Annotated in this window: 451 protein-coding genes, 20 tRNA genes, 2 rRNA genes, 1 other RNA gene, 14 pseudogenes, 1 riboswitch and 2 other annotated features (2 of these 491 cut by a window edge); of the genes and pseudogenes, 348 read left to right on the top strand and 140 right to left on the bottom strand. The window is 45.1% G+C overall.

Annotated elements, in window-relative coordinates; all coding sequences use genetic code 11:
• The 3 genes in view from HUG15_RS07810 to HUG15_RS07820 are tightly spaced (at most 18 nt apart) and all read right to left on the bottom strand, a layout consistent with a single transcriptional unit that may run on beyond the window.
• Positions 1-435, bottom strand: partial view of a GerAB/ArcD/ProY family transporter gene (locus HUG15_RS07810; protein WP_200128130.1) — the start only. The gene continues 648 nt to the left of window position 1, outside the view; the window shows 435 of its 1,083 coding nt (coding positions 1-435); it begins with the start codon at positions 433-435; its stop codon lies off the left edge, out of view.
• A gap of 18 nt (positions 436-453) precedes the next feature.
• Positions 454-1,629 (bottom strand): Ger(x)C family spore germination protein, encoded by a 1,176-nt coding sequence (locus HUG15_RS07815; protein WP_200128131.1) that lies wholly within the window; start codon positions 1,627-1,629, stop codon positions 454-456.
• Entirely contained in the window at positions 1,626-3,203 is a 1,578-nt protein-coding gene (locus tag HUG15_RS07820) for a spore germination protein (protein ID WP_200128132.1), read from the bottom strand. The genes HUG15_RS07815 and HUG15_RS07820 overlap by 4 nt, the downstream gene beginning before the upstream one ends.
• 272 nt (positions 3,204-3,475) lie before the next feature.
• Between HUG15_RS07820 and HUG15_RS07825 the strand changes: the two genes are divergently transcribed.
• Genes HUG15_RS07825 through HUG15_RS07835 form a run of 3 tightly spaced genes read left to right on the top strand, consistent with a single transcriptional unit; the run spans position 3,476 to position 5,087 of the window.
• Entirely contained in the window at positions 3,476-3,928 is a 453-nt protein-coding gene (locus HUG15_RS07825; RefSeq protein WP_200128133.1) for a MarR family winged helix-turn-helix transcriptional regulator, read from the top strand.
• Between the two features lie 18 nt (positions 3,929-3,946).
• The gene (paiA, locus tag HUG15_RS07830) at positions 3,947-4,468 is read left to right on the top strand and encodes a spermidine/spermine N(1)-acetyltransferase (RefSeq protein WP_200128134.1); all 522 of its coding nucleotides are present in this window, start codon (positions 3,947-3,949) and stop codon (positions 4,466-4,468) included.
• Positions 4,469-4,472: 4 nt separating this feature from the next.
• A complete protein-coding gene (locus HUG15_RS07835) occupies positions 4,473-5,087 on the top strand; it encodes an FMN-binding negative transcriptional regulator (protein WP_200128135.1) in 615 nt (204 codons plus the stop codon).
• A gap of 144 nt (positions 5,088-5,231) precedes the next feature.
• Here the strand turns inward: HUG15_RS07835 and HUG15_RS07840 are convergent, their stop codons facing one another.
• The 4 genes from HUG15_RS07840 to HUG15_RS07855 all read right to left on the bottom strand — a co-directional run bounded on the left by HUG15_RS07840 (position 5,232) and on the right by HUG15_RS07855 (position 8,305).
• Entirely contained in the window at positions 5,232-6,614 is a 1,383-nt protein-coding gene (locus HUG15_RS07840) for a DHA2 family efflux MFS transporter permease subunit (RefSeq protein WP_200128136.1), read from the bottom strand.
• Positions 6,615-6,710: 96 nt separating this feature from the next.
• Complete coding sequence (locus tag HUG15_RS07845) at positions 6,711-7,178, bottom strand: flavin reductase family protein (protein WP_200128137.1); 468 nt, start codon at positions 7,176-7,178, stop codon at positions 6,711-6,713.
• A gap of 86 nt (positions 7,179-7,264) precedes the next feature.
• Entirely contained in the window at positions 7,265-7,513 is a 249-nt protein-coding gene (locus HUG15_RS07850; protein WP_200128138.1) for a helix-turn-helix domain-containing protein, read from the bottom strand.
• Between the two features lie 402 nt (positions 7,514-7,915).
• On the bottom strand, positions 7,916-8,305 hold the full coding sequence (locus HUG15_RS07855; protein WP_200128139.1) for a helix-turn-helix domain-containing protein: 390 nt from the start codon (positions 8,303-8,305) through the stop codon (positions 7,916-7,918).
• A 207-nt stretch (positions 8,306-8,512) separates the two neighbouring features.
• Between HUG15_RS07855 and HUG15_RS07860 the strand changes: the two genes are divergently transcribed.
• Positions 8,513-9,238, top strand: coding sequence for an isocitrate lyase/phosphoenolpyruvate mutase family protein (locus tag HUG15_RS07860; RefSeq protein WP_200128140.1), 726 nt, complete (start codon positions 8,513-8,515; stop codon positions 9,236-9,238).
• Positions 9,239-9,297: 59 nt separating this feature from the next.
• Complete coding sequence (locus HUG15_RS07865; RefSeq protein WP_200128141.1) at positions 9,298-9,525, top strand: hypothetical protein; 228 nt, start codon at positions 9,298-9,300, stop codon at positions 9,523-9,525.
• A gap of 458 nt (positions 9,526-9,983) precedes the next feature.
• Here HUG15_RS07865 and HUG15_RS07870 read toward each other — a convergent pair whose 3' ends face one another.
• The gene (locus HUG15_RS07870; protein WP_200128142.1) at positions 9,984-10,652 is read right to left on the bottom strand and encodes a lytic transglycosylase domain-containing protein; all 669 of its coding nucleotides are present in this window, start codon (positions 10,650-10,652) and stop codon (positions 9,984-9,986) included.
• A gap of 202 nt (positions 10,653-10,854) precedes the next feature.
• On the opposite strand from HUG15_RS07870, the pseudogene tnpB (HUG15_RS07875) reads away from it, so the two are divergent.
• The 5 genes and pseudogenes from tnpB (HUG15_RS07875) (at position 10,855) to HUG15_RS07895 (ending at position 16,253) form a co-directional block, all read left to right on the top strand.
• Positions 10,855-11,919 (top strand): annotated as a pseudogene (gene tnpB, locus HUG15_RS07875) (IS200/IS605 family element RNA-guided endonuclease TnpB).
• Between the two features lie 372 nt (positions 11,920-12,291).
• On the top strand, positions 12,292-12,924 hold the full coding sequence (locus HUG15_RS07880; protein WP_200128143.1) for a CatA-like O-acetyltransferase: 633 nt from the start codon (positions 12,292-12,294) through the stop codon (positions 12,922-12,924).
• A 208-nt stretch (positions 12,925-13,132) separates the two neighbouring features.
• Complete coding sequence (locus tag HUG15_RS07885; protein WP_200128144.1) at positions 13,133-14,128, top strand: aldo/keto reductase; 996 nt, start codon at positions 13,133-13,135, stop codon at positions 14,126-14,128.
• A 228-nt stretch (positions 14,129-14,356) separates the two neighbouring features.
• On the top strand, positions 14,357-15,658 hold the full coding sequence (locus tag HUG15_RS07890; protein WP_200128145.1) for an IS91 family transposase: 1,302 nt from the start codon (positions 14,357-14,359) through the stop codon (positions 15,656-15,658).
• Between the two features lie 397 nt (positions 15,659-16,055).
• Entirely contained in the window at positions 16,056-16,253 is a 198-nt protein-coding gene (locus tag HUG15_RS07895) for a hypothetical protein (protein ID WP_200128146.1), read from the top strand.
• Between the two features lie 118 nt (positions 16,254-16,371).
• Here the strand turns inward: HUG15_RS07895 and HUG15_RS07900 are convergent, their stop codons facing one another.
• From HUG15_RS07900 to HUG15_RS07910, 3 genes are read right to left on the bottom strand one after another with little or no spacing between them, the layout of a single operon-like run.
• Positions 16,372-16,503 carry a YvrJ family protein gene (locus HUG15_RS07900; protein ID WP_200088969.1) on the bottom strand — a complete coding sequence of 44 codons (132 nt, stop codon included), beginning with the start codon at positions 16,501-16,503 and terminating at the stop codon, positions 16,372-16,374.
• A 35-nt stretch (positions 16,504-16,538) separates the two neighbouring features.
• Entirely contained in the window at positions 16,539-16,757 is a 219-nt protein-coding gene (locus HUG15_RS07905; protein WP_200128147.1) for a DUF2922 domain-containing protein, read from the bottom strand.
• Positions 16,758-16,780: 23 nt separating this feature from the next.
• Positions 16,781-17,002, bottom strand: a complete 222-nt coding sequence (locus HUG15_RS07910; protein WP_200128148.1) for a DUF1659 domain-containing protein — start codon at positions 17,000-17,002, stop codon at positions 16,781-16,783.
• 155 nt (positions 17,003-17,157) lie between these two features.
• Between HUG15_RS07910 and HUG15_RS07915 the strand changes: the two genes are divergently transcribed.
• A complete protein-coding gene (locus HUG15_RS07915; RefSeq protein WP_200128149.1) occupies positions 17,158-18,369 on the top strand; it encodes a DUF418 domain-containing protein in 1,212 nt (403 codons plus the stop codon).
• A 67-nt stretch (positions 18,370-18,436) separates the two neighbouring features.
• Here the strand turns inward: HUG15_RS07915 and HUG15_RS07920 are convergent, their stop codons facing one another.
• Positions 18,437-18,688, bottom strand: coding sequence for a hypothetical protein (locus tag HUG15_RS07920; RefSeq protein WP_200088977.1), 252 nt, complete (start codon positions 18,686-18,688; stop codon positions 18,437-18,439).
• Between the two features lie 272 nt (positions 18,689-18,960).
• Between HUG15_RS07920 and HUG15_RS07925 the strand changes: the two genes are divergently transcribed.
• Positions 18,961-19,602 (top strand): spore coat protein, encoded by a 642-nt coding sequence (locus tag HUG15_RS07925; protein ID WP_200128150.1) that lies wholly within the window; start codon positions 18,961-18,963, stop codon positions 19,600-19,602.
• 82 nt (positions 19,603-19,684) lie between these two features.
• Here the strand turns inward: HUG15_RS07925 and HUG15_RS07930 are convergent, their stop codons facing one another.
• Positions 19,685-20,413 carry a GntR family transcriptional regulator gene (locus HUG15_RS07930; protein ID WP_200128151.1) on the bottom strand — a complete coding sequence of 243 codons (729 nt, stop codon included), beginning with the start codon at positions 20,411-20,413 and terminating at the stop codon, positions 19,685-19,687.
• Between the two features lie 195 nt (positions 20,414-20,608).
• Here HUG15_RS07930 and HUG15_RS07935 point away from each other — a divergent pair, with 195 nt between their 5' ends.
• Together HUG15_RS07935 and HUG15_RS07940 are read left to right on the top strand one after the other, a co-directional pair.
• Entirely contained in the window at positions 20,609-21,823 is a 1,215-nt protein-coding gene (locus HUG15_RS07935) for a M24 family metallopeptidase (protein ID WP_246516549.1), read from the top strand.
• A 92-nt stretch (positions 21,824-21,915) separates the two neighbouring features.
• Complete coding sequence (locus HUG15_RS07940; RefSeq protein ID WP_246516550.1) at positions 21,916-22,779, top strand: glycine betaine ABC transporter substrate-binding protein; 864 nt, start codon at positions 21,916-21,918, stop codon at positions 22,777-22,779.
• 215 nt (positions 22,780-22,994) lie between these two features.
• On the opposite strand, the gene HUG15_RS07945 is transcribed toward HUG15_RS07940, so the two are convergent.
• The 4 genes from HUG15_RS07945 to HUG15_RS07960 form a co-directional block, all read right to left on the bottom strand.
• On the bottom strand, positions 22,995-23,924 hold the full coding sequence (locus HUG15_RS07945) for an ArsA family ATPase (RefSeq protein WP_200128152.1): 930 nt from the start codon (positions 23,922-23,924) through the stop codon (positions 22,995-22,997).
• 11 nt (positions 23,925-23,935) lie between these two features.
• Positions 23,936-25,657, bottom strand: a complete 1,722-nt coding sequence (locus HUG15_RS07950; RefSeq protein WP_200128153.1) for a carbon starvation CstA family protein — start codon at positions 25,655-25,657, stop codon at positions 23,936-23,938.
• 171 nt (positions 25,658-25,828) lie between these two features.
• A complete protein-coding gene (locus HUG15_RS07955) occupies positions 25,829-26,092 on the bottom strand; it encodes a cory-CC-star protein (RefSeq protein WP_246516551.1) in 264 nt (87 codons plus the stop codon).
• A gap of 490 nt (positions 26,093-26,582) precedes the next feature.
• On the bottom strand, positions 26,583-28,322 hold the full coding sequence (locus HUG15_RS07960; RefSeq protein WP_200128154.1) for a carbon starvation CstA family protein: 1,740 nt from the start codon (positions 28,320-28,322) through the stop codon (positions 26,583-26,585).
• A gap of 285 nt (positions 28,323-28,607) precedes the next feature.
• Between HUG15_RS07960 and HUG15_RS07965 the strand changes: the two genes are divergently transcribed.
• The 10 genes from HUG15_RS07965 (at position 28,608) to HUG15_RS08010 (ending at position 36,256) form a co-directional block, all read left to right on the top strand.
• On the top strand, positions 28,608-28,805 hold the full coding sequence (locus tag HUG15_RS07965) for a cold shock domain-containing protein (RefSeq protein WP_200088989.1): 198 nt from the start codon (positions 28,608-28,610) through the stop codon (positions 28,803-28,805).
• Positions 28,806-28,983: 178 nt separating this feature from the next.
• Positions 28,984-29,568 carry a GNAT family N-acetyltransferase gene (locus HUG15_RS07970; RefSeq protein ID WP_200128155.1) on the top strand — a complete coding sequence of 195 codons (585 nt, stop codon included), beginning with the start codon at positions 28,984-28,986 and terminating at the stop codon, positions 29,566-29,568.
• Positions 29,559-30,035, top strand: a complete 477-nt coding sequence (locus HUG15_RS07975; protein ID WP_200128156.1) for a hypothetical protein — start codon at positions 29,559-29,561, stop codon at positions 30,033-30,035. The genes HUG15_RS07970 and HUG15_RS07975 overlap by 10 nt, the downstream gene beginning before the upstream one ends.
• A 270-nt stretch (positions 30,036-30,305) precedes the next feature.
• Positions 30,306-31,157, top strand: a complete 852-nt coding sequence (gene ehuB, locus HUG15_RS07980) for an ectoine/hydroxyectoine ABC transporter substrate-binding protein EhuB (protein ID WP_200128157.1) — start codon at positions 30,306-30,308, stop codon at positions 31,155-31,157.
• A 146-nt stretch (positions 31,158-31,303) separates the two neighbouring features.
• Positions 31,304-31,972, top strand: a complete 669-nt coding sequence (gene ehuC, locus HUG15_RS07985) for an ectoine/hydroxyectoine ABC transporter permease subunit EhuC (protein ID WP_200128158.1) — start codon at positions 31,304-31,306, stop codon at positions 31,970-31,972.
• Positions 31,969-32,637, top strand: coding sequence for an ectoine/hydroxyectoine ABC transporter permease subunit EhuD (gene ehuD / locus HUG15_RS07990; RefSeq protein ID WP_200128159.1), 669 nt, complete (start codon positions 31,969-31,971; stop codon positions 32,635-32,637). Before ehuC ends, ehuD begins: the two co-directional genes overlap by 4 nt.
• Positions 32,634-33,458 (top strand): ectoine/hydroxyectoine ABC transporter ATP-binding protein EhuA, encoded by an 825-nt coding sequence (gene ehuA / locus HUG15_RS07995; RefSeq protein WP_200128160.1) that lies wholly within the window; start codon positions 32,634-32,636, stop codon positions 33,456-33,458. Before ehuD ends, ehuA begins: the two co-directional genes overlap by 4 nt.
• A gap of 253 nt (positions 33,459-33,711) precedes the next feature.
• A complete protein-coding gene (gene thiM / locus HUG15_RS08000; protein WP_246516552.1) occupies positions 33,712-34,500 on the top strand; it encodes a hydroxyethylthiazole kinase in 789 nt (262 codons plus the stop codon).
• A gap of 477 nt (positions 34,501-34,977) precedes the next feature.
• On the top strand, positions 34,978-35,283 hold the full coding sequence (locus HUG15_RS08005; RefSeq protein WP_200128161.1) for a hypothetical protein: 306 nt from the start codon (positions 34,978-34,980) through the stop codon (positions 35,281-35,283).
• 106 nt (positions 35,284-35,389) lie between these two features.
• Positions 35,390-36,256 carry a helix-turn-helix domain-containing protein gene (locus tag HUG15_RS08010; protein WP_200128162.1) on the top strand — a complete coding sequence of 289 codons (867 nt, stop codon included), beginning with the start codon at positions 35,390-35,392 and terminating at the stop codon, positions 36,254-36,256.
• A 44-nt stretch (positions 36,257-36,300) separates the two neighbouring features.
• Here HUG15_RS08010 and HUG15_RS08015 read toward each other — a convergent pair whose 3' ends face one another.
• From HUG15_RS08015 to lplA, 5 genes are all read right to left on the bottom strand, one after another.
• A complete protein-coding gene (locus tag HUG15_RS08015; protein WP_200128163.1) occupies positions 36,301-36,447 on the bottom strand; it encodes a hypothetical protein in 147 nt (48 codons plus the stop codon).
• Between the two features lie 709 nt (positions 36,448-37,156).
• Entirely contained in the window at positions 37,157-38,158 is a 1,002-nt protein-coding gene (locus HUG15_RS08020; RefSeq protein WP_200128164.1) for a peptidoglycan-binding protein, read from the bottom strand.
• 202 nt (positions 38,159-38,360) lie between these two features.
• Complete coding sequence (gene ytvI / locus HUG15_RS08025) at positions 38,361-39,482, bottom strand: sporulation integral membrane protein YtvI (RefSeq protein WP_200128165.1); 1,122 nt, start codon at positions 39,480-39,482, stop codon at positions 38,361-38,363.
• Positions 39,483-39,595: 113 nt separating this feature from the next.
• Positions 39,596-40,537 (bottom strand): agmatinase family protein, encoded by a 942-nt coding sequence (locus tag HUG15_RS08030; RefSeq protein WP_200128166.1) that lies wholly within the window; start codon positions 40,535-40,537, stop codon positions 39,596-39,598.
• Between the two features lie 27 nt (positions 40,538-40,564).
• Positions 40,565-41,554, bottom strand: coding sequence for a lipoate--protein ligase (gene lplA, locus HUG15_RS08035; RefSeq protein ID WP_200128167.1), 990 nt, complete (start codon positions 41,552-41,554; stop codon positions 40,565-40,567).
• Between the two features lie 133 nt (positions 41,555-41,687).
• Between lplA and HUG15_RS08040 the strand changes: the two genes are divergently transcribed.
• The 6 genes and pseudogenes from HUG15_RS08040 (at position 41,688) to HUG15_RS08070 (ending at position 45,765) form a co-directional block, all read left to right on the top strand.
• Entirely contained in the window at positions 41,688-41,921 is a 234-nt protein-coding gene (locus HUG15_RS08040) for a hypothetical protein (RefSeq protein WP_200128168.1), read from the top strand.
• Between the two features lie 520 nt (positions 41,922-42,441).
• Positions 42,442-42,654 carry a DNA primase gene (locus HUG15_RS08045; protein ID WP_200128169.1) on the top strand — a complete coding sequence of 71 codons (213 nt, stop codon included), beginning with the start codon at positions 42,442-42,444 and terminating at the stop codon, positions 42,652-42,654.
• 203 nt (positions 42,655-42,857) lie between these two features.
• On the top strand, positions 42,858-43,004 hold the full coding sequence (locus HUG15_RS08050) for a hypothetical protein (RefSeq protein WP_200128170.1): 147 nt from the start codon (positions 42,858-42,860) through the stop codon (positions 43,002-43,004).
• A 90-nt stretch (positions 43,005-43,094) separates the two neighbouring features.
• Positions 43,095-43,694, top strand: a complete 600-nt coding sequence (locus tag HUG15_RS08055) for a ribonuclease H1 domain-containing protein (RefSeq protein WP_200128171.1) — start codon at positions 43,095-43,097, stop codon at positions 43,692-43,694.
• A 222-nt stretch (positions 43,695-43,916) separates the two neighbouring features.
• Positions 43,917-44,878 (top strand): annotated as a pseudogene (msrA, locus tag HUG15_RS23620) (peptide-methionine (S)-S-oxide reductase MsrA).
• Between the two features lie 38 nt (positions 44,879-44,916).
• On the top strand, positions 44,917-45,765 hold the full coding sequence (locus HUG15_RS08070) for an alpha/beta fold hydrolase (protein WP_200128174.1): 849 nt from the start codon (positions 44,917-44,919) through the stop codon (positions 45,763-45,765).
• An 11-nt stretch (positions 45,766-45,776) separates the two neighbouring features.
• Here HUG15_RS08070 and HUG15_RS08075 read toward each other — a convergent pair whose 3' ends face one another.
• Positions 45,777-45,938 (bottom strand): FbpB family small basic protein, encoded by a 162-nt coding sequence (locus tag HUG15_RS08075; protein WP_200089055.1) that lies wholly within the window; start codon positions 45,936-45,938, stop codon positions 45,777-45,779.
• A gap of 254 nt (positions 45,939-46,192) precedes the next feature.
• On the opposite strand from HUG15_RS08075, the gene HUG15_RS08080 reads away from it, so the two are divergent.
• Both HUG15_RS08080 and HUG15_RS08085 read left to right on the top strand, forming a co-directional pair.
• Positions 46,193-46,588, top strand: coding sequence for a hypothetical protein (locus HUG15_RS08080; RefSeq protein ID WP_200128175.1), 396 nt, complete (start codon positions 46,193-46,195; stop codon positions 46,586-46,588).
• 79 nt (positions 46,589-46,667) lie between these two features.
• Positions 46,668-47,453: a VLRF1 family aeRF1-type release factor gene (locus HUG15_RS08085; protein ID WP_200128176.1), complete on the top strand. Its 786-nt coding sequence runs from the start codon at positions 46,668-46,670 to the stop codon at positions 47,451-47,453.
• 37 nt (positions 47,454-47,490) lie between these two features.
• Here the strand turns inward: HUG15_RS08085 and HUG15_RS08090 are convergent, their stop codons facing one another.
• The 3 genes from HUG15_RS08090 to ligD all read right to left on the bottom strand — a co-directional run bounded on the left by HUG15_RS08090 (position 47,491) and on the right by ligD (position 52,022).
• On the bottom strand, positions 47,491-48,303 hold the full coding sequence (locus HUG15_RS08090; protein ID WP_200128177.1) for a YihY/virulence factor BrkB family protein: 813 nt from the start codon (positions 48,301-48,303) through the stop codon (positions 47,491-47,493).
• Positions 48,304-48,773: 470 nt separating this feature from the next.
• Positions 48,774-50,171, bottom strand: a complete 1,398-nt coding sequence (locus HUG15_RS08095) for an MDR family MFS transporter (RefSeq protein ID WP_200128178.1) — start codon at positions 50,169-50,171, stop codon at positions 48,774-48,776.
• A 54-nt stretch (positions 50,172-50,225) separates the two neighbouring features.
• A complete protein-coding gene (gene ligD / locus HUG15_RS08100) occupies positions 50,226-52,022 on the bottom strand; it encodes a DNA ligase D (protein ID WP_200128179.1) in 1,797 nt (598 codons plus the stop codon).
• A 120-nt stretch (positions 52,023-52,142) separates the two neighbouring features.
• Here ligD and ku point away from each other — a divergent pair, with 120 nt between their 5' ends.
• The 6 genes from ku (at position 52,143) to HUG15_RS08130 (ending at position 57,727) form a co-directional block, all read left to right on the top strand.
• The gene (ku, locus tag HUG15_RS08105; protein WP_200128180.1) at positions 52,143-52,967 is read left to right on the top strand and encodes a non-homologous end joining protein Ku; all 825 of its coding nucleotides are present in this window, start codon (positions 52,143-52,145) and stop codon (positions 52,965-52,967) included.
• A gap of 138 nt (positions 52,968-53,105) precedes the next feature.
• On the top strand, positions 53,106-53,873 hold the full coding sequence (locus HUG15_RS08110; protein WP_200128181.1) for a gluconate 2-dehydrogenase subunit 3 family protein: 768 nt from the start codon (positions 53,106-53,108) through the stop codon (positions 53,871-53,873).
• Between the two features lie 35 nt (positions 53,874-53,908).
• Positions 53,909-55,618 (top strand): GMC family oxidoreductase, encoded by a 1,710-nt coding sequence (locus HUG15_RS08115; RefSeq protein ID WP_200128182.1) that lies wholly within the window; start codon positions 53,909-53,911, stop codon positions 55,616-55,618.
• A gap of 14 nt (positions 55,619-55,632) precedes the next feature.
• Complete coding sequence (locus tag HUG15_RS08120) at positions 55,633-56,187, top strand: YhcN/YlaJ family sporulation lipoprotein (protein ID WP_200128183.1); 555 nt, start codon at positions 55,633-55,635, stop codon at positions 56,185-56,187.
• 251 nt (positions 56,188-56,438) lie between these two features.
• Entirely contained in the window at positions 56,439-56,825 is a 387-nt protein-coding gene (locus HUG15_RS08125; RefSeq protein WP_200128184.1) for an OsmC family protein, read from the top strand.
• Positions 56,826-56,935: 110 nt separating this feature from the next.
• On the top strand, positions 56,936-57,727 hold the full coding sequence (locus HUG15_RS08130; RefSeq protein WP_200128185.1) for a YfkD family protein: 792 nt from the start codon (positions 56,936-56,938) through the stop codon (positions 57,725-57,727).
• A 24-nt stretch (positions 57,728-57,751) separates the two neighbouring features.
• On the opposite strand, the gene yfkAB is transcribed toward HUG15_RS08130, so the two are convergent.
• Positions 57,752-58,870 (bottom strand): radical SAM/CxCxxxxC motif protein YfkAB, encoded by a 1,119-nt coding sequence (gene yfkAB, locus HUG15_RS08135; RefSeq protein ID WP_200128186.1) that lies wholly within the window; start codon positions 58,868-58,870, stop codon positions 57,752-57,754.
• Positions 58,871-58,945: 75 nt separating this feature from the next.
• Here yfkAB and pdaA point away from each other — a divergent pair, with 75 nt between their 5' ends.
• Positions 58,946-59,743, top strand: coding sequence for a delta-lactam-biosynthetic de-N-acetylase (pdaA, locus tag HUG15_RS08140; protein ID WP_200128187.1), 798 nt, complete (start codon positions 58,946-58,948; stop codon positions 59,741-59,743).
• 122 nt (positions 59,744-59,865) lie between these two features.
• Here the strand turns inward: pdaA and HUG15_RS08145 are convergent, their stop codons facing one another.
• The gene (locus HUG15_RS08145) at positions 59,866-60,027 is read right to left on the bottom strand and encodes a hypothetical protein (RefSeq protein ID WP_200128188.1); all 162 of its coding nucleotides are present in this window, start codon (positions 60,025-60,027) and stop codon (positions 59,866-59,868) included.
• Between the two features lie 129 nt (positions 60,028-60,156).
• Between HUG15_RS08145 and HUG15_RS08150 the strand changes: the two genes are divergently transcribed.
• Entirely contained in the window at positions 60,157-60,660 is a 504-nt protein-coding gene (locus HUG15_RS08150) for a GNAT family N-acetyltransferase (protein WP_200128189.1), read from the top strand.
• 97 nt (positions 60,661-60,757) lie between these two features.
• On the top strand, positions 60,758-61,420 hold the full coding sequence (locus HUG15_RS08155; RefSeq protein WP_200128190.1) for a hypothetical protein: 663 nt from the start codon (positions 60,758-60,760) through the stop codon (positions 61,418-61,420).
• Between the two features lie 47 nt (positions 61,421-61,467).
• Here HUG15_RS08155 and HUG15_RS08160 read toward each other — a convergent pair whose 3' ends face one another.
• The 3 genes from HUG15_RS08160 to ectA all read right to left on the bottom strand — a co-directional run bounded on the left by HUG15_RS08160 (position 61,468) and on the right by ectA (position 63,791).
• Positions 61,468-61,854 (bottom strand): ectoine synthase, encoded by a 387-nt coding sequence (locus HUG15_RS08160; protein ID WP_200128191.1) that lies wholly within the window; start codon positions 61,852-61,854, stop codon positions 61,468-61,470.
• A 100-nt stretch (positions 61,855-61,954) separates the two neighbouring features.
• Positions 61,955-63,223 (bottom strand): diaminobutyrate--2-oxoglutarate transaminase, encoded by a 1,269-nt coding sequence (ectB, locus tag HUG15_RS08165; protein ID WP_200128892.1) that lies wholly within the window; start codon positions 63,221-63,223, stop codon positions 61,955-61,957.
• A gap of 58 nt (positions 63,224-63,281) precedes the next feature.
• Complete coding sequence (gene ectA / locus HUG15_RS08170) at positions 63,282-63,791, bottom strand: diaminobutyrate acetyltransferase (protein WP_200128192.1); 510 nt, start codon at positions 63,789-63,791, stop codon at positions 63,282-63,284.
• A gap of 646 nt (positions 63,792-64,437) precedes the next feature.
• On the opposite strand from ectA, the gene HUG15_RS08175 reads away from it, so the two are divergent.
• The 14 genes from HUG15_RS08175 to HUG15_RS08240 all read left to right on the top strand — a co-directional run bounded on the left by HUG15_RS08175 (position 64,438) and on the right by HUG15_RS08240 (position 80,657).
• Positions 64,438-65,328: an AEC family transporter gene (locus HUG15_RS08175; RefSeq protein WP_200128193.1), complete on the top strand. Its 891-nt coding sequence runs from the start codon at positions 64,438-64,440 to the stop codon at positions 65,326-65,328.
• A gap of 112 nt (positions 65,329-65,440) precedes the next feature.
• Positions 65,441-66,829 (top strand): Glu/Leu/Phe/Val family dehydrogenase, encoded by a 1,389-nt coding sequence (locus tag HUG15_RS08180; RefSeq protein ID WP_246516553.1) that lies wholly within the window; start codon positions 65,441-65,443, stop codon positions 66,827-66,829.
• 1,008 nt (positions 66,830-67,837) lie between these two features.
• The gene (isdG, locus tag HUG15_RS08185; RefSeq protein ID WP_200128195.1) at positions 67,838-68,161 is read left to right on the top strand and encodes a heme oxygenase; all 324 of its coding nucleotides are present in this window, start codon (positions 67,838-67,840) and stop codon (positions 68,159-68,161) included.
• Between the two features lie 64 nt (positions 68,162-68,225).
• A complete protein-coding gene (locus HUG15_RS08190; RefSeq protein ID WP_200128196.1) occupies positions 68,226-69,944 on the top strand; it encodes an ABC transporter ATP-binding protein in 1,719 nt (572 codons plus the stop codon).
• A gap of 517 nt (positions 69,945-70,461) precedes the next feature.
• Positions 70,462-71,394, top strand: coding sequence for an ABC transporter substrate-binding protein (locus tag HUG15_RS08195; protein WP_200128197.1), 933 nt, complete (start codon positions 70,462-70,464; stop codon positions 71,392-71,394).
• Positions 71,395-71,414: 20 nt separating this feature from the next.
• On the top strand, positions 71,415-72,446 hold the full coding sequence (locus HUG15_RS08200; protein WP_200128198.1) for a FecCD family ABC transporter permease: 1,032 nt from the start codon (positions 71,415-71,417) through the stop codon (positions 72,444-72,446).
• Between the two features lies 1 nt (position 72,447).
• Positions 72,448-73,443 (top strand): FecCD family ABC transporter permease, encoded by a 996-nt coding sequence (locus HUG15_RS08205; protein ID WP_200128199.1) that lies wholly within the window; start codon positions 72,448-72,450, stop codon positions 73,441-73,443.
• A gap of 12 nt (positions 73,444-73,455) precedes the next feature.
• Complete coding sequence (locus tag HUG15_RS08210) at positions 73,456-74,301, top strand: ABC transporter ATP-binding protein (protein ID WP_200128200.1); 846 nt, start codon at positions 73,456-73,458, stop codon at positions 74,299-74,301.
• On the top strand, positions 74,288-75,310 hold the full coding sequence (locus HUG15_RS08215) for an NAD(P)/FAD-dependent oxidoreductase (RefSeq protein ID WP_200128893.1): 1,023 nt from the start codon (positions 74,288-74,290) through the stop codon (positions 75,308-75,310). Before HUG15_RS08210 ends, HUG15_RS08215 begins: the two co-directional genes overlap by 14 nt.
• 556 nt (positions 75,311-75,866) lie before the next feature.
• Entirely contained in the window at positions 75,867-76,019 is a 153-nt protein-coding gene (locus HUG15_RS08220) for a hypothetical protein (RefSeq protein WP_200128201.1), read from the top strand.
• Between the two features lie 932 nt (positions 76,020-76,951).
• Positions 76,952-77,488: an NADPH-dependent FMN reductase gene (locus tag HUG15_RS08225; RefSeq protein ID WP_200128202.1), complete on the top strand. Its 537-nt coding sequence runs from the start codon at positions 76,952-76,954 to the stop codon at positions 77,486-77,488.
• Positions 77,489-77,546: 58 nt separating this feature from the next.
• Complete coding sequence (locus tag HUG15_RS08230) at positions 77,547-79,103, top strand: MFS transporter (RefSeq protein WP_200128203.1); 1,557 nt, start codon at positions 77,547-77,549, stop codon at positions 79,101-79,103.
• Positions 79,104-79,194: 91 nt separating this feature from the next.
• Positions 79,195-79,740: a Rossmann-fold NAD(P)-binding domain-containing protein gene (locus HUG15_RS08235; RefSeq protein ID WP_200128204.1), complete on the top strand. Its 546-nt coding sequence runs from the start codon at positions 79,195-79,197 to the stop codon at positions 79,738-79,740.
• Positions 79,741-79,784: 44 nt separating this feature from the next.
• A complete protein-coding gene (locus HUG15_RS08240; RefSeq protein ID WP_211202362.1) occupies positions 79,785-80,657 on the top strand; it encodes an arylamine N-acetyltransferase in 873 nt (290 codons plus the stop codon).
• Positions 80,658-80,842: 185 nt separating this feature from the next.
• On the opposite strand, the gene HUG15_RS08245 is transcribed toward HUG15_RS08240, so the two are convergent.
• The gene (locus HUG15_RS08245; RefSeq protein ID WP_200128206.1) at positions 80,843-81,751 is read right to left on the bottom strand and encodes a TIGR01777 family oxidoreductase; all 909 of its coding nucleotides are present in this window, start codon (positions 81,749-81,751) and stop codon (positions 80,843-80,845) included.
• A gap of 78 nt (positions 81,752-81,829) precedes the next feature.
• Here HUG15_RS08245 and recX point away from each other — a divergent pair, with 78 nt between their 5' ends.
• Positions 81,830-82,645 carry a recombination regulator RecX gene (recX, locus tag HUG15_RS08250; RefSeq protein WP_200128207.1) on the top strand — a complete coding sequence of 272 codons (816 nt, stop codon included), beginning with the start codon at positions 81,830-81,832 and terminating at the stop codon, positions 82,643-82,645.
• Between the two features lie 6 nt (positions 82,646-82,651).
• A complete protein-coding gene (locus tag HUG15_RS08255) occupies positions 82,652-82,972 on the top strand; it encodes a YfhH family protein (protein ID WP_246516554.1) in 321 nt (106 codons plus the stop codon).
• Between the two features lie 14 nt (positions 82,973-82,986).
• On the opposite strand, the gene HUG15_RS08260 is transcribed toward HUG15_RS08255, so the two are convergent.
• Entirely contained in the window at positions 82,987-84,006 is a 1,020-nt protein-coding gene (locus tag HUG15_RS08260) for a metal-dependent hydrolase (RefSeq protein WP_200128208.1), read from the bottom strand.
• 120 nt (positions 84,007-84,126) lie between these two features.
• On the opposite strand from HUG15_RS08260, the gene HUG15_RS08265 reads away from it, so the two are divergent.
• Both HUG15_RS08265 and mutY read left to right on the top strand, forming a co-directional pair.
• A complete protein-coding gene (locus HUG15_RS08265; RefSeq protein WP_200128209.1) occupies positions 84,127-84,453 on the top strand; it encodes an MFS transporter in 327 nt (108 codons plus the stop codon).
• A 14-nt stretch (positions 84,454-84,467) separates the two neighbouring features.
• Complete coding sequence (gene mutY, locus HUG15_RS08270; protein WP_200128210.1) at positions 84,468-85,544, top strand: A/G-specific adenine glycosylase; 1,077 nt, start codon at positions 84,468-84,470, stop codon at positions 85,542-85,544.
• A gap of 11 nt (positions 85,545-85,555) precedes the next feature.
• Here mutY and HUG15_RS08275 read toward each other — a convergent pair whose 3' ends face one another.
• Positions 85,556-85,897, bottom strand: a complete 342-nt coding sequence (locus HUG15_RS08275) for a hypothetical protein (RefSeq protein ID WP_200128211.1) — start codon at positions 85,895-85,897, stop codon at positions 85,556-85,558.
• A 562-nt stretch (positions 85,898-86,459) separates the two neighbouring features.
• Complete coding sequence (locus tag HUG15_RS08280; protein ID WP_200128212.1) at positions 86,460-86,774, bottom strand: hypothetical protein; 315 nt, start codon at positions 86,772-86,774, stop codon at positions 86,460-86,462.
• Between the two features lie 90 nt (positions 86,775-86,864).
• On the opposite strand from HUG15_RS08280, the gene fabL reads away from it, so the two are divergent.
• From fabL to tnpA (HUG15_RS08295), 3 genes are all read left to right on the top strand, one after another.
• Positions 86,865-87,647 (top strand): enoyl-[acyl-carrier-protein] reductase FabL, encoded by a 783-nt coding sequence (gene fabL / locus HUG15_RS08285; RefSeq protein ID WP_425504032.1) that lies wholly within the window; start codon positions 86,865-86,867, stop codon positions 87,645-87,647.
• A gap of 58 nt (positions 87,648-87,705) precedes the next feature.
• Positions 87,706-87,873 (top strand): hypothetical protein, encoded by a 168-nt coding sequence (locus tag HUG15_RS08290; protein WP_200128213.1) that lies wholly within the window; start codon positions 87,706-87,708, stop codon positions 87,871-87,873.
• A gap of 165 nt (positions 87,874-88,038) precedes the next feature.
• Complete coding sequence (tnpA, locus tag HUG15_RS08295) at positions 88,039-88,470, top strand: IS200/IS605 family transposase (protein WP_200128214.1); 432 nt, start codon at positions 88,039-88,041, stop codon at positions 88,468-88,470.
• Positions 88,471-88,507: 37 nt separating this feature from the next.
• Here tnpA (HUG15_RS08295) and HUG15_RS08300 read toward each other — a convergent pair whose 3' ends face one another.
• The 4 genes from HUG15_RS08300 to HUG15_RS08315 form a co-directional block, all read right to left on the bottom strand.
• Positions 88,508-89,515, bottom strand: a complete 1,008-nt coding sequence (locus tag HUG15_RS08300) for an arsenic resistance protein (protein WP_200128215.1) — start codon at positions 89,513-89,515, stop codon at positions 88,508-88,510.
• 62 nt (positions 89,516-89,577) lie between these two features.
• Entirely contained in the window at positions 89,578-90,639 is a 1,062-nt protein-coding gene (locus HUG15_RS08305) for an FUSC family protein (protein WP_200128216.1), read from the bottom strand.
• A 71-nt stretch (positions 90,640-90,710) separates the two neighbouring features.
• Entirely contained in the window at positions 90,711-91,934 is a 1,224-nt protein-coding gene (locus HUG15_RS08310) for a GTPase family protein (protein WP_200128217.1), read from the bottom strand.
• A 5-nt stretch (positions 91,935-91,939) separates the two neighbouring features.
• The gene (locus HUG15_RS08315; protein ID WP_200128218.1) at positions 91,940-93,235 is read right to left on the bottom strand and encodes a glutamate-1-semialdehyde 2,1-aminomutase; all 1,296 of its coding nucleotides are present in this window, start codon (positions 93,233-93,235) and stop codon (positions 91,940-91,942) included.
• Between the two features lie 128 nt (positions 93,236-93,363).
• On the opposite strand from HUG15_RS08315, the gene bcp reads away from it, so the two are divergent.
• The 3 genes from bcp to perR all read left to right on the top strand — a co-directional run bounded on the left by bcp (position 93,364) and on the right by perR (position 94,910).
• Positions 93,364-93,834: a thioredoxin-dependent thiol peroxidase gene (bcp, locus tag HUG15_RS08320; RefSeq protein WP_281393608.1), complete on the top strand. Its 471-nt coding sequence runs from the start codon at positions 93,364-93,366 to the stop codon at positions 93,832-93,834.
• Between the two features lie 223 nt (positions 93,835-94,057).
• Positions 94,058-94,360 carry a cyclic-di-AMP receptor gene (locus HUG15_RS08325; RefSeq protein ID WP_200128219.1) on the top strand — a complete coding sequence of 101 codons (303 nt, stop codon included), beginning with the start codon at positions 94,058-94,060 and terminating at the stop codon, positions 94,358-94,360.
• Positions 94,361-94,466: 106 nt separating this feature from the next.
• On the top strand, positions 94,467-94,910 hold the full coding sequence (gene perR, locus HUG15_RS08330; protein ID WP_200128897.1) for a peroxide-responsive transcriptional repressor PerR: 444 nt from the start codon (positions 94,467-94,469) through the stop codon (positions 94,908-94,910).
• Positions 94,911-95,287: 377 nt separating this feature from the next.
• Here the strand turns inward: perR and HUG15_RS08335 are convergent, their stop codons facing one another.
• Positions 95,288-95,599 (bottom strand): DUF2614 family zinc ribbon-containing protein, encoded by a 312-nt coding sequence (locus tag HUG15_RS08335; protein ID WP_200128898.1) that lies wholly within the window; start codon positions 95,597-95,599, stop codon positions 95,288-95,290.
• 453 nt (positions 95,600-96,052) lie between these two features.
• Between HUG15_RS08335 and HUG15_RS08340 the strand changes: the two genes are divergently transcribed.
• From HUG15_RS08340 to HUG15_RS08430, 19 genes are all read left to right on the top strand, one after another.
• Positions 96,053-97,609, top strand: a 16S ribosomal RNA gene (locus HUG15_RS08340).
• Positions 97,610-97,806: 197 nt separating this feature from the next.
• Positions 97,807-100,742 (top strand): 23S ribosomal RNA (locus tag HUG15_RS08345).
• Together the 16S and 23S rRNA genes with 14 tRNA genes alongside form the textbook arrangement of a ribosomal RNA operon.
• Before the next feature lie 141 nt (positions 100,743-100,883).
• A tRNA-Asn gene (locus HUG15_RS08350) sits at positions 100,884-100,958 on the top strand.
• 4 nt (positions 100,959-100,962) lie between these two features.
• Positions 100,963-101,053: transfer RNA gene (locus HUG15_RS08355), tRNA-Ser, on the top strand.
• An 81-nt stretch (positions 101,054-101,134) separates the two neighbouring features.
• A tRNA-Glu gene (locus HUG15_RS08360) sits at positions 101,135-101,209 on the top strand.
• 14 nt (positions 101,210-101,223) lie between these two features.
• Positions 101,224-101,300, top strand: a tRNA-Met gene (locus tag HUG15_RS08365).
• A gap of 95 nt (positions 101,301-101,395) precedes the next feature.
• A tRNA-Asp gene (locus HUG15_RS08370) sits at positions 101,396-101,471 on the top strand.
• Between the two features lie 12 nt (positions 101,472-101,483).
• Positions 101,484-101,559 (top strand) — tRNA-Phe (locus HUG15_RS08375).
• Between the two features lie 8 nt (positions 101,560-101,567).
• Positions 101,568-101,643: transfer RNA gene (locus HUG15_RS08380), tRNA-Thr, on the top strand.
• A 73-nt stretch (positions 101,644-101,716) separates the two neighbouring features.
• Positions 101,717-101,802, top strand: a tRNA-Tyr gene (locus HUG15_RS08385).
• Between the two features lie 3 nt (positions 101,803-101,805).
• A tRNA-Trp gene (locus HUG15_RS08390) sits at positions 101,806-101,879 on the top strand.
• 17 nt (positions 101,880-101,896) lie between these two features.
• Positions 101,897-101,972, top strand: a tRNA-His gene (locus HUG15_RS08395).
• A 4-nt stretch (positions 101,973-101,976) separates the two neighbouring features.
• Positions 101,977-102,051: transfer RNA gene (locus tag HUG15_RS08400), tRNA-Gln, on the top strand.
• 2 nt (positions 102,052-102,053) lie between these two features.
• Positions 102,054-102,128 (top strand) — tRNA-Gly (locus HUG15_RS08405).
• 8 nt (positions 102,129-102,136) lie between these two features.
• Positions 102,137-102,211: transfer RNA gene (locus HUG15_RS08410), tRNA-Cys, on the top strand.
• 18 nt (positions 102,212-102,229) lie between these two features.
• Positions 102,230-102,319 (top strand) — tRNA-Leu (locus HUG15_RS08415).
• A gap of 85 nt (positions 102,320-102,404) precedes the next feature.
• The gene (locus HUG15_RS08420) at positions 102,405-102,911 is read left to right on the top strand and encodes a dUTP diphosphatase (RefSeq protein WP_200128220.1); all 507 of its coding nucleotides are present in this window, start codon (positions 102,405-102,407) and stop codon (positions 102,909-102,911) included.
• Between the two features lie 101 nt (positions 102,912-103,012).
• A tRNA-Leu gene (locus HUG15_RS08425) sits at positions 103,013-103,097 on the top strand.
• A 243-nt stretch (positions 103,098-103,340) separates the two neighbouring features.
• The gene (locus tag HUG15_RS08430; protein ID WP_200128221.1) at positions 103,341-103,769 is read left to right on the top strand and encodes a helix-turn-helix transcriptional regulator; all 429 of its coding nucleotides are present in this window, start codon (positions 103,341-103,343) and stop codon (positions 103,767-103,769) included.
• 192 nt (positions 103,770-103,961) lie between these two features.
• On the opposite strand, the gene HUG15_RS08435 is transcribed toward HUG15_RS08430, so the two are convergent.
• Positions 103,962-104,561, bottom strand: a complete 600-nt coding sequence (locus HUG15_RS08435; RefSeq protein WP_200128222.1) for a short chain dehydrogenase — start codon at positions 104,559-104,561, stop codon at positions 103,962-103,964.
• A 115-nt stretch (positions 104,562-104,676) separates the two neighbouring features.
• Between HUG15_RS08435 and HUG15_RS08440 the strand changes: the two genes are divergently transcribed.
• Positions 104,677-105,591, top strand: coding sequence for a LysR family transcriptional regulator (locus HUG15_RS08440; RefSeq protein ID WP_200128223.1), 915 nt, complete (start codon positions 104,677-104,679; stop codon positions 105,589-105,591).
• A gap of 712 nt (positions 105,592-106,303) precedes the next feature.
• Here HUG15_RS08440 and HUG15_RS08445 read toward each other — a convergent pair.
• Complete coding sequence (locus tag HUG15_RS08445) at positions 106,304-106,975, bottom strand: B3/B4 domain-containing protein (protein ID WP_246516556.1); 672 nt, start codon at positions 106,973-106,975, stop codon at positions 106,304-106,306.
• Positions 106,976-107,042: 67 nt separating this feature from the next.
• Here HUG15_RS08445 and queG point away from each other — a divergent pair, with 67 nt between their 5' ends.
• The 6 genes from queG (at position 107,043) to HUG15_RS08475 (ending at position 113,401) form a co-directional block, all read left to right on the top strand.
• Positions 107,043-108,194 carry a tRNA epoxyqueuosine(34) reductase QueG gene (gene queG / locus HUG15_RS08450; protein WP_200128224.1) on the top strand — a complete coding sequence of 384 codons (1,152 nt, stop codon included), beginning with the start codon at positions 107,043-107,045 and terminating at the stop codon, positions 108,192-108,194.
• 35 nt (positions 108,195-108,229) lie between these two features.
• Positions 108,230-108,739 carry a methylated-DNA--[protein]-cysteine S-methyltransferase gene (locus HUG15_RS08455; RefSeq protein ID WP_246516557.1) on the top strand — a complete coding sequence of 170 codons (510 nt, stop codon included), beginning with the start codon at positions 108,230-108,232 and terminating at the stop codon, positions 108,737-108,739.
• Between the two features lie 99 nt (positions 108,740-108,838).
• Complete coding sequence (locus HUG15_RS08460; protein ID WP_246516558.1) at positions 108,839-109,735, top strand: amidase domain-containing protein; 897 nt, start codon at positions 108,839-108,841, stop codon at positions 109,733-109,735.
• A gap of 453 nt (positions 109,736-110,188) precedes the next feature.
• Entirely contained in the window at positions 110,189-110,662 is a 474-nt protein-coding gene (locus HUG15_RS08465; RefSeq protein ID WP_200128225.1) for a tRNA (cytidine(34)-2'-O)-methyltransferase, read from the top strand.
• Between the two features lie 320 nt (positions 110,663-110,982).
• On the top strand, positions 110,983-111,285 hold the full coding sequence (locus tag HUG15_RS08470) for an antibiotic biosynthesis monooxygenase family protein (RefSeq protein ID WP_200128902.1): 303 nt from the start codon (positions 110,983-110,985) through the stop codon (positions 111,283-111,285).
• Between the two features lie 214 nt (positions 111,286-111,499).
• Complete coding sequence (locus HUG15_RS08475) at positions 111,500-113,401, top strand: PrkA family serine protein kinase (protein WP_200128226.1); 1,902 nt, start codon at positions 111,500-111,502, stop codon at positions 113,399-113,401.
• Positions 113,402-113,448: 47 nt separating this feature from the next.
• Here HUG15_RS08475 and HUG15_RS08480 read toward each other — a convergent pair whose 3' ends face one another.
• Entirely contained in the window at positions 113,449-114,372 is a 924-nt protein-coding gene (locus HUG15_RS08480) for a hypothetical protein (protein ID WP_200128227.1), read from the bottom strand.
• Positions 114,373-115,703: 1,331 nt separating this feature from the next.
• On the opposite strand from HUG15_RS08480, the gene lepB reads away from it, so the two are divergent.
• Positions 115,704-116,243, top strand: coding sequence for a signal peptidase I (gene lepB, locus HUG15_RS08490; RefSeq protein ID WP_246516559.1), 540 nt, complete (start codon positions 115,704-115,706; stop codon positions 116,241-116,243).
• A 160-nt stretch (positions 116,244-116,403) separates the two neighbouring features.
• Positions 116,404-117,576, top strand: coding sequence for a sporulation protein YhbH (gene yhbH / locus HUG15_RS08495; RefSeq protein ID WP_200128230.1), 1,173 nt, complete (start codon positions 116,404-116,406; stop codon positions 117,574-117,576).
• A gap of 37 nt (positions 117,577-117,613) precedes the next feature.
• Here yhbH and HUG15_RS08500 read toward each other — a convergent pair whose 3' ends face one another.
• Positions 117,614-118,354, bottom strand: a complete 741-nt coding sequence (locus tag HUG15_RS08500) for a hypothetical protein (protein ID WP_200128231.1) — start codon at positions 118,352-118,354, stop codon at positions 117,614-117,616.
• Between the two features lie 51 nt (positions 118,355-118,405).
• Here HUG15_RS08500 and HUG15_RS08505 point away from each other — a divergent pair, with 51 nt between their 5' ends.
• Complete coding sequence (locus HUG15_RS08505; protein WP_200128232.1) at positions 118,406-118,552, top strand: hypothetical protein; 147 nt, start codon at positions 118,406-118,408, stop codon at positions 118,550-118,552.
• Positions 118,553-118,741: 189 nt separating this feature from the next.
• Here the strand turns inward: HUG15_RS08505 and HUG15_RS23495 are convergent, their stop codons facing one another.
• Positions 118,742-119,092 (bottom strand): CsbD family protein, encoded by a 351-nt coding sequence (locus HUG15_RS23495; protein WP_343073153.1) that lies wholly within the window; start codon positions 119,090-119,092, stop codon positions 118,742-118,744.
• Positions 119,093-119,965: 873 nt separating this feature from the next.
• Here HUG15_RS23495 and HUG15_RS08515 point away from each other — a divergent pair.
• The 3 genes and pseudogenes from HUG15_RS08515 to HUG15_RS23625 all read left to right on the top strand — a co-directional run.
• On the top strand, positions 119,966-120,472 hold the full coding sequence (locus HUG15_RS08515) for a recombinase family protein (protein WP_211202363.1): 507 nt from the start codon (positions 119,966-119,968) through the stop codon (positions 120,470-120,472).
• Positions 120,473-120,565: 93 nt separating this feature from the next.
• Positions 120,566-121,363, top strand: coding sequence for a VLRF1 family aeRF1-type release factor (locus HUG15_RS08520; protein WP_200128235.1), 798 nt, complete (start codon positions 120,566-120,568; stop codon positions 121,361-121,363).
• Between the two features lie 287 nt (positions 121,364-121,650).
• Positions 121,651-121,797, top strand: a pseudogene (locus HUG15_RS23625) (hypothetical protein); the annotation flags it as partial.
• A 194-nt stretch (positions 121,798-121,991) separates the two neighbouring features.
• On the opposite strand, the gene HUG15_RS08530 reads toward HUG15_RS23625, so the two are convergent.
• Both HUG15_RS08530 and msrA (HUG15_RS08535) read right to left on the bottom strand, forming a co-directional pair.
• Positions 121,992-122,068 (bottom strand) — tRNA-Pro (locus HUG15_RS08530).
• 67 nt (positions 122,069-122,135) lie between these two features.
• Positions 122,136-122,669 carry a peptide-methionine (S)-S-oxide reductase MsrA gene (msrA, locus tag HUG15_RS08535; RefSeq protein ID WP_200128236.1) on the bottom strand — a complete coding sequence of 178 codons (534 nt, stop codon included), beginning with the start codon at positions 122,667-122,669 and terminating at the stop codon, positions 122,136-122,138.
• Positions 122,670-122,834: 165 nt separating this feature from the next.
• Here msrA (HUG15_RS08535) and HUG15_RS08540 point away from each other — a divergent pair, with 165 nt between their 5' ends.
• The 3 genes from HUG15_RS08540 to HUG15_RS08550 are packed head-to-tail and all read left to right on the top strand — an operon-like array spanning position 122,835 to position 126,924.
• A complete protein-coding gene (locus HUG15_RS08540; RefSeq protein WP_200128237.1) occupies positions 122,835-124,295 on the top strand; it encodes a phospholipase D family protein in 1,461 nt (486 codons plus the stop codon).
• A 21-nt stretch (positions 124,296-124,316) separates the two neighbouring features.
• Entirely contained in the window at positions 124,317-126,062 is a 1,746-nt protein-coding gene (locus HUG15_RS08545) for a phospho-sugar mutase (RefSeq protein WP_200128238.1), read from the top strand.
• 22 nt (positions 126,063-126,084) lie between these two features.
• On the top strand, positions 126,085-126,924 hold the full coding sequence (locus HUG15_RS08550; protein ID WP_211202364.1) for an arylamine N-acetyltransferase: 840 nt from the start codon (positions 126,085-126,087) through the stop codon (positions 126,922-126,924).
• A 428-nt stretch (positions 126,925-127,352) separates the two neighbouring features.
• Here the strand turns inward: HUG15_RS08550 and HUG15_RS08555 are convergent, their stop codons facing one another.
• Together HUG15_RS08555 and HUG15_RS08560 are read right to left on the bottom strand one after the other, a co-directional pair.
• Positions 127,353-127,625 carry an acylphosphatase gene (locus HUG15_RS08555; RefSeq protein ID WP_200128240.1) on the bottom strand — a complete coding sequence of 91 codons (273 nt, stop codon included), beginning with the start codon at positions 127,623-127,625 and terminating at the stop codon, positions 127,353-127,355.
• Between the two features lie 66 nt (positions 127,626-127,691).
• Positions 127,692-127,886, bottom strand: a complete 195-nt coding sequence (locus HUG15_RS08560) for a hypothetical protein (RefSeq protein WP_200128241.1) — start codon at positions 127,884-127,886, stop codon at positions 127,692-127,694.
• Between the two features lie 129 nt (positions 127,887-128,015).
• Here HUG15_RS08560 and HUG15_RS08565 point away from each other — a divergent pair, with 129 nt between their 5' ends.
• Positions 128,016-129,413 (top strand): SpoVR family protein, encoded by a 1,398-nt coding sequence (locus HUG15_RS08565; RefSeq protein ID WP_200128242.1) that lies wholly within the window; start codon positions 128,016-128,018, stop codon positions 129,411-129,413.
• 284 nt (positions 129,414-129,697) lie between these two features.
• Here the strand turns inward: HUG15_RS08565 and HUG15_RS08570 are convergent, their stop codons facing one another.
• On the bottom strand, positions 129,698-130,249 hold the full coding sequence (locus HUG15_RS08570; RefSeq protein WP_200128243.1) for a LemA family protein: 552 nt from the start codon (positions 130,247-130,249) through the stop codon (positions 129,698-129,700).
• Positions 130,250-130,550: 301 nt separating this feature from the next.
• On the opposite strand from HUG15_RS08570, the gene HUG15_RS08575 reads away from it, so the two are divergent.
• The 4 genes from HUG15_RS08575 to HUG15_RS08590 all read left to right on the top strand — a co-directional run bounded on the left by HUG15_RS08575 (position 130,551) and on the right by HUG15_RS08590 (position 134,019).
• On the top strand, positions 130,551-131,696 hold the full coding sequence (locus tag HUG15_RS08575; RefSeq protein WP_200128244.1) for an acyl-CoA dehydrogenase family protein: 1,146 nt from the start codon (positions 130,551-130,553) through the stop codon (positions 131,694-131,696).
• A gap of 68 nt (positions 131,697-131,764) precedes the next feature.
• Positions 131,765-131,977, top strand: coding sequence for an acetyl-CoA carboxylase biotin carboxyl carrier protein subunit (locus tag HUG15_RS08580; RefSeq protein ID WP_200128245.1), 213 nt, complete (start codon positions 131,765-131,767; stop codon positions 131,975-131,977).
• Between the two features lie 25 nt (positions 131,978-132,002).
• Positions 132,003-133,544, top strand: coding sequence for an acyl-CoA carboxylase subunit beta (locus HUG15_RS08585; RefSeq protein ID WP_200128246.1), 1,542 nt, complete (start codon positions 132,003-132,005; stop codon positions 133,542-133,544).
• Between the two features lie 274 nt (positions 133,545-133,818).
• Positions 133,819-134,019 carry an alpha/beta-type small acid-soluble spore protein gene (locus HUG15_RS08590; RefSeq protein ID WP_200128247.1) on the top strand — a complete coding sequence of 67 codons (201 nt, stop codon included), beginning with the start codon at positions 133,819-133,821 and terminating at the stop codon, positions 134,017-134,019.
• A gap of 44 nt (positions 134,020-134,063) precedes the next feature.
• On the opposite strand, the gene HUG15_RS08595 is transcribed toward HUG15_RS08590, so the two are convergent.
• Entirely contained in the window at positions 134,064-134,294 is a 231-nt protein-coding gene (locus tag HUG15_RS08595) for a DUF5342 family protein (protein WP_200128248.1), read from the bottom strand.
• Between the two features lie 119 nt (positions 134,295-134,413).
• On the opposite strand from HUG15_RS08595, the gene HUG15_RS08600 reads away from it, so the two are divergent.
• From HUG15_RS08600 to HUG15_RS08610, 3 genes are all read left to right on the top strand, one after another.
• Complete coding sequence (locus HUG15_RS08600; RefSeq protein WP_200128249.1) at positions 134,414-135,556, top strand: DUF445 family protein; 1,143 nt, start codon at positions 134,414-134,416, stop codon at positions 135,554-135,556.
• Between the two features lie 108 nt (positions 135,557-135,664).
• Positions 135,665-136,030 carry a YlbF/YmcA family competence regulator gene (locus HUG15_RS08605; protein WP_200128250.1) on the top strand — a complete coding sequence of 122 codons (366 nt, stop codon included), beginning with the start codon at positions 135,665-135,667 and terminating at the stop codon, positions 136,028-136,030.
• 221 nt (positions 136,031-136,251) lie between these two features.
• Complete coding sequence (locus HUG15_RS08610) at positions 136,252-137,109, top strand: HAD-IIB family hydrolase (protein WP_200128251.1); 858 nt, start codon at positions 136,252-136,254, stop codon at positions 137,107-137,109.
• 48 nt (positions 137,110-137,157) lie between these two features.
• On the opposite strand, the gene HUG15_RS08615 is transcribed toward HUG15_RS08610, so the two are convergent.
• Entirely contained in the window at positions 137,158-137,337 is a 180-nt protein-coding gene (locus HUG15_RS08615) for a YhzD family protein (RefSeq protein WP_200128252.1), read from the bottom strand.
• Between the two features lie 659 nt (positions 137,338-137,996).
• On the opposite strand from HUG15_RS08615, the gene HUG15_RS08620 reads away from it, so the two are divergent.
• The 9 genes from HUG15_RS08620 (at position 137,997) to HUG15_RS08660 (ending at position 145,809) form a co-directional block, all read left to right on the top strand.
• The gene (locus HUG15_RS08620) at positions 137,997-138,896 is read left to right on the top strand and encodes an ABC transporter ATP-binding protein (RefSeq protein ID WP_200128253.1); all 900 of its coding nucleotides are present in this window, start codon (positions 137,997-137,999) and stop codon (positions 138,894-138,896) included.
• A complete protein-coding gene (locus HUG15_RS08625; RefSeq protein WP_200128254.1) occupies positions 138,889-140,178 on the top strand; it encodes an ABC transporter permease in 1,290 nt (429 codons plus the stop codon). Before HUG15_RS08620 ends, HUG15_RS08625 begins: the two co-directional genes overlap by 8 nt.
• A gap of 203 nt (positions 140,179-140,381) precedes the next feature.
• A complete protein-coding gene (locus HUG15_RS08630; RefSeq protein WP_200128255.1) occupies positions 140,382-140,654 on the top strand; it encodes a hypothetical protein in 273 nt (90 codons plus the stop codon).
• Between the two features lie 31 nt (positions 140,655-140,685).
• Positions 140,686-141,468 carry a membrane protein insertase YidC gene (gene yidC / locus HUG15_RS08635; RefSeq protein ID WP_343073154.1) on the top strand — a complete coding sequence of 261 codons (783 nt, stop codon included), beginning with the start codon at positions 140,686-140,688 and terminating at the stop codon, positions 141,466-141,468.
• A gap of 340 nt (positions 141,469-141,808) precedes the next feature.
• Positions 141,809-142,267, top strand: coding sequence for a hypothetical protein (locus tag HUG15_RS08640; protein WP_200128256.1), 459 nt, complete (start codon positions 141,809-141,811; stop codon positions 142,265-142,267).
• 156 nt (positions 142,268-142,423) lie between these two features.
• On the top strand, positions 142,424-143,104 hold the full coding sequence (locus HUG15_RS08645) for a response regulator transcription factor (RefSeq protein ID WP_200128257.1): 681 nt from the start codon (positions 142,424-142,426) through the stop codon (positions 143,102-143,104).
• Positions 143,101-144,465: a sensor histidine kinase gene (locus HUG15_RS08650; RefSeq protein WP_200128258.1), complete on the top strand. Its 1,365-nt coding sequence runs from the start codon at positions 143,101-143,103 to the stop codon at positions 144,463-144,465. The genes HUG15_RS08645 and HUG15_RS08650 overlap by 4 nt, the downstream gene beginning before the upstream one ends.
• Positions 144,466-144,519: 54 nt before the next feature.
• Positions 144,520-145,461 carry a 3'-5' exoribonuclease YhaM gene (gene yhaM / locus HUG15_RS08655; protein ID WP_200128259.1) on the top strand — a complete coding sequence of 314 codons (942 nt, stop codon included), beginning with the start codon at positions 144,520-144,522 and terminating at the stop codon, positions 145,459-145,461.
• A 66-nt stretch (positions 145,462-145,527) separates the two neighbouring features.
• Positions 145,528-145,809, top strand: a complete 282-nt coding sequence (locus tag HUG15_RS08660) for a sporulation YhaL family protein (RefSeq protein ID WP_200128260.1) — start codon at positions 145,528-145,530, stop codon at positions 145,807-145,809.
• A gap of 126 nt (positions 145,810-145,935) precedes the next feature.
• Here the strand turns inward: HUG15_RS08660 and HUG15_RS08665 are convergent, their stop codons facing one another.
• A complete protein-coding gene (locus HUG15_RS08665; protein WP_200128261.1) occupies positions 145,936-146,856 on the bottom strand; it encodes a peptidylprolyl isomerase in 921 nt (306 codons plus the stop codon).
• A gap of 162 nt (positions 146,857-147,018) precedes the next feature.
• A pseudogene (tnpB, locus tag HUG15_RS08670) lies at positions 147,019-148,136 on the bottom strand (IS200/IS605 family element RNA-guided endonuclease TnpB).
• Between the two features lie 267 nt (positions 148,137-148,403).
• Between tnpB (HUG15_RS08670) and HUG15_RS08675 the strand changes: the two are divergent.
• Together HUG15_RS08675 and HUG15_RS08680 are read left to right on the top strand one after the other, a co-directional pair.
• Positions 148,404-148,493 carry a YjcZ family sporulation protein gene (locus tag HUG15_RS08675; RefSeq protein WP_114375794.1) on the top strand — a complete coding sequence of 30 codons (90 nt, stop codon included), beginning with the start codon at positions 148,404-148,406 and terminating at the stop codon, positions 148,491-148,493.
• Positions 148,494-148,517: 24 nt separating this feature from the next.
• Positions 148,518-148,622 carry a YjcZ family sporulation protein gene (locus HUG15_RS08680; RefSeq protein ID WP_200128262.1) on the top strand — a complete coding sequence of 35 codons (105 nt, stop codon included), beginning with the start codon at positions 148,518-148,520 and terminating at the stop codon, positions 148,620-148,622.
• A 60-nt stretch (positions 148,623-148,682) separates the two neighbouring features.
• Here the strand turns inward: HUG15_RS08680 and HUG15_RS08685 are convergent, their stop codons facing one another.
• Positions 148,683-148,865, bottom strand: a complete 183-nt coding sequence (locus HUG15_RS08685) for a hypothetical protein (protein WP_200128263.1) — start codon at positions 148,863-148,865, stop codon at positions 148,683-148,685.
• 968 nt (positions 148,866-149,833) lie between these two features.
• Here HUG15_RS08685 and HUG15_RS08690 point away from each other — a divergent pair.
• Positions 149,834-150,400 carry a YpmS family protein gene (locus tag HUG15_RS08690; protein ID WP_200128264.1) on the top strand — a complete coding sequence of 189 codons (567 nt, stop codon included), beginning with the start codon at positions 149,834-149,836 and terminating at the stop codon, positions 150,398-150,400.
• A gap of 130 nt (positions 150,401-150,530) precedes the next feature.
• On the opposite strand, the gene serC is transcribed toward HUG15_RS08690, so the two are convergent.
• Both serC and HUG15_RS08700 read right to left on the bottom strand, forming a co-directional pair.
• Positions 150,531-151,637, bottom strand: coding sequence for a 3-phosphoserine/phosphohydroxythreonine transaminase (serC, locus tag HUG15_RS08695; protein WP_200128265.1), 1,107 nt, complete (start codon positions 151,635-151,637; stop codon positions 150,531-150,533).
• 21 nt (positions 151,638-151,658) lie between these two features.
• The gene (locus HUG15_RS08700; RefSeq protein WP_200128266.1) at positions 151,659-152,084 is read right to left on the bottom strand and encodes an HIT family protein; all 426 of its coding nucleotides are present in this window, start codon (positions 152,082-152,084) and stop codon (positions 151,659-151,661) included.
• Between the two features lie 152 nt (positions 152,085-152,236).
• On the opposite strand from HUG15_RS08700, the gene HUG15_RS08705 reads away from it, so the two are divergent.
• The 3 genes from HUG15_RS08705 to HUG15_RS08715 are packed head-to-tail and all read left to right on the top strand — an operon-like array spanning position 152,237 to position 154,969.
• A complete protein-coding gene (locus tag HUG15_RS08705) occupies positions 152,237-152,980 on the top strand; it encodes an ABC transporter ATP-binding protein (RefSeq protein ID WP_200128267.1) in 744 nt (247 codons plus the stop codon).
• Entirely contained in the window at positions 152,977-154,197 is a 1,221-nt protein-coding gene (locus HUG15_RS08710; protein ID WP_200128268.1) for an ABC transporter permease, read from the top strand. The genes HUG15_RS08705 and HUG15_RS08710 overlap by 4 nt, the downstream gene beginning before the upstream one ends.
• Entirely contained in the window at positions 154,187-154,969 is a 783-nt protein-coding gene (locus HUG15_RS08715; RefSeq protein ID WP_200128269.1) for an EcsC family protein, read from the top strand. Before HUG15_RS08710 ends, HUG15_RS08715 begins: the two co-directional genes overlap by 11 nt.
• A gap of 18 nt (positions 154,970-154,987) precedes the next feature.
• On the opposite strand, the gene HUG15_RS08720 is transcribed toward HUG15_RS08715, so the two are convergent.
• Together HUG15_RS08720 and HUG15_RS08725 are read right to left on the bottom strand one after the other, a co-directional pair.
• On the bottom strand, positions 154,988-156,160 hold the full coding sequence (locus HUG15_RS08720) for an amidohydrolase (protein WP_200128270.1): 1,173 nt from the start codon (positions 156,158-156,160) through the stop codon (positions 154,988-154,990).
• Positions 156,161-156,208: 48 nt separating this feature from the next.
• Entirely contained in the window at positions 156,209-156,928 is a 720-nt protein-coding gene (locus HUG15_RS08725) for a cytochrome c biogenesis CcdA family protein (RefSeq protein WP_200128271.1), read from the bottom strand.
• A gap of 207 nt (positions 156,929-157,135) precedes the next feature.
• On the opposite strand from HUG15_RS08725, the gene HUG15_RS08730 reads away from it, so the two are divergent.
• From HUG15_RS08730 to HUG15_RS08740, 3 genes are all read left to right on the top strand, one after another.
• Positions 157,136-157,882 (top strand): LiaF domain-containing protein, encoded by a 747-nt coding sequence (locus HUG15_RS08730; RefSeq protein WP_200128272.1) that lies wholly within the window; start codon positions 157,136-157,138, stop codon positions 157,880-157,882.
• A 109-nt stretch (positions 157,883-157,991) separates the two neighbouring features.
• Positions 157,992-160,154 carry a transglycosylase domain-containing protein gene (locus HUG15_RS08735; protein ID WP_200128273.1) on the top strand — a complete coding sequence of 721 codons (2,163 nt, stop codon included), beginning with the start codon at positions 157,992-157,994 and terminating at the stop codon, positions 160,152-160,154.
• Positions 160,155-160,746: 592 nt separating this feature from the next.
• The gene (locus HUG15_RS08740) at positions 160,747-161,595 is read left to right on the top strand and encodes an MBL fold metallo-hydrolase (RefSeq protein WP_200128274.1); all 849 of its coding nucleotides are present in this window, start codon (positions 160,747-160,749) and stop codon (positions 161,593-161,595) included.
• A gap of 187 nt (positions 161,596-161,782) precedes the next feature.
• Here the strand turns inward: HUG15_RS08740 and HUG15_RS08745 are convergent, their stop codons facing one another.
• Positions 161,783-163,465 carry a methyl-accepting chemotaxis protein gene (locus tag HUG15_RS08745; protein WP_200128275.1) on the bottom strand — a complete coding sequence of 561 codons (1,683 nt, stop codon included), beginning with the start codon at positions 163,463-163,465 and terminating at the stop codon, positions 161,783-161,785.
• A gap of 197 nt (positions 163,466-163,662) precedes the next feature.
• On the opposite strand from HUG15_RS08745, the gene hemE reads away from it, so the two are divergent.
• From hemE to yajC, 16 genes are all read left to right on the top strand, one after another.
• Positions 163,663-164,703, top strand: coding sequence for a uroporphyrinogen decarboxylase (gene hemE / locus HUG15_RS08750; RefSeq protein WP_200128904.1), 1,041 nt, complete (start codon positions 163,663-163,665; stop codon positions 164,701-164,703).
• Positions 164,704-164,718: 15 nt separating this feature from the next.
• Complete coding sequence (gene hemH / locus HUG15_RS08755; RefSeq protein ID WP_200128276.1) at positions 164,719-165,651, top strand: ferrochelatase; 933 nt, start codon at positions 164,719-164,721, stop codon at positions 165,649-165,651.
• Positions 165,648-167,063: a protoporphyrinogen oxidase gene (gene hemG, locus HUG15_RS08760; protein ID WP_200128277.1), complete on the top strand. Its 1,416-nt coding sequence runs from the start codon at positions 165,648-165,650 to the stop codon at positions 167,061-167,063. The genes hemH and hemG overlap by 4 nt, the downstream gene beginning before the upstream one ends.
• A gap of 758 nt (positions 167,064-167,821) precedes the next feature.
• Positions 167,822-169,123: a group II intron reverse transcriptase/maturase gene (ltrA, locus tag HUG15_RS08765; protein ID WP_200123648.1), complete on the top strand. Its 1,302-nt coding sequence runs from the start codon at positions 167,822-167,824 to the stop codon at positions 169,121-169,123.
• Positions 169,124-169,351: 228 nt separating this feature from the next.
• Complete coding sequence (gene obgE / locus HUG15_RS08770; protein ID WP_200128278.1) at positions 169,352-170,623, top strand: GTPase ObgE; 1,272 nt, start codon at positions 169,352-169,354, stop codon at positions 170,621-170,623.
• Between the two features lie 11 nt (positions 170,624-170,634).
• The gene (locus HUG15_RS08775) at positions 170,635-171,105 is read left to right on the top strand and encodes an ACT domain-containing protein (protein WP_200128279.1); all 471 of its coding nucleotides are present in this window, start codon (positions 170,635-170,637) and stop codon (positions 171,103-171,105) included.
• 22 nt (positions 171,106-171,127) lie between these two features.
• Positions 171,128-172,006, top strand: a complete 879-nt coding sequence (gene pheA, locus HUG15_RS08780; RefSeq protein ID WP_200128280.1) for a prephenate dehydratase — start codon at positions 171,128-171,130, stop codon at positions 172,004-172,006.
• Between the two features lie 156 nt (positions 172,007-172,162).
• Complete coding sequence (safA, locus tag HUG15_RS08785; RefSeq protein WP_200128281.1) at positions 172,163-173,305, top strand: SafA/ExsA family spore coat assembly protein; 1,143 nt, start codon at positions 172,163-172,165, stop codon at positions 173,303-173,305.
• Between the two features lie 82 nt (positions 173,306-173,387).
• Positions 173,388-174,056 carry a YhcN/YlaJ family sporulation lipoprotein gene (locus HUG15_RS08790; RefSeq protein ID WP_200128282.1) on the top strand — a complete coding sequence of 223 codons (669 nt, stop codon included), beginning with the start codon at positions 173,388-173,390 and terminating at the stop codon, positions 174,054-174,056.
• A gap of 199 nt (positions 174,057-174,255) precedes the next feature.
• A complete protein-coding gene (locus tag HUG15_RS08795) occupies positions 174,256-174,984 on the top strand; it encodes a YebC/PmpR family DNA-binding transcriptional regulator (protein ID WP_200128283.1) in 729 nt (242 codons plus the stop codon).
• 308 nt (positions 174,985-175,292) lie between these two features.
• Positions 175,293-175,895, top strand: coding sequence for a Holliday junction branch migration protein RuvA (gene ruvA / locus HUG15_RS08800; RefSeq protein WP_200128284.1), 603 nt, complete (start codon positions 175,293-175,295; stop codon positions 175,893-175,895).
• Positions 175,896-175,907: 12 nt separating this feature from the next.
• On the top strand, positions 175,908-176,921 hold the full coding sequence (gene ruvB, locus HUG15_RS08805; protein WP_200128285.1) for a Holliday junction branch migration DNA helicase RuvB: 1,014 nt from the start codon (positions 175,908-175,910) through the stop codon (positions 176,919-176,921).
• Positions 176,914-177,132 (top strand): DUF2905 domain-containing protein, encoded by a 219-nt coding sequence (locus HUG15_RS08810; protein WP_200128286.1) that lies wholly within the window; start codon positions 176,914-176,916, stop codon positions 177,130-177,132. The genes ruvB and HUG15_RS08810 overlap by 8 nt, the downstream gene beginning before the upstream one ends.
• A gap of 3 nt (positions 177,133-177,135) precedes the next feature.
• Positions 177,136-178,179, top strand: coding sequence for a tRNA preQ1(34) S-adenosylmethionine ribosyltransferase-isomerase QueA (gene queA, locus HUG15_RS08815; protein WP_200128287.1), 1,044 nt, complete (start codon positions 177,136-177,138; stop codon positions 178,177-178,179).
• Positions 178,176-179,321, top strand: coding sequence for a tRNA guanosine(34) transglycosylase Tgt (gene tgt, locus HUG15_RS08820; protein ID WP_200128288.1), 1,146 nt, complete (start codon positions 178,176-178,178; stop codon positions 179,319-179,321). The genes queA and tgt overlap by 4 nt, the downstream gene beginning before the upstream one ends.
• Before the next feature lie 58 nt (positions 179,322-179,379).
• Positions 179,380-179,634: a preprotein translocase subunit YajC gene (gene yajC, locus HUG15_RS08825; RefSeq protein WP_142091317.1), complete on the top strand. Its 255-nt coding sequence runs from the start codon at positions 179,380-179,382 to the stop codon at positions 179,632-179,634.
• Between the two features lie 129 nt (positions 179,635-179,763).
• Here the strand turns inward: yajC and HUG15_RS08830 are convergent, their stop codons facing one another.
• A complete protein-coding gene (locus tag HUG15_RS08830) occupies positions 179,764-180,141 on the bottom strand; it encodes a TIGR04086 family membrane protein (RefSeq protein WP_200128289.1) in 378 nt (125 codons plus the stop codon).
• Positions 180,142-180,843: 702 nt separating this feature from the next.
• On the opposite strand from HUG15_RS08830, the gene HUG15_RS08835 reads away from it, so the two are divergent.
• A complete protein-coding gene (locus HUG15_RS08835) occupies positions 180,844-181,497 on the top strand; it encodes a DUF421 domain-containing protein (RefSeq protein WP_200128290.1) in 654 nt (217 codons plus the stop codon).
• 14 nt (positions 181,498-181,511) lie between these two features.
• Here HUG15_RS08835 and spoVB read toward each other — a convergent pair whose 3' ends face one another.
• Positions 181,512-183,065, bottom strand: a complete 1,554-nt coding sequence (gene spoVB / locus HUG15_RS08840) for a stage V sporulation protein B (RefSeq protein WP_200128291.1) — start codon at positions 183,063-183,065, stop codon at positions 181,512-181,514.
• Positions 183,066-183,306: 241 nt separating this feature from the next.
• Between spoVB and HUG15_RS08845 the strand changes: the two genes are divergently transcribed.
• The 11 genes from HUG15_RS08845 to aspS all read left to right on the top strand — a co-directional run bounded on the left by HUG15_RS08845 (position 183,307) and on the right by aspS (position 196,346).
• Positions 183,307-183,621 carry a post-transcriptional regulator gene (locus HUG15_RS08845; RefSeq protein WP_200128292.1) on the top strand — a complete coding sequence of 105 codons (315 nt, stop codon included), beginning with the start codon at positions 183,307-183,309 and terminating at the stop codon, positions 183,619-183,621.
• A 66-nt stretch (positions 183,622-183,687) separates the two neighbouring features.
• Positions 183,688-184,992, top strand: a complete 1,305-nt coding sequence (gene secD / locus HUG15_RS08850) for a protein translocase subunit SecD (protein ID WP_200128293.1) — start codon at positions 183,688-183,690, stop codon at positions 184,990-184,992.
• On the top strand, positions 184,982-185,926 hold the full coding sequence (gene secF / locus HUG15_RS08855; RefSeq protein WP_200128905.1) for a protein translocase subunit SecF: 945 nt from the start codon (positions 184,982-184,984) through the stop codon (positions 185,924-185,926). The genes secD and secF overlap by 11 nt, the downstream gene beginning before the upstream one ends.
• Before the next feature lie 32 nt (positions 185,927-185,958).
• Positions 185,959-186,855 (top strand): cation diffusion facilitator family transporter, encoded by an 897-nt coding sequence (locus HUG15_RS08860; RefSeq protein ID WP_200128294.1) that lies wholly within the window; start codon positions 185,959-185,961, stop codon positions 186,853-186,855.
• A gap of 20 nt (positions 186,856-186,875) precedes the next feature.
• Entirely contained in the window at positions 186,876-187,190 is a 315-nt protein-coding gene (locus tag HUG15_RS08865) for a LapA family protein (RefSeq protein WP_200128295.1), read from the top strand.
• Between the two features lie 61 nt (positions 187,191-187,251).
• Positions 187,252-189,594, top strand: coding sequence for a single-stranded-DNA-specific exonuclease RecJ (recJ, locus tag HUG15_RS08870; protein WP_200128296.1), 2,343 nt, complete (start codon positions 187,252-187,254; stop codon positions 189,592-189,594).
• Positions 189,584-190,099: an adenine phosphoribosyltransferase gene (locus HUG15_RS08875; RefSeq protein ID WP_200128297.1), complete on the top strand. Its 516-nt coding sequence runs from the start codon at positions 189,584-189,586 to the stop codon at positions 190,097-190,099. The genes recJ and HUG15_RS08875 overlap by 11 nt, the downstream gene beginning before the upstream one ends.
• Before the next feature lie 114 nt (positions 190,100-190,213).
• Positions 190,214-192,385, top strand: coding sequence for a RelA/SpoT family protein (locus tag HUG15_RS08880; protein ID WP_200128298.1), 2,172 nt, complete (start codon positions 190,214-190,216; stop codon positions 192,383-192,385).
• 26 nt (positions 192,386-192,411) lie between these two features.
• Positions 192,412-192,852, top strand: a complete 441-nt coding sequence (gene dtd / locus HUG15_RS08885; RefSeq protein ID WP_200128299.1) for a D-aminoacyl-tRNA deacylase — start codon at positions 192,412-192,414, stop codon at positions 192,850-192,852.
• A 113-nt stretch (positions 192,853-192,965) separates the two neighbouring features.
• Positions 192,966-193,198, top strand: a binding site (T-box leader).
• A 59-nt stretch (positions 193,199-193,257) separates the two neighbouring features.
• A complete protein-coding gene (hisS, locus tag HUG15_RS08890; protein WP_200128300.1) occupies positions 193,258-194,535 on the top strand; it encodes a histidine--tRNA ligase in 1,278 nt (425 codons plus the stop codon).
• 32 nt (positions 194,536-194,567) lie between these two features.
• Entirely contained in the window at positions 194,568-196,346 is a 1,779-nt protein-coding gene (gene aspS / locus HUG15_RS08895; RefSeq protein ID WP_200128301.1) for an aspartate--tRNA ligase, read from the top strand.
• 540 nt (positions 196,347-196,886) lie between these two features.
• On the opposite strand, the gene HUG15_RS08900 is transcribed toward aspS, so the two are convergent.
• Positions 196,887-197,177, bottom strand: coding sequence for a hypothetical protein (locus HUG15_RS08900; protein WP_200128302.1), 291 nt, complete (start codon positions 197,175-197,177; stop codon positions 196,887-196,889).
• A 147-nt stretch (positions 197,178-197,324) separates the two neighbouring features.
• On the opposite strand from HUG15_RS08900, the gene ssrS reads away from it, so the two are divergent.
• Positions 197,325-197,505: non-coding RNA, 6S RNA (gene ssrS, locus HUG15_RS08905), on the top strand.
• Positions 197,506-197,564: 59 nt separating this feature from the next.
• On the opposite strand, the gene HUG15_RS08910 is transcribed toward ssrS, so the two are convergent.
• Together HUG15_RS08910 and HUG15_RS08915 are read right to left on the bottom strand one after the other, a co-directional pair.
• Positions 197,565-198,203 carry an RsfA family transcriptional regulator gene (locus HUG15_RS08910; protein ID WP_200128303.1) on the bottom strand — a complete coding sequence of 213 codons (639 nt, stop codon included), beginning with the start codon at positions 198,201-198,203 and terminating at the stop codon, positions 197,565-197,567.
• Positions 198,204-198,786: 583 nt separating this feature from the next.
• Positions 198,787-200,073: a replication-associated recombination protein A gene (locus HUG15_RS08915; protein WP_200128304.1), complete on the bottom strand. Its 1,287-nt coding sequence runs from the start codon at positions 200,071-200,073 to the stop codon at positions 198,787-198,789.
• 266 nt (positions 200,074-200,339) lie between these two features.
• Between HUG15_RS08915 and HUG15_RS08920 the strand changes: the two genes are divergently transcribed.
• From HUG15_RS08920 to HUG15_RS08955, 8 genes are all read left to right on the top strand, one after another.
• The gene (locus tag HUG15_RS08920) at positions 200,340-201,029 is read left to right on the top strand and encodes a YczE/YyaS/YitT family protein (protein WP_200128305.1); all 690 of its coding nucleotides are present in this window, start codon (positions 200,340-200,342) and stop codon (positions 201,027-201,029) included.
• Complete coding sequence (gene cymR / locus HUG15_RS08925) at positions 200,974-201,393, top strand: cysteine metabolism transcriptional regulator CymR (protein ID WP_200128306.1); 420 nt, start codon at positions 200,974-200,976, stop codon at positions 201,391-201,393. The genes HUG15_RS08920 and cymR overlap by 56 nt, the downstream gene beginning before the upstream one ends.
• A gap of 13 nt (positions 201,394-201,406) precedes the next feature.
• A complete protein-coding gene (locus tag HUG15_RS08930; protein WP_200128307.1) occupies positions 201,407-202,567 on the top strand; it encodes a cysteine desulfurase family protein in 1,161 nt (386 codons plus the stop codon).
• Between the two features lie 10 nt (positions 202,568-202,577).
• The gene (gene mnmA, locus HUG15_RS08935) at positions 202,578-203,699 is read left to right on the top strand and encodes a tRNA 2-thiouridine(34) synthase MnmA (protein WP_200128308.1); all 1,122 of its coding nucleotides are present in this window, start codon (positions 202,578-202,580) and stop codon (positions 203,697-203,699) included.
• Position 203,700: 1 nt separating this feature from the next.
• Positions 203,701-204,360, top strand: a complete 660-nt coding sequence (locus HUG15_RS08940; RefSeq protein ID WP_246516560.1) for a tetratricopeptide repeat protein — start codon at positions 203,701-203,703, stop codon at positions 204,358-204,360.
• A gap of 26 nt (positions 204,361-204,386) precedes the next feature.
• The gene (gene recD2, locus HUG15_RS08945; RefSeq protein ID WP_200128309.1) at positions 204,387-206,666 is read left to right on the top strand and encodes an SF1B family DNA helicase RecD2; all 2,280 of its coding nucleotides are present in this window, start codon (positions 204,387-204,389) and stop codon (positions 206,664-206,666) included.
• Between the two features lie 78 nt (positions 206,667-206,744).
• Entirely contained in the window at positions 206,745-206,975 is a 231-nt protein-coding gene (locus HUG15_RS08950; protein WP_200128310.1) for a hypothetical protein, read from the top strand.
• Positions 206,976-207,531: 556 nt separating this feature from the next.
• Positions 207,532-208,596: an AI-2E family transporter gene (locus HUG15_RS08955; protein WP_200128311.1), complete on the top strand. Its 1,065-nt coding sequence runs from the start codon at positions 207,532-207,534 to the stop codon at positions 208,594-208,596.
• Between the two features lie 25 nt (positions 208,597-208,621).
• Here the strand turns inward: HUG15_RS08955 and putP are convergent, their stop codons facing one another.
• The 6 genes and pseudogenes from putP to HUG15_RS08985 form a co-directional block, all read right to left on the bottom strand.
• Positions 208,622-210,148, bottom strand: a complete 1,527-nt coding sequence (putP, locus tag HUG15_RS08960; protein WP_200128312.1) for a sodium/proline symporter PutP — start codon at positions 210,146-210,148, stop codon at positions 208,622-208,624.
• Between the two features lie 286 nt (positions 210,149-210,434).
• Positions 210,435-211,142: a haloacid dehalogenase type II gene (locus HUG15_RS08965; RefSeq protein WP_200128313.1), complete on the bottom strand. Its 708-nt coding sequence runs from the start codon at positions 211,140-211,142 to the stop codon at positions 210,435-210,437.
• Between the two features lie 57 nt (positions 211,143-211,199).
• Complete coding sequence (locus tag HUG15_RS08970) at positions 211,200-212,114, bottom strand: proline dehydrogenase family protein (RefSeq protein WP_200128314.1); 915 nt, start codon at positions 212,112-212,114, stop codon at positions 211,200-211,202.
• A gap of 72 nt (positions 212,115-212,186) precedes the next feature.
• A pseudogene (gene pruA / locus HUG15_RS08975) lies at positions 212,187-213,733 on the bottom strand (L-glutamate gamma-semialdehyde dehydrogenase).
• Positions 213,734-213,867: 134 nt separating this feature from the next.
• The gene (locus HUG15_RS08980; RefSeq protein WP_246516561.1) at positions 213,868-215,226 is read right to left on the bottom strand and encodes a sigma-54 interaction domain-containing protein; all 1,359 of its coding nucleotides are present in this window, start codon (positions 215,224-215,226) and stop codon (positions 213,868-213,870) included.
• 56 nt (positions 215,227-215,282) lie between these two features.
• Complete coding sequence (locus tag HUG15_RS08985; RefSeq protein ID WP_200128907.1) at positions 215,283-216,260, bottom strand: alpha/beta hydrolase; 978 nt, start codon at positions 216,258-216,260, stop codon at positions 215,283-215,285.
• 96 nt (positions 216,261-216,356) lie between these two features.
• Here HUG15_RS08985 and HUG15_RS08990 point away from each other — a divergent pair.
• The 4 genes and pseudogenes from HUG15_RS08990 to HUG15_RS09005 form a co-directional block, all read left to right on the top strand.
• A pseudogene (locus tag HUG15_RS08990) lies at positions 216,357-217,474 on the top strand (IS1380 family transposase); the annotation flags it as partial.
• A gap of 90 nt (positions 217,475-217,564) precedes the next feature.
• Entirely contained in the window at positions 217,565-217,996 is a 432-nt protein-coding gene (gene tnpA / locus HUG15_RS08995) for an IS200/IS605 family transposase (protein ID WP_200128316.1), read from the top strand.
• Positions 217,997-218,115: 119 nt separating this feature from the next.
• A pseudogene (locus HUG15_RS09000) lies at positions 218,116-218,319 on the top strand (transposase); the annotation flags it as partial.
• Between the two features lie 396 nt (positions 218,320-218,715).
• Positions 218,716-218,985 carry a DUF5344 family protein gene (locus tag HUG15_RS09005; protein WP_200128317.1) on the top strand — a complete coding sequence of 90 codons (270 nt, stop codon included), beginning with the start codon at positions 218,716-218,718 and terminating at the stop codon, positions 218,983-218,985.
• 603 nt (positions 218,986-219,588) lie between these two features.
• Here the strand turns inward: HUG15_RS09005 and HUG15_RS09010 are convergent.
• From HUG15_RS09010 to HUG15_RS09020, 3 genes are all read right to left on the bottom strand, one after another.
• Entirely contained in the window at positions 219,589-220,542 is a 954-nt protein-coding gene (locus tag HUG15_RS09010; RefSeq protein WP_200128318.1) for a carbon-nitrogen hydrolase family protein, read from the bottom strand.
• A 236-nt stretch (positions 220,543-220,778) separates the two neighbouring features.
• A complete protein-coding gene (locus tag HUG15_RS09015) occupies positions 220,779-222,260 on the bottom strand; it encodes a sodium:solute symporter family protein (RefSeq protein ID WP_246516562.1) in 1,482 nt (493 codons plus the stop codon).
• Position 222,261: 1 nt separating this feature from the next.
• Positions 222,262-222,504, bottom strand: a complete 243-nt coding sequence (locus tag HUG15_RS09020; RefSeq protein ID WP_200128319.1) for a hypothetical protein — start codon at positions 222,502-222,504, stop codon at positions 222,262-222,264.
• A 357-nt stretch (positions 222,505-222,861) separates the two neighbouring features.
• Here HUG15_RS09020 and HUG15_RS09025 point away from each other — a divergent pair, with 357 nt between their 5' ends.
• From HUG15_RS09025 to HUG15_RS09075, 11 genes are all read left to right on the top strand, one after another.
• Positions 222,862-223,737, top strand: a complete 876-nt coding sequence (locus tag HUG15_RS09025; protein WP_200128320.1) for a LysR family transcriptional regulator — start codon at positions 222,862-222,864, stop codon at positions 223,735-223,737.
• Between the two features lie 312 nt (positions 223,738-224,049).
• Positions 224,050-224,262: a binding site (T-box leader), on the top strand.
• A 43-nt stretch (positions 224,263-224,305) separates the two neighbouring features.
• The gene (alaS, locus tag HUG15_RS09030; protein ID WP_200128321.1) at positions 224,306-226,945 is read left to right on the top strand and encodes an alanine--tRNA ligase; all 2,640 of its coding nucleotides are present in this window, start codon (positions 224,306-224,308) and stop codon (positions 226,943-226,945) included.
• Positions 226,946-227,026: 81 nt separating this feature from the next.
• Positions 227,027-227,293, top strand: coding sequence for an IreB family regulatory phosphoprotein (locus HUG15_RS09035; protein WP_200128322.1), 267 nt, complete (start codon positions 227,027-227,029; stop codon positions 227,291-227,293).
• Positions 227,290-227,709, top strand: a complete 420-nt coding sequence (gene ruvX / locus HUG15_RS09040) for a Holliday junction resolvase RuvX (RefSeq protein WP_200128323.1) — start codon at positions 227,290-227,292, stop codon at positions 227,707-227,709. Before HUG15_RS09035 ends, ruvX begins: the two co-directional genes overlap by 4 nt.
• Positions 227,710-227,718: 9 nt before the next feature.
• A complete protein-coding gene (locus HUG15_RS09045; protein ID WP_200128324.1) occupies positions 227,719-228,039 on the top strand; it encodes a DUF1292 domain-containing protein in 321 nt (106 codons plus the stop codon).
• A gap of 103 nt (positions 228,040-228,142) precedes the next feature.
• Positions 228,143-229,285, top strand: a complete 1,143-nt coding sequence (mltG, locus tag HUG15_RS09050) for an endolytic transglycosylase MltG (protein WP_200128325.1) — start codon at positions 228,143-228,145, stop codon at positions 229,283-229,285.
• Positions 229,282-229,908: an O-methyltransferase gene (locus HUG15_RS09055; RefSeq protein WP_200128326.1), complete on the top strand. Its 627-nt coding sequence runs from the start codon at positions 229,282-229,284 to the stop codon at positions 229,906-229,908. Before mltG ends, HUG15_RS09055 begins: the two co-directional genes overlap by 4 nt.
• 113 nt (positions 229,909-230,021) lie before the next feature.
• Positions 230,022-230,495: a transcription elongation factor GreA gene (gene greA / locus HUG15_RS09060; protein WP_200128327.1), complete on the top strand. Its 474-nt coding sequence runs from the start codon at positions 230,022-230,024 to the stop codon at positions 230,493-230,495.
• A gap of 68 nt (positions 230,496-230,563) precedes the next feature.
• Complete coding sequence (locus tag HUG15_RS09065; protein ID WP_200128328.1) at positions 230,564-231,229, top strand: YrrS family protein; 666 nt, start codon at positions 230,564-230,566, stop codon at positions 231,227-231,229.
• Positions 231,230-231,481: 252 nt separating this feature from the next.
• Positions 231,482-232,183 (top strand): 5'-methylthioadenosine/S-adenosylhomocysteine nucleosidase, encoded by a 702-nt coding sequence (gene mtnN / locus HUG15_RS09070; RefSeq protein ID WP_200128329.1) that lies wholly within the window; start codon positions 231,482-231,484, stop codon positions 232,181-232,183.
• 64 nt (positions 232,184-232,247) lie between these two features.
• Entirely contained in the window at positions 232,248-232,481 is a 234-nt protein-coding gene (locus HUG15_RS09075) for a YrhC family protein (RefSeq protein ID WP_200128330.1), read from the top strand.
• On the opposite strand, the gene HUG15_RS09080 is transcribed toward HUG15_RS09075, so the two are convergent.
• The gene (locus HUG15_RS09080) at positions 232,476-233,093 is read right to left on the bottom strand and encodes an NUDIX hydrolase (protein ID WP_200128331.1); all 618 of its coding nucleotides are present in this window, start codon (positions 233,091-233,093) and stop codon (positions 232,476-232,478) included. The two genes, HUG15_RS09075 and HUG15_RS09080, sit on opposite strands and share 6 nt — an antisense overlap.
• 111 nt (positions 233,094-233,204) lie before the next feature.
• On the opposite strand from HUG15_RS09080, the gene HUG15_RS09085 reads away from it, so the two are divergent.
• Positions 233,205-233,399 (top strand): hypothetical protein, encoded by a 195-nt coding sequence (locus HUG15_RS09085; protein WP_200128332.1) that lies wholly within the window; start codon positions 233,205-233,207, stop codon positions 233,397-233,399.
• 46 nt (positions 233,400-233,445) lie between these two features.
• Here HUG15_RS09085 and HUG15_RS09090 read toward each other — a convergent pair whose 3' ends face one another.
• The 3 genes from HUG15_RS09090 to HUG15_RS09100 all read right to left on the bottom strand — a co-directional run bounded on the left by HUG15_RS09090 (position 233,446) and on the right by HUG15_RS09100 (position 238,086).
• The gene (locus HUG15_RS09090) at positions 233,446-235,434 is read right to left on the bottom strand and encodes a S9 family peptidase (protein ID WP_200128333.1); all 1,989 of its coding nucleotides are present in this window, start codon (positions 235,432-235,434) and stop codon (positions 233,446-233,448) included.
• Positions 235,435-235,976: 542 nt separating this feature from the next.
• Complete coding sequence (locus HUG15_RS09095) at positions 235,977-237,071, bottom strand: N-acetylmuramoyl-L-alanine amidase (RefSeq protein WP_200128334.1); 1,095 nt, start codon at positions 237,069-237,071, stop codon at positions 235,977-235,979.
• An 82-nt stretch (positions 237,072-237,153) separates the two neighbouring features.
• Positions 237,154-238,086: an SDR family oxidoreductase gene (locus HUG15_RS09100; protein WP_200128335.1), complete on the bottom strand. Its 933-nt coding sequence runs from the start codon at positions 238,084-238,086 to the stop codon at positions 237,154-237,156.
• Between the two features lie 72 nt (positions 238,087-238,158).
• On the opposite strand from HUG15_RS09100, the gene HUG15_RS09105 reads away from it, so the two are divergent.
• Complete coding sequence (locus HUG15_RS09105; RefSeq protein WP_200128336.1) at positions 238,159-239,196, top strand: glycosyltransferase; 1,038 nt, start codon at positions 238,159-238,161, stop codon at positions 239,194-239,196.
• Here HUG15_RS09105 and HUG15_RS09110 read toward each other — a convergent pair.
• The 3 genes from HUG15_RS09110 to HUG15_RS09120 all read right to left on the bottom strand — a co-directional run bounded on the left by HUG15_RS09110 (position 239,190) and on the right by HUG15_RS09120 (position 242,910).
• A complete protein-coding gene (locus tag HUG15_RS09110; RefSeq protein WP_200128337.1) occupies positions 239,190-239,876 on the bottom strand; it encodes a glycosyltransferase family A protein in 687 nt (228 codons plus the stop codon). The genes HUG15_RS09105 and HUG15_RS09110 overlap by 7 nt on opposite strands.
• Positions 239,877-240,240: 364 nt before the next feature.
• Entirely contained in the window at positions 240,241-241,533 is a 1,293-nt protein-coding gene (locus tag HUG15_RS09115) for a nucleotide sugar dehydrogenase (RefSeq protein ID WP_246516563.1), read from the bottom strand.
• An 81-nt stretch (positions 241,534-241,614) separates the two neighbouring features.
• Positions 241,615-242,910, bottom strand: coding sequence for a glycosyltransferase family 2 protein (locus tag HUG15_RS09120; RefSeq protein ID WP_200128338.1), 1,296 nt, complete (start codon positions 242,908-242,910; stop codon positions 241,615-241,617).
• Positions 242,911-243,100: 190 nt separating this feature from the next.
• On the opposite strand from HUG15_RS09120, the gene HUG15_RS09125 reads away from it, so the two are divergent.
• Together HUG15_RS09125 and HUG15_RS09130 are read left to right on the top strand one after the other, a co-directional pair.
• Positions 243,101-243,430 carry a DUF2642 domain-containing protein gene (locus HUG15_RS09125; RefSeq protein ID WP_200128339.1) on the top strand — a complete coding sequence of 110 codons (330 nt, stop codon included), beginning with the start codon at positions 243,101-243,103 and terminating at the stop codon, positions 243,428-243,430.
• Positions 243,431-243,445: 15 nt separating this feature from the next.
• Complete coding sequence (locus HUG15_RS09130) at positions 243,446-243,661, top strand: hypothetical protein (RefSeq protein ID WP_200128340.1); 216 nt, start codon at positions 243,446-243,448, stop codon at positions 243,659-243,661.
• Between the two features lie 169 nt (positions 243,662-243,830).
• On the opposite strand, the gene HUG15_RS09135 is transcribed toward HUG15_RS09130, so the two are convergent.
• A complete protein-coding gene (locus HUG15_RS09135; protein WP_200128341.1) occupies positions 243,831-244,028 on the bottom strand; it encodes a hypothetical protein in 198 nt (65 codons plus the stop codon).
• Positions 244,025-244,819, bottom strand: a complete 795-nt coding sequence (locus HUG15_RS09140; RefSeq protein WP_200128342.1) for a GAF domain-containing protein — start codon at positions 244,817-244,819, stop codon at positions 244,025-244,027. Before HUG15_RS09140 ends, HUG15_RS09135 begins: the two co-directional genes overlap by 4 nt.
• 227 nt (positions 244,820-245,046) lie before the next feature.
• On the opposite strand from HUG15_RS09140, the gene HUG15_RS09145 reads away from it, so the two are divergent.
• From HUG15_RS09145 to HUG15_RS09155, 3 genes are all read left to right on the top strand, one after another.
• Positions 245,047-245,235, top strand: coding sequence for a hypothetical protein (locus tag HUG15_RS09145; protein ID WP_200128343.1), 189 nt, complete (start codon positions 245,047-245,049; stop codon positions 245,233-245,235).
• A 146-nt stretch (positions 245,236-245,381) separates the two neighbouring features.
• A complete protein-coding gene (locus HUG15_RS09150) occupies positions 245,382-246,290 on the top strand; it encodes an RpnC/YadD family protein (RefSeq protein ID WP_211202365.1) in 909 nt (302 codons plus the stop codon).
• Between the two features lie 338 nt (positions 246,291-246,628).
• The gene (locus HUG15_RS09155) at positions 246,629-246,736 is read left to right on the top strand and encodes a CBS domain-containing protein (protein WP_200128345.1); all 108 of its coding nucleotides are present in this window, start codon (positions 246,629-246,631) and stop codon (positions 246,734-246,736) included.
• Between the two features lie 153 nt (positions 246,737-246,889).
• Here HUG15_RS09155 and allD read toward each other — a convergent pair whose 3' ends face one another.
• Entirely contained in the window at positions 246,890-247,897 is a 1,008-nt protein-coding gene (allD, locus tag HUG15_RS09160; RefSeq protein ID WP_200128346.1) for an ureidoglycolate dehydrogenase, read from the bottom strand.
• Positions 247,898-248,017: 120 nt separating this feature from the next.
• Here allD and HUG15_RS09165 point away from each other — a divergent pair, with 120 nt between their 5' ends.
• From HUG15_RS09165 to HUG15_RS09230, 14 genes are all read left to right on the top strand, one after another.
• Positions 248,018-248,689, top strand: a complete 672-nt coding sequence (locus HUG15_RS09165) for a GntR family transcriptional regulator (protein WP_200128347.1) — start codon at positions 248,018-248,020, stop codon at positions 248,687-248,689.
• Between the two features lie 21 nt (positions 248,690-248,710).
• Complete coding sequence (locus HUG15_RS09170) at positions 248,711-249,718, top strand: TRAP transporter substrate-binding protein (protein ID WP_200128348.1); 1,008 nt, start codon at positions 248,711-248,713, stop codon at positions 249,716-249,718.
• Positions 249,715-250,194 (top strand): TRAP transporter small permease, encoded by a 480-nt coding sequence (locus HUG15_RS09175; protein WP_200128349.1) that lies wholly within the window; start codon positions 249,715-249,717, stop codon positions 250,192-250,194. The genes HUG15_RS09170 and HUG15_RS09175 overlap by 4 nt, the downstream gene beginning before the upstream one ends.
• On the top strand, positions 250,191-251,471 hold the full coding sequence (locus tag HUG15_RS09180) for a TRAP transporter large permease (protein WP_200128350.1): 1,281 nt from the start codon (positions 250,191-250,193) through the stop codon (positions 251,469-251,471). The genes HUG15_RS09175 and HUG15_RS09180 overlap by 4 nt, the downstream gene beginning before the upstream one ends.
• An 18-nt stretch (positions 251,472-251,489) precedes the next feature.
• Complete coding sequence (locus tag HUG15_RS09185) at positions 251,490-252,506, top strand: zinc-binding alcohol dehydrogenase family protein (RefSeq protein ID WP_200128351.1); 1,017 nt, start codon at positions 251,490-251,492, stop codon at positions 252,504-252,506.
• A gap of 18 nt (positions 252,507-252,524) precedes the next feature.
• Positions 252,525-253,601 carry a mannonate dehydratase gene (gene uxuA / locus HUG15_RS09190; protein WP_200128352.1) on the top strand — a complete coding sequence of 359 codons (1,077 nt, stop codon included), beginning with the start codon at positions 252,525-252,527 and terminating at the stop codon, positions 253,599-253,601.
• Between the two features lies 1 nt (position 253,602).
• The gene (locus tag HUG15_RS09195; RefSeq protein ID WP_200128353.1) at positions 253,603-254,451 is read left to right on the top strand and encodes an SDR family oxidoreductase; all 849 of its coding nucleotides are present in this window, start codon (positions 253,603-253,605) and stop codon (positions 254,449-254,451) included.
• A gap of 187 nt (positions 254,452-254,638) precedes the next feature.
• Positions 254,639-256,126 carry a xylulokinase gene (locus HUG15_RS09200; RefSeq protein WP_200128354.1) on the top strand — a complete coding sequence of 496 codons (1,488 nt, stop codon included), beginning with the start codon at positions 254,639-254,641 and terminating at the stop codon, positions 256,124-256,126.
• A gap of 144 nt (positions 256,127-256,270) precedes the next feature.
• Positions 256,271-257,422 carry an NAD(P)/FAD-dependent oxidoreductase gene (locus tag HUG15_RS09205; protein WP_200128355.1) on the top strand — a complete coding sequence of 384 codons (1,152 nt, stop codon included), beginning with the start codon at positions 256,271-256,273 and terminating at the stop codon, positions 257,420-257,422.
• A gap of 23 nt (positions 257,423-257,445) precedes the next feature.
• A complete protein-coding gene (locus HUG15_RS09210) occupies positions 257,446-258,798 on the top strand; it encodes a TRAP transporter large permease subunit (RefSeq protein WP_200128356.1) in 1,353 nt (450 codons plus the stop codon).
• A 13-nt stretch (positions 258,799-258,811) separates the two neighbouring features.
• On the top strand, positions 258,812-259,513 hold the full coding sequence (locus tag HUG15_RS09215) for an aspartate/glutamate racemase family protein (RefSeq protein ID WP_200128357.1): 702 nt from the start codon (positions 258,812-258,814) through the stop codon (positions 259,511-259,513).
• 22 nt (positions 259,514-259,535) lie between these two features.
• On the top strand, positions 259,536-259,760 hold the full coding sequence (locus HUG15_RS09220) for a (2Fe-2S)-binding protein (protein WP_200128358.1): 225 nt from the start codon (positions 259,536-259,538) through the stop codon (positions 259,758-259,760).
• Complete coding sequence (locus tag HUG15_RS09225) at positions 259,757-260,056, top strand: (2Fe-2S)-binding protein (protein ID WP_200128359.1); 300 nt, start codon at positions 259,757-259,759, stop codon at positions 260,054-260,056. The genes HUG15_RS09220 and HUG15_RS09225 overlap by 4 nt, the downstream gene beginning before the upstream one ends.
• Positions 260,053-261,255, top strand: a complete 1,203-nt coding sequence (locus tag HUG15_RS09230; protein WP_200128360.1) for an NAD(P)/FAD-dependent oxidoreductase — start codon at positions 260,053-260,055, stop codon at positions 261,253-261,255. The genes HUG15_RS09225 and HUG15_RS09230 overlap by 4 nt, the downstream gene beginning before the upstream one ends.
• 513 nt (positions 261,256-261,768) lie before the next feature.
• Here HUG15_RS09230 and iscB read toward each other — a convergent pair.
• Positions 261,769-263,034 (bottom strand): RNA-guided endonuclease IscB, encoded by a 1,266-nt coding sequence (gene iscB, locus HUG15_RS09235; RefSeq protein ID WP_200128361.1) that lies wholly within the window; start codon positions 263,032-263,034, stop codon positions 261,769-261,771.
• 210 nt (positions 263,035-263,244) lie between these two features.
• The gene (locus HUG15_RS09240; protein ID WP_200128362.1) at positions 263,245-263,439 is read right to left on the bottom strand and encodes a hypothetical protein; all 195 of its coding nucleotides are present in this window, start codon (positions 263,437-263,439) and stop codon (positions 263,245-263,247) included.
• Positions 263,440-263,592: 153 nt separating this feature from the next.
• Between HUG15_RS09240 and megL the strand changes: the two genes are divergently transcribed.
• From megL to HUG15_RS09330, 16 genes and pseudogenes are all read left to right on the top strand, one after another.
• Positions 263,593-264,768: a methionine gamma-lyase gene (megL, locus tag HUG15_RS09245; RefSeq protein WP_200128363.1), complete on the top strand. Its 1,176-nt coding sequence runs from the start codon at positions 263,593-263,595 to the stop codon at positions 264,766-264,768.
• 579 nt (positions 264,769-265,347) lie between these two features.
• Positions 265,348-265,944, top strand: a complete 597-nt coding sequence (locus HUG15_RS09255) for a YczE/YyaS/YitT family protein (protein ID WP_211202366.1) — start codon at positions 265,348-265,350, stop codon at positions 265,942-265,944.
• 169 nt (positions 265,945-266,113) lie between these two features.
• Entirely contained in the window at positions 266,114-267,475 is a 1,362-nt protein-coding gene (locus tag HUG15_RS09260; RefSeq protein ID WP_200128366.1) for a four-carbon acid sugar kinase family protein, read from the top strand.
• A complete protein-coding gene (locus HUG15_RS09265; protein WP_246516564.1) occupies positions 267,472-268,113 on the top strand; it encodes a GntR family transcriptional regulator in 642 nt (213 codons plus the stop codon). Before HUG15_RS09260 ends, HUG15_RS09265 begins: the two co-directional genes overlap by 4 nt.
• 15 nt (positions 268,114-268,128) lie before the next feature.
• On the top strand, positions 268,129-269,157 hold the full coding sequence (locus tag HUG15_RS09270; RefSeq protein ID WP_200128367.1) for a zinc-dependent alcohol dehydrogenase: 1,029 nt from the start codon (positions 268,129-268,131) through the stop codon (positions 269,155-269,157).
• Between the two features lie 14 nt (positions 269,158-269,171).
• Positions 269,172-270,173 (top strand): TRAP transporter substrate-binding protein, encoded by a 1,002-nt coding sequence (locus tag HUG15_RS09275; protein ID WP_200128368.1) that lies wholly within the window; start codon positions 269,172-269,174, stop codon positions 270,171-270,173.
• 13 nt (positions 270,174-270,186) lie between these two features.
• A complete protein-coding gene (locus HUG15_RS09280; protein WP_200128369.1) occupies positions 270,187-270,690 on the top strand; it encodes a TRAP transporter small permease in 504 nt (167 codons plus the stop codon).
• Positions 270,684-271,955, top strand: coding sequence for a TRAP transporter large permease (locus tag HUG15_RS09285; protein ID WP_200128370.1), 1,272 nt, complete (start codon positions 270,684-270,686; stop codon positions 271,953-271,955). The genes HUG15_RS09280 and HUG15_RS09285 overlap by 7 nt, the downstream gene beginning before the upstream one ends.
• 13 nt (positions 271,956-271,968) lie before the next feature.
• Positions 271,969-272,619 (top strand): class II aldolase/adducin family protein, encoded by a 651-nt coding sequence (locus tag HUG15_RS09290; protein ID WP_200128371.1) that lies wholly within the window; start codon positions 271,969-271,971, stop codon positions 272,617-272,619.
• Positions 272,620-273,224: 605 nt separating this feature from the next.
• The gene (locus HUG15_RS09295) at positions 273,225-273,998 is read left to right on the top strand and encodes an IclR family transcriptional regulator (protein WP_200128372.1); all 774 of its coding nucleotides are present in this window, start codon (positions 273,225-273,227) and stop codon (positions 273,996-273,998) included.
• A 9-nt stretch (positions 273,999-274,007) separates the two neighbouring features.
• On the top strand, positions 274,008-275,192 hold the full coding sequence (locus HUG15_RS09300) for an LL-diaminopimelate aminotransferase (protein WP_343073163.1): 1,185 nt from the start codon (positions 274,008-274,010) through the stop codon (positions 275,190-275,192).
• Positions 275,193-275,222: 30 nt separating this feature from the next.
• The gene (locus tag HUG15_RS09305; protein WP_200128911.1) at positions 275,223-276,866 is read left to right on the top strand and encodes a thiamine pyrophosphate-dependent enzyme; all 1,644 of its coding nucleotides are present in this window, start codon (positions 275,223-275,225) and stop codon (positions 276,864-276,866) included.
• 34 nt (positions 276,867-276,900) lie between these two features.
• Entirely contained in the window at positions 276,901-279,027 is a 2,127-nt protein-coding gene (locus tag HUG15_RS09310; protein ID WP_200128374.1) for a hydantoinase/oxoprolinase family protein, read from the top strand.
• A 19-nt stretch (positions 279,028-279,046) separates the two neighbouring features.
• Positions 279,047-280,639, top strand: a pseudogene (locus HUG15_RS09320) (hydantoinase B/oxoprolinase family protein).
• Between the two features lie 99 nt (positions 280,640-280,738).
• A complete protein-coding gene (locus HUG15_RS09325) occupies positions 280,739-280,897 on the top strand; it encodes a hypothetical protein (protein WP_200128376.1) in 159 nt (52 codons plus the stop codon).
• 16 nt (positions 280,898-280,913) lie between these two features.
• The gene (locus HUG15_RS09330) at positions 280,914-282,386 is read left to right on the top strand and encodes a sodium:solute symporter family protein (protein ID WP_200128377.1); all 1,473 of its coding nucleotides are present in this window, start codon (positions 280,914-280,916) and stop codon (positions 282,384-282,386) included.
• Positions 282,387-282,650: 264 nt separating this feature from the next.
• Here HUG15_RS09330 and HUG15_RS09335 read toward each other — a convergent pair whose 3' ends face one another.
• The 8 genes from HUG15_RS09335 to HUG15_RS09360 form a co-directional block, all read right to left on the bottom strand.
• Positions 282,651-282,965, bottom strand: a complete 315-nt coding sequence (locus HUG15_RS09335; RefSeq protein ID WP_200128378.1) for an aminotransferase-like domain-containing protein — start codon at positions 282,963-282,965, stop codon at positions 282,651-282,653.
• Between the two features lie 208 nt (positions 282,966-283,173).
• Positions 283,174-283,506 carry an ATP-binding cassette domain-containing protein gene (locus tag HUG15_RS22960; RefSeq protein ID WP_246516565.1) on the bottom strand — a complete coding sequence of 111 codons (333 nt, stop codon included), beginning with the start codon at positions 283,504-283,506 and terminating at the stop codon, positions 283,174-283,176.
• Positions 283,507-283,568: 62 nt separating this feature from the next.
• Positions 283,569-284,123, bottom strand: coding sequence for an ABC transporter ATP-binding protein (locus tag HUG15_RS22965; RefSeq protein WP_246516566.1), 555 nt, complete (start codon positions 284,121-284,123; stop codon positions 283,569-283,571).
• A gap of 24 nt (positions 284,124-284,147) precedes the next feature.
• On the bottom strand, positions 284,148-284,456 hold the full coding sequence (locus HUG15_RS22970) for an ABC transporter permease subunit (protein WP_246516629.1): 309 nt from the start codon (positions 284,454-284,456) through the stop codon (positions 284,148-284,150).
• Positions 284,396-284,926 (bottom strand): hypothetical protein, encoded by a 531-nt coding sequence (locus HUG15_RS22975; RefSeq protein WP_246516718.1) that lies wholly within the window; start codon positions 284,924-284,926, stop codon positions 284,396-284,398. The genes HUG15_RS22970 and HUG15_RS22975 overlap by 61 nt, the downstream gene beginning before the upstream one ends.
• Positions 284,927-285,378: 452 nt before the next feature.
• Positions 285,379-286,800, bottom strand: a complete 1,422-nt coding sequence (locus tag HUG15_RS09350; RefSeq protein ID WP_200128379.1) for a cytosine permease — start codon at positions 286,798-286,800, stop codon at positions 285,379-285,381.
• 650 nt (positions 286,801-287,450) lie between these two features.
• Positions 287,451-288,227: an SDR family NAD(P)-dependent oxidoreductase gene (locus HUG15_RS09355; protein ID WP_200128380.1), complete on the bottom strand. Its 777-nt coding sequence runs from the start codon at positions 288,225-288,227 to the stop codon at positions 287,451-287,453.
• Positions 288,228-288,478: 251 nt separating this feature from the next.
• Positions 288,479-290,059, bottom strand: a complete 1,581-nt coding sequence (locus HUG15_RS09360) for a BCCT family transporter (RefSeq protein ID WP_200128381.1) — start codon at positions 290,057-290,059, stop codon at positions 288,479-288,481.
• Positions 290,060-291,069: 1,010 nt separating this feature from the next.
• Here HUG15_RS09360 and HUG15_RS09365 point away from each other — a divergent pair.
• From HUG15_RS09365 to HUG15_RS09390, 6 genes are all read left to right on the top strand, one after another.
• Entirely contained in the window at positions 291,070-291,402 is a 333-nt protein-coding gene (locus HUG15_RS09365) for an HAD family hydrolase (protein WP_200128382.1), read from the top strand.
• Positions 291,403-291,885: 483 nt separating this feature from the next.
• Positions 291,886-292,413, top strand: coding sequence for a TetR/AcrR family transcriptional regulator (locus HUG15_RS09370; RefSeq protein WP_200128383.1), 528 nt, complete (start codon positions 291,886-291,888; stop codon positions 292,411-292,413).
• 951 nt (positions 292,414-293,364) lie between these two features.
• The gene (locus tag HUG15_RS09375) at positions 293,365-295,512 is read left to right on the top strand and encodes a hydantoinase/oxoprolinase family protein (protein ID WP_200128384.1); all 2,148 of its coding nucleotides are present in this window, start codon (positions 293,365-293,367) and stop codon (positions 295,510-295,512) included.
• A gap of 63 nt (positions 295,513-295,575) precedes the next feature.
• A complete protein-coding gene (locus HUG15_RS09380; protein ID WP_200128385.1) occupies positions 295,576-297,768 on the top strand; it encodes a hydantoinase B/oxoprolinase family protein in 2,193 nt (730 codons plus the stop codon).
• 9 nt (positions 297,769-297,777) lie between these two features.
• The gene (locus tag HUG15_RS09385; protein ID WP_425504033.1) at positions 297,778-298,293 is read left to right on the top strand and encodes an acetone carboxylase subunit gamma; all 516 of its coding nucleotides are present in this window, start codon (positions 297,778-297,780) and stop codon (positions 298,291-298,293) included.
• 346 nt (positions 298,294-298,639) lie between these two features.
• Entirely contained in the window at positions 298,640-299,521 is an 882-nt protein-coding gene (locus tag HUG15_RS09390) for a beta-keto acid cleavage family enzyme (RefSeq protein ID WP_200128386.1), read from the top strand.
• Positions 299,522-299,601: 80 nt separating this feature from the next.
• Here the strand turns inward: HUG15_RS09390 and HUG15_RS22980 are convergent.
• Positions 299,602-300,413, bottom strand: a pseudogene (locus tag HUG15_RS22980) (transposase); the annotation flags it as partial.
• Here HUG15_RS22980 and HUG15_RS23630 point away from each other — a divergent pair.
• The 3 genes from HUG15_RS23630 (at position 300,356) to HUG15_RS23635 (ending at position 301,065) form a co-directional block, all read left to right on the top strand.
• On the top strand, positions 300,356-300,601 hold the full coding sequence (locus tag HUG15_RS23630) for a DUF2437 domain-containing protein (RefSeq protein WP_425504035.1): 246 nt from the start codon (positions 300,356-300,358) through the stop codon (positions 300,599-300,601). The pseudogene HUG15_RS22980 and the gene HUG15_RS23630 overlap by 58 nt on opposite strands.
• A gap of 111 nt (positions 300,602-300,712) precedes the next feature.
• On the top strand, positions 300,713-300,856 hold the full coding sequence (locus HUG15_RS23350; protein WP_200128389.1) for a fumarylacetoacetate hydrolase family protein: 144 nt from the start codon (positions 300,713-300,715) through the stop codon (positions 300,854-300,856).
• Complete coding sequence (locus tag HUG15_RS23635; protein WP_200128390.1) at positions 300,850-301,065, top strand: fumarylacetoacetate hydrolase family protein; 216 nt, start codon at positions 300,850-300,852, stop codon at positions 301,063-301,065. Before HUG15_RS23350 ends, HUG15_RS23635 begins: the two co-directional genes overlap by 7 nt.
• A 256-nt stretch (positions 301,066-301,321) precedes the next feature.
• On the opposite strand, the gene pdxR is transcribed toward HUG15_RS23635, so the two are convergent.
• Positions 301,322-302,737 carry a MocR-like pyridoxine biosynthesis transcription factor PdxR gene (pdxR, locus tag HUG15_RS09415; RefSeq protein ID WP_200128391.1) on the bottom strand — a complete coding sequence of 472 codons (1,416 nt, stop codon included), beginning with the start codon at positions 302,735-302,737 and terminating at the stop codon, positions 301,322-301,324.
• Between the two features lie 119 nt (positions 302,738-302,856).
• Between pdxR and gabT the strand changes: the two genes are divergently transcribed.
• The 11 genes from gabT (at position 302,857) to HUG15_RS09470 (ending at position 317,280) form a co-directional block, all read left to right on the top strand.
• Positions 302,857-304,140, top strand: coding sequence for a 4-aminobutyrate--2-oxoglutarate transaminase (gene gabT / locus HUG15_RS09420; protein WP_200128392.1), 1,284 nt, complete (start codon positions 302,857-302,859; stop codon positions 304,138-304,140).
• Between the two features lie 24 nt (positions 304,141-304,164).
• Entirely contained in the window at positions 304,165-305,577 is a 1,413-nt protein-coding gene (locus HUG15_RS09425; RefSeq protein ID WP_200128914.1) for an NAD-dependent succinate-semialdehyde dehydrogenase, read from the top strand.
• 66 nt (positions 305,578-305,643) lie between these two features.
• Positions 305,644-307,269, top strand: coding sequence for an amidohydrolase (locus HUG15_RS09430; RefSeq protein ID WP_200128393.1), 1,626 nt, complete (start codon positions 305,644-305,646; stop codon positions 307,267-307,269).
• 21 nt (positions 307,270-307,290) lie between these two features.
• Positions 307,291-308,877, top strand: a complete 1,587-nt coding sequence (locus HUG15_RS09435) for a zinc-binding metallopeptidase family protein (RefSeq protein WP_200128394.1) — start codon at positions 307,291-307,293, stop codon at positions 308,875-308,877.
• Positions 308,878-309,099: 222 nt separating this feature from the next.
• Complete coding sequence (locus HUG15_RS09440; RefSeq protein WP_200128395.1) at positions 309,100-310,602, top strand: BCCT family transporter; 1,503 nt, start codon at positions 309,100-309,102, stop codon at positions 310,600-310,602.
• Between the two features lie 397 nt (positions 310,603-310,999).
• Entirely contained in the window at positions 311,000-312,385 is a 1,386-nt protein-coding gene (locus HUG15_RS09445; RefSeq protein WP_200128396.1) for a sigma-54 interaction domain-containing protein, read from the top strand.
• Between the two features lie 123 nt (positions 312,386-312,508).
• On the top strand, positions 312,509-313,459 hold the full coding sequence (gene speB / locus HUG15_RS09450; protein ID WP_200128397.1) for an agmatinase: 951 nt from the start codon (positions 312,509-312,511) through the stop codon (positions 313,457-313,459).
• Between the two features lie 72 nt (positions 313,460-313,531).
• Positions 313,532-313,993 (top strand): sodium:solute symporter family transporter, encoded by a 462-nt coding sequence (locus tag HUG15_RS09455; protein ID WP_200128398.1) that lies wholly within the window; start codon positions 313,532-313,534, stop codon positions 313,991-313,993.
• 228 nt (positions 313,994-314,221) lie between these two features.
• The gene (locus HUG15_RS09460; RefSeq protein WP_200128399.1) at positions 314,222-315,580 is read left to right on the top strand and encodes an APC family permease; all 1,359 of its coding nucleotides are present in this window, start codon (positions 314,222-314,224) and stop codon (positions 315,578-315,580) included.
• 5 nt (positions 315,581-315,585) lie between these two features.
• Complete coding sequence (locus tag HUG15_RS09465) at positions 315,586-316,863, top strand: ArgE/DapE family deacylase (RefSeq protein WP_200128400.1); 1,278 nt, start codon at positions 315,586-315,588, stop codon at positions 316,861-316,863.
• Positions 316,864-316,950: 87 nt separating this feature from the next.
• Positions 316,951-317,280 carry a cupin domain-containing protein gene (locus HUG15_RS09470; RefSeq protein WP_200128401.1) on the top strand — a complete coding sequence of 110 codons (330 nt, stop codon included), beginning with the start codon at positions 316,951-316,953 and terminating at the stop codon, positions 317,278-317,280.
• A gap of 237 nt (positions 317,281-317,517) precedes the next feature.
• On the opposite strand, the gene nhaC is transcribed toward HUG15_RS09470, so the two are convergent.
• From nhaC to HUG15_RS09485, 3 genes are read right to left on the bottom strand one after another with little or no spacing between them, the layout of a single operon-like run.
• Complete coding sequence (gene nhaC / locus HUG15_RS09475) at positions 317,518-318,972, bottom strand: Na+/H+ antiporter NhaC (RefSeq protein ID WP_200128402.1); 1,455 nt, start codon at positions 318,970-318,972, stop codon at positions 317,518-317,520.
• A 50-nt stretch (positions 318,973-319,022) separates the two neighbouring features.
• Positions 319,023-319,658, bottom strand: coding sequence for a GNAT family N-acetyltransferase (locus tag HUG15_RS09480; protein WP_200128403.1), 636 nt, complete (start codon positions 319,656-319,658; stop codon positions 319,023-319,025).
• Positions 319,651-320,763 (bottom strand): C45 family autoproteolytic acyltransferase/hydrolase, encoded by a 1,113-nt coding sequence (locus HUG15_RS09485; protein ID WP_200128404.1) that lies wholly within the window; start codon positions 320,761-320,763, stop codon positions 319,651-319,653. Before HUG15_RS09485 ends, HUG15_RS09480 begins: the two co-directional genes overlap by 8 nt.
• A 280-nt stretch (positions 320,764-321,043) precedes the next feature.
• Between HUG15_RS09485 and HUG15_RS09490 the strand changes: the two genes are divergently transcribed.
• Complete coding sequence (locus HUG15_RS09490) at positions 321,044-323,146, top strand: sigma 54-interacting transcriptional regulator (RefSeq protein ID WP_200128405.1); 2,103 nt, start codon at positions 321,044-321,046, stop codon at positions 323,144-323,146.
• Between the two features lie 52 nt (positions 323,147-323,198).
• Here the strand turns inward: HUG15_RS09490 and HUG15_RS09495 are convergent, their stop codons facing one another.
• The 5 genes from HUG15_RS09495 to HUG15_RS22990 all read right to left on the bottom strand — a co-directional run bounded on the left by HUG15_RS09495 (position 323,199) and on the right by HUG15_RS22990 (position 328,528).
• Positions 323,199-324,686, bottom strand: a complete 1,488-nt coding sequence (locus HUG15_RS09495; RefSeq protein ID WP_200128406.1) for an aldehyde dehydrogenase family protein — start codon at positions 324,684-324,686, stop codon at positions 323,199-323,201.
• A 19-nt stretch (positions 324,687-324,705) separates the two neighbouring features.
• Positions 324,706-325,833 (bottom strand): alanine dehydrogenase, encoded by a 1,128-nt coding sequence (ald, locus tag HUG15_RS09500; RefSeq protein WP_200128407.1) that lies wholly within the window; start codon positions 325,831-325,833, stop codon positions 324,706-324,708.
• A 66-nt stretch (positions 325,834-325,899) separates the two neighbouring features.
• Complete coding sequence (locus HUG15_RS09505) at positions 325,900-327,276, bottom strand: aminotransferase family protein (protein ID WP_200128408.1); 1,377 nt, start codon at positions 327,274-327,276, stop codon at positions 325,900-325,902.
• A 14-nt stretch (positions 327,277-327,290) separates the two neighbouring features.
• Positions 327,291-328,238: a Zn-dependent hydrolase gene (locus HUG15_RS09510; protein ID WP_246516568.1), complete on the bottom strand. Its 948-nt coding sequence runs from the start codon at positions 328,236-328,238 to the stop codon at positions 327,291-327,293.
• A complete protein-coding gene (locus HUG15_RS22990) occupies positions 328,208-328,528 on the bottom strand; it encodes a hypothetical protein (protein ID WP_246516569.1) in 321 nt (106 codons plus the stop codon). Before HUG15_RS22990 ends, HUG15_RS09510 begins: the two co-directional genes overlap by 31 nt.
• 152 nt (positions 328,529-328,680) lie before the next feature.
• Between HUG15_RS22990 and HUG15_RS09515 the strand changes: the two genes are divergently transcribed.
• The 9 genes from HUG15_RS09515 to HUG15_RS09550 all read left to right on the top strand — a co-directional run bounded on the left by HUG15_RS09515 (position 328,681) and on the right by HUG15_RS09550 (position 339,599).
• The gene (locus tag HUG15_RS09515; RefSeq protein ID WP_246516570.1) at positions 328,681-330,087 is read left to right on the top strand and encodes a sigma-54 interaction domain-containing protein; all 1,407 of its coding nucleotides are present in this window, start codon (positions 328,681-328,683) and stop codon (positions 330,085-330,087) included.
• Between the two features lie 252 nt (positions 330,088-330,339).
• Entirely contained in the window at positions 330,340-331,425 is a 1,086-nt protein-coding gene (aguA, locus tag HUG15_RS09520; protein ID WP_200128409.1) for an agmatine deiminase, read from the top strand.
• A 30-nt stretch (positions 331,426-331,455) separates the two neighbouring features.
• Positions 331,456-332,799, top strand: coding sequence for an APC family permease (locus HUG15_RS09525; RefSeq protein WP_200128410.1), 1,344 nt, complete (start codon positions 331,456-331,458; stop codon positions 332,797-332,799).
• 149 nt (positions 332,800-332,948) lie between these two features.
• The gene (locus HUG15_RS09530) at positions 332,949-334,565 is read left to right on the top strand and encodes an amidohydrolase (RefSeq protein WP_200128411.1); all 1,617 of its coding nucleotides are present in this window, start codon (positions 332,949-332,951) and stop codon (positions 334,563-334,565) included.
• Between the two features lie 420 nt (positions 334,566-334,985).
• Positions 334,986-335,108: a hypothetical protein gene (locus tag HUG15_RS23640; RefSeq protein ID WP_425504050.1), complete on the top strand. Its 123-nt coding sequence runs from the start codon at positions 334,986-334,988 to the stop codon at positions 335,106-335,108.
• A 152-nt stretch (positions 335,109-335,260) separates the two neighbouring features.
• Positions 335,261-335,419, top strand: a complete 159-nt coding sequence (locus HUG15_RS22995; protein WP_246516571.1) for a hypothetical protein — start codon at positions 335,261-335,263, stop codon at positions 335,417-335,419.
• A gap of 62 nt (positions 335,420-335,481) precedes the next feature.
• Complete coding sequence (locus HUG15_RS23000) at positions 335,482-335,619, top strand: amidohydrolase family protein (RefSeq protein ID WP_246516630.1); 138 nt, start codon at positions 335,482-335,484, stop codon at positions 335,617-335,619.
• Positions 335,620-335,732: 113 nt separating this feature from the next.
• Positions 335,733-337,178, top strand: coding sequence for a YfcC family protein (locus HUG15_RS09545; protein ID WP_200128412.1), 1,446 nt, complete (start codon positions 335,733-335,735; stop codon positions 337,176-337,178).
• A gap of 1,290 nt (positions 337,179-338,468) precedes the next feature.
• Positions 338,469-339,599, top strand: coding sequence for a class II histone deacetylase (locus tag HUG15_RS09550; protein WP_200128413.1), 1,131 nt, complete (start codon positions 338,469-338,471; stop codon positions 339,597-339,599).
• Between the two features lie 202 nt (positions 339,600-339,801).
• On the opposite strand, the gene HUG15_RS09555 is transcribed toward HUG15_RS09550, so the two are convergent.
• Positions 339,802-341,193 carry an FAD-binding oxidoreductase gene (locus tag HUG15_RS09555; protein WP_200128917.1) on the bottom strand — a complete coding sequence of 464 codons (1,392 nt, stop codon included), beginning with the start codon at positions 341,191-341,193 and terminating at the stop codon, positions 339,802-339,804.
• A 538-nt stretch (positions 341,194-341,731) separates the two neighbouring features.
• Here HUG15_RS09555 and sigK point away from each other — a divergent pair.
• Positions 341,732-342,442 (top strand): RNA polymerase sporulation sigma factor SigK, encoded by a 711-nt coding sequence (sigK, locus tag HUG15_RS09560; protein WP_200128414.1) that lies wholly within the window; start codon positions 341,732-341,734, stop codon positions 342,440-342,442.
• A 58-nt stretch (positions 342,443-342,500) separates the two neighbouring features.
• Here sigK and HUG15_RS09565 read toward each other — a convergent pair whose 3' ends face one another.
• The 9 genes from HUG15_RS09565 to HUG15_RS09605 form a co-directional block, all read right to left on the bottom strand.
• Positions 342,501-342,773 carry an HU family DNA-binding protein gene (locus HUG15_RS09565; protein WP_200128415.1) on the bottom strand — a complete coding sequence of 91 codons (273 nt, stop codon included), beginning with the start codon at positions 342,771-342,773 and terminating at the stop codon, positions 342,501-342,503.
• Between the two features lie 172 nt (positions 342,774-342,945).
• Positions 342,946-343,320: a monovalent cation/H(+) antiporter subunit G gene (gene mnhG / locus HUG15_RS09570; RefSeq protein ID WP_200128416.1), complete on the bottom strand. Its 375-nt coding sequence runs from the start codon at positions 343,318-343,320 to the stop codon at positions 342,946-342,948.
• Positions 343,301-343,582: a Na(+)/H(+) antiporter subunit F1 gene (locus HUG15_RS09575; protein WP_200128417.1), complete on the bottom strand. Its 282-nt coding sequence runs from the start codon at positions 343,580-343,582 to the stop codon at positions 343,301-343,303. Before HUG15_RS09575 ends, mnhG begins: the two co-directional genes overlap by 20 nt.
• Positions 343,582-344,058: a Na+/H+ antiporter subunit E gene (locus HUG15_RS09580; RefSeq protein ID WP_200128418.1), complete on the bottom strand. Its 477-nt coding sequence runs from the start codon at positions 344,056-344,058 to the stop codon at positions 343,582-343,584. Before HUG15_RS09580 ends, HUG15_RS09575 begins: the two co-directional genes overlap by 1 nt.
• 5 nt (positions 344,059-344,063) lie before the next feature.
• Entirely contained in the window at positions 344,064-345,545 is a 1,482-nt protein-coding gene (locus HUG15_RS09585; protein ID WP_200128419.1) for a Na+/H+ antiporter subunit D, read from the bottom strand.
• Complete coding sequence (locus HUG15_RS09590; RefSeq protein ID WP_200128420.1) at positions 345,538-345,876, bottom strand: Na(+)/H(+) antiporter subunit C; 339 nt, start codon at positions 345,874-345,876, stop codon at positions 345,538-345,540. The genes HUG15_RS09585 and HUG15_RS09590 overlap by 8 nt, the downstream gene beginning before the upstream one ends.
• Positions 345,876-346,310 (bottom strand): MnhB domain-containing protein, encoded by a 435-nt coding sequence (locus HUG15_RS09595; RefSeq protein WP_200128421.1) that lies wholly within the window; start codon positions 346,308-346,310, stop codon positions 345,876-345,878. Before HUG15_RS09595 ends, HUG15_RS09590 begins: the two co-directional genes overlap by 1 nt.
• Positions 346,307-348,721 carry a Na+/H+ antiporter subunit A gene (locus HUG15_RS09600; protein WP_200128422.1) on the bottom strand — a complete coding sequence of 805 codons (2,415 nt, stop codon included), beginning with the start codon at positions 348,719-348,721 and terminating at the stop codon, positions 346,307-346,309. Before HUG15_RS09600 ends, HUG15_RS09595 begins: the two co-directional genes overlap by 4 nt.
• A 269-nt stretch (positions 348,722-348,990) precedes the next feature.
• Positions 348,991-349,128: a sporulation histidine kinase inhibitor Sda gene (locus HUG15_RS09605; RefSeq protein WP_200090421.1), complete on the bottom strand. Its 138-nt coding sequence runs from the start codon at positions 349,126-349,128 to the stop codon at positions 348,991-348,993.
• A gap of 878 nt (positions 349,129-350,006) precedes the next feature.
• Between HUG15_RS09605 and ltrA (HUG15_RS09610) the strand changes: the two genes are divergently transcribed.
• From ltrA (HUG15_RS09610) to HUG15_RS09650, 9 genes are all read left to right on the top strand, one after another.
• Positions 350,007-351,335 carry a group II intron reverse transcriptase/maturase gene (ltrA, locus tag HUG15_RS09610; RefSeq protein WP_200128423.1) on the top strand — a complete coding sequence of 443 codons (1,329 nt, stop codon included), beginning with the start codon at positions 350,007-350,009 and terminating at the stop codon, positions 351,333-351,335.
• Positions 351,336-351,532: 197 nt separating this feature from the next.
• Positions 351,533-352,054, top strand: coding sequence for a YqeG family HAD IIIA-type phosphatase (locus HUG15_RS09615; RefSeq protein ID WP_200128424.1), 522 nt, complete (start codon positions 351,533-351,535; stop codon positions 352,052-352,054).
• A complete protein-coding gene (gene yqeH / locus HUG15_RS09620; protein WP_200128425.1) occupies positions 352,051-353,160 on the top strand; it encodes a ribosome biogenesis GTPase YqeH in 1,110 nt (369 codons plus the stop codon). Before HUG15_RS09615 ends, yqeH begins: the two co-directional genes overlap by 4 nt.
• 2 nt (positions 353,161-353,162) lie before the next feature.
• Positions 353,163-354,005, top strand: coding sequence for a shikimate dehydrogenase (gene aroE / locus HUG15_RS09625; protein WP_200128426.1), 843 nt, complete (start codon positions 353,163-353,165; stop codon positions 354,003-354,005).
• A complete protein-coding gene (gene yhbY, locus HUG15_RS09630; RefSeq protein WP_200128427.1) occupies positions 353,989-354,282 on the top strand; it encodes a ribosome assembly RNA-binding protein YhbY in 294 nt (97 codons plus the stop codon). Before aroE ends, yhbY begins: the two co-directional genes overlap by 17 nt.
• Before the next feature lie 10 nt (positions 354,283-354,292).
• A complete protein-coding gene (locus HUG15_RS09635) occupies positions 354,293-354,871 on the top strand; it encodes a nicotinate-nucleotide adenylyltransferase (protein ID WP_200128428.1) in 579 nt (192 codons plus the stop codon).
• A complete protein-coding gene (gene yqeK, locus HUG15_RS09640; protein WP_200128429.1) occupies positions 354,861-355,436 on the top strand; it encodes a bis(5'-nucleosyl)-tetraphosphatase (symmetrical) YqeK in 576 nt (191 codons plus the stop codon). The genes HUG15_RS09635 and yqeK overlap by 11 nt, the downstream gene beginning before the upstream one ends.
• Complete coding sequence (gene rsfS, locus HUG15_RS09645; RefSeq protein WP_200128430.1) at positions 355,437-355,787, top strand: ribosome silencing factor; 351 nt, start codon at positions 355,437-355,439, stop codon at positions 355,785-355,787.
• A gap of 33 nt (positions 355,788-355,820) precedes the next feature.
• Positions 355,821-356,570, top strand: a complete 750-nt coding sequence (locus HUG15_RS09650; RefSeq protein WP_200128431.1) for a class I SAM-dependent DNA methyltransferase — start codon at positions 355,821-355,823, stop codon at positions 356,568-356,570.
• Between the two features lie 106 nt (positions 356,571-356,676).
• On the opposite strand, the gene comER is transcribed toward HUG15_RS09650, so the two are convergent.
• Positions 356,677-357,507: a late competence protein ComER gene (gene comER, locus HUG15_RS09655; protein WP_200128432.1), complete on the bottom strand. Its 831-nt coding sequence runs from the start codon at positions 357,505-357,507 to the stop codon at positions 356,677-356,679.
• A gap of 83 nt (positions 357,508-357,590) precedes the next feature.
• Between comER and HUG15_RS09660 the strand changes: the two genes are divergently transcribed.
• From HUG15_RS09660 to HUG15_RS09670, 3 genes are all read left to right on the top strand, one after another.
• Complete coding sequence (locus HUG15_RS09660; protein ID WP_200128433.1) at positions 357,591-358,232, top strand: helix-hairpin-helix domain-containing protein; 642 nt, start codon at positions 357,591-357,593, stop codon at positions 358,230-358,232.
• Positions 358,233-358,320: 88 nt separating this feature from the next.
• Positions 358,321-359,595, top strand: coding sequence for a homocysteine synthase (locus tag HUG15_RS09665; protein WP_200128434.1), 1,275 nt, complete (start codon positions 358,321-358,323; stop codon positions 359,593-359,595).
• Positions 359,596-360,476: 881 nt separating this feature from the next.
• A complete protein-coding gene (locus HUG15_RS09670) occupies positions 360,477-362,804 on the top strand; it encodes a DNA internalization-related competence protein ComEC/Rec2 (protein WP_200128435.1) in 2,328 nt (775 codons plus the stop codon).
• 274 nt (positions 362,805-363,078) lie between these two features.
• Here HUG15_RS09670 and HUG15_RS09675 read toward each other — a convergent pair whose 3' ends face one another.
• Complete coding sequence (locus HUG15_RS09675; protein ID WP_200128436.1) at positions 363,079-363,219, bottom strand: YqzM family protein; 141 nt, start codon at positions 363,217-363,219, stop codon at positions 363,079-363,081.
• A gap of 329 nt (positions 363,220-363,548) precedes the next feature.
• Here HUG15_RS09675 and holA point away from each other — a divergent pair, with 329 nt between their 5' ends.
• Entirely contained in the window at positions 363,549-364,583 is a 1,035-nt protein-coding gene (gene holA, locus HUG15_RS09680; protein WP_200128437.1) for a DNA polymerase III subunit delta, read from the top strand.
• Between the two features lie 341 nt (positions 364,584-364,924).
• Here holA and rpsT read toward each other — a convergent pair whose 3' ends face one another.
• Positions 364,925-365,203: a 30S ribosomal protein S20 gene (gene rpsT / locus HUG15_RS09685; protein WP_425504036.1), complete on the bottom strand. Its 279-nt coding sequence runs from the start codon at positions 365,201-365,203 to the stop codon at positions 364,925-364,927.
• A 237-nt stretch (positions 365,204-365,440) separates the two neighbouring features.
• Here rpsT and gpr point away from each other — a divergent pair, with 237 nt between their 5' ends.
• The 12 genes and pseudogenes from gpr (at position 365,441) to mtaB (ending at position 379,676) form a co-directional block, all read left to right on the top strand.
• Complete coding sequence (gene gpr / locus HUG15_RS09690; protein WP_200128439.1) at positions 365,441-366,529, top strand: GPR endopeptidase; 1,089 nt, start codon at positions 365,441-365,443, stop codon at positions 366,527-366,529.
• A 61-nt stretch (positions 366,530-366,590) separates the two neighbouring features.
• Entirely contained in the window at positions 366,591-367,736 is a 1,146-nt protein-coding gene (gene spoIIP, locus HUG15_RS09695) for a stage II sporulation protein P (RefSeq protein ID WP_200128440.1), read from the top strand.
• 15 nt (positions 367,737-367,751) lie between these two features.
• A complete protein-coding gene (locus tag HUG15_RS09700) occupies positions 367,752-368,021 on the top strand; it encodes a hypothetical protein (RefSeq protein WP_200128441.1) in 270 nt (89 codons plus the stop codon).
• 261 nt (positions 368,022-368,282) lie between these two features.
• A complete protein-coding gene (gene lepA, locus HUG15_RS09705; protein WP_200128442.1) occupies positions 368,283-370,112 on the top strand; it encodes a translation elongation factor 4 in 1,830 nt (609 codons plus the stop codon).
• 37 nt (positions 370,113-370,149) lie between these two features.
• The gene (hemW, locus tag HUG15_RS09710; protein WP_200128443.1) at positions 370,150-371,289 is read left to right on the top strand and encodes a radical SAM family heme chaperone HemW; all 1,140 of its coding nucleotides are present in this window, start codon (positions 370,150-370,152) and stop codon (positions 371,287-371,289) included.
• Between the two features lie 93 nt (positions 371,290-371,382).
• Positions 371,383-372,417: a heat-inducible transcriptional repressor HrcA gene (gene hrcA / locus HUG15_RS09715; RefSeq protein WP_200128444.1), complete on the top strand. Its 1,035-nt coding sequence runs from the start codon at positions 371,383-371,385 to the stop codon at positions 372,415-372,417.
• A gap of 98 nt (positions 372,418-372,515) precedes the next feature.
• The gene (gene grpE, locus HUG15_RS09720) at positions 372,516-373,076 is read left to right on the top strand and encodes a nucleotide exchange factor GrpE (RefSeq protein WP_246516572.1); all 561 of its coding nucleotides are present in this window, start codon (positions 372,516-372,518) and stop codon (positions 373,074-373,076) included.
• A gap of 206 nt (positions 373,077-373,282) precedes the next feature.
• Complete coding sequence (dnaK, locus tag HUG15_RS09725) at positions 373,283-375,127, top strand: molecular chaperone DnaK (RefSeq protein ID WP_200128446.1); 1,845 nt, start codon at positions 373,283-373,285, stop codon at positions 375,125-375,127.
• Positions 375,128-375,275: 148 nt separating this feature from the next.
• Positions 375,276-376,387, top strand: a pseudogene (gene dnaJ, locus HUG15_RS09730) (molecular chaperone DnaJ).
• Positions 376,388-376,610: 223 nt separating this feature from the next.
• Entirely contained in the window at positions 376,611-377,534 is a 924-nt protein-coding gene (gene prmA / locus HUG15_RS09735) for a 50S ribosomal protein L11 methyltransferase (protein WP_200128447.1), read from the top strand.
• 11 nt (positions 377,535-377,545) lie between these two features.
• Positions 377,546-378,328: a 16S rRNA (uracil(1498)-N(3))-methyltransferase gene (locus tag HUG15_RS09740; RefSeq protein ID WP_200128448.1), complete on the top strand. Its 783-nt coding sequence runs from the start codon at positions 377,546-377,548 to the stop codon at positions 378,326-378,328.
• 4 nt (positions 378,329-378,332) lie between these two features.
• Positions 378,333-379,676 (top strand): tRNA (N(6)-L-threonylcarbamoyladenosine(37)-C(2))-methylthiotransferase MtaB, encoded by a 1,344-nt coding sequence (mtaB, locus tag HUG15_RS09745; RefSeq protein ID WP_200128449.1) that lies wholly within the window; start codon positions 378,333-378,335, stop codon positions 379,674-379,676.
• 30 nt (positions 379,677-379,706) lie between these two features.
• Here mtaB and HUG15_RS09750 read toward each other — a convergent pair whose 3' ends face one another.
• Positions 379,707-380,639, bottom strand: coding sequence for a Na/Pi symporter (locus HUG15_RS09750; protein WP_200128450.1), 933 nt, complete (start codon positions 380,637-380,639; stop codon positions 379,707-379,709).
• Positions 380,640-380,868: 229 nt separating this feature from the next.
• Between HUG15_RS09750 and rpsU the strand changes: the two genes are divergently transcribed.
• The 23 genes from rpsU to HUG15_RS09865 all read left to right on the top strand — a co-directional run bounded on the left by rpsU (position 380,869) and on the right by HUG15_RS09865 (position 403,499).
• Entirely contained in the window at positions 380,869-381,039 is a 171-nt protein-coding gene (gene rpsU, locus HUG15_RS09755) for a 30S ribosomal protein S21 (protein ID WP_200128451.1), read from the top strand.
• Positions 381,040-381,305: 266 nt separating this feature from the next.
• Positions 381,306-382,601 (top strand): NfeD family protein, encoded by a 1,296-nt coding sequence (locus tag HUG15_RS09760; RefSeq protein ID WP_200128452.1) that lies wholly within the window; start codon positions 381,306-381,308, stop codon positions 382,599-382,601.
• Between the two features lie 30 nt (positions 382,602-382,631).
• Positions 382,632-383,639, top strand: a complete 1,008-nt coding sequence (gene floA, locus HUG15_RS09765; RefSeq protein ID WP_200128453.1) for a flotillin-like protein FloA — start codon at positions 382,632-382,634, stop codon at positions 383,637-383,639.
• Between the two features lie 33 nt (positions 383,640-383,672).
• Positions 383,673-384,209, top strand: a complete 537-nt coding sequence (locus tag HUG15_RS09770; protein ID WP_200128454.1) for a hypothetical protein — start codon at positions 383,673-383,675, stop codon at positions 384,207-384,209.
• A 270-nt stretch (positions 384,210-384,479) separates the two neighbouring features.
• On the top strand, positions 384,480-384,764 hold the full coding sequence (yqfC, locus tag HUG15_RS09775) for a sporulation protein YqfC (protein ID WP_200128455.1): 285 nt from the start codon (positions 384,480-384,482) through the stop codon (positions 384,762-384,764).
• A 9-nt stretch (positions 384,765-384,773) separates the two neighbouring features.
• Complete coding sequence (gene yqfD, locus HUG15_RS09780; RefSeq protein ID WP_200128456.1) at positions 384,774-385,976, top strand: sporulation protein YqfD; 1,203 nt, start codon at positions 384,774-384,776, stop codon at positions 385,974-385,976.
• Positions 385,977-385,981: 5 nt separating this feature from the next.
• On the top strand, positions 385,982-386,959 hold the full coding sequence (locus tag HUG15_RS09785) for a PhoH family protein (RefSeq protein ID WP_200128457.1): 978 nt from the start codon (positions 385,982-385,984) through the stop codon (positions 386,957-386,959).
• A 23-nt stretch (positions 386,960-386,982) separates the two neighbouring features.
• Positions 386,983-389,106 carry an HD family phosphohydrolase gene (locus HUG15_RS09790; protein ID WP_200128458.1) on the top strand — a complete coding sequence of 708 codons (2,124 nt, stop codon included), beginning with the start codon at positions 386,983-386,985 and terminating at the stop codon, positions 389,104-389,106.
• A complete protein-coding gene (gene ybeY / locus HUG15_RS09795) occupies positions 389,096-389,566 on the top strand; it encodes an rRNA maturation RNase YbeY (RefSeq protein WP_200128459.1) in 471 nt (156 codons plus the stop codon). Before HUG15_RS09790 ends, ybeY begins: the two co-directional genes overlap by 11 nt.
• Positions 389,544-389,942 carry a diacylglycerol kinase family protein gene (locus HUG15_RS09800; protein WP_200128460.1) on the top strand — a complete coding sequence of 133 codons (399 nt, stop codon included), beginning with the start codon at positions 389,544-389,546 and terminating at the stop codon, positions 389,940-389,942. Before ybeY ends, HUG15_RS09800 begins: the two co-directional genes overlap by 23 nt.
• A 16-nt stretch (positions 389,943-389,958) precedes the next feature.
• Positions 389,959-390,351 (top strand): cytidine deaminase, encoded by a 393-nt coding sequence (locus HUG15_RS09805; protein ID WP_200128461.1) that lies wholly within the window; start codon positions 389,959-389,961, stop codon positions 390,349-390,351.
• On the top strand, positions 390,344-391,240 hold the full coding sequence (era, locus tag HUG15_RS09810) for a GTPase Era (RefSeq protein ID WP_200128462.1): 897 nt from the start codon (positions 390,344-390,346) through the stop codon (positions 391,238-391,240). The genes HUG15_RS09805 and era overlap by 8 nt, the downstream gene beginning before the upstream one ends.
• 319 nt (positions 391,241-391,559) lie before the next feature.
• Positions 391,560-391,703 (top strand): YqzL family protein, encoded by a 144-nt coding sequence (locus tag HUG15_RS09815; protein ID WP_200128463.1) that lies wholly within the window; start codon positions 391,560-391,562, stop codon positions 391,701-391,703.
• 17 nt (positions 391,704-391,720) lie between these two features.
• A complete protein-coding gene (gene recO, locus HUG15_RS09820; protein WP_200128464.1) occupies positions 391,721-392,470 on the top strand; it encodes a DNA repair protein RecO in 750 nt (249 codons plus the stop codon).
• 659 nt (positions 392,471-393,129) lie between these two features.
• Entirely contained in the window at positions 393,130-394,017 is an 888-nt protein-coding gene (gene glyQ, locus HUG15_RS09825) for a glycine--tRNA ligase subunit alpha (RefSeq protein WP_200128465.1), read from the top strand.
• Positions 394,017-396,101 (top strand): glycine--tRNA ligase subunit beta, encoded by a 2,085-nt coding sequence (gene glyS, locus HUG15_RS09830; RefSeq protein ID WP_200128466.1) that lies wholly within the window; start codon positions 394,017-394,019, stop codon positions 396,099-396,101. The genes glyQ and glyS overlap by 1 nt, the downstream gene beginning before the upstream one ends.
• Positions 396,102-396,171: 70 nt before the next feature.
• A complete protein-coding gene (ccpN, locus tag HUG15_RS09835; protein WP_200128467.1) occupies positions 396,172-396,831 on the top strand; it encodes a transcriptional regulator CcpN in 660 nt (219 codons plus the stop codon).
• Positions 396,828-397,640: a pyruvate, water dikinase regulatory protein gene (locus tag HUG15_RS09840; RefSeq protein ID WP_200128468.1), complete on the top strand. Its 813-nt coding sequence runs from the start codon at positions 396,828-396,830 to the stop codon at positions 397,638-397,640. Before ccpN ends, HUG15_RS09840 begins: the two co-directional genes overlap by 4 nt.
• Positions 397,641-398,034: 394 nt before the next feature.
• A complete protein-coding gene (dnaG, locus tag HUG15_RS09845; RefSeq protein ID WP_246516573.1) occupies positions 398,035-399,885 on the top strand; it encodes a DNA primase in 1,851 nt (616 codons plus the stop codon).
• A gap of 39 nt (positions 399,886-399,924) precedes the next feature.
• Entirely contained in the window at positions 399,925-401,040 is a 1,116-nt protein-coding gene (rpoD, locus tag HUG15_RS09850) for an RNA polymerase sigma factor RpoD (RefSeq protein WP_200128470.1), read from the top strand.
• Positions 401,041-401,249: 209 nt separating this feature from the next.
• The gene (locus tag HUG15_RS09855; RefSeq protein WP_200128471.1) at positions 401,250-401,594 is read left to right on the top strand and encodes a c-type cytochrome; all 345 of its coding nucleotides are present in this window, start codon (positions 401,250-401,252) and stop codon (positions 401,592-401,594) included.
• A gap of 64 nt (positions 401,595-401,658) precedes the next feature.
• Positions 401,659-402,381 carry a tRNA (adenine(22)-N(1))-methyltransferase gene (locus HUG15_RS09860; RefSeq protein ID WP_200128472.1) on the top strand — a complete coding sequence of 241 codons (723 nt, stop codon included), beginning with the start codon at positions 401,659-401,661 and terminating at the stop codon, positions 402,379-402,381.
• Positions 402,378-403,499, top strand: coding sequence for a Nif3-like dinuclear metal center hexameric protein (locus HUG15_RS09865; RefSeq protein WP_200128473.1), 1,122 nt, complete (start codon positions 402,378-402,380; stop codon positions 403,497-403,499). Before HUG15_RS09860 ends, HUG15_RS09865 begins: the two co-directional genes overlap by 4 nt.
• A 1,055-nt stretch (positions 403,500-404,554) precedes the next feature.
• Here HUG15_RS09865 and HUG15_RS09870 read toward each other — a convergent pair.
• The 8 genes and pseudogenes from HUG15_RS09870 to HUG15_RS09900 all read right to left on the bottom strand — a co-directional run bounded on the left by HUG15_RS09870 (position 404,555) and on the right by HUG15_RS09900 (position 408,847).
• Positions 404,555-405,513 (bottom strand): annotated as a pseudogene (locus HUG15_RS09870) (4-hydroxy-3-methylbut-2-enyl diphosphate reductase).
• Between the two features lie 114 nt (positions 405,514-405,627).
• On the bottom strand, positions 405,628-406,053 hold the full coding sequence (locus HUG15_RS09875) for a hypothetical protein (protein WP_200128474.1): 426 nt from the start codon (positions 406,051-406,053) through the stop codon (positions 405,628-405,630).
• A gap of 160 nt (positions 406,054-406,213) precedes the next feature.
• Positions 406,214-406,516 carry a site-specific integrase gene (locus HUG15_RS09880; RefSeq protein ID WP_200128475.1) on the bottom strand — a complete coding sequence of 101 codons (303 nt, stop codon included), beginning with the start codon at positions 406,514-406,516 and terminating at the stop codon, positions 406,214-406,216.
• A 111-nt stretch (positions 406,517-406,627) separates the two neighbouring features.
• Positions 406,628-406,903 carry a tyrosine-type recombinase/integrase gene (locus HUG15_RS09885; protein WP_200128476.1) on the bottom strand — a complete coding sequence of 92 codons (276 nt, stop codon included), beginning with the start codon at positions 406,901-406,903 and terminating at the stop codon, positions 406,628-406,630.
• The gene (locus tag HUG15_RS09890) at positions 406,903-407,241 is read right to left on the bottom strand and encodes an N-terminal phage integrase SAM-like domain-containing protein (protein ID WP_200128477.1); all 339 of its coding nucleotides are present in this window, start codon (positions 407,239-407,241) and stop codon (positions 406,903-406,905) included. Before HUG15_RS09890 ends, HUG15_RS09885 begins: the two co-directional genes overlap by 1 nt.
• Entirely contained in the window at positions 407,151-407,348 is a 198-nt protein-coding gene (locus HUG15_RS23645; RefSeq protein ID WP_425504037.1) for an Arm DNA-binding domain-containing protein, read from the bottom strand. The genes HUG15_RS09890 and HUG15_RS23645 overlap by 91 nt, the downstream gene beginning before the upstream one ends.
• A gap of 166 nt (positions 407,349-407,514) precedes the next feature.
• A complete protein-coding gene (locus HUG15_RS09895; RefSeq protein WP_200128478.1) occupies positions 407,515-408,384 on the bottom strand; it encodes a DUF5067 domain-containing protein in 870 nt (289 codons plus the stop codon).
• Between the two features lie 148 nt (positions 408,385-408,532).
• Complete coding sequence (locus HUG15_RS09900; protein ID WP_200128479.1) at positions 408,533-408,847, bottom strand: hypothetical protein; 315 nt, start codon at positions 408,845-408,847, stop codon at positions 408,533-408,535.
• Between the two features lie 93 nt (positions 408,848-408,940).
• Here HUG15_RS09900 and HUG15_RS09905 point away from each other — a divergent pair, with 93 nt between their 5' ends.
• Both HUG15_RS09905 and HUG15_RS09910 read left to right on the top strand, forming a co-directional pair.
• The gene (locus tag HUG15_RS09905; protein WP_200128480.1) at positions 408,941-409,297 is read left to right on the top strand and encodes a hypothetical protein; all 357 of its coding nucleotides are present in this window, start codon (positions 408,941-408,943) and stop codon (positions 409,295-409,297) included.
• 396 nt (positions 409,298-409,693) lie between these two features.
• Complete coding sequence (locus tag HUG15_RS09910; protein WP_200128481.1) at positions 409,694-410,050, top strand: YxeA family protein; 357 nt, start codon at positions 409,694-409,696, stop codon at positions 410,048-410,050.
• A 54-nt stretch (positions 410,051-410,104) separates the two neighbouring features.
• On the opposite strand, the gene HUG15_RS09915 is transcribed toward HUG15_RS09910, so the two are convergent.
• Genes HUG15_RS09915 through HUG15_RS09925 form a run of 3 tightly spaced genes read right to left on the bottom strand, consistent with a single transcriptional unit; the run spans position 410,105 to position 410,893 of the window.
• On the bottom strand, positions 410,105-410,392 hold the full coding sequence (locus HUG15_RS09915; RefSeq protein WP_200128482.1) for a hypothetical protein: 288 nt from the start codon (positions 410,390-410,392) through the stop codon (positions 410,105-410,107).
• Positions 410,393-410,412: 20 nt separating this feature from the next.
• Positions 410,413-410,655, bottom strand: a complete 243-nt coding sequence (locus HUG15_RS09920; protein ID WP_200128483.1) for a helix-turn-helix domain-containing protein — start codon at positions 410,653-410,655, stop codon at positions 410,413-410,415.
• A complete protein-coding gene (locus tag HUG15_RS09925) occupies positions 410,648-410,893 on the bottom strand; it encodes a hypothetical protein (protein WP_211202370.1) in 246 nt (81 codons plus the stop codon). Before HUG15_RS09925 ends, HUG15_RS09920 begins: the two co-directional genes overlap by 8 nt.
• Positions 410,894-411,320: 427 nt before the next feature.
• Between HUG15_RS09925 and HUG15_RS09930 the strand changes: the two genes are divergently transcribed.
• Complete coding sequence (locus HUG15_RS09930) at positions 411,321-411,497, top strand: hypothetical protein (RefSeq protein ID WP_211202371.1); 177 nt, start codon at positions 411,321-411,323, stop codon at positions 411,495-411,497.
• 492 nt (positions 411,498-411,989) lie between these two features.
• On the opposite strand, the gene HUG15_RS09935 is transcribed toward HUG15_RS09930, so the two are convergent.
• Positions 411,990-412,376: a hypothetical protein gene (locus tag HUG15_RS09935; protein WP_200128486.1), complete on the bottom strand. Its 387-nt coding sequence runs from the start codon at positions 412,374-412,376 to the stop codon at positions 411,990-411,992.
• Positions 412,377-412,770: 394 nt separating this feature from the next.
• Between HUG15_RS09935 and HUG15_RS09940 the strand changes: the two genes are divergently transcribed.
• From HUG15_RS09940 to tnpA (HUG15_RS09965), 6 genes and pseudogenes are all read left to right on the top strand, one after another.
• The gene (locus HUG15_RS09940; RefSeq protein ID WP_200128487.1) at positions 412,771-414,114 is read left to right on the top strand and encodes an MBL fold metallo-hydrolase; all 1,344 of its coding nucleotides are present in this window, start codon (positions 412,771-412,773) and stop codon (positions 414,112-414,114) included.
• A gap of 233 nt (positions 414,115-414,347) precedes the next feature.
• Entirely contained in the window at positions 414,348-414,605 is a 258-nt protein-coding gene (locus tag HUG15_RS09945) for a DUF3006 domain-containing protein (RefSeq protein ID WP_200128488.1), read from the top strand.
• Positions 414,606-415,152: 547 nt separating this feature from the next.
• Positions 415,153-416,360, top strand: a pseudogene (pgsB, locus tag HUG15_RS09950) (poly-gamma-glutamate synthase PgsB).
• A gap of 18 nt (positions 416,361-416,378) precedes the next feature.
• On the top strand, positions 416,379-416,834 hold the full coding sequence (gene pgsC, locus HUG15_RS09955) for a poly-gamma-glutamate biosynthesis protein PgsC (protein ID WP_200128489.1): 456 nt from the start codon (positions 416,379-416,381) through the stop codon (positions 416,832-416,834).
• A 16-nt stretch (positions 416,835-416,850) separates the two neighbouring features.
• The gene (locus HUG15_RS09960) at positions 416,851-416,994 is read left to right on the top strand and encodes a hypothetical protein (protein WP_200128490.1); all 144 of its coding nucleotides are present in this window, start codon (positions 416,851-416,853) and stop codon (positions 416,992-416,994) included.
• Positions 416,995-417,507: 513 nt separating this feature from the next.
• A pseudogene (gene tnpA, locus HUG15_RS09965) lies at positions 417,508-417,937 on the top strand (IS200/IS605 family transposase).
• 37 nt (positions 417,938-417,974) lie between these two features.
• On the opposite strand, the gene HUG15_RS09970 reads toward tnpA (HUG15_RS09965), so the two are convergent.
• Entirely contained in the window at positions 417,975-418,166 is a 192-nt protein-coding gene (locus HUG15_RS09970) for a hypothetical protein (RefSeq protein WP_200128491.1), read from the bottom strand.
• A gap of 346 nt (positions 418,167-418,512) precedes the next feature.
• On the opposite strand from HUG15_RS09970, the gene HUG15_RS09975 reads away from it, so the two are divergent.
• Positions 418,513-419,748 carry a DEAD/DEAH box helicase gene (locus tag HUG15_RS09975; protein ID WP_200128492.1) on the top strand — a complete coding sequence of 412 codons (1,236 nt, stop codon included), beginning with the start codon at positions 418,513-418,515 and terminating at the stop codon, positions 419,746-419,748.
• Entirely contained in the window at positions 419,745-420,650 is a 906-nt protein-coding gene (locus HUG15_RS09980) for a deoxyribonuclease IV (protein WP_200128493.1), read from the top strand. Before HUG15_RS09975 ends, HUG15_RS09980 begins: the two co-directional genes overlap by 4 nt.
• 265 nt (positions 420,651-420,915) lie before the next feature.
• Here HUG15_RS09980 and HUG15_RS09985 read toward each other — a convergent pair whose 3' ends face one another.
• Complete coding sequence (locus tag HUG15_RS09985) at positions 420,916-421,176, bottom strand: DUF2624 family protein (RefSeq protein ID WP_200128494.1); 261 nt, start codon at positions 421,174-421,176, stop codon at positions 420,916-420,918.
• A 187-nt stretch (positions 421,177-421,363) separates the two neighbouring features.
• Between HUG15_RS09985 and HUG15_RS09990 the strand changes: the two genes are divergently transcribed.
• From HUG15_RS09990 to HUG15_RS10010, 5 genes are all read left to right on the top strand, one after another.
• On the top strand, positions 421,364-422,791 hold the full coding sequence (locus tag HUG15_RS09990) for a two-component system sensor histidine kinase NtrB (RefSeq protein WP_200128495.1): 1,428 nt from the start codon (positions 421,364-421,366) through the stop codon (positions 422,789-422,791).
• A 68-nt stretch (positions 422,792-422,859) separates the two neighbouring features.
• A complete protein-coding gene (locus HUG15_RS09995; RefSeq protein WP_200128496.1) occupies positions 422,860-423,636 on the top strand; it encodes a metal ABC transporter ATP-binding protein in 777 nt (258 codons plus the stop codon).
• On the top strand, positions 423,633-424,493 hold the full coding sequence (locus HUG15_RS10000) for a metal ABC transporter permease (RefSeq protein WP_200128497.1): 861 nt from the start codon (positions 423,633-423,635) through the stop codon (positions 424,491-424,493). The genes HUG15_RS09995 and HUG15_RS10000 overlap by 4 nt, the downstream gene beginning before the upstream one ends.
• 16 nt (positions 424,494-424,509) lie before the next feature.
• Entirely contained in the window at positions 424,510-424,929 is a 420-nt protein-coding gene (locus tag HUG15_RS10005) for a Fur family transcriptional regulator (RefSeq protein WP_200128498.1), read from the top strand.
• Between the two features lie 141 nt (positions 424,930-425,070).
• On the top strand, positions 425,071-425,508 hold the full coding sequence (locus tag HUG15_RS10010) for a hypothetical protein (RefSeq protein WP_246516574.1): 438 nt from the start codon (positions 425,071-425,073) through the stop codon (positions 425,506-425,508).
• A 92-nt stretch (positions 425,509-425,600) separates the two neighbouring features.
• On the opposite strand, the gene ispG is transcribed toward HUG15_RS10010, so the two are convergent.
• Positions 425,601-426,707, bottom strand: coding sequence for a flavodoxin-dependent (E)-4-hydroxy-3-methylbut-2-enyl-diphosphate synthase (gene ispG, locus HUG15_RS10015; RefSeq protein WP_281393611.1), 1,107 nt, complete (start codon positions 426,705-426,707; stop codon positions 425,601-425,603).
• Between the two features lie 215 nt (positions 426,708-426,922).
• On the bottom strand, positions 426,923-427,252 hold the full coding sequence (locus tag HUG15_RS10020; protein WP_200128499.1) for a hypothetical protein: 330 nt from the start codon (positions 427,250-427,252) through the stop codon (positions 426,923-426,925).
• Positions 427,253-427,395: 143 nt separating this feature from the next.
• Here HUG15_RS10020 and HUG15_RS10025 point away from each other — a divergent pair, with 143 nt between their 5' ends.
• Together HUG15_RS10025 and HUG15_RS10030 are read left to right on the top strand one after the other, a co-directional pair.
• Complete coding sequence (locus HUG15_RS10025) at positions 427,396-428,301, top strand: DUF1002 domain-containing protein (protein WP_246516575.1); 906 nt, start codon at positions 427,396-427,398, stop codon at positions 428,299-428,301.
• A gap of 177 nt (positions 428,302-428,478) precedes the next feature.
• Positions 428,479-429,114 (top strand): NfeD family protein, encoded by a 636-nt coding sequence (locus HUG15_RS10030; protein ID WP_200128501.1) that lies wholly within the window; start codon positions 428,479-428,481, stop codon positions 429,112-429,114.
• A gap of 25 nt (positions 429,115-429,139) precedes the next feature.
• On the opposite strand, the gene HUG15_RS10035 is transcribed toward HUG15_RS10030, so the two are convergent.
• Entirely contained in the window at positions 429,140-429,907 is a 768-nt protein-coding gene (locus HUG15_RS10035; protein ID WP_200128502.1) for a DUF1189 domain-containing protein, read from the bottom strand.
• Between the two features lie 275 nt (positions 429,908-430,182).
• Between HUG15_RS10035 and HUG15_RS10040 the strand changes: the two genes are divergently transcribed.
• The 22 genes and pseudogenes from HUG15_RS10040 (at position 430,183) to HUG15_RS10145 (ending at position 448,195) form a co-directional block, all read left to right on the top strand.
• Complete coding sequence (locus HUG15_RS10040) at positions 430,183-431,781, top strand: Na/Pi cotransporter family protein (protein ID WP_200128920.1); 1,599 nt, start codon at positions 430,183-430,185, stop codon at positions 431,779-431,781.
• Positions 431,782-431,823: 42 nt separating this feature from the next.
• On the top strand, positions 431,824-432,309 hold the full coding sequence (locus HUG15_RS10045; RefSeq protein WP_200128503.1) for a DUF456 domain-containing protein: 486 nt from the start codon (positions 431,824-431,826) through the stop codon (positions 432,307-432,309).
• Between the two features lie 152 nt (positions 432,310-432,461).
• Positions 432,462-432,538 (top strand) — tRNA-Met (locus HUG15_RS10050).
• Between the two features lie 15 nt (positions 432,539-432,553).
• A tRNA-His gene (locus tag HUG15_RS10055) sits at positions 432,554-432,629 on the top strand.
• Positions 432,630-432,634: 5 nt separating this feature from the next.
• Positions 432,635-432,711, top strand: a tRNA-Ile gene (locus HUG15_RS10060).
• A 166-nt stretch (positions 432,712-432,877) separates the two neighbouring features.
• Entirely contained in the window at positions 432,878-433,486 is a 609-nt protein-coding gene (locus HUG15_RS10065) for a superoxide dismutase (protein ID WP_200128504.1), read from the top strand.
• A 203-nt stretch (positions 433,487-433,689) separates the two neighbouring features.
• Positions 433,690-434,998 (top strand): annotated as a pseudogene (locus HUG15_RS23650) (IS91 family transposase).
• A complete protein-coding gene (locus HUG15_RS10075) occupies positions 434,892-435,164 on the top strand; it encodes a hypothetical protein (protein WP_200129118.1) in 273 nt (90 codons plus the stop codon). Before HUG15_RS23650 ends, HUG15_RS10075 begins: the two are co-directional and overlap by 107 nt.
• A gap of 111 nt (positions 435,165-435,275) precedes the next feature.
• Positions 435,276-436,559: an MFS transporter gene (locus HUG15_RS10080; protein ID WP_200128505.1), complete on the top strand. Its 1,284-nt coding sequence runs from the start codon at positions 435,276-435,278 to the stop codon at positions 436,557-436,559.
• A gap of 91 nt (positions 436,560-436,650) precedes the next feature.
• Positions 436,651-438,666, top strand: a complete 2,016-nt coding sequence (locus HUG15_RS10085) for a peptidoglycan D,D-transpeptidase FtsI family protein (protein ID WP_200128506.1) — start codon at positions 436,651-436,653, stop codon at positions 438,664-438,666.
• 79 nt (positions 438,667-438,745) lie between these two features.
• Positions 438,746-438,895: a 50S ribosomal protein L33 gene (gene rpmG / locus HUG15_RS10090; protein WP_142086354.1), complete on the top strand. Its 150-nt coding sequence runs from the start codon at positions 438,746-438,748 to the stop codon at positions 438,893-438,895.
• Between the two features lie 141 nt (positions 438,896-439,036).
• On the top strand, positions 439,037-439,582 hold the full coding sequence (locus HUG15_RS10095; RefSeq protein WP_200128507.1) for a 5-formyltetrahydrofolate cyclo-ligase: 546 nt from the start codon (positions 439,037-439,039) through the stop codon (positions 439,580-439,582).
• A complete protein-coding gene (locus HUG15_RS10100) occupies positions 439,582-440,343 on the top strand; it encodes a DUF92 domain-containing protein (RefSeq protein ID WP_200128508.1) in 762 nt (253 codons plus the stop codon). Before HUG15_RS10095 ends, HUG15_RS10100 begins: the two co-directional genes overlap by 1 nt.
• Before the next feature lie 46 nt (positions 440,344-440,389).
• On the top strand, positions 440,390-440,563 hold the full coding sequence (locus tag HUG15_RS10105) for a hypothetical protein (protein WP_200128509.1): 174 nt from the start codon (positions 440,390-440,392) through the stop codon (positions 440,561-440,563).
• 207 nt (positions 440,564-440,770) lie between these two features.
• Positions 440,771-442,339 carry a rhomboid family intramembrane serine protease gene (locus HUG15_RS10110; protein WP_200128510.1) on the top strand — a complete coding sequence of 523 codons (1,569 nt, stop codon included), beginning with the start codon at positions 440,771-440,773 and terminating at the stop codon, positions 442,337-442,339.
• A 103-nt stretch (positions 442,340-442,442) separates the two neighbouring features.
• Positions 442,443-442,934, top strand: coding sequence for a hypothetical protein (locus HUG15_RS10115; protein ID WP_200128511.1), 492 nt, complete (start codon positions 442,443-442,445; stop codon positions 442,932-442,934).
• A 10-nt stretch (positions 442,935-442,944) separates the two neighbouring features.
• Positions 442,945-443,142, top strand: coding sequence for a YqgQ family protein (locus HUG15_RS10120; RefSeq protein WP_246516577.1), 198 nt, complete (start codon positions 442,945-442,947; stop codon positions 443,140-443,142).
• A gap of 185 nt (positions 443,143-443,327) precedes the next feature.
• Complete coding sequence (gene rocF / locus HUG15_RS10125; protein ID WP_200128512.1) at positions 443,328-444,224, top strand: arginase; 897 nt, start codon at positions 443,328-443,330, stop codon at positions 444,222-444,224.
• A 46-nt stretch (positions 444,225-444,270) separates the two neighbouring features.
• Entirely contained in the window at positions 444,271-445,680 is a 1,410-nt protein-coding gene (gene aspA / locus HUG15_RS10130; protein WP_200128513.1) for an aspartate ammonia-lyase, read from the top strand.
• Positions 445,681-445,934: 254 nt separating this feature from the next.
• Positions 445,935-446,495, top strand: a complete 561-nt coding sequence (locus tag HUG15_RS10135; RefSeq protein ID WP_200128514.1) for a helix-turn-helix domain-containing protein — start codon at positions 445,935-445,937, stop codon at positions 446,493-446,495.
• Complete coding sequence (locus HUG15_RS10140) at positions 446,482-447,411, top strand: ABC transporter ATP-binding protein (protein WP_200128515.1); 930 nt, start codon at positions 446,482-446,484, stop codon at positions 447,409-447,411. The genes HUG15_RS10135 and HUG15_RS10140 overlap by 14 nt, the downstream gene beginning before the upstream one ends.
• Positions 447,404-448,195 carry an ABC transporter permease gene (locus HUG15_RS10145; protein ID WP_200128516.1) on the top strand — a complete coding sequence of 264 codons (792 nt, stop codon included), beginning with the start codon at positions 447,404-447,406 and terminating at the stop codon, positions 448,193-448,195. Before HUG15_RS10140 ends, HUG15_RS10145 begins: the two co-directional genes overlap by 8 nt.
• Positions 448,196-448,271: 76 nt before the next feature.
• On the opposite strand, the gene HUG15_RS10150 is transcribed toward HUG15_RS10145, so the two are convergent.
• Positions 448,272-449,462, bottom strand: a complete 1,191-nt coding sequence (locus HUG15_RS10150; RefSeq protein WP_246516578.1) for an ornithine--oxo-acid transaminase — start codon at positions 449,460-449,462, stop codon at positions 448,272-448,274.
• 108 nt (positions 449,463-449,570) lie between these two features.
• On the opposite strand from HUG15_RS10150, the gene thiE reads away from it, so the two are divergent.
• A complete protein-coding gene (thiE, locus tag HUG15_RS10155; protein WP_246516579.1) occupies positions 449,571-450,209 on the top strand; it encodes a thiamine phosphate synthase in 639 nt (212 codons plus the stop codon).
• Positions 450,202-450,780: a hypothetical protein gene (locus HUG15_RS10160; RefSeq protein ID WP_200128518.1), complete on the top strand. Its 579-nt coding sequence runs from the start codon at positions 450,202-450,204 to the stop codon at positions 450,778-450,780. Before thiE ends, HUG15_RS10160 begins: the two co-directional genes overlap by 8 nt.
• A 170-nt stretch (positions 450,781-450,950) precedes the next feature.
• Here the strand turns inward: HUG15_RS10160 and HUG15_RS10165 are convergent.
• Positions 450,951-451,025: transfer RNA gene (locus tag HUG15_RS10165), tRNA-Gln, on the bottom strand.
• Between the two features lie 133 nt (positions 451,026-451,158).
• Here HUG15_RS10165 and comGA point away from each other — a divergent pair.
• From comGA to HUG15_RS10215, 10 genes are all read left to right on the top strand, one after another.
• Entirely contained in the window at positions 451,159-452,163 is a 1,005-nt protein-coding gene (gene comGA, locus HUG15_RS10170) for a competence type IV pilus ATPase ComGA (RefSeq protein WP_200128519.1), read from the top strand.
• Positions 452,156-453,199: a competence type IV pilus assembly protein ComGB gene (gene comGB / locus HUG15_RS10175; RefSeq protein WP_200128520.1), complete on the top strand. Its 1,044-nt coding sequence runs from the start codon at positions 452,156-452,158 to the stop codon at positions 453,197-453,199. The genes comGA and comGB overlap by 8 nt, the downstream gene beginning before the upstream one ends.
• Positions 453,200-453,216: 17 nt before the next feature.
• Positions 453,217-453,399: a hypothetical protein gene (locus tag HUG15_RS10180; protein ID WP_200128521.1), complete on the top strand. Its 183-nt coding sequence runs from the start codon at positions 453,217-453,219 to the stop codon at positions 453,397-453,399.
• The gene (gene comGC, locus HUG15_RS10185) at positions 453,396-453,698 is read left to right on the top strand and encodes a competence type IV pilus major pilin ComGC (protein WP_200128522.1); all 303 of its coding nucleotides are present in this window, start codon (positions 453,396-453,398) and stop codon (positions 453,696-453,698) included. Before HUG15_RS10180 ends, comGC begins: the two co-directional genes overlap by 4 nt.
• Positions 453,691-454,140: a competence type IV pilus minor pilin ComGD gene (gene comGD / locus HUG15_RS10190; protein WP_211202372.1), complete on the top strand. Its 450-nt coding sequence runs from the start codon at positions 453,691-453,693 to the stop codon at positions 454,138-454,140. Before comGC ends, comGD begins: the two co-directional genes overlap by 8 nt.
• Positions 454,115-454,435, top strand: a complete 321-nt coding sequence (locus HUG15_RS10195; protein ID WP_200128524.1) for a prepilin-type N-terminal cleavage/methylation domain-containing protein — start codon at positions 454,115-454,117, stop codon at positions 454,433-454,435. Before comGD ends, HUG15_RS10195 begins: the two co-directional genes overlap by 26 nt.
• Positions 454,414-454,878, top strand: coding sequence for a prepilin-type N-terminal cleavage/methylation domain-containing protein (locus HUG15_RS10200; RefSeq protein WP_200128525.1), 465 nt, complete (start codon positions 454,414-454,416; stop codon positions 454,876-454,878). Before HUG15_RS10195 ends, HUG15_RS10200 begins: the two co-directional genes overlap by 22 nt.
• Positions 454,857-455,231, top strand: a complete 375-nt coding sequence (gene comGG / locus HUG15_RS10205) for a competence type IV pilus minor pilin ComGG (protein WP_200128526.1) — start codon at positions 454,857-454,859, stop codon at positions 455,229-455,231. The genes HUG15_RS10200 and comGG overlap by 22 nt, the downstream gene beginning before the upstream one ends.
• Positions 455,232-455,332: 101 nt before the next feature.
• Entirely contained in the window at positions 455,333-455,521 is a 189-nt protein-coding gene (locus HUG15_RS10210) for a YqzE family protein (protein WP_200128527.1), read from the top strand.
• Positions 455,522-455,632: 111 nt separating this feature from the next.
• Positions 455,633-455,875, top strand: a complete 243-nt coding sequence (locus HUG15_RS10215; protein ID WP_200128528.1) for a DUF2626 domain-containing protein — start codon at positions 455,633-455,635, stop codon at positions 455,873-455,875.
• Between the two features lie 26 nt (positions 455,876-455,901).
• Here the strand turns inward: HUG15_RS10215 and HUG15_RS10220 are convergent, their stop codons facing one another.
• Positions 455,902-456,546, bottom strand: a complete 645-nt coding sequence (locus tag HUG15_RS10220) for an MBL fold metallo-hydrolase (protein ID WP_200128923.1) — start codon at positions 456,544-456,546, stop codon at positions 455,902-455,904.
• A 104-nt stretch (positions 456,547-456,650) separates the two neighbouring features.
• Between HUG15_RS10220 and HUG15_RS10225 the strand changes: the two genes are divergently transcribed.
• On the top strand, positions 456,651-456,821 hold the full coding sequence (locus tag HUG15_RS10225; protein ID WP_200128529.1) for a DUF2759 family protein: 171 nt from the start codon (positions 456,651-456,653) through the stop codon (positions 456,819-456,821).
• A 666-nt stretch (positions 456,822-457,487) separates the two neighbouring features.
• Here the strand turns inward: HUG15_RS10225 and HUG15_RS10230 are convergent.
• Positions 457,488-458,273: a YqhG family protein gene (locus tag HUG15_RS10230; protein ID WP_200128530.1), complete on the bottom strand. Its 786-nt coding sequence runs from the start codon at positions 458,271-458,273 to the stop codon at positions 457,488-457,490.
• Positions 458,251-459,894, bottom strand: a complete 1,644-nt coding sequence (locus tag HUG15_RS10235) for a DEAD/DEAH box helicase (protein WP_200128531.1) — start codon at positions 459,892-459,894, stop codon at positions 458,251-458,253. The genes HUG15_RS10230 and HUG15_RS10235 overlap by 23 nt, the downstream gene beginning before the upstream one ends.
• Before the next feature lie 146 nt (positions 459,895-460,040).
• A riboswitch (glycine riboswitch) is annotated at positions 460,041-460,135 on the top strand.
• Between the two features lie 153 nt (positions 460,136-460,288).
• On the opposite strand from HUG15_RS10235, the gene gcvT reads away from it, so the two are divergent.
• Positions 460,289-461,373 carry the 5' portion of a glycine cleavage system aminomethyltransferase GcvT gene (gcvT, locus tag HUG15_RS10240; protein WP_200128532.1) on the top strand. Its footprint extends 13 nt past the window's final position, so the window shows 1,085 of its 1,098 coding nt (coding positions 1-1,085); the start codon lies at positions 460,289-460,291; its stop codon lies off the right edge, out of view.

Below are 461,373 nucleotides of genomic sequence, written 5' to 3' on the forward strand. Positions count from 1 at the left end.
CACTCCGATAAACAAAGCGGTATAGGCAATCACTTTCACCCCTTTGCTTGCTGCATAAAGACAGAACAAAAGAAAGAAGATAACCAACGCCCATACCGGGGTTTCCGGAAAAAAAGAAATGTTAACCATGTCTGTAACCGCTGCAGCCGAAAAAGCGCTTAAAAACAGAAAGTAGAAAGCAATAACGAGGAGTAGAGTTTTTCCGACAAAGCGACCCAGAAGGTGTTGGCTGATGCCACGAAAATCAAGATCAGGATATTTTAGGCGCAACCGGTAGATGACGATAATCAACCCTATGCCAACGGGAAATGATAACGAGGCGGCAATCCAACTATCACGTCCGGCGACGTCATAGATCAAAGGCAGGATTTGGACATGGCCCATGATCGGTACGGTTGTAAGGATTAGAAACAACGTTTCCCAACGATTCAACATGGTTCTTTTGCTCCTCAGCTAATCTTTGTGATTCCAAAAGAAGAAGGGAATCGATTCCGATTTTTCCTCGCCTTCATCCTGATCGAGCAACCCCTCGTGATCAATGGAGGTTTCAATCATTAGATTGACGTCGGCGTTTGCAAAGATGTCATCCCACTGATCCGTGAGGTCAGGCCATTTTTGCGGGTATTTCTGGTGAACAAGGATGCCGAAATCAAGAATGTCTGTTTTTAATTCCTTTTGCAATTTTTTCAACGTCATTTGCATGTGTGTACGGATTTCTTCCGTAAGTGCGTCTTCCATTTCTTGGATGGTTTGATCGTTTACGATCATGTCACTTGGCACTTCAGCCAGTGTTCCCCATATTTCCATTTCGATATCGACGGTTAATTGGTCCCCATTCAAGGAAGGATCGATTATGACTCCTTTATCTTGCACTTCCATTGACACTTTATCTCCGGATGTTAATTTTGCTGTAATGCTTCCTCTTTCCGCTTCGTTGCGTAAATAAAGCAATCCTTTCGTTTCCGGTACATTCAAGGTCCCCACCATTTGATCTTCGTTAATCACTGCTGTACCGGACAGCTCGGCAATTGTTTTTTTATTTTCGTTATTTATTTGCAACATGGGCACAAAAGTGGCCGAAATAGGAGAATTTAACATTTCAAAAACCGTTTTCAAGTCCATCGGTTTAAACTCGCCCGTAAACTCGGTTCCCTCCATACTGTCGGCCATTTCCACCGAAGTAAGATCACCGCTTATCGTGGCCGTCTCCAAAATGTCTTTCGGGTCGTCGGGTGTGATTAAGAGTAGACTATTTAAACGCGGCATTTGATCTCTTTTCAATACATCGATCGGCGTAGTGAGGTCATCAACGGCCAATGATTCACCGAGCACGAGAATATTGGTATGGGTGAAAATCAGACGCCGCTTTTCTTGCCGAATCATACTGCGAACTGCATCGAAAAGGGTTTCCCTTTCCATGGAAAGCACCATTCCTTCATGATCGGATTCAGCAGCCGTGATTTCACCGGAGGATTGCAAGATTTCAACACTCAATTCATATCCATTTTCGGTTTTGTCGAGTCCCCCTCCGAACACCATTGCCACTTCATCCAAATCGCTCCCGCTCCAACAGCCGGCAGTGGGCATTAACAATGATAGACATAGGCAAATCATTGCTATTTTTTTCAAGGGTGATCCCCCTTATCGTCTATCGGCAACCGTTTGATTTTTTCTTTCTTTTCATGGGGAATACTTTGCGGCCGTGTTCTGCGCCATTGGATCGGTAAACGAATGAAGGTATCTCCCCAATCGCGAAAATGAAAGGGTGCTAGCGGGGCCATATAACCGACCCCGAAAGACTGAAGCGAAAACATGTGGGTGGCGAGTCCCAGTAAGCTAAGGAGAAGCCCGTACGCGCCAAATAAACCGGCCGGGAGCAGCAAGGCTAATCTCAAAATGCCCATAACGTCGGCTACACGTGTGATAGCAAAGGACGCAAGTACGGAAACCGCAACAACGATAATGGTAGGAGCTCCCACTAATCCTGCTGTGACCGAAACTTCGCCCACAATGAGTGCGCCCACAATACTGACGGCTTGTCCGATCGGCTGGGGCATACGAATACCTGCTTCCCGTACGATTTCAAATAAAATAATCATAATAAATATTTCCATCCCTACAGGGAAAGGAACGACTTCTCGCGAAGCGCTCATCCCGCTAATCATTTCGGAAGGAATGATTTCTTTGTGAAAATTGACAGCCGCGATGAAACTAGCCGGCAAAGTGATGCTAATGAGAAAACCACCAATCCTCAGGAGTCGTACAAACGATGCATAATAAGGGCGTGAGCTGTAGTCTTCCACGCCGTGAAAAGCTTCCATAAAAAGATTTGGAGCGACCAGCGTTATCGGGTCACCATCAACAAAGATAGCAAAATGGCCGTCCAGTAATTGCATCGCTGTTCTGTCAGGCCGTTCCGAGTTGGCGATCGTCGGAAATATCGTATAAGGATGGTCTTCAATCATCTGCTCCAGATGTCCGGCATTGTTCACACTGTCTACGTCAATTTTTTGTAAACGCTTGTTGATCTCGTTAATGATTCCCGGTTTGACGATCCCGTCCATATAAGTGACAGCCACTTTTGTTTGCGACAGCGTTCCAAGCTGAAACATATGCACCCTTAAAGCGGGATGTTGAATGTGACGCCTGAGCAAAGCCAGGTTGTCTTCAATCGATTCGATAAACCCGATATGAGGCCCTTTAACGGATGTTTCCGTGAAAGGTTCTTCGAGGCTGCGTTTTTCAAAACCGGAAACATTCATTAACAGTCCCGCCGAAGCCCCGTCAATCATTAAAAGTGCTTGGTGATGCAGCACCTCATCAATACAACGGTTAAGATCGGCTTCTTCTTGGATCTCGCTGACGTTGATGCGATTTTTAATCGTTGTTATGGATGATTCCTCGTTTAACGTAAACGTATGAAATGTTTTGACCGGTTCAAGAATATACCGGCTAACGGAATGATCATCGATGAAAGCGTTAATGTAAACGAGCAGTGCTTCTATGTACTCATTTTCGTTGAGAGGCAACTGAAAGGAATGGATATTCACATCAGAGCTTTCCCCGAATCGTTCGTTAATGTATGTTTCATTTTTTTTAATATCGTTTGCCAGAGGGGCAAATTGTTGGTAAGTTGAAAGGTTTGATGCGAGCGGCAATCCGTTGTTTCTTTTTTGGAAACGTCTTTTCGCGAACTTTATCATGATTTTCACCCCTTTTCTGGCGAAACCTTGCATAAACATTATTGTCTCACTGTTTCACCGTTATATTCTTACTCCAGGGAGCGAAAATTCAACAGTCCATAGAACATTATTGTGTTGTGCGAAGCGATGGCAGGCACCCAAAAAAAACGAGTTCATATGGGTTGTAGAGTTATTTATACATTGCCACTGATTTTTGTTGCAAATACAACATAAATATTGTACCCTTAAATTATAAATATTGTTGTAAAGTCAATGAAAACGGGTGCTGAATAATGAAGGATATACTTCGTGATATTGGAATCATAGCAAGGTCGTTGGATTCAATAAGCAATATTGAGTTTAAGGAACTTGATCTTACCAAAGGGCAATTTTTATATCTTGTGCGAATATGTGAAAACCCTGGCATTATTCAAGAAAAGTTAGCAGAGATGGTGAAAGTAGACCGTACAACTGCAGCTCGCGCTATTAAAAGACTAGAAACTCAAGGTTTTATTGAAAAAAGAGATGACAAAACCAATAAAAAAATTAAAAGGTTGTTTCCTAAGGAAAAAGGCGAAGACATTTATCCTTTTTTAAAAAGAGAAGGAGAACACTCGAACAAAGTTGCCTTGTCCGGATTTACGTTGGATGAGATTGATACATTACATGCTCTGCTTCAAAGGGTCAGAAAAAACGTGGAGGTTGACTGGGAATTTGTTAAAAAGGGACACAAACGAGAGTATTGAGAGGAGATTCTGATTCAGATGTCTGTCGTCATCAATGAATGCACATTAGAGGATTTAAAAAAACTACAAGAAATCAGTTATAACACGTTTCATGAGACATTTGCTCATATGAACTCAGAGGAGAACATGAAAGCTTATCTGGAAAAAGCTTTTAACACAAAGAGGCTGGAAGAAGAATTATCGACCCCCTTTTCAACGTTTTATTTTATATATTCTCATGATGAACTCGCAGGTTATTTAAAAGTAAATATTAATGAAGCGCAAACAGAACATATGGGGGAAGAAGCCCTGGAAATTGAAAGGGTTTATATCCGGGAAAAGTTTCAAAAAAAGGGGCTAGGAAATCATCTTTTAAATAAAGGGCTGGAAGTCGCCAAGGTCCAAAATAAAAAGAAAATTTGGCTAGGTGTATGGGAAGCCAATGTGGATGCAATTCAATTTTATAAGAGAAAAGGATTCGTTAAAATCGGCACTCATTCCTTTTACATGGGAGATGAACAACAAACTGACTTGATTATGACGAAAATGATAGGAGTGTAATCTTATGTATATTCCTTCACATTTTTACATTGAGGATGAAGAGACACTCTATGAAATGATCGATGAGTATGGCTTTGCTACTTTATTATCGCAGCACGAGGGTGAACCTACTGCAAGCCATATACCGTTAATGATGGATAAAGAGAGGGAGCATCTGTATGGGCATTTTGCACGAGCGAATCCTCAATGGAAAGATATAAATAAACAAAGAGTACTTGCCATTTTTCATGGCCCACACTGCTATATTTCACCGTCTTGGTACGAGACAAATAGGGCAGTCCCTACATGGAATTATATTACTACTCATGTTTATGGGCACGTCGAACTTATCGAGGGAAAAGAATTAAAGGACTCATTAAATGAACTTGTACTGAAATATGAGAATTCCGATAGCTCATATCAATTAGATGAAGTCGATTCTAAATATATTGCAGGCCAAACTACAGGAGTTGTAGGCTTTAAGATAAAAGTGGAGAAAATTGAAGGGAAGGCGAAATTAAGTCAAAACCACCCGAGAGAGCGGCAAAAGTTGGTGATTCAGGAGCTTGAAAAATCTGATCATGAAAACGAACAAAAGATTGCTTCTTACATGAAAAAGAACTTAGATGCTGATGTCTAACCCTGTTTAATACAGACGTATGTGTAATATATTACTCGGGGGCAGAACAGTGTTCAAATGTTCTTGCCTCCAAAAAATAGTAGCCCTCGATTTCCGAGAGCCAAGATATAAGCGTTGCACAGGATGATTTTTGCACGTAGACAATTACATTTCTCTAGTAGGCTTACTTCCTTTTCTCTCCCTGATGAATGTTGTAAGCGTAAGTCCAATTAAAGATAACACAGCCATCACAATCAAGGCATAGGTTGTTCCCCAGTATGTACCTACTTCATATGAGGTCTCCCTGATTGATGTGGTGATACTTATAATCGTGGATAGAACGATAATACCAAACGTCATTCCAAATTGTCGTGCTGTGTTTACAATTGCAGAGCCATGAGAAATATCCTGATCGTCTAAAGCGTTCATACTTACCGTAACGAGAGGCATGAGGGTTAATCCAAAACCGATCATAAATAGACAAAAATGGGCCATAATCCAGTATGGCGAATGTTCCATGCTTACCGTGTTCAATAAGACTAATGAAGTGGCAGTGAATGTAAATCCGACACTGGCAATTCTCTTACCTCCGTAACGATCATATAGGTTTCCGGAAAGAAGGATTGTGCCGGGAACGAGAATGAATCCGGATAAAAACGCACTAGTTTTTAGAACGTCTTGTGCGAACATTGGTAAGATCGTTTCCGCAGATAAAAGAAGCATCATATTAATGAAGATAAGAATGATTGCCAAACGAAACGTGGCATTACGAAACAATCGTATATTTAGCACTGGCAAGGGTAAGAAAAATTGACGGCGAATAAAGGCGAAAAGGGACAGAACGCCAATCAAGATTGGTACGATAACAAGTGTGTCTAAAAATCCTGTTACACTAATATTGCTTAAACCGAAAATGAAAAAGGAAAAGCCAATGGCAGATAGGGTGATTGAGAAAGGATCTAATTTTGCCTGTTGCTTCTCCAACACATTCCTCATCATAAATATAGCTAAAACTAAAGTGACAATCACGATGGGGAGTAGCACCCAATGAAGCGAGCGCCAATTGAAAATGTCAATAATCATGCCGGAGATCGATGGTGCACTAGCAGGCGCCACGTTAACGACAGCCCCCAATAGCCCCATCGCAAACCCTCTTCGTTCATATGGAAACACAGTCAATAAGATTGTCTGTACTAAGGGTAAGATGATGCCGGCACCAATAGCCTGAACAACTCTTGATAAAATTAATATACCGAAGCTTGGAGCCAATCCCCCGATGACCGTACCAACGAGTAAGCATGAGAGCGAAAAAACAACAAGGTTTTTTGATGAAAAAGCATTTGATAAATACCCTGTCATTGGGATAAAGACAATGGTTGTGAGTAAGAAAGCCGTTGTTAACCATTGTACTTGAGTGGCATTGACATCAAACTCGTTCATAATCGTTGGGTAGGCTGTGATTAGTAAGAATTGACTAAACGCAAATAAAAAAGCTGCTGATAAGACGACAACAACAACACCCTTAGATTCTAATTTTCCTCCCACCACTCATTAACTGAACCTCCTTTTATTGAATCCCATTGGCCTGTACTGCAACCATAAAACGCTCCCTTTGGGGGTAATCAAGGGGAACGTTTTACGCGATTATTGCAACGTATGATACTTGCTTCGGTAGTATACGAGCGGTTCTTCATTCTCTTCGTCTTTCGTTTGGATATCTTTGACCTCTCCGATAAAGATCGTATGATCCCCTGCTTTTACTTCTTGAACGACGTCACAGGCGAGGTGGACAAGTGCGTCGGGAACGATGGGCAAGGAATGGAAAGTGGTGAAAGCAAATTGTTCTTTTCCCGGTAATTGTTTTGCAAATGTTTTTGATAGCTCCGCTTGAGCTGTATCTAAAATGCTTACTGCATATTTTTTTGCGTTTAAAATCTTTTCGTACATATCCGTTTTATGGTCAACGGATACGGCTACCAGTTTCGGGTTCATGGAGACGGACATAAACGCATTGGCCGTCATTCCGTGTGGCTTGCCATCATGCTCCGTTGTAAGAATGGTAACGCCCGTGGAAAACTTCCCCATTGCCTGCCGAAATTGTAAATCATCCATGAATGTCGTCACTCCTCCGTTCTAGCTGCAATTTGTAAAAAAAAGTACCTTGCGTAAGAATCAGCAAGATTCCGAATCGATTTTTGTTAAGACGTGGCGTCTACTTCCTGCAACCAAGGGAGTTCTTCTTTCAGTGCGGGAAGTAAATTTGCACAAGAATGATAGCTCAGGCCTTTCTCCGAGGCCTTGTATTCAGATTCCCACAAGGCAAGAAAATGGATAAAGACATAACGGCTACAACCAAGGGTTTTGTTAATGAATGTTTCTTGGTCTTCCGTTGGGTAAAGTTGATATTGATAACCTTTAAATTTCAAATTTATATCTGAATTAGCCATTCGGATTTTGCACTTCCTTGGTGTCATATTCTTAATACTATGATACCACTTCGAAGGTGTGAAATTAAGTTCAAGACCGATCAGTATTTATCTCATGGCTGAAGTTACGAGTGTTCTACTGATCTTCTCATAAAATATGAATTGTACATCTTAGCAGTGTATGATAAAAATCAAATCATCCAATAACCATCATAACAGCCGTTTTTTAAGATTGCTAGCAAAGGGCTTCGGGCTCTTAAAAAACAAAAAAGTGCTCGAGCAATGGGGATATACGCCCAAGGGCTCGAGCAACAAAATTAGTCTTTGATAACGCTGTGCCATCATGCACCTGGCTTTTTTCTTGCAAAAAAAAGTTCGGTCAATTACACTGATTATATAGGAGGAACATATGTGCGAAAAACATTAGCCTTTTTTCGGTGTTTCGTCAGGGGTAGGTTTCCATTGTTGTTTTAAACGGCGGTATTTTTCCAGTTCTTCTTCCAAATATGCTCTTTCGTCAACACTTATGTTACGGTCTTCATAAAACGCTTCTAATGATTGCCCGGGGGCGCTTTGGTAGTATGGGTATCGCGTCTTTTCCGTACGCCCGAGCAAGTAATCGACGGACACGTCAAGCAAATCGGCAAGTGCATTAACGGTATCGAGAGACGGCTGTTTCGTCCCCCTTTCATAAGCTGTATAAGTCGATCGTGCCACTCCGATCTGTTCAGCGACGTATTGTTGCGTCCAATTATCCTCTATTTCTTTTTTTGACTCGCGCGTGTATTTAAGACGCTCGGAAAAATCGTCCATGCATCATTCCCCATTTATCAACGTGGTGATTACATCCCCTCTATTATAAAGGTTTGCATTTACTTAAAAGGAAAATGTTCCTAAAAGGATCACCAAAAGAAAAAATGTTCCTTTAAGAAACATTTATGTTGTGAGAAAATTGTTGTAGGATGGGGAAGGACGTTTTGGAGAACTTTGCGAACAAATTGAAGGAAGTGATCGATAACCATGCATTGGGAAGAAATAGAACAAAGACGAAAACAGGCGAATGAGGACTTTTCAGCCGGGGAAATACCTTTAATTCCGTCTGCACATGATCCGTTAAGCGCACAGGCGGTGGAAGATAAAGGATTTCGAATGGCATTTCTCTCCTCCGACGATGTATCAAAATTGTATGGCTATGCCTCTTCCTATACATTAAGCGCGACGGAGATGATTGCCAGCGTGCGGAGCATTACGCAAGTAAGCGCTTTGGCATTGCTCGTGCAATTGCCTCTAGACGCCCGCTCCTGCCAACAGATTATTAAGCAGGTGTATGAACTGCGTCAGTTAGGCATACGGATGATTCAAATCGATGATGAAATAAACTCTTCAACCCAGGAATTGACCCAAATCATCGTTCAGATGAAGCATTATTTTCCTGAAGTGAAAATTGTCATGGCTATTCGGGCAAATGCATCGATCACTGGCATCGAAGCGGCGGTAACCAAGGCAAACAAATTGTTGCACGCGGGCGCAGATTTTATTTTGTATCAGGGATTGTACACAGAAGGGGAATATTTATACACGTCTCAATATACGAATGGGCCATTGCTTGCCTTGTTAAACAAAGACAATAACCAAGACCTGTCTTACTCGGCACTGAAAAACATGGGCTATCACGCTACGGTTTTACAAGAAGGACATATCCATCGAATGAAGAAGATCTATGCCGAAGCCTATAAAGATACGTGAAAAATAAATCCGGAGATAGAAGGATCTGAAGAAGGAGGGGATCATGCGAAGCTTAACCGTTGCCGCTGTTCAGATGGACTGCATTCCCGGAGACAAAACACACAACCTTGCAATTGCCGATTGCAAGGCGGTCACGGATCATATCTCCGCAAGGCGAGTTGCTGAAAGAAGCCATTTCTGACCAAGATGAGGTAATTGACGCAACCATTGATTTCACTGCGGTAGCAAAACAAAAGCATGATTTGCCGTATTTAGGGATTGCTGAACAAGTTGCAGATAACAGCTGAAGCCGGGATGCCGCTTCCATGGCTTCGCTTTCCACAGACGAACGGTCAAGCCTCCTCGCGCAAAACCGGCGCTGTGCGGGGTCTTGACGCGGCCGTTTTGATGTCTACGCCATTGCAGCGTTATCCCTCCGTACGTTGCCAGAAGTGCAAGGGTTTTTCTGCTTATAGGCTTGCATCCATCTTTGACAAAATCAACAGAAAATGCTTATGGGCTAGTGGTCTATATCAGAACTTCTTTCCAAAACTTTTATTCACATATCTCCCGATTCTTTGAAGACTGATCGGGGATAAAAACAGCATTTTGAGTTCTCAGTTGCCGTGGTAGATCATCGTTTGGCTGGTTTTTTTGTGCAGTAAAGCTATCATGAAACGTTGCACTAGTCTTTTTCCGTTATTAAGCAATCCCTGTGTAAAAGATCAAAGCCAATAAAAAGCAGGATCGGCGAGAACCCTGCTTTTTATTCATTTTCGTCCACGATCTCATAACCATCGTTTGTATAGATGTCGTAATAGGCCATGACTTCTTCTACGTACATGTCCGAGCGATTATACATATATAGGGCACTTTCCAAGTCGCCTTCATCCGCGCCGTTGGCAGCTAAAAAATTAGCGGTGGAAAAAATGGCATCTCTTTCATCCCATGGATCGGCGGTGCCACTCCCTGTTGCATCCACTCCATATCCACCATTCATCTCAATCGTGTCAGGATTTTTGAGCTCTGTATTGGGAATTTCCCCGGCTCCCGCATCATCACAAGAGTGATGGCTCCATCCGTGCCAAGTACAAGGCATGAATTGCATGTGTCCTTCTGCTCCGACGGGGGAAACCATAGGGTCCATTGTTGAAAATTTCGTCTCGATACGGTGAATAGCCGGTAACACCTCCCAAGGAATTTCGTATGCTTCGGCGGCAGCCTGGTAAATAGGATAATATTGTTCAGGTATTTCATCGTTGCCGTAACCGGAAATGCCTCCATCTAAAAATCGATCGATTTGTTGTTCGTTGAATGTCTGAGCAATCATAAAAATACCGATCGCGAGAAACAAGAGGGCGCAAATCGATCCGATGCCAACAAAACGTTTGCGGGTTGTGCTTTTATTTTTATATTTCTTTTTCGGTGTTCCCATCCGGTATGCTCCTCTATTTAAATTATGGCTCGTCCACTTCTGTTTTTTTATCGGTTTTAGGCGAGATCCCCCACTTCCTATGAAGTGGGGGGGATGAATCGCCCTCGGGCTATTGCCCAAATGATAGGAGAAAAAATAGACAAAACATAAAGGATAACGTATAATAAATGCAAACAAGTGTTTTCGTTAAAGGTGAACAACAATGATCGTCAATAAAGCTTATAAGTTTCGTATCTATCCAACGAAAGAGCAAGAAATTTTAATCGCCAAAACGATTGGTTGCAGTCGTTTCATATTTAATCATTTTTTGGGTAAATGGAAAAGCGAATACCAAAACTGGAAGAGGCTTAACCTACATTATTTACTCTTCCCAATCAACGCAACTAAAGAAAGAATTGGTTTGGTTAAAAGAAGTGGATAGCATTGCTATTCAATCGTCCCTTAAAAACCTTGCGGACGCGTATGCGAGGTTTTTCAAAAAACAAAACGAAGCATACAAACGGCAACATTGCGATATTTGATAACAAAATCAAGTTACCGAAACTTGGCATGGTTAAGTTCGCCAAAAGTCGTGAGGTCAAAGGACGTATACTCAGCGTGACAATGAAACGCAAACCAAGTGGCAAATATTTTGTTTCTGTTCCCGTTGAGACAGAAGTGAAAAATTACTGAAAACAGGTGAATCTGTAGGAATTGACGTTGGGATTAAAGACTTCGCCATTCTTTCGGATGGCACCTTTCACAAAAACCCTAAGCTTTTCCGTACATTAGAAAAGAAGTTAGCTTATGCACAACGCATCCTTGCAAGGCGACAAAAAGGTTCGTCTAACTGGCATAATTAGCGTATTAAAGTTGCACGGCTTCATGAGAAAATTGAAAACGCACGTCATGATTACTTGCATAAAATCTCTACTGACATTGTCAAAAACCACGACATTATTGGTATTGAGGATTTGCAAGTAACGAATATGTTAAAGAATCACAACTTAGCAAAAGCGATTAGCGGGGTCAGTTGGTCGCATTTTCGTTCCATGCTTGAATACAAAGCGAAATGGTACGGGAAGCGAGTCGTAACGGTAATCAAAAACTTCCCTTCCAGCCAACGTTGCTCAAGTTGTGGGTATCAAAACAAAGACGTTAAACATTTCACGTTACGTGAATGGGGTTGTCCGAAATGCCAAGCCCGCCACGATAGAGATATAAACGCAAGTATAAATTGCGCAATGAAATCTTGCGCTTAACCATAGGTACTGCGGGGATAGCCTAATCAAAACCATCGGTTACGAAGGTGTTTTTAGCAATCTCCACCTTCAAATTTTGATAGAAATTAAGATGGAGTAGTTCAATGTCATACCAGACTTCAGAAGATGTTATTATTTTCATCGAAGTCGTTTTCATTCATTTATGATTAGTTTAACATGAGCACTGATTTTGCAAATAGGTATCATCAATGTTTCATGAATTGGTCACCGTCATCTTCCGTGAGGTGCTCCCACTTTATAGATTTTATCACATTGTTGTAAATGAATGAACGGAGAAAAAATGACGAAAAACGTATTTATGGCGAAATTTCACCCCTTTGAATCTAGAGGGTTTCTGATGATAAAAGTAATATAAGTTTATAATGGGGGGCACAAAGATGGCGACGTATCAAGTCATTGATTTGGAAAGTTTTCCAAGAAGAAGCTATTATGAGTATTTTATGGCGACAGACACAACGTTTGAAGTGACAGTGAAAATTGATGTTACTCGGGCAGTTGAAAAATGCAAAGACGAATCGATTAGTTTTTATGCTTACTCCATATATAATTTGACTAAATCGGTTAATAAGATTCCGAATATGAGGTATGCCCACCTGGATGGGCAGTTAGTAGAATGGCAAGCATTAGTGCCAACGTTTACGAACTTTAATCAAGAAACAGCGTTATTTTATACCTTATGGTTGGGAGAATTAATAGATTATCAATCCGTTGACCGTGAGTACAAAAAGCTTGTAAAAGACTATGCAAACACAACAGATATCGCGCCAATGGGAGATGTTCCACCCAACGTTGTGAATATTTCATCCATTCCTTGGGTGCATTTTGAACATTTTTCATCTCATCCGGCAGCTATCAAAAATAATTTGATACCAATGATTACCATTGGAAAGTACGAAAACGTTGGTTCACAGTTGCTAATGCCGGTGAATATTAAAGTTCATCACGCAACCGTGGATGCCTATCATGTGTCGTCTTTTTTTGAAATACTGCAATGTGAAATGGATCGTTAAGGAAAAAAGCTGTATCTGTCTGCTGAGTTATATTAGCGGAATGGGGAACAGTGTACAATTTTATTAATCAATTTGCGATACCTGCTCATTCGTAAAACACGCCTTGAAACATATAAAGTAACCCGATTGCATTAGAAGTAATTGCTTTATCGTGGCATAAGTGAGTGTTAATATATTCGATGGGGAAACAGAAGGAGGACTGCTAAGCATGAATAACCTGGACAAAGCGCTAAAAGAAAAAATCGGTTTGGGGACAGGCCCTTTAGGGAGTATGTTCCGTGATGTTTCAGAGGAAGAAGCTCAGGCAACCATTGATACTGCATGGGATCAAGGGATACGCTATTTTGATACAGCTCCTTTATATGGATCCGGCTTATCGGAAATACGGGTAGGAGAAGCGTTATCCAAATACAATCGCGATGATTATGTAATTAGCACAAAAGTAGGGCGTTATATTTTAGACGAAAAGGAGGAGAAATCAGGATTATTCGAAAACGCACGTAAAAATAAAGTGATTACCGATTACACAGAGGACGCAACACTCCGCTCGATTGAGCAAAGCCTGGAACGCTTGAAAACAGATCGGTTGGATATTGTATATGTACATGATATTTCGCCTGATTTCCATGGAGATGAATGGGTATCAAAATTTGATGAGGCAAGAAAAGGGGCATTTCGTGTACTTACACGCCTCCGTGATGAGGGAGTTATTAAATCCTGGGGTGTCGGAGTCAATACAACAGAACCTGTTGAATTGGCCATGGAGTTAGAAGATGCAAGCCCTGATCTGTGTCTGTCAGCCACCCAGTATACGCTCCTGCAACATGAACGTGCACTGGAGCGCATGATGCCTGCCGCGCAAGAAAAAGGGGTTGGTTTTGTTATCGGTGGAGCCTATAGTTCCGGCGTCTTGCTTGGAGGGGATTATTTTAACTATGAAAAAGCTTCTCCGGAAATCAAAGCAAAAGTAGAACGACTGGAGGAAATTGCAAAACGTTATGATGTTAGCTTAAAGGCGGCTGCTCTGCAATTTTCCACAGCCCACCCTGCAACCAAAGCAGTTATTACTGGTTCTTCCCGTCCGGATCGGATCAAAGAAGACTTGGCAGCGATAAAAACGGAAATTCCAGATGCCTTTTGGCAAGAGCTATTAGAAAAAGGGTTCATCTCTTCTAAGGCCCCATTGCCAAAGAAACTAAAATAATTACATTAAAATGACTATATAGGATAAGAAAAGCTGTTTGTGTATTTCACGTTCAAACAGCTTTTTTATCTTATGTAGGTAAGAAAGTATAAATCAACTTTCTTACCTACATAAGTGCAACTAAGGCTTTTCGCCATAAAAGCTTGGCGAAAAGCCAAGTTTTCTAAAAAGATAAGAAAGTATAAATTTTGGCTCCCTCTATGCCGGGGAATGTGTTAGGGTGTAGATATGGAATCTAATATTCTTCGACGTATATTCTTTGACCACCATCATCATTGGGAACAATTTGTCGAAAAACATGGGGATCGCATCCGCCCTGTTGTCCATAAAGAAGTGGAAAAATTCCGCGATTGTGGGAATCCCGAGAACGGATTCAAACTCTTTGTATGCGAAGGCTGCCACGAGACCCGAAAAGTCCCCTATCGCTGTAAAGGGCGATTTTGTACGACCTGTTCGATTGGAGAAAGCGAGGAATGGAGTCGTCTGCTCATGGAAGACGTGTTCCAGGTCAACCATCGGCATGTGATTCTGACGATCGATGAGGGGCTGCGAGACGTGTTTCTGCTCCACCGGGAATTATTGAAAACGTTGATGGATGAAGGCGCACGGCTGATCAAAGAATACTTCGAGAAGAAAGGCAAAGTGACCCCGGGGATCATTGTGGGGTTACATACCTTTGGCTCCCAAGTCAATTTCAACCCCCACATTCACATGCTGGTGACAATGGGCGGGATGACAAAGAAAGGGGCATGGAAAACGTATGATTTTCTCCCCTTCCAGATGCTTCGCAAACAATGGCAAACCGTTGTCTTGAAGCTGATTCGCAAGCATTTATCCGGGAAGGACAAGAAACGCGTGCAAGCGCGTCTCCAACAAGCGTTCTCCAAAAACGGAGAAGGCTTCTATATCTATGCCCCTAAACAACGGGGAAAGGTGCAAGACCAACTCCGATATATTGGCCGTTATATGCGTCGACCGGCGATTGGCATCAATCGGATCGAGGCCTATGACGGGCAAATGGTGACGTTTAAGTACCATGATAAAGTCGATGGGAAAGAGAAATATGTGAGCGTGAGTGCCGAGGAGTTCATCCGTCGGCTCATTCGCCATATCCCGGATGAACAGTTTAAAACGATCCGTCATTATGGGCTGTACTCGAGAAGAACGAAGAACGTGAGTAAAAAGTTACTGGCGGCGTGGCAAAAAACGAAGAAGACGTGGATCACCCAGGTGAAGCGAACCCTGCGCCGCCAAACTTGGAGAGAACGGGTCATAGCCAGCGGACATAAGGATCCTTTGCGATGTCCCAAATGTGATAACTACTTTGAGTATAAGGGAGAAGTCTGTCTTGAGAACGGGCGATTAGTGGTTAAAGTCGCCTTGGGTGAAACGGCCAGAAGCTATTTGGAAAGGGAGATCGGTCATGTCCCCCGTATCGAAACACCGAAAAAAGAAACAAAAAAAGAAGAAGAAACCACCGACGAATCAGCATCCCAAGACCGTCAACTTTGTTTGTTTACAGTGTCATGAACACGAAGCGATCCCTTACACGGTCGTTCGTGATTTTGATCACATGGACCCTGGCGACCCCAGTGTCCCACCCATGTTTGCCTGCCAACAATGTGAAGGGGAGATGTATCCGGAGTATTATAAAGGCGTTCATGGTTATGAGTACCGGCTATCGGACAAGCAGTGATCATGACAAGGACCTAGCTTGGGCGGTTTTCCCAAGCTAGGTTTTTCTTATCTGTTGTATTGAGTGTTATGAGGAAAGCGAGAGCAAAGAGGAACGTACGACACTACCTTTGGTATTACATTAAACGATATATGGATCGAGGATGAAGTGGAAGGCGAAGCTGCTACGGATGACGTGTTTGTGATAACTGGGATAACAATCAAAACCATATATGAAAAATTATAGGATACTATGGAGTTTCCTGCTGTTGCCGAAATAACAAATGATGGTGATCCTTACATTGATTTTTATTGGGATTACGGTTTTGAAGAAGAAGAAATTTCGCCTGTAAATTCACTTACAGGCGAAATTTTATTTGATATAACTGAAACGGATAGATGCGAACTAGTATATGGTAGAATTAGGCAACGAGGTCCGCTGGGAATTTGACGCGGATGAACTTGACGAGTAAACGAAACCAATACTGCACAGGAGTAAAAGTATATAGAAGCGCTTTAATAGAATAAAATAAAAAGAGAAGCCACTCCTTTTCAGAGCGGCTTCTCTTTTATTCCTGTGTCGGCCGTTCACAAACAGCGTTGATTAATAGGTCGAGCTTTTTTTCCATTCGATGCAGCAAGTAGAAAGCAACGACAGCTGCAAATCCATGGTTAAAAAGCAGTGACATCCATTCTTCCATGATTGTGAACCCCCTTTTTTCAGCTACCGGTCTCCTTAAGCCTCGTACATCTGCTCGACTGAACGCGAGACTAACCTTGCGTCGACTTTTTCAACGAGGAGACCGCCGGAGGTGAAAAATACGCTGTGATCAAGAATTTGATCCATCACATCCTCCAGTTGGGAAGATTCAAGCTCTTCCGCAGGGTTGCTTACTGATATTGTCGCCATCTGTCCTTCCTCATTACGAAATCGCATTTGCAATTCTACGGTCATGCTCTACACTCCTTTCGCTTTCATTAATTGTCTTCCACTGGCAACAGACTGTAATCGTTTCTACGTGTGGCTCCGCTTAAATCAGCGGCGGACAATGAAGCGAGCGCGGAGGCAATCACCTGAATATCTTCGTCGCTTGCGTCAACATTGATGTTGTTAAAGCGTCGGCTGTAAATGACAGGCTCTCCGAATTCATCCACTCCATCCTCAAAAACCAGCTGCAAACTCGATGTTTCCGGGTTCATGTGCTCACCTCCCTTCACTCTCTATATCGAAGTGGCAATTTAAAAAGGGGGGATTATGATTAATGATTTCCAACTTCGGGCATATAGGTGTAAAATGGTACTGGAAGAGGCGTTTTCATAGGCGCCTAAATTAGCTGGATGGAGGTTTTGAGTCGATGAAAGCGACACAAATACCTGCGAATGAACGAATTCATACACTTGATATTATTCGGGGAATTGCGGTTTTCGGCATTTTGATCGCGAATATGTACGCGTTTAAAAGCTTGGCTTTTACCGATTTGCGCCCGTACATTGAGGGCGGGACGGTACCCCAGGGGGTGCTTAGCCCATTTGCCGACGTCTTTAATACAATCTTTATTGAGGGTAAATTTTACCCGATGTTTTCCTTGCTATTTGGGCTTGGTTTTTATATTTTTTATACCCGTTTGATCGAGAAGGGTTACAACGCTGATCGAATGTTTGTCAGGCGGCTTATTTTTTTGTTGATCATTGGGTTGGTTCATCTGGTGTTTATATGGTCGGGAGATATCTTACATACCTACGCGCTTGCCGGTTTTTTGCTGTTCCTTTTTATCCATCGCCGACCAAAAACAATCATGATTTGGATTGTTGCATTGCTAGGGGCGACTTCTATTTTTATGTTGTTTTTGACAAGTTTAACCGGAGTAGGTTTGCAATTCAAAATGGAGAGTGGGATGGGGTCCTTTGCTGCATTCGAAAACAGTGTAGATTCGGGTGAGGCTGTGATGGCTAACGGAACGTACGGCGACATTTTGCAGTACCGATTTCTAAACGAAGTCTTCCCCGTTCTCATGCAAGCGATATTTATCGTGATCGCTGTGTTGCCCCTCTTTCTCATCGGACTTTATATGGGGAAAAAAGGGATGTTTCATGATGTTGAAAACAATATTAAAAAATGGAAAAAGCTTTGTGTGCACAGTTTTTGGAGCGGGGCTTTATTAACGGCTATCATGGCGGCATTGCATTATGATTTACTTCCGCTTCCCTCTTATTTTACATTCGGAATGTCCGAAGGAGTGAATTATGCGGCCGGTCCGCTACTCATGCTTTTCTACGTTTCCGCCCTCGTGCTTGTATTACGCTCCAAGGGCTGGAAAAAGCTGTTGATGCCGTTTGCGGCGGTAGGAAGAATGGCATTGACTAACTATTTATTGCAAAGCCTCATCGCCATCTTTATTTTTTATGGATTTGGGTTAGGGATGTTCGGGCAAATATCGAGCGGCGTTGGATTGGTCATTGCTGTTATCATTTTTACGGCACAGCTTATTGTCAGCAATCTTTATTTGCAGACGTTCAAACAAGGACCAATGGAAGCGCTGTGGCGAAAATGGACGTATAAATACTAGAAGTGGGAAGTGAGAGGTGGGAAGTTGGAAAACGGGGCTTTAGCGAGATGCTAAGGCCCCGTTTGCGTTAACTTGTTTTTTTGCGCTTGCGGATCGGATCAAAGCTTAGGTGAAATTCAGGTGAACTATGATGGCCATGGAATTTGCGCCGTGCTGCCTTTAATTCTGCCTCGAGTGCGGCAAATATTTTATCCAAATGCTCATCTGTATACTCATAATTATTCTTATTGGATAAATTCCCGATCAGTCGGATTTTTTTTACGGTTTCCTCCGTACGTCGTTTTGCAATTCTTTCAAATTTGGTTAGCTTGTCTTCCATGAAAATAACTCCTTTCAACTCTTTTCATTCATTCTATAAAACACATCCGTAGAAAAAAATTAAAATTTGTAATAAATAATAGGAAATTTTAGTGCTATTTTGTCGAATAGTGAGTGGACCGCGGATCATAAAGCGTAAGAACACTGGCAATTGCCTAATTTTTCATAGCGAATATTGCGACGGATTTTTTGATAGAGTTGAAAAAAGGTACATGTTTTCCTTTTCCTTATAACATACTAGCGATGAGCACATACAAGGAGGCGACTTAAAAAATGCAAAACCAACAAGGGCAAATGAACATGGATAACCAACAATCCGGTCACATGCAACCGATGCAAAATCATGGCGGGCATGAAATGTTTGACGCGCATGAGGCATTGACAACGGCGATTAACGTGCTTGATCAATACATGATTTTTCGTCCCTTTGTGAAAGAGCAGGAACTTCTCGGCATTCTCGATCATCAATATGATTACATCACGACGCAATACAATCGGATGGTGGAAGCATTCAGCACCGGGCAAAAGCCGTCGAAGACGATTGAACCTTATGAAATTCCGGCGATGGCTGAAATCACGTATGGAATGCAGGCGTCAGCGCCTAAAAAACCAACCAACAATCTGGGAGAAATAAATGAGCAGAACATTTCTACCCATATGCTTGGATTGGTAAAGGCTACGTCATCTATGTTTGCGCTTGTCGCACCGGAGATTACCAATTCCGTCCTTCGCAGGGTGATCGCTGATTCCATTCACGATTTTGTTGAGATGGCTTACGAGCTTTTTCTCTATCAAAACAAACGGGGGTTTTATCAAGTGCCCCAATTACAGCAAATGGATATGGACAAAATGATGCACGCGTATGAACCTTCACAAGCGAATATTAAGCAAAGCAGATCAGGGCAAATGCATTAATAAAGAGAAGACGGTTGCTAGATAGTGATCGTCTTCTTTTTATTATTACGGCTATTTAAGGTTCTCAGGTCAAAACGATTGATTAATAATTGGCGAGCGTAACGCTGTAATTGAACTTATCCGCTCGATAAATCGTTCTGGAATATTCGATAGGCATATCATTAATTCCGGAGCTTAGGCGACTGATTTGCACCAAAGATTCTCCGCCTCTTACGCCTAAAATATCAGCTTCTTTAGTCGATGCGTTAACAGCTGTAACCCAATCTGTTGCATGCTTTAAACTTACATTGTTTTCCTCAATAATAGCGTAAGGCTCTTTTGTGTCACTTTGATTGGTCATAAATAATCGGCCTATAGATTCCGTAGTATAAAATTGTAAAATGGCAATCGGGGTGCCATCTGCAAAACGCACTCGTTCATATAAAAATATTTTTTCATTTTCAGGCTTATTTAGCTGCTTTTTAGCATGATACATCTCTAAGGAAAAATCCATCCGTAATATTTTTGATGTGAATTTATCACCTTGCTCTTCAAAACGTATGGTTGAAGATTGAATACGGTTTATAGGTGTATACGTGTTTACTTTCGTTCCTTTTCCTTGCTGACTATCCAAAATACCTTCCTGCACTAATGATGAAATAGCTTGTCTCAACGTGGTTCGACTTACATTAAATTCATCCAGCAGTTTGATTTCTGAAGGAATGTATTCACCAGGCTTCCAGATACGATTTTGAATGTTTTGAAGGATAAGTTCTTTAATTTGTTGATATAACGGAATGCGGTTGGTATTGTCCATTGTCTGTTTTTCCATGTGATCTACTCCTTAGTATACTTAAATCTATGATACCAAATCTGTAAATGTAAAACACGAAAGAAAATACATCGCATACTCATCATTATGATTCATAACTTGTAATGATGAGTTGATTGATGTATACTTATTAATGATTCAGAAAATCTTATAACTACTATAAGATGAATATTTTTACAGTTATGGAGGCAAAGTATGGATAAACTAACCAGTATTCGTCATGATAAAACACAGATTGACCTTGTTCGTATGCGTCAATATCGCCTGGGCAGGGTGAGGGAACAACTTAAGTCGCTTGGATATGGCGGTATTGTCATTTTTGACCCTGTCAATTTGCGGTATGCGACTGGAAGTCGGAACATGCAAATTTTCATGTTAAGAAATCCTGCACGCTATGTTTTTATTCCAACAGAAGGACCTGTTATCTTATATGATTTTCCGAATTGTGAGCATCTCTCAGAAGGAATTGAAACTATTGATGAGGTTCGCCCGGCTAAGACAATGTCATATGTGTCAGCTGGGTATCATCTGCAGGAAACCGCAAAAGAATGGGCTCAGGAAATTGCGGATTTAATGCAACAATATGCTGGAAAAGATGAAAAACTTGCAGTGGATCGACTGGATCCTGCTGGAGCAATTGCGCTTGCAAATGAAGGTGTTCAGGTCGTGGATGGGCAAGAACCCATTGAACATGCTCGCAGTATCAAGAGTCAGGAAGAGATTGAAGCGATGAAGATTTCCGTTCGCACCACAGAGGCTGGTATGGTCCGGATGAAAGAAGCTTTAGTTCCGGGAATAACGGAGAATGAATTATGGTCACATCTGCATCAAACCAATATTGCCAATGGCGGGGATTATATTGAAACACGCTTATTAAGTTCGGGTCATAGAACGAATCCGTGGTTTCAAGAATGTAGTAATAAGGTGATTGAAGACGGGGAAATCGTGGCCTTCGATACAGATTTGAATGGCCCTTTTGGTTATTATACGGATATTAGTCGTGCATTCTATTGTGGTGAAGGTGAACCGACAGATGAACAAAAACGGCTTTATCAGGCAGCTTTTGAACAAATTCAATACAACAAAGAATTGCTTAAGCCCGGGATGACCTTTAAGGAGTATGCAGATAAAAGTTGGGAAATTCCTGATGAATTTTTTGCTAACCGTTATTTTACTGTTGCACATGGCACAGGGCTCAGTGGAGAATATCCATACATTGTATATCCTCAGGATTTTGAAGAAAAGGGATATGACGGGGTTATTCAAGAAAATATGGTGATATCGGTAGAAAGCTATATTGGCGCCGAAGGCGGAAAAGAAGGGGTGAAACTCGAAGAACAATTATTGGTCACGGAAAATGGAACAGAAAATTTTTCGAACTTTCCATTTGAAGAAAAGTTATTATCCTGAATGGAACAACGCATAAGTTGAAAGAACCGCTACGTTCAATGCGTTGGACATGCAAATGTACATAATAGGGAAAATTTGGAGGGGTTATTTAGATGAATAAAACATTCAGTATTGGCTTAGTTGGTTTGCTTACAATGACTGCCTGTGGAAATGGCAACGGTGAAGAAGGAAACGATGAAATTGGGGATTCTATTCAGATTGGTTATACCAATTATGCCGAGAATACAGTTGTATCCGCTATGTGGGCGCAATTATTAGAAGAGCAAGGATACGATGTGACACGATCAAGTTTGGAAAAAGCGGCTTTGTATGAAGGCGTTGAGACTGGTGATGTCGATATTGGCTTTTCTGCTTGGCTGCCTTTTACTGATGACCATTTCGTCTCAGATGATGCGCATGATGTTCAAGAAGAGGGTGCTTTTTATGAAGGCACTGAACTAGGGATAGCCGTCCCTAGCTACATGGAAGATGTAGAGACAATTGCCGACCTCAATGATTATGTAGATGAATTAGACGGAACGATTATAGGTATAGACCCCGGAGCGGCCATATCATCGACCACTGAAGAGGAAATTATTCCCTATTATGATCTTGAATTCACGTTACAAACGTCTTCTGAGCAAGGGATGCTCAGTGCTTTTGACTCTGCGTACGCGGAAGAAGAACCTATTGCTGTGACCCTTTGGAGCCCACACTGGACGTTTGGCAACTATGACATTAAATACTTGGGGGATCCTGATAACGTATACGGAGATGACGATGATATCTATTATATTGCACGTCATGGTTTAGCTGAAGAAGAATCTCAAATCATAGAGTGGCTTAACAATTTGCATTTCACAGACGATCAATTATCTGAACTGCTTACTCTGCAAAACGAGTTAGAAGATGACGATGAAGCAGCACAGCAGTGGATGGAAAACAACCAAGAAGTTGTTGACGAATGGCTTGAGTAACTATCTTAGAGGAATCCTTTCATCGTGCGAACACAGTAAAGAACATTTTTGTTCTGCAAACTAAATAAAGAACTATAATAGAAAATCCCACCGATAATTTGTCTTATCGGTGGGATTTTTGTCTCAGGTGTTTTCAGAGGAGGAAAGCTGAATCATTAATATCTATCCGGTGATAGGAACATCAGATGAACAGCTTCCATACCCTGGACAGGTATTCAAATCATCTGCAATTGTTTGGATATGTCTTGAAGATTCGCTTTTGTGGAAATATCTTCAGCCAATAATGGGAGAAAAATTTTCTTCTGTTTTTTAAATTGCTCGTGAATCATTTGAATATAGTGCTGTTCTTGTTGTTTTCGTTTTTGGAAAAAGACAGAAGCATCGGCTTCGTCGGGTAGGCATTTATTGATGATTAATGTATTCACGTTCATTTTCGCTTGAGCAAGCTGATCAACCGCCCGCGACGTCTCTTCAATCGGGAGCCGTTCAGGTGTAAGCACATACACGAAGCCTGTTTTTCTTTTGTCTAAAAACCATTTCCTCGCTTCCGCAAATTTTTGCTTTCGCTTCATTAACGTTTGATAAATAGGGTCTTCGACAGGCTCCCCATCATTTAATAGTTGGCTGTAGTTTTCATTTACCGTACGCCTGCGTTTTAACATGCCATCGATCCATGCTTCCATCATCTCCGGCAAAGAAAGCAGCCGCAACGTATGCCCGGTGGGCGCAGTATCAAAAACGATCAGATCAAAGTGACCGGTTTGCTCGAGAATGATGTTCACAAGGGCGTCAAAAAGGGCGGACTCATCAGCCCCCGGTGTGTTGGCGGCCATGTCGATTTGTCTGTGTACTTCACTTACGCGATGGGCATGGACGAGCCCCTGCAAATTTTCCTTGACGCCTTCGATGTAGCGTTTTGATTCTTCCCCTGCGTCAATTTCCAACCCATATAAATTTGTTTGCAACCGCGAAATGGTGTTTCCAATGCTTACGGCAAACAAATCTTCAAGATTATGGGCGGGATCGGTGGAAACGAGCAGTACTTTTTTGTCGTTTTGGGCGGCGGAAAGGGCAAAGGCAGCGGAGCACGTTGATTTGCCCACCCCGCCTTTTCCGCCGAAAAAGACAACCGAATGGTTTTGCATATACGGCCTCCTTATTGGTCATCCTCTAGCTTTTCGCCTCTTTCATTTTTAAATAGGACATAGGCCTCCAAGATAATCCACATGGCAAATACGAGCACGATGGATCCAAGAACGACGAGCAGCCAATCGCCCCACCATTCCGTACTAATTTGGGTGATTAAAGCAAAAACCGTCATTACAATGAGAAAGACCATCGGTATAAACGAGATGAGAAAGTTTCTTCCCTGTCGGATCAACCATATCGAAATGAGCATAAGGACGATGCCGGCGAGTAACTGATTGGTCGTGCCGAAAAGCGGCCATAAAATATAACCGCCACCTCCCAGCCCTCTTTCCTCTTCAGGAAGGAGGACAAGGATGAAACTTGCACCAACGGCGATGGATGTTGCCACGTGTTTTTTCGTCAGCGTGACAGCCTTGTACTCACGGCCAAGCTCAGAGATAATGTAGCGCATTAATCGCGTGCCGGTGTCCATCGTTGTCGCCGCGAAGCTCACGACAATAACGGCTGCTATCGTCTGGGCGATTGCCTCGGGGACGAACAAGCCGGTGGCAAGTTGGGCGGCACCTTCAATAAAATTGCCGAGCCCTTCCTCATTCGCAACGTTAAAACTAGGGTAAGCCGCTAAAAAGTCGTCTGTCGTGGCGAACAAGGTTCCAACGGCAATGATCGATATAAGCGCGACTACGCCTTCTCCTACAGCGCCCCCATAACCGACAAGGCGGGCGTCTGTTTCCTTATTCAATTGCTTGGAAGAGGTACCCGAAGCCACAAGCGAGTGGAAACCGGATACGGCACCGCAGGCAATCGTAATAAAGAGAAGCGGGAGCCAGGAAACATCATCCACGGAACGCGTAGTCGGAGCCGTTACTTCCGGGTTTAAAAACAGCAGACCGATTAAAAAGATGGTCAAACCGACAAACGTTTGATGTGCGTTAATGTAATCTCGAGGCTGCAGCAATTTCCACACGGGAAGTGTAGAAGCCACGTAGACATACGCGAACAAAATGAGCAGCCAGATCAAAAAGGACATGGTCACCGCGTCCAAACCGAAAGCGATGGTCGCGTCTTCTCCGCCGAGATACTGCACGAGATCGATTTGCAGAGCCGGTATGTAAGTGGAGAGGACAGCTGTTCCATACATAACAACCAAGGCAATGATGGATGGAAGAAGCATTCCTTTTCCCCGGCGCAGAAAGTAAACCCCGATAATCACAGCGAGAGGAATTTGAATTAACACAGAAAGAACACTGGCCGGATATGTGATGAACAAATTGGCAATCACCCAGCCAAAGACGGCAACCACCATGACCAAAAGCAGCAGTATGATAAATAAAAAGAGCAACTTTGCCCGTCGCCCGATTAAGCGGTTGGCTAATGTGCCGATGGATCGTCCTTTGTTTCGTGCCGAAATGACAAGGGCGCCAAAATCATGGACGCCGGCGGCGAAAACGGTTCCGAGAATGACCCATAGAAAAGCGGGCAGCCAACCCCAGTAAACGGCAATGGCCGGCCCCATAATCGGAGCGGCACCGGCAATGGACGTAAAATGATGGGCCCAAAGGACACTTTTTCTCGTAGGTACAAAATCAACCCCGTCATTATACTGATGAGCAGGTGTTTGAAAGTTCGGATCCAAACGGTAAATATGTCTCGCGATATATTTGGAGTAAAAGCGATATCCAAAGGCGAGAACAATCATACCGAGGATCGCAAGCAAAATTCCCGACATTCATGATCACATCCTACTAAAATATTGAAAGCGATTCAGCGTCCATTATAAAAATTTGACATATTTTTTGCAATAACAAGGATTCAGTGAACCTCGCCACCTAAATTAAAGATTTTGAAGGGGATTTCTCGGCAAACATGTTAAAAAAGAAGCAAGAGTTAGACTTGCTTCTTAGCAACAACGAATACCATCCAATGGGGATTTTTCCATACCCATTCGCAAATGCCAATCATGAAAGTCTTCAATCATTTCCGGATACAACTCTAGCGTATAGTAGGAAACAGGGTTCGGCAATCCTAGCATTTCGGAAAAAGAGAGCAGGTAAAAAATATCATTTTCGTCTCGAAGCTCCCGTTTAATCTCGGCACGATGCGGCAAACGAAGCACTTCATCATAAAACGCCAGGGCACGTGATAGCTGATCTTTCAACCCCAATGGTGACCCTCCATTTCATTGTTTTCCACGTATTATAGCAAATGAATCCGTAATGACGAAAATTTTTCACAGGTGATGTGGGGTCTACGGACATTAGTTCGTGATTCAGTGTTTGTCTTGTTCCTCTCGAAGCAGCTCGACTTCCGTCCGGGGAATTACTATGCTTCATTAGTTCCTCTCGAAGCAGCTCGACTTCCGTCCGGGGAATTACTATGCTTCATTAGTTCCTCTCGAAGCAGCTCGACTTCCGTCCGGGGAATTATTATGCTTCATTAGTTCCTCTCGAAGCAGCTCGATCTCTGTCCGAGGGATTACTATGCACTTGTTCAACTCGGAGCACCCACATCCATACCCAACCTGGAACGGAAACTAATGTCGGGTAAGGGTACAATGAAAGATCCAATTGCACCCCATAACGGAAAAGAATGCTGTTCGGAGGTGCAATCGCATCTATTTTTTACAGTTGACCTTAAAAGGTAAAGCAACCTATTTACTGGTCGTCATCTTCCAGTCCTTGCGTTTTATCATTTTTAAACAACAGATAGGCTTCCAGGCAAATCCAGACGGCAAAAATGAGAATGATCGCACCCAGGATAAAGAGGAGCATGTTGGCTTCCGTCCCGTACCAAGCCCATTGTCCCCAAACTTGGGAGATCATCGCCCAAAGTGTCATGAAGAGTACAAATACCATTGGAATAAAGGTGACGAGGAAGTTACGCCCTTGTTTTCGCAGCCAGATCGAAATGAGCAAGAGCGCGATTCCCGCGAGCAACTGATTCGATGTCCCGAACAACGGCCAGAGGAGATAACCACCCGCGCCGAAACCTCTTTCATCTCCCGGCATGAGGACAAGCGCCATACTTGAGCCAACAGCAATGGCTGTCGCCACGTGCTTTTTCGTCAGAGCATAAGCCTTATACTCAGTAGCGATCTCGGAGATAATGTAGCGCATCAAGCGAACGGCGGTGTCTAGGGTGGTTGCGGCAAAGCTGACCACGATGACGGCCACGATCGTTTGAGCGGCCGCTTCCGGAATCAAGAGTCCACTCGCGAGATTGGCGGCACCTTCAACGAAATTGTTCAAACCAATTTCATTGGCAGTCGTAAAACTGGAATAAGTGGCGGTAAATTCATCTTGGGATGAAAATAAAGTGACAACGGCTATGATCGAGAGGAGCGCGAGGATTCCTTCGCCAATAGCACCTCCGTAACCAACTGCGCGAGCGTCGGTTTCCTTGTTCAATTGTTTGGATGTCGTTCCTGAGGAGACAAGGGAATGAAAGCCTGAAATCGCCCCGCAGGCAATGGTAATGAAAAGAAGCGGAAACCAGGAAACGTCATCGACGGAACGAGCTACAGGCGCATTGACTTCCGGATTGGTGACCAACAGTCCGAAGTACAAAAGCCCGAGGCCGACGATAAGTTGGTGGGCATTAATATAATCCCGTGGTTGCAATAGTTTCCAGACGGGTAACGTAGAAGCAAAGTAGACATAAATCATCAAGATGGTAATCCATATGAAAAACGCCATGGAAACAGCATCTAACCCGAAGGCGACAGTTGCATCTTCGCCGCCGAAGTAGCTCACCAAGTCAATTTGTAACGCGGGAATCCCGCTTGCAAGCACGGCTGTTCCATACATAATAATTAAGGCGATGATGGATGGAAACAGCAAGCCTTTTCCGCGCCGAAGAAAATAGAGCCCAATGATCACCGCGAGCGGGATCTGAATAAAGATGGATAACACACTTGCCGGAAAAGAGACAAACAGATTGGCAATGACCCAGGCAAAGACAGCATTAACCATCAATACGAGAATGAGGATAATAAAAAGGAACAACATTTTTGCCCGCCGGCCGATTAAACGGTCGGCAAGTGTACCGATAGAACGTCCCTTGTTGCGCACGGACAGTACGATCGCCCCAAAGTCATGAACACCGGCCGCGAAGACGGTTCCAAGAACGATCCAAATAAAAGCGGGCAGCCACCCCCAGTAAACGGCAATGGCCGGTCCCAGGATCGGCGCGGCACCTGCAACTGAGGTGAAATGATGTGCCCAAACGACGCTTCTTTTCGTTGGAACAAAATCGACGCCATCGTTAAACTGGTGAGCAGGAGTGACAAAGTCGGGATCAAGACGATAAATTTTTCTGGCTATAAACTTGGAATAGTATAAGTATCCCAGCGCGAATATGATGAGTCCAATGGCAGCTACTCCTATTCCCGGCATACAACTTTCACATCCTTTTTAAAATTATGAAATATTCTCTCAGTATACCATAATATGGACGAACACTGACAAAAATTCCATTTAAAAAAGAATGTTTGTTACAAGGTTAAAAAAATTCGGTGATTACTTGTATAATCTGTTGCAATAGGAACTTAAACGTGTTACCTTGTTAATGTGAAAGTGATGAACGAACTGTGAATCACAGGCCTCTGCTCGATCAAAAGATCCAACAGGGTTAATCGTATATCACTTCAGAATTTAAGTTTAAGGAGGCCTTTGTACGAGATGAAAGGCACAGTAAAATGGTTTAACGCAGAAAAAGGGTTCGGTTTTATCGAACGGGAGGATGGAGATGACGTATTCGTTCACTTCTCCGCAATCCAAGCCGAAGGATTCAAAACGTTGGATGACGGCGAAACGGTAGAATTTGAAATTGTTGAAGGCGATCGTGGCCCTCAAGCGGCTAACGTTGTGCGTCAATAGAGAATCATAGGGAATAGCGATTCCGTGTAGACATCAATCACGGGATCGCTTTTTTTACACTTTAAGAATGTTTACCTTTATTAAAGTATAAGTAAAACTAAGGCTTCCACTATAAAGACTTAGTGGAAGCCTTAGTTTTTCTAAAATCCCCTGTTTTGGCTTTGGGAGAGGAGTTATCATGTTTAAAGTAGCTTTGGGAGAAGATCTGTACTTACATCTTATTGAGGTGCAACACGCCCAAGAATTATATTCAGTTGTACACGCTTCCCGAGGTCACCTCAGGCGATGGTTGCCGTGGGTTGATGCCATGAAGACCGTGGCGGATTATCAACCGGTCATTCACGCTTGGCTCCAACAATATGCGGATGGCAGAGGGTTTCAGGCGGGGATTAAGAAAGACGGCGTTCTTGTCGGCGTTATCGGTTTACATGACATCGACTGGATGAACAAAAGGACGTCTTTGGGTTATTGGCTTTCCGAAGCGTATACCGGGCAAGGTATTATGACAAAAGCTACACAAGCGGTATTGGCGATCGTATTTAACGATTATCAATTAAACCGTGTGCAAATCCAATGCGGAATGACCAATTATGAAAGCCAGGCGATCCCAAAAAGGCTTGGTTTCCGTTTTGAGGGCGTCGTTCGTGATGGGGAATGGCTATATGATCACTACCATGACCTCGTGCAATATAGTTTATTGCGGGAAGAATGGATACGGTATATTACTAGGGATGAGATGCGGGAGGTGAAAGGATGGAATTAATACAAACGTACCGACGTAAAAAAAAGACCGATCATTTTCTTGTCAGCATCCTTTTTACCATCGTTTTTTTTGTGTATATGTATTTGTTTATCTATCTTCCTTTTACAATCGTAGTGCCGGCGCTTGGCGTACTCTTTATCGTATGGGCGATGATTGAAGGGCGTGGGGAAAGGGCAGTGCTTGAACGGCTGCTTCCCTTTTTCCGAGGCTTATTGGACGCCGAACGAAGCCTGGCTCCGAAGACGTTTGCATCCTATCGTTTGAGCTTTCGAATTAGTTTACGGGTAGTAGGGGTAATCCTTATTTTGGTAGGGATCTTCGAGCATTTTGCCATCATTGATGTCGAACCGGACGTTTTTCCGTTTACGGCTTTATTTCCTATCGCGTTAATCGTTGTAAACGTGAATATATATACACGCCATAAAAGAATGGAAGCGGGAGATGAGGATAAAATCAGGGGGGTCTGAAACCGGTTGATCATGAAATATTCTTAAAAAAACAAGCATAGATTCAAAATATGCCCGTAGAATAAGATATAACCATGTAATCTATCATAACGAGATTGCAGCGCATGTGATGCTTTTATAAGAAAAATTTTAATTGATCGGTAAATTTGAACCAAAAGTTATATGTGATATGATGATACAAAGCTACAGCGTATGGATAAAAGCTGTAGTACATATCAGATATTCATCCATTATTTTTAGCAAAATTATTAAGAGGGGGAGAATTGACAAATGAAAAAAAGGGGCCTTATTTTTGCATTGACGGGTGTCGGAGCGCTCATTGCCGCTTGTGGCGGTGGCGAAACGACGGTAGAAGATCTTGAAGAAGATGGTGTTGTACAGGTAGGGGTTGCCAATGAAGAACCGTATGGCTATCTTGATGGCGAAACGGCTACCGGTGCCAGTACGGAAATTGCCAGAGCAGTTTTCCAGAACATGGGCGTCGAGGATGTTGAAGCGACGGTTACGGAATTCGGGAACCTTATTCCGAGTTTAAATGCCGGCAACTATGATGTTGTTACCGCGGGGATGGATATACAACCGGATCGTTGTGAAAATGCAAGTTTCGGAGATATCGAATACAGCTATGGCGAGGGAATGGCTGTTGAAGCCGGAAATCCATTGGATTTACACAGCTATGAAGATATCGTTGAGGAAGACGCGACTGTATCGATCATGTCGGGGGCCAACCAGGTTGAAATGTTTGAAGACCTTGGCATTGATGAAGATAATATTCAGTATGCCGATGACATTCCTGGGAACATTGCCGCCCTTGAAGCCGGGGATGTTGACGCGACGGTGATGACGGGTGCGACGATGAACTCGGCGATGGAAAATGCGGATACAGACGCGATCGAGCAGCCGGAAGATTTTACGGACCCGGAGATTGATGGAGAAGAGCAGGTTGCATACGGTGCCGCTGTTTTTCGCGATGATGACGAAGAATTGCGTGAAGCCTATAACGAAAGCCTGCAGGAATTAAAAGACTCCGGGGAAATCGCGGAGATTATCGCGGAGTTTGGTTTCGAAGAGGATGATGTTGTCATGGACGAGACGACAACCGAAGAACGGTGTGAAGGATAGAATCAATGATAAAAGAAGCACGGTGTCAACAATCGCCCACCGTGCTTTTTTTCCATTACACTAACAGAAGAGATTTTGACTTACACCATTGTTGGCGAGAAGTCAAGTTTTTCTAAAATGAACGTCAGCTTTTGGGAGAGGTGCTTGTGTTTACGAATATTGGAGAATTTTTACCTTTCATATTAGAAGGATTGTCCACGACCGTACAAGCATTTTTGTTCGGCGCTGCATTGGCTTATTCCATCGCGATTGTGGCCGGTCTTGCAAGGACAGCTAATCTTGCGATTGTACGAGTGGTCGCTACTATCTTTGTCGAGTTATTTCGGGGGACATCCTTACTTGTGCAGATGTTTTTCTTTGCGTTCGTATTCCCGTCGCTGGCTCCATTTACGATATCCACATTTTTGGCCGGCGGGCTTGCGCTCGGGTTTAACTACGGCGCATATGCGTCCGAAGTCGTTCGCGGTGCCGTTTTATCCGTGCCGGAAGGGCAAAAAGAGGCAGCCGTTTCCCTCAACATGTCAAAGTTTCAACGCATGCGTCTCGTTATTTTGCCGCAGGCGTTTCGCATCATGTTGCCGGGGATCGGGAATAATTCCATTGAGTTATTAAAAGGAACCTCGCTCGTGTACTTTATTTCGCTCGCCGATATGACGTATCGAGCGGATATTCTTCGAGGCGCGAATACGGCGCTTAGCAGCCAAGTGGAGATTTATACGTATTTATTGTTTACTTATTTTGTAATCGCGCTTCCCCTTGTCTTATTGACGAGATGGTTGGAGAAACAAGCATCTAAAGGGGTGAGCACAGCATGACATGGGATTGGGAGTTTGCATTTGAAATATTCCCGGATATCTTAAACGCCATTGGCGTTACAATTGGGGCGACAGTTGCCGCATATTTTATTTCTCTGACACTTGGGCTTGTGCTCACGTTGCTGCGAAGGTCAAGTTTCAAGCCATTATCTCTCTTTGTGGCAGGTGTTATCGAATTTATCCGTATGACACCGCCCCTTGTACAATTATTCTTCGTTTATTTTGCCTTTGATATGAGTCCGTTTTTGACAGGGGCAATCGTGCTTGGCGTTCATTACGCCACGTATGTATCGGAAGTGTATCGATCCGGTATAGAGTCTGTCCCGGCCAGTCAATGGGAGGCCAGCAAGGCATTGAACTTTTCAACGGCGCATACGTGGCAAAAAGTCATTTTACCGCAAGCGATACCGCCGGTCATCCCCATGTTGGGAAATTATTTGATCGTACTGTTTAAAGAAACACCATTGTTATCCGGAATTTACGTGCTGGAAATGTTAGCGGTGGCACAAATGATTGGTTCCGACACGTACCGTTTTCTGGAACCGGTCACGATTGTCGGTTTCTTATTCCTTGTACTTAGTTACCCATCCGCGTTGTTCATTCGATATTTGGAAAAACGATCGGGTCAAATGCCCGGAAGTTCTGAAAAGGGTGTGAAAACATGACAGAAGAAGTAGCGGAAGAAACAAAGAAGGCTCCTGAAGACGATCTCGAAAGTGTGGTTGTCCGCTATAAAGATGTCAAAAAAGCCTTTGGGGATACCGTCGTACTGAACGATTTGAATCTCGATGTCAAACAAGGGGAAAAAGTTGCTTTGATCGGACCTTCCGGCTCGGGGAAAACAACGATTATTCGTATGCTGATGACGTTGGAAGATCCGACGGAAGGAACGATCGAAGTCGACGGAGAAATGCTTTGGCATAAAGAAGTGAATGGTAAGCTTGTCCCCGCTGATGAAAAACATATGCGCAAAGTGAGAGGAAAGATCGGAATGGTCTTCCAGCAATACAATCTTTTCCCGCATATGTCGATTATGCGCAATTGTACGGAAGCACCTGTCCATGTGCTTGGGATTAGCAAAGACGAAGCGAAGAAAAGAGCCAAGGAAATGCTGGAGAAAGTAGGGCTTGGCGATAAAGTCGATCAATACCCTTCGCAATTGTCCGGAGGTCAGCAACAACGCGTGGCGATTGCCCGTTCCCTCGTCATGCAACCTAAGGTGATGCTCTTCGATGAAGTTACGGCCGCCCTTGACCCCGAGCTTGTGGGAGAGGTTCTTGAGGTCCTTAAAGACATTGCTGCCGAAGGAGACACAACGATGATGATCATTACGCATGAAATGGATTTTGCCCGGGACGTCGCGGACCGTGTCCTTTTTCTAGATAATGGGAAAATAGCCGAAGCAGGACCTCCCGGCGATGTGCTTGAGAATCCTCAGAGTGAACGCTTGCAATCATTTTTGGGAAGGTTTAACGAGGGTGGTTAATCGGGAATCGGTTCAGCACAAAGGTAGTGCTGAATCGATTTTTTTCACACTTTAAGAATGTTTAACTTTGTTAAAGGATTAAAGTATAAGATAAACTAAGGCTTCCACTATAAAGACTTGGTGGAAGTCAAGTTTTTCTAACATTATCAGAATGTATAAATTGTTCGGATGATAGTATAAGAAAAGACTTTGACTTTCGCCATCCTTGGCGATAAGCCAAGTTTTTCTAAGACGTTTGAAAGGGTGAAGACATTTGATTGATCGAGTAAGAAGAAAAAACCCCCTCGTTCACTGCATCACGAATGATGTCGTGACGAATTTCACGGCAAATGGGTTATTGGCGGTCGGAGCAGCGCCTGTGATGACAGCGAACCATGAAGAAGTAGAGGAAATGGCGCAAAAGGCTGATGGCTTATTGCTAAATACCGGAACATTGACCCCTTATCAATATGAAGCAATGCGGCTCGCTGCCCGGTCCGCGAATGAAAATCAAACCCCGATCGTTTTAGATCCTGTTGCGGTTGGAGCAACCGCTTATCGCACTCGTGTTGTCAAGGAACTTTTAGGTAAAGTAAAGGTCGATGCCATTCGCGGAAACGGCGGGGAAATTGCTGCACTCATTGGCATGCACGCGGATATGCATGGCGTGGAAGGAAAAAGCAACATGCCCCCGGAGACCTTGGCAAAAGAGGCAGCTAATGTATTGGAGACAGTGGTTTGCGTCACTGGTGAAATAGACGCCGTAAGTGGCGGAGAGCACACCTTTCTCATAAAAAATGGGCACGCGTGGCTTTCGCGTGTTGTTGGCACGGGCTGCTTGCTCGGAGCCATTGTATCAGCCTATATCGCCTCAAAGGAAACTAACGAAGATATTACACGAACCGCAACGGATGCGCTTGCCCAATATAGCTTCGCCGCTGAAGACGCATACGCATGTGCGAAGACAGACGGGATTGGTACGTTCCAACAACGTTTTTTGGATGCTCTCGGATCGATTAGTGACGATCATAGCCATGAAAAAACAAATGTGTACCAAATGTAGTGCAACATTTCAAGCTTATACCCGAGCAAATGCGCACCGCAAAGCCGTATCTTGTTTGCAGATACGGCTTCGCAACGTGATCAGACGTCTTTTTTTGATGATAGTCTAAAGATGGTGATTGTCATGACAAGGCAAACGCCTACCAATATTGCGGCTATTCCAAGAATTGCAATAAGTTCGAGTGCCAATGAAATCCCTCTTTCCGTTATTGAATTTGGTTTTACTTCTCTATTCCACAGTTAGTTACCAATAAAACATGAAAATTCAACATTTTATAAATAATATGTGAGCTTAGCGGCAGCTATTCATTTATTCGGAATTGTTTCTCCGTGATGAAAAAGGAGAAACGGGGCAGGATGAAAGATGAAACTCTCGTTTTCCAGTTCCTCATTAATGAAATTTGTTGTTATGTCGTGTATATTCAATGTAGATGATCTATAAGTAAACGAATACCGATATATAGGGGAGTTCTTGATTATGAATCGTTCATCATTTATGAAATGGGTCACGGGAGGGCTGGAAGCATTCTGGGCGTTACCGGTCATTGGCGGTTCCATCATCTTTTCCATGAGTTGGTCTCCGCTTGTTGTCATGCTGATTTTGCACATCATCACATTAATCATCAGTATTAATGAAGGAAGAAACAAACATGGCAGCATTCTCGGGATTGTCACATCCGCTGTGGGGTTTATTCCGTTCTTGGGTTGGATGATGCATACACTTACCGCGATTTTGCTTTTAGTTGACGCCTATCGTTCCGAAAAAGCGATTGAAGTTTCATAGGAGAGATTGAATTCCGTATCATGAATGGAGATGGTGCGGGATTTTTTTGGTGCTTAATTACGAAAAACGTAGTACTATGAAGGGGTGGGAGAGAAAGGAGGATACTATGCAGTACGATACGATAGGTTTTAATGTTCGCTATTATCGAGAGATGAAGGGGTTAACACAAAAGCAACTTGCGGAAGATATTTGTACACAAGCTCAAATCAGCAAAATCGAAAAAGGAGACATCATTCCGCTATCTTCCACTTTGTATGAAATTGCTAAAAAACTGGATCTCGACGTCAATTATTTTTTTCAGATGGGAGAACACGAGCGTGTTGATTACATAGAAGAACTTAAAAATGAGATTCGGCAGAAAATACGTGATTATGATTATGAAGATGCAATGGAAACGCTCCAAAGCCACGAACATGATAAATTTTTTAACAATAGTTATTTGCAACAATTTCGCTTATGGCATTTGGGCATTTGTGTATACCATTTACATGGAGATTATCAAAAAGCAATGGAATATATGGATGAAAGTTTAGCTCTTACCTATAAAGGGAGCACGATGTATACGGAACGGGAAATTGAAATTATGAACAGCATGGCGATTATCCAGTACTCTGAAGGTAAGTGTAAAGAAGCACATGAAAATCTTCTAAGAGCGGTAAATGCCAGTGTATTTGTACCTAATCTACAACCAAGCATTAAAGTAAGAATGTGGTATAACCTATCCAACATTCACACAATAGAAAGGCGCTATAATGAAGGATTGCAGGTGGCTGATCGAGGAATACAGATTTGCGTACGCCATGAAATGATGTACTTGCTCGGCGAATTACTATTTCAAAAAGGGTATTGTGAACGAAAATTAAATTTTAAAATTTGGAAGAAGCATTTCGAACAAGCCATCGGCATATTTGAGGTAGCAAAAAAAGAACATCTAGCGGAAATGGCTAAAAAAGAGATGGGAGAAAATGAATGAACATTTACTGAAAAAAAGCAAAGGGGAGAATGCTCCCTTTGCTTCTAGTGTGCAAATGGCAACGCTAGTGTTGAAATACTGTGCGCAAAGGGGAGACTGTAACTCTCAATTCCCGTTAAGGACGCTCCCAAACTAAGGCTTCCGATCACGACCATTCCGATTAGTGCCGATGCAAAGATTGTTTTTTTCATTGCTTGCACCTCCTTAGCAGTATCCTATACCAAAGGATATAAAGGAGGCAATTGGACAAGAACAGCCATGAGATGACAAGAATCTATAAAAACATTGCTATATCGACATCATTTGTCGAATTAATAACTATGAGCATAACCAGCGCGAATATTGTCAGAAAATATTTACGAGGAAACAGGAGAAAATAAATGACACAGCCGTTTTGTGCACAAGTAAGTGAAAGAAGACGTTTTTCGGTCCTGTGAGTTCGTAAATCATCTTCGGCCACATTTCACAAACAACGACCGATATCAATGTTGGAGATCTAGTGGTCTATATCAAAAATCTTTCCGAAACTCCTATTCACATATCTCCCGATCCTTTGAGGACTGATCGGGTTGAAAAACTGCATTTTGAATCCTCAATTGCCGTGGTAGATCATCGTTTATCCGGATTTTTTGTGCAGGAATTTCTGGTACGTTCCACTAGCGGCGTGTTTCAAAAGTCCTTTCATTATTATTAAAAAATGGTATACATCCATTCGCCTAAGATGAATTTTGTCCCTCTCAGGGCAACTCGACCCCCGTTTGAGGGATTACTTTGTACTTCCGGGCAGAAAGTGATTCGTTATCTCCTCACGCAGCGGAGTATTGACGGCTTTTGTTGTTTTTTGTAGAAAATTGCTTCGATATAACAATCCCCTGCTTATTTGCAGGGGAATCAGGGTATTTAATCGAGAACTGTCACTTCCACGTTTTGTCGCCCGAAGCTTGTAGCTTCTTCTTTGGTAGGAACATGAAGGTCAATTTTTTCCCCGTTGATAGCACCGCCGGTATCTGCCGCAATGGCTTCGCCATATCCTTCTACATGGACGGTGGAGCCGAGAGGAATAACATTAGGGTCAACGGCTACGACATTTGCGTTACGATCGTTACGAAGATCTTTGCCGGTTGCTGTGATTCCGGAGCAACCGTTACATTCTGCGGTGTAGGCTGTTGCTTCCATTTGATACGTCGTACCTTCAGGGCTTTCGGAAGAAGATTCGTTGTCAGCGTCAGCCGATGTTGGTTCTTCCGTTTCTTCCGTTTGTTCCGTTTGTTCAGTGCTAGTTTCTTCGTTTTCCGCTTCCGTCGTTTCCTCTATTGCTTCTTCTTCCGCTGCTTCTTCGCTACTTTCTTCCTGCGCTTCTTCTGCTTCAGGTTCTTCCTCTATAGCGTCTGTTTCATAATAAAGAGCTCCGAATGTTTTAGGGCCTGCAAGACCGTCTGCTGAAATGTCGGCAGCTTCTTGAAAGTTTTTAACGGCTTCGTTTGTTTCAGCATCAAAATCACCGTCTATATCGCCGTTATAATGACCGGCTTCTTCCAATGTTTCTTGGAGATCCTCCACAAGCGCACTTTCATCGCCTTCTTCAAGTGTTTTCAATGCACCGAGGGTTTGCGGGCCGGCAAGGCCATCGGCAAGCAAGCCGTTTTCTTCTTGGAAAGATTTAACTGCCTCGGTAGTTGCATTATTGTAAACACCGTCTGCTGAAGCTTTTTCTAATTGTTCTTCCTCTATAAGTAAATCTTGAAGCGTTTCGACGTGGGTATCCTCTATTCCTTCCGTTAACAATTCGTCTCCAAAATCACTGGCATCGGTGGCAATTGGTAAAGCCAGGAAAACAAATCCGGCAACCAGCGTAGACAAACCGAAATTTTTTACCCATTTAGGGGTTTGCATTTTCCGCATGTAGCAAACTCCTCCTCTTGGTAGAAATTCTGGTGGTTGTGTTTTGGCCAACCACTAGCATCCTAGCAAGCTTTAAAAGAGGAGACAAGGGAATTACAAGGGATTTAAACGAACTGCAAACCGCTTGTAATAGGGGGTGTTTCTGCTCCAAGCTCTGTAATAAACACACATTTTACGGATATTTGCTGAAGAATCCCGAACGTCATTTTTCTTTAAATCCGTTGTAAATAAAATCTTCAATGTCCGCGACTACCCCTATATCATTTAGAATGGTAATGACGACAAGCAACGCGGGACCGATAAACAAGCCGATGAGGCCGAAAAGTTGTAAACCGATGAACAGGGAAAACAACACACTGAGAGCATTTAAATTCATGCTGACGGACAGCACTTTCGGCTCTATGCTTTGTCGGACGATGACAACGACAATGTAAAGAATCGACAAAGCGATGCCCATAAAAATTTCTCCCGTAATAAAACTGTAAACTGCCCACGGAATCAAAATTGTTCCGGTCCCCAAGTAAGGAAGGATTTCGGCAACTCCGATAATAATGGCAAGCGTTAACGGGTTTTCCGTCCCTAATGCTACTAAGCCGATCAAAACAATAATGGACGTAATAAACATTAAAATTAGTTGCGCCCGCACAAACCCAAACACTCGCACGCGCATTTGTTGCATGAACAGCACGAACTTTGCTTGTACGAATGCCGGAATTCTGCGTTGCATTCCCAGTTTAATTGCGCCGGCATCCTTGCCCATGAAATAGATAGCCAGCAGGACAAAAAGGATGACAAGCAAAAAAGTAGGAATCGCTGTGAAAACATTGCCCAAGCCATCGACAATCGCTTGACCGACATTGCCCAATATGTTGCCGAGTTGATTGCCGAGTTGGGCAATTCCTTGTTGCATCGTTTCTTGTTGCGTCGCGTCTAAATTATCAAAAAAACCGCTCATTTCTGTCCATACAGGTAAAATGGTTTCGTTAAATATTCGCTGTAACTGCTCGGCACCTTGCTCAATCCACGTCGGCAACTGCTCGGAGAATTGGCGAAAACTGTAAATAAGAAGAAACGTAATCCCGGTGATGATGCCCCCCAATAAGGATATGCCGACGAGCAAAGATACGAAGGATGCCAGACTGGAGGGGAAATTTAGTTTTATTTTTAAAAATTTAAGCAGTGGCGAGAGCATCCAAGCGATGATCGCGGCAATAATGAACGGGTACGTAAGTGTAAATAAATAGGCTGCGAGCAAAAAGAGTAGAATGATACTGCCGATCATGATGACCGCTCGCCCTATGGTCCAGGCCTGTTTTTTTGTCATTCCAGTTCGCCCTTTCCGAAACGAGGTAGGAACAAATACATCTTATTGCAATTTTGTATGTATGAAAACCCCCCGGCAGGGAGAGATGAGAGGCTCCCTGCCGAGCGGTATTGTTATGATTGTCCGAGTGCATGGCCGGCAAGGACATAAAGGACAACCGTCGAAGCCAAGTGGGAAGAAAAATCAGTAGCATCTTGTTGCGGATACACTTCCACAAAATCCATCCCGCATAGCCCTAATTTCCCAAATTCATGGATCATCGTCAATAGTTCATAGGAGCTTAAACCGTTGGCATCCACCGGACCTCCCGGGTTAAACGCGTGATCGAGCACATCGCTGCATATCGATAAATAAACGGCGTCCGTTCCTTCGCTTGCCTGTTTATAAATATCATTCGCGAGGGCACGCAATTCGCCGCCTGCACGGATATCATTAATCGTGAGCGTTTTAGCGCCGGCATCGCGTGCGTAGCGGCCACTCTCAGGCTTGTTGCGCGGACCGTGGATACCAACGTGCAAAAGGCTTTCATTGCGTACGCCATCTAATTCATACAGGCGGGCAAATGGCGTGTTACGGGCATATTTGTCGCCGTTAAAATGCGGCATGTTGTCGTAGTGGGCATCCATGTGGATGATCCCTATTTTTTTATCCGGATTTGTATCACTCCATGCTTGAATAATCGGGTACGTGATACTGTGATCGCCGCCGAGGGCGACCGGAAATTTTTTGCTTTCCCATATCTCTCGGGAAAAAGCGGTGATCCGTTGCATCGTTTTGTCGATTTCGGCCGGCACGACATCCACATCGCCCATATCAGCCAATTGTAAATGCTCAAAAACATTGATATGATCAAGCTCGGGAAGGTAGCCGCTGTAACGGGCGGAGGCAAGCCGCATCGATTTTGGGCCAAGTTCGACCCCTGTATAATCCCCCCATGTGACCCCTCCTTCCCAAGGGACACCGTAAACAAGGACGTCGGCACCGCGGTTATTTTTATCAACAGCCCAAGTAGCGTCTAAAAAGCAAGGCGTATTTCCGTATACATAGTCTCTCATCATACAACCTCCTGTTGTCGTCGGTGATTAATACAATAAATCAAGAATGTCTTCTTTTACAATTGGTCCAAAGTATGTTTGCGTGTCAATACCCTTAAGCGTAGCGGCGATGGCCTTTGGTTCATATTTCGTTCCGTTCAAGCGCGCTTCAATGTCTTTGACATCGCCTGTCCCAAAGAAATCGCCATAAATGGACGTATCGCCGATAATGCCTTTTTGTACTTTGAAACGAAAATCCACTAAACCGGCAGCAAATTTTTTCGATTTTTTCACGTCATATTTGGGGGACTTTCCGTAGTTCCAATTCCAGTTTCGATATCGGCTTTCCGAGATTTCCATAATATGCTTCCAGTCTTCGTCGGTCAATGTGTAACGCTCAAAGGCGCTGTCTCCTTCAAAGAGATGATGCAAGAGCGTTTTTTTAAACGTATCCATCGCAATTTTGTTTTCGAGGAAATCGTTGATGTTTGCTACTCGGCTACGAATGGATTTAATCCCTTTTGAGCGAATTTTTTCATCACTGACATTTAACGCTGAGACAACGTTTTCCAGTTCTGAATCCAGCATCAACGTTCCGTGGCTAAACATGCGCCCTCGAGAAGCAAATTGCGCATTGCCCGAAATTTTATATCCGTTCGCCTGTAGATCGTTTCTTCCGCTAAGTTCAGCCGGGATGCCCATTTGTTGCAGAGCGGTGACGACAGGCTCTGTGAAGGTTCGAAAGTCATTGAAGCTGTTCCCGTCATCTTCGCTGATGAAACTGAAATTTAAGTTGCCCAGATCATGATAGACAGCGCCGCCACCCGATAGACGCCGAACAACGTGCAGATTGTTTTCCTCTACGTAGTCTGTATTGATTTCCTCGATTGTATTTTGATTTTTGCCGATGATAATCGAAGGTTCATTCACATAAAACAGCAAATACATATCGGCTTCCTGGAAATTCGTGAGAATATACTCCTCGATGGCAAGATTTATACTTGGATCTGTGATATTATCATTATCAACAAAGATCATTCGCTTTCCCTCCATGAAAAAAAGTGCCATCTCCCATTGTATAAAATCAGTAACAAGATTGCACGTTAACGGTTTGAAAAGCGAATTTCTGTGATATACTTGATATACTAAAAAACCCGAAAGGAGGAGCGTCATGAAAGAAATTATCACCTTGATTCAAAGCCGTAAATTAGAATGCACGATTGCATTTATCATTATTCTTATGGCAATAGGCGCAGGAATATTTGCGAACGAAATGCTTGAAGTAGGACGAAATTGGGTGGTTCGGTTTTATTTGGCATTCACGTTTGTGTCATTATTGCTTTTCTCCATTTATATAGGGTTGGATCGAATTTTTTCCTCAAAAAAACAGAGCGAAGAAACGTGATCTAAGAAGCTGCGAGAAATGCTCGGGCTTCTTTTTTGCGAGGAGCTTCAAGGAAGGAACATTCATCGTTTTTATTCGATTTCGGTCCCCATGAACGCCCCATGGTGCCCGAAACAGGTCAGATCTTCTAGTTTCGGGTTCCATGACCGTCCTATGGCGACTGAAACAGATCAGATTATTCGATTTCGGTTTCCATGAACGCCCCATGGTGCCCGAAACGGATCAGATCTACCATTTTCGGGCTTCATGAACGCTCCATGGCGACCGAAACAGGTCAGATCTTCTAGTTTCGGGTTCCATGACCGTCCTATGGCGACCGAAACAGGTCAGATTAATCGATTTCGGGTCCCATGACACTCCGAGACGCCCCATGGGGCGTTCGAAACGGCTAACGTTATGGAAAAGAATCATGAAAAAGTATGTGAAAATGATCGACCTCGAATAAGACGCAAAAATGAGTGGAAGAATCTTAACCAAGCAAATCAATTGCTGGAATCATGTATCCAAGGAGGAAGTTATAATGAACAAGAAATTATTGTATGGCATATTATCCGGAATCTTTACCGTTGGAATGTTGGCGGCTTGTAATGGCGGAGACCAACCGGATGATGGCGGAGATCAACCGGATGACGACGGTGGAGAAATGGACGATGGCGGACCGGACAATGGCAACGGGGACATGGATGATGATATGGATATGGATATGGAAGACGACATGGAAGAAGGCGCCTAACCGAGCCGCCTGAGCCAGAGGTCGATAAAGAGGGTCTTTATGTACATAAGGGCCCTTTTTGTAATTTCATACTATCGCATGAATGTGTGATAATTTGTAAAAAACATATTTCTCGTTTTAATTGCTTATCCACGTGGAATATCCTTGACTAGTAGCCAGATAATGTAGAGAAACTGGCGATTAAACATAAGGAGGATCAACAAATGAGTAAGAAATTGTTGTATGGAGCACTATCCAGTATTTTTGCTGTTGGAATGTTAGCAGCATGCAACGGTGATATGGATGACGGCGACGACGGTATGGACGATGGAATGGATGACGGCGGCGAAGAAATGGATGAAGAGATGTAATCCAGTCGCGAACGGGAGCCTGTGATTTATGCACGGGCTCTTTTTTTGTTACAATGACAATTGAGAAGGAAAATCAGCAGGGGGTGCATGATGGCAAAAAAGAAATATTATGTCGTTTGGAAAGGTCGGAACCCCGGCATTTATCAGTCATGGCCCGAATGTCAGGAGCAAGTGAGCGGCTATAAAGGTGCCCGCTTTAAATCTTTTTCAAGCAAGGAAGAAGCAGAACGTGCGTATCATTCAGGAACGAAAACCCCGAGTGAACATTCGAAAAAACAGGAAACGTACATAAAAGAGAGCATTTCCGTAGATGTCGGCACGCGTGGGAATCCGGGCCCGGTGGAGTACCGGGGAGTGTATACAAAAGACGGAAGTATTTTGTTTGAACGAAAACCTTTTTCAAAAGGCACCAATAACATGGGAGAATTTCTCGCGATCGTCCATGCATTGGATTGGCAAGCAAAACAGGAAATGGAACGCCCGATTTATTCCGATTCACAGACGGCAATCACATGGGTAGAAAATAAGAAAGCAAAACCGACGCTCCCTAGGGATAAAACGACTAAGGAAATCTGGGATGCTATCGATTGGGCAGAAAAATGGTTGCAAACGCATAAGATTTCCGTACCAATAAAAAAATGGGACACGCAAGCATGGGGAGAGATCAAAGCAGATTACGAAAGAAAATAAAGGATGGGCATTTTGGCGCTGATCAATGTTTATTCATTAAAAAGACGTGGTATAGTAAATGATGTGATGTAAACCTAAACCGAATGTCACTAATTAATATGCTGTTCCGCCTTACCATGAGGCGGATTTTTTCACACTATCGGAATGTATAAATTGTTCGGGTGATAGTCCTTGGCGATAAGTCAAGTTTTTCTAACATAAAAAGACAGGAGATGATATTGTATGGATGAGCCACAAAAGTTGGCGACCTTTGCAGGAGGATGTTTCTGGTGCATGGTCGGGCCTTTTCAGGCAGAAGATGGTGTGCTACAGGTGAAGTCGGGATACACGGGTGGCCGTACCGAAAATCCCACTTATGAGGAGGTCTGTTCGAATCAAACCGGCCATGTCGAGGCTATTCAATTAACGTACCAGCCGGAGAAGATAAGCTATCAACGACTGTTGAAGATCTTTTGGCAAAACATTGATCCAACCGATGCAGGCGGGCAATTTAATGATCGCGGAGAATCATATGAAACAGCGATTTTTTATCATGATGAGGAGCAGAAACAATTAGCGGAGGAATCACGCCGAGAGCTCGATGAAACCGGTCCTTTTAGCACCCCGGTCGTTACTCCGATCCGGCAGGCCGCCCCTTTTTATGATGCAGAAGAATACCATCAGGATTACCATTTAAAAAACCCGTTTCACTACCAGCTCTATAAGAAAGGTTCCGGAAGGGAATCGTTTATCAAAACGTATGGAGGGAAGATTAAATGAGCGATAAAAAAGATTTAAAAGAACGATTGACGCCTCTGCAATATGAAGTGACGCAAAATGACGCAACGGAACGCCCGTTTGAAAATGAATATTGGAATCACTTTGAGGAAGGTTTGTATGTGGATATTGTTTCCGGTGAGCCTTTGTTTACGTCCAAAGAAAAGTTTGAATCGAGCTGTGGCTGGCCGAGTTTCACGAATCCAATGGATGATAAAGATGTCGAAGAGAAATTGGATACAACCATGGGGATGCGAAGGACGGAGGTGCGCAGCAAAGGTGGCGACTCCCATTTGGGTCATGTGTTCCCTGACGGCCCCGGTGAAAATGGCCTTCGCTATTGCATTAATTCGGCAGCGTTAAAGTTTATTCCGGTGCATGATTTGGAAAAAGAAGGCTACGAGGAATACAAAAAGCACTTTGAGTAAATGTAGAAACAATCGATCGCCACGAGGAGGTGGAGTGTTTGCATCATTATTTTCGTTATTATGGGTTACCAACCAACATCGATTATCGCCGTTTTTCAATGAACGTTGATGGTGATTTCGTTGTTATGCAACGCTTCACGCCTCCACAACCTAAGGAAGAAATTTTACTCTTGCATGGATTTATGGAACACGTCGGGATGCTTGCTCCATTTATCTGTTCATTAACCGAGCAGGGAAACAGTGTATCAGCGGTGGATTTTCAGGGGCATGGCCTATCCGGCGGAGAACGGCATCGTGTCGATAATTTTCGGGAATACGAGGTAACCTTGGGAAAAGCACTGGAAACGTTGGGAGAAGAAAACATTCACCCGCGTGTCATCATTGGCCATAGCACGGGCGCGGGGGTGGCTGCCCATTACATACTATCCGAGCGTCACTTGCCTTGGCGAAAATTAATTCTCGTTGCCCCGTTGGCACGTTCCCGCGGGTGGCGACCTGCGAAACTTGGGTACTACGCTGCCAATATGTTCGTGGAGGAAATTCCGAGGCGCTATCGGCACAATTCATCGGATCCGACCTATGTAGAGAAACAACGTGCAGACCCTTTGCAATCCGGGCGTATTCCACTCGCGTGGGTGAGAGCAATGTTTGAATGGGAAGGACGCTTTCGCAAACTTGCCCCTCATTCGATGGACGTTGACATTATACAGGGGACAGATGACCAAACGGTAGCCTGGGAGCATAATTTGCGTTTTTTTGAGGAAAAGTTTCCGAATGCCGCGATCGCATTAATTGAAAAGGGGAAGCATCAATTGCTTAATGAAGGAGAGCCGATCCGTTCTATCGTCTTTCGATTGATTCACCGAAGCATAGGCGGCAGATTATAAAAAAAGGCGCTTTAGGAGAGCGCCTTTTTTTGATTGCTTCTTTTTTTAAGGCGGCGAAGTTGCTTGTCTTCGACGCGTCTTTCAATAGACTCGAGCATGTCCGAATCTTGCTCAAGATCCTGTTTATTTTGATCAACCAACTCTGAAAATGACGTACGAAATGGTCTGCGCATATGCGTTGTCTCTCTCTCCTTTTTTATATTAAAGAAAATGCCATTCAAAATTCTGTTTATTTTGTCGAAGAATGCACATTTTCTTTATATTTATTATAACGTATGTGAACCATGAATGCATTGATAAAATGTTACAATTTAAAGAAGAATTCATACTATTTCGCTTCATTTGGATGTTCATGGAAAGATAATATGGCGGTGTTTGTGGTAAACTAGACGTTAGATAAGATTTAACGTGTTTTGGAGGGATGATGTTGGCTAGAAAAGAAACGAGATGGGTCACTTATATTACCGTGGGAAGTGTATCCGCACTGGTAGGGTTTTTGTTATTCAATAAAAATGCCAGAAATAAAACGGTTTCCTGCGTGAAGGAAGGCAAGCAATTTGTCACGGATGCCAGTGCGTTTGTCAAAGACAATCGGGAAGAGATCAGTGATTTGGTAAAGGGAACGACAGAAAAGGTCAATGAACGCTTGCAAGCAGCGGGCGAGGATGTTGAACAAATTGCCAAGCATTCGTCGCATTTAAAAGAGACCGTAACAGACGTCATAGACATTGCCAAAGAGACAGGTAAAGAGTTTCAAAACCATCGGAATAAAAATCAGCCCGCGCAGCCTGGTCTGACACAGCTTCCGCAGAACGAAAATTAACATCCGGGAAATGCCAGGTTTAACTCCCCTGCACAGTGGAAATACAAACAGTAAAGACGATTAGGGGAGGACGAAACAGATGGCTTTAGACGAAGAGTTGAACAGTATCAAAAGTAAAAAGGACGAGCTTGGGATCTTGACGATTTACTTAAACACGGATTTAAGTGAACATGATGAATGGAAGATTCGGCTTAAGAACGGGATCAAACGTCTCGAAGAGTACGCGGAAAAGAGCGGGGAAAAGGAGAGCAAAAAAGCTTTAAAACATCTTTTGCGTGAAGCAAATGCTTATATTTATGACCAGCAAAAAAACATGCAAAAAAGTTTCGTTCTCATCGCTTCCGCCGATAGGGATATCTGGACGGCAAAAACCCTTCAAGTTCCCGTTGAAAGCTCGTTCCATTGGGACACGGAAGCAGACACGGCCCAGTTGGAAGAGCTGCAAGAAAAGTACCCGGCCACAGGGATTGTCGTCACGCAACAACGGGATGTTACGCTTATTGATACCGCGCTCGGCGAAGTTCGCGATGAGAAAAAGTTCAGTTGGGATTTGGAAAAAGAAGATTGGGTGGATTACGATGACCAATCATCGCCACCATCGGCGGCAGATACAAGCATCGACGATTTTCAACGCCGCTTTGAAGAAAACAAGCATCGATGGTATAAAAACCTCGCCCCCGTATTATCAAAAGAACTGAAAAACAGGGGGGTAAATGGCGCTTATTTTGTCGGGAGCAAAGAATCCGTGTCTGAACTCACCCAACACATAAGTGACTCGTATATAAAAGGAAAAATTGCGAAAAACTTGGGATCCAAACCTGCTCATGAAATCGTCAACGCAGTGTATGGTGCGGATATCCGCTAAAACAAAGAAGCCCTCAACAAAACATTGGGGGTTTTTTTTATTTTTCCTCACGGTGCATCTCCATCATGACGGCATTTAGTTGTGCGCCGAGCAGAATCATAAAAGCGGTTAAAAAAAACCAGATCATCAGACCGATGATCGTACCAAGCCCCCCGTAGACAAGGGTGTAATCATTCCATTGATTAAAATGGGAGAAGCCGAATGAGGCTGCTTGCCATCCAACAGTCGCGAATAATGCGCCGGGCCATGTGTCGCGCCAGCTCATACGTTGGCTCGGTACGATAATATAAAGAATGAGCAACACGATCCCGACAACAAAAAAACTAATCCCCCAACGGATAAACGACCAGAAGATATGCATCGCCTCTTCCAGCCCAAGGGCGGTAAAAATAAACCGGCCAATGGGTTCGCCGAAGACAGGAAACAACAACGAAACAATGACTGCCGTCAGTAACGTAAAGACGAGTACAAACCCGACGATAATCATTCGCGACAAGGATGGATCGGGGAATTGGTAAGCGCTGTTGACCGCGCGAATAACGGCAAAGGAGCCCATTAGCGTCATCCAAACGGTGACAAGCGAACTGATGGAAAGCGTCTCTGTTCGTCGAACATCCAAGACATTACTCAAATTTCCGGCGATGAACGATAGTAAGTTTTCCGGTACATAGGGTTGAATGAGCACAAGAACATCATGGACGCCAACCGGAAAAAAGTGCAGAATGCTAAGAAGAACAATGAGCAAAGGAAACAATGCCAATAGAAAATAGTAGGCCATCTGCGCGGCGATATCAAATAGTCTGTATTCCCAGGTTGATTGAATCATACGCTTCACAATCGCTATAGCCATATTGCATCTCCTGTTAGTACGCAAGGGTAATGTTTCACATTATGGCATTTTTTCGGATGTAAAGGCAAATGGCGGGATGGTTTGGGAGGGGTATGGTGCCCGAAACCGGTAGTGTCCAGAGTTAGTCCAGCCCCGTTTCGGTCGCCATGAAGTGGTCATGAAGCCCGAACCCTATGTTCCAGCCCCATTTCGGTCGCCATGAAGTGGTCATGAAGCCCGAACCCTGTGTTCCAGCTTCGTTTCGGTCGTCATGAAGTGGTTATGAAGCCCGAACCCTGTGTTCCAGCCCCATTTCGGTCGCCATGAAGTGGTCATGAAGCCCGAACCCTGTGTTCCAGCTTCGTTTCGGTCGTCATGAAGTGGTTATGAAGCCCGAACCCTGTGTTCCAGCTCCGTTTCGGTCATCATGAAGTGGTTATGAAGTCCACCCCCTCGGAAGCGCGCCCCATTACGGTCGCCATGAAACGGCATCACCACCGTTTTCTTAGATAAAAGACGAGAATAATGGAGGCCACCAGTAAGGAGGCGACAAGCAAGTAGGAATCTCGGACTGCCTGCTCACCTGCTGCTATCGAATCGCTTCCGATCAAATGCGCCCCCCTCCGATATTCAAAAAAGATCGATAAAAATACAATGCAGATCACTTTCATTAATTGCCGGGAAACGTTGTTGAATGCTGATCCTGCAGGAACGTGGGTTTCTTTTAAAGCGTTCAATCCTGCTGTGGACGCGGGCGTATTAATCAATCCGTTTCCGATCCCCTGGATAACCAAGAAAACAATAAGCATAATGATCCCAACTTGCCCGATGGAAAGCGCGATGGCAAACGTGGCAATTGTTGTAACAACAACACCGGTCATAATGACGATGTAAGGTCCTTTTTTATCGAGCACCCGCCCTCCGATCGTCATGGCAATGCCCATGGATATCGCTTGCGGAAAGAGAACGAAGCCGGCGTACAGAGGAGAATAGCCATAAATGTCCTGAATAAGGATAGGGACAAACAACAAAACTGAAAACATAGCCATTACGCTGAAATTAATGACAAGCAAACTTCCGCTAAAAACAGCATTTTTTAAAATGCGTATGTTCAAAAGAGGTTCATCGCTTCTAAGTTCTTGCCAAATAAATAGTACGAGCCCAGCCACACCGGCAACGATAAGCCCATACACCCACAGCTCTCCGGGATAGGACTGCAAGAGATCGATCCCGATCATGGTGGCGACGAGACCGAAACTAATGAATAGAAATCCGCGCCAATCAAATCTAAGCATTGTTGGCTTTGTATCCTTTTGAAGAAAGTACAGGGCAGCGCCTGCAGCGATAAACGCGGTGGGAACATTAATATAAAACAGCATTTCCCAAGAAAAAAACTCTAAAAGTACACCGCCAAGGGTTGGGCCAATGGTCGGGGCGACCATGGCGGCGATCCCCCAAATGCCCAACGCGAGTCCGCGTTCATTTTTCGGAAAGTGCTTGAAGATGAGCATCATCGTAAGCGGCATAATCAAACCGCCGCCGAACCCTTGAAACAATCGAAAGACAATGATGCTCGTAAAATTCCAAGAAAAAGGGCCGGCCAAAGAACCGGCAAAAAAAATAAGCGTACCAATTAAAAAGATTTTTTTAGGTCCAAAGCGTTTACTTAGGTAACTTGTAAGCGGCATCACGATTGCCATTCCCAATGCAAACGCGGTAATAATCCACTGCCCTTCGACAGCAGTAATTTGAAAAAGATCCATAAAATACGGAAGGGCAACATTCATAAGGCTGTTGTTTAAAATAACCATAAAACCGCCGAGCAATGCAGCGATGAGTACGCCCCATTTACTAACACTTTTTGTATCTTGAACTTCTGTCTCTTGCATGTTGAACATCTCCTGGCGAAAAAAAAAGCGAAGTTACTAATATCTTAGCATAAATTAATAGTGGCTGAAATCCGGGAGTAGATTTTGCGTTTCCATATAAAGGCGGAAAGGGCAACCTTCATCCTCTAACCGTTGTTGGACACCGTGGAGCGTGAATGCCGTACGGTCAAGGCTTGAAGACACTTCCTCCCAGAAAAGAGGGCAGGCGACGAGCGCTTCCGCATTTCCCCTGAGTGAATACGGTGCGATGATTGTCTTTCCAAACGCATGCTGGGGAATATCGATGTACAGCTTTTGCCCACGGTGTTTTTTGAAACGTTCCCGCGTAAATAAATCAGGCCTTGCCCGCAAGCAGTAAGCACCGATTGCTTCCGTAAACGGATGCGTTTCTTCGTATGTGTATCGGTTTTCAATGAGGGGGACATACACTTGCAACCCTTTATTTCCGGAAAATTTCACAAAGCTTGTTAACCCGAGCTGATCGAAGATGTCTTTTAAAACATTTGCCCCTTCGATCGCCAATGAAAAAGCTTCCACATCCGGCGGGTCAAGATCAAGGACGATCTCTTCGACGTAACGGCTCGACGATAGCGAAAACGGAATGTGCCATTCGATAGCGAGTTGGTTGGCAAGCCACAGCAATGTATCGACGTGATTGGAAATGATATAATCGATCTCTTCAAAGGTTTCGGTTTCTACATAGGAAGGGGCGTATTCCGGGCATTGTTTTTGAAAAAAAGCTTCGCCAAACCTTCCATGCGGATAGCGAACGACGGTCAGTAACCGCTCGGCAAGATGGGGCAGACAAAAGGGTGCAACCGTTCGTGTGTAGGCAAGAAAATCGCGCTTGAAAATCTCGGGTGCTTCCCACAAAGGTTTGTCGGGGTGGGTGAGCGTTACCCGCTTCGGCCATTTCAACATGGCATTTTCCCACGTTTCCCATGTACACCTTCCGGCAGGGATGTTGAGTTCAAATGACTGGAAATGGGCTTCCCGAAAATCATTGCTGTACGTCGTAAACGCGAGCGTCACAACGATGGACGGATTGATCTCATATTTCTGCGCTTGTGCATTCCAGCTGCCGTTATTTTTTATGATGGTGACGAGTGTTTCTTTTTCCGTTTTTGAAAATCCATGAGGACACTGGCCAAGGGTGACAGCTTTTCCATCTTTAAAAACCCCGACTTCAAAATATCCATTGGCGGGCGTATAAGAAAGGATGAAACAGGTAATCACGTAAGGGGTTTTAATTTTTAACCAGGATTCCGAGCGTTTCCCGCTGTAAGTATGCTGACGTATTTTAGCAACGATCCCCTCGCTGCGATATAGTTTGGCTTGATATTGAACGGTTTCAGCATTCTCATACATAGGGATCGATTGTATCCGGCGTGTATCATGGTGCGCTGGGTTTGTAGGCAGATCAAAATTCTTGAATGTTCTTTCCAATTCTTTTTTTCTCTTTATGTAGGGTTCATTTTTTAATTCCCGATCCTCGTATACAAGGATATCAAAGGCGAGAAAGTACGCAGGACGCTTACGGCTTGCGGCAAGAATGGAAGCTTGTGAACGAAGGCGATGCCGGCTTTTAAGGGCATGAAAATCGGCAAGTCCCGGGTTTTGAAAAAGAACGATTTCACCGTCGAGGTGCACGGTTTTTTTCGGGAAATGTCGCTGGCAAGTGTCTATAATTTCGGGAAATTGTTTTTCCAAACGATTATGATTACGGCTGAACAAGGTGCATGTCGACCCGTCCCAAATTAGCTGCGCGCGATACCCATCGTATTTTAATTCATAATGCCATTGTTTTCCCTCGGGAAGTTGTTCCCGGCTGAATGCTAACATGAATGACATGCGAACACCTCCGCCAATAGCTTTCTACACATTGTTTTCTTTATGTGAAAAACCATATTTTACAACGCATGCCTGTCTTTTTAACGATCAAACTAAGATTTAAAAAGGGAGGGAAGGCTGTTGCACACTATTTGGAAAGGAAGCATTTCGTTCGGGCTTGTCTCAATCCCTGTCAAATTACATGCGGCGACCGAAAATAAAGACGTATCATTTCGGAATCTTCATCAGAAGTGTCATACACCGATCAAATACGAGAAAGTTTGCCCGGTTTGTGAGGAAACGGTGGAAAAGGAGGATATCGTCAAAGGACATGAAATGAACGACGGCCGCTTTGTCATCGTCGGAGACGAAGAATTGAAGGAGTTAAAAGAAGCAAACACGGAGAAAGCAGTGGAAATTCTTGACTTTATCCATATCGATGAAATTGACCCTGTCTATTTTAATCGCAGCTATTATTTGGGACCAGACGAGGGAGGGTCGAAGGCGTACGCCCTTTTACGCAAAGCCCTTTTCGATACTCGCAAAGTAGGGATTGCCAAGATCATGATTCGTTCCAAAGAACAGTTGGCTGTTTTGAGGATCCGCGACGAGACGTTGCTCATGGAGACGTTACATTATCCCGATGAAATTCGCGCAAGCGCCGATGTCCCCAATGTCCCGTCAAGTGAGGATATCGATAAAAAAGAGCTTGATACGGCGGTTCTGTTGATCGATCAGTTAACGGCAAGCTTCGAGCCGGAAAAATATGAAGATGAATACAGGAAAAACTTACTCGCGCTCATTGAATCGAAACAAAACGGCGAAAGTGTCGTCACTCCCGATAAGGAAGAAAAGCCAGATAATGTGACAGATCTAATGGATGCGCTGCAAGCATCGGTCGACCGCACGAAGAAGAAAACAACGGCAGCAAAAAAGAAATCGGCAACGTCAAAGAAATCGTCATAACTGAACCGTCGGACCATAAAGGCCGGCGGTTTTTTCCAGGCATGACAAAAATTTAATCACTCTGAGTAATATTCATTTTTTTGGGCAAAAGAAGAGAGAATTCCTTTTCAAACAATCATAAATAAAGGAGGGGAACAAATGGCAGACGAAAACGAAGAACAACAAACAAAAGGCTTATCTCGGCGGCAGTTTCTTAAAAATAGCGGTTATGTTGTAGGCGGGGCTGTCGGTGGCGGGCTCCTTGGCGGCGTTTTCACGCAAAATTTTATCGGTACAACAGATGCTCCGGATACCGCTACGGAGGGAGATACCACTTCACCCGAGCAGCTGACACATGCACGCATGTTTTTCAAACGGCAGGAAGATTTTGACGTGTTAAGCGCGGCTGTAGAACGGATTTTTCCTGATGACGAAACCGGGCCGGGTGCCATTAGTCTTGGCGTTCCTTATTTTATAGATAAACAACTTGCCGGTGAGTATGGGTTTAATTCTCGTGAATATATGCAAGGACCATTTTTTGAAGGTGCACCGACGCAAGGCCCGCAGTCGGGAATGTTACGCAGGGGTATATTTCTGGGCGGTGTTCGCACGATCCAAAACATAGCTCAAAATGAACATGGCGAATCTTACTTCGATCTGGAACCCGAGGTTCAAGATGAAATTCTGGAAGCATTTGAAGATGGCGAAGTCGATATGACGGGCGTTGCTTCCGATGAGTTTTTTGCCATGCTAAGGACAGCAACGATCGAGGGAGCTTATTCCGATCCTGTTTATGGCGGGAATTACAACATGGATGGATGGCGTCAAATTCAGTATCCGGGCTCGCAGATGGCTTATACGGATGTCGTTGCAGAAGAAGAATTTGTAGAAATGGATCCGGTCAGTTTACATGACCATCATGAATAACCGATTCAATGTGGAAAAGGTAAAGGAGGGCGATTATGGCAACAGAGTTACCGAGAAAAGAAGCGGTAGTGGTTGGCGTCGGTTGGGCCGGGGGGATTATTGCCTCGGAACTTGCGAAGGACGGCATCGAGGTTATGGGATTGGAACGAGGTGCTGAACGTACGATTGATGATTTTATCATGCAAAAAGATGAATTAAGATACGCGGTGCGTTATGACCTGATGCAAGATCTATCAAAAGAAACGTTAACGTTCCGAAATGATCGTGATATGCGGGCGCTGCCGATGAGGCAACTTGGGTCGTTTTTGTTAGGGACGGACTTAGGAGGAGCCGGAGTTCACTGGAATGGGATGTGCCCGCGCTTTCTTCCTTATGACTTTGAGATTCGTTCACAAACCATCGATCGTTACGGTGAAGATAAAATCCCTGAAGATATGCCCCTGCAAGACTGGGGGATCAGTTATGAGGACATGGAAGAACACTTTGCCCATTTTGATGAAACGATTGGCACGTCCGGGGAAGATAATGAAATGTCAGCCCCCCGTTCTACAGAATATCCGACGCCACCGATGGTCGAAACACCGGCGATTCGATTGTTTAAAGAAGCGTCAAGTGAGTTAGGCTTACATCCTTATCAAGGACCTTCTGCCAATTTGAGTGAAGCCTATACGAATCCGGACGGACAAACGATCCAACAGTGTCAGTACTGTTCTTTTTGTGAACGTTTCGGATGCGACTATCAAGCGAAATCAGATCCCATTATCACAGTGATTCCGACCGCAAAAGAAACCGGGAATTTTGAACTTCGTACCCATGCCAATGTACGCAGTATCTCCTATGACGGGGAACGAACAGACGGCGTTTATTTTATCGATATGCTTACCGGAGAAGAATTTTTCCAACCTGCGGACATTGTTATTCTGACCTCTTACGTTATGAATAACAGTCGCCTTTTATTGCAGTCAGAGATTGGCACGCCTTATGACCCCGATACGCAGACTGGCGTGATTGGTAAAAATTATTGCTACCAAATTCAGACATCCGTGCAAGGATTCTTTGATCGGCAGTTTAATATGTATGCAGGCGCGGGCGCTTTAGTGGGGCATGTGGATGATTACAACGGGGACAATTTTGATCATAGCGATCTCGATTTTCTTCACGGAGGCGCGATTCGGCTTATGCAAACGGGGATTCGTCCGATTAATACCAATCCGGTTCCACCGGGAACGAAACAATGGGGCAGTGAATTTAAAGAAGCAAATGCCCATTATTTGTTCAGGACGTTATCCATCGGGGCGGAAGGTGCTAGCATGCCTCACGTCAATAACTATCTCGATTTGGATCCAACGTATACAGATAGTCTCGGAGATCCATTATTACGGATGACGTATAATTTTACGGAGCAAGATCGCAACCTTGCAGCTTATCAAACAGAGCGTATGCAAGAGATAATGGAAGAAATGGGTGCTAATGACATTGTCGCTAACCCTGATATTGGGGATTATAACATCAGACCGTATCAATCGACCCATAATACCGGAGGCGTGATCATGGGGGGAGATCCGGATACGTCTGCGGTTAATAATTATTTACAAATGTGGGATTGTGAAAACCTTTTCGTCGTGGGCGCTTCCGCGTTTGCCCATAACAGCGGGAATAATCCGACGCCAACAGTTGGCGCACTTTCCTACCGTGCTGCCGAAGGGATTAAACAGTATTATGAAAATCCGGGACCATTGGCTTGAAGGGGGGGTTATAAATGAAAAAAATAACACTGGCACTCTGCTCTGCCGCTATTTTATCCGGGTTAGTTGGATGCGGAAACGCAGATAATCATAATGCCGGAGAACCAAATGAAGCGAAAAATATGGAACAAGTGAATGATGCAAGTCACGATCAGGATGACTTTACCGTTGAAGACCGAGTCACAAGGGATGAACACCAAGGGTCACGTAACAAGACGGACGGTCGCGGATCATTTTATTATAATAATCCGCAAGATGTGACGGATAAGGATACGTTCACGGAGGAAGAACGGGAAGCCGAAGAAGAACGGGCCCAGCGATATGAAAGGGAAGACAGGCATCAGGAGAGCATTGAACAAATCGTTAACGAGATGGATGACATAGAGGAAAGTTACGTCGTCGTCGATGATACACGAGTGATTGTAGGTATCCGTACCAATGGGGACGACGTTGACCAAACGATTGTGGCTATTGAAGAACGACTACAAGACGACATCGGTGACAAAGAACTGATCGTCACGGATGATGAGGATCAATTTGAGCAAATGCGAACAGGTCGCTCTCGATAACCATGCTTGTGCTGAACGGCTGATATTAATGACCCCATGGATGTGGCGCCAAATAAGAAAGAAATTAATCCTCGCTGGGCGTGAGTGCGGACAAAAAGATAGTCAAAGCGTGAAAAAATGTTCTCAGCACCGGCAATTCACTTGATTAACGCTCATGTCTTATTATTTGTCAATCACCCTCCACCAGGCTGTTTCCACTGCAAAAAACGATGAATTTCGGTACAATGGGTGTGAATGGGAGGGATGTATGGATGGAATTTCGGATTGCCAATGAAGAAGCTTTCACGACACAAGCTCCGTTTGGCGAATTGCTAATTTCCGGGGAAGATGAACACGGGTTTCGTCCCTATCAGCTTCTCGTATCATCAATCGCTGGCTGTAGCGGGAGTGTGCTCCGTAAAATAATGAAAAAGCGGCGTGTGGAGGTCGGGGACATTCGTATTCACACCGATGTAACGAGAAATGATGAAGAACCGCATGAAGTAAAGACGGTACATCTTCATTACACGATAGAAGCAGAAGGCGTAAAAGAAGAACTCATGGAAAAACTTTTGGACATCGCGAAAAAGAATTGCACCATTGTTCAATCGGTAGAACCGTCGATCACCGTCACAGAGTCGTTAACATTGAATCCATAACGAGAGGCAGTGCTTCATTCACGAGGCACTGTTTTTTCTTTTCTTATCGATATGGATAATCGCGCCTCCCACAGATCATAATAAGCGAAAATGATCAGGGAGGCTTATGCATGAGAAGTTTTGTATTCATAGCGTCGTTATTGCTTTTAAGCACGTCGATCATCATGCCGGAAACCGTTCAAGCCGATGAAGAAGAAAACGATTCATTCTCGAAACCGGACCATGTTTATGACATTGCCAGAGAAAACACATACAGTAACACGAGCCGCGAGTTGCCCGAGCTTGAGCCCTCGGAATTAACGAAAGACTTGCAGGAAACAGCAGAAGAAAAAATCGATAACCCCGAGCTCGTTGCCATGTTAAATGAATCGGCCATCAAGGACTCAAAAATACCCTTTGGCGTCAATGCTTCCATTTATCTAGGGAAATGGGCGCTGAATTACGACTCTGACGATACGGAAGTGAACTGGGAATACGAAAACATTAATACGAATGAACAAGATAATCGTGGCGGTGACACGGTCGTCTCTCTTCAATATAAACAAACGCAAAACAAAGAAGCAAAAGGCGAGTTGAACAGCGACGTGCCCCAACTTGAAGGGGTAAAAAATTTAATGAGAATGAAAGCCGCGGAAAAAACGTCTTTGCCTCTATCTTTTAGCTCCACGATTGGCCAAGGCACAGAGGTCGGGCCGAATTACCAAGTAGAAGGAAAAAAGCTTGGCGTATTGCACGGGCACGTGCCGGCTGTCCATGAAAAAGGGACGGTCACCTACGGAGAAGTGTACGTGAAAATGAAAGGCAATAAACGGTTCCTTGAGGTTCAAAATATCGAAAAACAGGCCGTTGACGGCTGGATTCCCGTGAAAGATCATGTCACGCTAACGTATCGCAACGGTTAAAACTTTCGCGGACAGGGCGAAGGTTCATAGGTTGCTCGCTCGTGCTTGAAAATCAGTGTCTTGATAATAGGCGTTTTTGACGAGCGCATTCGGGCCGAGACATTGAACGGAAGGGCAATGGCAATGTAGGGATTGGGCCAGCGAAGACGCCTTCCATTTGGAGAAGGCCGCCGGCAATGAAGCGTTTTGGATATTCCCCAGCGCTGGTTCATCGTCAAAATCGGTGACACTGATGTTGCCGTTAAACACATTGACATTTAAACGGTTGCGTCCGTCGGGGTCATTTCTTACGGTGACATTTTCACTCCCGTACAGTCGCTTTAATAGCTGCAGATCGTTTTCATCGCCGTTACAGGCATAAAAGGGGAGCGTGCCGAAAAGCATCCAGGTCCCGTTGTTGCGATGGTCAAGCAAACGATGAATGCCGCTTCTGATTTCCGATAGCGTTGCAATTTCCATGTCGCCGGCAAAATCCGTCGGGTACATGGGATGCACTTCGTGCCGTTGGCAACCCATCGCGGTAATTTGATCGTGGATGGCTTCAAGATTGGGCAAGGTCCGTTTGTTCAGCATCGTTTCCGCCGATACCATAATGCCTTGCCCTGTTAGTATTTTTGCGTTTTCAATCATGCGTTCAAAAAAAAGCTGTCTTTTTTCCATCGTCGGGGGTTTTTCCATATGAGCGAAACCGATAGCCGCAAAATCCTCAAAGCTTCCGTAATTATGCGTAATATGTAGGACATCGAGATATGGAAGGATCGCTTCATATTGATGTAACGGCAACGTCAAATTCGAGTTAATTTGCGTGCTCGCCCCTCGCTCATAAGCATAACGAAGCAGAGGAACGACGTATTTTTCCACAGATTTTTTGGAAAGCATCGGTTCTCCGCCCGTGATGCTCAATGCACGGAGATGCTCGACCTCATCCAAACGGTCTATAAGCAGTTCCACCGGCAGGCCATCGGATGGCTCTCTGCGGCTTAACAACGAACCGACGGCACAATGTTCACAGCGCATATTGCAAAGGGTGGTCGTCGTGAATTCAACGTTTGTTAACGTATGTTTTCCAAACCGTACGTAATCATCATAGGCTTCCCACGGATCATTGACCGGTGAAAATGACGCTTTTGCTTTGCTGGTCATAATAATCTCCTTTATAAGTGATACGAATTAAGCATACAAAAAATAGCGGATGAAGAAAAGGGAGGCGAATGAAAAATGGGAAGAGGGACAAGAAAAAAACGGGGCATGTTGTTAGTCTTGGCACTCCTTTTGTTCATGATGACAGGTCAATCAGCTTACGGCGAAGGCGTTTACGATTGGAATTTCAAACCGGAGAAAAACAATCAACCGCCCACGACAGAACCTCATTATATTAAGCTGCTTGATCGCTATGATGGTTATTTTATTGGTGATACGGATAACAAGAACATTTATCTGACGTTTGATAGTGGCTACGAAAATGGTTGTACAGACGTTATTTTGGATGTATTAAAAGAAAAGAACGTTCCTGCTGCATTTTTTGTCACCGGTTATTACTTCGAGCGCGAAGAGGATTTAATCAAAAGAATGGACGATGAAGGGCATATTGTTGGCAATCATTCCTGGAATCATCCGAGTTTTCCTGATTTAAATGATAAAGAAGTAATCTCCGAGCTGTCAAAGGTGGAGGAAGCTTTTAAAACGTTGACGGGGAAGGAGATGAATTATTTGCGCCCTCCCCGCGGCACATTTAATGAGAGAACGATGAAAATTGCAAAAGATGAAGGGTATCACCATATTTTTTGGTCATTCGCTTATGTCGATTGGAACCCGGGTGCGCAAAAAGGGAAAGCTTATGCCTATGATAAGATTATGGATCGTGTTCATCCCGGGGCGGTTTTGCTGCTTCATTCGGTATCGAAAGACAACGCGGCTGCCCTCGGAGATGTGATCGACGAGCTGAAAGTGGAAGGCTATCAATTTAAGTCTCTGGACCATTTAACCGGCAGGCAATTTCCTCCTTTTGATCAATGAGCGTGGCTTCATTGCCCCATATGGTTGGCTACCTTTTGCAACGTATTCAAGCCTGTCACATGTAGCTACGACCAATTTTCCGTTGGCCTACGGGGAAGCTTAATGTTCCGGCGTATGTATTATTACTGTCGGCAAAGATTGCCATCTCCGCTGTATTTTCCTTCGTACCAGACCACATGGTCGACGAGTGTTTTCAATGCCTGTTGCAAAACGGTTGAGGTGTTTCTTTCCTGCGTTGTGTCGGCAATCATTTTTATCGCGGTCAGATCTGTGGATACAGACATTGGCTCATCACTCCTAAATCAAATTAACATACCTATTTTAGCAAAACGAGAGGGTGCGATCGGCTAGTAAGTTAGTTCAGGAAAGTGCTAAAATGGTGCATAATAATTTTAACTTAGAGGTGAATCGGCATGTTTAACAGTGACCGTTTGTATTTTCGGGAAATAGCGGAAGAGGACCGAAAACCTTTGGAAGATCTGTTTGCCGACCCCGCTGTCATGCGTTTTGCAGACGGCACGAAAACGAAAAGGGGAACGGGGGAATGGATGGAGCAATCCTACCGAGACTATAGAAGTTTCGGCGTCGGATATTGGGTTGCAGAAAAACGGGGAAATGGTGAATTTGTGGGGCAGTGCGGGTTTCGCCCGCAAAAAATCCAAGGACAAATTCACATGGGTTTCGGATATCTTTTGGCAAGGAACGCATGGGGAGAGGGATACGGGAAAGAAGCCGCTTACGCGTGCAGTAATTTCGCTTTTGAACAATTGGCCATTGATGAATTGACATCCATCATTCATCCGCAAAACATTCCATCTATAAAAATTGCCCGCTTTCTCGGAATGGAAAAACAAGACCGCATCCGTAAACATTGCCAGTGGATGGATGTGTATAGGCTAGAAAACCCGGGCTTGTAGAAAAGTGACATGAAACGTTCATAATTTAAGGTTTGGTGACGCATTTCTGTCTTGTATACTGGAAGAAAAGATCCGATTCAAACAGGGGGCAAAAACTTTGGCGCTTGTAGCACTTACTGTTTTTATCATTGCCGGTGTTAGTACCGTTTTCGCTGCATTTCTCATGTTCGTTACTTGGCCGCGGCGTAAACAAAATGAATATAAACAAATAAAATTGTTTACCGGTTCATTTTCAGCGGCCATCGTTACGCTGGGAATTTTTTTACTTTTTACGGATTCATCATCAAATAAGATTGCGGCTGATGAGTCTTATGCCGTTCCGGATGACGTGGAGACAGTGGAAGAAGAGGCAGGTTGGCACATTACATCCGAGCTTGGTCAAGTCACAGCTGACCATCATGAAGTTATCCAAAGTGTTAGCTTTAATAAGGGTGGCGAAGATCAACGAGCAGTGTTGGAAGCTGAACTGATCACAGAGGATAACATTACAACAGATCTTATCCGTACATCAACCTTAAATCGTTCCACTCAAATTTTGCAACGTTTATCCCAAATCGATGAAGTGGAACAGATCCATTTAGTTTGGGATATTTATTTCGAGCCCGAATCAGGCCCCGGCGAATTCGATACGATCTTGGACTTGACGGTGAATAAAGAAAATGTGCAAAACATTGAAGGGAACCGCATGGACAGCGAAGAATTAGACGAATTAGCCGTAGATTATTGGGAGAAACCAGCGCTTGACCCGGAGGATGAATAGAACAAAGCAAAGCCCCTTGGAATTCTCATCCAAGGGGCTCACTTTTTCTAATCTAAATCAGCGGGATATACGCCATTTTCATCATGGATCTCACGGCCGCTTAATGGCGGATTAAACACACAAATCATGCGTGCGTCCTTAATTCCGCGCAATAGATGTTCATCATGTTCATCGAGGGCATATAAGGTGCCGGGGGTAATTTTATACGTTTTATTATCCTTTAACGTTTCTACTTCAGCTTCCCCTTCAATACAGTAGACCGCTTCAAGGTGGTTTTGATACCAAATATGCGTTTCCGTGCCGGCGCGAATGATCGTGTCATTTACCGAGTATCCCATGTTGTCATCTTTCATAAGCAGGCGGCGGCTCGTCCAGTTGCCGGCGTCTATTTCTTGATCGGATCCTTTAATATCTTCAAGATTAACGATTTTCATGATGGTTGTCCTCCATGTATTGTATCTAAATATGGAAATGAGAGACGAGAACAACATCCTGTCTCTCATTTCTTTCGTAATTAGCTGTTATTCGGGAACTTTAATCTTTAATCGCATCGCTAATGCCAAGCTCAAGACGGCGCAAACCTTCTTCCAAGCCCTCGTCGTCGATAATTAGCGGCGGGAATAGTTTGAAGACTTCATCGTTTGGTCCGGCGGTTTCCATGATTAAACCGTTCTTATAGGAGTGCCAGGATACTTTGTTTGCAAGGTCAGGCACATCCGAACGTATGCCTTGGATGAAACCACGACCGCGTAAAGTCCCTTTCAAGTCAGGGTATTTTTCGATCATTTTTTGCAGAAATGCAGTAATCTTATCTGATTTTCTTGAAATTTCTTTTTCGAAAGCAGGGTCTTTCCAGTATTCCAATGCAGCAGTGGCGGTTACAAAGGCCGGGGCGTTCCCGCGGAAAGTTCCATTGTGTTCACCCGGTGACCATTGGTCAAGTTCAGGACGGATGAGCGTGATCGCCATTGGCATCCCGTAGCCGCCAATCGATTTGGACATGCAAATAATATCCGGATTAATTCCGGACGGTTCAAAGCTAAAGAACGATCCTGCGCGTCCAACCCCGGCCTGGATGTCATCGACGATCAAGAGCGCATCAATGTCATGGCACAAACGTTCAATTTCTTGCAACCATTCATTGCTGGCGGCGTTAAGCCCGCCTTCCCCTTGCACGGTTTCCAATATGATGGCGGCAGGTTTGTCTACGCCGCTTCCGGCTCGGTCAAGAAAGCTACGGATATGCTTCATTTGTTTTTCTACCGATTCATCAACGAACTTGTCATATGGCATGGTAAGCGCATTTCCGAGCGGAACTCCGGCACCGGCCCTTTTAAACTCATTGGAAGTGACGGCAAGAGAGCCGAGTGTCATGCCGTGAAAACCATTTGTGAAGCTGACAACGTTCGTCCGTCCTTTTACTTTACGGGCAAGTTTCAGGGCACTTTCAACCGCATTGGTTCCGGTTGGCCCCGGGAACATTACTTTATAATCCATATTGCGGGGTTCTAAAATGGTGGAATTGAACGCTTCCAGAAATTCACGGCGCGCCTTGGAAGCCATGTCCAAAGAATGGGTAATGCCGTCTTCTTGGATATACTCGATGAGTTTTTCCTTCATGCGATCATCATTATGGCCATAATTTAGGGCGCCTGCCCCGGAGAAAAAATCAATGAATTCGTTGTTGGCTTCGTCCCATAGTTGGTAGCCTTTTGCTTTGTGAAAAACAGTAGGGAAGCTACGGCTGTAGCTTCGCACCACTGATTCTTTTTCTTCAAAAACTTGCATTGCGTTTGTAGTCATGTTGGCAACGACTCCCTTCGTCATTAAGTGCGCTCCTATGATCTCCCGGTGTTTGTGTTTACCGAAAGATTGGGCCGATTTTAAATGAGAGCTCTGCTTCATGGTTATCCCCCGGGAACAAATCTTCGGAGAAACATTCCGACACATGACAGGCAGTTTCGTTGGTACGGGCAAGTCGCCGGAACAGTTTTTGCGAAGCGTCGTTCGACGGAGTGACGGTTGCTTCAAGGTATTTGATTTCTTGGCAAGCATTGCGCTCAAGCAATTCATCAAGCATGCGTGAGGCCAATCCTTTCCCGCGTTGTGAGCTGTCTACACCTACTTGCCATACAAATACGGTATTGTCTTTTTCAGGTAGGATGAACGCAGTAATGAAGCCAACTAGTTTCCCTTCTTCCTTGACGACTACACAAGTTTCGGAAAAGTATTCGCTCATCATTAAATACTTATACGAAGAATTAAGATCCAGACCAAGTTTTTTGGCAAGTTCCCACATTTTGCGTCCGTCTTGTACAGTCGGTTTGTCAAAAGTCAAAGATTCTTTCTGCAACGTTGGAGTTGCACTCATCCTATCACACCTTTTAAATATTTACGCACCATAATTTTAGTTCCCTTAATGAGAAATATTCAAACCACTTTTGAATATGAAAGGGAAAAGCAGGATACGTATCGAGACCAATCGGGTCATGCATATTATAATAGCACGCCTGCTAAAAAATTCAACTCGCTATATTTATGATTAAACGTGATTTAAGCACGTAAGAAAGAGTTGGCGTTATTTGCGTAAGGTGTTAGAGGGGATTACTAACGTATATGGCAATACAGTCATGCAGAGGAGCGCGTTTATCAATTTTATTCTGACAATCGGGGGGAGAACTGGTACACTTATTTATTGTGTGCACTTTTAATCATGGGGAAGCGCGGTTCATGGAGACTGAAATTGCTGATAACCGGTCCATTCGGTCGTCATGGGCGGTTCATGAATCCCGGAACCGCTCGCTAACGGTATTTTGGGTCATCATAAGAGGCTCATGAAGCCTGAAACCGCATTTGCCCGGATAATTCGGTCGCCATGGGAGGCTCATGAAGCCCGAAATCGCAGTCAAACGATTAATTCAGTCACCATGAAAACTTCATCCGTTCGTTTTCGTTGATTATCAATGAAACAACACAGAGGCCACTCCCGCGATCTTTTACATGAGAGGAGGAGAAGATTGCAAATATTTTTCGAGGTCGTTCTTCCGGTGGTGCTCGTATTCGCACTCGGATTTTTAATTCAAAAATGGAAGCATGTGGACATCAAGCCTATTTCGACGGTTGCAATTTTCGTCATGACGCCTTGTTTGGTGTTTGATACGATTTATCACGCAACACTCGACATGCAATATGCATATATGTTGATCTTTGCGATTTTGCTTTTATTCATACTTATTTTTGTGAATAAGTTGGTATCTTTTTTCTTTAAGCTTTCTCCGGAAACGGAAACCGGAATAATCCTTTCCACGGCTTTTATGAATGCGGGAAATTATGGTGCTCCGATCGTTCTCTTTGCTTTTGGAGAAGAGGGGTTTGCCTATGCCGTGTCTCTTATGGTCATTCAATCAGTGATCATGAACAGTTTTGGCGTTTATTTTGCATCCAAGGGCAGGGGGACAATGATCCAAGCTTTAAAGGTTGTCATGACGATGCCGGCGACCTGGGCGCTGGTAGCGGCTTTATTGGCGCAATTTTTGCCTGCAATGCCTACTGCCATTACAGGTGTAACCGAAATTGTCGGTGCTGCTACAATCCCAACCGTCATGATTATACTCGGCATGCAATTGGCGCGAATTCCGTTACGTGGGTTTGAATGGGGAAAAATCAGTTATAATGCCGTGCTTCGTCTATTGATTTCTCCGGTGATTGCTTTAGGCCTTACGAGAATCCTTCCCATTGAACCACTGCTTGCCAATGTGCTTGTTTTAACAGCTGCTATGCCTACAGCAGCTAACATCGTAATGTTTTCGGTGCAATTTAATGCGCAACCGAGGTTAGTGTCGAGTACCACACTCGTGACTACTTTAATCAGCATTCCAACGATTACTGTCTTGCTGATGATTCTTTGATATATTTCGTGAATGTATGTTTATTTCCTGATTATATGGGAATGGAGGAGTATGGGTCCTGGTGCGACATTTTTAAGGACGATAGTCTAAACAACCTGTTTGAAGGAGCGTGATGAATTTGAGTCGAGACGAAACCCGGACTTTAATTCAGGAAGTGGTCGATAAGTTAAAAAAAGAAACGTTTAGTAACGAATTTACGAATAACGAGAATGGAGAGGTATTTGATTCGGCGGCCGAAATTATAAAAACAACGGATAAAATCATAAAAAGTTACATCCGTGTCTCAAGAGACAATGGAGTGATTGAAAGAATCCCGGCCTATCGCGTTCAACATAATAACATAAGTGGGTTTTATAAAGGGGGGATACGTTTCAGTCCGGCTGTAAATGAAGAAGAAGTGGAAAATCTTGCGATTTTGATGACGATCAAAAATGCTTTGCATGAACTTCCTTTCGGTGGTGCGAAAGGGGGGGTGTTTGTCGATCCGAGAAATTTATCGCCACGGGAATTGAATTTGGTGAGCAAGAAATATGTACAACGGTTAAAGCCTGATTTGGGTCCAACGAAAGACATCCCCGCTCCGGATTTGGGAACAAATGACAAAGTGATTGACTGGATGGTTGGCGAGTATAAAACAATTACGCCCGGCGAATCTTATGTAAATTCATTTACTGGAAAAAGCGCGGTGAATGGAGGCGTTGCCGGCCGCAGGGAAGCCACGGGAATCGGAACTTTTTTGAGTTATTATTATTTGAGGGATCAATGGTTTAAACAAGCGAAGACAATGAAGGTGACGAGACCTAAGAGTTGGAAAAACCTTGAAACGTTAATCCATAGCGATCAACCGACGAGAGTGGCGGTTCAAGGATTTGGAAATGTCGGAAGCATTGCGGCAAATGAAGCACTGAAGTGTGAAGACGAACATATTGTGACTGCCGTATCGGATGAAGATGTCACCCTTCATAACCGAAAAGGTTTGGACATAGAAAGGCTGTTGGCTTATAGCGAGCAGCACCGGCGGTTGCCACGTTCAGCGGAAGAATTAAAGGAAGCGAACGTTCAAGCGGATATCGATTCTCCGTCGGCCGTGCTAACGAGCGAATGCGATTTGCTCATACTGGCTGCTGTCGAAGGCCAAATTACGGAAGAAAATATGAAAGACGTGTCGGCGAAAATTCTTTTGGAAGGGGCAAATGCGCCTATTACCAAGAACGCCGATGAATATTTTGAAAACAACGGAATTATCGTCATCCCGGATATTTTGGCTAATGCAGGCGGCGTACATGTCTCTTATCTGGAGTGGATGCAATCAAATAACGACAAGCCATATACGAAAGAAGACGTTATTACGGCATTGACCGATAAAATGACAGACGTATGCCACCGGGTTTATGACCATTATTTCTACTCCGAGAACCACGAAACGACAAGAATGTTATGCTATAAACTTGCCCTTATGAGATTGATTACGCTTTTATATAGGCACGGGAAACTTTATTAAAACATTCATCAGCGGGAATTTTTCATCCCCCGTTGAAGTTTTTAAGGTACGTTGGTAGGGGCTGTTGCCTCAAATTAGGAAAAAAATAAATAATTTAGCAGTTCTGGGAGGGGCCCGTTTATAAAGACGGGCTCCTCACTTTGGTAGGGACGGAAATTTTGTGTCTTTTGTTTTTTCGTAGGCGCTCGATTTCCGTTTGAGGGGTTACTTTGCTCTTCTTGTTGTTTTCAGAGGAGTTCATCCGTCGTCCAAGGGAATCACGGCGTAACCCCTTAACCAATCCTTCCATTTTTTTACGTAAAAATGTTGGTGCAATTCCTTGCATCAAGCCTATTGAAAAAATTTTACCAATCCGGTGATTACACTGGAAACACTGGATTACACCTTTCCGGGGTAGTAGCAAAGGGGCAGTCTCATCATAAAATTAATTGACAATGATTATCAATTTCATTATCATGGCATTAACTGATAATGATTATCAATTAAAACACGTAAAATAGAAAGGAGCTTGCTACCAACGGTTGATTCCGATCTGTTTTGGGAAACAGTCGATGAATGTATGAAATATTCAAATAGCCGGGATATCGACACCGAAGTGGTGCTCCTTTCTGCAAATTCGGTGGTTGAAATACACGATTAAATTACTTAATAGAAGAATCATTGATGCATCAGACGAAGCAAACACGTTAAACGGCAAAATTAACATACAAGTAAAAACATTCCGTTTATGCTGAGCATTTGGCGGCGCATCTTCAATGCGTCGCTCTAAAAATCCCGAGCAGATCAGGGACAACTACAAAATCCAATAAATAGAAAATGATTAAACATGAAGTTTTGTAAGCGCAGCACAAGAAGATCGGTTTATTTTGTATGAAGCCATGAAGCCGTATCACAGATGCGCTTGATCAGATGAGAGAGGTAACCGGGCAGCCGAATTGTAGCTCGATTAATTAATTCTATCGGCTTACTCGTGCCACACCCATTTGTCTTTTAGGAGGGGAAGTAACCATGATTATTGTTCAGAATCAAACGTTTGTCACAAAAGGATACGGAGAACGTCTCGTGGAGAGATTTAGAAAAACCGGGAAGGTTGAATATGCAGAAGGGTTTATCGGATTAGAAGTGTTAACGAACATTAGAAGCCAAGACCATGATGAAATCGTGATTAGCACGCGTTGGGATAATATTGAAGCATTTCATCGCTGGACAGAAAGCCAAGCGTTTAAAGATGCACATGCCCGCGAAGGTGGACGTCCAGATTACATTATCGAAAATAAGGTTCTTTTTTACAGGGTCGATGTCGTACGTGAAAGCATAGAACTAACATATTAAACAGGGGCGTCACAAAAGGGCAGCCCTTTCGGTTTACAAAGCCCTGAACATGGGAGGGATGACAATGATTAAAAAGTTCGCCCGCTATTATTCTCCGTATAAACGGTTGTTTGCTGTGACACTTTTATGCGGGATGCTTGTTGCCGCGTTAGAGCTTTTATTCCCGTTGGCCGTGAATCGTGTGATCGATGATTTGTTACCAAGCGGGAATTGGGAGCTTATTTTTGCCGGCGGCATCGGTTTGTTTATTCTTTACTTATTCAATGGCGGATTTCATTATGTTGTAACCTATTGGGGACACAAACTTGGGATTAGCATTGAAACCGATATGCGCACCCAACTCTATAAACATTTACAAGAACAACCCATTCAATATTTTGATGACACGAAAACGGGACATCTCATTTCAAGGCTGACCAATGATTTAATGGATATTGGCGAAGTCGCTCATCACGGGCCGGAAGAATTGGTCATCGCCTTAATGACGCTGACTGGTGCTTTTGGGATCATGCTCACCATTAGTTGGGAATTAACGGTGATGATCTTTGGACTTGTTGCGATTATTATTGCCCTGACCTATTATTTTGGAAAGAAAATGTCTAACGCCATGTCATACATGTTTGGCAGCATTGCTGACTTTAATGCGCGCGTTGAAAATAATATCTCCGGCATTCGTGTGATTAAGGCGTTTGCCAATGAAGCGTATGAAAAAGAACGCTTTGTGAAAAATAATGAACATTTCAAGCAAACGAAACTGAAGTCATACAAAATTATGGCCTCGCACATCGCCAGCAGTCAAATTCTCATGAAAATCCTATTGTTGTTTGTTTTGGTTGCCGGCACTTGGTTTGTGATCAATGATCAAGTGACGTTCGGCGAATTCATGGCCTTTGTCCTGCTCACAAATGTCATGATGCGGCCGATTCAACAATTAAATGCCGTCATAGAAATGTACCCCAAAGGGATCGCGGGATTTCGCAGGTTTCTTCAGTTACTCGAGATGGAATCGTCACAAAAAGAAAAAACGGACGCCATTGATGTTGGCAAACTAAATGGGAATGTTACATATCAACACGTCTCCTTTTCCTATGGGGAAGGAGACGACGTTCTTAATGCGGTCAATTTCTCTATTGACTCCGGCGAAACGGTCGCCTTTATTGGCCCTTCAGGCGCCGGAAAAACGACAATTGCCAGTTTGTTGCCTCGTTTTTATGATGTTAACACAGGAGTAATCACCATCGATGGTATGGATATTTGTGACATGACCTTACGATCACTCCGTGAAAATATTGGATATGTGCAGCAGGATGTTTTTCTTTTTGATGGAACGATCAGGGAAAATATTGCATACGGCACGTTAGAGGCAAAGGAGGAAGATATTTGGGAAGCGGCAAGGCGCTCACACATGGCTGATTTCATTGAGAGCTTGCCAAAAGCGATGGATACGTTGATTGGAGAACGAGGCGTGAAATTATCCGGTGGCCAAAAACAACGTCTTTCGATTGCGCGTATGTTTCTTAAAAACCCACCCATTTTAATTCTGGATGAAGCCACATCTGCTTTAGATACGGAGACGGAAGCAGAGATTCAAAAAGCGTTGAATGGACTCTCACAAGGACGCACAACATTAATGATCGCTCATCGTCTCACGACCATTCAGGACGCCGATCGCATTTTTGTCGTTACGAAAAAAGGCATTGAAGAACGAGGGAACCATCAAGAACTCATCCGCTCCGGAGGTTTATATTATCGAATGCAACAATCCCAATTCCATACGCTCTAAGAAAAACACTCGGGACCGTACGGAATCTGCCGAGATCATGATTACTTGATTTTTCTCGACTGCCAGGACTGTTTTCTCCTCTCAAGCAGAGAGCGCACGGCTTCCAACGTATATAATCCGATTTCGTTCCTTAAATTAACATGAATCCCATAACCGTATCTTTATCGGCCGAAAATATCACTATATTAGCCAAAACATGCTTTGCAGGTTACGCGAGAATTTCACCTCTTTTTGAACCATGGTGAAAGAATTTCCGGCATAATCCGGTAACAGACCGGATAAGCTTGGCTGGCGTTAAGTAGATTGAGAAAGCTTCGCGGGAAAATAAAACGTATCAGAAAATGTGATGATTTACTCTTCCCGGATATATTCAATTCAACTGACCACCAATTGTTAATTTCCTTGTGAAATTATTAATTGACAATGATAATCGTTTTCAATTAATGTAAAAAGAGGATGATGATACGTTCCGCGCAGAGATAAAAATACGGTTTTTCAAAACAAGGAGAAGATAAAGATGATAAAAAAGGGCATGATCATGATGGTTTTTTCCCTTACGTTGACGGCATGTGGGGATGGATCTTCCGGTGAAACCTCTGATGAAACCGATCGGACGGTTAACATTGGCGGCGAAGAGGTTGAAGTGCCCGATAATCCTGAACGTATTGTCACTGATTTTTATGCCGGTGAGTTGTTAACCGTCGATGCCAATATCGTAGGGGCTGGATCGATCGCGTTTGATAACCCTTTCCTTGAAGAGGAACTCGAAGAGGTTGAAGATATCGGAGAGCCGCCAAATGTGGAAAAAATTCTGGAATTGGATCCGGACTTAATTGTGACCATGTATGATGAAAATCTTGACCAGCTAGAGCAAATTGCGCCTACGGTACATATTCCGTATAACACAGCGACCAACGTTGAAGATATGACGGAAATGTTTGGGGACATCATGGGAGCAGAGGAAGAAGCACAGGCATTTTTGGATGACTATCACGATCGTGCCGAAGAGGCTCGAGAGGAAATCGATGATCACGTGGCCGAGGATGCGACCTTTGGGCTTTACGAAATTACGAATGACAATGAATTATATGTTTTTGGGGAAAATTTCGGCCGTGGTGGGCAAGCATTATATGACGCTTTGGATTTAGAAGCACCTGACATCATTGAGGATGAAGTCATGGGTGGAGAAGATGTGCTCATGCTTTCTCAAGAAGTGATCCCTGAATATGCGGCGGATTATATGTTTTTGACGAGTTATGATCCGGAAAATCAGCACGATGCCAAAGATGAACTAGAAAAATCTTCTGTATGGCAAGGGTTAGATGCCGTACAACAAGAACGTTATCGTCTCAATGATTATGATACCTTTTATCCTTACGATCCCATTTCGGTTTACCATCAGATTGATTTATTTGTGGACTTAATCATGGAGATGGAAACGGAAGATTAGATGAAGAAAGAAGGCACACAATGGTTGATGCAACGTCTCCTACGTCAAAACGGTTTGGATTAAGACCTATGGTTGTCATCATTATGTTTGCCGGCACGAGTCTGCTCATTTGCGCTATTTTGCTATCTATTTCTTTAGGAGCGGCCAGCATCACACCCATGACGGTTTGGGAGGCAATAGTCAATTATGATGAATCGCTAACCAACCACCAAATTATCCATGAGATACGTCTCCCAAGGGTGGCTGGGGCTATTCTAGTAGGGAGCTTTCTCGCTGTTTCAGGGGCACTTATGCAAGGGATGACAAGAAATCCCCTTGCAGAGCCTTCCATTATTGGGATTACGGATGGCGCGGCCTTGGCACTTGCCATCATGTTTGCTTTTTTCCCTAGCGTCCCTTACACCGGATCTTTATTAGCGGCTTTTATCGGGGCCGGTGTCGGAACGGCGCTGGTTTTTCTCGTGGGGGCGTTGGCAAAGGGGGGCTTAACACCAGCCAAACTGGCGTTGGCAGGGGTCACGATTGGGGCTTTTTTAAGTGCTATATCTTCAGGGATTGCGATCTATTTTGATGTCGCCCAGGATTTAAGTTTCTGGTTTGCCGGCGGTTTGGCCAACATCGATTGGCCACGCGTCCAACTTATGCTTCCCGTTGCTATGATCGGAATGGCCATAGCGTTATGGTTAGCGCGTTCAATTACCATTTTAAGTTTGGGAAAAGATGTGGCCCAAGGTTTAGGGCAACGCACAGGCATAGTTCGAACGATGGGCATCGTGGCCGTGATGCTTATGACAGGGGCCGCTGTTGCTGTTGCCGGAACCATTGGCTTCATTGGCTTAATCATTCCCCATATTACCCGTGCCTTGGTTGGTCTTGATTACCGTTATATCGTGCCGTGTTCGGCCATTCTTGGTAGCCTGCTATTGATTGTGGCGGATATTCTGGCCCGCCTTGTCAATGCGCCGTATGAAACGCCGGTGGGCGCAATTACAGCCTTGGTCGGTGTTCCCTTTTTCCTTTATCTCGCTCGTAGAGAAGGAAGGGGCGTCTGACATGAAACGGATCGTATGGATCTATGTGGCTATTGTGATGTCAATTTTTGCTGTTTTTCTCTTAAGCCTGCAAATGGGAACGATGACGATCGCCCCTCTTGATGTTTGGCGAACGTTTATGGGGGATGGCACTGACCAGCATGCGCTCGTTTTATTCGGATTTCGATTGCCGAGAATGGTAATTGCTTTGCTTGTGGGGGCGGGATTAGCGGTTTCAGGCGCAATTTTACAAAGCCTTTCCCGTAACGAATTGGCTGATCCGGGCATCCTGGGCATTAACGCGGGAGCTGGTTTGGCAGTTGTGATTTTTATTTACTTTTTCCAAGGATCATACACCTCGTTGGGTGAGACGGTCTTTGCCCTTCCCTTTTTCGCATTTGTCGGTGCGCTTACGGCAGCATTTCTCATCTATACACTCGCTTGGAAAAAGGGCGTAACGCCCATTCGGTTAGTGCTCGTTGGCATCGGGTTAAATGCAGGGTTTACAGCGATTCTTATCGTTTTTCAATTGCGCATGAACCCTAATGACTTCATGCAAGCCACGGTGTGGCTGAACGGGGATATTTGGGGAACGAGCTGGGCAAGCACATTAGCGGTTTTGCCGTGGATACTCCTTCTCATCCCCCTCGTAATGGCACAGGCGAGGACCTTGAATGTGATGCGATTAGGGGATCCGTCGGCGATATCGTTAGGGATCAAGGTTGAACGTACGCGCCGCCGCTTACTCGTATGGGCGGTTATGTTGGCGGGGGCGTCGGTGTCTGTGGGAGGAGCCATTTCGTTCCTTGGGCTTGTGGCGCCTCACATTGCTCGTCGTCTTGTCGGTCCACGCCATCAGGTCATGATTCCGACAGCTGCCATGATGGGGGCTTTAATCCTGCTATTTGCGGATATGGTCGGCCGTAACCTTCTATCCCCTTCAGAAATACCCGTTGGCATTGTTGTGGCTGTTATCGGCGCTCCGTATTTTCTGTATTTACTTATGAAAACCCCATAGTGAGGTGAAATGATGACACGTCTGGAAGCGAATCATCTATCGATACGTTATGAAAAAGAAGCCATCGTCGATGACTTGACGATGCACATTCCGGAAGGAAAAATCACAACTATTATTGGGCCGAATGGCTGCGGGAAATCGACCATTTTAAAGACGTTAGCCCGTGTGATGAAGGCTTCAAACGGAGCCGTCTATTTAGATGGGAAGTCGATTCATACCCAACCGACGAAACAGATTGCGCAAAAGATGGCGGTACTGCCGCAAGCGCCTGAAGCGCCGAGTGGTTTAAAAGTAAGGGAACTCGTCGCTTACGGAAGACACCCCCATCAAAAAGGATTCGCTACGTTGCGTAAACAAGATCACGACATCATTGCTCTTGCGCTCGAACAGACCGGTTTGAAAGCTTTGGCTGAACGATCTTTAGAGACCCTTTCCGGCGGACAACGCCAACGGGTATGGATTGCCATGGCGCTTGCCCAGCAAACGGACTTGTTGCTGCTTGATGAACCCACGACGTATTTGGATCTTGCTCATCAACTGGAAGTGTTGCAAGTTTTACAGCATTTAAATGAACAACAAGGGCGCACGATCGTTTTGGTCGTCCACGATATCAATCATGCTGCTCGTTTTGCTGATTATATGGTGGCGTTACGAGAAGGGGCGATCGTGCAGGAAGGCGTGCCCGAGGATGTTATGAGCGCTCAAGTTTTACGTGATGTTTTCCACATTCAGGCGGATGTTGTTTCTGATCCCAGGAGTGGGAAGCCGGTTTGTTTAAGTTATGATTTGTTGAAGCATACCGATACCCGGGAATCACAAAATAGTTATTCGTTAGGGGGGAGATATAGTGCAGGATAATGTGTGCTATGACATTACGATTATAGGTGGAGGACCGGCAGGCTTATATGCAGCTTTTTATAGTGGAATGCGCGATTTGAAGACGAAAGTGATCGAACATGAAAAAGAGCTTGGCGGAAAAGTGAACGTGTACAAGGAGAAAACCATTTGGGACGTTGGAGGTTTACCGCCAACAAGTGGTTCTCAACTTATTTCACAGCTTATTAAACAAGCCTTAACCTTCCATCCTACGATTGCGTTGGGTGAGCAGGTCGTGGACATACGGAGAACGGATAATGGTTATTTTCAAATGAAAACGGATCAAAACCGTAGCCATTATTCGAAAGCCATCATTTTGGCTACTGGTTATGGGATCTTACAACAAACCAAGTTAAACATAGAAGGGGCCGAGAAATTTGAAACGTCGAACCTACACTACGCGGTTACGGATCTAGAACACTTTCGGCAGAAACATGTCGTTATTTCGGGTGGAGGGAATTCGGCTGTTGATTGGGCCAACGAACTTGAACCGATGGCTAAAAGTGTTACGGTTGTGCATCGACGTCATCAATTTGGAGGACACGAGAAATTTGTGACTAAGATGCGGCATTCTTCGGTGGATATTTTGACCCCCTATGCCATTGACGACGTCAAAGCAAGCCCGGATGGTTGTTGTATCGAACAAGTAACATTGAAGCATTGCGAAAGTGGGTACTGTCAGTGGCGAAAGGCAGATGCAGTCCTCATCCATCACGGCTATCAACCGGATCTGAGTTTTCTTGATCATCATCCCCTGGGATTACAAGTGGAAGAACGTCGGTTGTATACCTCCCATCAAATGGAAACAGCAGCTTCGGGAATATTCGCGGCCGGTGATATCTCCAATCATCCAAGCAGTATACCACTTATTGCCGGGGCTTTTACGGAGGCTAGCTTAGCCGTCAATGCTGCAAAGCTTTATATCCATCCTGATGCCGACCGTTATGCTCGTGTCTCGTCCCATAATAATCGTTTTAAACAACATAATTAAAATAGGGACTGCCGAATAACGGAAAAAGATTGGCACATAAGCATTTTCCGTTGATGTTGTCAAAACTAGATGCAAGGAAATCTATCCTAAAAGCAGAAAACCCTTGCACTTTTGGAAACATACGGAGGGATGACGCTGCAATGGCGAGACTCCAGCGGAAAAACGGACGCGTCAAGACTCCGCAGCGCCGGTTTTGCGCGAGGAGGCTTGACCGTTCGTCCGCGAAAAGCGAAGCCATGGAAGCGGCATCCCGGCTTCAGCTGATATAGGCAAGTTGTTCAGCAATCCCTAAATGAAAGGCAGAACTAATGAATTGTGAAAACAATGTAAAAGTACTGTGATCTGATTGAGATTTTAATTCTGCTTCATTTAAACATAGAATTGAATGAATTGGATTAGTTGGAACGCCGCGTGCGGTGAAAGTCGCATGTGGGCTGTGAACGAGGGGAAAAAGGAACTATAACATCAAACTCTTATCTATTCTATGCATAAGATTCAGTGTCCCCTTGAGTCAAAAGCTTAGATTGGTATATAAACCGGAACGGGGGAATCGATAATGAAGGTTAAAATCCTCAATGCTGTGAGCGCGGGTGGATTGGAAAAGAAAATTAATCAATTTATCATTGAAAACGAGCAGGTCGAAATAAAAAACATACAAATAACAGCTGGATATCAAAATACGGTGGCTTTAATTGTGTATGAAGAGTAATTTTATACGTTTATTAGAGAAAGTGGTGGCACAGTACCTGAGAAGCGTGTAATGAACCTGGAGAAATAGCTGCTAGAGGTCTGTTTCAGAAATTTTTTCTCCCTTTGTCTATACCCACAGTCCCTGATGAAACAGTTGTCAGGTAGACACTTTTGTTGATTTCATCCATCATACAAGGCGATCGATGCAAGGGCGTTGCCCGATCCTTTGAGCGGCTCAACCCATGCTGAGAAGTCATGTTCCCGTCCCTCAAAAGGAAGGAATACTAATCCTAGGGGTACGCCAAACTCGAGCGGTTCACCTCCCACGGGAAGAAGAAAACGTCATGGTTCATTTCCATTCATTAAGCAAAGTCTGTTATGATAAAGGCTCTTCACCAAAATCTATCGTTGTTATCAGTAAATAATATGGTAATAACGCTAGCTAGCTACGGAAAAACACGGAAAGCTCAGTGTTTTTCCGTAGCGGTTCCCATCGTTCATCATTACATCTATTTTTCAACTATAAATTTTAGTGTTGGCCCTTGACAAAAAGCTTTGCAAATCCAATAATTAATTTCTGGAAAATTTGAACAAAAGTACCGATCTACAAAAAATGTTGCAGTTATCATTTGGGCGCTTGCTCAACGTAATGGAATTGGAAACCGAGTGGATTTTTTTAACGGAAGATGAGACATCTTATGAACTGGTTTCACATTACGAGTATCCTCGGAACAATGGAGGTGCAGGATCGCCCGCAAGCAGCGAGCCACACGTTGGAGCACCGGTGGTTCGAATTATAACGTACGACGATGGTCGTAGAGAAGGTCTTATCAATGATAAGGCCTTTTTTGTATGGAATTTTTAGACAATCGATTGATTTTTCCGGAAAAGATAAGTGGCATGATATACATAGAAGCACTTTGACAGTATGAAAAATGAAGGAGGAAAACGATGCAAACATTAACCATCGGCATTATTTTAGGAAGTACACGTCCAGGACGCGTAAGCCCACAAGTAGGATATTGGGTCAAAGATTTGGCTGACCAACGAGGAGATGCAAACTATGAAATCGTGGATATTGCTGACTATAAACTTCCTTTGGAAGGCACCGGTGAAGAGCCGGGATTCATGGCATGGTCAGAGAAACTATACAGCCTGGATGGATTTGTGTTTATTGTCCCGGAATACAATCACAGCATTCCGGCTGTATTAAAGCATGCCCTGGATTCCGCACACGATGAATGGAGCAATAAAGCAGCCGGGATCGTTAGCTATGGTTCAATAGGTGGCGCCCGTGCAGTTGAACATTTACGCGGGATCTTGGGAGAATTGAAAGTTGCGGACGTCCGCAAACACCCAACATTATCGATATTCACTGATTTTGAGGATTTTACAGTATTTAAGCCGGCTGAATTACACATGAACAATGTCAATGTCATGTTGGATGAAACGATTGCTTGGAGCGGTGTGCTAAAAACTTTACGATAATATTTGCATTAACGGCTAACACAGATAATCGGCTTGTAGCACACGCAAAAGGGAGGTGATGGAAGAGATGCGTGATATAAGTAGAAGGGAAGAACTCCCGGGAGCAGCAACATGGCGGGAGTGGATGGGCTTAGGAGCTTTGACCTTGGCGGTTTTCATGCTCGCTACAGATATGACCGTCCTGTTTCTCGCCATGCCATCCATCGCCGCCGACTTAACACCGGGTGCCACGCAAATGCTTTGGATGATTCACATTGGCGAATTGCTGGCCGTAGGATTTGCGCTAACGATGGGGCGTCTGGGCGACAGCATCGGGAGGAGACGTCTACTCGTTATTGGCATATCGGTATATGGCTTAGCCTCCCTTATGGCGGCATTTTCGACAGAAGCTTGGATGCTGATTGCAACCCGTGCCCTTCTTGGTGTAGCGACTGCAACAGTGATGCCGTCCACGATGTCATTATTGCGGAATATGTTTTTCGATCCGAAGCAATTTTCAGTAGCCATTGCCATTAATCTCAGCGCATTCTCTGCCGGTATGGCCTTAGGCCCTCCAATGGGCGGCTTACTCTTGGATCATTTTTGGTGGGGGGCAGTATTTCTCATCAATGTTCCGGTTGCCATTGGATTGCTGGCAGTATCACCCCTTCTCCCTGAGTATCGCAACAAGGATTCGAAGCGTATGGATTTTGTTAGTGTCCTGTTGTCTTCATTTGCATTGGTAGCTTTGATTTTCGGTTTACAGGAAATGGCTAACGATGGTTTCAACTTGTTTTACGGCGGATCGGTAGTGACTGGCATAGCAGTCGGATTTCTGTTCATTAAGCGACAAATGAGCACGGAAGACCCATTGTTGGATTTGCACATGTTTCGGATCCCCGTCTTTCGTTTTTCATTGATCGCTGTGACGGTTGTATTACTAGTAACTACTGGGGCAGATATGCTTTTTGCCCAACATTTGCAAGCCGTTGTTGGTCTTACATCAACAGAGGCAGGACTCTTGCTAATCATCCCTGCGATCTTGTCGATGGCCGGCACTTTAATCGCCCCGGCACTTACACGGTGGATGCGCCCGGCATACGCCATGGGGTATGGCCTTCTTACTGCAGTAGGGGGCGCATTGCTTATCATGTTAACTGTGCAAGATACTGGAGCAATTATCTTGATTATTGGTGTATCACTTATTGGATTTGGCGTAGGACCTGCGATGACGATTGCGAGTGAGCAAATTATTTCAAGTGTTCCGCAAGAACGTGCCGGTACTGCTTCAGCGATGTCCGATGTCAGCAGTGGACTCGGTTCTGTGTTGAGCATTGCATTTATCGGGAGTCTAGGAATGCTGGTTTACCGTTGGTCTTTAATGGGTTCGATTCCTGCCGGTGTACCACCGGAAATAGCACATTCGGCCATGGAAAACGTCGGTACTGCCGTTGCAGTATCAGATAGGTTCCCGGAAATGCTTCCAGTCATACAGTCTTCATTTACAGTCGCGCTTCAAGCGATATATGGAATAGCCGCCATCGGTTTGTTTGTCTTAATGATCATCATCGTATGGAAGCTCAGATATGTAAGGCAAGATGATAAAGCCTCTTCTAAACAGGAAACATCGTTTTGAAGAGACAGTATATCTATCTTACGGTCACGTTTGTGTGCAAACTCAAGTGATCTCACGGGCGAGTTGTGAAAACGGCGATAGGAGGATAATTATGAAACATGCCATTGTATTTGGAGGGACAGGGATGCTTGCAGGGGCAACAAAATGGTTGATTGAAACTACAGATCATATATCAATAATTGGGAGAAACAAACACAAGTTAGAACAGCTATATTCGGATCATGATAATAGTGATTTACGGCTCGTCACATTAGATTATAAGGATAATGAGGCTTTACGCCATTTTATGCGACAAACCATTCAAACGTATGGCCCCATTGACCTTGTTGTATCCTGGATTCATAGCGTTGCGCCTGATGCTATACCGATCATCCTTGATGAACTTACTCATCAAGAACACCAATGGCGCTTTGTTCACATTAAAGGGAGCAGTCATGATCTTTCATCCATTCTGGCCGAAATTCCCGTCCCAAGGAACTGCCGGTATTGTGATGTGCAGCTCGGATTTAAAGTTGAGGCGAATGTTTCACGGTGGCTAACTCATAAAGAAATTTCCAATGGAGTTATTTCAGCTATCCATTATGACAAGAAGAAAACTGTTGTTGGAATACTATACCCTTGGAGTAAAAGACCGTAGTAGATGGCTTGTTTAAGTAAATTCATATTTAGGGGAGAAGATGGATGATGACTCAACAACAATTGCCTCAATGGGCAAAGGATTATTTGCATTATATTCAAGTGCCGGTTAGAGAACCTTCCCAATCATATTTAAAAGAAATGATCACCGCTCATTTAAATCGAATACCTTTTGAGAATATCAGTACATTGCTGCATTATAAGAAATACCATGAAGAAAAAAAGCTCGTTCCAGATGCAAAAAAGTTTGTGAAACAATTATTTCAGCAGGACATGAGCGGAACGTGTTATATGCTGAATAGCAGTCTCCATCAGTTGTTAAAGCAACTTGGCTTTCATAGCCGTTACACTTTCTTGGGCGGGGGGCATGTAGCTTTGCTTGTTCGACTTCCCGGTGAAGAGGAAGAATTGTATGTTGATGTCGGAAATGGTGCCCCTTTTTTTGAACCTATCCGAATAGAGACAGACCCGGGAAATGTTTCGGAATATGGGGGAATTGAGGTGAGACTTCGTCCGGGAGATGAATTCGGAACGTATAAATATTACCGGTATGTAGATGGAACGTTACTCACGGATATGGATTGGTCTTTTGACACAAAGAAAATCTATCAATTTGATGATTTTCAACCGGCAATACAGAAATATTTCCGGCCCAACGGCGTATTTACATCTGTTTTACGCTGTCAGATCTGGCAATTAAGTCAAAAACGTTCATTATCCTTGGTCAATAATGTTTTAAGTATCCGATATAGCAATAGAAAAATAGAGAAGCATATCCTAAACGATCGTTTCGAAGTTCGAGACGTCATCGAGAATGAATTTAAGCTCCCGAAACTGCCTGTCGAAGAGGCTATTGAAATTCTTGAAGGAATGGGCATTAATATTTTTCAAGAACCAACAGAAAAGGCGGAAGCGTGAGGATAGGAACGTATTAGAGAAGCAGGTATTGGTGGCTGTGTTCTTCGAGGAAAAGATCTATCCTTAAGCAGCCGCATTTATCAACGGGAAAAATGCGGCTTCACGATGCCAAGAGTAAGAAGCTTTCGCCACAATCCAACTTCACGGGATCGAGATGTGGATGTTCGACATTATAATGCCGAGAGTTAGTTTTTGCCTAATAGGTCAGCTAGCGCGTCCTCCGCCTTTTCATATTGAAATTGAAACTCCGATTCCAGTGTACGTGCCGGTATGACCTTTTGTCCTTCGACAACGAGCACGCTCATTTCTCCGAGGGCTGTCCGCACCGCAACAGCCGGGGCAGGAAGCCAATGGGGGCGCTTCAGAACAGTGGCGATTTTTTTGCCAAAGTCACGCATGCGCTCCGGGTTTGGGGCAGTGACGTTATAAACACCTTCGACATGGGCCTGTTCCAATGCATGGATAATAAAAGCGGCAACATCATCACGGTGGACCCAGGAATACCATTGTTTTCCATTCCCGATTGGACCGCCGACGCCGAGTTTATAAGGCATCATCATTTTCGGGAGTGCCCCTTCACGAGCATCGAGAATCAAGCCAAATCTCCCGTATATCGTACGAACGCCGAGATCTTCCGCGGGCTTTGCTTCTTGTTCCCATCGTTCACTTACTTTCTGTAAAAAATTTTGATTTGCCGGAGCACTGTCTTCGGTAAATGTTTCTGTTTCCGAGATGCCGTAGTAACCCATGGCCGACGCACTTATGAAAGCATTTGGAGGTCCGTCACTTAAGTTTTCCATCAAACGGATGCATTCCCTCGTCGCTTCAATTCTGCTGTTTTTAATGCGTGCTTTGTGCTTTTCGGTCCATCTGCTGCTTATGGAAGCGCCTGCCAAATTAACGATCGCATCTACATTTTCCAGCATCTGTTCCGGTTTGTTATCCGATAACCATTCGATATACTGCAAGTTATCTTCATTCTGTTTGTTTTGCGAATTTCTTGTTAGAATGGAGACGGAGTGGCCAAGGGAACGCAGCTTATTCGTTAGTGTTTTTCCGACGAGGCCTGTCCCTCCCGTAATCACGACATGCATGGGGTTCACTCCTTCATTTTACGACGATTTATTGTTCTTTTCCCTATTCGTGCGGTTGAAAAACAAGCAGGTGATCATATGAAAATTTCAAGAATTACAACACAAAAAAAAGATGCACATCGTTACAATTTGTATATTGAGGATGGCCAAGGCGAGCGATTTGCTTGTGGTGTCCACGAAAATATTTTGGTGCGTTGGGAATTGGCGAAGGACAAAGAAATAACGGCTGCCGAATTGGATGAAATCATTCAAGACGATAACGTGGAGAAAGCGAACAAAAAGGCACTGCATTTTTTAGCAAAACGAATGCGCACGGAAACGGAAGTGCGCGACAAGCTTCAGAACGAAGCGATTCCCAGCGAGCATATCGAACCGGTTGTTGAACGGATGAAGGCCATCGGGTATATCAATGATAAAGAATATGCCCATACGTATGTGCGCACCATGATGAGCACGACAGATAAAGGGCCGGGGAGCATGCGCCGATATTTGCAGGAGAAAGGCGTTAATGATCTCGCCATTACGGGAGCGCTGGAACAATACGATGAGGAAAAGCAGATTGATGTTATTTTAAAAGTAATCGAGAAAAAGGAGAAAACAACGTCCAAAGATAGCCTTACAATGAAAAAGAAAAAGCTGACCGAGGCATTGTTGCGTAAAGGTTTTAAGCAGTCGACGGTTGCCGTTGCATTCGAAGCGCACGATTTTAGTCGGGATGCAAACGATGAGCGGCAAGCGTTACACTTGCAGGCGGAAAAGGCAGCGAATAAACTTAAGAGACGATATGAACAAGGGGAAGTAAAGCAGAAACTGAAAGAACAACTGTACAAAAAAGGTTTTTCATTGGCGATGATTGATGAATACCTCGAAACGCTAGACGAAGAAAGAAGGTAAAACAAGGTGAATCAACGTTACGGTCAAATGACAAATCAAGAATTAACTGCAGAGGTTGCACGATTAAATGAACTGGCGAAAAAGGCTGAACAAAAAGGAATGGTCAGTGAATTTGCGGTTCATGAGCGAAAAAAGGTGATTGCCCAGTCGTATTTGTTAAATCCGGATGATTTCAACCCGGGAGAAACGTATACGGTTGGCGAGCCTGGTGCGGACGAAAGCAGCTTTGTCATCTCTTATATGAACGGCGTTTTTGCTTGGGGGTACAGGGATGGGGAAGCGTCGCTGTCGGCCATTCCAATTGCACTTTTAACGAATAAAACGTGAACGATAAACATCGTTCACGTTGCGTTCATTAGCCGTGCTCTTTTTTTCTTTTTGGAATCTCTGGAGGTTTGCAGTTTATACTCCAACTTTTCCAGATCATAAATCCAACCGGTGTACGAGCCCGTGATCGTTAGGTCCCGGTTGAGCCGGACGACCGATATAAACGGATAATATCCTGCGGCTCGATACCGCAAGTCGGTGAAGATCACGTCATAGCCGAAAGGACGCTCTTCGATTTCCCATCGGTAAGTAGGGGAAAAGGACAGAAACGCCGATAAATTTTGATCATCAAGGGCTGCCTGTATGATCGGGTCATTTGGGACCGGTTCAAATAAATAGCTTTCCAGATAGCGAATCGTTTTCTTTTTCCAAGTGGCGACATGAAGATAATCGTGCGTACGGATAACGAGGTGAAACTCGGACCATCGGTACGTCGGAGAGATGAAAATATGGCTCGCGTAAGGGTGGAGTCGGCGGGCATGTCGGATGACCCCGTTGCGGACTTTCATTCTCCATACATAATAAAAGGCAAGAATGATGTAGATGAACAAAAATGTGTATCCGGGGTCCGCGCCTGCCAGCCATAAAAGCATGCCTGCAATATGCAAAATGAACATAAACGGATCAAAAATATTGATCGAACCGATGGCAATCCATTTATCTTTTATCGGCGCCAATGCTTTTGTGCCGTAGGCGTTGAAAATATCTACGAACACGTGAATGGCGACGGCGACAAACGTCCATAACCATAAATGGAACAAACCCGCAGCCGGCAAAAACAAATAGATGACGGCGGAAATAACGATAGACAAGAGGAGAACGGCTGGAATTGAGTGGGTGGCTCCTCGATGGTTCGTAATATAGGATGCATTATTTTTCATTTTTAACACCGTATCGAAATCCGGTGCCAGTGATCCAATGATAACTCCGATCGCAACGGCTTGCATGGTTACGGCGTTTTCGGCAATCACCGGGTCCAGTGTAGATAGGCCGGCGATGCCGATGCCCATAACCACGTGGGAGGCAGTGTCCATACCCGGTATTCTCCTCCTTTTGAAAATTTCTAGTTGGTCATATAAATTAGGATAGCAGATAACTTTACTTCAGTAAACGTGCTTTTGCCTATCTATACCCGAAAACAAGGAGGGGCATGCATGCAGGAACAATCGATTCAAGTATTTATGGAATACAAGATAGCAGAAGGGAAGGAAAGCGCGTACCAAGCATGGATAAAAGGCGTAGCGAATGAATTAACCGCAATGGGTGCGGAAAATTTTCGTTGGTTTGAAGCGTTGGAGCAACCGGGGTTATTTGTGGAATTGTTTACGGTGCCCTCGGTCGAAATCTACGAGCGCATAAAAGACTTGCGAAGATCCAGGGAACATCCGCGCTTTGGCGAATTGGCAAATTGGGTGCACAAACCTCTCGAGCAAATCAACTGTTGGGCGTTTCGCGATCGCTCAGCGACGATTGAATATTAAAGGAAGCGATGTTAATGACAAGCTATTCAGATCGTTTAAAAACGTTCCCCATCGGGGAATTCAGTCGGCGAATATTAAATTGGTATGAAAATAATAAACGCCCGTTGCCATGGCGGGAAGATAAAGACCCCTACCGCATTTGGGTATCGGAGATCATGTTGCAACAAACACAAGTCGATACCGTAAAACCGTACTTCGAAAATTTTATGAACAAATTTCCGACCCCCGAAGCTTTAGCCGAGGCAGAGGAAGCGCAAGTTATGAAAGCGTGGGAAGGACTGGGCTATTATTCGCGCGCCCGCAATCTACAATCGGCTGTAAAAGAAGTAGTTCAAGATTATGGTGGTGAAATTCCGAAAAGCCCTGAAAACTTTGCATCACTAAAAGGGGTCGGCCCTTATACAAAAGGGGCTGTCATGAGCATTGCCTATGATCTTGAAGAGCCGGCCGTTGATGGAAACGTTATGCGGGTGCTCGCTCGCGTGCTGCTAATCGGTGATGACATTGGAAAACAACGCACACGTAGACAGGTCGAAGATGATGTGCGCATGCTTATGGCCGGCACTTCACCCGCCGATTTTAACCAAGCCTTAATGGAACTGGGAGCGTTAGTTTGCACGCCGAAAAATCCTGATTGCGACGCTTGTCCGGTGAAAAATACATGCCGCGCTTATCAACGGAGCATGGTTCACGCGTTGCCGGTGAAAGCTAAAAAGAAGAAACAGCAACGACGGACAATGGCAGCCGTGGTTATCGAAAATGAAAAAGGTGAAATTCTTGTTGAGCAACGCCCGGACAAAGGTTTGCTTGCCGGGATGTGGCAATTTCCGATGGTCGAGGCAACGCCTGATTTGCAACAGGTAGCGTTAAACGATTATTTAAAAGAGGCACATCAAGTTGATGTCGAGTTGACCGAAACGGAGCAAAGGTTTGATCACGTTTTCAGCCATCTTATCTGGGACATTCATGTTTTTCGTGGCACTGCCCATGTTCAGGCAGCAAGCCCTAACGGCAAATGGTTAACGAAAACAGAAGCAAAGCAGCTGGCGTTTTCCGTATCCCATCAAAAAATTTGGGAAGAGCAACTGTAGCGCTCTTCCCTTCATTCATCGTTTGTGAACGGGGATGGATCCATGCTGTCCATCTTTTCTTTTGTTTCCGGCGTTCCAAGTTCATAAATGGTTCTGTACACTTGATTAATGCCGTGCTGAAATCGTTCACTATCGTCTGTTGTGAAATGTTCATTAAAATGGCGGAAAGTAAATAAATCCGCAAGTTCCATGTCGTGTTTTTGTACATCCAACAGCAGTTGTTGCAAATCGGTGACTTCCTCTTCAGTCGCTTCAATTTCATATTCGATAAGCTCATGATCATTGATTTTTGATGTTGTGATATCCTCCATGCTCGTTGGGTTTAAATTGACATAATACGTACTCTTGGACATAGATAAAACCTCCCGTATGGTATTTGTATTATCATGTGAACATACGAGGGGGATTATAGGATGAAAAAAATGACAGATGCGCCTCAATGCGTTGTGGCAGATTTTTTCGGTTACCAAGAAGGGGTCATGGATCCCGTGCTGCGTCGTGGCAGTGTGTTTCGGTCACCATGAAGGGCTCATGAGTCCCGAATTGCGTCGTGGCAGTGTGTTTCGGTCGCCATGGAGCGTTCATGAGTCCCGAATTGTGTCGTGGCAGTGTGTTTCGGTCGCCATGGAGCGTTCATGAGTCCCGAACCGTGTCACGGCAGCGCGTTTCGGTCACCATGAAGGGCTCATGAGTCTCGAACTGTGTCGAGGCAGTGTGTTTCGGTCGCCATGGAGGGCTCATGAGTCCCGAATTGCGTCGTGGCAGCGTGTTTCGCTCACCATGGAGAGCGTTCATGAGTCCCGAATTGTGTCGAGGCAGTGTGTTTCGGTCGCCATGGAGCGTTCATGAGTCCCGAACCGTGTCACGGCAGCGCGTTTCGGTCACTGTGGCACCATCATGGTCCCGAATTCACCATTAATTTTCTCGGAGTTGTTCGAGAAATGCCCGTGTTCGCTCGGTGCCGTAATCATATAAATAGCTGTAAAGCTTTTGCATGTCTTCGCCCATTTTTTCTTTATCGCGATCCGCAGCATCTTCATTAAAAGGTCGAAGTAATATTTCTTGCGGTTCCACATCTTCTTCGTTGATTCTTTCCAATAATTGTTGAATCTGTTCTTTTTCCCTTTCGGTAACCCTAATTTCATATTGGATCTTATTATCTTCTGTTTTCACTTCCGAAATGCCGGTCATCGCCTGGTCTAAGGTAATATAATATTTTTTTCGTTCCATAGCCATCCCTCCGCTCAATTTTATCTTTACCCCGACTTTTCCCTGGTTCGCATAGCTTTAATCCCCATTTTTTCAGCGATGGATGGTACAATGGATGGCGGAAAGCGAGGGATCACGATGGAAAATGCAAACAAAGTTGCGCTTGTTACAGGTTCCAGCCGCGGAATCGGACGAGAAACGGCGATCCGGCTCGCGCAAGATGGATATGACGTTATTATCCACTATGCGCGCAGCACAAAAGGGGCGGAAGAAACCGCTCGAGAGGTAGAGGCGCATGGTTCGCGAGCGTTTATTGTGAAAGCAAACATAAGCAAAAAGGAAAAAATCGATGAAATGTTCGCGACGATCGAAGAGAAATTCGGCAGACTGGATGTTTTTGTGAATAACGCGGCGTCCGGTGTTTTGCGTCCGGCAATGGAACTTGAGGAAAACCACTGGGATTGGACGATGAATATTAATGCAAAAGCTTTACTATTTTGTGCGCAAAAGGCGGTTTCGCTTATGGAAAAGAACGGAGGCGGGCGGATCGTCAGCCTAACATCCATAGGTTCTATTCGTGTCTTGGAGAATTATTCTGCCATAGGTGTCTCAAAAGCGGCGCTCGAATCGCTGACCCGTTATTTAGCGGTTGAATTGGCAGGGAAAAATATACGTGTAAATGCGGTTTCCGGAGGGGTAGTGGACACCGATGCGCTGGCGCACTTCCCGAATCGGGATGAATTATTGGAAGAATCCCGAGCGAAAACCCCGGCTGGGCGGCTCGTGGATCGTTCCGACCTTTCTGATGCAGTCATGTTTTTGTTGTCTGACCAAGCATCTATGATTCGCGGACAAACGATTATCGTAGATGGAGGGATTTCTCTTTTCACTTAAAATTTGTGTATATTCTCTTTACCTCCGGGTATGTTAATAAACGTGGAGGTGATTAGAAATGGCAAGACAAAACCAAAACCAAAATCAACAGCGTCAAAACCAACAGCAGAATAATCAGCAAAACGAGAACCAGCAGAACGAGAATCAGCAGAATAACCAAAACCAGAACCAACAAAACAATAAGCAGAACAACCAACAAAACCAACAAAACAACAACAATCAGTAAGCCGCAAGCGGAATGGGAGCGTCCTTTATCGGATGGCTCCCATTTTATTTTTACCATTTTTCCCTTCCTTTAAGTTACAGAAGCGTGGTCTAACTCCCCCGTCTTTAGACGGGATACGCTTTTAGCCTTGCTTTTCCCTGTCCATACTTAAACTGAGGTGAAAGTATGGATGGGTATCGGAAAAGCAGTCATACGGTCTATGATATCAAGTACCACGTAATCTGGGTAACAAAATATAGATATCAAGTGTTGCGGGGAGATATCGCTCACCGTGTCAGGGAATTGATTAGACAGGGGTGCGAAGCAAGGAATATTACGATATTGCAAGGAAGCGTAGGCAAGGACCATATTCACTTGTTGTTATCATGCCCGCTGAGTATCGCCCCAAGTAAAATCATGCAATATCTCAAAGGAAGATCATCGAGATTATTGCAAGATGAATTCCCAGCTCTGAAGAAAAGGTACTGGGGGCAACACTTATGGGCAAGAGGATATTTTTGTGCCACCGTAGGAAATGTGACCGAAGAAATCATTAGAAACTATATCGAAAATCAATCAACTGAGAGAAGGGATGATATCTTCGGGATTGATGAATGAATTCAGTCTCATTTAGTGAGCTTGAGCTTAAGGTCTTTCAGCGGACTTCAGTCTGAACAGCGACTTTCAGTCGCGGACATTTATGTCCAAATCCACCTGCTTTAGCAGGTGGTCGTTTAAGTAACAGTTGGGATATAACAGCAAGCAAGGGTAATTCAATAAGCGGTCCGATGACCAAAGCCAACGCCACCAAAGGCTCATTCGGAAAAGCAGTGAGCGCGATCGCCAAAGAAATCGGGGAATTTCTTGCAATAATTGTTAATTGGAAACTCGCGGCATCTGCATAGGTAAATGTTAAAATCCGGCTGATACCACGCCCGATTCCATAATTAATAATGAAAAAAAGGAGAATTGGGATGAGCAAAAGAAAAAGCAGTTCAAGATTATTGAATAAATAAGAGCCTTGGGAAGCGAACATAGCCATTATCGCTAATGATAAGAAAATGATCTGGCCGTTCGCGAAAAATGGAACCCATGTTTTTTGGAACGCCTTTTTATTTTTCAACAAATAACGTGTAAGGCAAGCAGCGACAAAAGGAACAGTTAAAACGAGAATGACGCTTTCCACGATCGTCGTGACATCGACCATCTCCATCGTTCCGGCGAAAATGAACAAATACACGGGGAGAAGCAATAATTGCAGAATAAGATTGATCGGAAGGACGGATGTAGATAGCGGAACATTTCCCTTCGCGATCCCTGTGAACACCAAATACCAGTCGGTGCACGGCGTCACCATCAACATGATAAAACCGATCCACAGCGCCGGGTGATCAGCTAGAAAGAGAGCACCCAATCCCCATGCCAACAGCGGTGTCCAGATAAAGTTGACGATTGTGTTCGCAGTTAAAAACGTAAGGTTTCGAAAAGCGCTTTTTATTTGGTGGAGAGGGATTCCCAGAAAGATGCCGTACAACATGAGCAAAAGAAACGGTGTGACGAAAAGCGCTGCATATTGTTCGGCGATCGGGATTTGTCCCAGTGACAATCCCAAACCAACAGCAATTAAAATGATGAATGTTTGTAATTTTTCCAACGTCCCCATAAATAAGTAACCTCAATCATCGATGCCAGAGGGGAAGAAAAATATCCCCTTCCGGTCTAATCTCAATGATCATCTTCCTGGTGGTAAGTGAAATAACTTTCCACCAGTCGATCCAAGTGGTCCAGTTGCGAATTATATTCGATAATGTAAGCGATGAGCGGAAGAAGGTTCAGCCATTCTTCTCGGCTGAGTTCCTTATGATCATACGAATTCATAAATGACTCTGTTAACGACTCATTGCCTTCATCCGCTTCTTCACTCATAAAATCAGTCATTTGCGTCGTTACTTTACCGGAATAACGCGCCAAAATACGCCCGTGGTAATTGGTAAGGTGATCCATCTGCTGTTGGACAAGCCGTTGCATATGTTCGGGAAGGTGATAAAAATCGTTTTCTCGCTCATCGAGGGAACCGAGTACATGGATGAGTTCCCTTGTGGCTGTCAACATCTCCCGAAAAAGGACAACTCTCCTTGCTTTTGCAAATTTGGTTTTCCTGAAATAATTGCGTTCTTCTTTGTAAAATAAATAAAGTTGGTCCAATTTCACAAGCTTTTCACGTGATTCATCCAAGTCTTCCCGCCTTGCTTGAACATTTGTGTCCTGGCGTGTGATTAACCGGATCCAACGGGCGGCGTTCTCCGTTGTAGCGAAAATCTCGTCGTACAGTTTATTTTCATACTTTGGCGGCAAGAAAAACAAGTTCACGAGAAAAGCAGAAAAGACCCCGAGCATAATCAGAGAAAAACGGGACAAGGCGAACATGGCGTATCCGTCATCGGGGCTGTTCCCCATAATGATCACAATCGTTACAATTGTGACCGGTATCGTGGATGAATCCAGGCCGAGCTTTAATATAATGGCGATCGAGATCATAACTACAACACCGATCACGAAAGGCTCCTGTCCAAAGGCGAGTCCGAAAATAACTGCCAAAGCAGCCCCGATCAGATTTGCTTGTACTTGATGAAGAATTCTTTGATACGTACGGTAAATGGATGGTTGAATCGTCAACCCTGCGGTTAATCCTGCAAAAAACGCAGGCTCCAACCCAAGTAAATGGGCGGCATAAAGGGCGATTACAACAGCCAATCCCGTCTTAAATATACGGGCGCCAAATTTCATGGAATAGCGGCGCTCCTTTCATACTGGAAATGAGATGTGGGAGGTGGGAAAATGATGAACCTCCCCTCCGATTAATCAGTTGGTGGTTCCGATTGGTTTTTATAAGCTTCTTTTGCTTCATGAACCGGGCGCTTCTCAATGAAGTAAAGGATGGCGGCTTTACATAACCCCCATGTAGCCGTTGCCGCCAATGTTCCGGAGATGGCATGGCCGGCGACCGGAAACGTCACTTTGCTTAAAGACCTTGCTAACTGGCGAAACGCAAAAGCGGTACCAACATTAGCGCCTATCGCGCCCAAAAATTCGGCCATCGATTTTCTGTCCAACTTCCTCCCCGACACGTAAGCAATGCCGGCGATCATGGACATTTGTATGCCGGTAATGACCGGCAAGTCTGCCAATGGAATCGGTTGGGCGCCAACGCCGCCGGTGATCGCGGATGCACTTTTACCGATCGTTTTGGCAATTCGGATTTGAATCGTTTTCGCCTGGGTAATGCGTGCCCATTGCATCCATGTGCTCCCCGGCAGCTGTTCGAGCAAAAAATCGATCAGCTCATCAATGTTCCAACGTCGGTCATAGACCATTTCCCCGTTTTTAAACGCAGTATAAGCACAAACCGGAAGAATGCCGGTAACTTCGGGCAAATGCTTCTTTAACATATGTTCCATATGGTCGCTCGCGTGTTCAATGTTGGCAACTTTTTCTTCATCAAAGGGAGGATCGGTATCATAAACCGGGTCAAGCTCATCTACTTGGGTGACAATGCCGATCACCGGAGGCAGATAATCATGTTTCTTTTTAATGATTTCCCGAAGTTTTTTTAACTGCTCAATATCTTCAGTAACACGGGCATCTACTTCTTTTGCTTTCACGAGGAATAAAATAGCATCGGGATAGCGGGAAGAAAGTGCTTCTTGCCAAACATCTTCTTCCGTTTGGGTAAAGCGTGTTTCATCCCCTTCTCCGAAACCACGTGTATCCAACACCTCCATAACGGCTTTTTGCGAGGTGTTTTTGTAAGTATGCCAAGCCCCCCGTTCGGTTTCCGCGGTAACCGCGCCGACCTCAGCTACCGGCGCTTGGAAAATGGCATTCACGAGCGTTGATTTGCCCGCGCCCCGCCTTCCGATGATGGCAAAACGAGGGGGCCGCGAATCGACAAACAGTTCTTCGAGCCGCTCCACCTCTCCAATGACACGTTTTTGGATATTCGAAGGCAATTTTGGAATGATTTTTTTTCGGAATAAGCGTAACGGCTCCTCCAAATATTCTTTCTGTTCGTCATCATGCATAGGTGTCATCCCTTCTTAATTGCTTGAAAAGCGGTTTCAGCCGCATCGAGGGTTGCGGTAATATCTTCTTCTTTATGCGCGCTCGTCAAAAACCAAGCTTCGAACTTGGAGGGAGCAAGGTGAATGCCTTGTTCCAACATGGAGTGAAAAAACGTCGAAAAATGCGTGCCGTTTGTGGCATCTGCATCGTCATAGTTTTTCACAGGTTGCGAGGTGAAATACAACGTCAACGCCCCTATTTTACGATTGATCTGTACGGGAACTTGAACGTTGTTCGCGATGTTTTGTAATCCGTTTTCAAGTTTTTCCCCGAGTGTTTCCAGTTTATCATATAATTGCTTGTCCTCCAGTACTTCGAGGCAAGCGATACCTGCACTCATGGAGGCGGGATTTCCTGCCATTGTTCCTGCTTGATAGGCCGGTCCCAATGGTGCTACCTCTTCCATGATGCTCGCTTTCCCCCCGTAAGCGCCGATCGGTAATCCACCGCCGATAATTTTTCCCATCGCGGTTAAATCGGGATAAACACCGAGAAGATCTTGAGCTGCTCCATAGTGAAAGCGGAAGGCCGAAATTACTTCATCGTAAATAACGAGCGCTCCGGCATCATGTGTTATTTCGTTCACTTTTTCGAGAAAACCGGGTTCAGGTTCCACAATGCCGAAATTGCCGACAATCGGTTCAACGAGAACAGCTGCAATGTCATCGCCGAAAGATTCAAGTGCTTCTCGATAACTTTCAATATCATTAAAAGGCACTGTGATGATTTCTTTTGCCGTATTACTCGTAACACCGGCCGAATCCGGAGATCCTAATGTTGCGGGGCCCGATCCGGCAGCGACGAGAACCGGATCGGAATGTCCGTGATAGCATCCGGCAAATTTAATGATTTTATCCCGTCCTGTATAGGCGCGTGCAACACGGACGGTCGTCATTACGGCTTCTGTGCCGGAGTTGACGAAGCGTACCTTTTCTAGGGAAGGGATAGCAGCCTTTAATTTCTTCGCAAAATTGTTTTCCAAAGCAGTTGGTGTGCCATAAAGGACACCGGATTGCGCCGCGTTGGTGATGGCTTTTGTAATGTGTGGGTGGGCATGTCCGGTAATGATTGGTCCATAACCGCCAATATAATCAATATAGGCGTTTCCGTCCACATCATAAAGATACGCGCCTTCCCCTTTTTCCATAAACACAGGCGTACCCCCGGAAACGCCTTTGAAGGCGCGTGAAGGACTGTTCACCCCGCCAACGAGATGGCTCTCGGCTTCTTTATATAATTCTTTAGAGTGTTGAATGTTCATTAGGTGTCCCTCCAACTTGGTCAAATGCTTTTTATCTATTTTACCAGAGTATGATTAGACAAAACATGAATGAAGCAGGCATAATGGAATCAGACGCAGAAAAAAGATTTAAGAAGGAGATGGAATACGTGGACCTGACAGACAAGCAAGCCCCCGATTTTACATTGCAAGCAAACGACGGCTCGGAAGTGACGTTAAGCGATTATCGGGGACAAACGGTTGTATTGTATTTTTACCCGAAAGACATGACCCCGGGATGTACGACGCAAGCATGTGATTTTCGGGATGCAATTCCCGATCTGCAAGCAGAGGATGTCGTCGTTCTTGGCGTTAGTCCGGACCCGATAGAGAAACATGAAAAATTTGCAACCAAACATGAACTCCCGTTTTTGCTGTTGTCCGACCCGGAACAATATGCAGCGAATAAATACGGGGTATGGCAATTAAAAAAGAACTTCGGGAAAGAATCCATGGGGATTGTTCGCTCTACATTTGTGATCGATCCGGACGGGATTGTCACGAAAGAATGGCGAAAAGTTCGTGTGGATGGCCATGTCGACGAAGTCCGTGCTTATTTGGCGGAAAAAAGCGAAGCGTAGCCAACCGTTGTGTGAAAATGTGATGTTGGGAAAGGTTATGAAGCACAGATATTTGCTATACTATAGTAAGAGATCCTTCGTTTGATCTTCTAACTCTTTACGAGATAATTTTTGGCAGGTAAGAAAGGATAAATCAACTTTCTTACCTGCATAAGTTGGGCTAAGGCTTTTCGCCATAAAAGCTTGGCGAAAAGCCAAGTTTTCTAATGGGGGGATGGGGCTGATGCATTTATTCGTATGCATTGTCAATGATGTATATCGGGATCATATGGAAAGCAGGTTGCAAAATGAGGGTTTTCGCATTACGGAATTGGCGAGTAGCGGAGGTTTCCGGCGCAAGGGCAATACAACGTTTTTAATCGGTTGTAATGAACGGGATATCGAGCAATTGAAGAGCTCCATGAAAGACGCTTGCCTCCAATTGGAAAAGAAAAAGAAAATCGAAGGGCGCCATCGCTATCGTTATACGTCTTTTATGTTAAACACATCTGAAGGAGAAGACTGGTTGTCTCTATATAATCAATGATAGTGAAAGAAGGCCTTTTCGTTGACAACCAACATTACATTCCGTTACAGTTAAATTGTATATTAAATTGGAATAATTGTTGTTGAAAGAGGGGTGCATGACGACAATGGAGAATGAAAATCTTCAAAAAGCGGTTGAATCGTTAAAAGTAGCCAAAGTTCGAATGACGCCGCAACGTCATGCGATTTTAGAATTTATGTTTGAAACCATGAGTCACCCTACTGCGGATGAAATTTATAAAGCGCTTGAGGAAAAATTTCCGAATATGAGCGTTGCGACGGTATATAATAACCTTCGTGTATTTAAGGAAGTCGGGATTGTTAATGAATTGACATACGGCGATTCCTCCAGTCGTTTCGACGCGGCGACGGATACCCATTACCACATTATATGTAAAGACTGCGGGAAGATCGTAGATTTTCATTATCCTGTCTTGGATGAAGTGGAAACGTTAGCAGAGCATGTAACGAATTTTCAAGTGGACTCCCATCGTATGGAGATATACGGAAAATGCCCGTCGTGCACGACTAAAGAGCCGGTTCGCGCATAAAATCCCCGCATCCATTATCGATGTGGGGATTTGTTATATTGGTACATTTATGCGTCAACACTAAAATCTATGGTTGACAAATGGGTCATGCACTATGATAACCGCTACGGCGCCTTCCGTGGGCCCTTAGCTCAGCCTCCTCGTTAGAAAACTTGGCTTTTCGCCAAGCTTTTATGGCGAAAGCCTTAGTAGCACTTACGCAGGTAAGGAAGTTGATTTTTATTTTCTTAACCGGCAAAAAAGACGTTCGCTTTTTTCTGCGGGGTCTTCCCGCTGCGCTTTCCCACAGGCGTCTCCGTGTTTTTCCTCCGCTAAGCTAGTGTTATTGCCATAATTATTCACTGATATCTACGATAGATTTTGATGAAGAGCCACATTTATTGTTGGAAGTTTTTGCGATTATAACGCGCATCCAACTCTTTTCCTTCCAGTTTTGGGTCAAGCGTCAACGGTTCATCACAGTGCATGCATGCATCAACGCGTCCCAGTATTTTCGTTTGCTTTTCACAGTTGGGGCATATGACTTGGACGGTTTTCGTTGATTTCATTCCGATCCACAAATAAACGAGAGAGCTGGATATCACGGATAAAAATCCGATGACCATCGCGATGGACATGAGGATGGGGCTGTTGCTAAATACGAAGATGGCAATATACATAATGAAGATACCGATGAATATTAAAGCCATCGCAAACGTACGAATCCGATTGATTTTCGCCACGGTGTTACCTCCTTGCTTCGGCCCCGCGTGTTTTCAGGCCTTGCTTGTCATTGTATCACATCTTGTGATTGTTAAACCATCGCTGTTTATGGGGCGAAAAAGAGGAGTGTTCCAAAGTTCATCGTTTCGACATACGATGGTCCGGGAGCATATAAGCAGCTTCGTGAAAACTTAAATAGGAAAAATTAAAATAAACAGTTGACGGCATCTGCCCTACATGATATCTTAGTATTCGCGTCAGAAGGGAAAGGGTATTTTCACCTCTTGACGGAAGATAATTTATTTGCTATTGTAAATAGGTCGCTTTAAACAGCGGCATCAACATTTGCCCCTTGAAAACTGAATGAAAGCCAAGCGAACGAAAGAAAGAAGCAAGGAGTCAGCGCTTTGCCACCCCCGTGAGCGAAGCGGAACTTAACATTTATGGAGAGTTTGATCCTGGCTCAGGACGAACGCTGGCGGCGTGCCTAATACATGCAAGTCGAGCGGGCCACCGGAGGTGCTTGCACCTCCGGCTGGTCAGCGGCGGACGGGTGAGTAACACGTGGGCAACCTGCCTTTGAGTTTGGGATAACACCGGGAAACCGGTGCTAATACCAAATCGGTCCTTACTCGCGCCTGCGAGCGAGGAGAAAGACGGTCAATGGCCGTCGCTCAAAGAGGGGCCCGCGGCGCATTAGCTGGTTGGTGGGGTAAGGGCCTACCAAGGCGACGATGCGTTGCCGACCTGAGAGGGTGATCGGCCACACTGGGACTGAGACACGGCCCAGACTCCTGCGGGAGGCAGCAGTAGGGAATCATCCGCAATGGGCGCAAGCCTGACGGTGCAACGCCGCGTGAGTGAGGAAGGTTTTCGGATCGTAAAGCTCTGTTGTGAGGGAAGAACAGCTTTTGGAGGAAATGCCAAGGGTTTGCCGGTACCTCACCAGAAAGCCACGGCTAACTACGTGCCAGCAGCCGCGGTAATACGTAGGTGGCAAGCGTTGTCCGGAATTATTGGGCGTAAAGGGCACGCAGGCGGTGAGGCAAGTCTGATGTGAAAGGCCGGCGCTTAACGCCGGAATGGCATTGGAAACTGCCTGACTTGAGTACAGAAGAGGAGAGTGGAATTCCACGTGTAGCGGTGAAATGCGTAGAGATGTGGAGGAACACCAGTGGCGAAGGCGACTCTCTGGTCTGTGACTGACGCTGAGGTGCGAAAGCGTGGGGAGCGAACAGGATTAGATACCCTGGTAGTCCACGCCGTAAACGATGAGTGCTAGGTGTTAGGGGTTTCGATACCCGTAGTGCCGAAGCAAACGCAATAAGCACTCCGCCTGGGGAGTACGACCGCAAGGTTGAAACTCAAAGGAATTGACGGGGGCCCGCACAAGCGGTGGAGCATGTGGTTTAATTCGAAGCAACGCGAAGAACCTTACCAGGCCTTGACATCCTCTGACCGCCTTGGAGACAAGGTATCCCTTTTGGGCAGAGAGACAGGTGGTGCATGGTTGTCGTCAGCTCGTGTCGTGAGATGTTGGGTTAAGTCCCGTAACGAGCGCAACCCTTGAATGTCGTTGCCAGCATTAAGTTGGGCACTCGACATTGACTGCCGGTGACAAACCGGAGGAAGGCGGGGATGACGTCAAATCATCATGCCCCTTATGGCCTGGGCGACACACGTGCTACAATGGACGGTACAACGGGCAGCGAAGCCGCGAGGTGGAGCCAATCCCCAAAAAAGCCGTTCTCAGTTCGGATTGCAGGCTGCAACCCGCCTGCATGAAGCTGGAATCGCTAGTAATCGCGGATCAGCATGCCGCGGTGAATACGTTCCCGGGCCTTGTACACACCGCCCGTCACACCACGAGAGCCGGCAACACCCGAAGTCGGTGAGCGAACCCTTATGGGACGCAGCCGCCGAAGGTGGGGCCGGTGATTGGGGTGAAGTCGTAACAAGGTATCCCTACCGGAAGGTGGGGATGGATCACCTCCTTTCTAAGGAGCACCACGGCCCCTCGGTGAAGGGGCCGGAGGCCAAGCGCTTAGGCTTTCATTCAGTTTTGAGCGGGCAACTGCTCAAGTGGGAAAGGCGTTCTTTGAAAACTGAATAACGCGATAAAGCTTGAAACGACACACACCGGGTGTCAAAAAAGAAACGAGCGTTTCTTGGAAGAAAGGCCCATGCCTTGTGTGGTTAAACAAGGAAGGGCGCACGGTGGATGCCTTGGCACTAGGCGCCGATGAAGGACGGGACGAACACCGAAATGCTTCGGGGAGCTGTAAGTATGCTTGGATCCGGAGATGTCCGAATGGGGGAACCCCTTCTCCGTCATGGGAGAAGATCATCTGCCCAAAGGATTAAGCAGATGAAGGCAGACCCGGCGAACTGAAACATCTTAGTAGCCGGAGGAAGAGAAAGCAAACGCGATTTCCTGAGTAGCGGCGAGCGAAACGGAAGCGAGCCCAAACCGGACGGCTAGCCCGTCCGGGGTTGTAGGACACGCCATACGGAGTAAGAAAGGGGCAGTGTAGCGGAAGCGACTTGGAACGGTCCGCCACAGAAGGTAAGCGCCCTGTACGCGAAACACAGCCCTCTCCGGCGTGGATCCTGAGTACGGCGGGTCACGAGCAACCCCGTCGGAAGCAGGGAGGCCCATCTCCCAAGGCTAAATACGACCTAGTGACCGATAGTGAACCAGTACCGTGAGGGAAAGGTGAAAAGCACCCCGGGAGGGGAGTGAAAGAGAACCTGAAACCGTGTGCCTACAGGTGGTCAGAGCCCATTCAAGGGTGATGGCGTGCCTTTTGTAGAATGAACCGGCGAGTGACGATGGCGTGCGAGGTTAAGTTGAAGAGACGGAGCCGCAGCGAAAGCGAGTCTGAAAGGGGCGTATGGAGTACGTCGTCGTCGACCCGAAACCGTGTGATCTACCCATGTCCAGGGTGAAGGTCGGGTAACACCGACTGGAGGCCCGAACCCACGTAAGTTGAAAATTACGGGGATGAGGGGTGGGTAGGGGTGAAATGCCAATCGAACACGGAGATAGCTGGTTCTCCCCGAAATAGCTTTAGGGCTAGCCTCGGATGAGAGAGTCCTGGAGGTAGAGCACGGATTGGATGAGGGGTCCCCACAGGATTACCGAGTTCAGTCAAACTCCGAATGCCAGCGACTTGTTCTCCGGGAGTCAGACGGCGAGTGCTAAGATCCGTCGTCAAGAGGGAAACAACCCAGACCACCGGCTAAGGTCCCCAAGTATGGATTAAGTGGGAAAGGATGTGGCGTTGCTTAGACAACCAGGATGTTGGCTTAGAAGCAGCCATCATTGAAAGAGTGCGTAATAGCTCACTGGTCGAGTGACGCTGCGCCGAAAATGTACCGGGGCTAAATCCATCACCGAAGCCGTGGCCCGGCGCTCAACACGTTGAGTGCCGGGGGTAGGGGAGCGTTCTGTGTGCGGGGAAGGTCGACCGAGAGGACGGCTGGAGCGCACAGAAGTGAGAATGCCGGTATGAGTAGCGAAAAGAAGGGTGAGAATCCCTTCCGTCGAAAACCTAAGGTTTCCTGAGGAAGGTTCGTCCGCTCAGGGTTAGTCGGGACCTAAGCCGAGGCCGAAAGGCGTAGGCGATGGATAACTGGTGGAAAGTCCAGTACCACCGATGGCTGTTGGACCGAAGGGGGGACGCAGAAAGGTAGGGCGAGCGTGCTGCTGGAGTAGCACGTCGAAGCGACCGAGGCTGTTGGGCAGGCAAATCCGCCCAACGCGAAGGCTGAGGCGTGAGCGCGAGGGAATTAAAGTACCGAAGTCCCTGATCCTCCGCTGCCGAGAAAAGCCTCTAGGAAGGCCATGGGTGCCCGTACCGCAAACCGACACAGGTAGGTGGGATGAGAATTCTAAGACGCGCGGGATAACTCTCGTTAAGGAACTCGGCAAAATGACCCCGTAACTTCGGGAGAAGGGGTGCTCTTGCGGGTGATGAGCCCGCGGGAGCCGCAGTGACAAGGCCCAAGCGACTGTTTACCAAAAACACAGGTCTCTGCGAAGTCGAAAGACGATGTATAGGGGCTGACACCTGCCCGGTGCTGGAAGGTTAAGAGGAGGCGTTAGCCGAGAGGCGAAGCGTCGAATTGAAGCCCCAGTAAACGGCGGCCGTAACTATAACGGTCCTAAGGTAGCGAAATTCCTTGTCGGGTAAGTTCCGACCCGCACGAAAGGTGCAACGACTTGGGCACTGTCTCAACGAGAGACCCGGTGAAATTATATGACCTGTGAAGATGCAGGTCCCCCGCGACTGGACGGAAAGACCCCATGGAGCTTTACTGTAGCTTGATATTGGGTTTTGATATGGCTTGTACAGGATAGGCAGGAGCCTAGGAAGCCGGAGCGCTAGCTTCGGCGGAGGCGCTGGTGGGATACTGCCCTTGCGATATGAAAATCCTAACCTCGAACCGTGAGCCGGTTCAGGGACAGTGTCTGGTAGGCAGTTTGACTGGGGCGGTCGCCTCCTAAATGGTAACGGAGGCGCCCCAAGGTTCCCTCAGAATGGTTGGAAATCATTCGCAGCGTGCAAAGGCAGAAGGGAGCTTGACTGCGAGACATACAGGTCGAGCAGGGACGAAAGTCGGGCTTAGTGATCCGGCGGCCCCGCATGGAAGGGCCGTCGCTCAACGGATAAAAGCTACCCTGGGGATAACAGGCTAATCTCCCCCAAGAGTCCACATCGACGGGGAGGTTTGGCACCTCGATGTCGGCTCATCGCATCCTGGGGCTGAAGTCGGTCCCAAGGGTTGGGCTGTTCGCCCATTAAAGCGGTACGCGAGCTGGGTTCAGAACGTCGTGAGACAGTTCGGTCCCTATCCGTCGCGGGCGCAGGAAATTTGAGAGGAGCTGTCCTTAGTACGAGAGGACCGGGATGGACACACCGCTGGTGTACCAGTTGTTCCGCCAGGAGCATAGCTGGGTAGCTACGTGTGGATCGGATAAGTGCTGAAAGCATCTAAGCACGAAGCCGACCTCAAGATGAGATTTCCCGCGAGACCCCTTAAAGACGATAAGGTAGATAGGTCTGGTGTGGACGCGTGGCGACACGTGGAGCTGACAGATACTAATCGGTCAAACGGTTTATCCACCCATGGGTCACCCGGAAGCCGTCGGTCAAGCTTAAGCGTTATTCAGTTTTGGGAGAATGGCTTTCCTATTTTTAAAAGAAGTCCTTGAAAGTTATAGAAAAATGTACTAAACTAATGTTGTCTGTTCGGCCAACATGACATTCCACAGTAGCTCAGTGGTAGAGCAACCGGCTGTTAACCGGTAGGTCGCTGGTTCGAATCCTGCCTGTGGAGCCATCATGGAGAGCTGTCCGAGTGGCCGAAGGAGCACGATTGGAAATCGTGTAGGCGGCAACCCCGTCTCGAGGGTTCGAATCCCTCGCTCTCCGCCATTCCAGAATACATAGTACAGATGCCAGAATTCAGAAACTGATCGCTCTGATATCCGGTTTCCGACATCTGATATCCGTTATGGCCCGTTGGTCAAGGGGTTAAGACACCGCCCTTTCACGGCGGTAACGCGGGTTCGAATCCCGCACGGGTCACCATATTATTTTCATATCGCGGGGTGGAGCAGTCAGGTAGCTCGTCGGGCTCATAACCCGGAGGTCGAAGGTTCGAATCCTTCCCCCGCAACCAATATCGTTTGCGAAGCAAACATCAGTAGTACTCTGGAGTGCAACCAATTATCTTTTTTGTTACATATGACGATCTTTTTCATTAAATGAACAACCGGGCCTGTGGTGTAGCGGTTAACATGCCTGCCTGTCACGCAGGAGATCGCGGGTTCGAATCCCGTCAGGCCCGCCATATACATATATTGGCTCGATAGCTCAGTCGGTAGAGCAGTAGACTGAAAATCTACGTGTCGGCGGTTCGATTCCGTCTCGAGCCACCACTTTGTCTGCCGGTCTAGCTCAATTGGCAGAGCAACTGACTTGTAATCAGTAGGTTGGGGGTTCAATTCCTCTGGCCGGCACCATTCTGGAAATTAGAAGAGTGAGGTTGGAATTTGGATTTCAAACCTTCAACATCTACCCTTTAACATCTAAACCGGAGGAGTAGCGAAGTTGGCCAAACGCGGCGGACTGTAAATCCGCTCTCTCCGAGTTCGGCGGTTCGAATCCGTCCTCCTCCACCATTCAGGGGTATAGTTTAATGGCAAAACAGAGGTCTCCAAAACCTCCGATGTGGGTTCGATTCCTACTACCCCTGCCATTTCATAATCGCTGATGGCGGTTGTGGCGAAGAGGTTAACGCACCGGATTGTGGCTCCGGCATTCGTGGGTTCGAGTCCCATCAACCGCCCCATTATTGGGCCATAGCCAAGCGGTAAGGCATCAGGTTTTGGTCCTGAGATGCGCTGGTTCGAATCCAGCTGGCCCAGCCAATGCGGGAGTAGTTCAGCGGTAGAACACCACCTTGCCAAGGTGGGGGTCGCGAGTTCGAATCTCGTCTTCCGCTCCAAGTTTTGTGGCGGCATAGCCAAGTGGTAAGGCAGGGGACTGCAAATCCTCTACGCCCCGGTTCAAATCCGGGTGCCGCCTCCATTAAATGTGTAGAATCATGCCGGGGTGGTGGAATTGGCAGACACACAGGACTTAAAATCCTGCGGTCGGTAAACGACCGTGCCGGTTCGAGTCCGGCCCTCGGTACCATTATAAAGACAAAAACTTGCAATATAAAAGAAAAAAACACTCATTTGTTTGATGGGTGTTTTTTTCGAGAGGCAAAGGAGCAGCCATGACGAAAATTAGTGTTGAAGTGAAAAAATTGCACAAAGATGCTGTGATTCCAACGTATGGTAGCTTATTTGCCGCCGGTTTTGATCTTTATGCCACTGAAGATATGGTCATCGCACCCGGTGAAACAAAAATGGTGCAATTAGGGTTAGCGTTTGCCATTCCCGTCGGTTTTGAAATACAGATTCGCCCACGCAGCGGAGTCTCAATTAAAACGAAACTGCGTATACCGAACAGCCCGGGAACGATTGATGCTGATTATCGTGGCGAGGTCGCTATTCCTTTAGAGAACCATAACTCAGGTGCATCAGAAGAAGGCATTTATTTTATTGACGGCAGTATAGGAGATTTGGCCGGCGTTCCGGACGGTTCATATTTTATTCGGAAACATGACCGTATTGCGCAAGGCGTATTAAAAGAAGTCCCGCAGGCTCTATTTGCCGAAGTTGATGAACTGGACAACACGGAGCGAGGCAGTGGCGGTTTTGGGTCTACGGGAACTCGATAAAATAGAGCAGTGCAAAATTTTTTCTGGGATAATTTCCTCAAATGCTTGCAATGACCGCTCCTTCCGTGCTATATTATTACTTGTCGACGAAAAACATTCATGGCGATGTGGCGGAATTGGCAGACGCGCGTGACTCAAAATCACGTTTCTACGGAAGTGTGGGTTCGAGTCCCACCATCGCTACCAATTAATGTACTTATGATGGTAGATATAACGATTAATCATTCGGAAAATCGATGCTACGACAGGCACTTCGTCAATCCTTTGGATTGAGGGTGCTTTTTTTGTATGTCGGAACGGAGAAGTTTCGTTATTGGCGAAAAGCAAAATCAATACGGAAGGGGAGGAAATTTAAAACGTCGCACAAAAAGTCAAGTTTCCTGAAGGTTATTCGGTTATACTTGAATCGTTAGGTTAGGGGGGATCCGGTTGTCCTATCAAGAGCATGAAAAAACGATTCAAGAAGCGTTGAATTTTATTGAACAACACCTGACAGATCATATGCAGCTTTCTTCTTTAGCGAAACATGTTGGTTATTCAAAGTTTCACTTTCACCGTATTTTTCGGAAGATAATTGGGAAATCAGTTGTTGATTATATAAGGGAACGCCGGATGACCCGAGCAGCGGAGGATTTGATTGCCACTGATCAAAGGGTGATTGATATTGCTTTGCGGTACCGTTTTGGTTCGCAGGAGTCCTTTACAAAAGCCTTTAAGAAAGGATATGACATGGCACCGGGACGTTATCGGAAATTACTCAGGAAACTAATTGATGAGGAGGAATCTAATGTGGTTAAAAATAGTAACGCACCAGCAGGTTGGATTATGACAGGGGAGCCGATGAACCTGTCAATTTGAATTTTGAAAGCAGGGGGGCTTGTATGAGCGATGAAAAACCATAATGATAAAAAGAACCGTTATATTCCTAGATTGATCATTTCTTTTTTTTAGAAATTTATTTTAGGGTTCATGAAACGGCCTCTATTGTAGAATAATCAAGCCCAACTCTCTTTGTGACATAAGAGAATTGGGCTTTTTACATGACGTGCCTCAATAAATTTCGTAGCTTTGTCCTGTCTGCGCACCTTCAACGCTTTTTCTAAAAGCGAGTGCTGCTTTACTTACCGGAATTGGGTCAAACCCTGGAAAGTATGCACGGAGTCCTTCCGGCGATTCCTGAAAAACGGTTCCACTGACACTGTTAATTCGTATCCCCCTGGGCATCTCTATCGCTGCTGATTTTGCAAAGGATTTTACCGCTCCGTTTGCCATTGCAGAAGAAGCACCATGGAGGATAGGTTCATCCATGATAACCCCTGTAGTTAAAGTAAAGCTTCCGTCATCATTTACATGATCCATGCCAAGTAAAACGAGGTTTACTTGCCCTTTTAACTTGCTTTCGATGCTCTCTTCATTCAATTCCGGTGTTATTTCTTCCAGAGCTCCAAAATGGGCATGTCCTGTTGCGCTGATCACTGCATCTACTTTTCCTACTTGTTCAAACATCCTCTTAATGCTATCAGGCTTCGTGATATCCACTTCAACATCAGCGTTATGTCGTGCAGCCCGGATGATTTCATGTTTTCCTTCCAACTCTTTAGCAACGGCATTTCCCAAAAGACCGGTAGCACCGATTAATAGAATCTTCATCTGACTCACCTCTTGTTGTTCGATTACTTGTATTTTATAATGAGATCATAAATCAGTAAAATGAATTATATCGATTGTATCAATCGGTTAAAACGATTTAGAAAAGGTGAAAGCATTGGAAATCAAACAATTGATTACCTTTAATGCAGCTGCAGAAAGCCTGAATTTCACCCAAACAGCAAGGGTGTTGAATTTTGCTCAATCAAGCGTAACAGCTCAAATCAAAGCGCTTGAAGAAGAACTTGGAACCCCGTTGTTCGAACGTTTGGGAAAACGCCTAATTTTGACGGAAGCCGGGCGAAAATTTAAGTTATATGCTCAGAAAATGATCAAGTTGAATGAAGAGGCACAGATGGCTGTAGGTGGAGATGAAGAACCATCGGGAACACTTACGATTGGAGCACAGGAAAGTCAGTGTACGTATCGTCTTCCGTCAATACTCAAAACGTTTAAGAAACAGTACCCTAATGTTGAGCTTATATTTAAACCTGCGCACTCTGATGAAATGGCCAGAGAACAGCTATTGGATGGATCTCTCGATTTTGCCTTTATTATGGACATATCGAAATCCGGGGATGCTCTAAACATAGAGCCTTTGATTCAGGAAGAGATCAAAATGGTCGCTGCTTCGGATCATCCATTACCTGAGAAGTCAAAAATTTGTCTCAAAGATCTGGAACATGAAACGTTTTTACTTACTGAGAACGGATGCTCTTACCGCACGCTGTTAGAAGATTCTTTTCACCAAGCGAAAGTGTACCCATTAAGTAAATTCGAATTTGTTAGTATAGAAGCCATCAAACAATGTGTCATTGCGGGACTGGGAATAGCCGTATTACCGGAAATGGTTGTAGATGAAGACATTAGACAGGGAAGAATGAAGAAGTTGGCATGGAAAAGTACCTCACCGCCTGTTTATACCCAAATGGCTTGGCACAAAGATAAATGGATGACACCTCCATTGCAGGCTTTTATAGAATTAACGCGTGAAACATTTAATAAAAATAAAACTAAAAATGGAGTCGGCTAGTGTAATGTTCCAAAAGTTCTTTCCTACGGTGAAGGGTCAACACAAAAATCTATGGTTGACAAATAGGTGTAATCATTAACGATGGTCACCGCTACGGAAAAACACTGCGCTTTCCCACAGTCTCCGTGTTTTTCCTCCCCTGCGAAGCTTTGAACTTCAGAAAGCTTATCCCATCTTATTAGATGTTGTGCAACTTGGGTTTACCGGAATGCTGGCTCTCTTTTTCAGCTTCTTATTTCATCACCCACGTTACCTTCATCTACCGATGCTTGAGTTGCTATACTGGGATTGCAGTTTTTTGTAGTGCTATTGGTATCATTTTGTTCAGGTAATATACAACACTTGTCCACACCGGATTGATGTTTGCGACAGAGCCAATTTTCGCGGGATAAGCGCAGTTATTTTCTTGGGAGAACTGTTTTTACTCGATGATTTTATTGGCGCTTCTTTAATCATCATTGGAATTGTACTGGCGCAATTAAGAAGCGTTCATGTATGACAATACGATCGGAGCGCGATGGCGGAAAGGTAAATACCATTATGAATAACCCCCGTGTGCTTGTGTGAAAATAACTCAAAAGGGGGTTATTCAATGTATATGTTTATACTGTTAACCATACTGCTATTGGGTACGCTGGGGGTAGCGTACGGAGCGTATGTTATTGCTCGGGAGCTGAGATATAAAAAATAATCACTTCATCTTCGGTCGCGGCTAGGACAGCACGGCCGTTTCTACATGACCGCCGTGTACTTGTTGGAACATCTCGCCGATGTTATCTGTAAGGGCGCGGGTATCGTCGTCGGATAATGACGGACGCAAATAAAGCAATTGCAAGATGTGCTTTGTTTCTAAAGCGACTGCGCTACGCTTGCTGTCGACCATCGGGCTCCCGAAGGCTCTACGCTGATCCACATTCGTTATTTTGCCTTTCATATGATTCATTCTTCCGTTTAATCCTTCGTACTCATCCTTTTCTTCCCCTATTCGAATTTCCACGGGTCCTTGCAACTGCTCCAAGTCATACATGCCGATGGGCATTTGATAATAAAGGGAAAAAAAATTATTCAGCACGATTGCCGAGGAATCTGAGAACGGGAATCCCTTTCCTTGTTTTAAGCGCCGGAAAAGTGCTTCATGGGAGGGGCGATGACGGGTTGGGTCGACACCGATTTGTTTGAATACTTGTCTCCACTCCTTGACGCCTTCATAATAGGTGATAGGTTGTTCGGACAAATCCAGTTCGACAGTCTTTTGAAACAACTCGATACGCCCTTTCAGCTCTTTGGGTGGCGTATCGATAACAATTGACTCGTATTGGATACAACCGATTTTAAAAGAGGGAACGTATTGCTGTAAGTCGGGATGCATTTTAACTTCAATCATAATCGAGCGCACATCTCCTTCATAATTGTAAATGCCTTTATTTTAACATATACAGTAGGTGAGACCCGTGACAAACGCCCAGCTAAAGGAAGAGCTGATTGCATACAGTAAAAGCATTGGCATCGACAAAATTGGTTTTGCCAGTGCAGACCCGTTTTTGACACTGAAAGAACGGTTAAGGACACAACAACAATTAGGTTACCAATCGGGTTTTGAGGAAGCGGACATTGATTTGCGTACGGAGCCTGAACGCTTGTTGCCTTATGCAAAAACGATTATTAGCATCGCCCTTGCTTATCCGGCGAAACTTGAAAATCCACCCAAAGGGGTAAAAGGCAAGCGAAGAGGCATTTTTTGCCGGGCATCTTGGGGAGAAGATTATCACACCGTCCTCAATGATCGTCTGCAAAAATTGGAAGCTTTTATTCACGAACGCGTACCAAGTGCTAAGATGGCGTCCATGGTCGACACAGGCGCCCTATCGGACCGGGCTGTGGCTGAACGTGCCGGGATCGGCTGGAGTGGTAAAAATTGCGCGATCATAACGCCTGAATTTGGCTCGTATGTGTACCTTGGGGACATGATTACGACGATTGCATTTGAACCGGATACTCCGATTGACGATCAATGCGGGTCATGCAATAAATGTGTGGATGCTTGTCCGACAGGCGCGCTCGTGCAAGGGGGTCAATTGGATTCGAATAAATGCATCGCTTTTCTAACGCAGACAAAAGAAATGATTCCCGAACGTTTCAGGAAGAAAATCGGCAATCGTTTGTACGGCTGTGACACTTGCCAAGTTGTTTGCCCCGAAAATAAGGGAAAGGGTGAAGAATACCAGCCGGAATTCACGCCTGACCCGGAAAAAGTGAAGCCGGAGTTATTGCCATTGCTTTCGATTTCAAACCGGGAGTTCAAAGAAAAATACGGAAACATGGCAGGCTCCTGGCGAGGAAAAAAACCAATTCAACGCAATGCGGTGATTGCACTTGGCCATTTCCGCGAAAAGGGAGCGGTCCCCAAGCTGCAATCGTTACTTATTCATGACCCTCGCCCCGTTATTCGCGGTACGGCGGCCTGGTCGCTCGGGAAAATAGGGGAGATCGAAGACAATCATGCAACGCTACAGGTTGCCAATGAACGAGAGGACGATGCTTCCGTGCGTGAAGAGATTCAACAAGCCCTGTCGAAACTCGAAAAGGAAGGGCAGCATTCATAAACATACCTGCGTTCGCGGGAGAAAGGGCGTTAAATATGGAAGAACCATTACTATTCACAGAGATGGAAAGCCCGATCGGCACGCTCACCCTTGTTGCAACCGATAAAGGTTTGAGCCAATTGCTGTTTGGAGATTTTAACGAAACAGGTGCGAAAATCCGAACATGGATGGCGAAAAGAAATATGCGTCGTGAAATCATCCGGGATGATGCCTATTTTACAGAAGCTACAAAACAACTGCAGGAATATTTTCATGGGGAACGACAGGCGTTTAACTTGCCGGTGGATATGCAGGGAACCTCTTTTCAAAAAAGCGTATGGGAAGTACTACAGCGCATTCCTTATGGAGAAACACAATCGTATAAGCAAGTAGCGGTCGCTATTCATTCGCCGAAGGCTGTTCGGGCAATAGGTTCGGCCAATAATAAAAATCCCCTTCCCATTATTGTTCCTTGCCATCGGGTGATCGGGAGCAATGGAGCGATTGTCGGTTATGGTGGCGGGATCGAGAAAAAGAAGAAGCTATTGGAATTGGAAGGTGCTTAGATGGGCTGAAGTTATAGCCTGTCTTTTTTTTGCAGTGATGTTTTTTAAAGCGTAGCGTAGCATAGTGTAGTGACAGAGTGATGTGGAGGGGGGAACAGGTTGGATAGGGAGACGAAGCATTTATTTGAAAAGCATCTCAGTCAATTAAACAAGTGTCATTTAGACGGCACGAAGGTTAAGGCCATGACAGATGAGGAGAGCAAATGCTTTGAACGGGAGCAAAAGCGAATGAAGCTAAGCAATACACGCGTGTTGAAGATGAGTGGACAGATTGTTCCTTATCGATACACATCATGTGGGCATGATCGCACCGTTCATTATATGTATGATTATGCTAGGTTTGTTCTTGCCAACGAACGCTTTTATCTTGAGGAATCAAGAGAATACCGACGATCGGTTTTAAAAGGGAAAAAAATCGTTCAAGATAGACGTCTAGCGGCGCCCAAGTCGGGTGAAATGGAAAGGGGAGTATTCGAATCATTGAATGAAACACAAGCTTCTCTTGAACGGGCTTCCGGCTATAACCGTCTTGAAGCGGTAAAATATGCGGAGCGTTGGTGGAATGCTTATAATCCCCAATATCATCATTTTACGGATAATTGCACGAATTTTATTTCCCAATGTTTAAAAGCAGGGGGGGCGCCGATGCACGGCGTTCCTGACAGGGAGAAGGGTTGGTGGTATACAGGTGACAACTGGAGTTACAGTTGGGCAGTGGCCCATTCTATGCGTTGGCATTTGAGCGGTGCTACGAAGGGGTTGACGGCGAAAGAGGTGGAAAGGGCTACCGATTTACAACCCGGGGATATTATTTGTTACGATTTCGATGGCGATGGTCGCTGGGAGCACAATACGATTGTCGTCATGAAAGATGGGAATCATGAGCCGCTCGTGAATGCCCAAACCGAGAACAGCCGTAATCGTTATTGGAGCTATGAAGACTCCACGGCTTGGACTCCAAATATCGCTTATAAATTTTTTCAAATGAATGGCTAAAAGTGATTGATTGTATGTAATCCCTCAATCGGAGATCGGGCTGCTCCGAGAGGAACAAGAAAGAGAAAGTAATCCCTCTGCCGAAGGTCGAGCTGCTCCGAGAAGAACAAGGGAGAGAAAGTAATCCCTCTGCCGAAGGTCGAGCTGCTCCGAGAAGAACAAGAGAGAAGAAGTAATCCCTCTGCCGAAGGTCGGGCTGCTCTGAGAGGAACAAGAAAGAGAAAGTAATCCCTCAACCGGAAGTCGAGCTGCTCTGAGAGGAACAAGGGAGAAGAAGTAATCCCTCAACCGGAAGTCGAGCTGCTCCGAGAGGAACAAGGGAAACAAAGTAAACCCTGTCCCTTAAAGGAGAAAGATTTTTTGATACAGATCGCCAGGCTTTCCGGGACGGTTCGGGAAGCCTGGAAGTATGCTATACTAAGAGCGTGAATTCATACAAAGGTGGCAAGTGGAATGAGCCTACATATTGTTTTACATGAACCGGAAATTCCGGCTAATACAGGGAACATTGCCAGAACGAGCGCGGGAACCGGGGTGTTTCTCCATTTAATTCACCCTCTGGGATTTTCGACGGAAGATCGCATGTTAAAACGTGCCGGCTGTGATTATTGGCCGCATGTTCTTATTCAGCATCATGATTCTCTTGATGCTTTTTTAGCGGATAAAAAGCGAGAGAGTCTTTATTTCGTTGAAACGACAGGGAGCGTGCCTTATTCATCCTGTGATTACCGGGATGACAAGCACGATTATTATTTTATTTTCGGAAAAGAAACGAAGGGATTGCCGGCAAGTATTGCACGAGCGTATCCGGAGCGCTGCATCCGTTTGCCGCAAAATGATCAAGTGCGGTCGCTCAATCTTTCGAACGCCGTTGCCGTTGTTGTTTATGAAGCATTGCGCCAGCAATCGTTTCCCAGCCTTCAGTGAACAAAAATACCCTTGCAGAAGCAAGGGTATTGGCATTCCATTATTGTTGATGGGGCTTTGAATTGCGTCCGGCTGTCCAGATGGAGACGAGGAAGGCGAGGCAAACGCCGAGTATAAGAAGTATGTCCATTACGAATGGCCTCCTTTTATTATGTAAGTACGCATACAATAATTGCTTTTCCCTTATTATAACGGAAATGATCCTGATTGTATACGGGTACTTTTGACAAAAAGGAGGCGACCTATGCATCCGTTGCCATACTGTGGCTTGGCAAGCTATACTAATTGTGGATGACACGAATAAAGGAGGCGTCGCTACGATGTATGTGGTGATGAATGAACTGAAAGTGGAACCGGATCAAAAAGATCATTTGAAAGCGCGATTTGAAAAAAGCAAAGATCGGATGAAGGATGTGCACGGTTGTTTGGAATTTCTTTTCTTGGAAAGTGAAGAAGAAACGGATACGTTAGTCGTTTATACGAAGTGGGAAGCTAAGGAAGACTACGAAAACTGGCTGGAAAGCGATGCATTCAAAAAAGCACACGGCGGTAAATCTTCCGGTGAACAACAGCCATCAACGACGAACCGTCTACGTTCGTTTGACGTCGTTTTTCATACGTGAATCTTAAAAAACCCGGTTTATGCCGGGTTTCTTTTTAAAAAAATAAGGACGACCTTTTTTCTCAAATGGTTATCGCGTCTTGCTTTCCTGCATAGAATGCAAGACACAAGCAATTAATTCTAAGTCCCGGAGTTCCGTCAAAAGGACCCCCGGCTTCTTTAGCATTCACCGTCTATTAGACTCAGGGAAGATTCATTAAAAGGGAGGCCAATCGGTGGATATTTTAGAAAAAATGCAGAAGCATCGCAATGACCAAGAGAATTTAAGGTGGGAAGGCACGTTTAAAGAGTATTTGGAAATGTTGGAAGAACGGCCGGAAATTGCGCAAACAGCCCATTCGAGGGTATATAATATGATCAGAAACCAAGGGGTGGAAGAAGACGAAGAGGAAGATGTCACACGCTATCCTTTCTTCAGTAAACAACTCTTTGGACTTGAAGATTCGATTGAGAAGTTGGTGGAAGAATATTTTCATTCGGCAGCTAAACGCCTCGATGTGCGCAAACGGATTCTGTTACTTATGGGCCCGGTCAGCGGCGGAAAGTCCACGATTGTAAACTTATTAAAGCGTGGGTTGGAGGATTATTCTTACACGGACGAGGGGGCTGTGTACGCGATCAAAGGCTGTCCGATGCAAGAAGACCCGCTTCATTTAATCCCTTATCATCTTCGTGATGAATTTTATGAAGAGTATGGAATTCGAGTGGAAGGGGCGCTTTCGCCGCTTAATACGATGCGCTTGGAACAAGAGTACGGGGGACGGGTAGAAGATGTGATGGTGGAGCGGATCTTCTTTTCCGAGGACCGCAGAACCGGCATCGGAACCTTTAGCCCGTCCGACCCCAAATCTCAGGACATTGCCGACCTAACCGGCAGCATTGATTTTTCCACGATTGCCGAATATGGCTCAGAATCCGATCCGCGAGCATACCGTTTTGACGGGGAATTAAACAAAGCCAACCGCGGGCTTATGGAATTTCAGGAAATGCTTAAAAGTGATGAGAAATTTCTTTGGCATTTGCTTTCCTTATCGCAAGAAGGAAACTTCAAAGCTGGCCGTTTTGCTTTGATAAGCGCGGATGAACTGATCGTTGCCCATACGAATGAAGCGGAATATCGTTCATTTATCAATAATAAAAAGAATGAAGCCTTGCAATCGAGAATCATCGTCATGAACGTCCCCTATAATTTAAAAGTGACCGAAGAAGAACGCATTTATGATAAAATGATCGCGGAAAGCGATATGACGCACGTGCATATTGCCCCTCATGCATTGCGGACCGCGGCGATATTTTCCGTGCTTACGAGGTTGAAGGAATCGCAAAATCAAGGCATTGATCTCTTGAAAAAACTCCGCCTTTATGATGGAGAAATCGTGGAAGGATTTAAAGATCAAGACGTGAAAGATTTGAAAAATGAATATCAAGATGAAGGCATGTCGGGTATCGATCCCCGTTACGTTATTAATCGCATTTCATCGGCAATCATTCGTAAAGATGCAACGTCCATTAATGCCCTTGATGTCCTGCGGTCATTGAAAGAAGGTTTGGATCAACATGCATCGATTAGCAAAGAAGACCGGGAACGTTATAAAGATTTTATCTCCGTCGCCCGCCGGGAATATGATGAAATTGCTAAAAAAGAGGTTCAAAAAGCATTTGTCTATTCTTATGAAGAGCAAGCAAAAACACTCGTCAATAATTACTTGGATAACGTTGAAGCATACTGTAACAATCACACAATCTATGACCCGATCACCGGGGATGAATTAAACGCCGATGAAAAACTCATGCGCTCCATTGAAGAGCAAATCGGCATTTCCGAAAATGCAAAAAAAGCATTTCGTGAAGAAATACTCATCCGTATATCGGCTTATGCACGCAAAGGACACAAATTTGATTACAATTCTCATGAACGTCTCAGGGAGGCGATCCAAAAGAAATTATTTGCCGATTTAAAAGATGTTGTAAAAATAACAACGTCCGTGCAAACGCCGGATGAGGAGCAATTGAAAAAAATCAATGAAGTGATTGCGCGTCTTGTTGATGAACACGGGTACAACACCCATTCCGCGAATGATCTTCTCAAGTATGTCGGCAGTTTATTAAATCGCTAAAGTAAAAATCGAGTGGGGACTCTTTCCCCACTCGATTTTTTTCATCGTCAATGCAGTTCATACACCCCATATTGATGCGGGTAAGGTAACAGCGGATGAACCGGCAAGAAAAACGATGGGGTTGTGACAGGAGGAATAACGACTTCCTCTTCATCATAGGGGTCAAGCTGGCGAATGACGTAAGCTTCATCCTGGTCGCCTTCGATGTCGACCGGGAAGACGCTATAAATTCGTTCGCTCTCCGAAGCCTCTTCTTCCTCTTCCTCTTCATTAACAGGATCGAACCTAAAGGTATGATTTTCTACCAGGTTGGGCGGTTGCCATTCATGGTGGTCCGCATTAATGTAGAACGATTGCTTGTACCCTTGCTCCAATGTGGAGCCATTTTGGCTTTCCAACGAAGGATCGATATACAAGTGATATAAACCCCCGGTTTCATAGCCGTCTGTTGGTGGAAGCACTTGAATTTGTGTCGGAGAAGAGATGAGAATGACATTGTCTTGCCTTTCATTTTCATCGTCTACGACATAAATCAAATCATTGCTTACGTCCTCTTCCGACACATCTTCATCGAATTCCAGTGTCCATGAATAGCGTTCGTGGACATCAGTTGTCGGAAACTGTTCGTAAATTATTCCATTTCTTTCCTCATGTAATCGCACATTTTGAACATCCTCAGGAATCGCGGTTTTTGCCTGTGGGTGGGTGTCTGTATGCAAAATGCCATCTTGGTCATCCTGTGGAGGATAAGAGAGTGAATAAACAATGTTGTACCCATGGTCTCCTTCATAAGAATCGACGATAGATATTTGGTATCCTGTATTTGGATGCGGCCCCCAATCCAACGTCACTTGATCCCCCTCCCGTTCCATTTCGACTGCAGGAGGTTGATCGTAAGATACTTGGGAATGGGCAAGCTCGGGAATCGTTAATAAATGGACAAGCAAAATAGAAATGAGCAAGTGATTCATATTTTTCTTTCACCCCATTGGTGCCCTCTTTGATTAGTCGTAAACATAGATGAATGCGTTACATACCTATCCATATTCTTTACAAAAAACAGGAAAAATGCAAGCAAAAAATCAAAAAGTGTGTAATAAATCTAGGCCAGCCTGTCGGAAATAAGCGATCACACCGACGACCGGAAGAGCTTCAAACTGGGGTTAGTGATCGATTGGATTAAACGGCCACACCCTGAATTAAGGTATCAAAGGTTATCGCCAATGACTGAGTGTCTTCTTGCGAAGCATGACTCCCCGGTCACCATGAAACGGTTCTCATGGTGACCGAAAACGAAAGCTAATCGCTCGTTCGGTCGCCATGAGGCAGCCATGTCGACCGAATTCTTTCGATACAAGCCTTTTCGGTCATCATGAAGCGGCTATGACGCCCGAACTCTTTCGATTTAAGCCATTACGGTCGTCATAAAACGGTTATGGCGACCGAACACGAGAACCGACCGCTTTTTCGGTCGCCATGACGCGGTAAATTGTCCGTTAGGGAGCCCGAAGCGTTGACGCCCGAGCTCATTCCAACTGTCCCCATGACCGGGTAATTAAGCGACCTTGAACTAGTGGAACGTATCGGAAAATCCTTCGCAGGTAAGAAACACCTACGGTGGCCAAAACTATGCCACCACCACCAATAATGAATAACTAATTTAGTGCAAAAAAGTATAATTATGTCATATTTTGGTTATGCTGATCTTTTCGCAATTCTTGGCGATAAATCAAGTTTTCTAACGAGAACTGTTCCCGTCCCTCTATGAAGGGGGATAACACTCCTAGAGGTACACCAAACCCGATCTCATCCCTTAAATGGATGGACCCGCTTTGACTGATCCGATGTAGCTTTTTGATAGGGGTAAATTCGATTAGCATTTTGGTCCATGCTTGCATAGATATCTGGCTTTTATGCAAGCAAATCGGTTTTTATAAATTCATCGCATTTTCATAGGAGAGAACTTCTTAAACATGCCACTAGGTCAGAAACCGGTCTCGCTGAAAAATTAGTGCTGAACGGCTGAAATCAGTGATCACCTGTGGTTGTGGCTCTAAATAATCGAGAAAAGACAGATATTAGTCCCCACCGGGCGTAGATGAGGACAAAATAAAAGGCAAAGCGTAAAATAATATCTTCACCATACAGGTAGCGCTGGAAATTTACTTGATTAGCGCTCATGCCTTTTAATTGCTGCTTCATTGACCGGATAATTCAACCACCCTGCACTAGGCAGATTTCGTTTGTCGTGGGAATGAATGAATGGTACATTAATAAGTGGAATGAAAATGGGGGAATAGATGTGAACAAGATCGCGAAGGAATTATGGGATTGGGTTGTAACATTTGCAGTTGTCATTATCATCGTATTCATTGTTCGCACGTTTTTATTTGCAAATTATATGGTCCATGGGGAGTCTATGATGCCGACAATCGAAAGCGGAGAGCGACTGATTATTAACAAAATCGGCTATGAATTCTCTGAGCCGGACCGAAACGATCTTATCGTCTTTAACGCGACCGAAGAAAGCGATTATATAAAACGGGTGATCGGGATTCCCGGAGATGACATACGCTACGAGGATGACACATTATATATTAATGATGAAGCTGTGGAAGAGCCATTTTTAGATGATGCGTATAACGGGGAAATTACGGAAGATTTTACCCTTGAGGAAGTAACATCCGAATCGATTGTTCCGGACGATCATTTATTTGTGCTGGGAGATAATCGCAACAATAGCCAGGATAGCCGTAGCATCGGCTTTGTTCCATATGAAGATGTAGTCGGGGAAGCGAGTCTCCGGTATTGGCCGCTCGATGAATTTACATTTATTGATTAAGACCCTTAATGGGTCTTTTTTTTCTAAGGAATTAATACAATTCTAAGATTCTGCTGCATAGGATGGTAGAACACGACGTGTCCGAGATGTCGTGAAAAGGAGTGCTAACTCGGTTATAAACGTTTATAGTGACTAAAAAATCCCAAAGGAGGGGTTTAAGATGAGTAACAATCGGAAGCCATCCTTTGTCATTTCTGAAGAAAATTGGTCCCTCCACAGAAAAGGGTACCAAGATCAACGCAGGCATGAAGAAAAAGTAAAGGATGCGATTCAGAAAAACTTACAAGACCTCGTCACAGATGAAAGCATTGTAATGTCCAATGGCAGAGATATCATTCGAGTTCCCATTCGATCGTTGGATGAGTATAAAATCCGGTATAGCGATGACAAGAATAAGCATGTCGGCCAAGGGGATGGGGACAGTGAAGTCGGTGATGTTGTCGCGCGTTCTGGGAAACAAAAAGGGCAAGGCGGTCAGAAAGGATCGAAGCCAGGAGACCAGGCAGGAGAAGATTACTATGAAGCGGAAGTGTCCATCGCAGATCTTGAAGAAGCGTTGTTTCAGCATTTGGAATTGCCCAACTTACAGCGTAAAGAAGATGATAATCTAGTTGTTGAAGACATTGAATTTAATGATGTGCGTAAACAGGGGTTAATGGGGAACATTGATAAAAAAAGGACGATTCTCTCGGCGCTGAGGCGAAATGCGATAGAGGGGAAATCGACCATTAATCCCATTTATCGTGATGACTTACGCTTTAAAACATGGAATGACCGGGAAAAGCCTGAATCAAAAGCGATTATTCTTGCCATGTTGGATACGTCCGGTTCGATGGGGAAATGGGAAAAATACATGGCTCGCAGTTTCTTTTTCTGGATGACGCGTTTTCTGAGAACGAAGTATGAATCAGTGGAAATTGAATTTATCGCCCATCACACCGAGGCGAAAGTGGTCGATGAAGAACAGTTTTTTTCAAAAGGGGAGAGCGGGGGCACGATCTGTTCATCCGCTTATGAATTGGCGTTGGAACGGATCGAAAATCACTATGATCCGCAACTCTACAATATTTACCCCTTTCATTTTTCCGATGGGGATAATCTAACATCGGACAATAAGTATTGCTTGCAATTGCTTAAGAAAATTATGGAAAAGGCGAACATGTTTGGCTATGGAGAAGTGAATGCATATAGCCGCCATTCTACGTTAATGAATGTCTTTCAGTCCATTGATGACCCGAGGTTCCGTTACTATATTTTAAAAGAAAAAAAACATGTGTTTAATGCATTGCAATGGTTTTTTCGAAAGGAGCAGGAAAACGTGTTGGCACAATAATCATCAAGAAAGCACGGGCTTGTCCCCCGTGCTTTTTTCATTTCGCTCTGGCATGATCCTTACGTTCCTTTTGATCTCGATCGCGGTTTTGCATCGTTTCCTCCTGGGCGTTTGTATATGAGCGCTTGAGATCACCGGAGGTCTTGGGTTCCGTATGATCATCACGTTCGCGTTGATCGCGCTTCATGTTCTCCATCGTTGCTTGTTGGGCTTGTGTACTCGCTGTTTGACCGGAGGCTGTATCCCCTTGATCATTTGTAACATGCTGCATCTGTTCGCTTTCCGTATCAGCATCTTGCTTGATAAAATCGGAACGCTCGCCATGCCAAACCAAATCAAAAAGTGCTCGGCCATTCGTGGGTTGGCCATCAGGGAGGTAGACGGGCATCGCCTCGAACAACACATAGAAAAACAGATAAAAGAGGAAAATATCCCAAAACATATTTTCCCCGATGATGCCTTGTCCAAGCAAAGCGTTAAGGATCATGGCGGTAAAGATCATAGTAAGAATCGGGGAGGCATAGATTAAACCATGCCAAAGTTTGCTATCAGGACGAAGCTCGTCATAATCCATCCAGCTATACATAAAGAAATATTTCCGGACTTCCAGTGTAGGTCTTTGAAATAACACCGGCCCACATCCGATGGTAAGTTTTTTGTACGTGGAACCTAACAATGTAGCTATCAGATAATAACCACTTTCCCTGATGAGCATGACGATAGGTAAAATAATTAAGGCTGACATCAGTAAGCGGGGTATATCTGTGAGGCCGAACATACCCGTCCCTCCTTCCTTTTTGATATCAGCTGAAGCCGGGATGCCGCTTCCATGGCTTCGCTTTCCGCAGACGAACGCTCAAGCCTCCTCGCGCAAAACCGGCGCTGGAGTCTTGACGCGTCTGTTTTGATGTCTACGCCATCGCAGCCGTCATCGCTCCGTACGTTGCCAAACGTGCAAGGGTTTTTCTGGTTATAGGATGGATTTTCTTGCATCCAGCTTTGACAACACCAACGGAAAATGCTTATGTGCCAGTCTTTTTCCGTTATTCAGCAGTCTCAAAGTAAAAGCGGTATTGTTGTCAATGACGTCTTTATAAGTCTCTTTGTACTGCAATCGTAGACATTAAGAGGTCCATGAGGACCGTCCTCATGGACGTTAAAGCTGTTAATCTTGGTTTTTTTTTGCTTCACCGGCCGCATCTTGTGTTTTTCCTTTAATCTTATCTTTCTTCCCCTCGGCTTGCTTGCTTTTATCATCCTTGACTTTGCCGACTTGATCTTTGACTTCCCCTTTGGCCTTATTGAAGGCCCCTTTCATTTTATCGCCCATTTCTTCGTTTTCCTCCTCTCCTTTTTTCGCCTCACTCACGGCATCTTGCGTTTTTCCTTTGGCTTTGTCTTTTTTTCCATCGGCTTGCATGGTTGGGTCATTTTTAACATTGCCGACTTGATCTTTAACTTCTCCTTTTGCTCTACTCACGGCGGATTTCATTTTATCGCTTTTATGGTTACTCATAGCGTGGCTCCTTTCCTTTTTATTAGGGTAACGTCTATTACCATTTATTCTTCGAATTAAACGCTTTTTTCGCACAGCAGAGACGACTACGTGGCCATTATCCAGAAAAATCAAAGTGTGTGTTTTGTTCCCTTCGGTTCGAGCCTGTTTTTCTGTTCTTTAAATAAGGCTTCGTCCTTCGGTCCCTCTTGGTTCCATGGGAACATCCAGCGAGTTTAAGGCTTGGTAGACCGGGAAAACAGCGTTGGTTATCAAAAGGGAACACGCCATCATGGCCCATTTTCTGAGCTGTGTCAGGACGGAGACCACTGACGACCACATTCACGCCGATGTGCTCCAAGGCGAGGATCATTTTGGAAAGCTTTTCGAGACTGTCGGAAGGGATGCCCGATAGGTCAATCACGAGATGGGCACAGGTCTCCTCGGAGCTTTGTTGCAAAACACCCTGCATAATCGTTTCGTTTATACTGACCAGAAGTGGTAGAACACCGATATTTTTGGTGCCTTTCAGGATGGGGACCGATCAGTGATTCGTTGATCGTCACGCGTTCACGATGCTTCCTCTTTTGTTTGTGTTGATCGGTACGCTGAATTTTTTTATCACCTTCCTGATTCAATAAGATTGTTTCAAAATGATGGGTTTTTCATTCCGTTCCCTCCAAGAATTTTTGTTAAACTAACAAATTTGGTGAAAAACATTGTTTAAAATAGGTTTATACGTGGGAATAGCAGACCATCACCTTATTGTATCCGCTGAATATTCGTTATGAAGATGGTTCAACTATATCAGTTGAATTATTTCATTTAGAGGTGATTTCGCTTGGTTAAGCTAGCTTATACACGAGTCAAAACGACCGGGATCAGGTGCAGCAAATGGAAGCAATGGGGATCGATGATTATTACCATGAGTACGCCTCCGGGGTGAGTCAATCATACCCTGAACGTGAGCGGTTATTACAAAATATTGAAGCAGGTGATGAAATCCATGTTACAAAATTATCCAAACTCATACGAAGCACCGAAGACTTATTAGATGTGATTCTTCACCTGCGGGAAAAAGACGTTTTGTTGTATTCATTGGCAGAATCGTGGTTGGATTTCTCCGAGAACAATCCGTACAACGGCTATTTCCTAAGCATTATTGGAAAAATTAAACAATTTTCTGGCAATATTCGCCTGATGCGCCGACAAGAAGGCATGGAAGCCGCGAAACATGAAGGCAAATATCAAGGACGCAAAAAAACTTACGACAGCGATCATCCTGGCATGAATCATGCCGTTGAACTTTACCGAGAAGGCCGACATACCGTGAAGCATATCTGTGAGATCACACAAATTTCCAGAACCTCGTTGTATCGCGAACTGAAAAGAAGAAATTAAAACGGGTCTAAAGCCAACAATAGGTTCAAAATATTTTGGTCGGCCGTTAAAGTCTCAGAACAAACGTAGCAAAGAAGAAAGGAGAGAACCTCTATGGTCACCATAGCAAAAGAGCTTAAGAGGATCAGGGAGAAAGAAGATGATATTGGTGTTCTTACGATTTACTTGAACACCGACATTAGTGACCAAAGCCAAACGCGCGGGGAATGGCAAATCCGTCTTAAAAATGGCGTGAATGACCTTGAAGGCTATGCCAAAAAAAGCAACAACCAAGAGGAAGTGAAAGCCTTAAAAAACCTTGTGGAGAAAGCTCATAATTACATTTATGACAAGCAAAAGGATATGCAAAAAGGTTTCGTCCTTATGGCTTCGGCCGATGGACAGTTATGGAAAGTAAAAATTCTCCAGGCTCCTGTCGAAACATCATTTCATTGGGAAAGACAAGCAGAAACTAAGCAATTGGAGCAATTATTACATGAGTATCCGGAGACGGGCATTATCGTAGCACAGCAGAGAGACGTCACCTTCATTGAAGCAGCGCTCGGTGAAATACGTGATGAGAAGATATTCCACTGGGATTTAAAAAAAGAAGACTGGGTGGATTATCAGGATCCTTCTCCGCCTTCGGCAACGGACACAAGCCACGATAATTTCCAACGTCGCTTCGAAGAAAACAAGGATCGCTGGTATAAAAGCCTGGCTTCTTTATTAGGCAAAGAGATAAACAGAAGAAATTTAAACGGAGCGTATCTTGTTGGCAGTAAAGCAGCAACCGGCGATCTTGGTAAACATTTGGACCAAGCGCACCTGAAGGGAACGATTACGAAGAACTTGGGATCTAAGCCCAGCCATGAAATTCTCAACGAAGTGTACAACGATCAGATTCGGTGATGAGGCAAAAGGGGGGATTTTCGTAACCTTGCCCTTTATTGATCTCATAAAAGAGCGCATTCATTTGAAGGAACGTCCCTTTAATGGGGAAGGTGAACATCATGAAAAAAGCCCTTTTGGTTTACAATGAGCAAGCAGGAGCGTCCAATCGGGAAAGTCATTCCGACGATGGAGGATTATATCTAGGAAGCCAAAGGCAGTTTTGATTTCGCTCGAATGAGCAAGCATACGTTTCAGGCTGTAAAACCGGTACCACTGAATTAAAAGAGAGCCCGGAGAATGACGATAACGAGCAATTAGGCTGGTTTGTCGCTTTTGATACAGACGAAGCTGATTTGTTAGTGACGATGATGGTCGAAGACGTACAGGAACATGGGGGAAGCGGGTATGTTGTCCCGAAAGTGGGGAATATTATCGAGGAGTATGAGTCATAGGCTAGCTTAAAATGCATGTACTTGATACAGATGTCAAGCAGTGAAAAAAGGGATGGGGCACGCGGTGACTCTATCCCCTCTTTTTATACAACATTCCTTCTTATCGTGACCAATCCGTTACAATTTGACACCAGAACATAAAAAATGCGGGTCTCGAACAATTGCCGAAACCCGCATTACATAAGTATTTGTCATGGTCGGGATGACAGGATTTGAACCTGCGACCCCAAGCACCCCATGCTTGTGCTCTACCAAGCTGAGCTACATCCCGCCGTTTGCTCCATTGCTTATTATAGTATGAATCCTGCTCAGAGGGCAAGCATTTATTTCGTGCTCGCTCATTCATCCGCATGCCAATATTTATGGATAAATGCGTCTCGGCCGGATGCAGCGCGATCTTCTTTATAAGCTTCCGGCTGTTTTTTGTAAAATTTTTGATGCCATTCTTCTGCTTCATAAAAAGTTGTTGCCGGTAAAATTTCGGTAACGATCGGCGCCCCTTTAAATTTGCCGCTCTTTTCAATGGCTTCTTTTGACGTTTGTGCTTGGCAGCGCTGGTCTTCTTGATGATAAAAAATGGCCGTGCGATATTGTGGCCCGCGATCGTGAAATTGACCACCGTCATCGGTTGGGTCAATTTGTGCCCAATAAAGGTCCAATAGTTGTTGATACGGGAAACGCTGAGGGTCATATGTGATTTGCACGGCTTCAAAATGGCCGGTATGTCCGTTTTTGACATTTTCATAGGACGGGTGTGCGGCGTGACCTCCCGTGTACCCGGAGCGGACGTTTATAATCCCGGGCATCTCTTCAAAAGGTTGTACCATGCACCAAAAACATCCGCCTGCAAAAGTGGCTTTTTCGTATTTCATCGTTTTTCGGCACCTCCATATGCGTCTTTGGCCCGTAAAAAATCATAACATAAGGCATGAATGAAATCATCATACAACAATTCCGGTCTTCCGTGTTAAAATAAGGAGGTACATATTGCTTCATCGATAAAAACAGACCGTTTCCATTCTGGAAGGATGTGCGAGATGAAAGTGAATCACAGACTTGAACGGAAACCTTTAAAGCGTTATCAAGCTGCGAAGCTTATAGGCGTATTGCTCGTTGCCTATGCCGTAGCTATGTTTTATGGCATGTTCAAGCCGTTGCCGCCGAATACCTCTTATGAGGGACGATGGCATGAAGGCACCGAAGCGGAAATTTTGTTTGATATCACACACGAAGAGGATGGGGACATGCAAAAGGATCACGAGATCTTTGCACATATTGAACAGATGATTTCGGAAGCGGATGATTTCATCGTCGTTGATATGTTTTTATTTAATGATGAATACGACCCCGATATGTCATTTCCGGATCTTGCTTCTTCGTTTAGTGATCAATTAATTGAAAAAAAGAAAGCGAATCCTGATCTTCCAATCGTCGTAACGACGGATCGCATTAACAGCTTCTATGGCTCGCGCACGCCGGAGCACATTCAACGTATGGAAGATGCGGGCATTCAGGTTATTTGGACGGACGTGGTCCCTTTACGGGATTCCAATGCCATTTATTCCGGGTTGTGGCGTACATTTTTTCAATGGTTCGGCACCCCAAAGGGAGGATGGTTGCCAAGCCCGTTTGATGCTGAAGCCGAGCCTGTCACTGCACGTTCCTATTTGGATGTTTTGAATTTTAAGGCGAACCACCGCAAAGTTGTCTTCAATGAAAGGGAAGCACTCGTTACTTCGGCCAATCCCCATGATGCAAGCGCCCACCATTCTAATGCAGGTTTATCGGTGAGAGGGGAGATCGTGAACGATTTTATTGAGAGTGAACGAGCGGTTGCTGAAATGTCAGGGGCGGATACGACGGCTTTTGACAATATGCAGTATAATGGGGAACGAGGCCATTCCGCGAACGGTTTAGATGCCAAATTAATCACTGAAGGTGCGGTGAAAAGGGAGCTCTTAACGTCGATTAAAGGTGCGGGAAGTGGAGATGATATCTGGATCGGAATGTTTTATATTTCGGAACGCGATGTGATTCAAGCGTTGAAAGATGCAGCGGACCGCGGAGCAAATATCCGGTTGATTTTGGATGCCAATGATGAATCTTTCGGCCACGAGAGAATAGGCGTCCCTAACCGCCCGGTTGCGGATGAACTGCACCAATACTCCGAGCGCATCGACGTGCGTTGGTACAATACGGACGGTGAACAATATCATACAAAATTATTCTACATGACGGACGGGGATACGGCGGTGATCAATGGCGGATCAATGAATTATACGCGCAGAAACCTGAATGACCTTAACCTTGAATCGAACGTTATGCTCAAAGCTCCCGGTGATCACGCGCTCATACAAGAAGTCGAAGACTATTTTCATATGCTGTGGACCAATGACGGCAACCATTACACCGATGATTTCAGTGAGCATGGAGAAGTGGCGATATGGAAGCATTGGTTGTACCGATTGCAAGAATCAAGCGGGTTGTCATCATTTTAGAAAACGAGGGGAGAATCGATCATGTACGAAACCATAGAACGCTGGCGGCGCGGATTGCAACATGACCGGCAATTAAGTGCCGAGCTGGAAGCGATGATTCAAGGTGAAGATGAAGAGGCCTTGGAAGATTGTTTTTATCGCACCCTTACCTTCGGAACAGGAGGAATGCGCGGGGAGCTTGGTCCGGGACCGAACCGGATGAATCGTTATACGGTACGAAAAGCTGCTTTAGGTTTAGCCCGTTACCTTCACGCAACCGAGGAAGCTCCCAGTGTGGCCATTGCGTTTGATTCCCGCGCAAATTCCGATTTGTTTGCGAAAGAGGCTGCGCGTACCCTCGCGAAAGAAGGGGTTAAAGTCGATATTTTTTCTTCGTTAAGGCCTACCCCAATGTTATCGTTCGCCGTACGCGAGCGCGAGGCTTCGGCTGGCATTATGATCACAGCCAGCCATAATCCAGCCGAATACAACGGCTTAAAAGTGTACGGCAGTGACGGGGCACAGTTGACACCGGAACCTGCCGAGAAACTCATTGCGTACGTGGAGGCTATTCAAGATGAGCTGACCATTCCAATTGCAGATGAAAAAGAGATGGGAGCAGACGGCCTTATCCACACGTTGGCTCCGGAAATGGATGATCAATACATTCAGGCACTGGGTTCCGTTCTCCGGCACCCAGAGATGGGACAACAAAATGGAGGTAACATCCAAGTCGTATTCAGCCCGCTCCACGGCACGGCATTGGAACCTTTAAAGTATGCATTTGAAGCGAATGGATATACCGATGTACATATTGTACCTGAACAAGCGGAACCGGACCCCGGTTTCTCTACGGTGACAAAACCGAACCCCGAGGAGGGAGAAGCGTTTGCATTAGCAAAGGCACTGGGGAGAAAACGGCAGGCAGATTTGTTGATCGCTACGGACCCAGATGCCGATCGATTGGGAGTGGCAGTCCCCGATGAGCAAGAAGAAGGAGGGTATCGTCTGCTGACAGGGAATGAGATCGGTTTTCTGCTCCTCGATTATCTGTTGGGAGAAGATACGGAAGCGTTACCTGACAACGGAAAAGTGCTGAAAACGATCGTCACTTCCGAAAGTGGCCGGGCACTCGCCGATCATTACGGCGTAACATGCGAGGATACATTGACTGGTTTTAAATTTATCGCGGAGAAAATGAAGTGTTATGAAGATGGGCTGGAGGATGGAACATTCCTGTTTGGATATGAAGAATCATATGGATACTTGCTTGCCCCGTTTGTGCGTGATAAAGATGCCATACAGACGGCTTTGGCAGTGACCGAGATGGCCTTGTCGGAAAAGCAAAAGGGCCGTACGCTTACGGAAAAATTGGCAGGCCTTTACGAAACGTTCGGTTATTATCGGGAGGAAATTGAATCTATCACGTTGAAGGGGAAACAGGGAGAAGAACAAATAAAAGCGTTACTTGCATCCTTTCGCGCGCAACCGCCCGTATCTTTTGGAGAAGGGCAAACCGTTTCCGTCATCGAAGATTATGAACGGGGCGAGGCGACCACTGTGAAGAATGGGAATCGAACTCCCATTCATTTACCTGCTTCGAACGTGCTTAAATACAAATGTGAAGATGAATCGTGGGTATGTGTCAGACCTTCGGGAACAGAGCCGAAAATGAAATGTTATTTCGGAGTAAAAAAACCGAATCCCTCCACGGCCCAGCAAGCACTTGCGGAACTCCGGGAGGCCGTAATGGCCGATATTAATCTGCGATTATCCAACTTTAATTGAACGAAAGCGTCAGGTGATGGGAATGGAATGGGTCCATGATTATTTAAGATTAATGGGAATGCCCGAGAAACAAGCATCTACGCCTTATTTAAAGCATTTATTAAGCGCACATCGCCATGTCTTTCCTTTTGAAAACATAGGGAAGCTTTTTTTTCATGATCCAGCCTGTGTGACAGAAGATGTTGAACGTTTTTTGTGGCGTCATCGAGTGTTTCACACGGGGGGAACGTGCATCACCCTCAACCTGCAATTTTCGAAGCTATTGGAAGCCTTAGGTTTTCAGGTGTTTTTCCTTAAGCCGGGCGGGGACCATATGGCTCTGCTTGTTCTGGCTCCTGAAACCGGGGCCCCCCTTTATGTAGACGTTGGAACACCTATACCACTGCTAACCCCGTTACCGTTAAACAAGCATAAACAGACACACGTTCCTCTTTTTGCCGGTGAAAAAGTCATTTTGATGGCCGGAGAGCAAGAAGGGGAGTACACGTATATCCGTACGATTGCAGACCGAATTGTGGATCGAAAATGGGCCTTTTCTATCGATCGCCGTTACCAATTGCCGGATTTTCGAGACACGATCCGTAAATCTTATCAGCCCGAGGCCCAATATATGCAACAACTGCGCTGTGAAAAATGGTGCGCGCGGAAAAGGCGAATGTTGTCATTAAAAAATAAAGAATTGACGATTCGCATGCATAACGGAGGAAAAATAAAAAGAAGGATGAAATCGCGAGAGGATTTGTTGGAAGTTCTCGCACATACATTCTTCCTTCCTAAACTTCCGGCAGAAAAGGCGATGGACAAGCTGGAAGAAAACGGTCATTTGCTTTGGAATCAGGATCGCCATATTTCTTCTTTTTAACTTTTTTCCGGAAGAAACCTCCATCTTCATAGGTTTTTCCATGCCGAAGCCGTGTAAGCTTCGGCATCCCCTATGCAAACGTGAAAATCGTCCCTCTCAAAATGGGAAACCATCCTTTTGAGGGACGGTAGCATGATTTCTGTTTCTTTTAGCATTGGTTGAACCCGGCCAGAGGATCCGATAGGCCCTTGCACGGTCACTTGAATAATTGATGAAACCCATGAAAGTGTCTGACTGATACACGCATAAGTAGTTCCTCTCAGAGCAACGGTTCATCCTCTTGGGGGGTTACCCGATCTAAGTAGTTCCTCCCAGAGCAACGGTTCACCTTCTTGAGGAATTACCCGATCTAAGTAGTTCCTCTCGGAGCAACGGTTCACCCTCTTGAGGGATTACTTGATCTAAGTAGTTCCTCTCAGAGCAAAAGTTCATCCTCGGATGGAAAACTGCCGGTCGTGTTGAATGTCAGCATCGTCCTCAATCTCAACACGTTCCACGTGTGAAAATGCACTCCCCGTTTTAACGGTTTGGACAAATTGTTCAATCGATGTTTTTTCGCCTTCTGCCGCGATCTCGACTGTGCCATCTTTACGGTTTCTTACCCATCCGTAAAGATGGTTTTTTTCTGCTGTTTTTTGTACAAAATTACGGAACCCGACGCCTTGAACAACGCCAAAAACGATTGCGTGAATGCTTTTCATTAGGTGATTCCTCCTTTTCTGCCGGGGCAATTATTTCACTTTGGTGCCCGTTTGTTGAAATAACAATTACTGTTCACAAGATATTGACCAATTCACAGCCAATAACTCTAAATTTTCTTTTGTAATAATTCCGTTGCTTTCTATACAAGTGCTTTTGGCTTCGACAAATCCGTTGTAGCTGGAAGAGATGCCGATGGTCATCATAGTCATAGCCGTGAACATTAACCCAAGCATCCGATTTCTCATCCTTTTCGTTCTCATTGGACATGTGCCCCCTTAACCATTCACCTCACTTCACCAATACCTCGAATGGACGCTCATCAAACATGTGATGCATTCCCTGGCCTGTGCGGACATATAGATGAATGGAGAAACAGGAGGGGGATGGAAATGCCTGTAGGTGAGTTGCGTCAATTGGAAGATAAAATTGAAGCTATTACAGAAATCGCCAAAGGATTTGGCTTGGATTTTTTTCCGATGCGTTATGAGGTTTGTCCGGCGGATATCATTTATACATTCGGGGCTTATGGAATGCCGACGCGTTTTTCCCATTGGAGCTTTGGGAAACAATTTTACAAGATGAAGGTGCAGTATGATTTAGGGTTGAGCAAAATTTATGAACTTGTCATTAATTCTAATCCTTGCTATGCATTTTTATTAAATAACAACAGTTTAATCCAGAATCAATTAATCGTTGCCCATGTTTTGGCACATAGTGATTTTTTTAAAAACAATTACCGTTTTCGGCTCACGAGGCAAGATATGGTGGAAAGTATGGGTGCGACGGCTGAACGAATTGCAGCATACGAACATGAACACGGGAAACAAGAAGTCGAAACGTTTTTGGATGCGGTGCTTGCGATTCAAGAGCATGTCGATCCGAGTATGAACATTCGCAGGCGTGAAGAGGAGCAAAAAGACGAGGTAAGCGATCCGGTCTCGACGCCGTACGCGGATTTATGGGAACGGGATCGGCCTGCGAATCCGCAAGAGAAGAAGAAAAAACAAAAGTTTCCGGTAGATCCCGAGAAGGATGTCATGTGGTTTATTGAAGAGAACAGTTTGGAATTGGAAGAGTGGCAACGGGACATTATGACGATGATGCGAGAAGAAATGCTCTATTTTTGGCCGCAGATGGAAACGAAAATCATGAACGAGGGTTGGGCATCGTATTGGCATGCACGCATTATGCGTGAGATGGACTTAACCTCAGCCGAGGCCATTGAATTTTCCCAATTGAATGCGAATGTCATTATGCCTTCGAAAACGTCCATAAACCCTTATTACTTGGGGTTAAAACTATTTGAAGATATTGAGGAACGCTACAACAACCCTGATGAGGAGATGAAGGAAAGAGGGGTGACGCCCGGAGGAGGACGGGATAAGATCTTTGAGGTAAGAGAATTAGAGACGGACCAGTCATTTATTCGCAATTATTTAACGAAAGATTTCGTCGAACGGGAAGACTTGTATGTGTTTGCAAAGAAGGGCAGCAATTATGAAGTAGTCGATAAAGATTGGACGAACATCCGTGATGAATTGGTAGCTTCCCGGGTGAATGGTGGTTTCCCCCATATCACAGTAACCAACGGGGATTATTTGAAAGCCGGTGAGCTGCTTTTGACCCATAATTATGAAGGGACGGAACTGGATGTTACGTATTTGGAGAAAACGCTTCCTTACATTTACCAACTATGGGGCCGTCCCATTCATTTGGAAACCGTCATTCAAGCAAAGCCGACCGTTTTCACATATGACGGCCGGCGTGTGCAGCGAAAAACGACGTGAAGGTTTGGCAAGCAATTGGAAGGTGGAAGGTGCGAAGCGGGGATTTCCCTGCTTCTTTTTTCGTCTATACGACAAAAAAAGAACGACCTTATCGGCCGCTCAAAGATCAACATACACGCATCAAGAAGGGTACTAAAAAGTTAGCAGGGGTCTTTCAAACCCTGTCCATTGATAATATAGCATAAACCGTATTAAAGTACCATTTCGAATCTCAGAGGAATGGAAGGCTTTATCACCCGTTCCCGGTTTTTTTATGCCGTATATCATGATGAATATTCTTTTAGTTATATCGCGTGGTCGCTTGATGATAAACGGTGAACGGTTTCATCGACCATAAGCTGCGGTTTGAATTGATGGACGTTTGCCACATATTTCGTCGGAGTAACAGTGAGGCTTTTATTGTATTTTTCAACGGCATAGTTATAAGACTGGCTGGCAGTTTCCAACAATGTAAGCGTCGTATTCAAGTCTTCGCTGATCTCCACAAGTTCAGGGTCATTTAAATCTTCATCATCATCCATTTGTTCGAATAAAAACGTCATCCGATCGTTTAAAATACCGAAAGCATGCAATTGATCGCCGCGTTCATTTGCCGGGTCCTGCATATCTTCCATGACTTTTTCAAGTGATTCTGTCGTTCCGGCCGGTAATTTTCCATACTGGTCAAGGAGGGCCAAAAAGTCATTCGTGGACTGTTCCACACGTGAAAGCAAGTGCATAATCCGCTGCCATCGTGTTTCCATGCGGGTAACAAATTTTAAAAGCACCGAATAGCCGATAAACCATACGAGCAGAGTGACGACAATTAAAATGCCGAGTATAATTGCAAATCCCAAGACAAGGGATCCTCCCTTCTCTTAAAGTTGCTTGTACAAGAATGAATGTCCATAAACAAAGTATATCATATAAATTTCCTGATCTCAGTGGTTAATATTTATGATTTCCCCAAATCCTCTAGAACTAACATTATTATTGCAGGGAAACTTACAGATTTTTTCCACTAACAATCAATGGTGGACGGACGCCCTTACTTATAGTACGCTATCTGTAAGCGATTACAATCGGTTTTTTTATCATTTCTTTGAACCGATTGAGCGCTTGCTCAGTTTACATTGTGTGTGGTAAAGGAGAGGAGCTATGAACTTTCAATTAACGAAGGAACAGCAGATGATTCGGGACACGGTTCGGGATTTTGCGGAAGCGGAAATTGCGCCGAAAGCTGAAGAGATTGATCGCAGTGCCCGCTTTCCCGAAGAAATATTTAAAAAAATGGGATCATTGGGGATTATGGGTATTCCGGTTGCCGAAAAATATGGCGGTGCGGGGGCAGACACCATTTCTTATGCATTGGCCGTGGAAGAGGTTGGCAAAGCTTGTGGAGGCACGGGGCTCAGTTACGCCGCGTCGGTTTCACTTGGAGCAGGGCCGTTGGATTCATTCGGATCGGAAGACCAAAAACAAGACTATTTGGTGCCGATTGCAAAAGGGGATTCTTTAGGCGCATTTGGCCTTACCGAACCGAACGCAGGCTCTGACGCAGGCGGCACGAAAACGACGGCCGTGAAAAAAGAAGGCCGCTACGTCATTAATGGCGAAAAATGTTGGATTACCAATGCCTCCTATGCAAAAGCAGTTATCATTACCGCGGTGAGCGGAAAGAAAGAAAACGGTAAAAACATCGTTTCCGCGTTTATTGTTCCAACGGGGACGCCGGGGTTTCAGATTACAACCCCGTATGAAAAAATGGGCGTGCGCGGATCCAATACAACGGAGTTAGTTTTAACAGATGTGGAAATTCCGGAAGAAAACGTGTTGGGTAATCCGGAAAAAGGGTTCGGACAGTTTCTCCATACGCTTGATGGCGGACGAATCTCGATTGGCGCGCTTGCTTTGGGGATTGCTGAAGGGGCTTACCAAAAAGCGCTTGCCTTTGCAAAGGAACGTAAACAATTCGGCCATAAAATAAGCGAGTTTCAAGCGATTCAATTCAAGCTCGCGGATATGGCGATGGACATTGAGTTGGCAAGGACAATGGTTCATAAAGCCGCTTGGTTAAAAGATCAGAAAAAACCTTTTAAAAAAGAAGGGGCTTTTGCTAAATTATTTGCTTCGGAAATGGCAACAAGGGTGTGCAATCAAGCGCTGCAAATCCATGGCGGCTCCGGATATATGCGTGAATTCGGAATTGAACGAATGCTAAGGGACACGAAATTAATGGAAATCGGTGAAGGGACGTCGGAAATTCAACGCATGGTTATATCAAGAGAAATCGGTTGTCCGTAATTCGTAAGCGCAGGAAGACGGGAAGTCAAGCTAAATTTTGCAAATGATTATTTTTAGGAGGTTTAAAAATGACAAAAATTGAAGCAAGCATGGCAGGGAACTTATGGAAAGTTCTGAAACAAGAAGGAGATACTGTCGAGGTTGGCGAAGAGGTGGCGATTTTGGAATCGATGAAAATGGAAATTCCAATAGAGGCCGAAACCGGTGGTGAGATTAAAGCCGTCATGAAGGCAGAAGGCGAGTTTGTTGACGAAGGAGAAGCGCTATTCGAAATCGGATAATAATGGATATTTTGATGAATGAACGATGGAGGTAACGATGACAGAGCATAAATATAAAAACATTATAGAAACAATTGAACAGGGTGGTCCTGAACGTTATCACAAAAGCAATGAAGATAAAGGCAAACGTTTTGTGCGGGAACGATTGCGCATGCTTCTGGATGAAGATGCACACGTGCTCGAAGATGGGAAATTCGCGAATGTCCAAGCCGGTGATTTACCGGCGGATGGCGTGATTACCGGCATTGGCACAATTCATGGACAACAAGTATGTTTTATGGCCAATGATTCCACCGTTAAAGCCGGGTCTTGGGGCGCCCGTACCGTCGAAAAAATCATTCGTATCCAGGAACAGGCCGAAAACCTGCGCTGTCCGATGTTTTACCTTGTTGATTCAGCCGGTGCGCGCATTACCGATCAAGTTGAAATGTTTCCCGGGCGGCGGGGAGCAGGGCGTATTTTCCATAATCAAGTGCATCTGTCCGGCCAAATTCCGCAAGTCTGTCTGCTCTTCGGCCCATCGGCGGCCGGTGGTGCTTATATTCCGGCGTTTTGCGATGTTGTGATCATGGTGGAGGAAAATGCGTCCATGTACTTGGGGTCTCCGCGCATGGCGGAAATGGTGATTGGCGAGAAAGTCAGTTTGGAAGAGATGGGCGGCGCAGAAATGCATTGCAGCGTTTCCGGATGTGGGGACGTTCTTGCTGTTGATGAGCCTACAGCAATCGAAAAAGCACGCCAATATATCACATATTTTCCTGAAAACTATCGTGAAAAAACAAGGGCATCGACTGCGAAAGCGCCGGTTGACGGGGGCAAAGATTTGGCGGATCTGATTCCGAAAAATCAAAATGCCCCATTTGATATGTATAAACTCATTGAACAATTGATTGATGCAGACAGTTTTTTTGAAATGAAGCGTTTATTTGCACCGGAATTAATCACGGGATTGGCTCGAATGAACGGGGAAGTAGTAGGCATTATCGCCAATCAACCAAAAGCGAAGGGCGGTGTTCTTTTTCACGATTCCGCAGACAAAGCGGCACGTTTCATAAACCTTTGTGATGCCTTTAATATTCCACTGCTGTTCCTTGCGGACGTGCCCGGCTTTATGATCGGCACAAAGGTTGAGCAGGCCGGGATCATTCGACACGGAGCAAAAATGATTTCGGCTATGTCAAGCGCTACTGTCCCGAAAATATCCGTCATCGTTCGAAAAGCTTACGGTGCCGGTTTATACGCAATGGCAGGCCCTGCCTTCGAACCCGATTATTGTGTGGCACTCCCGACGGCGCAAATCGCTGTTATGGGACCCGAGGCAGCGGTGAATGCGGTTTATGCCAAAAGAATAGCCGAACTGCCTGAAGAAGAACGAAGCACATACATTTCAGAAAAACGCAAAGAGTACCAAGAAAATATTGATATTTATCGATTGGGCTCCGAACTTGTCGTCGATGACATCGTTGAACCTGCAAATTTAAGACAGACACTCATATCAAGATTTCAAGCGTATGCAAGTAAGAAAATGTCGGCACCGGACAAAAAGCATAGGGTTGATCCGGTATAATGCTCCGTGCAGTTGACGCCATAAAAAGCGAAAGTTGTCGTGTTAATGGCGCCAACCCGAGCCAAATGACGCCATAAAAATCGAATAACGGCGCGCGATTGGCATAGTCGAGGGATTCGCCGCACGTGGTCTGGTGCCTATTAACTTCGGTCTCCTCGTTGCTTCACTCTCACCTCTTTCTTGTCCCGATTGGATGAACTTACTAATTAAAATAAAGGATAGAGTGCCGATTTCGTTACAAACTATGGGTACCAAGCAAGGGAGGTGAGATAAGATGGCAAGCAACAATTCAAACCAACTTGTTGTACCTGGCGTTGAACAGGCACTCGATCAAATGAAATATGAAATTGCACAAGAGTTCAATGTGCAGCTTGGTGGCGAATCCACATCCCGTTCTAACGGCTCTGTAGGTGGGGAAATCACTAAGCGTTTGGTTCAGATGGCCGAGCAACAAATGAACGGCTATCAGCGATAACAAGTGCATACAGATGACTAAAAAGGCAGCTTCGGCTGCCTTTTTCACGTTTGGCTGCCGGGATGGTGGTCCTCGTATATATGATAAAGCATTAAGTCGTGCACTTCCATTTCCACCTTTTTCAAATCCGCTTCAGATGGTTTACTTTTCCAATGGATAGTTCCATCTTGTGCATAGATTCCTGAGCAATGTTTTCCTTTGTAAAAAAATGAAATTTTCCATTCCTTCCTAATCCAATTATCTTTAAGTGTTTTGAACTGAAAATGTGTAAGCAAACAATTGCCTCCTCCATTCTTCATAACGTTTCCCTATATGGTATCATGTTTGTGGGAAGCTTGTCTTAACGTTTCGGATCAACAGGAAATTCCATTAACTAGATACGAGGAGTCTTATCATGAACGGCTGGTTACTTTTATTATTTACGGCTTTATTGGCGGCCGTTATCGGGTTTATAACGAATGTTATTGCCGTTGCCATGCTTTTTCGACCACGAAAACCCATCTTCATTGGTTCGTGGCAATTACCGTTTACCCCGGGATTAATTCCTAAACGCCACGAGGACATCGCGAACCATCTGGGAAGGATTATGATGGAACATTTGTTAACGGTGGAAGGTTTGCAAGGGCGATTAACCGAACAGCAATTTCAAGACGAGGTTAATACATGGGTAAAAGAAGGAGTAAAAAAATGGCTGTCGAGCGAAGAGCGCTCGCTCCGGGAAATAACGGAACATTACAGTTCATGGTCGGCACCTGATCGGAAAGTGGAACAACGCATCAAGGGTCTGATATCCGATCGGATTGATACTTATTGGGGAGAAATGCAAGCACAGACGATCGAGGAGATCATTCCCGATGACTGGAGCCAAAAAGGCAGAGATATCATCCCGAGCGTTGCTCACGGGATCTTACAACGTTTGCGTGTTTATTTATATTCAAAAGAGGGAAAAGCACAAGTTCAATCGACCATCCAGACGTTTATTCGAAGGCGCGGTTCAATTGTTCAAATGTTGGACTCGTTTGTGCGAACGGAAAAGATGGTCGAGCGCGTGTACCCTGAAGTTGTAGATGCTTTGACGTCTCAGGATATTGAAAATTGGTTACAAAAAAAACTTCATGAAGAGTATGATAAGGTTTTGAAGAAAAAAGGAAGCGACTTAGTTTCCGTGGAAACAGTGGAGAATTATCGCGTGGATCTTACAGATTTTGCGATGAATCAAATTCCCATCGACGAAGTATTTCACAAACCGGTGAAAGAATGGGCGGAAAAGATCGATTTCAGTTACGTAGACCAAGTTTCCGATACGGTCATCCACCAGGCCGGTCGTTTTTTGGAAGTGAATATGAGCGGCATTTTAAAATCACTACGTCTCGACCATGTTGTAACGGAGCAAGTGAAAGCATTTCCGTTGGATCGCTTGGAAGCAATTGTCGTGAACATCTCCAACCGGGAGTTACGGATGATTAAATTTTTAGGAGGGATTTTGGGAGGAGTTATCGGGATTGTCCAAGGATTGCTTATACTGTTTCTTATATAATGATGAAATATAGGGTTTGGGCTGTTATTTGCAGGACAGGCATGTTATCCTCGAAAAGGTGTAACAAGAGGAATAAACGGCAAGGATGGAATAAAAAGGAGGAAAATCATGGCTGAAAATTTACAAGACAAAGCACATGAATTAGCAAAAGCATTAAGGGAGAGCGATGAATTTCAGGCATTGCAAGCGTTGCACGAAGAAGTGGAGGAAGATGACGTTGCAAGCCGAATGCTCTCGAATTTCCGCAAAGTTCAATTGGATTTGCAGGATAAGCAAATGCAAGGAGAGCAACCCACGGAGGAAGAAATCAGCCAAGCCCAAAAGCAATTTGAAATGGTGCAGCAGCATGACGTCATTTCCAGGCTAATGGAAGAAGAACAACGAATGAGCACAGTCATCGGCGACATGAATAAAATCATTACGGAACCGTTGGAATCGCTGTATGGTACACCTGAAGATGAGCAAAACCAATAATCAAGAGAAATGGAGAGCCGAGCGCTCTCCATTTTTTTGGCGATGGAGCGGCGGGCCTTGGTTCATGAAGCCCGAAAAAGTCGCCCGAGTCTAATTACGGTCGCCATGAAAGTCCGGATCACTAAACCTTCGCTAGCCAATCGCCTCTACAGTTCTAAATTTCCTCTTTCGGACATAGTTTTTTACTAATAAGGCAAGGAGTACGAACAGGAGGGGTGACTTTGAACTATCGGTTATTGGCCCTGGCTGTTGACGGAGCTATTTTAAAAGACAACAGCCGGTTATCAAGAACAACGAAGGAAGCGATTGAATTTGTGCGGAATAAAGGGGTTTACGCGACTCTCGTTACCCATCGCTCCTATCAGCAAGCGAATAAAATCGCCAAAGCGTTGAGAATGGAGCACGAAATGATTTGCTACGGAGGCGCCCTTATCGCCGGACGGGCGGATAAACCGCTTTATGCCCAACGTATGCCGGTGGAAATGGCTCGGGATATCACTTTTGAATTGGAGCGATTCGGATGTCAAATTGTTGTCGAACATGAAAATTTTGAGTTGACAAATCGCCTGCACCAGCCTCAAAACTTGCTCGGGAAGATGACAGTTAGCGTGAGCGAATCTTTATTTTATCCGCAGACGGTCGTTGAACATATGAGTGAACATATCGATTTGCATCGCATAGCCCCGTTACGAATGAAAGTTGATTTTGATGCCAATGAAGAAAAAGAAGCGGCCATTAATCATCTGCAAAGCATTATCCCGGGATTAAGCGTTGTGGAGCAAGAAGGGGATATTCCTTCCGTTCATTTAAAGATGAAAGAAGCAAACAAGTCAGAAACGCTGCTTTATCTTGGCCATGAACTCGGCATCCACCCTGAGGAGATGGTTGCGGTGGCCGCAAAGACGGAAGATGAAGAGATGTTGAATGCAGTCGGTTTGGGCGTAGCCATGGGACAGTCATCTCTCCATCTGCGAAAAAGCGCGGATTGGGTGACGAGATCAAATGATCAGGATGGGCTTGCCTATATGATTAAAGAAGTGTTCAGAAAGCAAATGAACGTATCACAACAACATCATTAAAAAACGATTGCCCTCTCATTTTCGCATGAGAGGGCAACAACCTTTGATTTAACGATAAAATAACAACAATTTCCCGGAACGCACGAGACGATGCGTCGTTGTCATATACGATTCTTCCTCCAACCGGTTCCGGCCATGCTCTATCGCTTCCCGGTCTGTATCGAAGGTATAAGATTCGTTGAGCAAAACTTCCCCGCTTTTATCGAATACAGTTAAGGCATAATCCATATCGGTCCCTCCACTTCTTCCTTTTCCTTTATTTTATCAAAGTGCTGTTCCGTTTGAAAGCATTTTCAAGAAGATAGCAGTAAAGTCTAGTCAAAAGACACGGACATATCTATGATCGCCATCTGGTGATCATACCACACTGAAATAGCGCTTCCTTCGTTTGACAAGGACAGTTTGGTCACCAGTAATCCCCCAAACGGATGCCGAGCTGTACTGAGAGGAACAAGTGAAGCAAAGTAATCCCTCAAACGGATGCCGAGCTGCGCTGAGAGGAACAAGTGAAACAAAGTAATCCTCCAAACGGAAGTCGAGTTGTGCTGAGAGGAACAAGTGAAACAAAGTAATCCCCCAAACGGAGGTCGAGCTGTGCTGAGAGGAACAAGTGAAGCAAAGTAATCCCTCAAACGGAGGTGAACTGCGCTGAGAGGGACAAGTGGAGCAAAGTAATCCTCCAAACGGAAGTCGAGCTGCGCTGAGAGGAACAAGTGAAACAAAGTAATCCCCCAAACGGATGTCGAGCTGCACCGAGAGGAACAAATGGAGCAACGTTTGGGGGATTGTAAAGAGGAAAGGGATTCTTATATCGATTAATAAATAACAGCACTGCCCGGGCTTGTAGAAAGCGGCATGTATTGCTAGTATGGCAAAGAGGTGAGTACATGGCTTTGCGAATGGAGAACGTTACGAAAAGGTTTGGAGCAAAAACAGCGGTCGATCAATTATTTTTACATATTGACTCCGGTGAAATGTTTGGAATGTTGGGGGCGAACGGTGCCGGAAAAACAACGACCTTCCGCATGATGATCGGTTTGTTTGACCCCGATGACGGCGAAGTTTCTTGGAATGGAAGTCCTCCACAATCGTTGGATGCGCGCACAATTGGTTATTTGCCGGAAGAGAGGGGTTTGTATACGAAACTGAAAGTGATGGAGCAGATGATCTATCTTGGGCGTTTGCGCGGTCTTTCCAAGCAAGATATTGTAGCCGAAGTGGATGCTTGGCTGGAGCGTTTTCATATTCATCATTATCGGAAAGCTAAAGTGGAAAACCTTTCAAAAGGCAATCAACAAAAAATACAGTTCATTGCCGCTGTTTTGCATCGTCCGCAGCTCTTGATATTGGATGAGCCTTTTAGCGGTTTGGACCCCATTAACGTCGATTTGCTGAAAAAGGCGGTTGTCAAACTAAAAAACGAAGGGACAACCATCGTTTTCTCCAGTCACGATATGAAGCATGTGGAGTCCCTTTGCGAAAATCTATGCATTATGGATGAAGGCAAACCAGTCGTCCATGGAAAATTAAGTGACATCAAACGTACATATGAAAAACGTAAACTCCATATTCGCGCGGATTTTTCGCTTTCGTTTTTGGAGGACATCGATGGCGTGTTGCAAATGACCGTTGGTGCCGAAGAGACGACGCTTACGATTCGTGATGAAACCATAGCAGAGGATATCTTCGCCCGACTTCAGAAGTACGGGTATGTACGCCATTTTTCCGTGGAAGAACCAACGTTGCATGACATTTTCGTTGAAAAGGTGGGCCGAACGTATGCGTAAAATGTTAATCGTGCTCGCCCATACCTATTGGACAAAAATCAAATCGAAAACGTTTATGTTCACGACATTAATGATGGCTGCTTTTATGCTCGTGTTTTTGAATTTGAATAATATCATCCAGTTTTTTGACGGGGATCCATCCGGGCAAACCTATACGGTGCTTATGATCGATGAAAGCGGCGACCTGTATGAGCCGTTGGCAGAAGAAATAGAGAGTGGCGACGCCCAAATTACGATCGATGAAGCCTCGCAAGAGGAGGAAGACGCACCTGAGGATGCTGTTATGGAAGGGCCGTATGATGCTTATTTGCAAGTGGACGGACAGGCGGATGACATCGAGGGACACTTTTTCGCGCCCACGATCAATGAAACGTATCTTCCTTCTCAACTTCAATCCGCCCTGCAAAACGTAAGAGAGGGGCAAATTGCGGCTGCTTTGCAGATCGGGTCAGAAGAACTGGAAGCGCTGAATGAACCTGTGCCGTTTGGGCAAACAGCGTTGGATGAGACCGCGCGCTCGGAGGCGGAACTAAACCAGGCTCGTTTACTCGTGAATATTTTATTGTTTGTCATCTACTTTTCAGTCCTTTTTCTCGGAAATATGATCGCTTCGGAAGTTGCTACCGAAAAATCTTCGAGGGTGATGGAACTTTTGATCTCGAGTGCTTCTCCCGTGCAACAAATGTTTGGGAAGATTATTGGGGTGGGTTTGATCGGACTGACGCAATATACACTGATTTTTATGGTTGCGGTCGTTTCGTTTGCCCAATTCGTCGGGACAGGCCCGGCCCCGGAAGCAAGCGAGCTGATGGAACAACAAGAGCTGTTCGCGGCAGACGGCCCGGTTTTTTCATTAGAGCTTTTTCTGTTTGCGTTTTTGTTTTTTATTCTCGGATATTTATTGTACGCGACGCTTGCAGCGATGCTTGGTTCTGTCGTTACGCGAATTGAAGATGTAGGCCAGGCGGTAGGGCCGATGAATATGCTCGTTATCTTAGCCCTCATGATCTCTGTTTTTAGCATGGGGAATCCGGGTGCAACGATTGTGACCATTACCTCATATATTCCGTTCTTTACGCCAATGATCATGTTTTTGCGTATCGGAATGGGGGAAGCGGCCATCTGGGAAGTGCTTCTCTCGGTAGGAATTATGGTGATTACGATTGCGTTGTTAACGGTTATCGCCGCGAAAGTATACCGCGGCGGCGTGCTGCTGTATAACCAGACCCGGATGTGGAAGAGCTTGAAGCAGGCAATATTGCTATCAAGAAAAACACCCTGATAACAGGATGAAAAAACTACGATTCGGATAAAATGGAAATAACATCATGTTAAGAAGTAGGAAACATGTGATACAATGCAAATAAACGATGACTTGGCAGGTAAGAAAGTATAAATCAACTTTTTTACCTGCATAAGTGCAACTAAGGCGTTTCGCCCTTGCCGTAAAGCCAAGTTTTCTAATAAAAGGGGGTGGCAGGAAAGATGATGCTTGAATTTGTGACGGATATGAACTGGATTTACGTGATGATGATGGTTTCCAGCCTCGCGGTGATTGGTTTTCACAGCCATCTTCGTTATGTCTCTCCGATGCAGTTGATGACAAGGCAGTTGCAACAAAGCCGGGAAAAACATGTGAATGTTTTTCTTGCCCAAGCACCTGTCCTTGCTGCCCCTCGCGTACAACAAAAAATCCCCGCGTTCAACGATCGAAGTCATGATGATGACGATGAAGCATCCTATCCTCCTCTATATTAAATGGACCAATCCAATATAAGGAGGATCTTAGTTGAAGAAAAAGCATATCGCAGGATTATTCGTCATTTTAATGACCGGGGTCTTGCTTTCCGGTTGCGGGCTGGATCGCGCGCCGATCACTTCGGAAAGCGAGGGCATCTGGGATCATTTTTTTGTTTTTCCGTTGTCTTGGTTAATGATCCAAACGGCAGAAATAATGCAAGGGAGTTATGGATTGGCGATTATGGTTATGACAGTCGTCATCAGGCTTTTGTTACTCCCGTTATTTTTAAAACAGCATAAAAGCAGCAAAGCGATGCAAAAACTCCGTCCCGAGATCGAGCAGTTAAGAACGCAATATGATATGAAAAACCCTGAAGAACAGAGAAAAATGCAACAGGAAATGATGAGTCTTTACCAAAAAAGCGGGGTGAATCCGCTCGCGGGTTGCTTGCCGATGGTCATCCAAATGCCGATATTAATGGCTTTTTATTTCGCCATCGTCCGCACGGAAGAAATCGCGACGCATAGTTTTCTATGGATGGACCTTGGCAACCCTGACGCTTACATGATCATGCCTTTACTTGCTGGTTTCGGCATGTTTTTGCAAATGCAATTAAGCACCCGTAACATGCCTACGGAAGTAGCCGGCCAAATGAAGATCATGCTTTACATCATGCCGATCATGATCGTAGGTGCAGGGTTCGCGTTGCCTTCCGCATTGTCGCTCTATTGGTTTACGGGAAGCATTTTCATGATGGTTCAGACGTGGCTGATCCATCGCAATGAACGCAAAATGGAGCGTTCCGACCAAACCGTAAGCGAAGCTGACTAGAAAATGGACCGATGGACCCCTAGACCGGGGTCTTTTTCTTTTGGTAGATAAGAAAGTATAAATCAACTTTCTTATCTCCATAGGGACTGCTGAATGACGCTGCAATGGCGTAGACATCAAAACGGACGCGTCAAGCCCCCGCAGCACTGGTTTTTAACCGTTCGTCCGCGGAAAGCGAAGCCATGGAAGCGGGATCCCGGCTTCAGCTGATATCTGCAAGTTATTCAGCGATCCCTACATAAGTGCAACTAAGGTTTTTCTAACACTGTCCAACCTCTAACCTCTCACATCTCGCTTCTAAAATGAATACGTTATGTTGTAAAGGAGGTAGGCTACTATCATGCAACGTAATGAGCAGATGTATCATCATTGTCTTCAACATAAGGGAAGGCACGTAAAGGCAGATATGGTGGATCAGCAAACGTTTTACGGCTTTGTGGAAAACGTCGATGTAGAGAACGTATACTTGATCGTCTTGGAAAGTGATGATGGACACAACGGATATGACGAATATCATGGGGGACACGGTCAGCACCATCATCATGGGCATCATCACCAAGGACACGGCCACCACCCCGGGAACGACCACTATTACGGGCATGGGCACCAGCACCACGGATATGGCCACCAAGATGGACAGTGGGGCCAATATCAACCGCAAATGGATCAACGCGTATTCGGCGGCTATGGATATGGCTATCCCGGCTACGGATACGGAGGTTTTGGCGGCCCAGGTTTTCGATGGAGAAGATTGGTATTGCCACTGACAGCATTGGCGGCCATCTCCCTCTTATACTAATCAATCACAAGACCTCATCCATGGTGGATGGGGTTTTTATTTTTCTCACCTTTGATTTCCAACCTCTCACCACTAAAATGGTTGGCATGAAAGAAAATGATTGATACTATAAAGTGAAGCTACCTCTATATAGTATAAAGAAATGAGTGATGATTGATGAGTTATACGATTTATCTCGTTGAAGATGAAGAAAACTTATCAGAGGCACTACAGGCATATATGGAAAAAGAAGGCTGGACGGTCAAGCTGTTTCAAGATGGCGATAAAGCACAGGAATCCGTCGAAGAACGGCCACATTTATGGGTGCTTGACATTATGCTCCCGGGGACCGATGGTTATCAAATTTTAAAAACGATTCGTGAAGTCCAGGGGGATATACCGGTTATTTTTATTTCTGCCAGAGACCAAGATTTGGATCGGGTACTTGGATTGGAAATGGGGAGCGACGATTACATATCCAAGCCGTTTTTGCCGCAAGAACTGATTATTCGTGTCAAGAAATTGTTGACGCGTGTGTATGGTTCCGAATCCGAAGAAAACAAAACAGTTGACTTAAATGACTATACGATCGATCCGGAGGCTCGAACGGTCGTTGACGAACAAAATGACAGACAAGTCGTTGATTTGACGACAAAAGAGATGGACCTGATTTTGTTACTGACGGTCCAAGTAGGCAAAGCCCTTTCCCGCGAGGATATTATCGAAGAAGTATGGGGAGAGAATTATTACGGTTCCGAACGGGCGGTGGATGATGTCGTGCGGAGGGTGCGAAAAAAGATGCCTCGCGTCCACCTGGAAACATTATATGGGTATGGGTATAGGATTCTTTCGTCATGATGCGCATGAATCTTACTCGGAGAATATGGTTATCTTTTCTTTCTTTACTCGTTTTGGTCGGTTTGTCGATGATCATTATTTATCCGATATCGATTCAAGGGACGCTAACCGAAGAAACCTATCGAATCATTGAACAACAACAAAGGCAATTGGTCAATCCATTCAGCGAGCAATTTTCACCGCCGGATCCGGATGAAGCACTTATTGAGCCATCTTCACGGGCGGTGGGCCATATCTTTGTTGCCGATCAAGTGGGCGCTCCCAGAGTCTTGGAAGAAATACCGGAAGAATTGGTAGAGGCATATCAAGAAATGTTTGCGCAAGCGTTTGAGCAAGAGTCGGAAACGGGGCGCTATGAATTCACATACCAAGATTCCACGGTGTTCTACGTCGTGACACGAATTGATGCAAGCGAGGACGATGAAGTAGATGAGGCTTATTATATTTCCTTCATGTGGGATGCCTATCGTGATTCGATGGTTAATCAGCTCTGGGAAAACCTTGTGTATTTAATGTTGATCACTTCAGCTTTAAGTTTGCTTCCGGTCCTTTGGCTCACCCGTTATTTGCGCAAGCCTTTGCGATTGCTTGGAAATCATTTTGAGCAAATTGCAAAGCGAAATTGGAAAGATTCGTTTCATTGGGAAGGCGATGAGGACTTTCAAAAACTATCGGATCAGTTTGAGCTCATGCGCCAGAACTTGATCCGGTACGACGACGCCCAAAAAACGTTTATGCAACATGCATCCCATGAACTGAAGACGCCGATCACGGTCGTGAAGACGTATGCGCAATCCGTGAAAGACGGCGTCCTTCCGAAAAACACGGTGGAAGAATCGATGGATGTCATTCTTCAAGAATCGGATCGCATGGATAAACGGGTGAAAGACATGCTCTATTTTACAAAACTCGGGAACTTAAAAAAAGAAACCATTAACCTTGAAGCGTTATCGTTTGGGGCATTGGCCTATGAATTAGAGGAACGTTATCGATTGCAAAGGGACGACCTTAATTTCATCGTAGAAGGCGCGGCTATTCGCTTTCAGGGAGATCCTGAGCACATCCAAATTCTACTGGAAAACCTCATTGAAAATGCATTGCGTTATGCCAAAAGCACCATTTGGATTCGTGCCGAACAAACGGATCATGACGTAACGTTGATCGTTGAAAATGATGGGAAAGCCATTGCCGAAGACGATATGCGAACGATGTTTGAACCTTTTCGAAAAGGAAATAAAGGTCAATTCGGACTCGGGCTTGCCATTGTCAGGCAAATTACCGAGCTGCACCGCGGGCGTCACGGCGTCTTTAACATAAACGGGCGAGTGTCCTTTCAAATGACCTTGCCGCGCAGAACCTAATAGGGAGGAGAGAAGGGCGAGCAAAAAATCGGGAATTGTTTGCCTGCCGCAATCATGGAAAAAGGAATTTATTACGCGACAGCCGGCGATAAAATTGATCGCCAGTTGCTCATTCGTCAAGCGACGCGGGGAATAGCCAGTAACGGCAAGCCGTTTTTAACGTTGCGGTTATCGGATAAGAGCGGTGATATTGAGGCGAAATTATGGGGCGTCAAACCGGAAGACGAACGCACATATACCGGAAAAACAATAGTGTCTATCCAAGGGGAAGTCTTCGATTACCGCGGGCGTTTGCAGTTAAAAATTGCCCGGATACGACCGGTGAATGATCAAGATCAAGTGAAAATGGAAGATCTTGTTCCGACGGCCCCTATGGAAAAACTGGATATGCTTGAACGCGTCAACCAGTTTATTTTTGATATCGGAAACGCTAAAATCCAACGAATCACACGTTCCTTGCTTAAAAAATACCAACATGGGTTTTTGGATGCACCGGCAGCAACGAGAAATCACCATGAGTTTATGTCCGGACTTGCCTATCACGTCGTATGTATGCTTCAGATCGCCCAATCGATCGTGCAAATGTACCCCAGCTTGAACAAAGATTTGCTTTATGCCGGAATCATCTTACACGATCTTGGCAAAGTGCGAGAACTGTCCGGACCGATTGACACGGAGTATACGACGGAGGGAAAATTGATCGGGCATATCTCCCTTATGGCTGCTGAAATCCGTCAAGCGGCATCTGAGTTGAACATTGAAGGGGAAGAGCCGATATTGCTGGAACACCTCATTCTAAGCCACCATGGGAAGGGAGAATGGGGAAGCCCGAAACCTCCGCTTTTACGGGAGGCGGAGATTCTGCACTATATCGATAACCTTGATGCAAAGATGAATATGATGGATCGGGCATTGGGGAAAACCGAAGCGGGTCATTTCACGGAACGTATCCCCGCTTTGGAAAATCGAACATTTTACAAGCCGAAAAATATTTAAAGGAGCATACAAGCCCTGCCGCCCTCATAGATTAAAAGAAGAAGGTTCGCAGGGAGGGTGATCGATTTGCAAGAACGGTCCAAACGCATGCTGCTAACGCTCGTGATTATTTTTCTGGGACTCGCAGTGCTGCAAAGATTTACATCGAATGCAGCGATTACGACGATTCCGTGGTGGGTTACAGTAGTGATTTTGGCTGCAATCGTTTCCGGATATATGTGGATTCGGACAAGTCTTGAAGATAAAAAGGCAGAGGCGGAGTGGATTGAACAAGAAGGGCGTGTCTACATTCGCAGAATGGAGCATGAACGAAAGCAACGGGCAAGTGCTACGGATCAAGAACAATAAGAAGCACCTCCAACCATTTGGGAGGTGCTTTCCTTGGTAGGTAAGAAAGTATAAATCAACTTTCCTACCTACATAAATGCAACTAAAGTTTTCGCCATAAAAGCTTGGCGAAAGCAAGTTTTCTAATTACATGGTAACTGCTCCGGGTTCTTGCAGCCAATCCTCATATTCGCTGTCCATGATTTCAATATCAGCCGCTTCCATGAGTTCCTGGAGGACTTCTTCCGGCATTTTAGAGTGTTCTTGTGTCAGTCTTGATTCTATTTCTTCTTCAAGTTCTTCATACGTTTCATTTCGTTCCAGGACTTCAATGATATGATAACCCATCTGTGATTCCACGGGGTTGCTAACCTCTCCTACATCAAGTTCAAATGCAGCATCAGCGAAATTCTCATCCATTTGGTGTCCTTCTTGGGGGAACGCTCCCACATTTCCGCCTTCCGGAACACTTGCCGTATCCTCGGAATATTCTTCGACAGCATCCTCGAAACTCATTTCGTCTTCAAGTTCGCTTAAAACTTCTTCGGCTGTTTCCTCATCCTCGACGAGAATATGCCTGACTTCTACTTCGGTCAGTTCTTCTTCATTTTCGTCATAGTATTCTTCTTTATCCTCTTCCGTAATGTCCACTTCTGCGGTGGACAGCTCCTCGATCACGACTTGGGGGAGCAAAAAATCTTCCTTCAGTTCATCGATGGAATCTACCGGGACCTGCAATTGCATTTGCAGCATATCCAGCAATTGCTCGTCATCTTCGGCGCCCATTTGTTCGCGCATGTCCTCAAGTTCAGCATCAACTTCTTCTTCTCCGATATCCAATTCTTCTGCCTGTTCCCTTAAGATCGTGTCTTGGATCATCTGATTGAATAGCTGAGGGCCAAATTCATTTTTTAGTTCATTCGTAAACTCTTCTTCTGTCATTGAAGTTCCGTCGATGTTGGCAATTTCCTCCCCGGAGTCGTTATCTGCATCCCCATCATCATTACATGCGGTTAAGGCAATCGCGCCTGTGATGCATACCGCCAGGGCAATTTTTGTTTTTTTCAATGTTTGTACACTCCCTGTTCGTCTAAAACGTACGGATTATTGATAAGCTTTATGGATTAGAAACAAGTTTACCATACCTTGAACTACTCCATCTTATCTTAATTTCTAACGAAATTTGAAGATGGAGATTCCTAAGAACACCTTCGTAACCGATGGTTTTGATTAGGCTATCCCCGCAGTACCTGCGGTTAAGCGCAAGGCTTCATTGCGCAAATTTATACTTGCGTTTATATCTCTATCGTGGCGGGCTTGGCATTTCGGACAATCTCATTCACGTAACCGAGATGTTTAACGTCTTTGTTTTGATACCCACAACTTGAGCAACGTTGGCTGGAAGGGAAGTTTCTCGCAACTGCCACAACCTGTTTCCCGTACCACTTCGCTTTGTATTCGAGCATAACACGGAATTGCGACCAACTGACCTCGCTAATTGCTTTTGCTAAGTTGTGGTTCTGTAACATGTTCGTTACTTGCAAATCTTCAATACCAATAACGTCGTGGTTCTTGACAATATCAGAAGAGATTTTATGCAAGTAATCGTTACGTGCGTTTGTCATTTTCTCGTACAATTTCGCGACCTTGATGCGTTGCTTATGCCAATTAGCGGAACCTATCTGACGTCTTGTGAGAACACGCTGCGCTTTGGCCAATTTTTCTTCGTATTTTCGGAAATACTTATGGTTCTTATAGATGGTTCCGTCTGACAATATCGCGAAATCTTTTAATCCTACATCAATACCAATCGATGAGTCGGTTTTGGCCCATTCGCTCACCTCTGTCTCTGTTAAAACAGAAACAAAGTATTTGCCGGTCGGACTACGCCGAATCGTAACGTTAATAATACTGCCGTGGACCTCACGACTTTTAGCAAACTTAACGAAACCAAGTTTAGGCAACTTGATTTTATTATCAATAATCTCAATATTGCCGTTCGTAAACTTTGTTTTATACGATTGCACCTTGTTATTTTTAGACTTGAAACGTGGTGCTTTATTTTGGTTTTGAAAGAACCGTTCGTAAGAATCGGCAAGGTTTTCGACGGATGATTGCATGGCAATGCTATCCACTTCTTTTAACCAAATGTACTCGTTCTTTAGTTGAGGTAATTGCCCGGAACATTTGTTATACGTTAATCCTTTGCCGGTTGCTTTATAAGTATCTCTCCATCTCGAAAGAAAATGATTAAACACAAACCGACTGCAACCGATTGTTTTTGCAATTAACGTTTTCTGTTCTTTGTTTGGGTAGATACGAAACTTGTAGGCTTTATTAACCATCATTGTTACTCACCCCCTAACGAACTATTGTTTGACACTATACTTGTTTTTCGTTACAAAGTCTAATTTTTTACATAGTATCTATTTTTTATGTCTTATTTTATTTTCGAAGGCGATTCATTCCCCACTGTACACTTCGTAGGAAGTGGGAGTCTTCTCACCTAGGTCAGATAAAAAGATTGCGAGAAAAAACAATTTTGTAGGTGGAACGCCCAATCGACTCGCCTTATCCCTACATAAGATAACTCAGGAATGGGAGGAGGTGGCATCATGTCAGCTGGTTATGGATACGGCGGTGGCTTTGCGCTCATCGTTGTCCTGTTCATTTTGCTTATTATCGTAGGTGCCTCTTGGTTCTAAATTTTAAAAAAGGAGGAAATAACTATGGGTTACGGTGGTGGCTACGGCGGAGGTTTCGCGCTTCTCGTCGTATTATTCATCCTGCTTATTATCATTGGAGCTTCCTGGGGAGGCTACGGTGGTTGGTAAGCACGCACATTGAATAACTCCGCAGTTTTTATGGGTTGGTGCCGTGAGCGCCAACCCTTTTTAAATGACTAAAAGTCTCACATATGTAGAAACGAGAAGAATCATAATGAGCACATTTATGGTTGTGAACACGTTAGGGATTTTTTCTTCTGTCATTTCTTTTTGTACGACGAGTGAATTTGTCATGGTGTTAATGATAACCAAATAAACAGCTGCAAAAAATATAAATAAGAAAATCGACATGCCGGAACCTCCAATTACCTCCAAGATACATCACTTGGCTTTACTTTAACAAACATTGGGGAAAAATGATAGCCGGAGGTCATGAAAGCTCAGGGTAAAATGAAAGTATAACAATTCAGGGTCAATACAAAAATTTATGGTTGACCAATAGGTGTAATGATGAATTATATGGTAACCGCTACGGAAAAACACGACGCTTTCCGTGGGCTTACGCTCAGCTTCCTCGTTAGAAAACTTGGCTTTTCGTCAAGCTTTTATGGCGAAAAGCCTTAGTTGCACTTATGCAGGTAAGAAAGTATAATTCAACTTTCTTTACCTGCAAAAAAGAAGTTCGCTTTTTTCTGCGGGGTCTTTCTGCTGCGCGTTCCCACGGGAGTCTCCGTGTTTTTCCTCCGCTAGCGAGTGTCATTACCGTCATTATTCGCTGATATCAACTCTAGATTTTGGTGAAGAGTCACAAACCATTAATCGAAATAAGGTTCGACTTTCGCGGAAGCGAGAAGCAATCCCTAAACCTTAGCATCACTTGTTCCTCTCGGAGCGACTCTTCCGTTGAGGGATTACTTTACTTCAGTTGTTCCTCTCGGAGCAGTTCGCCCCTTGTTTGAGGGATTACTTTACTTCAGTTGTTCCTCTCGGAGCAGTTCGCCCCTTGTTTGAGGGATTACTTTACTTCAGTTGTTCCTCTCGGAGCAGTTCGCCCCTTGTTTGAGGGATTACTTTACTTCAGTTGTTCCTCTCGGAGCAGTTCGCCCCTTGTTTGAGGGATTACTTTACTTCAGTTGTTCCTCTCGGAGCAGTTCGCCCCTTGTTTGAGGAATTACTTTACTTCACTCGTTCCTCTCAGAGCAACTCGACCCTTACTTGTGGTCAAAATGTCCCCGCACTCCATCGAACAGATCGTTCATGAAAGCCACGTCCATCGTGTGATATGATGGGAATATCATGATTCGCAAAGGATGAAGGCAATGAACTGGAAGTGGGCTTTTTTTATTCTCATAGGTGTCAATGTCGTCGTTATAGTAAGCTTCTGGTTCCTTCTTTCCCCGATTGGTTCTGATTCAGCGCCGGAGGAAATACCGGATGGAGAGATGCCTGCCACGGAGGAAGAAGTGCTTTTTACGGCTGAGACGTCATTGGATCAAATTAGTACATATATGCGTTCGGAAACGGATGATGCTGTTGATATCCATATGGAAGAAGACGAAATCGTATTCACGGGCAGGTATACGATTTTTGGGATGGACGTTGATCTTAATCTCTATTTGGTTCCAACCGTATCGGATAGCGGGAATTTGCGTCTTGAAGAAAACGGAATGGCCATCGGATCGCTCAATTTGCCGTCTTCGGCCGTGTTGAGGGTCATCGGGGAACAGGCTGATCTCCCTGAATTTGTTCACATTTATCCTCAAGAAGGGGTCATTGATGTGCATGTGAATGACATTGATATCGGGGAGGATCTATACTTGCGCCTCGGCGACTCGGGGCTGGATAATGGGTTGATTCCGCTGGAAGCTGTGTACGGTGATGCATGAAAAAGACGCTATGTGCGTCTTTTGGAGATCAGAGGTCAGAAGCCGGATTGGTAAAAATCGGTGAAAAAACCGATTTCTTGATCCAAAAATCACTACACGCTTTTAGGGGCGTGTAGTGAAATGACGCTTTTTACCTGTGCTTTTGTTGAAAAGAAACCATAAAATTACGTAGGGCTTCGCAAGATTCAAGCGATACGGCGTTATAGATGGAAGCGCGGCACCCTCCTACGGACCGGTGTCCGTTTAAACCGCTGAATTGCCTTTCTTTTGCTTCTTCCAGGAAGAGTCTTGTTAACTCCTCCGTTGGCAACTTGAAGGTGACATTCATGTTCGAACGGCTGGACGGGTGCGCATGCCCGCGATAAAACCCATCGCTTTCATCAATGGCGTTATACAAGAGGGCGGCTTTTTCCCGGTTGCGGGTTTCCATCGCTTGGAGTCCCCCGTTTGCTTCGATCCACTGTAACGTGTTTTTTAACATGTATACCGCGAACGTCGGCGGTGTATTATACAGGGATGCTTTTTCTGCGTGGGTGCTATAGCGCAAGATTGTCGGGACATCCTGGGCGATAGCTTTTGTCTTTTCGAGCAATGTTTTCGAAATGATCACGAGCGTGACCCCGGAAGGCCCGATATTTTTTTGCGCTCCCGCGTAGATAAGGTCAAAGTTTTCTACGGGAAGGGAGCGGCTAAATATATCGCTGGACATGTCAGCAATGACAGGCGCTTTCCATTCGGCCATTCTTGTGAAATCTTGCCAAGCTGTTCCGTAGATCGTATTGTTGGATGTCACGTGAATGTAAGCATCGTCAACAGTGGTTTCAATGGCTTCGAAATCGGGGATCCGTTTATAATTATTATCTTCCCCGCTCGCACCGCTGTACGTTTTCCCTAAATGGTCTGCTTCTTTTTTTGCCTTTTCCGACCAAGCCCCTGTCAATATGTAATTGGCCTTTTGGTCCGGCGGCAAAAGATTATAAGGAACCATGGCAAATTGGAGGCTCGCGCCCCCTTGTAATAGTAAAACCTCGTAGGCATCGCTGATGCCGAGTAGGCGTTTGGTCGTTGCGATGGCTTCGTGATGGACGTGTTCATAGCTCTCGCCGCGATGACTGTGTTCCATAATGGACATACCGGTGCCGTTATAATTTTCAAGTTCAAAAGCTGCTTGCCGGAGAACCTCCGGTGGAAGTGCAGCTGGGCCGGCGTTAAAGTTATGAATTCTTTCGTTTGTCATTTCCAGAACCTCCTGCAATGCTTACGCCATGTTTGCTTGAACGGCTTGCGCGTAGGATTTTAAATCTTCATCGGAGTATTTGGCACTGTTATCCGCCCAATTGTAAAGCACCTCTTGACCGTAACGGGGGATGAAGTGCAAATGATAGTGAAAGATCGTCTGATCCGCTTTTTGACCGTTGTTATTCGCAATGTTTAATCCTTCAAAATTGAACGTTTCCTTTAACGCGCGGGCAATTTTCGGTGCTTGTGTGAACAATTGCGAGGCCGTTTCTTCTTGTAATTCGAAAACATCAGCCTGATGGTCTTTTGGAATCAACAATGTGTGGCCTTTGGTCACTTGACTTAAATCTAAAAACGCCACAACGTCATCGTCTTCATAAATTTTGTTTGATGGGATTTCTCCCGAGACAATTTTACAAAAGATGCAATCGGAATGTGCAGACATGGCAACGTCCTCCTTTTAGAAATGGAATTACTGTCTATGATACCAAACGTTCCCGCGATTGCCCACTCCGTTTTTATACCTCTCTATTTCCAATTTGCACGGACAGAAGGTACAATAGAAGAGAGAAGAAGATGTTGCAAGGGGGAACGCAAATGGCATCATTGCTTAATGTTGAAGGCGTGACAGGTGGGTACAGCCCGAGGAAGCCTGTCATTGAAGGCGTTTCTTTTCAGATAAAAGCCGGAGAGATTGTTGCTTTAATTGGTTTGAACGGAGCCGGAAAAAGCACGACAATCAAACATATTTTAGGGTTGTTGGAACCCCTGCATGGCCGCATTGAAATCCTGGGAAAAACGAAGGATGACGATATCGACCAGTACAGAAAAACGATGGGGTATATTCCGGAGACACCGATCCTTTATGAAGAATTAACACTTTGGGAACATCTGCGTTTGACCGCCATGGCATATGGAATCGAAGACGACACATGGCAAAAACGTGCCGAGATGTTAATAGAAACGTTTCGTATGAAAAGAATGACCCATTGGTTTCCCAGTCATTTTTCTAAAGGAATGCGTCAAAAGGTGATGGTCATGTGTGCATTTCTCGTTGAACCGAAACTGTATGTCGTCGATGAACCCTTTGTGGGCTTGGATCCGGTAGGGATTAAATCTTTATTGGAACAAATGGTCATGATGAAGGAAAATGGAGCCGGGATACTGATGAGCACCCATATTCTTACAACGGCGGAAAAACATTGCGATCGCTTTATTTTGTTGCACGATGGCCGCGTCTATATGCAAGGAACGATGGAAGAATTGAGGGAGCAGGCCGGGATGCCGGAAGCGGATTTGGACACTATCTATATTGAAATGACGAAGGAACGATCCATATGAATCCGGGAGATCTTTGGCGTGAACGTGCACTTGGGTTTTGGAACGTAGCCATTCGATACATACGTTTGATGGCGACTGGCGGATTGATGGTCGCGATTTACGGAACGTTGTTGATTATCGGCGTTTACTACCAATCATTTCTTGATTGGCTTCCTGCTGATTTTCCGGTCTTGCAAATCCTCACGGTACTGTTTGCCTTTTTGCTCACGCGCAGTCCGGTGCGTACATTTCTAAAAGAAGGCGATCTCGTTTTCCTGCTTCCATTCGAAGCACATCTGGGTCCTTATATACGCCGGTCGTTGGTATATAGCTGGATGCTGCAAAGCACGGTTATCTTTTTCCTGTTATTTTTATTGGCGCCGCTTTATATCGAGCGATTGCCGGGCGATACAATGGCTTTTGCCGTTATAATGGGCGCGTTGATTTTGGCAAAATTATGGAACGTTTTAGCGGAATGGGGGGAACTTCGCCAACAGTTTTCTATCTCCCATTGGCGCCATCGCTGGCTTCGTTTTGCCGTTAACCTCGTATTGGTTTTTTTTCTGTTGCAAACCGATTGGGGGTTTGCCCTCGCGATCGCGGTCATTATGATGGTCGTGTTAGGCATGTACTACCGGCAAATGTATGACAAGCAATTTCTCAAGTGGGAGACGTTGCTTCAGCAAGAAAATCAGCGATTAAACGCTTTTTATCGATTTGCCAATTCTTTTACCGACGTGCGTCATGTGAAATCACCGGTGCATAGACGACGTTGGCTGGCTAATCAATTTGATCGTGTTACGCATCGAAAGGCAAATACGTATATATATTTATACGGGAAAACATTTGCCCGCTCCGGGGACTATTTCGGTGTTTTTATTCGATTATCCCTTGTGGGCGGGCTCTTGATCTATGCTTCGCCCGAGGCTTGGGATTGGTTAGTCGTTGTTATCGTCGGTTTGTTTATTTATATGACAGGGGCTCAAATGGTCCCCATGTATTTTCACCATGATATTTTGCTGTGGCCGTCCATTTATCCTGTGGCCGACCATATGCGAAAACGCGCGCTTAAAACGCTTCTCCGGGGCCTCTTGTTCGTGCAAACCTTTTGGTTCACGGTGATCGCGGCATTAACGCCGCTTTCGATGACCATCGCGGCCCTCACGTTGCTGGCAGGGGTAGCGGTCAGTTTATATTTCACGGAATTTAAATTGAACAAATCTATCGATGAAAAGTAAAGGAGGCAAAATTATTTCAACTTCCTATGAAGCTTCGGCAAAAGTGGAAATGAACGAATGGCGCAGAAAGATGTCTAAAAATCCATCGATGACGAAGACATGGACGAAAGGATTTCAAACGAAAATCAATCAACGCATCCCGGAACGTGTGCACCAAACCGTGGCATCGGCCGTTCGGAGCATGATCGAGACTACGCTTACCGGTTCTGACTATGTAACAACGACGGAACCGCTTAAAGAGGGGACGCTCAAAGAACGGGAAGAGAAACTGGAAGAAACCATTCGTAATTATAAACGGACAGCAAGTATCGAAGGAGCGGGAACAGGTTTCGGAGGCGTTTTTTTGGGGATGACGGACTTCCCGCTGCTTTTGGCGATTAAAATGCGGTTTTTGTTCACGGCCGCGCACCTCTATGGCTTTGATCCCGTAAAAATGGAAGAACGCCTTTTCCTGCTGCAAATTTTTCAAATGGCGTTTTCAGGGAATAAAAACAAACAGGAGACGCTGGCGCGCATCGACGATTGGGAAGGGTTTACGAATGATTTTCCCGGCGCGTTGACAGCAGATGAGGCGATGGATTGGGTTACGTTTCAATTGGAGTACCGTGATTTTATCGACGTGCCGAAAACATTGCAGCTGATTCCCGGTTTCGGCGCAATTGTCGGGGCAACAGTCAATTATCATTTTCTTGATCTGCTGGGGGAAGCGGCAAAACATTGTTATCGGATTCGTTGGTTTACCGATGATAGAAAAAATCCGGCCGAAGGGTGAAACCCGGCCGGATTTTTTCTATTCGTCGTAGGCAAGCACTGCTTTGCCAAGCGTTTTGGCAGCGATAAGCATGGCCCGTTCATCAAAGTCAAATTTGGGATGATGATGGGGATAATTTTCCTCGCGATCCGGAAAGGCAGCGCCAGTGAAGAAAAATGTCCCTTTCTTTTCTTTAAGATACGCGCTGAAGTCTTCGCCTGCCATAATAGGATCTCGCGTTTCCACGCGCTCCACGCCCGGAATGGTTGCCGTTATGGAAGCAAGGTAATCGTTCGCCCCTTGATCGTTCACGACAGGCGCATAGCCACGCTCGTATTGTAAACTCGCTTTTGCCCCCATTGTTTTAGCGGTACCGGTGACGATCGTTTCCAGTTCTTGTTCAATTTGCGTTCGCACGTCTTCCTTGAACGTTCGAACTGTTCCCACGAGGGAAGCAGAGCCTGCAATCACGTTATAAGGGTTCTCGGCAACAAAACTTCCGATGGAAACGACTGCGGATTCAAGGGGATCGACACGCCGGGAAACCAACGTTTGAATGCTGTTTACCATTTGCGATCCAATGACAATGGCGTCTTTGCTCGTGTGGGGAGCAGCACCGTGTCCGCTCACCCCTTCGATATCAATGTAAAAATGGTCGGCCGCAGCCATAAACGGACCGCTGCGTTGCTGGATTGTCCATAGCGGATCGACGGCCCACAGGTGTGTGCCGAATATCACATCGACGCCCTCGAGGCACCCGTCCGCGATCATTGGTTCGGCGCCTCCGGGGGCGTGTTCTTCGGCATGTTGATGAATGAAAACAATCGTGCCTTTCAAGTTATCCGCTTGTTTGGCTAATGCCTTCGCCAGTACGAGAAGGGTGGCGGTATGCCCGTCATGCCCACATCCGTGCATGGCTCCATCGATTTTGGATTTATAAGCAACGTCTTTTTCGTCCTGGATGGGAAGTGCATCGAAATCGGCGCGCAAAGCGATGGTAGACCCCGGTTTTCCACCTTTCAGAGTCGCGACAACACCACGGCCGCCGACGCCTGTTTTGACCGCTAGCCCCAATTTTTGGTGATAACGGGCGATATAAGCCGGTGTTTCTACTTCTTCGAAGGAAATTTCAGGGTATTGATGCAAATGCCTCCGTATATCTACCATCTCCTGATAATGGTCCGTTAACGTTTGATACAGTTGCTCCTCCATTGTATCACTCTCCCATCATGCGTAACTCTGTATCCCAATTGTAGCATATCATAGCCAACCGGGAGAGATTCTCGCGAGGTAGCTGGAAATAACTTGGAAATACCCGGAAAACATCAAAATACCGAACAAAATCATGATTAAGCCGCCGATTTGCTGAACTCTCGGCAAAAAGCGATTGAGACGACTGAGCTTATTGAGCGAGCGGGCATAGAGCATTGACACGGCCAAGAATGGAACACCGAGTCCCATTGAATAAACGAAGAGCATACCTGTTCCGGCAAGCATGGAACCTTCCGTGCTTGCAAGCGCCAAAATAGAACCGAGGACGATACCGATGCAAGGGGTCCACCCGGCTGCGAACACTAGCCCAAAGCCGACAGAGCCAAAAAAACTTTTTGCTTTTTTCGGTGATTTGTTGCCGAACCGTTTTTCGGTCATAAGCGAACGAAGCGAAATAATGCCTGACATTTGCAAACCGAATAAGACAATGATAATGCCGCCGATTTGTTCAAGGGCGCCGCTGTACATCCGGAACCATTCACCGATAAGCGTGGCCGAAGCTCCCATCAATAAAAAAATAGCGGTAAAGCCCGCGATAAATCCCAGGCTTCTCGATAAAATAATCTGTCGATCCGCATTAACAGTCCCGTCAGAAATGTCTGTTCCGGTAAGTTGTGCCAAAAAAGCCGGGACGAGCGGGAATATGCACGGAGAGAAAAATGAGACCATACCGGCAAGAAGCGCAATCCCGAGCGAAATATCATCCATAATGAAACCTCCAAAAAAAGCCCGATGTATACTGGCGATCAAAACGGGGTTCTTCTATCCATCATATCAATTGTTTGTCCAAAAGATGCAAGCGAATAAGCATTGTAGTAAAATTGTCATAAGGGGAAAATGCAGTTGTTGATATGTTCATTTTACAATGAATGCTGAAGAAATGAAAAGTTCGGGACATGAGAGGGGAGAAGCTACATGGAACGAAGCCGTATTTCCATGCTGCTCATGCTCGTAGTGGCGGGCGGTCTTATTTTTAATTTTTTTATGGCTGGAATAAGTCCATTTGGTTTTATTCTGCCTTTTATATTTGCGCTGATTGCCTTATTCTGTGTGTTGAATATGCATAAGAGCGGCACCTATTTTTTCATGTCGTTATCAGCGGGTCTTATAATAGGGTATTGGACGACTATTGGTAACTGGATATTTCTCGTAGCCATACCTGTCTTATTTTTGGTCATTGCAATGCTTAAAAGGCCCGGGAAAGTGATCGATTTAGATAAAGATTTGGGCGGAAGCGGTCAAGTGCAGACATCCGAATCGCAACAAACGCAGCTCGTCGTTCCGAAAAGCAAATGGGTGGTGCTCGGTGATTATAAACTGAAGAAACAGGCATTCTCGATGCAAAATGAGGTAGAATTGAACGTCATTCTCGGCAACGCATCCATCGATATGACCCGTGCAATGATCGAAGCGGACGCCATGGATTTTTCCGTTATGGACATTCTTGGCGAAACGAAAATAAAATTGCCGGAAGAATGGTCGGCAACAATTGAAATCGTTTCAATGATGAGCAGTGTGAAAGTGCTCGGGGCTAAGGAGGAAGGGATGTTTGATCGCTCGACGCTCCAATTTGGCGATCCGAACCAATCATTCGGTCATTTGAACATCAAAGTGACGACTGTGTTGGGCGATGTAAAGATCTCGCAGAAAAAACAGAAATAGACCATCTTTGTCGGAAAATCACTACGGATTTTAAACGTTTTTCCATTAGCTTACATGTTTTTGTGGAAACTTTTGTATTATAATGGGGAGAGTCGAATGGAGGATAATGATGAAACGGTTTAATAAAAGCATCTATATTACGATCGTTGTTATTCTTTCCACGCTTGTTATTGCGGTAGGCAGCTACGCGTTGGCGCTGATTGCTGGCAGTATATTAGTGGATGAAGACAAGCTCGACTTCCCCGAGACGACATCTTTGGTCGATGATAACGGCGAGGAGTTAGGCCGCTTATTTACCGAAGACCGTGAAAAAATATCTATTAATGAAGTGCCTGAACATGTCCGGGAAGCGTTTCTTGCTGTCGAAGACCATCGCTTTTACGAACATCAAGGCATTGATTTTTGGGCGATTGGGCGTGCACTTTATCGAGATATACTTGCCGGAGCAAAAGTAGAAGGGGGCAGCACGCTTACCCAACAACTGGCAAAGAATGTTTTTCTGGATCAAGATCAAACGTGGATGCGCAAAACAAAAGAAGTGTTGATCAGCATGAATCTGGAAAGAAAATATAGCAAGGAAGCGATCCTTGAAATGTATTTAAATCAAATTTATTACGGCCACGGAACGCATGGACTTTCGCGTGCGGCTGAAACATATTTTGACAAACCGGTAAGCGACTTGAATGTGGCAGAAGGAGCAATGCTTGCTGCGATTCCTAAAGCGCCGTACCACTATTCCCCGGCCTCTGATGTGGAAGAAGCGGAGGTGCGCCGCAATACCGTCCTCGCGTTGATGGAGCAACATGGATTTATTGATGAAAACGAGCAACAAGTTGCAGAGGGAGAGCCGATTTCTCCGGATTTACATGACAAACCGGAAATGGACGAATCCCTTTATTCCTATGTTGATATGGTTATCGAGGAAGGGCGTGACCGCTTCGATCTCAGCGAAAACGAATTGATCACCGGCGGGTATACCATTCAACTTCCGATTGATGCCGAAATGCAAAAAGCTTCCCATGAAGTGATCCAAGATCAAGATCATTTCCCGGGTGACGATGAAAATGTCCAAGCTTCCTTTGCTTTGCTCGACAATTCAACCGGTGCAGTGCAAGCGATTCACGGCGGCAGGGACTATGTGCGGAAAGGATTAAATCGAGCCCTCGTCCCACGGCAACCCGGGTCTGCATTCAAACCGATTTCCGTCTTCGCACCTGCGCTTAATTCAGGCGATTACAAACCATATTCGATGTTGCAGGACGAAGAGATCGTCTATGAAGATTATGATGATTACGCGCCGCAAAATATAACCGGTGAATACAGCGGGTCAATGACGATGAGGGACGCCATTGTGCAGTCGGCGAATGCACCTGCCGTCTGGTTGCTTGATCAGATGGGGGTTGAGGAAGGAAAAGAATGGGCGGAACAAGCGGTGCACCCATTTGATGATGAGGGTTTATCCGTTGCATTGGGAGGGCTTTCCGAAGGCGTATCCCCGTTGGACATGGCAGAAGCATATACAACCTTTTCCAACAATGGCGTGAAAACCGAGCCTTATTTTATCTCAAAAATTGACGATAACGACGGCAGAGAAGTATTTGTTCATGATACCCAAAACGAGCGATTGCTGAGCGAACAAGATGCTTGGTATATGACACGGATGTTGGAAGATGTCGTCAGTGAAGGTACCGCCCAGAGTGGGGAAACGGACCATGCACTGGCGGGGAAAACAGGAACAACCGGATTTGCGGAAATCGAAGGGGCTAATCGCGATGCCTGGTTCGTCGGCTATACGCCTGAGTATACAGGCGCTCTTTGGATGGGACATGATGAAACGACGGAAGAGCACTATTTAGAAGGCGGAAGTTCCTATCCGACGGCGATGTTCAAGTCGATTTTGAATCACGAGACCGTGGATCAAGAAGCGGTTGCATTCAGAAAACCCGATGGCGTTGAAGATTTGGAACCTCCGGTCCAGTTGGCGTCCGTTGATGACCTTACGGCAGGGTTGACTTTGCAGGGAGAAGGGTTCCTGAATGTTGAATTGCAGTGGACGGAAGCCGAAGACGAGCGACTCGTGTATAACATTTATGAAGTGGACGATGGAGAGCAAAATAAAGTCGGTGAAGTGGAAGGAGAAGGCTCGTACACCGTGAGCGGTGCAAACATGTTCTCGTTGAACGAATATATGGTTGTTCCATATAATCCTCAGACCGGCCAAGAAGGTGAACCATCGAATGTCGCGGACGTTCACCTTGCTTCGTGGTTCTAATGAGGGAGCGGCGCGGAGTCCTCAGAGGATCGGTCTGCAGACTGGAAAAGAGGAAATCGATCGGCGTCACTGTAAACCGGTGGCGCCGTTTTCTGTTCGGATCTAGTGTACCGCTCGACCGTATGATGCAGACGTGGGGGGTCATGGCGCCTGTATTGGTGGGCTGCTGTTCGTTTCGGTCGTTATGGGCGGTTCATGAAGCCCGAACACGCGCCGGAACTCCATTTTCGGTCGCCATGAAGGGTTCATGGAGCCTGAACACGCGCCGGAACTCCATTTTCAGTCGCCATGAAGGGTTCATGAAGCCCGAACACGCGCCGGAAGCCCATTTTCGGTCGCCATGGAGGGTTCATGAAGCCCGAACACGCGCCGGAACCCATTTTCAGTCACCATGCTCGTGTCATGGCGACCGTATTGGCGAATCGGAGCCCGTTCCGGTGCTCATGACCGCTTTTTATACGACTGTCCCGAAGAGTCACAACCCATATCGGCTCTGACGGGACTTTTTTTCTACATAAAATCAAATAAGGCAAGAAATAATAACGGATGTTATTGAAAAGCCGGTTGGAACACAATCGAGGGAGGAAGCGTTATGAACGAACAGGAACAAGTAAATTATGGACCCTCCGGCGTTAAGCTCCCGATGACGTCGAAAAACGATGGACTTTTGGAACAAGTGACTACGGATGTGCACTGCCTTACGATAAAAATCGTAAACGTCTGTTTCATTGGAGATGTAACTAGCAACTGGGTGTTGGTGGATACGGGTATGCCGAATTGCAAAGAGGATTTGATTACCGCTTTGCACAATGAATTCGGTCAATTTAAACCTCCTCAGGCGATTATTCTCACGCATGGGCATTTCGATCATGTCGGTGCAGCCGCTGACCTAGTGGATGAATGGAAGGTGCCGGTTTATGCGCATGCCAAGGAGTTGCCTTTTTTAACAGGGGAAAAAGATTATCCCGAGCCCGATACGAGTGTCGAAGGGGGGTTCGTTGCCAAATCATCGAAAGCTTTTCCGAATGAAGCGATTCAGTTGGGAAGCGCCGTGCAACCGCTCCCCGAACAAGGGAGAGTGCCTTATTTGAGTGAATGGCAATGGGAGCATACCCCCGGTCATGCGCCGGGTCAAATCGCGCTTTTTCGGGAAAGAGACCGTCTGCTTGTCTCGGGAGACGCTGTTATCACGGTCAAGCAAGACGAATTGAACAAAGTGTATAATCAGACACAGGAACTTCAAGGACCGCCGAGATATCTTACAACTGACTGGGATGCGGCGAAAAAATCGGCAGAAAAGCTATATAATCTTAATCCGGAGATAATTGTTCCCGGTCACGGTGTTCCCATGTTCGGTCAAGCGTTGCACTCTCAATTCGAGTCGCTGATCCAAGATTTTGATCAAGTAGCCGTCCCTGATAAAGGGAAATATCTTCATTAAGTATTTTCATATACAGACTCCCCGTCGACCTAAGCAAGAAAAAAGGTCCACACCCGGCGTGAGTGAGGATAAACATAGAACGTATCTCGATTAATTGGCGCCACCCGGCGAGTGTGGCGCCAATTATTAGGCCCATCCTCATTAATTGGCGCCACAACTACCCTAGCGGGCAAAAACGTTCCCATTTTCAAATATGGAACCGGGAGATTTGCCCGTCCAATTCATTAGCCACTGCTGCGAGCTCTTGGGATGCCTGGTTGATGAATTCCATTGTTGCCACCTGTTCTTCAATGGCAGCGGAAATCGCAGCGCTGTTATCCGTGGCATGGGTGGACGTTTTTTGGACTTTCTCGGTATGGCTAACGATCGATTGGCTTTTTTCAGTCACTTGTTTGACGAGCGTATCAATGGTGCCGGCCTTTTGGACAACGGCGGTAAAAGAGGTAAGAATGGCTTGATAGGCATTGTACATTTCCTCGATCGTTTTTTCTCCGGCGGCAATAAGTGAAGTGCTTTGCCGTGATTGTTCCACGGACTTCTCAACGTTCTCGGTCATCATTTCGATCGTCCGGGAGATGTCCTGGGTCGCTTCTTCACTTTCGGTCGCCAGTTTACGCACTTCATTCGCGACGACAGCGAACCCTTTTCCTGCTTCTCCGGCACGTGCCGCTTCTATGTTTGCATTCAGTGCAAGCAAGTTTGTTTGTCCGGAAATATCTTTAATAAGGGTGATGACATCTTCAATATCTTGGGAAGCCTCACCGAGGGACTCTATGGCATGAGCATTCGCTTCATTTTGAATACGAATGTTTTGCATACTCTCCAACGCTTCTTTTAACCTTTTTAAGCCGTCGGCAGCCTGATCGTTTGAGCGATTACTTTCAGTAACAATTTCCTGTACGGCAGTATACACACGAGAAAGTTCCTGTTCCATCGATTGAAACGTCTCCCTTGAATCACGGATGGATTGATCAAGGCCGACTTGCATCTCGGTGATTTCTTGAACGGAACCGGCTACTTCTTGTGAGCCGGCGTTTACTTCTTCTGCTGAAGCGACCAACTCTTCACTCGATGCAGCCACCGTTTGTGAGGCTGATGATACGCCCTTTACCATATTCCCGAGGTTCTCGGTCATTGCATTTATCTCACCCGATAGGGAAGCCAGTTCATCACGCCCTTCAACAGGGAGTGGTTCAACATTCAATTGCCCTGCACTCACCTGTTTTGTTCTTCTCGCGATGCGCTGAATCCTTTTTTGCATACGGCCCGCGAAAATAACGAAGATCGTTACACCAATGATTACCGCAGCCCCGGCGGCAACGATGCTTGATATTACAGCATGGAACATCATTTCTTGCGCAGCCTCATTGGCTTCCTCCAGATTATCCGTAAAATAGGACTGCAGCTTCTCGGAGCGTTCATTGATGTTGGATGTCAAAAACTCCAAGTCGCCCATAGTCGTTTCATCGGGTGACATCTGGAGATCAATAAAATGGGAGACACGGGAATCAAACAACTCGTTTTGAATATTTAGTTGATGCAGCTCTTCACTACTGTATTCCGTGTTAGCCCCTTTCTCCAAATTTTCCATGTGCTCGTCCATTCTTGCATTTAACGTTTCGTAGTAGTCAAAATCGGCGTCATCTTGGAACTGTAGATCAGAGATAAATATGTATTTTTCCTGAAAGGTGTGAGAAGCATCTTTCGCATCGATAACATAAGAACGCCATTCATCCATTTCTTCCACTCGGTCATTAATCGCTGTTATTTGGAAAAAAATAAAAACAAAACCACTTACAAAACACAATGTTGTGGCAAGTAAAATAGACAATAGTTTCGTTCGAATGCGGGCAGGTTGATAAAATTTCACTATTTTCCCTCCAAATGAGTAAAGGTTCTACGATTTTATGAACTTTAGCCTGGGATGAACGGTCATACAAGACATCTGCAGTTGTTTATGATAAAAAAGGTGTAGATGTGTTATCTTATGCAACAACGGATGCTTTGGACGAACTCATAAATAATATCGGCATATTGGGTGCAATTATGAAGAGAGAAGATGAAAGGATGTTCGCGGTGGCTACAATTAACGATTCATTCATTCGGGCAGCAAAAGGGGAGGGAGGTCGCGTAAAACCTGTATGGTATATGAGACAGGCAGGTCGCTCGCAACCGGAATACCGGGCGTTAAAAGAGAAATATTCGCTTTTTGAAATTACCCATGATCCCGAGCTATGCGCGTACGTCACGAGGTTGCCTGTTGAACAATACGGAAACGATGCTGCGATTCTTTATAAAGACATCATGACGCCAATTCCGGCACTTGGGGTTGATGTAGAGATTAAAGCAGGCGTCGGTCCCGTGATTGAACAACCGGTCCGTACGATGGACGATGTAGAACGGTTGCATCAGCTGGAGCCTGAAGCGCATGTGGATTATGTGCTTGAAACCATCCGTTTATTACGGACACAATTGCAAGTTCCGTTAATTACATTCGCAGGCGCTCCGTTTACGTTGGCCAGTTATATGGTCGAGGGGGGGCCTTCGAAAAATTACGAGCAAACAAAAACCATGATGTATGGAAATCCAAAGACATGGACATTGCTGATGGATAAACTGGCAGATATGACGATTACTTATACGAAAGCCCAAATAGCGGCGGGCGCACAAGCGATTCAAATTTTTGATTCCTGGGTTGGCGCATTGAGTGCTCCCGACTATCGTTTTTTTGTTAAGCCGGCGATGGAAAAAATATTTACTGCTCTCCGCCCGGAAGGCGTACCTCTTATTATGTTCGGGGTAGGCGCGAGGCACTTATTGGCCGAATGGGATGAGCTCCCGCTTGATGTCATCGGGCTTGACTGGCGAACGTCGGTGACGGAAGCCCGTGATCTGGGAATTACGAAAGCATTGCAAGGAAACCTTGATCCGGCTATTTTACACGCACCTTGGGAAGTGATTGAAAAGCGGGCGAAGCAAATTCTCGACGAAACGAAAGATGACCCGGCCTTTATCTTTAACCTTGGTCACGGGGTTACTCCGAGTGTTCAACCGGAAACCCTGAAACGATTAACATCTTTTATACACGAATATTCAGCAGGACAGTAGGGAGGACGAAAAAAGATGGCAAAGAAAAAAGTTGGATTATTAGTGATGGCGTATGGAACACCAAGAAGCCTTGATGAAGTAGAAGCATACTATACGGACATTCGTCACGGCCGGCCTCCCACTCAAGAAGCGCTAGACGATCTCATCGATCGATACAAGGCAATTGGCGGCATTTCACCCCTCGCGCGCATTACGGATGAACAAATGCAAGCATTGGAGGAAGCGCTAAACGAACAATCAGCCGACAAAACGTTCAAAGCTTATCTCGGTCTCAAACATATCGACCCTTTTATTGAGGATGCGGTGACCCAAATGAAAGAAGACGGCATCGAAGAAGCGGTTTCGATCGTTTTGGCTCCCCATTACTCAACGTTCAGTGTTAAATCCTATAACGGGCGTGCACTCGAGAAGGCCGAAGAGATCGGCGGTCCGACGATCCATTCCGTTGACAGCTGGTATAAGGAGCCGAAGTTTTTACAGTTTTGGAGTGAGCAACTGAAACAGGTGTATCAGCGTGTCAATCGGGAAAACGCCGTCGTCATTTTTTCGGCACACAGCTTACCGGAAAAAATTCTCACCGACAATGATCCTTACGTCGATCAACTGAAAGAAACGTCGCGTTTAATTGCAGAGGCTGCAGGCGTGAAAAATTATGAAATTGGTTGGCAGAGCGAAGGGAATACCGCCGACAAGTGGCTCGGGCCCGACGTTCAGGATTTAACGCGCACGCTTTATGAGAAGCACGGCTATGACACGTTTATTTATTGTCCCGTGGGATTTGTGGCTGATCATTTGGAAGTGCTGTATGATAACGACATCGAGTGTAAAATCGTTACCGATGACCTCGGTGTAAACTACGAACGCCCCCCGATGCCGAATACGGATCCTATGTTTATCGGAGGCTTAAAGGACGCCATCATTAAACGCTTAGAGCTGGATGAAGCATGAAAATCGCGATCATCGGCGGAGGGATCACAGGGCTTTCCGCTTTGCACGAAATAGAAAAACAACGGGCAGAAAGCGGAAGGCAAGTAGAAGTAAACCTTTATGAAAAGGGGGCTGCGCTCGGCGGTAAAATCAGCACGTTGCACCGTGATGGATTTACGATTGAGCGTGGTCCCGATTCTTTTATCACTCGTAAACCGGAAATGCTCTCCCTTGTCGAAGAATTGGGCTTAAGTGACCGGCTCGTTAAAAATCATACCGGACAAGCATACATCGCGAGTAACGGAGAATTTCATCCCATTCCCGAAGGATCTGTCATGGGCATCCCTACGAGGGCCGTCCCTTTCCTCCGTTCCCCATTACTGACAAAAAAGGGGAAAATGCGTGCAGCTGCTGATTTATGGTTGCCCGCAAAAAAAGAAAAGGATACAGATGAATCGCTCGGTCTTTTTTTTCGGAGACGATTCGGAGATGAGTTGGTCGACCGTTTGTTGGAGCCTTTGCTATCCGGATTGTACGCGGGTGAACTTAATGAGTTGAGTTTGGAAGCGACGTTCCCCCAATTTCGGCAGATGGGGGTCAAACACCGAAGTCTTATTCAAGCCTCCCGTTCCATGGCGAAGAAGCGACAGCAGTCGACAGGAACCGGTCAAAAAACCGGACTATTCCGCACCGTGAAGGGCGGGTTATCTGTCATTGTCGATGAGATGGAGAAAGCAGCGTCTAAAGGAACGATTCACAGAGAAAAACAATTACAGGAAATCATTCCGGGGGAAGAAAAAGGTTACACCCTCTATTTTGCGGACGGCACAAAAACAGAAGCAGATGAGGTAATCCTCACTGTCCCGCATCAAGCGGTAGCCGACGTATTGCCGTCGCTATCCGTGGGTGCAGAGATGAAATCCTTGCCCGGTGCATCAGTTGCCACCGTAGCGATTGCTTTCCCTGCTTTGTCCCTTCGGGAGCCGGTGAATGGAACCGGATTTCTCATTCCTAAAGGCGAAGGGGACAACGGCGTTCTAAAAGCGGTGACGCTTGTGCATCATAAATGGCCGCATTTAGTTCCAGATGGAAATGTCCTTCTGCGTTGCTTCGTCGGGCGCCCGGGGAACGACGCGATCGTTCGTGATCCGGATGAAACCGTCATTGCGCAAACATTAAACGAGCTGCGAAAATTTCTGGACATACAGGGGGAGCCGTTATTTGCAGATGTTACCCGCTGGAAAAGTGCCATGCCTAAATATACGGTCGGTCACCAATCGAGGGTCGACACTTGGGAATCAGCGCTTGCTGATGAATACCCGGGTGTGCACATAGCCGGAACGTTTTACCGAGGGGTCGGATTGCCGGATTGTGTGCGCCAAGGCCGGGATGTCGCCAGTCACGTATTATCCCATTCGACCTCTAGTTTCTAATTTCTGTTGCCCGGACTTCCCATGCGCTTGTCGGAGAAGACGAGTGCTTTTTTCGCGAGTGGCAGCAGATACCGCTATAGGGTGCAAGACCCGAATGCAGCCGAACAGCCGGTAAGCATTAGCTAACAGATAGTGCGATGACCGTGAGGTATCGTGCGGAGGATCTGAAGGCAAATCCCTGAACAGAGCTGAATCCCATGTTGGCACGAGAGCGGGATGACTGTGCAAGAAAACAGGAAGTCCGAATAGCTGGCAGCTCGAAGTGTTATGAGGGCTGGATTAGGGAGAAAGCGTATGATGTGACCCATTGAGGTCTCCCTGCTTCCTCATAGAGGTATTGATATCGCAAGGTTATGCCAAGGGTATCAAGATGAGAGGGAGAAGTCAGAGATCGCCATAGTAGTGAAGAAGCTCATGCCTAAGACTTTCTGGTAACAGGAACGAGGACAGCACATGAGTGAAACTGCACACCGTTGTAGTTGGAAACCTATGCTCAAAAGGCAGGGATTTCGTGCGAAGGGCGTGACCCATGAAGATCAATGCGAGTAGACTTTCGGATGTCTGTGGAAGTGGACAGAAACCGGACAAATGGCCAAGGGGGCTGATGCCGGGGTCGAACAGAAGGGTACACCGTCCACCGCCTTATGGTAAAGAAGCAAGGACTGCTGAAAAGCTACTAGCCTTGCGGATGTGTCATAACAAAGGGGAAACAGAAACAGCGAGGGAACCGAAAGCAATGACGTAAGGAGCGTAGACCGATGAAAGGACGCGTGTGGTACAGCTTGTACGACAAAGTGTTCGCTAAGGCTAATCTACGAGACGCTTTCGTTCAAGTAAAGAAGAACGGAGGAGCTCCCGGCGTAGACAAGGTGACAATTGGCGACTATGAGGCAGAACTGGAGGACAATCTAGAAGTGCTCCAGCAAAAGCTGAAAGACAAACGTTATCGCCCCAAACCTGTCCGCCGAAAGATGATTACGAAAGAGGATGGAAAGAAGAAGCGTCCGCTCGGTATCCCCACGGTGGAAGATCGAGTGGTCCAAGCGGCGATCCGAAACATCCTTGAACCGATCTTTGAAGAAGATTTCCTTCCGTGCAGTTATGGATTTCGCCCGACTATCAGTGCCCACATGGCGCTGGACCAAGTGAGTGAATATCTTCGACAGGGATACGCGTATGTGATCGATGCGGACTTGCAAAGCTACTTTGACACGATTCCGCATGACCGATTGGAAGCTCAAATCCGTAAACGGGTGACAGATGGTTCTGTGATTCAACTCATCCAGCAAATCTTGAGGGCAGGTGTCATGGAAGGGGATTTGTATGAAGACACGCCTTTGGGTGCTCCGCAAGGCGGCGTCTTGAGTCCATTAATTTCCAATATTTACCTTAACCAATTGGATGAGCTGATGAAGGAACGCGGGCATCGTATTGTTCGGTTTGCGGATGATTTCGTCATTTTGTGCCGAAGCCAAAAAGGAGCGGAACGAGTGATGAGAAGCGTTACCCGCTACCTTGAGAATGACTTGGGTCTGGCGTTGCATCCGACGAAAACGAAGGTCGTTGATGTCAAGCAAGAACCGTTTACATTTCTTGGTTTTGAGTTCTACAAGCATATTCGAAGAATTGACCCAAAGAAGGAAGCGAAGTTTAAGAAGAAAGTCAAGGAAATCACAAGACGGAATCAAACCGTTGATCTTGAAACACTCATTCACAACCGATTGAACCCCTATCTTCGGGGATGGGCGAATTACTTTGGACATGGGCATGTGAAAGGGAAATTTCGAAAATGGGATGCGTGGGTTCGCCGTCGATTGCGCATGATACAGCTACGGAGTTGGCGCTATGTCAAAAACCTCCATCGTGTATTAAGAAACAAGGGATGGAAGGAAGATGAACTGAGAGGGATTCGCATGTTCGCTTGGCGAAGTTCCAAGAGTCCGATGGTTCATGTCGCTCTCGATAATGATTACTTCCAGCGATTAAACCTTGTTAGCTTAACATCTGTCTATCAGAAACTTATCTCTAAACGGGATAAATGGGAGGAGCCACATGCGTAGACCCGCACGTGTGGATCTGTGAGGGGCGTAGTCAGTAATGACTACGCCTACTCAGTCTTGCCCTTTATGATTAACTGTGTTAAAGGATTAAAGTATAAAATAATTAAGGCTTCCACTAGAAAGATTTGATGGAAGCCTAGTTTTTCTAACTTGCGACGATTAAATATGCTATAATAAAAGGATGAGTGAATTTCGGAATATGAATGAGGCGTGTGCGGAGGTGAAGAGATGTTTACCGATTACGTTAACCTATTTATAAAATCAGGCGATGGAGGCAATGGCATGGTCGCCTTTCGCCGAGAAAAATATGTGCCTGACGGAGGACCGGCCGGAGGCGATGGAGGAAAGGGCGGAGACGTTATTTTCCGTGTGGACGAAGGCTTGCGGACGTTGATGGATTTTCGCTATCAACATCACTTTAAGGCCAAACGTGGAGAAAACGGCCGCTCGAAAAGTCAACACGGCAAAAGCGCAGAACCATTGATCGTTGACGTGCCACCGGGAACGATGATCAAGGATAAAAATACCGGGAACTTGGTTGTCGATTTAGTTGCACACAAAGAGGAATATCTCGTTGCGAAGGGCGGTCGGGGCGGACGTGGAAATAAACGGTTTGCCACCCCGGCGAATCCGGCGCCGGAGCATGCGGAGAATGGTGAGCCGGGTGTCGAACTGGAGATCACTTTGGAACTGAAGTTGCTTGCGGATGTCGGTGTCATCGGATTTCCGAGCGTAGGGAAATCCACGTTCTTATCCGTCGTCACCGCTGCAAAGCCGAAAATTGCCGATTACCCGTTTACAACCTTACACCCGAATCTAGGTGTAGTTGCGGTTGAAGATGGCCGGAGTTTTGTAATGGCGGATCTTCCGGGAATTATTGAAGGTGCCCATGAGGGCGTCGGATTGGGACATCGCTTTCTCCGTCACATTGAGCGCACGCGGGTTCTCGTGCATATGCTTGATGTATCGGGAATGAGCGGCCGTGACCCATATGAAGATTATCTAACGCTAAATCGTGAATTGCAGCAATATAACAAAGCCTTGACCGAACGTCCGCAAATCGTTGTTGCCAACAAGACGGATATGCCGGGTAGCGAAGAAACCCTCCAAAAATTGGAGGAGCAAATGGACGTTCAAATCATCCGTATTTCCACGCTGACAAAAGAAGGATTGGATGCATTAGTCAGGGAAATCGCCGATCGGTTGGATGAAGCCCCCGATCCTGAGCTGGAACAGGAAGAAGACTCGCGCGTGCTCTATCGTTATCAACCGGAGCAATCATTTGTGATCACACGTGATGATGATGGAACTTTTGTTTTATCCGGCGATCCGTTGGAACGGCGGGTGCAAATGCTTGATCTTAATCGTCCGGAATCGGCGCGCAGGTTTTCACGCACATTACGGAAAATGGGTGTGGATGAAGCTTTGCGAGCGCGTGGCGCAAAAGACGGGGATACTGTCCGCTTACTGGGCATAGAATTTGAATTCATGGATGAGTAGGGAGGCTTTTGATGACGGAAAACATCGATCATTTCTTCCTTGTCCGGGAGGATATGTTAACCGAAGCGATGCAAAAAACACTCGAGGCTAAGCGCTTGCTTGAAAATGAGCCATCGACAACGATCGGTGATGCCGTTCAAAAAGTAGGATTGAGCCGCAGCGCGTTCTATAAATATCGGGATGCCATTCTTCCGTTTCACACGATGAGCCAGGCGAAAATCATAACCCTCTCGATTCTGTTACAGGATAAATCAGGCGCGCTATCCAAGTTGTTAGGGGTTGTTGCAGAAACGCAGTCGAATGTACTTACAATCAATCAAACCATTCCTTTGCAAGGGCGTGCCAATGTAACGCTTACGGTAGATACGACGATGTTAAGTAGTGACGTCAAGAGCCTGATGCAGCGCATTAAAGAAATGAAAGCCGTTGAAAAAGTCGAATTGGTCGGCTCCGGTACCGGATCCGCAAACAAAGATAAGTGATGGAGAAAGAGTGAGGAATCATATGGAGAAGATCGCATATTTAGGGCCTGAAGGCACATTCAGTGAACTAGCGGCCACTGCCTTTACAAAATCCGCTGAACGCTTTCCATACAGAGACATTCCGAGTTGCTTACAGGCGCTTGCAAAAAATGAAGTTGACGGCGCAGCCGTCCCACTGGAAAATACGATTGAAGGATCGGTAAACATCACGCTCGACCATCTTGTGCACAAGCATGACCTCCCAATTGTCGGCGAGTTGGCAATCCCGATCGCCCAGCACTTGCTCGTGCATCCCAAAAATTCCGGTCTAAGCATGGAGGCTGTCTATTCGCATCCTCACGCCCTCGCGCAATGCCACGACTTTTTGTCAAAGCATTTGGCAGATGCCGAATGGCTGCACGCGCCGTCAACAGCTAAAGCCGCTCAAGAGATCTCCGAGGATCCGGGCTTGCATCGGGCGGTTATTGCCAATCGGTTGGCTGCGAAAAAATACGGACTAACCATAGCTGCCGAAAACATTCATGATTTTGCCAATAACCATACCCGTTTTGTGCTTCTTTCCACGAGAAATGTACAGGATACATCAATGGAGATGCGGCCGCGTGTGAATAAAAAAACGACCATCGTCGTAACGCTCCCCTCGGATTATTCCGGTGCGCTTCATCAAGTATTATCCGCATTTGCGTGGCGTAAGCTTAACCTTTCCAAAATCGAATCAAGACCGATGAAAACAGGGATCGGCCATTATTTTTTCATTATTGATATTGACCATGAATACGACGACGTATTGCTTCCCGGGGCGCTTGAAGAAATCAAAGCCATTGGTTGTGAAACACGCTTACTCGGCTCATATCCATCGGCCATCATTCATGAAGAAAATGAAATGGAATCAACTGTTTAATTGCACAAGCGGAGAAATGCCTGTATACGGCATCTCCGCTTTTTTTTCGGCATGCGCCTATGAATACTCGCCTTTTCTCTCGCATAATGTTGTATTGGATGCAGTACGGTTACGGAAGCAACAGAAGATAACCATGTGAATTGGAGGGAAAGAAACGTGAAAATCCATATTGTTCAAAAGGGCGATACATTATGGAATCTTGCCCAAAAATATGAGGTCGACTTTGAAAAGCTCAAAGGGGTGAATACACAGCTTGCAAATCCGGAAATGATCATGCCCGGAATGAAAATCAAAATCCCGGGAAAAACAGTGCCTGCAAAAAAGGAATCGGGCGTTAAGGAAAAGGAAATGGTAAAGGAAGAACAAAAGGAAAAACCTACTACACCGCCAAAAGCGGAAACACCGAAAGCGCCGAAAAAAGAAAAAGAGCCTGCCAAACCGGAAACACAACCAAAACCTGCAGTCAAGCCACCGCCTAAGCAAATGCCGGTGATGCAAGTGCCGAAAAAACAACCGGAACCCAAACCGGAAAAGGAAAAAGAAATGGAGGTGCCGCCGAAATTTCAAAAACCGACACAAGACAAAGCGAAACCTGAAGCAAAAAAACCATCCGCACCGACAATGACTCCACCCAAAGGCAAAAAAGAAATGCCGATAAAGGAAAAAGCGACAGATAAAGAAAAGGCGCCATTACCGCCGAAATTCCAAAAGCCGGTTTCACAAAAGTATAAAGAGAAAAAGGAACCGGCGCCAAAAACAGAGGAAACGGCTTATAAAAAACCGCCAATGGAGAAACCTAAATTAAAAAAGCAACCGTGTAACACATGTGGACAACCGACCGGAATGTACGCACAGTCTGCCCAGCAGCCGCCAATGCCGCCTCAATATGGAGGAGCCCAACAGGTCCCGCCTCATCTGCTGCAATATTGTTTTGTTCCGGTACAACAACAAGGCTACCCGGTCATGCCGTATCCGCAACATGGGTATAGCGGCTACGAACAGCAGCCGGAATTTCAAGAAGGATATGATCAATATTACCATTCATATGGATATGGGAATGGGAATTACGGGCAAAACAGTTTAGAACCGGGGTACGGGGCTGCACCAAACGCTATGCCTCAGTATCGTTATACAATGCCGGCGGCGCCGCCGATGCCCGTCCATCCGTATGAGCAAGTGATATATGGGTATCCTCCTGTCGTTCCCTATTACGAACCTGAACCGGCAGCGTATTATCCGTATGATCCGAGGCAATATGAGGGGCAACCCCAGGCTGAAGAAAACGAGGAGAACGAATAATTCTGGCCTATCTTCCTTCAACTGACAGGAGTAAACCCCCTTTTTTCTTCACAACTTAAAGCGTGAAGGGGGGCTATAATTTATGAAGAAGATGGCACTTTCACTGGCCGCTTTTTCAGTAATTACAGCAGGGGTAGCGGGCTGTGGAAATGCAGACGATAATGCCGCTGGCCCTGGGAATAATACCGGAATGAACCAATTGGGGAATCAACAAAACGAGCAACAAGATGTAGGTTATGCTGGCTGGGATCGAACAGATCGTGGTGATCGCGGAGAAGGCCCGATCACGGACATGTTCACCGTAGATGATCGTCAGGGACAACAGCAACAAGGCAACGGTACTGGCGGTCAAAATCAAACGATGGATCGTCCGGGTGGAATGATGAACAACAATAATAACGGCGAAAATGGCAATGGAGAACAGTCAGAAATCCAGCAAACTGTCTCAGACATGGATAATGTAGAGAATAGTCATGTCGTTGTAGATGATGACCACGTGCTTGTAGGCGTCAGAACGTCAGGCAATAATGGCGATGAAACGGTAGATAACATCCGTGAAGAATTGGAAGATGAAACGGATAAAGAGGTATATGTTTCAGATGACGAGGACATTTATGACGATATTCGTGGTGTCGAAAATGACTTGGCTGAAGGGACCGGCGAAGCTTTGGATGAAACCGGTGCAACCATTGAAGGGATTATCGAAGACCTGAGCGATGCCGCACAACGTCCGTTTGAGCGGAGCAGATAACAAAAAAGGGGCCTTAAGGGCCTCTTTTTTGCTTGCACTTTAAGAATATTTAACTTTGTTAAAGGATTAAAGTATAAGTAAAACTAAGGCTTCCCTAAAAGGACTTGGCGGAAACCAAGTTTTTCTAATGAAATGTGAACATCCCTGGAGTATAACCTTCGTACATGATATATTGTAGAATGGAGGAGGTTGTGATCAAATGGCAGGCCATTCCAAATGGAATAATATAAAACGACGGAAAGAAGCACAAGATACGAAACGTGCGAAAATCTTCACAAAACTATCCAAAGAAATATTTGCCGCTGTCCGGGCGCAAGGGGATGACCCCGCGACCAATCTTCGCTTGCGGACCGCGGTGCAGAAGGCGAAAGACGCCAATATACCAGCAAACAATATTGACCGGACGATCAAAAGAGCGAGCGGGGACAGCGGGGATGTACAATATGAACAAATAAGCTATGAAGGATATGGACCCGGAGGTGTCGCGGTTTTTGTGAAAACCTTAACGGATAACCGCAATCGCACGGTCGCGGATATTCGCCATGCTTTTTCCAGAAACGGCGGCAATCTCGGGGAAGATGGCTGTGTTTCTTTTTTATTCGCCGAAAAAGGAATCATTGTGCTAAAAAGCGAAGCATTTGATGAGGACACGGTTATGCTTGAAGCGATCGAAGCAGGTGCTGAGGATATGGAAACGGAAGACGGGCATTATTTGATCTGGACGGATGACAAGGAGCTTGAACAAGTCAGGGAAGTGCTTGCGAGTAACGGCTATCCGATCGATACCGCCGAGCAAACGATGATTCCGAGCACAACGTCAGCGCTCGAGGGAGAAAATGCTAAAAAAATGGAAGCCTTGATCGATATGCTTGAGGACAATGATGATGTGCAAGATGTTTATCATAATGGGGCGTTTACGGAAGGGTAGCCTTTGCGCGGGCATTCATGGTGTTCGAACCTGGAAAGAATGAAGTGAAAAAGTCGCCATGAAGGTGTTATGGAGCCCGAAACATTTCTCCCGAAAGCTGAATGGTCATCATGAAAGGTTCATGGCGACCAAAACGGCGAGATTTTGCTCCAAACGGTCGCCATGAAGGCGTCATGACTCCCGAACAAGTTCTGCCAAAAAGCAGACCAGTCACTATGAAACCGCCATGACGCCCGAACCGGTCCCGCCGTTTGTACCGCATATGTTAAAATGGGCATAAGTTTTTCATTGGAAATGAGGGGACATTTTTGATTGAACGGTTAAGGGGACAAGTTGTCTTTCGCGATCATGAATCCATCACGCTTGATGTTAACGGGGTTGGCTATTTAATTTATTGTGCCAATCCATTTGCATATGACATAAACGATGAAAAAGAAAGGCGCATTTATACGTATCAGCACGTACGCGAGGATGCCATTCGTTTATACGGTTTTTCCACTCGGGAAGAACGGGTGCTTTTCAGCCGGCTTTTGCAAGTGTCGGGCATCGGTCCCAAAGGCGGGCTCGCCATATTAGCTGAAGGGAATGCCGCGCTTGTCGTGCAGGCGATCGAGGAAGAAAATGAAGCGATGCTCGTCAAGTTTCCCGGCATAGGGAAAAAAACGGCGAGACAAATGATACTGGACCTTAAAGGGACCCTTGATGTTACGGTGTCAAATGAATCGGAAGCTGTTCACGTGCAAACGGTGATGCCGATGCAGTCCGGCGCTTTGCAGGAAGCGATGGAAGCGCTTCGTGCTCTCGGATACGGGGAAAAAGAAATCAAAAAATGCGAGAAAGCTTTGCAGCATGAAGAACTTGAAGCGGATGAATACGTCAGACGTTCGCTCCGCCTCATGGTTGAGCGTTAAAGGAGGGATCACATGGATGAGCGGTTAATATCCCAAGAGCGTTTGGGAGATGAGGAAGAAGAACGGGAAGAAAGTATACGCCCTCTATCTTTGGACCGTTATATTGGCCAGGAAAAGGTAAAGCGCAATTTGCAAGTGTTTATAGAAGCCGCCAAAATGAGGGAAGAAAGCCTTGACCATGTGTTATTATACGGTCCCCCCGGCCTTGGGAAGACGACACTCGCGATGATTATCGCCCATGAAATGAATGTCCATTTGCGAACGACCTCCGGTCCGGCGATTGAGCGCCCCGGCGACTTGGCTACAATTTTGACGACGTTGGAGCCGGGAGATGTTTTATTCATCGATGAGGTTCACCGCTTGCAACGGCCGGTCGAGGAAGTGTTGTATCCTGCTATGGAGGACTTTTCCATCGATATTGTCATCGGGCAAGGATCCGGGGCAAAATCTGTCCGTTTGGACTTGCCGCCATTTACGCTTGTGGGCGCAACGACACGTGCGGGACTTTTGAGCGCGCCGCTACGGGATCGGTTTGGCGTCATGAGCCGCTTGGATTTTTACAAACTGGAGGAATTGGCGGATATTATCCTGCGCACGAGTGAACTGCTCGGGGTCGGGTTGGAACAAGATGCTGCTTATGAAGTCGCGCGGCGTGCACGGGGAACCCCGCGTATCGCCAATCGGCTTTTAAGGCGTGTACGGGATTTTGCACAAGTCAATCGAGCAGAAACAGTCACCGTGCAAGAGGCGGAATCGGCTTTGGGTCACCTTGAAGTGGATCGCCTCGGGCTTGACCAAATCGACCACCGCCTTTTGAAGACGCTCGTGGATAAATTCGCAGGCGGTCCGGTCGGCATTGATACGATGGCGGCAGTCGTTGGGGAAGAAGCAGAAACGATTGAAGATGTCTATGAGCCTTATCTTTTGCAAATCGGTTTTTTGCAAAGGACACCGCGAGGGCGGGTTGTCGCTCCGTCGGCGTATGAGCATTTCGGCTGGTCGGAGAAGGGAAAATCAAATGGCTGAAATACCACGATGGCTCATTATTATCGGCATTGTGCTGATCGCGGTTGGTTTGCTATGGCAAGTGGGCGGTCGTTTTTTACCGATCGGGCGCTTGCCGGGGGATTTTTTGTTTAAAGGGGAAAATTCGACGGTGTATATTCCGGTCATGACGAGCATTATAATAAGCGTTGTGCTTTCCCTTATTTTTTTGATCATTGGAAGGTTTAGATAAACGATGGATATCGATGCATTTGATTTTGAGTTACCAGAGTCTTTGATTGCGCAAAAGCCGTTGCCGGATCGGGATGCTTCCCGTATGCTCGTCTTGGACCGGGCGACCGGAGACGTGGCCCATCGGCATTTTTCGGATATTGCTTCTTTTTTACAGCCCGGCGATTGTTTGGTGCTTAATGATACACGCGTGCTCCCGGCCAGGCTTTTTGGCGAAAAAAAAGAGACAGGCGCTAATATTGAAGTGTTGCTTTTGAACGAAGGATCTGCAGATGAATGGGAAACACTCGTGAAGCCTGCGAAACGAGTGAAAGTGGGCACGGAAATCGTTTTTGGCGATGGCCGGTTAACGGCGATTTGCATCGGCCTCAACGATCACGGGGGACGTGTGCTTCGGTTCCATTATGACGGAATTTTTATGGAGGTTCTCGATGCGCTTGGCACGATGCCGCTTCCTCCGTATATCACCGAGCAACTGGATGAACCGGAACGTTATCAGACGGTCTATGCAAAAAAACAGGGATCGGCAGCTGCGCCGACCGCCGGCCTCCATTTTACGGAAGAGCGTTTGGACGAGTTACGTGCATATGGAGTGAAAATTTGCTATATTACTTTACATGTGGGGTTAGGCACATTCCGGCCGGTATCCGTCGAACGCGTGGAAGACCATGAGATGCATGCGGAGTATTACGAGGTAAGTGCAGAGACGGCAGCGACCTTAAATGAGGCAAAAAAAAGCGGGAAAGGGATTGTCGCTTGCGGAACGACTTCTGCCCGCACGTTGGAAACGATCATGCATACATACGGGGAATTTAAACAAACAACAGGTTGGACAGATATTTTTATCTATCCGGGTTTTGATTTCCGAGGTGTGGATGGTTTGATTACAAATTTCCATTTGCCAAAATCGACGCTCATTATGCTGATTTGCGCGTTTGCGGGCAAGGAAGCGATCATGCGCGCCTATCGGGAAGCGGTTGACGAACAGTATCGGTTTTTTAGTTTTGGCGATGCGATGTACATTAGGAAAGGGGCTACTTCGGTTTGACAGCAGCCATTCGTTACGAACATTTAAAAACATGCCGGCAATCCGGGGCGAGGCTCGGCCGCGTTCATACGCCGCATGGAGTGATCGACACGCCGGTCTTTATGCCTGTTGGCACACTGGCCACTGTTAAAATGATGAGCCCCGAGGAATTGGAAGAAATGGGTGCGCAAATTATTCTCTCTAACACGTATCATTTATGGTTGCGTCCCGGAGAAGACTTGGTTAAAGAAGCAGGGGGGCTGCACAAGTTCATGAATTGGGACCGTCCCATGCTCACGGATTCCGGCGGCTTTCAAGTCTTTAGCTTAAGTAATTTGCGTGACATTGACGAGGAAGGGGTTCGGTTTCGGAATCACATCAGCGGGGAGCGGCTTTTTTTAACGCCGGAGAAAGCCGTGCACATTCAGCAAAGCCTCGGTGCGGATATTATCATGGCTTTTGATGAATGCCCGCCCTATCCCGCTTCATATGCTTATATGCGTGATTCTGTCGCGCGGACGAGCCGCTGGGCGGAACGGTGTTTAGAGGCTCAAAAGGGGAACAACGGGCGTCAAGCGTTGTTTGGCATTGTCCAGGGCGGGGAATACGAAGATTTGCGCCGTGAAAGCGCGGAGGACTTAGTCTCTATGGATTTTCCGGGCTACGCGATCGGCGGGCTTTCGGTCGGAGAACCCAAATCTGTAATGAATGAAGTGCTGGAACAGACCACCCGGTATTTGCCGTCCGGTAAACCACGGTATTTGATGGGGGTCGGTTCTGCGGATGCACTGATTGACGGGGCGATTCGCGGGGTTGACATGTTTGATTGTGTGTTGCCGACCCGAATTGGGCGTAACGGAACATGCATGACATCCGAAGGGCGAAAAGTCATTCGGAACGCGGCATTCGCACGTGACTTCCGCCCCATCGATGAAGCATGTAATTGCTATGCCTGCCGAAATTATACACGGGCATACATCCGCCATCTCATCAAAAGCAAAGAAGCATTCGGGTTTAGGCTTACCTCTTATCATAATCTCCATTTCCTGATAGAATTAATGCGGAAGGTTCGCCAAGCGATAAAAGAAGACCGTCTTCTTGATTTCCGCGCTTCTTTTTTCGAACAATATGGATTTAACCGCCCGGATGCAAAGAATTTTTAGCCAAAAAATGTACAGGCGGAAGCTTCTTGAAAGAAAATGAGAAGGGAGTGTATCAAACATGGAAGCGATTATTATGTTAGTGTTGATGTTCGCGATTGTTTATTTTCTACTTATTCGCCCACAGCAAAAGCGGCAAAAGCAGATTCGGGAAATGCATTCGAACTTGCAAAAAGGCGATGATGTGATCACGATCGGTGGGTTGCATGGCAAGATTGACGCGATTGACGAAGATAAACTCGTTTTGCTTGTGGATGAAAACCGCAAACTTACGTATGACCGTTCGGCGGTAAGGGAAGTTGTTAACCAGAACTAAAGGTTATTAAAGTGAAAAGACCGGATGTGCTCCGGTCTTTTTGTTTGGGAGGTAAGAAATTGGTTCTTTTTACCGATTTCGGCCAATCCGACCTCTGACCTCTAAAAAAGACGCGGGTAGCGTCTTTTTTTATCGAACGGAGCCGAAAAGCGAGACAGCGACCATTCCTCCGAATGAAGCGCTAACAATCGCGGCCAGAAAAACGATAATCTGGTTCAGGCTTAGGTGAATGCCGTATCCAAGGTATTGCATGAAAGCCGCGGCGCATGCAAATAATAAACCTGCACTTAGCCCGACCAACCAGCCCTTAGATCGAGACCGTAACCCCGCTGCGAACCCGCCAATTAACGTGACGACAATTGTAATTCCGATCGTTATGCCCATCATCGACTGCTCAGTCACTGAACCGAAGCGTAAAAGCGTGGCAATAATTAAGCCGGCAAATAGCACGAGCGAAAGCATGGTAATGGCCGAAGTACCAAGCGCCCGCAAAAACCGTGCTTGCATAAGATGTCCCCCTTATTCACGTATTGCTATAGCTTATGATTGAAACAAGCATCTAGAAGAGGGAATTGGATTTGTTTTGAGTAAAGCCAGGTGCATCGTTTCAATAAATAACGGGATGAGCTCCGTGGCAGTTTGGCCTCCACATTGTGGGAGAAGTCGTGCAAAAAGGTCGAACGAACCTTTATCCAATCGGCCATATGTGCATTCGATCTGCTTTCGGCGATCGTTCAGATTTTAGATCGATAGAACGCGCCCCTCGGTTTATTTTCAAAGGCCGCTCAAGTTTCAGACTGTTTGGGAACGTCACACGATTTATTGTGAACGGTTTTTAGAACTTCTGAAACACACCACTAGTTCGGACAAATGTGCTAAAGACTGGGTGAAAAATGTCCGAATGAGAGCAAAGTTCGGACATTCTTGCTACGCTGAGATTCAAAATTGTCCGAACCGTGATCTGCTTCGGACAATTAAGCGCTGAGGTTTAGCAAAACTGTCCGAAGTGGCCCTGCCTCGATAAAGTTTTTATCGATTTGGGTCGCCATGAGCAATTCATGACACCTGAACGCATGTCATTTCTTCGCTTGCAGTCCCCATAAACCGTTCCAGCTCGCCGAGTGTGTTGTCAGCCACCGAAAAAAATCATGAAGCATGCACTTTCCCTCGCTGGGCATCCTAAGAAGAATAATTGAGGTGAAGTGAGCTGTGGAAGAGTTATTTGCGCTTGCCTGGCGGACGCTTTTTTTCTATTTTTTTCTTTTAGCTGCGCTTCGTGTGATGGGAAAACGTGAAGTTGGAGAACTCACGATCCTTGATTTTATTGTTTCGATTATGATCGCTGAATTTGCGGCGATGGCCGTCCAGGAGCAATCACTTATCCAAGGCATGGTGCCGATTCTCATTTTGGCATGTATCCAGATTGGCCTCGCGTACGTGTCGCTGAAAAGCAATCGCCTTCGCGATTTGTTAGACGGTGAACCGACAATAATCATTCAAAATGGAAAAATCGATGAAGAAGCGATGCGCACCCAGCGGTATAACTTTGACGATTTATTACAGCATTTGCGCACGCAAGGCATCAGTAATTTTACCGACGTTGAATACGCTGTCTTGGAGCCGTCCGGGGATTTATCGGTGATAAAAAAAGAGCACGGGCACGACCCCAACGACATTGTTTATCCTTTGCCAATGATCATTGATGGCGATATACAACATGATCACCTGCGACAAATCGGCTTGGACGCCGGAGGGCTAATGGAAAAATTGCAGGTGCGCGGGTATATCGATGTGAAAAAAATTGCCTTGTGTGTGTCAAAGAAAAACGGTGTCCTCATTGTTGATGAAAAAGACGAACGGTAACCTTTGTAAAAAAACTAACGAAAGAAAGATTGAACGATTGGGATTCGGCTGATATTCTTAATAGGGAGGAGTCGGAACAATATTAACCCAATCATGTAAAAGACGACCGTAATCGTTAGGCTGATAACGGTTCCGATGAGCATGTCATCGGATGAAATAAACGTGCGGAATGAGTGGACGGCCACCCCCGCGGTCAATATGGTGACAAGTAGCGTGCCGGTCCAATCTTTAATTTTTAATGTGAACCCTATCGCTCTTGATACACTGATAAAATGGAGAAGCGTAACAACCATCAGGCTCGCGCAGATCGCGAGCGCCGCCCCCATGATGCCGAGTTCCGGACGAGAGGCCAAAAAGGCAATGGCAGTCATTTTAACACCTGCGCCGATGAGGCTGTTATACATAGCCGCTTTTGCCAAATTTAACGCTTGCAACACGGATTGCAAGGGCATTTGAAAATAGAGAAAGATACAAAAGGGCGCGATCATTTTTAAGTATACAGCCGCTTGTGGCGCCTCATACATAAGTGATAAGATCGGGACGGCGAATACGTACAAAATAACAATGGAAATGCCGCCGGACAGCAGGGCAATTTTCGTCGTTTGTTGCAAGCGCTTTTGAATGGTGGCATGATCGCCTTTGCTATGAGCCTCGCTGATTGCCGGCACGAGCGAGACCGATAAACTTTGCGTAATAAAAGAAGGCAGAAAAAGCAGAGGGACGACAAATCCGACCAATTCCCCGTATTGGCTCGTAGCTGTAACGGTTGCCACTCCGGCAATCGCCAAACTTTGGGCAACGAGGATCGGTTCCAAAAATTGGGAAATTGATCCGACGAGCCTGCTTCCGGTTGTGGGAAGGGCGATCGTCATTAAGTCTTTTAATGTGTTCTTTCCCCCTTCCAAAGCGGAAAGGAAGTTTCTGCGGATTTGCATCGTTTTTTTATTCTTAAACACATATATCACGTAGAGCAAAGAGGCCAGCTCACCGGCAACAACCGATATCATCGCGCCTGCGGCGGCGTACTCTACCCCCAATGGCAAAAAGATGCTCGTACAAAAGGCGACGAGGGCGATGCGGATGACTTGCTCGATCACTTGGGAAAAAGCGATCGGGCGCATGTTTTGCATTCCTTGAAAGTAGCCCCTTAATACAGCGGAGAGGGCAACAATCGGGACGATCGGGATAATGGCAAGCAGCGGATAAAGCGCGCGGGTATCCGTTAACAGAATACTCGCCAGTAATGGCGCGAGCGCGAGCATGGCGGTCGTTAAAACAGCACTTAATGTGCCGGTAACAATAAGGGAAATAACGAGTATTCTTTTTTTCCGTTCGTGTTCGCCGTGCGCTTCGGCTTCCGCAATTAATTTGGAAATGGCAACCGGGAGGCCGAGCTGGGTGAGCGTAATAATAAGCAAAAGACTGGGGACGGCCATCATATAGAGCCCCATGCCCTCTGAGCCCATCACCCGGGCCATGACAATTTTATTGATAAACCCGAGGATACGGGTGATTAAACCTGCGATAATAAGAATGAAAGCACCTGCGAAAAACGTTTGCCTTGTCATATTCGTGCCCCTTCCTCATGGCTGGCGAAATCCCGGGGATTGTCCGCCACTACATATCTATGCAAAGAGAAGGGCCAAGCATGACAAGCAATGGGATAAAGTGAAACTTCCATCAGAGGGTGGGTTTCCCTCTGATGGTTAGTTGAACGAATCGGGGTGTTAGTCGCCCGTTAACTGCCGCTTACGGGGTTGAAACGGGAGTTTTACGGGCGCTTACCACCGGGAAAAGCGAGGGGAAACCATGGCAAATGTCCAACAGTTTGAAGTATGGAAAACGGATGTAAGGCCAATACTTGAATTAAAAAAGGATGAATTTCACCTTCTCGGCCATGACAAAGCTTCAGAAGAAGATGTCTGGAGGTTGGGGATTGAGAAACTACGTAAAGAATCGGAATATACGCCTTTTTATCGATTTGTAAACGTCTTGATGCGTTTGACCGTCACGGATTACATGAATGAGAAGACGATCAATGCCTATAAAGGGACGGAAGGTTGGACGAAAGATACTGATGACGAGCTGGAAGGGGTCCTCGACGAGGTTCTCGGCAACGAATAACTACCCGCTCCCGTTAGGGAGCTTTCCATCGTTGCGACTGGCGCGGCGATTGAGGAGGGACAATGTATGGGAAAAAAATGGGGAAGAATCGGGGCATTTTTCGCCATTGTCATCGCGATCGGCATATTAATCTCGCAGACGGCATTTGATGTCGCCCGCAATACAAATCTCGGCCTTGATTTGCAAGGGGGATTTGAAGTTTTGTACGAACTCCAACCGGATGGGGAACGAGAATTAACCGAGGAAGACATCCAGGCAACCGCTTCGGCATTGAACGAACGGGTGGACGTGCTGGGCGTTTCGGAACCTTCCATTACCGTTGAAGGAGACGATCGCATACGTGTGCAGCTTCCGGGGATCGAAGACCAGGAAGAGGCCCGTGAGCTTTTGTCCACAGGAGCGGAACTATCCTTTCGCGATGTCGATGATGAGTTAATGCTAACCGGGGAAGATCTACAGCAGGGTGGGGCGAGCACCGGGTTTGATGAAGCAAATCAACCGATTGTGCAAGTGACGTTGGAAGACGGTGAATTGTTTGGAGAAATTACCACTGAATTAAGCCAACGGCCGGAACCGGAAAATTTACTCGTTATTTGGCTCGACTATGACGAAGATGAACACTCTTTCTATGAAGAAGCTAATGAGCCGGATCCGGCCTTCATTTCGGCGCCTAGGGTAAGCGAACCGCTTCCTACGGACACGGTTTCCATTGAAGGCATGGAGTCCCTTGAGGAAGCTGAATTTTTGGCGGAGATGCTTAATGCCGGTTCGCTGCCTGTTCAAATCGAGGAAATATACTCCAACACGGTCGGGGCATCCCTAGGGGAACAAGCATTGGAGCAAACATTGTTTGCAGGAATGGTCGGTGTGGCCCTCATTCTTTTGTACATGATGGCTTATTACCGTTTTATGGGCGTGATCGCGTCGCTCACACTGATGGTCTATATTTATCTGGTGATGATTCTCTTTAACTCTATTCAAGGCGTACTGACATTACCGGGTATTGCCGCTTTAATTCTCGGGGTCGGAATGGCGGTGGATGCCAATATTTTAACATATGAGCGCATTAAAGAAGAGTTAAAAGATGGAAGGTCCATGAGATCCGCGTTTAAATTGGGAAGCAGGCGTGCCCTCGGAACCATCATCGATGCCAATATAACAACGATCATCGCTGCTGCCGTTTTGTTTTATTTCGGCACGAGCGCGGTACAAGGATTTGCCGTCATGCTCATCGTCAGCATTTTGACAAGTTTTATTACCGCGGTATATGGCACACGGCTCTTGCTGGGGCTATGGATTAACAGTCGAACGTTAAATCGAAAATATTGGCTGTTTGGCGTAAAGGAGCGTGATGTTCGCCGTGGACTTTAATTTGGCCGATAAAAATGTCGATTTGATTAAACACCGAAAAACGTATTTTCTTTTTACGATTGCGATCGTGCTTGCCGGGGCTATTTTGCTGTCAACACTCGGCCTTAATTTAGGCATCGATTTTGAAAGCGGCACGCGCGTCGATCTCGTATCAGAAGAGCCGTTAACGGAAGAGGAAATCGAAAATGAGATCGCCGCTGTCGGATTGACAGCGGACGATATTACGCTTGCCGGAGAAAACAATGAACAAGCTTCCGTCCAATTTATCGGCGACCTTGATCAAGAGGAAGCACTCGAATTACAAGGACACTTTGAAGAAGCATTCGGACATGAACCGAATATGAGCACCGTTTCCCCCCAAATTGGACGAGAACTCGCCATTAATGCGCTGATTGCTACTGGATTGGCTTCGCTCGGAATCGTTATTTACGTCGCGATCCGTTTTGAATTTTTATATGGACTTGCGGCGATCACCGCGCTCCTTTATGATGCATTTTTCGTCGTTTCCGCTTTCAGTTTGTTGCAGTTGGAAATTAATATCCCTTTTATTGCAGCGGTGCTCACCGTGATCGGTTACTCGATTAATGATACGATTGTAACCTTCGACCGTATAAGGGAAAACGTTCGGAAGGAAGAGCAGGAAAAGGATATCGAGGATTTTGACCACTTGGCCGGAATTGTAAACAAAAGTTTATTGCAAACGCTCACCCGTTCGATTAACACAGTTTTAACGGTGTTGTTTGCCGCGGTGGCCATCTGGCTCTTGGGGAGTGAGGCGATCACTTCATTTGCCTTCGCAATTGTGATCGGACTCGTTGCCGGTACGTACTCCTCTCTTTTTCTGGCCGCACAACTGTGGCTCGTATGGAAAAATAAACATATGCAAAAACAAAGGGAGAAACCGGCAAAGGAAATGGAAGGAAGCGAGTCTTAAAAGAGCATGGATCCAGACAGGTCGTGATTATGATGGCAGACTTTGATGAGATACGATATAGACGAGTAAAACATGCCGCTTGGATAGGCATCATTATTAATATTGGCCTTGCCATCGTCAAGGGCATCTTCGGTGTGTTGGCTAACAGTCGGGCATTGATCGCCGATGCTGCCCACTCGGCCGCTGATGTCGTCACATCTTTTGCCGTTTTGATCGGCATTCGGGCTGCGGAACTCCCGCCTGACGAAGATCATCCTTATGGGCACGGGAAAGCGGAGTCCATTACCGCCATCATTGTGAGTGTGCTATTGTTCCTCGTCGGTTTGGAAATTGCCCTGAGCACGCTTGGGGAAATGAGAGGGGGGAGCGAGGCTCCGGGGACCATCGCCCTATATGTCATCATTGTCTCTATCATCATCAAAGAAGCGTTGTTTCGTGTCAAAGTGCGCATTGGCAAAAAGTATAACAGTGAAGCGATTATTACCGATGCCTGGCATCACCGTTCGGACGCCATTTCATCGATCGCTGCCCTTGCCGGGGTAGGCGCTTCCATTCTCGGTTCAAATTTAGATATTTACTGGCTTCTATACGGGGATTTGGTCGCGGGAGTGTTCGTTGCCGGCCTTGTCATGATCATGGCTTGGAAATTGGGCAGAGAAGCCATTCATAACGCTCTCGATCATGTTTGGCATGATGAAGATACGGCAGATTTGAAACACAAGGTGCTCGGGATTGACGGGGTACTCGGAATTGATGAGTTTCACGCTCGTCAGCATGGACATTATGTGATCATTGATATTAAAATAGCCGTAGATCCGGAAATTAGCGTCCGTGCCGGTCATGACATCGCTACGGATGTAAAGGGTTTATTAATGGAAGAAGAGAATGTACGAAATGTACTTGTTCATGTGAACCCTTACGAGGACTAATAATGGGGAGGGAAAAAGAAATGAGAGGGCAGTGGACACTCATCATGGGGCTGATTGCCGCATTGTTGATTTCGATCTTTGCAGTGATCAATGTAGAAAGTGTAACGGTCAACTTTCTTTTCGGAACAACGCAAATTCCTTTAATTCTTATCATCCTCGGTTCTGTACTCATGGGAGGGCTAGCCGTTGGCGGCGTAGGGATGCTGAAAGTGTATCGCCTGCAACAAGAAGTACGGCGTTTAAAAAGGGACAACGCGGAAGGCCGTCAGGCAAACGAACATCCGGAACCGGAACAAGATAGCAAGAATAGGGATAAGCGTAGTCCCAAAGAGTGATTGTGTTCTACCGCCGGTTCTGTATAATAGAGAACGGTAAGGGGAGGAGTACTGGATAGAAATGTTAGACGCAAAAACGAGGTGGAAGGTTCGGCCATTGGACACACGGGCCAAGGCACTGGCAGGTGCACTTCGCGTCTCTGAACGTACCGCTCATCTTCTGTGCCGTCGGGGGATGGAGCACGTAGAGGATGCGCATGTTTTTTTACATACAGATGAATCGATTCTTCATGATCCTTTTGCATTGGCGGGCATGGAGGATGCTGTCAGCCGTATCAAACGCGCGGTGAATGATGACGAAAAAATCGTCGTTTTCGGGGACTATGATGTGGACGGGGTATCCAGCACGGCGCTTATGTGTGAAACACTTGAAAAAATGGGCGCAAGCTATGATTGGTACGTGCCCAATCGCTTTACCGAAGGGTATGGTCCCAATAGCGCAGCATTTCAAAAATTACAGGATGAGGGCTGTACGCTCGTGATCACGGTCGATACGGGAATTGCGGCTGCGGAAACGATCAACGCCGCCCAGAAAAACGGTCTGGATGTCATTGTTACGGACCATCACGAGGCGCCTCCGGAACTCCCCGACGCATTAGCGATTATTAATCCGAAACAAATGGATTGTCCGTATCCTTTCAAGGAACTGGCAGGCGTCGGCGTCGTGAGCAAACTTGCCCATGCTTTGCTCGATGTTTTTCCCGAGGATGGACTTGATCTTATCGCGCTAGGGACGATTAGCGATCTCGTTGAACTCGTGGATGAAAACCGTTTCTTCGCCAAAGCCGGATTACCGAAATTAGATAAGCTCAACCGTTCGGGTTTACAAGCATTAAAAGAAATATCCGGGATCAAAGGCCCTCCTTTTTCGGAAGAAACGGTAGGTTTTGGGTTTGGGCCGCGACTCAATGCCGCCGGACGAATGGATTCGGCGGCCCCGGCGGTACAATTGCTGTTAACTTCCGATCCTGGCGAGGCACAGTCCTTGGCAGAAGTGATTGACGGATACAACCGTGAACGGCAACAAACGGTGGAAAAAATCACGGAGGAAGCACTCGCCCAATTGCAGGCAAAGGGAGAAGATCTCCCTGCAATCGTTGTGGCCGGGAAAGGCTGGAACTCCGGGGTGACCGGGATCGTTGCCTCGAGACTTGTTGAAAAGTATTATCGGCCGACGATTGTGATCGCCCTTGACGATGAAGGAAGCGGCAAAGGATCCGCCCGCAGCATTGAAGGGTTTGATCTCTATCAGTCACTTTCCAAACATGTCCATCTTTTCAGCCGTTTTGGCGGACACCGGATGGCGGCGGGATTATCCATCGATGAAGATAAGATTCCCGACCTTCGGGCGACCCTTGAAAAAGAAGTGAATGGTACATTGCCTCCGGAAAGCTTCGTGCCAACGACCGATATTGAATTAACGCTTTCCGTCGAGGAAGTCACGACAGAGCTGATTCGGGAAATCGAAGAACTGGCGCCATTTGGCGTTGGAAACCCCAAACCGTTGGTGCAGATCGAGAATATTCCGATTCAACAAAAACGAAAAATCGGAAGCATGCAAAATCACTTAAAGATGTCGGTAGGGGATGCGGGCCCCCTCGATTGTGTCGGCTTCCGCTTAGGCCACCTTCATGATCGGATTCAGAACGACGCAAATATCCATTTGGCCGGTGAATTGTCCGTGAATGAATGGAAAGGGAATGAAAAGCCACAAATCATTCTTCGAGACGTCGCTGTCAAAGAGCGACAAGTTTTCGATGTTCGCGGAGGGAAAGATTTACAATCGCTTACTAGCATATCTGACGGGCTTACTATTATTATTTTTCAGAAAGACCATGCAAAAGACGCGCGTGAGCAAGGCTTTTCATCGACCAACTTTTTATTTCCCGATGAAGAAAGCTTAACAGTGCCAACGGATATCTTATTTCTGGATCTACCGGAACACTTATCCGACTTAACGCGATTTCTAAATGAAAACGAATCGTTCATTCGTTCGATCTACACAGGATTTATGGAAAAGGGTCAGGCTTTTTTTACAGCAAAACCAACACGCGAGGCTTTTAAATGGTTGTATGTTTATGTGAAAAAATACGCCCCTCTTCATCTCCGGGAACACGAGCCGGTCATTGCAAAGTACCAAGGCTGGTCAACAGATACGATTCACTTTATGCTGCAAGTGTTTACGGAACTTGAATTCGTGACACTGAGCGGAGGAAAACTGGTTGTAAACGAACATCCGTTAAAACAAGATTTACAAGCATCGTCGACGTATCGGTCCTATGAAGAAAAACGGGAAATTGAAGAAACGCTGAAGTATTCCACCTATCAAGCGTTAAAAGCTTTTTTATTTGCCTGCATGCCAGATGAAAAGAAACAAACAGAGGTGCTGACCGATGGATTATAAAAAACATATTGAAATCATCAATGATTATCCGGTAAAAGGCGTTCAATTTAAAGATATCACGCCCCTCATGCAAAATGGGGAGGTTTATCAAAAAGCCATCGATGAAATGGCGGAATATGTAAAATCAAAAGATGTCGACGTCATTGCAGCGCCGGAAGCACGAGGGTTTGTTGTTGGTTGTCCGATCGCGTATACATTGAACAAAAGTTTTGTGCCTGTACGGAAATCGGGGAAACTGCCGCGAATGGTCGTCGAGACGAATTACGGCCTTGAATACGGGAAAGCAAGCCTTGCCATTCATAAAGATGCCATTAACCCGGGGGATCGGGTGCTGATTACCGACGACCTTCTCGCGACCGGCGGTACGATCGACGCTACGATTCAGCTCGTGGAAGAGCTCGGCGGAGAAGTCGTCGGCTGTGCGTTTCTTATTGAGCTTGCTTATTTGGAGCACGGAGAGAAGTTGAAAAACTATGATGTTTATTCGCTCATGACGTATGAGTAGAGAAAGCTTTTTCGGAGGACCTTTCATGGTGCTCTTTATTTGCGACTTTACAGGTCGTGATTTTTTCTAGATAATAGATGAAAGAGAGATTGCGTGCAGGTTGAAGGTGATTTTATGACGAAAGAACAAGTAATGGAGAAGATGGGCGAATATCTATCCGAAGAACAAGTGGATTTTATTGAACGGGCCTATCTTTATGCTGAAAAATATCACGACGGCCAATACCGCAAGTCAGGGGAGCCGTATATCCGGCATCCTGTTCAGGTCGCGGGAATATTGGTTGATCTTCAATTAGAGCCTGCAACCATTGCCGGTGCTTTTTTGCATGATGTGGTCGAGGATACGGAAGTGACCGTTGAAGATCTCACCGAATTGTTCGGGGAAGAAGTTGCCATGCTCGTGGATGGCGTGACGAAATTAAAAAAGATCAAATATAAATCGAAAGCGGAACAGCAAGCGGAAAATCACCGCAAAATGGTCGTTGCCATGGCCCGTGACATTCGCGTGATTATGATAAAACTGGCTGATCGCCTTCACAATCTACGAACACTCAAATATTTGCCCCCTGAAAAGCAGCGGCGTATCGCGAAAGAAACCCTTGAAATCTTTGCCCCTCTTGCCCACAGGCTCGGAATTTCCACCATAAAATGGGAAATGGAAGACATCGCCCTCCGTTATTTGGATCCGCAACAATACTATCGGATCGTCAATCTAATGAAACAAAAACGCGCGGAGCGAGAGCAATACATCGAAAAAGTGATGGATGATATTCGGGAAAGTGTCAAAGAATTAAATGTGGAAGCGGACATATCCGGACGTCCGAAGCATATTTACAGCATTTATCGCAAAATGACGATCCAGAAAAAACAATTCAATGAAATCTATGATTTGCTCGCGGTGCGTATTATCGTCCGGAACATCAAAGATTGCTATGGGGTGCTCGGCATTATTCATACGCGTTGGAAACCAATGCCGGGCAGGTTTAAAGACTATATCGCCATGCCGAAAGCCAACATGTATCAATCGTTGCACACGACGGTAATCGGGCCCAAAGGGGAGCCGTTGGAAGTGCAGATCCGCTCCGAAGAAATGCATCGCATAGCGGAATATGGGGTGGCGGCCCATTGGGCATACAAGGAAGAAGAATCCATTAACCAAAAATCGCTCGATAAACTCGGGTGGTTCCGGGAAATTTTGGAGTGGCAAAAAGATACGTCCAACGCGCAAGAATTTATGGAATCCCTGAAAATTGATTTATTTTCCGATATGGTTTTCGTTTTTACCCCAAAAGGGGATGTCATTGAATTGCCGAGAGGATCGGTGCCGATTGATTTTTCCTACCGCATTCATACGGAGATTGGGAACAAAACGATTGGCGCCAAAGTGAACGGAAAGATGGTCCCCCTTGATTATCAACTGAAAACCGGCGACATCGTTGATGTTATGACTTCCAAACATTCATATGGTCCGTCTCAAGATTGGTTAAAGCTGACACAAAGCTCCCATGCCAAAAACAAAATTAAGCAATACTTTAAAAAAGAGCGTCGGGAAGAAAATGAACAAAAAGGCCGCGAGGCGATTGAAAAGGAATTGCGCGCCCAGGGTCTCACTCCGAAAGAGGTTTTAACCGAAAACAATATTCAGGAAACCGTGGCGAAGTTCAGTTTTTCAGGGCAAGCAGATATGTTCGCGGCCGTCGGCTACAATGGTATATCCGCGAAGCAAATCGTGACGCGGTTGACGGAGAAAATACGCAACCAAACGAAAGAACAAGAGAAAAAGACGGTGACCGAAGCGATCAAAGATATACCTGCGCCGGCGAGAACCCGTCGTTCTAATACCGGTATACGTGTGAAAGGGGCGGATAACCTCTTAATTCGTCTCTCCAAATGCTGCAACCCGGTACCCGGAGACGATATTCGCGGTTTTATCACGAAAGGCCGCGGGGTGTCCGTTCATCGCGCTGATTGCCCGAATGTTGCCGACACAGAGGAAAATCAAACCCGCTTGATCGAGGTAGAATGGGAACCGTCTCTGGAAAAGGTAAAAAGCTTCAACGTCGATATTGAAGTTACCGGCTATGACCGCCGCGGTCTTTTAAATGAAGTGCTGAATGCGATTGCGGAATCAAAAACGAATATTAACGCCGTGAACGGGCGCTCGGATAAAAGCATGGCCGTCATTGATATTACGATCGCTATCAGTAATCTCGACCACTTGCGAAAAGTCGTGGAAAAGATCAAGCGGTTGCCCGATATTTATTCCGTACGGCGAGTGATGCATTAATAATATCAGCAAAGGAGAAGCAGGGATTGAAAGCATTAATACAACGGAGCAAAAAAGCGCAGGTGAGCGTTAACGACACAACCATTGGGGCGATCGAGCATGGCTATGTCGTGTTTCTCGGCGTCACCCACGAAGATACGAAACATGATGCCCGCTGGCTCGCCGATAAAATTGCCAACCTTCGCCTTTTCGAAGATACCGAGGGGAAGATGAACCTATCGCTAATTGATATGTCCGGATCAATTTTATCCATTTCCCAATTCACCCTTTACGGAGAAGCCAAAAAAGGAAGGCGCCCAAGTTTTGTGCAAGCAGCGAAGCCGGCGCAAGCGGAAGAGCTCTACGATTACTTTAATGAACAATTAAGGGACATCGGCATTGCCGTTGAAACCGGAGAGTTTGGGGCCACGATGCAGGTGGATTTAAACAATGATGGTCCGGTGACCCTTATGTTAGAGTCTTCGTAGGTTGTCAATAGGGAGCTTCTTGAGGACAAAACTTTTGCATTCTATTTCATGTATGAAATCGCGGAAAAGTTGACATCCTGGATAGAGAAACGTATGATAAACACCAAGAGAATAGCAAGCCGATGATGAAGAAAAGTACGCGGCCCCTTGCAGTCAGAGAGGGAGGGTCATGGCTGTAAGCCCTTCTGTGCAATGTTGCGGAAAGACACTTCGTAGGTTTTTGATCGAACGTGAAGCCATTAATAGATCTAAACGCAGCGCGGGCGTTAACCGCGGAAGCGGAAGTGATTCCCGAAGGGGAGCGCTTCAATGTGGGTGGTACCGCGGGCTTGTGCTCGTCCCTCTGATTCGTTTCAGGGGGATTTTTTTAATGGCAAATGATTCAATAATGAGGAGAGGTTCTATATGACCATTAATATCCAGAGAGGAACCCAGGATGTCTTACCGGATCAAAGCGCCCAGTGGCAATACGTGACAGAAATTGCCAAAGAGATTAGCCGCAAGTACAATTACAAGGAAATCCGCACGCCGATCTTCGAAGCGACAGAACTGTTTCAACGTGGGGTGGGCGACAGCACGGATATTGTGCAAAAGGAGATGTATACGTTTCAAGATCGCAGCGGGCGCTTGATTACGCTGCGACCGGAAGGGACAGCTCCCGTCGTGCGCTCTTACGTGGAAAATAAGCTCCATGGCTTGGCGCAACAACCGTTAAAGCTTTTTTATTTCGGTCCGATGTTTCGCTATGAACGTCCGGAATCGGGTCGGATGCGGGAGTTTTACCAATTTGGCGTGGAAGCGATCGGAAGCGACGATCCCGCGATCGATGCTGAAGTGATCGCGATGGCGATGGATGTGTACCAAGCGTGTGGGTTGGATAATTTGAAACTGGTGATCAATAGCTTGGGTGATAAAGAAAGCCGCGCCTCCCACAAAAATGCGCTGATCGAACACTTTTCCCCGCGTATCGATGAGTTTTGTGAGGACTGCCAGGCTCGCCTTGAACAAAACCCATTGCGAATATTGGATTGCAAGGTGGACCGCGAGCACCCTTTACAGGAAACGGCACCGGCCATTCTTGACTATTTAAATGAAGAGTCAACTCGCTACTTTGAAACCGTGCAACGCCTGCTACGTGATATGGACATCCCATTTGTGGTTGACGCCAATCTCGTAAGGGGACTCGATTATTATACGAACACATCGTTTGAAATTATGCTTGAAGAACCTGAGTTCGGTGCCATCACAACCCTTATGGGCGGCGGTCGTTATGAAGGATTGATCGAAGAATTGGGCGGCCCGCCCGTCTCCGGCATCGGCTTCGCGTTAAGCATTGAGCGATTGTTAATGGCGCTAAATGCTCGCGATGCACTCCCGGATGTTGAAAACGCGCTTGACGTTTATCTTGTAACGGTCGGCGATGTCGCGGCCGAAAAGGGTGCGGGCATATTGAGAGACTTGCGTCGTGAAGGCTTGTCGGCAGACAAGGATTACCTTGGAAAAAAAGTAAAAGCCCAGTTCAAAGCGGCCAATCGTTTGCAAGCTGCTTATACAGTCATCGTGGGTGAAGAAGAATTGGCAGGCGGCATGGTGAAACTTCGCGACATGTCTACAGGCGAAGAAGAAAATATCCCAATGAAAAGGCTCGCGGGACATATTAAGCAGTTACGGAAGATGCAATAACACCTGAATGATAAAAGGAGTATGATGGAAAAATGGAAAGAAGCCATTATTGCGGTGAAATTACGGAAAGCATGATCGGCGAAAATGTTCGGCTCAAAGGTTGGGCTAGAACGAGGAGAGATTTGGGGCAAGTTATTTTTATTGACCTCGGCGATTCCAGCGGGATCGTCCAAACGGTATTTAACCCGGAAATTAGCGAAAAAGCTTTAACGATTGCTGATAACGTCCGTAGTGAATATGTGCTTGATGTGCAAGGGAAAGTCGTTCTCCGGGACGAGGAAACGGTGAATGAAAAGATTGCTACCGGAACCGTGGAAGTGCAAGTCGAGGAAATAACCATTCTAAATAAATCAAAACCATTGCCCTTTTCTATGGACGAAGATATTAACGTCTCCGAAGATGTGCGTTTGTCCCATCGGTATCTTGATTTACGGCGACCGGAAATGCAACGTATTTTTCAATTGCGACACAAAATTACCCAGGAAACTCGCAATTACCTAAATGAGCATTCGTTTATGGAAGCGGAGACGCCGATGTTGACGAAAAGCACGCCTGAAGGCGCACGCGACTATTTGGTCCCGAGCCGTGTGCACGAACACGAATTTTTTGCGCTTCCGCAGTCGCCGCAGCTTTTTAAACAGCTGTTTATGATTGCCGGATTTGAGCGCTATTATCAAATTGCACGCTGTTTCCGTGATGAAGATCTTCGCGCGGACCGGCAACCGGAGTTTACGCAAATTGATATCGAAGCATCGTTCATGGACAAAGAAGCGTTGTTTTCCATGACCGAAGAAATGATGGCGCGGTTATTAAAAATTAGCCATGAGTTCGATGTGACGACGCCTTTTCCACGCATGACGTATCATGAAGCGATGCATCGGTACGGTTCGGATAAACCTGATACACGCTTCGGAATGGAGTTGGTGGAGCTTTCCGACATCGTTGAGAACAGTCGTTTTCAGGTTTTCACAAAAGCGCTTGAAAACAACGGCATCGTGAAAGGCTTGAATGCAAAAGGACAGGGAGATGCCATGTCCAGAAAAGAGATCGATGAACTTGCCGAATTTGCCGCGATTTACGGGGCGAAAGGGCTTGCCTGGCTAAGGGTTGAGGGTCCTGGATCGTTAAAAGGCCCAATCGCGAAATTCTTAAGTGAAGAAGAGCAACGCCAAGTGATGGAAGCTATGGAGGCAGAGCAAGGAGATTTATTGTTGTTTGCTGCCGATGAGGCGAACGTTGTGTTTGATGTGTTAGGCGCATTGCGCTTGAAGTTTGGAAAAGAGCTTGGGCTCATTGATGAAAAAGCTTTCCATTTCCTTTGGGTAACCGACTTCCCGCTCGTTGAATATGACAAAGATACCGATCGCCATGTTGCTCTTCACCATCCGTTTACGCGACCGGTTGAAGAAGATATCGACAAACTGGAAACGGCTCCGGAAAAAGTTACGGCGGATGCCTATGATCTCGTTTTGAATGGCTACGAGCTTGGCGGCGGTTCCCAGCGTATTCATGAGCCGGACCTGCAAATGCAAATGTTTCGAACGCTTGGATTTAGCGAAGAAAAAGCAAAAGAACAATTTGGCTTTCTCATTGATGCCCTTTCTTATGGCGCTCCGCCACACGGAGGCATTGCTCTTGGCCTGGACCGAATCGTTATGCTCCTTGCCGAGGCAGACAATCTGCGTGAAGTCATCGCCTTCCCGAAAACGGCAAGCGCAGGCGACTTATTAACGGGAGCGCCAAGTAGCGTTAGCGAAGAACAATGGAAAGAATTACATTTGCGTCCGCTGGAACAACAATCTGTGAAATAAAAGGGTGTCGGAGCGGGGTTATATCAGTTATTCTCCTATTTATCGGTGATCTAGACTTTATATCGTCGAACCCCCCGTTTGACGACCTAACGGCTATTGACAGCCAAAGGTTAGGGCTTCAATCGAGGCATTTGGCGACCTAACATTACTGACACCTTTTTTAGTACCGAAACTATTGCTGAACGGCTAAAATAAATGACCCCCTGTAGTTGTGACGCCAAATAACTGACAAGAGACAGGTATTAGTTCTCACCGGGCGTGAGTGCGGACAAAAAGATAGGCAAAGCGTAAAATAATGTCTTCACTATACAGATAGCGCCGGAAATTCACCTGATTAGCGCTCATGCCTTTTTATTTGTTGTGTGGGTGTGATCGATAATACAACCACCCTGCACTAGATTAAACCATCAGTTTCTCTCCCCAATAATTTTGACTATGGGTATTAGTTGAATCGTAAAAATTAAACCGCATGAAATCAAATTTAAGAACCTTGATTTCAATGCGGTTTATCTTCTTTGTGGGCTCTCCCTTGCAAGCATATTATTTTTGTTCAACTTCCCGGAAAGAGGAAATGAAAGACTCGGGGTTCTCAGTGATATAATAAGAACGAACGCCGCGAGACGTGTGTAAATAAAGAAACCCGACCTCATTTTCTTTATAACGGTAGGAAATGTCGAAAATTTCAGCGATCGGATAACTATCTCCGTCAATGTCGATCCGATCCCGATACAAATTCATATCGGTCTTATATTGCTCGGTATGTTTTTCAATGGCTCCGATTTTTTGTTCAATGTGCGTAATCGGTTGACTGTTCACCAGATGATTATCCATGAAGAATCCCTCCTGTTTCTCATTATAACCAGCAAACGGTCAAATTAAAAACGGTGTTTTTATATCGGTTTCCCGGCCTCCGGTTCCCGAAAATCTAACTTCCGTCCTTGCAGAGGGGTTTCAATCATGCTATAATCACATTACAAAGAGGTCCTGTAGTGTACGTATAACACTATTCGTTTTAAAGCCAACACTTTTTGATAGGGAGCCTGACGTTTCAACTGGAAGTAAAAGCCTTTTTTAGGGACTTACGGAAGGTTGAGCAGGGCACCCACCTGCGATTGCAGGCTTCAAAACTTGGTGATCATTACGGCACAACGGGGCTTCTTGATATTATGTAATCAATCAAAAAAAGGCTGTCCAATCATTATTGGCAGCCTTTTCCTGTTAGACTGAATCTTTGGCGATATTTTCGATATTCCCATCATGGTCCAATCGAAAATCGTTGGATCTCATGAAAGGCTCAGCATTGGTTTCATCCATAAATGTCATTTTCCGGGCACGGTTAATGACGGAGAGCAAAGACTGGTATTCTTGTTCCAGTTCTTCGTGTTTATAACGCCAAGCGTTCACTGCTGTTTGCAGTTGCTGATTTTCTTCTTCTAACTTCGTTACTTTCTCTTCGCCGTTATCGACGGCTCCCTGTTTGCTTTTCAATGTTTCCAAAAAGGCAATCACCTGCTCGAGTGACAAGTCTTCGTCGCTAAAGGTATTTGCTTTGTTGTCGGAAGTTGTCTCCATCGCGTTCGCCGTTTTCATTCCCAGCGTTTGTTGTACGGCGTTTGCGGCATCTCGCCGTTGAAAGTTTTTCCGGTCCCGTTTTGCGTCGCTTATTTTCCCTTCATAACGATCCCGTACAACTGCATTCCAGCGGAAGCCGCAGGCAGCAGCCGTGCGATTTAATATATCGCCGACTTCTTCAAACGCTTTTAACTGCGTGCTTCCTTCTCTTATGTGTTTTAATACTGTTTCAGCGAGTAATACATCGTCCTCGTGAGACCAAGCATCTTGGCGTACTTTCGTCATTTCTATCCCTTCTTCCTTGAGGTTCATAGTTTTTACCGTATTCCATCAGCGAGTGATGGTAGTTTTACTTTCTGGTATTAATATGGACCATATTCATAATCTCTATACTTCCCAAAAAGGAAAGAAGGAAAAGAAATCGAATTTATCCCGGCGGGATCGGGATGCAAGAGATCAAAGTAATCCCCCAAACAGAGGTTGAGCTGCTCCGAGAGGGACAAGCGAAGCAAAGTAATCCCCCAAACGGAGGTTGAACTGCTCCGAGAGGGACAAGCGAAGCAAAGTAATCCCCCAAACCGGAGGTTGAGCTGCGCCGAGAGGGACAAGCGAAGCAAAGTAATCCCCCAAACCGGAGGATGAGCTGCGCCGAGAGGGACAAGCGAGGCAAAGTAATCCCCCAAACGGAGGATGAGCTGTTCCGAGAGGGACAAGCGAGGCAAAGTAATCCCCCAAACGGAGGTTGAGCTGCGCCGAGAGGAACAAGCGAAGCAAAGTAATCCCCCAAACGGAGGTTGAATTGCTCCGAGAGGAACAAGAAAAGCAAAGTAGTATCTCGTCCCTCTCATAAAGGGTGGAATTTTCACTTTTATCGCTTTGATGACTTAATCGTCTCGTTAATCTTCGTTTGCGCTTCCCGAAACGCTTGTTCAAATTTGCTGTTTCCTTGGAAGCGCAAATAACGGTGGTGTTTTAAAGGGTCAGGAAGATATTGCTGTTGAATTAGCCCGTCTTTGTAATCATGCGGATAGAGGTATCCGACCCCTCGATTTAACTGTTTTGCCCCTTGGTAACTGCTGTCCCGGATATGCACGGGAATCGGCGCTGATCCGTGCTTGTCAATGTCTTGCATAGCAGTATTTATCGCCCGGTAAGCAGCGTTGGATTTTGGTGAGAGCGCGAGTTCGACGACGGCATTGGCCAGCGGGATTCGTGCTTCCGGAAATCCCAGACGTTCTGCCGTTTCAATGGCTGCTAGCGTCCGGGTTCCGGCTTGCGGATTGGCAAGCCCAATATCCTCGTATGCTATGACGAGCAGTCGGCGTCCAATGCTCGTGAGGTCGCCTACTTTGATTAATCGTGCCAAATAATGAAGGGCAGCATCCGCATCACTTCCACGGATGGATTTTTGGAAGGCGGAGAGAACGTCGTAATGATGATCGCCGTCTTTGTCATGATCGAAATTTTTCTTTTGTGTACATGTTTCGGCAATCGTTACATCAATGTGAATGATGCCATCTTCGTCTGCAGGGGTTGATAAAACAGCGAGTTCCAGCGCATTCAAGGCTGCTCGCATATCGCCGCCGGAAGAGGCGGCCATATGTTCAAGGGCTTCTTCATCCACTTTTGTCGGATAGTCACCCAACCCTTTATCTTTGTCTTCGAGCGCGACTTCGAGCATTTTACGAGTGTCCGTTGCTTCGGGTTTATGAAGTTCGAAAACATGGCAGCGACTGCGTATCGCGGGATTAATCGAATGATAAGGGTTGGCGGTCGTTGCTCCGATCACAAGTAACTCCCCGCTTTCCAGATGGGGGAGCAGGAAATCCTGTTTGCTTTTATCCAATCGATGAAATTCGTCAAGAATGAGAATCAAGCTTCCGTACATACGCGCTTCATCCGCCGCGATTTGCAGATCTTTTTTCTGATGTTCCACAGCATTCAGAAGTTTATAATGAATGTTTGTGCTCCCGGCGAGTGCGATCGCGAGCGATGTTTTCCCGGTACCGGGTGGACCATGCAAAATCATTGGATGCAACTTATTCGCCTGGACCATTCTTTGAATGAGGGCTCCGTCCCCCAACAGATGATTCTGACCGTACACTTCATCAATGGTTTTGGGGCGCATGCGATAGGCAAGTGGTTGGTTGCTCATCGTTTTAATTGGACCTCCTAGCATATATTCGCACAGGGAATACACGTTCTTTTCCATTAGAATAACACAGGGCACTTGCAATCAGCAACAAAACCGCTTCGAATGCATGGGTTTGGAAAATATGCTATAATACAACAGGATTGTAGGGTCTTTAAATTAGAAAAACTTGACTTATCGCCAAGGGTGGTGAAAGTCAAAGTCTTTCTTATATTATTATCCGAACAACTTATACTTTCTGATAGTGCAAAAAGAGAGAAGGAATAACTGTGCAACACACGCTTGGGAGAGTAAAGAACGATTTCTTGCGTTGGGGAACATTTACCGCAGGGATCATGATCATGTCGGTAGGGATTGCCTTAATGATTCGGGCGGATCTTGGCGCTGCTCCTTGGGACGTGTTTCACATTGGCTTGATGATGAACCTGGGATTGACGGTAGGAACCTGGAGTATTATCGTCGGAACGGTAATTATAGCGACATCGGCGCTGCTTGATCGCAGGCTTCCGCAATTGGGAAGCGTTCTTAACATGGTATTTGTCGGTGTGTTTATTGATCTTTTTCTTCTTGTCATTTCCACGCCGGGTCATTTAGGTTTGCAATTTTTCATGTTAATCATGGGCGTCCTCATAATGGGCCTTGGTATCGGCATTTACATTGCGCCGAAATGCGGCGCCGGCCCACGGGATATGCTTATGCTATCAATCGCAAATAAATCGGGAATACCGGTCGGCCGTGTCCGCTTATTCATGGAGATCACGATTCTTCTATGCGGCTGGATGCTAGGCGGCCCGGTTTTTATCGGAACCATAATTTTTTCATTGACAATTGGACCGGTCGTTGGCTATACATTGCCTTACTGCCAACGATTATTTAATGATTGGTTAGAAAGAGGGGGCAGAAATGAAAATTTCAACAAAAGGTCGGTACGGACTTACCATCATGATCGCGTTAGCTAAAAAGCATGGAGATGGACCGATCTCATTACGGTCGATCGCGAAAGATTATCACTTATCGGAGCACTACCTTGAGCAATTAATCGCGCCGCTTCGTAATGCGATGTACGTAAAAAGTGTGCGCGGCGCTTATGGTGGCTATATGCTGACCAAAGATCCAAAAGAGATTACCGCGGGAGACATTATCCGAGTGCTCGAAGGGCCAATCAGTCCGGTAGAAGTGGTGGAGGATGAAGAACCGGCCAAACGTGACCTTTGGATTAAGATCAGGGATGCCGTAAAAGACGTCCTCGATTCAACGACGCTCGACGACTTGGCGAATTACGAAGAGACGGGCGATCTGGAAGACTATATGTTTTATATCTAAAAAGGTGATAAGCATGACGGATATTTATTTGGACCATGCCGCGACAACGCCTGTGCGACCGGAAGTCTGGAAAGCGATGAAACCTTATCTTGATGGGACAGTGGCGGGCAATCCATCCAGCATCCATCGTTTTGGCCGCGAAGCGCGAAAAGCAGTGGATGCTGCCAGAATGCGCATAGCCGCAAGCGTAGGGGCAAATACGGAGGAAATCGTATTTACGAGCGGGGGAACGGAAGCGGATAACCTTGCCATCACCGGTGTTGCCCGGGCCAAAAAACACGAAGGCACCCATGTGATTACGACGGAAGCCGAACACCACGCGGTTCTCCACGCGTGTAAGCAGTTGGAGCGGGAAGGGTATGACGTCACTTATCTACCGGTCATGTCGGACGGAACGGTTTGCCTGGACACCTTGCAAGAAGCTTTGCGGGAAGATACGATTTTGGTAACGATTATGTACGGAAACAACGAAACGGGTGCAATTAATCCGATTAAAGCTATCGGCAAGCATTTGCGCACACACAACGCGTTGTTCCATACGGATGCGGTACAAGCTTACGGGGTGCTTCCGATCGAGGTGGCGTCCCTTCAAGTCGACTTGCTCACCGCTTCCTCTCATAAAATTAACGGGCCTAAAGGCTCTGGTTTTTTGTATGTGAAAAAAGAAATACAAATTCATCCTTTGCTTTTTGGAGGCGAGCAAGAACGGCGATTGCGGCCGGGGACCGAAAATGTCCCGGCAATTGTCGGTTTCGGCGAAGCCGTTCAATTGCTGAACACCGAAAAACAAAAACGGGCAAAAACGTATGAAAACCTTGTGAACCACCTGTTGGCCGCTCTTGATGCTGAAAAAGTGGCGTATGAAATAAATGGATATGAACAACAAAGACTTCCGCATATTATTAACCTCCATCTTCCCGGCATAGCGACGGAAGCTCTTTTGACACAACTTGATCTGAAAGGCATCGCGGTCTCCAGTGGATCTGCCTGTACGGCGGGAAGCTTTCAGCCATCGCATGTGTTAAAAGCAATGTATGGCGAGGATGATGGGCGCGTACGCTCTTCCGTTCGGGTTAGTGTCGGCTATGGGAATAATGAGGAACAACTGAATGAAACAGCGAAAGCGATCGCGAATATTTCCGAACAACACCGTCGCGTGTTGGCAAATAAGTGAGGTGAAACCAATGAAAACAAACAGTGATATCCGCGTCGTCGTGGGCATGTCCGGAGGCGTTGATTCATCGGTGGCCGCGGCTTTGCTCAAAGAAGAAGGCTATGACGTCGTCGGCATTTTTATGAAAAACTGGGACGACACGGATGAAAACGGCGTGTGCACAGCCACAACCGATTATCAGGATGTGGCACGTGTATGTGACCAAATCGGGATTCCATATTACTCGGTGAACTTTGAACAGCAATACTGGGACAATGTGTTTGCGTATTTTCTGGATGAATACCGGAAAGGACGCACACCAAACCCGGATATCGTGTGCAACAAAGAAATTAAATTTAAAGCGTTTCTGGACTATGCGTTGATGCTCGGTGCCGACTATTTAGCGACCGGCCATTATGCACGCCTAGCTAAGGCTAACGACGGCACGGTGGAACTTATGCGAGGTGTCGACAGCAACAAAGACCAAACGTACTTTTTGAACCAATTAAGCCAAGACCAGCTCTCGCAAGTCATGTTTCCGCTCGGTTCTTATGATAAAAAAGAAGTAAGAAAAATGGCAGAGGAACGCGAACTTGCGACTGCGTCGAAAAAAGACAGCACCGGCATTTGCTTTATCGGTGAACGTGATTTTAAATCTTTTCTCCAACAGTATTTGCCCGCGCAACCGGGGGAAATGCGTACGCCCGAAGGCGGGTATAAAGGGCGTCACGAAGGATTGATGTATTACACGCTCGGGCAACGCCAAGGCCTTGGCATCGGTGGCGCCGGCGAACCTTGGTTCGTTGTCGATAAAGACCTCGCAGAAAATGTCCTCGTTGTTGCGCAAGGCAGTCAGCACCCCGCGCTCATGTCAGACGGGCTTTACGGATCCGGTTTAAATTGGCTTTCTACCTCATTGCCGACGGAACGATTCCCGTGTACGGCGAAATTTCGCTATCGTCAAGCGGATCAAGAAGTAACACTGCACGTGAACGATGAAAATGAATTTTTTGTGGCGTTTAAAGAAGCCCAACGGGCGGTCACCCCCGGACAAGCGGTCGTTTTTTATGATGGGGACGTATGTTTAGGCGGGGGCACGATTGAGTCAACGGTCGTCAATGAAGATGTCGAAATGCTATCGGGAAGTGGATAAGGTGAGTGCTTATAAAGACGGGATGGAACCGGTGCAGACCGGAAACTACGAAGAAGCGATCACCCATTTCCGACAAGCCCTTGAAAGCGACCCCGACAACCCTTTGCTTTATACAAACATGGGCAGTTTGCTCGCGCAAACAGGGGAGTATGAGCAAGCGCTCGCTTGTTATCGGCGCGCGATCCATTTGGATGACAAGCAGGCAGGTGCGTATTATGGGGCAGGAAATATCTCCTATAACGTCGAAAATTATCAGGAAGCTCTTCAGTTTTATAAACAAGCCGAAGCAGTGGGCATGAATGACCAGAGCCTGCACATGATGATCGGAATGTGCGAATATCAGTTGGGGAACCTCCCGTTTGCGTTGGCTCGTTTGCAACGGGCGGTGGAATTGGATCCCAACGATGAAGATGCACGCTTTTATTTCGGGTTAACGCTTGCAAAATCGGAGCTCATAACCGAAGCGATCGAAGCGTTTCAAGCGGTTATCGGTAAAAATGAAGGCCACGCCGATGCCCATTATAATTTGGGGATCGCCTATTTTTCCAAAGAAGAAAAGGAAAAGGCGCTCGATTATTTCAACAAGACGTTGGCGTTGCAACCGGACCATTATTTGGCCGCACACGGGAAAAAGCAAGTGGAGAAAGCGATGGAAAAATAAGCGCTGATTGATGAGGAGGCAAAGTCATGAACGAGGAATGGAAGTCATCGAAGGATAAAATTACCGGAACGGTTAGCCATGTCATTTTTCGGAATGAGAAAAATGGTTATACGGTTTTGAACATCCACGTCGATGATGCAACGCCTGCCATTGAAGCCTCCTCCATTTCTGTCGTCGGCCATTTCCCCTTTCCTCCCGAAGAAGATCTATTGACGTTTTACGGGCAATTTCACGAGCATGAACGTTATGGCCAACAGTTCCACATGGAACTATACGAACCTTATATCCCCGAAGGCAAGCCGGCGGTGATCCAGTATTTATCCAGTGAGCGATTTCCGGGAATCGGAAAGAAAACCGCCTCTCGTGTCGTTGCTGAATTAGGCGAATCGGCGATTGATAAAATCCTCCACCAACCTAACCTTTTGTATGACATTCCCGACATTAAGCGTCAACAAGCGGATGTGCTCACCGAGCGATTAATGGAAGAACAGGAAGTCGCCGGTGTGATGAGCCGCTTGATTACATATGGTTTCGGGACGGAATTGGCCACAAAGATCATTCAGGCTTATAAGGGGGAGACGTTAAACGTTGTGGAAAAAGACCCTTATCAACTCGTTCAAGACATAGAAGGCATCGGTTTTCAAAAAGCCGATGCACTTGGCGCTCAATTAGGGATTGAATCGACGTCGAAGAAACGGTTGAAAGCAGGACTGTTATTTTCGCTGTGGCAAATGTCGCAAAGCATCGGACACGTCTATTTGCCGGTGGACGTATGGACCGAAGAGGCTTTGAAAGTGCTGAATTATCGAAATCATGACGTCGATGCCGAGATGTTAAATCAGGAGGTTATCGAACTTGACGAGGAAGGGACGGTCGCCGTTCCTGACGAACGTGCTTACATATTGTCACTCTTTTTTGCTGAAAAGGGGTTAGCAACGAACGTGAACCGTTTGCTTGAGACAGACGTTCAGGAAACCTTTGCTGAAGACTTGTATTTAAAAACGTTGGGCGAATTGGAAAATGATTTCAAAATCACTTACGCTGATCGGCAAAAAGAAGCGGTCGAGCTTGCCCTAAAGTCTCCGCTCATGATTTTAACCGGTGGCCCCGGAACGGGAAAAACAACCGTTATTCGCGCAATTGTGGAGATGTTCAAACGCATGCGCGGCTGGAACCAGCGAAAAGAAAAAAAGCTCCCGGTTCTGCTTGCCGCGCCCACAGGGAGAGCCGCGAAACGAATGGCAGAGGCAACCGGTTTGAAGGCCTTTACCATTCATAAATGGCTCGGCTGGCGCGGCGAAGAAGAGGAATTTCTTGAGCACGATGAAGAGAACCCACTCGAAGGGGAACTGTTGATCATCGATGAAGCCTCAATGATCGATCTATGGCTTGCCAATCAACTATTCAAGGCGATACCGGCCGGGATGCAAGTGATTATCGTCGGTGACGAAGATCAATTGCCATCCGTAGGCCCGGGGCAAGTGCTCGGGGATTTGCTTCGATCGGAAACAATTCCGTCGATATCGTTGTCGGCGGTTTACCGTCAAGCCGAAGGCTCATCGATCATTGATTTAGCGCATGATTTAAAAGAAGGTCAGTTATCCGCTGATTTAAAAGAAACGAAACCGGATCGATCGTTCATTGCATGTCACGGAACGCGCATGCCTGACGTTATTCTGCAAATATGCCAAAAAGCGATGGAAAAAGGCTATTCCGCGCGTGAAATTCAAGTGCTCGCCCCGATGTATAAAGGGACGGCCGGCATACATTTGCTGAATGAAAAACTGCAAGCCCTCTTTAATCCACCGAAACAAGGGAAGCGATCCATGACGTATGGCGATGTCGTCTTTCGCAATGGCGATATCGTCTTGCAGCTCGTCAATAATCCCGAGGACAATGTTTTTAACGGAGACCGCGGCGAAATCATCGCTCTTTTAAAAGAAAAAGAAACTGAAGATGGCAAAGAAAAACTCGTCGTTACGTTTGACGGCATTGAAGTTTACTATGAAAAACAAGACTTAAAACAAATCACACTCGCGTATTGTTCCTCGATTCATAAAGCCCAAGGGAGCGAATTCCCGATCGTGATCGTCCCATTATCCATGTCCTATCGCCGGATGTTGAAAAGGAACTTGCTTTATACAGCAATAACGAGAGCGCGTGATTCATTAATCATGGTCGGCGAACAGCGGGCATTTTCATTGGCTGTGGAAACGAATGATCAACACAGTCGATATTCCCATTTGCACCAGCGCATACAGGAAGCAAGTACCAATCATGAAAACGTCAAGGAAGGACAATACTAAGCTTCCTGGCCTTTTATGTATAGCTGAAGGATGATTTGACCATTCTGTGAAAAAGATGTTTTTCACAGGAGGGTCTGTATGGTTCATTGTCCAAATTGCCTTTTAAAAGATTTAGGAAAAATTGGCACTGCACAATATTACTGTGGGCGCTGTGGCATAGAAATCGTTATCCAAGGGGAACATTTAGCTGTTTTCCAAGTTGAGGAAGACGGATCGCTTAGTTCATTGGATGACCTCTTTAGCGATGAGGAACGCCGGATAAATACAGAAGCGAGTCCCCAGCTCATACAAAAAGCGTCAGGACGGTAAATATTGATGTATGAATGGAGGGTCGCCCATGAATAACAAAGCTGCCTCTTCACTGTTGATTGCAGGAATCGGGTCTGTCGGCACAGCCATTTATATGTACAGTGCCCAGCAACGACGCTCAAGCCCTAATTGGATGTCAAAACTTAAGAAAAACAGGTACTACAAACAATTGCGCAAAGCATACAGGCGCACTTTCTAGGTGTGAAAATCGCCCGTTGTCATGAGACGGGCGATTTTTACGTAGGAGTTGTTGTTCATGGATCCCGGCATAAAGGAATATGTGGCTGAACGGTCGCCATGAACGGGTTATGGCGACCGAACGTCCTGAAAAAGAGAGCGCACGGTTCGTCATGAACGGGGCATAGAGCACGAACGTGGTGAAAAAGAGAATGAAAGGTCACCATGAACGGCTCATGGCACCCGAATGGACCGAATCCCAAAGCTAGTGGTTGCCATTGCAAAAAATATGCCGAAATTCTCAGCGGACGCCTACCTTTTCGAATAATCATCCCTCAACAGTAAATGCTAATCATACTAAGATGCTGTGGAGGTAGGGATGACATCACGGAAAGGCTTGCTTCGGTCACTTTTTGTACTTATATTGCTGGCTTGTTTATATTTTTTATACTTACTGACACCTGTATGGAAGCCAGTGCTGGTCAGTATTGGAAAAATCATCTTACCGTTTTTGCTTGCCGGTTTACTCGCGTACCTCTTGCATCCTATCATCGCCTTTTTGCAGCGAAAGGGATTACCAAGGTGGGCGTCTGTATTGCTCATTTATTTGCTGTTTTTTGGCGGGGGCATTTGGCTATTGATTGAAATGGCGCCCGTTTTGGCTCGTCAATATCGGGAGATTGTCAATGAATTGCCGGGATGGATTCACGCCTTAGAATCCGGGTGGCTCTCCATGCACCGCCAGATCGATACACTGCCTCCCATCATTCATGATCAGGTCGAAGAGGGCGTCGTGCAACTGGAAGCCAACGGAGAAGATATGCTGGATGGGGTGATGGACCGATGGCCTGCGATCATTGAAGGGGTTGTCATGCTTTTTTTGCTTCCTTTTTTAGTCTTCTATTTGCTAAAGGATTTATATGCATTTGAAAAAGCGGCCACGTATGTCATCCCTAAACGTTGGCAGGAAAATGGAAAAAAATTTGTGAAGGCTGTCGATTCAGCGCTCGGCTTTTATATTCGGGGACAAATCGTCGTTTCTCTCTGCGTGGGCGCTCTTTCGATCGTTGCGTTGTGGATGGTCCAGCTTCCTTATCCTTTAATCCTCGGGATTTTCATGGGAATGACTGACTTGATCCCTTATGTCGGCCCTTATATTGGTGCGGTTCCCGCTGTTATCGTCGCGCTTGGTATGTCCTGGAAAACTGTTTTATTTACAATCATCGCCATTACCGTTGTGCAACAGTTGGAAAGCAATGTCCTATCCCCCTATATCATGGGAAAAAGTGCCCACCTTCATCCGTTGTTGATTTTACTCGCATTGTTGATCGGTTACGAATTCGCGGGATTTATCGGGCTCCTCGTTGCCGTTCCGTTATTTGTGATCGGCGGTGAAGTCGTGCGGGTTTTCCGTAAAAAAGAAGAAAATGAGGAAGTTTATTGAGTTCCTCATTTTCCTCTTCGTCTGTTCAGTTCTTGCGGACATATTCTTGCTTTTCTTCGTCATAAGTCGCGTTTTCCACGAATTCAAATTCTTCGAGAATATGATCCGCCGGCCGCTGATTGAGCAAGCTCACGATGATAATCGCCAAGCTTCCCAAAACAAATCCGGGAACGATTTCATAGAGGTCAAACAAGCCGCCTGCAAAGAAATTCCATACAATAACGGTGAGGCCGCCGGTGGCAATCCCGGCAACCGCTCCCCAGGCGGTCATGCGCCGCCAGAAAACGCTGAATAACATCACTGGGCCAAAGGCCGCGCCGAATCCGGCCCAGGCATATTCCACGAGTTCCAGCACCGTGCTCTCCGGGTCGTACGCCAAAAAGGTGGCAATGAGCGCAATCACGATGACACCGGCACGGCCGACCCAGACGAGTTCATTTGCCGAAGCATTGGGTTTAATGAACCTTCGGTAGAAGTCCTCGGTAAGCGCGCTTGATGACACGAGCAGTTGTGAATCAATCGTGCTCATAATCGCGGCCAGGATGGCGGCGAGTAAAAAACCGGCGACCCAAGGGTTAAAGAGCACTTGCGTGAAAAGGATATATGCGGTTTCTTCATCTGCCAATGGCGAGCCTGCGCCTGCCCCTTCAAAGTAAGCGATACCAATGAAGCCGACGAAAACCGCTCCAAGGAGGCCGAAAGTCATCCACGTCATGCCGATAAAACGTGCCGCAGGGATTTCTTTTTCGGAACGAATGGCCATAAAACGGGTGATGATATGCGGTTGCCCAAAGTAACCAAGGCCCCACGCGAGTAGAGAAATGATCGCGATCGCCGAGGTGCCTGCGAAAGCATCCAAATAGGCAGGGTCGATATCTGCAATATGGGAAACCGTGCTGTTCCATCCACCCATTTCGATTACGGCAACAATTGGAACGACGATAAGACCCAAAAACATGAGGATCCCCTGAATAAAATCGGTGTAACTGACAGCGAGAAACCCGCCTAAAAACGTATAGGAGATAATGACGATCGCGCCGATCCAAAGAGCGGTCTGATATTCCCAGCCAAAGGTGCTGGAAAATAAAAGTGCGCCGCCGACGAGACCCGATGATGTATAGAACGTAAAGAACAAAAGTATGAAAAATGCAGACACGATGCGTAACGTTTTCGTCTGTGTGATTTTTGTTTCATCGCGAAAGCGTTTATCTAGAAAGTCGGGTAGTGTAATCGCGTTCCGGGCAATTTCCGTGTAGCGGCGCAGCCGTTTGGCGAGAAATTGCCAATTTAGATAAGCCCCGATCGTTAACCCTATCGGCAGCCACATTTCGCTCATTCCCGACAAGTAGACAGCGCCGGGAAGCCCAAGGATCATGAACGCGCTCATATCGGAGGCTCCGGCGCTTAAAGCGGTCACCCAACTGTTCAATCTTCTGCCGCCTAAAACATAATCCGATAAAGTAGAAGTGGTACGGTAAAAGATAATCCCGATGATTATCATCCCGACGATGTAGATGATAAATGTTATTAACGTAGGAATATCAAGATCCATTTTCTCCCCTCCTTGCTCTTAACAAACTGATCAAAGACAGAAGAACCGTTGCTAGCATTGGAACGAGCAACCAGAACCAGGTGGCAAACGACATCGTAACCCTCCCTTTACGTTGCGAATCCTCACGGGCTCGCATTTGGTCCGTTAGAGGGATTAGTTTGAGTAAGTAATCCCTTAGGGAATCGCTTTTTGTTCGTTTGAGGGATTAAATCGAGTTAGTAATCCCTCTCAGAATCACTATCCGTCGGTGTGAGGGATTACATTGATTAAGTAATCCCTCATGGAATCATTTTCCCTCCGTTTGAGGGATTGTGGAATGTGCCATTCCTTTGATTAATAACGCCAGTGTCGCCATATCGCCAACTAAATACGTTTCTTTTACATTCGCTGGCCGAATGTCGCCATAACGGTTCACCCAGCATGATTGAACACCTAATTCATGGGCTGGAACGACATCATATTTGAAGCCGAAACCAACGTGAAGCAACTCTGATCGATCGACGCCTAATCGTTCCATGGCCAAATGAAACCCTCGATGATTGGCCTTATAAACACCGGCCTGTTCGGCTGTAATGATTTCATCAAAATCAACCCCCAAATGTTTGACGGTTTCATTAATAATAGCGTCGTCCGTATTCGTAATCAGGGCTATTTTGGTAAGTTTTTTTAATTCCAGCAAAGCTTTTTTGGCATCCGGGAAAGGCTCCCAGCTTCCCATGGATTCAGAGAAAGCGATACAATCATCCGTGCTAAAAGGATAACCACAGTCCCGAAACGACATCGCCATTGTATGTTTCAAGACTTCCTTATATGGACGGTAGTGATCTTGGATATAGGTGAACTGAATGCTTTCCCAATGTTTCTGAAGAGCGACAACATCAGCATCGTTTATATCATACTGACTCAAAATACGCTTAAAATAATTTTGAACGGCCTGATCCCAGTCAATGATCGTTCCATAACAATCGAAAGTGATCGCTTTTGGTATCGCCATGATTAACCTCCCTATATAAATGTATATCGTTACTATATGACTTGTTATGATGCTTTATTATTTAGAAAACATTCCCCGCAGGGCAAATGTAACGTTTTGCGGTCGCTCCGCCAACCGTCTCATGAAATAGCCGTACCAATCTCTGCCAAACGGGACGTATGTGCGAAAACGGTAGCCTTCATCGACGAGGGTTTGTTGTAAATCGTTACGGAAACCGTAAAGCATTTGAAATTCGAACATGTCTCTCGGGATATGGTTTTTTTCTGTAAACGCTTTAATTTCGGCGATGATTTCATGGTCATGGGTGCCGATGGCTGCATAGCTTTCATTAAGCAGATGCGTTTGCACCATATTCACAAAGTTTTTGTCAATATCTTTTTTATCTTGATAGGCGATGGTTGATGATTCTTTATACGCTCCTTTGACGATGCGAAGCGGAACCCCAGCCAACTGTTCGGTATCCTCGATGCTTCTATGCAGGTAGGATTGCAAAACGGTGCCCACGTTGTCATATTTTTTTCGTAAGGCTCTTAAGATGTCCAGTGTCTGGCCATAGTGATTGTAATCTTCCATATCGATGTTAATCGTGTTGTCATAGATGGCCGCGCGTTCGCAAAGTGCTGATATCTGTTGCCAACAGAGTGCTTCATCAACATCCAGTCCGAGTTTGGTGAGCTTAACGGAAAGGGTGCAATGGACGCCATGTTCGTGGAGAACATCCAGAGTATGCAGGCCTTCTCGCAGGGATTCGCGCGCTTCTTGGGCGTCATTGACGAACTCGCCAAGATGATCAAGAGTGACCATGCGACCGCTGTCATTCAAATCCTTAATTTTTTCGATCGCGCTTTCGACGGTCAAACCGGCAACGACTTTTGAAGCCCCGAGTTTCAATCCCCATCGTTTTGCTCCTCTATTCAAGACTTTATTGTTTGATAACGAGCTAAAGAAATTACGGGATAGTTTCTGTATCATCATGGTGACCCCTCATAATCTATTTTAGAATTAGGACTCTGTCCCTGGGGACAGAGCCTATTTTCGTTTCCATTAAAACTGATCGCAAACGGTTTTTGGATCCATAAAGTGGAGGATATATCCCGGACCACCGGCTTTGGAGTCGGTACCGGACAATTTAAAACCGCCGAATGGTTGGTAGCCAACGATCGCTGCTGTACAACCGCGGTTAAAGTAAAGGTTGCCGACGTGAAATTCCCTGCGCGCTTTTTCCATGTGGGCCCGGTTGTTGGAAATGACCGAACCGGTTAAACCATAGTCTGTGTTGTTGGCAATATCGATGAGCTCTTGAAAGTCCTTCGCTTTCGCAAAGGCCACGACCGGCCCGAAGATTTCTTCCTGCATGATACGCGCGTGTGGATCTGCGTCGGCAAAAATCGTCGGCTGGATGAAGTAGCCGTTGTCATCATTTCCGGTCCCGCCGGTCACGAGACGCGCTTCCTGTTTGCCGATATCAATGTAATCAAGAATTTTATCATAGGCGGCTTGCTCGCACACGGGTCCCATGTATGTCTCCGCCTTTTGTGGATCATCGACAGTCAGCTCTTCGGTTATTCTCGCCACTTTATCGAGAACTTCATCGTAGACGTCTTCATGAGCGACGACACGTGAGCATGCAGAACATTTTTGGCCGCTGAAACCGTAAGCCGATTGCACGATGGCTTCGGCGGCAAGGTTAAGATCAGCCTCATTGTCGACGATAATCGTATCTTTTCCGCCCATTTCAATCGCGGTCTTTTTCAAGAAGTTTTGGCCTGGCTGAACTTTTGCTGCTTTCTCGTAAATGCCAATGCCAACGTCTTTTGAGCCGGTGAAATTGATGAAGCGTGTTTTCGGATGTTCGACGAGATAGTCGCCGATTTCCCCGCCGCTCCCCGGAATAAAATTGACGACGCCCGCGGGCATACCTGCTTCTTCAAGCACTTCCATGAATTTATAGGTGATAACCGGGGTAAGGCTTGCCGGTTTAAGCAAGATGGTATTGCCTGCGACCATCGGGCCAACGGTCGTTCCTGCCATGATGGCAAACGGCAAGTTCCAGGGGGAAATAGTCAAACCCACACCAAGGGTTGATACGTATATTGGTTGTGTTCAAACCAGCGGCTGTTGATGGCTTCGCCATCTTTAAGCTCGACCATTTGCCGCGCGTAATATTCCAGGAAATCGATCGCTTCGGCGGAATCGGCGTCTGCTTCTTTTCGTGTTTTCCCGATTTCATAAGCCATCCAAGCAGAGAATTCATGCTTGCGGCGGCGGGCGATGGCTGCGGCTCGGAAAAGTACGTTCGCGCGGGCTTCCGGATCCCAGCCGCTCCACACGTTGAATGCCTTTTGTGCTTTTTCCATTGCTTGTTCCGCAAGCGCTTGATCAGCTTTGGAAACGGTGCCAATAACTTCGTTTTTATCGGAAGGGTTTACCGATACAATTTTTTCGTCTGTCGTCACTCGCTCCCCGCCAATGATAAGGGGATATTCTTTGCCAAGCTCATTTTTCACCAATTGAAGCGCTGCTTCATACTCGGTACGGTTGTTACTATCTTGAAAATTTGTAAATGGTTCATGGGCGTACGGGACAACCATTGGAATCACTCCTTGAAAAAATAAATTCACCCAATTACAATGCAATGTTTATGCCAAAATAAAAGGGTGCCTAAGAGCGGTATTTAAAAAATGAAGATCAATAAATGCAAAATAATTTTCGGCATGATGCAAAATTATTTGCTATATTTATCTAACTTGTATTGTAAATTTTGTCGACTAATGCCGAGGGATTTTGCTGCTTGGGAAACATTGTCTTTGTTCGCTTTCATCGCCTGGATGATCAAGTTGTGTTCGATGAGGGCTAGGCGCTCCGGCAAGGATTCTTCCTGATGCAAATGTTTAGATAATCCTTTATGGGCGGGATGTGAATGTGACTGGCGCTCGCCAATGTGGGTCGGTAGGTGTTGAATATCAAAAACGGTTTCCTCGCTTAAAACATTCATCGCTCCCTCGATGATGTGCTCCAGCTCCCGAACGTTTCCCGGCCAATGATAGCTTTGCAGCACTCTGAGAACCTCGTCGGAAAATTGCTGCACGTTTAAATGAAAGCGGTTATTATATTTTCGTAAAAAAAAGCGCGCGAGTGTGGTCGCATCACCTTTGCGTTCGCGCAATGGGGGAATAAACAGACTGACGACGCTTAAGCGGTAATAAAGATCTTTCCGCAAGCGTTCGGCTTCAATCGCCTCCAACGGATCTTCATTTAACGTCGCCAACAAGCGAACGTCAAAGGGACGCTCCTTCGCCTCACCGACGCGAGTGACTTTCTTTTCCTGCAGGACGCGCAAAAGCTTAGGCTGCAAATGGAGCGGAAGGGCATTCACCTCATCCAAGAGCAATGTTCCGCCATCCGCTTGTTCAAATAAGCCGGGGCGGTCAATCGCACCGGTAAACGCGCCTTTTGCCGTTCCGAATAGAATGCCTTCCACAAGGCTTTCCGGAAGGGCAGCACAGTTTTGGGTAACGAACGCCTTGCCCTCACGTTCGCTCTCGTTATGAATGCTTTGTGCGAACAGTTCCTTGCCGGTACCGGTTTCACCAATAATCAAGACAGGAGAAGATGTACGAGAGGAACGACGCGCCTGCTCAACGATTTCCACAAAATTGGGGGATTCTCCGAGTAAATCCGAAAACTGAAAACGGGTACCTTCCTCGTTTGTGCGTTTGTCGCGCAGAATTTGTTCCATTTGACTGACATCTTTGGCGATTTCCACGGCAGCGACGACTTCGTCATTATCCATTAATGGGTAAACATGGTTGATCGTCGTAATGACTTCACCTTTGGCATTAAAATACGTCTGTTTTTTGTTTTCAACGACACGAGCATATTTTAAGGCTTGGATGAGCCGGCTTTCTTTTTCATTTTGAAATTGAAAGACGTCCATAAACGGGCGGTCGGTAAAATCGGAAAACGTCATCGATTCGATTGCGCGCATTTTTTCGTTATAAATGAGCGGCTTTCTATCTTGATCGATGACCCGTATGCCAAGGTCGAGTTTGTCGAACAATTGCGCATAAATGGACTTAGTCATCATCAGCTCTCCCTTCTAAGAGCATCGTAGCAAAAAATTTTGCGGCTTTCATCTTGCTACATTCCTAAGTCTTCTATAAAAGCCTGCAGCCGTTCCTGAAATTCCATCGTCGTCACCGTATACGCCTCCGTATGACCGGCATCCGGGACGATCCATAATTCCGGTTCACCCCCGGCAGCCTCGTAGAGTTCATCGGCCATGTCAGTCGGAACGAGCTCATCCTCATTGCCATGGATGAGAAATAAAGGGAGCGTGTTATCTTTTATTTGCTCAATTGTAGAAGCTTCCGTAAATGTATATCCGGCTCGAATATTGGTGACGAGACTAGTGATATTCAGGAGCGGAAAAGCAGGCAGGCCGTATAAATGCTGCAGTTGATGCGTCAGTTCCTCTTCCACGGTCGTGTAAGCGCTGTCAGCCACAATTCCTCGTACTTCATCGGGAAGGTCTTCTCCGCTCGCCATTAAAACGGTGGCCGCCCCCATCGATTCTCCGTGCAAGAGAATGTTTTCGGCATCATACTCGTCGATAAGCATATCGACCCAGTCAAGATAATCGAAACGGTCATGCCAACCAAAACCAATATAATCTCCTTCACTTTCTCCGTGGCCGCGTGCATCCGGTTTTAAGACATCAAAGCCTTGGTCGTGATAAAACTCCACGTATTCATCCATGTTTTCTTTTTGACTGCGGTAACCATGGGCGAGGATGACTGCATTGCCATCGGAATCCTCGGTCGGTATGAAACTCGCGGCCAACTGCAGATCATCATAGCTCGTGAGCGCTACCTCGATTTGTTCCTGTTCGTTATACCAGTCTTGTGCTTCTTCGAGTAATTGTTGATCTTCCGGATCAGCCAACGCATCCGCGTCCGTATCTTCACTATGTAGGCTAATATCACCGCCTCGCTGGACACTTTCCCGATAAAAATAGTTGCTCGCCAGTATCAGCCCAATAATAACAATTCCAATAAAAATCCTGATATATTCACAGAAATTCGCAAATGAATGATTAATCCCCTGATCATAGGGCATACAGCTGAAATGAATGTTCATCTAATAAATGAAAAAAGAATCCGTTTCTGTTAGAGTTAAATCAAGGAAAAAATAACCACAGAAAGGATTCTTCTGATGACTACTTTAACGCAAATAACCCTGGATTTCAATCGCAAAATGAAGCTGTCGAATGATGGAGGTGCTCTTTCCTCTGATACAGGTGAGATCTTATTTCGAGAGTTCGAGGAAAAACTTGGTTTCTTTCGCACCTTGGATAAACATCTGGATCTGAAAGACGAAAGACTGTATCATTTTCATTCGAATGAGCAAATGCTTCGACAAAAAATTTATCAGATGATTGCCGGCTATGCTGAAGATGATGCGGCGGATAAATTAACAAATGATCCTGTGTTTAAGCACATCATTGAAACGGATGCGTTAGCCTCTCAACCCACTTTATCTCGCTTTTTCCCGCGATTTAATGAGGAATCGACCGACCAACTCAATCATGCCAACCGGGAGCTTTTAGATAAAGTCCACCAAGTGAGGAGCTCAAAGAGTCTTATCTTTGATTTGGACTCCACACATGCCGATACATACGGCGAGCAAGAATCTACAGCTTTCAATGCCCATTACGGAACCGTCGGCTTTCACCCGATGGTCGCTTTCGATGGCCTGACCGGTGATTTTATGAAGGCTCAACTCCGACCGGGCAACGTCTATACCTCTAATGGGGTTGTGGATTTTGTGAAGCCCTGATCACCCATTACAATGAAACGTTTCCGGAAACGATCCCGTTTCTGCGCGGGGACAGTGGCTTTGCGGTTCCAGAGCTGTACAAGTTATGTGAAGACGAATCCGTCTATTACGTGATTCGTTTGAAGTCCAACCCAAACCTGCAACGACTGGCAGAGGAACTTCGTCCTTCAACGATGCCATCTGACGTTACACAATCCGAATACTATTATGAGGAAACCGAGTACCAAGCGAAATCATGGGCCAAGCCCCGAAAAGTCATCATTCAATCGGTTCGTCCGGCTGGCGAATTGTTTTTCACACATGCATTCTTTGCCACAAACCTATTCGATGCCTTCTCTCCCAAGGAGGTCGTCCGCTCTTACCAAAAACGTGGAACGATGGAGAATTATATTAAGGAAGCCAAAAATGGTTTTGACTTGGATCGAATGAGTAGCCATTCGTTTCAAGCCAACGAAGCAAGGATGATGTTCAGCTTGTTAGCGTACAATTTAAGTTATAGAAGCGTGGTCTAACTCCACCGTCTTTAGACGGTATAAGCTTTTAGCCTTGCCTTTGAATGTCCATACTTAAACCGAGGTGAGCGTATGGATGAATACAAAAGAAGTAGCCACGCGGTCTATGACATCAAATACCACATTATATGGGTTACAAAGTATAGATATCATGTGTTACGTGGCGACATTGCCCGCCGAGTAAGGGAACTAATCAGACAAGGATGTGAAGCGAGAGGGATTACGATACTACAAGGAAGTGTAGGGAAAGACCATATTCACTTATTATTGTCCTGTCCGCCGAGCATAGCACCGAGTAAGATATTGCAATATCTCAAAGGGAGATCATCAAGGTTAATCCAAGACGAATTCCCCGCCCTGAAGAAAAGATATTGGGGTCAGCACTTATGGGCGAGAGGATATTTTTGTGCAACAGTAGGAAATGTGACGGAAGAAATCATTAGAAATTATATCGAAAACCAGACCAGCGAGAAGAGGAACGATATATTCAGGATTGATGATTGAGTTCCAGTCAAAATCAGTATGCTTGAGCTTAAGGTCTTTCAGCAGACTTCAGTCTGAAATGCGACTTTCAGTCGCGGACAATTTATGTCCAAATCCACCTGCTTTAGCAGGTGGGTCGTTTAACCAACTGGCTGCGCACGCTCTGTTTTCCGGAAGAACAAAAAAGCATGCAAATCCAAACCATACGATCGAAGGTCATTAAAGTGGCAAGCAAATTGGTGAAATCAGGGCGTTCGCTTTATTTCAAATTATCTTCAAGCTTTGTCTACGAAACCTTTTTCTGGCATGTGCTCAATCGTATTCAAAGGCTAAAATTAGAGTGACATGCAATTTTTTTAAAAGCCATTTCAAGACCAAGGGAGACGTATGTCCAAAAAAGGGCATTTTTCAGCGGTTGTCATTGTACCTCTTTACAATTTCAATTATTACGCCTCATTTTTGTGAACAAAACCGAATAATGGTGGGATTTGATGTTTCATTCCGCTTTCACTTGGAAGTATGAATAATTCAGGAAAATGCTTGAAAAAAAGATTAATTTCTTTTTCATGGGCGGGTTCACTCCTTATGATAGGCGTCTAGTTCATTATATCGTCTCTGAAGTGATGAGTCTTATTATTACACTCGATGAAAAAGTGAAATAATTCCTTTTTACCCCTATTCATTCTTTTCTTGGTATTTTATGCTAGAGATTAGATCAATCGAACAAACGGAGGAATAATGTGAATGAAATAAAGATCACGTATGGATCGGTCGAGCATGGGCTGACGACCATTTCAGCCGGTGCAAACCAGCTTAATGCCAATTATTCTTCAAATGTGGGCCAGAATAATATCTTAAATATGGTGGATGAACTTAATGAAATGTGTGTGTTAGCGGATGATCTCATGAATAGTTACCGAGCATTGTTGACGAGTAACATACAGACGACACAAAGCCATATCTCGACATTGAAGCAAACGGATACCTCCTTGGCATCGTCAATGAATTAATCAATCAATCAATCAATGAATGATAAGAAAGGACCTTAAGTTATAGAAGCGTGGTCTAACTCGGAGCAGTTGTCAAGGCTGAGAATCTAATGGAGTGAAAGTCTCCTATCATCAATTGACCGATTCGGATGACTAGCATATCCAATACGTGGAAGGTAACACCACGTTTTCCTTGGAAATGAAAGTCACTACGACTTAACTCTACAAACAGAGGGTAAGAGTCGAGACAGTTAGAGTGGCAAAGTGGAGGCTAAAAGGTTTTAACGGATACTACAGCCCCGTATACACGCCCCTTCTAAAACTGTTTTATAAGGGAGAATGTGAAGCGCCGATTTAGTGAATTAGTGGGGAAGGTCGATGTTCTATGGGAAGAAACGCTCAAGTGCACCTTAGAAGCTGCCAGGATAGGGGGGATGGCAGCTAATGAAAGATTTTCAGAGATAACGAACGGAAAATCCTACCTCCAGAGGGATAGCTCCTTTATCTCTATATTTCTGCAACAATTAATTAAATAAATCGTGAACTCCGTGGATAAATTGCCTAATAAAAACAAAAGCCTTTCCAAGGAAAAATAACCTTCCTTGGAAAGGCTTTTCTATACATTTATTTTTTCCAAATCGTATTTTCCTGTTTCTCTTCATTTACTATAAGCTGGAAAACATCTGGGCGTGCGTAATGACCAACGACATCAAAATCAAACTGACCTTCCGCAATTTTATTCAAATTTATATCAGCATACAAAATTTTCTCCTCACCCATAACAGGTTTCACAACAAACTCACCAAGCGGATCGACAATACAACTTCCTCCTCGAGTTAGTTCGTGCGGCAACTCTTTAAATTCTTCTCGTGAAGAAATTTCTTCAGGGTACATATCTTTTGTAGAGTACTGGTTGCATGACAATACAAAACACCTTCCTTCTACTGCAATATGCTGCATTGAAGCTAACCAAGCTTCTCTTGCATCAGCAGTTGGTGCAATAAGAATTTGCACTCCTTTATCATACATTGCTGTACGCGCAAGTGGCATATAATTTTCCCAACAAATAAGAGAACCAATTCTTCCGTATGGGGTATCAAAAACGGGCAACGTGCTACCATCACCTTCTCCCCAAATAAGACGTTCGGAACCAGTTGGCTTTAATTTCCGATGTTTACCCAACAGTTCCCCGTCTGGTCCGAAAAATAAAGCCGTACAATAAAGGGTACCTTGACTAGATTCATTATCTTTTTCAATAACACCAATTATGATATACGCTTTCGCCTTCCTCGCCGCTTTTCCAATTTCATCAGTTTCAGTTCCTGGCACTGTAATTGAATTATTCCAGTATTGGAAGAAATCTTTTCTACCTTCATTGGACCTTGACCCTACGACCGTACCAAAAGACATGCCACGAGGGTAAGCTGGTATAAACGCTTCTGGGAATACAATGATTTTCGCATCTTCTCTAGCTGCTTCCTCAATCAAGTGAATCGTTTTTTTAACTCCTTTTTCCTTATCCATCACTTCAGATCCGGCTTGCACAACCGCCACTTTAGACTGATTTTTTTCCTTCATCCATAAACACCCTTCCGTGTGAAAGCACTTTGTTCCATTGAAAATGTTCTTCTGTTTTAAAATTAACGTGGGACACCCACTCCACTCTACTTTTAACTAATAGTATTTGCTTTGACACTTGATCGAACTTTCTATTTATACTGATCACTCAACTTGAAAAATGTGTTACTTTAGCCTATTCAATTCCCCCTTATTTAATAGCATGGTGTAATTTTTTCAAATGAATCCAATTTTCATTAGTTTTCTTTTCCGTAAAGTGCTTCTTTCAAGCCATCATGAAATTCATGTTGAATAGCTGTTGTTGTTTTTTTAGACAGGAGGCTCCCGCCTACAAACACAATTGTTGCTACTATAAGTCCTGCGGTCCCTCCACCTAATATAATTGGTGTATCCAGTATATTTACCAATGCCAGTGTTGCCATACCAGCAACCATGCTCCAAACAGCAGCGCTAGCTTTCGCCTTTCTCCAAACTAGTGGCCCCAGAACTGCTGGGAGAACTTGGATTGAAATGGAGTACCCGAGTTCTGAAATAGGTACAAGAAAACCTTGAGCAAATGGGAAAAAGGCAACAATAACAATTAAACCGGTTAGCCCTATAACCGTGCCTCGACCAATCCATGTTTTCTTTTTTTCAGACATTTCCGGGTTAACAAACCTTACATAGATATCGGTAACGATTAAACTGGCGGAGGACAATAATTGACTGTTTATAGTTGAGATGGCCGCTGCAACAATTGCTGCAACAATAATAGACCCAAAAATCGGTGGTGCATCAGAAAAGAAAAGTGGAATAATATTATCACTATTTTCTTGAGTCAAATTCGGCACAAGGTCAGGTGTATGAGCTAATATCCCGATAAACATAGCGCAAATTGCCATTACCCATGAATTCCAAAAAGGCGTTACCATTGACATTTTGGCTAATGAAGTTGGTGTTGAAGCGGAATAGAACTTCTGCCACATATGCGGCATTAGCCAGAAACTAAGACCTAGACCTAAAGCAAGTTCTAACATCCCAAAAAAATTTCCATGGTTTGTTAGCACTTCCGGGGTGACATCTACAATGTTGTTAAATGCAGTCACTCCTCCCGATTGGTAAATAAACGTCAGCGCAAGGCCAATCAACGTGAAACCGAAAAATAAGCCCATAAATGTATCTCCCCAAGCTGCTCCGCGGCCACCGCTTAACGTCACAATAAAACCAACAAAAACCCCCATGATTAGAACGCCAACCCAGTAGGGGATGTCGCCTAGCGTTAGACTGTTTAATGCTTGTGCGCCCCCCGTGACTTGGATAAGCATCACTGGAAGAAGTCCAATAATTCCAATGGCAGTAATCAAGACACGAGCTTTAGGAGTTCCATAAAACTTCTCCATTAAGTCACCGGGAGTAATAAAACCATATTTTTTTCCAAGGTACCATATCCTTGCACCAAATATCCAAATAAATATTGCATGCACAACTGCCCAAGCAGGAAAACCCATAAACCAGACGCCATCTCGATAAAAATTCCCAACAGCACCTAGCAAAGTCCATGTACTAAAGAAACTGGCTCCAGTGGTCATAACTAGTACAATAGTTCCTAGGCCTCGGTTAGCCAAATAGAAATCATCAGTAGTTGCCTTATTTGAACGAGATGCTTTTATACTTATCAAGAATAAAATAGTTAAAAAGACTACAAGAACAATAACTGTTAAATAAGAAGAACCCACCATGTTATTCTTCTCCCTTCAATTCTGCTTTCTCCATTCTTCTGGAAAATGGGACAAAGTATTTTTTGTAAATGAGGAATATAATGAATGTGTTGATTACATTTAAAAATAAAACCCAAGCTAAAGGTAAAGGAAAAGGACCAATCCAGTTCAAAGAATTCATAACTCCAAAATGAGGGAGAAAGGTCAATGCATAGACAATGAAGAATATCCAAATAATGAGGTACTGACGTTTTTTAAATGTCATTATTAATCACCACCTTATTGTAACTTGCTTATTTACTAGAATCACTTTTAAAAAAACTAGAAACAGTTTCATTTAATCTGAAATATTGAGCTCTATCTCCGTAGATGTTCTCCTCCCTTTTAGTGTTGTTACCGGAAATTCCGTTTTGGAAGCGTGCAAAATATCTAACACTTAAATGTAACCGAATACAATTTATTCACTTGTTATTACAAAACGAATCTCACGGTATAAAACAACTACTTTCGTATTAAACATGAATTTCCCTTCCAACACTTATTTTAAAGTCGAGCTTTTATATAGTAAAATACATATTAAGCATAATAAATATAACCAAAAAGGCATAATAAGGGGCTGCTTATGAATTTCCGGGAACTAGAGGTATTTCGAATCATTGCAGAATATAAAAGCTTTACATTAGCAAGTGAGCAATTATATATATCTCAACCTTCGTTATCTAAAACCATAAAAAAACTTGAAGAAAAGCTAAATGCAGAACTGTTTGACCGATCTAATCGATCTCTTCAACTAACCGATGAGGGTAAACTTCTTTATAATAAAACTCTTATTATATTAAGAGAGGTTAAAGACCTAGAAGGTAAGTTACAAAATAATGAAGGCCAAATATCGGGGTTATTAAGGATTGGAATTCCTCAGATACTGGGTAGTTTCTTTTTTCCTAAGATCTCAAAATATTTTAAGGACCACTATCCACATGTAGAAATCGTTATCTCAGAAGAAGGAAGCTTATTAACTGAGAAACGTGTTCACAAAGGAGAACTAGACGCGGCTATTGCAGTGTTACCTATACACAATGAACAATTGCAAGAACAAGTTATATCGGATGAACCATTTGTTGCTTGTTTACCGTACAATCATTCATTAATAAATGAGAAGACCATTCAAATGAAACAACTCCAAGATGAAACCTGGATAATGTTTGATCGCTCTTTTGCCCTCCGTAAATTACTCGAAGAGTCGTGCTACAAGTCAAATTTCAGGCCAAACACTTTATACTCTACAACGCAATGGGATTTATTACTATCCCTTGTTGAAGCAGGTTTAGGAATCACTGTTATTCCCAAACCTGTAGCGTTGAAATGGCACGGTTCTTTTATCATTAGAGATCTTTCAGATAGTTACATCTCTTGGCGAGTTGGCTTAATTACCAATAAAAAACGACATCAATCTCATGCACTAAAGGCGTTGGTTCGGTCAATACACGAATTGTATTAGAACAAATTCCTATTAATTCAACTTCGAATCTTAAAATCAATGCTAATCCTTTATAAAATTAGGTGTTAAAAAAAGAAATATCTTCGGAGTGTTCTAGACTCGCACACTAACAGACGAGGATACATTTCTCTAAATTGCTAAACCTATAAAAAAGAAGCCCAAATGACGAGTAATACTCACACCCTGAAACAAGTAAGGGTACGTTCGTGCTAGCAAGTCTCGTTTACTCAAGTTTGGTCCAGAACAATCACAACGCCCCGCCCTTGACATCCCGCGATAAATCCGATATAAAAGAAGAAAATAGCGCTTAAAAAAGATACGTTGATGGAACGAGTAGATCAACTCCGGTTCTACAGAGAAGGGTTTTATTGCTGAAAGGACCCGGACACGGATTGATTGAAGGCTATTCCGGAGTGCAGCTAACCACTGCCGTTTGCCGCGTTAAGGCGTCCAAGCGAACCATTCGCGAGATAAGCGAATGCGTTAACAAGGGTGGTACCGCGAGTGTTCAACCTCGTCCCTTTTTTGGGGCGGGGTTTTATATGTGGAAAAAAGGAGGAAAAACGAAATGACACGCTTAACGTCAGCTGACGTGCGCCAACTTTTTCTTGATTTTTTTAAAGAAAAAGGCCATGACATAGAACCGAGCGCTTCCCTCGTTCCCCATGAAGATCCGTCGTTGTTGTGGATCAACAGCGGGGTGGCGACGTTAAAAAAATATTTTGACGGACGGATTGTGCCGGAAAATCCGCGGATCGTCAATGCGCAGAAAGCAATTCGGACGAATGATATTGAAAACGTCGGCAAAACCGCACGCCATCATACGTTTTTTGAAATGCTCGGTAATTTCTCGATCGGCGATTATTTTAAAAAAGAAGCGATTGCATTTGCATGGGAGTTTCTAACCGATGAGCGGTGGATCGGATTTGACGCGGAGCGCTTATCCGCAACTGTTCACCCTGAGGACGATGAAGCGTATCGTTACTGGAAAGAAGATATTGGCCTGCCGCAAGAGAGGATCGTTCGCCTGGAGGAAAATTTCTGGGATATCGGAGAAGGCCCGAGCGGGCCGAACGCGGAAATTTTTTATGACCGCGGGCCTGCTTACGGCAACGATCCGTCGGATCCGGAACTTTACCCGGGGGGCGAAAACGAACGGTATCTAGAAATTTGGAATCTCGTTTTTTCCCAGTTCAATCACAATCCTGACGGGACGTACACACCGCTTCCAAATCAAAACATCGATACCGGATTAGGGCTCGAGCGTCTCGTTTCGGTCATCCAAGACACAAAAACAAACTACGAAACCGACTTGTTTTTGCCGATAATAAAAGAGACGGAAAACTTGACGAACGTTTCTTATGGCGAAAAAGATACGTATGACACGGCTTTTAAAGTCATTGCCGACCACATTCGCACCGTTGCTTTCACGATCGCCGACGGTGCCCTGCCGTCCAATGAAGGAAGGGGATATGTGCAGCGTAGGCTGTTGCGACGGGCGGTTCGTTACGCGCAATCGCTCGATATCAACGAGCCGTTCATGTACCGTCTCGTTCCGGTCGTTGCGGGCATCATGGAACGTCATTATCCGAACGTGAAGGAAAAGGAATCGTTTATTCAAAACGTGATTCAAAATGAGGAAGAGCGTTTTCATGAAACGTTAAGCGACGGGTTGGCGATCTTAAATGATTTAATCGCAGCAGCCAAGCAGGCGGGTGCAACACAAATCGACGGAGATGACGTCTTCCGCCTTTACGATACGTATGGTTTTCCGGTCGATTTGACAGAGGAATACGTAACGGATGCCGGTCTCCATGTAGAGCTCGAAGGATTTGAGCGTGCGATGGAAGCGCAACGGGAACGGGCAAGAGCCGCCCGCAAAGAAGGCGACTCGATGCAAAGCCAAAATGAGGCATTGCGATCGCTTCACGAAACAAGCACGTTCGTCGGGTATGAACAAACCGAGGTCACGACGCAAGTGCAGGCCATCGTGCAAAATGATGCACGCGTGGAAGCGGCGAACGTCGGGGAAGAAGCGTTTGTCCTTTTAAAAGAAACCCCATTTTACGCGGAAAGCGGTGGGCAAGTCGCGGATCAAGGGCTGCTTTTTGCAAGCGGCTTAAAGGCAGAGGTCACCGATGTCCAACAAGCGCCCAACGGGCAACCGTTACACAAGGTGACCGTTACTGAAGGCACGTTAACAACGAACAAGTCAATCACTGCCGCGATCAATGGAAAAGACCGTGCCGCGATTCAAAAAAACCATACGGCCACCCATTTGCTCCATCAGGCATTAAAAGATGTGCTCGGCGAGCATGTGAACCAAGCAGGGTCGTATGTTGGACCGGATCGTTTGCGTTTTGATTTCTCCCATTTTGGACAAGTGTCGAGTGCCGAGTTGCAGGAGATTGAGGCAATTGTCAATGAAAAGGTTGCAGATGCGACACAATTGATGATTGAAGAAACAACTTTGGAAGACGCAAAAGCGAAAGGAGCCATGGCCCTATTCGGCGAAAAATATGGAAGCAATGTTCGTGTCGTTCATATCGGGGATTACAGCATTGAGCTATGCGGCGGAACCCATGTGACCAACAGCGCAGAGGTCGGAACCGTTAAATTACTCTCCGAAGCTGGGATTGGCGCGGGCATTCGACGAATAGAAGCCGTTACCGGCCAAGCAGCTTACCATTATATCGAACAGAAACTGCACGTATTGGAACAAGTAAAAGAACAGCTGAAAGCAAAATCGACGGAAGACGTTCCCCAAAGAGTGGATCAACTTCAACAGGATGTCCGTGAAAAAGAAAAAGAAAAAGAATCAATCGCGGCAAAATTGGGGAACATGGAAGCTATGCAGTTATTGAACGATGTGCATGATATCAATGGCATCCCGGTGTTGGCGGGTCAACTGGATAACAGTGATATGGACACCCTTCGAACGACTGCGGACCGGTTAAAACAAAAACTCCCTAGAGGAATTATTGTTCTCGGTACAGCGAGAGACGGCAAAGTCAACATTGTCGCTGCGGTGAGCAAAGACTTGGTTTCCGACGGCTATAAGGCCGGCGACATCGTCAAAAAAGTTGCGGCCATTTGTGATGGTGGCGGAGGGGGGCGCCCGGATATGGCCCAGGCCGGCGGCAAAAGCCCGGAAAAGTTACCGGAAGCGATGGCAGCTGTCGATGAAATCGTCGCCTCCGTTTCATAATTTCACCAAATCATGTACAATAAGGTCAAATACAGGAAGCGGGCAATCACGATCCGTGAATTTGATTGCGAGGTGACTAGGATGAGCTCAAAAGATAACACCGTCCAATTTAATGTACAGGAAGACTCCGCACAAGCAGACGTTAAAGAAGTTTTAGTCAATGTTCATCAGGCTCTTGAAGAAAAAGGGTACAATCCCATTAATCAAATCGTCGGATATTTATTATCCGGGGATCCGGCGTACATTCCGCGACATAACGACGCACGCACGTTGATTCGCCGTCTTGAAAGAGACGAGCTCATTGAAGAACTCGTTCGTACGTATTTGCAGAAAGCTAAGCGTCGATGAAGATTCTCGGTCTGGATGTAGGAGATAAACGAATCGGAGTAGCGGTTAGTGATGCGTTGGGACTGACAGCACAAGGACTTGAGACGATTGCCGTAGAAGGGTATGAAGCGACGGTCGCGAAGATTGTGCAGATAGCAAGTGACCATGACGTTGAAAAAATTGTGGTAGGCTTGCCGAAAAACATGAATGGCACACTAGGTCCTCGTGCGGAAAAATCACAACAATTTGCTGCTTCCCTTGAAAAGAACGTGGCGTTTCCTGTACAGTTTTGGGACGAACGATTAACGACGAAAGCGGCGGAGCGGACGTTAATATCAGCAGATGTGAGCCGCAAAAAGCGCAAAAAAGTCGTTGACAAACTTGCCGCAGTGTTGATTTTACAAGGATACCTTGATCACGCTGGGCGACAAGAATGAGGTGTAAAGATGGCCGAAGAAGAAAATGAACGTGTGATCATTCCTGATGAAGACGGGAATGATCATGTATTCGAGATATTGTTTACGTTTGATATTGATGAAACAGAAAAGTCCTATATGGTTGTTACCCCGGTCGTTGAAGAACTGGAAGAAGATGAAGAGGTAGAAATCTTTGCTTTTCAGTATGAAGAATCAAGTGACGAGCCTTCAGGATTTGCGCTTTACCCGATTGAATCCGACGAAGAATGGGAATTGGTTGAAGAAATGATTGCCACGATGTTGGACGAGGATGAAACCCTTCACGTTGAGGGAGACGACCATAGCCACTAATGATGATAAACGGGAAATACCACCTGGACCGTGATGCATTCACGGGCCGGGTATTCTTTTTACTGTAGGGTTTGTAGCAATCATCCTCGAAGAGGAGGTTTCCTTGAACGATAATCAGGATTTAAATGAACAAAAGAAGCAACGGGCATTGAATGCGCGAGTGGTACGTCGGATTGTACTCGGGATTGTGCTTGTTCTTGTTTTACTCGCGATCGTCGGTTTGGCAGCCGGTTACTTCTATGTGCAGGCAGCAATTAGTCCGATGGACGAAAGTGATGACTCGACGGTTGAAGTTGAAATACCGAGCGGCTCATCGATGAGTGATATCGGCGTGGTTTTGGAAGATGAAGATTTGATCTCCAACAGCACTTTTTTTCACTATTATTCACGATTGCAAAACGCCTCCGGTTTGCAGGCGGGTGTCTACGAATTGGATCGATCGATGGACCTTGATGAAATCATAGATACGATGCAGGAAGGACCGCACAGGGAATCGTATGCGATTTCTTATATGATTCCGGAAGGATGGTGGCTGGAAGATATTGCGGCAACGATCGCGGAAGAATCGCCTCATGATATAGATGAGGTGATGGATGTGCTCAATAGCGAGGAATATGCGGAAGGGTTAATAGAAGAACACGAATTATTAAATGAAGAAATGTTAGACGAAGATATCCGTTATCCCTTAGAAGGCTATTTATTTCCGGCAACTTATGAGTTTTTAGACGAAGATGTTTCTGTTGAATGGATGGTGGAATCCATGTTGCAACAAACCGTTGATACCTACGAACAAGTTGAAAGTGATGCGGATGTCGAATATGATTTACATGAAGTGTTAACGCTGGCCTCGATTGTGGAGCGGGAAGCACAAACAGAGGAGGATCGCAGGTTGATCGCGGGCGTTCTGTTCAACCGTCTCGAGGAAGAGATGCCTTTGGAAGTAGATCCGACGGTGGCTTATGCGCAAGGCGAACATCTATACATGACTTCCCTGGAGGATATTGAGATCGACGATGCGTTTAATACGTATCAATATGATGGGTTGCCACCCGGACCGATCGCGAGCCCGGGAGAAGATGCCATAAGAGCTGTTTTTGAACCGGAGGATACCGATTACCTCTTTTTCTATGCGCGCGTAAACGGCGAGGTCATCTATTCCGAAACGTACGAAGAGCATAATGACGTACATGAAACCTATAGGGATGAATGGATGGAAGCACAGGAAGAAGAGGGTTCTGGCGAATGAATGCGTACTTGGAACGTTTACGAAAACAAAATAAACTCCCGGAATTGGGCGAGATGCGGCTGTATGCTAAAAAAGAAAATATCCCGATTTTGGAAGAAGAAAGCATGCAGTTGTTACTACAAGTCTTGGCATTGACGAATGCAGAACGCGTGCTTGAAATCGGAAGCGCGATCGGTTATTCAGCCTTGCGTATGGCATCGGACGGGTCCCGCCGCAAAATAACGACGGTTGAAAAGGATCGGAAACGCTACGAAGAAGCCCGGTTCTTTTTGACTCGTTCCAGCTATCGACAATCGATTACGCTGCTTAATGGAGATGCGTTTGATTATGAGGAAGATATCGCAAAGGGTCGGCCGTACGACGCATTGTTCGTCGATGCCGCTAAAAGCCATAACCAATCGTTTATCGAGACATTTTCTCCACATGTGAAACGAGGGGGAGTGATCGTCGTTGATAATGTGTTGTTCAAAGGGTGGGTGGCCAATCCGTTGGAGGCTCCGAAGCGTTTGCAAAAGCTCGCGAGAAACATTAACGCCTTTAATGAATGGTTTCAGAACCATCCCGGCTTTGCTACAAAGATTCATGCTGTCGGAGATGGATTGGCTGTTGGAATAAAACGATAAAAAACCTCGTATAATATTTGCTCAAAAGAATTGTATTTTTTTAATGACCTGAGTATGATAGAGCAAAGAAAAAGTTTGATTATGGTTTCACCTTAGGTGGAGGAGTGAAAAAAATGGCGGAAACAAAAAAATATTATATGACACAAGATGGTCTGACGAAGTTGGAAGAGGAATTGGACTATCTGAAAACAACGAGACGGCAAGAAGTCGTTGAACGAATAAAAGTAGCCAGGGACTTTGGCGATCTATCCGAGAACTCGGAGTATGATGCGGCCAAAGATGATCAAGCATTCGTGGAAGGGCGGATCGTACAAATTGAAAATATGATTCGAAATTCCGTGATTATCGAAGATAATGGGGATACGAATGAGGTGAACTTGGGTAATTCCGTTACTTTTAAAGAATTGCCGGATGGAGATGAAGAAATTTACACAATCGTCGGAAGCGCTGAATCCGACCCATTGGAAGGGAAAATTTCAAATGATTCCCCGATGGCGAAAAGCTTACTTGGCCGCCGTGTCGGCGAACAAGTGACGGTAAGCACCCCTGGCGGGGATATGGAAGTGGAGATCGTCAATATTCAATAAACCTTCTGTTTCCCGGTATGGCAAGCAGGAACAAGTAACGTATCCATTATAGTAAAAAGGTGATTGCAATGGACAATCCTAATCAATTGAATTCGGAAAGTCGCAGGGAATTACGTAAACGTAAAACGAAGAATCGGTTGATGAATGCAGCTATCGGCGTTGTCGTTGTGCTGATCGGTTTTTTCTTGTTTGCGTTGTTGTTTCAAGACGACGAACCGGTTGCTGATGACGAATTTGAAGATGGAGAAGAAGACGATGTTGACATAGGGTTTGAAGACGAGGAATCCTCGGGACCGGAAGAAGCGCCGGACGACGGTCAAGACGTTCCCGAGGAGGAGAGTGACGAGAGCGAGGAGAACGGAGAATCTGATGAGAATGGAGAATCCGAAGAAGGCACGGAAACGGATGATGATGGAGAAGACAATGGAGATGACAACGGCGAGTCTGCCCCTTCCCCGCCTGAAGATGGGGAATATGAACCGATCGGAACGGAGCAAGAGGAATTTACCGACAGTTTTGAGCGGGATAGCCAAAATTGGGATGAGATGGTGATGGCTATGGAATACGCCACAGACACTTCGGAAGAAGACTGGTCGCACATCGAATTTCTTGGCAATGATGGACCGGGAGGAGCAGAAGGGACTTTCGTGCACGGGGACGGCACGGAATATGTCGTTACGATGGAGTGGGAAGATGATGAAGGTTGGATGCCGACAAATGTGGAAGAGAATTAAAACCAAGCCCGGGGGATTCAACCTGGGCTTGGCGTGTGATTGAAAGGATATCTAATGGGCAGGTAAAGAAAAACTCGCGAGCGGTCCTCATGAAAGGCTTATGGCGCCCGAAACCGTCCGAAAATCCATCAAACAGTCGCCATAATGGCTTGCGAGTAACAAAAAAAGCACGAAGCAGAGTCTTTGATCTTTTTCAGAAGCTTACCGCCGTGAACAGTACATAAATAACATCATTACACGAGGAGCCGGAAAATGAAATACGGAATTATCGGTGCTATGGAAGAAGAAGTGGAGATATTGGCAACGCAGATGAAGCATGCAACGACGACCGAAAAGGGAGGGTGCGTATTTTATGAGGGGCAACTAAACGGCCATGAAGTTGTCCTTATGCAATCAGGGATCGGCAAAGTGAACGCGGCGATCGGCACAACGTTGCTGATTGATACGTATAATCCGGATATTGTCATCAATACCGGTGTCGCGGGGGGATTTGACATGGAAATGGCGATCGGTGATCTCGTTATTTCCACCTACGTGAGCTACAACGATGTGGATGCCACAGCATTCGGATATACATTCGGGCAAGTTCCCGGCATGCCGAGCGAATATTATGCAAAGAAAGATTTAGTCGAATACGCGAATGCAGCTGCTCTGCAAACAGGGGCGAATGCAACAAGCGGCCTGATTCTTTCCGGAGATTCGTTTATGAGCGATGAAAAGCGGGTCGCTGATCTTCGCGCCGAGTTTCCGGATGCAAAATGCTCGGAAATGGAAGCCGGAGCCATTGCGCAAGTGTGCTATCGTTTTCAAATACCTTTTGTCATTATACGAGCGTTAAGCGATATCGTCGGTAAAGATGCCTTAGAGTCATATGAAACGTTTTTGGATAAAGCAGCCAATCAATCCGCGGACGTCGTGCAAATCTTTATGGATGAGACAAATGCATATAGATGAAAAAATTACCTTCTCTAACTGACAACCCCCCATGATAGAATGGCGGAAAAGGGGAGTGATCGTTATGGAACCATCTAAACAAGACGAACATTTGGCTATGAAAATAAATGATTATCGATCGTTTTCCAATATTTTTTTACTGATTGCCGCTTTCATGTCTATCGGTTGGTTTATTCCCGAGCAGGCAGAGCAGATGGGCACCATTTTTGGCCTTTCTTTATGGTTCGGCTTGATTGGCGCCTCTGTGTTCTGTTTATCGCTCAGCCTCAAATGGACCCGGGAATGGGGAAACTCATGAATCTACGATGCGAAGAAAATGCCGGAGGATGCGGGCTGTAAGTCCCCAAATGTGTTTGCCTTCATATTCATAGAAAACTTCGGGCATGACTGTGCGTCGGAATTGATAATTTTTGCCGCCGGCGATTTTTTCATACGGAAAATCTTCAGGGACATCCGCTTTTGAAGAAATTTGATACGTTTCCGGCGTTTGTTTCAACAAGACATGAAGCGGAACGGTAAATAATTCTTCCACTTCTTCATTAGGAGCGAAGGACGTTTCACTGATAGAGAAAACATGAGGGTAAATGACGACACCGTATGGGGTCATCCATTTATCCAGCGGCGCGATGTGAGCGGCATTAAAGCGTTTGATCCCGGTTTCCTCACATAATTCCCGAGCGGCTGTCTCTACTGATGTTAAATCGTCTGCTTCCATTTTTCCGCCCGGAAAACTGATATCCCCAGGCTGATGTTTTAATCGGTAGCTTCTGATTTGAAAAAGGATGGATGGTTGCTCTTTTTCATTTACGATGGGAATGGCAACAGCAGCATGCTGGGCTTCACGTTCACCGATGATGCCCGGTTCCCTATGTTTCAGGCGAGAAAATACTTCGTTGATGTCTGTGGTCATTTTGATGAACACCCCTTCGCATTGTTCTTTTTCCCTGCTTCTTAGTTTAGCATGTCTCATGTTTGAAATCCGTCGATTCGTGGAATTGTAAGAAATCAGAGGTGATGGTCAATGAGACGCAGTCGCAAAGAAACGGACCGTTTACGTGTTAAGGGAGAAGCCAAAGCCAAGTTTAAACCACGTGATGACAACGATGACCCGACCGAGAGCATGCATCATGATCCGGTGCCGGACGGGGAAGTGCAGAATAACGAACAAGATGAAAAAAAGAAACGGCAATCAAAAAATAAGTCGATATCGGAATAAGAGAGGGCGTTGTGTGATTAGAGTTTCATCGCACAGCGCCCCTTGCTTAAATCCAGTCCCTAAACCAATGAACAATTTCCGCAAGCCTTGCCGCTCGCAATCGCGGAGGACCATTGCGGCTTAGTTCATGGTTTGCGTCGGGAAAGCGCACGAACACGGCTTCTTTCCCGTAATATTTGAGCACGGTAAACCACTGTTCCGCTTGTTCAATCGGACAGCGCAAATCCTGTTCGCCGTGTAAAATCAGTATCGGCGTTTCAACATCCCGTGCATATTTTAGTGGGGAATGATCCCATAATTTCGCCGGGTCATCAAGTAAATGCTCACCGATTTCCCATTTTGTAAAATAGTAACCGATGTCACTAACCCCGTAGAAGCTAAGCCAATTTGCGATCGAGCGTTGCGTGACCGCGGCTTTAAAGCGATTGGTATGGGAAATAATCCAGTTCGTCATAAAGCCTCCATAGCTTCCGCCGGTAACGCCCAATCGCGCGTCATCGATGAACGAAAAACGCTCTAACGTTTGATCGAGCGCAGCCATGAGATCCGTGTAGTCGCTTCCTCCATAATCCCCACGGACCGCGTCGACGAAATGTTGGCCGTAGCCGTGGCTCCCTCTCGGATTCGTGTACAAGACCGCGTATCCAACTCCTGCCAATACTTGTAGCTCATGAAAAAACGAATACCCATACATGGCATGAGGCCCCCCGTGGACTTCGAGTATGAGAGGGTATTTTTTTTCGGGATTATAGTTAGAAGGGTAGAGCAACCAACCTTCGATTTCCCAGCCATCATTTGCGGAAAAACGGACGGTGTGCGGTTCTTGCAATTGAATGTCTGAAAGGTAAGCATCATTCGCGTATGTTCGTTGTGTGATTTTTCCATTATCCAAAGGGATGGCATAAAAGTTTCCCGGGTCGGTCGGGCTGCTGATTCCGGCGATGAGCACGTCGGTTTCCTTGTGAAAAGAAAAGGCATAAACGTGCCGGTTTTCTTCAAATATTGGATGAATCTCTCCGTTTATGGAGGCTCTGAAAACTCCGGTACGTCCAAAACGGCTGGCGGTAAAAATGATGGATTGACCGTTTTCCCAGACAGGACCCGGGTTATGTTGCCCGGATTGGAAATCGCTAATCATGGCGTCGCCGATTTCAAAATCAACATCTGGTGTGAGCAGTTTTTTCTCCCCGTTGGATACATCAATGGTCCATATTTCATTTTGTGTTGCTCCATCATACGTGTACGTATGGCCAAAACAAGCGATTTTTGCACCGTCGGGCGACCATGATATGTCGTGATACGTGCCGTCCGACGCTGTGATCTGCCTCGTTTCTTCTACCGTCCCGATCGATTGGATAAAGATGTCTTGGCCGATGTGGTTATCTCCTTTCAAATTCGCTGTGTACGCGATTTTTTTCCCGTTCGGAGACCACCCGCCGACATTATGATCCACCTCATTTGTCGTCAGCTGTTCACTCGTTTTCGTTTCGATATCAAAGAGAATCAGTTGCTGGTGCTTTTGGCCATGGAAACCCATGGCATCCGATTTATATTTGAGGCGCTCAATTTTGAATGGTTCCTTCTTTTTTACATTCTTTTCCCGCTCTTCTTTCGTTTTTTCCACTTGCTCAGTGAATGCTCGATCTGTTCCTACGGGTGCCGAAAACAAAAGGGATCGGCCGCCCGGTGACCAATGGGGTTTGCCCGCGCCATGTTCTAAGTAGGTTAACTGCTTCGGAGCCCCGCCGTTCGTCGATATGCTCCACAATTGATCAATTCCGCTGCGATTGGACAAAAAAACAATCGTTTGATCGTCCGGGGAGAAGCGGGGGAAGCGGTCTTTCACGTTCCCGAATGTCCATTGCCTAAGTTCTCCATGATGTACATCCTGCACGTAGAGATGCTCGGTATAGCTTTGATTTTCATTAATCGCTCGTCCGGTAAAAACGTACGTCTCTCCCTTGTGGTCAATTTGTGGGTCGGAGTACTGTGTCAAATGAAATAAGTCTTCAATATCGATCGGTCTTTTTGACATGGCTATTCCCCTTAAAATGAAAAGATATAGTATATGTATCCTTGTCCCATTCCCTGTATGATAAATGATTAATCCTATAATCGGAAGATAAATTGGAGTATCCGGGAGCACAAAGAAAAGTAATCCCTCAGACGGGGATCGAGCTACGCTGAGAGGAACAAGAGAGGGAAAGTAATCCCTCAGACGGGAGTCGAGCTACGCTGAGAGGAACAAGAGAAGGAAAGTAATCCCTCGGACGGAGGTCGAGCTACGCTGAGAAGAACAAAAGGCTGTGGAGGTCTGTATTATTATGGGCTGCTGTTCGTGATCGGGCCGAAGGCGAAATCAGTATTAGGTCGAGACCAGGAAACCTTCATAAAAATACCGCATGAAATCAAGGTTTTACATTTGATTCCACGCGGTTGGCGTTTTTATTTTACACTTTAAGAACGTTTAACTTTGTTAAAGGATTAAAGTATAAGTAAAATTAAGGCTCCCACCATTAGAACTCGGCGGAAGCCAAGTTTTTCTAAGCGATTCGTACTTCACCTTATATTCCAGCTTTATCTGCGCAAAGCTCTGTACGTCTCCGGACCTGGAATGCCATCAACACCGATGCTGGCATCTTGTTGAAATGCACGAACAGCGTCTGCTGTTTCAGATCCAAGTATGCCGTCGATCCCGAACTGGGATAAGCTGTAACCGAGATCCACTAAGCGTTGTTGCAGTTCTTCCATGTGTTGCCCCTGGTCACCGTTTCGAATGATGGATCCGTCCCAATGTTGGAAAGCAAAGGTGGTCGTATAGTTCTCCAGTGCTTCGTGCGTTTCCGGTCCGGGGATGCCATCAACACCGATGCCGGCTTCTTGCTGAAATGCGCGAACAGCGCTGGCTGTTTCAGATCCAAACATGCCGTCGATCCCGAATCGTGGGAGCGTGTATCCCAGATCAACTAAACGTTGTTGCAGTTCCTCCACAGGATTTCCTTGATCGCCGTTTCGAATGACGGAGCCATCCCAATGTTGGAACGTAGAGCTTTCCCCGCCATCATCATTGTCATCACTATCGTCATCCTCGTCATTATCGTCGCCGTTGCCAATCGGTGTTAAGTTCAAATATTCGGCGACAGACTCGGCATGAGCTATAGCCACAGCTGTGATGAAATCCGGATCTTGCAGTAGTGCAGCGTCGTCAGCGTGATCAATAAATAAGTTTTCAGTTAATATCGCGGTCATTTGTGTTTCCCGTAAAACATGGAAGTTGGCCGTTTGTGCTCCGCGGTCAGGGATGCCGGAATCAAATGCGTGCATCTCGTCCAAAATTTGGGGATGCATAACACTCTGCAAATCACTGGCGCCGTCCGGATTACTCGTATGAATATACGTTTCAAATCCTCTTGCACTCCCGTCTAAGGCATTGGCGTGAATGGAGATGAACACGTCTGCCCCCCAATTGTTTGCATCATCAGTACGAGCTTGTAATGAAACGAACGTGTCATCCGTGCGGGACATTCTGCGATACATACCTTCATAGTTATCGCGAAGATAGACACTCATCTGGTAGCCAATGTCCAGCACAATATCTTTCTCATACAGTCCATTTCCCGTGGCGCCGGTGTCACTTCCTCCGTGCCCCGGATCAATATAGATTCTTTGCAAAACCATCAACTCCTTTCTCTTATACCTTATATATATGAAAGGAGGTAAACATCGGGGGCGGCACATAGAGGACAACCAGTAACTATTTTTGCATTAGGGCGTTCACGGTCTGCTTAAGCCCCTCGGTAAATGAAACGCCAGGGCGGTACCCAACTAAGTTTTCAGCAAGCCGTAAGTCCGCTAGCGAATGCATGACATCTCCTGCCCGCTCGGATGTATAGACAGGTGCAATATCTGTCCCCAGTATTACATTTATTTTTTTAACAAGTGTTACTAAATCCGTCCGCTCGCCACTTCCGATATTAATCGCTTCCCCTTGCAATTTCGGGGCTTCAGCTGCCAACAAATTCGCGGAAACGACATTATCAATATACGTAAAATCCCGTGATTGTTTGCCGTCGCCGTAGATGAGCGGAGTTTGGTGACTTAACAACGCATGAATAAAGCTTGGAATGACGGCCGCGTATTCAGAATGAGGATCTTGATTCGGTCCGAAAACATTGAAATACCGTAGCGAAATCGTCTCTAATCCATAGACTTCGTAAAATGCTTTGCAATAACGTTCGCCCGCGTACTTGCTCACCGCATAGGGTGACAGGGGTGCCGCTATCATATCTTCCTGTTTTGGCAGGACGTCGCTATTTCCATAGACCGACGACGAAGCTGCGTAAATAAACCGGCGCACCCCCGCTTTGACAGCAGCATGCAAAAGCTGAAGCGTTCCCGTGACATTCGCCTGATTGGTTGCGATGGGATCTTTGATCGATTTTGGCACTGATGGCATAGCCCCTTGATGAAAAATAACATCGACGTTTTGAACCGCTTTTTTTATGGTTTCAGGATCGGTGAAATCGCCTTCAATGAGTTCGATATCGTTGAACACATCTTGTAAATGTCTTTTTTTGCCCGTAATAAATTTATCAAGCACTTTGACATGCGCACCTTTGCTGACTAACGAATGAACGAGATGAGAGCCGATAAAACCGGCGCCTCCGGTGACTAGGTAACGGGTCATTTTCATAAAACCTCCTGGTGAGTCTATTCTCCGGTATTGTATGTCGCGTCCGTCATTGTGAAATAGACAAGGATGGAGAACGAAAAAGTTTGGGGAGATGTGTATGCCTCGTTTCAGCCATGCATAGGCATGAGCAACGAAGACGCGAGGGAAGGGGATATTATGGGCAAGCATTTGCTCGTATACGATTTCGATTGGTGGGTTTTGGGGCAAAAAGCTAAGATGATTCAACACTATCATCAGAGGCTGGATATCTACTCTCTCAAAGAGATGGAAGCTTTGGCAAATAAACGAGGCGCACAGTATATAAACGACGTTTACGAGGTTATTGCAACATTGGGGCTCGGCATAGCTCAGCTGCTTATCAAACGGAACATTCGCGTTGATACGTCCCAAATCGGGTCTTACAATTATTTTTTGAACAATCATCGCGTCTACCGGGAATGGCGAGATCCCATTAAGGTCAATAACCGCTTCATAAAAGAAATAATGGCCAAACCTCGGCAATTTGGGGTGATAAATCCAAAATTGGCGCGCGAAGTAAAACAACTGCTTCCGAAAAAAACGGTGAACTATATCCGTCCGTTCGTAGACAGCGAGCTTTTTTGCCCTAGGAGCCAAAAGAAACATAAGGACACATTCGTCGTCGGTTGGATCGGGAATGAAACAAGAAAAGTAAAAAATTATCATACGCTTTACCGGCAAATTGTAAAAACCTTTCATGAGGATCCGGCAATTGCGTTTGTGGAAGCGACGCGCTCGTCTCCGATCGCGATCGATGAGATGCCTGCCTTTTATCAGCAATTGGATCTGCTATTAATCACATCTTCCAATGAAGGAGGACCTGCACCCGCGTTGGAAGCTTATTCCTCAGGCGTTCCCGTACTAGCCACAAATGTTGGTTATGTCAAAGAAGTGGCAGGCCCCAAGGGCCGCTCGCTCATCCTAAATAGCAACCGGTCTGCCCCCTTTGTGCAAAAGATCAAGAAGATCAGGAATGATCCGTCTTTTCACGCAATGTTGAAAAAAGAGGCAAGGGAACGGATTTTAAATCACTATACAGTAGAGAAAACAATGGACGACTGGTTGGAGACATTGTTCTTTCAATAACTCATCGTTATGATCGATGGATAGTCACGCGTATAGCGCTTTTCGATGCACATTTTCATAAGTAGATCGTCTTTAATGTGCCAAGTATGGGCATCTCCCCCGCGAATGGCTACATGGTTATAACGATCCGTTGAATAGATCGCGAACCCCTTTGCTCGAGCATCCATCTGAAAACGTTTATCGGAGCCGACTTTCATGTTTGTGAAACGGACGCTCGAAAAGAGATCTTTTTTAAACGCTAATGTTGAGTCGGCAACTCGATGGACGAAACCGTTTTCGGTTTCCGATGGCAATAGGCCTAAGCAATTTTCTTTTTCAAAATAAACATAGATGCTGCTTTTTCCGACAATGTCGGCTTTTTTTTGTCTGTTGAAGGCTTCAAAAACGACGCTTAAGTAAGGCGGGGCGTAGTAATCATCGTCATCAAACTTGGCGATATAACGATAATTGGATTGTTTTACGGCGAAGTTTTTACATTCACTGACGGATAAGTGCTCCGGCAGCTGATAAACGGAAACGTTCGGGTGCTTTTTTCCTTCTGCTTGCCACCGCTTTCTATCCATCGCATCGTTGTTCAGGATGAGGATGAGTTCTTTTTCTTCCAAGCCTTGCCTGGAATAGTTTTCAAAAATTTGTTTCATCATGTGCGGTCGATTGGTACACGTGATCACGGAAATCATGGACATCTCCCTTTCTTAAAAAGACTCTTCGCCGAAATTGACTAACTAGATTTAATGGTAAACGTAACCGCTACGGAAAAACACTGCGCTTTCCGTGGTCTTGCGCTCAGCCTCCTCTTAGAAAAACTTGGCTTCCACCAAGTTCTTATGGTGGGAGCCTTAGTTTTACTTATATTTTATTCCCTTGAAAAAGTTAAACGTTCTTTAAAGTGGAAAAAAGAAGTTCGCTTTTTTCTGCGGGGTCTTCCCACTGCGCTTCCCCACAGTCTCCGTGTTTTTCCTCCGCTAGTTAGTAGTTGTTACCACATTTATATTTAAACTATTGGACCCCTTAAAGACCGTCGGATGTTTCGGCGGTCATTTTCTAGGCGTTTCCCCCGCCCAGAACGATGACTTCGGCGCTCCCTTGAAACCTTTCGCTTTGATTTCTGGTGTCATAGATGAGTGATGCGTGGTCCATGATTTTTTGCATTGGCAACGTGGAGTGGTCGGTTAAAAGAATGACTATGTCGGCATTTTCCAGTTGTTTTTTTGACAGCGGGATGCTTTGGTGTTTTTCCGCGTCAATTGTCACTTCCGGCACATAAGGATCGTGGTAGAGAACATTCGCACCAAGTTGGAGGAAATGGCGCATAAGCGAAAGCGCCGGTGAACTTCGCACGTCATTGGAGTCTTTTTTGTAGGCGATGCCACATAACAAAAGATTGGCATCTTTGATGTTTTTCTTTTGTTCGATTCGGGATTTCACTTGCTGTGTGATATAAGCGGGAAGATAGTTGTTCGTGTGTTCGGCTAATGACAGAAATTGATAGTGAAACCCGTGTTTTTGTCCGATCCAATATAAATATAAAGGATCGACGGGAATACAGTGCCCGCCAATGCCCGGCCCCGGGAAAAATGGCGTAAACCCGTAAGGTTTTGTGCCGGCCGAAGCGATTGCTTCCCACACGTTAATGTTTAATTTGTCGCATAACATGGCCATTTCGTTAATAAACGAAATATTAATAAATCGGTAGCTGTTCTCCAATAGTTTGGAAAGTTCAGCGATCTCGACGGATGAAGCGGGAACCACCTGTGTGAAGATGGACCGGTAAAAACGAGACACGTGACGCAAACAATCGTCAGTGATACCGCTAATGACTTTCGGAATATCTTTCACTTCGATCGATTGGTTTCCGGGATCAATACGCTCTGGAGAGTACCCGAGATGAAAATCTTTCCCGATGTTCAATCCGCTCTTCTCCAGAATTGGCATGATGACGTCACGAGTCGTTCCGGGGTAGGTCGAGCTTTCCAAAATGATCAGTTGATGGTTTTGCAATCTTGGTGCGAGCACTTCACTTACCTGTTTTATAAAACGCAAATCAGGCTCTTTGGCTTTGGATAATGGCGTGGGCACACAAATAATGATGATATCCAAGGTAGATGCAACATCATAGTCTGTTGTTATCGTTAGCGATCCCTCGGATAAGGCGTGAGTGATAGCAGCACCGGATATATCCGGAATATGGCTTTTTCCCTTTTGCAATTGTTTTATTTTGTTGGCATCGGTGTCTATGCCGGTTACGTGGTGACCGCTTTGCATGAATAATAATGCAAGGGGCAAACCGACGTAACCTAAACCGATAACACCGATTTTTTTGTTGTCGTAATGCAATTTAAGGCTCCTTTCTAACATGTTCATAACTCTATCGCTTTACCATCTTATTATGCTCGTTTCCTTTTGCAACGGCGTTTATCAATGAAAGGAAGGCCTATCACCAAGGTGTTTTTTAAATGCTTGCCATTTATCCTGATGCTGTTTCGTTATGCTTTTCGCATGCTCGCGAATGTTATAAACTGTGAAATTTTGATAGGAAAACCGTGTATCGGTGATTAATTCCAATAAAATACTAACGTCCTCATACAGGCGGCCATCGGCAAAAGAAACGACGGGGAATCCTCCTGCAGCTTTTAAATCTTTCGTACGATAAATTCTAGGTCCCAATGGGAAATGATAGGCGAGCAATTGCTGTCTCGTTCGTACGGGTCTCCCTTTTGCAATCGTTTTATATAAAATATCCCCGCCGTCACGTTGTTTCCATCTGCGAAAATTCCCATATAACAATGACACATTTTCCGGAAGATGTTGAAGATTCCGCTTTATGGTAGATAACGCATCCGGGTCGAGCCAATCATCGGCATCTAATTCCATGATGAAATCCGTTTTTACATGAGCTAAAGCCCTGTTCAGGGCCCTCGCTTTTCCTTCATTTTCTTTGCTAATAACTTCCATGCCGCTTATTCCATGCCATTTTTCGATTTCTGCTAAGGATTGATCGTCGGATCCATCATCAATTACGAACAGTTGATCGGGTTCTGTATGTTGAAAAAACACAGAGGAAATGGCTTTCCCGACATAAGCGTCCATGTTAAAGCAAGGGATAAGGACGGATAGTGTAGGGGATTGTGGAACCGGAACGTCGGCGTTTAATTTCTGTAAAAGATGGACCTTTTCCAGCTGATCTTTGGAGCTGCCCTTTGTTGGCGTCTCGACACATGTATCTTCTCTGGCAAACACGAGTTTTTCGTCGATGGTATGCAGCCAAAAAGGCAACAACGCTTCTCTGAACGGCAAATGGTGTAAAGCGTAAAACCTTTTATTTTTCATCGTTTCCGTTTTAATGAAAAACGGTTCACGAATACGGATATTACGTACGTTTCGCGCATGGGTCATAACTGATTGATCGTGTGTCAGATGTAAAGTGGACGGGTCGAGCGTAGGAGAGAGGAACTCCCGATCTTTGAGAACCAACACATAGGTGCTCTGTATCTTCTTGAAAGTTTCGTTTAAGGTTGTGCCCGGATCATGATCTTGAATGGTTGTTGTCCAAATACGTTTCTCAAATTCTTTTAGTGGTGGAATACTAACATTTGGCCGATGGACGATGCCCATTGTTTTTACGCGATGTCTGATTTTTTTTAGGGAATGAACAGCTGCTTGCAACGTTTTGTCATCGGGATAGTCTAGCAATACTACCGTTATGTCCTTCAATGTCATGGCCCCTTTATCATAGATGTCGCATCTATCGTATTCGACGGTTCAAACTATCGTGTCATCCGGGGCATTTGCTAGGTGGACAAGTGCGTCTTTTTCGATAAATAGGCCTCGGAAGTAGGGTGTATCCTATACAGAAGAATTTTTCATTAAATAATATGATTAAGAAAGCGAGAGGAGGGTTAGGATGGCGAACAATGAACAGTCGGCATCACTTCGATTGATGAACCAGCTTGCCGACTTAAATACAAGTTTGATCGAACTGCGGTTATCCAGAGGAGGGAACGCCAATATGACGACAAGTTGGATTACGAATAAATTTAGAGACTCGGAGCCGAGTACGTTGAGAGAGCTGTTGTCCACGATGATAGGCGAGCAGCTTCAAGTCACAACACCGTTTGGTGATGTAAGCGGCACACTGATTTCTGTTCAAGATGATTATATTGTGATGGTAGACGACACCGGGGCTCAAGCACTTGTCCGTATCGATGCCATTGAATTTGTTAGTGAACTGTAAAGGAGGAATGTTTCGATGTTCGAAAATCTTTTTCGTGATGAATTAGCAAATCGCTTAGGCACAACCGTGGAAATCGCGACCGATAATAACTTGATTGAAGGCATCCTTGTGAATGTCACCGGCAATCTGGTTCTAACGGTTGATGTGAACGACGGGTATGGGACAGGAAACCGGGTGTATCTATCTGTTGAGTCGATTAACTACGTTCGTTTTCCGGCGACAGCTGCTTAAACGAATGACAAACGAATGACGATAAAAGCCAGGGCGCTGCTCCGCTGTCCTGGCTTATTAAAAAAACTTGACTTCTCGTCAAAAATGGCGAAAGTCAAAGTCTTTACTTATGTTTTAGTCCTTTAGCTTAAACATTTTTAAAGTGTAAAAAAACGGGCCTTTGCCCGTATTAATTTGCAAGCATTTGCCGCATCCAATCAATGGTATGCTCCATGCGTTGCTCTCTTTCCATTTTTCTTTGTGTCAGTGATTTCCGTCGGTTGAGTAAATCGTCCATCTTAATTTCGTATACATATGGGTCAACCATGTTTCGTCGATACGCATCCTTCAAGATGCTGATGCGCATATTGATATCCTCGATCGTCATACACGCCACCTTTGTTGTTGAGTAAATGTGGATCGAACCGCTCCATCATACATTTCCATGATCACTAGCGTTAGAAGATCTGTATACACTTGAATGATCACTCGCGATTCCTGTGCAAAGGGAGACATTGCATCCACTGTAATGATACCCCAGTTTAATATCGGTATGCAAATTAAACTATTGTAATGACTCTTTGATTGTTCATTCGCGCTCCAGTCATCATCCTCCTGTACATCATCAATATATAAATTTTCGGACTTTCGAAAGCACCTCCCCCCGGCGGTATTATTAATGTCCAATGACCGCCCTCCATCTTTGTAGTCGTTTGGGAATTGAGCGCTCCCCGTAAAAAAATCCAATTTACCTGAGGTTGAATTATACATCCATAAGGCGCATCGGTGATTTGAACCTGGCGTGATGCTCATATTGCCGGGAATAGCATTCACAAGTTTTTTCATGAGGTTTACGGATAAATGGAACTTTGCATCGCCTTCCGATTCTTTGATATATCTTAATTCCTCGAGAAAAATACTGCACTCATTTAAGGAAGAATCATATTGTGTTTGAATATGTTCCAATGTCTTGAGTTTCGATTGTAACTGTCCGTTTGTTTCGGCTAATGTGCCAATGCGATCTTCACGGCCAACGACGTTGGCAAATTTATTCGAAATCCTCGTTACTTGGATCATTAGAACGACGCTACCAGCAATAAAAACGATACCGGCGATTGCATAAACCCAATCAGGAAAACGATCCATGGCCTCGAGAAAAATGGTTTCCAGCGCTGTCAAAAAGACCCCTCCCATTTTGGTTATGGTTATATATTCCACAAAAGAGGGGAAATTCCTTTCATAGAAAATAAATCTATAACTTAGACCTATAATAGTGTAGGGCCTAAATACCCGTACAATCGTGGGGAAGTAAAATATGTAAATTTGTTTCGTTTAGCAGGACAATTAATCTTTTTTGTCAAAATAATGAATGATGGTAGAAGATAAAAGAAAGGTGGGCGTTCGTTGTGAGTCAGGATATGAATCTTCAGCAAATCGCGGAAAGCATCCCAAAATCATTGTTAAACGCATCCGATAAGGATGTAGAGGCGCTCCAAGGGATTATTGATCAAACCCTCGAAGTTAGAGATGCACACAAGGAACTGCAACGAATGGTGAAAGATTACACAAGCACGAAATCGACAGTGGCACGGTGAAGTTGGCTGGGCGGTGAGGCGCCCGGCTTTTAATCTGGCCGAGGGATGATATAGCTACTATTGTTACATTTATCAGTATATACATGCCATCCCCATTTTGCTATAATAAAAGAAAACACTTGATCGTTATGAAGAGAGGTGAAGCGGTGAAAGAAAATGAATCAATTTCCTGGCACCCATCATTTGCGGCGGCCTTGCAATTGGAATTGCAAGCCTACGCAGATGAGTTGGATTTCAAGCAAGAATATGAGTTGACGAGCGAACCGTTGAAAGTTGACGTTCTGATTCTAAAAGATGGGGAAGCGCACATTGATAAAAATATTGGCAGAATCTTTCGTCATTACAATATTATCGAATACAAATCTCCGAAAGACTACCTCTCGATTGATGATTTTTATAAAGGGATGGCTTACGTATATCTATTTAAAAATACGGGCGCCGATGGCACGGACACCATTGATATTCGCGAGATGACGTTAACGTTGGTTAGTTTGTATAAGCCGATGAGGCTCTTGCGACATTTAAAGAAGTGGGAGAAACATGTCTATTCAGAATACGAAGGGGTATACTATATCGAAGGGATGGACGTGCCCATCCAACTTCTTATTCAGGATGATCTGCCCAATAAGGAAAACGAACACTTAACGCTGTTGACCGATCAATTAAATGAAAAAGAGAAGTTAGCGCATACGTTGAGTAAGTATTTTCAAGACAATAAAAATAAACGCTACCTGATTATGTTGCACGCGGTTGTTCAAGCCAACCCCCAATTATTTACGGAGGTGATTGAAATGATGCAAAAACTGGAGTACGATCCGGACACGCAAAAAAAGATTGATGAAGTCGTCCGCGAATTTGAATGGGATAAAAAATGGATGCAAGAGGGATTTGAAAAGGGAAAAGAAGAGGGAAAGGCAGAAGGAAAAGCAGAAGGTAGTGAAGAAACCAAGGAAGAAATAGCCAAAAACTTGCTTGCTAAGGGCATGAGCCCTGAACACATTTCGGAAGCAACTGAATTACCCATTGAGGCCATTAGGAAATTAAAAAGGGAATAAAATTTCTTATAATGACCTGCAGTAATATGACGGGCTTCCTTAGGAAGTCTTTTTTTGGTAGGTAAGAAAGTATAAATCAAAGTATAAATCAACTTTCTTACCTACATAAGTTGGGCTAAAACTTTTCGCCATAAAAGCTTGGCGAAAAGCCAAGTTTTCTAATACTATATTAATTTTAGTAATCAGCCGAAAGTGAAGGTTTATCAGCCAAAAAAGCAATATAAAATGCTGTCGTCCATAACCTTGTCCTCTCTTTTACGCACATACTTTTCTCTATACGAGCCCGGAAAAAGAAGGAATGTCCATTGTCGCGAAATCAAAACTCAGGAAATATGATAGTGAAGAATGCAGTTTCCATTGACCCAAATCAATCCATACAAGAAGTAGCTGCATTGATGGAGCAACATGATATTGGCTTTTTGCCGGTGGTGCAAACGGCCAATTAGCCGGTGTAGTGGCATCGGAGACTTTGCTTTAAACGACATCCATGCGAACGAAGTGGAACAAACACTTGCGAAATATCGGTTAGATGAATATGAACATCTTTAAATATCCAGTGAAGCCGAGGTACATTACGCCCTGGTTTACGCAACTTTCAGCTAATCAATTAAAAAATCCCATATATGCTGCGGAAATGGAATGCCATTTTCCTTTCTGCTTTCTTCTTCCAACATCTCAGGTTCGCCGGGAACCATTACACGGCTAAATGATTCCGTAGGTTTAGCGGCATGAATCTCTTTGATCATTTGATCCATCGTTGCCAAGAACGAATTCATAGCTACAAACTTCTCTGGATTAATGACCATAAAAAAATGGCCGAGACCCCGATATTGGTCATAGTCCCCGTACATTTTAGATATGTGGGGACCAAAAGCCGAACCTGTTAACAAGGCGGAGAAAACCTCGACGACCATAGCAAGGCCATAACCTTTCGCTCCCCCAAACGGCGTGAGCGATGCAACTTCATTTGGGTCCGTTGTATCTATGCCTGTAGCATCGACGCCCCATCCTTCAGGTATCACCTCCCCTTTTTCCCGTGCATTCAATACCTTTCCAAGCGCAACATTGCTAGTTGCGAAGTCCAAAACGATTGGTTTTTCTTTTTTAGTCGGAAAACCGAAAGCAATAGGATTCGTTCCGAAAAATGAATCGGCGCCTCCATATGGAACAACAACTTTATCAGCATGACTCATTGCAATGCCGATAAGCTGTTCTTCCGTAGCCTGGTTTACGAAATAAGAAAGTGCACCGCAATGGCTGCTGTTTTTCACCGCGACAGCTCCTGTGCCTGATTCTTTTGCCATTGAGATTGCCTCATCCATCGCCCGTTTGGAAATTATATGCCCAAAGCCATTGTCGCCATCATATTTGCCTGTATTACCGCTCGTTTTTTCTAAGCTGGACTGTGCTTCTATATTCAAACCGCCCGCTTTCACACGCTCGATATAATGCTCAACCCTAAGCACCCCGTGAGAATCTACCCCCCGTAAATTCGCATGAACAAGGACATCAGCAATGATCTCTGCTTCATCCTGTCGCACTCCGTTTGCTATAAACTTTGCAATGACTTTTTCTTTGAGTTCATTATGTGTAACAGTAATGTTCATTTTTTTCTCCTTAATTTTTTTGTAGTTTTTGTAGGACAACGCTTTCAATTTCTATAAAAATATACTACCATACTTGTATGGTAGTATGATAATATTGCAAACACAAGGGGATGGAGCCTTTTGAACTCTTTATCCAAACATATTTCTACACGGGAATGGGTGTATGAATCGCTGAGAAAAGATATTATTACCCTTAAATTTAAACCGGGATCCTCAATCTCGGAAAAAGAGATATCGGAAAAGCTTGAAGTTAGTCGTACACCGGTCAGAGAGGCTTTTCAAAAACTGGCTCAAGATTACTTGCTCGATATCCTTCCGCAAAGAGGATCATTTGTAACGTTGATTGATTCTACGCAAGTAGAAGATGCCCGTTTTATTCGTGAACATCTGGAAGTTGCCTCTGTACGGCTTGCATGTTCACATTTTGATGCTGAAGTGCTTGATCAACTTTCTATGAATTTTCGCATGCAAGAACTGTTTATGCAGGAAAAAAAATTCGATGATCTATTTCTTCTTGATGAAGAGTTTCACGCATTAATTTCAAAAGGGTGCGGCAAAAGCCGTGTCTGGAACGTGATCTCGCAAGTTAATGTTCACTTGGATCGGGTAAGAATGCTAAGCATGGCGGCAGAATACAACTGGAAAACAATTTTGCGACACCATGCGGACATCATGGAAGCGATTAAACAGGGTGACGCTGATGCTGCAGAGGCCATTATGCGTGAACATCTGTCGCTCGTTTCGGTTGATCAAGTAACATTAAAAGAATTATTCCCTAATTATTTCAAGTAATGAACGCAGGGAGGGAAATTTATGTGGAAAAAAACAAGCTTTCTGACATTATCCGCCACGCTCATTCTTTCGGGTTGTGCGGCGGGGGACCAGGACACCGAAGATGATGTAACCCGATGGACGATGACCCACGTATCCGATCAAAGCCACCCTTGGCACGAAACCTCAGAGGTGTTTGCTGAGCTAGTGGAAGAAAAAACAAACGGACAAATCGTGATTGATATATATCCGAACAGTCAGCTTGGGGATGAGGTTGACAGCATTAACAGCATTAAATATGGCGCTACTGATGTTACGATTACCGGTGAAACGTTGGAAGTTTGGACGCCAAGCGCGATTTTGATGGCGACGCCCTATGCATTTGAAGATGAGGAGCATAAACAACGGGTCATTGAAGGCGAGATCGGTGAAACGATTGAACAGGATATCATCGATGATGTCGGTTTAACGCCTTTATTTTATATGGATCGTTCTCCACGTAATTTAACGTCAAACGTTCCGATCACCCACCCTGATGATTTAAACGGATTTAATGTTCGTGTTCCGAATGTACCCCTGTTTTTGGATGCGTGGGAAGAAGCGGGTGCCAACCCGCAAGTGATCGGACTGGATGAAACATTTACCGGTCTTCAGCAAGGGATGATCGACGGTCAGGAAAATCCGAATGATTTAACGGAGAGTAACGGGTTTTATGAAGTGCAAGACTACTTGAATCTTACTGAGCATGTCCCTTCCTGGATTTATGTTGTTGTTGGCAATGAACAACTAGAGGAACTACCGGACGATCAAAGAGATCAAGTGCTCGAAGCTGCCGAAGAAGCTGAAACGTATGCCCAAGAATTAATGGAAGAGGACGCTGAGGAAGTAGACGAGCGTTTAAAAGAAGCAGGGATTACGTTCAATGAGGTTGACCAAGATGCCTTCCAAGAGGTAATGCTCCCGGCTATTCAGGATAATTTAGGTGAAGAGCAATACGAACTCTACTTGGAAATCATCGAAGAAGGGAATGGAGAGGAGGAAGACAGATGAAAGCGGCAACGGTATTCGATAAAATCTTGAAATATATGGCAATCCTTTTATTCACGAGTTTACTCATCGTCGTAATCATTCAGATACTGGATCGCTACCTTCCTTATAGTGCAGTTTGGACGGAAGAATTATCCCGTTATTTATTTGTCTACGCGATTACGTTTGCAGCACCGCTGGCCATTCGTAAAAATGAATTTATACAAGTAGATCTGCTCATTAATGCTCTGCCGGAAAAATGGCGACGGCTGTATCAAAGCTTTATGTATCTATTAGTTGCCGCCTTTTCTGTTGCCCTATTCATTGAAGGGGTCCGTTTCTATCAGCTCGGAGGGGAATTTGTAGCCCCGGCTCTCGATATTCCGATGAGCTATGTATATGCCTCTGTTCCGCTTCTGGCTGTTTTCTTGTTCATTTACTCAATCATTTTTATCGTTGACCGGTTTACAAAGCGTATGTCAGAAGGTGATCCATCATGATGGCTTTAGTATTGGTTATTGGGTTTCTAGTATTAATTATGCTTGGTGTCCCCATTGCTTTTAGTTTGGGTATTTCTTCTTTATTTTATCTTTTAGTGACCGATATCCCGCTCACTATTATTCCGCAGGCGATGTTTTCAGGAATGGATTCTTTCGTTATGCTCGCCATTCCCGCTTTTATCCTTGCCGGAAATCTTATGAATGCCGGTGGCATCACTGATCGGATTATTACTTTTGCAAAAGCATGTGTCGGACATATCCGCGGGGGGCTCGGAATGACAAATGTCGCTTCATCACTAGGTTTCGCCGGAATTTCCGGAACTGCTTTGTCGGACACGGCAAGCCTTGGTTCGGTCCTGATTCCGTCCATGAAAAAAGAAGGGTACGGAGGTGGGTTCTCGGCAGCCGTAACGTCGATTTCTTCAACGGTCGGACCGATGTTGCCTCCTTCGCTTCCAATGATTATCATTGGAACACTTGCCGGCATTTCCATCGGAGATTTGTTTATCGCCGGTGCAATACCAGGACTGCTTCTCGCCGCAGGGTTTTTAATCGTCACTTACGCCATATCGGTAAAACGAAGATATCCAAAAGGAGATCGTCAGCCTTTGTCGGTTGTAGGCAAATCTTTTCTTGGTGCGTTTTGGGCGTTGTTAATGGTTGTCATTATTATGTGGGGGATTTTAGGAGGTTATTTTACACCGACGGAAGCAGCCGTGATCGCTGTTGTCTATGCTTTTATTATCGGCGGACTTGTCTACCGTGAACTAAAACCAAGAGAAATTCCGACTATTATAGGAAACACGTTAACGTTAACGTTAACAGCATCCATTATATTGCTCGTCGGGTTAGCTAACCTTTTCGGGTGGATTCTCGTCTACGAAGATATTCCGATTATGCTTGCTGATGGCATTTTATCCATCACGGAAAATTCATTTTTAATCGTGCTGTTAATGCTCGGTTTGCTTCTTATTATCGGTATGTTCATAGAGACAATAGCAGCCCTTGTTATACTATTCCCCGTTTTGTTGCCTGTTGCGGAAAGCATCGGCATGGACCCGATTCATTTTGGTGTTGTTATGGTACTCACACTCATGATCGGGTTGTCTACACCACCGGTGGGCGTATGCTTGTTTGTGGCTTCCGGTATTGCAAAAGTGCCAATTGGAAAGACAGTTAAAGAGCTGATCCCCTACTTTGGCGTAGCATTGCTTGTTCTTTTGCTTGTTAGCTACATCCCATCGTTATCGTTATTTTTACCAAGTCTTTTTGATTAATAAAGGAAGTGATTTAGAATGCAAGCCATCCAAGTGTTGGAACCGGGAAAATTGGATGTTGTTATGAAGGATAAGCCTGAAGTCGAGCGTTCGGATGATGTGCTCGTCAAAATCAAAGCTGTCGGGATTTGCGGATCGGACATGCACATTTACCACGGCAGCAACCCCTTCACCGTCTATCCGAGAGTAATCGGGCATGAAGTCTCCGGTGAAGTGGCGTCTGTCGGGAGTCAGGTAAGCACGCTTAAGCCGGGGGATAGGGTCGCGTTAGAGCCGATCTCTTACTGCGGAGAGTGTTATGCTTGCCGCAAAGGACGTCCGAATGTATGTGTGAATCTGGAAGTATCTGGAGTGCATCGGGATGGCGGGATGAGAGAATTTATGGTGGCACCTGCCGACAAGTGGCATAAAGTCAGTGAGCATGTTTCTTTTGAAGCAGCAGCATTGGCCGAACCGATGACAATTGGCGCTCAAGCCACGATGCGGGGAAACGTTCAAAAGGGTGATACGGTACTGATCATGGGTGCCGGTCCAACAGGACTAAGTTGCTTAGCTTTGGCCAAACAACACGGAGCAACAACATTCATTTCCGATTTTAATCAGGAGCGGCTTGACTATGCCAAAAGCATCGGCGCCGATTACCTCTTACACCCGGGAGAAGAAGATATTGAAAAGGTGATTGCCGATAAGACCGATCAAGAACTTGCCAACGTGGTCATTGATGCTGTTGGTACCGCGGGTACGTTTGAACAAGCAGTGACGCTCGCTTCAGTCGCGGGAAATGTTGTTACTCTAGGCTTTAACGAACAACCGTCATCGATTGCTTCTTTATTATTGACAAAAAAAGAGTTAACAGTAGCAGGATCACGTTTACAAACGCATCAATTTAAGTCAGTGATCGAAGAAGTGAACAAAGGAAATATTGACCCGGAAGCGATGATTTCCCATACCTTTCACTTCCAACAAGTAAAAGAGGCTTTTGAATTACTGGAAAATCCCAATAAAGAGGTACGAAAAATCGTGCTTACGTTTTAGAAAAGAGGTGCATCGTACATGCGCATGGTATTTCGTTGGTTCGGAAAAAATAACGACTCCGTAACATTGGAGCAAATCAAGCAAATTCCCGGTGTCGAAGGGATCGTTTGGGCCTTGCATGACCGCGAAGCCGGAGAAGTTTGGCCTTTGGACGAAGTGATGGAAGTAAAAGAACAAGCCGAAGAACACGGTTTTCACATTGACGTTGTGGAAAGCATTAATGTCCATGAAGACATCAAGCTGGGTCTTCCTTCCCGAGACCGTTACATTGAAAACTATAAAGAAAGCATTAAAAACGTTGCTGCCGCTGGCGCTAAGGTTATTTGCTACAACTTTATGCCGGTGTTCGATTGGACACGTACGGATTTATTTAAAGAAATGGAAGATGGCTCCACTGCCCTTTTTTATGAAAATGCGAAAGTCGAAGGGATGGATCCAAAGGAACTCGTCAACCAAACGACGAGCAACGCGGAATACACAATGCCCGGATGGGAGCCGGAAAGGTTAAAAGACCTTGAACGATTGTTTGATGCCTATAGGGGCATGACAGAAGAAGACCTTTGGAACAACTTGCACTATTTTCTTGAGCAAGTATTGCCGGTCGCGGATCAGCATGACATTCAAATGGCGATTCACCCTGACGATCCGCCCTGGTCTGTTTTCGGTTTGCCAAGAATTATTACGAGCGAGGCCAACGTTGAACGTTTTTTATCGTTGTCGGATAGTCCCGCTCACGGAATTACATTATGCAGCGGTTCACTCGGTGCAAATCCGGATAATGATATCGCCGGCATTATACGCAAGTATCATAACCGTATACCATTTGCGCACATTCGTAACGTTAACGTTCGAGAAAACGGGGATTTTATTGAAACATCCCATCGCAGCAAGGACGGCTCCGTCGACATTGCCGATATCGTAAAAGCCTATCACGAAAATGAGTACACGGGCTATGTCCGTCCCGATCACGGCAGGCATATTTGGGAGGAAAAGTGCCGACCGGGATATGGCTTGTATGATCGTGCGCTTGGCATCATGCACCTATGGGGGCTTTGGGATGCCTATGAATTAGCGAAAGAGAAAGGAAACCATTAGAATGTTGCCAAATCATGAATCCTTGAAGAATAAAGTAGCGATTGTTACCGGAGGAAGTGGCGTTCTTTGCAGAGTGATGTCACAGGAATTGGCTCGACAAGGAATGAAGGTTGCCATTTTGAACCGCACTTCCGAAAAAGGGCAGGAAGTTGCCAATGAAATAAAAGAAAAAGGCGGAAGTGCTATAGCCGTATCTTGTGATGTTTTGGATGAAGAAAGTGTGCATCAAGCCCGTGAACAAATAAATGCAGAACTTGGCCCCTGTCAGTTATTGATTAACGGGGCAGGGGGCAATCACCCTGATGCTACGACATCCAAAGAAACCTTTAATATTGAAGATATTGAAGACACCTCTGTCAGAACTTTTTTCGATATGACTCTTTCAGGCTTTGATCACGTTTTTAAACTCAATTTATTGGGAACGGTCTTGCCAACGCAAATTTTCGCTAAAGATATGGTAGAACAAGAAGGGACCGCGATCGTTAATATATCCTCAATGAGTGCGCCCTCTCCGATGACAAAAGTGCCCGCCTATAGTGGTGCAAAAGCAGCGATAGAAAATTTAACCCAATGGCTCGCCGTTCATTTTGCCGATGTTGGAATCCGCGTGAACGCCATCGCCCCCGGTTTCTTTTTAACAGAACAAAATCGATCATTGTTAACAACGGAGGACGGAGGCCTTACGGCACGCGCGAATAAAATTATTGACCACACGCCAATGGGGAGGTTCGGGGATCCGAAAGATCTCCTGGGTTCCCTTCTCTGGTTAGCGGACGAAGAAACCTCCCGTTTTGTAACCGGCATTACAGTTCCTGTAGACGGCGGATTCATGGCTTATTCAGGTGTGTGAATAATGGAAGCCAGGAAGACGTAGACCGTTTCCTGGCTTTTATAAATGTACCCGGGATGTGCAAGAAACCAATATCGATTTCCAGCTTAATGTTACAAAATATTCCTACTGTTTATTTTCAGTTGGAATATGCCGCATTAAGTTATAAAATACACCTATGAATATAAGAAAATAAGTGGGGAAAAACATGGAGTACATTGCGACGTTTGATATTGGGACATCCAGTGTCAAAGGAGTGTTGGTAGGTAGGGACGGCTCGTTGCATTATCCCGAAATGCGTCCGGTACATACAGATTATCGGGACGTTGGGCGCGTGGAGCAAGATCCCGAGCAATGGTGGGAGAAGGTATGTCACATTGCTTTTTCTTGGTGGAAAAACGGCATAAACCCTCAACATGTCAATGCGATCGTCATGAGCGGACAGATGCAGGATTGTATTCCGATCGATGCGGATGGCCAACCGGTGCGCCCGGCCATCCTTTATTCTGATAACCGTGCAGAAGAACAAGCGGAGTATATTGCGCAAGACACTCACGACCTATCTCTTAAAACAGGAAATCATTTTGATGGAACGATGGTTTTTCCAAAGATAAAGTGGCTGCAGGAAAAGGAACGTGAAGTCTATGATCGGACAGCGACCATATGTGTGAGTGCGAAAGACTACGTGATTTTTCAGTTGACAAAAAAACCCGTTGTTGATTCTGTAACGGGGGCCACTACGGGAATGATGGATTTACGTCGCAAGGAATGGATCTCAAAATGGATGGAGGAGCAAGGCCTCGATGCTCAAAAACTTCCGCCTCTAGTCGATCCTAGTGCCAAGGTTGGAGAAGTCGTTGAAAAAAGCGCTAAGCAAAGTGGTTTCGTCCGGGGAACTCCCGTGCTATGCGGAGCCGGGGATGCCGGTGCAACGACCATGGGCGCCGGAGTTGTGGAGCAAGGAGATAAGTATGTCTATCTCGGTTCAACTGGTTGGGTTGCCTTTGTCACCGAAACGATTACAGCGCAAGCGGATGGTATTTTTCATCTTGCGAATTTAACGCCGGATGAATACATCGCCATAGCACCGATGTTGAACGTTGGCAATGCACACCTTTGGGCGGTTGATCTCTTTGGGGATGGCGGGGAAAAGGATTACGCAGGGTTTGAACATGCGGTTCAATCCACGTCGCCCGGTGCTTCAGATGTCCTATTTCTACCATATCTAAAAGGCGAGCGTTTTCCCGTTCAGGATATGTCTGCTTCGGGTTCTTTTATGAATATAAGGGAGACGACAACAAAAGCGCATTTAAGCCGTGCCGTTTTGGAAGGCGTGTCCATGTCGATACGCCAAACAATGGATACGTTGATCGGCGAAGATGCGGGGCAGACGCCACTTACGCTTATTGGCGGAGGGACGCAAAGTGAATCGTGGTGCCAGATTTTAGCCGATGTTTGCCAGAGCTTTGTGCGCGTACCTGAACACCCCGAATATTTACCGTCATTAGGCGTAGCTGCCGCCGGTTTTGTTCACTTGCAATGGTCGGCCAATTACCGGGAATTTCATCAGCATATTATGCAAAATCAATCAATGAAAACATACGATCCGGATGCCAATGTGAAAGAGACATATGATCGTTTATACGAAAAATTTAAGGCGTTGTATCCCGCGATCAAAGATTGGTCGAAACGCTAGTGACAAATCCAATAACCGTATCTATACCAGCCGAAAACGCCTCTATATCAGCCAAAACAAACGGTTTATCAGCCATTTCGGCCTCGGTAGGGTATATTTCAACCATTTAGCAGTAGAGACCTGTTAGTAAGGAGCGCGTTTTTCGTGAAGACAGCAGATGCCGTTGTGATCGGCGGAGGCGTGATAGGAACGTCCATTGCCTATCGTTTAGCCGAAGGGAATCGAAAAGTGATTTTAATAGAAAAAGGAGAAATAGGCTCTCGAACTTCAGGATCTTGTGATAAGGCTATATTTCTCCAATCCAAAAAACCGGGATTTCCGAGTGAATTGGCAAAAGAGAGCAGAGCTGTTTATGAAAATCTTGAAGAAGAGCTCGATTTTTCTTTTGAATTCAAACGAGGGGGCGGGATGATTGTTGTTCAATCCGAAAAATACGTGCCCTTCATGAAGGATTTTGTAGAAAAGCAAAAACAAGCCGGCATCGATATTCAACTTTTAGACCAAAAAGAAGCAAGAGACCGACAGCCCTGCCTATCGAAAGATATTATCGGCTCCACGTATAGCAATGAAGATGCGGAAGTGAACCCGATGTTATTAAGTCAGGCATTTGCCGCTGCTGCGAAGCGAAAAGGGGTTGATATTCGCACGCATACGGAAGTGGTTGATATCGTGATTGACAATGGGAAAGTGGTCGGGGTACAGACGCCTAAAGAATATATTGCCACTGAAATGGTTGTTAATGCGGCCGGACCCTTCGCACCTCAGATTGGAAACATGGTCGGCATCAATATCCCGATTCAACCCCGCCGCGGGGTCATTCTTATTTCCGAAAAAATAAATCCAATCATCTACGGGAACATTTTATGCTCCCAATATATTGCGGCAAAACACATGAATCAAGCAGAAGATGCGCCCGCTTTTGGAGTCGGACTCTCCTTAGGGCAAACAGATGCCGGGAACTTACTCATCGGGGCAAGCCGGGAGTTTGAAGGGTTTAATAAATCCGTGGAGTCGGAAGTGCTTCCGGCGATTGCCAAACATGCAGCGAGCATCGTTCCGAGCCTGGGAAACGTTCGGATCATTCGTTCCATGGTAGGTTTTCGTCCGTACACGGGGGATGGATTGCCGATTGTTGACGAAGCTCGCGATGCTGAAGGCTTTATCATAGCAGCGGGACACGAGGGGGACGGGATCGCCCTAGCGCCGATCACCGGATTGCTCGTCCGTGACTTGATAGATAAAAAAGGGGACTATCCATCTTTTCTGGAGAAATTAAACCTTGATCGCTTTAAGTAGGTGAGGAGAAACGAGGGAGTTAGGTGCTAGAGATTATCATTCCGCTGCTTATCTTGTTCACGATTGTATTGATTCCGCAAATCCCTAAAATAGGGGGAGAAGTGCGACTGGCATTAATCCTTGCCGCACTATCCGCGGCTGTGCTGGGGGGATTAACTCCGGTTGAAATCGGGTCTGCCTTCATCGATGGGGTCGATCAATTGGCTTGGGTGATCATGTTGTCCATTGCAGGAAGCATCTATGCGGAGACGCAAGTGAAATTAGGTGCCATGCAGACGACAATGCTTAGCTTACGTTCGCTTTTCGGACGATCGTCGATAGGTTTAGTCGCGGCTGTTTTAGTCGCATTAACGTTCGCCGGCTCACTTCTTGGGGATGCCATAGCCGCATCTGCCGTTATCGGCTTCCTTGTCATACGTTCCTTGGCTGATTTGAACATTAAACCGGAACAAATCGGCATGATTATATTGGTGGGCGCCTCCTTGGGCTCACTCATGCCTCCGATTTCACAAGGGGTTATTTTGTCTTCCTCCCTGATTGACATTGATCCGACGCCTGTTATTATCATTAGTATTTTCACCGTTACAGGCGGCGTTTTGTTTGCCATCCTGGATGCCGGCCGGTTTGTGCGCGGGAAGCGCTTGCCGGAACATCTCTTGCCCAATCAATCTTTTTTTACCATAATAAAAGAAAGATGGAAAACATTAATCCCGCTTATTGTGTTGGCGGTTATTGTCGTGCTTGATACCGGATTTGCTTTTAACATATTCACGGTTTGGGAACCGATGGAGCGAGCGGTTACCTATTTGGAAGGAGTGCCGATTCTGAATGGGGTCGTATTTCCGATCGTTCTGGCCATTATGATGGGTGCGATCATCAGCTTTTTCTATTCGAGTGTTCGTAAAGAAGCAGGGACAGTATTTAAACAAGGGGTCAAAAACATAAGCAAAACCGTGCAAATTCAATTGTCTGCGGGTTTTATGGTTGGGGTTTTTAGTGCAACGGGGATGATCGATCGCGTTTCGGAGCTTATGGAAGGGTTACAGGCAACTGCGCTTAAACTCGGGGGGACGGTTAGCATGTTATTAGTAGGGATGCTGACGGGTTCGCAAACGACCGCGCAGACGATAACGGTGCCTTTTCTTGCTCCCGCCTTGGAGAACCTTGATGTTGATCCTGTGAATATCGCCCTTGGGGCTGCGCACATTGCGGCCGGCGGGCAGAATCTTCCTCCCGTAGGGTTGACCGCCTTCGTGGTGGCTGGGCTGATAGGAGGTATTTTAAGCAAAAAAGTAGATCCGGTAAAAGTGATGATTCTGGCTGTGCCGGCATCGTTGTATTTAACGCTCGTCGGATTGATTGCCTGGTTTATCTGAGGAGGAACGAACCGTGATCGGGATATTAATGCTAGAGACAACGTTTCATAGACCGATCGGGGACATTGGCAACCCGAAGACGTTTTCGTTTCCGGTCATTTATAAAACGGTAAAAGGAGCGACCGTTGCTCGCGCGATGGATAAAGCGGGCGACAGTGAACTGGTCGATCTTTTTGTAAAAGCTGCCAAAGTGCTTGAAAATGAGGGCGCAAAGGCAATCACAACGAGTTGTGGTTTTCTGGCTATTTTTCAGCAAGAGATTCAACGAGCCTTAACGATTCCTTTCTTTTCATCAAGTTTGCTGCAAATTCCATTCGCAAGTTGTGTTACAGGTGGCACGGTTGGTGTAATGACGGCTAAGAAATCGAGTTTAACCGCGCGACACTTTAAGGGGGTCGGTGCCGATCATGCGCCCGTAGTGATCGAAGGGATGGATGATCAGCCTGCATTCACTTCCGCGATTGTCGATCAAACGGAAAATCTTAATGAGAATGCCGTCGCTAAGGAAATGGAACAAGTGACTTATCGTCTGCTCGAAAAACATCCGGAAGTAACGGCGATTGTTTTGGAATGCACGAACATGCCTCCTTATAGAAAAAAAATACAAGCAATCACCGACTTTCCTATTTTTGATATAAATGCATTAATCAATTACATGTTTGATGCTATCCTTGGGGGTGCCGTGAATTCAAGATGTCATGATCTGTCGATGTGAAGAGGTCTATTACCGTGAGATAATGAAGGCCATAGAGGAAGGAAGCACAACATCGAAAGAAATAAAACTTCAAACACGGGCAGGCATGGGGATTTGCCAGGGGAGAACGTGTCGGCCGCTGATCGATCAAGCGGTATCCAAGCACATGAAAGAAGCGATACCGGATTCAAGCCGTCTAACGCATAACAACCCCATCCGCCCGATCACCTTAACCGATTTAGCAAACAACACGAAGAGGGATGAATGATGAGAATCACTGATCACCCGGTATTAGGTCCGTTAGAGAACAAAGAAGTAACGATTCAATTTAATGGCGTCGATTATATTGGACTTGAAAATGAATCGATCGCGGCGACGTTACTCGCCAACGGCATCCGAACGTTGCGATATTCGGAAAAAGAACGTAAACCACGAGGTATCTACTGTGGCATCGGCCATTGCTATGAATGCCGGGTAACTGTGAACGGAGAAAGAAGTGTTCGCGCCTGTATCACTCCCGTGAAAGATCAAATGATTGTTGAATCGCAAGGGTTTCAATCATGAAGTATGATCTTATCATTATAGGCTCGGGGCCGGCCGGTTTGAGTGCCGGCATAGAAGCGGCGAAACATGGCGCGAAAGTGATTATTGTTGATGAGAACCCGTTTTCCGGCGGCAAGTTAATCGGCCAATTGCATGAAGAGCCAAAAAATGGATGGTGGATCGGAAAACAAGTGGCAGACACGCTTACTGAAGAAGCAAAAGCGCACGGTGTTCGTTTTTTGCATGAAAGAGAAGTATGGGGAATTTTTCCGAAGTGGACGGTTAAGTTGAACAAGGGAGAGGCGTTACACGCACCATTTGTATTGATCGCTACCGGGGCTGCCGAAAAGGCTATTCCCATACCGGGATGGACATTGCCGGGGGTAATGGCGATCGGAGCGGCGCAAGTGATGAATAACTACCATCGGGTACAACCCGGGAAAAAAGTGGCAGTTGTTGGCGTCGATCCGCTAGCTTTAACGGTCGCCCACGAGATGAAAATGGGAGGCGTGGATGTCGTTGGACTTTTTCTTCCACCGAGCAATGATTTTTCACAGGAGAAATCCAGACCGAAAGAAATGATCGCTGACTTGGCATCGATGTCGAATCTAGCCCCAAATGCTCTCTTGAAAACAGCTGGAAAGATGGTCCGAAATAGATTTATAAGGAGCATAGGTGCTCATTTATACCCTGCGCAAGGTGTAAAGGTATGGGATATCCCCTTATTTTTAAGAAAAAATGTAAGGGAAATTAATGGGGATCGACAAGTAGAAAGCATAACGGTCGATCAGATTGATGCTCACGGTGATGTACAATCGAATCGCCGGCAAACGATAGACGTCGATGGCGTTTGCATTTCCGGAGGGCTCTATCCTGTATCAGAACTCCCGGCCGCGATTGGATGCGCATCTGCCTACATTGAAGAATTAGGCGGGCATGTTCCTTTACACGGAGAGGATTTGCAGACAACCCAAGACGGGATTTATGTCGCGGGGAACATAACAGGCATTGAAGGCGCAAAAATAGCGATGGCACAAGGTGAATTAGTGGGCTTTGGCGTTAGCGAAAGAGCAGGGTTTATTGAAGATGTTGGTGGTCAACGTAGGCTTGAATACATGGAAAAAATCAAGGAAGCAAGAGAAACATCCGCGATCAAATTCATGCGAAACATTGATGAGGGTCGAGAGAAAATGACGAGGCGGTGGCGGGATCACGAGTGAAAAGCGGAAGGGCATGCATCGTGAACTAGGGACAATAGCGCTATTTCCCTTGAACGGAGAGCGAAGAAGAAGCAAAGTAATCCCCAAACGGAGGTCAAGCTACTCTAAGAGGAACAGGAGAAGCAAAGTAATCCCTCAAACGGAGATCGAGCTGTTCCGAGAGGAACAAGAATATGCAAAGTAATTCTCGTCCCTCTCAGAGTGAGAAGACCGTCTTTTGAGGAGCGACAACGACACTGAGAATGGGGATGGCGAACAAAGGGAGTTTCTGAAATAGACCACTAGCTCTTCAAGTGTGATATTTTTCCTCAATCTTATCCTTCTTTAAAACAGCTATAACCTTGGCATCAAGGGTGGAATTATCGACTAAAATTAATGAATCAATATTTGATAGGTGGCGCTTTAAATTAGAAAGGCTTTTATCACTTCTGCGAATGACATCATTCGTTGGGATGTCATGTCCACCATTTTCAACAAGGGTTTCGGCAAGGATTTCCCCTCAAAATCTGTGATTTAGTGGGGGAGGAATTGCCAATTGTTTGTGTGTTTGATAAACGTGAGTTCTTTTAGTGGAACTTGTTTGTAACTTTTATCTGGGTTTGTGAGATATTGGTCTTCGATGTTTTTGACAAAGGCCATGCTTGTACCATTGAAACCCGAGATCCATCCCACTTTTCCTTGAAACAACACTTTGTCATTGAGATAAAATCCCTTTAGATACGGTTTGTTCTTTATATTTCGCTGACTGATTGTATTTTTATACTTTCTTCCTTTCCGTGCTGTTGCTTCATGTAAAGATCGTTTCTTTTTGCGGAACTGCTTGATCTTGAAGATGGAATGGGTGTCATAATCAATCTTATCTATCCCACTGATCGCTATCGCGTCGTTATAATGGGTTTTATCTAACCCTAATGCTTTACGTTTAGGTGTCGTAACGGAACCATAGGTGATATTTGCATCCGAATATTTATCAAACACTCTCCTGCGAAACACATTCATGAACGTACCTTCTTTATAGCTAGGTAGCTTTTTGCCCTCCATCATCCACTCCCAAAGGATTTTCCCTTTTTTATGATTCTCATGCGTATGACAATCGGTACAAACAGTAATGAGATTATCCGCACGATCACTACCACCATGAGAACGATAGACAATATGATGGGTATTCAGTATCTTGCTTTGTTTCTTGCAAACTTGGCACGTATAGTTGTCTCTTGCAAACACAAAATACCGCACATCATAGTAGCCATAAGTTTGTCCTTTTTGATAATCGATCCCTTGAATGTCAGGATTGATCATCTTGTGAGGATCGAATTTGCCAACTTCGATTGTTAATGTTGGATTCGGCACAAGGGAACAGAATTTATCGATCCATCTGAATGTGTTTTGAATCCGACTTTCGATACTCAGTGGTAGCCATCCGTCGGGGCGTTTTCGATTGTCAAAGCGTGGTTTTCGATAGCGTGTCTTACGATGACGCCTTGATTGCCTATACGCTCGTCTTGTATTCAGCAAACTTTTCACGTCTTGACGGGTTTCGATGTCACCTTTTGCAAGCACTTTATCCTCGCTAGTGATCGCAACGCCTGTATCTTTCGCGCCCAAATCAACGCCTATATTCACATTTTGCTTGTAGCCACTTGATCCATATAATAGCTGGATCGTAAAGGGTTCATAAGATACGATTTTAGCTTTCTTTTGTTTCAGTAATCGCCTTGCTTTTTGCGGTTTGCACGGCATTAGTGACTCGCCATGCCTATTTTTTACGAACACTAACATGAAGTGTTCCTCCTTTCTAGGAGTTGTTTCCCTTCGCCAATGTTATCGACCCTTCGCGATGTGGTTGACGTCTCCTACCCCTCAGAGATGTTTACAGAGCCACGAAAGAGCTACGGACTAGGGAATCATCCATAGGTTTCTTCATGGTCGATAACGTAGTCAGTTAAGACTTAGGCTAGTCAATAAAGGCTTTTCAAGCCCCTTCCAATTCTACGAATTGGTGGGAGTTATTGACTCTACCTCACCTGCTCCACAAACGGGCTCGTTAGGATAATGTCTCACGATGGTTTGTCTCTCCGGATCATAATATACAATGGACGTATCATTTATTTTTGCATCTAACAATGCACGTTCTCCTGTCATTCGAACTACTTTTTCCAAACGATCAATATCTAAACCTCGCATATCATGCGCGCCTCCCAGTGTGATTTCTGTTTATTAAGTTTATCATTTTGGAAGAATACCTACAATTCGCCTGGTATTGATCCAAACCCTTTACCGCAGTCCATCAACTTTCCGCTCATCATACTGTAGAATAGGGAGAGAGGAGGGGTTTTTATGCCACTAAATAAAGAAACAGGTTATATTCATGGCCACGAGGACAAAGAGCGTCATTACGGGAGTTTGGTGCCGCCTATTTATCAATCGAGTACGTTTACATTTCCTGACGCGGAAAGTGGGGCGGCTCGTTTTTCCGGAAATGGAAACGGATATATGTATAGCCGTTTAGGAAACCCGACGGTCCGGGAATTTGAAGAGCGTATGGCTGCGGCTGAACGTGGCGAGAAAGCGCTGGCATTTGCTTCCGGGATGGCTGCTGTCTCTGCCGTTTTAACATCTTTACTGAGAAGTGGAGATCATGTACTCGTTTCCAAAGGCGTGTACGGTTGTACATTCGGGCTTTTATCGTGGCTTTCCGATCGTTTTGACGTTCATGCCAACTACATTTCTATGGAAAATAAATCGGACCTTGCAGAAAACCTCCAGCCAACAACAAAAGTCATTTATGTGGAAACGCCGATTAATCCAACGATGAAAATGACAGACTTTTCACTTATTACACAATTCGCGCAGGAACATAACCTCACGGTGATCGTGGACAATACCTTCGCTTCCCCTTATCTACAGCGCCCGCTCGAGCATAACGCTGATGTCGTCGTCCACAGTGCCACAAAATATTTAGGCGGTCATGGCGATGTGATTGCCGGGGTGGCGGTCGGAAGTTTCGATTTTATGGAAGTCGTCCGAAAAAATGCACAAAAAGATATGGGCGGCGTCCTCGGATCTTTCGAAGCCTGGTTGTTGCTGCGGGGGATGAAGACCCTTTCCGTGCGTATGGACCGTCACTGCGCCAACGCGAAGGTGATTGCCGAAAAGCTGAAAAAACATCTGCAAGTCGAAACCATCTTTTTTCCGGGAGACCCCGATTTTCAACAATGCGAATTAACGTCAAAACAAATGGATCAGCCCGGAGGAATGATCAGCTTTACCGTTAAAGGCGGAAAAGAAGCGGCTTTTAACGTGATGAATCGACTGAAAATGATCGCGATCGCGGTCAGTCTCGGCGACGCGGAAACGCTCATTCAACATCCGGCATCGATGACCCATGCCGTCATTCCGGAAGCCGAGCGAGAGTTTATGGGGATTAGCGATAATATGCTTCGTTTATCGGTCGGGCTTGAGCATTATGAAGATATTTGGAATGATTTGGAGCAGGCATTGGCAGGAAATTGAATCTGTTTGGGAATAAGGCGAGTGTGACAACGCATGGCACCCGAACGAGCACGAATCCGCTCATTACGGTCACCATGAAGCGGTTATGACACCCTAACGCAGGAATCGATCGTTTTTTCGGTTGTCATGAACAATGTATGGCGACCTAACTTGATCGAAGCAGGGCTTTACGGGCGCCATGGAACGATTATGGCGCCCGAACAAGCACGAATCCGCTCATTTTCATCTTTTCATGGGGTGTCGCAACGCATCATGCTTATTTGAGGCGGCTTGAACCTGCTGCTGATTTCATGCCTTAATCGAAAAATCGGGTCAGTGTAAAAATATCGGAAAAATTCCTTCTTGATAACTTAAATGAAGGAGCGTATAATTGCTTAGGTTAGCCTTTGTAAGGGAACCCTACTAATCTTGGAAACAATGAATAAAACCTCAATAAAAGACAAGTGAATCAACGAAAGAAGGTTTAGCATGTCAAGGCAACATAGAGATAATAAGCATCACGGTAGCATCTCTTTTTTCTTATCAAGGGTTGCTTTATTTTTCGCCGGATTATTAACGCTCTCGTTTGGGGGCAGCTTGATGATCCAATCTACGCTCGGCTCAGCAACATGGGACGTTCTTCATATCGGCCTCGCTAATCTGACGCCTTTAACGATTGGCATGTGGGTTCAGACCGTTGGTATTCTGATGATCGGTATAACTTGCTATATTGAAAAAAGAAGACCACAGATCGGCAGTTTCGTTAACATCCTTTGTGTAGGCGTTTTTCTGGATGCCTGGTTACATCTTCCGATCCAGCAAGTTTTTCAAAGCACTTGGCAGTTATTTTTTGTATTAATTGCCGGCATTGTCTTCATGGGTATTGGCGCCGGCATGTATGTATCCACACGCCTTGGGGCAGGGCCGCGCGATGGCATGACCCTTGCCCTTGCCAATAAGTCAGGGTGGTCGATCCGTCTCGTGCGTACAATAATGGAAGGAACAGCCCTTCTTCTCGGCTGGCTTCTTGGTGGCCCGGTTGCCATCGGCACATTTGCATCCGTATTCTTGATTGGTCCCGTCATGCAAGCATCGCTTGGTTTTTGGCGAAAACAAGTGTCAAAATGGGAGACGACTGCCCCTGTGCAACAGCAGAGAACAAAAAGAAGAGCATATGCTTCGTCGACGAGTGCGTGATGAGTAGGTGAGCTGCGCCCAAAGGGGTGCGGTTCTTTTTTTACGCTAAATTTGTACATTGTTACAACTAAATTTGTGTTGACTAATGAAAGCGGTTGTATTAAAGTGTCTATATAATATCTAACTTAGATCTAAGTTAGATCTGAAAAAGAACGGAGTGATATATAATATGGAAAATCGTGTCTTACTTGCGTTTTATGGTGACGACTTCACAGGATCTACGGATGCTATGGAAGCGTTAGATCAGTATGGATTACGGACAATTTTATTTTTAGGGTTGCCAACTGAAGAATTGTTAAAGCAATTTCAAAATGTGGACTGCATTGGCGTGGCTGGTACCGCAAGAGCTAAAAATAAATACGAAATGAAAAAAGAGCTAGAACCAATTTTTGATAAATTGAATGATATTAATCCATATTTTGTTCACTATAAAGTTTGTTCAACCTTCGATTCATCCCCGGAAGTGGGAAGTATTGGTTATGCATGTGATGTAGCCAGGGGTTATTTTAAAGAAGGAACTTACCCGCTATTGGTGGGAACTCCGGATTTAGGTCGATATACAATATTTGGAAATCATTTTGCTGATCTAAACGGAACAATTTATCGACTTGATAAACATCCTGTCATGTCTAATCATCCTGTTACACCAATGCATGAAGCAGATTTGGGCGATCATTTGCAAAAGCAGACGGAACAAACAATAGATCGTATTTCTGTAAATGATATGAACATTCATCCAGCGAATAGCCCTTTTTCTCAAACAACCGAATGTTCCATAACATTGTATGATGCGTTAGAAGAAAAACACGTAGATTGGTTTGCGGAAGATATTTGGGGAAAAGTCAGCTCAAATCCACAATTCCTCATAGGCTCCTCTGGAATAGAGCATGCAATTGCAAAAAGATGGAGCCAAAATAATAACAGTAAACATGTAGAAAGTAACAAAAAGGTTAAAAAAATAAACCGGATGTTAGTGGTATCAGGAAGCGTTTCTGAAGTGACTAAACAACAGTTAGATGATGCAGAGGTTGCTGGTTTTCATATGGAGCAAGTTCCTTACAGGCTATTAACTGAGGACAAAATTCCAGAAGATTATATGAAACATATTCTGCAATTGTTGGACGACCAAGAAAAAGTGGTACTTTACACAGCAAAGGGAACAGAAGACCCATCTATATATTTGACTAAGGAGCATTTTCAGAACGTAGATATAAAAGAAGAAGAAATTGGGACTTATATTGGACAAAAGCTTGGAGAATGGACGAAGTACATTATGGAAAGCTCACAATTGCAGCGGCTAGTCATTTCAGGTGGAGATACTTCAGGGTTCGTTACTTCCCAATTAAGCATTTATGCTTTGGAAGTTCTTTCTTCTGTAGCGCCGGGAGCACCTTTATGTCGAGCTTATTCTGATGATAAACGATTTGATGGGTTGGAAATAGCGTTAAAAAGTGGTCAACTTGGAGGAAAAAACTTTTTTAACAAAGTGTTTATGTTAGAAAATACTAACGACTATGGGGATAACTTATGAACAATAAAAAATCAAACATGTTATTTAAAGATGTTGCTTATAACCAAATTAAAGAAAAACTTTTAGAAGAAGAATACGCACCAGGAACGTTATTATCTGAGAAAACTCTGATAGATGATCTGAAAATGAGCAAAACCCCCATTAAATCAGCATTGATAAGGTTAGAAGCGGAAGGGTTCGTAACGGTTTCCTCAAAACAAGGGGTTCTGGTCAATGATTTAACGATTGATCGAATTAACAATATATATAACCTACGAATAGCTTTGGAAACTTTTAACTGTGAACAAATCTATTCACAAATTACGAAAGAACAGTTGGAACATTTATGGGAAAATCTTGAAGAAACAAAAATTGTATCAGAGAAACTAGACGTAAAGGAATTTGCGAGTTTGGACCATGGGTTTCACCTTAGTATTAGTGAAATTGCGGGAAATGATGAAATTACCCGTGTCTTATTAAATTATCAAGATCATCTCTTACGCATCACGTTACGTCATTTACGCAAAGATCCAAGTAGAGTACGTAAATTTTACCAAGAACATGTAGCGATTATGAAAGCGCTAGAAAAACACGAAAAGGAAAGCATAAGATTAATGCGCCAACATTTACAAGAATCAAAATCTATTCTTTTTCAATAATATGGAGTGAATGAAATGAAAGCCGTTTTTGTGGAAAATGCAGAACAAGTTAAGGTGAAGGAAGTTAATCGACCAAATATTAAAAGTGATGAAGTTTTAATTAAGGTTATCAAAGCTGGAATTTGTGGATCAGATATCCATACCTATAAAGGTTTGCACCCATTTCGAAAACCTCCGGTCATTATGGGTCATGAGGTAGCAGGAGAAGTTGCTGAAGTAGGAAATGACGTATCTAAAGTCAAGGTGGGAGATCGTGTAACGGTAGAACCGCAAAAAGGTACCGGAGAAAGTGAGGGGATAATGACAGGTAATGTGAACTATTCCGATGAACGCTTAGCCCCAGGTATGGGAGAATGGCTTGGAACGATGGCGGAATATTTTGTTGCCCCTGAAACGTTGGTGCTTTCGTTGCCGGATTCAGTAAGCTATGAAAAAGGAGTTCTTATGGAACCTTTGGCAGTAGGCGTTCATGCAGCATTTAAAGGAGAAGTACATCCTTCGGACCGAATTGCTATTTTAGGGGCTGGCCCCATTGGATTATTAACGCTTGCCGCCGTGTATGCTCGTAATGTCAAAAGCACTCTAGTGACGGACGTTTTTGACTATCCTTTAGATATAGCTCGAGATATGGGGGCCCGCACAACGCTAAATATAGGTGGTAAATCTAACTGGGTAACAGAGGCAAAAGAAATTATGGGCGGTTCTTTCGATAAGGTATTCATTACAGCTGGGGTGCCAGGAATCATCAATCAAGCCCTCCACCTGTTAAAAAAAGGCGGGCGAATAGTAACGGTCGCTATGTTCCAAGATCAGCAAAAAATAGATATTGAACAGCTACAGCAGAACGAAAAGGAGATTGTAGGCTGTATGACCTACAATAGACCCGACTCGGAGGAGGCTTTGAGCATTATCGAAGATAACAAAATTCCATTAGAGAAAGTAATATCTCATCAGTTGCCTTATGAACAAGCAGCAGATGGATTTCGAATGGTTGATAAAAAAGAAGATCAGTCAGTTAAAGTATTGATTAACTTTGATGCTTAGGAGATTATAACTATATGAATAAAAAAAGCTTTATGATATCAGTTATGGTGATGGCGATTTGGATTACTGGATGTAGTTCGTCTGCATCCTCTTTCGATGAGGAAAAAGAGGATACGACAACTCTTCGATTAGGTCATATCACTAGTGAAGATGATGCATGGCATTTAGCATCAATTAGATTTGCAGATTTAGTTGAAGAGAAAACCAATGGTTCAGTTGAAGTGGAACTTTATCCAAATTCGACGTTAGGTGGAGATCGTGATCTTATCGAAGGAATGCAAATCGGTTCAATTGATTTTGCGTTAGTAGCAGGAGTGATGTCGAATTTCCACGAATCATTTGCAATTTTAGAGTTACCGTATTTATTTCAGGACGAGGAACATCTAGAGCAATTTCTTTATGGAGAGTCCGGAGAAAAATTACAGGAAGAAATGTTGGGAGAAACTGGAGTACGTGGTTTGGAATTTTGGATGAGAGCTCCAAGACAATTAACTACAAACACTCTTGTCGAAAAACCGGAAGATTTGCATGGTGAACAAATAAGAGTGCCCAATATAGAGGCGTCTGTACAAGGTTGGGAAGCGATGGGTGCAAATCCGATCTCCATGGATTTTGGTGAAGTCTACTCATCACTTCAAACAGGCGTTCTTGATGGTCAAGAAAATCCAACAGCTTTTGCCACGAGTTCCCAAATCCAAGAAGTACAGGATTACTTGGTAATGACAGATCATGTATTTGGATATGTGCAACTTACAATGAGTGATCAAACATACCAGAAATTGAATGAAGATGAACAGAATGCTGTAGAAGAAGCTGCATATGAAGCTCGAGAATATCAAAATGAAATCGTTTTCGAAGAAGAAGAGCAGGGGATGCAAGAAATGCTTGATGCGGGAGTAGAGATAGTTGAGATTGATCAAGAACCATTTCGAGAGGCTGTTCAGCCAGTGCATGAAGAAATAGCGGATAAATATGATCGAGAACTGTATGAAGAAATCATTGGATTAAGGGATTGAAGGAGGGTGAATGATGCGAACGTATTTGCAAGTAATAGATAAAATGAATGACATATTAAAATATGTTACATCATTTTTTATAGCACTGCTTGCTATATTGGTGATAATACAAGTCTTCAGTAGGTTTGTCATCAATTTTCCGTTCATTTGGTCGGAAGAAGTAGCTCGCTATGCAATGGTTTATGTAGTCTTTTTGGGGTCAGCATTGGCTACACGATACAATCAGCATATTGCAATTGATTTTTTGCTTCAGATAGTTAGTGAAAAAAAGCAAAACAAATTAAAAATTATAATCACATGGGTAAGTATTTTATTTTTTGCCTTGCTATGTTACCAAGGTGCTATTTTGACAGTGACCGTATGGGAACAGACATCACCTACCACAGGGCTTTCAATGTCATGGGCATATGCAGCTATACCGCTTGGAGCTGGCATGATGCTTTTAAACGCATTAGCACTGCTTTCAGAGATGAAGGTGTCGGGGATTGACGAACAGGAAGGTGATGTTCAGTGGTAACTATTTTGTTTGTCTCGTTAGTCGTATTATTGTTCTTAGGGGTCCCGGTAGCTATTGCAATGGGTCTTGCTTCTGGTTTAGCTTTACTTGTGGATGATACGCCTTTAATGGTGATTGCTCAACGAGCGTTTGTAGAAATTGACTCCTTTCCTTTAATGGCTATTCCATTATTTATGTTGGCAGGAGTTATTATGCAGTATGGTGGACTATCGCAGCGTCTTATCAACTTTGCGAATGCCTTAACAGGTCACATTTCTGGCGGGATTTCTATCGTAACAATTGTAGCAACGATGTTCTTTGCCGCCATATCTGGTTCTGGTGTAGCAGCCACAGCTACATTAGGAGCTATTTTAATACCTGCCATGGTTGAAAGAAGTTATCATAAAGAGTTTGCCGGCAGCGTTCAAGGTGCGGCTGGAACATTAGGAATAGTCATTCCCCCAAGTATTCCTATTATTTTATATGGAGTCGCAGCTGGAGACTCTGTGGGTGATCTTTTTGTCGCGGGGTTAGTACCTGGTATTTTGATGGGATTAGGATTAATTATTGTGGTCATGATTGTATCTAAAAAGCGGGATTATCCTAAGGAGTCAGTAACAACGAAACAAGAACTGGGAAAAACTTTTTTAGAAGCGGTTCCTGCTTTAATTATGCCCATAATCGTATTGGGAGGGATTTATAGTGGTATTTTCACTGCCACAGAAGCTGCTGGTGTAGCGGTTGCGTATTCATTTTTAGTTAGCGCAGTTTTTTACAAGTCTATAAATAAAAAAAATATAGGGGAAGTGTTAACTCAATCTAGTATAACATCTGCAGGGATTATGTTTATCCTGGCTGGTGCTGGATTTTTCGGGTGGATTCTTACAAGAGAAAACATACCCCAACAAGTGGCCGGAACATTTACAGCTTTATCTGACAATCCTATAGTATTTCTCACCGTTGTAATGATCTTATTATTAATAATAGGTATGTTTATGGAAACAAACGCTTCCATTGTTATTTTAGCTCCCATCCTTGCGCCAGTAGCAACGGAATTAGGAATTGACCCTATTCATTTTGGAATTGTCGTGATCGTTACGTTATCTATCGGAATGATAACACCTCCATTTGGCATGAACTTATTTATTGTCTGTAAGATTGCAAACGCACGATTAGATCAAGTGGCAAAAAGTATGATTCCTTTCTATGTTGCTATTTTAGTTATTTTAGCTATAATTGCTTACATTCCTTCAGTATCAATAGGCTTACTAGAATTATTTGAGTAAGGAAGTGATGAAAATGAATCGATTAGAAATTATTAAAGAGCTACAAAAAACAAGTACATTTATGTACGAAAAAGGATTAGCTTGGGGTACGGCTGGGAACATTAGTGCACGTATTGAAAAAGATCTGTTTTATGTATCAGCTAGTGGCACGCACGTAGGAAAAATGGAAATTGATGATTTTGCACTATGTGGAAACAACGGTGCACAAGAAGGGAGAAAACCTTCGAAAGAGTATATAATGCACCAGGGAATCTATGAAGAAAGACCGGAGATTGATGCTATACTCCATGCATCTCCTTTTTATAGTACTCTTATAGCCAACTCTAATGAGCGACTCCCTTCAAACTATTTTGTAGAATCGATGTATTATCTAGAAAGAATAGAGAGGATTCCTTATAAACATCCTGGCAGTCAATCCCTTGCTTCTGCTGTTAAAAGCAGAGCAAAAGAAACAAATGTAATGCTACTTGAAAATCATGGAGTGATTGTATACGACACAAGTATAAAAGAAGCGCAAATGGCTTTACAAACTTTGGAATATACAGCTAAAATGCATGTTCAGGCTTTGCAGGCAGGTATTCATCTGCAGGGTTTAAAAGATAAAGTAACTGAAGATTTTTTGAAGAATGCGGGGTATAAGCCAGTAAGGGAATGGCCAAAGTAACATCTTGAGGCAAAATAAACTCCAAGTCCCTTTCAATAGGGGCTTGGAGTTTTCAGTCAGATACGTTAATAAAAACAGGCTTTCCACTACCTGTCGCTATTGTGCTCGTCCCATGCCCTTACTCCGGAAAACAACACCGGTACAAAGCCTCCACCGCTTTATTACTCTCTCCTGGTTTCAATTTTGAAAAACCGATGATCAGTGTCGGGGGTGCGCTTCCCGATCGTTCATGCAGAAAGCGTTGAATGGAATGTAATGAAAGTTTCATCTCTTCCGCTGCTCCATAATTGTCTCGATCACCTTGACACGTACCTCTTTATAATATTTATTCATGCGTTTAATGTGCTTATTATAGTCAAACTGTCCAGAAAACGCCAATGTGACTACGAAAGTCGTTTGCATAAAATGCAATCCTTTTTCTTTAAATAGATTGATTAATCCCAATGCTATTCCCTTGAAATATAACAGAATCGAAACATAAAATAAAAAGTTAATTAAATAAACAAACAATTTAAAAGATTGGGTTGACACGACCAATATAGTGTATTATAGTAAGGTGCAAATAATGTGAAATGGCATTTCAAATAATGAAATAAGGTGTAGCGATGAACCAAAGTGTTATAAAAGCGTTAGGATTACTTGATTTTTTCACAGATCAAGATCGGGAATTAAGTTTAAGTGAAATCACTAAGCGAGCAGATATGTCAAAGCCAACAGTGTATCGGTTGCTAGCATCCTTAGAAGAGTGCGGGTTTCTAAGAAAGGTGAAAAATTCCGATCAAGATATCCGGTACAGTCTCGGATTGAAATTGCTCGAACTCGGTCATATGGTATCTGAGCAATTGGAGCTAAGAAATGTGGCATTACCTCATATGAAGGATTTGTGCCAAATCATTAATGAAATCGTTCACCTTGTGATCGTGGATGGGGAACAAGCAACGTACATTGAAAAGGTGGAGAGCAGTCAGGCATTGCGCCTATATACAAGAGTAGGGAAAAGCTTGCCGCTTTATATCGGATCCGGGCCCAAGTTATTGTTTGCCTTCATGCCCCAAAAACAACAAGAAAAAATACTCGAGAAATTGGACATGGAGCCTTTGACTCCGAATTCTTATACAAGTAAAGAAGCACTACGCAAAAATTTAAAGGCGATTTATGAACAAGGGTATTCCATCAGTCAAGGTGAACAAGATTTAGATACAACCGGCATTTCTTTCCCAATAAGAGATTACTCAGGTGAGGTGATCGCAGTTATAACGGTGAGTGGGCCTACCACTCGTTTTCAAAAGGATAGAAAACCTTTTATCGAAGAGGAAACAAAAAAGGCGGCAGATGAAATCTCTAAGGATCTGGGTTTTAAAATAGGAAAGGATGAATGACAGTTGTCTATGACATCTAACAGGGTAGCAAATATCCCTCAATATGTTTTTGCGAAAATCAATCAAAAAAAAGAGGCATTAAAACGATCCGGCATAGATATCATCGATTTAGGCATGGGAGATCCCGACCTTCCAACACCAAAACCGATCACGAATAAGCTTATTAATGAACTTAATCATCCGGATAATTTCAAATATTCCACTTTTAGTGGCTGTACTGAATTTAAAGAAGCAGTAGCTTCTTTTTATAAAACACAATATAACGTGGATCTTCATCCGGAAACCGAGGTGCTCGCCCTCATTGGATCGAAGGAAGGGATTGCCCATCTTCCTTTTGCGGTCATTGATAAGAACGATTATGTTTTGACGCCTGATCCATGTTATGGCATTTATCGAATGGCCACGTATCTCGCTGGTGGTCAAAATTACGATATGCCGCTGACCAAAGACTGCCATTTTAAACCCGATCTTTCCGTGATTCCAGAAGAAATAAAGCAGAAAGCAAAGCTCATGTATCTTAACTATCCAGGGAATCCGACGGCGGCCACGGTGAATGTATCTTTTTTTAATAAAGTGATTGATTTTGCTCAAGCAAACAATATTTTGATTGCTCATGATTTTGCTTATAATATGATTACATTTGACGAATCGGCGCCAAGTCTTCTGCAAGCTGACAATGCGAAAAACATGGCTGTAGAATTCGGCTCTTTGTCTAAAAGTTACAATATGACGGGGTGGCGTATAGGTTACGTGGTGGGTAATCCAGAAATCATCCGATCGTTGTCTGTCGTGAAAAGTAACATGGATACAAGTCAGTTCCTCCCGATTCAAAAAGCAGCAGCCTATGCTTTGACCCATGATCAAAAGGCTGTCTATGACAATGTCGAGATCTATCGAAAACGTAGTCGGGCGATGGTTGAGGGATTGAATGCTATTGGCATGAAGGCAGACCCACCAAAAGGGAGTTTTTATATCTGGGCGCCTGTTCCAGATGGGTACACGTCGGAGGAATTTGCTGAAGGTATGCTTGAACATGCTGGTGTTGTCGTCACACCGGGATCAGCTTTCGGTGCTAGCGGTGAAGGTTATTTCCGTATATCTTTGACTGTTCCAACGGAGCGACTCCAATTGGCTGTAGAGCGTATGAACGATCATTTTAAAATGAAAACAGTCACAGCATCTAATCCAGAATAAAACGTAGGGGAGGGAATTGCAGTGTCGAAAATATCGGTTGCACAAGCTATTATAAAAATTCTTTTGAATGAAGAGGTTGAAAAAGCTTTTTGTGTACCGGGAGAAAGCTACTTAAGCATATTGGACGCATTAAATGATCAAGAACATATTCAATTGATTAGTGGTCGTCATGAAGGAGGCGTTTCTTTTATGACCGAAGCTTATGCCAAGGCAAGCGGTAAAGTCGGCGTATGCTTTGCCACAAGAGGGCCGGGTGCGACAAATCTTTCAATAGGGTTACATACAGCTATGCAAGATTCCACACCTGTGGTTGCTTTTGTAGGGCAGGTAAGAAGAAACTTTCGGGGAAAAGAAGGGTTTCAGGAAATTGACCACGCAAGCTATTTTAGCGACCTCATAAAGTGGGCGGTTGAATTAACTGATGCCTCACGCACAGACGAAATTGTCACTCGAGCCTTTCATATAGCGCAAACGGGTAGACCGGGGCCGGTCTTAATCTCTCTTCCCGAGGATGTTCTGGATGAAATAGTCGATATTCAAATCCAAAAACCTAAAGTTTTCTCTAGGCCAAGACCTGGCAGCGAGGCCATTCTAGAGACAAAGAAATGGTTGGAATCTGCGGAACGCCCTATTATTTTGGCAGGCGGGGGCATAAGTGCTACCAAGTCTTCGTCAACGTTAGTACGGGTGGCAGAAGAGCTTCAAATACCGGTGGTTTCAACGTTTAGAAGGTTTGATGTATTTCCTAATCACCATTCTCATTATATAGGTTCATTAGGCTTAGGAACCCCGCCATACATCATTGAAGCGATTCAAGCATCTGATGTGGTATTAGCTTTAGGCACTCGATTCTCGGAGGTTACCACTCAAGATTATACACTGCTTCACTCCGGGCAGACGCTTATTCATGTTGATATTTCGGTCAATGAGATTAACAAAAGTTATCAACCTAGTTTAGGAGTGGTGACTGATGTTCATCATTTTATGACGGACTTGATAAAAGAAAATGTATATCTTCAACATATAGACAAGAAAAAATCACGTTTAGCATGGTTGAAAAGCAAATATGAAAACGCTTCATCAATCCCCAAAGATAACTCTTCAGATTTCGTGGATCTTGGACCTATGATTGGTGATCTCATGTCGACCTTGGATGACGATGCGATTATCACGAGTGATGCCGGAAATTTTTTTGGATGGTTGGCTCGATACTATTCATTTATGCAAGAAGGGACCTATATAGGGCCAACGTCAGGAGCCATGGGTTACGGGCTGCCTGCAGCGATTGGAGCGAAAATGGCCTATCCAAATACTCAGGTGATCGCTTATTGTGGAGATGGTGGTTTTATGATGACCATTCAAGAACTTGAAACAGCCATTCGTTATAATATCCCGATTATTTCCATTGTGGCAAACAACAATATGTATGGCACTATCCGAATGCACCAAGAAAAGTCTTTTCCTCATAGGGTCATCGGAACGGATTTGAGTAACCCTAGCTTTGCCCAATATATCAGTCTTATGGGTGGGCACGGGGAAATAGTAGAAAAGAATAAGGAGTTTCTCCCTGCATTACAAAGAGCCATCTATTCAAGCAAGCCTGCCGTTATTGAAGTAGCCATTGATCCACAACAAATATCCGTTGAAAAAACGATTGATGATGTAAGAGCATAATCTTTCAATTTTAAAGAGAAGTGGAGTGAAGAATATGTCAACCATTCGTGTCGGGGTTGATATTGGAGGGACATTTACAGATATTGTCATTCTAGATGAAATGGGACACAGATATTTTGGAAAAACGTTAACGACATATCCAGATCCATCGGCCGGTTTTATGAAAGTCTTGGATGAAAACCTAAAAAAGTATGGTTTCTCATATAGTGATATCACAACGATCATACATGGGACAACGTTGGTTGTTAATGCTTTAATTGAACGAAAAGGGGTAAAAACAGCACTGCTGACAACAGAGGGTTTTCGAGATCAGATCGAAATTGGGAATGAAAACCGTTATGATTTATATGATCTTTTTATAGAAAAACCAACGCCTCTAGTGCCGAGAAGCTTACGATTTCCTGTGAAGGAAAGGATCCTGGCTGATGGAACGCTATTAACATCTTTAGACGAAGCAGAAGTGAAGGACGTTTTAAAAAAAGCTGATGCTCAAGGTGTTGAAGCTATCGCCGTATGTTTGCTCCATGGGTACAAAAACGACGTTCACGAAAAAAGAATTTATGAAATTGCCCAGAAAGTGGTTCCTCACCTTCGGGTTTCTTTATCTTCGGAAGTATCGCCTGAAATTCGAGAGTATCAACGTGCTTCCACAACGATTGCCAATGTTTATGTTCAACCGCTTGTAGAACAATATCTCACCAAACTGGAAAAAGATCTTATCAAGCGAGGGTTTAATGGCCAATTTCATTTGATGCTTTCGGGCGGAGGTACATGTACGATTGATACGGCTTGTCGCTTTCCTATACGTATTTTAGAGTCGGGGCCAGTGGGCGGCTCCATAGCCGGTGCGTTTTACAGCAAATTATGTGATTTGAACAATTTACATGTGTTTGATATGGGAGGGACAACAGCCAAAGCAAGTTTAGTGGATAATGGGGAGCCATTAATCACTAACGAGTTCGAAGTTGGAAGGGAACATCGCTTTATGAAAGGAAGTGGTATTCCTGTCAAAGTACCCGTGGTTGAAATGATTGAAATCGGAGCGGGGGGCGGAAGTATTGCTCATATTGATCGGATGGACCTTTTAAAAGTAGGGCCAGAAAGTGCAAGTTCTGAGCCGGGTCCGGCGTGTTACGGGAAAGGTGGCACACAACCGACCATTACCGATGCTGATTTAATCCTAGGGTACTTGAACCCAGACTATTTTTTAGGTGGAGACATGCATTTGGATGTCGATGCTGCATACAAAGCCATCGAAGAAAATGTAGCAAAACCGCTTGGCCTTGATACGGTAGAAGCAGCTTGGGGCATACACCGGGTGGTTAATGAAAATATGGCGAGTGCAGCACGGATTCACGCTGTTGAAAAGGGTAAAGACATACGACATTATCCATTATTTGCGACAGGAGGAGCAGGCCCAGTCCATGTTTGTAACGTAGCGCGTATTCTTGATGTATCTGAGATCATTTCCCCTGTTGGCGCAGGCGTTTGCTCTGCCTTTGGCTTTTTGTCATCACCGCTTTCTTTTGATTTTGTACGTAGCTATTACGGTCGACTTGATCAATTGGATCTCCGAGAAGTGACCCAACTTCTTAGGGATATGGAAAACGAGGGCGAAGCCATTATTAAGCAATCAGGCGTTAAAGATGCCGATATGCAAATCATTCGCACGTGTGAAATGAGATATGCTGGTCAAAATCATGATATTAGCGTCCCCATTCCAAATGGAGACTTGGATGGTTCCTTACTACAAATGATAAAAGAAAATTTTAAACAGCAATATGAAACGTTGTATTCAGAAGCAAGTGAGGGCGTGCCGATTGAAACGGTGAATTGGCGCGTGGTGGTCCAGGGACCACATCCGAGACTCTCCATCGAACCTAGTGATGAGAAAAACGAAATGAGCCCTCCAGTGAAAAATACACGTGAAGTTTATTTTAACGAATATGCCAACTATACAATGACACCTGTGTATGATCGATCGATATTAACCCAGGGTGTTGTGATACCTGGACCAGCCATTATCGAAGAGGAAGAATCAACGATGGTCGTGACACCACGCTTTAACATAACTGTTGATCGTTACTTCAACTTAATCTTAAAAGCAAAGGTTGATGACATTTATGATGACAAAGGCAAGAAACAGCAACAATATGTTTGATCCCGTTCAGGTCGAGGTCATGTGGAATCGTCTGATTACGAACTTAGAGGAACAAGCGAAAACACTGATAAGAACATCATTTTCCAATATCCTTTCAGATGCCGGTGATTTATCTGCAGGGTTATTTGATAGCCATGGAAATATGATCGCTCAAGCTAATACTGGAACACCTGGACATATTAACACAATGGCTTTAGGCGTAAGGCATTTTCTAGATAAATTTCCGAGTGAACGCTTAAATCCGGGTGATGTTCTCATAGGTAATAATCCATATGAGATTTCAGGTCACCTCCTTGATGTTACTATTGTTACCCCTGTGTTTAATGATGATAATCTTATCGGTTATTTTGCATCAACATGTCATGTTACAGATATAGGTGGTTGAGGATACAATCCCGAAGGGGAAAGTATCTATGAGGAAGGGATCCATATCCCTTATATGAAATATTATTGTGGTGGACAGCTGAATGAAAGTTTGCAAAGCATCATTGCGGCTAATGTTCGGGCACCTTACGAGGTGTTGGGTGATTTGCGTGCACAAGTTGTTGCTCAAGAAGTGGCAATTAAGCGCTTACTTGAAATGATGGAAGAGTTCGGTTTAACAGAGATCGATACGTTGGGCCGTGAGATCATTCAGCGATCAGAAAAAGCCATGCGTAAAGCTATCAAAGGTATTCCTGACGGGGTTTATGAAAACGAGATATTTACGGACGGAGTGGCTGAACCTATAAAAATAAAATGTTCTGTTTCTATTCAAGGTGATGAATTCGCGGTAGACTTTACAGGTTCATCCTCGGCAAGTTCAAAAGGGGTCAATGTAAGCCTGTATTATACATTGGCTTACGTAACCTACGCGGTAAAAGCTGCGATTGCATCGGATATTCCCAATAATGAAGGAAGTTTTCGTCCCGTTCGAATCGACGCTCCTGATGGTTGTGTTCTCAACGCCTCACATCCCATGCCAACAGCGGCACGACATATTATTGGGCATTTTGCTCCTGTGTGTGTCCTAGGTGCCTTATATCATGCCATTCCTGATGCAACGATTGCTGAGGGAGCAACTTCCATTTGGAGTATGCAAGTCTATGGAGAAGATTTACAAGGTGAACCTTTCTCCTATGTCACATTTAGCACTGGGGGAATGGGGGCTTGCCCTACAAAAGATGGGCTTTCTGCAACAGGCTTTCCGTCCGGTGTTCGCGGAACGCCTGTTGAAATCATTGAAAGTAACTCACCGCTAGTGATTTACCAAAAGGAACTTCGACCAGATTCCGGAGGAAGTGGAAAATATCGCGGGGGACTTGGTCAAATTATTCGTTTTGGTGTTCGTACCCATAAACCATGGCATTTCCCAACCATGTTTGACTGTATGCACTATCCCCCTCGGGGACTAGCTGGTGGTAGCCCTGGAGCAAAGGCAGAAGTGTTGGTAAATGATCAAACCTCTTTAGAATCCAAACGTCTTTATACATTTAATCCAGAAGATATTGTTACTTTAAAACTTCCAGGTGGAGGTGGTTATGGAAAGCCTAAAGAACGCGATCCGGAGATGGTTAATGTTGATGTTATAAATGGTTATATGTCCAGGGAGACAGCGAAAGCAGATTATTAGGTGTCTTCATGTGAGTTAGCGAATAAATGAAACATGTTTGTATTGGGAACAAGTCTAGATTTCCGGACTTGGAGTTATTATAGAAATGAGGGTTAATACATGGAATATAAAGCTCAGCTTACCATGAAAGAGGTGAAATCAATGAGCTGGATTTCGGATGCATACCTTGTTATTCTTTTCGGACTTGCCCCTATTGTGGCATCAATTGTGTTAGGAACTTATTGGTTAAAAAATGAGCGTTTTCCCTGGGAAAAGTAAAAAAGGGGGTTAAACTATGGACACTTTATGGATTTATAGTGGGGTAGGCTTTGTGTTCCTCATTATGATGATTGTTGGAATTATTTCTTATCGACAACAAAAGGGTCTTACATCTTTTTATGTTGCTGGGCGAGAATCCCGGTGGTATTTAATTACAGCGTCATTATTTGCTTCCGGGATTAGTGGTGCCACGTTTCTAGGTATCATGGCATGGTTTTATGAGTTTGGAACAGGTACGATGTGGATCCCCGTTGGGATTGCTTGGAGCTATTTTGTGCTTTGTTTTCTTATCGGTCCGAAATTGCGACGATTCGGACAATTGACGGTTTCAGATTATTTAGCTGAGCGATTTGATAGTCCCTTATTGCGTCCGGTATTTTCTGTGATTGTTTCTGTGTGGATGGTTATTCTTCTAGGCTCCCTTTATGTGCAAGGAGGTTTGCTATTTACAGAGTTGTTCGGGTTAAGTTATGTGGCGAGCACAATTGTTACGGTTTTGATTGTTGTCATATTTACTGTTTTCGGTGGAATGATCATCATCTTGAACACGGATTTTGCAGGCATGTTCATCTTAATTGCCGCACTGGTTATAACAATGCCTTTCCTTATTAATGCGGCGGACGGTTGGGGAAATGTAACGACAGAAATTCTCAGTGAATCACCTGATTACTTCACTTCTACAGGTGAATTATCGATATTGATGGCCTTCTCATGGTTTTTCATTTGGTTGTTTGGGTATTTAGGAAACCCTGGATATCTTACCCGTTTTTATGCGGCTGTTAACACGCGTGAAATCATTAAAGCGGGGATCGGTATTGCACTGCTTTATTTACCTGTTATGTTATTATTTTTCATTTCAGCCATCTATGGACGGTATCTCTTTTCGGATATTTATGACCCTGAAATGCTCTGGATTACTTACACCTTTGAATATGCACCTCCAATCGTCATTGGGATGGCAATGGCAGGAATGTTTATGGCTGTTATGACTTCAGCTACGTCATGGTTGTTAGCAGGCGCTTCAAGTCTTGGGCGTGATATCTATCAGAAAATCATTAACCGTGATGTATCAGAAAAAAGAATGCTCAAGATAACTAAATTAATCGTTCTATTATTAGCAGCTTTGTCTGTTCCTATTGGCATTGCACGTCCCGCTTATATCTTGGAACTAATGAACCTCGCCTATCTCATTGCAGGAAGTGGTGGAGGCCTTATTATTTTAATGAGCATGTTTTATCGGGGGATGACGAGACAAGGTGCATGGGCGGGAATTATTTCAGCTACAGTTATGGCAATTACCGGAACCATACTCCAGTATGCAGGGATTCTCACTGAAGAGATAGATCCAATGATTCCTACCGTGTTAGCAACATTTGTTATTGTAATCATTGTAAGTAAATTAGGAGAGCCAAACGAAAAAATGGTGGCTGTGTACGATAAAATGTTAAGAAAACCCGATCCTGACCAAGATAATAAGCAAGTTTCGTGAATAAACAAACATGACGTCTGCGTATAAGCTGTAGTAATAGATAGATTTGGATAGCTAAGTTCAGCCCGAATGATTACAACACCAGACAACAATCTTGCGCAGGAAGTACAGAAAGTGTCCGATCTAGGAGGTATTATCGGACACTTTTGCACGGAAAGATGGTGAAAGGGTTGGGTTCTTAACCGTGTGTATCTGGATATTTGACTACTATTTTTTCTCTAATTGTTGGCACTGCATTCATGGAAATAATAACTATACTATACATTATGATACGGGAAAACAACACCGACACAACGCCTCCACCGCTTCATCAATCTCCTCCGGTTTTAATTTTGCAAAGCCGATGATCAGTGTCGCCGGTATGCTTCCTGATGCCTTTTGCATAAAACGTTGAATCGAATATAGTTCAAGGTCCATCTTTTCCGCTCGCTCCATAATCGCTTCGATTGGTTCCTCTGTATCCAAATGCAACAAAAAGTGCAAGCCGGCTTTTTCTCCCTCCACCTGAACGCGTGATCCGAAATGTTGCTGTATCGCAGCGATCAGTTTTTCTCTCAGCTCTTTATAGTATTTGCTCATGCGTTTAATATGCTTATCATAGTCGCCACTTTTCAGAAAACGAGCCAGGGTCAATTGCGTGAGAACGGACTCGTTTGCATAAAATGTAGCCCTTTTTTACGTATCAAGACTTCTAGGAAGCGAATATCACGCTGAAATGACGTGTAGTTGCTTTGGAATAGTTAGGCGTATGGTTTGCCCTTTTGTATACAAATCTTTTCCGAACACATTATAGTCGTCCACAAGCAGAACGGTGTCGCCCACCTTTTACGGCGTAGCGTATATGGTAGACCCTGTTTCTAACCACGCCTTCAATGGAGCCATTCGGATGAATATCGATCATTTCGGGACGAATTAAGACTAAGCCCTGTTCGGCCATCATATTTTCAACGGCAAATTGGACGTCTTTCGCGACAAAATAGGAATCATTGTTTTCTTGTTTCACTTGGCCGGCTAATAAATTTGCATCGCCGACAAAATTCGCGACGAATTCATTGACCGGACGTTGATAGATGGCTTCCGGCTTGTCCAATTGTTGCAAATTGCCTTCATTTAACACCATCACCCGATCCGAGATACTTAAGGCTTCTTCTTGATCATGGGTGATAAAGATAATGGTTAAATCTAATTCCTCTTTAAGACGGCAAGACGGTGAATTTCATCCCGCATGATCATACGTAAATTGGCATCCAAATTCGATAAAGGTTCATCCAACAACAATACCTTTGGTTTTAAAACGAGGCAACGCGCGATCGCGACACGTTGCTGCTGCCCCCCTTTTCGCTCATCATACCCTTCCAACTGCACTTGAGCCAAAGCATCCTTGACTTTATGTTTCTTTGACTCCTTTGTTTCTTTTCGCACATCCAAACCGTAAGCCACATTTTCAAAAATCGTCATATGAGGAAATAAGGCATAATTTTGGAATACCATGCCGGTCGCTCGTTTTTCCGGGGGAAAATCGTTAATGCGTGCACCGTCCAAATAAATATCCCCAGACGTAGGCTGATAAAAGCCGGCGATCGTGCGCAACAACGTTGTTTTCCCACAACCGCTTGGCCCGATAAAGGTCACCAATTCCCCTTTTTTCACATCAATCGAAATGTCCTGGACAGCACGAACGTCGCCGAACGCTTTGTTAACATGGTTTAAACGGATTACAGATGTTTGTTGTGTCATAGTTAATTATTCCTCTCTTTTCTATTAAATTCCTGAACTGCTCCGTCGTTCCAACCATTTCAGAATCGCCATACATACAAGCACGATGGCAATCATAATAACGGACATAGCCGAAGCCCGGCCAAGCGCCGCTTGATTCGCCAAATTTAAAATGTAGGCAGAAGCCAAGTTGGTTCCCGGCGAAATGAGAAAAATGACAGAACTAACCGATACCATTGCCGTCATAAACGTGTACACAAAACCGGACATAAAAGCGGGGCTCAATAATGGCATCACAATTTTACGAATTGTCCGTATCGGTTTGGCACCCAAATCTGCTGAGGCTTCCTCCATCGATGTATCGATTTGTTGCAGTTTACTGATCCCGGATTCCAACCCAACCCAACCCCAATTTTACGAAATGCCATATTTAACACAAGCAACAGAACCGTGCCTGTTAAGAAAAATGGCGGGCCATTAAAGATCAACACATACCCAATCCCCATGACAGTCCCGGGGACGGCCAAACCGAATAAAGCCACAAATTCCAGAAATTTCTTGGCAGGGATGTTTTTTCGAACGGTTAAATAACCCTGTAAAAGCCCTAATCCTGCAGCTAACAAGGCCGCGAACAACGAAACGATCACACTTGTATAGATAAAGTTCCATCCGCTCGGATCAGAAAAGTGATCGAACGTCAATGTATTATTGACTCCAATAATTTGAACAAAAGCGCCCAATACAACCATGATAAACATGATGACAATAAAAAGTGTCATCAGGGTATTGACGCCAAAGGTGATCCCTTGCAACCCTTTATTCAATGATGCATTAGCCGTACCCGACGATCCGCCAATCGATGTCGCATCGGTATCTTTTATAACATAGGTATGGAAACAGACGGTTTTTTAAATAAATCATGGGGCTGATTTATGATATAAATACAAAACCTGAATCTAATAATACTCCGATAAACATACGTAAAACAGTACTAGCTAATGCAACACCTCCCGTATAGTATGCCCATGTCATATATAGATCGAAAAAATGTTCACCATCCTTTCCAAGTCAATGTCTTTAAAAGGGATATGAAATTGGCTATTAAGAAAGCAGTGAAACCCTTTCAAAAATGATACAGCAATGCGGTCCAATACCAAACGGTCGAATAATGCCTGAAACCCCGAAAATCGGGGAGGGATTGTTGATCAAATCATCTTCGTTTACTCTACGTTACCATGAAGAAATAGCGAAAACGGTTTTAGTTATTCATTAGAACCTAATTATATGGTTCTTCCTCGTCTTTATTTAAATATAATTTAAATGGTTTTATCAAACTAAACAGGAAATAAACACCTCCACTTATTATCATTGAAAAGCCGGTTGCTGTTGTATAAAGAAAAAGATCACTATTAATAGTCGCAGTAATCGGGTTGTAAACATAAAGATAACCTAGGATACCTATCGTAAGTGAAAGGATAGCGAATATATTGAATCCACCGGTATATCTATAAGCTTTATCTCCCTTTGATTGAAAAAGAGAATTAAGAGACACTTTTCTTTTTCTTATTATATAAAAGTCAACCAGCACAAGGGCGATTATCGGTCCACAAATAGCTCCAAATAACGATAACAGCACATCGTAGTAATCCAATATACCTCCCCAGAATATTAAAATGACACAAAATATACTCCAAAAAACCAAAACCTTATTGTAACTCCATGTTGGATTAACTATTTTTGTGCTTACTGAAAAACTATATATCGTAACAGCATGAGTAGTGATGTTTGCCAAGACAATAAGTATTAATGAAAGAGACCCTAATACCGGTCCACCTAACTCAACCAACCATTCCGTTGGATCAATGCTAGTCCTACCTGTCATAGACAACATTCCCAATGCTGTCAAACTCCCAATACAGACAAAAATAGCCATAAGAACTGAAAAACCACCAAGATGTCCCCAGTAGCTTGCTCGCTCACTCGTCACAAGTCGTGCATAAACACCAAGTGCAACAAACCACGCAAAGACAAAGGCAATATTCCATTCCATCACCATCATATAGTTTGCAAGATCACTGCCGTATGCATTTGATTCTAATGGTTCTATAGATGCTAGCTCCGAAAGAGAAAATTGACTAAAGACGGTATAAATAATAATAACGCCCACAAGTAAAAAGAGAGGGACCATTAATCGAGAGATTTTTTTCACTATTATAGGTCCCTTAAAGGCGATCCAACTGCCAATTATAATACAGGTCGATCCGATCCAGGGATGCCAAGTGTTGTTCAAAACAAAGCCGGCAGATTCAGAAAGATATAACAGGGAATTTCCATATACCGTAGCATTAGTAACTAACATACCCATGCTGATGCCAATGGCTAGCACAGATAGAAACACGACACCAACATAACCAAACAGAGCTCTTTGATACACCCAAATATCAATTCCATACCTTGTTGTAATTATGACAGCGAGAAATAAAATTATGCCAGCTAATGTCATTCCAAATAAAGTAGAGGTTAGGGCTTCCTTCATTCCAAGTAGAGAAACATTATTTCCTCCTTGAACATACGTCCATGTAGCTATGGACCATGTACCTGTTACAAATAAAATATCCTTAAAACCATAGACCCTCTCTTTATGAAGGACCGGAATTGTGCCAAAAAACACTTCATCATTGACGTTATTTTTACTCATAGTTCCTCCTAATATTGCATAGAACGTTTATTTATTGAAATAGCACCTTGTCCAGCAAATATGATGTAAGATAAGTGTGATAAAAAGTGAAATGAGGATGTAGTGATTGATTGGCCAAGTTTAGCAGCCATACAAAGCGTTTAACCATCGATCCTGCACTGCTTAAGCATGATCGTTAGCATGATAAACCCGGTTATAAATATCCCCACACCATTCCAATGATACATATAATACTGACGACAACCATCCCGAAGACATCTTTCCTATTGAAAGGTTTGCCATAATCATAGGAGGGGTCTTTAATTACCTGTAACCTTTTATCAATTTCTTTTTTATATTCTTCATCAAAATGACTAATAGTTAAAACACTCCTCATAAAATATGTTTTGCTACATCCGCAGCTATATATCATGCTTAAAACAAACGGTCTTATAAATAAACATAATAGGGGGCTTATCTATGATATAAAACAGGACCTGAACCTAATATTGCCCTGATAAAAATACATATCACTGTACTGGCTAATGCAAGCCCCCATATATCTCCCCTATATTCATTTCATAGATAGCTCGAAAATGCGTTCACCATCGTACAGCAATGCGGGCCCACACCAAACGGTCGAATAATGTCTGAAATCGGGGAGCGCCAAATTAATTCGAACTTGCTGATACGCCACCATCAATTCGATATTGGCTACCTGTGATAAAGGAACTGTCATCAGACGCTAAGAATAAAACTAATTTGGCAATATCAGCCGCCTCGGCATATCTTCCTAATGGAATGACTTGCTCATACTGTTGCTTTCTCTCCATAGCCCCGTCTGGATTTTCACCTTCTTCTAACGATCGCATCATTCTCGTATTTACACTTGTAGGGTGGATGGAATTCACACGTACATTTTCATTGGCTACTTCAAGCGCAGCAGTTTTTGTCAGTCCAACGACAGCATGTTTTGAAGCAACGTAAGGTGATATTCCAGCCTCTCCTGCCCATCCAGCATCAGAAGAGGTATTAATGACACTTCCGGTTTTATTCTCTTTCATGATTGGTAAAACATATTTTAAGCCTAAAAAAACGCCCCGGGCATTGACACTCATAACCTTATCGAAGTCATCTATCGATTGATCGATCAAGGGAGACACTTTGCCTTCAATCCCAGCGTTATTAAAGAAAATATCAATCGATCTAAAATGTTCAATTGCTTTATTCACATAATTGATGACATCCGACTCTTGGCTGACATCAGCTTGAACCGTGATGACCTCACCGTATTTTTCAAGTTCTACCTTTGCATTTTCAAGGGATGTTTGTGATAAATCTACTAATACAACTTTAGCACCTTGATGTAAAAATAACCTTGCTGTTTCCTTACCAATCTCGCCTGCCCCTCCTGTAACGATTACAACCTTATCTGTCAAGTTAGTCATTGTGATTAACCTCCTGTTAAATTCTGTTTGTCATACGTTTTGATTTTACTCTTTTAATTAACGCGTTTTATTCGACAAGGGATCAAGCAAACCACCTTTGCTAACATCTGGCCCCCTTTTTGAGATTCTCTAATGTTAGATATGCGACTTTTCGAACGGACTTAAACTTCCTATGCTATTCCCATAACCGTCTATCCGGTTTTTTATCAATCGAAAATTAGATAGGGCTTATAGGAACTAAAATATACGCTTTAATTATTTATATTGCGTCCCTTTTCAACAAACATGTCATCTTCTTGATCAGCTATCCTTTTTCTATGCGATTTGTCTTCACCAAAATCTTCTTTGACAGATTTAATAAAGGACATAGTCACCAAAGCAAATACCAATATCATAGGGACCCCTACAATAACGGAAGATAATTGAACTGCCTCTAATCCACCTATATACATTATAAATATACCTACGACTCCCAGAATAAGTGCCCATGATAACCTGTGGATACGGGCAGGCTGTCCTGTATGATCTAATTTATTACTGGCTATGGAGGCTAGAATAAAGGAAGCGGCGTCAAAGGTTGTTGCGGAAAATACTATATAGACGACAATTAGTAGTGCTATTATGATTGCACTCAAAGGTAATGTATTCATAACTGCCACTACAGCATCCGTTTCTCCTTCATTAACCATTATTGAATTGACTGGAACTAGGTTGGATAACTCAAGGTTTAAGCCGTAGTTTCCATAGACACTAAAAAATATCCAAGTTCCCACTGGACCTACGAGGCATTGGGTTAAGATCAACTGTCTGATCGTACGGCCTTTAGAAACCCTGGCCGTAAACAAGCCTATTAATGATGCATAACCGATCCACCACGCCCAATAAAAAACAGTCCATGCTTGGGGAAATCCTTCGTTGCGAATGGCGTCTAGGTTCAATCCCATTCGAAAAAAATCATTAAACATTGTACCTAAAGCTTGTATGGAATTATCTAACATAAAGATGCTAGGTCCTATCATAAACACGATAGCAGTGATTACGATAACGATGATTATATTAAAATTAGAGAGTCTTTTAATTCCTTTATTAAGACCAACATATACACTTGTACCAAATATAATCACCCAGAGAGCGATAACAATGACTAATAATCCAAATGTGACAGGAATATTAAACAACTCACCTATAAATCGTGCCACCATGGGGGCTACTAAGCCTATACTTGTTCCTACCACCCCAATCAAACCAATCATCGTTATAATATCGATAATTCTACCAACTACCCCGTCGGAGTGTTTTCCTAGTACAGGTCTGCACACAACACTAAGTTTTAATTGAGGTATTTTTCTTACATAAAGGGCGTATGCGATCGGAATACTGGGTAGGGCATAAATAGCCCATGCAAGAATGCCCCAGTGAAAAAAACTATAAGGAATTGCCCACTCTGCAGCGCTTAATGACCCTGGTTCTATTCCAAAAGGGGGTTCATTAAAAAAATAAAATGGTTCCATCACAGATTCATACATAATCTCCGCGCCTATTCCAGTGGTGAAAATCATCGCAAACCAACTAAACGTTGAAAACTCTGGTTTATCGTCGGGGTCCCCTAATTTGATGCGACCCAGCCGACCAAAAACTAACCAAATAAAAAAAACCAGTATCGCAAAAGGAAATAACAGATAGAGCCATCCAAAATTACTCGTGATGAAATCTAATGTTGCGCCTACAACATTTTCCGTAGCCGAAGGATTTACTGCAATAGGTGTTAACACAAATAATAAAAGGACTAAAACTGGCCAAATTATTTTGTGATCTAAGTTCAAGTTTTTCACGTTATTAACTCCCTTTAAAATTGATCGTTTGCTTCAATTCGGTATCGTTATACTTAGTTTTACACATTTTGATCTTGCACGAATTAAAAAGTCTGCATTATAGATTATGAAATTTGAAATTTCAACATAATTTTTCCCTGTTTCTTCTTTGTAACCTTTAAGTATATCGACATCAGAAATACGCTTCCCATACTGGTACCTTATTTCGTCTTAAGCGATGATGCCAAATCTCATCTTGGTCGTCCTTGTTATTTTCATTTATCTTTAGGTTGTTGGGCTACGATATGATCGGGTATGTATTGGAATAGTGATGATTTTTGTAAGTTTAGAGCTGTGGGCTTCCGCTTTAGTAAGGTCTTACTTTTCCAATTTTTCGACCTTAACGTAACTGACCATCCGGATGGTTATCATGCTAGATCATTACGTCAAAAAAAACAAGCCTAAATTATTGACGATATATATTGAATATGTTAGATATAAAAAGATAACAAGCGAAATGTTAAGCTGATCAAAAATTTTGGTCCATTAATTTTCCTATTTGGGTAAAGACTGATTGATAATTTTTTTGAGTTTATATTTATGGGAGGAGAGAAAGATAAAGTATGGAAAGAGGTAATTTAATAGGCTGAAAAACTGTCACGAGCAAACTTGTCGCAACTAGGAGCAGCCGTCAAAATTGGAATCTAATGGAGTGAAAGTCTCCTGTCATCAATTGACGATATGGATGATTAGCATATTCAATGCGTGGGAAGGTAACAACCACGCATGAACATCATTCATTTGAGTTTCTCTTATCGATCCACTTTACTTGAAATATCATTGAATCTGTGAATTTTCACATGGTGGACCGTCGTCTCTGATGATTCGTTTCGTCAATGTTCATCGTTTTATTGTCGGTAAACTTGACTTCTTTAGACAATTTATATAATATTTTAACAAGTTCCCCATTATAAGTTTTTATATAAAGCGAGGTGATGAAGTTTTGGCTGAACTGCAAGTGAATAACCATCATGGCTGTTGTCACATCCGATGACACTGATATTGCCGGGCAGCATTTACATTTATTGAATATCCATCATTTTTTTCAAAGTATTATAGGGTCTGACCAAATTGAACGGCCTAAACCCTTTCCCGACATTGGGCATAGAGCGTGTAAAGAATTAATGATTGATCCCCGACATGCTGCTGTATTTGGTGATACAAACGGTGATATGCATTTGGGTGAAAATTTGAATGCAAAAGTCAATGTCGGAATCGTTGCTCACGACGCCGATATGAATGCTTGGCATTTAACGTATGCTGATCATATTATTCGTGACTATGAAAAATTATCGATTACATAAACGAGTAAAATGATCCATCGGAAAAAGGGTTTCACTAAAATCTATAACTGAAAAAATATGATAATGAAAAGTATTAAATGAGTTAACCATAGATTTTGGTGTCGCCTTTACGAATAGACAGAATGCCGCTAACCATCAACGGTCACCGTTGGAACCGTGATGGTGAAAGCTATTCCCTCGCTTATTCACGGATCCATGATATTTCCTTTCAATACGAATTGTTGAATCATTCCCTTTCCCCCATTTAAAAAGTAGAAAACTGTTGAGTCGAGATGGAAACCAATCCTATGGTGGAAATTTGAAGAAGTCTATAAAGCATCCTTGATCCATCATTTGAAACAATTTTGTGTTCTATCTTTGGGAAGCAATATCATCTGTTGTGAGCATTTTAATCTGCCTATAAGTTTAAATAAACTTGTATTTATTGACAGAAAACCGAATAGACGGTTATGGTTATAGAAATTGTATGGGAGGTACATGTGCGTGTCGAAAAAAATGGATGATGAGTTACTAGAAGCAACCCAGCGTGTGATCAACGAAAGAGGAGTTGCATATTTGACAATAGAAAATGTCGCAAAAGAGGCAGGTGTTAGTAAGGGTGGTTTGCTTTATCACTTTCCGAGTAAAAGCGCGTTAATTGAAGGCGTAATTAAAGAAGTGTTAGAGCGTTATTCGGAAGAAATGGAAAATCTCAACACGAATGATACGGATACTGGGCATTTTTTAAGATCCTATGCTGAAGCATCATTGAATAATCCACAGCAATTGACTGCAGGCTTATTAGCGGCAATTGCAACAGACAAAGAACTATTAAAACCCGTACAAAATAACTATCGAGAATGGCAAGAAAGAATTGAAAATGATGGTTTGGATCCGATCATGGCAACGATCTACAGACTTGCTATTGATGGGTTATGGTTCTGTGATATATTTGGGTTAGCACCACCAGAAGAAGCGCATAGAAGGGATGTATTGGAAAAATTATATCGTCTAACACGAGAAACATCATAGTAATATGATGTTGTCTTTTACCTAGCAGATGCTGTCAAGTGTGTTTACTGACAGTATCTGCTGTTTGATATGATGAACTGTCGATGATAACAGGGGATAAAAAGTCAAAATTGTTTATGTGAAAAAACATACCTCAATTCTTAATATCCGATCGGTCATATTGGCGAACCAAATGATATTGCTAAAGATCGAATGAGTGAAGACTCCAAATTTGTATCGGCTCAGAACTTGGGATTTGCCGGAGGTTGTAGTGATTAGAAATCGTTAGGTCAGCATTATTCGTTATCGGAGAAGCCTTATCGATGTCATATTTCAGGTCATAACAAAAAAAGCATTCGTATATTGACAACTAACCGTATGGACGGTTAGTATATTTTATAGAAGGAGGGATCATTATAAAAATGGTTAATATGTTATAAAATTTTTGTGGATCACACGTATCAAAATTCCCTTAGCTATATCGACCTTATTAAATGCTTAGAACCCTATCATGATAAGGGGGGATTCATGCTGGGATGATTAGACGGAAAAGTGGCTTTGAACACTGGTGAAAGTTCGGGTTTAGGAGTCGCCACTGGCAAAAGGTAAATAAAGAAATCCTTTTGGCATGATACGATGGAAAAAATGAGTGGGAAAATTGTTGTTACGGGTCAGAACTTGAGTTTGACAAAGGTTATACGATTTGGTCATCAATGGATCGTTACGCGTTATGATCGGTGTAGTGTTTTGAGACTCATTCTCCAGAACTTCTCCGGAAAAACAACTGAAAAATTGAATTCAGTTAGAAAATATAAACGAATGTTTAAAAATGAAAGAAAAAATTAGTATATTGTCAACATGCCGTATGGATGGTTATTATATGATGAAAATAGATAACTACTTGAACGTCTAAAAGAATTAAAAAGACAGACGACATTAGTACTTAAGTTACAACGAAGGAAGAGGTGCGCTATGAAACAGACAAAACCACTCGTACTCGGTATCGATGCCGGTGGCACGATGACCGACACGATTCTCGTGGATAAACAGGGCAACTTTGCTGTCGGTAAGGCGCCGACCACGCCCGGTCACGAAGCAGAAGGGTTTATAGAATCTGCGCGAGACGCTACCGACCTCTGGAATCTGGATATAGATAAAACCTTTGAAGAGTTGGAAGTTATCCTATATTCAGGTACGGGCATGCTGAATACTTTGCTGTCCAGGACAGGCAAACGCATCGGGCTCATCGTGACGCGAGGGATGGAAGATGCCGTACTTATGGGAAGAGGAATGGAGTCATGGACGGGTTATTCATACCCAGACCGCTTGCATGCGGTTACTCATGCTCATCCTGATCCCCTACTGCCTCGTAGCCGGGTGCGCGGTGTTACCGAGCGTGTCGATCAGTTTGGCCAAGTGGTCATTCCCGCTTATGAGCACGAGGCTACAAGCGGTGTGAAAGAACTTTTAGAGCAGGATATTGAAGCGCTTTGCATATGCTGCATGTATTCCCACGTCAACCCTGAACATGAATTGCTAATTGGCGAAATGGCCCAGCGAGTCCTGGCGGAACAAGGTGTCGACATTCCGATTTACTTCAGTCATCAGCTTCGGCCGATCATTCGCGAGCAGTCTCGATTAAACAGTACGCTCATTGAGGCATATGCCACCGCCAAGGGTCGTGACCAGCTTTTAGGCGTTGAAGCAGCCGCTAAGCAACATGGTTTTTCACATAGTGTGCAAACGATGCTCTCATATGGAGGGCTTGCCAACGTGCGCTATCCCCGTCTTCATGAGACGATGATCTCGGGACCGGTCGGCGGCCTTTTGGGTGCCAAACATGTTGGTGAATTGGTCGGTGCGGACTCGGTGATCGTCAGTGATATGGGAGGGACGAGTTTTGATATCGGTGCCGTTACCCGCGGTAAGATCCCTATTGATAATGAGCCAACCTTGGCCCGATTTAAGCTGAATTTGCCAACGTTAGCGATGGATACCATCGGTGCCGGTGGCGGTACCATCGTCAAGGTGGATCCCTATACACACAAGGTTAGTTTAGGGCCCGAAAGCGCTGGCTCTGTTCCGGGTCCAGTGGCCATGGATATGGGAGGTACGGAACCGACCATTGCTGACTGTGACGCAGTCATGGGTCGCTTAAACCCGGATAACTTCCTCGGTGGCAAGGTCCGACTCAATATCGAGAAGGCAAAGCAGGTGCTGCAGGAAAAAGTGGCCGATCCCTTGGGCGTCGATGTGTATGAAGCGGCTGAAGGGATGGTGAATTTGCTGGAAATGGAAGCTAGATCTTCCATTGAATCCATCATTTCTACTCGTGGTGTTGATCCAAGTGAATACCATTTGATGTCTTATGGTGGATCTGGTCCGCTTCATATGGCCGAGTACAGCCGCGGTTTAGGTTTTAGCGGTGTCATGACATTTCCCTTTGCAGCAGCCTTTTCGGCTTTTGGCTGCACAACCGCGGATTATTTGCATCGACACAGTCAATCGGTCCATATTATGATCGACCCTGATGCGTCGGAGAAGGATCGGGATAAGGTTCGCCGACAGATTAATGAGATTTGGAACGAACTCGACGCCCATGCCAGAGATGAGTTGATCTCTGAAGGCCATGATTCAGATGCGGTCATCTGTGAGCCTTTTGCCATGATGCGGTATACCGGCCAATTGGAAGATGTTGAAGTGACGGCACCGGCAGTGAAATTGGAGTCGGATGATGACTTGCATCAGCTCACACAGGCTTTTGAGACCCTGTACGAAACGATCAACCGCAGTGTTTCCAACTATGGAGAAGCCGAAGCTGGCTTCACAATTATGGAACTTGGCTTAAGCGCACGCGTGGAAAAAGTGAAGCCGGAGCTAACTCGCCGCCCGTTGGGTTCCGCAGAACCTAAATCCGAAGCCAGCAAAGGGACACGGTTCATGTATTACAATCGTGCCTGGCATGAGGCGCAGCTATGGGAAATGGACATGTTGGAGCCAGGAAATGTGCTTGAAGGCCCCGCCATTGTGGAACACCCAGCTACGACTTTGGTCATCCCAACGGGGGATCGAGTTCGTGTAGATGAATGGACCATTTTGCATTATGAACATGGAGACTAAGCGCCAAAAACAGAGGGTTACGTGCTGTAGAACGTGGTTCAACCTGAAAAAAGGAGGATCCTTATGAATGACGCATCAAAAAACGAAACCATGACATTCAAGGAGCAGTTGCTCGAGTACGATCGTAAATTTCGTGAAACGGGCTGTTATGCCGGAATAACGGAATTGAAATACCGTGAGGATGATCCTCTACGCTATGAAAGCTTGCACACTAAGCTCCGTTCAATGACGATAGCCGCCCGGGAGATGGCCCGTAGCATTTCGGCTTCGCCCGGCGTACGAGAGGTGGGGGAAATGGTCGTGGCGTTGTATACGCCCGAAGGTGACGCGATCAGCCTCTCCACTGGAATTATGGTTCACGTACACACGATGAGCCGGTTTATCAAATGGATGATTCAAAATGGTTACGAGGAATCGCCAGGCATTTGTCCCGGTGACATTTTTGCCAACAATGACGCTTTCATCGGTACGGTTCAGGTTCCGGACGTGATGGTCGTCGTCCCAATCTTCTATGAGGGCGAGCTAGTCGGTTGGGCGGGGACAGTCGCCCACGAATTGGAGGTCGGCGGTATCACGCCGGGTGGTGACGTATACTTGGCTCAAGAACGCTTTACCGAGGGATTGTTCGTTACCGCTGAAAAAGTGGGCTACAATGATGAGTTGCGCCGGGATTATCTGATCCGGTTGGAGCGGAACCTTCGAATGCCCATCTATTGGATGTTCGACGACAAAGCGAAAGTTGCGGCTAACCTGGAATTACGGGATCAGGTAAAAGAGCTTATCGATGACGTCGGTTTGGACTACTACAAACGGGCGACCCGGGAATTCATTGAAGAAGGTCGCCGCGCGCAACTTTCGCGAGTGAAACAGCTTATGGTACCTGGGCGCTATCGGGGGCATACGTTTTATGGCCATCTTACCGAAGGTAAGCCCGGCATATTGCCCCTAAGTGACGGAAACCTGCTGTATTCTATCCCTCTCGAACTAGAGGTGAACGGTGACGGTCAGATGCACTTAGACTTCGAAGGCACCGGTTCTTGGGGGTATCACTCGATGAACTGTACGCCAGCGGGCATGGACGGTGGTTTGTTTGTCACCCTCACCCAGTCTATGAACTATGAAGGCAAGGTGAACGATGGAGCTTGGTTAGCCACCGATATGAATTTACCGTTGGGAACCTGGACCAATCCAGATCGTCACACTGTGGCGACGGCGACGTCCTGGGCGCTTCTGCTACCGGCCTTCGGTATTTTTCAGCGGTTGCTCAGCCGGGGTTTTGTAAGTCGAGGCTTCAAAGAAGAGGCATTTGTCGGTCAGGTCAACAGTCCAATGGTTGAAATGGGTGGTCAAAGCCAGTACGGCGATCAGTTCGGGATGGCTTTGTTTGAGTGCTCGGCAGCCGGAAGCGGCGCCCTCGGTATTAAAGACGGGATTGATACTGGGTATGTTGGCTGGAACCCCGAATCTGACATGGGGAATATGGAAGTGTGGGAACAGGGGATACCGATGCTCTATTTAGGCCGTAACATCACGGCCGATTCGGGCGGTCCCGGTCGCCACCGCGGTGGTACGTCCTTCACTTCGACGTGGCTCGTGCACAACACAGATGAATTGACGATAGCCACGTCAGAGCATTCCAGTCGCGTGTTTGATAACGCCGGCATGTGCGGCGGTTACCCGGCACCGACGGCACACAGGCACTTTACCGTGCGCAACAGCAACATCCAGCAGATCATCGATGAACAAAAACCGTTGCCGCACGAATTGGGTAACGATCCATATAAGAGCGACATGGAACGGTTGGTTGAGGGCGACATGAATGTGATAGAAGGTCCACATATTGATAAACCGTTGCAATCCGGTGATCTGTTTGCCCATTCATACAACGGTGGCGGCGGCTATGGCGATCCCATTGAACGTGACCCGTTGGAGATCGTGCGGGATGTAGAAAACGGCTATGTGACCGCGGAAATTGCCGAAAGGACCCATGCTGTCGTGCTTAACCATGATAAGGAACGTAATGCATGGCATGTCGACGAAGACGCAACTGCGTCTCTGCGGAAGAAAACTCGAAATGGCCGATTGAATAAGGCAGTTCCGGTTGAGGAATGGATCGAGTCCGAGCGTGAACGTGTGTTGGAAAGAGATTTCGTCACTGAAGTACGTAAGATGTATCAGGATACCATGGGCATTTCGAGCCGTTTTAACGAGGAATTTCGGGAATTCTGGCGGTTGCCCAAAGACTTTGTAATGTGAGGAGCGATGATGATGGCAAGCTATAATCACGACACTGTTCGTGACTTAATTGATGGCCGACTTCCTTGGCAGTCGACGCGATCCATTATGAGTCAGTATAAAGATGATGATCGGTTTTTCAAGTATATCGATATTCTTCAGGAACGAGTAACATTCAACGATCCGATCTTGTTGCCGATCGGTGAACATTTATATATTGTTGCCAAGCAGGGAGAGCCGCAAGGTGAGCGAGTCGTCAAATGCGGCTGTGGTTATGAGTTTGGTCACTACACTCAAAACTGGAAGCTGAAGGCCGCGATCAATGTTCGAGATGAAGAAGAGGAAATTGCTGAAATTTATCCTGGACGTCATAGCTATGATCCGGACTGGATGGAAATTCGCGAGTTTATTTGCCCGGGTTGTGCCACGTTGCTAGAAGTGGAGGCAGCGGCGCCGGGATACCCGATCGTTTTTGATTTTCTGCCAGACTTAGAGACGTTTTACCGCGATTGGCTCGGTCAAGAGCTACCAGCCGAGACCAGGTGATGAAAACAACGCTCGTCTTTTAATAGAACTTGTCCTTAAAGGGCGAAGTTCACTAGCAAAGAGTAACCATCCGGGGATTGGAATCTAAGGGTGGTTACTGCTTTTGGTGTCGTCGTTTTTTGCATCCCCGCCGTAAGTGATTGTAAGCAGTGATTAAATGATCGGAGGTCGGCGAGGGGGCAAAGTCAATGATACCCCGCACGTTTTTATTGCTCATGAGTCGACCGTGTAACAGAAGCAAGGATGTCTCATTGGTTAGAGACTTGAGAAACTGAACGGTGCAAACTGTTCTAAGGATACCAATATAAAAGCGCATCGTGTTTTGCTTAACAAGGGAGGATTCTTAATGGCCAAAACGATTATTACGGCAGCAGTGACTGGGGCAGGGGAGACGACTGAGAAAAGCCCGCACGTTCCAATCACGCCAAAGGAGATTGCGGACGCAGCCATCGAATCAGCAAAAGCAGGCGCAGCAATCGTTCATATTCATGTGCGTAATCCCGAAACGGGAAGATTGAGTCATGATCCAAAGCTATTTCAGGAGGTTGTAGATCGCATTCGTGATTCAGAGATTGATGTGGTCATTAATATAACAGCGGGCGGCGGAGGGGACTTTGTGCCTGATTTAGATAACCCAACCCAAGGGGGTGCTGGAACTGATATCCAAACCCCGGAAGAACGTCATGAACCTGTGGGGAAATTATTCCCGGAAATATGCACGCTCGACTGTGGCAGTATCAATTTCGGTGATCAAGTGTACCTGGGTCCAGCCGGTTGGTTGCGTGAACATGCAACGCTTATCCAACAAAGTGGCGTAAAACCCGAGCTGGAGATATTTGATACAGGACAGCTGCGTTTGGCTAATCAGCTCTATTATGATGGATTAATTGATGGAAATCCAATGTACCAGTTCTGCTTGGGTATACCTTGGGGAGCTGCGGCAGATGTCGAAACCATAACCTATATGCGAGACCGAATCGTTGATGGGGCAAGTTGGTCCGCTTTTGGCATCGGTCGTATGCAATTGCCGATGGTGGCTCAGGCCGCGCTACTTGGTGGAAATGTCCGCGTGGGTTTGGAAGATAACTTGTATCTTGAAAAAGGGGTACTTGGTACAAATGCTCAGTTGGTGGACAAGGCTGTCGATATTCTTCAAGGCGTTAATGTCGAGCCTATGACTCCTCGGGAAGCTCGTGAAACCTTACAACTTCGGACGTTTAAAAATTAAAAAGAGTTTTTTGAATAAAATAAGGTTGTCGTTTATGGGGCTCAAGATGGTTATAGACTAAAAGTTATGGAAAGAACTGCAAAATCCGACGTTCCATAAGCCTTATCAGCTGATAAGGTTTGAATACGGATGTGCGGATGTTTGAAGCGCATAGAAGCCAATTGTTGCAGCGTAACCTCTCGTTCAGCCGTTCCGGAAGCAACACTTGCATCTGTATCCAAATCACCCCGGATACCGTATCCGTCAAGTTATGACCAAGATAACGCAGGTACGTTCCTGTCCTTTGCTTTTTCTATACAAGCGCGCATCCGGAACGATGGTGCTGCGATGGGTTTGATTGGAAAAGGTTTTGCCATGAAAATCTTCATGATGGGCCTGTTCTTCGAGCTCATCGGAGGACTTGCCCCATGTGGATGGGACGAAGGCGGTTGATCATCATCGTCGTTGGTTTCTTTGGATGCTCCTAACGTTTGCTCATCCTTTTCTTCCAAATCTGCCAAGTAATCTTCAATGGTTTGGACCGGAGCCAGTTCCCTTTTTTTCAAACTGTGGATAGAAGCATTCGCACGCACCTGGTTCCCATCCGAACCAGCATGCACTTCAGGACGAACGAGCCCGGAAGCTATGCATTGATCGACCACATGCACCATGACTTGTTCAAAAATACCATGATGTCGCCAAGGGTTGTCCGATCAGGCAGGGATGATTCAAAATCCAGACCACAAAACCACAAATAACCCGCATGCATGGGGAGTAAATGAAAAAGCTCCCGTTCGGAATGATCGAAGAAATAGTCCAGCACCACAAGACGCACCACGAGCTCGGCGCGCATCGATGGACGTCCCATTCGTTGGGTATATAGGGGCTTCACCCATTCATGGACTACCGACCATAAATGGTGAATTCCTGTCTATCACGACTCGACTTTTTCACCGGATTTCTAGTGGGAGGATTAAAGAAATAGAGGGAGATATTTACGATCGATGGGAATATACGGATCGAAGTTTCAGCCAAGAAGATGTTCAGCTACTTTCTCCGAGAGTTCCAAATCAAATAATTGGCATTGCGCAAACTTTGTAGCTGAGGAGGAGAGTATACCAAAAAAATCCGAATATTCCTTTATCTATTCAAGCCGACATCATCGGTGATAGGACCGGGGGGAGAAATTATCATCCTCCGGATATCGACGAGATGAAATTCGAATCTGAGCTCGCCGCTGAGATCGGAAAAGAGGCTAAAAATATTAGCAAAGATCAGGTATTGAACCATATTTTCGGATACGCGATAAGTAATGATGTGACCGCCCCGCAATATTTTCATGAAGACGGATGGTAGGAAAATCATTTGATACGTTCACACCGTTAGGATCGTATTTAGAAACAGAGTTGGATCCTTTAAACGCAAGGATTGAGGCAAGGGTCGGCCATGTTGAAAAACAAAACAGTCCAATCAATTTAATGATTGTTCCTATTAAGGACATGGTCGCTTACTTATCAAGTGTCATGACCTTAAAAAAGGGAGCGGTAATGAGAGAAATTGGATAACACGTGTTTTGCACAAAAAATTAACGGATATCTAACGAGTGTGGGATTTTAAAACTATTGTGTGCCGGTGCCAAGAAGAGAATCCTCTATAAATAAATGTTGAATCAGAGAACAACCTTGAACTTGAAAAGATGATACGTGAAATCAGGAAACAGTATAAGGAAAGGCAGGGATGGCGACGCAAGAACTGATTGAGAATATATCCCCAAAAGGGTTTAAGAAAGATAATGTCGTAATAAAAAAGTTTAACTTTTTATCATCTCAATCCATGCCCCTTAGGAAAACAACACCGACACAACGCCTCCACCGCTTCATCAATCTCCTCCGGTTTTAATTTTGCAAAGCCGATGATCAGTGTCGCCGGTATGCTTCCCGATGCTTTTTGCATAAAACGTTGAATGGAATATAGTTCAAGGTCCATCTTTTCCGCTCGCTCTATAATCGCTTCGATTGGTTCCTCTATATCCAAATGCAACAAAAAGTGCAAGCCGGCTTTTTCTCCTTCCACCTGAACGCGTGATCCGAAATGTTGCTGTATCGCAGCGATCAGCTTTTCTCTCAGCTCTTTATAGTATTTGCTCATGCGTTTAATGTGCTTATCATAGTCGCCACTTTTCAGAAAACGAGCCAGGGTCAATTGCGTGAGAACGGAAGTCGTTTGCATAAAATGTAGCCCTTTTTCTTTGAAAATATCGATCAACCCCAACGGCAATGCCATGTAACTCATCCTAAGATCTGGAAGTAGTGATTTCGAAAAAGAGTCGATATATATTACTTTTTCATTGACGTCCAAGCTTTGTAATGAAGGAATGATGTCTCCCTCGTATTTAAACTCGGAATCATAATCATCTTCGATCACATATCTATTTTCCGTTTCATAGCACCAATGAAGCAATTCTGTTCGGCGTGACACCGGCATAATCGATCCTGTCGGCATTTGGTGGGAAGGGGTGACGATCGCGATATTCGCAGGTGTTTTCCGTAATTTTTCTACTTCTATGCCACGCTCATCCACAGGTACGTGATAGACGGGGGTACCCATCGTTTTTAACAAGGAACTGAGGCGATGATACCCTGGTTCTTCGATGGCAAACGGTTCGCTTTCGGCAATAACCATTAGGAATAGCTGCAAGAGCCATTGCATGCTCGCGCCGATGACAATTTGTTCGGGTTCACAGATGACCCCGCGCGTATGCCGGATTTTATTGGCCACAATTTCCCGTAGTTTATAGATGCCTTGGGGATGGTTAATATCTGAAAGCAAAGCTTTATCTTCGCTCATCGCTTTCTGCTCACTTTGGTGCCAATCATGAAAAGGAAAAAGGGAAGCGTCCACGCCCATGTGGGAGAAGGAATAACGATACGATTTCGGGCGAGTTTCCGATAATTTGGGGTCGAGCTTCTTTTCTACGTTTAGAGGGCGAATCGGATGGATCGTTTCCACGAAATAACCGCTTCGTTCTTTCGTGTATAAATACCCTTCCGCGATCAGTTGACTATAAGCAGAAAGGACACTGTTTTGGCTAACGTTCAATGATGTCGCTAGCGTCCGTTTTGAAGGCAGTTTAGTTTCAGCCGCCAACGTTCCTTGCAAAATTTCATTTTTTATCCATTCATAAATTTGTTTATAAACAGGAAGTGAATGGTCTCGATCAATCGGGATATGAAGCATGCTAACCTCCAACTGGTACCATTATAAATTTAAAATTGGTACTGTTAAGGATATCAAAAAACGCTTACAATGACAAAAACATTGATTCATGAAAGCGCTATAAATGAGGAGGTTTTCATATGACTACTTGGCAAGAAAAAAGAGATCGTTATATTCCCAAAGGCGTGGGAAATGGCAATCGAGCAATTGCGAGCCACGGCAAAGGGGCAACGATTTACGATGAGGAAGAAAACGTCTACATTGATTTCGCCGGAGCGATCGGTGTCATGAATGTCGGGCATTCTCACCCAAAAGTCGTGGAAGCTGCCCAACAACAAATCGATAAAGTGGCTCATCCCGGCTTTAACGTCATCATGTATGACGGCTACATTAAGCTTGCCGAGCGTCTTTCCAAGCTCGCCCCGGGGGATTTTGATAAAAAAACACTATTGTTGAATAGCGGAGCCGAAGCAGTGGAGAACGCGGTGAAAATTGCGCGGAAAGCGACAGGCAGACAAGCGGTCGTGACGTTTAAACGCGGATTTCATGGTCGGACAAATATGACGATGGCTATGACCGGCAAGGTGAAACCATATAAATTTGGGTTTGGCCCTTTTGCACCTGAAGTCTACCATGCGCCTTATCCGTATATGTTTCGCAAGCCGGAAGAACAAGGCGATGACACCTATGTAAAGTCTGCGATCGATGATTTTGATTTATTTTTAAAAACGGAAGTGGCGCCTGAAGAAGTAGCGTGTGTTGTGATGGAGCCGGTGCAAGGGGAAGGCGGCTTTATCATTCCGCCGAAGGCTTTTGTGGAATATGTTGCGAAGCGCTGCCAAGAACACGGCATTCTTTTAGTGGCGGACGAGATCCAAACCGGGTTCGCACGTACCGGTGCTTGGTTCGCGAGTGAACATTTCGGTATTACACCTGATTTAATGACGCTATCAAAATCGTTAGCGGCCGGCTTTCCATTAAGTGCTGTTGTTGGAAAAGCTGACGTTATGGATGCGGCTAATCCTGGTGAACTAGGTGGAACATTCACAGGTAATGCTGTTGCGTGTCAAGCAGCTCTAGCTGTCTTGGATATCATTGAAGAAGAAAATTTAAATGAGCGTGCGGAAGTCGTCGGTCGTCAATTTGAAGATAAAGTTCGCACTTGGGAAGAGAAATATTCATTTGTTCGCGGTTTTCGCCGTTTAGGCGCGATGGCTGCTTTTGAAATCGTTAAAGGCGATGGAAAGACGCCGGATGCAGAGAAAACAGCCGCGATTTTAAAAGCCGCCAATGCTTCGGGACTTTTACTGCTTTCTTCAGGTTTGTACAGTAATGTCATACGTTTTCTAGCACCGGTCGTAATCACGGATAAAGAATTGGATAAAGGGTTAGAAATCCTTGAAGACGTATTGAAGCAACAGTGAGGGGGATCTACGATGAAACAACAAATGTACATTGATGGACAATGGCAAGGTGAAGAATTGACCCACATTGAGGTCATCAATCCTGCAACGAAACAAGTGGTTGGAACGGTGCCGAACGGAGGGAAAAACGAAGCAAAACAAGCGGTGGACGCGGCTCATGCTGCTTTTGCTTCCTGGTCAACATTGACGGCACAAGAACGTGGTAGACTTTTAGCCGTATGGCATCGACTAATCGAAGAAAATAAAGAAGACATTGGAAAAATCATGACGATGGAACAAGGGAAACCTCTAAAGGAAGCGATAGGGGAAGTCGGGTATGCCAATGGTTTTATCTCGTGGTACGCCGAAGAAGCGAAGCGAATTTACGGGGAAACCATTCCGGCTTCTCACGCGAATAAACGCATATTCGTGCAAAAACAGCCGGTCGGTGTTGTGGCAGCCATCACCCCTTGGAACTTCCCGGCCGCGATGATTACGCGCAAGGTAGGACCGGCCCTCGCTGCAGGTTGTACTGCGGTTATTAAACAGGCAGAAGAAACGCCTCTGACTGCTTTAAAATTGGCAGAACTCGCCGAAGAAGCCGGTATCCCCGCGGGAGTCGTCAATGTCATCACCGGTAATCCACAAGAGATCGGGGATACATGGCTTGAGGATGAACGTGTACGGAAGATCACGTTTACAGGCTCCACTGAAGTTGGAAAACAGTTAATGAAAGGGGCCGCTGAAACGGTTAAGAAGGTGTCGCTTGAACTCGGCGGCCACGCACCATTTATCGTTATGGAGGATGCAGATTTAGACAAAGCGGTGGAACATTTAATCGGATCGAAATTCCGCAATTCCGGACAAACGTGTATTTGCACGAATCGCGTGTATGTACAAGTATCGATTTTGGAAACCTTCAGCGAAAAATTCAAAGCTGCCGTGGCTGATCTGACGACTGGAAACGGATTGGAAGAAAACGTTGATCTGGGACCATTGATTAATGATCAAGCGATTGGAAAAGTCCAGAACCATCTCGATGACGCGACAACAAAGGGTGGAGAAGTATTAGTCGGTGGAAATAGCTTTGTGAAAAACGAAGGCCAATATTTTGAACCAACCATTATATCCGGCGCCAGCGACGACATGCTCTGCATGAATGAAGAAACATTTGGCCCCGTCGCACCGATTGCTTCTTTTCAGACCGAAGAAGAAGTCATTCAGCGTGCGAACAACTCTCCCTTCGGTTTAGCAGCTTATGTGTTCTCGGAAAACATCGGGAAAGCTGTACGCGTCAGCGAAGAATTGGAATACGGCATTGTCGGCGTCAATGACGGACTTCCTTCTGTGCCGCAGGCGCCATTTGGAGGAATGAAGGAAAGTGGTTTAGGCAGAGAGGGTGGTCACCACGGGATAGGAGAGTATTTGGAAGTGAAGTATATTTCGTTGGGGATCTAGGTTATTTACTTCCCATACGATCCTCGCGAATAGCTCTATAATCGAATATTCAATGGAGGAATAACTATGAGTAAACAATCATTATTGTTTTATGGCGGAAAAATACTAACAATGAGCGATGGAATAGAAAGTGCGGAAGCAGTAGCTGTGAAAGGAAATGAAATTGTTTGTGTAGGCTCATACGAAGAGTGTGAAGCTTCATTACAAGGGCAAGGAGAAATAAGAGAAATAAATTTAAAGGGTAAATCTCTACTCCCTGGATTTGTTGACCCTCATGCCCACTTAATGATGTTGGGTATGGCTTATAGTTGGGCAGATATTAGTTACCCTAAAGTTAAAAGTATTGGTGATATCATTGCTGTTTTAAGGGAACAAAAAAAGAAAACACCTGCGGGAAGTATTATTCGTGGATTTGGACTCGATCAAAGAAATCTTGAGGAAAAACGATATCCAACAGCTGATGAGCTGGATGAGGTTGCTGAAGATTGCCCCGTTCAAATTATGCATATAAGCGGGCATAATAATGTAGTTAATAATTATTTACTTCAGGAACTAGGAATTAATAAGAATGTAGATGATCCTATAGGTGGAGCCATAGGAAGATATGAGAATGGACTCCCGAATGGCCAGTTGTTCGATAGCGCCAATGATCATTTTGCTAAAAAATCCGGTGTCGTGATTGGAAGCAACGGTCCTAACATTCATATGCCGGATACACCTGAAAATTTACAAAACCTTGTTGCGGTTGGTCAGAAACAATGCCTTTTATCGGGTGTGACAACAATTAATGATCCTCAGGTTACAAAACAGGAGATGGAATCTTTTCAGGAAGCTCGAAATAATAACCTTCTAAAAATGCGTATTGTGATGTCTATTCTATCTACGTACTTAGATGAATTGACTCAGCTTGGATTTAGATCCGGCTTTGGTGATGACCAACTTTCGATCGGTTCCATTAAATTGTACGCAGACGGCTCCCTAAATTCCGGTACCGCATACTTGTCTTCTGGTTATTTAGACAGCAGTCGTAAACAAGGATATCTTTATCATGAACCGGAACGTTTTAAAGAAATACTTGTGAAAGCGCATAGACAAGGTTTCCAGACCATTACACATGCTCAGGGCGATGGTGCAATTCAATTAGTCATTGATGGTGTGAGAGCGTCACAAGAGCAATCACCGAGGAGTGATGTACGACATCGAATTGAACATTGCGGATTACCGGATCCGGCTCAGATCCAAGATATTTCTGAATTAAAAATTTGGCCTGTTCCTCAACCACAGCATGTATATCAGTTTGGTGAAGGGGTTGTACGAGCAGTCGGTGACCATGGTGATAATTTTTCACCATATGGGTGGTTTAAAGATCAAAATATACCTATCGTATTGTCATCAGATGCGCCGGTTGCTCCTCCAAACCCATTGCAGGCTATTTATGCAGCCGTCACGCGTTCCACATTACAAGGAAACGTTGTAGGTGCTGACCACCGAATCTCTCTTACTGAAGCTTTAAAAGGCTATACGATTGAAGCGGCTAAAGCTATACATCGTGAAGATTCTATTGGATCCATCGAAAAAGGCAAACTAGCTGATTTTGTCATATTGGATAAAAACCCATATGACACATCAGTAGAAGAGATCCCTACTATTGAAGTGAGTGAGACATGGATTTCGGGAGAGCAAGTTTATTAAAGAAACGAGGTTATTCATTTTATGCTGACAAATGAAAAGAAGGACATCATAGAATGGGTTAACGGAAATGAAAAAACATTATCTGATTGGAATCAGACAATCTGGAACTATGCAGAACCAGCTTGGCGAGAGTACAAATCATCAGCTTGGTATGTCCATCGTTTAAGGGAAGAGGGATTTGAGGTTGAAGAGCAGAGTGGTGACATGCCTACCGCTTTTTGCGCGACTTGGAAAAATGGTGCAGGTCCTGTCATTGGCGGCTATGCGGAGTATGATGCTGTCCCCGGGAATAATCAGGCAGCTGAAACTGTCCAAAAATCTAGAGAGGGATTAAGTCCATATGCCGGTGGGCATACGGATCCCCATTCTGCACTAGGTATAGGTTCCCTTGGAGGATTTTTAGCGGCGAAAGCAATGATGGAAAAGCATGACATTAAGGGGACTTTAAAGTTTTTTGGTGAACCTGCAGAAAAATTACGAGGCTCAAAACCTATTCATGCAGCGAAAGGTTACTATGATGACCTTGATGCTGCGATAAGTTTTCACCCTTTTTATATGTTGCCTCTTAGTAACACAACAAGGTGGGATACACATTGTGCGGTAGCATATTCTGTCATGTATACGTTTACCTGTGATGAACCACAAACATGGTTATCCTCGGGAGAAGATTCTCCTATTCCAGCAGCACATGCCGCTGCAAGAGCTCCGGGTGCAACGGATGCTGTTGTTACAATGTATTCCTTGTCTAAAATGTACAAGGAACATATGCTATCGAACAGCATGGGTTGGTCAGTAAATGAAACAATTTTAAATACTGGACAGGCGACTGCTGACAATATTCCGGCGCAAATGTCGCAAATTTACTATTTTATTCGTGTTCCGGACATTGAAAAGGCTCAACAAGTCATTCAAGTGCTTGACCAAAATGCAGAAAGTGCAGCTTCAGCTGCTCATTGTAACTGGAAACGAGAGTGGGTCACAAAATCAAGGGCAGGACTTGCCAACCATACGATGGCGGAAGCAACTTACCAAAATCTTAAGCATGCAGGTGCACCTCAATTCGAAGGGAAGGCCGTAGATATAGCACGGGAAATTCAAAAGAATCTTGGGTTGGATCCGATGGAAGAACCTTATCTCGATGAGATCGAGACGCTCGTCCCTCCGCAAGAGGCAGAACGCAAGATGCGTGAATCGTTACCGGCTTGGCAACAACACTTTACATCTGATGATTATACAGAGTATTGCTGGCATGCTCCGACTGTTAGACTTTATATAGGTAGACCTGCATTAAAATCACCAAAATCGGGCTATGCCTATCCCGACTGGGTCATGAATGCGATGGGCGGAATTCGAGAATGTATAGATCCAATGATTTTTAGCGCTTCTAAGACTGTTGGCATGACAATTATTGATCTGCTCACTGACGACCACCTATTGGAAGAAGCAAAAAATGAGTTTCTTGAGCGGACCGGTGGAGGAATAAATGGCACACACTGGACGCCACCACTTTGTGATTACGATCCTCCAATTGATTATCGTTGGCCTGAGTATGTCACTACTGCCCGCGGAGAAAACCAGTGGGTGATTCCTGCGAGAGGAGATAAATGATTGACTGGATATACAGATTACAAAGGTTATTATATTGAAGGTTAATGGATAAAACAAACAATATTGAGCCCACACTGTTACTTTGGTCGATGGGCTCATCTCTTTTTAAACAATCAGGTAGGTACGGAAATGATAATCTGATTTATATATCACTATCACACTTATTTTTTAAAGAGTATAAAAAAAGAATGTACGCGCTCATTATACGAGGGAGGGATCATTTTGAAGAGATACGTCGTCTTAATCGGCGCGCTTATAATCACTTTCCTATTAGTGCTTATAGGTATCATAAACCCTGAAGGACTAGGAGAATTCTCTGAGTATCTTCTTAACGATTTAATTGGTGGATATTTTGGATGGTACTATATGTTGATTGCATTTTTCATTGTTGTAATTTGTTTATATACGGCTTTTTCAAAATATGGATCCATTAAACTTGGCAGGGATTCGGATCAGCCGGAGTTTAAAAGGTTCACCTGGATTGCGATGTTGTATAGTGCAGGGATTGCGATAAGCCTTTATTTTTGGGGGGTGGCGGAACCTGTATTACACTATATGGAACCTCCTGTCGGGGAAGGGGAAACGAAAGAAGCCGCAGATTTAGCAATGCAGTACACTTATTTTCATTGGGCATTGCATAGTTTTGGAGCTTATACGATAACCGGATTGTTTATGGCATATTTCCAGTATAGGAAAAACTCACCACCCTTGATCAATTATGCTTTTTACCCTTTATTAGGGGAACGAATTCATGGTCCTATCGGCCAGATTATTAATATAATAACCATATTCGCAGTTATAGGGGGAATAACAACTTCGCTAGGTTTAGGCGTTATGCAAATGGGTGCCGGGTTTGATTATGCTTGGGGGATCGAAAACACACCGACTACACAATTATTTTTGATACTGATCCTAACGGTTATGTTTATTGCTTCTGCATATTCGGGTATACACCGGGGTATTAAATGGTTATCTAATATTAACATTGTATTAGCTTTGGCGATTTTGCTTCTAATTTTCACATTAGGTCCGACCACGAATATTTTAGAAACGATTGTTAATGGCACGGGCAATTATCTTTCAAACTTCATAAATATGAGTTTTCATATGGAACCATTTATTGAAGGTTATGATTGGCAAGCAGGTTGGGATTTCTTTTACTGGGGCTGGGCTATCAGCTTTGGTGTATTTGTTGGGCTTTTTATGGCTAGAATTTCAAAAGGAAGAACGATAAGAGAATTTATCATCGGTGCTATGGTAGTACCTTCAGTAGCCACGATGATTTGGTATGGTACTCTTGGTGGGAGCGCCTTATATAATATTATTAATTTAGGTAACAATGAGCTAGCCAATCAAATATTAGCAGATATGGATACTGCATTGTTTTATTTCATGGACCTTTTTCCGCTAGGATCAGTAATTATAGTGCTAACACTTGTTTCATTGGTAATTTTCTTTGTTACATCTGCGGACTCTACTGTTTACGTTTTAGGTATGTATAGTGAAGGTACCACAACACCCACAAATAGAAGCAAAATTTTATGGGGAATTGTTATTGCTGGGGTGGCAATTGCGTTATTATTAAGTGGCGCGCTAACTGCATTACAATCTATATCAGCTGCAGCAGGTTTACCCTTTTCTATAATTATAATATGTATGTGCATTTCCTTTTTTAAGTCTATTAGAGAAGAGTATAAAAGTTTGAGCTATAAAAAAGAAAAATGAAGTAATGGAAAGAAGGATTGTTGTAGATACTAAGCACAGTACTAAAACGGAAGTATTGACGTAATTATAGATGGTGTAAATGAGTTCATATAAAATGAAAAGGCAGCAAAGAAAGTCTTTTATATCTAACCATGGACTATTAAGACCGATGTGGAGAGCGAATGGAAATTAAGAAGGTTTACGAACTTATGATAAGCTTTAAAGCATGTGAAAACAGATAGGAGAGCCAGAAGCGAGAGATGGTTAAATGAATGGTGAGACTCTCCCCTCAAGTATTGGGGGGTGTCTGATCCCTACTCTAATCTGAGCTATGCCTATTATTTTAATCATTCTTGATGGCACCAAAGATTATTATCATAACATGAGATTGGCTTACTCAAAAAGGCAGGGTAAAAAAATGAACGAAATTGGAAACGATTTGTTACATGTTGAAATGGATGGAATTCTTAAAGCTTCTAACGACAACATTGTTATCGCTGACGGAGATGGACAGGTATTAAAGGTGAGTCCGAACTGTGAGGTGATTTACGGAGAAAGCCAATCCTATTTGGTAGGTAAATCAGTGTTTGAGTTAGAAAAAGAAGATATTTTTGTGCCGTCGGTGACAGCTAGGGTTTTAAAGGAAAGAAAAGATGTTCAACTCATGCAAAGAACTGTGAGCCATCGGGTTGTGATGGCCACCGGAATACCTATTTATGACGACAACAAGAATATTATCAGAATCATCAGCTTTTCCCATGATTTAACAGAAATCCATAAGTTAAGAGAAGACTACGAGCAATTACAGGTGAAGATGCAACAGTATCAATCTGAGATTGCAGAATTAAAAGAAAAGGATTCATCAAATAGAGATGTTGTTGTAAAAAGCAAGAAGATGAAAAGAATCATGCATCTGATCAAACAGGTGGCCAAATCAGACGCGACAGTCCTTTTGACAGGGGAAACAGGAGTAGGGAAAAATGTTTTCGCACAACCTTTACATGATAACAGTGAAAGGAAAGAGGAGCAACTTATTGAGGTTAATTGCGGGGCTGTTCCACCAAACTTGTTTGAATCGGAAATGTTCGGTTATGAAGCAGGTTCATTTACGGGAGCCAACAAAAAGGGAAAGGCTGGCTTGATTGAGATGGCGGATCAAGGGACCTTATTCCTTGATGAGATCGGCGAGCTTCCCCTTGAGATTCAAGTAAAATTGCTTCAGGTTTTACAAAATAAAAAAGTTGCAAGAATTGGTGGGAACGGCTCAATAGAAGTAGATTTTCGGTTAGTTGTGGCAACCAATCAAAATCTAGAAAACAAAGTAAAAAAAGGAGAGTTCAGGCAAGATCTTTTCTATAGGTTAAATGTTATCCCGGTTGAAATTCCCTCTTTACGAGAGCGAAAAGAAGATATCTATCAATTGATGCATCATTATTTGTCAAAATTCAACGAGAAATATCAAACGAATAAGATTTTGAACTCAACGACCGTTAAAGCTCTGATAAATTACGATTGGCCCGGAAATGTTAGGGAATTAGAGAATTTATTAGAGAGACTTGTGATTATATCTGATTCTCTCACAATTTATCCACCTGATCTCCCGTTTGTGAACGAAGAAGATCATCCTGATGAGGATTGGAGCACATTAGAAGCTTTTGAAAGCAGAGGCTTAACGTTACTAGAAGCATTGGAAGAGGTGGAACAAAAGTGGTTGCGAAGGGCTTATCAGCAATATAAATCCACCTATGAAATGGCCGAATTTCTTGGGTTAAGCCAACCAACAATCGTCCGTCGGTTAAATTAGTTGTCAATGATTTAGGTGTGAATCGAATTTTTATTCATTTCATGCTGTTTTCAGGGATTAAAAGTTGGCATATGAATTGCAATAACTAAAGGCGAAAACATTATCGCTATCAGGAGGACAACTATGTATCAACCAAAAGATTCATCAAAATCACCGCGATTTAGCGGACCAAGAACGTTTATGAGACTTGAACATATCCGAACGACAGAAGATGTGGATTTTGTTGTGGCAGGGGTTCCATTTGATACGGCCTCTTCAAACCGGACAGGGCAGCGTTACGGTCCACAGCATATCCGGGATTTTTCAGTGTTGCTCCGGCCTTACAATCCGGATCAAGACATCAATATTTTTAATTATTGTTCTGGGGTGGATTATGGTGACATTGACATCATACCGGGGAACATTCATAGAACGTATGACAATATCGTTGAGCAGCTTGATGAAATTCTTGAAAAGTCGGTTGTTCCCGTATTAATGGGCGGCGATCATTCTATTACGCTAGGACATTTGAGAGCGTTTGCAAAACATTATGGTCCCGTTGCTCTTGTACATTTTGATTCCCACGGCGATACATGGGACAACTATTTCGGTGAACAGTATATGCACGGAACGCCTTTTCGCAGAGCCGTTGAAGATGGATTGCTTGATGTTGATCACTCTATTCAAATAGGGATGCGCGGGCCGTTGTACGGTCCTGAAGATATTCAAGATGCGAGAGACCTCGGCTTTCAGGTGATTACGATGAAGGAAGTTCGGCAGTTAGGCTATGACGAAGTGATGAAACAAATTCATCAAAGGGTAGGGAAGCGACCAGTATTCGTTACCTATGATATCGATTTCCTAGACCCAGCTTATGCACCGGGGACGGGAACGCCTGAAGTTGGTGGTCCAACAAGTTATGAGGGGCTAGAGTATATCAGAGGGTTGGATGGTCTCGATATTAAAGGGTTTGATCTTGTTGAGGTTTTGCCGGCATATGACAGCGGCCAAATTACGGCCATTGCCGCATCTTCAGTAATTTTTGAAATGATCAGTCTGATAGCTATGAAAAAAAGGGCACAGAAAGAAGAGTAACAAAGGATATCACGAGAAAAGAACTTCTACGTGTGAAGTTCTTTCCTTTTTATAATGAAAGGCGGTAGCAAAATGACATGGATTGATTTTATTATTATTATCCTTTATTTCGTTGTCCTCATCGTAGTTAGTATAATAGGCACTATAAAAGCAAGAACATCAGAAATGTATATTCTAGCAGGGAGAAATTTAGGTGTTTTTATGCTTTTTGGGTGTATGACGGCTGTCTTTCTTGGTGGTTCCGCGACAATGGGGTCAGCTCAACTCGGTTATGAAACTGGATTTTCAGGTGTTTGGTTTGTTTTTTCAATGGGACTGGGTATTACGCTATTTGGCCTTCTTTTACTTAACCGGGTGACTGGCTATAAATTAATGACCATTAGTGAGTTGCTAGGCAAGCTTTTTAATAACCAATCGAAATTGATTGGAGCGCTTGTGTCAGCTATATATGCTTTAATGGTAAGTGTTACTCAGGTGATTGCGATTGGTGCTCTTTTAAGTGCTATTTTTGACTGGAGGGCTTTCTTCGAGTAATCCGATACTATATGGTATCATCGTCAATATCATTGTCATGATCGTTTTATCATTGACAGATCGAGCGAACAAACAAAATGATTGGGCGAACGAAGCGATGAATACGTGACCATTGTTTCAAGTGATTCACAATTAAAAGTGAAAGCCTCTTTTAAAAATTGTTGCAACTATGTCTTTCTATGACACAGCCTCTGTACACGGAAAAAGTTCATGGAGGGAATGATTAATATGGCAAGCCGAAAAGGAAAATTCAAAAAAGTATTAAACAACTGGGATGTGTTTCTACTATCCTTTGGTGCCATGATCGGTTGGGGATGGGTGGTTATGTCGGGGACATGGATCACCTCGGCAGGATCTCTTGGTGCAGCACTTGCTTTTGTGATAGGCGGAGTTCTCGTCGTATTCGTTGGCTTAACTTATGCTGAACTCTCATCCGCGATGCCTTTTGTAGGTGGAGAACATGTCTATGTGGAACGTGCACTTGGAAATAAATCAACTTTTATCGCTTCCTGGGCGATTACTTTCGGTTATGTATCGGTCATTGCGTTTGAGGCCGTTGCATTGCCAACGGTGATCACATATTTATTTCCAAACTATGAAGTCGGATACATGTGGACCATCGCCGGTTGGGATGTTTACCTTTCATGGGTCATCGTAGGGATGGTCGGGTCAATCATCATGGCAGGGATCAATTATTTCGGCGTTAAACCGGCTGCGAAAGTACAAATAATTTTAACCTTGAGTATCTTTATTGTGGGAATTATGCTTATTACAGGCTCCGGTTTTGGTGGAAGTGTTGCAAACATGGAACCCTTTTTCGTAGATGGTGCAGGTGGTATTATGGCTGTGCTCGTTTTGGTGCCTTTTTTATTCGTCGGCTTTGACGTCATCCCACAAGCGGCTGAAGAAGCGAATATTGAACCGCGCAAAATAGGGAAACTCCTCATATTATCGGTCGTAGCCGCTATTCTCTTTTATATTGGTGTGACGTTCGCTGTTAGTTTAGCGTTACCGGCAGCGTCATTAGAAGGCTCTGAATTGGCAACGGCAGATGCGATGGGAGCCGCATTTGGGTCTCCGGTGTTTGCCAATGTTCTTATTCTGGGCGGAGTTGCCGGGATTTTAACGAGCTGGAATGCGTTTATCGTCGGAGCCACAAGAATCATCTATGCCATGGCTGAGTCAAGAATGTTACCGTCATGGTTTAGCAAAATTCATCCCAAATATGGAACGCCATCGAATGCTATTATTTTTATTGCAGTATTGTCAGTCGTTAGCCCGCTGCTTGGAGAACCGGCTTTGGACTGGTTTGCAACTGCAGGTGGACTTGGCATTGTGGTTGCTTATTTCTTGGTAGCGATCTCATTCGTAATCTTACGTCGCCGGGAGCCAGAGATGGAAAGGCCATACCGAGCTGGGAACAGTCAATTTATTGGATTTACGGCAATTGTTATGAGTTTTGGGTTCATTGTTCTTTATATGCCCGGTATGCCTTCCGCTTTATTTAATATCGAGTGGATCATTGTGTTTGGCTGGTCATTGTTAGGGTTGGTATTTTACCTTAATTTTTTGAGGCAAAAAGGATGATAAAAATGACATACTTAAGAAAACAAATTAAAGCAAAGATCGATGAACAGTGGGAAGAACAGATAAAGTTTCTGCAAACGATTGGAAGATTTAAAAGCACATTAGGGAATGAAGGTTCTTTACAAAATTACCTCGCTGATTATTTTCAAAATGAAATGCAATTGAGTACAGAAAAAATTATCCCGGATATCAAGGAAATGTCCAAACATCAGGGATTTTCTCCAGTGGAATGGGGTTACGCAGGACGTCCAGTAGTGGTAGGAACATGGTCGTCAGCCGGGGAGAAAAAGGGAAAAAGTCTGATTTTACAAAGCCATATTGATGTTGTCCCCGAGGGACCACATGAAGATTGGCGTTATGATCCATGGGGAACGACCATCGAGGGTGATCGGATGTATGGGCGGGGCATCCAGGATATGAAGTCAGGGATGGCGGCGATGGTATTTGCTGTACGGGCATTGCAATCGCTAGGCATCCAACCGCAAGCAAATATTTATCTGGAAAGCGTGCTGGAAGAAGAAATTACAGGAAATGGAGCCCTTGCAACATTACTCGCCGGATATAAAGCCGATGCTGCCTTAATTCCCGAGCCTCTCGGTCAACAAGGATTAATTGGCCAAGTAGGTGTCGTTTGGATGCGTGTGCGCGTGAAAGGAGCAGCTGCTCATGTGGAGCGAGCATCATCAGCGGTTAGCGCGATAGAAAAAGCCTATGTGCTGATACAGGCAATTCAAGAGTATCGCACTTATACAAACGAACGCCCGAGACATTCATATTTTAAAGACCATCCTCATCCTCTAAATGTAAACGTAGGGAAAATTGACGGGGGTGATTGGACATCAAGCGTGGCGTCCGATTGTACTTTTGAGGTCAGAGTAGGCTTCTACCCCGGGGAAGATCCGCAAACGATCAAGGATGAAGTAAGCCAATGGTTAATGAATGCAGCCGCGAAAGATGAATGGTTAAAAGAAGAGCCGCCTGAAATTACGTATTATGGTTTTCATGCCGATGGGGTCGCTCTTGAAAAAGATTTAGACGTGTTTAAAACCCTCGGAAAAGCCCACAGGCATGTTACCGGTGAAGAAATGCAATATTCAACAACAACTGCCACCACGGATGTACGTTTTTACAGTGTTTATGATGACATTCCTGCTACTTGCTACGGACCTGACGGCGAGAATATGCACGGTCCTAACGAATGGGTGGACTTGCCGAGTATAAAACGTGTAACAGAAACGTACGCGAATTTTATTTTGGATTGGTGCAAAGCGAGAAAGGATTAAATGAAGGCACCCATGAGAGCGAGCCTTAAGATTACTTTACTCTCCTCGAAAATGGAAATACATTACTTTTAGAAGGGGTGTTATACTGTGGATGAAACAAAAAATATTATTGTAAGCAAAAATAATGAAAGCTATTTGCCAGATGCAGCATCAAAAGGAGCTGCTTCCAGATGGTTGGAAAGCAAGGATCTACGAATGCGTGTTGTTGTGTACCCCAGCGGTTATGAAGCAGACCATGTCTGTTACCAAGGTCACGCTTTTTATATTGACTCTGGAAACATTAAGATCAAGATAGGAGAAGAAATTACAGAATGGAACGAAGGGGATGGATTTATTATTCCTGATGAAATACCACATGTCGTTTTCAATCCTAACCAAGAAGAGGCAAAAGTGATTGTTGTTGATCATCATGGTTAAAATCAGTAGCTGCTATTTATCAGTTAGGTTAATGGTTTGATATTATTTCTTCAGAGGGGACATTCATTGGGTAAAGAAAGGCCAGGAGTACGATGCTCCTGGCCTCTTGCGTAAATATGCAATGAAGAAGCCTCTCTTTTTAGGAAGTCTCCGGACCTTTTCCCTCAATTTGGATTCACTTTTTCCAATATAGGAAACGAACATCCCTTGTTGCTGCATGGAGACGAGAGGATAGAACTATAACGTTTGTTCTTTTACCTCCTGAACATTTTCGTCGCCATCAATCCGGGACCCGCTCCCATCATCATCTTCATATTCGATGGTAAATCCAATATAGCCATATATAATCGCGATGATCGGGCTGAGGAGTACTAAAAATGCATAAGGAGCGTAACTGAATGCGCTTACGCCAAGAGTAGCGAACATAAACGCTCCGCATGTGTTCCACGGAATAAGCGGGGACGTCATCGTGCCGGCGTCTTCAACGGTTCTTGAAAGATTCTTAAGTTTTAGTCGTCGTTTTTTATACTCTCCTTCGTACATCCTGGCCGGAAGAATAATCCCGAGATATTGGTCGCATCCGACAACATTTGATGTAAAAGCAGTTGCTACGGTTGTCGCAATCAAGCTTCCTGTTGATTTGGCGAGCTTGATCAGGCTGTCGACGATGGTTTGAAAAAAACCTGCAGCTTCCAAAACACCACCAAAGCTCATGGCGATGATAATCAGGGAAACGGTCCACATCATAGCTTCGATCCCGCCGTTGTTTAATAGATTGTCGAGTGTAGCAGCGCCTGAGTCGATTGCGTATCCTTCCACAATGACGCCCATCGCATCACCGATTGGAACGCCCTGGATCAAAATGGCGCAGAAGAGCCCCATTAATGAACCGATCGATAGTGCAGGTATAGCCGGTATTTTCATCACCATCATGGCGATGACAATCGTGGGAACAATTAAAAGCCAGGGACTGATGATAAACACGTTTGATAGCTGTTGCTGGAGTTCTGTGATCTGTCCGGTACCGCTACCGGAGGCTGAGATCTGGAAACCTAAAATCGTGTAGAGACCAAGCGCGATGAGAAGGGCCGGAATGGTCGTGAACAACATGTGTTTGATATGCTCAAATAGATGAACACCGACAACCCCGGGAGCCAGATTTGTTGTTTCGGATAAAGGGGATATTTTATCTCCGAAGTAAACCCCAGAGATGACAGCGCCGGCTGCCATTGCCGGATTTATTCCCAAGCCTTCGGCAACTCCCATCAATGCAATCCCAATGGTACCGGCAGCTGTCCACGCGTTTCCGCCGGATAAGGATACGATACAGCAAATGAGACAGGCGGCGACAAGGAAGTATCCCGGGGATAAAATGCCAAGACCATAATAGATCATTGTCGGTACGACGCCACCGGCGATCCATGTGCCGATAATGGTTCCAATGATAATCAAAATGATAATCGCTTGTGTCGCTAACCCGATGGCACGAATCATGCCATCTTCAAGTGTTTTCCAAGTATAACCGAGGGAAAGCGCGGCAATCACGGCGACAACCCCGCTTAGAAACAATGGAAAATGCGGATCTTGTTCATATACACCGATACATATAATTAATGCCGCGATCATGAAGCTGATAGGAATCATTGCGACAAGCAAGGTCGGTTTTCGGGGCTTATTCGCTTCAGCAGTCATCGCTATCTCTCCTCAATACGTGTAATAAGTTGTTTTTATCCACACTTACTTTAATCGTTTGGAGCCTTCCATTCCATAAGTGTGGCATTCGTACATGACTCTTTGTCTTCCGGGAGATATCCACGCATTATGCGGTGAAAAGTAAAACCATTATTTAGTTGAAACGTCATGACGGGATCATAAATCTTCCTTTTCATAACGTTATCCACATATTCTGATGGTGAATATTGATGAGCATATTTATGGTAAAAAGGAATGCGACCCCCTATGACAATACTTTCTAATTGTAGTTGCTGACATAAATCTTTGCGAGCTTGATAGAGTTGTTTCCCAACTTTCATATGACGATATTTAGATTGAACAACGACTTCAATGCCGTATAAATGGTTAGCCTCTGGATTATGATTATAGATATAACCTTTATTACAAATGTCATCTAAGGTGTGGTCTTTTTCAAATTGATCTCGCGTCACAATAAGACTTCCCGACGCACCAATGATTGTCCCATTGTATTCCGCACACTGTTGGCCTTCTGGAAAAATAGAAAGTTGACTCTCATAGTGTTCCAATTTAAAGGCAACGTCCTCGCCAAAACCTTCAACGGCAATCGACCGGATGGTTGGAATGTCATTTTGAGTGACTGGTCTAATTATGACTTCTTCTGTACTTTCCTTTACCTTATCCATTGTTTATCAATCCTTTATTAGAAAAAGTATATTTTTGATACGGTTGATGGGCAGGCATGCCATCACAGACATAGAGATTTTGTTCGGTAAGATTCATCACAATAGAGAATACGGTTTCTATGCGCCGGTGTTCGGGAACCCGAGGATTCACATAATGGTTAATGGCGTTTGGGGCATTAAATGTATCGCCCAACCATGTTTGAAACGTTTGCTCGTTAATCTCTCGTCCATCTTGCCGTGCCATTTCAATCAGTTGTTCCGCTCTTCGCTTCCTGATTTCTGAGTCACTATACCGGGTGTTGTTGTTGTCTGTGATATTTTTTTGAATCGTTGGAGCACAGATATGGTTTGTGTGTACCCCACATGAGGCATCATCGTTCGTAATCGCCATTCCGAAAGGGGAGACTTCTACATGTAAAGCCATTCCCGCGTGTTTACCTTCACTATATCCAATGAGGAAGTTTGCTGCCGAGGCCATTTGTCCGTTTTGGATATTTGCCATTGCTTCATGAAGAGATGTAGCATCAAGAATTGAACGAAGACCAAGATGAATCGGTAGCGCATCCGTTTTTTTGTCTGTGATCAAAGCATTCAGACAAACTCCTAGCGAGTGATCATTTAATCCGATTTTGCCGATGATGCCTCCTTCCGTGATCATCATTATATTTGGTTTATTTTCCTGCTTGATTTGGAGCAAAAGAAGACTGTCCTTCTGCGCTCCCTTCCAATCCCAGTTTTCACCAATGATTGTATCGGAGGTCAGAGGGGGAGAGACACCAATACTTGTGCAACCATCCGAGAAAGATGTATGTGCATCACCGGTAAGTGCAATTTCGCTTCGCGCATTCAAAGCCAGCACATCTTCCAATTCAAGCCCGGCACCGTCGGCTACGCCTTGCATTTCATCGAGTAAAGATTTATCGAATGCTTCAATGGTTGGCAGGTGAATCTTAGCCCGTTCCCGTACCGTCTTCCAATCAATATTTTGATAGCCATAAAATAAACGTTCGTAGGTATCCAAACTTTTCAAAATTTCTTTTTTTCCTTGTTCTCCATGTTGCCTGCCTATTTCTCTAGGTTCGCCTTGTAAATGCAATACTTTCATGGCTTTCTCCTTTCTCACTTTCTACCTTCTTGTAAATGCAATTATTATGCCATACGTGAATTGTTAGCCACTCAACCGGATACCGCAATGACTTCTTTTATGGAAGCACTTCTATAGCACAAAAAATTATGTAATTTTGCATAATCCATACATATAAGCATAAACCATCAGATTGTTATCATATCAGTGTTTTTCTACTAATAATTCATCATTCTTATTCAACAATTCCTATTTTTTATGCTAAAATGAATAACATACTGTGAGGAAAGGAGCCAAGGGAATGACCTCATTCATTGCGCGTAAAGTTCACCCATTTTTAACCATTTCAATAGAGCCCTTTGAACAACAATGGCAAGAAAAGCTAAAGAATACCCAGACGTCTTTTTTATTTCTTACAGAAAACGGAACCATTATTTCTTATATCTTTTTAAAGGATGTTTATAAAAACCATGTTGATTTTACTTTGGAAACGTTGCGATCTTATGCACAACCGATTGATGACCTTAGTGTCATTCATCAAAATCAATCATTAGCGTCATTACCGTTTATTTTTCAAATCCTAGGGGCTCCGATTACGCTCGTGAAAAATGAAGCGCATCAATATAATGGATACATTCATCGAGAGGATCTTTTGGTTGAACTGCTGCGGCAAGAAGATAACAATACCAATGTGCTGAAAATGATGCTCTCTTCTATTCCGATGGGCATTTTTATCGCAGATCATCACAATAAAATTGTTGATTACAACGAGGCTGGATTAAAAATGATGAAAGCATCTCCGCGGCAAATGGAGGGGGCGGAGGCAAACCAATGGTTTAACAAGAATCTCTTGAATCATGTTTACGAAACGAAGAGAGAAGTGCTGAACCAAATTCAGGTAGAGGGGGAGGTCGGTGTTTTAGTAGACTATAGTCCAATTGTCAATCAATGGGGAGCATCAGATGGAATTATGATCATCGTGCAGGATCTCCCAATGGTCGAAGAAATGGCGATGGAAATTGAATATGTGAAAAATTTAAACGCTGATTTGAATGCCATCCTCGCTTCTATGTATGATGAAATTGTTGTCGTAAATGCGGAAGGAGATGTTCTTCGTTACAACGAACATTTCATCACAAATGCAGGGGGAAGCGTTCTCAAGGTAGGAGATAACCTTTTTGCAATAGAAAATCAGCATTATTTCAGTCCATCGGTTGCACATTTAGTTTTGGAAAAGAAAGAAAAAATTTCAATCATTCAAGAAACCAGCGCTGAAAAAAATATATTAACGACCGGGAACCCTGTATTCGATGAAGAAGGACATATCCATCGTATTGTTATTGCTTTTAGGGATATAACGGAAACCACTCAATTAAAATCGGAATTACAAGAAACGAAAGCTTTGAACAAGCGGTTTAAAGAGGAGCTGGAAATTTTAAAAAGAAGAGATAAAATTATTTATTGTAGTTCTGAAATGGAACAAGTCATGGCCAAAGTATATAAATTGGGTGAGTTTCATTCCTCTGTTTTAATCATGGGGGAATCGGGGGTAGGGAAAGAATTAATTGCCCAATCCATTCACCGGAATGGCCTTCGCGCACAACAGCCTTTCTTATCGATTAACTGTGGCGCCATCCCGGGTGAATTACTGGAAAGTGAATTGTTTGGCTATGCTAAAGGTGCATTTACCGGAGCGCATACCAAAGGGAAACTGGGCTATTTTCAGCAAGCCGATCAAGGTGTATTATTATTAGACGAAATTGGTGAAATGTCTGCCGATCTGCAAGTGAAATTGTTGAGAGTCCTACAGGAAGGGCAAGTAACGCCCGTGGGAAGTGCAAAACCAATCGCTATCGATGTACAAATCATTGCCGCTACGAATAAAAATTTAGAGAAAATGGTAGAAGAAGGAACATTTAGAGAGGACTTATACTATCGCATTAATGTGATACCGATTACCGTTCCTCCTTTAAGAGAGCGCCCTGAAGACATCCCTTTACTCGCTTACCATTTTTTGCAGCAATTAAATCTTAAATATGATAAAAATTATCTATTATCACCAGAAGCCATGAATGTACTCGAGGTACACACTTGGCCTGGAAATATTAGGGAGTTGGAAAATATCATCGAGCGTTTGGTGGTGACGTCCGATGAACAGGTTATATCTGCTGATTTAGTTCGATCATTTCTTAAGTTAGGCACAAGAAGCGGAAAGCAGAAGCCTATTATCACTGATATTGTCCCTTATTATGAAGCGCAGGAATCTATTGAAGAACAACTCATCCTATTGGCGATGGAAAAATACAAAACTACCACAAAAGCAGCTAAAGCACTACAAATCAGCCAACCTGCGGTAAGCAGAAAATATAATAAAATTTTGCGAAAACAGGTGGGAATAGATTGAAAAGGTAATAAAAAGCAGCCAGAAGTGCAAACTCCTGGCTGCCTTCATTAAGTTACTCTAAATTCACCCAAACACTCTTTACTTCGGTATAATTATCCAAAGCATAAGATCCCATCTCTCTGCCAAAACCTGACTGTTTGTAACCGCCGAACGGCATGGCTGGATTGGTGTTGTTATAGCAATTGACCCAAACTGTGCCCGCTTTTAAGCGGTTGGCAATGTAGTGGGCGTTTTTGAGGTTCTCCGTCCAGACACCGGCGGCTAAGCCAAACTCACTGTTATTGGCCCGGTTAATCAGTTCATCGATATCATCATAAGGCATGGCGACGACGACAGGGCCGAAGATTTCTTCGCGGGCGATCGTCATTTCATCACTGACATCGGTGAAGACGGTGGGTTCGACGAAGAATCCGTTTCCATCGTAACGGGAGCCTGATGTTTTCCTCGCACCTTCGGATTCACCTGTTTCAATGTAGGAACGAACACGGTCTTGTTGTTGTTTGGAGACGAGAGGTCCCATTTCCGTATCAGCGTTCAAACCGTTTCCGAGCTTGACGTTACTGGCGTAACTGGATAGGTCACTCACGACATTATCAAACAATTTCTTCGGTATGAACACCCGGGATCCGGCGCAACAGACTTCGCCTTGATTCGCCATGATTCCGCCAAATACCCCTGGGGTTGCTTTTGATAGATCTGCATCTGGCAGAACGATGTTTGGGGATTTCCCGCCTAATTCGAGGGTCACCCGTTTTAACGTATCCGTCGCTTGTCGCATAATGTGTTTTCCCACGGGGACAGACCCTGTAAAAGCAATTTTGTCCACGTCGGGATGTTGAACGAGCGCTTCTCCGGCTTTTTTTCCAAAACCGGACACAATATTGACGACGCCGTCAGGAACACCTGCTTCCTGGATGAGCTTCCCGAGATAAAGAGCTGAAAGTGGGGTTTGCTCAGCCGGTTTCAGAACGACCGTACAACCAGTGGCAAGCGCGGGGGCGATTTTCCAAGCTGCCATCATAAGCGGAAAATTCCATGGAATGATTTGCCCGACAACGCCAACGGGTTCATGACGCGTATAGGTTAATAAAGAATCGGAAATCGGGATGTTTTGCCCGCTGGTTTTTGTGGCCCATCCTGAAAAGTAGCGAAATTGACCGACGGCGTTCGGAATATCGTTTCCGCGCATGTCCCCAATGGGTTTACCGTTGTCAAGGGTATCAAGTTGGGCCAATACTTCTGTGTTTTCTTCGATTAAGTTAGCAATCTTGTAGATGATATGGGCACGATCCGCAGCGCTCATCTTCTTCCAAGGGTTGCCATCTTCAAACGCCTTTTTGGCCGCTGTTACCGCGTCGTCAATGTCGGCTTCTCCCGCTTCCCAGAGATGGGCAAGCACTTCACCATTCGCAGGATTTAGCGTTTCAAACGTTTCGCCGGCTCGTGATTTCACCCATCGACCGTCAATGAGCATTTTCCGGGTTTCTTTTAAAAATGATTGAACTTCAGGTAATAATTCTGGGGTTTCCACAGCAGACATGATAACTCCTCCTCGTAAATTAAGCTTTTCCGGCTAAAAACACTTCGTTTGGAGCTACATACGAATACCCTAACTCCTCGGCTACAGCTTTATGGGTGACATAGCCGCCTGACACATTTAATCCGGATTGCAATGCGTTGTTTTGTTCAATGGCTGATTGAACGCCAAGGTTAGCAACCTGAGTGACATAGGGGAGTGTCACATTCGTCAACGCGATTGTTGCTGTTCGTGGGACAGCTCCCGGGATATTGGCGACCGCATAGTGGACGACATCATGTTTGACAAAAACAGGGTCTTCATGTGTGGTGATCCGATCACCCGTCTCAAAAATGCCGCCTTGGTCAATAGCTACATCCAGCACGACAGAGCCAGGGGTCATCGTTTTGATCATTTCTTCAGTGACCAGAGTAGGGGCTTTTGCGCCGGGAATAAGTACGGCGCCAATAACAAGCGCTGAATCTTTGACTGCTTCTGCAATATTTACAGGATTGGATATCAAGGTTTGAACGTCATTTCCAAATAGGTCGTCCAGCTCACGAAGACGCTCAGGGTTTACATCGATAATCGTCACACTGGCACCCAGACCAATGGCAATCTTAGCCGCATTAACACCAGATGTTCCTCCACCGATGATCGTGACTTTGCTGCGGGTAACGCCCGGCACGCCGCTTAAGAGAATGCCTTTTCCTCCATATGTTTTCTCTAAAAATTGCGCCCCGAGCTGTGCCGCCATACGACCGGCGACCTCGCTCATCGGCGTGAGTAAGGGGAGCTTACCATCGACGGTCACCGTTTCAAAAGCTAAAGCATTAACACCGTTTTCCACTAAGGCTTTGGTAACTTCGGCCTCCGCAGCCAGGTGGAGATAAGTGAATAAAATGAGGCCTCGGTGAAAATATTGAAATTCCGATACTTGCGGTTCTTTGACTTTCACGACCATCTCAACTTGGGTCCAAACCTCTTTTGGATGATCCAAAACATCTGCCCCGGATGCTTTATACTCCGCATCCGTAAAGCCACTTCCTGCACCGGCATTTGTTTCCACAAAGACTTGATGACCTTCATTTACCAAGGACTGAACACCCGCCGGTGTTAAACCGACTCTGTTTTCTCCTGCTTTTATTTCCTTTGGCACACCTATAATCATGTGTCAAACCTCCCTTTAATTTCCCGACCGGTGCGGCCGGGAAATGTCACTTTAAATGATTCAAGCTCAAGCGTTTCCCCATTCTTTATGCACCGCAGTTAAAGCATCGTCCAAAATATCAATCAGTTCCTGAATTTCTTTTTTTGTAATGATGAGCGGTGGTGCAATGGCGACCGTATTCATGCCATCTTCAAAGTCAAACTTACGTAAAATAAGATTCCTTTCCCTGCAAGCTCCTACGAAATTTTCCGCTGCTTTTTCATCTTTTTCAAAGGGCAGATCGGCCTCCGGATCTTTCATGAGATCAAAACCTGCCAAAAGGCCGAGGGCACGGGATTTTGTTACACACATATGCTTTTCTTGTAATGCTTGAAGCCCCTTTTGCAATTCTTTTTCCATGTCTGCAACATGATCTACGATTCCTTCGCGTTCGATGATTTCCAGGTTTTTAAGGGCGACGGCACAGCCTGTCGGATGACCGCTATAAGTAAAACCGTGGGCAAGCATTTGATCGTATTGAGCGATTGACTCTTTTATATTTCTCCTCATAAGGACGCCGCCGAGAGGGAAGTAACCACTTGTAACCCCTTTAGCAAAACTGATCATGTCAGGGGTAACATTCCAGTGCTCAACGGCGAAGTTCTTTCCGGTACGCCCAAATCCGCAAATCACTTCATCGGCAATCAACAACACGTTTTGCTCATCGCACAATTTTCGTACGGCTTGAAGATAACCATCCGGTGGCAAATGCACGCCTCCTGCCCCTTGGACCGGCTCAAGAATCACAGCAGCCACATTGTCGGCACCTTCTTCTTCAATCAGCCCGCGAATACTTTTTTCAAAATCAGGAGACGTGCGGTCGCCTTGTTCTGCAGCCGTTAGATGCGCTTTCGCGTTGATAATGTTCGGATCACCGGAGCCTGAGAATTCGCGAAAAGCTTCTATGCCTGTAGCACGTTGGGCGGAGACAGTGACCCCATGATACCCACGCTTTAATGAAATAATTATCTTTTTTGATTCAAAACCCTGTAATTGCCAATAAAACCGGGATAGTTTAAAGGCGGTGTCATTTGATTCGGACCCTCCAGAAGTGAAAAATACCCCATCCAAGTCACCCGGTGCATACTGAGTGATTTTGTCAGCCAAACGAATCGCCGGTTCATTGCTGTTCCCATAAAATTGCGAGCCATAGGCGAATTCGTTCATCTGCTCATACGCGGCGGTTGCCAGTTCGTTCTGTCCATGGCCGAGATTGACATTCCATAACATGGATACCCCGTCAATGTAAGTGCCTCCTTCCATATCTGTGACGCGAATCCCATCACCCTTGGAGTAAATCATACTAGGACCTTCTTCAGCATTCTGTTTCGGCACCGATTGCGGGTGAATAATCGTTTCACGGTCAATGTCCTTCAATTGTTGATAGCTGAGCTTCTTAGTCATTAAAATCACCTCTATTAAATAGTAGTATCCAATTTTAGTAAAGTTTGTAAAAGAACTTGGGCTCCTTTTTCGATATCGTCGTCGTGGGTAAACTCATCTTCGTTATGGCTAATGCCTTGCTCACTTGGGAGGAAGATCATACCTGTTTCACCCATCGAATGCATATACTTTGAGTCGTGACCAGCCCCGCTATACAAAGGCAAAGAGGGGAGATCAAGTTCATTTGCCGACGTTTTAATGGCATTCCGTATGGTTGGGCTGAATTCGATTGTATCACTATTCCAGAGTGTATGAATGGTCACTTCTGTTCCATGGATAAATGACGTTGAACTTAACTGCTCTTTCAATCGTTGTAATGCATGTTGCCTGGTTTCGTCGTCCTCATGACGAATATCGATCGAAAAATCAACCCTCCCCGGTACGACGTTTGCGGTGTTTGGCGTCACATCAAGCTGACCCACGGTCGTTTTAAGTCCTTTTATTTCTTGAGTAAGTTCTTTGATTTTCCCTATCATTTGTGCCGCACAAACGAGGGCATCAGTGCGGTCGTCCATCGGTGTAGACCCAGCATGGTTGCTTTTTCCTTCAACAGAAACATTCACCCAAGTCATGCCTTGAATACCTTCGACAACGCCGATCGATTTTCCTTTGTTGGATAGAACAGGCCCTTGTTCAATGTGAAGTTCGATATAAGCGCTTATTTTTTCAAGACGATTGGACGTTTTCCCTACGTAATCGATGTCTTTTAAGGCCTCAGAGAAAATAACCCCGTCTCTATCTTGAATATTGTAGATAAAGTCTTTGGAGAAGTTTCCCGTTAGCCCGCCGGAACCTAGCATCGGTGGGGAGAACCTGGCACCTTCCTCGTTGGTGAAATTGACGATTTCAACCGGATGCTCCGTTTCGATGTGATACTCATTTAATACACGAATCACTTCAAGGGCGGTAAGAACGCCGAGCACACCGTCATATCTCCCCCCTGAGGTTGAGAATCAAGATGTGATCCCATGACGATAGGAGATGCTTCTTTTAGACGCCCCTCCCGTCTTCCATAGATGTTGCCAAAATCATCGATGCGGACATCAAGTCCTTCGTTCTCAAGCCATTGTGTGAATAAATGCCTCACTTGTCGATCTTCCTCGGTTAACGCGAGACGATGTAGCCCATGGTTCGCGGTTGCCCCAATAGAAGAGCTTTCTGCAATTGTGCTTAAAAGTCGTTTTGTATTAATCTGCACAGTTGGTGAATGCATGCTCCTACCTCCCTGCCCATTTTAATATGCAAATTGTATGCCAACTTATTTTTATAAGATTTTTTGACAAAAATCATGTTATAATAATAAATATGAATCAAAATAGACTCAATTTGAATCGATAAAAATTCGATTAGCGAGGAGGGTGTGCTGTGGTTGCAACATTCTATCTGGATCCACGCTTTCAGCAAATGTTCAACTGCTTAGATGACGGTATATTTATTGCTGATCATAGCGGCAAGGCTTTGTGGCTTAATGAAACGAGCACGAAACAAATCGGCGCTTCAGCAGAGCAAATCATTGGGAAGAATGTAAAAGAACTTGAGGTCAGGAAGATGTTCACCCCTTCAGTGACCAATATCGTTCTCCGTAAGCGAGAAACGGTCAGTCAACTGCAGACATCGAGAAATCGCCAATTATTGGCTACAGGGTATCTGTTGAAGATCGAAGATGAAGATATCGAGTACGTACTTGTTCATGTCAAAGATATCACCGAGACGGTCCGTTCATCATTGAAATTGGAACAAGCCGAAGCGGTTATTAAACAATATGTTGAGGAATTACGCCAAGCAAAATCGCAGCAAACAGAAATGAATGAAAAAGGCCAGCATTTAATAGGAAAAGGAAAGAAACATCAAGAAGTACTTGATTTGATGGAACGTGTCTCAACAGTGGATGCAACATTGCTCATTCTAGGGGAAACCGGGGTAGGAAAAAGCATTGTGGCAAAGAGCATTCATGAGAAAAGCGAGCGTGCGCACCACCCGTTTGTGCAGATCAATTGCTCTGCCATCCCCGGTTCACTTTTAGAGTCCGAACTCTTTGGATACAAAAAGGGCGCATTTACAGGTGCTGATAACAATGGGAAAGCAGGTATGGTTCAGGAAGCGAAAGGAGGAACGCTTTTTCTGGATGAAATTGGGGATTTGCCCTTTGATCTACAACCTAAATTATTGCAACTTTTACAAGAGAAAACGTATACACCAATCGGCGGGACAAAGCAGGAGAAGGCAGACGTGCGTATTATCGCTGCCACAAACAGTGATTTGTCGACAATGGTCGCTGATAAACAATTCAGAGAAGACTTGTATTACAGATTGAACGTTCTCTCCATTCAAGTACCTCCACTACGCGAGCGGGAGGAAGATATTCAATCTTTTGTCCATCATTACATGGATCATTACAATTCGAAATATAAAAGAAACTGCGTGATGACCAGTGAGGTGCTTGATATTCTACAAGACTATGAGTGGCCGGGTAACGTTCGGGAATTGGAAAACATCATAGAGCGACTCGTGATCACGGCTAAATCAGATGTTATTTTAAAAGAGGACCTTCCGGAAAAATTGGTCATGACTCGTAAAAAACTAGGCGCTTCATTTTCGATTCACGGCGCACAATCACTTCCGAAGTACTTGGAAAATGTAGAAAAAGAAGCCATTACCGACGCTTTCAGAGCATATGGGTCCACAAGAAAAGCCGCCGAAGCGCTTGGGATCACCCAATCCGCCTTTATGCGGCGGGTGAGAAAGTATGAGATCGCGCTAAGCAAACAATAAAGAGCCGCCTGATTCGATTCGGGCGGTTCATTTTTTGGGTGGAATTGAATTGAATCTATTTCGGATCGATGAATTACTATCGATTCATACCGCAAGAGGTGAAGATCGTCGTTGCAATATGTATATACATTGATTTTTTTGTTCTAGTAAGTTTTACAAGCTTTTCTATAACTTTGGCACATTTATTGCATTAGATAACACCAATGCAGATATTATAAAGCGTTTTCATTGTTTTAAAGGAGGTATATTGAAATGAATCACTCACCTAGAGAAGATGGTTACAGAATGCCCGGTGAATTTGAACCTCACGACGGCACTTGGCTGCTTTGGCCAGTTCGCCCCGACACATGGCATTCGGGTGCAAAGCCGGCACAACAAGTGTTTACGAATGTTGCCGAAGCGATTTCGAAATTTGAACCGGTGACTGTTTGTGTATCGGCTGAGCAGTACGAGCATGCACGCACAGTGTTATCACCTGAGATCCGTGTAGTTGAAATGTCGTCGAACGATGCCTGGATGAGAGATATCGGTCCGATATTTTTAACGAATCATACGGGGCAATTAAGTGGGGTAGACTTCCATTTTAATGCGTGGGGCGGACTAGAAGGAGGTCTTTACTTCCCTTGGGACCAGGATATGCTCGTCAGACAAAAGGTGTTGGAAATCGAGCGCGTGCCACGCTACGACGCAACGGAACTGACGCTTGAAGGGGGAGCGATTGCGGTTGATGGGGAAGGTACATTGATTACAACGAAAGAGTGTCTCTTAAACCCCAATCGCAACCCTGATTGGACACAGGAGCAGGTAGAAGAACGATTGAAAGAAACGTTAAACATTAAGAAAGTGATTTGGTTGGATCACGGCATGGCCGGTGATGAAACCGATGGCCACATTGATGAAGTCCTTTGCTATATCCGCCCGGGTGAAGTGGCAATGAGCTGGACAGACGATCAAAATCATCCGCAGTATCCGGTATTGAAAAAATGCAAGGAACAATTGCAGCAAGCGACCGATGCAGCCGGAAGAGCGTTGGCCATTCATGAAGTATCCATCCCGGAACAACCCGTTTTACAACCAGAAGAAAGTCAACAACTTGACCAGACAGAGGGCAGCTATGAACGAAAACCCGGGGAAACGTTCGTTGCCACTTACGTGAATTGCTACTTATGCAACGACGCCGTTATATTACCGGCATTTGATGACCCGCAAGACCAGGTGGCGGTCAAACAGTTTCAGCGCTTGTTTCCAGATAGAGAAATTGTTCCGGTGCATTCGAGGGAACTATCCCTTGGTGGTGGGAATATTCACTGTATAACGCAACAGCAACCGAAAGTATAAAGGAAAATTATAGTTGGGGGAGATTTTATAATGGAAACCAATGCAGGTCAGTTAAAACGATCGCTAAAATTGTGGCATGTCGTTGTTATTGGAATCGCTTATATGTCCCCGTTCGCTGTTTTTGATACGTTTGGCATTGTTTCGGACGTAACCAACGGTCATGTCCCCACAGCCTATCTTCTAGTTTTTGCGGCGATTCTATTTACCGCCTTTAGTTATGGGAAAATGGTACGCATCTATCCTATTTCTGGGTCTGTGTATACGTATACACAGCGTACCATAAACCCTCATCTCGGTTTTATCGTTGGTTGGGTGACGTTTCTTTCTTATTTGGCTTTACCGATGATTAACGCCTTACTGGCCCAAATTTATCTATCCGCAGGTTTCCCGAATGTTCCAGCGTGGATGTGGACCGTTGGCCTGATGATTGTTATTACAGTCGGTAATATTATCGGTATGAAGATCGCTGCTTCCGTCAATATGCTATTCGTTGTCTTTCAAATTTTAGTAGGGATTATATTTATCATTTTGACCATCTCGTCGACCATCGGCAATGAACCGGATCGTTTTATGACACTTGATCCCATTTTTTCGTCTGATATGGAAGTGTCTGCTTTATTTGCCGGTGCTGCAATCCTTGCTTTAGCTTTTATAGGATTTGATGCGATCACAACTTTGTCAGAAGAAACCGTAAATCCAAAGAAGACAATTCCTAAAGCTGTTTTTTTAGTCGCCTTTTTTGGAGGAGCATTCTTTTTCACTGTGACTTACTTTATGCAGTCTCTTTTTCCAGATGTATCACAGTTTAGCGATATCGAAGGAGCATCTCCGGAAATAGCGGCATTTATCGGTGGTAATTTGTTTCTCGCCTTGTTTCTTGCCGGAGCGTTGATATCTGTCTTTGCTTCAGGGATGGCGGCCCAAGCAAGCGCTTCCCGGTTGTTGTATGCAATGGGAAGGGATGGCACTTTGCCACGTAGGTTTTTTGGGTATGTACATCCTCGCTTTCACACCCCAGTGTTAAATATTGTATTGATCGGTGTACTAGCCTTGTCGGCGTTGCTACTAGACTTAGAATCAGCTACAGCATTGATCAATTTTGGCGCCTTTGCTGCTTTTACGTTTGTTAATCTTTGTGTAATCATCCATTTCACAAAGGCTGGGGAAGTCCGTTCTGTACGTTCAATCATTAACCATATTATATCTCCTTTAATTGGAATTGGGTTTCTTATATATTTCTGGGCAAGTTTAGACTTGTTTTCTGTAACGGTAGGCGTCATATGGACTGTTGTAGGCGTGGTTTACCTAATGCTAAAAACCAATTTCTTTAAGAAAGAACCTCCTCAGGTGGACTTTGAGGAATTGGAAGGTTAGAGAATGGGTTCATTTGCCGCAGGAACATTTAGCTGATTATTGGATTTGTTTACCTGTTAACAACAGAAGAATGTTTAAACGTCCACCTTCTAATATCTTTTCAGATAGTAGCGATTAATGACTAAAAAACATTGGAGGAATGAAAGGTTATGAGTTACGAAAAAGAAGCTGATGTGATTTTATCAAGTAACGCTGTTTTTACAGGGGTATTCGATAAGCCAATTCCAGCGTCGATTGCTGTTACGGATAATAAAATTACAGCGATTGGTTCTAAAGAGGAGATTAAATCTCAAGCGGGATTGGATACGAGAATTTATGATTATGACGATCAATTAATCATACCAGGCTTTCATGATTTTCATGTGCACATTATGTCGGGCATCGTTATGGAAAATGGTGTGAACTTGGAAGCAGCACGGTCAGAAGAAGAGGCTGCACAAATGGTGAAGCGTTATGCGGATGAACACCCGAACGAAGAATGGATTATCGGTGTTGGTTGGGATGCCGGTTACTGGGATGGGCAACAATTGCCGCATCGATCGTCATTGGATCAAGTGGTGCCAGATCGTCTCGTATTATTAAATCATGCAGAAATGCACTATGCCTGGGTCAATAGTAAAACTTTGGAGTATTGCGGTATTAACCAGGATACTGAGCATCCGTCTTACGGTTATATTCAAAAAGATGAAAATGGAGATCCTACAGGTATATTATACGAAAAGGCGACGAAATTGGTTGACCAATATGCCTTTGATTTTTCGGAGGAAAAGGAACGGGAATTACTGGATAAATTCCTTAAGCTTGCGGCCAGTGTTGGTGTAACATCAGTTAATGATATGTATGGAGACGGTAATGAAAAATATTATGGATTGTTTAATGAATTTGATGAAGAAAGCAAATTAACAATCCGTATACATATTTTGCCTTCCATTGATTTTGAACTGGAAAAACTTAAACAGTGGCGAAATGAGTTTACAACCGATAAACTTCAATTTTCTGGCTTAAAAGGGTTTATGGATGGAGTTATAACAAGCCGGACAGCTTACCTTGTCGGCCCTTATGGAGACTCTCCGGATACGTGTGGGGAATTGGTTTATTCACCAGGAGAAATTAAGGAAAAAGTGGTTAAAGCAGATCGAGAAGGATTTCGCATGCGGTTTCATGCGATTGGTGACGGAGCAGTTCGATTAGCCCTCGATGCATTTGAAGAGGCACAAAAAGCGAACGGAAAAAGGGATGCAAGACATACAATCGAGCACATCGAGATCATTCACGAAGATGATATTCCACGTTTTCGTGAATTAGGCGTACTCGCTTCCATGCAACCAGAGCTTATGGCCCAAAGTGAAAGGGAAACTTATTCCACGCGAATCGGTCCGGAAAAAGAACCGTATATATTTCCCATTAACACATTAAAGAGTGCGGGAGTAACTGTCGGCCTTGGAACCGATTTCCGAGTCGCAACACTCAATCCGCTGTTGGAAATTTATCGGGCTGTAACGAGAGTTTCCAGTGACGGGCGACCGTGGCATGTCTATGAATGCATTCCACTGGCTGAGGCATTAAAAGACTACACAAAGAGCCCTGCATATGGAACGTTCAGAGAGGAAGAATTGGGAACCCTGGAGGTTGGTAAACTTGCCGATATTGTCGTGTTAGATCGTAACCTTTTTGAGGCCCCCGCTGAAGAAATACTAGAGACGAAGGTCAAGTTAACGATGTCTGATGGAGAAATTGTTTATCAAGATAACGATTCTCGCATGTAACGGTTACCAGTTTAGCTAATCTTCGATAATGACCTGAATGTAAAACCCATATTTTTAAAGACTGCGGTAAATTGAAAATGAATTATTCACCGAGAGAACATAGTTACAGGATAGCAGGTGAATTTGCCCCCCATGAAAGCACTTGGCTGCTGTGGCCTGTTCGTACTGACACATGGCGCCAACTCAACAAGTGTTCACAAATGTTATCGAGGTGATCTCGGCCTTTGAACCGGTGACCGTTTGTGTGCGGCTGAGCAATATACGCATGCACACACAGTGTTATCATCTGAGATTCTTATTCAGGGTGAGAGGCATACGATGTAACTGAAGATAACCACGACCCTCTGTGCAAACGGCCGTTTCCGCTGCCTATGGGACTGCAGTTATCCTATCATACTTATCCCGAAGTATCGCCGAAAAATCTTTCTCAAGAAGATGCGAAAGGACGTAAGGGAAGTGTTGATAAGTTTATGTGAGGACAAAAATGTGGAGCTTGTCCAAGGGAGTATAAGTGCGGATCATGTGCGTGTACGTGTGTTATAAAGTCGGTGGTCTTAATAGCTGGTTAAACCGTGCCTTTAGGTGCAGCTAGTATTATATCCTTATAGGGTGAATTCAAGCCGCCTGTTGAACAGATGATTTGTGATCACATTTCTTGCAAGCCTATAACTTATCTGGTTGGTGTCATTACTTCGATGCAACACTTTGCAATGTCCGAAAGTGGTGTTTACACTGATCGCATTGACACTGAACGTAAAAAGCATGTTTTTCCGATTAATACATTGCAAAAAATTGGTGCGAAATTGGCTTTTGGAACGGATTTTCCCATTGATGTTCTTAATCAACTATTATAAATCTATCGCGCAGTAACAAGAATCGACAGCAGGGGAAAAACGGTTGGCATCCGCATGAACGTATCACACTCGCTGACGTATTAAAAGCTTATACAACTGACCCTGCTTCCGGTTCGTTCAGAGAGGAAGAATTAGGGACATTGGAAGAAGGGAAACTCGCTGATCTAGTCGTCTTGGAACGGAATCTTTTCGAATTATAGTGGAAAAAATAACTGATAAAGGTACAAATGACAATTATGGATGGAAATATTATTTTTGACCAATCATAGAGTTCTTGCAAAAGACTATAAGTCATGGGGTTAAGGTGATAAAAATGATCAAACCTAATCAAAAACAAAAAAATCAATTGGAACCTGAGAAAAGAAAAAGAAAGTTTATAATGCCGCATACGTATGCCATTCTTTTCTTCATTATGTTACTTTGCGCAGGCGCCACTTATATATTAACTCCTGGTGAATATGACAGAGAAATAGATGAAGCTACAGGTAATACATTAGTAGTGAATGATAGCTATTCATCAGTTGAGGCAAGTCCTATTAGCTTCTTTGATATTTTTCAGGCGATCCCACTGGGGATGCAAGATGCTGCAGACATTGTCTTTTTCATATTTTTGATTGGAGGAGCTTTTGGTATTATTCGCGCTACTGGAGCACTTGAAGCGGGTGTCGCCAAAGCTGTAATAAAATTAGAGGGTAAAGAGAAATTAATGATCCCCATATCTATGATCATATTTTCTATTGCTGGTTTTACCATTGGTTCCGCGGAAGAAATGATTATTTTTGTCCCGATAGGAGTGGCTTTGGCACGAGCCACTGGCTTTGATGCAATTACGGGAACCGCTATGATCACCCTTGGCGCTGCCAGTGGATTTATTGGGGGGATGCTTAACCCATTCACTGTAGGGATAGCACAAGAAATTGCGGAATTACAGTTATTCTCTGGGTTTGCGTTTCGTTTTGTAGTTTACTTAGTTCTTTTGACTTTCGCAATATGGTATGTTTCACGGTATGCTTCTCGAGTGAAAAATGATCCTAGCAAGAGCGTCATTTACGAAATTGAATTGAAAGAAGCGCACAATAGCAAGAGTAAGGAAGAAATGACGGCTTTTAGTACGCTATCCTTTCGTCATCACTTAATATTTGTCGTTATTATAGGGGGGCTGGGCTTTAATGTTTACGGCGTATTTCAGTGGGGATGGTTTATAACCGAGCTAACCGCATCCTTTCTAATCATGGGAATTTTAGCTGGATTACTAGGCAAGTTATCTATTAACCGAATTTTTGATTCCTTTATAGACGGAGCAAAAGCGCTTGCTTTTGGTTCATTAATTGTTGGCTTTGCAAGAGCTATCCTGGTGATATTAGAGGAAGGAAAAATTATTGATACAATCACATTTTCATTGGTAGAGGTTATACAAAATTTCTCTGACGGTGGAACAGCTATAGGTATGTTTTTTAGCCAATCTTTCCTGAATTTTTTTATTCCGGCAGGACCGGCTCAAGCAATGACAACGATGCCCATAATGGTTCCTGTCTCAGATCTGTTAGGTGTAAGCAGACAGGTGGCAGTTTTGGCCTTTCAGTATGGAGATGGAATTACCAATTCCATTATTCCGACATCAGCAGCCCTAATGGGTTATTTAGCCATTGCAGGCATTCCGTATGAAAAGTGGGTTAAATTTGTCTGGAAGCTTATATTAGGATGGACTGTAATTGCCACTGTTGCCCTTTTAATAGCTGTATCGATCGGGATAGAATAAGTTAACAAGAATAAAATACAGGAAATGTCACTAGCATTGCATTAATTAAGACAGAACAATCATAAGACATGGAATGTTCAAAAATAAAAGGGTGGTGTACAAAAAATCCTTTATACTGGAAAGACGGTGGTCTCCTGTCCAAATCCAACATAAAGGACTATCAGTATGGACAAACATACTCTATTTTCTTCATTTGGTAAATGGATCGTACCGATTAATTTTTCAGGAACATGTGATAAACCTACGTCAAGATGTCTATACGAAAAAGCTGACAACCGAAGGCTATATCAAACTTTTTCTCTTTACGTACCTTACTTACAGGAAACCGATAAACTGGCAGCGATTTCGGACGGATTGGTAGATGGAGATCTTCAACGTGCGGTTGGTTTCCAAGCTATTAGTTCGTCTCAACTGTCTCGTAAATACCGGGGCATGGATTCCTCTCTGTTATCGACGATCTTTGTGGATCTCGTGCATCTAATCCGGTGCTTTCATCAGAAATCATACCTTCGTATGCCGTTAAAGATCATTGATTCAAGCACCATCCCCCTTGATTGGACATGGTACAAATGGACGGCGTTCCGAAAGACGAAAGCGGGGTCAAGCTACACTCACGTCTCGTTTATATGGGTCAACATACCACATATCCGGATAAAGCCGTATTGACACCGGCGAAATAGAATGATCGCGGTCAACTGGAAGTCCTCGTTGATGACAAGGAAGTCATGTATGCTTTTGACCGTAGTTACATTGATGATGAGATGATGAACGCTTTGACGATGATGGCTATTTTTCGTTTCTCGCCTGAGAAAAAATGCCTTTATCCGGGTGCTTGACTCATTTTCTTAGAACTGTACTTTCCGAACAGATGGTGGTTGATCGGCAGCCCACTAAACCGCACAGAAAACGTGTTTCGCCTGCTAAAGGTCGATGATAGCAAGAGGAATTGGCTTCTCCTGATGACGAAGCGTTTTGATATAGACACTGTATGACTGAAATTTGTAACTATATTTATGCGATGCTAGTGAACTAAAATATTTTCTTAGGAAACCGCCTCAGGCGAGGTTATTGTAGTAATAGGAAATGAAACGATTCAGTCTGGCCATGCATTGTTTATGAAAACACAATATAACCGTTTGATTTGTAAGAGTCTAGAGAACTTATCAATGGGCTATTTAAGGAAGTAAATAAATCAATTTAGGCATGAATTATCAGTTCAGTCATAGAAATTATTGTATACACGATCTTAAGAAATACCTAGAATGTATATTAAAAAGGGAGTTGGACTACATGCAAAATCGTACAGGGTTTATTTTTGATGAAAGTTATTTATGGCACGATACAGGGAGTGGCGCACTCTCACTTCCGGCTGGCGGTTGGTTGGAAGCAGATGTTTATGCAGAGAATCCGGATACAAAACGTCGTATTAAAAGTTTGATCGATCGCTCAGGATATAGTAAAGAACTCGATCGTATTACCCCTTCAGTCGTGACGCAAGAAGATTTGAAAGAAACGCATAGTGCAGATTATATCGAAAAAATCAAAGAGATGAGTGATACACCCCGAGGTGGAATGGCAGGGGAAGAAGCCATTGTAGGACCCGGTTCGTATGAGATTGCTTGTCTTTCAGCCGGAGGAGGGATCGCGGCAGTGGACAAGGTAATGTCAGGTGAAGTAGATAACGCTTATGCGCTAACAAGACCTCCTGGACACCATGCAGAGGAAGATAAGGGAATGGGTTTTTGTTTGTTTAATAACGTCGCTATTGCAGCAAGGTATGCTCGTAAAACATATGGATTAAATCGTGTGATGATACTGGATTGGGATGTTCATCACGGGAATGGCACAGAACAATCTTTTTACGACGATCCTAATATTCTTTTTGTTTCCATTCACCAAGAACTCAATTACCCACCGAAGAGTGGACAAGTTGATAAAACAGGCAAAGGAGAAGGAGAAGGTTATAACATCAATATCCCTTTGCCAGCTGGCACAGGTGATGAAGGTTATATTCACACGCTTGAAAATGTGGTAGCACCATTAGTTGATCAATTTCAACCAGAATTAATTTTAATTTCAGCCGGCCAAGACGCAAGTATATTTGATCCGCTTGGCAGAATGATGGTGACAGCCGATGGGTATAAGCGAATGGCAATATTTATGAAAAAATTAGCAGAGAAGCATTGCCAAGGACGATTAATCGCTCTCCATGAAGGGGGCTATAGCGCACCTTATGTACCTTTTTGTACACTTCGCATCATTGAAGCACTTAAAGGAAAAGACAGTAAAGTTGAGGAAGAACCATTTCAATATATAGTAAAAGAGATGCCAACAGAACTTAATACTCATCAGCAAAGTGCTGTCTCTAATGTAATCGAAGAACATTCTGGACGATGGTCTTTTCACAACACAATGCAATAAGTATAAAAGCCACTGGTACGGTGGCTTTAAAATATAAGAAACAAGAGACTAAAAGTCGACTTAGCACTTAAATATGAGGCTGAGAAAAACATGAAAATGAACGCTGGTTTCGAACGTATTATCCGTTTATAAATTGTTGTATTTTGACTTTACCTTGACGGGATAATCCCTCACTTCCCCCTTAAATGGGGGTTGGCATATACTACTTTTCACCCCTCCGACTCAATATCAACCGCTGCCCTTTATCCGGAAATATTTTGCCCGGATTCATGATATTATTTGGGTCCCAGCTTTGTTTAACCCGTTTCATCATATCCACGCCAACGGGACCCAACTCTTTTTCCAGAAAAGGAGATTTCATCGTCCCGATGCCATGTTCTCCGGAAAGCGTTCCGCCCAGTTCCAATGCAGAATGAAATATTTCCCCAACGGCCTTTTCAACCCGCTCGAGTTCTTCTTTGTCTCGTTCATCACATAAAATATTCGGGTGGAGGTTGCCATCACCCAAATGACCGAATACAACAAGCGAGAGCTGGTATTTTTCGCGGATATCAGCCAAGTGAACCATCATCACGGGGATTTGGCTGCGAGGAACTGTGGCATCTTCGGAAGCCCGCGTTGGTTTGATGGTTGCAATTGCAGGGGAGACCAACATCCTGGCTTTCCACATGTTCAAGGCTTCTTCTTTCGTCCGGGGCACGGAGACGAATGTTCCCCCGAGCTTCTTCATGATTTTCATTACGGTTTCTGCTTCTTCTTGGACAGCTGTAGGATGTCCGTCCACTTCGACCAGAACAATGGCTTCAATGTCCGTGGGCAGGCCTAGAGGTTCGTATTCTTCAACGGCACGTGCGCAAGCCTGATCAATAAATTCCATTTTCGCCGGGAGAATCCCGGAGGTTAACGTTGTCGAGACTGCTTCTCCGGCCGTTTCCATCGTCGGAAAGGCAGCCATCACCGTTTGTTTAGTGGCAGGCTTTGGAATAAGCTTTAACGTAGCACTTGTAATAATGCCGAGAATGCCTTCAGAACCGACAAGGAGCTTTGTAACATCCAGGCCTGTGACGTTCTTTATCGTGCGCCCGCCGGTGTGCATGACGTCGCCTTCCGGGGTCACAACCTCAAGGCCGAGCACGTAATCTTTGGTGACGCCATACTTCAAACCTCGTGGTCCTCCGGCATTTTCCGCCAAGTTACCGCCAATGGTGGAAATGTTGGAACTGCTCGGGTCAGGGGGGTACATCAGTCCGTATTTTTCTGCTTCCACGTGAATCTCGGAGGTCAGGGTCGCCGGGGATACACGCGCGACTAAATCGTCAGGGAAAATTTCTACCGAAGCCGGCCATTGACTCATATCGAGGGTGATTCCTCCATGGATTGGGAGGTCACCGCCGCTCAATCCTGTGCCTTGGCCTCTCGGTGTCACCGGAACTTTGTATTCGTTTGCAATCTCCAACACTTGACTGACCATCTCGGTATTCGAGACATAGACGACGGCTTCCGGGAAAAACTCACCAAAGGAAGCATCGTAACGATAAGCGTCGAGATCAGAACGAGCGCTTACCAAGTGATGACCCATTTTTTCCTGTAACATTTCTAACCATTCTGCTTCCACGAAAAAAGCCTCCTATTCTTGACAACGTCACTAACCCCCCCATTCTGTCTGTTATCGGGGAAAAATACTTTGGGAAGATCTTCAAGGAGAGGGCGCCATGTTTTTGCCATTATACCGAAATATTTGTTGAAAATACATATCTTCGTCACAAAGATTGCATCAATCTAAATTCTATAGAATATGGAATCCTGAAAGAAGGCATAAGTATGCTGGATTTCGGGATTTTGAACGTTTGTGTATATCTTTTAGGGATAGAGAGTTATTCGCTTGGATAAAGGAACGGAGGTCGCAACGTATGCAGCCCGTTGTATTGAAAATGAGATTCTCATTGCAATAGTAAGGCGTAAATAAATGGAAAAATGGACAGACTCACAAGACCTGTCCGATGTTATATCGCGGTATCAGCGTTAGCTTTCATTTTTCACGAATGCGTATGAACCAACAATTCTCCTCCCCCTGCACCAACCAAGCCCACCTCTGCATAGGATAAATAAGATGATTCTAGGAGGGGTTCTCCATGTCTGGCATTTTTACTGCGATTGCGTATGCGTTCAAGGAAATAATGCTGTTCGTTTCCTATGTCAAAAATCAGGCGTTTCCTCAACCTTTATCAAAGGAAGACGAAAAAAAATACCTAGAGCGCATGTACGAAGGAGATGAACATGCGCGTAACATGCTGATTGAGCACAATTTGCGCCTCGTTGCACATATTGTAAAAAAATTTGAAAACACGAATGAGGATAACGAAGATTTAATTTCCATCGGGACGATTGGGCTTATTAAAGGGATTGAGAGTTATTCTCCGAATAAAGGTACGAAGCTCGCGACGTATGCGGCCCGTTGTATTGAAAATGAAATTCTCATGCATTTTCGTTCCCTTAAAAAAGTAAGCAAAGATATTTCTATTCATGAGCCGATTGGGGCAGACAAAGAGGGGAACGAACTTAGTTTAATGGAGATTCTTAAAGAGGATGGACCGGATATTGTCGAAGATTTGCACTTGAAAATGGAAAAACGGCATATTTATGAAAGTATCCATGTGTTGTCGGATCGGGAACGGGAAGTGGTCGTTGCAAGGTTTGGGCTCGGCGAGGATGAGGAGCGCACGCAGAGGGAGATTGCAAAGGATTTGGGGATCTCCAGGAGCTATGTGTCGAGAATTGAAAAACGTGCCTTATTGAAGCTGTTTCAGGCCTTCTATAAGCGCCAGAAAGGTGAGACGCAGTGATTGCGTAAAAAAAACCTCCTTGGAAGGAGGTTTTTATGTTTGGTATGTTCGGTTTTAATTAATTGACGGCGTCTTTCAATTGCTTGCCGGGGCGGAATGCCGGATTTTTGGTCGCCGGAATTTCAATTTCCTCGCCGGTTTGCGGGTTACGTCCTTTGCGGGAAGAACGCTCGCGAACTTCGAAACTGCCAAAGCCGACGAGTTGCACTTTATCCCCTTTTTTCAATGTGTCCGTGATGTTGTCGAATACCGAATCTACAGCTTTTGAAGCTTCTTTTTTGGAAAGATCGGCATGTTCTGCAACAGAATTGATCAAATCTGTCTTATTCATGTAAAAACATCCTTTCATGATTGATATAGTACGAGTGGCATGTACATATCAAATTTACTCATGAAACCCTTGCTATGTCAAGTGTTCAAGGCAGAATTTAAGCAAATTGATACGATTAAAACCATTATTGCCCACTCTTGTCTTTTTTAATCTCCCTTTTTTACTGCTTTCGTCATGAATTGTCAGCCTTCTCGTTATCGCGTTCAGGTTCGAGGTGTTCCGGGTAACTTTCCATTAATTCGTCGTGTTTTGTTTGGCTCCATAATTCGACGCCATTTCGGTGGGCGGATCGGGAAATAATCATTGCGGCCACCGGTGCGGTGAGGAACACAAAGACGATGGTGATTAAAAGTTGCAGGCTAAAGACGCCTTCGGCCAAAAAATACGTAAAGGTCCCTAAAATCAGCAAAACAACACCGAGTGTGGCGCTTTTGGTGGCCGCGTGCATACGGGCGTATACATCAGGCAGACGCATGATTCCGATGGAACCGATCAAGCTTAATAAACTGCCGCTGAGAACAAATAGGCTAATGAGAATCTCGATCAATGACGACACCCCTTTCCAAAAACTTCGCCAATGATACCGAACCGACAAAGGCCAAAATACCTAAAACCAACACGACCTCAGCGTAAGCGCTCGTTGATTGCCGAATCATGAGAATGCCGATAAAACCAATCAAGTTCAAGCCAAAGGAGTCCAGGGCGATAACGCGATCCCACAGCGTCGGCCCTTTTAACGCCCGCCACAAACAAAGCAACAAAGACAATGAGAAGATGACTAATCCGATTAACAACACTGTTTCAAACACTATTTCGTCACCTCCCGAATGGCTCGTTCGAAGTTATTGCGGACATCATCAATCACTTCTTGCGTATTCTTCACGTGAATGCAATGAATATAGAGCGTACGGCCATCTTCGGAGTAATCCATCGTCATCGTGCCGGGCGTGAGGGTGATGCACATGGAAAGAATCGTCACTTCCCAATCGGTTTTCAAGTTTGTATGGACGGCGACAATTCCGGGTGTGACGTTTAACTTTGGGCTCAAGACGACGCGAATCATATCAAGATTCGCGACCACGAGTTCTTTCACGAACAGGGCGATCAACTTAATGATTGCCCAGACGCGTTGCAAGTAAAACGGTTGGGGGAGTGAACGACGCAGAAAAAAGATTACTCCGAGTCCGATTACATAGCCAATCACGAACTCGACGATTGTGTATTCACTTTGGAGCGCCATCCAGAAAATGGCGATGGCGATATTTAAAAGAATTTGAAATGCCATAGTGTTTACTCCTCCAGCACAGATTCAATGTAAACAGCAGGATCCAGAAGTTCTTCCGCAATCTCAAGGGAATAGCTAAAAATGGGCTCTGCCATAAGTCCTAATATAATGGTAAGCGCCACGAGAGGAGCGGTCGATAGAAGTAAGCTCCCGGTTTTGATTTTCGCTTGGGGCTCTGTATGTTTTTGCCTCCCCCAAAAAGCAAACGAAAAGATTTTGATCATGGAAAACAAGGTTAATAAGCCAACGAGCAACGCAACGGCAGTGATAAGGTAGCGCTCTTCTTGCATCCCGGATAATATCAACGGAAATTTGCTGAAAAACCCGGAGAGAGGCGGAATCCCTGCCAGTGAGATGGCTGTAATAAAAAACATCCAGGAAAAGGTCGGGTGCGTCTTCAAAAGTCCGCCCATCTGTTTAAGATCGTTCGTGCCGGTGATTTTTTCCGAAATCCCCGCAAATAAGAATAAAGCGGTTTTTACAATAATATGGTGAACGATGTAATAAATGGCTCCGGCGAGTGCCAGCGGCGTAAAAATCCCAAGCCCCATAACCATGTATCCAACCTGGCTGATAATGTGGTAGGAAAGGATGCGTTTGAAGTTGTATTGGGCAACCGCCCCTAAAACGCCGAAGAACATCGTCGCACCGGCAATAAACAAAATAAGGTTATGGGTAAAAGTAGGGTCATGGTTAAAAACAACCGTGAACATGCGAATGATCGCGTAAATCCCCACTTTTGTCAGCAAACCGCCGAACAGGGCGGCAATTGCCGCCGGAGGTCCTGTATAGGAATCCGGAAGCCAAAAGTACAACGGAAACAGCGCGCCTTTCATGGCAAAAACGAAAAGGAGGACGACCGCCACGACATTGAGCACACCTTCTTGGTCCAGTTCAGCCACTCTCACCCCCAAGTCGGCAATGTTTAATGTACCGGTTGCCGCGTAAAGGTAGGCAACTCCGGCCAAAAAGAACATGGAACTGAAAACATTAATCGTCACGTATTTAAACGATTCTCTTAGTTGAAATCCACTGCCACCGTGGACGATCAAAATGTAAGAGGCGATTAACATGACCTCGAAGAAAACGAATAAGTTGAACAAATCTCCGGTAAGAAACGAACCGTTCACCCCTGTCAGCAAAAAAAAGTAGAAAGGGTAAAAATAAAATTTTTCCCGGTCGGGATGAATCGTTCGAAAAGCAAAGAATAAACAGCAAACGCCTACAATCGCTGACAACAGCAACATCACGGTTGCGAACATGTCCGCGACAAGTGGAATGCCATAAGGGATGGGCCAATCACCCATATTCATGGTCATGATCCCTTCATTATAGACAGCGATGGCTAACCATATCGAAGCGCTGAGAATGGTGATCATCGCGACCGCGCTAATGACCCGCTGCATTCTCTGGAATTTGGCAAAAAAAACAAGGATAGCGCCTATGATGGCCGGTAAAACAATTGGTACGATGAGAAGACTATTCATTGCGGATACCCCTCAACTGTTCAAGATCATCTGTTCTGTGCACTTTGTAGGTCCGATAAGCGAGCACAATCGTAAAAGCGGTCACCCCAAAACTTATGACAATTGCGGTAAGAATGAGCGCTTGCGGCAGTGGATCGGTAAACGCTTCCTCTCCGCGGTTGAGCAGCGGTGGGGCACCGGTTTTTAACCCTGCCATCGTCAGGAGCAACAAGTGTGTCGAGTGGGATAAAATATTGATGCCAACGACGACCCTGATCAAGCTCCTTGTCATAATCAAGTACGTTCCTACCATAAAAAAAACACCGACGACAATGGACATTAATAACTCCATTATTCTTCATCCCCCGCGATCGTTAATATGATGGTAAGGGCGACAGCGGCAACACCCAGGTAGATGCCGAGATCAAATATAACCGCCGTCGCCAGTTCCACTTCACCAATCAAAGGGAAGGAAAAGTAATCAAAAAACTGGGTGAGATATGGAAAACCAAAAATCATTCCAATAAATCCGGCTCCAAATCCAATGAGAAGCCCGGTTGGAATAAAGTTTACGTAATTGATCGGGAGCATCTCGTCGATTTTTCGTTTGTCAAACGTTAAATAAAGCAAAAGCACCGAGGCGGCCGTCATGAGCCCTCCGATGAAGCCGCCCCCGGGGTCGTTATGCCCGGCAAAAAACAGATAGATAGAGAAGGATAGAATGAGAAAGGAAGCGACACGTGTAATGTGAATAAACAACAAATTGTTTGTTTTCCACTTCATCATACATCATCCCCCTCCTTCATTTTCAATTTAATCAGCGCGATAACGGCAAGACCGGCGATGGCCAAGACAAGGAGTTCCAATATCGTATCCAATCCACGAAAATCGACAAGAACGACATTCACCATATTGTAACCGCCGGCCAGATCCGCCGAGTTTTCGATGAAGTAATCGGAAATCGGATTAAACTCGTTTCCTTGGCCAAAGGAAAATGCGCTAAAGGCAACAACCGTAATGAGGAGACCCACGCCGAAAGAGATGATGGCGTTCGTCCATTTGAACGTTAGCTTTGACGTTTCTTTTCGCAGCTCGGGCAAATGGTAAAAGGCGAGCATGAAAAGAACGACAAGGACCGTCTCTATCAGGAGTTGCGTAAGGGCCAGGTCCGGCGCCCTGAAGTTCACGAAAAGAAGTGCGATTAAAAATCCGATGAACCCGAGGACGACGACAGCCGCGATCCGCTTTTGTATAAAGGGAAGTGATAGGACCGAGACGAGCAACAGCCCGATGAGCATCCCTTCGTAGATCGTAACTTCGCTCATACTGCCGGTATCCAACGTAAGGGCGTCAAAACGGAACAATGTCCACCCTGTAATAATTAGGAAAAAAACAGCGATGAAAGCGAAATAATCACGTAATCTGCCGGTCATTTGGATGTTTGTGATCATTTGCGATCCTTTAATCGTTCCTGAAATGGTCGTGTCGTAGACAGGGGTAAGCGGATCGACGTTTTTGTTATAAATCGACCATTTGCTCCATCTCCCCATCCCCGCGTAAATCAAGCTTCCGAAGGCAACCACGCCAATGGTCATCCACAGTTCGAGACTAAACCAACCGTGCCAGTGTTCAATGTTTACGGAAAAAGCCTCGTTATCCATCGGTAATCCGTTTAAAATCGAAGCCATAGACGGTTCAATGATGGATTGTGACAGGAGATTCGGGAATAAACCGACCGTAACAACGACGAAAGCGAGAATCGCCGGACTGATTAGCATTCCGACAGGTGCTTCGTGCACTTTTTTCGGAAAACGATCCGTTTCGAAACGTCCGGCAAACGTTTTGAAGAAAAAGATGCAACAATAGATGAACGTAAACACACTTGCAACCCAACCGATCACCGGGAAAAGCATTCCGGCAGTCTCCATATTGAAGATCCCATATTCGGTGGCATTCGTAATCGCGTCGAAAAAATACTCTTTACTGAGAAAACCGTTAAAGGGAGGCAGTCCGGCCATCGATGCCGCACCGATTAAAGAAATCGTGGCGGTTGCCGGCATTACCAACATTAATCCTCCCAGCGAACGAATATCCCGCGTGCCTGTTTCATGATCGACGATTCCGGCGGTCATAAACAGGCTACCCTTAAAGCTCGCGTGGTTAAAAAGGTGGAAGACGGCAGCCATGATTGCAAGTGTGTACAATTCATTCGCGTCATCGAAATACAAAGCGGCGGAACCAAGGCCGAGCAAACACATGACCATCCCCAGTTGGCTGATGGTGGAGTAGGCGAGCAACCCTTTAAGATCTTTCTGGCGAAGAGCGGAAAGGGACCCCCACAGCAAAGTGAGCAAACCGCCGCCGGCAATGATCCAAAACCATTCCGGAGCGCCTCCGAACAACGGCGTGAAGCGGGCCACAAGATAAATCCCCGCTTTAACCATTGTGGCGGAGTGCAAATAGGCACTAACCGGTGTAGGCGCTTCCATTGCGTCAGGGAGCCAAATGTGAAACGGAAATTGCGCCGATTTTGTAAATGCCCCTAATAAAATTAGGATAATGGTCGGCAAAAACAACGGGTGATCAATGACGGTGCCGGCTTGTCCGATCATTTCCTGGATGCTGAAGGTTCCCGTTATCACGTATAGCAATGCAAAGCCGGCGAGCATGGAAAAGCCACCGAACACGGTAATATTCAATGATTTGACGGCACCATTGATAGAAGCATCTCTATAATACCAGTAGCTGATCAAAAGCGTAGAAGACAGACTCGTCAATTCCCAAAATACATAGAGTACGATCAGGTTATCGGAAAGAACTACCCCGAGCATTGCTCCCATAAAGAGCAATAGATAGACATAAAAATTGTTCAGTGCTTCCGATTTTTTGTCCAAATAATAAATGGAATAAAGGACGACAAGCGCCCCGATTCCTGTGATCAAAAGCGCAAACAACAAACTCCAACCATCGATGTAGGCTGAAAATTGGATGCCTAAGGACGGAACCCAAGGAACGGATTCCATAAATGTCTCCCCGTTAGCAATCGGGGTTATGTAGGGTGAAAAATAAATAAACAAAACGGACGGTACGAGCAGCACAAACCATCCGGTATGGATCGGGCGTATGTATTTATAGAGTATGGGTACGATGATGGCAAATAGGAAGGGGATGAGGATCGCCCAGTGTAACAAACTCATTCTATCTATCACTCCTCATTATTCGACAGTAAATTCCGATAGCACGAGTATAACGTAAATATATTTGTCCTGCATTCAGTGATGATTAAAAAAAACTTCAATATTAAATAAGAAGAAAATGTACGAAGAAAAACAAAATCAGGCACAAAGACCTATATAAGATTGTGTTCCTATCGAATAGCTTCCCTCAAGCTCATCGCCTAATTCAAAAAAAGGACCCCGGGGCTCACACCGGGGTCCTTTTGCAAAATCATCCATATGTACATTGTTTATCCCAGTGACTGCGTCACCGTGAGCGCTCGTCGTTCCATTTCCGATTGAATGATAGCAATGAAATCATCATTCAAATTTAGTTTTAAAGCTCTTTCGTACGCTTCTATAAGCATTTCATCAGAAAGGTTCCGCATAGCCAGCCCGCCAAAGTAGCGGATCCACCTCCTTGGTGATTCATCCCACAAACGATGTAGCTATTAAAATTGTTCCCGTCTATTGGAAGTTGTATAATGATCCTATCATGAAAACATGTCACGGAACAACCGTTCGTTTATCCACAGAATAACGTGGATAAGTTGTGCATAGTGAAGTTAAATGATTGTTTAAACCTCGAAACAATGGGAAGTGAATAAGTGGATAATATTATCCACAATGGTGTCGATAAAAAAATTGTCGAAAAGTAACTATCATTTTTTTCGGAACAACCTCATACTAGCCTTTGTTTGAAATATAAGGCGATCATCGGTATACTTTCCAGTTAGCAAGCATGTTCGTTAGAAAAACTTGGCTTCCGGAGCGACCGAGCATAGGTCGTGTCATTTAACAGGTGGAAATCCTGTTTGGTAAGGCTCTAACCAAGCCACCAATAGCGAGTCTTGGACTCAATGGAGTAATCAATTGGGTTAAGCGTAGACAGTTAGGTCGTAGGCCTGAAAGTGATTGAGCCTCGTAAAAAGTTAAAATGGGGAGGTTGACGGTGTCGGAAGACTGGAAAACAACACGCCGTATATCGTGATCGGTGAGATATATGGAGCTCCTCCGGGGTCGGAGAGCCAGGCATGCGATACAATGATGACACGAGAACTCGGGAGATCCTGTTTGTTCTTTCTTCAATAGAAGAGCGTATGGTTGAACAAGCGATACAAAGCGAGGAAACCAGATGACGGCAGGAAGTCGGATGACCGCATAGTACCAATGACATCGGGTAATGCCGAAAGAGGGAAGGCAAGCGTCACGCCGACATCACCTTAACAAGGGGCACATTCCCTACACACGGAGGTAGGAACACGGAATGGAAACAAAACTTGCTAGGATAACGGAATTAGCTAAGAACAACTCAGATATGACATTCACATCTCTTGCACACTTGCTGAACAGTGAATACCTCATGCAATGTCATCACCAACTTCCTAATCGTAAAGCACCTGGGGTAAAGGGAACAACCAAGATGACGTATGAGCAAAATCTTGAGGAGAATATCGAAGATTTAGTGCTTAGAATGAAGCAGAAGAGTTATTGTCCCAGCCCAGCTAAGCGGGTCTATATTCCAAAGGATGAGAAGGGAAAGAAAAGACCACTGGGCATTCCTGAACATGAAGACAAAATTGTTCAGAAAGGAATGGCGCCCATTTTGAACGCCATCTATGAGAATGATTTTCTGGACTGTTCATTTGGTTTTCGTCCCCAACGCAACTGCCACGATGCATTGAAGGTATTAAATGTGTATATAGAGAAAAGACCTGTGAGTTACATCGTTGATGTGGACATCAAAGGCTTCTTTGATCATGTTGACCACAAGTGGATGATGGCTTTCCTGAGAGAGCGTATTGTAGACCCGAGCTTTCTCCGAATCATTGCTCGGTTTCTCAAGGGCGGGTACATGAAGCAGGCGAAACACTATAAGACTGAGAGCGGAACGCCTCAGGGAAACCTGATATCGCCGATACTAGCGAATGTCTACCTGCACTATGTTCTGGACCTTTGGTTTGAAAGACATGTGAAGAAAAGAATCAAAGGGCAGGCCTATCTTGTGCGGTACGCAGATGACTTTGTCTGTTGCTTTCAGTATCAGGAGGATGCGTATGCATTCTATGATGCCCTTAAGCTAAGGTTGAACAAATTTAACCTCGAAGTGGCGGAGGATAAGACGAAAATTATTTCTTTTGGGAGGTTCGCTGAGGAAAATCATAAAAGGGCTGGGAAAGGAAATCCACCAACATTTGATTTTCTGGGCTTCACACATTACTGCAGCAAGAGCAAGGAAGGCAAATTTCGTGTGAAACGCAAAACAAGTAAAAAGAAAATGGCCTCCAAGTTAAAGCGAAATAACGAATGGCTGAAAGCTAATCGTCATCTGGACATAAAGGACATTGTCCGTAAACTAAACCGTTCTCTGCAGGGTTATTACAACTACTATTGCATCACAGACAACGTAACCACTGTGGTGAAGTTTCAGGATGCGGTCATCCAACAATTTTTCAAATGGATGAACCGGAGAAGCCAACGAAAGTCGTTCGGCTGGGAGAAGTTTCGGCTATTTCTTAATAAGTTTCCGTTGCCTGAACCAAGAGCAAAGGTTAACATCTATGAACTAAGGAATCATATTAGCTATATTCTGTGAAAGATGTTGGTGAGGAGCCGTGTGCGTTAATTGCGCCCGCACGGATCTGTGAGGGGGGAGGAGCACAATCCATACATTATGGAGAGGCTCCCTCCTACTCGACCCAAGTCCTTATAGCGGAAGCCTTAGTTTTACTTATACTTTACCTTTAACAAAGTTAAACATTCTTAAGTGTAAAAAATGCTCAGGGGGGAATCATGTTATCTTCGATGATGCCGGATCAATTTGCCGAAAGCATATATGACATTGATCGGGAGGCGTTACGTAAAAAAGGCATAAAAGGAGTCATCACCGATCTTGATAATACGCTCGTTGCCTGGGATACAACCGACGCAACACCAGAGCTATTGAAGTGGCTCGATGATCTTCACGACGAAGGGTTTAAAGTAACAATCGTGTCCAATAATAACAGGAAACGTGTGCGAACGTTTTCCGAACCGACAGGGGTTTCTTTTATTTATTCAGCAAAAAAGCCAATGAAGCGTTCGTTTCGACGGGCAGCGGAGGAAATGGGACTCAAAAAAGAGGAAGTAGCGGTTATTGGCGATCAAATCCTTACGGATGTTTTCGGAGGCAATCGCGGCGGATATTATACAATCCTCGTTGCGCCTGTTTCGGAAACAGATAAATGGACGACAAAGGTGAATCGTAAAATTGAACGATTGATTATGCGCAAACGTAAAATGAACCGAACGACGGGAGGGGAACGGATGAAATGAGCGAAAACACGATAATTTGCTCCGGCTGTGGTGTCCCGGTGCAAACATCTGAACCTTCTCAAATGGGCTATGCCCCTCCTGCTGCCCTTGACCGCGATGTCATTGTTTGCCGGCGTTGTTTCCGTTTAAAGCATTACAATGAAATCCCGGATGTGCCCTTGCAAGCAGATGACTTTCACCGGATGTTGAAAACCATCGGGCAAACCGACGCGTTGCTTGTGATGCTTGTGGACCTCTTTGACGTTGAAGGAAGCTGGCTGTTGGAAAGGAGCGCTTTAAGAAACAATCCGTTGCTCCTCGTCGGCAATAAGCGTGATTTATTGCCGCAGTCGGTGAATGAACGCAAGCTGAAAACGTGGCTTAAAAAAGATGCGTTGCAAAGAGGTTGGGCCCCGGCGGATGTATTATTGATGAATGCTTTTAAGGGAGAAGACGTAATGGAAGTTGCCGCTAGCGTGGACGAGCTACGGCATGGAAAAGACGTGTATATCATTGGAAGTACGAATGTGGGGAAGTCAACGTTCATCAATCAAATCATCAAACAGTTTGAAGGGGACGATGAACAGTTGATTACAACGTCAACGTTTCCGGGCACAACCTTGGCCTTCATTGACCTCCCGTTGGATGATGGGCGCAAACTCTTTGATACACCTGGCGTCATTAACCCCAAACAAATGTTAGCGAGGCTTCCGCAACGGGAAATGGCGGCTCTGCAACCGAAAAAAGAAATCAAGCCAATCGTGCATCAACTTCAATCGGAACAAACCTTGTTTTTCGGCGGCCTCGCCCGCATGGACTTTGTAAAGGGAGAGGCTAATCATTTCGTTTGTTACTTTCCGCCTGACTTTAAACCTCATCGCACGAAGTTAAGCGCGGCCGATGCGTTGTATGAAAAACATGCAGGGGAAGATTTGTTATCGCCGCCAGGGAAAAAATCGCTCGCTGAAATCCCGCCTTTTAAACGGCAATCTTTTTATATTCAACAAGATAAAACGGACGTTGTTATTCCCGGTTTAGGATGGGTAACTGTCGGGAATGCAGGTGCATACATCGACGTTTACGTCCCGGAGCATGTGGAAGTTATCATAAGAGAGGCGATTATTTGACGATGGAAAATTATGCAGTGATCGGTCACCCGATCAGCCATTCAAAATCTCCGTTTATTCACAATAGCCACTTTGAAACGGTGGGGAGAAAAGCCATTTATACGAGTTACGATGTGTCTCCCGGAGACCTCGGCGCTGCCGTTGAGGCATTTCAAACGTTGGGAGTGAAGGGGTTTAACGTTACTGTCCCCCATAAAGTAGAGATCATCCCGTTTCTGGATTTTGTGGATGAAGAAGCATTGGAAATCGGTGCGGTCAACACCGTTGTCAACCGTGAGGGCAAGTGGCATGGGTATAACACAGACGGCAAGGGTTATTTGAACGGACTAATAGAGATGACCGGCGATGCTCTTAAGCAGATGCGCGTGCTCGTGATCGGTGCGGGTGGCGCAGCACGGGCAGTGACTACCGTTTTGGCGAGACACGGCGTCGAACAACTGGCTATCACGAATCGCACAACTGCACGCGCTGATGAATTGAAAGCAAACCTTGCCGGCTATCTTGATGTGGACGTATTGGACAGATCGAGCGCGCGACGGACGCTGCCTTCTTTTGACCTCGTGATTAATACGACATCACTAGGGATGAATGGAGAAGATGCGTTGCCGATGGAGATCGAGGATATGAAGACGGACGTTTATTTGAGTGACTTGATCTATAATCCTTTGGAAACCCGGTGGTTGCAAATCGGAAAATCGAAGGCAAGAGCCATCCAGAATGGCTTTTCCATGTTTATTGAGCAAGCGGCGCTTGCCTATGAAATTTGGACCGAAAAGCGTGCGGATCGTGCGTTTATGGCTCGCATGATTCACGAGGAGATGGAGCAAAATGAAACTAACCAATAAACAGCAAAAATATTTGCGTACGGAAGCACAGGCGCTCAAACCGATTTTTCAAGTCGGCAAAAACGGGGTCAATCCCAACTTGGTCACACAAGTCCGCGATGCATTGGAAGCGCGCGAGTTGGTAAAAATTACGATTTTGCAAAACTGCCCGGAAGATAAAAAGCAAGTCGCACAAAAATTATCGGAACGAAGTGAGTCGACGCTCGTGCAAGTGATCGGATTCACGATCATTTTGTTTAAGCCTGCGAAAGAGAATTCAATGTTGCCTGAGGCTTGAGGAGGTTCCTATGGGGAGAAAAATCGGATTATTGGGAGGGACATTCGATCCGCCGCATTTGGCTCATCTCATGATCGCGCAAGAATCCATGGACGCGTGTAAGTTGAATGAAGTTTGGTTTATACCGACGAGCATTCCTCCGCATAAGCAAAATGAAGATATGGCAAATGCGGACGACCGGGTTGAAATGACTCGGCTGGCGATCAATGATCGTGCTCCCTTTCGATTGTGCACGATTGAATTGGATCGGGAAGGTCCATCGTATACATTGGACACGATGAAAATCTTGAAACAGAAATACGCCAATGATGAATTTTATTTTATTATTGGAAGTGACATGGCCGCGAGCTTGCATACGTGGAATGGGATCGAGGAATTAAATAAACTTGTCACGTTTATCGTAACGACACGCCCGGATTACGCTGTGGACTCTCCATTTGAAAAAGATTTTATCAAAGTTAATGTCCCTGAAATGGAGCTTTCTTCTTCGGATGTTCGAGAACGGGTGAAGAAACAGATAAGCATCCGCTACCTCGTTCCCGAAGCGGTGAGAACGTATGTAGAGGAGAATCGTCTGTATGGCTCATGAGCAGTTTCAACAAAAAGTCCAACAGATGTTGCCGAAAGAAAGGTACGACCATACGCTAGGTGTGATGCAAACAGCCGTCTCTTTAGCGAAAAGATATGAGGTTGATGAAGACAAAACTGAACTGGCAGCGTTGTTGCATGATTACGCAAAACCTTTGCCGAAGGAACAACTCATTGCTACCATAAAACGACATGAACCCGATGAAAATTTTTCGGAACATGGGGGCGTATTGTTGCATGCGCCGGCGGGAGCGTATATTGTGCAAGAAGAGTTCGGCATCCAAGACAATGACATTTTTTCAGCCATTTATTGGCATACGACGGGCCGGCCGCAAATGAGCCTTTTTGAAAAAATTATTTTTTTAGCTGATTACATGGAGCCGGGCCGGTCATTTCCGGGGATTGAGGAAGTAAGAAAGTTGGCAGAAGTGGATTTGGATGGTGCGTTGCTCGCCGCGTACACGAATACGATCCAACATTTGGTTGCCAGCAAGCGTATGGTCCATCCCATGACGCTCGCTGCCTATAACGATGCGATCGCTCAAAAAAATAAGAGAGGTGCTTAAATGACAGATCAAATCCTGGAGACAGCTGTAAAGACGGCAGATGATAAACATGCTCAAAATATCGTAGCGTTGGACATGCAAGGGATCTCTATTCTCGCTGATTATTTTGTGATCTGCCATGGTTCTTCGGTAAAACAAGTGCAAGCAATCGCGGAAGAAATAAAAAACGAGGCCCAGAATGCAGATATTCCAGTAAAACGAATGGAAGGGTATGGGGACGGCAAATGGGTGCTCATTGATCTTGGCGATGTCGTCGTTCATGTGTTTCACGAAGATGACCGAGAGTATTATAACCTCGAAAAATTATGGGGAGAAGCCCCCGTCATTTCCCTTGACCACGTGCTTACGTAGACCGATAAAGATGCGAGAAGGAGTCAATACGCGATGGATGGAAACGGAGCCCGGCTGTATGATTATTTAATGGAAGATGAGGCCCCTTATCATCAATGGCTGGCATGGACGATCGCCCATCTGGAAGAGATGAAGTTTTCAGCACCTGCGATCGCGGATGTCGGTTGCGGGACGGGAACATTAATGTCCATGCTCTTGTCGCGTGGGTACGATGTGCAAGGGATTGACTACTCACAGGAAATGCTCGCGGTTGCAGATGAAAAGATCCGTGCATACAACAACGTCGCCCCGGATTTGCGTGCGCAGCACATGTCTTATTTGCAATTGGAGAAACAAGTGGATGCCATTATTGTTTTTTGTGATGCCCTTAATTATCTTGCTGATGAAGCAGAGGTTAAACAAGCCTTTCGGGCGTTTTATGATCATTTAACCCCCGGCGGACGCTTGCTTTTTGATGTTCATTCGTTATCAAATATGAACCATCATTTCCCCGGCCGCACGTATGGAGATGCGGCCACGGATGTCTCGCTGATTTTGAATAGTTTTTCCGTTGATGATGTGCCGGGGGCTGTGGAACATGAAATGACTTTTTTTGAACGGTTGTCGAATGGGGATTATCGCCGTTTTGACGAGTTGCACCGTCAACGTACGTTTTCGGTTGCGGACTATGAACAGTGGCTGCAAGCCGCCGGTTTTGAACAAATTGAGATCACGGCTGATTTTACGAAGCAACCCCCGCAAGCAGATAGTGAACGCATTTTCTTTTCGATCAGAAAAACTTGACTTTCGTTGGAGGTGTGGTATCTTTATTTTACACTATCAGAATGTATAAATTGTTCGGATGATAGTATAAGAAAAGACTGTGACTTTCGCCATCGTTGGCGATAAGTCAAGTTTTTCTAAAATCAGTGAACTTCTCTTTCAGAGTGCGTTGATCTTCCGCAAATTTTTCATGTGTCGCCGTGAATAATTCATCGAACACGCCTTCCGTTTGTTTTAAAACCTCGAGCCCGATCCCTGTCACTCCTCCGGGCACTTTTACTTTTTCCTGCAACGTTTGTAAATTGTATAATCGCTTCGAAAATAATGTCCCCATCCCTATGATCATGTCTTCTGCCAGCCGTTCCGCCTGTTTCTCCGTCAGCTCCGTTTTTCGTGCCGCTGCCGAAGTCATTTCCTCTAGCAAATACCCGAAAAATGCAGGTCCACAACTTACGATATCGGAACTGGCGCGGATCGTTTCTTCCGATACAATTTGCGGGGTGCTGAATTGCCCCATCCAGCTTTCAAAGGCTTCCCGTTCTTTTGCCGACCAACCATTTCCGTACGTGATGAGCGATGCTCCCGTGTGGCTTCGGTTCGTAATGCTCGGAACCGCGCGCACGGTTTTGCAAGTAACGGCGCTTTGTAATTGTTCGAGGGTTACCGGACTCGTGATTGAGACGATAGTGTCGTCCTCGTGCAAAAATGGTTGAATCGTTTGTAAAATAGCCGGAAATTGAGGTGGACGCACACAAATAAAAATAAGCGCACATCGCTGAGCCAATTGGGAAACATTAGGCAAAACGTTTACCCCTGTATATGCTTGACGGATACGTTCAGCTTTTTGCACATTGCGGTTAGTTACAAACAGACGCTCCTCAGGCACAGCACGGGAAGTAACGAGTGTTTCCGCGAGCATGGTGCCCATATTGCCCGTTCCGATAATCCCTATGTCCATGGGAATCCCCCCAAAGCTCATACTCTTACCGTTATATGCGATCTCAGCAAGTACAATTACGTTTAGTGAAGGGAAAATGTGTAATGGATCAACGTTATCTTCTATATGGAGGGGCTATACTGGTTGTTATTATCACGATTGCCGGGGGTGTTTGGCTGTTTTCGTCCGAAGCTGACACCGACGAGGATGCCGTTCCGGAGGACGCATTTTTATTTGAAGAAGATACGGTGGACTTGGAAGAAGAGCCCGACGAAACCGAACAGATTGAAGAAGAAACGACGGAAGTTTTTATTGACGTTAAAGGCGAGGTCGCACGCCCCGGAATTTATGAAATGGAACTGGCCCGGCGTGTTGATGATGCCATTCGTGAAGCTGGCGGCGTGACGGAAGAGGCAAACGAAAACGCCATTAATTTCGCTCAAAAACTGGAAGATGAAATGGTCGTCTATGTCCCGCATGAAGATGAGGAAGATTATGTCGGGTGGGAAGAAACAGCTTCCGAAACTTCCAATGAGGGCGAGGGGGAAGGGGAGAAAATCAACATTAACGCCGCTGATGAGACAACACTGCAACAATTGTCAGGGGTAGGCCCGGTTACGGCGGAAGCGATCGCCCAATATAGAGAGGAGAATGGTGATTTTGAGGAAAAGAGTGATATTCAAAACGTGAGCGGTATTGGCGAAAAAACCTATCAACAACTGGAAGATCATATAGACGTGAATTAATCGTTGCCGATTGACTTTTTTTGCAACGTTTCGTACGATGATGAAAACCAAAGTAATTCAGTATGAATTTATTAGGGAGAGTGATGGAATGGCTGAACAATGGAAGGTAGAAACGAATGCAATACACGCGGGGCAAGGGATTGATCCTGCCACGAATGCGCGGGCCGTGCCTATTTATCAAACGACATCGTATGGTTTTGATGATCCTGATCATGCGGCAAATTTATTTTCTTTAGCGGAACCCGGAAATATTTATTCACGGATCATGAACCCGACAACCGATGTATTTGAAAAACGAATCGCGGCCATGGAAGGCGGGGTTGGAGCATTAGCTACCGCGAGTGGAAGTTCCGCGATTTATCTTGCAATTTTAAACATATGCGAGGCAGGCGATGAAATTGTCTCCGCCAGTTCGTTGTACGGAGGCACGAATAATTTATTCGTCCATACGTTGCCGCAAATCGGCATTCACGTCCATTTTGTGGACGCTGATGACCCGGAAGCAGTTAGAGCTGCCATAACAGAGAAAACAAAGCTCGTTTTTGCCGAAACGATCGGCAATCCGGAAGGGAACGTCCTGAATACGAAGGCAGTGGCCGACGTAGCACATGAAGCAAAGATTCCACTAATTGTTGATGCGACGCTTACGACACCGATTCTCAATCGTCCGATCGAACATGGCGCTGATATCGTTATTCATTCCGCGACCAAATTCATCGGGGGACATGGGACAACCATGGGCGGTGTGATCGTGGACAGCGGCAATTTTGATTGGACGCAAGGCAAATTTCCGATGTTTACGGAACCGGATGGCAGCTATCATGGTATGGTTTTTTCCGAGGCGCTCGGTGAACTGGCCTATATTATGCGGGCGCGCGTTCGTCTTATGCGCGACATTGGCCCGACCCTCGCGCCGCAGAATGCTTTTCAATTGTTGCAAGGCTTGGAAACGTTGCACCTACGGATGGAAAGACATAGTGAAAACGCGCAAAAAGTCGCGGAATATTTGGAAGGCCACTCGCGCGTGGAATGGGTAAATTATGCCGGCCTGCCGTCCCATCCAAGCCATGAACTTGCCAAAACGTATTTGCCGAAGGGACAAGGAGCCATTGTAACGTTTGGTGTAAAAGGAGGACGGGAAGCGGGAAGATCCTTCATCGAAAATGTCGATCTCCACTCGCATGTGGCAAATGTAGGGGATGCCAAATCCCTCGTCATTCATCCCGCCAGCACGACGCATCAACAACTCACAGAGGAAGAGTTGGAAAGATCCGGCGCATCGCAAGAGCTTATTCGCTTGTCGGTCGGCATTGAACACGTGGATGACATTATTGCCGACATTGATAAAGGGTTGAAGCAATGAAGGGGTAGTGCTACGACTGGAATTTCTTTCACAGCGTTCAAAATTAATCATTTATGCACGGTTTTTGAGACAAAAATCCGGCCAATTTTAGGCTTTTGGCTTAATCCCTCTTTTGAAGACAAAATTTTAGTATCTCGATCGTTTTGTCCTGCATTCAATCTTTTCAGGACAAAACGACCGCTTGTTCACCATTTTTGTCTTCATTCATCGCTTTTCAAGACAAAATTCTCAGATCAACTGTAGCTTTGTCATCATCTCAGGCGCTTTGCTTTACCTTAAAATAACTTCACATAGGTGGTCTATGTTCGATCACGTAGCAATCCAATGCGCCTTAGTGCAAATGTTATCTATCGGAAGTTTCCAATGATAGAAATACTTTTTGGTATGAAACGAGAAACCAATGCTTAGTATCAAATGAGTCCTCAGGAAGCAGATCTGCGGACACAAAGCGTTGCTCCTGAGCCAGATGAGTCCTCAGGAAGCAGATCTGCGGACACAAAGTGTTGTTCCTGAGCCAGATGAGTCCTCAGGCTCGGGTTTTGGGGGCTTCCATTCTCCTTATCATCCTCAATATACCTTCCTGGTTTTACTCTTTCCCCCTCTCATAACGACCTTCTAGAAATAATAGGGGTGAGGCTAAGACTTCCCCTAAGTCGACACATCTAATTAGAGCGGGAAGCCCTCGCTTTAGATGACACCGCAATCCCTGTCTCTCACAGAGCCTCTTGTTCTCCGTTAGAGGGGTTACTGTGCTTCGCTTGTACCTCTCGGAGCTACTCGATCTCTGTCCGAGGGATAACTGCCTCGAAGGACGGGTTGAAACCGGATGGAGCCTGTAGTTTTGCCTTTTCCAACCTCTAACCTCCAGAAAGGATGATCGCTTGCGCGGAAACTATTATCTTTTTGCGGCGGCAATCGGGCTTGGCATCGCCGTTGCTCTTTCTTCTCATCGTACAATGGCGATTACCTGTGCTCTTCTTGTTATCATTTATCTGAGTATTAAAAACAAATCATTAGTTTTGATGTTGGTGCTTGTTTTAACAGGTGCGGGGGCAGCTGCTTGGGCATATGTTGTCGATGGGCAAAATGAGACAATGCTCCACGAGGAAGTTGACACGATCCACGGACAAATCGATGATGTTCCCGAAATGGATGGGGACCGTGTCTCTTTTTTACTGCAACTGCCGGAAGGAAAAGAACGCGTCCAAGTTTTTGCGCGTCTCGTTGACGAAGAGGCATTATCGGCATTTGCTGATTTAAGTCCCGGTCATGAATGCACAATTGCCGGTGAAATGCGCGCGCCGCGTTCGGCAAGAAATTTTAACGCGTTTGATTATCAAACGTTTTTATATGAGCAGCGGGTGCACTGGACGTTTCATCATGTGCAGGGAGAAGATGACATGATTTGCCGAGCGTCTGCGGGCTCAGCGATAACGAGCGTGAAGCAATGGCGGCATACCGGGATTCGTTTTATTGAGGATGTATTTCCGGGTGACATTCAAGGGTTGGCAATGGCGTTGCTTTTCGGAGAACGTTCCCATATGGAAGCGGAGACGCTGGAAGCTTATCAGGACTTGGGGATCGTTCATTTACTTGCTATTTCCGGTTTGCACGTGGGATTGGTGAGCGGTTTTCTTTTCTTCTTTTTCATCCGATTGGGAATTAGCCGCGAGCGGGCCTGTGAACTTTTATTGATTCTTCTGCCATTGTATGCGCTACTGGCAGGTGCGGCACCGTCTGTTTTAAGGGCCGTTCTGATGAGTTGTGCTGTGCTTTCATGTATTCGTTTCCGTGTGCCGCTTCATCCTGCCGATGGCATCAGTCTTGCTTTTATTGGTCTACTTTTGTACAACCCGTATATGCTTTTTCATGTCGGCTTTCAATTATCATTCGCCATTTCCTTTGCGTTAATCGCTTCAGCTGCTATTTTTGCAGGAGCGAAGACACGTCTCCGTCAATTTATGTTCGTCTCCATCCTCGCGCAAGTGGTTTCTTTTCCGCTGATTGTATACCACTTTCACACCTATTCCCTTTTAAGTTTACCATTGAATATCGCCTTTGTGCCTGTTGTTTCCGTTATTATTTTACCGGCGGTTTGGGTGCTGTTTCTTCTATCCATGATTTCTCCTTTTCTGTCTTCCGTCTGGCTCTTGCTGTTGGAAAAAATGGTTGCTGTCTTCCATACTGTTTTTACCTATGTCCATCAACATTCGGGCTTGATTCTCGTCTTCGGAAAAGCCTCAGGCGTTTGGGTTATATTGATGGTTGTACTTGTGATCATTGTGGCTATATTATTTGAAAAAAGACGTAAGTCGTTCGTTTATGCCGCCGTGCTTGTGACTGTCGTTACTGCATTTCAATATTTTTACCCCTATTTTGATTCTCAGCTACGGGTAACTTTTATCGACGTTGGTCAAGGAGGTAGCATTTTAATCGAGTTGCCTTATCAGCGAGGGGTGTATTTAATTGACGGTGGAGGGGCGATAACATTTCCAAAAGAAAACTGGCAGGAGCAGGAACAACGACCGGATCCGGGCCGGCAAACGGTCGTGCCGTATTTGCAATCGCTCGGCATCAGCCACCTGGATAAAGTGATTGTGACGCATGGGGATTATGATCATTATGGCGGGCTTTTTGCTGTCGTTGAAGAGATGAGTGTGGACACACTTTTATATCCGCATGCGGAAATTGATAACGATGAAGTGGAACATTTTCTCGTGCATGCGCAGGAACAGGGGGCACAGCTTGCGTTTGTCCATGAAGGAATGGGATGGTCGGTCGATGCATTCGCTTTTCACATTTTACACCCGACACAAGAAGGGGGCGGGGAATGGGAATCGGATAATGACCAATCAATCGTCATTGATGCGCACCTTTACGGTACGCGCTGGCTGTTCACCGGCGATTTGGAAGAGGAAGGAGAAAAGCGATTAATCAGGGATTACCCTGACTTAAGGGCCGATATTCTGAAAGCAGGCCATCACGGCAGCCAAACGTCGACGATCCCTTCATTTGTAGAGCATCTGAGACCAACGGCAGCGGTGATTTCAGCGGGAGAAAACAATCGCTACAATCATCCGCATCCGGACGTGATTCAAACCCTTGAAGAGGCAGGGGTGCAAATTTTTAGAACGGATGAACAGGGGGCGGCGCGATTTTACTATCAAGACCGAAGATGGCACGGGGAGACAATGATTGATGAGGAGTAAACGGGAAGTATCGTAGAAATAGTCTCATGGAGCCTGAAAAGGTCCTACGCCCGCCGAAAAGATCGCCATGAAGCAGTGATGGAGCCCGAAATGGGCTTGCGCCCGCCGAAAAGGTCGTCATGAAGCGCCCATGTAGCTCGAAATGATCATACGCACACCGAGCCGGTCACTATGAAGCCTCCATGGACCCCGAAATGGGTACGGGCACACCGAAAAGGTCGCCATAAAGCACTCATGGAGCATAAAAAAGCCAGGGCCTTTGTTGCCCCGGCTTTTAAAAACTCCCCACAAATTCGACGATGACCGCCACGATAAAAACAGTCGCAAAAAATCCAAATGAAACGACAAAGCCGACCGCGCCATCAAGAAAATCATTGCGTTTGCTTTGCACATCTTTTTCAAATTCGTTGCCCATGTTCGGTGACCCTCCTTGTCTTGTACACATTATAAGACATGAAAGAGTAAAAATCCAGGTACGTCATCCATTTGTTAAGAGTTGTCACCCATAAATCCCGTAAGCATAGGATAAAATAATGGGTACCGACTCGGATTTACAGGTGCGAAAACCGTTGGTGCGCGGATTCCTAGGCCTTCGTACCAACGTTTATTATAAATCAAAGGCGGCGCACGTGCATGCGTTGCCTTTGTGCTTGTTCGGTTTGGATCAATTGCAAATAGGAGGGGCTTTTATTAGGATAGGGAGAGAATAGATGGAATATACATACGGAAAAGAGGCAAGGGTCGATGAGCACCTATTTGCAAACGAAGGAAAAGATTACAGCCGGGCATTTTTCCTCAATTTATTTTTTTTATGGTACGGAAACGTATATGATGGATGACCTCGTTTGGCAAATTAGCCGGCATGCCCTGGGAGATACCGAGAGAGACTTCAATTTTTCGCAATTCGACATGAGGGACGTTCCCGTACAGGAGGGGATCGAAGAGGCGGAAACGGTAAGTTTTTTCGGCCCGGGAAGGGTTATTGTGTTTCAACATGCGCGTTTTCTGACCGGAGCGAAAGATAAGGATATGCCGCTGCACGATTTGAAGAGATTGGAGACTTTTTTAAATGATCCGCCGCCGGAGAACATCGTTGTTTTTGCAGTTGAATCACAAAAGGTGGATGAACGCAAAAAAATTGTGAAAAAATTAAAAGATGTGGGTGAAACAGTTGAAGCATCGCCCTTGCAAGGTGATCGGCTAAAGCAATGGATAAGGGAGAAAGCAAAAGAAGAAAACATTTCCCTAACGGCTGAGGCTATCGATGAACTGTTGGGGCGTTCGAATTCGGACCTTTTAACATTAGAAAAAGAAATTCAAAAATGCGCCCAATATGTCAATTTCAATGGGGAAATTAATGCATCCATTGTGCGCGCGCTCGTTCCCAGAAGTTTGGAGGATAATATCTTTCAGCTCATCGATGCGGTAAGCGATAACTATACGGCAAAAGCGTTACAATTATTCGATGATTTACTCAGAAACGGGGAGGAACCGATAAAAATTATCGCTCTTATCGGTCGTCAGTTTCGCTTGTTAAACCTTGCAGCGGAGATGGACAAGCGCGGATACAGCCAACAAAAAATAGCCCGGCAACTGGGAGTGCCTCCATTCGTTGCCAAACGACTGTCTGCAAAAGCGAAAACAGTTAAGGGCGAAGCGGTGGGTCGTGCGCTTTCATTAATTGCGGAAACCGACTACAAAATGAAGCAGGGCGCCGTGGAAAAAAAGAGCGGGGTGGCTTTGTTAATCGCCCGCCTGCCACGGGTGTTAGCGGCATAATTTGCTGGGTGATTAGGTCGCCAACCGGGCTCGATGAAGCCCTAACGCATGAACGCTGGGGCCGTTAGGTCGTCAACCGGGCTCGATGGATCCCTAACGCAAGATCGCAGAGGTCGTTAGGTCGCCAACCGGGCTCGATGAAGCCCTAACGCATGAACGCTGGGGCCGTTAGGTCGTCAACCGGGCTCGATGGATCCCTAACGCAAGATCGCAGAGGTCGTTAGGTCGTCAACCGGGCTCGATGAAGCCCTAACGCATGAACGCTGGGGCCGTTAGGTCGTCAACGCCCGCTCCCCCTCCGCAAAACCATTAAAAAAACGACTCTTTAGGAGTCGTTCATTTTAACTTGCGGTCGCTTGATTCAATTTCCGTTCCATTTGGGATTTTTTGCGAGCAGCGGTATTTCTATGAAGAATGCCTTTGCTGACGGCTTTGTCAACTTTCTTCTCTGCCAATTTGAACGTGTCTTTTGCACCTTCGACATCTTGATTGTCAAGTTTCTTTTCAAATTCTTTAATCGCGGTACGCATGGATGATTTGAACGCTTGGTTTTTCACGCGTTGTTCTTCATTCAAGCGCACGCGTTTTTTAGCTGATTTAATGTTAGCCAAATCTTTCACCTCCTGATGGTCTAAGCTTGGCAGGTAAGAAAGGATAAATCAATTTTTTTACCTGCATAAGTGCAACTAAAACTTTTCGTCATAAAAGCTTGGCGAAAAGCCAAGTCTTCTAACAAGTACATTGACAAAATGGATTGTATCAAATACGTCCGTGCCTTGCAAGCCGTTCCGCTCATTTCCTTCCGGTATATTTTATAGGATTTGGGAAACCGTAAGCAAAAAGAGATGCGTGGGAGGATGAGAGATTTGGAACTGTCTTCGTTTCAACCCCGTAGCGACCTTGCGGTGGAAGATGAGAATGTTCTTCCCAATCGGGATAAAAATGGGATTATTGTGAACGAACGGGAAGTCGATGACATTACGATTGTGCATGTGGATATTGACGAAGAGGGGGCAAATCGAACGGGGAGAGAGCCTGGTAACTACTTAACCTTGGAAACGCTTGGCATAAGAGAAAAAGATACAAAGATGCAGGCAAGTCTCATTCGTGTATTGAGCGAAGAGTTCAAAGCATTTATGGAGGCGTGCGGCTTAAATGAAAAAAGCAGTTGTCTGGTGATCGGGCTTGGAAATCGCGATGTAACGCCTGACGCCCTTGGTCCGAAAACGGTGGAACAGCTGGTTGTTACCCGTCATTTATTTGAATTGGGGCACATGGAAAACGAGGATGAATATCGGAATGTCTCCGCTATGGCCCCCGGAGTGATGGGGGTGACAGGGATTGAAACGAGCGAAGTGCTGTTTGGTATCGTAGAAAAAACAAAACCTGATTTTGTCGTTGCCGTTGATGCTTTGGCGGCACGTTCAATCGAGCGGGTAAACGCGACTATTCAAATATCCGACACAGGGATCCATCCGGGGTCAGGGGTAAAAAATGCCCGTAAACAACTGAACGAAGAAACGCTCGGGGTACCTGTGATCGGGATTGGCATCCCCACTGTTGTAGATGCCGTATCCATCACGAGTGACACGATCGATTTTTTGTTTAAGCATTTCGGGCGGGAAGTAAAAGACCGGGAAAACCCGACCAGTGTATTGACGCCGCCGGGAATGACTTTCGGAGAGCGAAAACAGCTCGATGATGAAGATTTGCCGAACGAAAATGATCGGAAAAAATATTTCGGGATCGTCGGGACATTGGAAGATGAAGATAAACGTCAACTTATTCAAGAAGTGCTTAACCCCCTTGGCCATAATTTGATGGTCACGCCTAAAGAGGTAGACACATTTATGGAAGATATGGCAAATGTCGTGGCCGAGTCCTTAAACATTGCCTTTCATAAAGCGGTGACAACAGAATCTAGCGGGCATTACACCCATGAATAACAATCGGTTGTTCTAGTGATAGATATCGCTCATAGAATGGTAGCGTAAGGAGGACGAGCCCTTGCGCAGACCAAACCGCCAAGCCCATGTTTTTTCACTATCAAAAACAACGGTCCAATCTTTTTTTATGGCCGGTATCGCATTTGTTGTCATGACGTTTCTAATCGTAGCGATGTTAACGACGGCAGACAATCATAGCCGTTTTGCTTCGTCGGCCCTGCATGATTGGGCAGGGGAAATGCAGAGCGATTGGTTCGTCCAGTTGCTCGGAGCTGAAAACCGATATTATTTAGATGCATTACAGGATTCTTCCACGCCCGGTTTGACAACGGCTGCCTTGGAACTTGCCACGAATATGAATATGGAAGATCCGCGTACTTTTTTGGGCCGGGAACTCCCCGGCTTTTCCGGATTTGACGATACACTTATCGTTGCCGGACAAGGAACCGATTTTACAAATATGTCCATTGAATCCGCCCCCCCGTCTGAAGAAGTGCTTCAGGAACAAGCAGGTTCCGATGAATCCTCGGAGGAAGAAGGAGAAACAGAGGAATCATCCGCCGCTATTGATGGTGAAGAACCGCTTATTCACATTTCACATGCCCATAACCGTGAAGCATTTCATCCGGAAGTAGATGGGGAAGAGGATTTACACCTCGAGGAAAATATAGTAAAAGTTGGGGAACACTTCGCTGACGCGTTTCGCGACTACGATTTGCCGGTAGAGGTAGCAGATGATGATGTAACGGGGATGTTGGATGAACGAGGGTGGGACTACAGCCAGTCCTATGAGATGAACCGTGAAATTGTAGAGGAAGCAAAAGAAGAACACGACGAACTTGAATTTTTCTTCGACTTGCATCGCGATTCTGTCGGAAGAGAACACACGGCAGTGACGATCAATGAAGAGGAGTATGCCCGCACATTTTTCGTCATCGGAGAAGATCATCCCGATTATGAACAAAATTTGGAAATGGCGACAGAAATCCATAACCGTTTGGAAGACAGGTGGCCGGGTTTAAGCCGAGGGGTCATTACTCGTGGAGGTGCCGGAGTGAATGGTGTCTACAATCAGGATTTATCCCCCAATGCCATGTTGATCGAGTTTGGCGGAGTGGACAATACGTATGAAGAAGTATACCGAAGTGCAGATGCGTTAGCCGAGGTTTTACAGGAATATATTCACGAGGAACTCGAAGAAGATTAACCGGAGGGGAGATCGATGAGGGCAAAACACGTTTTCTTTACCATACTGACGGCATTAGTCATGTTTTTGACAGGGGTGCTCTCCGGCCATTATTATGGATACCACCAATGGGGAGAGGTTTATCAAGACGAAAACCAACCGGTAGCCGTTGATGCTGAAGAGGCGGAGCCGGAAGAGGAGAAAGAAGAAAACGATCTCGCGGACAGGCAAGAAGATATAAGGGAAAGCGGAAGCACGAATTTCTTTTCGGAACTCGGAAAAACGATAGGCGGTTCTCCCCGCTAAAGGCTTCCCGGTTGATATCGGTGAATATGGTCATAACACTAGCTACGGAAGAACACGGAAAGCGTCGTGTTTTTCCATAGTTTTCATCATAATGCATGCTCCATTTGTCAACCATAAATTTTAGTGATACAGTTTTTAAAAGGCTCGGATTGTTGGTCCGGGCGTTTTTTCTTTTTCTAGCCGTTGTCGTTCGGGCGCGTGGTTGCTATAATGAAAGATAGTTTTCCTTCGGGACGTTTTCGAAAAATCAGGAGTGATTGCATGACATACGAAGAAATACGCCGTAGACAGGCGAAAATAAGAAATTTTTCTATCATTGCCCATATTGACCACGGAAAATCGACGCTGGCCGATCGGATTCTAGAGCATACGAAATCGGTCTCGGAACGTGATATGCAGGAGCAGCTCCTGGATGAGATGGACTTGGAAAGAGAACGGGGCATTACCATTAAATTAAACTCCGTTCGGCTTCGTTATGTGGCTAAAGACGGAGAGGAATACATATTTCATTTAATCGATACGCCGGGACATGTCGACTTCTCTTATGAAGTATCGCGTAGTTTAGCTGCCTGTGAAGGTGCTTTGCTCGTTGTGGACGCATCCCAGGGCATCGAAGCGCAAACGCTCGCGAATGTCTATTTGGCCCTGGATAATGATTTGGAGATCTTATCGGTCGTGAATAAGATAGACCTTCCCAGTGCGGAGCCTGATCGAGTGAAACAGGAGATCATTGACATCATCGGGCTTGATTCAACCGAAGCCGTCCATGCCTCCGCCAAAAGCGGCATCGGCATTGAGGATATTTTAGAAGAAGTCGTTGAAAAAGTGCCTGCCCCTGCGGGTGATCCTGAATCGCCTTTGCAAGCTTTGATTTTTGACTCTCTGTATGACCCTTATCGCGGCGTTATTGCTTATATACGCATCGTGGAAGGGACCGTGAAGAAGGGCGACAAAATCAAAATGATGGCCACCGGCAAGGAATTTGAAGTCAGTGAAGTCGGGATGTTCACCCCGAAAGCTGTCGCGGCTGACGTATTATCCGTAGGGGACGTCGGTTTTTTAACCGCGTCAATCAAAAATGTCAGTGATTCCCGGGTCGGGGATACGATCACTAAAGTAGGGCATGAAGCTCCGCAACCGTTGCCCGGATATAAACGGATGAAACCGATGGTTTTTTGCGGCTTGTACCCGATTGACGCCAGCCAGTACAACGCATTGCGGGATGCGCTTGAACGTTTGGAGTTAAATGACAGCGCCCTCCAGTATGAAGCGGAAACATCGCAAGCGCTTGGCTTTGGTTTTCGCTGCGGATTTCTCGGCCTGCTCCATATGGAAATTTTACAAGAACGGATTGAACGGGAGTATGGCATCGATCTCATCACAACGGCTCCAAGCGTCGTTTATCACGTCTATCAAGTCGACGGGACGATTTTGGAGATTGACAATCCATCGAATATGCCTGAGCAACAAGCAGTCGAAGAAGTTGAGGAACCATTTGTGAAAGCAACCGTGATGGTGCCCAATGATTTTGTCGGTCCGGTCATGGAATTATGCCAGGCGAAACGCGGGGAATTCATTGATATGCAATACTTGGATGAAAATCGTGTAAACATTACGTATGAACTCCCCCTCACTGAAATTGTTTACGACTTTTTCGATCAATTGAAATCCAATACGAAAGGATATGCCTCCTTTGATTACGAACCGATCGGCTATCGGGCTTCCAAGCTCGTCAAGATGGACATTCTCTTAAACAGCGAAAAGGTAGATGCGCTATCGGTCATTGTTCATCGCGATATGGCGTATGAACGAGGCAAACTAATCGTCGACAAGCTGAAAGATTTAATTCCGAGACAACAATTTGAAGTTCCGGTGCAGGCGAGCATCGGTAACAAAATCATAGCACGCTCGACAATCAAAGCATTGCGGAAAAACGTGACCTCCAAATGCTACGGGGGCGACATTACTCGGAAAAGAAAGTTATTGGAAAAACAAAAAGAAGGAAAAAGGCGAATGAAAAATGTCGGGAAAGTAGAAATCCCGCAAGAAGCGTTTATGTCCGTGCTGAGGATGGACGATGATGACAAATAATTGGGTCCTGGGGTAGCCAAAAAAGGAGGACCGAAAGATGAAGAAAGGGGCATATATTCATATTCCCTTCTGCAACCAGATCTGCCATTATTGTGATTTTAATAAAGTATTGATAAAAAATCAGCCGGTGGACGATTATTTGGAAGCTTTGCAAGCCGAAGGGGAAAAACGTTTAGATGAAACCGTTCAATATATGGACACGCTCTATATCGGCGGTGGAACACCGACATCCCTTTCCACTAGGCAATTGCAAACGTTATTTTCCAATCTGAAACGCGCCGGCCTTTCCTGGGACGAGGGCAGTGAAGTAACCGTTGAAGTAAACCCGGATGGCATAGATGATGCTCAGTTGCATGCTTTAAAAGATGCCGGCGTCAACCGAATCAGCATTGGTGTACAAACATTTGACCCGGAATTGCTGGAGACGCTCGGCCGTACGCACAGTGTGGAAGATGTAAGCAAAACAATCGCGCGGGCACGGGAACTCGGCTTTGACAACGTCTCGATCGATTTAATGTTTGCGCTGCCCGGCCAAACGCTCCATCAATGGCAAACAACCATTGAGAAGGCCGTTTCGCTTGAGCCTGATCATATTTCGGCGTATGGCTTGAAAATTGAAGCCAAAACGCAGTTTTACAATTGGTTGCAAGCAGGGCAATTAACGCCGTTAAGCGAAGATGAGGAAGCGGACATGTATGACGTCCTGCTATCAACATTAGAGCATTACGGTTACGAGCAATATGAAATTAGCAACTTTGCTACACGAGGCAAAGAAAGTGCGCATAATCTCATTTATTGGCGCAATCAACCGTATTTGGGCTTAGGCGCAGGTGCCCACGGATACCAGAATAGCGAAAGGTATGGAAACATTTTGCCGATCCCCCACTATTTAAAATCCGTCCGTAAAGGCGAATGCCCAGAACGAACACGGCAACCGGTATCGTTAAAAGAACAAATGGAAGAGGAAATGTTTCTTGGGTTGCGTTTGAAAGAAGGGGTCCATGTCCATCGTTTTAAAGAAAAATTCGATACTTCTTTTTACGATGTATACGGCAACGTCTATGATGAATTGCTTGATGAAGGCTTGTTGCGCGAGGAGGACGGACGAATACGATTGACGGAGAAAGGGAAATATCTTGGCAATAACGTATTTGCTTCTTTTTTATTTGATTCCTAAATCTTTTTGCGTTGACAACTCCTAACCTATTTTGATAAGTTATGGGTAGCATTAGCACTCGTTAAAAGAGAGTGCTAACAGAGGTGATAGACGGTGCTTAGTAAGCGACAATTGTTGATATTGCAAGCCATCGTCGATGATTATGTTCAAAGTGCCGAGCCAATCGGTTCAAGAAGCATTTCGAAGCGAGAAGATATTTCTTTCAGCTCGGCTACGATTCGCAATGAGATGGCCGATTTGGAAGATATGGGTTATCTGCTAAAACCTCATAGCTCCGCGGGAAGAATCCCATCCAATAAGGGGTATCGGTTGTATGTGGACCATTTATTAAGGCCGGACCCCTTGCAAAAGCATGAGATTTTAGATATGGAACAATTTTTCACGCGCCGCATTTCAGAGGTAGAGGCCGTCATGAAAAAGACAGCAGCTGTTCTGTCGGAATTAACGAGCTATGTATCGGTTGTGCTAGGGCCGGAAATGGAGCATACGAGACTGAAACAGCTGCAAATGATCCCGCTTACGGGAAGACAGGCGATTGTCATTCTTGTTACGGATTCCGGGCACGTTGAACACCGCACATTTGATATCCCGGAACAAATGGATCCGGGCGAACTCGAAAAAGTGGTTAATATTTTAAATGAACAACTCGTTGATACGCCTATCGGGCACTGGGAAGAAAAGTTGATGACGGAAACTTCCCGTTTGTTATACCAACATGTTTCGCATTTTGAAGATATGTTCGGCGTACTTCGGAATGCATTTAAAACAGAGAAGGGTGACCAAGTGTTCTACGGCGGTATGATGAACTTAATGATGCAGCCGGAATTCCGGGATATTGACCGTGTTCGGATGATCTTTGACTGGCTCGATCAAAGCGAGAATGTGCATACCCTGCTTTCGCGCAGCCAAGAAGGCTTGAACGTGCGAATCGGCAGAGAAAACGACATTGAAGCTTTTGCGGATTTAAGCATGATTACTGCGACTTATTCCATTGATGGAGATACAGTCGGCACGTTAGGTGTCATCGGGCCGACAAGAATGGAATACGAGCGGGTCATACGTTTGATCCGCCAATTTGCCACCGGATTGTCGACTTCTTTGACGAAAAAATATCGCCAAGATAGTTAGGCTAGAAAGTTGATTTATACTTTTTATCTGCCAAAAAAGAGGGAGAGGCTATCTCCCTCCTCTTATGTGCAAACATGCAGCAAGTGGAGGTGAATGCTATGAACGAAAATGAGAATGGCCGACAACCGGAAGAAGACGTAGAAGTTATCGATCCGGACGCTGAAGATATCTCCTCCTCTGCGGACGAAAATGGGGAGGCTTCGGAAAATCAAACGCAAATCGAGACTTTGCAAGCGGAATTGGAAGAGTGGCAAAACAAAGTGAAGCGCGTCCAGGCGGACTACGATAATTTTCGTAAGCGCAGCCGTTCGGAAAAAGAGGCGGCGGCAGAGTTTCGCTCCCAACCATTGATGGAGGCACTCCTGCCTGTACTTGACAATTTCAGGCGTGCCCTGGACTCTGAAGGGCAAAATGCTTCCGACGAGGGGTTTTATAAAGGAATGGAGATGGTTTACCGTCAATTTGTGGAGGCTCTGGAATCCGATGGGTTGGAAGAAATCCCGACGGAGGGCGAGACCTTTGACCCCAACGTGCATCAAGCGGTGATGCAAGTGGAGGAAGAAGGGTTTGAATCCAATCAAATCGTGGAAGAACTTCAGAAGGGTTACAAACTGAAAACACGCGTCATCCGACCGGCTATGGTTAAGGTTAATGCGTAAATGTATGTTCAAAAATGAGGGAAAAGAGCCGAGAAGTTCAAGAAAGCAAGCTGACGCGTTTCCACTGGATGTGGTGACTTGTGCGTCGTGGCGGTTTTTAGCAGAAGATCCTCTTCCCGACAGCTATTTTTCCCTGACTTTTTGAACGATCTTTTATTAGATGTAAAATAGAATCGCTTTACTGGACCAAGGAGGAATTACTAGAGATGGGTAAAACAATCGGAATTGACTTAGGAACAACGAATTCATGTGTAGCAGTTATGGAAGGCGGGGAACCGGTTATTATTCCCAACCCTGAAGGAAACCGGACGACGCCTTCGGCTGTTGCGTTTAAAGATGGTGAAAGACAAGTCGGAGAGATCGCCAAGCGGCAGGCAATTACGAATGAGAACACCGTACTCTCCATTAAACGCCATATGGGCACCGACTACACGGTGGAAATTGAAGGAAAAAAATATACGCCGCAAGAAATCAACGCCATTCTTTTACAGAAGTTAAAATCGGATGCTGAAAGCTATTTAGGGGAAGATGTAACGAAAGCGGTCATTACCGTTCCGGCCTATTTCAATGATTCCCAGCGGCAAGCAACCAAAGATGCCGGCACGATTGCAGGGCTTGAAGTTGAGCGGATTGTAAACGAACCGACAGCGGCTTCCCTTGCCTACGGCCTCGAAAAAGAAGAGGATCAAACGATTCTCGTCTATGACCTTGGCGGCGGGACGTTTGACGTTTCCGTTCTCGAGCTTGGCGATGGCTTCTTTGAAGTCAAGTCCACGTCGGGCGATAATGAACTCGGCGGTGACGACTTCGACCAAGTGATCATTGATTACATGGTTTCCGAGTTTAAAAAAGAAAACGGCTTGGACCTTCAACAAGACAAAATGGCGATGCAGCGGTTGAAGGACACGGCGGAAAAAGCGAAAAAAGAGCTTTCGGGTGTAACGCAAGCCCAGCTTTCCTTGCCGTTTATCACGGCAGACGCTTCGGGTCCAAAACACTTGGAGATGACAATGACGAGAGCGCAATTTGAAGAGGGTGCCTCTCAGTTGGTAGAAAGAACGATGGGGCCTGCACGTCGCGCGATTCAGGATTCCGGCGTGAACGCTTCAGATATAGATAAGGTTATTCTCGTCGGTGGCTCCACGCGAATTCCTGCTGTCCAAGAAGCGATTAAAGGGTTAACAGGCAAAGATCCGCATAAAGGGGTTAATCCTGACGAAGTTGTTGCGCTCGGTGCTGCTGTGCAAGCCGGTGTACTTGCCGGAGATGTCCAGGACGTTGTATTGCTGGATGTTACGCCGTTATCGCTCGGGATCGAGACAATGGGCGGTGTCTTTACGAAGCTAATTGACCGCAATACGACCATTCCGACGAGCCAGTCCCAAGTATTCTCAACCGCTGCCGACAACCAATCGTCCGTTGATATTCATGTGCTCCAAGGCGAGCGTGAAATGGCAAACGATAATAAAACCCTCGGCCGCTTCCAACTGACGGACATTCCGGCCGCGCCTCGAGGGGTTCCGCAAATCGAAGTTACGTTTGACATTGATGCGAACGGCATCGTCAATGTTCGTGCGAAAGACAAAGGAACGAACAAAGAGCAATCGATTACGATTACGTCTTCTTCCGGTCTTTCCGAGGACGAAATCGAAGATATGGTCAAACAGGCAGAAGAGAATGCCGAAGCCGACAAAGCGAAAAAAGAAGAGGCCGAACTCCGAAATGAAGCAGACCAACTGATTTTCACCGTTGACAAGACGATTAAAGACTTGGGAGAAAACGTAGACGAATCGGAAAAACAAAATGCGGAAGACGCAAAAGGTAAGCTACAGGAAGCCTTGAATGGCACAGACCTTGAAACCATTCGCACTGCAAAAGATGAACTGGAGCAACTTGTGCATTCCCTCTCCCAAAAAATGTATGAGCAAATGGCTCAACAGGCACAAGAAGAGCAAGGGGAGAATCAAGACCAAACTCAGGATGAAGACGTCGTTGATGCCGATTACGAAGAAGTAGATGACGAAAACGACGATCAACAAAATAAAGCATAGTGATGGATCATTTTCTAAAAGTCAAAGTCAGGTTATCTTGGCTTTGGCTTTTTCACTTAATAAACGATGTGAAAATTTGGGTTGCGACTTATAGCAAGCCGATGTAAGATAGCGTCATGCTGGATATTGAACGGGAGTGAAATGGAGAATGAGCAAACGGGACTTCTACGAAGTGCTCGGTCTCGATCAAAATGCATCTGCGGATGAGATCAAAAAGTCGTACCGTAAATTGGCACGCAAATATCATCCCGATGTTAACAGTGAGCCCGATGCCGAAGAAAAGTTCAAGGAAGTAAAAGAGGCCTATGATACACTGAGCGATCCGCAAAAGAAAGCGAATTATGACCAATTCGGCCACGCCGATCCGAATCAAGGGTTTGGCGGCGGCGGAGACTTTGGCGGCAGTGGCTTCGGAGATATATTCGACATGTTTTTCGGCGGTGGCGGGCGCCGTGATCCGAATGCGCCGCGCCAAGGGGCAGATTTACAATATACGATGACCTTGGAATTTAAAGAGTCTATCTTTGGCAAGGACACCGAAATTGAAATCCCGCGCGAAGAGACATGCCAGACGTGTACAGGTTCAGGCGCAAAACCGGGCACAACCCCAGACACGTGTGGGCGTTGTGGCGGCAGCGGCCAGTTGAACATTGAGCAAAACACGCCGTTCGGCCGTGTTGTTAACCGTCGGGTTTGCGATCAGTGCGAAGGTGCGGGTAAGATCATTAAAGAGAAATGTAAAACATGCGCCGGCGCGGGAAAAGTAAAAAAACGGAAAAAAGTACGCGTCAACATTCCCGCCGGTATCGATCATGGACTACAATTACGCCAGGCTGGACACGGAGAAGCAGGAGTAAATGGTGGTCCCCCGGGGATTTGTTTATTGTCATCAATGTGAAGCCGCATGAATTTTTCGAACGGGATGGCGATGACATTCGTTGCGAAATGCCGCTGACATTTACCCAAGCAGCGCTCGGGGATGAAATCGAAGTTCCGGCATTGGAAGGAAAAGTGAAAATTAAAGTTCCCGCCGGAACACAAACAGGCCGAAGTTTCCGATTGCGCGGCAAAGGAGCCCCCAATGTTCATGGTCGCGGTCACGGTGACCAGATCATTAGCGTCCGGTTGATCACGCCGAAGAAGCTAAATGATCGACAAAAGGAACTTTTGAAAGAGTTCGCTGAAGAAAGTGGCGAAGAAGTGGATGAGCACAGCAGTAATTTTTTTGACAAAGTAAAACGTGCATTTCGCGGAGATTGAGAACGATAGGCTTTCCATTATTTTGGAAAGCCCCTTTTTTAAGAAGGTCATGGAACCTGAAAAGCGAGTCAAATCGTCATTACGGTCACCCTAGAGCGTTTATGGCGCCCGAACCGAGGGCCAAAGAGTCGTTACGGTTGCCATGAACGGGTGATCACGCCCGAACTGATTGAGAATTGCGCCGTACCCGCCAATAGCCTAAAAGAAGCGGAGGTGAAACAGTGTGAATTGGATCGAATACCGTATACATACCACACACGAAGCCGCTGATGCAGTCGCGAATATGTTTACAGAGCTAGGGTCCAATGGCACGCTTGTCGAAGATGCAAAGGATCGTCATGAACGCCCGAAACGACTGGACGAGACAGGACAGCCATCCGTTGACCATTTACCGATAAAAGGTGTTGTATTAAAAGCCTATTTTCCCGAAAGTGAACAAAAAGACGACGATATTCGAAAGGCCCTTGCCAGTATACAACAGCGGTCAGGCATGGATATGGAAGATTTAACCGTGGACTCCGAGATCGTCAAGGAAGAGGATTGGGAAGAAGCGTGGAAAGCATACTATAAACCGATCCGAGTCTCTCCAAACTTAATCGTCACCCCCTCTTGGGAAAATGCGGAACGTGGAACGGATGATGTCGTCGTTGAACTTGACCCGGGAATGGCATTTGGAACAGGTGCCCATGCAACAACGATTCTTTGCTTGCAAGCACTCGAGCGTATCGTTAATGAAGGGGACAGCGTCATCGATGTAGGCGCAGGATCAGGTGTCCTGAGTATCGCGGCCGCTAAATTCGGGGCAGCTTCCGTTTTTGCCTATGATTTAGATGAATTGGCCGTGAACGTTGCAAAGGAAAATGTGGTCATCAATCAAGTGGAAGATAAGGTAACGGTCAAGAAAAGCGATTTATTTTCAGAAACAGGGGCAAAAGGCGAGGTTATCGTTGCCAATTTACTCGCCGATATCATCATCCGAATGGCCCCGGATGTAAAAGCTCATCTCGTGCCGGGCGGGCATCTTCTTGTGTCAGGCATTATTGCGAATAAAAAAGATGATGTGCGCCAAGCATTGGAAATTGAAGGGTTTCGGGTTGCGGAAACGTTGGAGCAGGAGGATTGGGTGGCCATCCTGTTACAATCTTAAGTGCCTTTCGAATGAAACATAAAGGAAACGAGGAAATGAACATGCAGCGCTATTTCGTGGGTGATGCCCAGTGGACAACAGACACTGTCATGTTAAAAGGAGAACAGGCACACCATATTTCTCGCGTCATGCGTATGTCTGCCGGAGATGTTATCATTTGTATAAACGGACAAGGTGTGGCGGCATATTGCCGTATTCTGCAGGCAGAACCGGATTGTATTACGTGCCAAGTCGAGGAAAGCTTGTCTTCCGATAGCGAACTCCCGATACATATTACCGTGGCGCAAGGTGACCTTAAAGCCGACAAATATGAATGGGTTGTGCAAAAAAGCACGGAAATGGGCGCTGGTAGCATCACCGGTTTTCCGGCGGATCACTCCGTCGTCAAGTGGGATGCGAAAAAAAACGAGAAAAAGCATGCCCGTTTTCAAAAAATTGCCCGGGAATCGGCCGAGCAATCGGAACGTTTGAAAATCCCGGCGATTGAACGAAAAGCGTCGCTGGAAGAGGTGTTAAAAGAAGCACAGCAATATGATCATAAATGGATATTATCCGAACGAAGCGCGAGAAAAGATCATCATCATGCTATCGACGATGCGTTGCGCCAACTGCAACAAACTGATCGTATTTTACTCGTCTTCGGACCTGAAGGCGGCTTTTCAACCCGCGAACATGAAACGGCGATTGACTTGGGCTGTGCGCCGGTAAGTTTGGGCGCGAGAATTTTGCGGGCAGAAACCGCGCCGGTGGCCGCGCTTGCCCTGTTGGTTTATCATGTGGAATTAAAGAGGTGAAAATATGTCTACGGTAGCTTTTCATACATTAGGATGCAAAGTGAATCATTATGAGACCGAAGCCATCTGGCAAATATTTAAAAATGCAGGCTACGAACAGTCGGAAACGCGAGCGGATGTATATGTGATTAACACATGTACCGTGACAAATACAGGAGATAAAAAAAGCCGGCAAGCGATTCGCCGTTGTATTCGCCAAAACCCTGATGCCGTTATTTGTGTCACCGGTTGTTATGCACAAACATCTCCGGCGGAAGTGATGGACATCCCGGGTGTCGATATCGTTGTCGGAACACAAGATCGTTCGAAAATGATCGGATACATCGAAGACTTTAAGCGCTCCCGCGAGCCGATAAATGGCGTTAGCAACATTATGAAAACGCGTGTATATGAAGAATTGGATGTCCCGGCATTTACCGACCGTACGCGCGCGAGCTTAAAAATTCAAGAAGGCTGCAATAACTTCTGTACATTTTGTATCATTCCATGGGCGCGTGGCCTATTACGTTCCAGGCAACCGGAGGACGTGTTAAAACAAGCCCGCCAGCTCGTTTCCGCAGGGTACAAGGAGATCGTTCTTACGGGCATACACACAGCAGGTTACGGCGAGGACTTTAAAGATTATAATTTTGCCGCCCTTTTACGTGAACTTGAGCAAGTTGAAGGGTTAAAGCGGCTGCGAATCTCATCTATAGAAGCAAGCCAAATTACCGATGAAGTGGTTGGGGTCGTGCGCAACTCGGAAACCATCGTCAATCATTTCCACATTCCTCTCCAAGCCGGTTCGGATACAGTGCTAAAGCGGATGAGAAGAAAATATACCACGGCTTATTACAAAGAACGTGTGGAGCGTCTGCAAGCTATTTTCCCCGATTTGGCGATTACAACCGATGTTATCGTCGGTTTCCCCGGTGAGACAGACGAAGAGTTCAAGGAAACGTATGATTTTGTTCGTGATTTGCAATTCTCCGAGATCCACGTTTTCCCCTATTCAAAACGAACAGGGACACCGGCTGCCCGCAGAGAGGACCAAGTGGATGATGCCGTGAAGAAACGACGGGTTCAACAGCTCATCAGCCTTTCCGATCAATTGGCAAAAGATTATGCGTCAAACCATGAGGGAGAAGTGCTCGATATGATCCCGGAAGAAGCAGATAAAGAAGATCCGGAGAGCGGGATGTATATCGGCTATACGAGCAACTATTTGAAAGTAAAGGTTCCGGTTTCCGCTGATATGGTCGGAAAAATCGTACGGGTGAAAATTACGAAAGCCGGATACCCGTATAATCATGGGGAATTCATTCGAGTGCTTGACGATGCAGAAAAAGCCAAATACGTTCAAGCGTAAAGATAAAACACGAAGGCGCGCCTTCATGTTTTATCGTCCCGCGCCGCCGGTTAATCGTTCAATGAAAGAAGCAAACGGGTTCACAAACGGCAGCACCAAAAGCGAGCAGATAAGGTTAAAAATGACAGAAGCATGGGCCACTTGCGCCGCCGGATCAACCGCTAGCGTCATGGTAATCTGTGAGAATATACCGATCAAAGGCAAAAACAGCAGGACACCCCCGATATTTAGAAAAACGTTGGCCATCGCTGTTTGTATGGCTCCGCGCTTGGCACCTAGAGCTGCCAGGATGGCTGTAAGGCATGTGCCAATATTGGCACCCATCATAATGGCGATCGCGGCTTCCAATTGAATAAAGTCATTGGCATACATTTGAATGCCGATCGCGATTGTTGCTGTACTTGATTGAATAATGGTCGCTATTATTGTCCCGCCAAGAACAGCCGTGCCTGCGGACATTCCCTCATTTTCCAGTAACCAATCCGCCCACCCGTGTCCTGTGAGTTCTTGCCCCCAGGAACTCATGCCATCCATCGCGAGAAACATGCAACCAACCCCACAAAGAATCGTACCCGGAAGAAATAGCTTGCGTGCCCGTGACAATAGAAAAAGGACGCCGGCCCCCATTGATAAAAGTCCGAGTGTTTCACCGGAAAAAACAAGAATTTCAAGCGTTAATGTCGTCCCGACATTACTGCCAAGCATGATGCCGATGGTTTGACGAAAAGGGATAATGCCGGTTGCGACAAGACTTACAGCCAGCACCATCACAGCGGAACTGCTCTGCAACAGCGCCGTCGCCGCAAAACCAACGAGAAAGCCGGCAAATGGGTGAAGCGTGCTGTTAACAATTAATGCTCGCACATGTTTAGGGGGAGACTGACCAAGGCCCGTCCGAATGAGCGCAACACCAAAAAGGAAAATGAAAATATATACGATCATGATTAGCAGTGAATATTCCATTGCTCGTCCTCCGTATTCCATATATATGGGCATCCTGGAGCAGTTATGTTAAAAGCTTTATCGGCGAGACAAAAAATGAGAAAAACCCGCGGCCAAAATAGAAGAAGAAAGCGTTTGTTTGTTGCATTTTTAGCCGTTTTCCGATACAATTTTATTAAATGAAGAACTTGCTCCAACGGACAAGTTTTGTCATGATTTCGTAAACGGTTGTGCGGAGGGAGGGATTCAAATGGCTGAAACGCGTATACGTAAAAATGAGTCACTCGATTCAGCTCTGCGACGTTTTAAGAAAGACGTGTCCAAAAGTGGTACGTTGTCCGAAGTGCGCAAACGGAAACATTATGAGAAGCCAAGCGTGAAACGAAAGAAAAAATCGGAAGCGGCTCGCAAACGAAAGTAATTTGACCATCAATTAAATGCCAATCTTCTGGGATTCATCCCCCGGGGTTTATTTTCACCGGGGGTTTATATTTGCGATTTTCTCCGGAAGTATGTTGTGTACATCCGCCCATACCTAAGTCATCCTATCCGCCCCGCATTGTACATAGCGTACACCCCTAGAGTGTGATTTCTTGTCGAGGTTAAAAAAGTTTGATTTAATGGAAGTAAGTTGTGCTTCCACTCGAAGAAGGGTGTAACGAAACTACCGGGAAGGGGCGTGAATAAATGGGAAGACATGTACGCATCTTATTCTTTCTGTTCCTTATGATTGCAGCGGGAATGATGATGCCGTTTTTCTCTGGTGCACAAAGCGATAACGCCACCGTTCATTTCATCCCTGTGGAGCAGACGGTTGAAAGTGGGTTAGAAGCATTTCTTGACCGTTCGATTACGGAGGCAACGGAAGAAGGCACTGATCACATCGTCCTTGAAATTGATACACCGGGCGGGGCTGTTGACGCGGCCGGAAATATCGCGGAGATTATCCAGAATGCAGAAGTGCCCATTACGGCTTATGTCACTTCTGAAGCTTTGTCGGCGGGGGCATACATTGCGCTTAATGCGGATAACATTGTGATGGATCCGAGTGCGCAGATGGGCAACGCGGCCGTTGTAGATGGATCGGGCAATACGGCCGGGGACAAAGCGCAGGAAGCCTGGGAGTCGAACATGGAATCTGCAGCCCAAAGCAATGAACACGATCGCGATCCGGATTACGCAAGAGCGATGGCAGACCCGGATGAACTGCTGACAATGAATGCGGAACAAGCGTCGGATGTCGGTTATGCCGAGGACATCGTCACCGATCGCGAAGAAGTGTTGGCTTATTTAGGATTGGAAGGCGCTGAGCAGGTCGAATCTGAAGTCAGCCTTGCTGAACAGTTGACACGTTGGGTGACAAACCCGATGATTATTCCGATATTACTGACCTTAGGGGGCGTCGGTTTAATCATGGAGTTGTTTACGCCTGGGTTTGGGTTGCCGGGATTAGTCGGATTAGGATCGTTGGGGCTGTTTTTCTTTGGCCATTTATTTGCAGGTTTTGCAGGAATGGAAGCGGTTATCTTACTCATTCTGGGATTGATTTTAATCGTTGCGGAAGTTGCTTTTACCGGTTTTGGCATATTTGGAGTGCTGGGGCTGGCGTCAATCATCGGAAGTGTATTCTTGGCCTCATTTGACACAACACAAATTCTGTTTTCTGTTTTGATCGCCATGGTCGTGGTCGTCATTGCCGCAGTGTTGCTTTTTAAGTATTTCGGTAAAATCGGATTTATGCAAAAACTTGTATTGCAGAATGCTTCTTCGGAATCTTCCGGAGATGCGGATGAAACGGTTACAGATGAAACGCTCATCGGTCAAATCGGCCGATCGCTGACGCCTTTGCGCCCGTCGGGATTGATGGTGCTCGCGGGGGAACATTTCGATGTTGTCACTGACGGTACTTACGTGGAAGCTGACAGTGATGTGCGAGTCATATCTGTTTCCGGCCCACGTATTGTTGTAAGGGCTGTTCATTAAAACAGCAGTATTAAAAAAGGAGGAGTTTACGTGCCAACAGAAATCATTGCACTCGTAGCAATTGCCGCTGTCGTTATCGTTTTCGGGATTCTCTTTACGTTTATTCCGGTTGGTCTATGGATTGCTGCTTGGGCTGCCAACGTAAAGATCGGGATTTTCCAACTGGTCGGTATGCGTTTGCGGCGCATTGTGCCGAAACGTGTCGTCAACCCGTTGGTAAAAGCTAAAAAGGCGGGTTTGGATTTAAAACTGAACAAACTGGAAGGCCACTATCTGGCGGGCGGGAACGTTGACCGTGTCGTTAATGCTTTAATTGCCGCTCACCGTGCCAATATTGAATTGACATTTGAGCGTGGGGCAGCGATTGACCTCGCCGGGCGTGACGTCCTTGAAGCCGTTCAAATGAGCGTTAACCCGAAAGTGATTGAAACACCTTTCATTGCTGGTGTTGCGATGGACGGGATTGAAATTAAAGCAAAATCCCGCATTACCGTACGGGCAAACATTGACCGCCTCGTCGGGGGTGCCGGTGAAGAAACAATCATCGCCCGTGTCGGTGAAGGGATCGTTTCCACCATTGGTTCCAATGATGACCATAAGGCAGTGCTTGAGAATCCGGATATGATTTCACAAACGGTTTTGAGTAAAGGCCTTGATTCCGGTACAGCTTTTGAGATCCTTTCCATCGATATTGCCGATATCGATATCGGCAAGAATATTGGTGCCGAATTGCAGACGGATCAAGCAGAAGCTGACAAGAAAATCGCGCAGGCAAAAGCGGAGGAACGCCGTGCCATGGCTGTAGCGCAAGAACAAGAAATGAATGCCCGCGTCGAAGAAATGCGCGCCAGGGTCGTCGAAGCCGAGGCAGAAGTGCCAAAAGCAATGGCGGAAGCGCTGCGTTCCGGAAACTTGGGCGTAATGGATTATTACAATTTGCAGAATGTGGAAGCAGATACCGATATGAGGAAGCACATCGGTAAAGCGACCGACGAAGACGATGAAAGTATCAGGGATCCCCACAAAGGTCTGGACTAATGGCTCAGTGATGGAAGAAAGGGGGATGAACCCTTGGATTTACTGTTCGTATTTATTCTCATCTTTATTGCAACAACGATTTTTAACGCAATAAGCAATGCGAAGAAAAAGAATGAGAGCGAGCAACGTTCCCGCCCGGGAACGGGTCCGCCTCGTCAGCCTTCATCCGATGCATCCGGGAATGACCATCAAGGAGAAGGCAGCACGTTCGGAGATCTCAGAAGGCAATTTGAGGAAATGATGAGAGATGATGATGATCATCCGACCGAGCGAGCGCCTCAAGCGGATCGCCACGTACATCGGGAAGGGAGCACGACAGAAACAAGCAGTGCGCATGAAGAGTATGAGCAGCAACGAGAGCGGTTACGCCGGGAGCGTGAAAATGCGAAACGGCGATTGGAAAACACGGATGCGCCGATGGTGGCTCCGGGAAAAAAGAGGCGTCAAAGCGAAGCCTTTTCCTTTAACAATTTATCAGGCAAAGACGTTGTAAAAGGCGTTGTTTGGTCGGAGGTGCTCAGCGAACCGAGAGCTAGAAAACCCCACAGAACGAATCGAATGGTGAAATGAAAAGAACGCGGATACCGCGTTCTTTTTTTAGGTTTGCCATGGACGTTGTATATCAGCGTGGTGTATAGACGATCGCGATGATCGTCCCATTTGCAGAAGTTTGCAGGTCATTTGTGGTACGACAATGTAATAATCGTCCCCCAAAGAGTGTGGCGACCCTTTTTTGAGGTGACGCCGCGTTCTTTTTTTCGTGAGACTTGCCTCATCTGTCCAACCTATAAGTGATACCGTCCGGATTCCTCACATATGTATAGTTGAGGAGGGATCCTTGTGAGGCGACTGTCAAGACAGATCAATAAGTGGTTGACAAAAGGGATGGAAGTACCGGCAGATGTCACGATGGGAGTACCGAGGGTAACGCTGATCGGTCATCTGCACGTTTATATAGAAAATCACCGTGGCATTCTTTCTTTTACTCCTCAACGCATCCTTGTCCGTCTATCCGAAGGACAGTTGGAAGTTACGGGGCAAGACCTGTTTATTAAGGCTATTTTGCCAGAAGAGTTGGTTCTTGAAGGAACGATCGAGCAAGTCACACATTTGGGGGAGAGGTGAGGAGGTTTGATGTTTAAGAAAAACCCGGACTGGCTAGGCTTAGTAGAGATGAAGGTCGAAGGGGAAGCGCTCGAGGCGTTCATTAATCAATGTGTGAAAAACAATATTTCCTTAACGGAAATCAGGCGGACAAGCAGCGGTACGAAACTGCAAGCTACCATTCGAATTGCAGACGTTAAACGATTGCGCAATGTAGCAAAAATGACGAATGTATCAGTGCGCTTTGGCAAGCGGCGCGGACTTTATTTACTCACCCGGCAAGGGCAACGCCGATTTGGCTTTATTATAGGGATCTTGGCATTTTGCGCTGTTCTTGTTCTTCTTTCCCAAATGGTGTGGCGAGTGGACATTGAAGGTGCTTCCCCGGGAATTGAGCACGAAATTGAAGCGTGGGCAGCCGACATAGGGCTTCAGCCAGGGCAGCCCCAGTGGGAATTGCCGCCGGAAGCGGAGATTCAGCAACGAGTGAGCGAAGAAGTCCCGGGAGCCACGTGGATCGGCGTTGAACGAAAGGGGACTACGTATCAATTTCACGTCGTTGAGCAACATCTCGCCGAAGAGGAAGAAGAGGTTGCACCGCGGAATCTTGTGGCGACCAAAAATGGAGTCATTCGGGATATCTATGTTGAGCACGGACGGGCAGAAGTGGCGCCGAACGCCTATGTGGAAGAAGGAGACGTGCTTATTTCCGGTTTGATCGGCCGTGAAGAAAGTGATGCGGAAGATATGGAAGAAATTGCGGCTATCGGAGACGTTCGGGCAGAAACATGGTATCGCGGAACGATTGAATTGCCTTTGGAAATTAGCGGTGAAGTATTTACGGGAGAACGTACGAGAAGCCTTGATGTGCAGTTATTCGGAAATGAGTGGACATTTTGGGGGCAAGATGCCGACCGCTTATTTGAACGTCATCATGTGACAACGGATCAACTGCGAATCCCTTTATATTTTACGAACATTCCGTTGCCGGTGGAACGAACAAGCTATGAAGAGAAGGCGGTTGTTACACGGACGTATGAGGAAGACGAGCTTGCAGAAATTGCAAAACAATTAGGGGAGCGGCAGTTACTCCGCAACTTGGATAGTGAAGCGGAAATTTTATCAGAAAATATTTTACAGGAGCAAAGGGACAGTGGTAAAGTAAAGTTATCCATCCTTTACGAGGTTGAAGAAGATATCACGAGAGAAGCGCCTATCACACAAGGGGATTGAGAAATGTGACCGATCGAAAAGTCATTGATTTACATGTACAGGATACAGCTGAATTGCAAACGCTGTTCGGACCCAATGACGTTCATATCAAACGCGCGGAAGAGCAACTGCAAGTTTCCATCGTCATTCGTGGCGAAGCGCTGGTAGTGAGTGGAAATGGAGAAAGCATCGCCACGATTGAACGTGTATTTGCCCAGTTATTGCAACTTGTACGTAGAGGCACAGTGCTCGGTGAGCGTGATATTATTTACGCGATCCAACTGGACGGACAAGGACAGTTGGACAAGTTAAACCATATTTATCAAGAAACGATCGCCACCAATGCCAAAGGCAAACCGATAACGGTGAAAACGCTCGGGCAACAAGATTATGTGAGCGCCATCCGCAATTATGACATGGTGTTTGGGCTCGGTCCCGCCGGCACCGGCAAAACGTTTTTGGCGGTCGTGATGGCGGTGTCCGCTTTAAAGGCGGGCAGTGTGCAACGGATCGTTCTTACTCGGCCGGCGATTGAAGCCGGAGAAAATCTGGGATTTCTCCCCGGAGATCTGAAAGAAAAAGTCGATCCTTATTTGCGGCCGCTATATGATGCGCTCCATGATATTTTTGGTACCGAACATACATCGCGATTGATGGAACGAGGAACGATAGAAGTTGCTCCCCTTGCTTACATGCGAGGTCGTACGCTCGATGATGCGTTTGTCATTCTTGATGAAGCCCAAAACACTACTCCAGAACAGATTAAAATGTTTCTGACACGAATGGGGTTTGGGTCTACAATGATCGTGAACGGCGATTTAACACAGGTCGATTTGCCAAAAGGAAAAAAATCGGGCTTACGTATGGCGATCGACATCCTCAAAGAGGTGAATGACATCGCTTTTGTATATTTGAAAGGGGCCGACGTTGTTCGCCATACGATCGTGCAACGTGTACTCGAGGCCTATGAGAAGTTTGAACACGACGATCAATCTTCAAAGTGAGTGTTTGGGTGGAGTGAATGGTCATGACAGCAAATAAAAATAAAAAGCGGAAATTGCAAACACCCGGGACTCGCTATCGCAGCGTGCGTGTGGGTTTATTTTTACTGCTTGGCATTCTTCTTTATATATCCATGTTTGACAACGTTCGGCCTGAGCAACTGGACGTTTCACTCTCCGAACCCGCCCCTGAAGATATTCGTTCCCCTATAACCGTTGAACATGAAGCGCTAACGGCTGAACGCGAAAAGGCAGCATTGGATGAGCTTGACCCTTCGTACGTTCATCGACATGATTATGTACTTATGCAAACGGAGAAAATCAACACGATTTTTGAACTGGCAGCGGAATTTCAAGCGGAAGATGATGAGTCCCAAGCGGAACAATTGCAAGAAACGCTTGAAGAAGAGATGGATCAGAGGTTGCCGGAAGAGACACTTGAAATATTACTGAATGAAAGCGAAGAGCAACTGATGATTGGGCGGGACGCCGCCCGGAATGCTGTCCATGAAGTGATGAATGAAGAACTCGTTGTCGATGACGTCCCTGCTGCCAGGGAAGAAGCCGAGGAACGTGTATCCATGTCAATGGGTAACACACAGTTGCAGAACGCGAGTGCTGAGATTGCCAGCCGAATGGTAACGGCAAATTATATATATGATGATGAAAATACCGCAGAGCGCAGGGAAGAAGCACTTGACGAAGTGGAGCCGGTGCTCATCCGCGAAGGAGAATTGCTTGCCGAGGAAGGCGAGATCATTGATGCGGGCATTTATGAACAGCTGGACTTGACGGGTCTATTGGATGATGATTTTTCCTTGTTTCCTTATTTAGGATTGTTGCTGTTCGTCGGAATGATCGTTACTATGGTCGCTTTTTATGCGACGCAAACGAGTTCACCTCTTCGTTATAGCAATCAGGCGCTTTTTCTGTATGTGCTCGTGTTTTTTATTATGTTGGCAACGATGAAAATCATGAGTGTGCTCAACTTGTTCGACATGGAAGGGATTTTGTGGCTGACGCCGATTGCTCTCGGCACGATGCTCCTTGCCCAATTGCTTTCTTATCGGGTTGCGCTTTATACAGCTGTCTTGTTGGCTTTAGTCGGGAGTGTTATTTTCAACGCGGAAGCAACAGGCAACTTTCACGCTACGTTTATGGTTTACGCGCTATTCAGCGGATTGGCCGGGGTGTTTTTTCTCGGAAAAACGCCGCAGGTTGCCAAGATTTTGCAATCAGGCGTCTTTATCGCTCTCATGAACGCATTAACGGTAACTGCTTTTTATTTTTTAAGCAACGTGCCTCTCGCGTTGGAAAGTTATGGCATTGAAATCGGTTTTGCAGTGGGATCGGGCTTTTTGGCAGCGGTTTTGACCTTGGGCTTAATGCCTTTTTTTGAAACAGGATTTAACATCCTTTCAAAAACGAAATTAATCGAACTTTCGAATGCCAACCAGCCATTGTTAAGAAAAATCCTTTTGGAAGCTCCCGGCACTTACCATCATAGCGTCATGGTGGCCAACCTTTCGGAAGCGGCTTGCGAGGCGATCGGCACCAATGGCTTGCTCGCGCGTGTCGGTGCGTATTATCATGATCTTGGAAAAACGAAACATCCGCATTATTTCATTGAAAACCAAATGAAAATCGGCAACCCGCACGACCGCCTTTCTCCGGATGTGAGCAAGCAGATTATTATTGATCACCCTTATGACGGCGCGCGCATGTTGGAAGCGCACAATTTTCCGAAGCAAATTGTTGATTTCGCCAAAGAACACCATGGAACGTCGTTGGTGAAATATTTTTACCATAAGGCAAAAGAAAAGGGTATGGAACCGGACGAAGCGGATTATCGTTATCCCGGTCCAAAACCTCGGTTTAAGGAAAGCGCGGTGCTCGGGATCGCGGATAGCGTGGAAGCGGCGGTCCGTTCCATGGATGCGCCGACAGGGGAGAAGATCGAAAAACTTGTCAATGGTATTATTCGTGACAAGCTGGTCGATGGGCAATTTGATGAATGTAACCTTACGATGAAAGAATTATCGTCTGTCGCCAATGCGATGTGCGAGACGTTGCAGGGAACGTTTCATTCCCGAATTGAATATCCCGAAAACAGCGAAAGTGAAAAGGAGAAATCAGCGAATGGCGGTTGAACTTGATATTGCGGATGAGACAGCGACACTGCCGGAAACGCAGGTGGCGCTAGTCATGAATGTATTACAATCAACGTGTGAACGCCTCGGACTGCCCGCGGACACAGAGTGTTCATTGCTGTTCGTAGACGCGAATATGATTCAGACATTAAATCGTGATTATCGGGGCAAAGATGCTGTAACGGACGTTTTGTCTTTTGCCTTAAATGATGAGGATGAAGAGGCAATGGATACCGATCCTGCTGATCATATGCTTGGAGATATCGTTGTTTGCGTCGAGCGGGCGAGATATCAAGCGGAAGAATATGACCATTCCTTGGAGCGCGAGCTTTGTTTTTTAGCCATTCATGGCTTGCTTCATTTGCTCGGTTACGATCATGGGACGGCCGATGAGGAACGAGAGATGTTCACGTTGCAGGAGGAATTGTTGAGGGCTTATGGACTGGAGAGAGAAACGTAAACAAAAAGGGGTTCGCCGCTTATTTTTTTCCTTTGTTTTTGCAAGCCGGGGCTTATGGTATGTGCTCAAAAATGAACAAAACATGGTTATTCATATGGCGATCGCGAGCGCCATTCTTGTGCTCGGATTCGTTTTCGGAATAAGTCCCATCGAATGGGCAATTCTCCTTGTTGTGATTGGCGGAGTGATTACGTTTGAACTGGTCAACACAGCGATTGAACGCGTCGTAGATTTGGTGAGCGAAGACTATCATCCGCTTGCGAAAATCGCAAAAGATGTAGCCGCGACCGCTGTATTTGTCTATAGCTTAATCGCGGTCGTCGTCGGTATCATTATTTTTTATCAACCGTTGCTTGAACTTTTAGGGATAAAATAAGGAGATGGAATGGGGCATGGAAACGTTAATTCAGCAAGCAAAAGAAGCAAGGGATTCTGCGTATGTGCCGTATTCGGGCTTTCCGGTCGGTGCTTGCGCGAAAACCGAAGCCGGCTTTTTTTTCCGGGGATGCAATATCGAAAACGCGTCGTATGGCCTTTCGAATTGCGGGGAGCGTACCGCGATTTTTAACGCGATTTCGGCAGGCGCGAAGCGAGTGAAAACAATCGCGGTGATCGCGGATACGAAAGAACCGGTCTCGCCGTGCGGTGCTTGCCGGCAAGTAATGGCGGAATTTATGGACCCTGAGGCGGAAGTGGTGCTTGCGAATTTGCAAGGGGACACTAAAAAAACGACAGTTGCCGCACTATTGCCGGGTGCATTTGAAGCGGGGGATATGGATGAGTGAGTACGTTTCAGGGTTTGCAGCTTTAATCGGACGGCCGAATGCAGGGAAATCGACGTTTTTAAACCAAGTGTTGGGACAAAAAATCGCGATTATGAGTGACAAGCCGCAAACGACGCGAAATAAAATTCAGGCGGTACATACAAAAACGGATGGACAGATCATTTTTGTCGATACGCCGGGTGTGCATAAACCGAAGCATCAACTCGGTGAGTATATGGTGAAAACAGCCCTCGATTCATTGTCTGAGGTGGACCTCGTTTTGTTTTTCATCGATGCCTCGGAACCTTTCGGACGGGGGGAGCAGTTTATTCTTGATGCTTTGCAAGAGGTGAAAACGCCGGTGTTTTTGATCATGAACAAAATTGACAAAATCCATCCGGACAAAGTGTTGGAACGGATTGAAGAATATCGGCATTATGGGACCTTTGCGGAGGTATTTCCGGTTTCCGCTCTCCGTGACCAAAATGTGGAGCCGTTGTTGGAACATATTTATAAATATTTGCCGGAAGGTCCGCAGTATTATCCGGAAGAGCAAATCACCGATCATCCGGAACGCTTTATCATGGCGGAATTTATTCGTGAAAAGGTGTTGGGCCATACCCGAGATGAAATTCCCCATTCGATCGCGGTGATGATTGATGAAGTGCGTGAAAGGGAAAATCAAAAAACCTATGTACAAGCAACGATCATTGTCGAACGAAAATCGCAAAAGGGAATCATTATCGGACGCAATGGTTCGATGTTAAAAACGATCGGACAGGAAGCGAGAAAAGATATCCATGGGCTTCTCGGTACCGATGTGTACCTTGACCTTTGGGTAAAAGTACAAAAGGATTGGCGAAACAAAAGCCGCTTTCTTCGGGAACAAGGCTATAGCGACAGAGAATAGCCACCCCGAGTCGCAGCGCACGGCGCCCGAACTTGCCTGAAGCAAGGATTTCCGGTCGCCATGGAGCGGGCATGGTGCCCGAAAACAGGAATCTGTCGCTTTTTCCGAGCGTTCGACGTTTCTCTTCCCGCCGGCGCCCGAAAAGCAAATACGCACGAACAAACAGTGATTCCCCCGAAAGCCTTGTTTTTTTCTAACATGTATCTATACTGGAAATTAGGCGCCCGTAAATAGTAAATTTTCTCTGTTATGAGTGCGCCTGCTTTTGCTCAATCTAACCGTAGATACAAAAACAATAAAACAAGAGGGGGAGCTACAGATGTTAAATTATTGGAAAGTTTTTGCTCTGACTGGTGACCTCGATGCGTATTTAATGCATAAAGAATATGAATGCACAGATGAATGGGTGGAGCCGGGGGAAGAAGAAGCGGCTTCAACGAAGAGAGACGATGAACACACATGAGCTAAGGATGAGAGTCTATGCTTGAAAAACACGAAGGGCTTGTTATACGTGCGGTTTCCTACGGAGAGGCTAATATTATCCTCACGGTTTTCACAAAAGAGCGTGGAAAAATCGCGTTGATGGCACGCGGCGCAAAAAAAACAACCAGTCGCTTTGCGGCAGTTAGCCAATTGTTTTCATATGGACTATTTCATTTTCATTACCGGCCTTCTTCGATGAGCACCCTCTCGCAAGGGGAAGTTTTGGAATCGTTCAGCCAAGTGCGGGCGGATATAGAAAAAACTGCGTATGCCGCTTATGTCTGTGAATTGCTCGATGGGGTGACGACGGATCATGAAGCAAGCCCTTCCCTGTTTACGCTCGTTCTTACAGTTTTGCGCTTTCTGGAAAATGGAGAAGATGCTGAAGTTCTGCTTCGAATGGTTGAGTTAAAACTAACGAAAACGGCCGGAATTAAACCTGAGTTGGATCGGTGTGTGAATTGCGGGATAACCGCGGGAGATTTTTCATTTTCCGTAAAAGAAGCCGGTTTTCTTTGTGAAACGTGTAGCAAATTTGATACACATCGGTTTTTGTTAACGTCGAGACAAGTTCAATTGATGAGAACGCTTTACTATATCGAGCCCGAGCGGCTTGGACAGATTCGTGTGAAACCTGAAACGAAAACTGTGCTTCATCATCTTCTCGAATCGTATTACGATACATATTCAGGATTAATGCTAAAGTCCAAACGGTTTCTGGACCAGTGGCAACAATGGAAACCTTGACAACAACCGGTTATTGGCGTATGGTTTTATACAAAACAAATATTGACAACTATACTGAGAAGAAGAGTAGTACTTGGAACGCGGCAGTGAGTCAGCGATGTGGGATGGTGAAAGCCACAACTGCCGGTCCTCGGAAGGCGCTTTGGAGTATAACGACAAAGGGGCATCCGGCTGGCAAACGGGTGCAACTAGGGTGGAACCGCGGGAAAACTCCCGTCCCTAAGATAGTCTTGGGGGCGGGAGTTTTTAGTGTTGCTTGGTAGGTAAGAAAGTATAAATCAACTTTCTTACCTCCATAGGGACTGTTGAATAACGGAAAAAGACTGGCACATAAGCATTTTCCGTTGGTGTTGTCAAAGCTGGATGCACGAAAATCCATCCTATAAGCAGAAAAACTCTGGCAACGTACGGAGGGATGACGCTGCAATGGCGAGATTGCTACGGAAAAACGGACGCGTCAAGACCCCGCAGCGCCGGTTTTGTGCGAGGAGGCTTGACCGTTCTTCCGCGGAAAGTGAAGCCATGGAAGCGGCCTCCCGGCTTCAGCTGATATTTGCAAGTTGTTCAGCAATCCCTACATAAGTGCAACGAAGGCTTTCACTATAAAAGCTTGGCGAAAAGCCAAGTTTAAAAAACGAACCAAAAAAAGGAGTTTCGATATGAACGTTCAGGAAGTTATTTTACACTTGCAATCGTATTGGGCAAAGCAGAATTGCTTTCTTATGCAACCATATGATGTGGAGAAAGGCGCGGGAACAATGAATCCAATGACGTTTCTGCGAAGCATCGGCCCCGAGCCATGGAATGTGGCCTATGTGGAACCATCGAGACGCCCGTCGGACGGCAGGTATGGGGAAAACCCGAACCGTCTTTATCAACATCATCAATTTCAGGTCATCATGAAGCCTTCCCCGAATAATATTCAGGACCTTTATCTTGGAAGCCTACAGGCGCTTGGCATCAATCCCGAAGAACATGATATTCGTTTCGTTGAAGATAACTGGGAAGACGCTACCCTTAACGCCTGGGGGCTAGGTTGGGAAGTCTGGCTCGATGGCATGGAAATTACGCAGTTCACCTATTTCCAGCAGGTCGGTGGCCTTGACGCGGACCCTGTGGCGGTTGAGCTCACTTACGGGATCGAGCGGCTTTGCTCCTATATCCAGGATAAAGAGAATGTGTTTGATCTTGAATGGCAAGATGGATTTACATTCGGGGACATTTTTTATCAGCCGGAATACGAGCAGTCCATGTACACGTTTAAAGTCGCCGATCATGATATGCTCAAACAGTTGTTTATGACGTACGAAAAAGAAGCAGAAAGGATATTGGAAGAGCAGCTTGTGTTCCCTGCTTACGATTACATTTTGAAGTGTTCCCATACCTTTAATCTGCTTGATGCCGGTGGTGCGATATCGGTGACCGAGCGCACAGGTTATATCGGGAGAGTGCGGAAACTTGCAAAAAGATGCGCCTCCATTCATTACGCCAACCGGGAGAAACTTGGCTTCCCGTTATTAAAAGAGGAAAAGGAGGAGGCAAAATAATGACAAAACCTTTTCTATTGGAAATCGGCGTGGAGGAAATGCCGGCTCAATATATCGACGACGCGCGCGAACAATTACGTTTAAACATGGAAAAATGGCTGGATGACCATCGTTTGGCTTATCATACGGTGCACACCTTTTCCACTCCGAGACGGCTAGCTGTTCTGATTGAAGCGTTGGCCGAAAAACAAGAAGGGATCGTAGAAGAGGCACGCGGCCCCGCAGCGTCAATCGCCAAAGACGAAGCAGGCAATTGGACGAAAGCTGCCCTCGGCTTTGCGCGGGGCAAAGGCGTCGATCCGGAACAACTCGCCGCAAAGGAAACGCCCCAGGGTTCATACGTATTTGCAACCATTGAAAAAAAGGGGAAACCAACGGCTGAATTACTCCCGGATGCCGTGTCTCAAGCAACGGCACTTACATTTCCGAAAAGTATGCGCTGGGGGCGGGAACAATTGAGATACGTGCGTCCGATTCGTTGGTTGGTTGCGATGTTTGGCGCGGATGTTGTTCCTTACGAAATCGCGGGCGTGCAAAGCGGGCGTGAAAGCGCCGGGCATCGATTCCTTGGCGAGCCGGTATCCTTAAATGACGCCGGCGATTATGAAAAGGAACTTATGCGGGTGTTTGTACTGGCGAATCACGAATCTAGAAAAGCGGCGATAAAAAAACAGTTGGACATGCTTGAAGAGGAGCAAAACTGGCGAATCGGCAAAGATGAAGATTTGCTCGGGGAAGTTGCGAATCTTGTCGAATATCCGACCGTTTTGTACGGGACGTTTGACGAAACGTATTTGCGTCTTCCCGACGATGTGTTGATTACAACGATGCGAGAGCATCAACGATACTTCGCTGTGTATGATGCTGATGGGCATTTGCTCCCCTTTTTCGTAACGGTCCGAAATGGTGATCATCGTCATTTGGAAAATGTGCAAAAAGGAAACGAAAAAGTATTACGCGCACGCTTGTCGGATGCCGTCTTTTTTTACGAAGAAGATCAAGCACGCGCTTTGGAACAGTTTTTGGAAAAACTTGATCATATCGTTGAACATGAAAAATTGGGGAGCCTTGGGGACAAGCGTCTACGGACGTCGAAAATCGCTCGCCAAATGGCGGAAAAAGCAGGCTTAAGTAAGCAACTGACGGATGATGTCGCGCGATCGGCGAATCTTTTGAAGTTCGATTTATCTTCTCATATGGTCGATGAATTTCCGGAACTGCAAGGGGTCATGGGCGCAGATTACGCTCGGAAACTTGGGGAAAAAGAAACGGTTGCCACCGCGATTAAGGAACAATATTTGCCCCGATTTAACGGTGATGCGCTTCCGGAATCGACTGTCGGTGCGATTGTAAGCCTGGCGGATAAATGGGACACCATAATCACGTCTCTGGCGATTGGCCTCAAACCGACAGGCTCCCAAGACCCTTACGGGTTGCGAAGACAGGCGCAGGCCATCGTTCAAATCGCCAACCGCTACGAGTTTCCTGTGACATTTGAATCGATGTTGGAACTTGTCGTCCATGTGGTGCAAGAAGAGGGGCTGGCGGTTAATGGATCCAAGTTGTTGACGGAAGCCGGCGAATTTTTCGCTTTGCGGTTTAAGGCTTTGCTCTCGGATGAAGGCATTTCCCACGATGTTGTGAATGCCGTATTGTTCGCACCTTACGGACGTTTGGATACGTTATTCGAGCGAGCGGAATTTTTACAGAAACGGCACGGCTCCGATGAGATGAAAGCCGTTGCGGAAGCGCTCAGTCGTGTGAACAATATTGCCAAAAAAATTGAGGGACCAAAAATGAGCCTTCCTGATCCCGAGGCGTTTGAAAAAGAGGAGGAACAGGAGCTTTACGATCGATTCACAGCGCTTAAGAAGGAATTGCCGCTTTTATTGGAAGAAAAAGAATTGGCAAGTGCCTGGGAAGTTTTCGTAAAACTTACACCTGTCATTCACCGTTATTTTGACGCGATTATGGTGATGAGCGATGATGAACGATTGCGATCGAATCGCCTTCGGCAAATGCATCATTTATCAAAAGAAATCCATCGCTTTGCCCGTTTTCAATCGCTCGTATTTTCCGCGTAAGCAAAAGTCATTTCGGAGGCGAGAGGCCAAGAAGAGGGTATTCCAACCTCTAACCTCCAACCTGAATGGGGTGAGAACCATCGAATTAACGGATCGGCAAGAACGGATTTTGGAAATTGTGAAAAATGAAGGTCCGATCACCGGTGAACAAATCGCGGACCGCCTTTCCTTGACAAGAGCCACGTTACGCCCTGACTTAGCCATTTTGACTATGGTCAATTTTCTTGGTGCCAGACCGCGTGTCGGTTATTATTTTACGGGAAAAACAGGGGCAGAAGTTCCGCTTGCGGAAATAAAGGAACGGAAAGTGGGGGAATACCAGTCTATCCCTGTCGTTGTCGGGGAGTCCGACTCCGTATATGATGCAATAAGCGCAATGTTTCTCGAGGATGTGGGCACGTTATTTGTAGTTGATCAAGCCTCGCGACTGGCCGGGGTTCTTTCCCGCAAAGATTTACTCAGGGCAAGTATTGGCAAGCAGGAATTGGAATCGATGCCGGTGAGTATCATTATGACGCGGATGCCAAATATTACGGTTTGCAAAAAAGACGATTTGCTTATCGAGGCGGCAAGTCTTTTAATTGAGCGGCAAATCGACGCGCTCCCGGTCGTGAATGGCGAGGATAATCATCCATACGAAGTCGTTGGCCGTGTGACGAAGACAACAATGACGAAGGCGCTCGTTGATTTAGTGCAAACCGAGCGCCCTTTGGGAGGTGATCGTTCATGAATACGTTTCAACAGCATCCGATTGTTTATGTTATTTCCGACTCTGTCGGCGAAACAGCGGAACTGGTCATTAAAGCGGCAGCGAGCCAATTTGGGACCACAAACATTGAAGTGCGCCGCATTCCATACGTAGAAGATGAAGCAACGATCAATGAAGTGGTGGACCTTGCCAAAGATGTCGGTGCCATGATTGCTTTTACACTCGTCGTTCCTGAAGTGAAGGCCCACTTGCTTGCAACGGCAGAACGAAAACAAGTGGAAGTTGTGGACATCATGGGGCCGATTCTTGATAAATTGACCCATCTTTTGCAACTGCAACCGAAATATAAGCCGGGACTTGTTTACCGTTTGGACGAGGAATATTTTCGAAAAGTGGAAGCGATCGAGTTCGCCGTCAAATATGATGATGGCAGAGACCCAAGAGGCATTTTAAGCGCGGATATTATCCTTATCGGCGTCTCCCGCACTTCTAAGACACCTCTGTCCCAGTATTTGGCGCATAAAGGATTAAAAGTGGCGAACGTTCCGATTGTCCCGGAACTTGAACCGCCGGAAGAGTTGTTTCGCATCACATCCGATAAATGCATCGGTCTTCATATTCGTCCGGAAAAATTACACGAAATACGCTCGGAGCGTCTGAAATCGCTCGGCCTGAAAAAAGAAGCAAACTATGCGAGCATGGAACGTATCAAAAACGAATTGGATTATTCGAAAAAGGTTATGGAAAAAATCGGTTGCAGTATTATCGATGTGTCAAATAAAGCGGTGGAAGAAACGGCCAATATGATTTCCAATCATTTTACACAGTGAATCGACGTTAGCAATCTATAAAAAAATCTTTATAAAAATTTCCTCTAGCCATATGGAAAAACATTCGTTATAATAGAAAAACATGTGGTTTTGTGCAGAAATCCATCGATCAATGTTTTTACAGAACCTTCTCAGGGTAATAGATAAGTAGAGAAGGACGATCAATATCGTCGATCTGGACAAGCATGATGATCGATCGTGCACAAAATATGGGACGATTACTCACCTCTTATCGGAATGAAAAGGAAAATGACGATGAAAATGTCTAATGACGAAAATCATGTTAGAAAAATTGACTTATCGCTAAGCTTGGCGAAAAGCCAAGTTTTCTAATACGATCATCCGAACAATTTATACATTCTGATCGTGTTAAAAAGGTGGGGTGAGTTTTCTCGTGCAAAGAGCAATCCCTGAAGAAACAGTGGAGAACGTTCGCAGGCACACGGATATCGTTGATGTGATCGGCGAGTCGGTTCAGTTGCAAAAGAAGGGCAACTATCGGTACACGGGGTTATGTCCGTTTCATGAAGAGAATACCCCTTCATTTTCCGTCTCTCAGGATCGGCAGCTCTATTATTGTTTTGGGTGCGGTGCCGCCGGAAATGTATTCACATTTTTGCGGGACCTTGAGCAGGTCACATTTCAGGAGGCGGTCCGTACATTAGCGGAGAAAGCAAATATTTCCGTTGAAATCCCGGAAGCAACGTTTTCCGCGCCACAAAAACATCATTCTTTAAAAGAAGGGTGTCAATTGGCCGCGCGCTTTTATCATCACTTACTCATGCATACGGAGCAAGGGCGCGAGGCTTATAATTATGCCCAAGGTGCCCGAAATGTAAGCGACGAAGCGTTGCGTCACTTCCAGATAGGTTTTGCGCCATCGGAACGTGAAGTGCTATCCCTCCTTTTGAAAAAACGTGCGTTTGACCTTTCCGAGATGGAACAGGCAGATCTGGTACAAAGGACGGAAGATGGACGCGGTCCGTATGATCGGTTTAACTCCCGGCTTATTTTTCCGATATGGGATATGAGTGGGCAGCCGATAGCCTTTGGGGGACGCGCGCTTGATAAAGCATCTTCTGCCAAATATTTAAATAGCCGGGAGACGCCCATTTTTAAAAAAAATGAAGTGCTTTATGCGTACCACCTTGCACGCCCGGCAGTGCGAAAACGTAAATTTGTCGTACTGTTTGAAGGTTATATGGATGTTGTATCGGCTTGGATGGCCGGTGTGGACAACGGGGTGGCTACACTTGGAACGGCGCTTACCGGTAAGCAGGCACAATTAATCCGCCGTTTATCCGAGCAAGTGACCATTTGTTACGATGGCGACTCCCCCGGGGAAAAAGCGGCGATACAAAATGCGGAAACGCTGGAGGCAAACGGTTGCCACGTTAAAATTGCGCCCATGCCCGCCAATCAGGATCCGGACGATTATATTCGTGATCAAGGTGCCCATGCTTTTAGGCAAAACATGATCGAGGGTGCCCACTCCGTATTATCCTTTAAAATGAACGCTTATAAAAAAGAGAAAAACGTTCAGCGGGCAGGAGATCGCAAGGATTATATCGAATGGGTACTTGAGGCGCTTGTGCAAATAGGCAGCCCGGTGGAACGTGAATTTTACCTTAAGCAATTATCGGAAGAGTTTTCAATATCCCTGGAAGCATTAAAACAGGAACAGCATCGTATGTATCAAAGGGTACGTGGCAAAAGCAAGGCTTTCTTTAATCGCCGGGAACAAGAAGCGGGCGGGGGAAGTACTCCTTCGCAAAAGAATCTCCTCCCCGCATTTCACAATGCCGAGCGCGCCCTCTTGCAAATGATGATGGAAGATGAAGCTTGGGCCGAAGAGGTAAAGCAGGAAATTGGCGGGGATTTTAATGTGGATGAATACGCGGCCATTGCAGCTCACTTATTCGGTTATTATGGTGAAGGACATCCGGCGGGAAGCGCCGGTTTCCTGGACTATCTGGAAGACGGTGAACTTTCGTCCATTGCTGCCGAAATCGCGATGCAATCGGGAGGGGAAATGAACCCGGAAGCATTTGCGGATTATATTCATCAGGTTAAGAACTACTCAAGTTGGGTAGAAATAGAACAAAAAGAACATGCGCAAAAAGAAGCTTTGCAAAAAAATGATGTAGAGACGGCAACAGCGCTCGGTCAGGAAATTATTGCGCTGCATAAAAAGCTCGGGCGCAAAGCGGTGCGCCCCCGGTATTTGCGTGCGCATTTGCAATAGAAGGATTGTGTTTTTTGGAATTGGAAGGAGGGAGATCGAATGGCAGAGAAACCACTACGTCCGTTAGCGGAAGGTGAAATGTCCATCGATCAAGTCAAAGAGCAACTCGTAGAGCTCGGCAAAAAAAGAGGGGTACTCTCTTATGCAGAAATAACGGAAAAACTTGCGCCATATGATCAAGATTCGGAACAAATGGATGAATTTTTCGAGTACCTGGGAGAGCAAGGGGTCGACTTGCTAAATGAAGGCGAGGAAGTCCCCAGTATGGAACAGGTCGAAAAGGAAGAAGACCATGATCTGAATGACCTTAGTGTCCCGCCCGGAATCAAGATTAATGACCCGGTCCGAATGTATTTAAAAGAGATCGGGCGTGTTCCGTTGCTTTCCGCCGATGAGGAGATCGATCTCGCCAAGCGAATAGAGGATGACGACGAGGAGTCGAAGCGGCGTCTTGCCGAGGCAAACCTGCGTCTTGTCGTCAGCATTGCCAAGCGCTATGTCGGTCGCGGCATGCTGTTTCTCGACTTGATTCAAGAAGGAAACATGGGGTTAATCAAAGCCGTGGAAAAATTTGATTATAACAAGGGGTTCAAATTCAGCACGTATGCGACGTGGTGGATTCGCCAAGCGATCACCCGCGCGATTGCCGATCAGGCGCGAACGATTCGCATTCCGGTGCATATGGTTGAGACCATTAATAAATTAATCCGTGTCCAGCGTCAATTGCTCCAAGATCTCGGTCGGGAACCTACGCCTGAAGAAGTTTCCGAAGAGATGGATTTAACGCCCGACAAAGTGCGTGAAATCTTGAAAATTGCCCAAGAGCCCGTTTCCCTGGAAACCCCTATCGGCGAAGAAGATGATTCCCACCTCGGTGATTTTATTGAAGACCAGGATGCACAGGCGCCATCGGACGCCGCTGCCTATGAGCTCTTAAAAGAACAATTGGAAGACGTGCTCGATACGTTAACCGATCGGGAAGAAAACGTTTTACGTCTGCGATTTGGGCTTGATGACGGGCGTACGCGCACACTTGAAGAAGTAGGCAAAGTGTTCGGCGTTACCCGCGAGCGCATTCGTCAAATCGAAGCAAAAGCGTTGCGCAAATTAAGGCACCCAAGCCGCAGCAAACGCCTAAAAGACTTTATGGAGTAAGTGCCACGGGTTACTCCGTATTCGGAGTGACCCAAACCTTTTCTACGACTTATTTATAATAGTACCTAGATTCAGCAGAAATTGCAAATGTTTCCAAACCAAAGGGCAAAATAACGACAATTTCAGGAACAACACCTGTTTTTCTTTTCTTCCGATGTATTTTCCGATAAAATATAAGGCGACATAGATCAAATAGAGGGTGTGATTCGGTGAAAGGACAACCATTAATACCATTTTTACTTATTGCCGTTGCCGGTATCTCTCTCATGTTAATTCTTTCATTTGTAGGTTTAGGCGAACCTGCAGAGGAGGAAGAGGGAGAAGAGAATGGTGAAGAAGAATCAGTTGATGCCGGCGCTGAAATTTATGAAGAAAACTGTTTGAGTTGTCACGGCGAAAACATGGAAGGGGATTCCGGTCCGGAAATTGAAGGGCAAGGCGTTGATGAGGTCATGACCGCGATCGAGGAAGGTCCCGGGTCCATGCCCGAGGGTTTAGTCAGCGGTGAAGATGCTGAGGCCGTTGCCGAGTATGTAGAAGAAGGTGGGGAATAAGCCCCTGAGAAAAAGGAGCCCGGAACCCGTGCTCCTTTTTCGTATTGGAAAGAGGGGACGTAACGTGAAGCAAATCCAACAGCTGTCATTACGCTTGCAAACGATTGCCCGAGAAGTGCCGAAAGAATCGCGCTTGGCGGACATAGGAACTGACCATGCACAGCTCCCTGTAGCATTAATGGCCGACGGGCGTCTTCGATTTGCTGTAGCCAGTGATGCCAAGGCAGGGCCGTTTCAAACAGCTCTGCGTCGTGTGGAGGCAGCCGGTTTCAGCGATTCTATTTCCGTACGGCACGGGGAAGGCCTGCAAGCGTTGGAGGTCTCTGACTGTATTGATGTTCTCGTCATCGCTGGGATGGGTGGCAGGTTAATCACGGACATATTGTCAAAAGGGGCAAATAAACTGGAATCCGTACAAAGGCTCATTCTTCAGCCGAATGTGGCTGCGGACATGGTAAGAGAATGGTTGTATGACAACGAATGGACGTTGATGACGGAACAAATCGTACAAGAGGAACAATTTTATGAAGTGTTAATAGCAGCAAAAGAAGATGGAGAGGGTTATCGGGACGCGTACGCGAATAAAAATTGGGATGATGCGATCCTATTCGGTCCAAAGTTGCTTGAAAAAAAGCCCGAGGTTTTCCGGTTAAAATGGGAGCAGGATCTTGACCATTTGGAACGGGTGTTGCAACAAATGAATACTTCGATTGAGCGGACGGACATTGGTCAAGAACGCGCGCGTATTAAAAATCGAATCGACAGAATCAGGGAGGTTATAAAATGAGTGCGATACCGAGTGCTCGTAATGTGGTTTCTTTGCTTGAAAAATGGTCTCCCCAACATTTGGCTATGGAAGGGGATCCTGTCGGCTTGATGCTCGGCACTTTGGATAAACCTGTGAAAAATGTGCTTGTCACGTTGGATGTTACAGAAGCGGTAGTGGCCGAAGCTGTTGAGCAGGACGCAGATCTCATTATCAGCCATCATCCCCTTTTGTTTATGCCTTTGAGGGAAGTGGATACGTCTACCCCGAAAGGACGCGTCATCCAACAATGTTTGCAGCATGACATCACCGTTTACGCTGCGCATACCAATTTGGATATCGCGCCGGGCGGGGTGAATGATTGGTTGGCGGATGAAATGGGGATCAAAGAGACGAAGATTGTTGTCCCGACGAAAAAAGATCATCTGTACAAACTCGTGGCATTTGTTCCGGAAGAAGACGCGGACCAAGTACGGAGGGCATTGGGAGATGCGGGAGCCGGCCACATCGGCGATTACTCCCATTGCACGTTTAACAGTGAAGGCACGGGCACATTTATCCCAGGCGATGAAACCGACCCTCACATCGGAAACCGTGGGGAATCAACCTATGTCGCGGAGAAAAAAATAGAAACGGTCGTCCCCGATTCCATACGGGCGCATGTGCTTGATGTGCTTAGCCGTGTCCACCCCTATGAAGAACCTGCGTATGATCTTTATCCATTGGAGCTTGAGAGCGAATTTTTTGGTCTTGGCCGAATCGGAACGCTTGCTTCTTCGATGAAGCTTGATACATTTGCTTCCTCTCTAAAAGAGGTCTTTAACGTAGAGGGATTGCGGGTTGTCGGTGATTTAGGGCAAAACGTACAAACCATTGCCGTTATTGGCGGAGACGGTAGCAAATATTGGCCACAGGCGTTGGCAGCCGGGGCGGATGTGCTGGTGACCGGAGACGTTAAGTTTCATACAGCTCAGGATGCAGAAGCTGCCGGGCTTGCGCTCGTCGACCCCGGGCACCATATCGAAAGCATCATGAAGCAAGCCCTTGCCGCCCGATTGGGGAAAGATACGCAAGCGAGTGGCTATCAGCTAAAAATTACTGCTTCGGCCGTTGATACAGAGCCGTTTACATTTTTATAACATTTAAGGTCGAACAGCTTCTGTTCGACCTTAAATGTTAGATTGGGATAACGACAGGGATTCAAGGTTAAAGCTGTTCGCGGAGCAGATATACATAGGGACTGCTGAATAACGGAAAAAGTGGCACATAAGCATTTTCCGTTGATAAATGCTCCCGCTGCGGAAAAACACGACGCTTTCCGTGGGCTTGTGCTCAGCCTACTTGTTAGAAAACTTCGCTTTATTCTGCGGGACCTTCCCACTGCACTTTCCCACAGTCTCCATGTTTTTCCTCCACTAGTGCAAGGTGGCTTAATTACCTAATCATGGAGACAGTTGGAAGAAGTTCGGTCGACAACGCTTCTGGCGCCCTAACGGACAATTTACCGCATCATGGCGACCGAAAAAGCGGTCGGTTCTCGTGTTCGGTCGCCATAACCGTTTTATGACGACCGTAATAGCCTGAATCGAAAGAATTCGGGCGTCATATCCGCTTCATGGTGACCGAAAAGGCTTGTATCAAAGATATTCGGTCGGCATGGCTGCCTCATGGCGACCGAACGAGCGATTGGCTTTCGTGTTCGGTCATCATGAACCGTTTTTGGTGACCAGGGAGTCCTGCTTCGCAAGAAGACATTCGGTCATTGACGATAGCCTTTGATACCTTAATTCGGGCTGCGGCAGTTTAATTCAATCGACCACTGACCCGAGTTTGAAGCCCTAATCCTGTCTTCCGATCGTCGGTGTGACCGCTTATTTTCGACAGGCTGCACTAGCTAGTTGTCATGACCACATTTATTCATAGATTTCAACCATTCATGTTGGTGTTGAGTCAGTAAAGAACAGCCAAAATAGCGATTACCCATCGTGGCGGCGCCGAATAACGGAGAAGTGCCGAAAATATGGCGCCAAGAGCGATTGATGAAGCCCTTTTCCGATGCATTCAGCTGATTGCGGTCGTCATGATGAGCCGTGCATGAAGACTTTTTCAGTACGTCCAGCCGATTCCGGGCACCCGGCGATCATTGGGAGGTAGACATAAAAAGCCTCACCTGCTCAGGCGAGACTTTTCTATTTTACCGTGCTCTCGATTTGGAGTTTTTGCGTAATGGTGGTAAAATTTTGGTTCCTAACGCTTTTCTTTCCGGTTTCCACGTTGATGAATCTTCCGGGTCGTATTGGTCTAAAAAGAGAATGACTTCCCGTGCAATGGCTGTGGGTGTGGATGCGCCGGCGGTTACGGCTACTTTTTGGACCCCTTCCAGCCATTCCAATTTTAATTCACTAACATCGGCGATGCGGTACGCATTAGTATGGGCGATGTCTTTTGAAACTTGTGCCAACCGGTTTGAATTATTGCTTTTCGGGTCACCGACCACGATGAGCAAGTCGGAATCGCCGGCTTGATCACCAACAGCTTCTTGTCGAACTTGCGTGGCCTGGCAAATTTCATTGTTGACTTCAGCGTGCGGAAAACGCTCGATCGTTCGATCCATAATATCGGAAACATCCCACTGGCTCATGGTCGTTTGGTTCGTTATAATGATTTTTTCCCTTTGCAAATCCAGCGTTTCGACATCATCGACCGTTTCAATAAGGTGAACGTGATCGGGGGCGACGCCCATGGCTCCTTCCGGTTCCGGATGGCCGCGCTTTCCGACATAAACGATGTCATAACCCTCGGCTTTTTTCTCTTTGATTAAGTCGTGGGTATGCGTAACGTCCGGACAAGTGGCATCAATGGTCGTTAACCCTTTCTCGTCGGCTAATTTCCGGACTTCCGGAGACACACCGTGGGCGGTAAAAATAACCGTTCCATTTTCCACTTGTTGAAGGATTTCAAGTCGATTCGGTCCGTCAAGGGAGATAATGCCTTCTTCTTCGAAAGCATCGGTAACGTGTGTATTGTGAACAATCATGCCAAGGATGAAAATCGGTCTCGGCAATTCTTTATCTTCAGCTGCTTGGCGAGCAATGACCATGGCATCCACGACACCATAGCAATAACCCTCGGAGCAATTTTCTTTACTTCCATAGCCAAGTCCTCCAATACGTATATGCTATTGGATATTATACAGCCATTCGCCCGGAACGTAAATGAAAAGGACGGTATTTCCCGTCCTTTTCATGCCCGATCTCTCCGCATCGCTCACACATATAGCTTCGGAGGTGGTTGTGCCCCTTCTTTTAATGCAAAGGATGGGGAAGGATCCTCTTTTTTTTCTTGCGAAGCATTAGCGGGAGCGGCTGATTGCGGAGCGTTTGCATTTTTAAGCACTTTGCCCACTTGATTTGCCTTTTGGATCATTCCCGGTATCTGACGCACCATAGGCCCGTATTTTTGAATCATAGGCAACCATTTTCCTGCGTTTTGAATCATCGGAATAAAACGTCCGATCGATCCGAGACCGGCACCGCTTTGTGCGAGGCCTGCTGCCGGAGCTGCCGGGAAACCGCCGCCTCCCATCATAGGCAAGGCTGCGGACCTGGCGGAAGCTATGGGTGTCGCCCCAAAAGGCATCGGCGGCGGAAAGGGGGGAGCTCCCATCGGCATCATCGGAGGTGGTCCGAACATAACAATCCCTTCTTTCCCTTCTAAATAATAAAGAGTGAGGGAACACTCTTTTTGTGATAAAATATGTGGCTCGCCTATAATTTGCGCATGTCAATTTAACGTTTATACGCTGTATCCCTTGTTAATAACGGGGTACAGCTATTTTATTTTCTTTTTACCGTCAGGAGTTTCCATCTTTAAATTTGCCTAATGTCACCAATTTGTCACCCAAAGTTTCATCTTGCATATAATTTGCGAATGTTTGTGCACTCTTTTCTTGCTTCGTTTCGGTGACATGTGTATAGATGTCTAATGTCATTTTTATGTCGGAATGCCCCAAACGTTCCTGTACATCTTTAATGTCTACGCCTGCTTCAAATAAAAGAGAAGCATGGGTGTGTCTCATCCCGTGAATGGTAATGGGGTGCATGTCCAGTTTTCGTATTGTCCGTTTCAAAACTTCGTTCGGTTGCTTCAACCGCATATATTCGCCTGCGATTCGGCGCGGAAACACCAGCGGTGTTGTTGCACATACCCAACGTCAGCAACTTCCTGTGTGCGCTCTGCATGCCATTCTCGGAGGGCTGAGATAGTATTAGTCATCTAATGATATAAGTCGATGCGCAGATGATGTTTTTGGGCGCTGCACCTCTCCATAATCCATGGATAAGGTTTTATTGACGCGGATTGTGTTGTTCCTAAAATCTACATCATTCCATGTGAGCGCCACGGCCTCACCTTTACGGGTGCCAGAAAACAGCAATACCCGAAAGAGCGTGCGAAAATCAGTAGACAGCACAGAAACGGATCGGCGCAGAAAATCGTTGACTTCCTTTTTCGTCCAATAATTACGTTCTTTCTGACTTTGCATCAATTCCAGTTCACTTTTTTCGGCATGACAACATAGTCCATCGGATTCTTAGATATGATGTTTTCTTGAATAGCATACCGGAAAATCATCGTCACCTTTGTTCGAGCAGGTTGTACAGTGCCAGGAGACATCTTTTTGATAAATTCTTGACAATGCCCACGCGTGATTTTTTTAATCTTCATTTTACCGAAATGGGGGAGTATGTGATTTTTAAACATGCCTTCCGTATTGGTGATCGTCGTCTGCTTTAATTGTAGCTTGTGAACTTCCCGCCACCCATAAAAAAGTTCCTCAAATGTAGGGTCCCTGTCACCTTCAAACGTGAATGTACGCTCCATTTCAGCAGCCGCAGCTTGTGTTGCTTTTTTGTTTTAAAACCGCCCTTGCTTTTTTGCTTATACTTACCTGTCCTCGGATCGACGCCCACCTTTATGTAGTACGTCACGTATTCCCGCGCTTCCGAAACGATGCCATTTTATATCGCTCCTTCCAGTAGGATCTTTGATTCGATTTGCAGCATTCGTCTTTTTTCTTCCACAACACACTAATATCAAAACTCATGTTCGATAATCGCTTGAAAGAAAAGCCCTAATGAAAGGGCTGTGTGCGTTTTACTCTACATCATCTAAATCAATCGTTGTTGTATATGGTTCGCTGTCAAAAGAAATCAGGACGTCCAATTCTAATTCGAGTTCTTTGTCCATATCGTCAATTCCGACCGTTGTTTCTGCTCCTTCTACTTCTCCGCCGGGCTGCACGTCACTTTGTCCAGTACCCAAATCAACGCCTTCGACTACGCCTTCTCTTCCGGTTTCGACACCATCTTGATAGCCAGTAAAGCTAAATGTCATATGCGGAGCTGCGTTTTCGTCAGAATCATTCACCCAATCGTACTCAATAACAAGGACGTCATCACCCTCATGATCGGTGCTCAACGCGTAATCTTGAACGGTCAATGTATAATCATCGATCTCCATCGCTTCTCCTTCGACTATCTCTGCGTCCTCATCGTCACCTTCGATTGTGTAATAATCCCCGAAAATAAGATTACCGTCTTCTAGGTCATCGTGTTCAATGTATTCTCCATTTTGACCATAGATTTCTTGGATATCATCCGGTTGCATTTCTGAAAAATAACCCAAAAGAACTTCTATCTCGCCCTCAGTAAAATCACTTACGTCTATTTCTTCATCGAATGAACCATCTTCAACATTAAAGATTCCATCTTGTTGATCGCCATCGGAGTCAGTGACTCTGTATTCAATTTCCGTTCCATCCTCAAAGTTTGTTTCGCCTTCAACAATGATGCTATCGTTTTCCATCGCACTTTGAGGCTCAATCTTTATTTCATGCGTTTCTGGTTCTTCTTCCTTAGTTTCTTCTGCTTCTGCTTCCTCGGCACCATCTTCGTTGTCGCTTTCACCACAAGCTGATAAAACAAGTAACGCCCCAAAACCTAATGCCACTAAGTATTTTTTCATACATATAACCCCCTAAATATAATTACAATTGACATGATACTATATGTTTTGAAACTTTTGTAGTAATACGCAGAAACTATTTCCATCAATAATTTGTTGTAATAGTCTCATCTTCTATATCAATAATAAATTCTTGATTTTCGTCGTATTAGCTGCGAGGGATGAACGAGATTTTTACAACGTCTTCGACATTTTCTAACTTGTAAGTTGAATCAACAGTGACTCTTCCACCTCCAGAAGGTATTTCTCTGTAAACATTGGAGTTAGTGTCTGAATGACCTCCCGCAACTTCATCTAAAAGTTCACCGCGTTGGTGTATATCCATGCCGCTCGCCATCAAAAATACAGCTTCGACATTTTCGTCGGAAAGTAGAGTGTTCGTCCAGTAAAAACGAAAATCCATTAACAATTGATCGCCTTCTTCGTAAATATCAGCCTCAACTGCTTCTACCGAAAAACTCATAAAAGATAGAGTTTCATCGGATTCGATTGTAAGATCAATTGGATCTTCATCAGAATCTTCGTCTTCCTCAACTTCGTCCTCGTTCTTTCCGTATTGACTGAAACGTTATTCATGGATTCGAGTTGGGACACGGATATTTTCAGCAATAACACAAGCCAATTTGTAGAGAATGCGGCGGCAGGTCATGCAAAAGCGATTGCAGATGTAGCAGGGTTGAGCGGATCGTATCAAGGTGGATCTGGCGGCTCAGGCGGTAGTGGCGTACCTCGCTACGGAGATAACAACGAATCCTTTGCCGATTATCATAGCGACTGGTGGGGCGATGAAGGTCCGCACATCAGAGCCATACAGCGATTGTTACAACTAAATGGCGAGTTGTCACGCGGGTCAGGGTCAATAGATAGCATATTTGGTCAGCACTTCATAGAGATTTTGAGCATCTTCACTTAGGGCTTCGATATCCTCTTCGGAATTGTTATCAAAGTCATGAATGTCTAAACTTTCCCGTACTTCTTCTTCGGCATCAAATGTTTCCCCGTCCTCCGGTAGCTTCTTCGGCTACGGCGTTGTTTTGGGCTAACGGCAGACTGAAGGCCATGAGTGTCACCATAAAAGAAAGACCCTCGATGGACCACGTTTCGTGACAGTCATACAAAACACTCCTTTAAAAATATGGTGGAAATATTAAACAATATTATCTGATTTTATATTTTATTTATTTTTATAGGTTATGTCACATCCCCTTTATCTTTCAATAATGTAAGGCAGTGTAAGGAAAATCGATTCTTCCTGTTATGAATTTGGTGTATTGTAAAAGGAGCAGATTCATCATGAGGAGGAGAGAAAATGAAGAAAGTATTCATTGTTATTCTTGCATTCTTTTTATTTGTTGTGGCAGTGCCAATTGGCATTTATTTTTCTGTGGATGAAATGACTCGCGTTAACCTTAACCCTTTTACAGAAGAAGAACAATGGTATGTGCAGGTAGATTCAGAGGGAATAATAGGGGAAGAAGAACAGGGTGCAGTTTATTATGAACTCCTTGCCATAAATGAGGAAGGGGAGCAAAAAGACATTGAATTCATGGCACTTAACGAATTAAAAGAAGATGCGTATATACAATTAATTGTCGAGGAAGAGATCGTAACCACGTATGAAGAGGTACAAGAAGCAGAGGTTCCGGATCATTTTAATGCCAATTAACGGTAAAGAACCCACTTTTTGGAACTTGGCACCGGTTTATTTATTGTATAATGATTAGCATGTTGTATATAATATAGAGGTAAGAAGCCAATGGGGAGCCTTTGCGGGCTCCCTTTTATCCAATAAGTTTTTTATACGATCCTTTAACTCTTCCTCGCTTCTAAAATCATTTAGCATCGTAAGCGTTGCGTTGATTTTCTCGCTATTCCGGAAATAAACTTCGACATCGACATGACGGGCAGATGAAATCATTCTATTTTCATTTTTATCAAAGCTCTGAACAAACCCGGAAGGATTGCTGTTATTGATCGCGTAGGTAAAATCTAAAACTTCATTACTCATTTGTATCTATCCCTCCTGATTTATTTATCATAAGGTCTATATTTATCTCGTAATGACTTGGATTCCTCTAATCGCTTATCAAGATCTGATTTTAGAAAAAGCCGATCACGCGGTATCTCCTTAATAATCTCCACCTTCTCCCTTTTTACAAGGGATTGGAGTGCCTGTTTAGACACTCCAAGATATTCAGCTGCTTCCCCGGATGACAAAACGTTCTCTGATACATAAGATTTTAACTCATCGATGGAATTGAATTTAAGCATGCGTATCCTTCTTTCTCAAAAAGTCATAGACGATCAACCCGCTCGTCAGGAACATGGCCGTACCATTCATTCCATTTAAGATGGTATTGTCGCATACCGTTGTCACAGATAACATGGCTCCTGTTACAATGATGCTTCCCAGTATTATTTTTTGCATAATGATTAAGCTGGATGTATAATGATAGTAGGAGAGGGGGCTTACCCCTCCGATGGTTAGGTCTTGGGGCTGTCTTTCCACTGTTTTACGATCCACGCAATCGTCAGTGTAAAGAAGATGGCCTGCAAGACCCTTAATATTTCATCCAGCATTTGTTCACCTCCTTTCTAACTAAGTTCTTTATAGCAAATCTATTTAAGAAAGTAAACAGATATTTGTGTCCCCCTTTAAATTTTTATATACATAACAAAGTTCCGCAAATAAAAAAACACGAGCCGGAGCCCGTGTTTAATACAGAAAACCTTATTTATGCCACCAATATTTTTAAGTAAAAGGTTTCTGCACATCTTATTGTCTCCATTATTTAGCAGATTATTCTAGTGAATCGTTTGTTTTTTATACAAGTAGGTACATGCATTACAAGCAATATACGATCTTACATAAAGTGTTGTATACCTCATAAGAAAGGGGGTATGCAAAATGTCTAATAAGTGGGATGACCTCGTCTTTGGACTCGACTGTGATGGTGATCGATACAAGTGTAAATGCGAAAAAGAAAAAAATAAGCACGATAATTGTGGATGTAACAAGCGCCACGATCACTGCGGATGCAAGAAAAAAGACGACCACAAGCGGGAGTGCACAGTCAAGTTCTATTTTGATTGTGACTAATTGTAACCTGTAACCCTTTGATGTCCTCCTTTAACGATCCCTTGGCAGATGTCAGGGGATCGTTTTCTATACATGCAAAAAACCAGGGTGTTAGGCCCTGGGTTACTTATAAAAGACATCATTCATAAACCATGACGACGAATTTCGTTCTCAAGTTGTATAAGAAAATCTTTGTCTAAATTTAGCTCGCTCTCTTGTAAGCTTCGGTTAGTAATTCATCAGATAAGGACTTGAGGGTATTCATGTTCACCTGCTTATAATCTATTGGATTTCTCTTTTGCATATTTTTCAGTGAGCCATTCCAGGAATTCTTTTTCATCATCTGATAAACCTCGTCTAAGACCATCTTCGAATTCACGTTCTAAATTAACGTATATAGATGTTTCGAAGTCTTTGATCAAATTCCTATGAACCCCCTAACGCAAACCGAGCTTATCTTTAGTATATAATAACCTAATTTTTGTTCAACTAAAAACACGAGCCGGAGCCCGTGTTAAAATGTTTCTCAATTAGATTGTCTATACGTTACAACACCAGATGTTTCTTCGACGAGTCTCGAAACAATGTCGCCGTAGTATGTTCCGGGTAGCATATTAGTAAATATAGCTGTACCGTCTGTTCCCAATGATTTAAATTCTGTGCATTGTCCTGAATCGGCATTGCACAAGCGGATATCAACAACATCAGCTAGTGGCGCATCAACATGAACTTCTACACCAAACCGGTTGGAACTTGCTACTTGTCCGTCCCATTGACCGTCGCCTGTTTGGAAGGGAAATGAACTCACATATTCAGCAGAAGCATCATCTGCAAATGTCGTTGATGGTAGCCCGGTAAATGCAAAAACGACTACAAATGACATCAAAAAAGCAGCAAAACACTTTTTGATCATTATTCACACCTCCTTTACGTACATTAAACAATATTCGCAAAATAATCACAATAGGTAGAAAATCTAACTTAGGTTAGTTCAAAAGAATCGTCATATCCAATATTATTGAAGTTTAAGGAGGAATAATTAACTTCTCGCGCGACTCTTAGAAAGGATGGTTAAAATGAGCAATAAAGTTTTAATTGCATCTACTCGATCAATCGTGATGCTGGCGATGGAGAAGGAATGATTTAATCAACAACGCGAAACTTCAAATTAGCGAACGAATACTACTATCAATATCATGAACACTAAACCACATTTACTATGTAAAAGCACAATTTACCAATAATAATTGAAAACATAATTCGTTCGACATATAATGTGGGTATATTTTAAAAGGGGGTTAAATATTTTGAAGAGAAAGCTACTACATACTATTTTTCTGTCCTTCGTCATTGCAATGATGGGTTGTGACGTTGAAACGGATGACGATGAAGAGACTGTCGATGCCGAGGCAGAGGAAAACGAGGAAGAAAGTGAGCAAGAAAGTAATGAAGACGAAGAAATAGAAGAGCAAGGCACCGAAGAAGATGAGAATGGCGATGAGGAAACTTCGGATGAAGAAGAATCCAATGAGGAGGAAGAGAGCGCCGAAGAAGCTGAAGGAGATTTAACCGCCCATTTCATTGATGTAGGGCAAGGAGATTCGATTCTTTTAGAAGGTCCTGATTTCAATATACTTGTTGATACCGGAAGACATGATCGGGACGAGGTCGTTCCTTACATTGAAGACCAAGACATTGAGCAGTTGGATTTGGTTGTAGGCACGCACTCACACGCCGACCATATAGGCCAGCTTGATCGAGTTATGCATAACCTTGATATAGATGAAGTTTGGATGAATGGGGAAGAAGGAACTTCAGACACATTTGAACGTGCTCTCGATGCTGTTCTTGAATCTGATGCTGATTATGAAGAACCTGACGCAGGGGATACCGATGAAATCGGTAGTGCAGAGATCGAAGTGGTTCATCCTCAGTCATTATCAGGTGATCCAAACGATGATTCAATCGTGATGAGTGTATCATATGGCGATACTTCCTTTATGTTAACAGGAGACGCAGAAGAAGCAGCAGAATCAGAAATGGTCAATAGCGATCACGAACTTGATGCGGACATTTTGAAAGTTGGGCACCACGGATCGGACACATCCAGCACGTCATCATTTTTAGAAGAAGTGTCTCCGGAAACGGCTGTCTATCAAGCAGGTGAAGGTAACAGCTATGGTCATCCCCATGATGAAGCAGTGGATCGAATTACGTCTATGGATATTGAATTATACGGAACAGCAGAACATGGACATGTCCTTATCACGACAGATGGAGACAGTTATGATGTAGAAACTGTATCAGATTCTGAACCAACCTCATCCTCAGAAGAACCTGAAACCGATGCTGATTCAGAAGACGAGTCATCGGAAGAGGAAGAAACTGAAGAGGAAGAGTCTACAGAAGAAGATGCGGAAGAAGAAACAGGATCTTCAGAAGCATGCGAAGATGGAGAAGTTGCCATTAATTCGGCATCAGAAGAAGAACTTCAAGAAATTGTAGAAATTGGGGATGATCGAGCAGGACAGATTATTGATCTTAGGGATTCCCAGGATTTTGAGTCTTACAGCGATTTAACACGTATAGATGGAATTGCTGATGCACGTGCCGATACGATAGAAGAACAAGGGATTATTTGCTTTGATTAAGAGAGAGGTGAAATGAACGTGAAAAAGGGGGCTTCTCTTGGAAGAGAGCGACCGGGGTAAGTAAGGCGAAAAGCAATATAGCTAGGAAAACTGGAATCCCAACTACAAAAGCCGGTAGGAAAAGAAAAATACAAAGGAAAGCGACATCGGGATGCGCACCGATATTATTCTTATCATTGCTACCGGCATCCTCGCTTCTTTATTATATATTTAGTTAAAATTGGAGGATAGATATGGCGGAAAAAGCGGTCCTCGATCGTATTGAAGATGGCAAACATGCCGTGCTATTGATAGGGGATGAAGAGAAAGAAAAGATCATACCTTCTAGTGAATTGCCCGAAGGATCAAAAGAAGGTATGTGGTTTCAAGTCGACCTTGAGGATAGCAAAATCGTTAAAATCTCCATCGATCAAGCGGAGACGAAAAAGCGAGAAAAGCGAATATCAGACAAAATGGCGAAACTGAAAAAGAAAAAAGGCGGTAAGTTTTAATTAGTGAAAAGCGCCCGATGGATTCTATCATCAGGCGCTTTTATTAATGTTTACGACTACGTCAAATTTCAAGTAATATATGTCGTCATTGCAACCCTTTGTTGCCCCTTTTCAATAAATTCTTTTTCATTGTTTGTTAAATTTCGGTGAAGGCTTTCTCAAATTCACGTATATAGATTTATCTAAACCATTCATCATATCCTTCCTCAGATATAAGTTGATTTTTGTTTACTATATTTTAATTTCTCAAACAAAAAACACGGGTCCCGGCTTGTGTTTTGTTCTTTGAATATCTAAATGTTGATTTTTTACCTACTTTCTTCATTTGGATATCTTTTCATAAAATGTGAGAAAAGTGGTATTTAGTATAATGAACAATCATGATAAAGTTATAATTGAGAATGATTATCAATTACATCGAGATCGGTGCGGCTAATTGAGAAGAAAAAGTAATTCTTTACAAGATTTTAATCTTCCATTTATAAAAGGTTTACTTTTTTCTTCTACAATATAAATATGACAAATTTATACAAAAGGAGATTGTATGCTGTTCATCATTATTTTCTGTATTCTTGCTTTATTAGTGGCTGGTGTCACGGAGTTTCGGAAACATAACAAAACTGTCGCTGCGATTCCTGTTCGTGTCAATGTAAACGGGGTCCGCGGAAAATCTACCGTCACAAGATTAGTCACCGGTGTTTTAAACGAGGCTCGTTATAAAACCGTCGGGAAAACAACGGGAACCCAAGCCCGGATGCTTTACTGGTTTGAGAACCGGGAAGAACCGATTAAACGTCGTCTGGAAGGACCTAATATCGGCGAACAAAAGGGTGTCGTTAAGCAAGCGGCCTCCATGGAGGCCGAAGCCTTAGCCAGTGAGTGTATGGCCGTCACTCCCGACTATCAAAAGGTTTTTCAAAAGGACATGCTTCAGGCCAACATCGGAGTGATTGTTAATGTGTTAGAGGATCACATGGAGGTGTTAGGCCCTACTATTGATGAAGTGGCGCAAGCTTTTACAGCTACCATTCCGCTAGATGGGTATTTGATTGTCAATGAGAATCCTTATGTCCCCATGTTTCAGGAAATCGCCGAGAAAAGAAATACAGAAGTGATCGTAGCGGATACCTCTCGCATATCGGAAGCCTACCTTCGAAAGTTTCCCTATATGGTGTTTCCGGAAAATGCTGCTCTGGCATTAGCGGTCGCCGAGGCTTTGGGGATTGATGATCATACGGCATTTAAAGGGATGTTGGAGGCATGGCCGGATCCGGGCTCCCTGGAGATTACACCGATTCACAGTCATCAAGGTCCGTCTTCCTATCTCGTTAATGGGTTTGCTGCCAATGACTCGGCCTCTACAATCAATATTTGGGAACGGGTCAAGCAACTAGGCTATCCGACCGATCAATCCGTCGTTGTGATGAATTGCCGTGCCGATCGAGTCGATCGAACGCAACAATTCGCCACCGATGTATTGCCTTATATTCCCTGTAAAACGCTCGTTTTGATCGGAGAAACAACAAACCCCATTGTCGATGGTTACAATGGGGGAATATTCCAGCTGATACGCTGTTAAACTTTGAAAAATACCCAATGAAAGACATCATTCAAGAGATTCAACCCTATATCCGGCATGCCTTAATCTATGGAATCGGCAATTTCCATGGAGCGGCTGAATCCTTCGTTGAAGAAATACAACAAATTCAAGTCACCGAAGAACCGATTGTAAGCGAAATTGCAGCACATAAATGAAGAAGGAGTTACTAGATAATGGGATTATCGGAAATCGCTGTTGCGCTTGTAGCGGGTGTAACATTTAGTCTTTTTTTTGCAGAAAAAACAGGGGTCTTACCGGCAGGACTCGTCGTACCAGGGTATTTGGCTCTTATCATCGATGCACCGTTATACGCACTTTCGATCTTGTTCATCAGTTTTGCAACATATCTCGTCGTCATGCAGGTGATCAATCGCTTCACGATCTTGTATGGCCGAAGGAAATTTTCAGCGATGCTATTGACCGGGATTCTGCTCAAACTTGGCTTTGACTCCTTTTCCGGTTTGGCACCCATGGACATTGAACATTTACAAGCCATCGGTTTGATTATTCCTGGTCTAATTGCCAATACCATTCAGAGGCAAGGACTCGTGCCTACGGTAGCGAGCACCATTCTATTGACCTTGTTTACGTTCGGAGTGCTTACGTGTTATCAACTATTTTTAGCTTAGGAAAGAAGGGAATTCTATGACAACGCCAACGTATAAATTAAAATTATCCTTTAAGGAACGTTATTTAAAAACCGTCAAACGTCACAAGCCTAAAACATTCAGGCACACTGCAATAGGCTTTATTACGACGTTAAGTATTCTTGTGATCTTTATGTACTGAACTACCCCTTGAATGAGGACATCCTTACGGATCTTCGTCTATAAGTCACATACATCTAACATGAATCCCGGAAAGTCTTACGCAAAGGCATTCCCGGGATTTTTAGTGTAAAAAGGATTGAATTCAATTATTCACCAAATTGTCCTTAGGTCTTAAAACCGTCGAGGAGCTACCGTGATTCCACGTCCAATGTTGGCGAGGGTGTAGAAGATAAATATGTTATAAATATCATTTAGTTCCATATTAGCCTTTCAATCCACGAATGGTTTCCGTGCCCCTTAAGATGATATTGAGTTACCGGACCATGACACATTCACCGTGGCATAATAAATTTCTTCATATTTTAGTTTGTAGAAATCACCATTGTTTTTTATCATTACTTCTTCGTCAGCGTCGCTCATTTTAAAAAGTGATCCCTTTAAGTTACAGGAGCGTGGTCTAACTCCCCCGTCTTTAGACGGGATACGCTTTTAGCCTTGCTTTTGTCTGTCCATACTTAAACTGAGGTGAAGTATGGATGAATATCGGAAAAGCAGTCATACGGTCTATGATATTAAATACCATGTTCTGGTTAACAAAGTATAGATACCAAGTGTTACAAGGAAATGTCGCCCATCGTACCAGGGAATTGATTAGACAGGGGTGTGAAGCAAGAAATATTACGATATTACAAGGAAGCGTAGGCAAAGATCATATTCACTTGTTGTTATCATGCCCACCGAGCATTGCTCCAAGTAAGATCATGCAATATTTGAAAGGAAGATCATCGAGATTATTGCAAGATGAATTTCCGGCACTGAAGAAAAGGTACTGGGGTCAACACCTATGGGCACGAGGATATTTTTGTGCCACCGAAGGAAATGTTACGGAGGAGATCATTCGAACCTATATCGCAAATCAATCAACGGAGAGAAGAGATGATATCTTCAGACTTGATGAATGAGTTCAGCCTCATTTAGTGAGCTTCAGCTTAAGGTCTTTCAGCGGACTTTAGTCTGAACAGCGACTTTCAGTCGCGGACATTTATGTTCAAATCCACCTGCTTTTAGCAGGTGGTCGTTTAATTCTGTAATAAACTCGCCATCATCATAATGGATGGTTAGCATGTTGCTTACATCCATCCCGAATAATAATGAATTTTTTATTAAACCCCACGGTACATGACGACTCATGAGATAACCCCTTAAAGAATGTGGGTTCTTATCGAGAGTGTATGCGAATATTTGTTCTGACTCAAGAGTGAATGAGCAAAATAATACAGAAGTAGAACAGAAAACATTCGAATCATAAGTACAGATAATTTGTCATCACAAATGTCACCAATGATTTTACTTTGCGCGAATTTCATTTATAATTAGGTAGTCGCAAACACTTATAACAAACAGGAACACACAATCGTTCCATCCGTTTGATTTCGATTTATATGCTTAAATATATTGTGATAGAATATGAAAATGTGCACGTGCCCGTTATTAGAAGTGCGAAGCGGGAAGAAAGAAGTGAGAGGTGAGAAGTGAGATGTCAAGGTTTAGCCACCTGGAAATTGATGCACGTTTAATCAAACATTTGCAAGCCGAAGAAATTGACCGGCCGACGGAAATTCAAGAACGGCTGATTCCTGCTATATTAAGGGGAAAAGATGTGATCGGCCAGTCGCAAACGGGCACCGGGAAGACACTTGCGTTTGCCTTGCCCATATTGTCGGGGATTCACCCTGATGACCATTATGTGCAAGCCGTGGTGACTGCCCCGACGAGAGAATTGGCCGAACAGCTTTACCGGGTTTTTAATAAATGCAAAAAAGACAGCGGCATGGAAGACATTCGTATCCGGCGAGTCATTGGCGGAACGGATAAAGAACGGAACGTGGCTGACCTTCAACAACCGCCGCACGTTGTCATTGCAACGCCGGGGAGGTTACACGATCTTGTGATAAAGGAAAACGTCCTTGATGTTCATCGCGTACGGACGCTTGTCGTTGATGAAGCAGACCAAATGATGGAAATGGGTTTCTTGGAAGCGTTGGATCAAGCGATCGCCCGTATGCCGGAAGCGTTGCAAATGCTCGTCTTTTCCGCCAGCATCCCGCAACGCCTTCAGCCCTTTTTAAAAAAATACATGAATCAACCGCGCCATGTGCACGTGAAACCGGAACAACCTTCCCCGAAAAACCTAACCCATTATCTGATCCCGTTACGAAGTCGCGGGCGCCAACAATTGGTAGTGGAAATGGCCGCTCTCTTACGTCCGTATCTATGCTTGATTTTTGTCAATACGAAAAAAGAAGCGGAAGAAGTAACGGATCTATTTATTGCGCACGGACTCCAAACCGAGTGCATGCATGGCGACCTTTCCCCTCGTGCCCGTAAACGATCGATGCGGAATATTGAACGCGCGGCTGTGCCTTATGTGGTTTGTACCGATATTGCCGCCCGCGGGATGGACATTAAAGGGGTTTCTCACATTATTAATATGCAACTGCCGCGGGATTTGCAATACTTTTTGCATCGGGCAGGGCGGACGGCGCGAGCGGGGGCTTCCGGCGAAGTTTTCACGATTGTTTCCAAAGAAGACTACCCGGCGTTGCATCAATTGCAAAAACAAAGGTTCACCTTTCAGTATTTGGATATTAAAAAAGGGGAATGGCAAGAAATTGATCAATTGGGCAGTGGTTATGCACCGGGAAGCCAACGTTCAAAGTCCCGGAAAAAGCAAAGGGATACGCCCCAAAAAAAGAGGAGGAAAAGAAAATGAGTGATATTCCACGTTATCTTGGCTCTCACGTATCGATGAGCGGAAAAAAAATGTTGCTGACGTCAAGTGAGGAAGCGGCAAGTTACGGGGCAACAGCGTTAATGATTTATACGGGAGCCCCTCAAAATACGCGCAGAAAAGCAATTGAAGACTTAAATATCGAAGCGGGCAACGCGCATATGAAAGAAAATGGCATTGAAAAAGTGGTTGTTCACGCACCGTACATTATCAATATCGCGAACACACAAAAGCCGGAGACGTTTGACCTCGGGGTTCGCTTTTTACGTTCCGAGATTGAGCGAACAGAAGCGATCGGCGCTACCCAAATTGTGCTTCATCCCGGTTCCCACGTTGGGGAAGGTCCGGAAAAAGGGATTGCGAAAATCATTGAAGGACTAAACGAAGTCATCACAAAAGAACAAAACGTGCAAATCGCGTTGGAAACAATGGCCGGAAAAGGTTCCGAATGTGGGCGTACATTTGATGAATTGGCACAAATTATCGATGGGGTTACCCATAATGAGAAACTATCGGTTTGTTTTGATACTTGCCACACCCACGATGCCGGATACGATATTATCAATGATTTCGATGGGGTGATGGAATCATTTGAGAAAACGATCGGCCTCGACCGCTTGCAAGTGCTTCACGTGAACGACAGTAAAAACCCGCAAGGCGCGCGAAAAGACCGCCACGAAAACCTCGGCTTTGGGCATATTGGGTTTGAGGCTTTAAACACCATTGTCCATCATGAAACAATGGCAGACATTCCCAAAATTTTGGAGACGCCTTATGTCGGAGAAGATAAGAAAAATAAAAAGCCTCCCTATAAGCGTGAAATTGTCATGCTTCGGGAGGAGTCTCATGACCCGGAGATGAAAGAAAAGTTAACCCAACAGTAACGAGTTAGTGCTTTATTCGGGCATTTGTTTCTCTTAGCAGGTGTAGAGCGATATTGCCATCTAACTAGGGACTGCAGAGTAATTCCTGTGGACGGAGGAGAAACTGCTCCGAGAGGAACAAGAAAAGCAAAATAAATTCCGTCCCTCTCAGAGTGAGGAGCCCGTCTTTTGAGCGCCTTTCAAAATGGGTATGAGTACCATCGGCAGGAAATATGGTTATGGCGAACACAGGGAGAAACAATTTCTGAAACAGACCACTAGCCCGTTATTGTCGCAAAAAGCCCCCGTACTTTTGATAAAGGTCATGAAGCAACATCGCGTGTTCTTGCGATGTTGTTTTCTCTACTTTGTTTATAAATGCGAATACGGAGGCTTGATCAGCGAAATCCACATGTTCTGTTTGAATAAGGTGCACAAGCTTTTGTACCTCGTGATCAGTAAGGAAATAGCCTTTGCTATGGGCAAGCGCCTGTAATTGTTGCGGAGACATATTTTTTACATACTGTTGAATCATTTGAAAATTCAATGCTTTCACATCCTTTGTTTATTTTACCCGGACCGTCATCGACAAATGCTTACACGTCACTTTGTAGAATATGCGGGAAATGCTCTGAAATGTTCGATGTTTGGAAATCGATTTTTTCTATAAACACTATGCATGGATAAGAGGTTTTAGTATAATGTAGGAAAATGATGGTTATCGGAGGGCGGTGATGGACGTTTTAACGCCAAATCGAAGCAATATTGGACAAACGTATATTTTTGATGAATTGAGTTGGGAAATCCGACTTGTTTTGAAAAAAGACGGGACTATTTTGTATAAAAATAAAGCAGCGACAGATCTGTTTTCCGTTAGTTCGAATTTTTTTTTCACGTTACATACAGCCGAATGGATGCGGGTCATGTCTTTTTTCAGGGAAATGCAAGAGGTGGACCAACCTCGTGAAATAACCTTCATTCATGACATCGACAGGATCAATCACTCCGTTTTTTATCGCGGAATTTACCGAAATGAACGCTTTTATTTAACCGGAATAGCGCGGTCTGCCCACTCAAAGGAAGTCATGGAGGATTTTACGAATCGATTGCCGTTTGGGTTTATAAAAGTGAACGCTGAATTAAAAATAATTGAAAAGAATAGGACGTTTCTAGATCTCGCGCTCCCAAAACTGGAGCTGGGAACATTTACTGAACTTTCGCTTGGACGTTTACAGTTGGAATCGGAAGCCGGTGTTTCCATGCACAAAGCGGTGACGGAAGCATTTCAGTCGCAATTGGTGAGCGAGCAGATGGAGGAAGACCGGGAAGGCGGACGTTTATTTAGAAGTTTAGCCGTATATATGCCTGCCAAGCAGGAAGTGGTCGGTCTTTTAATTGATGAGAGCACGCACATCAGATATGAGCAATTACTTCAGTATAAACAGCAAATGGAGTCCGTTTCCCATCTTGCTGCCGGGGTTGCCCATGAATTGCGAAATCCCCTGTCCGTCATTCGCGGGTTCTTACAATTATCCGAGTTGACGAACAGCTTTCATAAATATGCCAAAACCATTTTTAGCGAAGTGGATCGGATGAATAAAATACTGGAAAATTTCCTGTCGATTTCTCGAAAAAAATTCGACGTAAAGGCTTTATCTCCAATGGAGGTCATCGATACGGTGGAAGATATCATCCGTTCGGAATGTTTGTTAAATAATGTATATTTTGAGGCAAGCATTGCCAAAACCGAAAGGGTCATCAACATGAACGAAACGATGATTAAACAAGTGCTTTTAAATTTATTGCGAAACTCAATGGAAGCTTATAAACCGGAGCAACGCAAAGTCTTTTCATTAATCACACACGAGTGGCCAAATGACTATGAAATCCAGGTGAAGGACAATGGCCCGGGGATCCCTGGAGCGATCATGAAAAAAATCGGCGAACCTTTTAATACGAGCAAAGAAAAAGGAACGGGGATTGGCATTTCCCTGTCAAAAAAATTATTGAAGACCATCACGGTACTTTTCACGTGGAGAGCGATAAAAATAAGGGAACAGCCACCATTATCACATTGCCTTTTGTGTGACTCCGGCCCAACCATAGGCATATGGGTTGGGCGCTCCCGTTTCAAAGGCTCCCCGTTTACAAACAGACAATGATGAGATATACTAAAAAAGATTGATCGTAATCATTCTGTTTTAGTAATTTGTCTTTGGGAGGTCCTTGAATGGATCAACAAAAATCTGTCATTGATATTCAACATATTACGTATCGCTACGAACGCCCTCCCGTCTTGGATGATGTGAGCCTGACGGTAAAGCCGGGAACTTTTCTCGGTCTTGTTGGGCCGAATGGCTCCGGAAAATCGACATTGATTCGTTTGATACTCGGTCTTTTGAAACCGCAAATCGGTTCCGTTCGTCTTTTTGACACCGACGTCCGCAAGTTTTCCAATTGGGAAAAAGTCGGGTATGTGTCCCAAAAAGCGAATCGTTTTAACGCCGGGTTCCCGGCCACGGTCTTTGAAGTGGTGTCCATGGGTTTGTTTGGTCCGGTCGGCTTATTTCGTTTTCTTGGCAAAAAGGAACGGGCACGCATATACAAAGCACTGGACACAGTCGGAATGAAAAGCTATGCAAAGCAACCGATCGGACGTTTATCGGGCGGGCAGCAACAACGGGTATTTATTGCCCGCGCACTCGTCAGCAACCCGGAATTGCTTATTCTCGATGAACCAACGGTTGGCGTTGACGCCAATGCCGCGCGGCATTTTTATGATTTATTGGCGGAGTTTAATCGAGAGCATGGACTTACGCTAATTCTTGTCAGCCATGATGTGGGCACGATGACGCGTTACGTCTCTGACGTTGCTTGCTTAAATCAACGGTTGCATTTTCACGGCAGCAGATCGGAGTTTGAAGAAAATCCGGATTTCACCGCACTGTATGGGCATGATGTCCAACGTATCGTGCATGAACATGAGCATGGAGAAATTGCGCAATGATCGATGTATTTTTTCAATATGACTTTCTTCGCCAAGCATTGTTTTCCGGGATTATGATCGGCCTTGCCGCCCCGTTGCTCGGGGTATTTCTCGTCGTTAAACGGATGTCGCTCGTGGCTGATGCCCTGTCTCACATTACGCTGACCGGCATTGCCTTTCATTTTTTGCTGGCATCGTTTTTCATCACGCTGGTTGATATTGATCCGTTATATATGGGGATGGCGTTTGCGCTGGTTGGAGCGTTGTTGATCAATCAGTTGCGCAAAGTTTATAGCCATTTCAAAGAAGTGGCGATCCCGATTATTATGTCGGCGGGTATCGGCCTTGGCGTCGTATTTATCTCGATTGCAGATGGGTTTAACACTGATTTGTTTGCTTATTTGTTCGGAAGTGTTGCCGCGGTTGGCCGCACGGATTTTTATACGATTTTGGTGGTCACCTTGGTCGTCGCATTGCTTTTGGTCTTTTTTTATAAAGAGTGGTTTTTCCTTTCGTTTGATGAAGAGCAAGCGAAGGTTTCCGGGTTGCCAGGGAAATGGCTGGATGTTGTTTTTATGATTCTCGTGGCACTCGTCATTTCCGCGGCGATGAGAATTGTCGGCATTTTACTCGTCTCTGCATTGATGACGCTCCCGGTTGCCGCCGCGATGCAATGGGCAAAGAGTTTCAAGCAAATGTTTTTTTACTCGGCACTTTTCGGGGAAATTGCTGTGCTGGCCGGGATTATTTTCGGATTTTATTTGGATTTGGCACCCGGCGGAGTCATCGTCGTTGTTGCGGTGGCCATATTGCTTTCCAGCCTCGGGATGAAAAAAATCGGGAAACAAGCATCTCAATACCCCCACTTGCCACAATGAAAAAGGAGGGCTGACCATGGATGCACAGAAGGCGATAAAAACGTTAAAAGAACAAGGGTATAAATACACGGACAAACGAAAGGAAATTATCGGGTTTCTGGATGAGCAAAAGGGCTACGTACCGGCAAAAGAAGTGCTCATGTTCATGCAAGAGCGGTATGAAGGGCTTAGCTTCGATACGGTCTATCGCAATCTTTCGCTATTCACCGACTTGGGAATTTTGGAAGCCAGCGAGTGGGAGGGAGAGAAACGTTTCCGTCTTAGTTGCGAGGAAGACCATCATCATCACATGATTTGTTTAACGTGTGGAACAACAAAGCATATAACTGTTTGCCCTATGGAATACTTTAACGCAGGAGAAGAGGAAGATGATTTTAAAATAACGAGCCATAAATTTGAGATTTTTGGTTACTGTATGCCATGCCAACGTTCATGAAGCCCGAAAAGCGCTATGTTGTGCCAAACCGGCTTACAGATAAAAATGACGCAGTAACCAATACTTTCATCCGATAATTCCTTGAGAAGCCAGCCAAACTATAAATACCCGGGAGACAAACCGGGTAAGGGGGAGATCAGGTTGGCGGACGAAGGTCGCGAGCGTCAGCAATCGGATCGGGAACTAGCGAACCGGGAAGATCAACCGGAAGAAAGACCCGTGATGGTTGACCCGCTCATCGAAAGTTACAATGGGGAGTATATGGAAGAAACCTCAGCAGAAATCGCTTCCCCGAGCGTGGATGCCGAGCAGGCAAATCGAGTCTCGGATCAATCAGATGAACCAATGCAAGGAGAAGAGCCGACGGTTAATGATGATTCCCTAGGGATGGGATTAGGTACAGCTGCGATTATCATTTCACTTGTATCACTCTTTTTCTTGCCGGTCATTTTGGGTGCGGCAGGGATTATAACCGGCTTTTTCGCTCGTCAAAAAGGTGCTGCTGCACTTGGTTGGTGGGCCATCGGTATCGGGGCTGCTTCCATCCTCATATCGGTTTTTTTCGCACCTTTTATGTGACCGTAACACAACAAAAATTGCCCGCTCATTAAGAGCGGGCAATTGTGTTTTCCGGTTATCTGGATTTTCCGGCCTCTGAAATCCGGCCTCCGTCATTGGGTTGTCTCTGCTTCTTCAAGTTTAGCGAAGTGTTCTTCTGCCAGTTTATCGACTTCTTTTTTCAGCTCATCGACCATCGTCTCTTCGGGAACTTTGCGAATGATTTCGCCGTGGCGGAAAAGGAGGCCTTCTCCTTTTGCTCCCGCGATGCCGATATCAGCTTCCCGGGCCTCTCCGGGACCGTTGACGGCACAGCCGAGAACAGCGACTTTAATCGGCGCTTTAATTTGAGCGATGTAGTCTTCGACGTCATTGGCGATGCTGATCAGATCAATCTCAATCCGTCCGCATGTCGGACACGCAATTAAGGTGGCCGCATCCGAAGCCAGGCCGAATGTTTTGGTCAGTTCACGGGCCACTTTTACTTCCTCAACAGGATCGGCACTGAGGGAAATGCGCATCGTATTGCCAATGCCTCTATCCAAAATCGCGCCAAGGCCGGCCGCGCTTTTGACCGTGCCGGCAAACAATGTTCCGGATTCGGTAATGCCGAGATGAAGGGGGTAACTAAATGCCTGCGCGGCTTTTGTATAAGCTTCAATCGCCAGATCAACATTGGATGCTTTCATGGAGACGATGATGTCATGGAAATCCAATTCTTCAAGAATCGCGATATGATGCAATGCGCTTTCGACCATGGCGTCGGCGGTAGGATACCCGTATTTTTCTAGAAGATGGCGCTCGAGAGACCCGGCATTCACGCCGATGCGTATGGGGATCCCTTTTTCTTTGGCAGCCTCAACAACCATCTCGACCTTTTCACGTGACCCTATATTTCCGGGGTTGATTCGGATTTTATCCGCACCGGCTTCGATCGCTTTTAACGCTTTGCGATGATCAAAATGAATATCTACGACGAGGGGGATGTTGATGCGTGATTTAATCTCGGGAAGGGCGTCTGCAGCTTTATCGTTCGGACAGGCCACCCGGACGATGTGACATCCTGCTTCTTCCAGACGCAAAATTTCCGCAACCGTCGCTTCGACATCCTCTGTTTTCGTCGTCGTCATGCTTTGAATGATGACTTCATCATTGCCGCCAATGACTAGATTGCCGACACGCACCGGCCTCGTTTCCGTTCGGTGGATGATTTCGCTCATATTCGTTTTCCGCCCCTTTACATGAGCTTCTAATTAGAAAACTTGGCTTTTCGCTAAGCTCTTATGGCGAAAAGCCTTAGTTGCACTTATGCAGGTAATAAAGTTGATTTATACTTTCTTACCTGCTAATAAAAAAACGTAAATGGCTCATTTATACTCTATACGTCTTTTATTGTAGCAATGAAGCGGCAAAACTGGCAAGTTATTCGGGAAGGTTAGCCTTCATAAAGGGGAAACGTGTACATCTGGCCCTCGTGCAATTGTTCAGGCGATTGGCCGTCATTTAAGTATTGAAAATCGTTCTTGATTTGTCCCATGTCCATCGGCATGCCTTCATCATGAAGTTGTTCAACGATGGACAATAACGTTTGGCCGGCTTCAATCTCAACGTCGACAGTGTGGTCAAAATGTGTTTCTGTGATTTCCACTGTTTCGCCGGCGGTTTCCGGTGAGGAATCAGCGACCGGAAGCGTGCCGCGTGAGATGTCATAATATATGGCAAACGCAACGGTTGCAATCGCGAGAATCCAAAACCATTTTTTCATGGAAAATACCTCCTCTCTTAAAACAGTATGCTTGTCCATTGAAAAAATGCTGATAAAATAACAAAAACTCTCTAATTGGCTTTTCTTTTCGATCCGGATGTGGTAAGAAAAAAGGGTAAGATATTATGAGGGGGAGCACAAAAATGAAAAAAATCGTTGCAGGGGTAACAGCGGCCGCGTTGGTAGGCGCGGGTGTTGTATCCTCACCAACTAGCGCAGCTGCCGACGCGGCACCGGGTGATATTATTATTACCCTTGGCGAAGATTTAAGCGATGAAGAAAGAGAAACGGTTTTGTCGGAAATGGATGGCGATGAACAAGACCCGATCGTAGAAGTAACCAATGAAGAAGAGCATGAATATTTGGGTGAGTTCATCCCTGCGGGACAAATTGGAAACAACGCGATTTCTTCTTCACAAATCACCATTGCTGAAGCAGGTGCCGGGATAGATGTAAAAACCAATCGCATCAATTACGTAACGGAAGGCATGTATGCCAACGCGCTCGTCACCGCAGGTGTCGAAGATGCCGATATTTACGTCACTGCACCGTTTGAAGTTTCCGGTACTGGGGCGTTAACAGGGATCATTAAAGCTTACGAAATTGAAACGGACATAGAGATTCCCGAAGACCAAAAACGGATTGCCAACGAAGAGCTTGTTCAGACCGGTGAACTTAGTGAAAATCACGGGACGGAAGAAGCGACGGAATTAATGGCAAGAATTAAAGAAGCGATCGCGGAAGAAGATGTGGAAACGGAAGAAGACTTGCGAGACCTTATCGAGCGCATCGCCGATGAACTTGGAATTACGTTAACGGATGAAGAAATGAACGGGCTTGTGTCATTGTTTGAACGCATGCAAAACATGGACATTGATTGGGATCAAGTGCAAAATCAAATTGACCAAATTCGCGATAACATCGATGACTGGATGAGCTCCGATGAAGCGCAAGGGTTTGTCCAATCTGTCCTCGACTTCTTCAGTGAATTGATCGATACGGTGCGCGGTTGGTTTGAAGGAAGCGGAAGCTCGGAGTCGGGTTCCTAAAGATAACTAAACTCGAACGAATCTCACGATACGGTTGACGTGAGGTTCGTTTTGTTGATGCGTCCTTCCCAATAGTAAAGCGTTTTATAAAAAAGGAACTTCTGCTACAATATAGATAGATGATCATCTAGGGAACGTACAGGAGAGAACCGGATTTTGGGAAGGAGTGCTCAATCGATGGAGTGGCTTGATATTAGCATCTTCGGCTTTCTCGTCGTGTTTTTGGCAACGATGTTTTTTCTTGGGGAACTGCTTGTAAAAGCAAAAGGGATATTCGGTATTATCGGATTTTCATTGATTGCGCTGTATTTTGCTCACCACATCGGAGATACGACGGGAATGTGGGTCATCATTCTCTATGCCGCCGGGTTGGTATCGATAGTTATTGATGGAAAATTGCTTGGAGACGGGACATTGTCCTTTATCGGCGGCGTTTTAATGATTATCGGCCTGACGGTTCCCGCGCCGGATTTAATCTACGCGGTTCTCGTCGGATTTGCGGTGATTGTGGGCGGACTGGCGTCCTTTTTCTTCACGAAAGTGTTTCCGCGTCGTGATCTATGGTCAAAGATGACGTTGAAAGAAACGATGTCGAGTGAAGAAGGGTACAATTCCATGAATGAAGGCTATAGTGAGCTAATCGGAAAAGAAGGCATGACGCTGACGGACTTTCGTCCGATCGGCACGGTTGAAATCGAAGGGCAAACGTACAGTGCCACCACGGGCGCATCTTGGCTAGAAAAAAACACCGAAGTCAAAGTGGCATCGGTGGACGGCACTCGCATTGTCGTAAGCCCGCAAAAACATGAGTAAACGAGCGCCCGCAAGGGCGCTTTTTTCATTGCCGCCGTTTAGGGATAGGAAGGGTTCGGAAAACGAGAATGGACATCACGATCGCGATCAGCCAATAAATCCAGAACGAGGCATCGCCATTACGTCCAATGAAGTCAAGAAACGTTCCGATGACCGAGGGTAGCGTGGCGATATAAGCGCTCATTACCCAAATATGGCCGTATTGCAAGCGGGCGGGATAGATTTTTTTTAGTAACAAGCCTATGGCTGAGATCGCGAACACACCGATAAATTTCATCCCGGAGGCAAACAGATATAAGAGGATTAATATTAAGGCGATAAACGCGGGAAGGAGTTCCAAAAAGCTGCCGGTTGCTTCCTGAAGTTCAGCTTTCGTGAAACTAAATGCTCCATACTCCAATTGTTCCACTGTCCCATCGGCCACCATGAAGGCACGGTCCTCCAAAAGGGCGGTGACGTTTGCTTCGCCCGCCAAATCGTTTGGAGTGATTTGCCCCGAATCATCAAGGATGACCAGGGTATTATCGATATGGGTTGTATATGGTGTTTGCTCACTTTCCGCCGCCAATGTTCCCGATTCCACTTCGTAATCCGGGATATCCTCGGAGAGGACATGTTGCAAACGTTCACCGGCGGTGACAGCGAACGAGCTAATAGAAATAGCGGCAGGAATATTGGTAATAAGCACGAGCAGAAACACGTACAAAATCGTTCGCCCGATTTTTTGCCTGCGAAATTGTCCGATCATGGTAGGGGAGAATAAGCTGTAAAAAAATGATTTCCAAATATTCAATGTGATGATGCTCCTCTGTTATGTAAGGGTAAAGCGATGCGTACGTTGTCGATTATAACAGAAAAACGAAACTTATTCTTTACAAAGCAGTGAAGTTCATGAATAATAGATGAGGATGAACAATTGGACGTGCAATATTTTCTTTGGTATGAAAGAAAGTATAAATCAACTTTCTTTCATACATAAGTGCAACTAAGGCTTTTCGCCATAAAGGCTTGGCGAAAAGCCAAGTTTTCTAATTGAAGGGATGAGCGATTTTGCAAGAACTCCTGTTTATGTTTTTCGGGGGGTTGGGGATCTTTCTGTTCGGCCTTAAATACATGAGTGACGGCCTGACGAAAATCGCCGGTGACCGCTTGCGCGAGTTGTTGGATCGGTTCACCTCTAATCCGATTAAAGGTGTAATTACAGGGATCGCCGTGACGGTCTTGTTACAATCAAGCAGCAGCACGACTGTTCTAACCGTCGGGCTGGTAAATGCAGGTTTTATGACTTTGCGGCAGGCAATTGGTGTTATAATGGGCGCAAACGTGGGGACGACCGCCACTGCCTTCATTATTGGAATTGACATCACGGAATACGCGTTGCCGATTATTTTTATCGGTACATTTCTCATCTTTTTCTTTAAAAACAGAACGGCAAACAATTATGGGCAAGTGATCTTTGGGTTTGGTGCTCTGTTCCTGGGTCTCTCGATCATGGGGAGCGGCGTTTCTCCGTTGGCAGACAGTTCGGTATTTGAAGAACTTACCATTAGCATGAGCGATAATCCGCTTTTGGGGGTTATCATCGGGACCGTCTTCACAGTCATTGTCCAAAGTTCAACGGCGGCTATCGGCTTGTTGCAACAGCTCTATGATACGGGAGCGATTAGTTTAAACGCAGCGCTTCCCGTCTTATTCGGCGATAACATCGGGACGACGATTACAGCGGTGTTAGCCTCAATCGGTGCGTCGGTTGCAGCCAAACGGGCAGCGCTTAGCCACGTTTTATTCAATTTGGTCGGTGCTGTCGTTATCCTTATTTTACTACAGCCATTTACGGCATTTATGGTTTTTATCGAGGATTCCTTTAATCTCGTTCCGCCCATGACCATTGCCGTTGCTCATGGATCCTATAACATTGCGAACCTGCTTATTCAAGTATCATTTATCGGTGTTCTGGCAACAATTGTAACGAAGCTTATCCCCGGAAAAGATACAGAGATTGATTATAAAGCAAAGCATTTGGATACATCTTTTATCCAACGCGCTCCGGCCATTGCGCTTGGACAAGCACGGACGGAAGTGTTGCGCATGGCTGATTATGCGCAACAAGGATTGCATGAAGTCAATAAATACATTAAAAATCATCAGCGCAAAAATGCCGAGATGGCCGGCCGGTACGAAGAAGCGATCAACAATTTGGACCATGAGATCACGAGCTATTTAATGCAAATTTCCAATCGATCTTTGTCTGCTGAAAACTCATATGTGCATACGATGCTCTTAGACACGATCCGGGATATTGAAAGAATTGGCGATCATTTTGAAAACATCATGGAACTCGTTGATTTTCAAATGAGAAACAAGGTCAATATTTCAGAGGAAGCGAAAGAAGATCTCGATGAAATGGTATCCCTTACGCTCCGCACGCTTCAAGATGCCATCTATGCCCTTGAACACCATGACTTGGAGGCCGCGAAGGCCACGGAAAAACAAGAGGAAGAAATCGATCGGATGGAAAGGAAATTGCGCCGGAAACACATTGAGCGTATGAATGACGGGCGTTGTTCCGGATCAGCAGGTGTTATCTTTGTCGATATCATTAGCAATCTTGAGCGAATTGGGGACCATTCGGTCAATATAGCCCAAGCAGTGTTAAACGAGAAATAGACCTCGACCGAAAATTAACCAATGGGAGGTGCAATGGCGCAGATGGACGTACTATGGATAGGATTGGCGTTTGTCGCCTATGCACTCGCGGTTATCGGGGTGATATACCCCATTATCCCAAGTGGTCCTGCCTATATTCTTGCGATTGTTTTTTTCGGGTTGTATATGGGCTTTGGGGACTTAGAGATTGGTTTTTGGATTGGACAGACGCTCATTGTGATTCTCCTTTTGGTGATTGACTTTATTACGAGTTATTACGGCATCACGCGGATCGGCGGCTCCAAAGGGGCGGTATGGGGAAGCATGATCGGTCTTATCATCGGACCGTTCATTATCCCTGTGCTCGGAATAATTATAGGTGCCGTCGCCGGCGCGATCATCGGAGAACTGTTAGCCGGCGGGCATAACCTTAAATCACTCGGGCGAATAGGATTAGGTTCATTGATCGGTTATTTGGCGGGAGCGGTGATCAAGTTTATCTTGCTGTTTATCGGCCTGCTGCTCACTGGTTTTAGCTGGTGGATATGAAGGCTTTGTGTTAGAAAACTTGGCTTTTCGCCAAGCTTTTATGGCGAAAGCCTTAGTTGCACTTATGCAGATAAGAAATCTGCCAAAAAAGGCTTGCCGTCTTTCTGATTCTATGATATATTATCCATTGTCTTAAAAAATTGAATGCGAATGGCGGTGTAGCTCAGCTGGCTAGAGCGTACGGTTCATACCCGTAAGGTCGGGGGTTCGATTCCCTCCGCCGCTACCATTTTTAAAGCATATGGCGGTTGTGGCGAAGTGGTTAACGCACCGGATTGTGGTTCCGGCATTCGTGGGTTCGATCCCCATCAACCGCCCCATCGGCGGACCCTTAGCTCAGTTGGTCAGAGCAGACGGCTCATAACCGTCCGGTCGTAGGTTCGAGTCCTACAGGGTCCACCATATAGGAAAAAACAACCCCGTACTTGAAGGGGTTTTTTTAATAGGGATTAAAGACAAAATAGTTGTAAATAACATAAAATAGGTTTAAAGTTAATAGGGGCAGGGTAGAGTAATCCTGAGAGGTTGTTTACCCTGTTAATTAAACTACACATTGGAGGAGATTCACATGGCTAACTATCAACTTCCGGATCTTCCATATGCAGCAAATGCATTGGAACCACACATTGATGAAGAAACGATGAACATTCATCATGACAAGCACCATAATACTTACGTAACAAAGTTAAATGATGCGCTTTCCGGTCATGATGACCTCGCCAATCAAAGCGTTGAAGATTTGGTGACGAATTTAGATAAAGTCCCTGAAAATATTCGTACCGCGGTTCGTAACAACGGAGGCGGCCACGCGAACCACAAGCTGTTTTGGACGATTCTCTCTCCGAACGGAGGAGGCAAGCCATCCGGTGACTTGTTATCCGCGATTGAAAACAAGTGGGGCAGTTTTGATCAGTTTCAAGAGGAATTTACAAACGCTGCGCTCGGCCGTTTCGGCTCAGGTTGGGCATGGCTCGTCGTCGATGGCGGTAACCTCGCGATCCAGGACACGCTAAATCAGGATTCCCCGTTAACCGAAGGGAAAACACCGATTCTCGGCATTGACGTATGGGAGCATGCTTATTACCTTAAATACCAAAATCGTCGTCCGGAATACGTGAAAGCATTCTGGAATGTTGTGAATTGGCCAGAGGTTGAAAGACGTTACAAAGAAGCATAGTAAAGGAAAGCGAATCCCCCCCCCGAACTTTTCAGGGGGGATTTTTAATGGCAGGTAAGAAAGTTGAATCATACTTTCTTACCTGCATAAGTACATCTAAGGCTTTCGCCATAAAAGCTTGGTGAAAAGCCAAGTTTTCTAAAAAGATAAGAAAGTATAAATTTCGGTCCCTATTATGCCGGGGAATGTGTTAGGGTGTAGATATGGAATCTAATATTCTTCGACGTATATTCTTTGACCACCATCAACATTGGGAACAATTTGTCGAAAAACATGGGGATCGCATCCGCCCTGTTGTCCATAAAGAAGTGGAAAAATTCCGGGATTGTGAGAATCCCGAGAACGGATTCAAGCTCTTTGTATGCGAAGGTTGTCACGAGACCCGAAAAGTCCCCTATCGCTGTAAAGGCCGATTTTGTACGACCTGTTCGATCGGAGAGAGCGAGGAATGGAGTCGTCTGCTCATGGAAGATGTCTTCCAGGTCAACCATCGGCATGTGATTCTGACGATCGATGAGGGGCTGCGAGACGTGTTTCTCCTTCACCGAGAATGATTGAAAACGTTGATGGATGAAGGTGCACGGCTGCTCAAAGAATATTTCGAGAAGAAGAAAAAAGTGACCCCGGGGATCATTGCGGGGCTACATACATTTGGTTCCCGAGTTAATTTCAATCCCCACATCCACATGATGGTGACAATGGGCGGGATGACAAAGAAAGGGGAATGGAAAACGTATGATTTTATCCCCTTCCAGATGCTCCGCAAACAATGGCAAGCCGTTGTTTTGAAGCTGATTCGCAAGCATTTATCCGGAAAAGACAAGAAACGCGTGCAAGCGCGCCTCCAACAAGCGTTCTCCAAAAACGGAGAAGGCTTCTATATCTATGCCCCTAAACAACGGGGAAAGGCGCAAGACCAACTCCGATATATTGGCCGTTATATGCGTCGACCGGCGATTGGGATCAATCGGATCGAGGCCTATGACGGGCAAATGGTGACGTTTAAGTACCATGATAAAGTCGATGGGAAAGAGAAACATGTGAGCGTGAGTGCCGAGGAGTTCATCCGTCGGCTCATTCGCCATATTCCAGATGAACAGTTTAAAACGATCCGCTATTACGGGCTGTACTCGAGAAGAACGAAGAACGTGAGTAAAAAGGTACTGGCGGCGTGGCAAAAAACGAAGAAGAAGTGGATCACCCAGGTGAAGCGAACCCTGCGCTCTGCGCCGCCAAACTTGGAGAGAACGGGTCATGGCTAGCGGACATAAGGATCCTCTGCGGTGTCCCAAATGTGATAACTACTTTGAGTATAAGGGAGAAGTCTGTCTTGAGAACGGGCGATTAGTGGTTAAAGTCGCCTTGGGTGAAACGGCCAGAAGCTATTTGGAAAGGGAGATCGGTCATGTCCCCCGTATCGAAACACCGAAAAAAGAAACAAAAAAAGAAGAAGAAACCACCGACGAATCAGCATCCCAAGACCGTCAACTTTGTTTGTTTACAGTGTCATGAACACGAAGCGATCCCTTACACGGTCGTTCGTGATTTTGATCACATGGACCCTGGCGATCCAAGCGTGCCGCCGATGTTTGCCTGCCAACAATGTGAAGGGGAGATGTATCCGGAGTATTATAAAGGCGTTCACGGTTATGAGTACCGGCTATCAGACAAGCAGTGATCATGACAAGGACCTAGCTTGGGCGGTTTTCCCAAGCTAGGTTTTTCTAAATTCGCGGAATAGCATGCGCGTAATTGCACACGCTAACTGAAGATGAGGTAGGTGTGTGCAATGGTCTCCGCGATTTTCAAACGGTTGCTTCCGGAAAATGTGGAAGCAACGAAAGATTTTAAACTCTTGTTATTGATCGGTGGTTTGTACGCTTTAAGCACGGCGCTTTCGAACACATTTGTCAATGTGTACATATGGAAACAATCCGGGAGTATCACGGCAATTGCGTTTTATCAATTGGCGACTGTCCTATTTTCGCCATTGGCGTTCTTTTACGCCGGTCGATTGGTGAAGCGCATGGATCGAACGATTGTGTTAAGGATCGGTATTGTGTTGCTTGCCTTTTTTTATTTTGCCGTTCTTTTGGCCGGCACGAGTGTGGAGGATGTCCTCTTTTTGTTAGGGTTGTTGTTAGGGTTGGGCTTTGGCGTTTATTGGCTTGCTTTTAACGTGCTCACCTTTGAAATAACTTCACCGGAGACGAGGGATGTTTTTAACGGTTATCTAGGTTTGTTCACATCACTCGCCGGTATGATCGGCCCAATGACTGCAGGAATCATTATTGCTTGGTTTCCGGGATACAGTGGCTATCAGTCTATTTTTACCGTATCTCTGTTGTTTTTTGCAGCAGCGGTCGTTGTCAGTTTTAAATTTAAAAGGCGCTCCTCCGCCGGGATTTTCCGGATCAGTAAAGTTTGGCAGCGGCGCCATGAAGACTTGGATTGGCGTCGCATCCTGTATGCCCACTTTTTTCAAGGGTTGCGAGAAGGGGTTTTTACGTTTTTAATCGTTTTGTGGGTCTACACGGCGACGCAAAGCGAATTGGCATTGGGCACCTTTGGTTTAATTACGTCAGCCGTTTCGTTTTGCTGTTATTTTGTGGTGGGGCGATTTCTGCCCGTTCGTTTTCGTAGACGGTCGATTTTTACCGGTTCCTTGTTGCTTTACTTGGCCATTTTCTTTATCGTTCCCGACCCTACTTATCCGCGCCTGATAACGTATGGTATTGTGATTTCGGCTGCCTATCCGTTGATATTCGTACCGTTTGTGTCGATGACGTATGATATCATCGGGAAAGCATATAAAGCGGCCTCTATGCGAGTGGAGTATTTAATCGTGAGGGAATGGTTCGTTAATGGGGGCAGGGCTGTTTCCATCATCTGTTTTTTGATCTTCATTCGCGTACTGGGAGATAAACAGGGGATTTTGTTTACATTGCTTGTGTTTGGCGCAGGGCACCTTTTCCTGTATTTGGCGATAAGGCACATTAGCCCTCGCGGGGGGAAGATTCCGGACGACGAATACCCCAGTAAAAGCCTCGACGATCAGGAACGTCAAACGTAGTTCACACTTTCTAATGTGAATCATGGAGAGGCTGTGCTACAATAAAAAAGAGAAAACATACATGCTTGTTGGTAGGGGGAGGAGAAACCATATGGCAAGGGAAAAACGGAAAAATCATATTCCGTTACGTTTGAACATCCTTTTTTTTGCCGTATTTATTTTATTTTCCATTTTGATCTTACGCCTTGGCTATATTCAGATTGTCCAAGGGGAAGAATATGAAGCGATGGTCAATAGTGAGGGGGAGCAAACGGCAAACGTCGATGCACCGCGGGGATTAATGATGGATCGAAACGGGCACACGGTTGTCGATAATGAATTGCAACTGACCCTGACCTATACCAATCGCCCGGGCAACGAAGAAGAGATGCTTGAAATTGCCGATCGTTTGACGGAGTTTTTGGATATAGATGAAGACGATATTGACGATATCAATGAACGGGAATGGCAAGACTATTGGCTGCAGTCGAGAGAAGAGGAAGCGGATCAGCTGGTGAGTGAAGAGGAAGAAGCAGATTTGGAAGACGATGAAGTCTATCAACTGCAACTTGATCGGCTGCCCGCAGAGGAAGCGATGGAAGCGATCGGTGTCGACGAGCATGAGACGGTGGCGATCTGGGCAGAGATGATGGGTGGTTATAATTACTCGCCTCATCGGATCGCGAGAGGAATTGATCAGGATGCGGCCCATGCGCTCAGCGAGTTAATGCATGAACTTCCCGGCATAGATATTATGCGGGATTCTGTAAGGATGTATCCTTATGGCGATAGCTTCCCGACCTTTCTCGGGGGGACGGGCCAAATTCACGAAGATGAACTTGATCAATATTTGGGTGAAGGCTACGAGCGGACCGATATTGTTGGAACGTCTCGGTTGGAAGCAGAATATGAAAGCGTGCTGCGTGGGGAAAAGGCAGAGATAACGACCGATGCCGATGGGAATGAATCAACGGACCCCGGTGCAAGGGGCAACGATCTCGTCTTGACGATTGACATGGCCTTGCAGCAAGAGGTGGAAGATATTATTGATGATACTATTGGTGATGCAAGTGGAAGCAATTTTTTAGAGGAACCGGAAGCCCACGTCGTCATGATGGAGCCGGACACCGGTGAAATTCTTAGCATGGCCTCGTATGATGAAGATTTCGGTTTGGTGGAAAATGCCTATGCAATCGGATCCACGATCAAAATGGCGACTGTGCTGGCAGGTTTCGAGAGTGGCGTGATTGATCACGGTACGGTTTATGAAGATACTCCTATTAATCTTCCCGCTTCACCGTCCATATCGTCATGGCAAAATATGGGAGCAGTCAATGATATTGACGCCATCCGCCGTTCATCAAACATTTATATGGCAAGAATAGCGATGGAAATGGCTGATTATCAGCTCGGTTCGAGCGGCACTGATTGGTCCGGGGCTGACCAGGCTTTTGACATTTTGCGCAACCATTATGCCCAATTTGGACTCGGCGTCGAGACGGGGATTGACCTTCCCAACGAAGTGACGGGCATGGATGGCGGTTACAGTTCCGAAAACCTTTTGTATATGAGCTTCGGCCAGTTTGATACGTATACACCGATGCAAATGGCCCAGTACGTCGCAACCATAGCGAATGACGGTGAGCGGATGCAGCCAACGCTCGTAAAAGAAATTCTCGATCCCGAATCCGAATCTGTCGTGCGCCAACATAGCCCCGAAGTGCTGAATACGGTCGACAATTCAAGCGGGGATTTTGATCGGATGCAAGAAGGCATGCAACAGGTGATGCAACAATCCGGTTCAAACGGAGGAACCGCGTCCGATGATTTCAGTGGTGCCGATTATAATCCGGCGGGGAAGACGGGAACGGCGCAGGCCTTTGACGAGAATGGCAATGAAGGTTACAATCAGGCAATGGTGGCTTACGCTCCTTACGATGATCCCGAAGTCGCGGTCGCTGTGCTTGTTCCGATTACCTCGACGAGCGATGAGGATTCAGGTTTGGCGAACTCGATCACACGTGATGTCCTAGATGCTTATTTTGACATGGAAGAGGACGGCGCTGAACCGGATGAAGCCGACGATGACGATGAGGTTTTCCGTGATCCTGAAGATGATTTGGAATAAGCGGCTTTGAGCATTGATTTATATAAAAAAACCTGATAGTATTATTAAGTATGATTGCTTAAGGATAAGGAGGGATGGCATGCGTGTTCAAGTAACACTTGCGTGTACGGAAACCGGAGACAGAAACTATATCACATCTAAAAATAAACGAACCCATCCGGAGCGTATGGAGCTAAACAAATTTTGCCCACGGCTTAACCGTTATACGCTTCACCGTGAAACAAAGTAAGCAGCAGAGGCATATGCTGCTTACTTTTTTTAGTAGATAAGAATGTATAAATCAACTTTCTTACCTACATAAGCGCAACCAAGGCTTTTCGCCATACAGCTTGGCGAAAGCCAAGTTTCTAATGTGGGAGGGATGACAGTGATGAACAAGCAAGAAGTTCGTGCGTATGTGCGAGAACAATTTTCCATGTTAACAGGCGGGGAGCGGGAGCAACGTGGCCAGAAGTTGCATGAAGCGTTGTATCGCCAATCGTTCTGGGAACGAGCGAAAGCCGTTGCCGTAACCGTTGATACATATCGGGAAGTGCCAACACGACCAATTATAGAGAAGGCTTGGCGAGAAGGGAAAACGATCGTTGTCCCTAAAGTTGAGCGAGAGCGGCATACGTTGGATTTTTATAAGCTTATATCGTTTGCACAGTTGGAGGACAAGCGTGGATTGCAGGAACCTATGCCCTCCCAATGTGAGCAAATTGAAAAGGAAGACATCGATGTCGTTATCGTGCCGGGCTTGGCATTTGATCAGGCAGGCTATCGCATCGGTTTTGGCGGTGGCTATTACGATCGGTTTCTTGAGAATTATCAAGGCAAAACAGCCGCTCTTGCTTTTTCTTTTCAACTCTTTCCCTCTTTGCCGACCGAGGCGCACGATATCCCCGTTCACCATTTAGTAAAGGAGAACGCATAATGGTCGTTCTCCTTCTCATAGGTGTTGCCCTTATCGCTTATTTGGCCTATCGGTACCAAACGCTGACCGTTGGCGGTGCCTGGATGGCTTTTCTTGTCGGCATGGTAATTGCCTTATCTTTTTCTTATAAAGGCCTCATCATCCTGGCGTTATTTTTTATCGGCAGTACAATCTTCGGCCGATTACCTGCGCGTACGTTCGAGCGGGAAAAGGAAACGCGCACTGCCGGGCAAGTGTTCGCCAATGGCGGAGTCGCGGCGCTCCTTGCTATCTCGGGTCTGCTGTTTGCGGACGATGAACTTGCACGAATTATGTTCATCAGCGCGCTCGCGGCTGCCAATAGCGACACTTGGGCTACGGAAGGCGGCAAGCGCTGGGGTGGGCGCCCTTACCATATTAGAACGAGCAACCGTACGACGACCGGCCGCTCGGGAGCGATTTCTCCGATCGGCACGTTGTTTGCTTTTATCGGAAGCGCCTTTATTGCTGTCTTCGGAAGCTTCCTGTTTTTGAATGGGGACTGGGTCGTTTTGATACTGATCGCTGGTTTTGCAGGGGCGATGGCAGATACCGTTATTGGCGCTTACCTTCAAGAAGAGCGCCAATGCGAGTATTGCAATACCCTGACGGAAGAAAAAAACCATTGCGGCCATAACACACGAATCATCCGAGGCGTTCCAGGCGTTGACAATAATAAAGTGAACGTTGCGTGTACCATTGTGTCGCCGATGTTTGCCATGATTATCTTTCTTCTCGTATAGCAGCTGCCGGATTCAGCCAAGCTAAATAGCGGAAGGAGGAGGTTTTTTGAAAAAACTCATGGTGTTCATTGCCTTAGCAATCATTGGCTTTCTCGTATACCGCTATCGCTACTATGTACTCAGGTACAAAACAAGCAGACGTCTGCTTGTCAAAAGTGTAATGGCGATCCCGCCTTTGCGACGGCGAATGTTAAAAAAATATTCCCCGTTCGCGACCTAGACAGCCCAAAAAGGTAAACAACAACGCAAATTCGAGGCGCGATGAAGGAATTCCGGGGGTGTGCTCACGTTAAGCGTCCCTGGTTATTATTTTCGGCGGCTCCAATGGTAAATATTCGCATTGGCATGCACTTGTCGTTTATGATAGACGGAGAACCTTTGTGGCTTATTGCCATCAAAAGGGAACGAATGAAAAAGGATGAATGCGATGGAGGTTAGAGATCAAGATGTGCTCTTTTGGGAGCTCGCGCATCATCTCGTAGCGAAAAATGGGTTCCAAGCCGTCCATGTAACGAATGACCGAAAACAACTGTGGTTGGAAAAGGAAACCGACAAGGAACAGTTTTTGATATCCCTTTCCAAAATTGACATGGCTTGGAGTCGGGGGCTTGACCAATTAATGAAGGATAATGCCCGTGCATCCCAATCATTTAAAAAGGGTTCTCCACGTAAGAATACGGTCTATCATAATGTGTACATTACTTCGATGGCACCCGCAGATGATTGGAAAAGCAAAACGAGTGAAATTATTTATACAGATGCGGCAAGGCGCAAGCCTATGCAAACGTGGCTTTTTGCCGCATCGATCGGTGCTCAGCACGGGGATGACATCGAAAAATTTTTGAGCTTGTTAAATGCAGATGAACATTGGCCGAGCAAAGAAGAAATGCTCCAAGATGATGACGATTTGCGCGCCCAAAAGACAGCCAACCAAAGACAACGCATTGTAAGAAATATTGAACAAGAGCACGAGGAAGCCGTCAAGGTTTTTACATATGGGAAGTCCCGTTTCACGTATGTTTTGCTCGCGTTGATTTTAATGGTTTTTGTCTGGGTGGAAACGGTTGCGGACTCGACGGATGTGTTGGCGCTAATTGAATTCGGCGCAAAATATAATCCGTTCATCGATGCTGGCGAATGGTGGCGTATTTTTACGTCGATGTTTTTGCATATCGGCATCTTTCACTTATTTATGAATTCATTGGCGCTTCTTTTTCTGGGAACGGCAGTAGAGCGTATATTCGGAACGGCGCGGTTTATCTGGGTATACATGGTTGCCGGCATCGTTGGCTCGACGGCCAGTTATGCGTTCACCGAACAAGTTTCTGCGGGAGCATCAGGCGCGATTTTTGGCTGTTTTGGTGCGCTGGTTTTCTTCGGGATCAACCATCGCCGTCTTTTTTTCCGCACCATCGGAAGAAATGTCATTGTCATTCTTTTGATTAATGTCATTTTCGGGACGGTCGTTCCGATGGTTGACAACGGCGCGCATATGGGAGGTTTAGTCGGAGGGTTTCTTGCTGCCGCAACGGTGGGCATGCCTGATAAGGCGTATAAATTAAAACAACTTGTTGTTATTCCCGCTATTGCCGCGCTTGTCGCAATTTTATTCGCCTATGGCTATTACGGCGAAGGAAACGATCCGGCGGAACCGATCGTAGAAATTCAATTGGCACAGGAGCTTATGGAAGAAGAAGCATATGATGAGGCTTACGATACGATGGCAAGTGTGATCGATGGGACAGATATGCCCGAGGCGCATTTCATGATCGGAAATGCAGCGTTTGGACGCGAGGATTACGAGGAAGCCGAAGGCTTTTATCAAGAAGCATTGGCCGAGAATCCTGATTTTCACGAGGCAGCCTATAATCTCGCGCTTGTATACGGAGAGATGGGAGAGGATGAACAGGCGCTTGAACACGCGGAACGTGCCCTTGACCTAGAACCCGATAATGAAGAATATGAAGATTTGCTGGAAGAACTACAAGGAGCTTGAACGCTTCGGTCGGTTCCTATCCCCACCTTTACGCTCATGGAAAACCTGGAATGCGCATACGTTAATGCTAAGGTTGTACCGTGTGAATGGGAGGTGGGAAAGGATGCTGGCTGTGTTTGTCATCGGGGCCGTGACCGGAGCACTACTGTTTTACCAACGTCTTGGCGAGTGGGAGAGGTGGATGCTTATAATGCTCGTGATTTTCGCGGGCATGGGTTATTTGGGCTTCTCATTAAGTAACGGCTATTTTAGTTTCGTTTCGGAGGCTTGGGTCCAGGCGTTTTGGTTTGTGGGGACGCTTATCTTTATTGCGTCGGCAATGATGGCTTATCGTCCAAGGCTTGGTTTTTTCGGGCGTAATGATTATCGTATTTGGGCAAGTGTGATTGCCTTGTTTTTTTTGAGCGGCGGACTTGTAAACGTATGGGTGTCCGCGGTTTTTACGTATATTTTTTCCATTCTTGTATTTGCGACAGGGTTAGTGATCGGTTTTTTGGCGCAAAGTTATTTGTATGCCTATTGGCCAAGGTTTGAATGGCTCCCTTATGTTCCGTTGCTTGTACTCATTTTTGTTTCCGCGGGAAAGTTGCTATAATATTAGTGTCATGAAAATTAATTCTATCCACGATATACGCCAGTTATTGTTAAACTATCATTCGGTGATCTATACGAGAGATCCACAAGCGGATATTATCCTGATGGAAGAAGAATTGTCCATGTTAAAAGAAACTGGGCTATTGGAGGCAGAGGATTATTATGCTTGCAAACTTGTTTTGCAGGCGGAGCAACGAAAATTGGAATAAAACAATCATGGGTAGCCGGGCAGGAAGCGTGGATTCCCGGAAAAGCACTGGTGTCGGTGTTTCAGGGTTTTCTAAGTCACAGGGTGCCATGCTGCAGGCATTTACGGGGCAGCATGGCTTGTTATGAAACGGCTTGGTTATTTTGACGGTTGAAGTTGCCCGTTAAAATAGAGGGGGTACATAATTTGCAAAAGAAAAACATTTCGATTTTGGGTGTGCCCTTGGATTTAGGACAAAATCGCAGGGGTGTTGATATGGGCCCGAGCGCGATCCGTTATGCAGGGGTGCGCGAGCGTTTGGAAGCGCTCGGTTACAATGTCTGTGACCATGGAGATGTGACTGTCCCGAATCGCTACGGGCAAGAAACTGAGGACCATTTAAAGCATTTGCAAGCCGTTGTCGAGACGAATCGAACATTGGCAAAGAAAATGGAGGACATCACGTCAAACAATGCCACCCCACTTGTGCTCGGCGGTGACCACAGCATTGCCATTGGAAGCCTCGCGGGCATTGCAAGGCAGTATCAAAATCTCGGTGTGATTTGGTACGATGCCCACGGAGATTTGAACACGATGGAAACTTCCCCTTCCGGAAACATTCACGGAATGCCTCTGGCCGTTAGTTTAGGACTTGGCCACAAATCCCTAACGGGCATTGCCGGAGAAACACCTGCGATCAAGCCCGAAAACATCGTGATTATTGGAGCGCGCGCATTGGATGATGCTGAAAAAGCGCTCATTCAAAAGTACAACATAAAAGTGTTCACGATGCATGAAGTCGACCGTTTGGGGATGAGTGAAGTAATCAATCAGACGAACGCTTACTTGAGCGATTGTGACGGCATTCATGTAAGCTTGGATTTGGACGGGCTTGATCCTATTGATGCCCCCGGAGTGGGAACCCCGGTCGTCGGCGGTTTATCTTACCGGGAAAGCCATTTGGCCATGGAAATGTTGGAGGAAACGGAAAACGTTACCTCGTGCGAGTTTGTGGAGGTGAATCCGATCCTCGATGAAAAAAACAAAACGGCAGAAGCGGCTGTTGCACTTATCGGGTCATTATTTGGTGAAAAAATAAGGTGAGAGACCTCTCACCTTTCACATCTAGAATTGGAGGATATAAAAAGCCATGGAATATCGTATAGAACGGGATTATTTGGGCGAAAAACAAGTGCCGAAAGAGGCATATTATGGAATCCAAACGGTACGTGCGCAAGAAAATTTTCCGATTACGGGTTATCCACCCCACAAATCATTAATTCAAGCGTTTGGTTTCGTGAAAAAAGCCGCTGCAATGGCGAATAGAGACGTTGGCGGTTTGAACGAAACACTTGCAAGCGCGATTATCAAGGCAGCAGAAGAGGTCATCGCAGGCGATCTCAACGATGCATTTGTCGTGGATGCCATTCAGGGCGGTGCCGGTACCTCGTTTAACATGAATGCAAATGAAGTTATTGCAAATCGGGCGATTGAAATAATGGGATATGAAAAGGGAGACTATAACCGGTTAAGCCCTAACACGCACGTGAATATGGCGCAATCGACGAATGACGCCTTTCCGACAGCCATTCATATCGCGGCGTTGAAGCTTTCCGAGGGATTGCAAAATGTGCTTGAAGAAGTGATTGACACGCTGAAGAAGAAGGAAAAATCCTTCGATGATGTGATCAAAATGGGGCGCACCCACCTGCAAGATGCTGTTCCGATTCGACTTGGCCAGGAAATGGGCGCTTATCGACGCATGCTGGAAAGGGACCTTCATAGAATTGAACGGGCAGTGGATAATTTAAATGTCGTCAATATGGGCGCAACAGCCGTCGGTACGGGGTTGAATGCCGAGCCCGAATACATTGAAACGGTGGCAAAATACTTGGCCGATTTGACGGGGCTCAAATTAAAAAGCGCCGAAGACCTTGTCGATGCTACGGCAAATACCGATGCATACACAGAACTTTCCGGCTCGTTAAAAGTGCTGGCGATCAACCTTTCCAAAATGTCCAATGATTTACGTTTGATGAGCTCGGGACCGCGGACAGGATTAAATGAAATCAATCTTCCGCCTCGCCAGCCGGGATCATCGATAATGCCCGGAAAAGTGAATCCGGTCATGTGCGAAGTCGTCAATCAAATATCTTTCCAAGTCATCGGGAATGACCACACTATTAGCTTGGCCTCTGAATCCGGGCAATTGGAGATCAACGTGATGGGGCCTGTGCTCGTGTTTAACTTATTACAATCGTTATCCGTACTGGAAAACGGGTTGAATGTTTTCAGAAACCATGCCCTGGAAGGCATCACGGCCAATCGGGAAGAAGCGAAAGAAATGGTACATAAAAGCGTTGGGATTATTACAGCCATTAACCCCCACGTAGGTTATGAAGTCGCTTCCCGGGTAGCAAAAGAAGCGCTTGACTCCGGTCGCTCGGTGAAAGATATTTGTGTCGAGCGCGGAATATTATCCGAGGAAGAACTGGAAGAGATTCTTGATCCCCAGGAGATGACCAATCCCGGAATCGCGGGAGCAAGATTTATGGAATAAGGAAAAGTCTTTTTTCCGGCAATCCGTTTGGAAGTTTCACTATATAAATACAAAATCCGCTGTGATCAATTTGTATCATGGCGGATTTTTTGCGTTTTAAGAATGTTTGCCTTTGTTAAAGGGCTAAAGGATAAAAAAGACGTTGACTTTCGGATATTTTAAAGGTGTAAACCAACAGTTGACAGCTTTAAACCAACGGTTTATCGATTGTGGGTGCTTGATGATATACACTAAAAGCATAAGGAGGTCGCGCAATGAAAATAGGGGATCAGATTCAAAAGCTACGTGAAAAGGAAAATCTTTCCCGAGAAAAATTGGCTCAGCAGCTTTATATAACGCGACAGGCTGTTTACAAATGGGAGAATGATTTGGGGTATCCTGATATCCAAAATTTAATCCATTTAAGTGAGCTGTTTGAAATCAGTTTGGATGAACTCATTAAAGGAGACCATAGCTTCCAGAAAAATATCAAAGTAAAAGGAGGCACAGGACTTTTTTCCAACCGACGCCTTTTATCTTCCCTCAACTACTTCAGTTTGTTCTTTGCTCCTGTGGTGTTCCCCATTATTACCATAATAGCGGGAACCGCTGAAATTAAAAAACATGGAAAAAGAGCATTGGTTTCTCAATTGATTCCTGCTCCTTTGTACGCGGTTATGATCCTATTTTTAAACCTTATCACGACTGAGCAAGGCTATTTGGTTTTTGAGATTAGCGGCACCATTTTCGTTATGCTCACGCTTCTTGGTGTTGCCATCTGGAATGTTGTACAAGGGATCAAGGTTTTAAGGGGGCAAAGAAATGGAAACCAATGAACCGGTGATGCAAGTAAAAAACGTTAGTAAGGTTTTAGGTGAAAAGAGGGCCGTTAACAACGTCAATTTTGATCTATATCCTGGTGAAGTATTCGGTTTATTAGGGCCGAATGGGGCAGGCAAAACGACCGCCATCCGTATGATGGTGGGCTTAATTTCGATGACAGAAGGCCAGGTATTGATAAAGGGGGCAAGCATTGACAAAGATTTTGAAGAAGCGATATCTCATGTAGGTGCCATTGTCGAAAACCCTGAAATGTATGATTATTTAACGGGGCATCAAAACCTGCTTCATTATGCACGTATGGCTGGAGATGTCTCAGAAAAACGCATGTACGAAATCATCGAATTGGTTGGACTGGAAAATACGATTGATAACAAAGTAAAAACCTATTCGCTGGGCATGCGTCAGCGTTTAGGATTAGCACAAGCCCTGGTCCATTCCCCAGCCCTGCTTATTTTGGATGAACCAACCAATGGTTTGGATCCGGAAGGCATACGTGAATTCCGTCAGCATTTAAAAAAATTAACACAAGAAGAAGGGATGGCTGTTCTTGTATCCAGTCATTTGCTCGCCGAAATGGAATTGATGTGTGATCGTGTTGGCATTATTCACCATGGAAAATTGCTCACCGTTCAATCTATCCATGATTTTGGAGAACCAGAAAAAGATTTAGTCGTATCAATGACAGTCGATCGTGTTGATATAGCTGATCAGGCTTTTAAACATACGTTTCCAAAACATTCCTGCGAAGTACAGGAGAAAACGATTGACGTCCGTATAGACGACGAGCAAATTCCACAAGTCATCAAATGTTTTGTAGAAAATGACGTAAACATATATCGTGTGAGAACAAAGGCAAAGACACTAGAGGATACTTTTCTCGAATGGACAGGAGGTCAGCAAATTGTCTGAAGTATTCGCTTGCATTAAAAACGAAAACATGAAAATATATCGGCGTGTCGGTCCGCGAATAATGATAGGAATAATCATTGCTGCTGTGTGTATCCTTGCACTCATCCAAAATTATTCGCCTACACCTCCTGCATCGATGTGGAATTTTGCTTACGACAATATAGAAGTTTTCGTAGCCTTCATCATCATGTTTGCGGTGATTATCGCCGCCGGGAGTATTTCGGGCGAATTTTCGAAAGGCACCATTAAACTTTTACTCATCCGTCCTATCAATCGATCAAAAATATTATTGTCGAAGTATGTTGCATCCCTTATGTTTTCATTCATTATGCTCGTCCTTTCCATTACACTTTCACTTGTCGTTGGAGGCATGTTTTTCGGATTTGAGGCGCCATCGCAGGCGAATGTTACAACCATGGATGGCAGTACAGTGGAAAATGTTTTGCCACATTTCACAAGTTCTATTGCTTTTGTGAGTGTTGATATACTCATGATGGTCACCATTGGCTTCATGATTTCAACTATTTTTCATAATAGTGCGTTGGCAATTGGGGTCACAATCTTTTTAAGATTCGCCGGCCCTAATATTGTTTTGGCCCTTCAACAATATGATTGGGCAAAATATATCTTGTTTGCCAATTTGAATTTACGTCAGCATATCGGGGGTGTGCCATACCTCGAAGGATTAACAATGACATTCTCGGTGATTACGCTAATTGTTTACTTTTTTATTTTCATCATTTTAACTTGGTGGATTTTTAATAAGAAAGATGTGGCAACTTAAAGGATGGCTGTGGTATAAGAGAGGCATGGTGAACGGAAATATAGGCGGGGCTGTCCGAAAAGGGCAGCCCCCATCCTTATGAAAAAACGCTTTCGAGACGCTCAAACGCCCAATCCAAATCTTCTTGAGAAATCGTAAGCGGGGGCGCAAGTCTGAGAACATTTTCATGGGTTTCTTTGCACAACAATCCAATTTTCATTAACTCCTCACAATAAGGGCGTGCCTGTTCGTGGAGCTCAATGCCGATGAAAAACCCTTTGCCACGGACTTCTTTAATAGCGGGATGGTTAATGGTTTGACAACGTTCCAAGAAAGGGCCTCCAAGTTTTTCAGCCCGAACCGGCAAGTTTTCGTTAACAATGACATCAAGGGCGGCTCTTCCGACCGCACATGCCAATGGGTTGCCCCCGAACGTTGACCCGTGGGACCCGGGTTCAAATAAACCGAGAATGTTTGCGTTGGCAGCGATCGCTGAGATCGGCACCACCCCTCCGCCCAGTGCTTTGCCTAGAATAAACATGTCGGGCGTCACGTCTTCGTGGTCACAGGCGAACATGCGCCCGGTCCTTCCAAGTCCGCACTGAATTTCATCGGCAATCATCAGGACATTCATTTCGTCGCAAAGCGTGCGAACATCGCGCACATAGCCGTCCGGAGGAATGCGGATGCCTGCTTCACCTTGGATCGGTTCAAACAAAAATGCGGCTGTGTTGGGCGTGATCGCGTTTCTTAACGCTTGGATATCACCGTAAGGAACGATGGTAATGCCCGGAAGCAACGGACCGAAGTCCGCTTGATACTCATGGTTGGATGACAAGGAAACAGGCGCAAGAGTCCGTCCGTGAAAATTCTCCGTGCAAACGATGATTTCCGCTTTATTTTCCGGGATGTTTTTTACACGATACCCCCAGCGTCTTGTTGCCTTTAGTGCTGTTTCCACCGCTTCGGCGCCGGTATTCATCGGCAATATTTTTTCCATGCCGGTTATTTCGGACAGTTTTTTATAAAAAGGCCCGATTTGGTCGTTGTGAAAGGCCCGTGATGTAAGGGTTATGCGTTCAGCCTGTTGATGCAATGCTTCGATGATGGCCGGGTGTCGGTGCCCTTGGTTTAGCGCAGAATAGGCGGCCAACATGTCCAAGTAACGATAGCCGTCCGTGTCTTCCACCCAAGACCCTTCGCCCTTGGCAATGACGACAGGTAACGGGGAATAGTTGTTGGCGCCGTAATCGTCGTGCCAATCCATTAGCGTTTCGGTTGTGCTCACTGAGCAATCTCTCCTTTTTGTTGCGCCTTGCTTCTTAATCTTCTACAATTCTTTCAGAAGGGGAAAGAGATTTCAAGTGTCATATGGAATGATTTAGGAGGAATGGTTGTGTGGTCATCAGGCCTTTATGTCATATCTGCCGAGAATTTACATCCGCACCGCTCGTTGTTGTCGGTCATGGAAGCTGCCTTAAAAGGGGGCGCAACCGCGATACAACTGCGGGATAAAGGAAGCGATAAAAAAGGGTTGATTGAGAAAGGACGAGCGTTACAGCAATTGGCGTGCCGTTACCGCGTTCCTTTTATTATGAACGATCATTTGGATGTTGCGTTAGCGATTGACGCCGATGGTGTCCATGTTGGCCAAGGTGATTTTCCGCTTATGGAAGCACGAAAGGTGTTGGGGAAAGACAAGATCATCGGCATATCCACGCACACGAAAGAAGAAGCGATCGAAGCGGAGCAACAAGGTGCCGATTACATTGGGGTCGGACCGGTTTTTGCTACAAGTTCCAAAGACGATACGGAAAAAGAAATCGGAGTGGGCGGATTAAAGGGGATTATCGGTCACGTATCGATCCCTACCGTGGCCATCGGCGGCGTTAAATTGAGCAACGCCGAAAAAGTGGCTGCTACAGGTGTAAGCGGACTGGCGGTCATTAGTGAAGTCGTAACGAGCGATCATATTGAGGACACATGCAGGAGATTCACGAAAATATTGACGGAGACGAGGGAGAAAGATGTTTAAGAGCGGTAACGCATGGATGATCATTATTCCTGGGTTTTTGATGATTTCCCTTTTTATTGGCGGTTGGCTTTATGTTACCGAAGAGGATACGATCCAGCACGAGGATCTCCGGGACTATGCGCAAATCAATGCCAATATGGATGACGGAGCCCTCAGTGCCGGTTGGAATTGGACGACCTTACCGGAAGGCGAATTGCTAGGCGAAGACTATATCGGCATTATCGCCTACGAGGATGGTGAAATTTTTTCGGGTGATGAATTTGATCAGCAGCAACTGGAACTCAGGCAAGATGGAGATGTCATTTATGAAGATGAAGGCACGGTTGTCGAGGAAGGCTTGATTTTTGAATTCCCGAACCGGATGGAGGAAAATGACATTTACGGATATGAAGGCGCGGTATCCGCGCAGTTGCCGGATGGTGTCGACGAGGTTGAGGTTTATTACTTGCATACGTGGATAAATCATGCAGGTCAGGGCGGAGAGGACCCATCTTTTAGCGACCCGCCATTCCCGGGAATGGATGACCACGACAATTTCTGGTGGGTCATTAGCGAAACGGTGAGTGAATGACAAAAACCGGGACGGGGATAAAAGTGTTCATCCCGTTTATCAGCTGAAAACGCCTCGATATCAGCCAAATTCTGCAATATATCAGCCAAAACAAAAGGTTTATCAGCCATTTCCTACTTAAATTCATAAAAACGCCCGCATAGGTCTCCACGCGAGCATTTTCTATGTATTGGTTGGGATGGCAGGATTCGAACCTACGCATCATGGAGTCAAAGTCCATTGCCTTACCGCTTGGCTACATCCCATTCTACACACAGTATTATAGGCAGCAAAAAAAAGTTTATACTTTTTTTGCGAAAAAAGAAGGAAAAAAATTTTTGTTGTCGAATAGTATTATTGTGAGAGAGCCCCCTTGACGAAAATCAGGGAGGTGTTTGATTGACGACTACGCAAGGAGAATGTACAAAACTCTTCCGCTTTGCCTACGAAAGTCACGCAACAGATATTCATTTTCACCCCTACCCCGCCCATACCGCAATTCTGTTCCGGACGGAAGGCGATTTAAAGGAAACCCGCCGCGTTCCCCGCATAGATGCGGATAAAATGGTGGCGCACCTGAAATTTCAATCCGGAATGGATATCGGTGAACGACGTCTTCCCCAAAACGGTTCCCTCATAATGGAACAGATCGGGCGATTGTCCGTACGCCTGTCAATCGTACCGATTGGAGAAGGGGAGCGCCTCGTCGCCCGTCTCCTGCCTGCCAATGAAGATCTTGCACTGGCGCAACTCCCGCTGTTGGAAACGACTGCCCGGGACCTGCACGCGTTGGCTGAACGCGAGCATGGGTTGATTATTTTTACCGGCCCTACAGGTTCGGGAAAAACCACGACTTTGTATGCCCTCCTTCAGGAGATTTCCAAGCAAACAAATCGCCACGTCATTTCCGTGGAAGACCCGATTGAAAAACCGCGGAGAGAATTTACACAAATGCAGGTGAATGAACAAGCCGGCCTTTATTATGCAGATGCATTAAAAGCAGCGCTTCGCCATGACCCGGATGTATTAATGATCGGTGAAATCAGGGATGAACAAACAGCAAAGATAGCAGTGCGTGCGGCGATGACCGGGCACCTCGTGCTGACAACATTACACACGCGCAACACGAGCGGCGCGCTTGTGCGATTATTGGAGTTTGGTGTGCCGGCGAATTATTTATATGAAAGCATAGCCGCCGTCGTTGCCCAACGCCTTGTGCATGATGAGCATGATCACCGAAAGGCGATCTTCGGCTTTTTGGCAAATGAACCGTTGCAATCGCTACTCGATGATTGCGTGCAAAACATCCCTCTTTCCTACGATGATGGTCTGGAGAACCAACGCATGGAAGGGGTCGCGCTCGGCTATTTACCAAAGGAAGCGAGGCGCCTTAATCATGCTTAAACGTAAAGATAAATGGAAAGCGATTAATAAAGCCCGTTTTTTCCTAAACGTAGGACGCTTGTTGCAAAGGGGGTACACGTTAAATCACGGAGCGAAACTGATGATGCATGGAGAGCATCCGGAAGCGAGAACCACGATTTCCTCATGGGTTGCAGCGTTGCAAGAAGGGCGGCCGTGGGTAGAGTCGTTAGATCACCTCAACATCCCCTCGGACATCCGTGCCTACTTGTACTTTTCCGAACGCTACGGCAAGTTATCCCAAGGTTTTTACTACGCGGGCCGCATGCTTCGGCAAAGAGAGCGCTTTAAAGATAAGGCGCGCACCCTCGCACGCTATCCGATTCTTCTTATCTGGATCATCGCCACGCTTTTCCTCTTTATGACATTGTTTGTTTTTCCCCAATTCGAAGAATTATTCATGACGATGGACATCGATTACCCGGCGATCACAACGTTTGCTTTTACCGTTTTCCGAGGGATGCCATATGTTTTCGCCATGCTGATCATTCTAGCGTTTGTATTCTATGTTTATTATCAACGGAGGTTTAAAAAACTAAAAGCTTTTCAACAAATGAACAGAATTAGGCAAATTCCCGGTGTCAAGTCTTGGCTTAACTTATATATTACGTACACGGTCAGCTTGCAAATGAGCCAGCTTTTAAAAGGTGGGTTAAGTGTGCATGATGCATTGCAAGTGTTTATCAAACAGACGCAAATGCCGTTTTTGCAAGCGGAAGGAGAGCGTCTACAAGCAGAATTAAACGAAGGGAAAAATTTACACCTAGCGATCGAAAGCGCTTCTTACTATCAAAAAGAATTCGCTGATGTCATCCGTCATGGACAAGCGGCAGGGCAATTGGCCGAGGATCTCGTCCATTACAGCGAGATGCTTTGGGAAGAGCTTAACGAACGCACGAAAAAAACGACGGTCATGATTCAGCCGGTTTTGTTTCTTGCTATCGGCGGGTTTATGCTATTGCTGTTTTTGTCCATTTTCGTACCGATTTTTCAGTTAATTTCTTCATTGGATGGATAACAAAGGAGTGTAAAACAATGGCTATAAACGAACAGAATCTATTGCGGCGAATCCAACGCTTGGAACGAAAATGCGAAAAGATGGAAGCTCGTATGATCTATTTGGAAAAATGTATTAATTGCCTGGAATTTCAACAACATGATGATACCAAAAAACTGGTCACACTCGTGTACAACCGCAAAGGAGGAGAAACACGGTGAAAAAACAGGATGACGGCTTTACGTTGATCGAGATGATGATCGTTTTGTTGATCATCTCCATATTACTGCTCGTCGCGATCCCCAACATGGTACAAAACAGCAACGTCGCCCAGAGCAAAGGCTGTGAAGCGACCGTGGATTTGGTGCAGGCGCAAGTCGGGAGTTACAAGGTGGAAACGGGCGATTATCCTAGCAGTTTAAGTGTTTTAGTCGACAACGATTATGTTGACAGTGTTACATGTCCGGATGGGAACAGCTTGAGCCTCGATGCTAATGGTAAAGTCAGCGCTAATGAATGACAACAACCACGGCCATACGCTCATGGAACTCGTCGTCGTCTTGCTTATCTTCTCGATCTGCTTAGGCATACCGACCCTCTCCTATGTTCATCAAGACACAGGGCGGGAAATGAAGGCGTTTGTTTCCGAATTTGAACAAGATCTCCATTACGCCCAACAACAAGCAATGGGGAAATCGGTTAATACCCGCCTCGATATCCAAAATGCCTCGGAGAGCTATCAAGTCGTGGTAGATGGAGAAACGGTGAAGCGAGTCCCGTTTCCGGAGAATGTGTATTTTCAAGGCGTGTCCATGTCCCCGGAAACCATTCGCTTTCGATCGAGCGGAAATACGGACGACTCTGGTGAAATTTCAATATTAAGCAACGATCAATTTTACCGTGTTATGTTTCTCGTTGGTTCCGGGAGGTTTTACGTTGAAAAAGTCGAAAGAAACAACTGACGGAGGATTTACGTTAATGGAGGTCACGACAGCTCTTTTGCTTTTATCCGTGGCAACGGCCGGGATTGTTCCTTTATTATCGATTTTGTATACGGAACGAGCGGAAGTGCAAGCGGATCGCGACGCTTATCGCATTATCGAGCAAGTGGGCTACGAGCTTGAGGACAGCGACGTTGAAACCGTTACGGTTGCCGATACGTCTTATGTTGTGCGCCATCAAGACCAATTGACATGTATTTATTGGCAAGGCCCGGCAGGGAGGGATAAGGATTTATGCCTCGAATTTCCCCTGTAAACGACCGTGGCTTTACCCTTTTGGAAATGGTCATTGCCATGTTTATGTTCTTCGCTGTGATCGCGGTTGTCCCTATTTTTTTACAAACGGTCACTTCCCCGGGTTCAGACTTGTCCCGCAATGATCAGGAAATCCAGACTTGGTTTCAAGAAATTTCAAAAGAAGCGAAATATGCGCGTGACTATGCAGTGGAACAAAATAGGTTGATTATCACGGATATTGACGGTGTAGAACGTGGCTATAGAAGAAGCGGAGGCAATTTGATCAGAAGCGGAAAAAGCGGCGGCCATTCGGTTTTGCAAAATATCGATGGTTTTCATGCCCAACTCGTATCGGACGGGGTGATGATCACCGTCGATGCGAATGAGAAACAATATAAGAAGCGGTTGCGTCCGACCAAAGCACCTGAGGAGGAAGATATTTGGATCAAAAGGGAGCTATAATGCCGTTGGTTCTCGTTCTATGTCTCGTACTGGCAGGCATGGTCGGTCACCAAGCCGTGCTGCTCACGTTCGAACGGGAAGGTTTGGAGGCGCAGCGAATGTTTATGGTTGCAAATCTGTTGTTGGATAAAGGTGAGGAGAAGTGGTGGGAAGCGTATAAAGACGATCGCACGTCGGACAATGGCTTTTGGGAGTTTGAAGAGGGTACCGTTTATTATCGCTTGTCCCCGGCGAACGGAAGCGATTATGAAGTGGTGACATTGAATGCGGAAGTCGACGGAGGCGGAAATGTGCACCACTACTATTACGTAAAAAAAGCCGATCCTGAAAATGAAGACAAATTCAGTGATTGAATAAATGACGGCGCTGATCACAAGGTCAGCGCTTGTTTTCCGGATAAAATAAGAAATAAACGGGAAGGCTAAATAACAAATGGAAGGAGGACCACCGCCTCATGAATCCAAACCCTTATTTTAAATACCTCGTTGAATCCTTTTTACGCAGGCTTGATCGATTTGCAACGCCAAAAGAGATGAGCAGGAAACAACGGCGGAAGCTAAAGAAAAAACAAAAATCTCGCCTGTTCACTGTATTCGGGGCAATTCCCACCGCGATAAAAATCAGCATGCGCCGATCACGGTGACAAATATTTGTCGTTTTGTCACGTGAAAGAGGAGAAAGTAATTTACAATTGATCCATCCCTCATATATAATAAGAACAGTAACATGACGAGAAGTGGAGGAGGAAAATAAGATGAGTCGCATGTACCGTGTGATGGCTTTTTGGACAGGGGTCTTCGCCGTATTATTTTTTGTGGGAGAAATGTATGAAGTGTCCCTGTTATTCTTTGCTAATACGGCTGCATTTGTAGGACTTGGTTTTATGGGGCTTTCCGAACGCACGTATTTATACATATTCGGTGCTTACTTAACTTTATTTATGGTTGGCTTCTCTTACTATACGATTTTTCTCATGGAACCGGCTCTCGGCCATTAAGGCAACGACCATAAAAGGCGGCTTCTTTAACCGCCTTCTCCCAACCCATTAAGGAACGGGTTACCGTCCATCTCAGCTGAAATCGTTGTAACCGGTCCGTGACCGCAGGCAACGCTTGTATCTTCCGGGAGTTCCAAAAGTTTTTGGTGGATGCTGTTGAGAAGGGTAGCTTCATCGGCGTCGGGGAGATCGGTGCGTCCGATGCCGCTTTGAAAGAGGACGTCGCCGGAGAAAACCGTGTCGGTAGGTTCGTGATAGTACGAGACACTTCCCGGTGAATGCCCCGGGGTTTCCAATACCCGAAAAGCAAAAGGACCTATGGCTAGGCTTTGCTCGCCATTGATCAAATGCTCGGCAGGTCGGGCGGTTACACCTTCGGGACTCATGTTGACCGAAAGATTCTTCGTGGGATCTTGCAACCAGTGCGCTTCACGTTCGTGAAGGTAAACAGGGATGTTGAACACGTCGCGGATATGGTCAACGGCACCGATGTGATCAAAATGTGCATGGGTTAAAAGAATGGCAAGAGGTTTGAGATTTTCTTTTTTCAAGGCAGCTTCAAAAGGTTCACTGTCCCCGCCCGGATCAAAGATAATCGCTTCCCCGTCTTCATTGTAAAGAACAAAGGCGTTGGTTTGTACAGGTCCCAACGGGGCTTGCTTCCAATTCATCATGAAAATCAACTCCTTCTTGAATCTATAAACCATTGTACATGAAATCAAGGAAAATGAAAGAAACGCAAGGAAATCAATGATACGAAAAGGAGAGAATGGATATGGCAGTTGGATCAATCGTTACGGCAGTGGCAATTCTTTCGGTTTTTGCTTTTTTCCGTGAGTTAAAGCGAAGGAACTTTGTCGGGGTCGGGTTTTCGGCACTCAGCATTCTTGTCTTTGGTTTTTTTGGTTTAATGACTTTGTTTGTAAGTGGAGCACCGGAAATGTAGAAGAACACTCGTCGCAATGACGGGTGTTTTTTTCTACGCAGGAAAGAAAGTATAAATCGACTTTCTTTCCTGCATAAGTGCAACTAAGGCTTTTCGCTATAAAAGCTTGGCGCCAAGTTTTCTAAAGATTGGAGAGTTAGAAGTTAAAGGCTGGACGGAGAGGGTTTTTCTCACTTCTAACTTCCAACCTCTAATCTAGTGTAAGGTGGCTTGATTACCCGATCATGGGGGACAGTTGGAAGAAGTTCGGGCGTCAACGCTTTTGGCTCCCTAACGGACAATTTACCGCGTCATGGCGACCGAAAAAGCGGTCGATTCTTGTGTTCGGTCGCCATAACCGTTTTATGACGACCGTAATGGCCTGAATCGAGAGAGTTCGGGCGTCATAGCCGCTTCATGATGACCGAAAAGGCTTGTATCGAAAGAATTCGGTCGGCATAGCTGCCTCATGGCGGCCGAACGAGCAATTGGCTTTCGTTCTCGGTCTCCATGAACCGTTTCATGGAGACCGGGGAGTCCTGCTTCGCAAGAAACCATTCGGTCATTGACGATAGCCTTTGATACCTTAACTCGGGCTGTGAAGGTTTAATCCACACTAACCCCAGTTTGAAGCCCTAATCCAGACTTCCGGTCGTCGGTGTGATCGCTTATTTCCGACAGGCTGCACTAGTATGAATCCTTTCGCAAATAAAAGATCCCTCCGTTAATAAAGGTTAGTTCGATCGCCGGTTGATATTGTTGCCGGATCGCTTCTTTTTCCAAGCTGTATGCATCATCGTTTTCTTTATCGGGCGTTTCATAAAAGCGGTCAAGCAAGGCTAAATCATCTTCCATTCGATTGGTGGCTTCACTTGCCCACGCGTGTTTTTGGTTGCGAATATCGTTAAGAAGGTATTTTTTGATTCTTTGTACGGCGCTCATCGGTTGAATCAAATGGGCCATTGTAAACGTATAATCGGGGATCGCGGAAACGAGCGGGAGTGGCGCCAGTCGTTTCATGAAAAGGTCAATTGTTTCCCCGCTAATTAATTGAATGCCAAAGCTGCGGATGATATCGCGTCTGCGGTGGCAAGTGTAGGAAATGCGCACGTTTAAACCGAGCCAGGGGTATAAAGCTGTTTGTTTTTTTTCATGATGGTTTTCATAAAGCCGTGTGACCGCGCCTTTGTCAGCTGCGGAAGAAAAAATTTGATGAAGACGGGGGGAGCCGAAATGCACCTTTTCTGCAGAAGGTGTATCGGCTCGTATATCCGTGGACAAGTTCAATTTCAGCGGTTTCGGTTCTCCGCTGGTTTTTTCTAAATAATGCCAGTAAAAAGGACGGTTCATGAGCTCGAGATCGAGCGTTTTATTGAGTTGAACGTCCAGTGTGGATGGTGTGCTTTGTAATAGTTCCGCTCCTCCGGCTAGAAAAAAACGGCGAAGATAGTTATGAACTTCTGCCTGTTCCATGTTGGTCTCCCTCCTGATTCATGAGCTCGGTTAAATGATGAAGTTTGAGCCGTGCCTCCCCTTCCGTACCGGAATCCAGGGCATCCTCTACGTATCTCTCCAATTCCTGGCCGGAATAGCGTTCCAGAATGTCGTCCAAACGTCCGATGACGCCTTCGAACATGTTGATTTTTTCATAAAGGAGATTAAGGATGCGTGCTTCTACCGTATTCTCAATCGCGTAGTTCGTAATGTGCACATCATTCTCTTGGCCAAGGCGATGAATCCTTCCGATGCGTTGTTCCACGCGCATCGGATTCCAGGGAAGGTCATAATTGATCATATGGTGGCAAAACTGCAAGTTTAACCCTTCGCCGCCGGCTTCGGTGGCGATCATGACCGGCACGTGGTCACGAAACAGCATGCGCATCCAGTCTTTTTTGCTGCGTTTAAATCCGCCTCTAAACGGCACGGATTTTATTTTATGCTGGGCAAGAAACCATTGCAAATAGAGCTGGGTTGCCCGGTATTCCGTAAAAATAATCGTCTTTTCCGAAGAGGCCCGGAGTTGTTTCAACACTTGTTCTGCTTTTGCATTTGTTTGAATCTCATGCATAGCGTTTACAACGGGAGTGGCTTGCGCTTCGCTTAGCATCCCGTTTTTCATCATATTTGAAATCGTTACCCCCAAGGCTTCTTTACTGGAGCAAGCTTCCCTTTGTAACGTCGTTAATGAAAAACCGTGGAGTTCTTGTACCGTTTGTTTTAAGTCGCACACGGCATCATACATGGCACGCTCTTCTTTCGACATTTCCACGTTTACATTTTCAACGTGTCGATTTGTCCAGGACACGTTCGTATTGTCACGGCGATTGCGGACCATGACGTTTTGCACGAGTTTCTGAATGTCTTCGGTTGCTTTGGCGTCGTGTTTGTATTTAGCTTTAAAGCTTTTTTCGTCGCCGAGATGGCCAGGTTTTAAAATCGAAACGAGGTGAAAAAGTTCTTCGATCCGATTTTGCACAGGGGTGGCTGTACAGAGTAAACAAAAGCGTTTTTTTAAAGCCTTGATAAATGCATAGTTTTTCGTGTTGGCATTTTTCAGCCGATGGGCCTCATCAATAATGATCATGTCATAAGGTTGTTCAAGGACGATTTCCCGATGGGGAGAATGTTTAGCTGTGTCCATCGATGCGACGACGACATCGCACCCGTCCCATACATACGTTTTTCGTTGGGGGACAGCGGGAATATAAAATTTTTCATTCAGCTCTTGCGTCCATTGATTCACGAGCGATGCCGGAGACAGGATAAGTGCCTTTTTGACGAGTCCACGGATCATGTATTCTTTTAAAACAAGTCCGGCTTCAATCGTCTTCCCGAGCCCTACTTCGTCAGCGAGGATGGCTTTCCCATTCATATCTTCAACGACACGTCTTGCCGTTTCAAATTGATGATCGTACAGGGAAAGTTCCGGCAAATGCGTAGGGGCGACGAGTCCGTCGAACGATGGGACCGCAATGCGTGTTTGCGCTTCATATGCAAGTTGATACATCTCCCACGAAGACCAAGGCCCTTCATGATCCAACGCTTGTTTAAATTTGTTCTCCCAGTCGGTGGAGAAATGGATATCTATGTACATAATTCCTCCTTTTTTAACCTTTATTTTTATTTAAAAGTATAAAAAAGATTGGCAATGGTTAAATGACGTGCTACACTGGGTGTAACAGTTTTCCTAACTACGTTAGTGTGTGAATGTTAAGCGGTTTTATACATTGGCATAAGCGGATGATAACAGAGGGAGAGATCGTTCTTCCCGGAACGGCGCCGAAGGAGCAAACCGGAATGGTGAATCTCTCAGGCACATGTACTTCTGTTTGACGCGACTCTGGAGAGCGCCCCTCGCGGCCACCAACGAAGACAATTTTTGCTTATCAGCAAAAAAGAAACTTTCTGGTAGACCGACAGAGCTTTTCAACGATAAACGTTGGAGAGTTCTGTCTTTTTTTAGTAAATAAATAAAGGAGGAGATTGACTTGGCAGAAAAGCGGCGTACTATTCTTTATGATAGGCATGTGGCGTTGGGGGCGAAGATGGTTCCTTTCGGAGGTTTTGAAATGCCCGTCCAATATGATTCCATTAAAGCGGAACATCATGCGGTGCGGGAGGCGGTTGGCCTTTTTGATGTTTCCCATATGGGTGAGGCGTTGATTGAAGGGGAAACTGCACTCGATACCGTACAAACAATTTTGACGAACGATGCTTCCAAATTGGAAGTGGGCAAAGCCCAGTATTCATTGATGTGCAATGAAAATGGCGGAATAGTGGACGATTTTCTCGTCTATCAAATGGCACCGGAAACATACATGGTCATCCCGAATGCCGCCAACCGTGAAACAGATATCGCTTGGCTCAAGCAGCACGCACAAGCGGGTACGACGGTGACGGATGTTTCCGATGATTACGCGTTGCTTGCATTGCAAGGCCCGAAAGCGGTTGAGGTATTGCAATCATTAACAGATGAAGATGTGGGGGCGATCGGCACGTTTCGCTTTCAGGCGGACGTAGCGGTCGACGGCCGAAACGCGATCGTTTCCCGTAGCGGTTACACCGGAGAAGACGGGTATGAAATCTACTGCCGTACGGAAGACGCGGTTGCCGTTTGGGATGCATTACTTGCCGCCGGAGAAAGCGCCGGCATTAAACCTTGTGGGCTAGGCGCGAGGGATACGCTGCGTTTTGAGGCTCGCTTGCCGTTGTATGGCCAAGAACTTACGGAGACGATCAGTCCTTTGGAAGCAAAACTCGGCTTTGCGGTGAAAGTGAAAAAAGACGCCGATTTTATTGGAAAAAAAGTGCTGGCAGCAGAAAAAGAACATGGAACGGCTCGAAAAATTGTCGGCATTGAGATGCTGGACAAAGGGATTCCGCGCACGGGTTATCCCGTTTTTGATGACGACGGCAATGAAATCGGACATGTTACGTCAGGAACGCAGTCCCCGACGCTCGGAAAAAATCTCGGTCTTGCAATCGTGAATACGGATTATGCTTCCAATGACACCGAAATCATCGTAGGTGTCCGAAAACGGAAACTAAAGGCCAAAGTTGTACCGACGCCGTT

Source organism: Salicibibacter cibarius, from assembly GCF_016495725.1.
Lineage (GTDB): Bacteria > Bacillota > Bacilli > Bacillales > Marinococcaceae > Salicibibacter > Salicibibacter cibarius.

Excerpts from the sequence above, each read along its gene's own strand:
- HUG15_RS09600 (WP_200128422.1), bottom strand. The coding sequence starts at position 348,721 with ATGAGTTTGTTACACTGGGCGATCCTCATCCCCTTCCTATTTGCCATC.
- HUG15_RS08550 (WP_211202364.1), top strand. The coding sequence starts at position 126,085 with ATGGAATGGGTCCATGATTATTTAAGATTAATGGGAATGCCCGAGAAA.
- HUG15_RS08095 (WP_200128178.1), bottom strand. The coding sequence starts at position 50,171 with ATGCAAGAGACAGAAGTTCAAGATACAAAAAGTGTTAGTAAATGGGGC.
- HUG15_RS09055 (WP_200128326.1), top strand. The coding sequence starts at position 229,282 with ATGAATGCGTACTTGGAACGTTTACGAAAACAAAATAAACTCCCGGAA.
- HUG15_RS09615 (WP_200128424.1), top strand. The coding sequence starts at position 351,533 with ATGTTATCTTCGATGATGCCGGATCAATTTGCCGAAAGCATATATGAC.
- HUG15_RS09425 (WP_200128914.1), top strand. The coding sequence starts at position 304,165 with ATGTACATTGATGGACAATGGCAAGGTGAAGAATTGACCCACATTGAG.
- spoVB (WP_200128291.1), bottom strand. The coding sequence starts at position 183,065 with ATGACAAGGCAAACGTTTTTCGCAGGTGCTTTCATTCTTATTATCGCA.
- HUG15_RS09435 (WP_200128394.1), top strand. The coding sequence starts at position 307,291 with ATGCTGACAAATGAAAAGAAGGACATCATAGAATGGGTTAACGGAAAT.
- HUG15_RS09295 (WP_200128372.1), top strand. The coding sequence starts at position 273,225 with ATGAACCAAAGTGTTATAAAAGCGTTAGGATTACTTGATTTTTTCACA.
- HUG15_RS08680 (WP_200128262.1), top strand. The coding sequence starts at position 148,518 with ATGGGTTACGGTGGTGGCTACGGCGGAGGTTTCGCGCTTCTCGTCGTA.
- HUG15_RS09445 (WP_200128396.1), top strand. The coding sequence starts at position 311,000 with ATGAACGAAATTGGAAACGATTTGTTACATGTTGAAATGGATGGAATT.
- HUG15_RS08795 (WP_200128283.1), top strand. The coding sequence starts at position 174,256 with ATGGCAGGCCATTCCAAATGGAATAATATAAAACGACGGAAAGAAGCA.
- HUG15_RS07835 (WP_200128135.1), top strand. The coding sequence starts at position 4,473 with ATGTATATTCCTTCACATTTTTACATTGAGGATGAAGAGACACTCTAT.
- HUG15_RS22970 (WP_246516629.1), bottom strand. The coding sequence starts at position 284,456 with ATGGAGGAAGCCTCAGCAGATTTGGGTGCCAAACCGATACGGACAATT.
- HUG15_RS09975 (WP_200128492.1), top strand. The coding sequence starts at position 418,513 with ATGTCAAGGTTTAGCCACCTGGAAATTGATGCACGTTTAATCAAACAT.
- HUG15_RS08880 (WP_200128298.1), top strand. The coding sequence starts at position 190,214 with ATGACGAAAGAACAAGTAATGGAGAAGATGGGCGAATATCTATCCGAA.
- HUG15_RS09175 (WP_200128349.1), top strand. The coding sequence starts at position 249,715 with ATGAAAGCGGCAACGGTATTCGATAAAATCTTGAAATATATGGCAATC.
- HUG15_RS08730 (WP_200128272.1), top strand. The coding sequence starts at position 157,136 with ATGGAACGAAGCCGTATTTCCATGCTGCTCATGCTCGTAGTGGCGGGC.
- HUG15_RS09385 (WP_425504033.1), top strand. The coding sequence starts at position 297,778 with ATGATGGCAAGCTATAATCACGACACTGTTCGTGACTTAATTGATGGC.
- HUG15_RS08335 (WP_200128898.1), bottom strand. The coding sequence starts at position 95,599 with ATGGCTTTAATATTCATCGGTATCTTCATTATGTATATTGCCATCTTC.
- HUG15_RS07880 (WP_200128143.1), top strand. The coding sequence starts at position 12,292 with ATGGCGACGTATCAAGTCATTGATTTGGAAAGTTTTCCAAGAAGAAGC.
- HUG15_RS08180 (WP_246516553.1), top strand. The coding sequence starts at position 65,441 with ATGAATTTGAGTCGAGACGAAACCCGGACTTTAATTCAGGAAGTGGTC.
- HUG15_RS09130 (WP_200128340.1), top strand. The coding sequence starts at position 243,446 with ATGTTCGAAAATCTTTTTCGTGATGAATTAGCAAATCGCTTAGGCACA.
- mtaB (WP_200128449.1), top strand. The coding sequence starts at position 378,333 with ATGTCTACGGTAGCTTTTCATACATTAGGATGCAAAGTGAATCATTAT.
- HUG15_RS09505 (WP_200128408.1), bottom strand. The coding sequence starts at position 327,276 with ATGACTAAGAAGCTCAGCTATCAACAATTGAAGGACATTGACCGTGAA.
- HUG15_RS08115 (WP_200128182.1), top strand. The coding sequence starts at position 53,909 with ATGGCAACAGAGTTACCGAGAAAAGAAGCGGTAGTGGTTGGCGTCGGT.
- HUG15_RS09890 (WP_200128477.1), bottom strand. The coding sequence starts at position 407,241 with ATGGAGCGTACATTCACGTTTGAAGGTGACAGGGACCCTACATTTGAG.
- HUG15_RS10140 (WP_200128515.1), top strand. The coding sequence starts at position 446,482 with ATGGAAACCAATGAACCGGTGATGCAAGTAAAAAACGTTAGTAAGGTT.
- HUG15_RS10230 (WP_200128530.1), bottom strand. The coding sequence starts at position 458,273 with ATGGAACAGGCAGAAGTTCATAACTATCTTCGCCGTTTTTTTCTAGCC.
- HUG15_RS09790 (WP_200128458.1), top strand. The coding sequence starts at position 386,983 with ATGACAGCAAATAAAAATAAAAAGCGGAAATTGCAAACACCCGGGACT.
- HUG15_RS07975 (WP_200128156.1), top strand. The coding sequence starts at position 29,559 with ATGGAATTAATACAAACGTACCGACGTAAAAAAAAGACCGATCATTTT.
- HUG15_RS09180 (WP_200128350.1), top strand. The coding sequence starts at position 250,191 with ATGATGGCTTTAGTATTGGTTATTGGGTTTCTAGTATTAATTATGCTT.
- mtnN (WP_200128329.1), top strand. The coding sequence starts at position 231,482 with ATGAAATACGGAATTATCGGTGCTATGGAAGAAGAAGTGGAGATATTG.
- HUG15_RS08280 (WP_200128212.1), bottom strand. The coding sequence starts at position 86,774 with ATGGAACGAAAAAAATATTATATTACCTTAGACCAGGCGATGACCGGC.
- HUG15_RS09325 (WP_200128376.1), top strand. The coding sequence starts at position 280,739 with ATGGAATATAAAGCTCAGCTTACCATGAAAGAGGTGAAATCAATGAGC.
- ruvB (WP_200128285.1), top strand. The coding sequence starts at position 175,908 with ATGGATGAGCGGTTAATATCCCAAGAGCGTTTGGGAGATGAGGAAGAA.
- HUG15_RS08930 (WP_200128307.1), top strand. The coding sequence starts at position 201,407 with ATGACGGATATTTATTTGGACCATGCCGCGACAACGCCTGTGCGACCG.
- HUG15_RS08300 (WP_200128215.1), bottom strand. The coding sequence starts at position 89,515 with ATGGGGACGTTGGAAAAATTACAAACATTCATCATTTTAATTGCTGTT.
- HUG15_RS09265 (WP_246516564.1), top strand. The coding sequence starts at position 267,472 with ATGAACAATAAAAAATCAAACATGTTATTTAAAGATGTTGCTTATAAC.
- HUG15_RS09525 (WP_200128410.1), top strand. The coding sequence starts at position 331,456 with ATGGAAACCAATGCAGGTCAGTTAAAACGATCGCTAAAATTGTGGCAT.
- ytvI (WP_200128165.1), bottom strand. The coding sequence starts at position 39,482 with ATGACAAAAAAACAGGCCTGGACCATAGGGCGAGCGGTCATCATGATC.
- ehuD (WP_200128159.1), top strand. The coding sequence starts at position 31,969 with ATGACATGGGATTGGGAGTTTGCATTTGAAATATTCCCGGATATCTTA.
- HUG15_RS08645 (WP_200128257.1), top strand. The coding sequence starts at position 142,424 with ATGAGTTATACGATTTATCTCGTTGAAGATGAAGAAAACTTATCAGAG.
- HUG15_RS08315 (WP_200128218.1), bottom strand. The coding sequence starts at position 93,235 with ATGAACATTCAACACTCTAAAGAATTATATAAAGAAGCCGAGAGCCAT.
- hemW (WP_200128443.1), top strand. The coding sequence starts at position 370,150 with ATGAAGAAAGGGGCATATATTCATATTCCCTTCTGCAACCAGATCTGC.
- ispG (WP_281393611.1), bottom strand. The coding sequence starts at position 426,707 with ATGAGCGAAATCATCCACCGAACGGAAACGAGGCCGGTGCGTGTCGGC.
- HUG15_RS10210 (WP_200128527.1), top strand. The coding sequence starts at position 455,333 with ATGAATCCAAACCCTTATTTTAAATACCTCGTTGAATCCTTTTTACGC.
- HUG15_RS08195 (WP_200128197.1), top strand. The coding sequence starts at position 70,462 with ATGATAAAAAAGGGCATGATCATGATGGTTTTTTCCCTTACGTTGACG.
- HUG15_RS07930 (WP_200128151.1), bottom strand. The coding sequence starts at position 20,413 with ATGGAAAAACAGACAATGGACAATACCAACCGCATTCCGTTATATCAA.
- gpr (WP_200128439.1), top strand. The coding sequence starts at position 365,441 with ATGAGAGATTTGGAACTGTCTTCGTTTCAACCCCGTAGCGACCTTGCG.
- HUG15_RS08240 (WP_211202362.1), top strand. The coding sequence starts at position 79,785 with ATGATGACTCAACAACAATTGCCTCAATGGGCAAAGGATTATTTGCAT.
- recO (WP_200128464.1), top strand. The coding sequence starts at position 391,721 with ATGCTTGAAAAACACGAAGGGCTTGTTATACGTGCGGTTTCCTACGGA.
- HUG15_RS10040 (WP_200128920.1), top strand. The coding sequence starts at position 430,183 with ATGTTTTTCGGGGGGTTGGGGATCTTTCTGTTCGGCCTTAAATACATG.
- HUG15_RS09105 (WP_200128336.1), top strand. The coding sequence starts at position 238,159 with ATGGAGAACGAAAAAGTTTGGGGAGATGTGTATGCCTCGTTTCAGCCA.
- HUG15_RS09240 (WP_200128362.1), bottom strand. The coding sequence starts at position 263,439 with ATGCGAGGTTTAGATATTGATCGTTTGGAAAAAGTAGTTCGAATGACA.
- HUG15_RS10095 (WP_200128507.1), top strand. The coding sequence starts at position 439,037 with ATGAACAAGCAAGAAGTTCGTGCGTATGTGCGAGAACAATTTTCCATG.
- mutY (WP_200128210.1), top strand. The coding sequence starts at position 84,468 with ATGACAAGCTATTCAGATCGTTTAAAAACGTTCCCCATCGGGGAATTC.
- HUG15_RS08910 (WP_200128303.1), bottom strand. The coding sequence starts at position 198,203 with ATGACGAAAGTACGCCAAGATGCTTGGTCTCACGAGGACGATGTATTA.
- dnaK (WP_200128446.1), top strand. The coding sequence starts at position 373,283 with ATGGGTAAAACAATCGGAATTGACTTAGGAACAACGAATTCATGTGTA.
- HUG15_RS08690 (WP_200128264.1), top strand. The coding sequence starts at position 149,834 with ATGAACTGGAAGTGGGCTTTTTTTATTCTCATAGGTGTCAATGTCGTC.
- HUG15_RS09015 (WP_246516562.1), bottom strand. The coding sequence starts at position 222,260 with ATGGTGGGTTCTTCTTATTTAACAGTTATTGTTCTTGTAGTCTTTTTA.
- ruvX (WP_200128323.1), top strand. The coding sequence starts at position 227,290 with ATGAAGATTCTCGGTCTGGATGTAGGAGATAAACGAATCGGAGTAGCG.
- HUG15_RS08480 (WP_200128227.1), bottom strand. The coding sequence starts at position 114,372 with ATGAATCACTTGCTCATTTCTATTTTGCTTGTCCATTTATTAACGATT.
- HUG15_RS07885 (WP_200128144.1), top strand. The coding sequence starts at position 13,133 with ATGAATAACCTGGACAAAGCGCTAAAAGAAAAAATCGGTTTGGGGACA.
- HUG15_RS08555 (WP_200128240.1), bottom strand. The coding sequence starts at position 127,625 with ATGAAAAGCATTCACGCAATCGTTTTTGGCGTTGTTCAAGGCGTCGGG.
- HUG15_RS10235 (WP_200128531.1), bottom strand. The coding sequence starts at position 459,894 with ATGTACATAGATATCCATTTCTCCACCGACTGGGAGAACAAATTTAAA.
- HUG15_RS09750 (WP_200128450.1), bottom strand. The coding sequence starts at position 380,639 with ATGGAATATTCACTGCTAATCATGATCGTATATATTTTCATTTTCCTT.
- HUG15_RS08810 (WP_200128286.1), top strand. The coding sequence starts at position 176,914 with ATGGCTGAAATACCACGATGGCTCATTATTATCGGCATTGTGCTGATC.
- era (WP_200128462.1), top strand. The coding sequence starts at position 390,344 with ATGAGTGAGTACGTTTCAGGGTTTGCAGCTTTAATCGGACGGCCGAAT.
- HUG15_RS08435 (WP_200128222.1), bottom strand. The coding sequence starts at position 104,561 with ATGAAGATTCTATTAATCGGTGCTACCGGTCTTTTGGGAAATGCCGTT.
- HUG15_RS10005 (WP_200128498.1), top strand. The coding sequence starts at position 424,510 with ATGGATGCACAGAAGGCGATAAAAACGTTAAAAGAACAAGGGTATAAA.
- HUG15_RS08520 (WP_200128235.1), top strand. The coding sequence starts at position 120,566 with ATGGTCACCATAGCAAAAGAGCTTAAGAGGATCAGGGAGAAAGAAGAT.
- HUG15_RS09665 (WP_200128434.1), top strand. The coding sequence starts at position 358,321 with ATGGCTGAACAATGGAAGGTAGAAACGAATGCAATACACGCGGGGCAA.
- HUG15_RS22965 (WP_246516566.1), bottom strand. The coding sequence starts at position 284,123 with ATGACACAACAAACATCTGTAATCCGTTTAAACCATGTTAACAAAGCG.
- HUG15_RS09885 (WP_200128476.1), bottom strand. The coding sequence starts at position 406,903 with ATGCAAAGTCAGAAAGAACGTAATTATTGGACGAAAAAGGAAGTCAAC.
- HUG15_RS08710 (WP_200128268.1), top strand. The coding sequence starts at position 152,977 with ATGAATCCGGGAGATCTTTGGCGTGAACGTGCACTTGGGTTTTGGAAC.
- HUG15_RS07895 (WP_200128146.1), top strand. The coding sequence starts at position 16,056 with ATGGAGTTTCCTGCTGTTGCCGAAATAACAAATGATGGTGATCCTTAC.
- HUG15_RS09275 (WP_200128368.1), top strand. The coding sequence starts at position 269,172 with ATGAATAAAAAAAGCTTTATGATATCAGTTATGGTGATGGCGATTTGG.
- hemE (WP_200128904.1), top strand. The coding sequence starts at position 163,663 with ATGTTCGCGGTGGCTACAATTAACGATTCATTCATTCGGGCAGCAAAA.
- allD (WP_200128346.1), bottom strand. The coding sequence starts at position 247,897 with ATGAACATTACTGTTACACATAATGAACTCAAAGAAAAAGTCATTGCA.
- speB (WP_200128397.1), top strand. The coding sequence starts at position 312,509 with ATGTATCAACCAAAAGATTCATCAAAATCACCGCGATTTAGCGGACCA.
- HUG15_RS09815 (WP_200128463.1), top strand. The coding sequence starts at position 391,560 with ATGTTAAATTATTGGAAAGTTTTTGCTCTGACTGGTGACCTCGATGCG.
- HUG15_RS09585 (WP_200128419.1), bottom strand. The coding sequence starts at position 345,545 with ATGAATAGTCTTCTCATCGTACCAATTGTTTTACCGGCCATCATAGGC.
- HUG15_RS08470 (WP_200128902.1), top strand. The coding sequence starts at position 110,983 with ATGTATGTGGTGATGAATGAACTGAAAGTGGAACCGGATCAAAAAGAT.
- HUG15_RS09760 (WP_200128452.1), top strand. The coding sequence starts at position 381,306 with ATGGGAAGACATGTACGCATCTTATTCTTTCTGTTCCTTATGATTGCA.
- ectA (WP_200128192.1), bottom strand. The coding sequence starts at position 63,791 with ATGAGTGCAACTCCAACGTTGCAGAAAGAATCTTTGACTTTTGACAAA.
- glyQ (WP_200128465.1), top strand. The coding sequence starts at position 393,130 with ATGAACGTTCAGGAAGTTATTTTACACTTGCAATCGTATTGGGCAAAG.
- HUG15_RS23635 (WP_200128390.1), top strand. The coding sequence starts at position 300,850 with ATGGTAGGAAAATCATTTGATACGTTCACACCGTTAGGATCGTATTTA.
- HUG15_RS08225 (WP_200128202.1), top strand. The coding sequence starts at position 76,952 with ATGCAAACATTAACCATCGGCATTATTTTAGGAAGTACACGTCCAGGA.
- obgE (WP_200128278.1), top strand. The coding sequence starts at position 169,352 with ATGTTTACCGATTACGTTAACCTATTTATAAAATCAGGCGATGGAGGC.
- HUG15_RS09635 (WP_200128428.1), top strand. The coding sequence starts at position 354,293 with ATGGGGAGAAAAATCGGATTATTGGGAGGGACATTCGATCCGCCGCAT.
- fabL (WP_425504032.1), top strand. The coding sequence starts at position 86,865 with ATGGATGGCGGAAAGCGAGGGATCACGATGGAAAATGCAAACAAAGTT.
- HUG15_RS08565 (WP_200128242.1), top strand. The coding sequence starts at position 128,016 with ATGCCTGTAGGTGAGTTGCGTCAATTGGAAGATAAAATTGAAGCTATT.
- HUG15_RS08500 (WP_200128231.1), bottom strand. The coding sequence starts at position 118,354 with ATGTTCGGCCTCACAGATATACCCCGCTTACTGATGTCAGCCTTAATT.
- HUG15_RS09900 (WP_200128479.1), bottom strand. The coding sequence starts at position 408,847 with ATGAGTTTTTCGGTAGAAGCAGTTGAGGCTGATATTTACGAAGAAGGC.
- HUG15_RS07820 (WP_200128132.1), bottom strand. The coding sequence starts at position 3,203 with ATGATAAAGTTCGCGAAAAGACGTTTCCAAAAAAGAAACAACGGATTG.
- HUG15_RS09840 (WP_200128468.1), top strand. The coding sequence starts at position 396,828 with ATGAATACGTTTCAACAGCATCCGATTGTTTATGTTATTTCCGACTCT.
- HUG15_RS09490 (WP_200128405.1), top strand. The coding sequence starts at position 321,044 with ATGACCTCATTCATTGCGCGTAAAGTTCACCCATTTTTAACCATTTCA.
- HUG15_RS08200 (WP_200128198.1), top strand. The coding sequence starts at position 71,415 with ATGGTTGATGCAACGTCTCCTACGTCAAAACGGTTTGGATTAAGACCT.
- HUG15_RS08735 (WP_200128273.1), top strand. The coding sequence starts at position 157,992 with ATGAAACGGTTTAATAAAAGCATCTATATTACGATCGTTGTTATTCTT.
- HUG15_RS23630 (WP_425504035.1), top strand. The coding sequence starts at position 300,356 with ATGGACGTCCCATTCGTTGGGTATATAGGGGCTTCACCCATTCATGGA.
- HUG15_RS10160 (WP_200128518.1), top strand. The coding sequence starts at position 450,202 with ATGTTTAAGAGCGGTAACGCATGGATGATCATTATTCCTGGGTTTTTG.
- comGD (WP_211202372.1), top strand. The coding sequence starts at position 453,691 with ATGAATGACAACAACCACGGCCATACGCTCATGGAACTCGTCGTCGTC.
- HUG15_RS09260 (WP_200128366.1), top strand. The coding sequence starts at position 266,114 with ATGGAAAATCGTGTCTTACTTGCGTTTTATGGTGACGACTTCACAGGA.
- HUG15_RS07915 (WP_200128149.1), top strand. The coding sequence starts at position 17,158 with ATGAAAGCGACACAAATACCTGCGAATGAACGAATTCATACACTTGAT.
- rpoD (WP_200128470.1), top strand. The coding sequence starts at position 399,925 with ATGGCAGAGAAACCACTACGTCCGTTAGCGGAAGGTGAAATGTCCATC.
- HUG15_RS08150 (WP_200128189.1), top strand. The coding sequence starts at position 60,157 with ATGTTTAACAGTGACCGTTTGTATTTTCGGGAAATAGCGGAAGAGGAC.
- HUG15_RS09065 (WP_200128328.1), top strand. The coding sequence starts at position 230,564 with ATGGACAATCCTAATCAATTGAATTCGGAAAGTCGCAGGGAATTACGT.
- HUG15_RS08220 (WP_200128201.1), top strand. The coding sequence starts at position 75,867 with ATGAAGGTTAAAATCCTCAATGCTGTGAGCGCGGGTGGATTGGAAAAG.
- HUG15_RS08725 (WP_200128271.1), bottom strand. The coding sequence starts at position 156,928 with ATGGATGATATTTCGCTCGGGATTGCGCTTCTTGCCGGTATGGTCTCA.
- HUG15_RS08085 (WP_200128176.1), top strand. The coding sequence starts at position 46,668 with ATGGCTTTAGACGAAGAGTTGAACAGTATCAAAAGTAAAAAGGACGAG.
- isdG (WP_200128195.1), top strand. The coding sequence starts at position 67,838 with ATGATTATTGTTCAGAATCAAACGTTTGTCACAAAAGGATACGGAGAA.
- HUG15_RS09550 (WP_200128413.1), top strand. The coding sequence starts at position 338,469 with ATGCAAAATCGTACAGGGTTTATTTTTGATGAAAGTTATTTATGGCAC.
- ybeY (WP_200128459.1), top strand. The coding sequence starts at position 389,096 with ATGGCGGTTGAACTTGATATTGCGGATGAGACAGCGACACTGCCGGAA.
- HUG15_RS08775 (WP_200128279.1), top strand. The coding sequence starts at position 170,635 with ATGACGGAAAACATCGATCATTTCTTCCTTGTCCGGGAGGATATGTTA.
- msrA (WP_200128236.1), bottom strand. The coding sequence starts at position 122,669 with ATGAAATACGAAAAAGCCACTTTTGCAGGCGGATGTTTTTGGTGCATG.
- HUG15_RS08235 (WP_200128204.1), top strand. The coding sequence starts at position 79,195 with ATGAAACATGCCATTGTATTTGGAGGGACAGGGATGCTTGCAGGGGCA.
- ald (WP_200128407.1), bottom strand. The coding sequence starts at position 325,833 with ATGATTATAGGTGTGCCAAAGGAAATAAAAGCAGGAGAAAACAGAGTC.
- HUG15_RS09185 (WP_200128351.1), top strand. The coding sequence starts at position 251,490 with ATGCAAGCCATCCAAGTGTTGGAACCGGGAAAATTGGATGTTGTTATG.
- HUG15_RS08005 (WP_200128161.1), top strand. The coding sequence starts at position 34,978 with ATGAATCGTTCATCATTTATGAAATGGGTCACGGGAGGGCTGGAAGCA.
- HUG15_RS23350 (WP_200128389.1), top strand. The coding sequence starts at position 300,713 with ATGAAATTCGAATCTGAGCTCGCCGCTGAGATCGGAAAAGAGGCTAAA.
- ltrA (WP_200128423.1), top strand. The coding sequence starts at position 350,007 with ATGGAAACAAAACTTGCTAGGATAACGGAATTAGCTAAGAACAACTCA.
- ehuB (WP_200128157.1), top strand. The coding sequence starts at position 30,306 with ATGAAAAAAAGGGGCCTTATTTTTGCATTGACGGGTGTCGGAGCGCTC.
- HUG15_RS09495 (WP_200128406.1), bottom strand. The coding sequence starts at position 324,686 with ATGTCTGCTGTGGAAACCCCAGAATTATTACCTGAAGTTCAATCATTT.
- HUG15_RS08560 (WP_200128241.1), bottom strand. The coding sequence starts at position 127,886 with ATGAGAACGAAAAGGATGAGAAATCGGATGCTTGGGTTAATGTTCACG.
- HUG15_RS08630 (WP_200128255.1), top strand. The coding sequence starts at position 140,382 with ATGATGCTTGAATTTGTGACGGATATGAACTGGATTTACGTGATGATG.
- HUG15_RS08075 (WP_200089055.1), bottom strand. The coding sequence starts at position 45,938 with ATGCGCAGACCATTTCGTACGTCATTTTCAGAGTTGGTTGATCAAAAT.
- HUG15_RS08575 (WP_200128244.1), top strand. The coding sequence starts at position 130,551 with ATGAACTTTCAATTAACGAAGGAACAGCAGATGATTCGGGACACGGTT.
- HUG15_RS09995 (WP_200128496.1), top strand. The coding sequence starts at position 422,860 with ATGGATCAACAAAAATCTGTCATTGATATTCAACATATTACGTATCGC.
- HUG15_RS07890 (WP_200128145.1), top strand. The coding sequence starts at position 14,357 with ATGGAATCTAATATTCTTCGACGTATATTCTTTGACCACCATCATCAT.
- HUG15_RS08545 (WP_200128238.1), top strand. The coding sequence starts at position 124,317 with ATGTACGAAACCATAGAACGCTGGCGGCGCGGATTGCAACATGACCGG.
- HUG15_RS08605 (WP_200128250.1), top strand. The coding sequence starts at position 135,665 with ATGGCTGAAAATTTACAAGACAAAGCACATGAATTAGCAAAAGCATTA.
- HUG15_RS09045 (WP_200128324.1), top strand. The coding sequence starts at position 227,719 with ATGGCCGAAGAAGAAAATGAACGTGTGATCATTCCTGATGAAGACGGG.
- ectB (WP_200128892.1), bottom strand. The coding sequence starts at position 63,223 with ATGACTACAAACGCAATGCAAGTTTTTGAAGAAAAAGAATCAGTGGTG.
- HUG15_RS10200 (WP_200128525.1), top strand. The coding sequence starts at position 454,414 with ATGCCTCGAATTTCCCCTGTAAACGACCGTGGCTTTACCCTTTTGGAA.
- HUG15_RS09650 (WP_200128431.1), top strand. The coding sequence starts at position 355,821 with ATGGATGGAAACGGAGCCCGGCTGTATGATTATTTAATGGAAGATGAG.
- uxuA (WP_200128352.1), top strand. The coding sequence starts at position 252,525 with ATGCGCATGGTATTTCGTTGGTTCGGAAAAAATAACGACTCCGTAACA.
- HUG15_RS09935 (WP_200128486.1), bottom strand. The coding sequence starts at position 412,376 with ATGATCAAAAAGTGTTTTGCTGCTTTTTTGATGTCATTTGTAGTCGTT.
- HUG15_RS09555 (WP_200128917.1), bottom strand. The coding sequence starts at position 341,193 with ATGTTACAGGAAAAAATGGGTCATCACTTGGTAAGCGCTCGTTCTGAT.
- HUG15_RS08515 (WP_211202363.1), top strand. The coding sequence starts at position 119,966 with ATGGAAGCAATGGGGATCGATGATTATTACCATGAGTACGCCTCCGGG.
- yqeH (WP_200128425.1), top strand. The coding sequence starts at position 352,051 with ATGAGCGAAAACACGATAATTTGCTCCGGCTGTGGTGTCCCGGTGCAA.
- HUG15_RS09530 (WP_200128411.1), top strand. The coding sequence starts at position 332,949 with ATGAGTTACGAAAAAGAAGCTGATGTGATTTTATCAAGTAACGCTGTT.
- HUG15_RS10000 (WP_200128497.1), top strand. The coding sequence starts at position 423,633 with ATGATCGATGTATTTTTTCAATATGACTTTCTTCGCCAAGCATTGTTT.
- HUG15_RS08015 (WP_200128163.1), bottom strand. The coding sequence starts at position 36,447 with ATGAAAAAAACAATCTTTGCATCGGCACTAATCGGAATGGTCGTGATC.
- HUG15_RS07870 (WP_200128142.1), bottom strand. The coding sequence starts at position 10,652 with ATGGGAACACCGAAAAAGAAATATAAAAATAAAAGCACAACCCGCAAA.
- HUG15_RS08275 (WP_200128211.1), bottom strand. The coding sequence starts at position 85,897 with ATGTCCAAGAGTACGTATTATGTCAATTTAAACCCAACGAGCATGGAG.
- HUG15_RS08305 (WP_200128216.1), bottom strand. The coding sequence starts at position 90,639 with ATGAAATTTGGCGCCCGTATATTTAAGACGGGATTGGCTGTTGTAATC.
- aspA (WP_200128513.1), top strand. The coding sequence starts at position 444,271 with ATGGAATATCGTATAGAACGGGATTATTTGGGCGAAAAACAAGTGCCG.
- perR (WP_200128897.1), top strand. The coding sequence starts at position 94,467 with ATGGAGAATGAAAATCTTCAAAAAGCGGTTGAATCGTTAAAAGTAGCC.
- HUG15_RS09800 (WP_200128460.1), top strand. The coding sequence starts at position 389,544 with ATGGACTGGAGAGAGAAACGTAAACAAAAAGGGGTTCGCCGCTTATTT.
- HUG15_RS08970 (WP_200128314.1), bottom strand. The coding sequence starts at position 212,114 with ATGATACAGAAACTATCCCGTAATTTCTTTAGCTCGTTATCAAACAAT.
- HUG15_RS09915 (WP_200128482.1), bottom strand. The coding sequence starts at position 410,392 with ATGAGTAATGAAGTTTTAGATTTTACCTACGCGATCAATAACAGCAAT.
- HUG15_RS09920 (WP_200128483.1), bottom strand. The coding sequence starts at position 410,655 with ATGCTTAAATTCAATTCCATCGATGAGTTAAAATCTTATGTATCAGAG.
- HUG15_RS07860 (WP_200128140.1), top strand. The coding sequence starts at position 8,513 with ATGCATTGGGAAGAAATAGAACAAAGACGAAAACAGGCGAATGAGGAC.
- HUG15_RS10030 (WP_200128501.1), top strand. The coding sequence starts at position 428,479 with ATGGAGTGGCTTGATATTAGCATCTTCGGCTTTCTCGTCGTGTTTTTG.
- paiA (WP_200128134.1), top strand. The coding sequence starts at position 3,947 with ATGTCTGTCGTCATCAATGAATGCACATTAGAGGATTTAAAAAAACTA.
- HUG15_RS09280 (WP_200128369.1), top strand. The coding sequence starts at position 270,187 with ATGCGAACGTATTTGCAAGTAATAGATAAAATGAATGACATATTAAAA.
- HUG15_RS08125 (WP_200128184.1), top strand. The coding sequence starts at position 56,439 with ATGGAATTTCGGATTGCCAATGAAGAAGCTTTCACGACACAAGCTCCG.
- HUG15_RS09300 (WP_343073163.1), top strand. The coding sequence starts at position 274,008 with ATGACATCTAACAGGGTAGCAAATATCCCTCAATATGTTTTTGCGAAA.
- HUG15_RS08845 (WP_200128292.1), top strand. The coding sequence starts at position 183,307 with ATGGCAAATGTCCAACAGTTTGAAGTATGGAAAACGGATGTAAGGCCA.
- HUG15_RS09225 (WP_200128359.1), top strand. The coding sequence starts at position 259,757 with ATGATGAGAATCACTGATCACCCGGTATTAGGTCCGTTAGAGAACAAA.
- HUG15_RS08420 (WP_200128220.1), top strand. The coding sequence starts at position 102,405 with ATGACGAAAATTAGTGTTGAAGTGAAAAAATTGCACAAAGATGCTGTG.
- HUG15_RS08675 (WP_114375794.1), top strand. The coding sequence starts at position 148,404 with ATGTCAGCTGGTTATGGATACGGCGGTGGCTTTGCGCTCATCGTTGTC.
- HUG15_RS08205 (WP_200128199.1), top strand. The coding sequence starts at position 72,448 with ATGAAACGGATCGTATGGATCTATGTGGCTATTGTGATGTCAATTTTT.
- HUG15_RS08190 (WP_200128196.1), top strand. The coding sequence starts at position 68,226 with ATGATTAAAAAGTTCGCCCGCTATTATTCTCCGTATAAACGGTTGTTT.
- hemG (WP_200128277.1), top strand. The coding sequence starts at position 165,648 with ATGAAAATCGCGATCATCGGCGGAGGGATCACAGGGCTTTCCGCTTTG.
- HUG15_RS07920 (WP_200088977.1), bottom strand. The coding sequence starts at position 18,688 with ATGGAAGACAAGCTAACCAAATTTGAAAGAATTGCAAAACGACGTACG.
- nhaC (WP_200128402.1), bottom strand. The coding sequence starts at position 318,972 with ATGACTGCTGAAGCGAATAAGCCCCGAAAACCGACCTTGCTTGTCGCA.
- HUG15_RS09700 (WP_200128441.1), top strand. The coding sequence starts at position 367,752 with ATGAGGGCAAAACACGTTTTCTTTACCATACTGACGGCATTAGTCATG.
- HUG15_RS08245 (WP_200128206.1), bottom strand. The coding sequence starts at position 81,751 with ATGCATGTCGTGATTACGGGAGGGACAGGCCTCGTCGGAAAAACACTA.
- HUG15_RS08585 (WP_200128246.1), top strand. The coding sequence starts at position 132,003 with ATGGAGGTAACGATGACAGAGCATAAATATAAAAACATTATAGAAACA.
- HUG15_RS09595 (WP_200128421.1), bottom strand. The coding sequence starts at position 346,310 with ATGATGAAGTGGAAAACAAACAATTTGTTGTTTATTCACATTACACGT.
- HUG15_RS08900 (WP_200128302.1), bottom strand. The coding sequence starts at position 197,177 with ATGGATAATCATCTGGTGAACAGTCAACCGATTACGCACATTGAACAA.
- HUG15_RS10020 (WP_200128499.1), bottom strand. The coding sequence starts at position 427,252 with ATGAAAAAATGGTTTTGGATTCTCGCGATTGCAACCGTTGCGTTTGCC.
- HUG15_RS07905 (WP_200128147.1), bottom strand. The coding sequence starts at position 16,757 with ATGACCGTAGAATTGCAAATGCGATTTCGTAATGAGGAAGGACAGATG.
- HUG15_RS09270 (WP_200128367.1), top strand. The coding sequence starts at position 268,129 with ATGAAAGCCGTTTTTGTGGAAAATGCAGAACAAGTTAAGGTGAAGGAA.
- HUG15_RS23495 (WP_343073153.1), bottom strand. The coding sequence starts at position 119,092 with ATGAGTAACCATAAAAGCGATAAAATGAAATCCGCCGTGAGTAGAGCA.
- HUG15_RS08045 (WP_200128169.1), top strand. The coding sequence starts at position 42,442 with ATGAACAAGAAATTATTGTATGGCATATTATCCGGAATCTTTACCGTT.
- HUG15_RS08505 (WP_200128232.1), top strand. The coding sequence starts at position 118,406 with ATGGCTTCGCTTTCCGCAGACGAACGCTCAAGCCTCCTCGCGCAAAAC.
- HUG15_RS09945 (WP_200128488.1), top strand. The coding sequence starts at position 414,348 with ATGGCGGAAAAAGCGGTCCTCGATCGTATTGAAGATGGCAAACATGCC.
- HUG15_RS09970 (WP_200128491.1), bottom strand. The coding sequence starts at position 418,166 with ATGAGTCGTCATGTACCGTGGGGTTTAATAAAAAATTCATTATTATTC.
- HUG15_RS09480 (WP_200128403.1), bottom strand. The coding sequence starts at position 319,658 with ATGGATAAGGTAAAGGAAAGTACAGAAGAAGTCATAATTAGACCAGTC.
- HUG15_RS10180 (WP_200128521.1), top strand. The coding sequence starts at position 453,217 with ATGGCTATAAACGAACAGAATCTATTGCGGCGAATCCAACGCTTGGAA.
- HUG15_RS09010 (WP_200128318.1), bottom strand. The coding sequence starts at position 220,542 with ATGAAGGAAAAAAATCAGTCTAAAGTGGCGGTTGTGCAAGCCGGATCT.
- HUG15_RS22990 (WP_246516569.1), bottom strand. The coding sequence starts at position 328,528 with ATGCATTCACCAACTGTGCAGATTAATACAAAACGACTTTTAAGCACA.
- HUG15_RS09390 (WP_200128386.1), top strand. The coding sequence starts at position 298,640 with ATGGCCAAAACGATTATTACGGCAGCAGTGACTGGGGCAGGGGAGACG.
- HUG15_RS09330 (WP_200128377.1), top strand. The coding sequence starts at position 280,914 with ATGGACACTTTATGGATTTATAGTGGGGTAGGCTTTGTGTTCCTCATT.
- HUG15_RS08580 (WP_200128245.1), top strand. The coding sequence starts at position 131,765 with ATGACAAAAATTGAAGCAAGCATGGCAGGGAACTTATGGAAAGTTCTG.
- HUG15_RS10080 (WP_200128505.1), top strand. The coding sequence starts at position 435,276 with ATGGTCTCCGCGATTTTCAAACGGTTGCTTCCGGAAAATGTGGAAGCA.
- HUG15_RS10075 (WP_200129118.1), top strand. The coding sequence starts at position 434,892 with ATGTCCCCCGTATCGAAACACCGAAAAAAGAAACAAAAAAAGAAGAAG.
- HUG15_RS09195 (WP_200128353.1), top strand. The coding sequence starts at position 253,603 with ATGTTGCCAAATCATGAATCCTTGAAGAATAAAGTAGCGATTGTTACC.
- HUG15_RS08615 (WP_200128252.1), bottom strand. The coding sequence starts at position 137,337 with ATGGATTATGCCTTAACTGTATTCGATAAAAGCGGGGAAGTTTTGCTC.
- HUG15_RS09355 (WP_200128380.1), bottom strand. The coding sequence starts at position 288,227 with ATGACTAACTTGACAGATAAGGTTGTAATCGTTACAGGAGGGGCAGGC.
- HUG15_RS08010 (WP_200128162.1), top strand. The coding sequence starts at position 35,390 with ATGCAGTACGATACGATAGGTTTTAATGTTCGCTATTATCGAGAGATG.
- HUG15_RS09605 (WP_200090421.1), bottom strand. The coding sequence starts at position 349,128 with ATGCGGAACCTTTCTGATGAAATGCTTATAGAAGCGTACGAAAGAGCT.
- HUG15_RS07970 (WP_200128155.1), top strand. The coding sequence starts at position 28,984 with ATGTTTAAAGTAGCTTTGGGAGAAGATCTGTACTTACATCTTATTGAG.
- HUG15_RS10120 (WP_246516577.1), top strand. The coding sequence starts at position 442,945 with ATGAAAATTAATTCTATCCACGATATACGCCAGTTATTGTTAAACTAT.
- HUG15_RS09465 (WP_200128400.1), top strand. The coding sequence starts at position 315,586 with ATGACATACTTAAGAAAACAAATTAAAGCAAAGATCGATGAACAGTGG.
- HUG15_RS08445 (WP_246516556.1), bottom strand. The coding sequence starts at position 106,975 with ATGATTGAAGTTAAAATGCATCCCGACTTACAGCAATACGTTCCCTCT.
- HUG15_RS07855 (WP_200128139.1), bottom strand. The coding sequence starts at position 8,305 with ATGGACGATTTTTCCGAGCGTCTTAAATACACGCGCGAGTCAAAAAAA.
- HUG15_RS08685 (WP_200128263.1), bottom strand. The coding sequence starts at position 148,865 with ATGTCGATTTTCTTATTTATATTTTTTGCAGCTGTTTATTTGGTTATC.
- HUG15_RS07925 (WP_200128150.1), top strand. The coding sequence starts at position 18,961 with ATGCAAAACCAACAAGGGCAAATGAACATGGATAACCAACAATCCGGT.
- HUG15_RS08325 (WP_200128219.1), top strand. The coding sequence starts at position 94,058 with ATGCATTTATTCGTATGCATTGTCAATGATGTATATCGGGATCATATG.
- HUG15_RS07950 (WP_200128153.1), bottom strand. The coding sequence starts at position 25,657 with ATGTCGGGAATTTTGCTTGCGATCCTCGGTATGATTGTTCTCGCCTTT.
- recJ (WP_200128296.1), top strand. The coding sequence starts at position 187,252 with ATGTTAGACGCAAAAACGAGGTGGAAGGTTCGGCCATTGGACACACGG.
- HUG15_RS08020 (WP_200128164.1), bottom strand. The coding sequence starts at position 38,158 with ATGCGGAAAATGCAAACCCCTAAATGGGTAAAAAATTTCGGTTTGTCT.
- HUG15_RS08455 (WP_246516557.1), top strand. The coding sequence starts at position 108,230 with ATGGAAGAACCATTACTATTCACAGAGATGGAAAGCCCGATCGGCACG.
- HUG15_RS09910 (WP_200128481.1), top strand. The coding sequence starts at position 409,694 with ATGAAGAAAGTATTCATTGTTATTCTTGCATTCTTTTTATTTGTTGTG.
- HUG15_RS08620 (WP_200128253.1), top strand. The coding sequence starts at position 137,997 with ATGGCTTTGCGAATGGAGAACGTTACGAAAAGGTTTGGAGCAAAAACA.
- rsfS (WP_200128430.1), top strand. The coding sequence starts at position 355,437 with ATGACAGATCAAATCCTGGAGACAGCTGTAAAGACGGCAGATGATAAA.
- cymR (WP_200128306.1), top strand. The coding sequence starts at position 200,974 with ATGAAAATTTCAACAAAAGGTCGGTACGGACTTACCATCATGATCGCG.
- HUG15_RS09580 (WP_200128418.1), bottom strand. The coding sequence starts at position 344,058 with ATGGCATTTCAAATTCTTTTAAATATCGCCATCGCCATTTTCTGGATG.
- HUG15_RS09020 (WP_200128319.1), bottom strand. The coding sequence starts at position 222,504 with ATGACATTTAAAAAACGTCAGTACCTCATTATTTGGATATTCTTCATT.
- HUG15_RS09565 (WP_200128415.1), bottom strand. The coding sequence starts at position 342,773 with ATGAATAAGACAGATTTGATCAATTCTGTTGCAGAACATGCCGATCTT.
- HUG15_RS08210 (WP_200128200.1), top strand. The coding sequence starts at position 73,456 with ATGACACGTCTGGAAGCGAATCATCTATCGATACGTTATGAAAAAGAA.
- HUG15_RS08290 (WP_200128213.1), top strand. The coding sequence starts at position 87,706 with ATGGCAAGACAAAACCAAAACCAAAATCAACAGCGTCAAAACCAACAG.
- HUG15_RS08640 (WP_200128256.1), top strand. The coding sequence starts at position 141,809 with ATGCAACGTAATGAGCAGATGTATCATCATTGTCTTCAACATAAGGGA.
- yqfD (WP_200128456.1), top strand. The coding sequence starts at position 384,774 with ATGTTTAAGAAAAACCCGGACTGGCTAGGCTTAGTAGAGATGAAGGTC.
- HUG15_RS08465 (WP_200128225.1), top strand. The coding sequence starts at position 110,189 with ATGAGCCTACATATTGTTTTACATGAACCGGAAATTCCGGCTAATACA.
- yhbH (WP_200128230.1), top strand. The coding sequence starts at position 116,404 with ATGAGTAACAATCGGAAGCCATCCTTTGTCATTTCTGAAGAAAATTGG.
- comER (WP_200128432.1), bottom strand. The coding sequence starts at position 357,507 with ATGGACATAGGGATTATCGGAACGGGCAATATGGGCACCATGCTCGCG.
- putP (WP_200128312.1), bottom strand. The coding sequence starts at position 210,148 with ATGGATCTTGATATTCCTACGTTAATAACATTTATCATCTACATCGTC.
- HUG15_RS09660 (WP_200128433.1), top strand. The coding sequence starts at position 357,591 with ATGGATCAACGTTATCTTCTATATGGAGGGGCTATACTGGTTGTTATT.
- HUG15_RS09080 (WP_200128331.1), bottom strand. The coding sequence starts at position 233,093 with ATGACCACAGACATCAACGAAGTATTTTCTCGCCTGAAACATAGGGAA.
- HUG15_RS08965 (WP_200128313.1), bottom strand. The coding sequence starts at position 211,142 with ATGGCGATACCAAAAGCGATCACTTTCGATTGTTATGGAACGATCATT.
- HUG15_RS08265 (WP_200128209.1), top strand. The coding sequence starts at position 84,127 with ATGCAGGAACAATCGATTCAAGTATTTATGGAATACAAGATAGCAGAA.
- HUG15_RS08740 (WP_200128274.1), top strand. The coding sequence starts at position 160,747 with ATGAACGAACAGGAACAAGTAAATTATGGACCCTCCGGCGTTAAGCTC.
- recX (WP_200128207.1), top strand. The coding sequence starts at position 81,830 with ATGAAAATTTCAAGAATTACAACACAAAAAAAAGATGCACATCGTTAC.
- HUG15_RS09025 (WP_200128320.1), top strand. The coding sequence starts at position 222,862 with ATGAATTTCCGGGAACTAGAGGTATTTCGAATCATTGCAGAATATAAA.
- ehuA (WP_200128160.1), top strand. The coding sequence starts at position 32,634 with ATGACAGAAGAAGTAGCGGAAGAAACAAAGAAGGCTCCTGAAGACGAT.
- alaS (WP_200128321.1), top strand. The coding sequence starts at position 224,306 with ATGACACGCTTAACGTCAGCTGACGTGCGCCAACTTTTTCTTGATTTT.
- yhbY (WP_200128427.1), top strand. The coding sequence starts at position 353,989 with ATGAAACTAACCAATAAACAGCAAAAATATTTGCGTACGGAAGCACAG.
- HUG15_RS08985 (WP_200128907.1), bottom strand. The coding sequence starts at position 216,260 with ATGCCCTATGATCAGGGGATTAATCATTCATTTGCGAATTTCTGTGAA.
- yajC (WP_142091317.1), top strand. The coding sequence starts at position 179,380 with ATGGAAGCGATTATTATGTTAGTGTTGATGTTCGCGATTGTTTATTTT.
- HUG15_RS07940 (WP_246516550.1), top strand. The coding sequence starts at position 21,916 with ATGAATAAAACATTCAGTATTGGCTTAGTTGGTTTGCTTACAATGACT.
- HUG15_RS09865 (WP_200128473.1), top strand. The coding sequence starts at position 402,378 with ATGAGTGCGATACCGAGTGCTCGTAATGTGGTTTCTTTGCTTGAAAAA.
- HUG15_RS08700 (WP_200128266.1), bottom strand. The coding sequence starts at position 152,084 with ATGTCTGCACATTCCGATTGCATCTTTTGTAAAATTGTCTCGGGAGAA.
- mnmA (WP_200128308.1), top strand. The coding sequence starts at position 202,578 with ATGAAAACAAACAGTGATATCCGCGTCGTCGTGGGCATGTCCGGAGGC.
- HUG15_RS09110 (WP_200128337.1), bottom strand. The coding sequence starts at position 239,876 with ATGATTTCCGTGATCACGTGTACCAATCGACCGCACATGATGAAACAA.
- HUG15_RS08865 (WP_200128295.1), top strand. The coding sequence starts at position 186,876 with ATGAGAGGGCAGTGGACACTCATCATGGGGCTGATTGCCGCATTGTTG.
- HUG15_RS09740 (WP_200128448.1), top strand. The coding sequence starts at position 377,546 with ATGAAACATAAAGGAAACGAGGAAATGAACATGCAGCGCTATTTCGTG.
- iscB (WP_200128361.1), bottom strand. The coding sequence starts at position 263,034 with ATGTTAGTGTTCGTAAAAAATAGGCATGGCGAGTCACTAATGCCGTGC.
- megL (WP_200128363.1), top strand. The coding sequence starts at position 263,593 with ATGCCACTAAATAAAGAAACAGGTTATATTCATGGCCACGAGGACAAA.
- HUG15_RS22995 (WP_246516571.1), top strand. The coding sequence starts at position 335,261 with ATGCAACACTTTGCAATGTCCGAAAGTGGTGTTTACACTGATCGCATT.
- HUG15_RS08040 (WP_200128168.1), top strand. The coding sequence starts at position 41,688 with ATGAAAGAAATTATCACCTTGATTCAAAGCCGTAAATTAGAATGCACG.
- HUG15_RS09365 (WP_200128382.1), top strand. The coding sequence starts at position 291,070 with ATGGCTGTTGTCACATCCGATGACACTGATATTGCCGGGCAGCATTTA.
- HUG15_RS10110 (WP_200128510.1), top strand. The coding sequence starts at position 440,771 with ATGGAGGTTAGAGATCAAGATGTGCTCTTTTGGGAGCTCGCGCATCAT.
- HUG15_RS09430 (WP_200128393.1), top strand. The coding sequence starts at position 305,644 with ATGAGTAAACAATCATTATTGTTTTATGGCGGAAAAATACTAACAATG.
- HUG15_RS08145 (WP_200128188.1), bottom strand. The coding sequence starts at position 60,027 with ATGTCTGTATCCACAGATCTGACCGCGATAAAAATGATTGCCGACACA.
- yqeK (WP_200128429.1), top strand. The coding sequence starts at position 354,861 with ATGGCTCATGAGCAGTTTCAACAAAAAGTCCAACAGATGTTGCCGAAA.
- sigK (WP_200128414.1), top strand. The coding sequence starts at position 341,732 with ATGTCTGGCATTTTTACTGCGATTGCGTATGCGTTCAAGGAAATAATG.
- HUG15_RS09380 (WP_200128385.1), top strand. The coding sequence starts at position 295,576 with ATGAATGACGCATCAAAAAACGAAACCATGACATTCAAGGAGCAGTTG.
- HUG15_RS08230 (WP_200128203.1), top strand. The coding sequence starts at position 77,547 with ATGGAAGAGATGCGTGATATAAGTAGAAGGGAAGAACTCCCGGGAGCA.
- HUG15_RS09135 (WP_200128341.1), bottom strand. The coding sequence starts at position 244,028 with ATGACGATCGAGGATATCAATATGCGCATCAGCATCTTGAAGGATGCG.
- HUG15_RS08540 (WP_200128237.1), top strand. The coding sequence starts at position 122,835 with ATGAAAGTGAATCACAGACTTGAACGGAAACCTTTAAAGCGTTATCAA.
- HUG15_RS08120 (WP_200128183.1), top strand. The coding sequence starts at position 55,633 with ATGAAAAAAATAACACTGGCACTCTGCTCTGCCGCTATTTTATCCGGG.
- HUG15_RS08705 (WP_200128267.1), top strand. The coding sequence starts at position 152,237 with ATGGCATCATTGCTTAATGTTGAAGGCGTGACAGGTGGGTACAGCCCG.
- HUG15_RS08090 (WP_200128177.1), bottom strand. The coding sequence starts at position 48,303 with ATGGCTATAGCGATTGTGAAGCGTATGATTCAATCAACCTGGGAATAC.
- gabT (WP_200128392.1), top strand. The coding sequence starts at position 302,857 with ATGACTACTTGGCAAGAAAAAAGAGATCGTTATATTCCCAAAGGCGTG.
- HUG15_RS09350 (WP_200128379.1), bottom strand. The coding sequence starts at position 286,800 with ATGAGTAAAAATAACGTCAATGATGAAGTGTTTTTTGGCACAATTCCG.
- HUG15_RS10225 (WP_200128529.1), top strand. The coding sequence starts at position 456,651 with ATGGCAGTTGGATCAATCGTTACGGCAGTGGCAATTCTTTCGGTTTTT.
- HUG15_RS08260 (WP_200128208.1), bottom strand. The coding sequence starts at position 84,006 with ATGGACACTGCCTCCCACGTGGTTATGGGCATCGGCATCGCCGGCCTA.
- HUG15_RS09170 (WP_200128348.1), top strand. The coding sequence starts at position 248,711 with ATGTGGAAAAAAACAAGCTTTCTGACATTATCCGCCACGCTCATTCTT.
- greA (WP_200128327.1), top strand. The coding sequence starts at position 230,022 with ATGGCGGAAACAAAAAAATATTATATGACACAAGATGGTCTGACGAAG.
- HUG15_RS08950 (WP_200128310.1), top strand. The coding sequence starts at position 206,745 with ATGGTTCATTGTCCAAATTGCCTTTTAAAAGATTTAGGAAAAATTGGC.
- HUG15_RS08130 (WP_200128185.1), top strand. The coding sequence starts at position 56,936 with ATGAGAAGTTTTGTATTCATAGCGTCGTTATTGCTTTTAAGCACGTCG.
- HUG15_RS09895 (WP_200128478.1), bottom strand. The coding sequence starts at position 408,384 with ATGAAAAAATACTTAGTGGCATTAGGTTTTGGGGCGTTACTTGTTTTA.
- pdaA (WP_200128187.1), top strand. The coding sequence starts at position 58,946 with ATGGGAAGAGGGACAAGAAAAAAACGGGGCATGTTGTTAGTCTTGGCA.
- HUG15_RS08915 (WP_200128304.1), bottom strand. The coding sequence starts at position 200,073 with ATGAGCAACCAACCACTTGCCTATCGCATGCGCCCCAAAACCATTGAT.
- rpsU (WP_200128451.1), top strand. The coding sequence starts at position 380,869 with ATGGCTGAAACGCGTATACGTAAAAATGAGTCACTCGATTCAGCTCTG.
- HUG15_RS09375 (WP_200128384.1), top strand. The coding sequence starts at position 293,365 with ATGAAACAGACAAAACCACTCGTACTCGGTATCGATGCCGGTGGCACG.
- serC (WP_200128265.1), bottom strand. The coding sequence starts at position 151,637 with ATGACAAACGAAAGAATTCATAACTTTAACGCCGGCCCAGCTGCACTT.
- holA (WP_200128437.1), top strand. The coding sequence starts at position 363,549 with ATGAGCACCTATTTGCAAACGAAGGAAAAGATTACAGCCGGGCATTTT.
- HUG15_RS10045 (WP_200128503.1), top strand. The coding sequence starts at position 431,824 with ATGGACGTACTATGGATAGGATTGGCGTTTGTCGCCTATGCACTCGCG.
- HUG15_RS08160 (WP_200128191.1), bottom strand. The coding sequence starts at position 61,854 with ATGAAAATCGTTAATCTTGAAGATATTAAAGGATCCGATCAAGAAATA.
- HUG15_RS07825 (WP_200128133.1), top strand. The coding sequence starts at position 3,476 with ATGAAGGATATACTTCGTGATATTGGAATCATAGCAAGGTCGTTGGAT.
- HUG15_RS09805 (WP_200128461.1), top strand. The coding sequence starts at position 389,959 with ATGGAAACGTTAATTCAGCAAGCAAAAGAAGCAAGGGATTCTGCGTAT.
- HUG15_RS07935 (WP_246516549.1), top strand. The coding sequence starts at position 20,609 with ATGGATAAACTAACCAGTATTCGTCATGATAAAACACAGATTGACCTT.
- ltrA (WP_200123648.1), top strand. The coding sequence starts at position 167,822 with ATGAAAGGACGCGTGTGGTACAGCTTGTACGACAAAGTGTTCGCTAAG.
- HUG15_RS09200 (WP_200128354.1), top strand. The coding sequence starts at position 254,639 with ATGGAGTACATTGCGACGTTTGATATTGGGACATCCAGTGTCAAAGGA.
- HUG15_RS09990 (WP_200128495.1), top strand. The coding sequence starts at position 421,364 with ATGGACGTTTTAACGCCAAATCGAAGCAATATTGGACAAACGTATATT.
- HUG15_RS09220 (WP_200128358.1), top strand. The coding sequence starts at position 259,536 with ATGAAGGCCATAGAGGAAGGAAGCACAACATCGAAAGAAATAAAACTT.
- yhaM (WP_200128259.1), top strand. The coding sequence starts at position 144,520 with ATGGAAAAAGGAATTTATTACGCGACAGCCGGCGATAAAATTGATCGC.
- HUG15_RS09545 (WP_200128412.1), top strand. The coding sequence starts at position 335,733 with ATGATCAAACCTAATCAAAAACAAAAAAATCAATTGGAACCTGAGAAA.
- HUG15_RS10115 (WP_200128511.1), top strand. The coding sequence starts at position 442,443 with ATGCTGGCTGTGTTTGTCATCGGGGCCGTGACCGGAGCACTACTGTTT.
- pheA (WP_200128280.1), top strand. The coding sequence starts at position 171,128 with ATGGAGAAGATCGCATATTTAGGGCCTGAAGGCACATTCAGTGAACTA.
- HUG15_RS10220 (WP_200128923.1), bottom strand. The coding sequence starts at position 456,546 with ATGAATTGGAAGCAAGCCCCGTTGGGACCTGTACAAACCAACGCCTTT.
- queA (WP_200128287.1), top strand. The coding sequence starts at position 177,136 with ATGGATATCGATGCATTTGATTTTGAGTTACCAGAGTCTTTGATTGCG.
- HUG15_RS08030 (WP_200128166.1), bottom strand. The coding sequence starts at position 40,537 with ATGAGAGACTATGTATACGGAAATACGCCTTGCTTTTTAGACGCTACT.
- HUG15_RS08875 (WP_200128297.1), top strand. The coding sequence starts at position 189,584 with ATGGATTATAAAAAACATATTGAAATCATCAATGATTATCCGGTAAAA.
- tnpA (WP_200128214.1), top strand. The coding sequence starts at position 88,039 with ATGGATGGGTATCGGAAAAGCAGTCATACGGTCTATGATATCAAGTAC.
- tnpA (WP_200128316.1), top strand. The coding sequence starts at position 217,565 with ATGGATGAATACAAAAGAAGTAGCCACGCGGTCTATGACATCAAATAC.
- HUG15_RS08790 (WP_200128282.1), top strand. The coding sequence starts at position 173,388 with ATGAAGAAGATGGCACTTTCACTGGCCGCTTTTTCAGTAATTACAGCA.
- HUG15_RS08980 (WP_246516561.1), bottom strand. The coding sequence starts at position 215,226 with ATGACTAAGTCCATTTATGCGCAATTGTTCGACAAACTCGACCTTGGC.
- hemH (WP_200128276.1), top strand. The coding sequence starts at position 164,719 with ATGGCAAAGAAAAAAGTTGGATTATTAGTGATGGCGTATGGAACACCA.
- HUG15_RS09675 (WP_200128436.1), bottom strand. The coding sequence starts at position 363,219 with ATGGGCAACGAATTTGAAAAAGATGTGCAAAGCAAACGCAATGATTTT.
- lplA (WP_200128167.1), bottom strand. The coding sequence starts at position 41,554 with ATGATCTTTGTTGATAATGATAATATCACAGATCCAAGTATAAATCTT.
- HUG15_RS08860 (WP_200128294.1), top strand. The coding sequence starts at position 185,959 with ATGGCAGACTTTGATGAGATACGATATAGACGAGTAAAACATGCCGCT.
- HUG15_RS09075 (WP_200128330.1), top strand. The coding sequence starts at position 232,248 with ATGGAACCATCTAAACAAGACGAACATTTGGCTATGAAAATAAATGAT.
- HUG15_RS07960 (WP_200128154.1), bottom strand. The coding sequence starts at position 28,322 with ATGCCGGGAATAGGAGTAGCTGCCATTGGACTCATCATATTCGCGCTG.
- HUG15_RS10065 (WP_200128504.1), top strand. The coding sequence starts at position 432,878 with ATGGCTAACTATCAACTTCCGGATCTTCCATATGCAGCAAATGCATTG.
- HUG15_RS09455 (WP_200128398.1), top strand. The coding sequence starts at position 313,532 with ATGACATGGATTGATTTTATTATTATTATCCTTTATTTCGTTGTCCTC.
- HUG15_RS09230 (WP_200128360.1), top strand. The coding sequence starts at position 260,053 with ATGAAGTATGATCTTATCATTATAGGCTCGGGGCCGGCCGGTTTGAGT.
- HUG15_RS08650 (WP_200128258.1), top strand. The coding sequence starts at position 143,101 with ATGATGCGCATGAATCTTACTCGGAGAATATGGTTATCTTTTCTTTCT.
- HUG15_RS07900 (WP_200088969.1), bottom strand. The coding sequence starts at position 16,503 with ATGGAAGAATGGATGTCACTGCTTTTTAACCATGGATTTGCAGCTGTC.
- HUG15_RS09255 (WP_211202366.1), top strand. The coding sequence starts at position 265,348 with ATGATCCAATCTACGCTCGGCTCAGCAACATGGGACGTTCTTCATATC.
- HUG15_RS07965 (WP_200088989.1), top strand. The coding sequence starts at position 28,608 with ATGAAAGGCACAGTAAAATGGTTTAACGCAGAAAAAGGGTTCGGTTTT.
- HUG15_RS09880 (WP_200128475.1), bottom strand. The coding sequence starts at position 406,516 with ATGCGGTTGAAGCAACCGAACGAAGTTTTGAAACGGACAATACGAAAA.
- HUG15_RS08055 (WP_200128171.1), top strand. The coding sequence starts at position 43,095 with ATGGCAAAAAAGAAATATTATGTCGTTTGGAAAGGTCGGAACCCCGGC.
- glyS (WP_200128466.1), top strand. The coding sequence starts at position 394,017 with ATGACAAAACCTTTTCTATTGGAAATCGGCGTGGAGGAAATGCCGGCT.
- aroE (WP_200128426.1), top strand. The coding sequence starts at position 353,163 with ATGGAAAATTATGCAGTGATCGGTCACCCGATCAGCCATTCAAAATCT.
- recD2 (WP_200128309.1), top strand. The coding sequence starts at position 204,387 with ATGAACGAGGAATGGAAGTCATCGAAGGATAAAATTACCGGAACGGTT.
- HUG15_RS22960 (WP_246516565.1), bottom strand. The coding sequence starts at position 283,506 with ATGGTGTTAAATGAAGGCAATTTGCAACAATTGGACAAGCCGGAAGCC.
- HUG15_RS08715 (WP_200128269.1), top strand. The coding sequence starts at position 154,187 with ATGAAAAGTAAAGGAGGCAAAATTATTTCAACTTCCTATGAAGCTTCG.
- yfkAB (WP_200128186.1), bottom strand. The coding sequence starts at position 58,870 with ATGACCAGCAAAGCAAAAGCGTCATTTTCACCGGTCAATGATCCGTGG.
- grpE (WP_246516572.1), top strand. The coding sequence starts at position 372,516 with ATGAACGAAAATGAGAATGGCCGACAACCGGAAGAAGACGTAGAAGTT.
- HUG15_RS09485 (WP_200128404.1), bottom strand. The coding sequence starts at position 320,763 with ATGAAAGTATTGCATTTACAAGGCGAACCTAGAGAAATAGGCAGGCAA.
- HUG15_RS08625 (WP_200128254.1), top strand. The coding sequence starts at position 138,889 with ATGCGTAAAATGTTAATCGTGCTCGCCCATACCTATTGGACAAAAATC.
- HUG15_RS09590 (WP_200128420.1), bottom strand. The coding sequence starts at position 345,876 with ATGGAGTTATTAATGTCCATTGTCGTCGGTGTTTTTTTTATGGTAGGA.
- HUG15_RS09875 (WP_200128474.1), bottom strand. The coding sequence starts at position 406,053 with ATGTTCGGACCACCTCCGATGATGCCGATGGGAGCTCCCCCCTTTCCG.
- HUG15_RS09035 (WP_200128322.1), top strand. The coding sequence starts at position 227,027 with ATGAGCTCAAAAGATAACACCGTCCAATTTAATGTACAGGAAGACTCC.
- pgsC (WP_200128489.1), top strand. The coding sequence starts at position 416,379 with ATGGGATTATCGGAAATCGCTGTTGCGCTTGTAGCGGGTGTAACATTT.
- HUG15_RS08110 (WP_200128181.1), top strand. The coding sequence starts at position 53,106 with ATGGCAGACGAAAACGAAGAACAACAAACAAAAGGCTTATCTCGGCGG.
- hisS (WP_200128300.1), top strand. The coding sequence starts at position 193,258 with ATGACCATTAATATCCAGAGAGGAACCCAGGATGTCTTACCGGATCAA.
- HUG15_RS09090 (WP_200128333.1), bottom strand. The coding sequence starts at position 235,434 with ATGTCAAAAAGACCGATCGATATTGAAGACTTATTTCATTTGACACAG.
- HUG15_RS09960 (WP_200128490.1), top strand. The coding sequence starts at position 416,851 with ATGACAACGCCAACGTATAAATTAAAATTATCCTTTAAGGAACGTTAT.
- aguA (WP_200128409.1), top strand. The coding sequence starts at position 330,340 with ATGAATCACTCACCTAGAGAAGATGGTTACAGAATGCCCGGTGAATTT.
- HUG15_RS07850 (WP_200128138.1), bottom strand. The coding sequence starts at position 7,513 with ATGGCTAATTCAGATATAAATTTGAAATTTAAAGGTTATCAATATCAA.
- HUG15_RS09100 (WP_200128335.1), bottom strand. The coding sequence starts at position 238,086 with ATGACCCGTTACCTAGTCACCGGAGGCGCCGGTTTTATCGGCTCTCAT.
- HUG15_RS07910 (WP_200128148.1), bottom strand. The coding sequence starts at position 17,002 with ATGAACCCGGAAACATCGAGTTTGCAGCTGGTTTTTGAGGATGGAGTG.
- HUG15_RS07945 (WP_200128152.1), bottom strand. The coding sequence starts at position 23,924 with ATGCAAAACCATTCGGTTGTCTTTTTCGGCGGAAAAGGCGGGGTGGGC.
- HUG15_RS09290 (WP_200128371.1), top strand. The coding sequence starts at position 271,969 with ATGAATCGATTAGAAATTATTAAAGAGCTACAAAAAACAAGTACATTT.
- HUG15_RS08830 (WP_200128289.1), bottom strand. The coding sequence starts at position 180,141 with ATGCAAGCACGGTTTTTGCGGGCGCTTGGTACTTCGGCCATTACCATG.
- HUG15_RS08310 (WP_200128217.1), bottom strand. The coding sequence starts at position 91,934 with ATGCATGATGACGAACAGAAAGAATATTTGGAGGAGCCGTTACGCTTA.
- HUG15_RS10135 (WP_200128514.1), top strand. The coding sequence starts at position 445,935 with ATGAAAATAGGGGATCAGATTCAAAAGCTACGTGAAAAGGAAAATCTT.
- secD (WP_200128293.1), top strand. The coding sequence starts at position 183,688 with ATGGGAAAAAAATGGGGAAGAATCGGGGCATTTTTCGCCATTGTCATC.
- HUG15_RS10100 (WP_200128508.1), top strand. The coding sequence starts at position 439,582 with ATGGTCGTTCTCCTTCTCATAGGTGTTGCCCTTATCGCTTATTTGGCC.
- HUG15_RS08600 (WP_200128249.1), top strand. The coding sequence starts at position 134,414 with ATGAACGGCTGGTTACTTTTATTATTTACGGCTTTATTGGCGGCCGTT.
- lepA (WP_200128442.1), top strand. The coding sequence starts at position 368,283 with ATGACATACGAAGAAATACGCCGTAGACAGGCGAAAATAAGAAATTTT.
- HUG15_RS10215 (WP_200128528.1), top strand. The coding sequence starts at position 455,633 with ATGAGTCGCATGTACCGTGTGATGGCTTTTTGGACAGGGGTCTTCGCC.
- aspS (WP_200128301.1), top strand. The coding sequence starts at position 194,568 with ATGGAAAGAAGCCATTATTGCGGTGAAATTACGGAAAGCATGATCGGC.
- HUG15_RS08590 (WP_200128247.1), top strand. The coding sequence starts at position 133,819 with ATGGCAAGCAACAATTCAAACCAACTTGTTGTACCTGGCGTTGAACAG.
- pdxR (WP_200128391.1), bottom strand. The coding sequence starts at position 302,737 with ATGCTTCATATCCCGATTGATCGAGACCATTCACTTCCTGTTTATAAA.
- HUG15_RS09085 (WP_200128332.1), top strand. The coding sequence starts at position 233,205 with ATGAGACGCAGTCGCAAAGAAACGGACCGTTTACGTGTTAAGGGAGAA.
- rpmG (WP_142086354.1), top strand. The coding sequence starts at position 438,746 with ATGCGTGTTCAAGTAACACTTGCGTGTACGGAAACCGGAGACAGAAAC.
- HUG15_RS09460 (WP_200128399.1), top strand. The coding sequence starts at position 314,222 with ATGGCAAGCCGAAAAGGAAAATTCAAAAAAGTATTAAACAACTGGGAT.
- comGB (WP_200128520.1), top strand. The coding sequence starts at position 452,156 with ATGCTTAAACGTAAAGATAAATGGAAAGCGATTAATAAAGCCCGTTTT.
- HUG15_RS09125 (WP_200128339.1), top strand. The coding sequence starts at position 243,101 with ATGGCGAACAATGAACAGTCGGCATCACTTCGATTGATGAACCAGCTT.
- HUG15_RS08955 (WP_200128311.1), top strand. The coding sequence starts at position 207,532 with ATGACATCACGGAAAGGCTTGCTTCGGTCACTTTTTGTACTTATATTG.
- HUG15_RS09980 (WP_200128493.1), top strand. The coding sequence starts at position 419,745 with ATGAGTGATATTCCACGTTATCTTGGCTCTCACGTATCGATGAGCGGA.
- HUG15_RS09335 (WP_200128378.1), bottom strand. The coding sequence starts at position 282,965 with ATGAGCAAATACTATAAAGAGCTGAGAGAAAAACTGATCGCTGCGATA.
- ligD (WP_200128179.1), bottom strand. The coding sequence starts at position 52,022 with ATGTCATTCATGTTAGCATTCAGCCGGGAACAACTTCCCGAGGGAAAA.
- HUG15_RS10085 (WP_200128506.1), top strand. The coding sequence starts at position 436,651 with ATGGCAAGGGAAAAACGGAAAAATCATATTCCGTTACGTTTGAACATC.
- HUG15_RS10025 (WP_246516575.1), top strand. The coding sequence starts at position 427,396 with ATGAAAAAAATCGTTGCAGGGGTAACAGCGGCCGCGTTGGTAGGCGCG.
- HUG15_RS08720 (WP_200128270.1), bottom strand. The coding sequence starts at position 156,160 with ATGGAGGAGCAACTGTATCAAACGTTAACGGACCATTATCAGGAGATG.
- HUG15_RS09310 (WP_200128374.1), top strand. The coding sequence starts at position 276,901 with ATGTCAACCATTCGTGTCGGGGTTGATATTGGAGGGACATTTACAGAT.
- HUG15_RS08050 (WP_200128170.1), top strand. The coding sequence starts at position 42,858 with ATGAGTAAGAAATTGTTGTATGGAGCACTATCCAGTATTTTTGCTGTT.
- HUG15_RS07845 (WP_200128137.1), bottom strand. The coding sequence starts at position 7,178 with ATGGATGATTTACAATTTCGGCAGGCAATGGGGAAGTTTTCCACGGGC.